The sequence below is a fragment of the Klebsiella sp. CD33 genome (genome assembly GCF_051992865.1).
Taxonomy (GTDB): Bacteria; Pseudomonadota; Gammaproteobacteria; order Enterobacterales; family Enterobacteriaceae; genus Klebsiella; species Klebsiella pneumoniae.
This window is the reverse complement of the sequence record NZ_CP197023.1, coordinates 1188769-1650141: the sequence shown is the minus strand read 5'-3', so window position 1 is coordinate 1650141 and position 461373 is coordinate 1188769. Positions and strand designations below refer to the sequence as shown.

445 protein-coding genes, 9 tRNA genes, 3 rRNA genes, 1 other RNA gene, 3 pseudogenes and 1 other annotated feature (2 of these 462 cut by a window edge) are annotated in these 461373 nt (G+C 56.9%); of the genes and pseudogenes, 157 read left to right on the top strand and 304 right to left on the bottom strand.

Features of this window, described 5'->3' with window-relative positions; translation table 11 throughout:
• The 3 genes in view from fruA to fruB are tightly spaced (at most 16 nt apart) and all read right to left on the bottom strand, a layout consistent with a single transcriptional unit that may run on beyond the window.
• Positions 1–1407, bottom strand: partial view of a PTS fructose transporter subunit IIBC gene (gene fruA, locus ACR809_RS08250; protein ID WP_004180640.1) — the 5' portion only. Its footprint begins 288 nt before the window's first position; only the first 1407 of its 1695 coding nucleotides appear in the window; its start codon is at positions 1405–1407; its stop codon lies off the left edge, out of view.
• Positions 1408–1423: 16 nt separating this feature from the next.
• Positions 1424–2362 carry a 1-phosphofructokinase gene (gene fruK / locus ACR809_RS08245; protein WP_002912941.1) on the bottom strand — a complete coding sequence of 313 codons (939 nt, stop codon included), beginning with the start codon at positions 2360–2362 and terminating at the stop codon, positions 1424–1426.
• Positions 2363–3493 (bottom strand): fused PTS fructose transporter subunit IIA/HPr protein, encoded by a 1131-nt coding sequence (gene fruB / locus ACR809_RS08240; protein ID WP_002912947.1) that lies wholly within the window; start codon positions 3491–3493, stop codon positions 2363–2365. It abuts the gene before it with no gap.
• Between the two features lie 336 nt (positions 3494–3829).
• On the opposite strand from fruB, the gene setB reads away from it, so the two are divergent.
• Entirely contained in the window at positions 3830–5011 is a 1182-nt protein-coding gene (setB, locus tag ACR809_RS08235) for a sugar efflux transporter SetB (RefSeq protein WP_087799218.1), read from the top strand.
• Positions 5012–5050: 39 nt separating this feature from the next.
• Here setB and ACR809_RS08230 read toward each other — a convergent pair whose 3' ends face one another.
• A complete protein-coding gene (locus ACR809_RS08230) occupies positions 5051–5305 on the bottom strand; it encodes a YkgJ family cysteine cluster protein (RefSeq protein WP_004175066.1) in 255 nt (84 codons plus the stop codon).
• A 147-nt stretch (positions 5306–5452) separates the two neighbouring features.
• On the opposite strand from ACR809_RS08230, the gene yeiP reads away from it, so the two are divergent.
• Positions 5453–6025: an elongation factor P-like protein YeiP gene (yeiP, locus tag ACR809_RS08225; protein WP_002912951.1), complete on the top strand. Its 573-nt coding sequence runs from the start codon at positions 5453–5455 to the stop codon at positions 6023–6025.
• A 70-nt stretch (positions 6026–6095) separates the two neighbouring features.
• Here yeiP and uxuA read toward each other — a convergent pair whose 3' ends face one another.
• The gene (gene uxuA, locus ACR809_RS08220) at positions 6096–7286 is read right to left on the bottom strand and encodes a mannonate dehydratase (protein WP_016946899.1); all 1191 of its coding nucleotides are present in this window, start codon (positions 7284–7286) and stop codon (positions 6096–6098) included.
• A gap of 207 nt (positions 7287–7493) precedes the next feature.
• Here uxuA and ACR809_RS08215 point away from each other — a divergent pair, with 207 nt between their 5' ends.
• From ACR809_RS08215 to yejF, 9 genes are all read left to right on the top strand, one after another.
• Complete coding sequence (locus tag ACR809_RS08215) at positions 7494–8960, top strand: mannitol dehydrogenase family protein (RefSeq protein WP_004211510.1); 1467 nt, start codon at positions 7494–7496, stop codon at positions 8958–8960.
• Positions 8961–9080: 120 nt separating this feature from the next.
• Complete coding sequence (locus tag ACR809_RS08210) at positions 9081–10058, top strand: CobW family GTP-binding protein (protein ID WP_032103472.1); 978 nt, start codon at positions 9081–9083, stop codon at positions 10056–10058.
• 37 nt (positions 10059–10095) lie between these two features.
• Entirely contained in the window at positions 10096–10809 is a 714-nt protein-coding gene (locus ACR809_RS08205) for a phosphatase PAP2 family protein (RefSeq protein ID WP_002912965.1), read from the top strand.
• Positions 10810–11235: 426 nt separating this feature from the next.
• Positions 11236–11805: a bifunctional murein DD-endopeptidase/murein LD-carboxypeptidase gene (mepS, locus tag ACR809_RS08200; RefSeq protein WP_002912967.1), complete on the top strand. Its 570-nt coding sequence runs from the start codon at positions 11236–11238 to the stop codon at positions 11803–11805.
• A 188-nt stretch (positions 11806–11993) separates the two neighbouring features.
• Positions 11994–13556, top strand: a complete 1563-nt coding sequence (locus ACR809_RS08195) for a cyclic di-GMP phosphodiesterase (RefSeq protein ID WP_002912968.1) — start codon at positions 11994–11996, stop codon at positions 13554–13556.
• Positions 13557–13624: 68 nt separating this feature from the next.
• A complete protein-coding gene (locus ACR809_RS08190) occupies positions 13625–15430 on the top strand; it encodes an extracellular solute-binding protein (protein WP_020804249.1) in 1806 nt (601 codons plus the stop codon).
• A 9-nt stretch (positions 15431–15439) separates the two neighbouring features.
• Positions 15440–16534, top strand: a complete 1095-nt coding sequence (locus ACR809_RS08185) for a microcin C ABC transporter permease YejB (protein ID WP_004149130.1) — start codon at positions 15440–15442, stop codon at positions 16532–16534.
• Positions 16534–17559 (top strand): microcin C ABC transporter permease, encoded by a 1026-nt coding sequence (locus ACR809_RS08180; RefSeq protein WP_004149131.1) that lies wholly within the window; start codon positions 16534–16536, stop codon positions 17557–17559. The genes ACR809_RS08185 and ACR809_RS08180 overlap by 1 nt, the downstream gene beginning before the upstream one ends.
• A gap of 1 nt (position 17560) precedes the next feature.
• Positions 17561–19150, top strand: coding sequence for a microcin C ABC transporter ATP-binding protein YejF (gene yejF, locus ACR809_RS08175; RefSeq protein WP_009486449.1), 1590 nt, complete (start codon positions 17561–17563; stop codon positions 19148–19150).
• A 3-nt stretch (positions 19151–19153) separates the two neighbouring features.
• On the opposite strand, the gene ACR809_RS08170 is transcribed toward yejF, so the two are convergent.
• The 3 genes from ACR809_RS08170 to rsuA form a co-directional block, all read right to left on the bottom strand.
• The gene (locus tag ACR809_RS08170; protein ID WP_002912974.1) at positions 19154–19498 is read right to left on the bottom strand and encodes a YejG family protein; all 345 of its coding nucleotides are present in this window, start codon (positions 19496–19498) and stop codon (positions 19154–19156) included.
• A 331-nt stretch (positions 19499–19829) separates the two neighbouring features.
• The gene (locus ACR809_RS08165; RefSeq protein ID WP_009486448.1) at positions 19830–21026 is read right to left on the bottom strand and encodes a Bcr/CflA family multidrug efflux MFS transporter; all 1197 of its coding nucleotides are present in this window, start codon (positions 21024–21026) and stop codon (positions 19830–19832) included.
• Positions 21023–21742, bottom strand: a complete 720-nt coding sequence (gene rsuA / locus ACR809_RS08160; RefSeq protein ID WP_002912977.1) for a 16S rRNA pseudouridine(516) synthase RsuA — start codon at positions 21740–21742, stop codon at positions 21023–21025. Before rsuA ends, ACR809_RS08165 begins: the two co-directional genes overlap by 4 nt.
• 147 nt (positions 21743–21889) lie before the next feature.
• Here rsuA and ACR809_RS08155 point away from each other — a divergent pair, with 147 nt between their 5' ends.
• Entirely contained in the window at positions 21890–23647 is a 1758-nt protein-coding gene (locus ACR809_RS08155) for a DEAD/DEAH box helicase (RefSeq protein WP_004144263.1), read from the top strand.
• Between the two features lie 136 nt (positions 23648–23783).
• Entirely contained in the window at positions 23784–24068 is a 285-nt protein-coding gene (rplY, locus tag ACR809_RS08150) for a 50S ribosomal protein L25 (protein WP_002912979.1), read from the top strand.
• A 58-nt stretch (positions 24069–24126) separates the two neighbouring features.
• Here the strand turns inward: rplY and ACR809_RS08145 are convergent, their stop codons facing one another.
• A complete protein-coding gene (locus tag ACR809_RS08145) occupies positions 24127–25014 on the bottom strand; it encodes a LysR family transcriptional regulator (protein ID WP_002912983.1) in 888 nt (295 codons plus the stop codon).
• Positions 25015–25118: 104 nt separating this feature from the next.
• Here ACR809_RS08145 and ACR809_RS08140 point away from each other — a divergent pair, with 104 nt between their 5' ends.
• Positions 25119–26405, top strand: coding sequence for a serine hydrolase domain-containing protein (locus tag ACR809_RS08140; protein ID WP_060175997.1), 1287 nt, complete (start codon positions 25119–25121; stop codon positions 26403–26405).
• 18 nt (positions 26406–26423) lie between these two features.
• Here ACR809_RS08140 and ACR809_RS08135 read toward each other — a convergent pair whose 3' ends face one another.
• A complete protein-coding gene (locus ACR809_RS08135; RefSeq protein WP_122051180.1) occupies positions 26424–27020 on the bottom strand; it encodes an NUDIX domain-containing protein in 597 nt (198 codons plus the stop codon).
• A gap of 82 nt (positions 27021–27102) precedes the next feature.
• Between ACR809_RS08135 and ACR809_RS08130 the strand changes: the two genes are divergently transcribed.
• Positions 27103–27864, top strand: coding sequence for a DeoR/GlpR family DNA-binding transcription regulator (locus ACR809_RS08130; protein WP_014343355.1), 762 nt, complete (start codon positions 27103–27105; stop codon positions 27862–27864).
• A gap of 19 nt (positions 27865–27883) precedes the next feature.
• Here ACR809_RS08130 and yejK read toward each other — a convergent pair whose 3' ends face one another.
• Positions 27884–28891, bottom strand: a complete 1008-nt coding sequence (gene yejK / locus ACR809_RS08125; protein ID WP_004144267.1) for a nucleoid-associated protein YejK — start codon at positions 28889–28891, stop codon at positions 27884–27886.
• A gap of 186 nt (positions 28892–29077) precedes the next feature.
• On the opposite strand from yejK, the gene ACR809_RS08120 reads away from it, so the two are divergent.
• The 5 genes from ACR809_RS08120 to eco all read left to right on the top strand — a co-directional run bounded on the left by ACR809_RS08120 (position 29078) and on the right by eco (position 33197).
• Positions 29078–29305, top strand: a complete 228-nt coding sequence (locus tag ACR809_RS08120) for a YejL family protein (protein ID WP_004195346.1) — start codon at positions 29078–29080, stop codon at positions 29303–29305.
• Positions 29306–29323: 18 nt separating this feature from the next.
• A complete protein-coding gene (yejM, locus tag ACR809_RS08115) occupies positions 29324–31084 on the top strand; it encodes an LPS biosynthesis-modulating metalloenzyme YejM (RefSeq protein WP_002912990.1) in 1761 nt (586 codons plus the stop codon).
• Positions 31085–31160: 76 nt separating this feature from the next.
• Positions 31161–31237, top strand: a tRNA-Pro gene (locus ACR809_RS08110).
• A gap of 184 nt (positions 31238–31421) precedes the next feature.
• Entirely contained in the window at positions 31422–32531 is a 1110-nt protein-coding gene (locus tag ACR809_RS08105; protein ID WP_002912992.1) for an AI-2E family transporter, read from the top strand.
• A 174-nt stretch (positions 32532–32705) separates the two neighbouring features.
• The gene (gene eco, locus ACR809_RS08100; RefSeq protein WP_004175048.1) at positions 32706–33197 is read left to right on the top strand and encodes a serine protease inhibitor ecotin; all 492 of its coding nucleotides are present in this window, start codon (positions 32706–32708) and stop codon (positions 33195–33197) included.
• Between the two features lie 66 nt (positions 33198–33263).
• Here the strand turns inward: eco and mqo are convergent, their stop codons facing one another.
• Positions 33264–34898, bottom strand: a complete 1635-nt coding sequence (mqo, locus tag ACR809_RS08095; protein ID WP_002912994.1) for a malate dehydrogenase (quinone) — start codon at positions 34896–34898, stop codon at positions 33264–33266.
• A 359-nt stretch (positions 34899–35257) separates the two neighbouring features.
• Here mqo and ACR809_RS08090 point away from each other — a divergent pair, with 359 nt between their 5' ends.
• Complete coding sequence (locus ACR809_RS08090) at positions 35258–36418, top strand: SulP family inorganic anion transporter (RefSeq protein WP_004151114.1); 1161 nt, start codon at positions 35258–35260, stop codon at positions 36416–36418.
• On the opposite strand, the gene mgtE is transcribed toward ACR809_RS08090, so the two are convergent.
• The 6 genes from mgtE to ACR809_RS08060 all read right to left on the bottom strand — a co-directional run bounded on the left by mgtE (position 36381) and on the right by ACR809_RS08060 (position 43728).
• On the bottom strand, positions 36381–37817 hold the full coding sequence (gene mgtE, locus ACR809_RS08085) for a magnesium transporter (protein ID WP_002912996.1): 1437 nt from the start codon (positions 37815–37817) through the stop codon (positions 36381–36383). The genes ACR809_RS08090 and mgtE overlap by 38 nt on opposite strands.
• A 148-nt stretch (positions 37818–37965) precedes the next feature.
• A complete protein-coding gene (locus ACR809_RS08080) occupies positions 37966–39609 on the bottom strand; it encodes a multidrug ABC transporter permease/ATP-binding protein (protein WP_004184919.1) in 1644 nt (547 codons plus the stop codon).
• Positions 39610–39683: 74 nt separating this feature from the next.
• The gene (alkB, locus tag ACR809_RS08075; RefSeq protein WP_004140817.1) at positions 39684–40337 is read right to left on the bottom strand and encodes a DNA oxidative demethylase AlkB; all 654 of its coding nucleotides are present in this window, start codon (positions 40335–40337) and stop codon (positions 39684–39686) included.
• Complete coding sequence (gene ada, locus ACR809_RS08070; RefSeq protein ID WP_122051179.1) at positions 40337–41401, bottom strand: bifunctional DNA-binding transcriptional regulator/O6-methylguanine-DNA methyltransferase Ada; 1065 nt, start codon at positions 41399–41401, stop codon at positions 40337–40339. The genes alkB and ada overlap by 1 nt, the downstream gene beginning before the upstream one ends.
• Before the next feature lie 73 nt (positions 41402–41474).
• Positions 41475–42527 (bottom strand): FAD:protein FMN transferase ApbE, encoded by a 1053-nt coding sequence (apbE, locus tag ACR809_RS08065; protein WP_004180700.1) that lies wholly within the window; start codon positions 42525–42527, stop codon positions 41475–41477.
• 103 nt (positions 42528–42630) lie between these two features.
• Positions 42631–43728 (bottom strand): porin OmpC, encoded by a 1098-nt coding sequence (locus ACR809_RS08060; RefSeq protein WP_004180702.1) that lies wholly within the window; start codon positions 43726–43728, stop codon positions 42631–42633.
• Positions 43729–44499: 771 nt separating this feature from the next.
• Between ACR809_RS08060 and rcsD the strand changes: the two genes are divergently transcribed.
• Together rcsD and rcsB are read left to right on the top strand one after the other, a co-directional pair.
• Complete coding sequence (rcsD, locus tag ACR809_RS08055) at positions 44500–47157, top strand: phosphotransferase RcsD (RefSeq protein WP_002913006.1); 2658 nt, start codon at positions 44500–44502, stop codon at positions 47155–47157.
• 15 nt (positions 47158–47172) lie between these two features.
• Positions 47173–47823 (top strand): response regulator transcription factor RcsB, encoded by a 651-nt coding sequence (rcsB, locus tag ACR809_RS08050; RefSeq protein WP_002913007.1) that lies wholly within the window; start codon positions 47173–47175, stop codon positions 47821–47823.
• Between the two features lie 45 nt (positions 47824–47868).
• On the opposite strand, the gene rcsC is transcribed toward rcsB, so the two are convergent.
• On the bottom strand, positions 47869–50709 hold the full coding sequence (gene rcsC, locus ACR809_RS08045; RefSeq protein ID WP_002913009.1) for a two-component system sensor histidine kinase RcsC: 2841 nt from the start codon (positions 50707–50709) through the stop codon (positions 47869–47871).
• A 131-nt stretch (positions 50710–50840) separates the two neighbouring features.
• Positions 50841–53474 carry a DNA topoisomerase (ATP-hydrolyzing) subunit A gene (gene gyrA / locus ACR809_RS08040; RefSeq protein ID WP_004140833.1) on the bottom strand — a complete coding sequence of 878 codons (2634 nt, stop codon included), beginning with the start codon at positions 53472–53474 and terminating at the stop codon, positions 50841–50843.
• A gap of 146 nt (positions 53475–53620) precedes the next feature.
• On the opposite strand from gyrA, the gene ubiG reads away from it, so the two are divergent.
• The 4 genes from ubiG to yfaE all read left to right on the top strand — a co-directional run bounded on the left by ubiG (position 53621) and on the right by yfaE (position 58465).
• Entirely contained in the window at positions 53621–54349 is a 729-nt protein-coding gene (gene ubiG / locus ACR809_RS08035) for a bifunctional 2-polyprenyl-6-hydroxyphenol methylase/3-demethylubiquinol 3-O-methyltransferase UbiG (protein WP_002913014.1), read from the top strand.
• A 344-nt stretch (positions 54350–54693) separates the two neighbouring features.
• Complete coding sequence (nrdA, locus tag ACR809_RS08030; RefSeq protein WP_002913016.1) at positions 54694–56979, top strand: class 1a ribonucleoside-diphosphate reductase subunit alpha; 2286 nt, start codon at positions 54694–54696, stop codon at positions 56977–56979.
• A gap of 101 nt (positions 56980–57080) precedes the next feature.
• Positions 57081–58211 (top strand): class Ia ribonucleoside-diphosphate reductase subunit beta, encoded by a 1131-nt coding sequence (nrdB, locus tag ACR809_RS08025; protein ID WP_004140835.1) that lies wholly within the window; start codon positions 57081–57083, stop codon positions 58209–58211.
• A complete protein-coding gene (gene yfaE / locus ACR809_RS08020) occupies positions 58211–58465 on the top strand; it encodes a class I ribonucleotide reductase maintenance protein YfaE (protein WP_002913017.1) in 255 nt (84 codons plus the stop codon). The genes nrdB and yfaE overlap by 1 nt, the downstream gene beginning before the upstream one ends.
• A 463-nt stretch (positions 58466–58928) precedes the next feature.
• Here yfaE and glpQ read toward each other — a convergent pair whose 3' ends face one another.
• Together glpQ and glpT are read right to left on the bottom strand one after the other, a co-directional pair.
• Positions 58929–59999, bottom strand: coding sequence for a glycerophosphodiester phosphodiesterase (glpQ, locus tag ACR809_RS08015; RefSeq protein ID WP_009484780.1), 1071 nt, complete (start codon positions 59997–59999; stop codon positions 58929–58931).
• A gap of 9 nt (positions 60000–60008) precedes the next feature.
• A complete protein-coding gene (gene glpT, locus ACR809_RS08010) occupies positions 60009–61355 on the bottom strand; it encodes a glycerol-3-phosphate transporter (protein WP_002913019.1) in 1347 nt (448 codons plus the stop codon).
• Between the two features lie 271 nt (positions 61356–61626).
• Between glpT and glpA the strand changes: the two genes are divergently transcribed.
• The 3 genes from glpA to glpC are packed head-to-tail and all read left to right on the top strand — an operon-like array spanning position 61627 to position 65673.
• On the top strand, positions 61627–63249 hold the full coding sequence (gene glpA / locus ACR809_RS08005) for an anaerobic glycerol-3-phosphate dehydrogenase subunit A (protein ID WP_122051178.1): 1623 nt from the start codon (positions 61627–61629) through the stop codon (positions 63247–63249).
• Positions 63239–64498 (top strand): glycerol-3-phosphate dehydrogenase subunit GlpB, encoded by a 1260-nt coding sequence (glpB, locus tag ACR809_RS08000; RefSeq protein WP_122051177.1) that lies wholly within the window; start codon positions 63239–63241, stop codon positions 64496–64498. Before glpA ends, glpB begins: the two co-directional genes overlap by 11 nt.
• On the top strand, positions 64495–65673 hold the full coding sequence (glpC, locus tag ACR809_RS07995; protein ID WP_002913041.1) for an anaerobic glycerol-3-phosphate dehydrogenase subunit GlpC: 1179 nt from the start codon (positions 64495–64497) through the stop codon (positions 65671–65673). Before glpB ends, glpC begins: the two co-directional genes overlap by 4 nt.
• 21 nt (positions 65674–65694) lie before the next feature.
• On the opposite strand, the gene yfaU is transcribed toward glpC, so the two are convergent.
• From yfaU to ACR809_RS07960, 7 genes are all read right to left on the bottom strand, one after another.
• Positions 65695–66498 (bottom strand): 2-keto-3-deoxy-L-rhamnonate aldolase, encoded by an 804-nt coding sequence (gene yfaU, locus ACR809_RS07990; protein ID WP_040244386.1) that lies wholly within the window; start codon positions 66496–66498, stop codon positions 65695–65697.
• A 14-nt stretch (positions 66499–66512) separates the two neighbouring features.
• Positions 66513–67802, bottom strand: coding sequence for an MFS transporter (locus ACR809_RS07985; protein ID WP_002913045.1), 1290 nt, complete (start codon positions 67800–67802; stop codon positions 66513–66515).
• Between the two features lie 42 nt (positions 67803–67844).
• Positions 67845–69050, bottom strand: a complete 1206-nt coding sequence (gene rhmD, locus ACR809_RS07980) for an L-rhamnonate dehydratase (RefSeq protein ID WP_004175029.1) — start codon at positions 69048–69050, stop codon at positions 67845–67847.
• Between the two features lie 10 nt (positions 69051–69060).
• Complete coding sequence (locus ACR809_RS07975; protein ID WP_002913046.1) at positions 69061–69846, bottom strand: IclR family transcriptional regulator; 786 nt, start codon at positions 69844–69846, stop codon at positions 69061–69063.
• A 204-nt stretch (positions 69847–70050) separates the two neighbouring features.
• The gene (locus ACR809_RS07970) at positions 70051–71247 is read right to left on the bottom strand and encodes a nicotinamide mononucleotide deamidase-related protein YfaY (RefSeq protein WP_032417375.1); all 1197 of its coding nucleotides are present in this window, start codon (positions 71245–71247) and stop codon (positions 70051–70053) included.
• A 102-nt stretch (positions 71248–71349) separates the two neighbouring features.
• Positions 71350–71892: a YfaZ family outer membrane protein gene (locus ACR809_RS07965; protein WP_122051176.1), complete on the bottom strand. Its 543-nt coding sequence runs from the start codon at positions 71890–71892 to the stop codon at positions 71350–71352.
• A 274-nt stretch (positions 71893–72166) separates the two neighbouring features.
• Positions 72167–73120 carry an Rpn family recombination-promoting nuclease/putative transposase gene (locus tag ACR809_RS07960; RefSeq protein WP_004175025.1) on the bottom strand — a complete coding sequence of 318 codons (954 nt, stop codon included), beginning with the start codon at positions 73118–73120 and terminating at the stop codon, positions 72167–72169.
• 137 nt (positions 73121–73257) lie between these two features.
• Here ACR809_RS07960 and nudI point away from each other — a divergent pair, with 137 nt between their 5' ends.
• The gene (nudI, locus tag ACR809_RS07955) at positions 73258–73683 is read left to right on the top strand and encodes a nucleoside triphosphatase NudI (RefSeq protein ID WP_004214608.1); all 426 of its coding nucleotides are present in this window, start codon (positions 73258–73260) and stop codon (positions 73681–73683) included.
• A gap of 55 nt (positions 73684–73738) precedes the next feature.
• On the opposite strand, the gene menE is transcribed toward nudI, so the two are convergent.
• The 7 genes from menE to ACR809_RS07920 all read right to left on the bottom strand — a co-directional run bounded on the left by menE (position 73739) and on the right by ACR809_RS07920 (position 81343).
• Positions 73739–75115, bottom strand: a complete 1377-nt coding sequence (menE, locus tag ACR809_RS07950; RefSeq protein ID WP_122051175.1) for an o-succinylbenzoate--CoA ligase — start codon at positions 75113–75115, stop codon at positions 73739–73741.
• The gene (gene menC, locus ACR809_RS07945; protein ID WP_032420315.1) at positions 75112–76077 is read right to left on the bottom strand and encodes an o-succinylbenzoate synthase; all 966 of its coding nucleotides are present in this window, start codon (positions 76075–76077) and stop codon (positions 75112–75114) included. Before menC ends, menE begins: the two co-directional genes overlap by 4 nt.
• Positions 76077–76934 carry a 1,4-dihydroxy-2-naphthoyl-CoA synthase gene (gene menB / locus ACR809_RS07940; protein ID WP_002913098.1) on the bottom strand — a complete coding sequence of 286 codons (858 nt, stop codon included), beginning with the start codon at positions 76932–76934 and terminating at the stop codon, positions 76077–76079. The genes menC and menB overlap by 1 nt, the downstream gene beginning before the upstream one ends.
• Before the next feature lie 14 nt (positions 76935–76948).
• Positions 76949–77707 carry a 2-succinyl-6-hydroxy-2,4-cyclohexadiene-1-carboxylate synthase gene (gene menH, locus ACR809_RS07935; protein ID WP_004180725.1) on the bottom strand — a complete coding sequence of 253 codons (759 nt, stop codon included), beginning with the start codon at positions 77705–77707 and terminating at the stop codon, positions 76949–76951.
• A complete protein-coding gene (menD, locus tag ACR809_RS07930) occupies positions 77704–79374 on the bottom strand; it encodes a 2-succinyl-5-enolpyruvyl-6-hydroxy-3-cyclohexene-1-carboxylic-acid synthase (RefSeq protein WP_048280543.1) in 1671 nt (556 codons plus the stop codon). The genes menH and menD overlap by 4 nt, the downstream gene beginning before the upstream one ends.
• A gap of 82 nt (positions 79375–79456) precedes the next feature.
• Positions 79457–80746, bottom strand: coding sequence for an isochorismate synthase MenF (gene menF, locus ACR809_RS07925; RefSeq protein WP_004899574.1), 1290 nt, complete (start codon positions 80744–80746; stop codon positions 79457–79459).
• Positions 80747–80881: 135 nt separating this feature from the next.
• Positions 80882–81343, bottom strand: coding sequence for a GNAT family N-acetyltransferase (locus tag ACR809_RS07920; RefSeq protein WP_004184987.1), 462 nt, complete (start codon positions 81341–81343; stop codon positions 80882–80884).
• Positions 81344–81400: 57 nt separating this feature from the next.
• Between ACR809_RS07920 and rnz the strand changes: the two genes are divergently transcribed.
• The gene (gene rnz / locus ACR809_RS07915; RefSeq protein WP_004214593.1) at positions 81401–82321 is read left to right on the top strand and encodes a ribonuclease Z; all 921 of its coding nucleotides are present in this window, start codon (positions 81401–81403) and stop codon (positions 82319–82321) included.
• A 55-nt stretch (positions 82322–82376) separates the two neighbouring features.
• Here rnz and nuoN read toward each other — a convergent pair whose 3' ends face one another.
• From nuoN to ACR809_RS07845, 14 genes are all read right to left on the bottom strand, one after another.
• The gene (nuoN, locus tag ACR809_RS07910; RefSeq protein WP_004151107.1) at positions 82377–83834 is read right to left on the bottom strand and encodes an NADH-quinone oxidoreductase subunit NuoN; all 1458 of its coding nucleotides are present in this window, start codon (positions 83832–83834) and stop codon (positions 82377–82379) included.
• Positions 83835–83840: 6 nt separating this feature from the next.
• Entirely contained in the window at positions 83841–85370 is a 1530-nt protein-coding gene (gene nuoM / locus ACR809_RS07905) for an NADH-quinone oxidoreductase subunit M (protein ID WP_101970695.1), read from the bottom strand.
• Between the two features lie 169 nt (positions 85371–85539).
• On the bottom strand, positions 85540–87381 hold the full coding sequence (nuoL, locus tag ACR809_RS07900; protein WP_004140895.1) for an NADH-quinone oxidoreductase subunit L: 1842 nt from the start codon (positions 87379–87381) through the stop codon (positions 85540–85542).
• The gene (gene nuoK / locus ACR809_RS07895) at positions 87378–87680 is read right to left on the bottom strand and encodes an NADH-quinone oxidoreductase subunit NuoK (protein WP_002913148.1); all 303 of its coding nucleotides are present in this window, start codon (positions 87678–87680) and stop codon (positions 87378–87380) included. The genes nuoL and nuoK overlap by 4 nt, the downstream gene beginning before the upstream one ends.
• A complete protein-coding gene (gene nuoJ / locus ACR809_RS07890) occupies positions 87677–88231 on the bottom strand; it encodes an NADH-quinone oxidoreductase subunit J (protein ID WP_002913150.1) in 555 nt (184 codons plus the stop codon). The genes nuoK and nuoJ overlap by 4 nt, the downstream gene beginning before the upstream one ends.
• Positions 88232–88242: 11 nt before the next feature.
• Positions 88243–88785 (bottom strand): NADH-quinone oxidoreductase subunit NuoI, encoded by a 543-nt coding sequence (gene nuoI, locus ACR809_RS07885; RefSeq protein ID WP_002913152.1) that lies wholly within the window; start codon positions 88783–88785, stop codon positions 88243–88245.
• 14 nt (positions 88786–88799) lie between these two features.
• Positions 88800–89777 carry an NADH-quinone oxidoreductase subunit NuoH gene (gene nuoH / locus ACR809_RS07880; RefSeq protein ID WP_002913156.1) on the bottom strand — a complete coding sequence of 326 codons (978 nt, stop codon included), beginning with the start codon at positions 89775–89777 and terminating at the stop codon, positions 88800–88802.
• Positions 89774–92500, bottom strand: coding sequence for an NADH-quinone oxidoreductase subunit NuoG (gene nuoG, locus ACR809_RS07875; RefSeq protein ID WP_004149179.1), 2727 nt, complete (start codon positions 92498–92500; stop codon positions 89774–89776). Before nuoG ends, nuoH begins: the two co-directional genes overlap by 4 nt.
• 32 nt (positions 92501–92532) lie before the next feature.
• Positions 92533–93870, bottom strand: a complete 1338-nt coding sequence (nuoF, locus tag ACR809_RS07870) for an NADH-quinone oxidoreductase subunit NuoF (RefSeq protein ID WP_002913158.1) — start codon at positions 93868–93870, stop codon at positions 92533–92535.
• Complete coding sequence (gene nuoE, locus ACR809_RS07865) at positions 93867–94367, bottom strand: NADH-quinone oxidoreductase subunit NuoE (protein WP_002913160.1); 501 nt, start codon at positions 94365–94367, stop codon at positions 93867–93869. Before nuoE ends, nuoF begins: the two co-directional genes overlap by 4 nt.
• Positions 94368–94369: 2 nt before the next feature.
• The gene (gene nuoC / locus ACR809_RS07860) at positions 94370–96178 is read right to left on the bottom strand and encodes an NADH-quinone oxidoreductase subunit C/D (protein WP_002913162.1); all 1809 of its coding nucleotides are present in this window, start codon (positions 96176–96178) and stop codon (positions 94370–94372) included.
• Positions 96179–96264: 86 nt separating this feature from the next.
• Positions 96265–96939 (bottom strand): NADH-quinone oxidoreductase subunit NuoB, encoded by a 675-nt coding sequence (gene nuoB / locus ACR809_RS07855; RefSeq protein WP_002913178.1) that lies wholly within the window; start codon positions 96937–96939, stop codon positions 96265–96267.
• Positions 96940–96954: 15 nt separating this feature from the next.
• Positions 96955–97401 (bottom strand): NADH-quinone oxidoreductase subunit NuoA, encoded by a 447-nt coding sequence (nuoA, locus tag ACR809_RS07850; protein WP_002913181.1) that lies wholly within the window; start codon positions 97399–97401, stop codon positions 96955–96957.
• Positions 97402–98052: 651 nt separating this feature from the next.
• Positions 98053–98979 (bottom strand): LysR family transcriptional regulator, encoded by a 927-nt coding sequence (locus tag ACR809_RS07845; RefSeq protein WP_002913183.1) that lies wholly within the window; start codon positions 98977–98979, stop codon positions 98053–98055.
• Between the two features lie 872 nt (positions 98980–99851).
• Between ACR809_RS07845 and alaA the strand changes: the two genes are divergently transcribed.
• Together alaA and yfbR are read left to right on the top strand one after the other, a co-directional pair.
• Positions 99852–101069, top strand: coding sequence for an alanine transaminase AlaA (gene alaA / locus ACR809_RS07840; RefSeq protein ID WP_002913185.1), 1218 nt, complete (start codon positions 99852–99854; stop codon positions 101067–101069).
• An 81-nt stretch (positions 101070–101150) separates the two neighbouring features.
• Positions 101151–101750, top strand: a complete 600-nt coding sequence (gene yfbR, locus ACR809_RS07835; protein WP_002913188.1) for a 5'-deoxynucleotidase — start codon at positions 101151–101153, stop codon at positions 101748–101750.
• Between the two features lie 44 nt (positions 101751–101794).
• On the opposite strand, the gene ACR809_RS07830 is transcribed toward yfbR, so the two are convergent.
• The 4 genes from ACR809_RS07830 to yfbV all read right to left on the bottom strand — a co-directional run bounded on the left by ACR809_RS07830 (position 101795) and on the right by yfbV (position 105412).
• Positions 101795–103627 carry an SLC13 family permease gene (locus ACR809_RS07830; RefSeq protein WP_004180741.1) on the bottom strand — a complete coding sequence of 611 codons (1833 nt, stop codon included), beginning with the start codon at positions 103625–103627 and terminating at the stop codon, positions 101795–101797.
• A gap of 76 nt (positions 103628–103703) precedes the next feature.
• Complete coding sequence (locus ACR809_RS07825) at positions 103704–104363, bottom strand: sugar phosphatase (protein ID WP_023325317.1); 660 nt, start codon at positions 104361–104363, stop codon at positions 103704–103706.
• A gap of 11 nt (positions 104364–104374) precedes the next feature.
• Complete coding sequence (locus tag ACR809_RS07820; RefSeq protein ID WP_002913193.1) at positions 104375–104869, bottom strand: YfbU family protein; 495 nt, start codon at positions 104867–104869, stop codon at positions 104375–104377.
• A gap of 87 nt (positions 104870–104956) precedes the next feature.
• Entirely contained in the window at positions 104957–105412 is a 456-nt protein-coding gene (gene yfbV / locus ACR809_RS07815) for a terminus macrodomain insulation protein YfbV (protein WP_002913194.1), read from the bottom strand.
• A gap of 337 nt (positions 105413–105749) precedes the next feature.
• Here yfbV and ackA point away from each other — a divergent pair, with 337 nt between their 5' ends.
• Both ackA and pta (ACR809_RS07805) read left to right on the top strand, forming a co-directional pair.
• Complete coding sequence (ackA, locus tag ACR809_RS07810; RefSeq protein ID WP_002913195.1) at positions 105750–106952, top strand: acetate kinase; 1203 nt, start codon at positions 105750–105752, stop codon at positions 106950–106952.
• 200 nt (positions 106953–107152) lie between these two features.
• The gene (gene pta / locus ACR809_RS07805) at positions 107153–109300 is read left to right on the top strand and encodes a phosphate acetyltransferase (RefSeq protein WP_002913196.1); all 2148 of its coding nucleotides are present in this window, start codon (positions 107153–107155) and stop codon (positions 109298–109300) included.
• Positions 109301–109392: 92 nt separating this feature from the next.
• Here pta (ACR809_RS07805) and yfcD read toward each other — a convergent pair whose 3' ends face one another.
• From yfcD to yfcF, 3 genes are all read right to left on the bottom strand, one after another.
• Positions 109393–109944: an NUDIX hydrolase YfcD gene (gene yfcD / locus ACR809_RS07800; RefSeq protein WP_122051174.1), complete on the bottom strand. Its 552-nt coding sequence runs from the start codon at positions 109942–109944 to the stop codon at positions 109393–109395.
• A 57-nt stretch (positions 109945–110001) separates the two neighbouring features.
• The gene (yfcE, locus tag ACR809_RS07795; RefSeq protein ID WP_004174991.1) at positions 110002–110553 is read right to left on the bottom strand and encodes a phosphodiesterase; all 552 of its coding nucleotides are present in this window, start codon (positions 110551–110553) and stop codon (positions 110002–110004) included.
• A gap of 62 nt (positions 110554–110615) precedes the next feature.
• Complete coding sequence (gene yfcF, locus ACR809_RS07790) at positions 110616–111254, bottom strand: glutathione transferase (protein WP_004180746.1); 639 nt, start codon at positions 111252–111254, stop codon at positions 110616–110618.
• Positions 111255–111434: 180 nt separating this feature from the next.
• Here yfcF and yfcG point away from each other — a divergent pair, with 180 nt between their 5' ends.
• The 3 genes from yfcG (at position 111435) to ACR809_RS07775 (ending at position 113404) form a co-directional block, all read left to right on the top strand.
• Positions 111435–112064: a GSH-dependent disulfide bond oxidoreductase gene (gene yfcG, locus ACR809_RS07785; RefSeq protein WP_004174988.1), complete on the top strand. Its 630-nt coding sequence runs from the start codon at positions 111435–111437 to the stop codon at positions 112062–112064.
• A gap of 65 nt (positions 112065–112129) precedes the next feature.
• Positions 112130–112492 carry a dihydroneopterin triphosphate 2'-epimerase gene (folX, locus tag ACR809_RS07780; RefSeq protein WP_002913200.1) on the top strand — a complete coding sequence of 121 codons (363 nt, stop codon included), beginning with the start codon at positions 112130–112132 and terminating at the stop codon, positions 112490–112492.
• 18 nt (positions 112493–112510) lie between these two features.
• Positions 112511–113404, top strand: a complete 894-nt coding sequence (locus ACR809_RS07775; protein WP_122051173.1) for a TIGR01777 family oxidoreductase — start codon at positions 112511–112513, stop codon at positions 113402–113404.
• Here ACR809_RS07775 and ACR809_RS07770 read toward each other — a convergent pair.
• Complete coding sequence (locus tag ACR809_RS07770; RefSeq protein ID WP_004217247.1) at positions 113384–113500, bottom strand: hypothetical protein; 117 nt, start codon at positions 113498–113500, stop codon at positions 113384–113386. The genes ACR809_RS07775 and ACR809_RS07770 overlap by 21 nt on opposite strands.
• A gap of 119 nt (positions 113501–113619) precedes the next feature.
• Between ACR809_RS07770 and ACR809_RS07765 the strand changes: the two genes are divergently transcribed.
• Entirely contained in the window at positions 113620–114147 is a 528-nt protein-coding gene (locus ACR809_RS07765; RefSeq protein ID WP_048337189.1) for a GNAT family N-acetyltransferase, read from the top strand.
• Positions 114148–114152: 5 nt separating this feature from the next.
• Here ACR809_RS07765 and hisP read toward each other — a convergent pair whose 3' ends face one another.
• The 5 genes from hisP to argT form a co-directional block, all read right to left on the bottom strand.
• Positions 114153–114926: a histidine ABC transporter ATP-binding protein HisP gene (gene hisP / locus ACR809_RS07760; RefSeq protein ID WP_002913206.1), complete on the bottom strand. Its 774-nt coding sequence runs from the start codon at positions 114924–114926 to the stop codon at positions 114153–114155.
• A 7-nt stretch (positions 114927–114933) separates the two neighbouring features.
• Complete coding sequence (hisM, locus tag ACR809_RS07755) at positions 114934–115650, bottom strand: histidine ABC transporter permease HisM (protein WP_002913207.1); 717 nt, start codon at positions 115648–115650, stop codon at positions 114934–114936.
• The gene (locus ACR809_RS07750) at positions 115647–116333 is read right to left on the bottom strand and encodes a histidine ABC transporter permease HisQ (RefSeq protein WP_002913208.1); all 687 of its coding nucleotides are present in this window, start codon (positions 116331–116333) and stop codon (positions 115647–115649) included. Before ACR809_RS07750 ends, hisM begins: the two co-directional genes overlap by 4 nt.
• Before the next feature lie 64 nt (positions 116334–116397).
• The gene (gene hisJ / locus ACR809_RS07745; RefSeq protein WP_002913209.1) at positions 116398–117180 is read right to left on the bottom strand and encodes a histidine ABC transporter substrate-binding protein HisJ; all 783 of its coding nucleotides are present in this window, start codon (positions 117178–117180) and stop codon (positions 116398–116400) included.
• A gap of 267 nt (positions 117181–117447) precedes the next feature.
• Positions 117448–118230, bottom strand: a complete 783-nt coding sequence (gene argT / locus ACR809_RS07740) for a lysine/arginine/ornithine ABC transporter substrate-binding protein ArgT (RefSeq protein WP_002913210.1) — start codon at positions 118228–118230, stop codon at positions 117448–117450.
• 40 nt (positions 118231–118270) lie between these two features.
• Here argT and ACR809_RS07735 point away from each other — a divergent pair, with 40 nt between their 5' ends.
• Complete coding sequence (locus ACR809_RS07735) at positions 118271–118432, top strand: hypothetical protein (RefSeq protein ID WP_004140952.1); 162 nt, start codon at positions 118271–118273, stop codon at positions 118430–118432.
• An 80-nt stretch (positions 118433–118512) separates the two neighbouring features.
• Here the strand turns inward: ACR809_RS07735 and ACR809_RS07730 are convergent, their stop codons facing one another.
• The 10 genes from ACR809_RS07730 to pdxB all read right to left on the bottom strand — a co-directional run bounded on the left by ACR809_RS07730 (position 118513) and on the right by pdxB (position 128315).
• Complete coding sequence (locus ACR809_RS07730) at positions 118513–119082, bottom strand: UbiX family flavin prenyltransferase (protein WP_002913212.1); 570 nt, start codon at positions 119080–119082, stop codon at positions 118513–118515.
• A 135-nt stretch (positions 119083–119217) separates the two neighbouring features.
• Positions 119218–120735, bottom strand: coding sequence for an amidophosphoribosyltransferase (gene purF / locus ACR809_RS07725; protein ID WP_002913213.1), 1518 nt, complete (start codon positions 120733–120735; stop codon positions 119218–119220).
• A 33-nt stretch (positions 120736–120768) separates the two neighbouring features.
• On the bottom strand, positions 120769–121257 hold the full coding sequence (gene cvpA, locus ACR809_RS07720) for a colicin V production protein (protein WP_002913214.1): 489 nt from the start codon (positions 121255–121257) through the stop codon (positions 120769–120771).
• Between the two features lie 216 nt (positions 121258–121473).
• Positions 121474–122163, bottom strand: coding sequence for a cell division protein DedD (gene dedD / locus ACR809_RS07715; protein ID WP_004140953.1), 690 nt, complete (start codon positions 122161–122163; stop codon positions 121474–121476).
• Positions 122153–123421: a bifunctional tetrahydrofolate synthase/dihydrofolate synthase gene (folC, locus tag ACR809_RS07710; RefSeq protein WP_032418611.1), complete on the bottom strand. Its 1269-nt coding sequence runs from the start codon at positions 123419–123421 to the stop codon at positions 122153–122155. Before folC ends, dedD begins: the two co-directional genes overlap by 11 nt.
• A gap of 75 nt (positions 123422–123496) precedes the next feature.
• On the bottom strand, positions 123497–124417 hold the full coding sequence (gene accD / locus ACR809_RS07705; protein WP_002913220.1) for an acetyl-CoA carboxylase, carboxyltransferase subunit beta: 921 nt from the start codon (positions 124415–124417) through the stop codon (positions 123497–123499).
• A gap of 186 nt (positions 124418–124603) precedes the next feature.
• Positions 124604–125263: a DedA family protein gene (locus ACR809_RS07700; RefSeq protein ID WP_008803926.1), complete on the bottom strand. Its 660-nt coding sequence runs from the start codon at positions 125261–125263 to the stop codon at positions 124604–124606.
• Positions 125264–125289: 26 nt separating this feature from the next.
• The gene (gene truA, locus ACR809_RS07695; protein WP_122051172.1) at positions 125290–126102 is read right to left on the bottom strand and encodes a tRNA pseudouridine(38-40) synthase TruA; all 813 of its coding nucleotides are present in this window, start codon (positions 126100–126102) and stop codon (positions 125290–125292) included.
• The gene (locus tag ACR809_RS07690) at positions 126102–127115 is read right to left on the bottom strand and encodes an aspartate-semialdehyde dehydrogenase (protein ID WP_122051171.1); all 1014 of its coding nucleotides are present in this window, start codon (positions 127113–127115) and stop codon (positions 126102–126104) included. The genes truA and ACR809_RS07690 overlap by 1 nt, the downstream gene beginning before the upstream one ends.
• A 63-nt stretch (positions 127116–127178) precedes the next feature.
• Positions 127179–128315 (bottom strand): 4-phosphoerythronate dehydrogenase PdxB, encoded by a 1137-nt coding sequence (gene pdxB, locus ACR809_RS07685; RefSeq protein WP_040173486.1) that lies wholly within the window; start codon positions 128313–128315, stop codon positions 127179–127181.
• Between the two features lie 110 nt (positions 128316–128425).
• Between pdxB and flk the strand changes: the two genes are divergently transcribed.
• Positions 128426–129403: a flagella biosynthesis regulator Flk gene (flk, locus tag ACR809_RS07680; RefSeq protein ID WP_122051170.1), complete on the top strand. Its 978-nt coding sequence runs from the start codon at positions 128426–128428 to the stop codon at positions 129401–129403.
• A gap of 86 nt (positions 129404–129489) precedes the next feature.
• Here flk and ACR809_RS07675 read toward each other — a convergent pair whose 3' ends face one another.
• Together ACR809_RS07675 and fabB are read right to left on the bottom strand one after the other, a co-directional pair.
• The gene (locus tag ACR809_RS07675; protein WP_004149211.1) at positions 129490–130665 is read right to left on the bottom strand and encodes an MFS transporter; all 1176 of its coding nucleotides are present in this window, start codon (positions 130663–130665) and stop codon (positions 129490–129492) included.
• A 209-nt stretch (positions 130666–130874) separates the two neighbouring features.
• Entirely contained in the window at positions 130875–132095 is a 1221-nt protein-coding gene (gene fabB, locus ACR809_RS07670; RefSeq protein ID WP_002913291.1) for a beta-ketoacyl-ACP synthase I, read from the bottom strand.
• Between the two features lie 158 nt (positions 132096–132253).
• Here fabB and mnmC point away from each other — a divergent pair, with 158 nt between their 5' ends.
• The gene (mnmC, locus tag ACR809_RS07665; RefSeq protein WP_122051646.1) at positions 132254–134242 is read left to right on the top strand and encodes a bifunctional tRNA (5-methylaminomethyl-2-thiouridine)(34)-methyltransferase MnmD/FAD-dependent 5-carboxymethylaminomethyl-2-thiouridine(34) oxidoreductase MnmC; all 1989 of its coding nucleotides are present in this window, start codon (positions 132254–132256) and stop codon (positions 134240–134242) included.
• Positions 134243–134303: 61 nt separating this feature from the next.
• Here the strand turns inward: mnmC and ACR809_RS07660 are convergent, their stop codons facing one another.
• The 6 genes from ACR809_RS07660 to prmB are packed head-to-tail and all read right to left on the bottom strand — an operon-like array spanning position 134304 to position 138860.
• The gene (locus ACR809_RS07660; RefSeq protein ID WP_002913338.1) at positions 134304–134585 is read right to left on the bottom strand and encodes a YfcL family protein; all 282 of its coding nucleotides are present in this window, start codon (positions 134583–134585) and stop codon (positions 134304–134306) included.
• A gap of 31 nt (positions 134586–134616) precedes the next feature.
• Positions 134617–135165 carry an elongation factor P hydroxylase gene (locus tag ACR809_RS07655; protein WP_004174962.1) on the bottom strand — a complete coding sequence of 183 codons (549 nt, stop codon included), beginning with the start codon at positions 135163–135165 and terminating at the stop codon, positions 134617–134619.
• A complete protein-coding gene (locus ACR809_RS07650) occupies positions 135165–135974 on the bottom strand; it encodes a sulfite exporter TauE/SafE family protein (RefSeq protein WP_002913340.1) in 810 nt (269 codons plus the stop codon). The genes ACR809_RS07655 and ACR809_RS07650 overlap by 1 nt, the downstream gene beginning before the upstream one ends.
• Positions 135974–136798: a penicillin-insensitive murein endopeptidase gene (gene mepA / locus ACR809_RS07645; RefSeq protein WP_004174960.1), complete on the bottom strand. Its 825-nt coding sequence runs from the start codon at positions 136796–136798 to the stop codon at positions 135974–135976. The genes ACR809_RS07650 and mepA overlap by 1 nt, the downstream gene beginning before the upstream one ends.
• A gap of 2 nt (positions 136799–136800) precedes the next feature.
• Complete coding sequence (aroC, locus tag ACR809_RS07640) at positions 136801–137886, bottom strand: chorismate synthase (RefSeq protein ID WP_044784902.1); 1086 nt, start codon at positions 137884–137886, stop codon at positions 136801–136803.
• A gap of 41 nt (positions 137887–137927) precedes the next feature.
• On the bottom strand, positions 137928–138860 hold the full coding sequence (gene prmB, locus ACR809_RS07635) for a 50S ribosomal protein L3 N(5)-glutamine methyltransferase (RefSeq protein ID WP_002913346.1): 933 nt from the start codon (positions 138858–138860) through the stop codon (positions 137928–137930).
• 167 nt (positions 138861–139027) lie between these two features.
• On the opposite strand from prmB, the gene smrB reads away from it, so the two are divergent.
• Positions 139028–139579, top strand: a complete 552-nt coding sequence (gene smrB, locus ACR809_RS07630) for an endonuclease SmrB (protein WP_009307369.1) — start codon at positions 139028–139030, stop codon at positions 139577–139579.
• A gap of 20 nt (positions 139580–139599) precedes the next feature.
• Here the strand turns inward: smrB and sixA are convergent, their stop codons facing one another.
• The 4 genes from sixA to ACR809_RS07610 all read right to left on the bottom strand — a co-directional run bounded on the left by sixA (position 139600) and on the right by ACR809_RS07610 (position 144193).
• Entirely contained in the window at positions 139600–140085 is a 486-nt protein-coding gene (gene sixA, locus ACR809_RS07625; protein WP_002913355.1) for a phosphohistidine phosphatase SixA, read from the bottom strand.
• Positions 140086–140294: 209 nt separating this feature from the next.
• Positions 140295–142439, bottom strand: a complete 2145-nt coding sequence (fadJ, locus tag ACR809_RS07620) for a fatty acid oxidation complex subunit alpha FadJ (RefSeq protein WP_122051169.1) — start codon at positions 142437–142439, stop codon at positions 140295–140297.
• Positions 142439–143749 (bottom strand): acetyl-CoA C-acyltransferase FadI, encoded by a 1311-nt coding sequence (fadI, locus tag ACR809_RS07615; protein ID WP_122051168.1) that lies wholly within the window; start codon positions 143747–143749, stop codon positions 142439–142441. The genes fadJ and fadI overlap by 1 nt, the downstream gene beginning before the upstream one ends.
• A gap of 159 nt (positions 143750–143908) precedes the next feature.
• The gene (locus ACR809_RS07610) at positions 143909–144193 is read right to left on the bottom strand and encodes a YfcZ/YiiS family protein (protein WP_064278110.1); all 285 of its coding nucleotides are present in this window, start codon (positions 144191–144193) and stop codon (positions 143909–143911) included.
• A gap of 373 nt (positions 144194–144566) precedes the next feature.
• Here ACR809_RS07610 and fadL point away from each other — a divergent pair, with 373 nt between their 5' ends.
• Positions 144567–145889 carry a long-chain fatty acid transporter FadL gene (gene fadL, locus ACR809_RS07605; protein ID WP_002913360.1) on the top strand — a complete coding sequence of 441 codons (1323 nt, stop codon included), beginning with the start codon at positions 144567–144569 and terminating at the stop codon, positions 145887–145889.
• A 61-nt stretch (positions 145890–145950) separates the two neighbouring features.
• On the opposite strand, the gene mlaA is transcribed toward fadL, so the two are convergent.
• Entirely contained in the window at positions 145951–146712 is a 762-nt protein-coding gene (mlaA, locus tag ACR809_RS07600) for a phospholipid-binding lipoprotein MlaA (protein ID WP_002913362.1), read from the bottom strand.
• A 289-nt stretch (positions 146713–147001) separates the two neighbouring features.
• Here mlaA and ACR809_RS07595 point away from each other — a divergent pair, with 289 nt between their 5' ends.
• Entirely contained in the window at positions 147002–147931 is a 930-nt protein-coding gene (locus ACR809_RS07595; protein WP_058228628.1) for a formate/nitrite transporter family protein, read from the top strand.
• A 205-nt stretch (positions 147932–148136) separates the two neighbouring features.
• On the opposite strand, the gene ACR809_RS07590 is transcribed toward ACR809_RS07595, so the two are convergent.
• The 3 genes from ACR809_RS07590 to ACR809_RS07580 form a co-directional block, all read right to left on the bottom strand.
• Positions 148137–148508, bottom strand: coding sequence for a hypothetical protein (locus tag ACR809_RS07590; RefSeq protein ID WP_048270888.1), 372 nt, complete (start codon positions 148506–148508; stop codon positions 148137–148139).
• Positions 148465–148704, bottom strand: a complete 240-nt coding sequence (locus ACR809_RS07585; RefSeq protein WP_023284987.1) for a hypothetical protein — start codon at positions 148702–148704, stop codon at positions 148465–148467. The genes ACR809_RS07590 and ACR809_RS07585 overlap by 44 nt, the downstream gene beginning before the upstream one ends.
• A gap of 105 nt (positions 148705–148809) precedes the next feature.
• Positions 148810–149361 (bottom strand): recombinase family protein, encoded by a 552-nt coding sequence (locus ACR809_RS07580; RefSeq protein WP_115664333.1) that lies wholly within the window; start codon positions 149359–149361, stop codon positions 148810–148812.
• Positions 149362–149452: 91 nt separating this feature from the next.
• On the opposite strand from ACR809_RS07580, the gene ACR809_RS07575 reads away from it, so the two are divergent.
• Entirely contained in the window at positions 149453–152605 is a 3153-nt protein-coding gene (locus ACR809_RS07575) for an SGNH/GDSL hydrolase family protein (protein WP_228200882.1), read from the top strand.
• 271 nt (positions 152606–152876) lie between these two features.
• On the opposite strand, the gene ACR809_RS07570 is transcribed toward ACR809_RS07575, so the two are convergent.
• From ACR809_RS07570 to ACR809_RS07375, 40 genes are all read right to left on the bottom strand, one after another.
• Positions 152877–153608 carry a LamG-like jellyroll fold domain-containing protein gene (locus tag ACR809_RS07570; protein ID WP_100157523.1) on the bottom strand — a complete coding sequence of 244 codons (732 nt, stop codon included), beginning with the start codon at positions 153606–153608 and terminating at the stop codon, positions 152877–152879.
• 3 nt (positions 153609–153611) lie between these two features.
• Positions 153612–156566: a hypothetical protein gene (locus tag ACR809_RS07565; protein ID WP_122051167.1), complete on the bottom strand. Its 2955-nt coding sequence runs from the start codon at positions 156564–156566 to the stop codon at positions 153612–153614.
• Positions 156567–156642: 76 nt separating this feature from the next.
• Positions 156643–159711, bottom strand: coding sequence for a host specificity factor TipJ family phage tail protein (locus ACR809_RS07560; RefSeq protein WP_122051166.1), 3069 nt, complete (start codon positions 159709–159711; stop codon positions 156643–156645).
• On the bottom strand, positions 159708–160088 hold the full coding sequence (locus tag ACR809_RS07555; RefSeq protein ID WP_017880229.1) for a hypothetical protein: 381 nt from the start codon (positions 160086–160088) through the stop codon (positions 159708–159710). Before ACR809_RS07555 ends, ACR809_RS07560 begins: the two co-directional genes overlap by 4 nt.
• A gap of 9 nt (positions 160089–160097) precedes the next feature.
• Complete coding sequence (locus ACR809_RS07550) at positions 160098–160580, bottom strand: DUF1833 family protein (protein ID WP_057951038.1); 483 nt, start codon at positions 160578–160580, stop codon at positions 160098–160100.
• Entirely contained in the window at positions 160567–161046 is a 480-nt protein-coding gene (locus ACR809_RS07545; RefSeq protein WP_004899614.1) for a hypothetical protein, read from the bottom strand. The genes ACR809_RS07550 and ACR809_RS07545 overlap by 14 nt, the downstream gene beginning before the upstream one ends.
• Entirely contained in the window at positions 161046–163580 is a 2535-nt protein-coding gene (locus ACR809_RS07540; protein WP_004104214.1) for a phage tail tape measure protein, read from the bottom strand. Before ACR809_RS07540 ends, ACR809_RS07545 begins: the two co-directional genes overlap by 1 nt.
• A 48-nt stretch (positions 163581–163628) precedes the next feature.
• Entirely contained in the window at positions 163629–164006 is a 378-nt protein-coding gene (locus ACR809_RS07535; protein WP_135697717.1) for a hypothetical protein, read from the bottom strand.
• 58 nt (positions 164007–164064) lie between these two features.
• Positions 164065–164328: a phage tail assembly protein T gene (locus tag ACR809_RS07530; RefSeq protein WP_004104224.1), complete on the bottom strand. Its 264-nt coding sequence runs from the start codon at positions 164326–164328 to the stop codon at positions 164065–164067.
• A 2-nt stretch (positions 164329–164330) separates the two neighbouring features.
• The gene (locus tag ACR809_RS07525; RefSeq protein ID WP_004899623.1) at positions 164331–164714 is read right to left on the bottom strand and encodes a phage tail assembly chaperone family protein, TAC; all 384 of its coding nucleotides are present in this window, start codon (positions 164712–164714) and stop codon (positions 164331–164333) included.
• 43 nt (positions 164715–164757) lie between these two features.
• A complete protein-coding gene (locus tag ACR809_RS07520; RefSeq protein WP_040221233.1) occupies positions 164758–165249 on the bottom strand; it encodes a phage tail tube protein in 492 nt (163 codons plus the stop codon).
• Between the two features lie 56 nt (positions 165250–165305).
• Entirely contained in the window at positions 165306–165671 is a 366-nt protein-coding gene (gene gp17 / locus ACR809_RS07515) for a tail completion protein gp17 (RefSeq protein ID WP_000561415.1), read from the bottom strand.
• A complete protein-coding gene (locus ACR809_RS07510; protein ID WP_000763233.1) occupies positions 165668–166207 on the bottom strand; it encodes an HK97-gp10 family putative phage morphogenesis protein in 540 nt (179 codons plus the stop codon). The genes gp17 and ACR809_RS07510 overlap by 4 nt, the downstream gene beginning before the upstream one ends.
• Positions 166200–166532, bottom strand: a complete 333-nt coding sequence (locus tag ACR809_RS07505) for a phage head closure protein (RefSeq protein WP_023328630.1) — start codon at positions 166530–166532, stop codon at positions 166200–166202. Before ACR809_RS07505 ends, ACR809_RS07510 begins: the two co-directional genes overlap by 8 nt.
• A 1-nt stretch (position 166533) precedes the next feature.
• Positions 166534–166731, bottom strand: a complete 198-nt coding sequence (locus tag ACR809_RS07500) for a hypothetical protein (protein WP_004899632.1) — start codon at positions 166729–166731, stop codon at positions 166534–166536.
• A 69-nt stretch (positions 166732–166800) separates the two neighbouring features.
• On the bottom strand, positions 166801–167118 hold the full coding sequence (locus tag ACR809_RS07495; RefSeq protein WP_004104233.1) for a head-tail connector protein: 318 nt from the start codon (positions 167116–167118) through the stop codon (positions 166801–166803).
• Positions 167119–167195: 77 nt separating this feature from the next.
• A complete protein-coding gene (locus tag ACR809_RS07490) occupies positions 167196–168434 on the bottom strand; it encodes a phage major capsid protein (RefSeq protein WP_440310708.1) in 1239 nt (412 codons plus the stop codon).
• 9 nt (positions 168435–168443) lie between these two features.
• Positions 168444–169043: an HK97 family phage prohead protease gene (locus ACR809_RS07485; protein ID WP_000999827.1), complete on the bottom strand. Its 600-nt coding sequence runs from the start codon at positions 169041–169043 to the stop codon at positions 168444–168446.
• Positions 169036–170262 carry a phage portal protein gene (locus ACR809_RS07480; protein ID WP_040221229.1) on the bottom strand — a complete coding sequence of 409 codons (1227 nt, stop codon included), beginning with the start codon at positions 170260–170262 and terminating at the stop codon, positions 169036–169038. The genes ACR809_RS07485 and ACR809_RS07480 overlap by 8 nt, the downstream gene beginning before the upstream one ends.
• Positions 170263–170409: 147 nt before the next feature.
• The gene (locus ACR809_RS07475) at positions 170410–172161 is read right to left on the bottom strand and encodes a terminase large subunit (RefSeq protein ID WP_202688286.1); all 1752 of its coding nucleotides are present in this window, start codon (positions 172159–172161) and stop codon (positions 170410–170412) included.
• Positions 172162–172164: 3 nt separating this feature from the next.
• Positions 172165–172662, bottom strand: a complete 498-nt coding sequence (locus ACR809_RS07470) for a phage terminase small subunit P27 family (protein ID WP_202688288.1) — start codon at positions 172660–172662, stop codon at positions 172165–172167.
• Between the two features lie 157 nt (positions 172663–172819).
• Positions 172820–173170: an HNH endonuclease gene (locus tag ACR809_RS07465; protein ID WP_004899645.1), complete on the bottom strand. Its 351-nt coding sequence runs from the start codon at positions 173168–173170 to the stop codon at positions 172820–172822.
• Entirely contained in the window at positions 173158–173391 is a 234-nt protein-coding gene (locus ACR809_RS07460; protein WP_122051163.1) for a hypothetical protein, read from the bottom strand. Before ACR809_RS07460 ends, ACR809_RS07465 begins: the two co-directional genes overlap by 13 nt.
• Positions 173392–173473: 82 nt before the next feature.
• On the bottom strand, positions 173474–173677 hold the full coding sequence (locus ACR809_RS07455; RefSeq protein WP_004899651.1) for a DUF551 domain-containing protein: 204 nt from the start codon (positions 173675–173677) through the stop codon (positions 173474–173476).
• A gap of 71 nt (positions 173678–173748) precedes the next feature.
• On the bottom strand, positions 173749–173994 hold the full coding sequence (locus tag ACR809_RS07450) for a DUF2560 family protein (RefSeq protein WP_020804326.1): 246 nt from the start codon (positions 173992–173994) through the stop codon (positions 173749–173751).
• Between the two features lie 87 nt (positions 173995–174081).
• A complete protein-coding gene (locus ACR809_RS07445) occupies positions 174082–174273 on the bottom strand; it encodes a hypothetical protein (protein ID WP_004899656.1) in 192 nt (63 codons plus the stop codon).
• On the bottom strand, positions 174224–174499 hold the full coding sequence (locus ACR809_RS07440; RefSeq protein ID WP_032448071.1) for a hypothetical protein: 276 nt from the start codon (positions 174497–174499) through the stop codon (positions 174224–174226). The genes ACR809_RS07445 and ACR809_RS07440 overlap by 50 nt, the downstream gene beginning before the upstream one ends.
• 2 nt (positions 174500–174501) lie before the next feature.
• The gene (locus ACR809_RS07435; protein WP_122051162.1) at positions 174502–175131 is read right to left on the bottom strand and encodes a glycoside hydrolase family 19 protein; all 630 of its coding nucleotides are present in this window, start codon (positions 175129–175131) and stop codon (positions 174502–174504) included.
• Positions 175131–175412, bottom strand: a complete 282-nt coding sequence (locus ACR809_RS07430) for a phage holin family protein (RefSeq protein WP_008806056.1) — start codon at positions 175410–175412, stop codon at positions 175131–175133. The genes ACR809_RS07435 and ACR809_RS07430 overlap by 1 nt, the downstream gene beginning before the upstream one ends.
• Entirely contained in the window at positions 175399–175794 is a 396-nt protein-coding gene (locus tag ACR809_RS07425) for a phage holin family protein (RefSeq protein ID WP_141437253.1), read from the bottom strand. The genes ACR809_RS07430 and ACR809_RS07425 overlap by 14 nt, the downstream gene beginning before the upstream one ends.
• Positions 175795–176290: 496 nt before the next feature.
• A complete protein-coding gene (locus ACR809_RS07420) occupies positions 176291–176446 on the bottom strand; it encodes a DUF3927 family protein (RefSeq protein ID WP_032434891.1) in 156 nt (51 codons plus the stop codon).
• A complete protein-coding gene (locus tag ACR809_RS07415; protein WP_064171956.1) occupies positions 176443–176868 on the bottom strand; it encodes a tellurite resistance TerB family protein in 426 nt (141 codons plus the stop codon). Before ACR809_RS07415 ends, ACR809_RS07420 begins: the two co-directional genes overlap by 4 nt.
• A 219-nt stretch (positions 176869–177087) precedes the next feature.
• On the bottom strand, positions 177088–177666 hold the full coding sequence (locus tag ACR809_RS07410) for a DUF1133 family protein (protein WP_004899672.1): 579 nt from the start codon (positions 177664–177666) through the stop codon (positions 177088–177090).
• Between the two features lie 13 nt (positions 177667–177679).
• The gene (locus tag ACR809_RS07405) at positions 177680–178660 is read right to left on the bottom strand and encodes a DUF968 domain-containing protein (protein ID WP_064164646.1); all 981 of its coding nucleotides are present in this window, start codon (positions 178658–178660) and stop codon (positions 177680–177682) included.
• Positions 178661–178672: 12 nt separating this feature from the next.
• Positions 178673–179050, bottom strand: coding sequence for a RusA family crossover junction endodeoxyribonuclease (locus ACR809_RS07400; protein WP_122051160.1), 378 nt, complete (start codon positions 179048–179050; stop codon positions 178673–178675).
• A gap of 9 nt (positions 179051–179059) precedes the next feature.
• Positions 179060–179869, bottom strand: a complete 810-nt coding sequence (locus ACR809_RS07395; protein ID WP_116962621.1) for a DNA adenine methylase — start codon at positions 179867–179869, stop codon at positions 179060–179062.
• Complete coding sequence (locus ACR809_RS07390; RefSeq protein ID WP_048269253.1) at positions 179866–180819, bottom strand: helix-turn-helix domain-containing protein; 954 nt, start codon at positions 180817–180819, stop codon at positions 179866–179868. The genes ACR809_RS07395 and ACR809_RS07390 overlap by 4 nt, the downstream gene beginning before the upstream one ends.
• A complete protein-coding gene (locus ACR809_RS07385; RefSeq protein ID WP_001208720.1) occupies positions 180809–180988 on the bottom strand; it encodes a DUF4222 domain-containing protein in 180 nt (59 codons plus the stop codon). Before ACR809_RS07385 ends, ACR809_RS07390 begins: the two co-directional genes overlap by 11 nt.
• Before the next feature lie 237 nt (positions 180989–181225).
• Positions 181226–181687 (bottom strand): YmfL family putative regulatory protein, encoded by a 462-nt coding sequence (locus ACR809_RS07380; protein ID WP_004213338.1) that lies wholly within the window; start codon positions 181685–181687, stop codon positions 181226–181228.
• A gap of 25 nt (positions 181688–181712) precedes the next feature.
• Positions 181713–181922: a Cro/CI family transcriptional regulator gene (locus ACR809_RS07375; protein ID WP_024176406.1), complete on the bottom strand. Its 210-nt coding sequence runs from the start codon at positions 181920–181922 to the stop codon at positions 181713–181715.
• 94 nt (positions 181923–182016) lie between these two features.
• Between ACR809_RS07375 and ACR809_RS07370 the strand changes: the two genes are divergently transcribed.
• The 7 genes and pseudogenes from ACR809_RS07370 to ACR809_RS07340 all read left to right on the top strand — a co-directional run bounded on the left by ACR809_RS07370 (position 182017) and on the right by ACR809_RS07340 (position 185467).
• Positions 182017–182661, top strand: coding sequence for a LexA family protein (locus ACR809_RS07370; RefSeq protein WP_019705289.1), 645 nt, complete (start codon positions 182017–182019; stop codon positions 182659–182661).
• A gap of 388 nt (positions 182662–183049) precedes the next feature.
• A complete protein-coding gene (locus ACR809_RS07365; RefSeq protein WP_122051159.1) occupies positions 183050–183349 on the top strand; it encodes a hypothetical protein in 300 nt (99 codons plus the stop codon).
• Positions 183349–184134 (top strand): ParB/RepB/Spo0J family partition protein, encoded by a 786-nt coding sequence (locus tag ACR809_RS07360; RefSeq protein WP_122051158.1) that lies wholly within the window; start codon positions 183349–183351, stop codon positions 184132–184134. The genes ACR809_RS07365 and ACR809_RS07360 overlap by 1 nt, the downstream gene beginning before the upstream one ends.
• Positions 184131–184334, top strand: coding sequence for a hypothetical protein (locus tag ACR809_RS07355; RefSeq protein WP_000158002.1), 204 nt, complete (start codon positions 184131–184133; stop codon positions 184332–184334). The genes ACR809_RS07360 and ACR809_RS07355 overlap by 4 nt, the downstream gene beginning before the upstream one ends.
• Positions 184327–184566, top strand: coding sequence for a hypothetical protein (locus tag ACR809_RS07350; RefSeq protein ID WP_071033563.1), 240 nt, complete (start codon positions 184327–184329; stop codon positions 184564–184566). The genes ACR809_RS07355 and ACR809_RS07350 overlap by 8 nt, the downstream gene beginning before the upstream one ends.
• Positions 184567–184887: 321 nt before the next feature.
• A pseudogene (locus ACR809_RS07345) lies at positions 184888–185190 on the top strand (DUF550 domain-containing protein); the annotation flags it as partial.
• Between the two features lie 94 nt (positions 185191–185284).
• Positions 185285–185467, top strand: a complete 183-nt coding sequence (locus ACR809_RS07340; RefSeq protein ID WP_135717002.1) for a helix-turn-helix transcriptional regulator — start codon at positions 185285–185287, stop codon at positions 185465–185467.
• 86 nt (positions 185468–185553) lie between these two features.
• On the opposite strand, the gene ACR809_RS07335 is transcribed toward ACR809_RS07340, so the two are convergent.
• The 3 genes from ACR809_RS07335 to ACR809_RS07325 all read right to left on the bottom strand — a co-directional run bounded on the left by ACR809_RS07335 (position 185554) and on the right by ACR809_RS07325 (position 187542).
• Positions 185554–185886 carry a hypothetical protein gene (locus ACR809_RS07335; RefSeq protein WP_100116692.1) on the bottom strand — a complete coding sequence of 111 codons (333 nt, stop codon included), beginning with the start codon at positions 185884–185886 and terminating at the stop codon, positions 185554–185556.
• A gap of 5 nt (positions 185887–185891) precedes the next feature.
• The gene (locus tag ACR809_RS07330; protein ID WP_106938827.1) at positions 185892–186263 is read right to left on the bottom strand and encodes a DUF6864 domain-containing function; all 372 of its coding nucleotides are present in this window, start codon (positions 186261–186263) and stop codon (positions 185892–185894) included.
• Between the two features lie 112 nt (positions 186264–186375).
• Entirely contained in the window at positions 186376–187542 is a 1167-nt protein-coding gene (locus ACR809_RS07325; RefSeq protein ID WP_122051155.1) for a tyrosine-type recombinase/integrase, read from the bottom strand.
• A gap of 195 nt (positions 187543–187737) precedes the next feature.
• On the opposite strand from ACR809_RS07325, the gene ACR809_RS07320 reads away from it, so the two are divergent.
• From ACR809_RS07320 to ACR809_RS07310, 3 genes are all read left to right on the top strand, one after another.
• Positions 187738–187812: transfer RNA gene (locus ACR809_RS07320), tRNA-Arg, on the top strand.
• Between the two features lie 248 nt (positions 187813–188060).
• Positions 188061–188543, top strand: a complete 483-nt coding sequence (locus ACR809_RS07315; RefSeq protein WP_004174945.1) for a WbuC family cupin fold metalloprotein — start codon at positions 188061–188063, stop codon at positions 188541–188543.
• A 367-nt stretch (positions 188544–188910) separates the two neighbouring features.
• Positions 188911–189792, top strand: a complete 882-nt coding sequence (locus ACR809_RS07310; RefSeq protein WP_032417382.1) for a hypothetical protein — start codon at positions 188911–188913, stop codon at positions 189790–189792.
• A gap of 9 nt (positions 189793–189801) precedes the next feature.
• Here the strand turns inward: ACR809_RS07310 and cynR are convergent, their stop codons facing one another.
• The gene (gene cynR, locus ACR809_RS07305; protein ID WP_032432289.1) at positions 189802–190710 is read right to left on the bottom strand and encodes a transcriptional regulator CynR; all 909 of its coding nucleotides are present in this window, start codon (positions 190708–190710) and stop codon (positions 189802–189804) included.
• 132 nt (positions 190711–190842) lie between these two features.
• Between cynR and ACR809_RS07300 the strand changes: the two genes are divergently transcribed.
• The 3 genes from ACR809_RS07300 (at position 190843) to ypdK (ending at position 192904) form a co-directional block, all read left to right on the top strand.
• The gene (locus ACR809_RS07300) at positions 190843–191301 is read left to right on the top strand and encodes a nucleoside deaminase (RefSeq protein ID WP_116955343.1); all 459 of its coding nucleotides are present in this window, start codon (positions 190843–190845) and stop codon (positions 191299–191301) included.
• Entirely contained in the window at positions 191298–192494 is a 1197-nt protein-coding gene (locus ACR809_RS07295; protein ID WP_023286753.1) for a CynX/NimT family MFS transporter, read from the top strand. Before ACR809_RS07300 ends, ACR809_RS07295 begins: the two co-directional genes overlap by 4 nt.
• Before the next feature lie 338 nt (positions 192495–192832).
• The gene (gene ypdK / locus ACR809_RS07290) at positions 192833–192904 is read left to right on the top strand and encodes a membrane protein YpdK (protein WP_099119320.1); all 72 of its coding nucleotides are present in this window, start codon (positions 192833–192835) and stop codon (positions 192902–192904) included.
• A gap of 70 nt (positions 192905–192974) precedes the next feature.
• Here the strand turns inward: ypdK and alaC are convergent, their stop codons facing one another.
• A complete protein-coding gene (gene alaC, locus ACR809_RS07285; RefSeq protein ID WP_002913372.1) occupies positions 192975–194189 on the bottom strand; it encodes an alanine transaminase in 1215 nt (404 codons plus the stop codon).
• An 88-nt stretch (positions 194190–194277) separates the two neighbouring features.
• Between alaC and ACR809_RS07280 the strand changes: the two genes are divergently transcribed.
• Entirely contained in the window at positions 194278–194463 is a 186-nt protein-coding gene (locus tag ACR809_RS07280; protein WP_004188912.1) for a phytanoyl-CoA dioxygenase, read from the top strand.
• Here the strand turns inward: ACR809_RS07280 and ACR809_RS07275 are convergent.
• A complete protein-coding gene (locus ACR809_RS07275) occupies positions 194460–194573 on the bottom strand; it encodes a hypothetical protein (protein ID WP_004153200.1) in 114 nt (37 codons plus the stop codon). The genes ACR809_RS07280 and ACR809_RS07275 overlap by 4 nt on opposite strands.
• On the opposite strand from ACR809_RS07275, the gene ACR809_RS07270 reads away from it, so the two are divergent.
• Positions 194572–196269 carry a sensor histidine kinase gene (locus tag ACR809_RS07270; protein ID WP_004149230.1) on the top strand — a complete coding sequence of 566 codons (1698 nt, stop codon included), beginning with the start codon at positions 194572–194574 and terminating at the stop codon, positions 196267–196269. The two genes, ACR809_RS07275 and ACR809_RS07270, sit on opposite strands and share 2 nt — an antisense overlap.
• A gap of 11 nt (positions 196270–196280) precedes the next feature.
• Entirely contained in the window at positions 196281–197018 is a 738-nt protein-coding gene (locus tag ACR809_RS07265; RefSeq protein WP_002913374.1) for a LytR/AlgR family response regulator transcription factor, read from the top strand.
• A 53-nt stretch (positions 197019–197071) separates the two neighbouring features.
• Here ACR809_RS07265 and glk read toward each other — a convergent pair whose 3' ends face one another.
• A complete protein-coding gene (gene glk, locus ACR809_RS07260) occupies positions 197072–198037 on the bottom strand; it encodes a glucokinase (protein WP_002913377.1) in 966 nt (321 codons plus the stop codon).
• 263 nt (positions 198038–198300) lie between these two features.
• Between glk and ACR809_RS07255 the strand changes: the two genes are divergently transcribed.
• Positions 198301–199536, top strand: a complete 1236-nt coding sequence (locus ACR809_RS07255) for an ion channel protein (protein WP_094488158.1) — start codon at positions 198301–198303, stop codon at positions 199534–199536.
• On the opposite strand, the gene ACR809_RS07250 is transcribed toward ACR809_RS07255, so the two are convergent.
• Positions 199533–201194, bottom strand: a complete 1662-nt coding sequence (locus ACR809_RS07250; protein WP_122051644.1) for an alpha-keto acid decarboxylase family protein — start codon at positions 201192–201194, stop codon at positions 199533–199535. The genes ACR809_RS07255 and ACR809_RS07250 overlap by 4 nt on opposite strands.
• A gap of 180 nt (positions 201195–201374) precedes the next feature.
• On the opposite strand from ACR809_RS07250, the pseudogene ACR809_RS07245 reads away from it, so the two are divergent.
• Both ACR809_RS07245 and ACR809_RS07240 read left to right on the top strand, forming a co-directional pair.
• A pseudogene (locus ACR809_RS07245) lies at positions 201375–202366 on the top strand (aldo/keto reductase).
• Between the two features lie 130 nt (positions 202367–202496).
• Positions 202497–202856, top strand: a complete 360-nt coding sequence (locus tag ACR809_RS07240; protein ID WP_002913419.1) for a DUF2502 domain-containing protein — start codon at positions 202497–202499, stop codon at positions 202854–202856.
• 57 nt (positions 202857–202913) lie between these two features.
• On the opposite strand, the gene ACR809_RS07235 is transcribed toward ACR809_RS07240, so the two are convergent.
• The gene (locus ACR809_RS07235) at positions 202914–204155 is read right to left on the bottom strand and encodes an Nramp family divalent metal transporter (RefSeq protein ID WP_004185028.1); all 1242 of its coding nucleotides are present in this window, start codon (positions 204153–204155) and stop codon (positions 202914–202916) included.
• A 346-nt stretch (positions 204156–204501) separates the two neighbouring features.
• Between ACR809_RS07235 and nupC the strand changes: the two genes are divergently transcribed.
• Positions 204502–205704 (top strand): nucleoside permease NupC, encoded by a 1203-nt coding sequence (gene nupC / locus ACR809_RS07230; protein ID WP_002913423.1) that lies wholly within the window; start codon positions 204502–204504, stop codon positions 205702–205704.
• Positions 205705–205752: 48 nt separating this feature from the next.
• On the opposite strand, the gene ACR809_RS07225 is transcribed toward nupC, so the two are convergent.
• The 3 genes from ACR809_RS07225 to ACR809_RS07215 all read right to left on the bottom strand — a co-directional run bounded on the left by ACR809_RS07225 (position 205753) and on the right by ACR809_RS07215 (position 208326).
• Positions 205753–207924 carry an EAL domain-containing protein gene (locus tag ACR809_RS07225; protein WP_004151096.1) on the bottom strand — a complete coding sequence of 724 codons (2172 nt, stop codon included), beginning with the start codon at positions 207922–207924 and terminating at the stop codon, positions 205753–205755.
• A gap of 209 nt (positions 207925–208133) precedes the next feature.
• A tRNA-Ala gene (locus ACR809_RS07220) sits at positions 208134–208209 on the bottom strand.
• A 41-nt stretch (positions 208210–208250) separates the two neighbouring features.
• Positions 208251–208326 (bottom strand) — tRNA-Ala (locus ACR809_RS07215).
• Between the two features lie 219 nt (positions 208327–208545).
• Here ACR809_RS07215 and ACR809_RS07210 point away from each other — a divergent pair.
• Both ACR809_RS07210 and ACR809_RS07205 read left to right on the top strand, forming a co-directional pair.
• Positions 208546–208899 (top strand): MerR family transcriptional regulator, encoded by a 354-nt coding sequence (locus ACR809_RS07210; protein ID WP_002913434.1) that lies wholly within the window; start codon positions 208546–208548, stop codon positions 208897–208899.
• Between the two features lie 3 nt (positions 208900–208902).
• A complete protein-coding gene (locus tag ACR809_RS07205) occupies positions 208903–209295 on the top strand; it encodes a MerR family transcriptional regulator (protein WP_002913435.1) in 393 nt (130 codons plus the stop codon).
• 51 nt (positions 209296–209346) lie between these two features.
• Here ACR809_RS07205 and gltX read toward each other — a convergent pair whose 3' ends face one another.
• Positions 209347–210765 (bottom strand): glutamate--tRNA ligase, encoded by a 1419-nt coding sequence (gene gltX / locus ACR809_RS07200; RefSeq protein ID WP_004145598.1) that lies wholly within the window; start codon positions 210763–210765, stop codon positions 209347–209349.
• 259 nt (positions 210766–211024) lie between these two features.
• Here gltX and ACR809_RS07195 point away from each other — a divergent pair.
• From ACR809_RS07195 to ACR809_RS07180, 4 genes are all read left to right on the top strand, one after another.
• Positions 211025–211100: transfer RNA gene (locus tag ACR809_RS07195), tRNA-Val, on the top strand.
• 45 nt (positions 211101–211145) lie between these two features.
• Positions 211146–211221, top strand: a tRNA-Val gene (locus ACR809_RS07190).
• A 46-nt stretch (positions 211222–211267) separates the two neighbouring features.
• Positions 211268–211343: transfer RNA gene (locus ACR809_RS07185), tRNA-Val, on the top strand.
• A 4-nt stretch (positions 211344–211347) separates the two neighbouring features.
• Positions 211348–211423 (top strand) — tRNA-Lys (locus ACR809_RS07180).
• 84 nt (positions 211424–211507) lie between these two features.
• On the opposite strand, the gene ACR809_RS07175 is transcribed toward ACR809_RS07180, so the two are convergent.
• Positions 211508–212434: a LysR family transcriptional regulator gene (locus tag ACR809_RS07175; protein ID WP_002913438.1), complete on the bottom strand. Its 927-nt coding sequence runs from the start codon at positions 212432–212434 to the stop codon at positions 211508–211510.
• 88 nt (positions 212435–212522) lie between these two features.
• On the opposite strand from ACR809_RS07175, the gene ACR809_RS07170 reads away from it, so the two are divergent.
• Positions 212523–213521, top strand: coding sequence for a bile acid:sodium symporter family protein (locus ACR809_RS07170; RefSeq protein WP_002913439.1), 999 nt, complete (start codon positions 212523–212525; stop codon positions 213519–213521).
• Here ACR809_RS07170 and ACR809_RS07165 read toward each other — a convergent pair.
• The 3 genes from ACR809_RS07165 to zipA all read right to left on the bottom strand — a co-directional run bounded on the left by ACR809_RS07165 (position 213518) and on the right by zipA (position 216884).
• On the bottom strand, positions 213518–213736 hold the full coding sequence (locus ACR809_RS07165; RefSeq protein WP_002913440.1) for a DUF3820 family protein: 219 nt from the start codon (positions 213734–213736) through the stop codon (positions 213518–213520). The genes ACR809_RS07170 and ACR809_RS07165 overlap by 4 nt on opposite strands.
• A 1-nt stretch (position 213737) precedes the next feature.
• A complete protein-coding gene (gene ligA / locus ACR809_RS07160) occupies positions 213738–215753 on the bottom strand; it encodes an NAD-dependent DNA ligase LigA (protein WP_122051153.1) in 2016 nt (671 codons plus the stop codon).
• Positions 215754–215822: 69 nt separating this feature from the next.
• The gene (zipA, locus tag ACR809_RS07155; RefSeq protein WP_020317234.1) at positions 215823–216884 is read right to left on the bottom strand and encodes a cell division protein ZipA; all 1062 of its coding nucleotides are present in this window, start codon (positions 216882–216884) and stop codon (positions 215823–215825) included.
• 230 nt (positions 216885–217114) lie between these two features.
• Here zipA and cysZ point away from each other — a divergent pair, with 230 nt between their 5' ends.
• The 5 genes from cysZ (at position 217115) to crr (ending at position 221986) form a co-directional block, all read left to right on the top strand.
• The gene (gene cysZ, locus ACR809_RS07150) at positions 217115–217876 is read left to right on the top strand and encodes a sulfate transporter CysZ (protein WP_004174922.1); all 762 of its coding nucleotides are present in this window, start codon (positions 217115–217117) and stop codon (positions 217874–217876) included.
• Between the two features lie 176 nt (positions 217877–218052).
• Entirely contained in the window at positions 218053–219024 is a 972-nt protein-coding gene (gene cysK / locus ACR809_RS07145; RefSeq protein ID WP_002913498.1) for a cysteine synthase A, read from the top strand.
• Between the two features lie 380 nt (positions 219025–219404).
• Positions 219405–219662 carry a phosphocarrier protein Hpr gene (gene ptsH, locus ACR809_RS07140; RefSeq protein WP_002913505.1) on the top strand — a complete coding sequence of 86 codons (258 nt, stop codon included), beginning with the start codon at positions 219405–219407 and terminating at the stop codon, positions 219660–219662.
• Positions 219663–219706: 44 nt separating this feature from the next.
• Positions 219707–221434 carry a phosphoenolpyruvate-protein phosphotransferase PtsI gene (ptsI, locus tag ACR809_RS07135; RefSeq protein ID WP_002913506.1) on the top strand — a complete coding sequence of 576 codons (1728 nt, stop codon included), beginning with the start codon at positions 219707–219709 and terminating at the stop codon, positions 221432–221434.
• 42 nt (positions 221435–221476) lie between these two features.
• Positions 221477–221986 carry a PTS glucose transporter subunit IIA gene (gene crr / locus ACR809_RS07130; protein ID WP_000522253.1) on the top strand — a complete coding sequence of 170 codons (510 nt, stop codon included), beginning with the start codon at positions 221477–221479 and terminating at the stop codon, positions 221984–221986.
• Positions 221987–222026: 40 nt separating this feature from the next.
• Here crr and ACR809_RS07125 read toward each other — a convergent pair whose 3' ends face one another.
• Together ACR809_RS07125 and pdxK are read right to left on the bottom strand one after the other, a co-directional pair.
• Positions 222027–222266 (bottom strand): hypothetical protein, encoded by a 240-nt coding sequence (locus ACR809_RS07125; RefSeq protein WP_002913605.1) that lies wholly within the window; start codon positions 222264–222266, stop codon positions 222027–222029.
• The gene (pdxK, locus tag ACR809_RS07120; protein WP_004174917.1) at positions 222263–223129 is read right to left on the bottom strand and encodes a pyridoxine/pyridoxal/pyridoxamine kinase; all 867 of its coding nucleotides are present in this window, start codon (positions 223127–223129) and stop codon (positions 222263–222265) included. Before pdxK ends, ACR809_RS07125 begins: the two co-directional genes overlap by 4 nt.
• 82 nt (positions 223130–223211) lie before the next feature.
• Between pdxK and ptsJ the strand changes: the two genes are divergently transcribed.
• The gene (gene ptsJ / locus ACR809_RS07115) at positions 223212–224510 is read left to right on the top strand and encodes a MocR-like B6 salvage transcription factor PtsJ (RefSeq protein ID WP_002913617.1); all 1299 of its coding nucleotides are present in this window, start codon (positions 223212–223214) and stop codon (positions 224508–224510) included.
• A 140-nt stretch (positions 224511–224650) separates the two neighbouring features.
• A complete protein-coding gene (locus tag ACR809_RS07110; RefSeq protein ID WP_122051152.1) occupies positions 224651–225046 on the top strand; it encodes a YybH family protein in 396 nt (131 codons plus the stop codon).
• On the opposite strand, the gene cysM is transcribed toward ACR809_RS07110, so the two are convergent.
• The 5 genes from cysM to cysP all read right to left on the bottom strand — a co-directional run bounded on the left by cysM (position 225043) and on the right by cysP (position 229881).
• Positions 225043–225954, bottom strand: a complete 912-nt coding sequence (gene cysM / locus ACR809_RS07105; protein WP_004145610.1) for a cysteine synthase CysM — start codon at positions 225952–225954, stop codon at positions 225043–225045. The genes ACR809_RS07110 and cysM overlap by 4 nt on opposite strands.
• Positions 225955–226072: 118 nt before the next feature.
• On the bottom strand, positions 226073–227167 hold the full coding sequence (gene cysA / locus ACR809_RS07100; RefSeq protein ID WP_002913623.1) for a sulfate/thiosulfate ABC transporter ATP-binding protein CysA: 1095 nt from the start codon (positions 227165–227167) through the stop codon (positions 226073–226075).
• Complete coding sequence (cysW, locus tag ACR809_RS07095) at positions 227157–228032, bottom strand: sulfate/thiosulfate ABC transporter permease CysW (RefSeq protein WP_002913625.1); 876 nt, start codon at positions 228030–228032, stop codon at positions 227157–227159. The genes cysA and cysW overlap by 11 nt, the downstream gene beginning before the upstream one ends.
• Positions 228032–228865 (bottom strand): sulfate/thiosulfate ABC transporter permease CysT, encoded by an 834-nt coding sequence (gene cysT, locus ACR809_RS07090; protein ID WP_002913626.1) that lies wholly within the window; start codon positions 228863–228865, stop codon positions 228032–228034. Before cysT ends, cysW begins: the two co-directional genes overlap by 1 nt.
• Entirely contained in the window at positions 228865–229881 is a 1017-nt protein-coding gene (gene cysP, locus ACR809_RS07085; RefSeq protein WP_122051151.1) for a thiosulfate/sulfate ABC transporter substrate-binding protein CysP, read from the bottom strand. Before cysP ends, cysT begins: the two co-directional genes overlap by 1 nt.
• Before the next feature lie 275 nt (positions 229882–230156).
• Between cysP and ACR809_RS07080 the strand changes: the two genes are divergently transcribed.
• A complete protein-coding gene (locus ACR809_RS07080; RefSeq protein WP_349815817.1) occupies positions 230157–230366 on the top strand; it encodes a DUF559 domain-containing protein in 210 nt (69 codons plus the stop codon).
• Positions 230367–230520: 154 nt separating this feature from the next.
• On the opposite strand, the gene ACR809_RS07075 is transcribed toward ACR809_RS07080, so the two are convergent.
• The 4 genes from ACR809_RS07075 to ACR809_RS07060 form a co-directional block, all read right to left on the bottom strand.
• Entirely contained in the window at positions 230521–231420 is a 900-nt protein-coding gene (locus ACR809_RS07075; protein ID WP_004145614.1) for a Dyp-type peroxidase, read from the bottom strand.
• A 94-nt stretch (positions 231421–231514) separates the two neighbouring features.
• The gene (locus ACR809_RS07070) at positions 231515–232090 is read right to left on the bottom strand and encodes an RpoE-regulated lipoprotein (RefSeq protein WP_002913630.1); all 576 of its coding nucleotides are present in this window, start codon (positions 232088–232090) and stop codon (positions 231515–231517) included.
• A gap of 61 nt (positions 232091–232151) precedes the next feature.
• Complete coding sequence (locus ACR809_RS07065; RefSeq protein WP_002913635.1) at positions 232152–232601, bottom strand: DUF2919 domain-containing protein; 450 nt, start codon at positions 232599–232601, stop codon at positions 232152–232154.
• A complete protein-coding gene (locus ACR809_RS07060; RefSeq protein ID WP_002913637.1) occupies positions 232588–233013 on the bottom strand; it encodes a GNAT family acetyltransferase in 426 nt (141 codons plus the stop codon). The genes ACR809_RS07065 and ACR809_RS07060 overlap by 14 nt, the downstream gene beginning before the upstream one ends.
• Before the next feature lie 211 nt (positions 233014–233224).
• On the opposite strand from ACR809_RS07060, the gene amiA reads away from it, so the two are divergent.
• Together amiA and hemF are read left to right on the top strand one after the other, a co-directional pair.
• Positions 233225–234097: an N-acetylmuramoyl-L-alanine amidase AmiA gene (gene amiA / locus ACR809_RS07055; protein ID WP_002913639.1), complete on the top strand. Its 873-nt coding sequence runs from the start codon at positions 233225–233227 to the stop codon at positions 234095–234097.
• Complete coding sequence (hemF, locus tag ACR809_RS07050; RefSeq protein ID WP_004145617.1) at positions 234097–234996, top strand: oxygen-dependent coproporphyrinogen oxidase; 900 nt, start codon at positions 234097–234099, stop codon at positions 234994–234996. The genes amiA and hemF overlap by 1 nt, the downstream gene beginning before the upstream one ends.
• 43 nt (positions 234997–235039) lie before the next feature.
• On the opposite strand, the gene eutR is transcribed toward hemF, so the two are convergent.
• The 18 genes from eutR to maeB all read right to left on the bottom strand — a co-directional run bounded on the left by eutR (position 235040) and on the right by maeB (position 252416).
• Positions 235040–236092: an HTH-type transcriptional regulator EutR gene (gene eutR, locus ACR809_RS07045; protein ID WP_002913642.1), complete on the bottom strand. Its 1053-nt coding sequence runs from the start codon at positions 236090–236092 to the stop codon at positions 235040–235042.
• 45 nt (positions 236093–236137) lie between these two features.
• A complete protein-coding gene (gene eutK, locus ACR809_RS07040; protein WP_040212110.1) occupies positions 236138–236623 on the bottom strand; it encodes an ethanolamine utilization microcompartment protein EutK in 486 nt (161 codons plus the stop codon).
• 11 nt (positions 236624–236634) lie between these two features.
• The gene (gene eutL, locus ACR809_RS07035) at positions 236635–237294 is read right to left on the bottom strand and encodes an ethanolamine utilization microcompartment protein EutL (RefSeq protein WP_004174905.1); all 660 of its coding nucleotides are present in this window, start codon (positions 237292–237294) and stop codon (positions 236635–236637) included.
• Between the two features lie 9 nt (positions 237295–237303).
• Positions 237304–238203 carry an ethanolamine ammonia-lyase subunit EutC gene (gene eutC / locus ACR809_RS07030; protein WP_004174901.1) on the bottom strand — a complete coding sequence of 300 codons (900 nt, stop codon included), beginning with the start codon at positions 238201–238203 and terminating at the stop codon, positions 237304–237306.
• A gap of 20 nt (positions 238204–238223) precedes the next feature.
• Positions 238224–239585 (bottom strand): ethanolamine ammonia-lyase subunit alpha, encoded by a 1362-nt coding sequence (gene eutB, locus ACR809_RS07025; RefSeq protein WP_122051150.1) that lies wholly within the window; start codon positions 239583–239585, stop codon positions 238224–238226.
• An 11-nt stretch (positions 239586–239596) separates the two neighbouring features.
• The gene (gene eutA, locus ACR809_RS07020) at positions 239597–241000 is read right to left on the bottom strand and encodes an ethanolamine ammonia-lyase reactivating factor EutA (RefSeq protein WP_122051149.1); all 1404 of its coding nucleotides are present in this window, start codon (positions 240998–241000) and stop codon (positions 239597–239599) included.
• Positions 240997–242229 (bottom strand): ethanolamine utilization protein EutH, encoded by a 1233-nt coding sequence (gene eutH, locus ACR809_RS07015; protein ID WP_122051148.1) that lies wholly within the window; start codon positions 242227–242229, stop codon positions 240997–240999. Before eutH ends, eutA begins: the two co-directional genes overlap by 4 nt.
• A gap of 199 nt (positions 242230–242428) precedes the next feature.
• A complete protein-coding gene (eutG, locus tag ACR809_RS07010; RefSeq protein ID WP_122051147.1) occupies positions 242429–243616 on the bottom strand; it encodes an ethanolamine utilization ethanol dehydrogenase EutG in 1188 nt (395 codons plus the stop codon).
• The gene (gene eutJ / locus ACR809_RS07005; RefSeq protein ID WP_122051146.1) at positions 243606–244445 is read right to left on the bottom strand and encodes an ethanolamine utilization protein EutJ; all 840 of its coding nucleotides are present in this window, start codon (positions 244443–244445) and stop codon (positions 243606–243608) included. The genes eutG and eutJ overlap by 11 nt, the downstream gene beginning before the upstream one ends.
• A gap of 9 nt (positions 244446–244454) precedes the next feature.
• Positions 244455–245858, bottom strand: a complete 1404-nt coding sequence (locus ACR809_RS07000) for an aldehyde dehydrogenase family protein (protein WP_004152003.1) — start codon at positions 245856–245858, stop codon at positions 244455–244457.
• 11 nt (positions 245859–245869) lie between these two features.
• Positions 245870–246157 (bottom strand): ethanolamine utilization microcompartment protein EutN, encoded by a 288-nt coding sequence (gene eutN / locus ACR809_RS06995; RefSeq protein WP_002913719.1) that lies wholly within the window; start codon positions 246155–246157, stop codon positions 245870–245872.
• A 128-nt stretch (positions 246158–246285) separates the two neighbouring features.
• A complete protein-coding gene (gene eutM, locus ACR809_RS06990; RefSeq protein ID WP_000387720.1) occupies positions 246286–246576 on the bottom strand; it encodes an ethanolamine utilization microcompartment protein EutM in 291 nt (96 codons plus the stop codon).
• 38 nt (positions 246577–246614) lie between these two features.
• Positions 246615–247631 carry a phosphate acetyltransferase gene (gene pta, locus ACR809_RS06985; RefSeq protein ID WP_122051145.1) on the bottom strand — a complete coding sequence of 339 codons (1017 nt, stop codon included), beginning with the start codon at positions 247629–247631 and terminating at the stop codon, positions 246615–246617.
• Positions 247621–248427 carry an ethanolamine utilization cob(I)yrinic acid a,c-diamide adenosyltransferase EutT gene (eutT, locus tag ACR809_RS06980; RefSeq protein WP_002913723.1) on the bottom strand — a complete coding sequence of 269 codons (807 nt, stop codon included), beginning with the start codon at positions 248425–248427 and terminating at the stop codon, positions 247621–247623. The genes pta (ACR809_RS06985) and eutT overlap by 11 nt, the downstream gene beginning before the upstream one ends.
• On the bottom strand, positions 248424–249113 hold the full coding sequence (eutQ, locus tag ACR809_RS06975) for an ethanolamine utilization acetate kinase EutQ (RefSeq protein ID WP_002913725.1): 690 nt from the start codon (positions 249111–249113) through the stop codon (positions 248424–248426). The genes eutT and eutQ overlap by 4 nt, the downstream gene beginning before the upstream one ends.
• Complete coding sequence (eutP, locus tag ACR809_RS06970) at positions 249091–249570, bottom strand: ethanolamine utilization acetate kinase EutP (RefSeq protein WP_002913727.1); 480 nt, start codon at positions 249568–249570, stop codon at positions 249091–249093. The genes eutQ and eutP overlap by 23 nt, the downstream gene beginning before the upstream one ends.
• 12 nt (positions 249571–249582) lie before the next feature.
• Positions 249583–249918 (bottom strand): ethanolamine utilization microcompartment protein EutS, encoded by a 336-nt coding sequence (gene eutS, locus ACR809_RS06965; protein ID WP_002913729.1) that lies wholly within the window; start codon positions 249916–249918, stop codon positions 249583–249585.
• A 218-nt stretch (positions 249919–250136) separates the two neighbouring features.
• Positions 250137–252416, bottom strand: a complete 2280-nt coding sequence (gene maeB, locus ACR809_RS06960; RefSeq protein WP_023284101.1) for an NADP-dependent oxaloacetate-decarboxylating malate dehydrogenase — start codon at positions 252414–252416, stop codon at positions 250137–250139.
• Positions 252417–252710: 294 nt separating this feature from the next.
• Between maeB and tal the strand changes: the two genes are divergently transcribed.
• Together tal and tkt are read left to right on the top strand one after the other, a co-directional pair.
• Positions 252711–253667, top strand: coding sequence for a transaldolase (gene tal / locus ACR809_RS06955; protein ID WP_004174884.1), 957 nt, complete (start codon positions 252711–252713; stop codon positions 253665–253667).
• Positions 253668–253683: 16 nt separating this feature from the next.
• Positions 253684–255678 (top strand): transketolase, encoded by a 1995-nt coding sequence (tkt, locus tag ACR809_RS06950; RefSeq protein ID WP_002913734.1) that lies wholly within the window; start codon positions 253684–253686, stop codon positions 255676–255678.
• Here the strand turns inward: tkt and ACR809_RS06945 are convergent.
• The 3 genes from ACR809_RS06945 to aegA all read right to left on the bottom strand — a co-directional run bounded on the left by ACR809_RS06945 (position 255668) and on the right by aegA (position 259415).
• Positions 255668–256714 (bottom strand): DUF1176 domain-containing protein, encoded by a 1047-nt coding sequence (locus ACR809_RS06945; RefSeq protein ID WP_048337207.1) that lies wholly within the window; start codon positions 256712–256714, stop codon positions 255668–255670. The two genes, tkt and ACR809_RS06945, sit on opposite strands and share 11 nt — an antisense overlap.
• Before the next feature lie 63 nt (positions 256715–256777).
• Complete coding sequence (gene nudK / locus ACR809_RS06940) at positions 256778–257374, bottom strand: GDP-mannose pyrophosphatase NudK (protein WP_002913754.1); 597 nt, start codon at positions 257372–257374, stop codon at positions 256778–256780.
• Positions 257375–257432: 58 nt separating this feature from the next.
• A complete protein-coding gene (gene aegA, locus ACR809_RS06935; RefSeq protein ID WP_122051144.1) occupies positions 257433–259415 on the bottom strand; it encodes a formate-dependent uric acid utilization protein AegA in 1983 nt (660 codons plus the stop codon).
• Between the two features lie 372 nt (positions 259416–259787).
• Between aegA and acrD the strand changes: the two genes are divergently transcribed.
• Positions 259788–262910 carry a multidrug efflux RND transporter permease AcrD gene (acrD, locus tag ACR809_RS06930; RefSeq protein ID WP_122051143.1) on the top strand — a complete coding sequence of 1041 codons (3123 nt, stop codon included), beginning with the start codon at positions 259788–259790 and terminating at the stop codon, positions 262908–262910.
• A 127-nt stretch (positions 262911–263037) separates the two neighbouring features.
• Here acrD and ypfM read toward each other — a convergent pair whose 3' ends face one another.
• Positions 263038–263097 (bottom strand): protein YpfM, encoded by a 60-nt coding sequence (gene ypfM / locus ACR809_RS06925; protein WP_100181659.1) that lies wholly within the window; start codon positions 263095–263097, stop codon positions 263038–263040.
• Between the two features lie 365 nt (positions 263098–263462).
• Here ypfM and ACR809_RS06920 point away from each other — a divergent pair, with 365 nt between their 5' ends.
• The 3 genes from ACR809_RS06920 to ACR809_RS06910 are packed head-to-tail and all read left to right on the top strand — an operon-like array spanning position 263463 to position 265177.
• On the top strand, positions 263463–263816 hold the full coding sequence (locus tag ACR809_RS06920) for an ArsC family reductase (RefSeq protein ID WP_002913764.1): 354 nt from the start codon (positions 263463–263465) through the stop codon (positions 263814–263816).
• Positions 263817–263819: 3 nt separating this feature from the next.
• Complete coding sequence (gene dapE / locus ACR809_RS06915) at positions 263820–264947, top strand: succinyl-diaminopimelate desuccinylase (RefSeq protein ID WP_002913766.1); 1128 nt, start codon at positions 263820–263822, stop codon at positions 264945–264947.
• Between the two features lie 26 nt (positions 264948–264973).
• A complete protein-coding gene (locus tag ACR809_RS06910) occupies positions 264974–265177 on the top strand; it encodes a YpfN family protein (RefSeq protein ID WP_002913768.1) in 204 nt (67 codons plus the stop codon).
• 48 nt (positions 265178–265225) lie between these two features.
• On the opposite strand, the gene ypfH is transcribed toward ACR809_RS06910, so the two are convergent.
• The 6 genes from ypfH to dapA all read right to left on the bottom strand — a co-directional run bounded on the left by ypfH (position 265226) and on the right by dapA (position 271865).
• Positions 265226–265921, bottom strand: coding sequence for an esterase (gene ypfH / locus ACR809_RS06905; RefSeq protein ID WP_015958790.1), 696 nt, complete (start codon positions 265919–265921; stop codon positions 265226–265228).
• A 76-nt stretch (positions 265922–265997) separates the two neighbouring features.
• Complete coding sequence (locus ACR809_RS06900; protein ID WP_122051142.1) at positions 265998–268001, bottom strand: tRNA(Met) cytidine acetyltransferase TmcA; 2004 nt, start codon at positions 267999–268001, stop codon at positions 265998–266000.
• Positions 268002–268010: 9 nt separating this feature from the next.
• Positions 268011–268886 (bottom strand): KPN_02809 family neutral zinc metallopeptidase, encoded by an 876-nt coding sequence (gene ypfJ / locus ACR809_RS06895; protein ID WP_002913800.1) that lies wholly within the window; start codon positions 268884–268886, stop codon positions 268011–268013.
• A 119-nt stretch (positions 268887–269005) separates the two neighbouring features.
• A complete protein-coding gene (gene purC / locus ACR809_RS06890; protein ID WP_002913801.1) occupies positions 269006–269719 on the bottom strand; it encodes a phosphoribosylaminoimidazolesuccinocarboxamide synthase in 714 nt (237 codons plus the stop codon).
• 216 nt (positions 269720–269935) lie between these two features.
• On the bottom strand, positions 269936–270970 hold the full coding sequence (gene bamC / locus ACR809_RS06885) for an outer membrane protein assembly factor BamC (RefSeq protein ID WP_004149279.1): 1035 nt from the start codon (positions 270968–270970) through the stop codon (positions 269936–269938).
• A gap of 16 nt (positions 270971–270986) precedes the next feature.
• Positions 270987–271865 (bottom strand): 4-hydroxy-tetrahydrodipicolinate synthase, encoded by an 879-nt coding sequence (dapA, locus tag ACR809_RS06880; RefSeq protein ID WP_002913803.1) that lies wholly within the window; start codon positions 271863–271865, stop codon positions 270987–270989.
• Positions 271866–272018: 153 nt separating this feature from the next.
• On the opposite strand from dapA, the gene ACR809_RS06875 reads away from it, so the two are divergent.
• Complete coding sequence (locus ACR809_RS06875) at positions 272019–272585, top strand: glycine cleavage system transcriptional repressor (RefSeq protein WP_002913804.1); 567 nt, start codon at positions 272019–272021, stop codon at positions 272583–272585.
• A 3-nt stretch (positions 272586–272588) separates the two neighbouring features.
• Positions 272589–273059, top strand: a complete 471-nt coding sequence (gene bcp, locus ACR809_RS06870) for a thioredoxin-dependent thiol peroxidase (protein WP_122051141.1) — start codon at positions 272589–272591, stop codon at positions 273057–273059.
• A gap of 61 nt (positions 273060–273120) precedes the next feature.
• On the opposite strand, the gene ACR809_RS06865 is transcribed toward bcp, so the two are convergent.
• Together ACR809_RS06865 and ACR809_RS06860 are read right to left on the bottom strand one after the other, a co-directional pair.
• Positions 273121–274182, bottom strand: coding sequence for an AI-2E family transporter (locus tag ACR809_RS06865; RefSeq protein ID WP_002913806.1), 1062 nt, complete (start codon positions 274180–274182; stop codon positions 273121–273123).
• 54 nt (positions 274183–274236) lie between these two features.
• Entirely contained in the window at positions 274237–274353 is a 117-nt protein-coding gene (locus ACR809_RS06860; protein WP_004221267.1) for a hypothetical protein, read from the bottom strand.
• Between the two features lie 51 nt (positions 274354–274404).
• On the opposite strand from ACR809_RS06860, the gene bepA reads away from it, so the two are divergent.
• From bepA to ACR809_RS06845, 3 genes are all read left to right on the top strand, one after another.
• On the top strand, positions 274405–275868 hold the full coding sequence (gene bepA, locus ACR809_RS06855; RefSeq protein ID WP_002913807.1) for a beta-barrel assembly-enhancing protease: 1464 nt from the start codon (positions 274405–274407) through the stop codon (positions 275866–275868).
• A 9-nt stretch (positions 275869–275877) separates the two neighbouring features.
• On the top strand, positions 275878–276237 hold the full coding sequence (arsC, locus tag ACR809_RS06850) for an arsenate reductase (glutaredoxin) (protein ID WP_122051140.1): 360 nt from the start codon (positions 275878–275880) through the stop codon (positions 276235–276237).
• 128 nt (positions 276238–276365) lie between these two features.
• Positions 276366–277289, top strand: a complete 924-nt coding sequence (locus ACR809_RS06845) for an Rpn family recombination-promoting nuclease/putative transposase (protein WP_014907125.1) — start codon at positions 276366–276368, stop codon at positions 277287–277289.
• Here ACR809_RS06845 and ACR809_RS06840 read toward each other — a convergent pair.
• The 5 genes from ACR809_RS06840 to bglK all read right to left on the bottom strand — a co-directional run bounded on the left by ACR809_RS06840 (position 277286) and on the right by bglK (position 282648).
• A complete protein-coding gene (locus ACR809_RS06840) occupies positions 277286–277987 on the bottom strand; it encodes a DnaA inactivator Hda (RefSeq protein ID WP_020947395.1) in 702 nt (233 codons plus the stop codon). The two genes, ACR809_RS06845 and ACR809_RS06840, sit on opposite strands and share 4 nt — an antisense overlap.
• Before the next feature lie 98 nt (positions 277988–278085).
• Positions 278086–279372, bottom strand: a complete 1287-nt coding sequence (gene uraA, locus ACR809_RS06835; RefSeq protein WP_002913824.1) for a uracil permease — start codon at positions 279370–279372, stop codon at positions 278086–278088.
• A 95-nt stretch (positions 279373–279467) separates the two neighbouring features.
• Complete coding sequence (gene upp, locus ACR809_RS06830) at positions 279468–280094, bottom strand: uracil phosphoribosyltransferase (protein ID WP_002913827.1); 627 nt, start codon at positions 280092–280094, stop codon at positions 279468–279470.
• Between the two features lie 217 nt (positions 280095–280311).
• Positions 280312–281745 (bottom strand): 6-phospho-beta-glucosidase, encoded by a 1434-nt coding sequence (locus ACR809_RS06825; RefSeq protein WP_004174870.1) that lies wholly within the window; start codon positions 281743–281745, stop codon positions 280312–280314.
• A gap of 9 nt (positions 281746–281754) precedes the next feature.
• The gene (bglK, locus tag ACR809_RS06820) at positions 281755–282648 is read right to left on the bottom strand and encodes a beta-glucoside kinase BglK (protein WP_002913833.1); all 894 of its coding nucleotides are present in this window, start codon (positions 282646–282648) and stop codon (positions 281755–281757) included.
• 263 nt (positions 282649–282911) lie between these two features.
• Between bglK and purM the strand changes: the two genes are divergently transcribed.
• The 4 genes from purM (at position 282912) to ppx (ending at position 288364) form a co-directional block, all read left to right on the top strand.
• Positions 282912–283949 carry a phosphoribosylformylglycinamidine cyclo-ligase gene (gene purM / locus ACR809_RS06815; RefSeq protein ID WP_002913836.1) on the top strand — a complete coding sequence of 346 codons (1038 nt, stop codon included), beginning with the start codon at positions 282912–282914 and terminating at the stop codon, positions 283947–283949.
• Entirely contained in the window at positions 283946–284587 is a 642-nt protein-coding gene (gene purN / locus ACR809_RS06810; protein ID WP_004145656.1) for a phosphoribosylglycinamide formyltransferase, read from the top strand. The genes purM and purN overlap by 4 nt, the downstream gene beginning before the upstream one ends.
• 180 nt (positions 284588–284767) lie before the next feature.
• Entirely contained in the window at positions 284768–286828 is a 2061-nt protein-coding gene (gene ppk1 / locus ACR809_RS06805; RefSeq protein WP_002913838.1) for a polyphosphate kinase 1, read from the top strand.
• A gap of 3 nt (positions 286829–286831) precedes the next feature.
• On the top strand, positions 286832–288364 hold the full coding sequence (ppx, locus tag ACR809_RS06800) for an exopolyphosphatase (RefSeq protein ID WP_002913839.1): 1533 nt from the start codon (positions 286832–286834) through the stop codon (positions 288362–288364).
• Between the two features lie 53 nt (positions 288365–288417).
• On the opposite strand, the gene ACR809_RS06795 is transcribed toward ppx, so the two are convergent.
• Positions 288418–290646: a sensor domain-containing phosphodiesterase gene (locus ACR809_RS06795; protein ID WP_002913841.1), complete on the bottom strand. Its 2229-nt coding sequence runs from the start codon at positions 290644–290646 to the stop codon at positions 288418–288420.
• A gap of 371 nt (positions 290647–291017) precedes the next feature.
• On the opposite strand from ACR809_RS06795, the gene ACR809_RS06790 reads away from it, so the two are divergent.
• Complete coding sequence (locus ACR809_RS06790) at positions 291018–291191, top strand: YfgG family protein (RefSeq protein WP_004174861.1); 174 nt, start codon at positions 291018–291020, stop codon at positions 291189–291191.
• Positions 291192–291287: 96 nt separating this feature from the next.
• On the opposite strand, the gene ACR809_RS06785 is transcribed toward ACR809_RS06790, so the two are convergent.
• Positions 291288–292199, bottom strand: a complete 912-nt coding sequence (locus ACR809_RS06785; RefSeq protein WP_162992526.1) for a LysR family transcriptional regulator — start codon at positions 292197–292199, stop codon at positions 291288–291290.
• 73 nt (positions 292200–292272) lie between these two features.
• Between ACR809_RS06785 and ACR809_RS06780 the strand changes: the two genes are divergently transcribed.
• The 3 genes from ACR809_RS06780 (at position 292273) to ACR809_RS06770 (ending at position 296829) form a co-directional block, all read left to right on the top strand.
• The gene (locus ACR809_RS06780) at positions 292273–293505 is read left to right on the top strand and encodes an MFS transporter (RefSeq protein WP_122051138.1); all 1233 of its coding nucleotides are present in this window, start codon (positions 292273–292275) and stop codon (positions 293503–293505) included.
• A gap of 293 nt (positions 293506–293798) precedes the next feature.
• Complete coding sequence (locus ACR809_RS06775; RefSeq protein ID WP_122051137.1) at positions 293799–294977, top strand: anaerobic sulfatase maturase; 1179 nt, start codon at positions 293799–293801, stop codon at positions 294975–294977.
• Positions 294961–296829: a sulfatase-like hydrolase/transferase gene (locus ACR809_RS06770; protein ID WP_009309501.1), complete on the top strand. Its 1869-nt coding sequence runs from the start codon at positions 294961–294963 to the stop codon at positions 296827–296829. The genes ACR809_RS06775 and ACR809_RS06770 overlap by 17 nt, the downstream gene beginning before the upstream one ends.
• 219 nt (positions 296830–297048) lie before the next feature.
• Here ACR809_RS06770 and ACR809_RS06765 read toward each other — a convergent pair whose 3' ends face one another.
• From ACR809_RS06765 to ACR809_RS06745, 5 genes are read right to left on the bottom strand one after another with little or no spacing between them, the layout of a single operon-like run.
• Positions 297049–297531, bottom strand: a complete 483-nt coding sequence (locus ACR809_RS06765) for a DUF2514 domain-containing protein (protein ID WP_086642510.1) — start codon at positions 297529–297531, stop codon at positions 297049–297051.
• Positions 297528–298157, bottom strand: coding sequence for a glycoside hydrolase family 19 protein (locus tag ACR809_RS06760; protein ID WP_086642511.1), 630 nt, complete (start codon positions 298155–298157; stop codon positions 297528–297530). Before ACR809_RS06760 ends, ACR809_RS06765 begins: the two co-directional genes overlap by 4 nt.
• Positions 298147–298452, bottom strand: a complete 306-nt coding sequence (locus ACR809_RS06755; protein ID WP_086642512.1) for a phage holin family protein — start codon at positions 298450–298452, stop codon at positions 298147–298149. Before ACR809_RS06755 ends, ACR809_RS06760 begins: the two co-directional genes overlap by 11 nt.
• Positions 298439–298846 carry a putative holin gene (locus ACR809_RS06750; RefSeq protein WP_048336784.1) on the bottom strand — a complete coding sequence of 136 codons (408 nt, stop codon included), beginning with the start codon at positions 298844–298846 and terminating at the stop codon, positions 298439–298441. Before ACR809_RS06750 ends, ACR809_RS06755 begins: the two co-directional genes overlap by 14 nt.
• A 7-nt stretch (positions 298847–298853) precedes the next feature.
• Positions 298854–301184, bottom strand: a complete 2331-nt coding sequence (locus ACR809_RS06745; RefSeq protein WP_122051136.1) for an SGNH/GDSL hydrolase family protein — start codon at positions 301182–301184, stop codon at positions 298854–298856.
• A gap of 156 nt (positions 301185–301340) precedes the next feature.
• On the opposite strand from ACR809_RS06745, the gene ACR809_RS06740 reads away from it, so the two are divergent.
• From ACR809_RS06740 to ACR809_RS06720, 5 genes are all read left to right on the top strand, one after another.
• A complete protein-coding gene (locus ACR809_RS06740; RefSeq protein WP_122051643.1) occupies positions 301341–301637 on the top strand; it encodes a hypothetical protein in 297 nt (98 codons plus the stop codon).
• Positions 301638–301702: 65 nt separating this feature from the next.
• Positions 301703–301873, top strand: coding sequence for an ash family protein (locus ACR809_RS06735; RefSeq protein ID WP_371329752.1), 171 nt, complete (start codon positions 301703–301705; stop codon positions 301871–301873).
• Positions 301874–301953: 80 nt separating this feature from the next.
• A complete protein-coding gene (locus tag ACR809_RS06730) occupies positions 301954–302652 on the top strand; it encodes a BRO-N domain-containing protein (RefSeq protein WP_122051135.1) in 699 nt (232 codons plus the stop codon).
• A 242-nt stretch (positions 302653–302894) separates the two neighbouring features.
• Positions 302895–303107, top strand: coding sequence for a hypothetical protein (locus ACR809_RS06725; RefSeq protein ID WP_025860592.1), 213 nt, complete (start codon positions 302895–302897; stop codon positions 303105–303107).
• Positions 303104–303481: a hypothetical protein gene (locus ACR809_RS06720; protein ID WP_048293155.1), complete on the top strand. Its 378-nt coding sequence runs from the start codon at positions 303104–303106 to the stop codon at positions 303479–303481. Before ACR809_RS06725 ends, ACR809_RS06720 begins: the two co-directional genes overlap by 4 nt.
• 46 nt (positions 303482–303527) lie before the next feature.
• Here the strand turns inward: ACR809_RS06720 and ACR809_RS06715 are convergent, their stop codons facing one another.
• The 16 genes from ACR809_RS06715 to ACR809_RS06640 are packed head-to-tail and all read right to left on the bottom strand — an operon-like array spanning position 303528 to position 319972.
• On the bottom strand, positions 303528–303899 hold the full coding sequence (locus ACR809_RS06715; RefSeq protein ID WP_122051134.1) for a hypothetical protein: 372 nt from the start codon (positions 303897–303899) through the stop codon (positions 303528–303530).
• 1 nt (position 303900) lies between these two features.
• Positions 303901–306447, bottom strand: coding sequence for a hypothetical protein (locus ACR809_RS06710; RefSeq protein ID WP_122051133.1), 2547 nt, complete (start codon positions 306445–306447; stop codon positions 303901–303903).
• Positions 306447–308153: a hypothetical protein gene (locus ACR809_RS06705; RefSeq protein ID WP_122051132.1), complete on the bottom strand. Its 1707-nt coding sequence runs from the start codon at positions 308151–308153 to the stop codon at positions 306447–306449. The genes ACR809_RS06710 and ACR809_RS06705 overlap by 1 nt, the downstream gene beginning before the upstream one ends.
• A 1-nt stretch (position 308154) precedes the next feature.
• Entirely contained in the window at positions 308155–310776 is a 2622-nt protein-coding gene (locus tag ACR809_RS06700; RefSeq protein ID WP_122051131.1) for a transglycosylase SLT domain-containing protein, read from the bottom strand.
• A 10-nt stretch (positions 310777–310786) separates the two neighbouring features.
• Positions 310787–311326: a virion core protein, T7 gp14 family gene (locus ACR809_RS06695; RefSeq protein ID WP_110236389.1), complete on the bottom strand. Its 540-nt coding sequence runs from the start codon at positions 311324–311326 to the stop codon at positions 310787–310789.
• Positions 311326–311790, bottom strand: a complete 465-nt coding sequence (locus ACR809_RS06690) for a hypothetical protein (RefSeq protein ID WP_122051130.1) — start codon at positions 311788–311790, stop codon at positions 311326–311328. The genes ACR809_RS06695 and ACR809_RS06690 overlap by 1 nt, the downstream gene beginning before the upstream one ends.
• A complete protein-coding gene (locus ACR809_RS06685) occupies positions 311790–314267 on the bottom strand; it encodes a hypothetical protein (RefSeq protein ID WP_122051129.1) in 2478 nt (825 codons plus the stop codon). Before ACR809_RS06685 ends, ACR809_RS06690 begins: the two co-directional genes overlap by 1 nt.
• Complete coding sequence (locus tag ACR809_RS06680) at positions 314267–314872, bottom strand: hypothetical protein (RefSeq protein ID WP_023339246.1); 606 nt, start codon at positions 314870–314872, stop codon at positions 314267–314269. The genes ACR809_RS06685 and ACR809_RS06680 overlap by 1 nt, the downstream gene beginning before the upstream one ends.
• The gene (gene gp10 / locus ACR809_RS06675) at positions 314872–315195 is read right to left on the bottom strand and encodes a capsid staple protein (protein WP_108993143.1); all 324 of its coding nucleotides are present in this window, start codon (positions 315193–315195) and stop codon (positions 314872–314874) included. Before gp10 ends, ACR809_RS06680 begins: the two co-directional genes overlap by 1 nt.
• 50 nt (positions 315196–315245) lie before the next feature.
• Positions 315246–315587, bottom strand: a complete 342-nt coding sequence (locus ACR809_RS06670; RefSeq protein WP_004152442.1) for a hypothetical protein — start codon at positions 315585–315587, stop codon at positions 315246–315248.
• A 10-nt stretch (positions 315588–315597) separates the two neighbouring features.
• A complete protein-coding gene (locus tag ACR809_RS06665) occupies positions 315598–316035 on the bottom strand; it encodes a Bbp16 family capsid cement protein (RefSeq protein WP_020953461.1) in 438 nt (145 codons plus the stop codon).
• A gap of 53 nt (positions 316036–316088) precedes the next feature.
• A complete protein-coding gene (locus ACR809_RS06660; RefSeq protein WP_048982556.1) occupies positions 316089–317075 on the bottom strand; it encodes a major capsid protein in 987 nt (328 codons plus the stop codon).
• 14 nt (positions 317076–317089) lie between these two features.
• Positions 317090–317773: a peptidase gene (locus ACR809_RS06655; protein ID WP_122051128.1), complete on the bottom strand. Its 684-nt coding sequence runs from the start codon at positions 317771–317773 to the stop codon at positions 317090–317092.
• A gap of 2 nt (positions 317774–317775) precedes the next feature.
• The gene (locus ACR809_RS06650) at positions 317776–318072 is read right to left on the bottom strand and encodes a Bbp19 family protein (protein WP_042632452.1); all 297 of its coding nucleotides are present in this window, start codon (positions 318070–318072) and stop codon (positions 317776–317778) included.
• The gene (locus ACR809_RS06645) at positions 318069–319751 is read right to left on the bottom strand and encodes a portal protein (RefSeq protein WP_122051127.1); all 1683 of its coding nucleotides are present in this window, start codon (positions 319749–319751) and stop codon (positions 318069–318071) included. The genes ACR809_RS06650 and ACR809_RS06645 overlap by 4 nt, the downstream gene beginning before the upstream one ends.
• A gap of 14 nt (positions 319752–319765) precedes the next feature.
• Positions 319766–319972: a hypothetical protein gene (locus ACR809_RS06640; protein WP_004141368.1), complete on the bottom strand. Its 207-nt coding sequence runs from the start codon at positions 319970–319972 to the stop codon at positions 319766–319768.
• Between the two features lie 625 nt (positions 319973–320597).
• Here ACR809_RS06640 and ACR809_RS06635 point away from each other — a divergent pair.
• Positions 320598–320843, top strand: a complete 246-nt coding sequence (locus tag ACR809_RS06635; RefSeq protein WP_162992525.1) for a hypothetical protein — start codon at positions 320598–320600, stop codon at positions 320841–320843.
• 176 nt (positions 320844–321019) lie between these two features.
• Entirely contained in the window at positions 321020–321781 is a 762-nt protein-coding gene (locus ACR809_RS06630; RefSeq protein WP_122051124.1) for a hypothetical protein, read from the top strand.
• A gap of 21 nt (positions 321782–321802) precedes the next feature.
• On the opposite strand, the gene ACR809_RS06625 is transcribed toward ACR809_RS06630, so the two are convergent.
• The 12 genes and pseudogenes from ACR809_RS06625 to ACR809_RS06570 all read right to left on the bottom strand — a co-directional run bounded on the left by ACR809_RS06625 (position 321803) and on the right by ACR809_RS06570 (position 329341).
• Complete coding sequence (locus tag ACR809_RS06625) at positions 321803–323278, bottom strand: terminase (RefSeq protein ID WP_440310707.1); 1476 nt, start codon at positions 323276–323278, stop codon at positions 321803–321805.
• Positions 323275–323895 carry a terminase small subunit gene (locus tag ACR809_RS06620; protein ID WP_101984309.1) on the bottom strand — a complete coding sequence of 207 codons (621 nt, stop codon included), beginning with the start codon at positions 323893–323895 and terminating at the stop codon, positions 323275–323277. Before ACR809_RS06620 ends, ACR809_RS06625 begins: the two co-directional genes overlap by 4 nt.
• A 57-nt stretch (positions 323896–323952) precedes the next feature.
• The gene (locus ACR809_RS06615; protein ID WP_122051123.1) at positions 323953–324282 is read right to left on the bottom strand and encodes a hypothetical protein; all 330 of its coding nucleotides are present in this window, start codon (positions 324280–324282) and stop codon (positions 323953–323955) included.
• 76 nt (positions 324283–324358) lie between these two features.
• Entirely contained in the window at positions 324359–324697 is a 339-nt protein-coding gene (locus ACR809_RS06610; protein WP_122051122.1) for a hypothetical protein, read from the bottom strand.
• 165 nt (positions 324698–324862) lie between these two features.
• Entirely contained in the window at positions 324863–325327 is a 465-nt protein-coding gene (locus ACR809_RS06605; RefSeq protein ID WP_122051121.1) for a hypothetical protein, read from the bottom strand.
• Positions 325328–325499: 172 nt separating this feature from the next.
• Positions 325500–325766, bottom strand: a pseudogene (locus ACR809_RS06600) (ead/Ea22-like family protein); the annotation flags it as partial.
• A 366-nt stretch (positions 325767–326132) separates the two neighbouring features.
• Positions 326133–326546, bottom strand: coding sequence for a hypothetical protein (locus ACR809_RS06595; protein WP_122051119.1), 414 nt, complete (start codon positions 326544–326546; stop codon positions 326133–326135).
• A gap of 192 nt (positions 326547–326738) precedes the next feature.
• Positions 326739–327083: a DUF1064 domain-containing protein gene (locus ACR809_RS06590; protein WP_048336798.1), complete on the bottom strand. Its 345-nt coding sequence runs from the start codon at positions 327081–327083 to the stop codon at positions 326739–326741.
• A gap of 119 nt (positions 327084–327202) precedes the next feature.
• Positions 327203–327988 (bottom strand): replication protein P, encoded by a 786-nt coding sequence (locus ACR809_RS06585; RefSeq protein ID WP_122051118.1) that lies wholly within the window; start codon positions 327986–327988, stop codon positions 327203–327205.
• Positions 327985–328752, bottom strand: a complete 768-nt coding sequence (locus tag ACR809_RS06580; RefSeq protein ID WP_087826943.1) for a DnaT-like ssDNA-binding domain-containing protein — start codon at positions 328750–328752, stop codon at positions 327985–327987. Before ACR809_RS06580 ends, ACR809_RS06585 begins: the two co-directional genes overlap by 4 nt.
• A complete protein-coding gene (locus tag ACR809_RS06575; RefSeq protein ID WP_023301592.1) occupies positions 328752–328961 on the bottom strand; it encodes a hypothetical protein in 210 nt (69 codons plus the stop codon). Before ACR809_RS06575 ends, ACR809_RS06580 begins: the two co-directional genes overlap by 1 nt.
• Before the next feature lie 146 nt (positions 328962–329107).
• Positions 329108–329341 (bottom strand): hypothetical protein, encoded by a 234-nt coding sequence (locus ACR809_RS06570; RefSeq protein ID WP_004152538.1) that lies wholly within the window; start codon positions 329339–329341, stop codon positions 329108–329110.
• 154 nt (positions 329342–329495) lie between these two features.
• On the opposite strand from ACR809_RS06570, the gene ACR809_RS06565 reads away from it, so the two are divergent.
• The 11 genes from ACR809_RS06565 to ACR809_RS06515 all read left to right on the top strand — a co-directional run bounded on the left by ACR809_RS06565 (position 329496) and on the right by ACR809_RS06515 (position 334775).
• Complete coding sequence (locus ACR809_RS06565) at positions 329496–330077, top strand: helix-turn-helix domain-containing protein (protein ID WP_004144290.1); 582 nt, start codon at positions 329496–329498, stop codon at positions 330075–330077.
• A 220-nt stretch (positions 330078–330297) separates the two neighbouring features.
• Positions 330298–330447 carry a hypothetical protein gene (locus ACR809_RS06560; protein WP_004164037.1) on the top strand — a complete coding sequence of 50 codons (150 nt, stop codon included), beginning with the start codon at positions 330298–330300 and terminating at the stop codon, positions 330445–330447.
• Positions 330444–330743: a hypothetical protein gene (locus ACR809_RS06555; protein WP_040025497.1), complete on the top strand. Its 300-nt coding sequence runs from the start codon at positions 330444–330446 to the stop codon at positions 330741–330743. The genes ACR809_RS06560 and ACR809_RS06555 overlap by 4 nt, the downstream gene beginning before the upstream one ends.
• Positions 330740–331561, top strand: a complete 822-nt coding sequence (locus ACR809_RS06550) for a PD-(D/E)XK nuclease-like domain-containing protein (RefSeq protein ID WP_122051117.1) — start codon at positions 330740–330742, stop codon at positions 331559–331561. The genes ACR809_RS06555 and ACR809_RS06550 overlap by 4 nt, the downstream gene beginning before the upstream one ends.
• Positions 331558–332493, top strand: coding sequence for a RecT family recombinase (locus ACR809_RS06545; protein WP_040025492.1), 936 nt, complete (start codon positions 331558–331560; stop codon positions 332491–332493). The genes ACR809_RS06550 and ACR809_RS06545 overlap by 4 nt, the downstream gene beginning before the upstream one ends.
• Positions 332494–332541: 48 nt before the next feature.
• Positions 332542–332790, top strand: coding sequence for a helix-turn-helix transcriptional regulator (locus ACR809_RS06540; protein ID WP_110236368.1), 249 nt, complete (start codon positions 332542–332544; stop codon positions 332788–332790).
• A 109-nt stretch (positions 332791–332899) separates the two neighbouring features.
• Positions 332900–333193, top strand: a complete 294-nt coding sequence (locus ACR809_RS06535) for a PerC family transcriptional regulator (protein ID WP_009485475.1) — start codon at positions 332900–332902, stop codon at positions 333191–333193.
• Positions 333186–333344: a DUF1317 family protein gene (locus ACR809_RS06530; protein WP_009485474.1), complete on the top strand. Its 159-nt coding sequence runs from the start codon at positions 333186–333188 to the stop codon at positions 333342–333344. The genes ACR809_RS06535 and ACR809_RS06530 overlap by 8 nt, the downstream gene beginning before the upstream one ends.
• Entirely contained in the window at positions 333341–333997 is a 657-nt protein-coding gene (locus ACR809_RS06525; RefSeq protein ID WP_122051116.1) for a morphogenetic protein, read from the top strand. Before ACR809_RS06530 ends, ACR809_RS06525 begins: the two co-directional genes overlap by 4 nt.
• Positions 333994–334587 (top strand): MT-A70 family methyltransferase, encoded by a 594-nt coding sequence (locus ACR809_RS06520; protein WP_094819096.1) that lies wholly within the window; start codon positions 333994–333996, stop codon positions 334585–334587. The genes ACR809_RS06525 and ACR809_RS06520 overlap by 4 nt, the downstream gene beginning before the upstream one ends.
• Positions 334584–334775, top strand: a complete 192-nt coding sequence (locus ACR809_RS06515) for a hypothetical protein (protein WP_032441415.1) — start codon at positions 334584–334586, stop codon at positions 334773–334775. Before ACR809_RS06520 ends, ACR809_RS06515 begins: the two co-directional genes overlap by 4 nt.
• A 16-nt stretch (positions 334776–334791) precedes the next feature.
• Here the strand turns inward: ACR809_RS06515 and ACR809_RS06510 are convergent, their stop codons facing one another.
• The 3 genes from ACR809_RS06510 to guaB all read right to left on the bottom strand — a co-directional run bounded on the left by ACR809_RS06510 (position 334792) and on the right by guaB (position 339345).
• Entirely contained in the window at positions 334792–336042 is a 1251-nt protein-coding gene (locus tag ACR809_RS06510) for a tyrosine-type recombinase/integrase (protein ID WP_122051115.1), read from the bottom strand.
• Positions 336043–336233: 191 nt separating this feature from the next.
• Complete coding sequence (guaA, locus tag ACR809_RS06505; RefSeq protein WP_004151979.1) at positions 336234–337811, bottom strand: glutamine-hydrolyzing GMP synthase; 1578 nt, start codon at positions 337809–337811, stop codon at positions 336234–336236.
• 67 nt (positions 337812–337878) lie between these two features.
• On the bottom strand, positions 337879–339345 hold the full coding sequence (gene guaB / locus ACR809_RS06500; RefSeq protein ID WP_004151980.1) for an IMP dehydrogenase: 1467 nt from the start codon (positions 339343–339345) through the stop codon (positions 337879–337881).
• Between the two features lie 158 nt (positions 339346–339503).
• On the opposite strand from guaB, the gene xseA reads away from it, so the two are divergent.
• Entirely contained in the window at positions 339504–340895 is a 1392-nt protein-coding gene (xseA, locus tag ACR809_RS06495; protein ID WP_049118298.1) for an exodeoxyribonuclease VII large subunit, read from the top strand.
• Here xseA and ACR809_RS06490 read toward each other — a convergent pair.
• The 12 genes from ACR809_RS06490 to ACR809_RS06435 all read right to left on the bottom strand — a co-directional run bounded on the left by ACR809_RS06490 (position 340879) and on the right by ACR809_RS06435 (position 359082).
• Positions 340879–341097, bottom strand: a complete 219-nt coding sequence (locus ACR809_RS06490) for a zinc ribbon domain-containing protein (RefSeq protein WP_004201901.1) — start codon at positions 341095–341097, stop codon at positions 340879–340881. The genes xseA and ACR809_RS06490 overlap by 17 nt on opposite strands.
• A gap of 49 nt (positions 341098–341146) precedes the next feature.
• Positions 341147–342226, bottom strand: coding sequence for a Gfo/Idh/MocA family oxidoreductase (locus tag ACR809_RS06485; RefSeq protein WP_122051114.1), 1080 nt, complete (start codon positions 342224–342226; stop codon positions 341147–341149).
• 117 nt (positions 342227–342343) lie between these two features.
• On the bottom strand, positions 342344–343822 hold the full coding sequence (gene der, locus ACR809_RS06480) for a ribosome biogenesis GTPase Der (protein WP_004144309.1): 1479 nt from the start codon (positions 343820–343822) through the stop codon (positions 342344–342346).
• Positions 343823–343935: 113 nt separating this feature from the next.
• Entirely contained in the window at positions 343936–345114 is a 1179-nt protein-coding gene (gene bamB, locus ACR809_RS06475) for an outer membrane protein assembly factor BamB (RefSeq protein WP_004180889.1), read from the bottom strand.
• Between the two features lie 10 nt (positions 345115–345124).
• Entirely contained in the window at positions 345125–345745 is a 621-nt protein-coding gene (locus tag ACR809_RS06470; protein WP_002913890.1) for a YfgM family protein, read from the bottom strand.
• A gap of 34 nt (positions 345746–345779) precedes the next feature.
• Entirely contained in the window at positions 345780–347054 is a 1275-nt protein-coding gene (gene hisS / locus ACR809_RS06465; protein WP_004149335.1) for a histidine--tRNA ligase, read from the bottom strand.
• Between the two features lie 91 nt (positions 347055–347145).
• The gene (gene ispG / locus ACR809_RS06460; RefSeq protein WP_002913892.1) at positions 347146–348267 is read right to left on the bottom strand and encodes a flavodoxin-dependent (E)-4-hydroxy-3-methylbut-2-enyl-diphosphate synthase; all 1122 of its coding nucleotides are present in this window, start codon (positions 348265–348267) and stop codon (positions 347146–347148) included.
• Positions 348268–348293: 26 nt separating this feature from the next.
• Complete coding sequence (gene rodZ / locus ACR809_RS06455; protein ID WP_004149336.1) at positions 348294–349289, bottom strand: cytoskeleton protein RodZ; 996 nt, start codon at positions 349287–349289, stop codon at positions 348294–348296.
• Between the two features lie 276 nt (positions 349290–349565).
• Positions 349566–350732: a bifunctional tRNA (adenosine(37)-C2)-methyltransferase TrmG/ribosomal RNA large subunit methyltransferase RlmN gene (locus tag ACR809_RS06450; RefSeq protein WP_002913894.1), complete on the bottom strand. Its 1167-nt coding sequence runs from the start codon at positions 350730–350732 to the stop codon at positions 349566–349568.
• A 483-nt stretch (positions 350733–351215) separates the two neighbouring features.
• A complete protein-coding gene (gene ndk / locus ACR809_RS06445; protein WP_004144312.1) occupies positions 351216–351647 on the bottom strand; it encodes a nucleoside-diphosphate kinase in 432 nt (143 codons plus the stop codon).
• Positions 351648–351807: 160 nt separating this feature from the next.
• Positions 351808–354132 carry a peptidoglycan glycosyltransferase PbpC gene (gene pbpC / locus ACR809_RS06440; protein WP_122051113.1) on the bottom strand — a complete coding sequence of 775 codons (2325 nt, stop codon included), beginning with the start codon at positions 354130–354132 and terminating at the stop codon, positions 351808–351810.
• Positions 354133–359082 (bottom strand): alpha-2-macroglobulin family protein, encoded by a 4950-nt coding sequence (locus tag ACR809_RS06435; RefSeq protein ID WP_122051112.1) that lies wholly within the window; start codon positions 359080–359082, stop codon positions 354133–354135.
• 205 nt (positions 359083–359287) lie between these two features.
• On the opposite strand from ACR809_RS06435, the gene sseA reads away from it, so the two are divergent.
• Entirely contained in the window at positions 359288–360145 is an 858-nt protein-coding gene (sseA, locus tag ACR809_RS06430; protein ID WP_002913950.1) for a 3-mercaptopyruvate sulfurtransferase, read from the top strand.
• A gap of 226 nt (positions 360146–360371) precedes the next feature.
• On the top strand, positions 360372–361214 hold the full coding sequence (locus tag ACR809_RS06425) for a hypothetical protein (protein ID WP_004180898.1): 843 nt from the start codon (positions 360372–360374) through the stop codon (positions 361212–361214).
• A 70-nt stretch (positions 361215–361284) separates the two neighbouring features.
• On the opposite strand, the gene sseB is transcribed toward ACR809_RS06425, so the two are convergent.
• The 11 genes from sseB to trmJ all read right to left on the bottom strand — a co-directional run bounded on the left by sseB (position 361285) and on the right by trmJ (position 370119).
• A complete protein-coding gene (gene sseB / locus ACR809_RS06420) occupies positions 361285–362061 on the bottom strand; it encodes an enhanced serine sensitivity protein SseB (protein WP_002913952.1) in 777 nt (258 codons plus the stop codon).
• Between the two features lie 98 nt (positions 362062–362159).
• Positions 362160–363446: an aminopeptidase PepB gene (pepB, locus tag ACR809_RS06415; protein WP_122051111.1), complete on the bottom strand. Its 1287-nt coding sequence runs from the start codon at positions 363444–363446 to the stop codon at positions 362160–362162.
• A 70-nt stretch (positions 363447–363516) separates the two neighbouring features.
• The gene (gene iscX, locus ACR809_RS06410) at positions 363517–363717 is read right to left on the bottom strand and encodes a Fe-S cluster assembly protein IscX (protein ID WP_002913954.1); all 201 of its coding nucleotides are present in this window, start codon (positions 363715–363717) and stop codon (positions 363517–363519) included.
• A 1-nt stretch (position 363718) separates the two neighbouring features.
• Positions 363719–364054 (bottom strand): ISC system 2Fe-2S type ferredoxin, encoded by a 336-nt coding sequence (fdx, locus tag ACR809_RS06405; protein WP_015875087.1) that lies wholly within the window; start codon positions 364052–364054, stop codon positions 363719–363721.
• Position 364055: 1 nt separating this feature from the next.
• Complete coding sequence (gene hscA, locus ACR809_RS06400; RefSeq protein WP_004149343.1) at positions 364056–365906, bottom strand: Fe-S protein assembly chaperone HscA; 1851 nt, start codon at positions 365904–365906, stop codon at positions 364056–364058.
• A gap of 15 nt (positions 365907–365921) precedes the next feature.
• Positions 365922–366437 carry a co-chaperone HscB gene (hscB, locus tag ACR809_RS06395; protein WP_004174835.1) on the bottom strand — a complete coding sequence of 172 codons (516 nt, stop codon included), beginning with the start codon at positions 366435–366437 and terminating at the stop codon, positions 365922–365924.
• A gap of 74 nt (positions 366438–366511) precedes the next feature.
• Positions 366512–366835, bottom strand: a complete 324-nt coding sequence (iscA, locus tag ACR809_RS06390; protein ID WP_002913979.1) for an iron-sulfur cluster assembly protein IscA — start codon at positions 366833–366835, stop codon at positions 366512–366514.
• A 17-nt stretch (positions 366836–366852) separates the two neighbouring features.
• Complete coding sequence (gene iscU / locus ACR809_RS06385; protein ID WP_002913991.1) at positions 366853–367239, bottom strand: Fe-S cluster assembly scaffold IscU; 387 nt, start codon at positions 367237–367239, stop codon at positions 366853–366855.
• 26 nt (positions 367240–367265) lie between these two features.
• The gene (gene iscS, locus ACR809_RS06380) at positions 367266–368480 is read right to left on the bottom strand and encodes a cysteine desulfurase (RefSeq protein ID WP_002913992.1); all 1215 of its coding nucleotides are present in this window, start codon (positions 368478–368480) and stop codon (positions 367266–367268) included.
• 178 nt (positions 368481–368658) lie between these two features.
• Positions 368659–369150 (bottom strand): Fe-S cluster assembly transcriptional regulator IscR, encoded by a 492-nt coding sequence (gene iscR, locus ACR809_RS06375; protein WP_002913993.1) that lies wholly within the window; start codon positions 369148–369150, stop codon positions 368659–368661.
• Positions 369151–369384: 234 nt separating this feature from the next.
• Entirely contained in the window at positions 369385–370119 is a 735-nt protein-coding gene (gene trmJ, locus ACR809_RS06370) for a tRNA (cytosine(32)/uridine(32)-2'-O)-methyltransferase TrmJ (protein ID WP_002913994.1), read from the bottom strand.
• A gap of 120 nt (positions 370120–370239) precedes the next feature.
• On the opposite strand from trmJ, the gene suhB reads away from it, so the two are divergent.
• Positions 370240–371043 (top strand): inositol-1-monophosphatase, encoded by an 804-nt coding sequence (gene suhB / locus ACR809_RS06365; protein ID WP_002913995.1) that lies wholly within the window; start codon positions 370240–370242, stop codon positions 371041–371043.
• A gap of 46 nt (positions 371044–371089) precedes the next feature.
• Here the strand turns inward: suhB and ACR809_RS06360 are convergent, their stop codons facing one another.
• From ACR809_RS06360 to ACR809_RS06350, 3 genes are all read right to left on the bottom strand, one after another.
• Positions 371090–371926, bottom strand: coding sequence for a hypothetical protein (locus ACR809_RS06360; protein ID WP_032412157.1), 837 nt, complete (start codon positions 371924–371926; stop codon positions 371090–371092).
• 99 nt (positions 371927–372025) lie between these two features.
• The gene (locus ACR809_RS06355) at positions 372026–373006 is read right to left on the bottom strand and encodes a nickel/cobalt transporter (RefSeq protein ID WP_004185122.1); all 981 of its coding nucleotides are present in this window, start codon (positions 373004–373006) and stop codon (positions 372026–372028) included.
• The gene (locus ACR809_RS06350) at positions 372997–373635 is read right to left on the bottom strand and encodes a DUF1007 family protein (protein ID WP_004151988.1); all 639 of its coding nucleotides are present in this window, start codon (positions 373633–373635) and stop codon (positions 372997–372999) included. Before ACR809_RS06350 ends, ACR809_RS06355 begins: the two co-directional genes overlap by 10 nt.
• A 124-nt stretch (positions 373636–373759) precedes the next feature.
• Here ACR809_RS06350 and csiE point away from each other — a divergent pair, with 124 nt between their 5' ends.
• Positions 373760–375037: a stationary phase inducible protein CsiE gene (gene csiE, locus ACR809_RS06345; RefSeq protein WP_002914002.1), complete on the top strand. Its 1278-nt coding sequence runs from the start codon at positions 373760–373762 to the stop codon at positions 375035–375037.
• Here the strand turns inward: csiE and ACR809_RS06340 are convergent.
• The 4 genes from ACR809_RS06340 to ACR809_RS06325 all read right to left on the bottom strand — a co-directional run bounded on the left by ACR809_RS06340 (position 375034) and on the right by ACR809_RS06325 (position 381867).
• Positions 375034–376170: a 3-phenylpropionate MFS transporter gene (locus tag ACR809_RS06340; RefSeq protein WP_004149349.1), complete on the bottom strand. Its 1137-nt coding sequence runs from the start codon at positions 376168–376170 to the stop codon at positions 375034–375036. The genes csiE and ACR809_RS06340 overlap by 4 nt on opposite strands.
• A gap of 82 nt (positions 376171–376252) precedes the next feature.
• A complete protein-coding gene (locus tag ACR809_RS06335) occupies positions 376253–377086 on the bottom strand; it encodes an aldose 1-epimerase (RefSeq protein WP_004174827.1) in 834 nt (277 codons plus the stop codon).
• Positions 377086–378522: a sugar porter family MFS transporter gene (locus ACR809_RS06330; protein ID WP_002914018.1), complete on the bottom strand. Its 1437-nt coding sequence runs from the start codon at positions 378520–378522 to the stop codon at positions 377086–377088. The genes ACR809_RS06335 and ACR809_RS06330 overlap by 1 nt, the downstream gene beginning before the upstream one ends.
• Before the next feature lie 69 nt (positions 378523–378591).
• Positions 378592–381867, bottom strand: a complete 3276-nt coding sequence (locus ACR809_RS06325; RefSeq protein ID WP_032433434.1) for a DUF5107 domain-containing protein — start codon at positions 381865–381867, stop codon at positions 378592–378594.
• A 112-nt stretch (positions 381868–381979) separates the two neighbouring features.
• On the opposite strand from ACR809_RS06325, the gene ACR809_RS06320 reads away from it, so the two are divergent.
• Positions 381980–383176 (top strand): ROK family transcriptional regulator, encoded by a 1197-nt coding sequence (locus tag ACR809_RS06320; protein ID WP_070984955.1) that lies wholly within the window; start codon positions 381980–381982, stop codon positions 383174–383176.
• A gap of 73 nt (positions 383177–383249) precedes the next feature.
• Positions 383250–383672: a DoxX family protein gene (locus ACR809_RS06315; protein WP_122051642.1), complete on the top strand. Its 423-nt coding sequence runs from the start codon at positions 383250–383252 to the stop codon at positions 383670–383672.
• 55 nt (positions 383673–383727) lie between these two features.
• Here ACR809_RS06315 and glyA read toward each other — a convergent pair whose 3' ends face one another.
• Positions 383728–384981 carry a serine hydroxymethyltransferase gene (gene glyA, locus ACR809_RS06310; protein WP_002914027.1) on the bottom strand — a complete coding sequence of 418 codons (1254 nt, stop codon included), beginning with the start codon at positions 384979–384981 and terminating at the stop codon, positions 383728–383730.
• A 325-nt stretch (positions 384982–385306) separates the two neighbouring features.
• On the opposite strand from glyA, the gene hmpA reads away from it, so the two are divergent.
• Positions 385307–386497 (top strand): NO-inducible flavohemoprotein, encoded by a 1191-nt coding sequence (gene hmpA / locus ACR809_RS06305; protein ID WP_032420358.1) that lies wholly within the window; start codon positions 385307–385309, stop codon positions 386495–386497.
• A 74-nt stretch (positions 386498–386571) separates the two neighbouring features.
• Here hmpA and glnB read toward each other — a convergent pair whose 3' ends face one another.
• From glnB to purL, 5 genes are all read right to left on the bottom strand, one after another.
• Positions 386572–386910 carry a nitrogen regulatory protein P-II gene (glnB, locus tag ACR809_RS06300; protein ID WP_002914032.1) on the bottom strand — a complete coding sequence of 113 codons (339 nt, stop codon included), beginning with the start codon at positions 386908–386910 and terminating at the stop codon, positions 386572–386574.
• A gap of 65 nt (positions 386911–386975) precedes the next feature.
• Positions 386976–388313, bottom strand: a complete 1338-nt coding sequence (glrR, locus tag ACR809_RS06295; protein ID WP_004149357.1) for a two-component system response regulator GlrR — start codon at positions 388311–388313, stop codon at positions 386976–386978.
• Positions 388300–388986, bottom strand: coding sequence for a two-component system QseEF-associated lipoprotein QseG (gene qseG / locus ACR809_RS06290; RefSeq protein ID WP_162992524.1), 687 nt, complete (start codon positions 388984–388986; stop codon positions 388300–388302). Before qseG ends, glrR begins: the two co-directional genes overlap by 14 nt.
• 29 nt (positions 388987–389015) lie before the next feature.
• Positions 389016–390437, bottom strand: coding sequence for a sensor histidine kinase (locus ACR809_RS06285; RefSeq protein ID WP_002914044.1), 1422 nt, complete (start codon positions 390435–390437; stop codon positions 389016–389018).
• Between the two features lie 590 nt (positions 390438–391027).
• Entirely contained in the window at positions 391028–394915 is a 3888-nt protein-coding gene (purL, locus tag ACR809_RS06280) for a phosphoribosylformylglycinamidine synthase (RefSeq protein WP_004185139.1), read from the bottom strand.
• 175 nt (positions 394916–395090) lie between these two features.
• On the opposite strand from purL, the gene mltF reads away from it, so the two are divergent.
• Positions 395091–396707 (top strand): membrane-bound lytic murein transglycosylase MltF, encoded by a 1617-nt coding sequence (gene mltF / locus ACR809_RS06275; RefSeq protein WP_004144346.1) that lies wholly within the window; start codon positions 395091–395093, stop codon positions 396705–396707.
• Here mltF and tadA read toward each other — a convergent pair.
• Entirely contained in the window at positions 396704–397213 is a 510-nt protein-coding gene (tadA, locus tag ACR809_RS06270) for a tRNA adenosine(34) deaminase TadA (protein ID WP_004185144.1), read from the bottom strand. The two genes, mltF and tadA, sit on opposite strands and share 4 nt — an antisense overlap.
• Before the next feature lie 62 nt (positions 397214–397275).
• Complete coding sequence (gene yfhb / locus ACR809_RS06265) at positions 397276–397911, bottom strand: phosphatidylglycerophosphatase C (protein WP_004180922.1); 636 nt, start codon at positions 397909–397911, stop codon at positions 397276–397278.
• 213 nt (positions 397912–398124) lie between these two features.
• On the opposite strand from yfhb, the gene ACR809_RS06260 reads away from it, so the two are divergent.
• Together ACR809_RS06260 and ACR809_RS06255 are read left to right on the top strand one after the other, a co-directional pair.
• The gene (locus ACR809_RS06260) at positions 398125–398973 is read left to right on the top strand and encodes a MurR/RpiR family transcriptional regulator (RefSeq protein WP_004144349.1); all 849 of its coding nucleotides are present in this window, start codon (positions 398125–398127) and stop codon (positions 398971–398973) included.
• Positions 398974–399029: 56 nt separating this feature from the next.
• Positions 399030–399290, top strand: coding sequence for a YfhL family 4Fe-4S dicluster ferredoxin (locus ACR809_RS06255; RefSeq protein WP_004888420.1), 261 nt, complete (start codon positions 399030–399032; stop codon positions 399288–399290).
• Between the two features lie 12 nt (positions 399291–399302).
• Here the strand turns inward: ACR809_RS06255 and acpS are convergent, their stop codons facing one another.
• From acpS to rseD, 12 genes are all read right to left on the bottom strand, one after another.
• Positions 399303–399683 (bottom strand): holo-ACP synthase, encoded by a 381-nt coding sequence (gene acpS, locus ACR809_RS06250; protein ID WP_004144351.1) that lies wholly within the window; start codon positions 399681–399683, stop codon positions 399303–399305.
• The gene (gene pdxJ / locus ACR809_RS06245) at positions 399683–400414 is read right to left on the bottom strand and encodes a pyridoxine 5'-phosphate synthase (RefSeq protein ID WP_004180923.1); all 732 of its coding nucleotides are present in this window, start codon (positions 400412–400414) and stop codon (positions 399683–399685) included. Before pdxJ ends, acpS begins: the two co-directional genes overlap by 1 nt.
• 11 nt (positions 400415–400425) lie before the next feature.
• Positions 400426–401163 carry a DNA repair protein RecO gene (gene recO, locus ACR809_RS06240; protein WP_023280414.1) on the bottom strand — a complete coding sequence of 246 codons (738 nt, stop codon included), beginning with the start codon at positions 401161–401163 and terminating at the stop codon, positions 400426–400428.
• A gap of 11 nt (positions 401164–401174) precedes the next feature.
• The gene (gene era / locus ACR809_RS06235; protein WP_002914063.1) at positions 401175–402080 is read right to left on the bottom strand and encodes a GTPase Era; all 906 of its coding nucleotides are present in this window, start codon (positions 402078–402080) and stop codon (positions 401175–401177) included.
• Positions 402077–402757, bottom strand: coding sequence for a ribonuclease III (gene rnc / locus ACR809_RS06230; protein ID WP_002914065.1), 681 nt, complete (start codon positions 402755–402757; stop codon positions 402077–402079). Before rnc ends, era begins: the two co-directional genes overlap by 4 nt.
• 249 nt (positions 402758–403006) lie before the next feature.
• A complete protein-coding gene (gene lepB / locus ACR809_RS06225; protein ID WP_002914067.1) occupies positions 403007–403981 on the bottom strand; it encodes a signal peptidase I in 975 nt (324 codons plus the stop codon).
• Between the two features lie 15 nt (positions 403982–403996).
• The gene (gene lepA, locus ACR809_RS06220) at positions 403997–405796 is read right to left on the bottom strand and encodes a translation elongation factor 4 (protein WP_002914069.1); all 1800 of its coding nucleotides are present in this window, start codon (positions 405794–405796) and stop codon (positions 403997–403999) included.
• 185 nt (positions 405797–405981) lie between these two features.
• Entirely contained in the window at positions 405982–406461 is a 480-nt protein-coding gene (rseC, locus tag ACR809_RS06215; protein WP_004144354.1) for a SoxR-reducing system protein RseC, read from the bottom strand.
• The gene (gene rseB, locus ACR809_RS06210; RefSeq protein WP_002914070.1) at positions 406458–407414 is read right to left on the bottom strand and encodes a sigma-E factor regulatory protein RseB; all 957 of its coding nucleotides are present in this window, start codon (positions 407412–407414) and stop codon (positions 406458–406460) included. The genes rseC and rseB overlap by 4 nt, the downstream gene beginning before the upstream one ends.
• Positions 407414–408064 (bottom strand): anti-sigma-E factor RseA, encoded by a 651-nt coding sequence (rseA, locus tag ACR809_RS06205; RefSeq protein ID WP_002914072.1) that lies wholly within the window; start codon positions 408062–408064, stop codon positions 407414–407416. The genes rseB and rseA overlap by 1 nt, the downstream gene beginning before the upstream one ends.
• 32 nt (positions 408065–408096) lie before the next feature.
• On the bottom strand, positions 408097–408672 hold the full coding sequence (gene rpoE, locus ACR809_RS06200; protein WP_002914074.1) for an RNA polymerase sigma factor RpoE: 576 nt from the start codon (positions 408670–408672) through the stop codon (positions 408097–408099).
• On the bottom strand, positions 408669–408764 hold the full coding sequence (gene rseD, locus ACR809_RS06195) for a rpoE leader peptide RseD (RefSeq protein ID WP_121980491.1): 96 nt from the start codon (positions 408762–408764) through the stop codon (positions 408669–408671). The genes rpoE and rseD overlap by 4 nt, the downstream gene beginning before the upstream one ends.
• Before the next feature lie 328 nt (positions 408765–409092).
• Between rseD and nadB the strand changes: the two genes are divergently transcribed.
• On the top strand, positions 409093–410712 hold the full coding sequence (gene nadB / locus ACR809_RS06190; RefSeq protein WP_004144357.1) for an L-aspartate oxidase: 1620 nt from the start codon (positions 409093–409095) through the stop codon (positions 410710–410712).
• Here nadB and trmN read toward each other — a convergent pair.
• Positions 410697–411434, bottom strand: a complete 738-nt coding sequence (trmN, locus tag ACR809_RS06185; RefSeq protein ID WP_023280415.1) for a tRNA(1)(Val) (adenine(37)-N(6))-methyltransferase TrmN — start codon at positions 411432–411434, stop codon at positions 410697–410699. The genes nadB and trmN overlap by 16 nt on opposite strands.
• Before the next feature lie 131 nt (positions 411435–411565).
• On the opposite strand from trmN, the gene srmB reads away from it, so the two are divergent.
• Positions 411566–412897, top strand: coding sequence for an ATP-dependent RNA helicase SrmB (srmB, locus tag ACR809_RS06180; protein WP_002914082.1), 1332 nt, complete (start codon positions 411566–411568; stop codon positions 412895–412897).
• Positions 412898–412942: 45 nt separating this feature from the next.
• Here the strand turns inward: srmB and grcA are convergent, their stop codons facing one another.
• Positions 412943–413326: an autonomous glycyl radical cofactor GrcA gene (gene grcA / locus ACR809_RS06175; RefSeq protein ID WP_122051109.1), complete on the bottom strand. Its 384-nt coding sequence runs from the start codon at positions 413324–413326 to the stop codon at positions 412943–412945.
• Positions 413327–413638: 312 nt separating this feature from the next.
• On the opposite strand from grcA, the gene ung reads away from it, so the two are divergent.
• The gene (gene ung, locus ACR809_RS06170; protein ID WP_002914088.1) at positions 413639–414328 is read left to right on the top strand and encodes a uracil-DNA glycosylase; all 690 of its coding nucleotides are present in this window, start codon (positions 413639–413641) and stop codon (positions 414326–414328) included.
• Between the two features lie 57 nt (positions 414329–414385).
• On the opposite strand, the gene ACR809_RS06165 is transcribed toward ung, so the two are convergent.
• Entirely contained in the window at positions 414386–415471 is a 1086-nt protein-coding gene (locus ACR809_RS06165) for a tRNA/rRNA methyltransferase (RefSeq protein ID WP_002914089.1), read from the bottom strand.
• A 203-nt stretch (positions 415472–415674) separates the two neighbouring features.
• On the opposite strand from ACR809_RS06165, the gene trxC reads away from it, so the two are divergent.
• From trxC to ACR809_RS06140, 5 genes are all read left to right on the top strand, one after another.
• Positions 415675–416100 (top strand): thioredoxin TrxC, encoded by a 426-nt coding sequence (gene trxC / locus ACR809_RS06160; RefSeq protein ID WP_094327020.1) that lies wholly within the window; start codon positions 415675–415677, stop codon positions 416098–416100.
• A 69-nt stretch (positions 416101–416169) separates the two neighbouring features.
• On the top strand, positions 416170–416868 hold the full coding sequence (gene tapT / locus ACR809_RS06155; protein WP_002914092.1) for a tRNA-uridine aminocarboxypropyltransferase: 699 nt from the start codon (positions 416170–416172) through the stop codon (positions 416866–416868).
• 34 nt (positions 416869–416902) lie between these two features.
• Entirely contained in the window at positions 416903–419554 is a 2652-nt protein-coding gene (locus tag ACR809_RS06150; RefSeq protein WP_122051108.1) for a bifunctional acetate--CoA ligase family protein/GNAT family N-acetyltransferase, read from the top strand.
• 120 nt (positions 419555–419674) lie between these two features.
• Positions 419675–421030: a CDP-diacylglycerol--serine O-phosphatidyltransferase gene (gene pssA / locus ACR809_RS06145; protein WP_004180947.1), complete on the top strand. Its 1356-nt coding sequence runs from the start codon at positions 419675–419677 to the stop codon at positions 421028–421030.
• Positions 421031–421071: 41 nt separating this feature from the next.
• Positions 421072–421395 (top strand): YfiM family lipoprotein, encoded by a 324-nt coding sequence (locus ACR809_RS06140; protein WP_122051107.1) that lies wholly within the window; start codon positions 421072–421074, stop codon positions 421393–421395.
• A 3-nt stretch (positions 421396–421398) separates the two neighbouring features.
• On the opposite strand, the gene ACR809_RS06135 is transcribed toward ACR809_RS06140, so the two are convergent.
• The 8 genes from ACR809_RS06135 to rluD form a co-directional block, all read right to left on the bottom strand.
• The gene (locus tag ACR809_RS06135; protein ID WP_004144368.1) at positions 421399–422697 is read right to left on the bottom strand and encodes an MFS transporter; all 1299 of its coding nucleotides are present in this window, start codon (positions 422695–422697) and stop codon (positions 421399–421401) included.
• 578 nt (positions 422698–423275) lie between these two features.
• Positions 423276–423391, bottom strand: a 5S ribosomal RNA gene (rrf, locus tag ACR809_RS06130).
• Between the two features lie 101 nt (positions 423392–423492).
• Positions 423493–426394, bottom strand: a 23S ribosomal RNA gene (locus ACR809_RS06125).
• 190 nt (positions 426395–426584) lie between these two features.
• A tRNA-Glu gene (locus tag ACR809_RS06120) sits at positions 426585–426660 on the bottom strand.
• Between the two features lie 85 nt (positions 426661–426745).
• Positions 426746–428285, bottom strand: a 16S ribosomal RNA gene (locus tag ACR809_RS06115).
• The 16S, 23S and 5S rRNA genes sit together here with 1 tRNA gene alongside, the layout of an rRNA operon.
• 465 nt (positions 428286–428750) lie before the next feature.
• On the bottom strand, positions 428751–431324 hold the full coding sequence (clpB, locus tag ACR809_RS06110; protein ID WP_004150973.1) for an ATP-dependent chaperone ClpB: 2574 nt from the start codon (positions 431322–431324) through the stop codon (positions 428751–428753).
• 129 nt (positions 431325–431453) lie between these two features.
• Positions 431454–432185: a purine nucleoside phosphorylase YfiH gene (gene yfiH / locus ACR809_RS06105; RefSeq protein WP_021440571.1), complete on the bottom strand. Its 732-nt coding sequence runs from the start codon at positions 432183–432185 to the stop codon at positions 431454–431456.
• A complete protein-coding gene (gene rluD, locus ACR809_RS06100) occupies positions 432182–433162 on the bottom strand; it encodes a 23S rRNA pseudouridine(1911/1915/1917) synthase RluD (RefSeq protein ID WP_002914110.1) in 981 nt (326 codons plus the stop codon). The genes yfiH and rluD overlap by 4 nt, the downstream gene beginning before the upstream one ends.
• A gap of 131 nt (positions 433163–433293) precedes the next feature.
• Here rluD and bamD point away from each other — a divergent pair, with 131 nt between their 5' ends.
• The 4 genes from bamD to pheA all read left to right on the top strand — a co-directional run bounded on the left by bamD (position 433294) and on the right by pheA (position 436052).
• Positions 433294–434031, top strand: coding sequence for an outer membrane protein assembly factor BamD (bamD, locus tag ACR809_RS06095; RefSeq protein WP_004145664.1), 738 nt, complete (start codon positions 433294–433296; stop codon positions 434029–434031).
• A gap of 270 nt (positions 434032–434301) precedes the next feature.
• Entirely contained in the window at positions 434302–434637 is a 336-nt protein-coding gene (raiA, locus tag ACR809_RS06090) for a ribosome-associated translation inhibitor RaiA (RefSeq protein ID WP_002914111.1), read from the top strand.
• A 105-nt stretch (positions 434638–434742) separates the two neighbouring features.
• Positions 434743–434867: a sequence feature (Phe leader region), on the top strand.
• Complete coding sequence (gene pheL / locus ACR809_RS06085) at positions 434744–434791, top strand: pheA operon leader peptide PheL (protein ID WP_100250063.1); 48 nt, start codon at positions 434744–434746, stop codon at positions 434789–434791. Its footprint overlaps the feature before it by 48 nt.
• A 24-nt stretch (positions 434868–434891) precedes the next feature.
• Entirely contained in the window at positions 434892–436052 is a 1161-nt protein-coding gene (pheA, locus tag ACR809_RS06080; RefSeq protein WP_122051106.1) for a bifunctional chorismate mutase/prephenate dehydratase, read from the top strand.
• On the opposite strand, the gene ACR809_RS06075 is transcribed toward pheA, so the two are convergent.
• The 3 genes from ACR809_RS06075 to aroF all read right to left on the bottom strand — a co-directional run bounded on the left by ACR809_RS06075 (position 436049) and on the right by aroF (position 439185).
• A complete protein-coding gene (locus ACR809_RS06075; RefSeq protein WP_004174805.1) occupies positions 436049–436921 on the bottom strand; it encodes an SMP-30/gluconolactonase/LRE family protein in 873 nt (290 codons plus the stop codon). The genes pheA and ACR809_RS06075 overlap by 4 nt on opposite strands.
• 62 nt (positions 436922–436983) lie before the next feature.
• The gene (gene tyrA / locus ACR809_RS06070; RefSeq protein WP_094326622.1) at positions 436984–438105 is read right to left on the bottom strand and encodes a bifunctional chorismate mutase/prephenate dehydrogenase; all 1122 of its coding nucleotides are present in this window, start codon (positions 438103–438105) and stop codon (positions 436984–436986) included.
• Between the two features lie 9 nt (positions 438106–438114).
• On the bottom strand, positions 438115–439185 hold the full coding sequence (gene aroF, locus ACR809_RS06065) for a 3-deoxy-7-phosphoheptulonate synthase AroF (RefSeq protein ID WP_002914114.1): 1071 nt from the start codon (positions 439183–439185) through the stop codon (positions 438115–438117).
• 342 nt (positions 439186–439527) lie between these two features.
• Here aroF and ACR809_RS06060 point away from each other — a divergent pair, with 342 nt between their 5' ends.
• Genes ACR809_RS06060 through ACR809_RS06050 form a run of 3 tightly spaced genes read left to right on the top strand, consistent with a single transcriptional unit; the run spans position 439528 to position 441749 of the window.
• A complete protein-coding gene (locus ACR809_RS06060; protein ID WP_004174804.1) occupies positions 439528–440037 on the top strand; it encodes a YfiR family protein in 510 nt (169 codons plus the stop codon).
• Entirely contained in the window at positions 440030–441253 is a 1224-nt protein-coding gene (gene dgcN, locus ACR809_RS06055; protein WP_002914116.1) for a diguanylate cyclase DgcN, read from the top strand. The genes ACR809_RS06060 and dgcN overlap by 8 nt, the downstream gene beginning before the upstream one ends.
• Positions 441254–441266: 13 nt before the next feature.
• Positions 441267–441749 (top strand): OmpA family protein, encoded by a 483-nt coding sequence (locus tag ACR809_RS06050; protein ID WP_004145671.1) that lies wholly within the window; start codon positions 441267–441269, stop codon positions 441747–441749.
• Between the two features lie 8 nt (positions 441750–441757).
• On the opposite strand, the gene ACR809_RS06045 is transcribed toward ACR809_RS06050, so the two are convergent.
• The 7 genes from ACR809_RS06045 to ffh form a co-directional block, all read right to left on the bottom strand.
• Positions 441758–443128, bottom strand: a complete 1371-nt coding sequence (locus ACR809_RS06045) for a PepSY-associated TM helix domain-containing protein (protein WP_094326623.1) — start codon at positions 443126–443128, stop codon at positions 441758–441760.
• Between the two features lie 56 nt (positions 443129–443184).
• Entirely contained in the window at positions 443185–443643 is a 459-nt protein-coding gene (locus tag ACR809_RS06040; protein WP_002914119.1) for a DUF2946 domain-containing protein, read from the bottom strand.
• Between the two features lie 119 nt (positions 443644–443762).
• Positions 443763–444110 (bottom strand): 50S ribosomal protein L19, encoded by a 348-nt coding sequence (gene rplS / locus ACR809_RS06035; RefSeq protein WP_002914145.1) that lies wholly within the window; start codon positions 444108–444110, stop codon positions 443763–443765.
• Positions 444111–444149: 39 nt separating this feature from the next.
• The gene (gene trmD, locus ACR809_RS06030; protein WP_102098353.1) at positions 444150–444917 is read right to left on the bottom strand and encodes a tRNA (guanosine(37)-N1)-methyltransferase TrmD; all 768 of its coding nucleotides are present in this window, start codon (positions 444915–444917) and stop codon (positions 444150–444152) included.
• Between the two features lie 31 nt (positions 444918–444948).
• Positions 444949–445497, bottom strand: coding sequence for a ribosome maturation factor RimM (gene rimM, locus ACR809_RS06025; RefSeq protein ID WP_004150977.1), 549 nt, complete (start codon positions 445495–445497; stop codon positions 444949–444951).
• A gap of 18 nt (positions 445498–445515) precedes the next feature.
• The gene (rpsP, locus tag ACR809_RS06020) at positions 445516–445764 is read right to left on the bottom strand and encodes a 30S ribosomal protein S16 (protein WP_002914149.1); all 249 of its coding nucleotides are present in this window, start codon (positions 445762–445764) and stop codon (positions 445516–445518) included.
• Between the two features lie 259 nt (positions 445765–446023).
• Positions 446024–447388: a signal recognition particle protein gene (ffh, locus tag ACR809_RS06015; protein ID WP_002914152.1), complete on the bottom strand. Its 1365-nt coding sequence runs from the start codon at positions 447386–447388 to the stop codon at positions 446024–446026.
• A gap of 163 nt (positions 447389–447551) precedes the next feature.
• Here ffh and ACR809_RS06010 point away from each other — a divergent pair, with 163 nt between their 5' ends.
• Both ACR809_RS06010 and ACR809_RS06005 read left to right on the top strand, forming a co-directional pair.
• Complete coding sequence (locus ACR809_RS06010) at positions 447552–448343, top strand: cytochrome C assembly family protein (protein WP_122051105.1); 792 nt, start codon at positions 447552–447554, stop codon at positions 448341–448343.
• A gap of 19 nt (positions 448344–448362) precedes the next feature.
• Positions 448363–449649 (top strand): HlyC/CorC family transporter, encoded by a 1287-nt coding sequence (locus ACR809_RS06005; protein WP_004149392.1) that lies wholly within the window; start codon positions 448363–448365, stop codon positions 449647–449649.
• A gap of 119 nt (positions 449650–449768) precedes the next feature.
• Here the strand turns inward: ACR809_RS06005 and grpE are convergent, their stop codons facing one another.
• Positions 449769–450359 carry a nucleotide exchange factor GrpE gene (gene grpE / locus ACR809_RS06000; protein ID WP_004174800.1) on the bottom strand — a complete coding sequence of 197 codons (591 nt, stop codon included), beginning with the start codon at positions 450357–450359 and terminating at the stop codon, positions 449769–449771.
• Positions 450360–450483: 124 nt separating this feature from the next.
• Here grpE and nadK point away from each other — a divergent pair, with 124 nt between their 5' ends.
• The 3 genes from nadK to bamE all read left to right on the top strand — a co-directional run bounded on the left by nadK (position 450484) and on the right by bamE (position 453599).
• On the top strand, positions 450484–451362 hold the full coding sequence (gene nadK / locus ACR809_RS05995) for an NAD(+) kinase (RefSeq protein WP_002914158.1): 879 nt from the start codon (positions 450484–450486) through the stop codon (positions 451360–451362).
• Positions 451363–451448: 86 nt separating this feature from the next.
• A complete protein-coding gene (recN, locus tag ACR809_RS05990; RefSeq protein WP_004174799.1) occupies positions 451449–453110 on the top strand; it encodes a DNA repair protein RecN in 1662 nt (553 codons plus the stop codon).
• A 147-nt stretch (positions 453111–453257) separates the two neighbouring features.
• Positions 453258–453599: an outer membrane protein assembly factor BamE gene (bamE, locus tag ACR809_RS05985; protein WP_002914160.1), complete on the top strand. Its 342-nt coding sequence runs from the start codon at positions 453258–453260 to the stop codon at positions 453597–453599.
• 66 nt (positions 453600–453665) lie between these two features.
• On the opposite strand, the gene ACR809_RS05980 is transcribed toward bamE, so the two are convergent.
• Together ACR809_RS05980 and ACR809_RS05975 are read right to left on the bottom strand one after the other, a co-directional pair.
• Positions 453666–453956 carry an RnfH family protein gene (locus ACR809_RS05980; RefSeq protein WP_004145682.1) on the bottom strand — a complete coding sequence of 97 codons (291 nt, stop codon included), beginning with the start codon at positions 453954–453956 and terminating at the stop codon, positions 453666–453668.
• On the bottom strand, positions 453946–454383 hold the full coding sequence (locus ACR809_RS05975) for a type II toxin-antitoxin system RatA family toxin (protein ID WP_004174798.1): 438 nt from the start codon (positions 454381–454383) through the stop codon (positions 453946–453948). The genes ACR809_RS05980 and ACR809_RS05975 overlap by 11 nt, the downstream gene beginning before the upstream one ends.
• Before the next feature lie 149 nt (positions 454384–454532).
• Here ACR809_RS05975 and smpB point away from each other — a divergent pair, with 149 nt between their 5' ends.
• From smpB to ACR809_RS05950, 5 genes are all read left to right on the top strand, one after another.
• A complete protein-coding gene (gene smpB / locus ACR809_RS05970; protein WP_002914164.1) occupies positions 454533–455015 on the top strand; it encodes an SsrA-binding protein SmpB in 483 nt (160 codons plus the stop codon).
• 143 nt (positions 455016–455158) lie between these two features.
• Positions 455159–455521, top strand: a transfer-messenger RNA (tmRNA) gene (ssrA, locus tag ACR809_RS05965).
• Between the two features lie 204 nt (positions 455522–455725).
• Positions 455726–456967, top strand: coding sequence for an integrase (locus ACR809_RS05960; protein ID WP_060436582.1), 1242 nt, complete (start codon positions 455726–455728; stop codon positions 456965–456967).
• A gap of 143 nt (positions 456968–457110) precedes the next feature.
• Positions 457111–459885: a class I SAM-dependent DNA methyltransferase gene (locus tag ACR809_RS05955; protein ID WP_060436581.1), complete on the top strand. Its 2775-nt coding sequence runs from the start codon at positions 457111–457113 to the stop codon at positions 459883–459885.
• Positions 459882–461373, top strand: the 5' portion of a protein-coding gene (locus tag ACR809_RS05950) for a DEAD/DEAH box helicase (protein WP_060436579.1). It continues 554 nt past the right edge of the window; the window shows 1492 of its 2046 coding nt (coding positions 1–1492); the start codon lies at positions 459882–459884; its stop codon lies beyond the right edge, outside the window. The genes ACR809_RS05955 and ACR809_RS05950 overlap by 4 nt, the downstream gene beginning before the upstream one ends.

Genomic DNA, 461373 nt, shown 5'->3' with positions numbered 1-461373 from the left:
GCCAAGAACCAGCGCGGCTTTGCCCCCTTCCCGCTGCCCTTTATCGAACTTATTGCGCGCTACCAGCGTCGCGATACCCATCGCCAGCGGTGGCACCATACCGGCCGCCATGATCGCCGCCATCGGCGCATAGGTCTGGGTACTCAGCAGGCCAACGCCAAAGGCATAGGCCGCTTTGTTTACCGGCCCGCCCATATCGGTACACATCATCGCGCCGAGGATCGCGCCCAGCAGAACCGCGTTGGCGGTGCCCATGGTTTGCAGCCAGTGGGTCAGCCAGGCGAGGATACCGGCTACCGGTTTACCGATCAGATAGATCATTGCCAAACCCACGATCAGACTGGAGACCAGCGGAATGATCAGGATTGGCTTCAGGGCTTCCATACTCTGCGGCAGTTTCAGCTTCGTGCTGATGGCTTTCGCCACATAACCGGCAAGGAAACCAGCGATGATCCCGCCGATAAAGCCGGAGCCGCCGCTAACCGCCAGCATACCGCCGATAAGGCCCGGGGTCAGACCCGGACGGTCGGCAATGGAGAAGGCGATAAAGCCTGCCAGTACCGGCACCATCAGCGCGAAGGCCGAGCCGCCGCCGATCTGCATCAGCGCCGCCGCCAGGGTGTCTTTCACTTCAAACGCTTTGATCCCGAAGGCAAAGGAGAGCGCGATACACAGGCCCCCGGCCACTACCATCGGCAGCATATAGGAGACGCCGGTCAGCAGGTGGCGATAGGCACCCGCCGACTCTTTTTTCCCTTCAGCAGCCGCCTGAGGTTTGCCGGATGGCTGGTACGGTTTGGCTTCAGTCACCGCTTTATCCAGCTCCTGGGCGGTTTTCTTCAGCGCCAGACCGGTGGTGGTGCGGTACATCGGCTTGCCGGCGAATTTCGCCAGGTCCACCTCGATATCGGCAGCGACGATCACCAGATCCGCCTCGGCCACCTCTTCCGGGGTGATGGCATTGCCCGCCCCAACGGAGCCGCGGGTCTCCACCTTCACCCACCAGCCGCGTTTTTTGGCTTCGGTTTCGATGGCTTCTGCCGCCATAAAGGTGTGGGCGACGCCGGTCGGACAGGCGGTGACCGCGACAATGCGTTTCTGCCCCTGAGCGGCGGCCGGAACGGCTACCGCCGCTGGCGCAACGTAGGGCTTAGCGTGGTCTTTCGCTTCTCCCAGGAACAGCTCCGGATGGGCGACAGCACGGTTAATATCGCCCAGGTAAACGTTTTTACCATTCAGCGCGCTATCGGCCGGCAGCGCGGTTCCCAGCACGATGGCCAGTTCGGCGTCATTCGGGTTATCAATCAGCTCAAGGTGCGCTTTCGGCGCCGCGGCACCCAGCAGGGTTTTCGCCATGTAGGCGCGCGCCTGTCCGAGTCCGGCATCAATAATCAGCAGCGTTTTCATTATGCCTCTCCTGCTGTCAATTAAAGGGTTGTAAGTCGACGCGCGCCATCATCGCGGCCAACTGGGTACGGTCGGTAATTCCTACATTGCTCTGGCTGACGGCCAGGGCAGCGACGGCGGTCGCCAGGCGCAGGGTATGCTCGCTGGATTCACGCATCAGCAGGCCGTAAATCAGGCCGCCGACCATCGAATCGCCGGCGCCAACGGTACTGACTACTTCCACTGAAGGTGGTTTAGCAATCCACTCCCCAGAGGCGTTGACCCACAGCGCGCCCTCTTCGCCCAGGGAGATCACCACGTGGGCGATACCCTGCTCGCGCAGCGCATGGGCGGCGTCGATAACATCTTTCATCTCCGGCAGCTTGCGGCCAGCCCAGATTTCCAGTTCGCGACGGTTCGGTTTCACCAGCCACGGCGCCGCTTTTAGTCCGGCAACTAACGCTTCGCGGCTGCTGTCGAAAATGATGCATGGGCACTGACTGCGCAGACGGGTCATCCAGTCGGTGAAGGCTTCCGGGCTAACGCCGGACGGCAGGCTGCCGCTGACGCAGACCATATCGAACTGCCCGAGCCAGCTCAGGGAGTCGTTGACGAAGCGTTCCCAGTCGCCCGGGGTGACTTCAAAGCCGGAGAAGTTGAAATCGGTCACTTCTCCATCTTTTTCCGTCAGCTTAACGTTGATACGGGTCCGGCCCTGCACCACCTGGAAACGGTTGGCGATCCCCAGCTCGCTGAACAGCTGCTGAAAGCCGTCCTGGTTGTCTTTACCCAGGAAACCGCCGACGGTGACGTCAATGCCGAGATCTTTCAGCACTTTCGCCACATTAATGCCTTTCCCGGCGGCGTGCAGGCCGGTGGTGCGCACCAGGTTCACTTCACCGCGTTCAATCTCCGGGGTGAATCCCACCAGGTCGTATGCCGGGTTTAACGTAATCGTTGCTACACGTCTGCTCATTTATGCGCCCTCCCCAAGGCCTGCGGCGATCGCTTCGCCAATCGCATCCAGCGCTTGTTGCGCATCCTCACCCTGCGCGGTAAAACGCAGACGGTGACCTTTTTTCACACCCAGCGCCACAACCTTCATCAGGCTGCGACCGTTAGCCGGCTTGCCGGAACCGTCGAGATTGGTGACGGTGATGTCGCTGGAAAATTGTTTAATGGTGTTGACCAGCATGGTGCCCGGACGGGCATGCAGGCCGTGTTCATTGCGCACCACGAATTCGGCGCTCAGCACATCTTCGGCAATGGCGTCGTCGCTGGTCAGCAGCGCCAGCACGGTGGCGGCGTCGGCTTTCAGCAAATGTTCAGCTTTCTTGTCCAGCAGCAGCTTGCTCAGACGGTTCAGCACTGCGGTCGGCTGCTCGTCGGCCATCGCCACCGTGACCAGCAGGGAAACCGGCTGCTCGTCGCGGGTAAAGGCGTTAGCCGCGCGGCTGACCGCCACGGCGCTGCGCAAATTGCCTTCCGCACTGTCGTTCAGCCAGACGCCCTGACCGAGGTTCAGCGGCGTATCGTTAATGACGTGGCTAACGAAGGCGGCATCGACAGCGCCAACTTCTTTCAGACGCGCCGCGTTCAGCGCCTGCAGGGTCAGCAGATCGCTGGCCGCGACGTCGAGACTGAGGGTCTCGTTATCCAGCTTCAGCGCTTCGCTCTGCTTCTCTCCCATCAGCAGCGCGCGCAACTCTTCCGCGGTAGTGGCGGACTGCAGCTGCGCGGCGACCGCGTCATCGCTCAGCACATGGGTCAGCTGACGCAGCAGGCCGAGGTGTTCATCTGAGCTGGCGGCAATCCCGATCGCCACATAGGCGGTCTGCCCTTCGCCCCAGGTGACGCCCTGCGGGAACTGAAACACCTGAACGCCGGTCTTCAGCACCTGGTCACGCGTATCCGTCGTGCCGTGCGGGATCGCGATCCCGTTGCCGAGGAAGGTCGAGGTCTGCTGCTCGCGCGCCAGCATGCCGTTCACGTAGCCATCGGCCACGTTGCCGGCGCTGACCAGCGCGGCGGCGACCTGCCGGATGGCCTCTTCTTTATTACCGGCCTGCTGGCCGGGATGAATATCCTGCACAGATAACTGGAACATGGTTCTCCTCTCCTGCTGAATTGAATCGTTTCAGCTAACTTGAGAAAAAAGGCGCCATCTGACGAGGAACGGATTGCCGAATGACGCTGAAACGTTTCAAGAATTTTGTACCTTTCTTGCTCAACGCGCAAGGTACGTCAGCGACTTGATCGCAGAACTTAGAGGTACTGCACACTTTTGCTGAAGCCTTAGCTATCGACCGCCTCGAACGTCAGCTTTTTGCTGAACCCTATATTTTGAAACGCCTTTTTAATTATTCGTGCCATACTACTGTTTATTTTTAGCCAGCAGGCGTAAACTCCGCGCCGTCTCCTGAAACTACAGAAAACCAAACCCATGGAAAACCGTAGCGCCGCTCTCCCCCGACGCGGGTTCGATGTCACCTCTTCCGCCTTCTTAATCGTCGCCTTTCTGACGGGCATTGCCGGGGCGCTGCAAACCCCGACCCTGAGCCTGTTTCTGACCAACGAAGTGCACGTCCGCCCGGCGATGGTCGGTTTCTTTTTTACCGGCAGCGCGGTTATTGGCATTCTGGTCAGTCAGTTCCTCGCCGGCCGCTCCGACCGTCAGGGCGATCGCAAGCAGCTGATTGTCGTCTGCTGTCTGCTGGGGGTGCTGGCCTGCGTCCTCTTTGCCTGGAACCGCAACTATTTCATTTTGCTGTTCATCGGCGTTTTTCTCAGCAGCTTTGGATCGACCGCCAACCCGCAGATGTTTGCCCTCGCGCGGGAGCATGCCGACAGGACCGGCCGCGAAGCGGTGATGTTCAGCTCCATTTTACGTGCCCAGGTCTCCCTGGCATGGGTGATTGGTCCCCCGCTGGCCTACGCCCTGGCGATGGGGTTTGGTTTTACCGCGATGTATCTCAGCGCCGCGGCGGCGTTTATCGTCTGCGGGATCATGGTCTGGCTATTCTTGCCCAGCATGCGCAAAGCAAAGCCGGTAGCGACCGGCCGGCTGGAAGCTCCGCGCACGCATCGCCGCGATGCGCTGCTGCTGTTCAGCATCTGCACCCTGATGTGGGGTACTAACAGCCTGTACATCATTAACATGCCGCTGTTTATCATTAACGAGCTGCATCTGCCGGAGAAGCTTGCGGGGCTGATGATGGGCACCGCCGCCGGACTGGAAATTCCGACCATGCTGATTGCCGGTTACTACGCCCGGCGTTTCGGCAAACGCTTTCTGATGCGTCTTTCTGCAGTGGCCGGGGTGCTGTTTTACGTCGGCATGCTGACGGTGCATACATCAGCGCTGCTGCTGGCGATGCAGGTGCTGAACGCCATCTATATCGGGATCCTCGCCGGGATCGGCATGCTCTATTTCCAGGACCTGATGCCGGGGCAGGCGGGCGCGGCCACCACCCTCTATACCAATACTACCCGCGTCGGCTGGATCATTGCCGGTTCACTGGCGGGGGTAGTGGCGGAGATCTGGAGCTATCACGCGGTGTTCTGGATTGCGCTGGCGATGGGCGTTGTCACTCAGGCCTGCCTGTGGCGGATAAGAGACGTGTAAGCACATTGGTTTCCATCCCTCTCATCTGCTGTGTTGAGCTCAGGGCGCGGTGGCCAGCTCAAGCTCCAGCAGCCAGGTGATCGCTTCATCGCGGTGGGTGAGGCACATCTCCGGCGAGGGCTGCAGGCTGGCGCACACCTTCGGGCGCAGAGGGGAGCCGAAAATAAGGCATAAATTGCGCTCGGAAAGCTGGATACAACGGGTGTTAGCCGGCTTGCCCTGCGGCATGCCGGGGATCGGCGATGATATAGAGGGGGCGATGCAACATGCGCCACAATCAGTACGACATTCCACAACCCGACTCCCAAACGCTCATTTTGCGCCACAGCCTAAACGTTTTGCCAGAAGATAGCAAAACTCGCGAAATCCGCTTGCCTGAACGCCCGGGCGCGAGTAGTTTTACGCGATATTTTTGACTCGTTAAGTGACAGGATTACTGCAATGCCAAGAGCGAATGAAATTAAAAAAGGTATGGTGCTGAATTACAACGGCAAGCTGCTGATTGTGAAAAATATTGATATTCAGTCACCCAGCGCCCGCGGTGCTGCGACACTGTATAAAATGCGCTTCTCCGATGTGCGCACCGGCCTGAAAGTAGAAGAGCGCTTCAAAGGCGACGATATCGTCGATACCGTCACCCTGACCCGCCGTTTCGTCGACTTCTCCTACGTCGATGGCAACGAATACGTGTTCATGGATAAAGAAGACTATACCCCTTACACCTTTACCAAAGAGCAGATTGAAGAAGAGCTGCAGTTTATTCCGGAAGGTGGGATGCCGGACATGCAGGTGCTGACCTGGGACGGCCAGCTGCTGGCGCTGGAGCTGCCGCAGACCGTTGACCTGGAAATTATCGAAACCGCGCCGGGTATTAAAGGCGCGTCCGCCAGCTCCCGCACCAAGCCAGCCACCATGAGCACCGGCCTGGTGATTCAGGTGCCGGAATACCTGACCACCGGTGAGAAAATCCGCATTCATATCGAAGAGTGCCGCTATATGGGCCGCGCGGATTAATCATCGGTAACGCCCCGACAGTAAAAAAGGACAGCGCTGGCTGTCCTTTTTATTATCCCCATTGCCGCGATTACAGCAGTTCAGGGTATTTGGTCATTTTCAGCGCCAGCTCGACGCCGCGCACTTCCGCCATCCCCTTGAGACGGCCAATCGCCGAATAGCCTGGGTTGGTTTTCTTGCGCAGATCGTCGAGCATCTGATGACCATGATCCGGACGAAATGGGATCGGGCGCAGATCGCCGGCCTGTTTACGCCGCTGCTCTTCACGCAGGATAGCATCCACCACCGCCACCATATTGACGTCGCCGCTAAGGTGCGCCGCCTCGTGGAAGGTTTTCGGGTTTGCTTCACGGCAGGTAGAGCGCAGATGGGTAAAATGGATGCGATCGCCAAAGGTCTCCACCATCTTCACCAGATCGTTATCGGCGCGAACGCCATACGATCCGGTACACATGGTGAAGCCATTATTAATGCTGTCCACCGTCTCCTTCAGCCACTGCATATCTTCGATGGTCGACACGATACGCGGCAGGCCAAGGATCGGCCGCGGCGGATCGTCCGGATGCACAGCCAGGCGGATCCCTACCTCTTCGCATACCGGCACGATGGCGCGCAGGAAATAGGCCATATTTTCACGCAGCTGCGCTTTATCAATGTGGTCATACTCCGCCAGACGCGCGCGGAACTGGTCAAGGGTGTAGCCCTCTTCCGCTCCCGGCAGGCCGGCGATGATATTGCGAGTCAGTTTATCGATCTCTGCTTCGCTCATCGCCTTGAAATAGACCTCAGCCTGACGCTGCTCTTCTTCACTGTAATCCGCTTCCGCTCCCGGGCGTTTAAGGATATGCAGCTCAAAGGCGGCGAAAGCGATCTGATCGAAACGCAGCGCCCGGGAGCCGTCCGGCAGCTCATATTCCAGATCGGTGCGCGTCCAGTCGAGGATCGGCATAAAGTTGTAGCACACGGTATCGATGCCGCAGGCCGCGAGGTTGCGGATGCTCTGCTGATAGTTGGCAATCCAGGTCGCATACTGCCCGCTGTGGGTTTTAATATCCTCGTGGACGGGAATGCTTTCGACGACCGACCAGGTCAACCCTTTTGCCGCTAACAGCGCCTGACGCGCTTTAATCTCGTCGATCGGCCATACCTGACCGTTTGCAATATGGTGCAGCGCAGTGACGACGCCGGTCGCCCCCGCCTGCCGTACATCATCAAGCGATACCGGATCGTTCGGCCCATACCACCGCCAGGTTTGCTCCATCGCTATGTCCTCACAAAAGTTGTTATACCAATAATGGCGACACTCATGACGACTACCATACATGTTTCTCACCTGGCTGCAAACAGTGCTGGCCTATTGATTGATCCAGCTCACAGTCAGCGGATAATTTCGGCTTACCAATTTAACTTCCTGTCATATAACTTTAGACTGGCATTGTTAATAAGCAGTTAAACAGGTGTGGGAAGAATGACAACAATTGCAACCGCTACGCTACCGAAGAACGTGCAATACCCTCAATACGATCGCAGCCAGCTCCGCTCGCGTATTGTCCATTTCGGCTTTGGCGCGTTTCACCGCGCGCACCAGGCGCTGCTCACCGATCGCGTGCTGAATAACGTCGGCGGCGACTGGGGGATCTGTGAAATCAGTCTGTTCAGCGGCGACACGCTGATGAGCCAACTTCGCGAACAGGACCATCTGTTTACCGTGCTGGAAAAAGGCGCCGACGGCAACCAGCCCATTGTGATCGGCGCGGTGCACGAATGTCTGAACGCCAGGCTCGATTCGCTGGCGGCGATTATCGAAAAATTTTGCGAGCCGCAGGTAGCGATTGTCTCGCTGACCATTACGGAAAAAGGCTACTGCATCGATCCGGCGACCGGGAAACTGGATCCGACGCATCCGCGCATTATTCACGATCTGGAGAATCCGACGCTGCCGCAGTCAGCTCCCGGTATTTTAGTTGAAGCGCTGGCCCGCCGCCGGGAACGAGGCCTTCCGCCCTTTACCGTGCTCTCCTGCGATAATATCCCCGACAACGGTCACGTGGTAAAAAATGCCGTCCTCGGCATGGCGGAAAAACGCAGCCCGGCGCTGGCGGACTGGATCGCCGACAACGTCAGCTTCCCGGGCACCATGGTGGATCGCATTGTTCCCGCGGCCACACCGGAGTCGCTGGCGGAAATCGCCGCCGTGCTGGGGGTCGACGATCCCTGCGCCATCAGTTGCGAACCCTTCATTCAGTGGGTGGTCGAAGATCACTTTGTCGCCGGGCGCCCCGCCTGGGAGACGGCGGGCGTGCAGATGACCGATGACGTGTTGCCCTGGGAGCAAATGAAGCTGCGGATGCTCAACGGCAGCCACTCTTTCCTCGCCTGGCTTGGCTATCTGGCAGGGCATGCGCACATTAGCGACTGCATGCGGGATGACGTCTTCCGCCGCGCCGCCCGCCAGCTGATGCTTGACGAACAGGCTCCGACGCTGACCATTACCGGCGTTGATCTGCTGGCCTATGCCGACAGTCTCATCGCCCGCTTCAGCAATCCGGCGCTCAAACACCGCACCTGGCAAATCGCCATGGACGGTAGCCAGAAGCTGCCCCAGCGCATGCTCGATGGCATCCGCGTACATCTGGCGCGCGACAGCCGTTGGCCACTGCTGGCTCTCGGCGTGGCCGGCTGGATGCGCTACGTCAGCGGCACGGACGACGCCGGTCAGACGATCGACGTGCGCGATCCGCTGGTCGACAAGATCCGGCTGCGGGTGGCCCAGAGCGATGAGCAGCAGCGCGTCGACGCCCTGCTGGGGCTGGAGGAAATATTTGGCCGCGACCTGCCGCACAACGCCCAGTTTGTCGCCGGGATCCGCGCCGCCTGGCAACAGCTGGCGACGCACGGCGCCCGCGAGGCCGTCGCCCGCGCGCTGAATTCTTAACAATATTTGCGCTTATGCGGACAGAATTCTCTTCTGTCCGCCTCAGGACTTCTCTTTTCCTCCTTTTTTCGTCAGGATAGGCGTAACTGTTACAACATTACATTTATCCTGGAGAAAAGAGTGACCAGAACCAATTTGATCACCGGCTTTCTCGGCAGCGGTAAGACGACCTCGATTCTTCATCTGCTGGCGCAGAAGCCTGCGGATGAAAAATGGGCCGTACTGGTTAACGAGTTTGGCGAAGTCGGGATAGACGGCGCGCTGCTGGCCGACAGCGGCGCCCTGCTCAAAGAGATCCCCGGCGGCTGCATGTGCTGCGTCAATGGCCTGCCGATGCAGGTTGGGCTGAACACCCTGCTGCGCCAGGGCAAACCCGATCGCCTGCTGATCGAACCCACCGGTTTGGGCCACCCAAAGCAGATCCTCGATATCCTCACCGCGGCGGTGTATGAGCCCTGGATCGATCTGCGCGCCACGCTGTGCATCCTCGATCCCCGCCAGCTGCTGGATGAAAGAGCCGTCAGCAACGACAACTTCCGCGATCAGCTGGCCGCGGCGGACATCATTGTGGCTAATAAAAGTGATCGGGAAACCGCCGAAAGCGCCCGGGCGCTGGCCGACTGGTGGCAGCGCTGTGGCGGCGAGCGTCGCAAGGTGTCGGCAATCCAGGGCAATATCGATCTGACCCTGCTCGATGAGCCACGACGGAACACCGCCCCGCTGCCGGCGAGCGCGGAGCACGCCCACCGCCATCCCCCCACTTCCGGCCTCGCCGCGCTCAGCCTGGCGGAACACCAGCGCTGGCGCCGACATCTCAACAATGGCCAGGGCTATCAGGGCTGCGGCTGGATCTTCGACGCGGAGACGGTTTTTGACACCATCGGCCTGCTCGAATGGGCCAGGCTGGCGCCAGTGGGGCGCGTTAAAGGCGTGATGCGCATTGCCGAGGGGGCGGTGCGAATCAACCGTCAGGGGGAGGATCTCCATATCGAGACCCTCAGCGTCGCTCCGCCCGATAGCCGGATCGAGCTTATTTCCGCGAATGAAGCCGACTGGAACGCACTCCAGACCACGTTGTTGAGGCTTCGTTTAAGTTAAGGCGGCTAAGGTTGCCGCCGACTGTCACAAAATCGCAATGGCTATGATGAAAAACCGAATTCCTTTAATCCTGCTGCTTAACATCGCGGGTGTAGCGCTATTTTGCTCCTGGTATCTGCCAGCCAACCATGGCGCGTGGTTGCCGGTCGACTCCGCGATCTTCCATTTCTTTAACCATGGCGTCAGCGTCAGCCATGCTTATGCCTGGCTGCTGGCGATCATCAACAATCGCGCCTTCGACGCCTGTTCGCTGCTGGCGATGGGCTGCCTGATGCTGAGCTATTGGCTAAAGGCGCCGACTGCAGGCCGTCGTCAGATCGCCATCATGGGCCTGGTGATGCTGCTGGCGGCGGTGATCATCAACCAGCTCGCACAACACCTGATGCCGGTACAGCGCGCCAGCCCGTCTCTGTTTTTTAGCGATATTACCCGCGTCAGCGACGTCGTTAACTTCCCCACTAAGGATGCGTCCAAGGACAGCTTCCCTGGCGATCATGGGATGATGCTGCTGATCTTCGCCAGCTTTATGTGGCGCTATTTTGGCCGTCGCGCGCTGGGCGTCGCGCTGATTATCTTTGTGGTCTTTGCTTTCCCGCGGGTAATGATTGGCGCCCACTGGTTTAGCGATATTGCCGTCGGCTCCCTGACCGCCGTGCTGATCGGCGCGCCCTGGGTATTGATGACCCCGCTGAGCGATAAATTGATCGCCTTTTTCGATCGCTACTTACCCAGCAGAATATCGGCCAAATAATGTCTCCGGCAGCCGCCAGAGTCATTAACTATAAGGGGACCTTTTGGGTCCCTTTTTACATTTTCCCTTTTTTTCAACATGACGTTCATCTTCTTGTCACATTAATCCCGTGACAAATGAAGGAATTGTCTGTTTTTTGCCCGATATTGCCGTAATTTTGGCCTTTCCCGATGATTCACTTTTTGTCACCAAAATACTTATAAGAAATCGCGCAAAACCGCTCGCCATGCGGCGTTTGATAGGGTAATCTCGTTCTCGTTTTGCCTTTTCCGCAGCATTAATTCAGGGCTTGAATAAAATTGTGCGTGACTGCACAAATTTAAGCTTAAGGAATTGTCTCATTGCGGATGGGTATTTAGGCTCTAACACGTTTGGCATTTTTTATAACGACATTGTCGTTAAGGACAACAAGGGAAAATAAACAGCATGGTCAAATCTCAGCCGATTTTGAGATATATCTTGCGGGTAGCCCCCGCGATTGCAGTAGCGGTTCTGCTTTCCGCGTGTAGTTCAACAAGTACCGCCAGGAATATGCATTCTGAGACGCATGCTGTGGGTAGTGGCGATTTATCATCACTGCAAGCCTCTCAGGATGAATTTGAAACGATGGTCCGTAACCTGGACGTAAAGTCCCGTTTAATGGATCAGTATGCCAGCTGGAAAGGCGTGCGTTACCGCCTCGGCGGCAGCACCCGCAAGGGTATCGACTGCTCAGCGTTTGTGCAGCGCACCTTCCGCGAACAATTTGGTCTGGAACTGCCGCGTTCAACTTCTGAACAGCAGGAAACCGGAAAATCGATTTCCCGTGCCCAACTGCGTACAGGCGATCTGGTTCTGTTTCGCGCCGGCTCTACCGGCCGCCATGTCGGGATCTACCTCGGCAACAACCAGTTTGTTCACGCCTCCACCAGCAGCGGGGTGACTATCTCCAGCATGGATGAGCCATACTGGAAAAAGCGCTACAATGAAGCGCGTCGAGTCCTGAGCCGCTCGTAAACTGTCCTCTACCGCCGCCGGTTATCCCTTGGCTGGCTGCGGGATAAAAAACACTGCCCCAGGCAGTGTTTTTTTTTGCCACCTGGTTCTCAACGTCGCAAAATAAGCTATGTCTTTTAAGTGGGAATGAGAAAAACGACGACCGACACTCCGTTGATGCGCTTCAATAACACGGAAAGAATCTGGCTATGCTTACTCGCTACTTTTCGCCCCAGCGTAAAACCTGGTTAACCAGCCTGAGCGTGGGGATCATCGTCGCGCTGTTGGCCGGGAGCATTCAGTTTATGGTGATCTACCATAACCGGGCCGAGCGTTTCGACGCCATTATCAACAATGTTAATACCTATCTGAAAAGCTATTTTCACGACTTGCGCCAGACCATTGACGGCCTGCAGCCGCTGGTGGACCAGCCCTGCGAGAATATTGACTCCGGGCTTACCTCCCACGCCGCGTTCAGCCCCAACGTCCGCGCTTTCCTGCTGGTCAAAAACGGCATCGCCTTTTGCTCATCGGCTACGGGAGCCATGAATACGCCCCTCAGCCAGCTGATCCCGGCCATCGATATCAGCAAACCCGTTGCTATGGCGATTTTACCAGGCACGCCGATGATGCCGAAGAGCGCGGCGCTGGCGCTGTGGGTAGGTAAACCCGGCGATCAAAACAGCGGCATTTTCGTGTCGATTAACGCTAATCTCACACCGTATATCCTCTATTCCGCGCGGCAAAACGATTTCAGCGGCATTGCGCTGGCCATCGATCACACCGCTATCTCCACCTTCAGTAATCGGCTGGTGGATCCGCAAACGCTGCATAACGCGCCGATCCGCCAGGCACAGATCGAGGGCTTACCGCTGAAGGTCTACCTGTATGCCAACAGCTGGCTGGCGGAAAATACGCAGTTTGCTCTGCTGCTCGGGGTCGTCTGCGGCCTGCTGGCGGGGCTGCTCTGCTATTACGTGCTGACGATCAAATCGGATCCGCGAAAATCCATTCTGCTGGGGATCAAAAATAACCAGTTCTACATCGTTTATCAGCCGGTGGTTAATGCTCAGACTCTACGTATCAGCGGCGTGGAGGTCTTAATGCGCTGGCGCCATCCGGTGGTTGGTGAAATTCCGCCCGACGTTTTTATTAACCTGGCCGAAACCCAGCAGATGATCGTGCCGCTAACCCATCACCTGCTCGCGCTGATCGCCAGCGACGCTGCGGTGTTGAAGCGTATTCTGCCGCGCGGCGTGAAGCTGGGGCTGAATATTTCCCCTGCCCATCTGCAGGCCGACAGCTTCCGCGACGATATGCTGCGCTTCGCCGCCGCGCTGCCAGCCGACCACTTTCACGTGGTGCTGGAGGTAACCGAGCGGGCGATGATTGATAAAGAAAAATCGATGGCTAACTTCGCCTGGCTCCACCGCCAGGGATTCGAAATCGCGATTGATGATTTCGGCACCGGGCATAGCGCGCTGATCTATCTCGAACGCTATAACTTCGATTATCTGAAGATCGATCGCGGTTTTGTGCAGGCGATTGGTACTGAAACAGTAACCTCGCCGGTGCTGGATGCGGTACTGACCCTCAGCCGCCGGCTGAAATTAATGACCGTCGCCGAAGGGGTGGAGACCCAGGAACAGGCGGAGTGGCTTCGCGGCCAGGGCGTTCATTTCCTGCAGGGGTACTGGATCAGCCGACCGCTGTCGCTGGCCGGGCTGGTGGCTGCGCACGATGAACCCGCGAACTATTTCACAACGCGCTAAGTCTCACTTATGATGCGGGAACGGATGTCGGCCATGGGGGCCGGCCATGACAGGGTATTCTGCCGCCTATGTATGCGCGCCTCTTTCTGATTCTGCTGGCTCTGTTTAGCCTGGACGCTAAGGCGCAAACCATTCAGGAAAGCGTAGCCTTCGCGATTATCGGCGAACCGAAATACGCCGCCGGTTTCAGTCATTTTGATTACGTCAATCCCAGGGCGCCGAAAGGCGGCACCCTCACCCTGGCGGCGATCGGCACCTTTGATAACTTCAACCGTTATGCGCTGCGCGGCAACCCCGCGGTACGCACGGAGGCGCTCTACGATACCCTGTTCACCACCTCGGATGATGAGCCCGGCAGCTACTACCCGCTGATTGCCGAGCGGGCGCGCTATGCCGAGGACTATTCCTGGATGGAGATCGCGCTCAACCCGCGCGCCCGCTTCCATGACGGTACGCCGATCACCGCCCGCGATGTGGCGTTTACCTTCAACAAGTTTATGACCGAAGGGGTGCCGCAGTTTCGCCTGTTTTATAAAGGCACCACCGTGAAGGCCATCGCGCCGTTGACCGTGCGTATTGACCTCGGCCAGCCCGGCAAAGAGAACATGCTGAGTCTGCTGAGCCTGCCGGTGATGCCCGAGGCGTTCTGGCGCCAGCACAAACTCAGCGACCCGCTGTCGAAGCCGCCGCTGGCCAGCGGGCCATACCGCATCAGCGCCTGGCGAATGGGGCAATATATTACCTATTCCCGCGTCGCCGACTACTGGGCGGCCGACCTGCCGGTCAACCGCGGTCGCTGGAATTTCGATACGCTGCGCTATGACTATTATCTCGACGACAATGTCGCTTTCGAAGCCTTTAAAGCGGGAGCCGTCGATCGCCGGGAAGAGACCGTCGCCAAAAACTGGGCTACCCGCTACGTCGGTCGCAACTTCAGCCGCGGCTACATCATTAAAGATGAGCATACCAATACCTCGGCGCAGGATACCCAGTGGCTGGCGTTCAATATTCAGCGCCCGATTTTTGCCGATCGCCGGGTGCGGCAGGCCATTACCCTGGCGTTCGATTTCGAATGGATGAACAAGGCGCTGTTTTACAGCGCCTATCAGCGCGCCAACAGCTATTTCCAGAACACCGAATATGCCGCCCGCAGCCTGCCTGACGCAGCCGAGCTGGCCCTGCTGACGCCGATGAAAAACGAACTGCCCCCGGAGCTCTTCAGCCAGGTTTACCAGCCGCCGGTCTCCCGCGGCGATGGCTTCGACCGCGCCAACTTACTCAAAGCCGACGCCCTGCTCAATGCGGCGGGCTGGACGGTGAAGAACCAGCGCCGGGTCAACGCCGCCACCGGCAAGCCGCTGCGCTTTGAGCTACTGCTGCCGGCCGGAGGCAATGACCGCTGGGTGCTGCCGTTTCAGCACAACCTGCAGCGTCTGGGGATCGTCATGGATATTCGTCAGGTTGATAATTCGCAGTACAGCAACCGCCGCCGCAGCCGGGATTACGACATGATGCCAAGCCTGTGGCGCGCCATGCCCTGGCCGGGGACCGACCTGCAAATATCCTGGGCGTCCGACTATATTCACTCCAGCTACAACGCGCCGGGGGTGCAAAGCCCGGTAGTGGATAAGCTGATTGCGCAGATCCTGCAGTGGCAGGGCAATAAGCAGAAACTGATCCCTCTCGGTCGGGCGCTGGATCGTGTGCTGACCTGGAATAACTACATGTTGCCGATGTGGTATATGGCGCAGGACCGCACCGCGTGGTGGAATAAGTTCTCTTTCCCCGCGACCCGCCCCATCTATTCGTCCGGCCTCGATACCTGGTGGTACGACGTGAACAAAGCGGCCACCCTCCCTGCGGACAGACGCTAAGGACATCCCATGGGCAGCTACCTGATCCGCCGTTTGCTGTTAGTCATCCCCACCCTGTGGGCCATCATCACCATTAACTTTTTTATTGTCCAGATCGCGCCTGGCGGCCCGGTCGATCAGGCCATCGCCGCCATCGAGTTTAATCAGCGCGGCGGGATGCCGGGGGCTGGCGACGGCGGCATGGGCGCCAGCCATGCCCGCACCGGCGCAGGCAATATCAGCGAGGGTCACTATCGCGGCGGGCGCGGCCTCGACCCGGAAGTCATCGCCGAGATCACCCACCGCTACGGCTTCGATAAACCGCTGCACGAACGCTATCTGAAGATGCTGAGCGATTATCTGCGCTTTGATTTCGGCGACAGCCTGTTTCGCAGCGCCTCCGTGCTGCAGCTGATTAAAGACAGCCTGCCGGTCTCGGTGAGCCTCGGGCTGTGGAGCACGCTGATTATCTATTTGGTCTCCATTCCGCTGGGCATCCGCAAAGCGGTCAGCAACGGCAGCCGCTTTGATATCTGGAGCAGTACGCTGATTATCATTGGCTATGCGATCCCTGCCTTTCTGTTCGCCATCCTGCTGATCGTGATTTTTGCCGGCGGCAGCTATTTCGACCTCTTCCCGCTGCGCGGTCTGGTCTCGCCAAATTTCGACACCCTCCCCTGGTATCAAAAGATCCTCGACTACCTGTGGCACATCACCCTGCCGGTGCTGGCGACGGTAATTGGCGGCTTTGCCGCGCTGACTATGCTGACCAAAAACAGCTTCCTCGACGAGATCCGCAAACAGTATGTGGTCACCGCCCGCGCCAAAGGCGTTGGTGAGAAACAGATCCTCTGGGGACACGTGTTCCGTAACGCCATGCTGCTGGTGATCGCCGGGTTCCCGGCCACCTTTATCAGTATGTTCTTTACCGGCTCGTTGCTGATCGAAGTGATGTTCTCGCTAAACGGCCTGGGTCTGCTGGGCTATGAAGCGACGGTCTCCCGCGACTATCCGGTGATGTTCGGCACGCTCTATATTTTCACTCTGATTGGCCTGCTGCTGAATATCGTCAGCGATATCAGCTATACGCTGGTCGACCCGCGCATTGATTTTGAGGGCCGCTAATGTCTTTCTTCAGTCCCGTTAATCAGGCCCGCTGGGCGCGCTTTCGCCACAACCGTCGCGGCTACTGGTCACTGTGGCTGTTTTTAATTCTCTTTCTTTGCAGCCTGGGCGCCGAGCTGCTGGCCAACGATCGCCCGCTGCTGGTGCAGTACCGGGGCCAGCTGTACGTCCCGGTGTTAAAAAACTACACTGAGCAAACCTTCGGCGGCGCGTTCGCCACCGCCGCCGACTATCAGGATCCCTGGCTGCAGCACCAGCTGGCGACTCACGGCTGGGCGCTATGGCCGCCAGTGCGCTTCGGCGCGACGACAATTAATTTTGCCAGCACGGTTCCCTTTCCATCGCCGCCCTCGGCCAGCAACTGGCTCGGCACCGACGCCAACGGCGGCGATGTGCTGGCGCGGATCCTCTATGGGACACGCATCTCGGTGCTCTTCGGTCTGCTGCTGACGCTGTTCTCCAGCGTGCTGGGGGTGCTGGCCGGGGCGATACAGGGTTACTACGGCGGTAAAATCGACCTGTGGGGACAGCGCTTTATCGAAGTCTGGTCCGGCATGCCAACGCTGTTCCTGATCATCCTGCTCTCCAGCGTCGTGCAGCCGGGCTTCTGGTGGCTGCTGGCAATCACCGTTCTCTTTGGCTGGATGACGCTGGTGGGCGTGGTGCGCGCGGAATTTCTCCGCACCCGCAACTACGACTATGTTCGGGCGGCGCAGGCGTTAGGGGTTAGCGACCGGCAGATCATCCTGCGGCATATGTTGCCCAACGCGATGGTGGCGACCCTCACCTTTCTGCCCTTTATCCTGTGCAGCTCCATTACCACCCTGACGTCGCTGGATTTTCTCGGCTTCGGCCTGCCGCTCGGCTCCCCCTCCCTCGGCGAGCTGCTGCTGCAGGGCAAAAACAACCTGCAGGCGCCCTGGCTGGGCATTGCCGCGTTTCTCTCCGTCGCCGTGCTGCTGACGCTACTGATTTTTATTGGTGAAGCGGTTCGCGACGCCTTTGATCCCAGTAAGGCGGTGTAATATGACCCACCCGCTGTTAGCTATCGACAATCTCTCTATTGCCTTTCGCCAGCAGGGTGAGACGCAGACCGTGGTGCACAATCTGTCGCTCGAGGTGGCGGTCGGCGAAACGCTGGCCCTGGTGGGCGAATCCGGCTCCGGTAAGAGCATCTCCGCCCTGTCGGTGCTGCGGCTGCTCCCTACCCCGCCGGCCAGCTACCCCAGCGGTGACATCCGTTTTCATGGCCAGTCGCTGCTGCATGCGGATGAGGCGACCCTGCGCGGCGTGCGCGGCAACCGGATCGCGATGATCTTTCAGGAGCCGATGGTATCGCTCAATCCCCTGCACACCCTGGAAAAACAGCTCTACGAGGTGCTGTCGTTACACCGGGGAATGCGCAAACAGGCGGCGCGCGGGGAGATCCTCGACTGCCTGGAGCGCGTCGGGATCCGTCAGGCGCCGCGGCGGCTGGCGGACTATCCGCATCAGCTCTCCGGCGGCGAGCGCCAGCGGGTGATGATCGCCATGGCGCTGCTAACTCGCCCGGAGCTGCTGATCGCCGACGAGCCGACTACCGCCCTGGACGTATCGGTGCAGGCGCAAATTCTGCAACTGCTGCGCGAGCTGAAGCAGGAGCTGAACATGGGGCTGCTGTTTATCACTCATAACCTGAGCATCGTCCGCCAGCTGGCTGACCGGGTGGCGGTAATGCAGAACGGCCGCTGCGTGGAACACAATGACTGTCGGGCGCTGTTCAGCGCGCCAGCGCATCCCTACACCCAACGCCTGCTGGATAGCGAGCCGGACGGGGAGCCTGTGCCGCTGGCCGCCGATGCCCCGGTGCTGCTGCAGGCGGACGATTTAAAGGTGGCGTTTCCCGTTCGCAAAGGGATCCTGCGTCGGGTGGTCGATCATCATCGGGTGGTCAACAGCCTTAGCTTTCAGCTGCGCGCCGGCGAGACGCTGGGCCTGGTGGGGGAATCGGGTTCCGGTAAAAGTACCACCGGCCTGGCCCTGCTGCGCCTGATCCCGTCCGGGGGCAAGATAACCTTCGCCGGCCAGCCGATTCAGGGCCGTAACCGCCGACAGCTGCTACCGCTGCGCCGACAGATGCAGGTGGTTTTTCAGGATCCGAACTCGTCGCTCAATCCGCGCCTCACGGCGCAGCAGATCATTGAGGAAGGCTTGCGCGTCCACCAGCCGACGCTGACGGCGGCCGAACGCGAACAGGCGGTGATCCTTGCCATGCAGGAGGTCGGCCTCGACCCGGCCAGCCGCCAGCGCTATCCGGCGGCGTTCTCCGGTGGCCAGCGACAGCGTATCGCCATCGCCAGAGCGTTGATCGTCAAACCGCAGCTGATCGTCCTCGATGAACCGACCTCATCGCTGGACAAAACCGTTCAGGCGCAGATTCTGAACCTGCTGAAAGCCTTACAGCGAAAGCATCAGCTGGCCTATATTTTTATCAGCCATGATTTAGGCGTGGTGCGGGCGCTGTGTCACCAGGTGATGGTGCTGCGTCAGGGAGAGGTGGTCGAACAGGGCGAGTGCAAGTCCGTCTTCAGCGCACCCCGGCATGAGTATACCCGCCAGCTGCTGACGCTAAGCTGACGGTCAGAAAGGGTTATTGCCGGAGAAGGGCTCGGCGATGGCCACGCCAAAGTTTTTCAGACGACAGGTGGCGGCAAACTCATCCTGCAGGTTAACGAACAGGCAGGGTTCGCCTTCGCACTCCAGCACGGAACAGTCGACTTCGATGTCGCTTAACGCCTGGCTGAGCTTATGCATCACCGGCCAGGCTTTCTCACCGTCCGGGCTCAGCAATTTCAGGGCAACGAGACTGTTCTCGTTCTGCGCGCCGTTTTGCGGAATCGGTTCAACTCTGGAACCCGCAAAACCGGCCAGCCAGCGATAGCTCTGCGGCAGACGGTGTACGATAGAGAGTTGTTGTGTATTCACTTGGTTTCCCCGGAAGCAAAAGGCTTCACAATAAATTTACATCAATATTAACACACTGTTGACAAATAGTCCTGCCTTGAGGCAGAAAACGTTTACAGCGGCGGCGGACCAGGGTTAAGCGCTTATAATCCAGCGCTTTATTTTTTATACCCGGCGAGCCGATTGGCGCTATATGTACCCGTTTCTGTGATCCAAAACAACTTTTTTATCGCAACAATGCGACTTTTTACACTAATTGATTTTACATAAAGGAAACAAATGGCAGAACCCTGAAGCCCATTGCGGTTGACATGCATCAAGAAAGGGGCGATTTCGCCCCTGAAAATGTGACCTAGCGTGCGATTTTTCGCCGCCGGGATGCGTAAAGCGAAAAGAAAATAGAGCAGGTTGCGCAGAAGGCAATAGAGATCAGCATCGGCCAGGCGGTGGTAAACGTCGCCATCGACAGCAGCGCGCCGATAATCGCCCCGATACCGAAACGGAAAGTCCCCGCCAGCGACGAAGCAGTGCCCGCCATATGCGGAAACTCATCGAGGATCACCGCCATGGCGTTAGACGACACCATGGATACGCAGCCGACAAAGGCCGCTACGCCGATCACCAGTGACCAAAAGCCGACATCCAGCAGCGCGCAGACCACCATCCACACCGCCATGGCAAACTGGATCCACAGCCCGGCGCGGAACATACGCAACGCCCCTACCCGCCGCACAAACCGGCTGTTGAACATGGTCATCAGAAACAGAAAAACGATGTTCAGCGCAAAATAGTAGCCAAAGTGCTGAGGCGCGACGTGGTTTATATTGATGTAGACAAAGGGACCGGCGCTAAGGAAAGAGAACATGCCCGCGAAGCTAAAGCCGCTCGCCAGCATATAGCTCAGTACCCGCTTGTGGCGGAACAGCGTGGCAAAGTTACCCAGCGTGGTGCGCAGATGGAACGGCTGACGCCTTTCAGCCGGCAGCGTTTCGCGGACAAACAGGCCGATCATCAGCGAGGCCAGCAGGGCCACCAGGGCGAGGATCCAAAAGATGGCATGCCAGCTGAACCAGACCAACACCGCCCCGCCGACCATCGGCGCCACCAGCGGCGCAATGGTCGTGACCAGCATGACAAACGACATCATGCGCGAAAACTCATCTTTCGGATAGATGTCGCGCATCAGGGCGTTAATCACCACGCTGGCCGCCGCGGCTGCCAGACCGTGGAAGAAACGCATGACAATCAGCATATCGACGGTTTGCGACAGGGCGCAGGCTACCGCCGCCGCCGCGAAGACCAGCGTCCCGCCGAGGATCACCGGCTTGCGGCCAAGGCTGTCCGCCATCGGGCCGTACAGCAGCTGACCCAGCGCAAAGCCGAGGATATAGGTGCTGAGCGTCATCTGCGCGCTGCCGTCCGGGACGTTATACTGGGCGGCGATCACCGGCAGGGCCGGAAGATACATATCAATAGACAGCGGCATCAGCATGGCCAGCAGGCCAAGGATAAACACAATCCCCAGTGAAGAATTCTGCTTCAGCGTCACGTTTTACTCCGTGGCTGCGGGGCGCCCACGCTGGCGATTTCCGCTTCCGTCAGCGGACGATATTCACCCGGCGCCAGCGATTCATCCAGCAGGATGTCGCCGATGCGTTCCCGATGCAGGCCAACCACGTGGTTGCCCACGGCGGCGAACATGCGTTTCACCTGATGGTAGCGGCCTTCGCTGATGGTGAGGCGCACTTCGGTCGGAGTGATAACTTCCAGCAACGCCGGTTTGGTGAGATCTTTTTCGTTATGCAGCTGGACGCCTTTGGCGAACAGCTCCGCGGTCCCTTCCGCCAGCGGGCTTTCCAGCGCCACCAGATAGGTTTTTTCACAGTGGTGGCGCGGCGAGGTAATGCGATGCGACCACTGGCCGTCATCGGTCATCAGCACCAGCCCGGTGGTGTCGATATCCAGCCGTCCGGCGGCGTGCAGCTTATGCGCCACCGGCTCGTCGAGGAAATAAAGGATAGTCGGATGATCGGGATCGTCGGTGGAACAGACGTACCCTTGCGGCTTGTTGAGCATAAAGTAACGCGGGCCATTCTGCTGGGTCAGCGTATTTCCGTCATACTCCACCTCGTGCTCCGGCTGGAGCTTAAAAGAGGCATCTTTCACAATGTCGCCGTCCACGGTAACGCGGCTGCCGCGAATTTCACGCCCGGCAATAGCCCGGCTGACGCCCAGCTGCTGAGCGATAAACTTATCAAGTCGCATGAGATTTTTTTAGCCTGTCATAGTGCTGGAGCGGGCAAATCGCCCGAAAAAGAAGAATTTCACCGGCTAGTATAACGGGCTCTTAACACCACTCAAGGGAAAAGATTCATGGCATACTATTCGCCAGTTAATTAGCCCCGTGAATTCATGACTTTTACATTACGTCCTTACCAACAAGAAGCCGTCGATGCCACCCTCGCCTGGTTCCGTCGCCATACCGAGCCGGCGGCGATTGTCCTGCCCACCGGCGCGGGCAAAAGTCTGGTGATCGCCGAGCTTGCCAGGCTGGCGCGCGGCCGCGTGCTGGTGCTGGCCCATGTCAAAGAGCTGGTGGCGCAGAACCATGCCAAATACTGCGCCCTTGGCCTCGAGGCGGATATCTTCGCCGCCGGTCTGCAGCGAAAAGAGAGCCACGGCAAAGTGGTGTTCGGCAGCGTGCAGTCGGTGGCGCGCAATCTCGACCAGTTTCGCAGCGAATTTTCGCTACTCATCGTCGATGAATGCCACCGCATCAGCGATGATGACGACAGCCAGTATCAGCAGATCATCGGTCACCTGCGGCAGGTCAATCCGCAGATCCGGCTGCTCGGCCTGACGGCCACGCCGTTCCGCCTTGGCAAGGGCTGGATCTATCAGTTCCATTATCATGGGATGGTGCGCGGCGATGAAAAGGCCCTGTTCCGCGACTGCATCTATGAGCTACCGCTGCGCTATATGATTAAACACGGCTATCTGACGCCGCCGGAGCGCCTCGATATGCCGGTGGTGCAGTACGATTTCAGTCGCCTGCAGGCGCAAAGCAATGGCCTGTTCAGCGAAGCCGATCTTAACCATGAGCTGAAAAAACAACAGCGTATCACGCCGCATATCGTCAGCCAGATCGTGGAGTTCGCCGAAAACCGCAAAGGGGTGATGATCTTTGCCGCCACCGTGGAACACGCCCGGGAAGTGACCGGCCTGCTGCCGGTAGGCCAGGCGGCGCTGATCACCGGCGAAACGCCTGGGCCGGAGCGGGATCGCATCATCGAGGCCTTTAAAGCGCAGGCGTATCGCTATCTGGTGAACGTCGCGGTGCTGACCACCGGCTTCGACGCCCCGCACGTCGACCTGATCGCCATCCTCCGCCCCACCGAGTCGGTGAGTCTTTACCAACAGATCGTTGGCCGCGGTCTGCGCCTGGCGCCGGGGAAAACCGACTGTCTGATCCTCGACTACGCCGGCAATCCGCATGACCTGTATGCCCCGGAAGTGGGGACGCCGAAGGGCAAAAGCGACAACGTGCCGGTGCAGGTCTTCTGCCCGGCCTGCGGCTTCGCCAATACCTTCTGGGGCAAAACCACCGCCGACGGCACCTTGATTGAACACTTTGGCCGCCGCTGCCAGGGGTGGTTCGAAGATGACGACGGCCACCGCGAACAGTGCGACTTCCGCTTTCGCTTTAAAAACTGCCCGCAGTGTAATGCGGAAAACGACATCGCCGCCCGCCGCTGCCGGGAGTGCGACACTATACTGGTTGACCCGGACGATATGCTGAAGGCGGCGCTGAAACTGAAGGACGCGCTGGTGCTGCGCTGCAGCGGCATGGCCCTGCAGCACGGCGGCGACGAGAAGGGCCCGTGGCTGAAAATCACCTACTACGATGAAGACGGGGCGGATGTCAGTGAGCGCTTCCGTCTGCAGACCCCCGCTCAGCGCACCGCCTTCGAACAACTGTTTATTCGCCCGCATACCCGCACCCCCGGGGTGCCGCTGCGCTGGATAACGCCGGCGGATATCGTGACCCAGCAGGCGCTGCTGCGCCATCCGGACTTTGTCGTCGCCCGCATGAAGGGGCAGTACTGGCAGGTGCGGGAAAAAGTGTTCGATTATCAGGGGCGTTTTCGTCGCGCCAACGAGCTGCGTTAATTAGCGGAAAGCTGAGGTTTTGATTGCCCGGGTGTCGTTTGGCGGCTATAATGCCGCCCGCTTTTGCATTCGCAAAGCAGATAATCCGCCTGTTGCTGGGTCGCCTGTAGCAGGCTTTATATATAGAGAGACATCAATGTTTACTATCAACGCAGAAGTACGTAAAGAGCAGGGTAAGGGTGCGAGCCGCCGCCTGCGCGCAGCTAACAAGTTCCCGGCAATCATCTACGGTGGCGAAGCTGCTCCGGTTGCTATCGAACTGGACCACGACAAAGTATGGAACATGCAGGACAAAGCTGAGTTTTACAGCGAAGTTCTGACCGTCGTTGTTGATGGCAAAGAAGAAAAAGTCAAAGTTCAGGCTGTTCAGCGCCACGCGTTCAAGCCGAAACTGACTCACATCGACTTCGTTCGCGCGTAATCGCCGATAGCAAGTTGTATGGCAAGCGCCCCGGGGTCTCAGGCTCCGGGGCGTTTTGTTATCTGCGCTGCCAAAGCTCCGGCGCCTCGTGCACGATGTCGCTAAGCATCCGATGCTTATTCATTCCGGGCAGCCAGAGCATCACCATAGTGACGTTCAGCCCCTGACTGCCGACCTCCGTCGCGATTTCACTGACTCCCTGCCACTCGCCTGGCCGCAAATGGTCCGGTAAAAACCCCCAGCCCCTCCCCTGCTCCAGCGCATGGCGCAACAGGGTAATCTCATTCATATACAGCGTATGGCCGGAAATCTGCAGCCGGCGGGCGATTTGATCGTCACTGCGCCGGTGCATCACTAACTGCGGCGTCAACGAAAGATTCAATAGCGTCAGCGGCCGCGGAGCGTCGTGGAACAGGCTGTCCGCCGCGTAGAAACGCAGATCCACGGTGCCGAGCGCCCGCCACTCCATTTCGCTCCCCAGCGTGCGGTTGTTAGCCTGACAAATCGCCATCTCCGCCACGCCATCGCTCAGCGCCTGCTCGGCTTCGCGACGCGAGGCGCTCCAGCAGCTCAGGCGGATCTGCCGTCGGGCCAGGTTATCGGCCAGCGCACAGAGAAATTCACGCGGCACGAAGGGATCGTACACCAGACGCAGCGCCTGCCCGGCGGTTTGCGGCAGCGTTTGCGCAAAAGACTCGAAAGCCTGCGCCTGACGCAACAGCAGATGCGCCTGGCGAAACAGCTGCTCGCCCTCGGCGGTTAGCGTCAGGCTACGTCCTTCACGGCTGAACAGCCGGTAGCCCAGCGCATCTTCCAGATAGTCCAGCAGATCGCGCAGCGTGGTCCGGTCTTTAGCTAAACGAATGGCCGCCTGCGACAGGCTGCCGGTCTCAGCAATCGTCGCGAAGGCTTCAATCTGTGCGAATGAATACTGTAGGGTTTTCATCCTTTTTCTCCCTTAAGGGGGAAAATCCCCCATGTGCTGATTTTAGCCGGCGCGCGCCGATTTATATACTGCGCAGCGAATCTATGGCAAACGAGGAAATGACAATGATAAGAAAACCACTGGCCCTGGCGTTAATATTGGCGGCGCTGCCGGCGGCGGCAATGGCGCAACACTGCGGCAGCCTGACGCTGGATGTCTGCCCAACGCCTTACGATCAAACGCTACCCGCGGCCAAAGACATGCTCAGCTGGGATCAGACTTCACGCGTGATTGGCTTTCGCAATGACTATCGCAACTATACCGGCGATGTCTTCCGCCACGGCGCCTCGACGCCGCTGGAGCGCGCTGAAAAACAACTGACCGATGCCCGCTATACGCTCAACGGCCACACCTGGAATTTGCAGGATTACCTGAAGCGCGAGAACGTCAGCGGTATGCTGGTGCTGAAAGATGGTAAAGTCGCCTGGAAATATCTCGCCGAAGGTAATACCGACACCACCCTGTGGACCTCGCGCTCGGTAGGCAAATCGGTGGTCTCGACGCTGGTCGGTATCGCCATTCAACAGGGTAAAATCCACTCCCTTGATGACCTGATTACCGTTTATGAACCCGAACTGAAAGGCACCGCCTGGGACGGCGTAACGCTGAAGCAGTTGATTCAACACACCAGCGGGGTGGAATGGAATGAAGACTACACCGACCCGCAGTCGCATTTCGCCCGCCTGACCCAGTGTGAAGCGCAGCCCGGCGCCTATGCCTGCGTGCGTAAGATCGTCACCGGCCTGGCGCGTCAACACCCGGCGGGCGAGCAGTGGTCCTACTCTTCCGGCGGCGCCTGGCTGCTTGGGGATATCCTGGAGCGCGCCACCGGCATGTCGCTGGCCGCCTGGCTTGAACAGGCTCTATGGCAGCCGGCCGGGATGGCCCACGACGGCGTGTGGCATGCTTATCAGCAAGGGAAGCACGACGTCGGCGCCCACGGCTTTAACGCCACCCTTGAAGACTGGGGCCGCTTTGGTGAATTCGTCGCCCGTGACGGTCGGTTAAGCAATGGCAAACAGCTGGTGCCGGCTGGCTGGTTCGATCAAGCCGCCAGCTGGACCAAGGCGCTAAACTCGGTCTCGGCAGCGCATCCGGAGGGTATTTACGGCTATCAGTGGTGGAATAACGCGATTCCGGCGAATGCGCAAAACGTCCAGCCGACGCCGCAGGAAGGGCTTAAAGGGTCGCTGTGGGCGCTGGGGATCTACGGCCAGGTGATCATGGTGAACCGCGCGGAACACCTGGTGATCGTCCAGTGGTCGACCTGGCCGCAGGCGGAACCTTCCTTCAACGCTCAGCCGTTGGAAGCGGCGCTGATGTACAGCGCCATTGCCCGCGAGCTGCGTTAACTCCCCGCTCCTTGCCGCTCAGCCGGCGAGGAGCGTGTCGGCATTCAGCGCCAGGTGTTGCAGCAGGATAATGGTTTTAGCATCCATGATCTCGCCATCGCTAATGGCCTGCAGCGCCCGCGTCAGCGGCCACTCCAGTACTTCAATGTCCTCACCTTCCGCCGCCAGTCCGCCGCCGTCGCCCCGACGGTCATCGGCCTGATATTCGGCGATAAAAAAGTAGAGTTTTTCGGTGACGGAGCCGGGGCTCATAAAGACGGTGAAGACGGGTTCGACACGGGTCACGCGAAAGCCGGTCTCCTCTTCCGCTTCGGCAACGATCCGCGCCTCCGGCGAGGCGTTATCCAACAGCCCGGCAGCCGCCTCAATGAGATATCCGTCGTGGCCATGAGTAAATACCGGAAAACGGAACTGACGGGTCAGGACCACCGTCCGCTTTTCCCGGTTGTAGAGTAAAATGACTGCGCCGTTGCCCCGGTCATAAGCCTCGCGGCTCTGCTCCTGCCAGCGACCGTCCCAACGCAGCAGTTCGAAGGTATATTTTTTCAACGTGTACCAGTTATCCGAGAGCAGCGTCTCGCGAACGTGGCGGACGTGCGGTGCATGTGTTTGCATGTTATTTCCCCTTTGAGGTGACAGCAGGCACCATAACATGCATAATCGTGCACAAACAAGATCATTCGATGAAGGAAAACCGATGCTCGCCAGTCAGAGAAAACAGCAGATCCTCCAGATCCTCACCGAGGAAAAACAGGTGATGTCCGGGGAGCTAAGCCAGCGGTTTAACGTCTCCGAGGACTCCATTCGCCGCGATCTGCGCGAGCTGGCGGCGGAGGGAAAACTGCAGCGGGTCCATGGCGGGGCATTGCCGGTATCCGCCGCCATTGCGCCAATTGAAACGCGCAAAAGCGTGCAGATCGACTCCAAGCAGGCGGTCGCCCGCGCCGCCGCCGCCATGATCCAGCCGGGACAGGTGGTGATTGTCGATGGCGGCACCACCACCGCGGCGATGATCGGCTTTTTACCCGCCGACCTCAGCTGCACGGTGGTCACCCACAGCCCTGGCATCGCCGTGGCGCTGGTGGACCACCCGCGAATCGAGGTGATCCTGCTCGGCGGCAGAGTATTTAAACATTCGGTTGTCGCCGTCGGCGCCGAGACGCTGGCGGGAATGGCGCGGATCAACGCCGATCTGTTCTTTATGGGGGTGACCGGCGTCCACCCGCGGGCGGGTTTCACCACCGGTGATTACGAAGAGGCAGGCATCAAGCGCGCGCTGACGGCCAGGGCGGCAGAAACCGTGGTAATGGCCTCCCGGGAAAAGCTCAACGCCGCGTCGGCCTTTGCCATCGGCGAGCTGAGCCTCGCCAGTACGCTGATTGTCGATGGAGAACCCGACGCCGCGCTGCGCCAACAGTTGGTGCAGAGCGGCGTGGAGATCGTCCCCGTTCAGCGGTAGCGCCGACGGGGCGCAGGGCTTAATTGCCGCCTGACGTCCGGCGCTGCAGCTGGTCGCGCAGGTTCGGCGGGGTACCCTTAATGGTCAGGGTATCAGTGGCGGGATCCCAGAATACGCGTTCGCCCAGCAGCATGGCGTCGAAGTTAATGGTCAATCCGCCGCCGCTGCCGGCAAACTTGGTCAGCTGACGTAAGGTGCTGCGATCCGCCGGGAAGCTCTCTTCCAGCTCATAGCCCTGCTCAGCGGTGAATTCCTGGAAGCTCTTTTCGCTGACGCCGGCGAGCTCTTTGGACAGCGACTCCAGCTCAATCTCTTCCCCAGCCTGCAGCTGTTCGTTGCAGTAGGCGTAGACCTGCTGGCGCACGTTCTGTCGCTCGGATTTATCAAGCTGGGCATCGGCGGCGAAGTCATCCACCGCCTGCAGCAGGCCGCGGTTCTGCGCTTTGGCGTTAAGCCCTTCGCTGGCGCCGAGGAAATCCATAAAGAAATCGGCCACTTTGCGCCCTACCCGCCCTTTCAGGAAGGTCAGATAGCGGGTCGACTCCGGGTTGGTTTCCCATTCGGTGAGATCGATGCGCGCGACGATATCGGCATGGTTAATATCCAGATAATGGGTCGAGCGGATATCCAGCTCTTCGTTGACGCGCATACTGCTCAGGTTATTGAGTACCGCCACCAGCAGATACTCGACCGCAAGGTAACGATACTGGCAGAAGAGGACAATGCCTCCTTCGGCGAACGGGTATTTCGCCAGCTCATCGCGCAGGCGACCGGTCGCCGCGCGGCTAAACGCCAGAAACTCTTCTTCCCCCTGACGCTGCAGGCGCAGCGCCTGGGCCAGTTCGCTCTCTTCATTGAACAAGCCATAGGCTTTGCTTTTGGCGCTATAGACCCGGTGCAGTTCAGCCATCATCTCGACGACCGTCGCGTTCGGCTCCAACAGTGACTCGCGCAGCACCAGCTCCAGATTTTGTTCATCACGTTTGATTAACTGATGCAGGGCAATCTGGTCGATATCCAGACTCATGTTAAACTCTCCTTTTAGACCGGGCGGTATTCAACCACCGCCGGGTGGCCGACGCAACTGGCGCCACACATTTCGACGTCGTTAACGTCGATTGATGCGCTTTTGCGCCGCGGCGAAAAAATGCGGAAAAAAAGCTGCTGCTACGGTAATATGTTGCCCTTTCACGAACAAACAGATTTTGAGTTTATGCCGCAAATTTCCCGCTATAGCGATCAACAGGTCGAACAGTTGCTCAGCGAGCTGACGAACGTCCTGGAATCACACAAAGCCCCGGTGGACCTTTCACTGATGGTGTTAGGCAATATGGTGACCAACCTGATCAACAGTAGCGTCGCGCCGGCGCAGCGTCAGGCCATCGCCCGTTCTTTCGCGCAGGCTTTGCAATCTTCGATTAACGACGATCCAGCGCATTAAGGATAACAGCAACAGTATATGGTGACTCTACGTCAGCCCTACCGAGAAAAAGTCTCCCAGATGGTTAGCTGGGGGCACTGGTTCGCCCTGTTCAACATGTTGTTGGCCATGGTGCTCGGCAGCCGCTACCTTTTTGTCGCCGACTGGCCGACGACGCTTGCCGGACGACTGTTTTCGTACGTCAGTCTCGTCGGGCATTTCAGCTTTCTGGTGTTTACCAGCTATGTGCTGATCCTCTTTCCGTTGACCTTTATCGTGGTCTCGCAGCGCCTGATGCGCTTCCTGTCGGTGATCCTTGCCACCGCCGGGATGACGCTGCTGCTGATAGACAGCGAGGTTTTTACCCGCTTCCATCTGCACTTAAACCCGGTCGTCTGGGAGCTGGTCATCAACCCTGACCAGAATGAGATGGCGCGCGACTGGCAGCTGATGTTTATCAGCGTCCCGGTCATCTTCTTGATTGAAATGCTCTTCGCCACCTGGAGCTGGCAAAAGCTGCGCAGCCTGACGCGCCGCCGCCATTACGCCCGCCCGGTCGCCTGGTTCTTCTTTTTGTCGTTCGTCAGCAGCCACCTGGTCTATATCTGGGCGGACGCCAATTTCTATCGCCCGATCACTATGCAGCGGGCGAATCTGCCGCTCTCCTATCCGATGACCGCCCGTCGTTTCCTTGAGAAACATGGCCTGCTCGACGCCCAGGATTATCAGCGTCGTCTGGTGGAGCAAGGGGCGCCGGAGGCGGTATCGGTCCAGTATCCGCTTAGCAACCTGCGCTACCGTGACCTCGGCGCGGGCTACAACGTGCTGCTGATCACCGTCGACAACCTGAACTACTCGCGGTTTGAAAAGACCATGCCGGCGCTGGCGGCATTTGCCAAAGAAAACGTTAACTTTACCCAGCATATGAGCTCGGGCAATACCGCCGACAGCGGCCTGTTTGGCTTGTTCTACGGTATTTCGCCTGGCTATATGGACGGTGTCCTCTCGGCGCGTATTCCCGCCGCGCTGATCACCGCCCTCAACCAGCAGGGCTACCAGCTGGGCCTCTTCTCCTCCGATGGGTTTAGCAGCCCGCTGTATCGCCAGGCTCTGCTCTCCGATTTCTCGCTGCCGAGCGCGAAGACCCAGAGCGACGAGCAAACGGCCAATCAGTGGATCGGCTGGCTGGACCGTTACGCGCAGGATGAGAATCGCTGGTTCTCGTGGATCTCGCTCAATGGCACCACCCTCGACGACACGCAGCAGCAGGGCTTTGTCCGCCGCTACAGCAAGGCGGCTGGCGACGTTGATGCCCAGATCGATCGGGTGCTGACTGCGCTGCGCGAAGCCGGCAAACTCGATAATACGGTGGTAATTATTACCGGCGGCCACGGCAAGCCGCTGAATGCGAAACACGACGCGTTCGACTGGTCGCGCGAGCAGCTGCAGGTGCCGCTGGTTATTCACTGGCCGGGCACGCCGGCGCAGGAGATTGCCACCCTGACCGATAACAAAGATGTGATGACTACGCTGATGCAGCGCCTGCTTCACGTTTCGACGCCGGCCAATGAGTACTCGCAGGGAGAAGATCTGTTCAGCGCCGCGCGGCGTCGTAACTGGGTCACCGCGGCCAACGGCGATACGCTGGCCATCACCACCCCGACCATCACCGTGGTCCTCAACCATAACGGCACCTATACCACCTGGAGCCGCGACGGCGAGAAAATTAAAGATCAGAAACCGCAGCTCAGTCTGTTGCTGCAGGTCCTGACTGACGAAAAACGCTTTATCGCTAACTGATTGATTAATTATGAATCAATCGCGCGTGACCCGCTTGCATTCGCCTGGGGAACGGGTAATATTGTTCCCCACGCGTCGGCACGTAGCGCAGCCTGGTAGCGCACCGTCATGGGGTGTCGGGGGTCGGAGGTTCAAATCCTCTCGTGCCGACCAAAAACTCCACAGAAACCAGCCTTTTAAGGCTGGTTTTTTTATGCCTGTTTCCCCTGTTGCCGCCCGCTCGCTTAATTTGTGCCCTTTCTTCAATGTATCGTGAAGATGTACGACTATCCTGATGGTAAATTACGTCGTAGCATCTATTATTCGACCGTATGACTCATAAGCAGGAGCGGATAACATGAGAGTTAATGGACTTACCAAGGGATTTTTCATCCTTATCGTCTTCATTGTAACCCTGGCCTTTTTTGATGTTCTCTCACCCTATTATTCCGCCATCCTTTGGGCTGCGATCCTCGCGGTGATTTTTAATCCGGTCAAAAACAAGATCCGTACCCGCCTCGGCGAGCGCAATGGCCTCGCGGCGCTGATGACCATCGTCATTATCTGTCTTATCGTTTTTACGCCGCTGGCTATCATTCTCTCCTCGCTGGCCTACGAGCTCAACCTGGTGTACAGCAAACTGCAGCATAACGACACCCAGTTTCCGACGGTGGTCGCCAGCCTGTTCGCCCATCTTCCCGGCTGGGCCAGAAGCTTCCTCGCCGATCATAACCTTGATAGCGCGCAGCAGATCCAGCAGCAGCTCTCTGATGCCGCTCTGAAAGGCGGTCAGTATCTGGCCGGCAGCGCGTTTCTGATTGGCAAAGGGACTTTTGGCTTCACCGTCAGCTTCGGCATCATGCTGTATCTGCTGTTTTTCCTGCTGAAGGATGGACCTTATCTGGTGCTGTTGATCCTCGAGTCTCTACCGTTATCAAGCTATGTGAAGCAGCATTTGTTCGCTAAATTCGCCGCTGTGGCCCGCGCCACGGTAAAAGGTACCGTCGCCGTGGCGCTGGCGCAGGGGGCGCTGGGTGGCTTTGCCTTCTGGATCGCCGGTCTGGACGGCAGCATTCTCTGGGGAGCGCTGATGGCGTTTCTGTCGCTTATCCCGGCGGTGGGCTCGGCCATTATCTGGGTGCCAGCGGCCATCTACCTCTTCGCCACCGGCCAACTGTGGCAGGGCGCCTTTATCGTCGGCTTCTTTGTGATTGTGATTGGCCTGGTGGATAACATTCTGCGTCCACTGCTGGTGGGCAAGGATACCAGGATGCCGGACTATCTGATCCTTATCGCCACTCTGGGCGGCATGGAGATCTACGGTATCAACGGCTTCGTGATCGGGCCGCTGATCGCCGCCCTGTTTATCGCCTGCTGGAACCTGCTGTCGGGACGAGAACATGCCGGCAATACCGATGAAATCGATGAAGAGTTTATTGAGGAAGCGAAAAATAGCCGTAATGAATAGCTTTCCCGGCAGGGGGCTGGCGGCCCGCCAGCGCCTCTGTTGCGCTCTGCGCGGCCGATGTCTTACCAGTAGATAACACTATTCATTTTGCAAAAATTGGTAAATAAATCTTAACATTCAGCTGAGTGATGATAGGCTATCTCTGTCAGGAACGAAAATAAAGGATGATCAACCGTGAAAAAAATCACTACGCTAGCCGTTTCTCTGCTGACCGCCGCCTGCATGTCCGCTGGGGCATTGGCCGCAGACCAGCCGCTGGAAAAAGTCGCGCCGTTCCCGAAAGCGGAAAAAGGCATGAAGCGTCAGGTTATTCAGCTGCCGCAGCAGCAGGATGAGTCGGCGCTCAAGGTTGAGCTGATGATCGGCCAGACGCTGGAAGTCGACTGCAACCATCATCGTCTCGGCGGGGAACTGGAAAGTAAAACCCTGGAAGGCTGGGGCTATGATTACTATGTCTTTGAGAAGCTGAGCGGCCCGGTATCCACTATGATGGCCTGCCCGGACGGCAAAAAAGAGAAGAAATTTGTCACTGCCGGCCTCGGGGATGACGCCATGCTGCGCTACAACAGCAAACTGCCGATCGTGGTATACACGCCGAGCAATGTCGATGTGAAATATCGCATCTGGCGCGCCGACGAGACTATCGGCAACGCCGTCGTCCGCTAAGGCGAACAGCGCAAACGGCAATAAAAAACGGCAGCCCGCAGGCTGCCGTTTTTGTCAGAGCGTTTATCAGAGCGCGATATCCGCCATCGGCTTGCCGCCGCTCAGCGGCTTCAGCTCCGCCTGCGGTACCTCATCCACCGCCCCGGCTGGCTCATATTTCAGTTCCAGCACTTCACTGGTCCACGCCAGCGCTTTCTCGATCTCCGCCGGGTTGCCGTCAAGACGAATACCGTAGGTTGGGATGATCGCCTTCAGCTTGGCCTGCCATTCCGGCGAATTGACTTTATCTTTAAACACTTTCTCCATTAGCTGCAGCATGATAGGCGCCGCGGTGGAGGCCCCTGGCGACGCGCCGAGAAGCGCCGCGACGGTGCCTTCATCATCGCTGACCACTTCGGTGCCCAGGCGCAGTACCCCGCCCTTCTTCGCGTCGCGCTTAATGATCTGCACGCGCTGACCGGCCTGCCACAACCGCCAGTCCTCTTTCCGCGCTTCCGGATAATATTCGCACAGCGCGGCCAGACGATCTTTATCTTTCTGCATCACCTGGCTAATCAGATATTTTACCAGATCGAAGTTGTCCAGGCCGACGTTGAGCATTGGCAAAATATTTGAGGTATTCGTCGAGGCCAGCAGATCCCACAGCGAACCGTTCTTCAGGAAACGGGTCGAGAAGGTGGCGAATGGTCCGAACAGCACCACGCGTTTACCGTCGATAATACGGGTATCGATGTGCGGCACCGACATCGGCGGCGCGCCCACTTCGGCCTGACCGTAGACCTTCGCCAGATGGTGGTTCACCACCTCCGGATTTTCGCAGACCAGGAACTGGCCGCCGACCGGGAAGCCCGCATACTCTTTGGCCTGCGGAATGCCGGTCTCCTGCAGCAGGGTCAGCGCTGCGCCGCCGGCGCCGATAAAGATAAATTTGGCTTTAATGACCCGCTTCTGACGACGATTGTCGGCATCCGCCAGGGTGACCGTCCAGCTCTTGTCGGCGTTGCGCTTGAAGCGACGCACCACGGTGCCCAGCTGTAGGGAGAAATTATCATGCTTTTGCAGACCGGCGATCAGCTGGCGGGTAATTTCACCATAGTTGACGTCGGTTCCCACTTCTGAGCGAGTGGCGGCGACCTTTTGCAGCGGGTCGCGGCCTTCCATCACCAGCGGCGCCCAGGCTTTGATCTGCTGATGGTCTTCAGAATAGCGAATACCGCGGAACAGTTCACTTTGCTGCAGCGCCGCGTAGCGCGCACGGAGGAAGTTGACGTTATCTTCGCCCCACACAAAGCTCATGTGCGGCACGCTGTTAATGAAAGATTTTGGTTTGTTCAGGACGCCGCGCGTCACCTGATGCGCCCAGAACTGACGCGAGATATGGAAGGCTTCGTTGATGTCGACCGCTTTGTCGATATTGATGCCGTTGGCGGTCTGCGGCGTGTAGTTCAGCTCCATCAGCGCCGCGTGGCCGGTACCCGCATTATTCCACCCGTTTGAGCTCTCTTCCGCCACGCTGGACATCTGCTCAACCATGGTAATAGACCAGTCTGGCTCAAGCTCCTGCAGCCAGGTTCCCAGTGTGGCGCTCATAATGCCGCCGCCAATCAACAATACATCCGTCTCTTGCTCATGGCGGGTGTTGGTCCGAGTGCTGTTGGGACCAACCGCCTGTGAGCGTGGTACGGCCATCTTTTTATTCATCGGATTTGAGCCTTACTTTACTCGCTGTTTTTATTTAGCGCAGGTGATACGATTCTCACCCCTCACGTTACCACCGAAGCTCAAAAATTTAAATATTGTTTAAATTTTAAGTTCTGTTTTGAGATCCGTTATAAAAATGTTTAATAAATGTATACACCAAATCACTTTTTGTACTGGTGCGCTGACAGATTCCGCGCTATCATCCCTGGTTTTGTGACAGACCGCACGGAAGCAGGGCCTGACACCGCTCCCTCTTTTTTTATAAGCTGCGAACTTTTTTTATGCCCCCAGTTTCTGACCCCGCCGCTTCCGGCAACCTGCGTCCCATCCTCCGCTCCCCGTCTTTACTGACGCGCGAAGTGCTGGCCGGCGTGCTCACCGCCCTGGCGCTTATCCCTGAAGTGATTTCGTTTTCAGTCATTGCCGGCGTTGACCCGCAGGTAAGCCTGATTGCTTCGGTGGTGCTCTGCCTGGCGATGTCAGTCTTCGGCGGACGCCCGGCGATGGTCACCGCCGCCGCGGGCTCGGTGGCGCTGGTGATTGGCCCGATGGTGCATCAGCACGGCGTGGGGTACATTTTACCGGCTGTCATTCTGGCGGGTATTATTCAAATTTTGTTTGGTCTGTGCGGCATGGCGCGCCTGATGCGCTTTATTCCCCCGGCGGTGATGACCGGCTTCGTCAACGCCCTCGGGATCCTGATTTTCTTTGCTCAGGTGCCGCATTTCTGGAGTCGACAACCGCTAATCGTTGGCCTGTTCGTCCTGACGCTGCTTATCGTCCTGTGGGCGCCGCGCGTTATTAAGGCTATCCCGGCGCCGCTGATCGCCATCGTCGCGCTCACCCTCTATACCGCGACCACCGGCCAGCAGCTGCCGACCGTCGGCGATGAAGGGTCAATGAGCGGCGGCCTGCCGGGGTTCACCGCCCTGACCGTTCCCCTGAACCTGACCACCCTGCAGATAATCTGGCCGTGCGCCCTCAGCATCGCCTTTGTCGGCCTGATGGAGTCCTTGCTGACGGCTAAGCTGGTAGATGATCTCACTCATACCCCGTCGAACAAATCGCGGGAAAGCGCCGGGCTGGGTATCGCCAATATCCTTGCCGGCTGCTATGGCGGCATCGCCGGCTGCGCGATGATCGGCCAGACTATCGTGAACGTGGAAATGGGCCGGGCCCGCAGCCGCCTCTCAACGGTTATCGCCGGCCTGGTGCTGCTCCTGCTGGTGACAGCGCTCAGCCAGGTGATGGCGAAGATCCCGATGGCGGTTCTGGCTGGGGTGATGGTGATCGTGGCGGTGAAGACATTTAGCTGGCACAGCATTCGTCCGGTCGAGCTGGCGCGTAATCCGTGGCCGGAAACGCTGGTGATGCTGGTGACTGTCGCCGCGACGGTGGGAACCAGCAATCTGGCGATCGGTGTGCTGGCGGGGATTGTCGCGATGGCGATCATCCCCCGCCGCCTGCGGGCAAAAGCGCAGGCTACATCAGAAACAGCGTCGCCAGACCCAGAAAAATAAAGAAGCCGCCGGTGTCGGTGATGGCGGTGATCATCACGCTGGAGCCGACCGCCGGGTCACGCCCCAGCTTCACCATGACCATCGGGATTATCACGCCCATCATTGCCGCCATCAGCAGGTTGAGCATCATGGCCAGCGTCATCACCCCGCCGAGCTGCGGATCGTCATACAGCCACCAGGTGATGGCCCCCATAATCCCGCCCCACACCAGGCCATTAATCAGCGCAACACCCATTTCACGCAGGATCAGAAAAGTAAAGCTGCCGGGCTGGATCTGCTGCAGCGCCATCGCCCGGACGATCATGGTGATCGTCTGGTTGCCGGTGTTGCCGCCGATGCCGGCGACGATCGGCATCAGCGAGGCCAGCGCCACCAGCTGTGAAATGGTGTGTTCGAAGCCGTCGATGACCCGGGAAGCAATAAACGCCGTACACAGATTGACCGCCAGCCATGCCCAGCGGGTTTTCACCGCTTTGCTGACCGGGGCGAAGACATCCTCTTCATCGCTCAGGCCGCCCATCCGCCGCAGATCGTTATCGGTTTCTTCATAAACCACATCGACGATCTCATCGATGGTCAGGCGCCCGATCAGCTTGCCGTCGGCATCAATGACGGCGGCGCTGAGCAAGTCATCACGTTCGAAGGTGCGCGCCACCTTCTCCGCCTCTTCGTGCGGCTGAAAGGTGACCGGGTCGCCCTCCATCACCTCCCCCACCCGCTTCTGCGCATCATTGAGCAGAATGGTCTGCAGCTCCAGCTCGCCGAGCAGCAGCTTGTTACGGGTGGTAACGAACAGCTTATCGGTGTTTTCCGGCATTTTACCGAGACGCCGCAGATAGCGCTGCACCGCTGCCAGGGTGGCCTCCGGTCGCACCGTAATGACCTCAAACTCCATGATCGACCCGACGCTGTTGTCGGCGTAGCGCATAATCTGGCGAATACGGGCGCGCTTCTCGGCCGGCAGGGTCGCCAGCAGCCGTCCGGTCAGGTTGCGCGGCAGATGCTGCAGCAGGTAAACCTGTTCATCGATATCCAGCGGCTGCATGGCCTGCAGCAGCTCGGGATCGCTCATCTTGTCGATCAGGTCGCCCCAGACGTTCTCTGAGGCCTCCAGCAGCACTTCGCCGCGTTTATCGTCGGGCACCAGGCACCATAGCGCGGTGCGGGCGTCATAGGGAAGCGCTTCCAGCGCATCGGCGAGATCCGGCGGCGGCAGATGCGAGACCAGCATTTCCACTTCGGCCAGGTCATCGGCCAGCGTCCCTTCATCATATCGTTCAGCCAGCGTCAGTTTGCCCAGCAGCGCGGAAGTCACCGCTTTATCGGTGCTCAAGAGCCAAATCAGACGGGCGCGCTCTTCGTCACGCAAGCGGGCGCTTTTTTTATGCAAAACGGACATCGATCGGGCAATCCTTTTGAGAATGGTGAGCCGGCCTGCGGGCCGGAAGCCTTAAGCATAGCGCGAGGAGGGGGAAATAATAACCGTCAGCGATGTAGACGCTGAAAATTTCAGCGGCGCCCGGGCTTTTCCGGGCGCGCGTTGTGAATCAGGCCGTACGGGCCACCGCATCGCGGGAAGCCTGTTCCCGCTCTTCGCCGGTAAGTTCGGCGAGCTGGCCGGCGCGCATCTCCAGCAGACGATCGGCGTGCTGGAAGTAGTGATCGTCATGGCTGATGGCGAACACGGTTTTGCCCATCTGTTGCATCAGCGGCAGCAGGACCTGGTAGAACTCGCGGCGGAAATGCGGATCCTGATCCGCCGCCCATTCATCCAGCAGAATGATGTCCCGGGACTCGGCCAGCGCCAGCAGGAGCGCCACGCGCTTCTTCTGCCCTTTCGACAGCCTCAGGTCGGCGATTTTTCCGTTCTCCAGCTGCAGCTTGTGGGCCATTTGCAGACGCTCCAGCCATGTCGCCACCAGCGCCGGATCGGCCTCCTCGCCCTGCGGCCCGAGCAGGCGGTCAAACAGCCAGACGTCGGTAAACACTGCGGAAAACAGTTTGCGGTACTCCTCTGGCCTCTCCGCCGCCAGCGGCTGGCCGTCGACGAGGATCTGACCGGATATTGGCTGGTACAGGCCGGTCAGGAGCATCGCCAGCGTTGACTTGCCGCTGCCGTTGCCGCCTATCAGAAACACCAGCTCGCCGCGCTTCAGCGTCAGATTAAGCGGCCCTACCGCAAAGCGCTGGTCCGGATAATGAAAGGTGACATCGCGCAGCTCCAGCGTCTGCCAGTCAGGATGCGCCTGCGGCCGGGGAAAGTCGGCCCGGTACGGGGCGAGGGAGAACTGACGCAGCTTGTTAAACGCCACCTGGGCGCTGAGCAGCGTGGGCAGCGCGCCGACGGCGGAGAGCAGCGGCGTGCGCAGAAACAGCAGCGTCAGGGAATAGGTCGCCGCCACGGCGGTATCGGCCCAGCCGAGGCTGTTGGCCATCCAGAATACCAGCCCGATGGCGCCAAGCATCATAATATTCGACCAGTTGACCGCGCTGAGGTGGAAGGTATCGGCGCGAACGATATGGTGCCGGTACTCCCTGGCGTCCGGGAGGTAGAGCTGGTTAAACACATACTCCGCGCGCTCGCGGTTGAGGGTCAGCTCTTTACGCCCCTCCAGCACCGTCTGATAGTCGTGATACAGTTTATCTTCCGTTTCGCGCAGGCTGGCCATATGTTTGTACACCCGCGAGACCAGCACAAAGCCGCCCCAGATGGTGAGCGCCATCCACAGCGCCGTCACCAGCATCATTTTTCCTGACAGCCAGGCGAGGTAGGCCGCGGAGCCGAACGTGAGAATGATCCCCTGCACCAGCTCCGGCAGGCGCACAAAGGCGATGGTGATATTGCGGATATCGCTGGTCAGCCCGGCAAGCAGCGACGCGCTGCCGATCTTCTCTACTTGTTCAATCTGGGTATCGAGGATGCGTTTAACAAACTCACCGCGCAGACGATAGACAAAATGGTGGCCGAGGGTGGTTAGCGCCAGCTGCGAACCCAGGGTCACCGCCATCAGCAGCCCCAGCAGACCAAGAAACTCCGGCAGGACCCGCAGCGAGGTATCGACAGCGGTAATCAGACGCAGGTTAATGAAAGCGATTAAGCCGATACCCAGCGCAGCGCTGAGCAGGCTGAGAGCAATAACGCCCAGAAACGGCCAGCGGTACTGGCGCCAGACGAGAGAGAGAAGTTCCATAACAGGCTATCCGCAAAAGCAAAACAGCCAGCAGTTTAAACGGCTCGCCGATGACATCAAGAATAATTCTTATTTTAATACTGGCGACCGCCCGCCTGTCGGAAGGTGAGATTGTAACGACAGTCGCCCGTTTCCGGATGATGCCCCGCTTTCAGCGGCTGAATGCCATGATAAAACAGGCGCGACTCGCCGCCCCAGACCACCACATCGCCATGCTCCAGCAGCAGCCGCTGCAGCGGGTCGCTGCGTTGCAAGCCGCCAAACTGAAAGATGGCCGGCAAGCCCAGCGAGACCGAGACAATCGGCGCCCGCAGATCCTGTTCATCTTTATCCTGATGCAACGACAGTTTTGCGCCAGGACAATAGCGGTTAATCAAACAGGCGTCGGGGGAAAACTCCGGGTAGCCGCCGGCGGCGGCCGCCGCCAGCGCCAGTTCATGAAATACGGCAGGCATCGGCGGCCAGGTTTGATCGGTTACCGGGTCGACCGGGGCGTACAAATAGCCGTGGCGATCGGTAGTCCAGCCCAGCGCGCCGCAGTTGGTCATGGCGACCGACATGGTGTACCCGCCCGGCGTGACCATCTGGCGAAACGGCGACTGACTGGCGACGTCGGCTATCGCCTGCAGCAGCGCCGGGGCGCGTTCGCGGGCAAATCGCCGCAGCACCACCGCGCCGGGGGCCAGCGGCTCCTGCCACGGTGGGGTATCGCTAAACAGATCGAGCATTACTCCTCCTCATGTTGGGCCTCGCGCGCCAGCAGCTGCGCTTTTCGCGCCGTTCCCCAGCGATAACCGGACAGGGCGCCATCTTCACGCACCACCCGGTGGCAGGGAACAATCACCGCCAGCGAATTCGCCGTGCAGGCGCCGGCCACGGCTCTTACCGCCCGCGGCTGGCCAATATGCTCTGCCACCTGGCGGTAGCTGCGGGTCTCACCCGCCGGGATCTGCCACAGCGCCTGCCAGACCTGCAGCTGAAACGCGGTGCCCTGCAGATCCAGCGGCAGCGATACCGGCCGCCGGCTGTCGTCGAGGTGGGCGAAAATCTCGGCCATCTGCTGACAAAAATCGAGGTCGCCTTCACGCAGCTCGGCATTGGGAAAGCGCCGGCGCAGGTCGTCGATCAATGCCGCATCGTTATCACCCGGCAGCACCGCGCAGACGCCGCGCTCGCTCTGCGCCACCAGGCAACGACCCAGCGCGCAGTCGCCCGTGGTCCAGGTTACCACGGTGGCGGCGCCGCCGCGGCGAAACTGGCTGGCGGTCATCCCTAACGCTGCGTCGGCCTGGCGATAATAGCTGCTGCTGTCGGGAAAACCAGCCGCCAGCGCGGCGCGGGTCACCGGTATCCCCTGCTCCAGCGCTTCCCGCAGGCGCTGCGACCGCCACGCTTGTTGCCAGGCTTTAGGGGTCATGCCGGTGACGGATTTAAATAAACGGTGGAAATGAAACGGGCTCATCGCCAGCTGGCCTGCCAGCGCATCGAGGGTCAGGGGCGCGTCCTGCTCCAGCAGCCGACAGGCCTGCGCCACTTTGTCGACCCTTTGCTGCTGCGGGTAGTCTTTATCCGGTTGGCAGCGTTTGCAGGGGCGGAATCCCGCCGCCACGGCGGCGGCGACGTCGGCAAAAAAGCGTACGTTTTCCCGCCGCGCGCGCCGCGAGCGGCAGGAGGGACGACAGCAGATGCCGGTGGTCAGTACCGCAAAGACGAACTGACCATCGGCCCGGGTATCACGTTCGCAGACCGCCTGCCAGCGGCGATCATCGATATCGGCAACTATCGGTTTCATGACGGGTCTCCAGCTGTAAGTGTACCCTCAGTCTGTGGTAAAGCCCGCAGTAAAAAACCCGCAATCTTGCTTTTTAATTTTTCTCGCCGACAAGGAAAGTGCGAAACTGCGGCGACATCCAGGTTTTAAAACCCTCTCCTTCTTTAACGATCATGTAGACCGCCAGCCCCTCCTCGCGCACCACCTGCTGCGCTTTTTCCGGCCCCAGCACCATCAGTCCGGTATCCCAGCCGTCCGCCTCCAGCGCCGTTGGCGCAATGACGGTCACGGAGACCAGCTTATGGGTTATCGGCTGCCCGGTCTGCGGATCGATAACGTGCGAGATGCGTTTGCCATCGAGTTCATAGTAGTTGCGATAGCTGCCGGAGGTGCTGATGCCGTGACCATTGATGTCGACAATCGCCTGAACGGCGTTTTCGCGGTCGGTCGGTTTCTGGATCGCTACCCGCCAGGGCTTGCCTTCGCCATTCATCCCGCGGCTGACCAGCGCCCCGCCCACCGACACCAGATAGCGGGAGATCCCCTCCTGCTCCATCAACCGCGCGAGGTGGTCGGCGGCATAGCCTTCCCCCACGGTGGAGAGGTCGACAAACAGATCGGGAATATCTTTTTGCAGGAACTGCCTGCCGCTCTGATTAATAACCTGCAGATGCTGCAGGCCGGTGCGCGCCTTCGCCGCGGCTATCGCCTCGGCATCCGGGGTGGTGACCGGCTGTTTATCCGGGCCAAAGCCCCACAGGTTGACCAGCGGCCCCACGGTAATATCCATCGCGCCGTGCGTTTTGGCGCCAATCCGCAGCGACAGGGTGACGATATCCGCCATCGCTTCGCTCACCGGCCAGGGTTCGGTAGTGGCGGCATGATTGAAGCGCATCAGCGCGGAGTCGTTTTTCCAGGTCGACAGCAGGCGATCGTCGGCGTCCAGCTGGGCCTGAACCTTGGCGCGCAACGCCTGGGCCTTTGCCTCATCCACGCCAATGACGCTGACCCGCCAGAAGGTGCCCATCGTTTTGCCATCCAGCACGGTGGCCGTCGCGGTGGGGGTCGCAGGGGTGGTAGCTGAATCGCAGCCAGAGAGCAGAACGCAGGCGCCCAGCAGCGCGGCGCGAAAGAAAGTCATATCCATTAATCGAGGCTCCTCTTACCAGGGCGACAAGAGTATACCAGCGAGGTTAAACCGGACATAAAAAAAGGCGCCAGAGGCGCCTTTTTGTTATGCAGCTTGCAACTTAGAACTGGTAAACCAGGCCCAGTGCAACCACGTCGTCGGTAGAGATACCGGCGTTGCGGGTGAAGCTGTTGTCGTCCAGCAGGTTGATTTTGTAGTCAACATAGGTGGACATGTTTTTGTTGAAGTAGTAGGTCGCGCCAACGTCAACATATTTCAGGATGTCCTGGTCGCCGTAGCCGCGCTCCAGATCCTTACCTTTAGACTGCAGGTAAGCCACAGACGGACGCAGACCGAAGTCGAACTGGTACTGAGCAACCACTTCGAAGTTCTGCGCTTTGTTTGCAAAGCCCAGGGAACCGGCGCGAGTTGCGTTGTAGGTCTGGGTGTACTGAGAGGCCAGGTAGATGTTGTTGGCGTCGTATTTCAGACCGCCGGTGTAGGTTTCAGCGTTGTCGCCACGACCCAGTGCCGGAACACTATTCTGCTCGTCGGTACGTTTGGAGTGCGAGTACGCGAAACCAGCGCTGATGCCATCCCAAATATCGTAGGTCAGAGAGGTGCCGAAGCCGTCGCCGTTCTGTTTGCTCCAACCACGACCGTTGTTGGTCGCGCCTTCGCCGCTGACGCTGCCGTTTTTACCCTGATACTGCAGAGCAAAGTTCAGGCCGTCAACCAGACCGAAGAAATCAGAGTTACGGTAGGTTGCAACGCCGTTAGCACGGGACTGCAGGAAGTTGTCAGAACCGTAGGTGTCGCCGCCGAATTCCGGCAGAACGTCGGTCCAGGACGTTACGTCGTATACTACGCCGTAGTTACGACCGTAGTCGAAAGAGCCCGCGTCGCCAAATTTCAGGCCTGCGAATGCCAGACGAGTCCATGCCTGATCGCTGGAGCTTTCAGTGTTGTTCGCCTGAACGTTGTATTCCCACTGGCCGTAACCGGTCAGCTGGTCGTTGATCTGGGTTTCGCCTTTCACGCCTACACGCATGTAGGTCTGGTCGCCGTCGACGCTCTTGTCGTCAGAGAAGTAGTGCAGACCGTCAATTTTACCGTACAGGTCTAATTTGTTGCCGTCTTTGTTATAAATTTCAGCCGCATTTGCTGCGCCTGCTACCAGCAGAGCCGGTACCAGGAGGGACAGTACTTTAACTTTCATGTTATTAACCCTCTGTTTGTTATATGCCTTTTATTATGCCACTGCTTACTGATTACCCTTCTAATCAGTCGGCTATTTCATTGTGCTGCAAAATGCAGAATAATCCAACAAGAATATGATACTAAAACTTCTAAGATGTTTCAAAGTTCCCACAAGATGTTTCAATTTGTAAATTCAGCGGAACTTTTTTCACCGCAAAATGGTCAGGGAAATACGCACTAATCATCAAAAAAAATATTTAACCTTTTATAATCAAAGTGATAAACAACAACATATCTATAGCACTGAATGGTAAAACAAAATGATCATTGGTGGCTAAAATAAGAGTCGCTATCATCATTAACTTTATTTATTACCGTCATTCAGTTCTGAATGTCTGTTTACCCCTATTTCAACCGGATGCCTCGCATCCGGTTTTTTTTACCCTTCTTTACACAACTTTAATTTATCTGTGCTACGGCTAATGATTCCCTAACGACTATTAATCAATCAATTAGGCCATCAGTGGTGCATATTCTGCCAATGTCTTGTTATTTCGTGCGATTCTTCCCTTTTGTTTCCGTCAATATCGTCGCCGGTTAACCTTCCCGGCGCGGTTTCATTTACGCTTCGTTTCTAAGATAATTCCTGGGCGGCATCGCACCGCTGGCGCCAATCTGTAGTATGGATTTACGCCATTAGCCTTTATACTGCCAGCAGCATCTGCTTTGTTGCCAGTTACTCTGGCGCTACATCCTGTTTACAAACAATGATGAGTCGTTCAGCCACAAGATGACCCCGAAAAAATTCTCCCTGATCCCCGGCAACATCAGCCGCTTCTTCATTTTGATGGTTATTGTCCTGCTGGCGACAATGGGGGTGATGATCCAAAGCGCCGTCAATGCCTGGCTGAAGGAGAAAAGCTATCAGGTGGTTGATGTCTCCCACGCTCTGCACCAGCGCATTGACGCCTGGCGCTATGCCACCTGGCAGATCTACGACAATATCGCCGCCACCTCAGTCAACACCGCAAGCGGCGGTCTGCAGGAGACGCGTTTAAAACAGGACGTTTACTACCTGGAGAAACCCCGGCGTAAAACCGAAGCCCTGATCTTTGGCTCCCATGACAGCTCCACCCTCGAAATGACGCAGAAAATGTCCGATTATCTCGATATTTTGTGGGGCGCGGAGACCATTCCGTGGTCGATGTACTATCTCAACGGCCTGGACAATAGTCTGATCCTGGTCTCCACCCTGCCGTTGAAGGACCTCTCTTCGAGCTTCAAAGAGTCAACGATCAGCAGCGTCGTGGAGTCGCGGCGCGCGGAAATGCTGCTGCAGGCTAATACCCTTGATGAGCGCGAGACGTTCTCGCCGCTGCGCCATCTCGCCTGGCAGAACGCGCACTATTTTACGTTACGCACCACCTTCAACCAGCCCGGACACCTTGCCACGGTGGTCGCCTTCGACCTGCCGATTAACGATCTGATCCCGCCCGGCATGACCATCGACAGCTTCCGTATCGAGCCTGACCCGTCGCAAAATCTCGCCACCACGCCGGATAAAGAGAGCGCCGATCATATCGGGATCACCTTTAACGGCATGCAGATTGACATCGCCACCGACATCAGCACCACCGGTATGCAGTTGCTGTGGACGGTACCAATGAGCACCATGCTGCTGGAGTCCATGCAGAACATTCTTCTGCCGCTGCTGCTCAACATTGGTCTGCTGGCGCTAGCGCTGTTTGGTTTTACCACCTTTCGCCACTATAAAGGACGCAGCCATTCGTCTGGCGCCGGGCTCCCCTCCGCCGCCAACAGCGAACTGCGTCTGCTGCGCGCCATTAACGAAGAGATTGTTTCTCTGCTGCCGCTGGGGCTGCTCGTTCACGATCAGGAAGCCAACCGAACGGTTATCAGCAATCCAATTGCCGACCATCTGCTTCCGCACCTGAATCTGCAGAACATCACCAATATGGCGGACCAGCACCAGGGGGTGATCCAGGCCACCGTCAATAATGAGCAGTATGAAATCCGCCAGTATCGCAGCCAGGTAGCGCCGCGCACCCAGATCCTGATCATCCGTGATCAGGACCGCGAAGTGCTGGTTAATAAAAAGCTCAAGCAGGCCCAGCGCTTGTATGAGAAAAACCAGCAGGGACGGGCCGCCTTTATGCAGCACATCGGCAGCGCCCTGAAGCAGCCCGCGCTGACGCTGGCGGCAGAGGCGGCGGCGCTCAGTAGTACAGAGAATCGGACGCTGGCCCAGCATGCCGATGAGCTGGTCAAACTCATCGATGACATTCAGCTCGCCAATCTGCTGGAAAGCGATGCCTGGAAAACCAACCAGACGTTGTTCTCGGTGCAGGAGCTTATTGACGACGTCGTGCCGGAAGTGCTGCCGGCGATGAAACGCAAGGGTCTGCAGCTGCTCATCAACAATGCGCTCCCGGCCGGCGAGCAGCGCTATGGCGACCGTGAAGCTCTGCGGCGCACGCTGGTGCTGTTAATCCAGTATTCAGTGACCACCACGCCTATCGGCAAGATCACCCTCGACGTCTGTCAGGATGAGTCGGCCAGCGATCGCCTGACCTTCCGCATTCTGGATACCGGCAACGGCGTCTCGGCAAACGAGATCGACAATATGCACTTCCCGTATCTCAACGAGACCCAGAGCGACCTGTACGGCAAAGCAAACGCCCTTACCTTCTGGCTATGCGACCGCATGACGCGCAAGCTGGGCGGGCAATTGACCATTAAAGCCCGGGAGTCGCTGGGGACGCGCTATACCCTGCATCTGAAAATGCCGGCTAGCGAAGAGGCGCCAGAGGCGGGAGAGCATTTGCTGGATGACGTTATCGTCCTGCTGGATGTGACTTCCAGCGAAGTGCGGCGGATTGTCACTCGCCAGCTGGAGAGCTGGGGAGCGTCCTGCATCACACCGGACGATCGGGCGACCAGTCAAGCCTTTGATCTTTATTTAACGGATAATCCGTCTAATCTTACTGCTTCAGGCTTGCTTTTAAGCGATGATGAGGTCGGGATACGCAAGATCGGCCCGGGCCAACTGCGGGTCAACTTTAATATTAGCACGGCGATGCAGGAGGCTATCCTGCAGCTTATTGAGCAGCAGCTGGCGGAGGAGGCGGTTCAGCCCGTCACCTCAGGAAACGAGAGTAACGCCGAACTCCATGCCAGCGGCTATTACGCACTGTTTGCCGATACGGTACCGGATGATGTTCAGAGATTGTATACTGAAATCGAAGCGGGCGATTTTGCTGCTCTGGCGCAAACCGCCCACCGCCTCAAAGGGGCATTTGCTATGCTTAATCTGATACCCGGCAAGCAGTTATGTGAAACGCTTGAGCATCTGATTCGCGAAAAGGATGCGCAAGGCATAGAAAAATATATCAGCGACATTGACGCTTACGTCAAGAGCTTGCTGTAGAAGGTAGCCTTATACATGAACACTATGAACGTAATTATTGCCGATGACCATCCGATCGTACTGTTCGGTATTCGTAAGTCACTTGAGCAAATTGAGTGGGTGAACGTCGTTGGCGAGTTTGAAGACTCCACGGCCCTTATCAACAATCTTCCGAAGCTGGACGCCCATGTGCTGATCACCGATCTGTCCATGCCCGGTGACAAATACGGCGACGGGATCACGCTGATTAAATACATCAAGCGCCACTTCCCGGATCTGTCGATCATTGTTCTGACCATGAACAACAATCCGGCGATCCTCAGCGCGGTGCTGGATCTGGATATCGAAGGGATCGTCCTCAAGCAGGGGGCGCCGACCGACCTGCCAAAAGCGCTGGCCGCGCTGCAGAAAGGGAAGAAATTCACCCCGGAAAGCGTCTCTCGCCTACTGGAAAAAATCAGCGCCAGCGGCTATGGCGATAAACGCCTGTCGCCGAAAGAGAGCGAAGTGCTGCGCCTGTTCGCCGAAGGTTTCCTGGTAACCGAGATCGCCAAAAAGCTTAATCGCAGCATTAAAACCATCAGCAGCCAGAAGAAATCGGCGATGATGAAGCTGGGCGTCGAAAACGACATCGCCTTGCTGAACTACCTCTCTTCCGTCTCGCTGAGCGCGACGGACAAAGAGTAATCTCTTCGCCCTCTCCGTCTCGCCCCGGCGAGACGGAGCCCCCCATTATTCCCGCCCTTTACGCACCCGCGCCGCATATACCGTCAGCGTTTGCTTCAGTACGTCGAGGGTGACCGGCTTGGACAGACAACTGTCCATCCCCGATTCCAGACAGCGCTGCTTCTCTTCCGCCAGGGCATTGGCCGTTACGCCAATCACCGGCAGCGTCAGGCCAAGCTGACGAATGCGCTGCGTCAGGCGATAACCATCCATATTAGGCATGTTGACGTCGCTGAGCACGATATCGATGTGCTGCTTGCTGAGGACGTTGAGCGCGTCGATCCCGTCGTTCGCGGTCACGCACTGGTAGCCGAGCGACCCCAGCTGATCCGCCAGCAGGCGGCGGTTGATCGGGTGATCGTCGACCACGAGGATCATCATGTCGTCGTTATTGCCGGCCTGCGCCTCCGGGGCCATCAGCGCCGGGCTATTTTCCGCACTGGCGAGCGCAACATGGAAAATACGCCCCAGCAGCGGCAGCAGTTCGTGGGGAGTCGTCACGCTGTGCAGCCATTCGCCGGCGGACCGCTCCTGCGGAATACCGATATGACGGCGACAGAAGATGACCATGGCCCTTCCCTGCCATCCGCTCAGCGCCTCATCGTCAGTGAGTAAGACATCCTCGGCGTCCGGCGTTTCGCCGGCATGGCGGCGGACCGTCAGGCCGTGGTAGCTGAGCAGCGAGGTGACGAACATCGCCAGCGAAGTGTTATGAATCGCCAGCCAGCAGGTCTTGCCAGCGAAACCGTCTCTGCTCACCGGTGAGGTATTCTGCACGCCATACAGAGGAATACGGATGGTAAAGCGGCTACCCATCCCCGGCTCGGTTTCGACAGCAATATCGCCATCCATCATGCTGATCAGTTTTTCACAGATCGCCAGGCCAAGGCCGGTACCCTGAAAATTGCGCTGCACGCCGGTCCCCACCTGGAAGAAAGGATCGAAGAGGCGCAATACCTCTTTCGCCGGGATCCCCTCTCCGGTGTCGCGAACGCTAATCTGCAGATAATCCCCCGCGCACTGGACGTGCAGGACAATACAGCCGGTATCGGTGAACTTTATCGCATTGCTGAGCAGATTTGAGATCACCTGCTGCAGGCGCATCGGGTCGCCGGACATTTGTTCCGGAACGTCCGGCTCGATAAAGCAGTACAGGCCCAGCTGCTTGCGCACCACCAACGGCAGATAGTTAGCGGAGATATGGTTCATGACTTCGCGCGGAGAGAACTCCCGCGGCTCGATCTTCAACTGCTCGGACTCGATTTTCGAGAAATCAAGAATATCGCTGATAATTTTCAGCAGCAGGCTGGAGGAGTTGTTCATCGCCGTCACAAGGCGATCGACGCCTTTCGGCAACGCTTTGGTCTGCAGCAGATCGAGGTTACCGATGATGCCATACAGCGGGGTACGCAGCTCATGGCTAACGGTCGCCAGGAACATCGATTTCGACTGGCTGGCCTGCTCCGCCGCCTGGGCCATCTCCTGCAGCGACTCCTCCATTTTCACGCGGGCGGAAACGTCCACCAGCACGCAAATGGCGACGTTTTCATTGCGATAGCGTGAATGAACAAAGCTAATCTGCAGGTTGGTATGGTTGCTGGTCAGCACGTCGACAAAATTGACCTGCTGGCCGCAGATGATCTGCGTCAGCCGCTGGCGGTCCTCGTGGGTCAGCATGTTCAGGTAGTTGTGCGCCAGTTCATTACTGAGAATATTGGTCCCGTCGGCAGTGCGCAGAATACAGATCCCTACCGGGGCAGAAGCCACAATTTTGCGGTTGAACTGCTCGTGCTCTTCCAGGCGCTGGGCGTCATTCTCCGCGGGGATAAAAATGCGCCGCTCATACATCCGCGCCAGCGCGAACAGCATCGCGCCGCTGAGGATATTAAGAACGATAGCATTGATGATCAGCATACGGATCCGCTCCAGCACCTGATCTACCGAGACGGAATAGACGATGCTCAGGGAGGACGGCGAGAGGCTTTTTTTCAGCACCAGCTCGCGGAAACCCGAACTGTAGCCAAACCACATCCGCTCCTGCATCCACTTCGCTTCGCTCTGGATTTTACCTTCCGCACCGGCCAGCGAAATCAGCGGCTGGCCGTTATCGTCAAAGATCGTCACGCTCATCGGCAAACTGCCCGGCGTAAAGAAGCTTTCCATGCGGATGGTCTGCTCCACGCCCAGCATCGCCTGCAGGCGATTGGCCATATAGACCGGCGTCAGGGCGTAAAAATAGCCCACCCCGGGGCGAACGCCCTGGCTTATCCAGAACAGGTTGTTGCCGCGCTCGTTTTGCGGCGCGTTGCGATATTGCTCTATGCGCTGATGCAGGACTTTCAGCGCCTGATCGCGCTCAATCGGCACGTCCCGCAGGCCGAAGTTGGCCATGCAGAGGTTATCGCTGCCGATGAGAAAGATGCGGTTAAGGTCGTAGGCGGCAGTAAAATTATCCCGCCAGTAGCGCATAAACCATGCCAGCGACTGCAGCGAATTACGCCAGGTGGCGCTCATCGCGCTGCAGTCGGAATCGGGGTACAGGGGTTCAAAGTTGGGCACCGCCATATCGCCGTTTTGCCCTTGCGCTACCGCGTCCCCTGCCGACAAGCGGTTACCGGCGACATACTTCAGCTCTTTCATTACATCCGCGGTACGCTGGATATAGCGCTGGGCCTGATCGGCGTTGAGATTAAGCTCCTGATGGATTTCGGCTTCCCGCTCGTGCAGCGCGTTGACGATATAAAACACAGAGACAAACGCAATAAGCAGCCACAGCAATACCGCCAGCGCTCTGAACAGATAACGTGAAACCTTCAGGGTTGTATGAAAAGAGGCAAGATATTTCAATGTGGCGATGCTCGGCCGTCAGGGACTCAACAGAATGCGGTTAAGGTAGCGGTAAACCGGCTTTGCCGCAATGTTAATGCAAAAAGGGCCGGGAAAATACCCGGCCCTTCCAGAACATTTACCTCGGACGATTATTCTTCGTCTTCGGCGATGTCGTCATCGGTATCCGCTTCCGGGGCGATATCGTCATCGCCTTCCGCCGCGCTACCGTCGATGGCATCCAGCTCTTCATCATCCACCGGCTCAGCCACGCGCTGCAGACCCACCACGTTTTCATCTTCCGCGGTGCGGATGAGGATCACGCCCTGGGTGTTACGGCCCACGATGCTCACTTCGGAAACGCGGGTACGCACCAGCGTCCCGGCGTCGGTGATCATCATGATCTGATCGCAGTCATCCACCTGCACGGCGCCGACCACGGAACCGTTACGCTCGGTGACTTTGATCGAAATAACGCCCTGGGTGGCACGCGACTTGGTCGGATACTCCGCCGCCGCGGTACGTTTACCGTAACCGTTTTGCGTCACCGTCAGGATCGCGCCTTCGCCGCGTGGAATAATCAGCGAGACGACGCTGTCGTTTTCCGCAAGCTTAATACCGCGTACGCCGGTGGCGGTACGGCCCATGGCGCGAACGGCGTCTTCCTTGAAGCGTACAACCTTACCGGCCGCGGAGAACAGCATCACTTCATCCTGACCAGAGGTCAGATCGACGCCGATCAGCTCATCGCCTTCGTTCAGGTTGACCGCGATGATACCGGCGGAACGCGGACGGCTGAACTCGGTCAGCGCGGTTTTCTTCACGGTACCGCTGGCGGTCGCCATAAAGACGTTGACGCCCTCTTCGTACTCGCGGACCGGCAGGATGGCGGTAATGCGCTCATCGGCTTCCAGCGGCAGCAGGTTGACGATCGGCCGACCGCGCGCGCCGCGGCTGGCTTCCGGCAGCTGATAGACCTTCATCCAGTACAGACGGCCGCGGCTTGAGAAGCAGAGGATGGTGTCATGGGTGTTAGCCACCAGCAGGCGGTCGATAAAGTCTTCTTCTTTAATGCGCGCTGCTGATTTGCCTTTACCGCCACGACGCTGTGCTTCGTAGTCGGTCAGCGGCTGATACTTCACATACCCCTGATGCGACAGGGTGACCACCACATCTTCCTGGTTGATCAGATCTTCGATGTTAATATCAGCGCTGTTGGCGGTGATTTCGGTACGACGTTCGTCGCCGAACTGGTCGCGGATCAGCTCCAGCTCTTCGCGAATCACTTCCATCAGACGGTCGGCGCTGCCGAGAATGTGCAGCAGCTCTGCGATCTGCTCCAGCAGCTCTTTATATTCGTCGAGCAGTTTTTCATGCTCAAGGCCGGTCAGTTTCTGCAGACGCAGATCCAGAATCGCCTGAGCCTGCTGCTCGGTCAGGTAGTATTTACCGTCGCGCACGCCGAACTCTGGCTCCAGCCATTCCGGACGCGCGGCGTCATCCCCGGCGCGCTCCAGCATCGCCGCGACGTTACCGAGATCCCACGCCTGGGCAACCAGCGCCGTTTTCGCTTCTGCCGGGGTCGGCGCGCGACGGATCAGTTCGATAATCGGGTCGATATTGGCCAGCGCAACGGCCAGCGCTTCGAGGATATGCGCCCGGTCGCGCGCTTTGCGCAGTTCGAAAATCGTACGACGGGTCACCACTTCACGGCGGTGGCGTACAAACGCGGCGATAATGTCCTTCAGGTTCATGATTTTCGGCTGACCATGGTGCAGCGCAACCATGTTGATGCCGAAGGAGACCTGCAGCTGGGTCTGGGAATAGAGGTTGTTAAGCACCACTTCCCCTACCGCATCGCGCTTCACTTCAATCACGATGCGCATCCCGTCTTTATCAGACTCGTCACGCAGCGCGCTGATGCCTTCCACGCGTTTTTCTTTGACCAGCTCGGCGATTTTCTCGATCAGGCGCGCTTTGTTCACCTGATACGGAATTTCGTGCACGATGATGGTTTCGCGGCCGGATTTCGCGTCCACTTCCACTTCCGCGCGCGCGCGAATGTACACTTTACCGCGACCGGTGCGGTAGGCCTCTTCGATGCCGCGACGGCCATTGATAATGGCGGCGGTCGGGAAATCAGGGCCAGGAATATGCGCCATCAGCCCTTCAATGCTGATGTCTTCATCGTCAACATACGCCAGACAGCCGTTAATCACTTCCGTCAGGTTATGCGGCGGTATGTTGGTGGCCATCCCTACGGCGATCCCGGAGGCGCCGTTCACCAGCAGGTTAGGAATTTTGGTCGGCATGACGTCCGGAATACGCTCCGTACCGTCATAGTTGTCGACGAAATCGACCGTCTCTTTTTCAAGATCGGCCATCAGCTCATGAGCGATTTTCGCCAGACGAATTTCGGTATAACGCATCGCCGCGGCGGAGTCGCCGTCGATGGAACCAAAGTTACCCTGGCCGTCCACCAGCATGTAACGCAGCGAGAACGGCTGCGCCATACGCACGATGGTGTCGTATACCGCGGAGTCGCCGTGCGGGTGGTATTTACCGATTACGTCACCAACGACACGGGCTGATTTTTTATAGGCTTTGTTCCAGTCATTGCCCAATACGTTCATGGCGTAAAGTACGCGACGGTGTACCGGCTTCAGGCCATCTCGGACATCCGGCAGCGCACGGCCAACAATGACCGACATCGCATAATCCAGATAAGAGTTCTTAAGCTCTTCCTCAATGTTGACCGGTGTAATTTCTCTCGCAAGGTCGCTCATCTAACCGCTATCCCTCTACTGTATCCCGGATTCAAAGGTCGCAAATTATAACACAGCCGCGCTAATAGAGGTAAAGCAATACGGTTTATTCATGGCGCGCTGCTGATATACTCGCAGGTCTGAACAGAAAAGGAGTAAAAGCGCCCATGAATGCCGAAAAAACGTCGGTAGCCCCTAATGTCGATCATGCTGAAATCGCCAAATTCGAAGCCGTCGCCTCGCGCTGGTGGGATCTGGAGGGCGAGTTCAAACCGCTCCACCGCATCAACCCGCTGCGGCTGGGCTATATTGCCGAACGCTCCGGCGGCCTGTTCGGTAAAAAAGTCCTCGATGTCGGCTGCGGCGGCGGCATCCTCGCCGAGAGCATGGCGCGCGAAGGCGCGACGGTCACCGGGCTGGACATGGGGGCCGAACCGCTGCAGGTCGCCAGGCTGCACGCCCTGGAGAGCGGTATTCAGGTAGACTATGTTCAGGAAACAGTTGAGGAACATGCCGCGAAGCATCCCCAGCAGTATGACGTCGTGACCTGCATGGAGATGCTGGAGCACGTCCCCGACCCGCAGTCGGTGGTGCACGCCTGCGCGCGGTTAGTGAAACCCGGCGGCCAGGTCTTCTTCTCCACCATCAACCGCAACGGCAAGGCCTGGCTGATGGCGGTAGTCGGGGCGGAATATGTCATGAAGATGGTGCCCAAAGGCACTCATGATGTGAAGAAGTTTATCAAACCGGCCGAGCTGCTGGGCTGGGTAGATCAGACTACTCTGAAAGAGCAGCATATCATCGGTCTGCATTACAATCCGCTGACCAATACCTTCAAGTTAGCGCCAGGGGTTGATGTTAACTATATGTTGCATACCACCGCCAAACAGGACTGAGGTCAACACCTCCGCTTATGATGATTGCGCGGCATCAAGCCGCGTGATTATTTCTTCCGATGAAGAAATCAGCACTCGATCAAATTTTCATTTTTTTTTCTGTTTTATTGACTTCTTCTCCAGGCCTTATGCGACGTGGACTTGCGGATTATTACCCTTCCGCAACCTCAATTTAACGTCAAAATCAACCCTTGTACTCAAAAGATTCCTTACTAAAATACTCACCATATAGCGTTTCTTTTATCGACAACCCCCTACATATAGTATTTATCCACAGAGTTAGTCACAACGGCCTTCTGTGGATAAACGGGGGATATTTTCTTTCACGGACAGGTAAAATCCACATGAATCAGAGTCTGCTGGTGACAAAGCGCGACGGGACCACCGAGCGCATCAATCTCGACAAAATCCATCGCGTACTGGATTGGGCGGCAGAAGGACTGAATAACGTTTCGATTTCCCAGGTAGAGCTGCGCTCCCATATCCAGTTCTATGACGGCATCAAAACCGCGGACATCCACGAAACCATTATTAAAGCCGCTGCGGATCTGATCTCCCGCGACGCACCGGATTACCAGTACCTCGCCGCGCGTCTGGCGATTTTCCATTTGCGTAAAAAAGCCTTCGGTCAGTTTGAGCCGCCGGCGCTCTACGATCACGTGGTGAAGATGGTCGAGAAAGGTAAATACGATCATCATCTGCTGGAAGACTACACGGAAGAAGAGTTCCAGCAGATGGACGGTTTCCTCGACCACTGGCGCGACATGAACTTCTCCTACGCAGCCGTTAAGCAGCTGGAAGGCAAGTATCTGGTACAAAACCGCGTCACCGGCGAAATTTATGAGAGCGCGCAGTTCCTCTATATTCTGGTCGCCGCTTGCCTGTTCTCGAACTATCCGCGCGAAACGCGTCTGGACTATATCAAGCGTTTCTACGACGCGGTGTCCACCTTTAAAATCTCGCTGCCGACGCCGATCATGTCCGGCGTGCGTACCCCAACCCGTCAGTTCAGCTCCTGCGTGCTGATCGAGTGCGGCGACAGCCTGGATTCCATCAACGCCACCTCCAGCGCGATTGTGAAATACGTTTCCCAGCGCGCCGGCATCGGCATCAACGCCGGGCGCATTCGCGCGCTGGGCAGCCCGATCCGCGGCGGCGAAGCCTTCCACACCGGCTGCATTCCGTTCTACAAGCATTTCCAGACCGCGGTGAAATCCTGCTCGCAGGGCGGCGTGCGCGGCGGCGCGGCAACCCTCTTCTACCCAATGTGGCATCTGGAAGTGGAAAGCCTGCTGGTGCTGAAAAACAACCGTGGTACCGACGCCAACCGCGTTCGTCACATGGACTACGGGGTACAGATCAACAAGCTGATGTACACCCGTCTGCTGAAGGGCGGCGATATTACCCTGTTCAGCCCTTCCGACGTCCCGGGCCTGTATGACGCCTTCTTCGCCGATCAGGACGAGTTTGAGCGCCTGTACACCCAGTACGAGCAGGACGACAGCATTCGTAAGCAGCGTATTAAAGCCGTTGAGCTGTTCTCGCTGATGATGCAGGAGCGCGCCTCTACCGGCCGCATCTATATCCAGAACGTCGACCACTGTAACACCCACAGCCCGTTCGATCCGGTAGTCGCCCCGGTGCGTCAGTCTAACCTGTGCCTGGAGATCGCCCTGCCGACCAAACCGCTGGAAGATGTCAACGACGAAAACGGCGAAATCGCGCTGTGCACCCTGTCGGCCTTCAACCTCGGGGCTATCGACAGCCTCGACGAGCTGGAAGAGCTGGCGGTGCTGGCGGTGCGTGCTCTGGATGCGCTGCTCGACTATCAGGATTACCCCATCCCGGCGGCTAAACGCGGTGCGATGGGGCGTCGTACGCTGGGTATCGGCGTGATCAACTTCGCTTACTATCTGGCGAAGCATGGCAAACGCTACTCCGACGGCAGCGCCAACAACCTGACGCACAAAACGTTCGAAGCGATTCAGTACTATCTGCTGAAGGCCTCTAACGAGCTGGCTATCGAGCAAGGCGCCTGCCCGTGGTTCAACGAAACCACCTATGCGCAGGGCATCCTGCCGATCGATACCTATAAGAAAGATCTGGACGGCATCGTCAGCGAACCCCTGCACTACGACTGGGAAGCATTGCGCGAATCCATTAAAACCCACGGCCTGCGCAACTCCACGCTCTCCGCGCTGATGCCGTCCGAGACCTCGTCGCAGATCTCCAACGCCACCAACGGCATTGAGCCGCCGCGCGGCCACGTGAGTATCAAAGCGTCCAAGGACGGTATCCTGCGCCAGGTGGTGCCGGATTACGAAAACCTGCAGAACGCCTACGAGCTGCTGTGGGAGATGCCGAACAACGACGGTTATCTGCAGCTGGTGGGTATCATGCAGAAGTTTATCGACCAGTCGATCTCTGCCAACACTAACTACGATCCGACGCGCTTCCCGTCCGGAAAAGTGCCGATGCAGCAGTTGCTCAAAGACCTGCTCAACGCCTATAAATTCGGCGTCAAAACGCTGTACTATCACAACACCCGTGATGGCGCTGAAGACGCCCAGGATGACCTGGCCCCGTCCATCCAGGACGACGGCTGCGAAAGCGGCGCTTGTAAGATCTAAGGTATTTTTGCCGGGTAACGCTACGCTTACCCGGCCTACGTTTGTGTAGGCCCGGCCAACCCATTCCCGCCGGGCAATACAGTTCAACAGGACTCACTTCAATGGCATACACCACTTTTTCACAGACGAAAAACGATCAGCTGCTGGAACCTATGTTTTTTGGCCAGCCGGTTAACGTGGCCCGCTACGATCAGCAAAAATACGACATCTTTGAAAAGCTGATTGAAAAGCAGCTCTCCTTCTTCTGGCGCCCGGAAGAGGTTGACGTTTCCCGCGATCGCATCGACTACCAGGCGCTGCCGGAACATGAAAAACATATTTTCATCAGCAACCTGAAGTACCAGACGCTGCTCGACTCCATCCAGGGCCGTAGCCCGAATGTGGCGTTGCTGCCGCTGATCTCCATCCCGGAGCTGGAGACCTGGGTAGAAACCTGGGCCTTCTCCGAGACCATTCACTCGCGTTCGTACACTCACATCATCCGCAACATCGTCAACGACCCGGCGACCGTGTTCGACGACATCGTCACCAACGAGCAGATCCAGAAACGTGCGGAAGGCATCTCTCACTATTACGATTCGCTGATCGAGATGACCAGCTACTGGCATCTGCTGGGCGAAGGCACCCACACCGTCAACGGCAAAACCGTGACCGTGAATCTGCGCGAGCTGAAAAAGAAACTCTATCTGTGCCTGATGAGCGTTAATGCCCTGGAAGCGATCCGCTTCTACGTCAGCTTCGCCTGCTCCTTCGCCTTTGCCGAACGCAAACTGATGGAAGGCAACGCCAAAATTATCCGCCTGATCGCCCGCGATGAAGCGCTGCACCTGACCGGCACCCAGCATATGCTGAACCTGCTGCGCTCCGGCAGCGACGATCCGGAAATGGCGGAAATCGCCGAAGAGTGCAAGCAGGAGTGCTATGACCTGTTCGTGCTGGCGGCGCAGCAGGAGAAAGAGTGGGCGGACTACCTGTTCCGCGACGGCTCGATGATCGGCCTGAATAAAGATATTCTCTGCCAGTACGTCGAGTACATCACCAATATCCGCATGCAGGCGGTGGGGCTCGATCTGCCGTTCCAGACCCGCTCCAACCCGATCCCATGGATCAACACCTGGCTGGTCTCCGACAACGTTCAGGTGGCGCCGCAGGAAGTGGAAGTCAGTTCTTATCTCGTCGGCCAGATCGATTCTGAAGTCGATGCCGACGATCTGAGTAACTTCCAGCTGTAATGAAGCGGATCTTCCTGAAAATCTCTGACACTCGCCTTGAGTGTCAGGATGAACACCCTTCCCTGCTGGCGGCGCTGGAGTCGCATAATATCGACGTCGAATATCAGTGCCGCGAAGGCTACTGCGGCTCCTGCCGCACGCGCCTGGTCTCCGGCCAGGTTGACTGGCTGACCGAGCCGCTGGCCTTTATCCAGCCGGGAGAAATTTTGCCCTGCTGCTGCCGGGCGAAAGGCGATATTGAGATCGAGATGTAGTCTTGTCAGGTGGCGCTACGCTTACCCGATCTACTGTTCCAGGACCGGCCGTTTACGCACTGCCGCCCTGGGCTGCTGAAACTGCCGGTGTTGACGGCCTCAAAATCGCTGAGACGTTCCCGGAAGGCCGGGGCAGCCCGCATGGATGCGGGCTGAGGGCCGTGTTTTGCATGGACGCTACCTCGGCCCGACCCGAAGCCTGCAGGGATAAGTCGAAGGGACCGCGCAGCGGCGATTTTGCTGGCCGGAGCCCGGGGGTACAGGGGGAGGCGGCGACTGGCCTCCCCCTGTGCGCTCCCTGCGCTATGAAAGGCATAACGCAGAAGAAATATCGGGAGCGCAATCTTCCAGGAAATAACATAGAACAAACGTTATTCCCGGGTCGAAATCGTTGCACGCCGAGAACAGTGTCAACAAAACCGCAGTTCGTACGCCGGGTAAGGCGTAGCCGCCACCCGGCTTTTTACTGTTTCGCGTCCAGGAACTGCACCGCTTTATCCGGGAAATCGGTAAATAAGCCGTCGACGCCCGCCTGGTTATACAGCACGTCATAGAGCTGATTAACGTTAGTCGCGTACTCCGGCAACTGATCCGCGCGCACGGTGTACGGATGCACCTGCAGATGGCTGGCGTGCGCCTCTTTCACCATCGCCGTCAGCTTCACCGCCCCCGGCTTCGAGCCTTCCGCTACCAGCATATGGTAATCCGGGCCGATACCGTCCGCGTACTGCGCAATCTGCGCCATCGCCCCTGGCTTGAACATCCAGTCATAGCTGTAGTTCACCCACTTACCATCGGCCTGTTTCTGCTGGGTTTCATTCCAGTCGGTATAGGCGATGAGCTGCACCAGATTGAGATCCATCCCCATCTTCGGCTCCAGCTCATTTTTAATGCGTTTGAGCTCGTTGGCGTCAAAGCACTGCAGATAAACCTTATCCTGCTTGCTGGTATAGCCATATTCCTTCAGCACCTTCAATGTGCTGGCGGCAATATCTTTGCCTTCCTGGTGGTGGAACCACGGTGCTTTGATTTCCGGGTAGATACCGATGTTTTTGCCGGTTGAATGGTTCAGCCCCTGGACAAACTCAATCTCCTCTTCAAAGGTATGAATACGGAAATCGGATTTGCCCATCGGGAATCGCCCGGGATAGGTTTGCACGTTCTTACCATTTTTCGGCTCAAAACCTTCGGTGAACTTCAGCGACTTAATCTCGTCCAGGGTAAAGTCGATGGCGTAGAAACGGCCATCTTTACGCGCCCGCTGCGGGAAACGCTGCGCAACGTCAGTCACCCGATCGAGATAGTGGTCGTGTAACACCACCAGCCGGTCGTCTTTGGTCATCACCAGGTCTTGCTCAAGGTAATCCGCCCCCTGAGCGTAAGCCATCGCTTTCGCCGGCAGGGTATGTTCCGGCAGATACCCGCTGGCGCCGCGGTGGGCGATGACCATTTTATCAGCCGCTGTCGCACTGAAGCACAGCGCCGAACTGGACAGAATCATTCCGCTCATCAGCGCGGTAAGTTTCATTTTCATCGCCGCTCCTTAGGCTTGTTTCAGCTGTTGGTGATGGCGACGTTCACCGAGCATCACGATAACCAGCAGGATAACCGCCAGCACGCTGCCGCCGATCATCACCATAAAGCCGCCGTCCCAGCCGAAGAAATCGACGGTGTAGCCGACGATAGCGCTCGCGGCCACGGAACCGCCAAGATAGCCGAACAGGCCGGTGAAGCCCGCGGCGGTCCCGGCGGCTTTTTTCGGCGCCAGCTCGAGGGCATGCAGACCAATCAGCATCACCGGGCCGTAGATCAGGAAGCCAATGATGATCATACAGGCCATATCGACGCCCGGATTACCCGGCGGGTTCAGCCAGTAAACGACAGTGGCGATGGTCACCAGGGTCATAAAGAACACGCCGGTGGCGCCGCGGTTGCCTTTAAACACTTTGTCCGACATCCAACCGCACAGCAGCGTGCCCGGGATCCCCGCGTACTCGTACAGGAAATAGGCCCAGGAGGATTTATCCAGCGCGAAGTGTTTAACTTCTTTCAGGTAGGTCGGCGACCAGTCGAGAATGCCGTAGCGCAGCAGATAAACGAAGACGTTAGCGATAGCGATGTACCACAGCAGCTTGTTCGGCAGAATGTATTGCATAAAGATCTGCTTCGCCGTCAGCTCTTCTTCGTGCTTTTCGCTGTAATCGTCCGGGTAGTCGTTTTTATATTCTTCAATCGGCGGCAGACCGCAGGACTGCGGGGTGTCGCGCATCATCGCAAAAGCGAAAATCGCCAGCAGAATGGCGCCGAAGGCCGGCATATACAGCGCCGCGTGCCAGTCGTTAAACCACGCCATCCCTAACAGGAACAGCAGCGGCGGAATGCCGCCGCCGACGTTATGCGCGCAGTTCCACACCGAGACAATCCCGCCGCGCTCTTTCTGCGACCACCAGTGCACCATGGTCCGGCCGCACGGCGGCCAGCCCATTCCCTGGAACCAGCCGCAGAGGAACAGCAGCACGAACATTATCATGATGCTGGACGTCGCCCACGGCACGAAGCCCATCACCAGCATCACCAGCGCGGCGAGGATCAAGCCAGCCGGCAGGAAAATGCGCGGATTCGAGCGGTCAGAGACCGATCCCATGATGAATTTCGAAAATCCATAGGCGATGGAGATACCGGAAAGGGCGAAGCCGAGGTCGCCACGAGAGAACCCCTGCTCGATAAGATAAGGCATCGCCAGGGCAAAGTTCTTACGAACCAAATAGTAGGCGGCATAACCAAAAAAGATGCCAATAAAAATCTGCCAGCGTAATCGGCGATATAGCGGGTCAATCTCCGCTGCTGGCAAACGCGCTTTATGCGCGGCGGGTTTAAAAATACTTAACATATCAGCCTCCGTGGCCCTTGCTGTTTTCTACTGACGTCACGACAAAATCCCAGATTAATCACCAACTTCAAATATGGTCGCGATGGTAGGCAATACGTAGAGTTGATACTGTGAAACATCGCACAATTTGTTACAGAAATATGACAAAACGTTCCAATGTGAGCACGAAATCACATAACACGCTCAAATAACGCGCGAATATGCTCGAAATCAAACAATAACCTTACTAATTGTGGCTAAATGGTGTTAAACGAAAGCAGAGGAGCTGAAGATGACGGGACATCTTGATAGCGAGGTCATTATCATCGGCGGCGGAGCAACCGGCGCCGGTATCGCCCGCGACTGCGCCCGGCGCGGATTACGAACGCTGCTCATTGAGCGCCATGATATCGCCACCGGGGCGACCGGCCGGAATCATGGACTGCTGCACAGCGGCGCCCGCTACGCGGTGACCGACAACGAATCCGCCCGCGAATGCATCAGTGAGAACCGCATTCTGCGCCGCATCGCCCGCCACTGTATTGAACCGACCAACGGGCTGTTTATCACCCTGCCTGAAGATGACCTGGCATGGCAGCAAACCTTTATCGACGCCTGTCAGCAGGCTGGCATAGAGGCCACGCCGCTCTCGCCGCAGGAAGCGCTGCGCCGGGAGCCCGCCGTCAACCCGACGCTGCTGGGCGCGGTGCAGGTCCCGGACGGTACCATCGACCCGTTTCGCCTCACCGCGGCCAATATGCTCGACGCCCGCGAACGCGGCGCGCAGATCCTTACCGGCTGCGAAGTAACAGGCCTGCTGCGCCGGGGAGATCGCGTCTGCGGCGTCCAGGTATACGACCGCCAACTTCACCAGGCCCGCACTCTGTACGCCGGGATGGTGGTTAACGCCGCTGGGATCTGGGGGCAGCGTATTGCGGAATATGCCGACCTGCGCATCACCATGTTCCCGGCGAAGGGATCGCTGCTGATCCTCGATCATCGGATTAACAACCTGGTGATCAACCGCTGCCGTAAGCCGGCCGACGCCGATATTCTGGTGCCCGGCGATACCATCTCGCTGATCGGCACTACCTCAATGCATATTCCTTATGACGAAATTGACGATAACCGGGTAACAGCGGCGGAGGTCGATACCCTGCTCCGCGAAGGGGAAAAGCTGGCGCCGGTCATGGGCCGCACCCGGATCCTCCGCGCCTACTCCGGCGTCCGCCCGCTGGTGGCCAGCGATAACGATCCCAGCGGGCGCAGCGTCAGCCGCGGCATCGTCCTGCTCGACCATGCCCAGCGTGACGGTATGGAAGGCTTCATTACCATCACCGGCGGCAAGCTGATGACCTATCGCCTGATGGCCGAGTGGGCCACCGACGCCGTCTGTCGTAAGCTGGGAAACACCACCCCCTGTACCACGGCCGAAGCCCCGCTGCCCGGTTCACAGGAGCCAACGGAAAGTACCCTGCAAAAGATAATCTCCCTCCCCACCCCGCTGCGCGGCTCGGCCGTCTACCGTCACGGCGATCGCACCCCGTCCTGGCTTGGCGACAGCCGCCAGCACCGTAGCCTGGTCTGCGAATGTGAAGCCGTCACTGCCGGTGAAGTGAAATACGCGGTGGAAAACCTGGCGGTCAACACCCTGCTCGACCTGCGCCGCCGCACCCGGATTGGCATGGGTACCTGTCAGGGGGAACTCTGCGCCTGCCGCGCTGCCGGCCTGCTGCAGCGCTTTAACGTCACCACGCCCGCGCAGTCGTTAACCCAGCTCTCGGAATTTCTCAATGAACGCTGGAAGGGCGTGCAGCCCATCGCCTGGGGCGATGCGCTGCGCGAAAGCGAATTCACCCGCTGGGTCTACCTCGGCCTGTGCGGATTGCCACAGGAGCACCGGGATGAAGTTTGATTGCGCGATTATCGGCGGCGGGCTCGCCGGCCTTCTGTGCGGGCTGGCCCTGAATCAGCACGGCCTGCGCAGCGTCATCATCAGCCGCGGGCAGAGCGCGCTGCATTTTTCCTCCGCGTCGTTAGACCTGCTCTCGGCGCTGCCCAACGGCGATAACGTCACTGACGTCGCACAAGGTCTGCAGCAGCTCGCTGAACAGCTTCCTGAACACCCTTATTCCCGGCTCGGCGCAGAGGCGGTGCTCGAATACGCGACGCAGACCGAAGCCCTGCTGGCCGCCTGCGGCGCGGTGATGCAGGGCGATGCGCGCCGGCCGCACCGGCGGGTAACGCCGCTGGGGACGGTGCGCCCGGCATGGCTGTCGCCCCTTGAGGTGCCTGTCGCGCCCCTGCCGTCGCAGGGCGCCTGTCTGGTGGGGATCAGCGGCTTTGCTGATTTTCAGCCGCATCTCGCCGCCGCCGCGCTCGGTCAACACGGAGTTACCGCCGCGGCGGTGGAAATCGAGTTACCGCTGCTGGATGTGCTGCGTGACAACCCGACCGAGTTTCGCGCCGCCAATATCGCCCGCGTCCTGGATGATGAGAATATGTGGCCGGCCCTGCATGCAGCGCTGCTACCGCTGGCGCAGCAGTATGACCTGCTGATCATGCCCGCCTGTTTTGGCCTCGCCGACGATCGCCTGTACCCCTGGCTGCAGGCGCGTCTACCCTGCCCGCTGCGTCTGCTGCCGACGCTGCCGCCTTCGGTTCCCGGGATGCGTTTGCATTCTAAGCTGCAACGCCAGTTCATTCGCGAGGGCGGCGCCTGGCTCGCAGGCGATGAGGTGGTGAAAATCAGCCATCGACAGAACGCCGTCGAGGCGGTCTGGACGCGCAATCACGGCGATATTGCGCTGCGTCCGCGCTTTACCGTGCTGGCCAGCGGCAGCTTTTTCAGCAACGGTCTTGTCGCCACTCGCGATAGCGTGCGCGAGCCGATCCTCGGCCTCGACCTTCACCAGACCCTGCCACGGGAAAGCTGGTACCAGCGCGATTTCTTCGCCTCACAACCGTGGCAGCGCTTCGGCGTGAAAACCGATGCCCTGCTGCGCCCCCTGCTGGGCGGGCAGCCGTTCCATAATCTGTTCGCCATCGGCTCATTGCTCGGCGGGTTCGATGCCATTCAGCTCGGCTGTGGCGGCGGCGTCTGCGCCGTTACCGCGCTGCACGCCGCCAGACAGATCCACGCCCTTGCCGGAGGCCGGCCATGAACGATACCCGTTTTGAAAGCTGCATTAAGTGCACGGTCTGTACCACCACCTGCCCGGTAAGTCGGGTCAATCCGCGCTATCCCGGCCCGAAACAAGCGGGGCCGGACGGCGAACGCCTGCGTCTGAAGGATGGCGCGCTGTACGACGAGGCGCTGAAGTACTGCATTAACTGCAAGCGCTGCGAGGTCGCCTGCCCGTCGGATGTGAAAATTGGCGATATCATTCAACGCGCCCGGGCACAGTACGGCCAGCAAAAGCCGACCCTGCGCGACGCCATCCTCAGCCATACCGACCTGATGGGTACCCTTTCCACCCCCTTTGCCCCCCTGGTCAACGCCGCCACCGGCTTAAAACCGGTGCGCCGTCTGCTCGACGCGACGCTCAACATCGATCACCGGCGTACGCTGCCGAAATATGGTTTCGGCACCTTCCGCCGCGCTTACCGCCAGCTCGCCGCCCGTCAGAAGCAGTACAGCGAACAGGTGGCTTTCTTTCATGGCTGCTACGTCAACTATAACCATCCACAGTTGGGTAAAGATCTGATTCGCGTCGTCAACGCGCTGGGTACCGGGGTGCAGTTGTTATCAAAAGAAAAATGCTGCGGCGTACCGCTCATCGCCAACGGTTTTTTCGACAAGGCGCGTAAGCAGGCGCAGAGCAACGTCGCCGCGATGCGGGAAAACACGCTACCGATCATTGCCACCTCCTCGACCTGCGCCTTTACGCTACGTGATGAATACCCCCATCTCCTCGATGTCGATAACAGCGATCTTCGCGATCGGGTCGAGCTTGCCACCCGCTGGATCTGGAAACAGCTGGCTGCCGGCAGGACGCTACCGCTGCGCCCGCTGCCGCTGAAGGTGGTCTATCACACCCCGTGTCATATGGAAAAGATGGGCTGGTCGCTGTATACCCTCGAGCTGCTGCGGCTGATCCCCGGCCTGCAGCTGGAGGTGCTGGATTCACAGTGCTGCGGCATCGCAGGCACCTACGGGTTTAAAACTGAGAATTACGCGGTATCCCAGGCTATCGGCGCCCCGCTGTTCCGTCAGATTGAGGAGAGCGGGGCCGACCTCGTCGTCACCGACTGCGAGACCTGCAAATGGCAGATTGAGATGTCCACCAGCAAACGCTGCGAGCATCCGCTGACGGTGCTGGCGCAGGCGCTCGTCTGAGCCCAGCGCCAGCCTCCGCCGTCAATAGCTCGTTTTCTCTTGCGGCTGGGCGTTGGCAGATTTAAACATCGCCAGCCGGCGGTCCAGCGCCTGGGTATACAGCATGGTATCCACCCCGACGGCGACAAAGTTGGCCCCCCAGGCAAGACATTTTTCCGCCATCGCCGGGTCGACCGCCAGAAATCCGGCCGCTTTCCCCGCCGCGCGAATGCGCCGGATGCTCTGCTCGATCACCCGCTGCACGTCAGGGTGACCGGCATCGTCCGGGTAGCCCAGCGAGGCGGAGAGATCCGCCGGACCGATAAACACCCCGTCAATGCCGTCCACCTCGAGAATAGCGTCCAGGTTCTCCAGCGCGGTTCGGCTCTCGACCTGAATCAGCAGACAGAGTTCGTCATTCGCCTCCGCCATATAATTCTCCACCCTTCCCCAGCGCGCCGCTCTCGCCACGCCGGCGCCAACGCCGCGGCTCCCGATGGGGGGATAACGGGTCGCTGAGACCACCTCCCGCGCCTGCTCGGCGGTATCGACCATCGGCACCAGCAAGGTTCTGGCGCCAATATCCAGCACCTGTTTTATCAGGCTGCGGTTGCCCTCGACCGGGCGAATGACCGGCTGGCTGGCATAGGGGGCAATCGCCTGCAGCTGATGATAAAGGTCCTGAATGGTGTTCGGGGCATGCTCGCCGTCGATCAGCAGCCAGTCGTATCCCGACGTCGCAGCGATCTCCGCCATGTAGGATGAGGTGGAGCTCAGCCACAGGCCGATTTGCGTCTCACCGCGTAATAATCCCCGTTTGAAGGGGTTAGATAACAGTGCGTTCATAGCGATTCCTTTATTCAATGCTGTACGCTGCCGCGCTGGGGTACCGCGCGGGTAAGGCTCAATGAAAAGATAATGACCACCCCGACAATGGCGACGCCGGCCAGGGTTAACAGTCCGGCGGCGCTGCTGGCGAACAACGTTTCGGCCTGCACGCGCACGATCGGCGCCAGAAAACCACCGATGGCGCCAAACAGGTTAACAAAGCCAATCCCTGCGGCCAGCGCCGTGCCGGACAGCAGCTGCGTCGGCATCGTCCAGAAGACCGGCTGCACGGCGATCACCCCGACCGCCGCCACGCACAGCGCGATGATAGCCAGCACCGGCGCCACCAGTCCGGACACCGCAATCCCGACCGCCGCCGCCAGCAGCGTCAGGGCGGCAATATTGCGTCGCTCGCCGGTGCGATCGGAGTAGCGAGGGATAAGCCAGGTGCCAAACAGCGCCGCCACCCACGGGATGGCCGTCACCACCGAGGCAACAAAGCCGACTTTGGTGCCCAGCAGCGCAGCAACCTGGGTGGGCAGGAAGAAAATCAGACCATAGACCGCCACCTGAATGGTCAGATAAATCAGCGCCAGCTGCCAGACCCGCCCGTTACGCAGCGCATCGGACAGGCGCGAGGCAATCTTTTTCTCCTCCTCGCGCGCCAGCTCGCTTATCAGCGCCTGTTTCTCCGCTGCGCTCAGGAAGCGGGCATGCTGCGGCGAATCGTCCAGCCAGAAGAAGGTGAACGCTCCCGCGGCGACGGCGAGCAGGCCTTCAATGACAAACATCCAGAACCAGCCGGGATGGCCCATAAATCCATGCATCTCCAGCAGCGCACCGGATAAAGGCGATCCCAGCGTCAGGGCCAGCGGCGCGCCCATATAAAACAGCCCCATAATGCTGGCGCGGTTTTGCTGGGGAAACCACTGTGAAGTGAGGTAGATCATTCCGGGAAAGAAGCCCGCCTCCGCCGCGCCCAGCAGGGTACGTACCAGCAGGAATTTCGCTTCCGTATCCGCCCACGCCATCGCCGCCGACAGCACGCCCCACAGCAGCGTGGTGCAGCCGATCCATCGCCTGGCGCCAAATTTGCGCATCAGCAGATTGGCTGGCACCCCGAGGAAGGCATAGACCACAAAGAAGATACCGGCCCCCAGCGCGTAGGCCTCATTGCTGAGTCCGGTATCCAGCTGGTAGGTCTCTTTGGCGAAACCGATATTAGAACGGTCAAGAAACGCCAGCACGTACAGCGCCAGCATAAAGGGGATTAAGCGGGCGCGGTTTTTCTTCACCACGCTCTCCAGCAGAGTGTTGCTCATCATAATATCCTCAGGCGCGGGCCGCCGGGCGGCCCGACGCAATCAGTGTTGATAAGGACGCTTCAGGTTGCAGTCGCGATTGAGCTCGACGCCAAAGCCGGGTTTATCCAGGACCGATTTATGAATGCGCCCCCTCTCCGGCACCGGCTCGCCGAGCAGGATCGGGTCGAACTGCGGGCGCAGCGTGGCGCAGTCCGGACTGGTCATCAGAAACTCGCTGAACGGCGTGTTGGTGAAGGTGATCACCGCATGATGTGAGTAAACCGACGAGCCGTGGGGCACTACCAGCTGCCCGCGCGCTTTGGCGATGGCCGCGATCTCCACCAGAGTGGTTAAGCCGCCGCACCAGCCGACGTCGGGCTGCATAATATCGATGCCGGTTTCCGACAGGGTGCGGAAGGACTGCAGCGTGCCGTGGTGCTCGCCGCTGGTCACCATCATCCCGGCCGGCGCCTGGCGCTTCAGCTCGCGATAGCCTTCATACTGCTGCGGCGGCAGGCACTCTTCGATCCACTTGAGGTTATAAGGGGCGCAGGCATGGGCAAGTTTGGTGGCATAGTTAACGTCCTGGCTCATCCAGCAGTCCAGCATTAACCAGAAATCCGGGCCGCATTTTTCGCGCATATCCGCCACCATGGCGACGTCTTTGCGGATCCCGGCGTCGCCATCGTGCGGCCCCCAGTGGGTAGGCATTTTGCCGCCGATAAAGCCCATCTCCTGCGCCAGGTCCGGACGTGCGCCGGTGGCATAGAACTGGATTTCGTCGCGCACCGCCCCACCCAACAGTTTGTAGACCGGCAGGCCAACCACTTTCCCGAACAGGTCCCACAGCGCCAGGTCGACACAGGAGATGGTATTCATCACCAGGCCGCCGGATCCCGCGTAGTAAAGGGTGGCGTTAAGCATCTGGTCATGGATCAGTTTGATATCGCTGACGCATTTGCCTTCGATAAAGCGGTTGAGATGTTTTTCGACGATAAAGCAGCCCATCTCCCCGGCCGTCGACACCGCAAAGCCGGTCTGTCCGTTGTCGGCTTCCACTTCCACAATCAGCGTCCCCAGCACATTGATACCAAACGACTGCCGGGACTGCTCATACTGTTTATATTTGCTCATCGGGGTAGCGATATGATCGTCAATCCAGTGGTTAGCCCCCTGGTCATGGTAATCGCCGCCGCCGGCGCCCTGCTCTGCTGTGGCGCCGCCGATGAACCAGGCGCGGACGTGTTTAATTTTCGGTAGGGTCATGATGTTCTCCTTATGATGAGGCGAGTTGTTCGAAGGGGCTTTTCCACCCCAGCAGACGTGAAATATCTTTCGCGCAGGCAATCGCCTTACCAGCCAGGTAATCGCGATTGTCTTCATTGATTTGCAGACGGGTACCCACCACCGAGATGGCGGCGGTCAGGTCGTTATTGGCGTTAAATACTGGGGCAGCCACGCAGCGCACATCCGGATAGTCCTCGCCATTATCAAAGCTCCAGCCCCGGGCGCGGATCCGCCCCAGCTCCTCCCGCAGCTGCTGAGCATCGGTGATGGTCGTTGGCGTGGCCCGCTCCCACTGCAGGTCTTCGATAATCGACGCCTGAACGCTGGCGGGCTGCCAGGCCAGCAAACATTTGCCGATCCCGGAGCGGTAAAGCGACAGGCTCTTACCCTCATGCGAGCGCACGCTGATGGTGGCGGGAGACTCAATTTTCAGAATGTAGTAGGCGTTACCCTGATCGATAATGCCCAGATGACAAAGCAGGCCACACTCATCCATCAGCCGGGTGAGGCGCGGCCGCGCCAGCTCGCGCAGGTCCATTTTGCTCAGCGCCTGCCCGGCCAGCTCCACCAGCTTGGTCCACAGGCAGTAGTTATCCTGATTATCCATACTGATGAAGCGCTGCTTTTTCAGCTCGCCCAGCAGCAGATACACCGTGCTTTTCGGGATCCCCAGCTCCGCTATTATCGTCGCCGCGCTGCAGGGGCCGATGCGGCCAATTAAATTGAGGATCTCAATCGCGCGGGTCAGCGCCGGGACTTTCGTTGATTCCAACATACTGGACTCCAATCCTGAATACTGGAATCAGTGTTGCGATTGTCCGGGCGGTAAAGTGTGAGCGACATCGCGGGGCAATCGTTTTCCCGTATACTGGACCGTTCGCAGCAGAAAATTGCGACTTAACGCACAGAATTTTTTCAGAAGAGTACAACAGGTTGGACGACCGGCGCCCCGAGGATACGGTGCGCCGGGGGGAATGACTTACAGCGAGAGGGAATCCACCACGTTAATCCAGCCATGTTCGCTGGCCAGCGGTTGGCCATTCAGCCAGCGACGCAGCATGTTTAACGCCATCATAGCGCAGACTTCCTGGCGTACCGCCAGGCTGTGGCGGGTGGCGCTAAACTTCACCCGCAGTGCGAAGGTGCCGTCCGGGGTGGCCAGGGCCACGTTAAGATGATCGTTTTCCTGACCGCTAACCGCCAGAGCCAGGCCGGCAAAATGGTTTATGCGCCGCTCGGCCGCCCAGCGGGCCGCCTGCGCCAGCGTCTCCTCCTGCGCCGGAACGACTTCGCTGGCCAGCAGCGGCGCGCCGGCGCGGGACAGCTGGAGCGCCAGCAGGCCGCCGGTAAACTGCTCGCTGAGCGTCAGGCTCAGCTGCCGCTCCTGCAGACAGCGGGCGATCTGCGCCGGTAACCCTTCCGTGCCTTCGAAAATCAGGCTGTCGCCAGCCACCTTACGCACCTCCGGCCACAGGGCCAGCATGGCGTCGCGCTGGTTGGCCGGTCCGGTTAGCTTGAGTTCAATGATCGGCATCGACGAGCGGTAACCCATCACCACGCCCGGAGGCAGCGTCAGCGGATTAAGACTTTGCGCCAGCTCGCTCTCCGAGCGGCCAAAGGTGGTCATACGCAGGCATACCGGCGGGTCCGGCAGCGTAAAGCGCTGGCGCAGGCGCGGTAAAATTTCCTGCTCGACCATCACCTTAAATTCAGAGGGGACCCCGGGAGTGAAAAACATCAGGCAGCGGTTGAGCTGGATGGCAAAGCCACAGGCCGTACCGACCGGGTTGTTGATCATCTCGGCGCTGGCCGGGATTTCCGCCTGCTTACGGTTGCTTTCCGCCATCGGCCTGCCGCGCTCGGCAAAAAAGCGGGTCATGGTTTCCAGCCACTCCGGATGCAAAATAAGCCCCTCGCCTTTCGCAGTGGCGGCGGCCAGCGCGCTCAGGTCGTCGCTGGTTGGGCCGAGGCCGCCGTTGACGATCAGCACATCCGCCTGTTCGCTGCGTTCGCGCAGAATCGCCACCAGCGCATCGAGATCGTCGCCAACGGTATTGCGGCGCGTTAACGGTAAACCCTGATTAAAAAAGAAATCCGCCAGCCATGCCGCATTGGTATCAACGATTTGACCATGCAACACTTCATCGCCGGTGGACAGCATTTCCACATTCAACATTGCTCACTCCTTGCCTGCCAGGTGAGAAATACTATAACGCAAAGCGGGATGCTGACGAGGAGGAAAATCTGGCGCAGCAAGAAGATGCCGCGCCGGAAGAGATTAGAAGCTGGCGCTGGCGCCGATGTATGGGCCGTCGGCGATGGTGTTATCGCGGTTGCCATCTTTGCCCGCCAGGTTCAGGTAACGGTAGCCGGCCTGGATGCTAAGCGGACGCATAATGGTCCAGCTGGTGCCGACGTTGGCTTCCTGGTAGCTATCAATGCCGCTGGAGAGCGAATCCGGAGAGTAGTAATAATCGCCGTACAGGCGGAAGCTGTCGCCGATTTTCCACTGCAGGCCGCCGCCGACCGCGGCCGCATAACCTTCATCGCCCTGTTTCGGATTGGTGTAAATACCTTTACCACCCACGGTCGCGAGGAACGGCCCCAGCGGAATATTGAGTCCCAGGCCTAAACCCGCGGCGTCGCCGTCGTTATCGCTGTGCAGCCAGTTACCCGAAACGGCCAGGCCGGTGGACTCGGTGCCGAAGCCGACGCCAAGGTTGGTGTAATGCTCGCCGGCTTCACCGGTAACGCTAATCGCATGGGCCGCCGAAGAAACCATCATCACGCCCGCCAGCGCCATAAAAATGCTTTTTTTCATTATTTACTCTATCCAGAAAATTAAAATCAAAGAAGTCCCGAAAAAACCTAAAAATTCTACTGCGCACCCATCAGGAATCAATGACCTGGCGAAATGAATTTTCACAAGAGTGTAACCAGTTGCGTATTTTTACGGCATCGAGCGTTGCCAGAACCACGAACAGCCTATTCAACGCCAGTAATATTCATGTTTATTATGATTAACGCTGACACATTGACGAAAACAGAGAGCTGGCGCCGCAGGATCGGCGCGGCGCGGGTGGATAAGGGAATAATTAATGCTGCAGCCGGGCCAGACATTCCGGGGCGAGGCCGGTCAGTTTCGCCACCAGCGACAGGTCGAGTCCGTTAGCAAGCATCGCCCGGGCGATACGCTCCGCGGTCTGCTGCTCACCTTGCTCGATACCTTGTTCGATACCTTGCTGTAGACCTTGTTCAAGACCTTGCTTTAATCCTTGCTGATGGCCGCGTTGTTCCAGAAACTGGGCAATATTCATTAGCGTCTCCTTATGCGGCCGCCGGGGAACGTTTTGCGCAAGATGGCGCAAAAAAGCAACCGGATCGGCGGCGTTTCCTGCCTGTAATAAATAGTGCAACAGCGTCTTAAGCTGCCTGCGGCTAGTGTATCCCAGCGCCAGGAGCCTGACCAGCTGCTCATGCAGGTCCATCAAATCCCGCTGGCGAATATGCTTCTGCAGCAGCTCCAGCATCGCCACGCGCCGGTGGCGCATGATTTCATCGTCCGGGGTGCTAGTGATATCAATTAAGGGAAAATCTTCACCATAGATCCGCCGCGCGATGTCCGGATCGGCAAAGCCTGCCAGCCAGCACATCGGGTAAGGCCAGGGAGAAACGCGACCATGATAAAACAGCAGCGGGATCACCAGCGGCAGCTGCGTATGCCCTTTATCCAGATGACGCTGCATCGCGGCTATCGCATAGCGCATCAGGCGAAATGCCATATGGCGGTCCGCCGAGCTTTGGTGCTCTATCAACAGATAGATATAGCCCTCCCCCGCCTGCGTTTGCAGCGAGTAAAGGATATCGGAATGACTCGCCCGCAGTTCGTCGTCGATAAAGCTCCCGGACTCCAGCCGCAGCGTGTTCAGATTACATAACGCGCGCAGCGGTGCGGGAAGGTGAATGTCCAGAAAATCCCTGGCCGTCGCCCGATGCGACAGCAGGTGTTTAAATACAGCATCGTGGGGGGAATTCGTCGCCCTTTCCATGGCGGTGCTCCATACAATCATTTTCGCTTAACGTAGCACTCAACAAGACCTGAACTGTATTTCGCTTGCAGTTTACCGAGGCGGCTCGCAAACTATTTCACCAGCATACCGCCCCATCCCTCTGCAGGAGAAAACCCATGCGCCAAAGGACGATTGTTTGCCCGCTGATCGAGAATGAAGGCCATTATCTGCTTTGCAAAATGGCCGCCGACCGCGGGGTTTTTCCCGGGCAATGGGCCTTATCCGGCGGCGGCGTGGAGCCAGGGGAACGTATTGAAGAGGCGCTGCGGCGGGAAATACGCGAAGAGCTCGGCGAAAAACTCATCCTTACCCATATCGCGCCATGGTGCTTTCGCGACGATACCCGCGTCAAAACCTACCCCGACGGGCATCAGGAAACGATCTACATGATCTATCTCATCTTCGACTGCGTGAGCGCCAATCGCGATGTGACGATCAACGAGGAGTTTGACGATTACGCCTGGGTCAAAGCCGAAGATCTCAAAAACTACGATCTTAATGCCGCCACCCGCGTTACTCTCAGCCTGAAAGGGCTACTTTAGTCCAGCATACCGCGTTCAACCCACCCGGCGTTATGCCGCGGGATAATGCGGGTGGCTACGATACGGTCGCATGCGTCTGCTGCCTGACCCACTCGCACAGCGCCCGGCGCGAAATCTTAATCCCGCCGTTTTTTAACGTTTCCGGCAACCGCAGCCAACGCACCGGCTGCTGAAAACGCGCTAACCGCTCAGCGCTCCATGCCGCCAGCGCGCTCAACTCGCAGCCGTCATCGCATTCCACCACCGCTACCGGGCGCTGGCCGTATTCCGCATCATCCAGCGGCACGATAAACACCTGCTGTACCTGTGGATGGGCGAGTATCACACGCTCGACCTCTTCCGGTTGAATACCTTCTCCACCGCTAAAAAAGAGGTTATCCAGTCGCCCAACAACCGTCAGCCGACCGTTATGCAATGCTCCGCGATCGCGCGTCGCAAACCAGCCTTCATTGTTGGTTAATGACAACAATTGACCATCCCGCCAGTAGCCTGCGGCCATACTCGACGCCCGCAGCCAGATCTCGCCGGCGACTATTTTCACCTCTCGCCCCGGCAGCGCTTCGCCAACATCCGCAGCGCCGTCGGCCTCTTTGGCACACACGGTGGAGGCGAATTCGGTGAGGCCATAGCCGCAGAAGCTGCGTATGCCCTGCTTTCGCGCCCGTTCAGTCAATTCGACCGGGATCGACGCGCCGCCGAGCAGCACCGCCTTGAGGGAAACCGCAGCATCATCATTCAGCAGGCGCCATAGCTGGGTCGGCACCAGCGAAGCATGGGTACAGCCGTGCAGCATCTGCGCCAGCGGCTGTTTGTCACATACCGTGAGTCGCGCGCCGGCCAGCAGCCAGCGCCAGACGATCCCCTGACCGGAGACATGGAACAACGGCAGCGACAGCAGCCAGTCATCTCCTGCGGCAAACGGCATCAGCGCCAGCACGCCAGCCGCGCTGGCCAGATGGGCGTTGGCGCTATGTACCGCCGCTTTCGGCAGGCCGGTTGAACCGGAGGTCAACGTCATCGACACCAACCGATCGCCATGCCAACAAACGGCACAAGCGCCTTCTGCCGCCTGCAGAGTTAACGCCGGTAAATTCCCCGGCAGCGTATCACCGTTAAGCACCAGCTGATGCTGCATGGTTAACGCGGGTAACAACGCCTGCAGCAACACCGCTGGCAGCTGCGGATTCAGCGGCAGCACCCGCGCCCCGCACTGCAGCAGCGCCAGCCAGGCGAGTAGCGTCTCCGGCTGGTTGTAGGCCCGGAGCGCCACTCCCTGCCCTTCCATTACGCCCTGCGCGGCAAAACCAGACGCCAGCGCGTCAACCCGCGCGCATAGCTCCCGCCAGGTCAGCGGCTGGTTATTCAGACGTAAGGCGAGGGCCTCTCCGCGCCGCTGACGCCAATGCCGCCAGGGCCAGTCGTTAAAGGTCACAGCAGCGGCTCCAGCGCATCAATGTTGAGCACCGGCAGCGCACTTTCGGGCCACGGCCGTACCAGCTGGGCGCCCATCAGCGCCAGCGTATCGAGTCCGGGGATGGTCTGCGGCGTCAGCCAGGCGGCAATCCGCGCCAGCTGGGTTAACCCGAGACTGGACTCGATCGACGAGCTGATCACTACGCTCAACCCCAGCGCATGCGCCGCGGCGACCTGTTGCTGCACCTTCTGCAAACTGCCGGTTAGCGTCGGTTTGATCACCACCGCGCGCACCCCCGGCTCGGCGACAAAGCGGAAATCCGCCTCGCGCAGGCTTTCATCCCAGGCGATAGCGATCCCTGTCTCGCGGCTAAAGGCCCGAGAATCCTCCCGCGTTTTGCAAGGTTCTTCAAGAAAAGCAATGCGCTGGCGGTACGCCGGATTAACGTATTTGGCGAACTGTTGCGCTTTGAGCGGCGTCCAGGCGCGGTTGGCATCGAGCCGCAGCTGCAGGTCGGGGATCGCCTCCAGCAGCAGATTGACCACCATACCGTCGCGGACCGCCTCCCAGAGGCCAACTTTGACCTTAGCGACCTTCTCGCCGGGCATCGCCGCCAGTCTGGCGAATAGCTCATCCGGATCGCCGGAGCAGAGCGGCGCCGCGCGATAATCCGCGGCCTGCGGTAGTCCGCCGCTAAGCTCCGCCTGCGCGCAGCTGATGCCAAACGCGACGGAGGGCTGCGTGGGAAGCGGCGGCTCGGCGCCGTCGCGCCAGGCCTGTGCCCACGCTAACAGCGCCATTTGCGCCTCTTCCAGCGTCTCGACACTGAATCCCGGCAGGGGAGAAATTTCGCCCCAGCCTTCGCGTTCCCCCTCCTGCAGGCGGATGAACAGCCCGTCGCGGGTTTTTAACCGCCGCTCGCGCAGCACCACGCCCGCGTCCATCGGTATCTGCCAGCGGTAAACCTGCGAAACGCGCATTATGGATTCCGTTTAAATTTGCTGAAGTCCGGCTGACGTTTCTGGTTGAAGGCGTTGCGTCCTTCCTGCCCCTCTTCCGTCATATAGAACAGCATGGTGGCGTTGCCCGCCAGCTCCTGCAGACCAGCCTGGCCGTCGCAGTCGGCGTTCAGCGCCGCTTTCAGGCAGCGCAAGGCCATCGGGCTGTTCTGCAGCATTTCACGACACCAGCGCACGGTCTCTTTTTCCAGATCCGCCAGCGGTACCACGGTATTCACCAGCCCCATGTCCAGCGCCTGCTGAGCGTCATACTGGCGGCACAGGAACCAGATTTCGCGCGCTTTTTTCTGCCCGACGATCCGCGCCATATAGGAGGCGCCCCAGCCGCCGTCGAATGAGCCGACTTTTGGCCCGGTCTGGCCGAAGATGGCGTTTTCCGCCGCGATAGTCAGATCGCACATCATATGCAGCACGTGACCGCCGCCGATAGAGTAGCCGGCCACCATCGCGACCACCGGTTTCGGGCAGGTGCGGATCTGACGCTGGAAGTCGAGCACGTTAAGATGATGAACGCCGGAGTCGTCCTGATAGCCGCCGTAGTCGCCGCGGACTTTCTGGTCGCCGCCGGCGCAGAAGGCTTTCTCACCTTCACCGGTCAGCACGATGACGCCGATATTGTCGTCATACCGGGCATCCGCCAGCGCCTGGATCATCTCTTTGACGGTCAGCGGGCGGAAGGCGTTGCGCACCTGCGGACGATTAATGGTGATTTTGGCAATCCCGTCAGTCGATTTGTGATAGCGAATATCGGTATAGCCTTCGGAGCAATCGTGCCATTCAACGGGGGCGTAGAGCATTGCTTCATCAAGAGAGATCATAGAATGTCCTTCAGTTAACTTGCCAGAATCTGCGCCAGACAGGCAATCACCGCCGCCGGGTTGTCCCGGTGCGCGTTGTGTCCGGCATGGTGAATAAGATGGAGATCCGCCGCGAGCGTCTGCGCGATGGCGCGAAACTTCGCGTCGCGCTCGCCGCACAGGTAGTGAAAAGGAAAATCGCGCGCCTGCAGAGACGCGCGCAGATCGGCCTGCGCGGCAAGGGAGGTTGCCTGCAGCATCGCAGCCAGCGTCGCGCCGTTGTTCCGGCTGCGTAAGGCGACCAATGACTCACGCTGCGCGGCATTCAGCGAAGCGAAGACCGGCTGCTGATACCAGTCGGCAAAGACCTGCTCAAGCGGCTCGCGGCGAAAACGTTCCGCCCAGGCGCTATCATTGCTGCGCCGCGCCTGCCGCGCCTCTACATCCTGCAGGCCCGGATGGCCGCCTTCAACGATCAGCCCGCGCATGCCTGCGCGCGGCTGGCTGGCGAAGTTCATTGCCACCCGGCCGCCCAGCGAGTAGCCGATCAGCCAATACTTATGTATGTTGTAACTATTAAGCGTAGACTGCAGCAGAGTATTGACCCCGGCAAAGTCCTGCACCGCGATATCCGCGGAGCCGCCGTGCCCCGGCAGATCGAGGTACAGCCGCGGCCAGGCGGGAAAGGCGTCGCCCACTTTCCGCCACTCGTTGCGGTCGCCGGAAAAACCGTGCAGAAACACCAGCCAGGGATAGCCCGGCTGGCCGTTGTCGACAGCAGCGCTGAGGATCACAGGCGACTTACCTGCGCCAGCAGCTGCTGGAGGGTCTGCGCGCCGTCGGTCTCATTGACCGCCAGCTCAATCACCGTCGCCCCTGCCCTGCGCCAGGCGCCGGCCAGCGCCTCATCCAGCGACGGCCAGTCATCAGGGCGATGATAGGCCAGGCCGAACATCGCCGCCGCGTGGCTGAAATCCACGTCCTGCGGCATTAAATAGAACTGACGGCGTTCGTCCTGCGGCGTCGGCAGCATAGAAAAAATCTGCCCGCCGTTGTTATTCACCACGATCAGCACCAGCGGCGCCGACGCCTGGCGCAGCAGGGCCAGCGAGTTGAGATCATAGAGCGCGGAGAGATCGCCAACGATGGCCAGCGTCGGTCGGGCGCTGGCGCGCTGCACGCCGGCCGCAGTGGCGATCAGGCCATCGATGCCGCTGGCGCCGCGGTTGCTGTAGACCGGATACCCGGCCGGTAGCTGCGCCAGGGCGTCGATCAGGCGCACCACCAGGCTGTTGCCAACAAACAATTGGCCCTGCTCCGGCAGATAGCGCCGAATGCGCTGCGCCAGCTGCGCTTCGCCAAAAGGCTCGTTGCTGGCGACCGCAGCCTGCCACGCCTGCCCGGCAAGCTGTGGGATCGCCGTCGCCCAAGGCTGGCGTTTATCCGCCGGATGTAATTCGAGCCAGCGCTCAACGCTTGAGAGCAGACGGCGACCGCGGTGCTGCGCCGGGTCGAGGCGACCGGGCAGATTATCCACCAGCCAGTATTCATCCGGCTCGCAGGTCGCCTGCCACTGGAGCACGCGTTTGCCGGTCAGGCTGCTGCCGAGTTGCACGACGATCTGCGCCTGCGCCAGCTCGCTGACCGCTTTGCCGTTGCCCAGCCACAGGTCGGCGCACGGCAGCGGCTGCCCGGTCTGCGACAGGACATCGCCGATCAGCGGCCAGCCGAGGGTCTGCGCCCACTCAGCGACCTTTTTCCCTTCCGCGGCGCTCATTCTGCCCGCCACGACGACGCCGCGTTTTTGTCGCCAGAAGAACCAGTCGCGCTGCTTCTCGCTCTCTAACTGCAGCGCCTGGCGCAGCCAGGGTTTGTCGCTCTGCCACCAGTTGCCGAGCTGCTGCTGCCACTCCACGCCGGTCTCATCCATATCACCATACAGCGGTTCAGCGAACGGACAGTTAATATGCACCCCGCCGGCGTGCAGCGCGCCCAGCGCCTGGTCGATGGTTGAGACCAGCCAGCGGGCAGGAATATCCTGCGAGGGACGCGGCAAAGAAATCGTCTGCGCAGGATGGGAGGCAAACATCCCCGGCTGGCGGATAGCCTGGTTCGCGCCGCAGTCGATCAGCTCCGGCGGACGGTCGGCGGTTAACAGGATCAGCTTTTCACCGGTGAGCCCTGCCTCAATCAGCGCCGGATAGAGGTTTGCGGTGGCGGTCCCGGAGGTGACTATCACCGCCACCGGCTGCCGGCTGGCCTTTGCCAGGCCGAGCGCCAGGTGGCCGAGGCCGCGTTCGTCGAAATGGGTATGATGGATAAAGGCGCGGTTTTCCGCCGCCGCCAGGGTTAAGGGTGTCGAGCGCGAGCCCGGCGCGATGCAGATATGCTGCACGCCATGGCGCGTTAAAGCTTCCAGGATCACCGCCGCCCAGCGTCGGTTAAATGCGCTTACTGACATGAAATTGTCCGGTATCAAATATTGATGCTAAGTATAGATAAGGCAAAGTGACGTCGTTTTGATATGCATCGTCATTCAAGCTTTATGGACACAGCAGCGAGCGCAGCCCGGCCGCTTTGTTGTCAATCTCCTGCCACTCCTGCTGTGCATCAGAGCCGCTGACGATCCCCGCCCCGGCATACAGCCGCAGGGTGTCGTGGTTCACTTTCGCCGAACGCAGCGCCACGCAAAACTCGCTTTGCGCCAGTGACAGATACCCGGCGGACCCGGCGTACCATTCGCGGGAAAACGGTTCATGACGCTGAATGAACGCCAGCGCCGCCCGGCGCGGCAGGCCGGCCACCGCGGCGGTGGGCTGCAGCTGCAGCAGACAGCGGCTGTCGTCAGGCGCCGCCAGCTCGGTCCAGATGCAGCGTCGGAGATGCTGCACCTTACGCAGCCTCACCACCTGCGGCGGCAGGACGTCCAGCGTCGAGGCCTCACTCTGCAGGCGCTGGCAGATATCCTCTACTACCAGCATGTTTTCCCGCTGGTTTTTGTCGTCTTTCATCAGCCAGTCGGCCAGTTGCTGCGCCTTCGCGTCTTCCTGATGGTTCGCGACGGTCCCCGCCAGCGCTTCGGTGCGCAGCAGCGCGCCGCGCCGGCGCCACAGCCGTTCCGGCGTGGAGCCGAAAAATGCCTGCCGGGCATTGAACGCCATCAGGAAATGAAAACAGTTAAGATTGCTGCGCCGGCTAGCCGCCATGATGCTCACGGCGTCCAGCGGGGCGGCAAACTGCAGGTCGGTTGCCCGCGCCAGCACTACTTTATCCATTTCACCGGCGCTGATCGCCTTAGTCGCCCGCGCAATCATTGCCTGCCATTGAGGATAGTCGGATGAGTGGCGCTCGCTCAGCAACGGCGGTATGGCGCCGGGAGTCGCCTGAGTGGTTGTCAGGCTGGCGAGAAACGCGCGGGCCGTCGCGGCATCCTCACGCAGGGAGATATCACTATGCAGCACCAGCCGCAGCACGGCCCTGCCGCCGCACCGGCGCCACTCCAGACGCGGCAGCGCCAGGCTGCCCTGCTGCGGTTCAAACGCATTCAGGCCGCAGATACGCAGATCCTGCCGGCCGGCCTGGCGTAAAAAGCGGTTCGCCGCGTCGAGCGAGGTAAAGGTTTTTACCGCCCCCAGCGTCGCCAGTTCCTCATCGCCATTGCGCTGCTGCCAGTAAAACTGCGGCCATTGCGCCTGCTGGCCGCACCATAGTAGCGGATCGAAGGCATCATTCAGCGGAAAGGCAACATCGATAATTCGCGTGCCGGGCGAGTCTGGAAATGACTCGCCCAGGCCGTCTTGCAAACGGGCCAGCGCAGTGGAAACAGACAGCACGCAAACCTCCACGGTAGTAAAACCCCACATTATAAGGGGTTCGACGACGGAATAGCAGTACCCATGATGAGGGAGCGGGTTTTATCTTACCCGCTCGCCGGGCCAGAGCTGCGCGTGGACGAGGGTGCAGAGGAGTCAGACAGCGCGCTTTTCTCGCGCCATGCCAATGTGGGGGATGCCATCCTCATCATAGACCTCGGTCACCGGCGTAAAACCGAAGTGGGCGTAAAAGGATTGCAGGTGCGCCTGCGCCCCGAGGTAAATCGCCTTTTGCGGCCAGTGCTGCTGACAGCTGGCCAGCGCCTGCTCCATCAGCTGATAGCCGAGCTTCGCACCACGGGCGGCGGGGCTGACGATGACCCGGCCAATCACCACCGGCGCAAACTCCTCTTCGCTTTTGAGGATCCGCGCGTAGGCCACCAGTTCGCCATCGCGCCAGCCGAGCAGATGGCGATTTTCACCAACCAAATCATCGCCGTCGACATCCTGATAGACGCACTGCTGCTCTACGACAAAGACTTCACTGCGCAATTTCAGCAGCGCATACAGCTGGGGAACGGTGAGTTCACTATGGTGGAGATCCTGCCAGGTCATCATCTGCTGCTCCTTATTGATATACTGATACTTTGCGACTCGCCCTGAGGACACTGGACGATGGAATTAACTTTTTTGGGGACATCCGCCGGGGTGCCGACCCGCACGCGTAATATGACGTCGATAATACTGAATTTGCAACAGCCGACCCGCGCCGAAATGTGGTTGTTTGACTGCGGCGAAGGGACCCAGCATCAGTTTCTTCACACGCCCTACCATCCCGGCAAACTGAATAAGATTTTTATTACCCATCTGCACGGCGACCACCTGTTCGGCCTGCCCGGTCTGCTGTGCAGCCGCTCGATGCAGGGAAACTCCCTGCCCCTCACCCTCTACGGGCCAAAAGGACTCAAAGAGTTTGTTGAGACCGCGCTGCGCCTGAGCGGTTCGTGGACCGACTATCCGCTCACCATCATCGAAGTCGGCCCTGGTCTGGTGTTCGACGAAGAGGGCTATCGGGTCACCGCGTATCCGCTCAGCCATCCGGTGGAGTGCTATGGGTATCGCATTGCGCAGCATGACAAGCCCGGCACCCTCGACGCCGCCCAGCTGATTGCCGATGGCGTACCTCCCGGGCCGCTGTTCCATCAACTCAAGCGCGGACAGCGCGTCGAGCTGGCAGATGGCCGGGTCATCGACGGCAGCCGCTATCTGGGGCCAGCGACCCCGGGTAAAACGCTGGCCATCTTCGGCGATACCGCCCCCTGCCCGCAGGCGCTGGAGATGGCTCGCGGGGCGGATGTAATGGTCCACGAAACCACCCTTGAGCAGGCGATGGCGGAGAAAGCCAATAGCCGCGGCCACTCTTCCAGTCAGCAGACCGCGGCGCTTGCCAAAGAAGCGGGGGTCGGTACGCTGATCGCCACCCACTTTAGCTCGCGCTACGATGCCGAAGGCTGTCTGCGTATGCTGGCGGAATGCCGGGAGATTTTCCCTAACACGCTGCTGGCGGAAGACTTTATGGTCTACAAGATGGCGTAAAATCCGGGCATAAAAAAACCGCCATCCCGGCGGTTTTTTTATTGAGTCAATCAACTTACATCAGCGGCGTCGCCAGCTGCACGATGCTAATCAGCGGCTGCGGCCAGATACCGAGCACCAGCACCAGCAGCGCGGAGATCAGCACCACGATACCGCCGGCGCTGTACTGCCAGTTTGACGGCGCATCGCGATTCAGTTGCTCCGGCGCGCTCAGGTACAGGCTGACGGCCACGCGCAGGTAGTAGTAGAGACCGATCGCCGAGCCGACAACCACCGCGGCAACCAGCCACCACAGATGCGCATGCACACCGACGGCCAGCACGTAGAACTTACCGATAAAGCCGAGGGTCATCGGGATGCCGGCCAGGGAGAGCATCATCACCGTCATCACAGCCGACAGGATCGGACGGTGCCAGAACAGGCCGCGGTAGGAGAACAGCGAGTCAGCATCCGGACCGCGGTACGGGCTGGACATCAGGCTGACCACGCCGAACGCGCCGAGGCTGCTGAACAGGTAACCGGCCAGGTAAACGCCCACGGCTTCCATCGACATTTCACCGCTCTGCAGGGCAATCAGCGCCACCAGCAGATAGCCGAGATGGGAGATGGAAGAGTAACCGAGCAGGCGCTTAATGTTGGTCTGGCTCAGCGCCATCAGGTTACCGAAGATGATAGAGGCGAAGGCGATCAGGCCCAGCACCACGCGTACCGCTTCGCTGTTGCCCACCGGCATGTACAGGAACAGACGCATCACTACGCCGAAGATAGCGATCTTGCTGGCGGTCGCCAGGAAGGTGGAGACCGGCGCAGGCGCCCCCTGGTAAACGTCCGGCGTCCACAGGTGGAACGGCACCAGCGACAGTTTAAAGCCAAGACCGACGATCATCAGACCGAGGCCCGCCAGCAGCAGCGGCTCGTGCAGCATGTTGTCCGCCAGGCTTTTGCCCAGCGCGAGGAAGGACAGGTTGCCGGAGTTCGCATACACCAGCGCCATACCGAACAGCAGGAAGGACGAAGCTGCCGCGGAGAGGATGGTGTATTTGATGCTCGCTTCCAGCGAACGCTTCTGGCGGAAGGCGTAACCAACCAGGCCGAACAGCGGCAGCGAAATCAGCTCAATACCGAGGAACAGCGCCGCCAGATGATTCGCACCGGCCAGCAGAATGCCGCCCAGGGCGGCGATCAGCACCAGCAGGTAGAACTCTTCTTTGTTGTCCTTGTAACCCTCAAGCCACGGGTAGGCGAAAGTACAGGTCGCGAGGCTCGCCAGCAGCACCAGACCGGTGTAAAGCATGGCGTAGCCGTCAACGCGGATCAGCGGCGTGACGTCCATCGCCCCGTTCTGGCCGACGAACCAGAGCGAGACCAGCGCGGCGTTAAGTCCAAGAACCGACAGCGTGGCATTGAGAAAATGATTGCGTCGCCACGCAATGGAGAGCATCACAACCACCACCGTCAAGCCGACGATCAGCAGCGGTAGCAGTGCGATCAGTTGTTGTGGAGTTATTGTCATGGCGAATTACGGCCTTGTAGTAGAAACAGAATTAACAAACCACTGCTGAATGTTGCTCATCGCAGCATGCGAGGTGTCGAGGATCGGCTGCGGGAAGAAGCCCAACAGCACCAGCAGCACCACCAGCAGCAGGATGATAGACAGTTCACGCAGGGACATCCCCGGCAACTCTTTCGCCGCCACTTCGCTCTTCGCTTTACCGAAGTAAGCGCGATGTAACATCGACAGCGAGTAAACGGACGCGAATACCAGACCAAAGGTGGAGATGACGGTGATCGTCGGCACCACTTTATAGCTGCCGAACAGGATCATAAATTCGCCGACGAAGTTACCGGTGCCCGGCATCCCCAGAGTGGCGACCGCGAAGAACATCGACATCGCCGGCAGCCATTTAATTTTGCTCCACAGACCGCCCATTTGGCGCATATCGCGGGTATGCAGACGTTCGTACAGCTGGCCGCAGAGAATAAACAGACCCGCCGCGGACAGACCGTGAGCAATCATCTGGATCACCGCTCCCTGATAGGCCAGCTGGCTGCCGGTGTAGATAGCAATCAGCACGAAGCCCATGTGGGACACGGAGGTGTAGGCGATCAGGCGTTTAATATCGGTCTGGGCGAAGGCCATCCACGCGCCGTAGAAGATACCGATCACGCCCAGCCACATGGCGATGGGCGCAAACTCGGCGGAGGCATTCGGGAACAGCGGCAGCGCAAAGCGCAGCAGACCGTAGGCGGCGGTTTTCAGCAGGATCCCCGCGAGGTCGACAGAGCCGGCGGTCGGCGCCTGGGAGTGAGCGTCCGGCAGCCAGCCGTGCAGCGGCACCACCGGCATTTTCACCGCGAAGGCGATGAAGAAGCCGAGCATCAGCAGGTATTCCACGCCGTGAGACATTGGGGTTTTCAGCAGATCTTCATAGTTGAAGCTCCACACGCCGGTGGCGTTGAAGTGGACGAAGGCCAGCGCCAGAATGGCAATCAGCATCACCAGACCGCTCGCCTGGGTATAGATGAAGAACTTGGTGGCCGCTGTGATACGCGTTTTACCGTCCGAGGCTTTGTGGCCCCACAGCGCGATCAGGAAGTACATCGGCACCAACATCATTTCCCAGAAGAAGAAGAACAGGAACATGTCGATGGCGAGGAACACGCCGATAACGCCGCCCAGGATCCACATCAGGTTGAGGTGGAAGAAGCCCTGGTATTTTTCGATTTCACGCCACGAACAGAGCACCGCCAGCACGCCGAGGAGACCGGTCAGCACCACCATCAGCAGCGACAGGCCGTCGATCGCCAGATGGATGCTAATGCCGAAGCGTGGGATCCACGGCAGCACGAATTCCGACTGCCATTGCGGAATACCCGCGGATTGCGTCAGAGAATAGCCGCCCTGCATCCACAGCTGCAGGCCAAGCACCAGCGTCAGTCCCATGGTAATCAGCGCGATCCAGCGCGGCACTTTCACGCCAAAGCGTTCGGTCTGCCAGCACAGGAAGCCGCCGATAAAGGGAATTAATATTAGCCAGGGTAGTAACATGGCGATTTTTATTCCTTGTTAAAGTCCCGTTCAGGACCGATTTTCAACGAATTCGACTACATTCACGTTTGAGTGCGGTTTGTTGTGTCGGGTGGCGCTTCGCTTACCCGACCTACGGTCTCGTAGGCCCGGTAAGCGAAGCGCCACCGGGCAAAACCGCGCGATCAAATCAACGCAATACCATCAGCAGCGCCAGCACCACCACCGCGCCGATGCTCATTGAAGCTACATACCAGCGCAGATAACCGTTCTCGCTCACCAGCAGGCCTTTGCCTGCGAAGCGGGAAAGGATCGCCGGGATATTCATCAACGAGTTCAGCGGATCGCGTTTCAGCAGCCAGGCAATACCGAGGAATGGTTTTACGAACACCTTGTCGTATAACCAGTCGAAGCCCCAGGCATGGAACCACCAGGTACCGAAGAAGCGGCCAGGCGCACTGTTGGCGATGGAGGTCACCAGCGTGCGTTTGCCCAGCCACAGCCATGCAGCGATCAGAATCCCGGCAATGGCGATGATCCCGGAGGCAATCTCCAGCGTCATCACGCTACCGTGGGCGAGCTCAGTGGTCTGCGGCAGTACGCCTTCCAGCGGCGGCACAATCAGCGCGCCAACGAAGGTGGATAGTACCAGCAGCACAATCAGCGGCAGATGATGGGTAATCCCCTTCCCTGCGTGCGCGTGAATTTGCTCTTTACCGTGGAATACGATGAAAATCATCCGGAAGGTGTACAGCGAGGTCATAAAGGCGCCGACCAGGCCTGCCACCATCAGATTGATATGGCCATTGGCCATCGCGCCTGCCAGAATCTCATCCTTACTGAAGAAGCCTGCGGTGATAAGCGGCAGTGCGGACAGCGCCGCGCCCCCCACCAGGAAGCAGACGTATACCAGCGGAATCGATTTGCGCAGGCCGCCCATCTTGAAGATGTTCTGTTCGTGATGGCAGGCCAGAATGACCGAACCAGACGACAGGAACAGCAGCGCTTTAAAGAACGCGTGAGTCATCAGGTGGAAAATCGCCGCGTCCCATGCCTGCACGCCCAGCGCGAGGAACATGTAGCCAATCTGGCTCATGGTAGAGTAGGCGAGAACGCGTTTGATATCGGTCTGCACCAGCGCGGCGAAGCCCGCCAACACCAGGGTGACCGCCCCGACGATACCGACCAGATGCAGCACTTCCGGCGTCATCAGGAACAGGCCGTGGGTACGGGCGATCAGATAGACGCCCGCGGTGACCATGGTCGCGGCGTGGATCAGCGCAGAGACCGGCGTCGGACCCGCCATCGCATCGGCAAGCCACGTTTGCAGCGGCAGCTGGGCGGATTTACCGACCGCGCCGCCAAGCAGCATCAGCGTCGCCCACTGCAGCGTGGTGCTGCCGTTAGCGAAGTGCTGCGGCGCCAGCTCCACCATTTCGCGGAAGTTCAGGGTGCCCAGTTCGTTATAAAGAATGAACAGCGCGAAGGCGAGGAACACGTCGCCGACGCGGGTCACCACAAACGCTTTCATCGCTGCGGCGCCGTTCTTCGGATCGGTGTAGTAGAAACCGATCAGCAGGTAAGAACAGAGGCCCACGCCTTCCCAACCGAGGTACATCAGCAGCAGGTTATCGGCCAGTACCAGAACCACCATGCTGGCGATAAACAGGTTGGTATAGGCGAAGAAGCGGGAATATCCCTCTTCACCGCGCATGTACCAGGAGGCGAACATGTGGATCAGGAAGCCGACGCCGGTAACTACGGAGAGCATGGTCAGCGACAGGCCGTCCAACACCAGGTTGAAGCCGATGTTGAAATCACCGACCGACATCCAGGTCCACAGCGGCACGCTGACCGCCTGTTTGCCGTTAGCGAAAAAGTCGACACCAACGTACGCGGTGACCAGCGCCGCCAGGCCTACCGAGCCCATGCCAACGGTGGCGGAAAGATTTTCCGACCAGCGCCCGCGGGAGAAGGCCAGCAGCACAAAGCCAATCAATGGCAAAAGAATGGTTAAGGCAAGCATGTTCATCCACGCAACTCACTTACTGAATCGATGTTCAGGTTCTGGCGGCGACGATGGAGCTGCAGCAGCAGCGCCAGGCCGATACTCGCTTCCGCAGCCGCGAGGCTGATGGCGAGGATATACATTATCTGACCATCTGCCTGACCCCAGTAGCTACCCGCCACCACAAAGGCCAGCGCGGCGGCGTTAATCATGATTTCCAGGCTAATCAACATAAACAGCAGATTGCGGCGGATCACCAGCCCCGTCAGACCAAGCACAAACAGGATGGCCGCGAGGATCAGTCCATGTGTTAAGGGGATCATGCGTGTTCCTCCGTTTTTCGTTTGTCGCTGTCGTTCAGACGGTTGCTCAGCACCTCGCCGGCGCGCTCTTCGCGGCCAATGTGGAAGGCAACCACCAGGCCCGCCAGCAGCAGCATGGAGGCCAGCTCCACCGCCAGGACGTACGGCCCAAACAGCGCAATGCCCACTTCTTTGGCGTTAATCGCCGCACCGTCGATACCCTGGTCGTTAATGCCCAGGATGGCGTAAACGATAACCACCAGTAGCACCGCGGAGAGGATGGCCGGGCCAATCCAGATCCCCGGCTGCAGCCACTTGCGCTCCTGTTCGATCTCGGTGCCGCCCAGGTTGAGCATCATCACCACGAAGACGAACAGCACCATAATGGCCCCGGCGTAGACGATGATTTCCAGCGCTCCGGCGAAGTACGCGCCCAGCGAGAAGAACACCCCGGCAATCGCCAGCAGCGAAATAATCAGGTACAGCAGCGCATGCACCGGATTGGTGTGGGTGACGACCCGCAAGGTTGCGAGGATGGCTATCAGGCCACAGATATAAAAAGCGAATTCCATTGCCCCTCTCCTTACGGTAACAGGCTCTTGACGTCGATTGGCTTAGCTTCATTTTCCGCTTCGCCCTTATCTTTGCCGTCGATTGCCATACCCGCCATCCGGTAGAAGTTATATTCCGGGTATTTGCCCGGACCGGAAATCAGCAGATCCTCTTTTTCGTACACCAGATCCTGACGCTTGTATTCACCCAGCTCGAAGTCCGGGGTCAACTGGATCGCCGTGGTCGGGCACGCTTCTTCGCACAGGCCGCAGAAGATGCAGCGTGAGAAGTTGATGCGGAAGAACTCCGGATACCAGCGGCCGTCTACCGTCTCTGCTTTCTGCAGCGAGATACAGCCCACCGGGCAGGCTACCGCACACAGGTTACAGGCGACGCAGCGCTCTGCACCGTCCGGATCGCGGGTCAGCACGATGCGGCCGCGATAGCGCGGCGGCAGGTAGACCGGCTCTTCCGGATACATCCGGGTTTCACGTTTGGCGAAGGCATGCAGGCCAATCATCCAGATACTACGGACCTGGGTGCCGAACCCCACCAATAATTCTTTTAAGGTCATGTTCAATTCACCCCTTATTGCGCCTGCCAGAGAATGACAGCCGCCGTTACCAACAAGTTGACCAGCGTTAACGGCAGGCATACCTTCCAGCCAAAGGACATTACCTGGTCATAGCGCGGACGCGGTAATGATGCGCGGATCAAAATGAACATCATCATGAAGAACGCGGTTTTCAGCGCGAACCAGATGAAAGGAGGTAACCACGGGCCATTCCAGCCGCCGAAGAACAGCGTGACGATCAGCGCTGAAACGGTGACGATACCGATGTATTCCCCGACGAAGAACAGACCGAATTTCATGCCGGAATATTCAATGTGGTAACCATCGGCCAGTTCCTGCTCCGCTTCCGGCTGGTCGAACGGGTGACGGTGACACACCGCCACGCCGGCGATGGCGAAAGTCACGAAGCCGAAGAACTGCGGGATAACGTTCCACAGATGCGCCTGGTTGTTGACGATATCGGTCATATTGAATGACCCCGCCTGCGCCACCACGCCCATCAGGGAGAGACCGAGAAATACCTCGTAGCTCAGGGTCTGCGCGGAAGCACGCATCGCCCCCAGCAGCGAGTATTTGTTATTGCTCGACCAACCGGCGAACAGCACCGCGTAGACCGCCAGGCCTGCCATCATCAGGAAGAAGAGGATGCCGATGTTCAGGTCGGCCACCACCCACGTCGGGCTAACCGGCACGATAGCGAAGGCCAGCAACAGCGAGGTAAAGGCGATAACCGGCGCCAGAGTAAAGATCACGCGATCGGAGAAGCGCGGGATCCAGTCCTCTTTAAAGAACATCTTGATCATGTCGGCGACCAGCTGCAGCGAACCGCCCCAGCCGACGCGGTTAGGTCCGTAGCGGTTCTGGAACAAGCCGAGCAGACGACGCTCGCCGAAGCTCATGAACGCGCCGCAGGTGACAACCACCAGCAGAATGACCACGGCCTTCAGGATGCTTAACAGAATGTCGATAAGATCCGGCGTTAACCAGCTCATGCTTTCGCCTCCTGCAGTGAATCAATACGCGATCCGGTCAGCACCGGCGCAATGCCCGGCATGCCCATCGGTAAGCCAACCTGTCCCGCGGTCAGGCCTTCAGAGATAACCAGCGGCAGACGCAGGGTCTGGCCTTCCACGCTAAAGGAGAGCATTGCGCCTGGGTTGACGCCAAGCTTCGCGGCATCCGCCGGGTTCAGCTTGATGTACGGCTCAGGCATCCGGCTCTGGAACACCGGCGCGCGCTGAGACAGCTCATCGCTGCCGAACAGATGGTAGTACGGCGCAATTCGCCATTTGCCCTCTTCCGCCTGGAAGCTGGCCGGCACCGCCGTGAAGTACTCCAGTCCGCTGGCGGACGCTTCAAACAGACGAACGCCCGGATCGCCGTGGCGCAGTTTCCCGCCCACTTCATCCTGGAACTTGTTCCATGCCTGCGGGGAGTTCCAGCCCGGCGCCCAGGCGAACGGGATCTGCGAACGCGGGGCGGACGGCTGGTTGTTCCCTTCCATGGAGAAGGCGAACATCGTGTCTTTATCCTGCGGCTGACGCGGCTCGTGCACGCTGATGTTAGCGCGCATCGCCGTGCGGCCGCTGTAGCGGTGCGGTTCACGCGCCAGCTTCTGGCCGCGGATGCGGAAGGTCGCATCCGGCGCGGCGTCTTTAATGCCCGCCAGCTGCGGCAGCGCGGCAATCGCCGCATCAATGACGTGGTCCAGCTGAGTCCAGTCAACCTGACGGTTGTTGACGGTGCTGTGCAGCGAATGCAGCCAGCGCCAGCTTTCCAGCATTACGGTTTTCGCGTCGTAGTAAGCCGGATCGTAAACCTGGAAGAAACGTTGGGCGCGGCCTTCGTTGTTCACCACGGTACCGTCGCTTTCCGCAAAGCTTGCCGCGGAGAGCACCAGGTGCGCTTTGTCCATAATCGCGGTGCGCTGATGATCCACCACCATCACCAGCGGCGCTTTCGCCAGCGCAGCGTCAACGCGCGCGGCGGAAGCATGACGGTGAAGGTCGTTTTCCAGCACGATAACCGCGTCTGCGGCGCCGCTTTCCAGTTCGTCCAGCGCCTCTTCAAGCGAGCCGCCGCCGATCATGCCCAGTCCGACGCTGTTAACCGCCCGGGCGACCATGGTCACCCCGACATCGGCGCCGCGGCCTTTCAGAGCTTTCGCCACGTTAGCGGCGGCCTGGATGATCTCCATGCTGCCGGCGTTGGTCCCGGAGATGATCAGCGGTTTTTTCGCCCCGGCCAGCGCCTGAACGATAACGTCGACTTTACCCTGCAGGTCCTGGCTCAGGCCGTCAACCGCCGGCGCGCTGTCGTCCAGCGCATGGGCAATAGCAAAGCCGAGACGCGCCTGATCTTCTACCGGCGCGCGGTAGGTCCACGCCGCGATGTCATCCAGGCGGGTGTCATCGACGTTGGTGACGAATAGCGGGTGCTTGGCGCGCTGGCCGATGTTGAGGATCGCGGCGATCTGCCAGTCGGCCACTTTCTGCGCCGCCGCCATTTCGCGTGCTTTCCCTTTTACTGCCTGGCGTACCGCCAGGGCCACGCGCGCGCCGGTCTGGGTAATGTCTTCGCCCAGCACCAGTACCGCATCGTAGGATTCGATATCGCGCAGGCTTGGCGTGTGGATCCCGCCCTCGCGCAGCACTTTCAGCATCATCTGCAGGCGCGCTTGTTCGCCTTTGGCGATGCCGGTATAGAAGTTGTCGGCGCCCACCAGCTCGCGCAGCGCGAAGTTGCTTTCAATGCTGGCGCGCGGGGAGCCGATGCCGATCACTTTCTTCGACTGGCGCAGGATATCCGCCGCCCCCTGCATCGCCTGCTCGGCGTTAAGGGTGATCAGATCGTCGCCGCGGCGCTGCACCGGCTGACGCGGACGGTCTTTCAGGTTCACGTAGCCATAGCCGAAACGACCGCGGTCGCAGAGGAAGTAGCGGTTCACGGTACCGTTATAGCGGTTTTCGATACGACGCAACTCGCCATAGCGTTCGCCCGGGCTGATGTTACAGCCGATGGAACACTGCTGGCAGATGCTCGGCGCAAACTGCATGTCCCACTTACGGTTATAGCGCTCGGAGTGGGTTTTGTCGGTGAAAACGCCGGTCGGGCAGACTTCCACCAGGTTGCCGGAGAACTCGCTCTCCAGGGTGCCATCTTCCGGGCGGCCGAAGTAGACGTTGTCGTGCGCGCCATAGACGCCCAGATCGGTGCCGTCGGCATAATCTTTGTAGTAGCGCACGCAGCGGTAGCAGGCGATGCAGCGGTTCATTTCGTGCGAAATAAACGGCCCCAGATCCTGATTGCGGTGGGTACGCTTGGTGAAACGATAGCGGCGGAAGCTATGACCGGTCATCACCGTCATATCCTGCAGGTGGCAGTTGCCGCCCTCTTCGCAGACCGGGCAGTCGTGCGGGTGGTTAGTCATCAACCACTCCACCACGCTTTCGCGGAACTGCTTCGCTTCGCTGTCATCGATAGAAATAAAGGTGCCGTCGGATGCCGGAGTCATACAGGACATCACCAGGCGACCACGCGTGTCTTCCGCGTTCTGATATTGCTTCACCGCACACTGGCGGCAAGCACCGACGCTCCCTAGCGCCGGGTGCCAGCAAAAGTAGGGAATATCAAGACCAAGAGAGAGACAAGCCTCTAGCAGGTTGTCCGCCCCGTTGACCTCGTATTCTTTGCCGTCTACATGAATCGTAGCCATTTGCGTGCTTCCAAAAATAAAAAACCTTTAGATTACCAGCGCGTCTTAAGCAGGTTCGGCTGAATCCCGTTGATTGCATGGGTATTGCTGAACTGCTGCTTAATGCCAGCCTCGAATTCTTCGCGGAAATATTTAATCGCGCTCTGTAGCGGCTCGACCGCGCCCGGCGCGTGCGCGCAGAAGGTTTTACCCGGGCCCAGGAATCGACACAGTTGCTCAAGGGTTTCGATATCGCCAGGCTGGCCTTCGCCGCGCTCCAGGGCGCGCAGGATCTTCACGCTCCACGGCAGACCATCGCGGCACGGCGTACACCAGCCGCAGGACTCGCGGGCAAAGAACTCTTCAAGGTTGCGCACCAGCGAGACCATGTTGATCTCGTGGTCAACGGCCATCGCCAGCGAGGTGCCCAGACGGCTGCCCGCTTTACCAATGCTTTCGAATTCCATCGGCAGATCGAGGTGCGCTTCGGTGAGGAAGTCGGTCCCTGCTCCACCCGGTTGCCAGGCTTTAAACTTCAGGCCATCGCGCATACCGCCGGCGTAATCTTCGAGGATCTCGCGGGCAGTGGTGCCGAACGGCAGCTCCCAGACGCCCGGATTCTTCACCCGGCCGGAGAAGCCCATCAGCTTGGTGCCAGCATCTTTGCTGGTGGAAATGTTCTGGTACCACTCGACGCCGTTGGCGAGGATCGCTGGCACGTTGCACAGGGTTTCTACGTTGTTGACGCAGGTCGGCTTGCCCCAGACGCCGGAGCTCGCCGGGAACGGCGGCTTGGATCGCGGGTTGGCGCGGCGGCCTTCCAGGGAGTTGATCAGCGCCGTCTCTTCGCCGCAGATATAGCGCCCTGCCCCGGTGTGCACGAACAGCTCGAAGTCAAACCCGGTGCCGAGGATGTTTTTCCCCAACAGACCCGCTTCGGTGGCTTCGGCAATCGCGCGACGCAGATGCTGGGCCGCTTCAATATATTCTCCGCGCAGGAAGATGTAGCCGCGGTACGCTTTCAGCGCAAACGCGGAGATCAGCATGCCTTCCACCAGCAGGTGCGGCAGCTGCTCCATCAGCAGGCGGTCTTTATAGGTGCCCGGCTCCATTTCATCGGCGTTACACAGCAGGTAACGGATGTTCATGGATTCGTCTTTCGGCATCAGGCTCCACTTCAGACCAGTGGAGAAGCCCGCGCCGCCGCGCCCTTTCAGGCCAGCGTCTTTTACCGCCGTGACAATCTCATCCGGGGCCATCCCGGTCAGGGCTTTACGCGCCCCTTCATAGCCATTTTTACTGCGATACTCGTCCAGCCACACCGGCTGCTTGTCGTCGCGCAGGCGCCAGGTGAGCGGATGCGTTTCCGCAGTACGAATTACGGTTTTCATTTGTACTGCTCCAGCAGGTCAGGAATTGCCTCCGGCGTCAGATGGCTGTGAGTATCCTCATCAATCATCATGGTCGGTCCCTTGTCGCAGTTACCCAGGCAGCAGGTCGGCAGCAGGGTAAAGCGGCCATCAAAGGTGGTCTGCCCCGGCTTGATATTCAGTTTCTTCTCAATGGCGGCCTGAATACCCTGATAGCCGGTGATGTGGCATACCACGCTGTCGCAGTAGCGGATCACGTGACGGCCAACCGGCTGGCGGAAAATCTGGCTGTAGAACGTCGCCACGCCTTCCACGTCGCTGGCCGGGATCCCCAGCACATCGGCGATGGCGTAGATCGCGCCATCCGGCACCCAGCCGCGCTGTTTCTGAACGATTTTCAGCGCTTCGATGGACGCCGCACGCGGGTCTTCGTAGTGGTGCTTCTCGTGCTCAATAGCCTCACGCTCTGCCGCACTCAGCTCAAAAGCCTCGGTTTGTGGTTGTTGATTCTCGTGCATAATTAGCGGTCCACGTCTGACATAACAAAATCGATACTACCCAGATAGACGATCAGGTCGGATACCAGGCTGCCGCGGATCGCCGACGGGATCTGCTGCAGGTGCGCAAAGCTCGGCGTACGGACGCGGGTGCGGTAGCTCATGGTGCTGCCGTCGCTGGTCAGGTAGTAACTGTTGATCCCTTTGGTCGCCTCAATCATCTGGAAAGATTCGTTGGCCGGCATCACCGGGCCCCACGATACCTGCAGGAAGTGGGTGATCAGGGTTTCGATATGCTGCAGCGTGCGCTCTTTCGGCGGCGGCGTGGTCAGCGGGTGATCCGCTTTGAACGGGCCTTCCGGCATGTTATCGAGGCACTGCTGAAGAATGCGCAGGCTCTGGCGCAGCTCTTCTACTTTCAGCATCACGCGGGTGTAGCAGTCAGAGACGCCACCCCCGGTCGGGACTTCGAAGTCGAAGTTTTCATAGCCAGAGTAAGGACGCCATTTACGCACGTCGAAGTCGATACCGGTGGCGCGCAGGCCTGCGCCGGTGGTGCCCCACTCCAGCGCCTCTTTGGCGGTATAGGCTGCCACGCCGACGGAACGGCCTTTCAGAATGGTGTTGCGCAGGGCGGCCTTCTCATAGGAGTCCAGACGCTTCGGCATCCACTCGAGGAACTCACGCAGCAGGCGATCCCAGCCACGCGGCAGATCGTGCGCAACGCCGCCGATGCGGAACCACGCCGGGTGCATACGGAACCCGGTAATCGCTTCCACCAGATCGTAAATTTTCTGCCGATCGGTAAAGGCGAAGAAGACCGGGGTCATCGCGCCGACGTCCTGAATAAAGGTCGAGATATACAGCAGGTGGCTGTTGATGCGGAACAGCTCGGAGAGCATCACGCGGATCACGTTCACGCGATCCGGTACGGTGATCCCAGCCAGTTTTTCCACCGCCAGCACGTACGGCATCTCGTTGACGCAGCCGCCGAGATATTCAATACGGTCGGTATACGGGATGTAGCTGTGCCAGGACTGACGCTCGCCCATCTTCTCGGCGCCGCGGTGGTGATAACCGATATCCGGTACGCAGTCGACGATCTCTTCGCCGTCCAGTTGCAGAATAATGCGGAACGCACCATGCGCCGATGGGTGGTTCGGACCGAGGTTGAGGAACATGAAGTCCTCGTTGTCGGTGCCGCGCTTCATGCCCCACTCTTCCGGTTTAAAGGTCAGCGCCTCCATCTCCAGATCCTGTTTGGCTTTGGTCAGCTCAAACGGGTCGAACTCGGTGGCGCGCGCCGGATAATCTTTACGCAGCGGGTGACCTTCCCAGGTCGGCGGCATCATGATGCGACGCAGGTTCGGGTGACCATCGAAGGTAATGCCAAACATTTCCCAGGTTTCACGCTCATACCAGTTGGCGTTGGGGAACAGTTTGGTGAAGGTCGGCAGATGCAGATCGTTTTCCGACAGCGCCACCTTGAGCATGATGTCGCGGTTGCGATCGATGGAGATCAGGTGATAGAAAACGGAAAAATCCGCGGCGGGCAGGCCATCGCGGTGCGTGCGCAGACGTTCGTCCATGCCGTGCAGGTCAAACAGCATCACGTAAGGCTTCGGCAATTTCTTCAGGAAATCACCCACCTCCAGCAGCTGTTCACGCTTCACCCATACCACCGGTACGCCGGTACGGGTTGGCTGAACGGTAAAGGCATCCGGCCCAAAGCGGTTGCGCAGTTCGCCAATCACCGGGTCATCAAGGTGATCGCGGGTTTGCCAGGCTGGTGCGGCGTCATGCGCGGTTAAATCGGTCATATTGTTCACCATTGCAAAAGGTCCGTGGTGACTGCCGGCGAGACTTCGCGCTGTTGTAGATTGATTTGCGAAGTGGTTCTCCCGCCCGCAGGCGCAAATTAAATCTCGTCCGGCGTCCGCAGATTGGTCACTGCAATACGTTCGCCGCGTTTACGCTCGCGTTCCGACTGCATATTGGCGCGATAAACGCCCTGATCGCCAACCACCCATGAGAGCGGACGACGTTCTTTACCAATGGACTCCTGCAGCAGCATCAGCGCCTGCATATAGGCCTCCGGACGCGGCGGGCAGCCCGGGATGTACACATCGACCGGAATGAATTTATCCACGCCCTGGACGACGGAATAGATGTCGTACATCCCGCCTGAGTTGGCGCAGGCGCCCATGGAGATCACCCACTTCGGCTCCAGCATCTGATCGTAGAGACGCTGAATAACCGGCGCCATTTTGGTAAAGCAGGTTCCCGCGACCACCATCAGGTCCGCCTGACGCGGAGAGGCGCGCAGAACTTCTGCCCCAAAACGCGCAACGTCATGCACCGCAGTGAATGACGTCACCATTTCCACATAACAGCAAGAAAGGCCGAAGTTGTACGGCCAAATTGAGTTCTTACGGCCCCAGTTCACCATGTCATGCAGCGCGTGTTCGAGTTTCCCCATATACACGCTTTTATTGACTTCCTGCTCCAGAGGATCGGTAACGATCTCCTGTTTCTGCAGGGGGTAACGGTCGTTCTCACCGTTAGGATCTATGCGGGTGAGCGTATAATCCATCTTATTGCCTCGCTTTTACTGCATATGACGGTTAGTGGGACTGTCTGTTTCCGGGTTAACCAGCGTGCGACGGGAACGCGCAGGCGTCCAGTCCAGTGCGCCGATGCGAACGAGATAAACCAGACCAGCCAGTAGCACTAAAATGAAAATTGCGGCTTCCACAAAGCCGACCCAACCGCTCTCGCGGATAGAGGTCGACCATGCGTAGAGATACAGGGCTTCCACGTCGAAGATAACGAAGAACATGGCAACCAGATAAAACTTCGCAGAAAGACGTAAGCGGGCCGAACCGACGGAGTCGATCCCCGATTCAAACGGCGTGTTTTTACTACGCGCGCGCGCGCGACCGCCAAGGTACCAGCCGCCGACGAGCATGAGGCAGCACAGGCCGATAGCGATGATGAGAAATATAGCGAATGCCCAATGATGAGCGATGACTTCAGTGGATGTTGACATACGCATTGCTTAACCAAAAAAGTGTAGCGCCAAAACCCTCTGCTCTTACTGGCAGATGAACGCCACAGCGTTTCACGGGAGGAATAAAAAATAACCGTGCAAAAAAGCGTCCCTGGTCGATGTGAGAAGCCCAGATGCCGTGGCTTTTTACCCCTTTCTTTAACCTTTTGTCAACTTTAACAAAAGTTTTCATAACATTAATTTACATTGGAATCTTTTCATTAACATTAAATGCCCTTTTCTGCGAAATAACCTTGCATACTGTTCGGTTTTAGTGTTGTTGAATCGTGTCCGTTTCCGTCGTAAATCAAAAATCCCTTCTATTTTGACAGGATTTAGCCTCGATTCCTCCCCCCAAAGAGGGGTATTTTCTTGATCTGCGACACGGTTTTGTTAATTACCCCAGGAAATCGGCAACAATCCATCCGGTTTTTTAACATTAGCAGGAAGTGTTGAAAGTGCAGGGAAAAGTCGACAAGCTGAGCGCCTTGTCACGCCAATACGCTGATTTTTCTGCAAAGAAATACAAAAAAGATTCAAAACATCAATAAGAGTGCAAAAAAAAGAGCCGCCAGGCGGGAAACCAACTCCTGAGGCTCTTTTTGGGCACTTACATTCTGTTACCAGTTTTTGTGATCTTTGTTAGCAAGAATACCCTTACAAAACCAAGGTATTCCCTCCCTCTTCCGGAGTAAGTGCTGTGCCCGTTTCCCAGGGATGGATCTCCTGGCTCAGAGACTGAAAAATCGCCTGCGGCAGTTCGCTCACCGTCCGCGGATTGCAGCTGACGACGTACCGGGTGTCCGGCAACGCCGGTAACCCCTCACTGATGCCAGCCACGCGTAGATCCGGGCTCATCATTTCGACCGGGCGCGCCGTCACGCCCAGCCCGGCCTTCACCGCCGCTTTCACGCCCGATAGCGAGGAAGCTCCGTGGGCCAGATGCCAACTGACGCGAGCAGTTTCCAGCGCGGCGATAATATCCTGGCGGAATGGGCTTGGCTCTTCGAGCAGGATCAGGGGGATAGATTCCCCCTTCGCCAGCACATATTCCGCTGCGCAATACCAGAGAGTAGGTGATGTTCTCAGGGTAAAAGAGGTAAAGCCGGGAGGCTGATGGGTGGTCAACGCCAGATCGACCAGCCCCTCGGCCAACATCTCCATGATGGCGGCATGGGGGTGAACTTTGATCTCCAACGTCATTCTGGGATAGAAACAGCCGATGCGGTTTAACAAAAACGGCAGGATGGTGTCAGCCGTTTCTTCTGACGCACCGATGCTCAGAGCCCCCTGCAGGCTGCCATACATCAGCGACATACAGGCTTCATCGTTAAAACGGAGAATTTTGCGGGCATAGCCCAGCAGCTGGATCCCCTGCTCGGTCAGCAGCTTATTGCGGCCGTGGCGGGCGAAAAGCTCTTTGCCCACCAGCTGTTCCAGGCGTTGCATTTGCTGACTGACCGCGGACTGAGTACGACACACTGCGGCGGCGGCGGCGGCAAAAGTGTTCAAATCAGCGACCGCGACAAAGGTACGCAGCAGATCGAGATCGAGGTTGAGTATGGGACGTGTTGTATTAATCATCTTTCTTCACTTACAGGTGGCTAACGCTGACCTGCCTTGTTGATGCTTTACGCCAGGTATCCGGCTATTCCCTGAGCCTCGTGCTCACCGTCTGACGGCGGATAAACAACTGGACGAACGTTATTACATGCCAAAGTACTCGTCTGGGCAAATGCGCAGAACTGCGGAGTAATATATTGTTCGTATTTCTCATTATTATTTATTACCACGACCAGCCAGGCGCCATACGTCGCCGCGGGAACCCGGTCAGTGATGCTGAGAAAATCGCTCTTCTGGCGTAACTTCCCGGCAGAAAAGGAACAATAAAATCCTGTAATAACAATATATTAAATCTCAATGCAACCGCAGTTCTTGGCGGTTAACACGGATATTAACGGTGATATTCTAACCTATCCCCCTCCTTTTTATAAGCCTTAATAAGGATTAACTGAGACAATTTTAAATTTTTTTCAACATTTTATATTAATTAACAAACCTCAGATTATTACCCGCTAAAAATAATAATAATGTGGTCGCACGCTGTTTTTTATTAAAATTATTTAACATCAAAATTACAAGCCAATCGCGCTTGTATGCAGGATAGCGTTTTTTAGCGACTTCCCCTTCTCCCTCCCCATATTACCGGGCAAACAAACGAGATAAATGATGGCAAAACCGCTACTAAATCTATATTTACGACCAAAAAATCGACATAAAAAGGCATAAGCCACAGACCAAATCCGCAATCGGTAGATAAATCAATTGCGCTTAAAATCCGGCGTTAGCAAAATCTTCTCCTGCAAAGCCTTCAAAACAGCGGGGAGGGGGAGTACATTGTTCCGTGCTGACTTCCACGGCAGGGAGTGGCGATAACAGCTAAAAGGTCAAGATTCATGTCCCCCATCGAAAAATCCAGCAAGTTAGAGAACGTCTGTTATGACATCCGCGGCCCGGTTCTGAAAGAAGCCAAACGTCTTGAAGAAGAAGGCAATAAGGTTCTGAAACTGAACATCGGCAACCCGGCGCCATTCGGCTTCGAGGCCCCTGACGAGATCCTCGTCGACGTCATCCGCAATTTGCCTACCGCCCAGGGTTACTGCGATTCGAAAGGATTGTACTCGGCGCGTAAAGCTATCATGCAGCATTACCAGGCCCGGGGTATGCGCGATGTCACGGTGGAAGACATCTATATCGGCAACGGCGTGTCCGAACTGATTGTGCAGGCGATGCAGGCGCTGTTAAACAGCGGCGATGAGATGCTGGTTCCCGCCCCGGACTACCCGCTGTGGACGGCGGCGGTGTCGCTTTCCAGCGGCAAAGCGGTGCACTATCTGTGTGACGAATCCTCTGACTGGTTCCCGGATCTGGACGACATCCGCGCAAAAATCACACCGCGCACCCGCGGGATCGTGATCATTAACCCTAACAACCCCACCGGCGCGGTCTATTCCAAAGAATTGCTGCAGGAGATCGTGGAGATCGCTCGTCAGCATAATCTGATCATTTTCGCCGATGAAATTTACGACAAGATCCTCTACGACGAAGCCCAGCATCACTCTATTGCCGCCCTGGCGCCGGACCTGCTGACGGTGACCTTTAACGGATTGTCGAAAACCTATCGCGTTGCCGGCTTCCGTCAGGGCTGGATGGTGCTGAATGGCCCGAAAAAACACGCGAAGGGCTATATCGAAGGGCTGGAGATGCTGGCTTCAATGCGTCTGTGCGCCAACGTGCCGGCCCAGCATGCTATCCAGACGGCGCTGGGCGGCTATCAGAGCATCAGCGAATTCATCATCCCCGGCGGACGCCTGTATGAACAACGCAACCGCGCCTGGGAGCTTATCAACGATATTCCGGGCGTCTCCTGCGTGAAGCCAAAAGGCGCGCTGTATATGTTCCCGAAAATCGACGCCAAACGCTTCAATATTCATGACGACCAGAAAATGGTGCTCGACTTCCTGCTGCAGGAGAAAGTCCTGCTGGTGCAGGGCACCGCCTTTAACTGGCCGTGGCCGGATCACGTACGCATCGTGACCCTGCCGCGCGAAGACGACCTGGAGATGGCTATCTCCCGCTTTGGCCGCTTCCTCTCCGGCTACCATCAGCTTTAATCGCGCCGCCGCCGGCATTTGCATCCGGCGGCGATCCCTGCGCACAATGGAACCCGATGTTGTCACTGATTAAGGGTCCCTATGAGTCAGAGTCATTTCTTTGCCCACCTCTCCCGCCTGAAACTGATTAACCGCTGGCCGCTGATGCGCAACGTGCGCACCGAAAATGTCTCCGAACACAGCCTGCAGGTGGCGATGGTCGCCCACGCGCTGGCGGCGATTAAAAACCGCAAATTTGGCGGCCAGGTCAACGCCGAGCGTATCGCCCTGCTGGCGATGTACCATGACGCCTCGGAAGTACTAACTGGCGACCTCCCTACTCCGGTGAAATATTTCAATTCGCAGATTGCCCAGGAATATAAGGCGATTGAGAAAATTGCTCAGCAAAAGCTGGTGGATATGGTCCCTGACGAGCTGCGCGATATTTTCGAGCCGCTGATTGATGAGCATCACTACAGTGAGGAAGAGCAGTCGATCGTTAAACAGGCTGACGCCCTCTGCGCTTACCTGAAGTGCCTCGAAGAGCTGTCTGCAGGCAATAACGAATTTCTGCTGGCCAAAGGTCGGCTGGAAAAGACCCTGGCATCGCGGCGCAGCGCGGAGATGGATTACTTTATGCAGGTGTTCGTCCCAAGCTTCCAGCTGTCGCTGGACGAAATTAGCCAGGATTCGCCGCTGTAAGGTTCTGGCCGGGCGGCGGTTGTGCTCTACCCGGCCAGAATATCTTAAAACGGAAACAGTACCGGGATTAGCAGGACGCAGACCACCATCACCAGTATGGTAAAGGGCACGCCTATTTTGACAAAATCGCTAAATGAGTACTTGCCCGGGCCAAGCACCAGGGTGTTAACCGGCGAGGAGACCGGGGTCATAAACGCCGCCGAAGCCGCCATCGCCACCACCATGGCAAAAGGATAGGGTGAGACGCCCATTGACTTCGCCGCCGCTAAGGCAATAGGCGCCATCAGCACCGCCGTGGCGGTGTTTGAGATAAACAGCCCAATCGCCGCGCACATCACGAACAGGCAGCCGAGCATCAGATAAGGCCCCTCGCCTCCGGCGACATCCATCAGTCCCTTCACCACCAGATCCACCCCGCCGGTTTTTTGCAGCGCCAGGGCAAACGGCATCATCCCAACAATCAAAATAATGCTCGGCCAGTGGATCGCCTTGTAGGCGCTTTCGGCATTGATGCAGCGGAATTTGCCCATCAGCAGACAGGCGATAATCGCGGCAATCGGGTTGGGAATTTCATCGGTGAGCATCAGGGCTACCATCAGCACCAGGCAGAAAATCGCATGCGGAGCCTGGCTGTGGGCCGGCGAAGCGTCATCGACCTCAACCGGCATATTGAGCACCACGAAATCCCGGCCGCGCTTCGCCAGCAAGGCAATTTGCCGCCAGTTGCCGACCACCAGCAGGATATCGCCGAGCTGCAGCGGCTCGTCGACCACCGAACCATCCATCGCTTTGCCATCGCGCTTCATGCCGACGATATTGAGACCAAACCGGGTGCGGAAGGCTATCTCACGCACCGTTTTGCCAATCATCTCTGAATCCGGGATCAGCGCCACCTCCGCCATCCCCACATCCAGCGCCTGATCGGCAAAATACTCGCCGCGCAATACCATCGGCTCAAGCATTTGCTCGCCGCAGAACTGGCGTAAATCGACATCGGAGGCGGACATATCGATTAGCAGGACGTCGCGGGCGCGAAATTCCGATACCCCGTTGACGTTGACAATTACCCGGCGGAACCGCCGCCAGCGTTCAACGCCGATCACGTTGGCGCAGTAGCGCTCACGCAGCTTTAAATCATCCAGCCGCTGACCGATCATCGGCGAACCCGGGCGGATGGCCAGCCGGCGAGCGCGGCCGGTGAGGTGATATTCGCGGATCAAATCGCGGAAGGTGCTTCTTTTTCGCCCATCGCGTGCGGAGTCGCCATTATCCGTCTTCAGCATAAAGCGCACCGCCAGCATATAGACGATGCCCAGGATCAGCACCACCAGGCCAATCGGCGTGACGCTGAAAAAGCTGAAGCCGTGCAGTCCCTCGCGCAGCAATTCACTGTTGACCACCAGGTTGGGCGGCGTCGCCACCAGGGTCATCATCCCGCTGATAAGCCCGGCGAAGCTCAGCGGCATCATCAGCCGCGATGGCGAGGTATTCATCCGCGCCGAGACGCTAAGTACCACCGGGATGAAAATGGCGACCACCCCGGTGGAGCTCATAAACGCGCCCAGACCGGCAACGGTGAGCATCAGGTAGATCAGCATCTTGGTTTCGCTGTTCCCCGCCACGCTCACCAGCCATGCCCCCATTTTGGTGGCGACTCCGGTGCGCACCAGGCCATCGCCGATAATAAACAGGGCGGCAATCAGGATCACGTTAGGATCGCTGAATCCGGAAAAAGCTTCATTTAACGTCAGCGTTCCGCTGAGGACAAAGGCGACAATGACCATCAGGGCGATAGCATCCATGCGCACCTTGCCGGTAGCAAACAGCACAACCGCGATGGCCAGGAGGGATAAAACCCAAATCAATTCACCGTTCACAACGTTTCCTTGTCACAAGTGGGAGTCGACATAGTGGCATAAAAAAGCCCCGACGACGCGGGGCGAAATCATGGGTTTACGCTTTAAGACGCACATTTACCACGCCGTCAGTCTGGCGTTCAACCACCAGATCTTCCAGGCTGCTCAGCACGAGGTCGGCTTCATCCAGGCGAGGGGCATCGGCGGGCACGTTGACCGCGATAGTGCGACAGCCGGCCGCCAGTCCGGAGAGGAGCCCCGCCGGCGCATCTTCCACCACCGCGCACTCCCCGGTAGGCAGACCCAGCCGCTCGGCGCCCAGCAGATAGGCGTCCGGCGCCGGTTTGCCGTGTTTCACCTGCTCGGCGGTGACGAACACCTCAGGCATCGGCAGGCCCGCCGCGCGGTGACGCGCGTGGGCAACCGGAATCGAACCGGAGGTGACAATCGCCCACGGGATCCCGGCCTCATTGAGCGTATTCAGCAGGGCTAATGCCCCCGGCAGCGCGACGATACCCTCAATATCAGTGGCTTCTATCTGCTCGAGGTAGCGAAATTCGGCCTGGATATCCTCCTCGCTGCGCCCCGGCATAAAATGGCGAATGGAGGTAATGGCCTGCTTGCCGTGAATAAAACTGAGAATTTCATCATGGTCAATGGCGAAACGATCCCCCCACTTGCACCATGAACGCTCCACCACCGGCAAGGAATCCACCAGCGTCCCGTCTAAATCGAACAGGAAACCTTTACACTGCACGGGCACCTCCCTCAGGCGTTGATAATTTGATTAATTTCATTACTGCTCAGATGATACTGGCGCGGGCAAGCGTGCCAGACGCTCAGCATCCGCTGATATTTCTCCCACATCGGGGTCTGCGAGTTAAAGCCATGGGTACCGGCGTCAAAATGGCTGTAGCGGCCTTCAACGTTGACCATAAAACGCACATAGCCGAGATAACGCGCTTCGGTGGCGGCATCAAATCCGAGGAAGGTGACCCGGCGTTCATCGATACCCGCCGCGTCTTTCAGGTTGGTCCAGGAGACGTGCAGCGCGTGGTACATCTCCATGATATCAATAACGGTACGGCAGGTTTCTTCCGTCAGCTGGCCAAACTCGCGGTCCAGTTCACGCATCTGTAGCCCATACCCTCGCTCTATGATGGTTTGCAGACGACGGTAGCGTTCCGCATTATCCGGGTCGAGCATCGTCATCATTTTGTACTGATTGGATAAAATCAGACGCTGCGCATTGGTCATTTCCATGTTGTGACTCCTGTAGCACGGTAGGGCGTGAAATAAAGAAGGCGCATAAATCATGCGCCTTCTTTTATATGCGTTTTCCGTAGTGAATTACAAATCATCAAGGAAAGTTTTATCCAGTTGTTTGAAGGCGCGCTTAAGCGTGTCAGCCAGCGCCTGATAATCGGGCTTGCCTTCGACCGGTGCCAGCGCCTGCCCCGCCTCCTGCAGTTTACCGCGCACTTCATAGAACCAGTTAAGAATGGAGGGCGGCAGCGGCGTCACCGAACGCTTACCCAACCACCAGAGTCCCTGCATCGGCAGGCTCAGCGCAAACAGCGCGGTAGCGACGGCGGGGCCCAGCTGGCCGCCAAGAGCTATCTGCCAGCAGAGGGTAAAAATGGCGATTGGCGGCATGATGCGGATGGCATAGCGGGTGGCACGAATAATGCGGTTTTCAATAAACACCGGCGCGAGGCGCTTGTCGAGAGGCCAGGTCTTTGCGTAATGCTGCCCGCGGTTGAACAAGCTAAAGAAGCTAACGGGGCGTTTCTCAGGGGTCGACATGGCTTTACCTCAACTTTACATATAAAACTTAAAAAATTCGTGCAAAACACCAACTATGCATGACATCGTTCAAAAGATTTTGGCAAAGGATGCCGCAATCAGGTATCCTGTGCCCGCCTGAAAGGGCGGTTAGACTCTTTGCCAGGCTAGTCAAATTATCGCATATTCTGCCATTGGCTGAAAATTATGCAAAATGGCATAAAATCAAATGTACTTCTCTCATCGTGCCCGAAAACAGAACAAGGCATGATGTTAATCATAAATGTCGAGGTCATCCTGCGCTACGCTAATGACACACTGACGTTTTTTTAGCCACGTATCATAAAAAGGTACTTCCATGTCGAGTAAGTTAGTACTGGTTCTGAACTGCGGTAGCTCCTCTCTGAAATTTGCTATCCTTGACGCCGTGAACGGCGACGAATATCTGTCCGGTTTAGCGGAATGCTTCCACCTGCCGGAAGCCCGTATCAAATGGAAAATGGACGGCAGCAAACAAGAAGCCGAGTTAGGCGCGGGCGCCGCGCACAGTGAAGCGCTGAACTTTATCGTTAACACTATTCTGGCACAAAAACCAGAACTGTCTGCTCAGCTGACCGCAATCGGCCACCGTATCGTACACGGCGGTGAAAAATACACCAGCTCTGTGGTGATCGACGAGTCCGTAATTCAGGGTATTAAAGACGCCGCGTCTTTCGCACCGCTGCACAACCCGGCACACCTGATCGGCATCGCTGAAGCGCTGAAATCCTTCCCGCACCTGAAAGACAAAAACGTGGCTGTATTCGATACGGCGTTCCATCAGACCATGCCGGAAGAATCCTATCTCTACGCCCTGCCGTACAGCCTGTACAAAGAGCACGGCGTTCGTCGTTACGGCGCGCACGGCACCAGCCACTTCTACGTGACTCAGGAAGCCGCTAAGATCCTCAACAAGCCGGTGGAAGAGCTGAACATCATCACCTGCCACCTCGGCAACGGTGGTTCTGTTTCCGCTATCCGTAACGGTAAATGCGTTGACACCTCCATGGGTCTGACCCCGCTGGAAGGCCTGGTGATGGGTACCCGCTCCGGTGACATCGATCCGGCCATCATCTTCCATCTGCACGACACCCTGGGCATGAGCGTTGACGCGATCAACAAAATGCTGACCAAAGAGTCCGGCCTGCTGGGTCTGACCGAAGTCACCAGCGACTGCCGCTACGTGGAAGACAACTATCAGGAAAAAGCCGACGCTAAACGCGCAATGGACGTTTACTGCCACCGCCTGGCGAAATACATCGGTTCCTACACCGCGCTGATGGACGGCCGTCTTGACGCCGTTATTTTCACCGGTGGTATCGGTGAAAACGCCGCGATGGTGCGTGAGCTGTCGCTGGGCAAACTGGGCGTACTGGGCTTTGAAGTTGACCATGAGCGTAACCTTGCTGCCCGCTTCGGCAAGTCTGGCTTCATCAACAAAGAAGGCACCCGTCCTGCCGTGGTTATCCCGACCAACGAAGAGCTGGTCATCGCGCAAGACGCCAGCCGTCTGACCGCATAATTCCACATCGCCAGCCCTGACCCGCAATAATTCGAGCTGCAGGAAGGCGGCGACACAGCAAAACCCCGGCCGCGTACAGCGCGTACGCCACCGGGGTGAGCAAGTAGAGCCAACGCACCTGCAACTTGAAATATGACGGATAGCTGGCGGTGCTGTTTTGTATCCCGCCTGATACTGGCGGTAACGAAAGAGGATATACCGTGTCCCGTACTATCATGTTAATTCCTACCGGTACCAGCGTAGGTCTGACCAGCGTCAGCCTCGGTGTGATCCGCGCTATGGAACGCAAAGGCGTTCGTCTGAGCGTCTTTAAACCTATCGCCCAGCCGCGTTCCGGTGGCGATGCCCCAGACCAGACCACCACCATCGTTCGCGCCAGCTCCTCCACCACCACCGCCGCTGAACCGCTGAAGATGAGCCATGTTGAGTCTCTGCTCTCCAGCAATCAGAAAGATGTGCTGATGGAAGAGATCATTGCCAACTACCACGCGAATACTCAGGACGCGGAAGTGGTGCTGGTGGAAGGCCTGGTACCGACCCGTAAGCATCAGTTCGCCCAGGCGCTGAACTTTGAAATCGCCAAAACGCTGAACGCTGAAATCGTCTTCGTGATGTCTCAGGGCACCGACACGCCAGAACAGCTGAACGAGCGTATCGAACTGACCCGTAACAGCTTTGGCGGCGCCAAAAATACCAGCATCACCGGCGTTATCGTCAACAAACTGAATGCCCCTGTCGACGATCAGGGCCGTACCCGTCCTGACCTGTCGGAAATTTTCGACGACTCGTCGAAAGCAAAAATCGTGAAGATTGACCCGGCTCAGCTGCAGAAAGGCAGCACGCTGCCGGTGCTGGGCGCAGTGCCATGGAGCTTCGATCTGATCGCGACCCGCGCGATCGACATGGCGCACCATCTGAATGCGACCATCATCAACGAAGGCGATATCAATACCCGCCGCGTGAAATCCGTGACTTTCTGCGCGCGCAGCATCCCGCACATGCTGGAACACTTCCGCCCTGGTTCTCTGCTGGTTACCTCCGCAGACCGTCCTGACGTGCTGGTTGCGGCCTGCCTGGCGGCAATGAACGGCGTGGAAATCGGCGCCATTCTGCTGACCGGCGGCTATGAAATGGACGCGCGCATCAGCAAGCTGTGTGAACGCGCTTTCGCGACCGGCCTGCCGGTATTTATGGTCAACACCAACACCTGGCAGACCTCCCTGAGCCTGCAGAGCTTTAACCTCGAAGTACCGGTTGACGATCACGAGCGTATCGAGAAAGTTCAGGAATACGTGGCCAACTACATCAACGCCGACTGGATCGAATCGCTGACCGCGACCTCCGAGCGCAGCCGCCGTCTCTCTCCGCCAGCCTTCCGCTACCAGCTGACCGAGCTGGCGCGCAAAGCCGGCAAACGTGTCGTTCTGCCGGAAGGCGACGAACCGCGTACCGTGAAAGCGGCGGCGATTTGCGCCGAACGCGGGATCGCCACCTGCGTCCTGCTGGGTAACCCGGATGAGATCAACCGCGTAGCCGCGGCCCAGGGCGTTGAGCTTGGCGCCGGCATTGAAATCGTCGATCCGGAAGTGGTTCGCGAAAGCTATGTGGGTCGCCTGGTCGAACTGCGTAAGAACAAAGGCATGACCGAAGCGGTCGCGCGTGAGCAGCTGGAAGACAACGTGGTTCTCGGCACCCTGATGCTGGAACAGGACGAAGTCGACGGTCTGGTATCCGGCGCGGTTCACACCACTGCCAACACCATTCGTCCGCCGCTGCAGCTGATCAAAACCGCGCCGGGCAGCTCGCTGGTCTCCTCCGTGTTCTTCATGCTGCTGCCGGAACAGGTTTACGTTTACGGCGACTGCGCGATCAACCCGGACCCGACCGCCGAGCAGCTGGCGGAAATCGCTATTCAGTCCGCTGAATCCGCGATTGCCTTCGGCATCGAACCGCGCGTAGCGATGCTCTCCTACTCCACCGGTACCTCCGGCGCGGGTAGCGATGTCGAGAAAGTCCGCGAAGCGACCCGTCTGGCGCAGGAAAAACGTCCTGACCTGATGATCGACGGCCCGCTGCAGTATGACGCCGCGGTGATGGCTGACGTAGCGAAGTCCAAAGCGCCGAACTCACCGGTAGCTGGCCGCGCGACCGTGTTCATCTTCCCGGATCTGAACACCGGTAACACCACGTACAAAGCGGTACAGCGCTCTGCCGACCTGATCTCCATCGGGCCGATGCTGCAGGGTATGCGCAAGCCGGTCAACGACCTGTCCCGTGGCGCGCTGGTAGACGATATCGTCTATACCATCGCACTGACCGCGATCCAATCGGCTCAGCAGCAGAAGTAATCTGCCGCTGTGGTCAAAGCAAAAGGCAGCCGAATGGCTGCCTTTTTGTCGTCAGGAGGCGAGCGACGATTGCTGTCGCGCGTTTGCGATCTTTATTCGCGCTCGCTCTCTTCCGCATCATCATACTCATTACCGGCGTTGCGGGTCATCCACAGCGCCAGCGCTTTCAGGGAGTCCGGCGTGAACTCATCGCAGCGGGCGGTGATCTCTTCCGGCGTTAACCAGCACACCTCGCTGACCTCTTCTTCCTGCAGGGCGAACGGCCCGTGGGAGACGCAGCTAAACAGACTTCCCCAGACGCGGCAGTATTTGTCTTCGTAATAAAACTGGCCGTGATCGGCAAACGGCACCCCGGCGATGCCTAACTCCTCTTCCGCCTCGCGACGGGCCGATTCCAGCAGCTGCTCATCAGCCTGCACGACGCCGCCAGCGGTGGCATCCAGCATGCCCGGATGAAAGTCTTTTGTCTCGGTGCGTCGCTGCACCAGAATTTTCCCCATTCCGTCATGAACGACGATATAGGTCGCCCGGTGGCGCAGGCACTGCGCGCGCATTTGCTCGCGGCTGGACTGTGCTATCACCTCATTGTTTTCATTAACAATATCGACCCATTCTGTGCTTGCCAAATGATTCTGTTCCGCCATCAGGAAACCTTACTTTAAATGCGCTCTCGCGGCGCGTCTTTATGATTGAGGGCTAAATTACGGGTAAATTGCAACCTCTGCAATAACCTGATTATCATTGAGTGCTAAAACCTGCAGCCGCCCCTGATCCAGCAGCCCATAGCTGGCGGAATATCCCCCTTTCGGGATACTCACTGAGCCGGGATTAAAGAGGTAAATTGCGCCGCGTTTTTCCGCGACCGGTATATGAGTATGGCCATATGCCAGGACATCGCCAGCGGCCAGCGGCGGCAGATTATCCGGACTATAGAGATGCCCGTGGGTCAGAAACAGGCGATAGCGTTCGCTAAGCACCTGCTGCCAGGGCGCGGTCATTGGAAAACGAAGCAGCATCTGATCCACTTCGCTGTCGCAGTTGCCGCGAACAGCAACAATGCGTTCCGCCACGCTGTTCAACCGCTCCGCCACCTCACCCGGCGCATACCCCTCAGGCAGCGCGTTGCGCGGACCGTGATTGAGCACATCGCCGAGTATGATCAGCCACCTGGCGCCGCTTTGCGCGAACCGTTCAAGCACGCGTTCCGTGGCGGGCAGCGAACCATGAATATCGGAGGCAAACATCAGCTTCATAGGTTCCATCTCCACTGGTTACGATGCCTCTATGATAGCGGAAGCGCGGCGGGTTATCAGCCTCAGCGTTTGGCGGAAAGCGCCACGTAACGCTGGATTGAGGCCCGCTGCCACTGGAAAGACGCATAATCAGCCAGCGCCTCCGGTACCTTATCGCCATTGAGAACCAGGCGATTGAGCATCAGCGCCAGGTCTGCGTCGGCAATAGACCATTCGCCAAATAAATTTTGCCCGCCGTGGGCCAGTAGCGTGGTGGCGGTGGCAAACAGCTTTTCCGCAGATTGCCTGCCGGCCTCGCTGAGGTCCGGCATTTTCGCCCCGTCAAACACCACGGCGGTGGATCGCTCTTCACGAATTGGCATCAGATCGCTGCGCAGCCAGGCCTGGATCTGCCGGGCGCGGGCTCGTTTTTGCAGATCATGCGGGTAGATGCGCTCCCACTCCGGCGGCGCAAAACGCTCATCCAGATACTCGGTAATCGCCGAAGACTCACTTAGCGCGAAATCATCAACCTCCAGCAGCGGTACGCGACGGGTGGCGGCATAGCCTGTCCAGCCCGCCTGCAGATGTTCGCCGCGGTTCAGGTCGACGGTTTTAAGGGTAAAAGGCAGGCTTTTTTCCTGCAGAGCGACATAGACAGACATCACGTACGGTGAGAAAAAATCGGCATCGGACCACAGGGTAATGACAGGCTGGCTCATAGCTTCCTCAAGGGTGGTAGACAGGACAATAAGCCAACATAGCCTGTCTTACAGGCGATGTCACTGCTCGAACGCGGACGACTCGTCGCCTGGCTGCCGGGTCGCTTGCGGAATTTCTCCCGGGTGGCGCAGCTTCACCTATACTCGAACAGTTTGCGACCCACGACGGCGGGAAATATTATGATCGATCTTTACTATGCACCCACCCCAAACGGCCACAAAATCACCCTGTTCCTCGAAGAGGCGGAGCTAGCCTATCGGCTAATTCGGGTCGATATCGGCAAAGGGGAACAATTTCATCCGCAGTTTCTGGCGATTTCGCCGAATAATAAAGTTCCGGCTATCGTCGACCACATGCCTGCTGACGGCGGGGCGCCATTGAGCGTTTTCGAGTCCGGCGCCATCCTGCTCTATCTGGCGGAAAAAAGCGGTAAGCTGCTGAGCGGCGAGCTGCGGGAACGCTACGTCACGCTGCAGTGGCTGTTCTGGCAGGTCGGCGGGCTGGGGCCGATGCTGGGGCAAAATCAACATTTTTCCCACTCCGCGCCGCAAACCGTGCCCTACGCTATTGAACGTTTTCAGGTGGAAACCCAACGACTGTATGGGGTGCTAAATCAGCGTCTGGGATGCAGCCCGTGGCTTGGCGGCGACCACTACAGTATCGCCGACATCGCCGCCTGGCCCTGGGTGAACTGCCATGTCCGACAGCGTATCGATCTGGCGAACTATCCGGCGGTGCACAACTGGTATGAGCGCATTAAGCAGCGGCCGGCAACGGCGGAAGCGATGTTAAAAATTCAGCTTTATTAACCCCCTGCTCGCCCGTCGCGCTTTGTTGTATGATTGCAGGACTTACACCACGGAGGAAGCCTGCAATGTCTCAACCAGACGCCATTATTCGTATTAAGAACCTGCGCCTGCGGACTTTTATTGGTATTAAAGAGGAAGAGATCGCCAACCGCCAGGACGTAGTAGTGAATGTAGCCATTCACTACCCTGCCGATAAAGCGCGCGACAGCGAGGACATCAATGATGCGCTGAACTATCGCACCATTACCAAGCGCATAATCAGCCATCTTGAGAATGGCCGTTTTTCGCTGCTGGAAAAATTAACTCAGGATGTGCTGAATATCGCATGCGAACATCACTGGGTCACATATGCTGAAGTGGAGATTGATAAACTTCATGCGCTGCGCTATGCCGACTCGGTGTCCATGACCATGAGCTGGCGTCGCTAACCATGTCAGGGAGGTGGTATGAAGATCCTGGTTACTGGTGGTACCGGCCTGATTGGCCGACATCTGATACCCAGATTGCTGGAGCTCGGGCATAGCGTCACGGTCTCCACGCGACATCCGGATACCGCCCGCGCCCGTCTCGATCCGCGCGTCACCCTGTGGCGCGATTTCGAGGGCCATCACCACCTCAATGATATTGATGCCGTCATCAACCTGGCGGGTGAACCCATCGCTGATAAACGCTGGACGGCCGAGCAGAAACAACGCTTGTGCCATAGCCGCTGGGATCTCACGCAGCGGCTGGTGGGCCTGATCCACGCCAGCGACACCCCTCCCTCCGTGCTGATCAGCGGGTCTGCCATCGGCTACTATGGCGACCTCGGCGAGGTGGTGGTGACCGAAGAAGAGCCACCGCACAATGAGTTTACCCATAAGCTGTGCGCCCGCTGGGAGCAAATTGCCTGCGAAGCGCAAAGCGAGCGCACCCGCGTCTGCCTGCTGCGCACCGGCGTGGTACTGGCTCCGCGGGGCGGTATTCTCGGCAAAATGACACCCGCCTTTAAGCTCGGCCTCGGCGGGCCTATCGGCAACGGCAGACAGTACCTGGCCTGGATCCATATCGACGATATGGTTAACGGCATTCTGTGGCTGCTGGATAACGATCTGCGCGGTCCGTTCAATATGGTTTCTCCCTACCCGGTGCATAACGAGCAGTTCGCCCATGCGCTGGGTCATGCGCTCCATCGACCGGCGATTTTCCGCGTTCCCGCCGCCGCTATCCGCCTGTTGATGGGGGAATCCGCCGTCCTGGTGCTTGGCGGCCAGCGCGCGCTGCCAAAGCGTCTGGAGGCCGCCGGCTTTGCCTTCCGCTGGTACGATCTGGACGAAGCGCTAAAGGATGTGCTGAGTTAATGGCTGACACAGGGGAGCATTGGCTCCTCTGATTCCATTCTGCTGGCTCATGCTCCACGCCTGGATGGCCTCACCCTGGCGCTGCAGCATCGCCATATTCAGGACAACCAGCGCCCTTAATCGCCTGAATTCACCGCCAGCCGGCCGGTTCGCCGGTGTTACCTGGCAAAGCAAAGTGCTAAGGTAGGCTTTTCTTTCTGCGTATTGACTGCTTTATGACGACCATCACCACACCACGCCTTTCGCTTACCCGCTTTGTTACCGATGACTGGCCCTTTTTTCTGCGCCTGCGCCAGGATCCGCAGGTGATGCGTTTTATGGGGGAGGTGTTAAGCGAGGATGCGCTGCGCAGCGTCTTCGTCAGTCGCTGTGCCGATCCCGGGGTGTTTGTATTGCGCGATAAATTCGGCGAGGCGCTGGGCGATATTGGGCTCCGCATCAGCCCGAAAAATCCGCACGAAGCTGACGTCGGCTACGCGCTGCTGCCTCAGGCTCAGGGAAAAGGCTATGCCAGCGAAGCGCTGCGGGCGGTCTGCGAGTATGGTTTCACCACCCTGGGGGTGCAGGCCATCAATGCCTGGGTGCTGGGTGAAAACCGTGGCTCATCGCGCCTGCTGGAGAAGCAAGGCTTTGTGCGCACCCAGGTGCTGGAGAAAGCCTATCATCTGAACGGCGTCGATTACGATGACTGGATCTATCGGCTGGAGCGGGAAGCTCATCCGGCGTCCGCAGACGCCGGATGAGCCGATTATTTCAGCGAACCTTTCAGAAACTGCTGCAGGCGCGGGCTTTTCGGCGCGCCAAACAGCGCATCCGGATGCCCTTCTTCTTCAATTTTACCCTGATGCAGAAAAATGACATGTGAAGAGACGTGGCGGGCAAAGCCCATTTCATGGGTCACCACCACCATGGTTTTTCCCTCTTCCGCCAGCTGCTGCATAATGCGTAACACTTCGCCCACCAGTTCCGGATCCAGCGCGGAGGTCGGCTCATCAAACAGCAGCACTTCCGGTTCCATCGCCAGCGCGCGGGCAATAGAGACACGCTGCTGCTGGCCACCGGAAAGATGCACCGGATACTTCGCTTGCTGACGTTCGTCTATCCCGACCTTGGCCAGATATTTTACCGCCCGTTCGCGCGCTTCCTGTTTGCTTAAGCCCAGCACCTGAATCGGTGCTTCCATGACGTTCTCCAGCACCGTCATATGGCTCCACAGATTGAAATGCTGAAACACCATGGTCAACCGGGTGCGCAGCAGGCGCAACTGGTTCTTGTCGGCCACCTTCAGCTGGCCGTCTTTATCCCGTACCAGACCAATATTTTGGCCGCTGACGACGATCGTGCCTTCGCTCGGTTTTTCAAGGAAGTTAATACAGCGCAAAAAGGTACTTTTTCCGGAACCCGATGAACCGATGATGCTGATAACGTCCCCGGCTTTCGCCTGCAGCGAGACGCCCTTCAGCACCTCGTGTTCCCCATAGCGTTTATGCAGATCGATAACGTTTAATTTATTGTCGGACATGGCGTTCTCAATGCGTCGAAGAAGGTTTGATATGCTGCAACCAGCGCTTTTCCGCTTTACGGAACAAGCTAATCAGCACATACGAGATAATTAAATAAAGCACCGCGGCGATGCCAAACGCGGTGAACGGCTGATAGGTGGCCGAGTTGATATCGCGGGCGATTTTCAGCAGATCCGGTACCGTAGCGGTAAACGCCAGCGCGGTAGAGTGCAGCATGAGGATCACTTCGTTACTGTAGGCCGGCAGTGCAATCCGCAGCGCGGAAGGCAGAATAATGCAGCGATACAGTTTGACCGAAGAGAAGCCGTAGGCCCGCGCTGCTTCAATTTCTCCGGCGGGTACTGAGCGGATCGCGCCGGCGAAAATTTCAGTGGTATAGGCGCAAGTATTCAGGGTTAACGCCAGAACCGTGCAGTTTAGCCCGCTGCGGAAAAAAGCGTTCAACAGCTCCGTGCCTTTGACGATTTCCAGGGTATACATGCCGGAGTAAAAAACCAGCAACTGCACATACAAAGGCGTGCCGCGAAATATGTAAGTGAACAGCCAGATGGGGAACTGGATAAACTTATTGCTCGAGACGCGGCCGATGGCCAGAAACACCGCCAGGATGCCCCCCATTACCACTGAAGAGATCAGCAACCATAAGGTAATCGCCACGCCGGTAAAGCGATAGCCGTCGGTCCACAGTAGTGATTTCCAGTACTCCTGAATAATTTCAATCACAGGTCAGCCCTCTTCACGCCAACGGTATAGCGGCGTTCGAGCAGCAGCAGTACGCCATTAGAAACGGTGGTAAACACCAGATAAATCAGGCCGCAGACGATGGCGAAGTAGAACGGCTGCCAGGTGCTTTTCCCGGCCAGCTGCGTGGCTTTGACCACATCCTCCAGCCCCAGCAACGAGACCAGCGCCGTCGCCTTGAGGATAACCTGCCAGTTGTTGCCTATCCCCGGCAGCGCGTAGCGCATCATCGCCGGGAAGAGAATACGCCGGAACGTCTGCCCGCCGCTAAAGCCAAAGGCGGTAGCCGCTTCGATATGCCCCTTCGGCACCGCCAGGTAGGCGCCGCGGAAGGTTTCCGTAAAATAGGCGCCATAGATAAAGCCAAGGGTAATAATCCCGGCGATCATCGGATCGATATCAAACTGGGCCATACCCAGCGCGTCGGTAACGCTGTTTAGCGCAATCTGCAGGCCGTAGAAAATCAGCAGCATCAGCACCAGATCGGGCACGCCGCGGATAAGAGTGGTATAGCCTTCAAACACCAGCGCCAGTGGACGGTTGCTCGATAACTTTGCGCCAGCGCCCGCCAGCCCAATCAGGACGGCGAGAACGACCGAGCTGAGCGCAAGCTCCAGGGTGACGAGCGCACCCTGCAAAATAACCTGTGAAAACCCATACAGCATGCTGCCTACCCTGTCTGTCATTCACCATTGCGCGCGAAACGCACGCAATGGCGAGGCGTGAGAATTATTCGCCGTATACGTTAAAATCGAAATATTTTTTCGCCAGCTTGTCGTAGGTGCCGTCCTTACGCATCTCTGCAAACGCCTTATTCAGCGCTTCACGCAGTTCGTTGTCTTCCTTACGCAGCCCCATACCGGTGCCAACACCAAACAGTTTCTCGTCTTTGATTGACGGGCCACCAAACTGGTAATCTTTACCAATAGGCTGTTTCAGGAACCCTTCGCTGGCCGCGACCTCATCCTGGAACGCGGCGTCGATCCGGCCGGCGGTCAGGTCGGAATAGATATTGTCCTGCCCCTGATAGGAGACAATTTCGATACCTTTCGGCGCCCAGTGCTCATTGCCATAGGTTTCCTGAGTCGTCCCCTGCAGCACGCCCACGCGCTTACCCTTGAGGGTGGCGAGATCCGGCGTTACCGGGCTGCCCTTTTTCACCACCAGACGCGAATCTGCCGCATACAGCTTGTCAGTGAAGGCAATTTCCTGCTGGCGCTTTTCTGTAATCGACAGCGAAGACATAATCGCGTCGATTTTCTTCGCTTTTAAGGAGGGGATCAGCGCATCCAGCGGGTTTTCAACAAAGGTACATTGCGTATTAATACGCTTACACAGCTCTTTTGCCAGATCGATATCAAAACCGACCAATTCTCCCTGCGCATTCTTCGATTCGAAGGGAGCATAAGTCGGATCGGTACCGATACGAATTTTTTGCGGGATGGCGGCAAAGACCGTGGAAACGCTGGAAAGGGCCAGCGCTAAAGAGAGAGACAACGCCAGTTTTTTCATAACTATCCTCGACAGACTGTCATTCTAACGGGTTTATTAGAACTATTTACGCCAGTTATCGTGCCATTATTCGCCCCTTAAGGGCAAAGATTTATGCACCAGAAAGGCCGATTTTTTGCATCAGAAACGCTTAACTATGCATTTTTTAGCCAAAAAACTGGCTGCTTTTGCACTGAAATGATCCACAGCGCGTTTAGATGCACCCTTTTGGGGCATGGATACGAACCTGGCGGCAGGCCCACCCCATTGTGCGGGCCTGCAGCAGTCTTAGTCGCCGTACACGTTAAAATCGAAGTATTTCTTCGCCATTTTGTCGTAGGTGCCGTCTTTACGCATTTCGCCCAGCGCTTTATCAAACGCGGCTTTCAGCTCGGCGTCGTCCTTACGCAGGCCGATACCGGTGCCGTCGCCAAAGTACTTTTTGTCTTTAACGGACGGGCCGGCGAAGGCGAAATCTTTCCCGGCAGGCTGTTTCAGGAAGCCTTCGCTGGCGGCGACTTCATCCTGCAGCGCCGCATCCAGACGGCCAGCTGCGAGGTCTGAATAGATCAGATCCTGGTTCTGGTAAGCCACCACGTCAACGCCCTGGCTGCGCCAGCGGTCGTTAGCATAGGCTTCCTGAGTAGAACCCTGCAGCACGCCGACGTGCTTGCCTTTCAGCGCCTCCAGCGTCGGCTGGATCGGCGACCCTTTGGCGGCGATCAGACGCGAGTCAGCGGCATATAGCTTGTCAGAGAAGGCGATCTCTTGCTGGCGCTTCTCGGTAATAGAGAGGGAAGAGATGATGGCATCAATCTTCTTCGCCTTCAGGGAGGGGATCAGGGAGTCAAAATCGCTGCCGACCCAGGTACATTTCACCTTAATTCGGGAGCACAACTCATTGCCTAAATCGATATCAAAGCCAACAAAGTCCCCTTTCGCGTCTTTCGACGAAAATGGCGCATAGGTCGCGTCAGTGCCAATGCGAATGCTCTGCGGCAGAGCAGCAAACACGCTGGCCGTGCTGCTCATTCCCACGAGTAAAGAGAGAGCCAGAATCGTCTTCTTCATACAGTACCCTTAAGTGTCGTGATGTGGTGAGTTGCTTGTTATGGTGATTGCCGATCAATCCTGCAGTTTTTGTGCCATCTTCCCGGTGCGTGCCGGGAACAGGGTTAAATTTGTTAAAATAAAGTTGCAGGATTGTCTTAAAAGGGAAGATACCAGCATTACTGGCGAAACCGCAGCGCCTGAGCGCAAAAAGACGAAATAAATGTCGAGGATTTGATCGCGGCAACAAATTTGCACCACCGCAGCGCAAGCGTACATTTCATGCACCACTATAGTGCGACACTAGGCCCCCTGCCAGCGGGTAAACAAGTCGTGCTCCAGACTAATATCAAATTGATCGAGTACCCGATTGACGGTCTGGTTGATGACATCGTCCAGGCTTTGTGGCCGGTGGTAAAAAGCCGGTACCGGCGGCATTATCACCGCCCCCAGCTCTGCAGCCTGAACCAGCAGACGCAGATGGCCCAAATGGAACGGCGTTTCCCGCACGCAGAGCACCAGCGGACGACGCTCTTTCAGCACGACATCCGCCGCCCGGGTCAGCAGGCCATCCGTATAGCTATGGACAATGCCCGAGAGCGTCTTCATTGAGCAGGGTAAAATCACCATCCCGGCGGTTTTAAAAGAACCGGAAGAGATACTGGCGGCGATATCGCGGGCGTCATGCACCACATCGGCTAGCGCCTGCACCTCACGTACGGAGTAGTCGGTCTCCATGGCCAACGTCTGGCGCGCCGCCTGGCTGAGGATGAGATGAGTTTCAATATCCGGCACATCTCTTAGCACCTGCAGCATCCGCACGCCGTAAATGGCGCCGCTGGCGCCGGAAATGCCAATAATCAGTCGTTTCACGTTCTGTTACCCCTTGCGCGTGTGCCGCAGACTTTGCCGGATTATAGCCTCTGGCGCAACTATTGACGCACAGTTGAGGGGCGAAAAAAAGCCCGCCGTCCTTTCGGTACGGCAGGCCCGCGACGCGTGAACGGCTTAACCCTCGTTGTGCATCTCGAGGTTTTCGACTTCGTTCTGCAGCTGGACCGCTTTGGCATCATCGTTACGCAGGGAGTCAAGATAGTCGAGGTACTGCTGGTCGACATCCCGGGTCACATATACGCCGTTGAACACCGAGCATTCAAACTGCTGAATATCCGGGTTCTCCGCGCGCACCGCGTCGATCAGATCGTTGAGATCCTGGAAAATCAGGCCGTCGGCGCCAATGATCTGGCGGATCTCATCCACTTCGCGGCCATGGGCGATCAGTTCGTTGGCGGTCGGCATATCGATACCGTACACGTTCGGGAAACGAATTTCCGGCGCAGCGGAGGCGAGATACACTTTTTTCGCCCCTGCTTCACGCGCCATCTCAATGATCTGCTCCGAGGTGGTGCCGCGTACAATGGAATCATCGACCAGCAGCACGTTCTTATCGCGGAATTCCGCACGGTTGGCGTTGAGCTTACGGCGAACAGATTTACGACGCAGCTGCTGACCGGGCATGATAAACGTCCGGCCGACGTAGCGGTTCTTCACGAAGCCCTGACGATAAGGTTTGTCGAGAATGCGGGCGATTTCCAGCGCGATGTCGCAGGAGGTCTCCGGGATCGGAATAACGACGTCAATATCCAGATCTTCCCACTCGCGGGCAATCTTTTCGCCCAGCTTAGTCCCCATGTTGACGCGGGCGCTGTAGACGGAAATTTTGTCAATAAACGAGTCCGGACGGGCAAAATAGACGTACTCGAACAGGCACGGGTTGCTGACCGGATTATCGGCACACTGACGGGTATAGAGCTGGCCCTTCTCGGTAATATAGACCGCTTCGCCCGGCGCCACATCGCGCAGGAATTCAAAACCAAGCGTATCAAGGGCCACGCTCTCCGAGGCCACCATATACTCGGTGCGACCGTCGCCAACGTCACGTTTACCCAGCACCAGCGGACGAATGCCGTTAGGGTCGCGGAAGGCCACCATGCCATGCCCGATGATCATCGCCACGCACGCGTACGCGCCGCGGATCAGGCGGTTGGTCGCCGCAATCGCCGCGAAGATGTTGTCCGCTTCCAGCGGGTAGTGACGGAAGTTATCCAGCTCACTGGCGAAAATATTGAGGAGGATTTCGGAATCAGAGGTGGTATTGATATGGCGGCGTTTTTCTTCAAACAGCTTTTTACGCAGCTCGTGCGCATTGGTCAGGTTGCCGTTATGCGCCAATGTGATGCCATACGGCGAGTTAACGTAAAACGGCTGCGCCTCGGAGGCGCTGGAGCTGCCCGCCGTAGGATAACGCACGTGGCCAATACCCATATTGCCCTGCATACGCTGCATGTGGCGGGCCTCGAATACGTCGCTTACCAGCCCGTTAGCCTTACGCAACCGGAAGCAGTTGTTGGCATCAATGGTGATGATGCCAGCGGCATCCTGTCCACGGTGCTGGAGCACCGTTAGCGCATCATAAATCGACTGGTTAACCGGCATAACACCGGCGATACCGACAATACCGCACATACGTCTTTTCCTCGTTCAGCAACGACCCAAAGTCTATACTTTAGGCAAGAAACTTGACGAGCTTTGCAGGTATTCAAAAAACCATCTGATGACGGGGGTAAAATAGGGAATAAACTGCGACTGATGCCAGTCATCGCTCTTCGCCATCCCGGTAAAGGTGTCCAGGAAGAACAGGATAGCGGCGATGATCAGCACCCCACGTAGCGCGCCGAAGCAGATCCCCAATACCCTGTCGGTTCCTGACAAACCGGTCTTCTCCACCAGCTGGCCTATCACATAGTTCACGATAGCGCCAACGATGAGCGTCACGATAAACAGCGCCGCAATAGCAATCCCATTTCGAACCCGTTCATCCTCAAAGCCCGTAAACCAGACAGACAGGTCAGCGTAGTAATGGCTGGCGACATAAAACGCGCAACCCCACGTGACTAACGATAAAGCTTCGCGAACAAAGCCGCGGATCAGGCTGACCAGGCAAGAAAGACCCAGCACCGCCATAATGGCGTAATCAATCCAGACCATATACGTCCCACGATTTACGCCCTGTCGTCCAGTTCGGGGCGCATTCTAACAGAAAAAGAAAACGTTTGCGTAGGGATTTCCATGCCCTACAGAAATAAAAATGGCGCTGAAAAAACATTCAACGCCAGACTGCCTTTCGCCTCTTCAGGGCGGCTGAGACAGGGTTTGCGGGGCGTTTCTCCCCGCCACGTTCTCTCCGCATGGCGGAAAAAACAATCAGTTCGGGGTGAAGCCCATCACCACCCCGCTAAGCCCGGAGATCTGCTGCAGATCGCCCAGCTGGCCTTTCAGCTTGTCTTTTGACGCATCCGGGCCGACGAGGATGCGGGTAATTTTACCCTGTACCGGCGTCGAAGGCGACGTATAGACTTTGAAACCCGAGGCCCGCAGTTTACCGACAATCTCATTCACCTTATCGGCGTTCTTCAACGCGCCCAGCTGAACCACATAGGCTTTGCCGGTCGGCGCCGGCAGGGCCGCCTGCTGCTGCGGTGGCTGTTGCTGCTGTGGCTTAGCCGGCGGCGGCGTTGGCGTCGAGGCCTGCTGTTGCGGCTGCGGTTTCGGCTGCGGCTTGGGCTGCGGTTTCGCGGCCACCACCGGCTCCTGAACGTCATCGAAGCTGTTGCTGTTCACCGGAATACGCGATGGATCTAACGATGGCGCGGCGGCATCGCCCGCCCGCACCTCTTCCGCCGCCCCTTCCGGCGGTTGCGAAGGCAACGCCTGGGTTGCCGCCGGCAACATATCCGGTTCATCGCGATCGCCTGGTTTCGGTACCAGCGGGATCGCGGCAAACTCATCCTGGTAATGCTTTTTCTGCCCGTCCAGCAGCCCTGGCAGGATAATCACCCCCAGCGCCACCAGCACGATTGTCCCGACTAAACGGTTCTGAAACTTACTCGCCACCGATTCTCCCCGCGTCTATCTCTTCCATAACCTGCGCTACGGTGTGAAACGAACCACACACCAGCACGGTATCTTCCACTTTAGCGTCAGCCATGGCCGCACGCCACGCCTGCGCCACGCTGCTATAGACTGTACCGCAGCGCAAATGTTCCACCAGCTGCTCTGCCGTCGCGCCGCGCGGGCCATCCAGCGGCGCGCAGTACCAGGCATCGACTTCCGGGGCCAAATTGGCCAACGTGCCGGCGATATCCTTATCATGCAGCATACCAATAACCGCCAGCACGCGTCCCGTTTTCGCTAACGTTTTGAGACGCCCGGCGAGATAGGCCGCCGCGTGCGGGTTGTGCGCCACATCGAGGATCACTCGCGGGGCGTCGCTGATTATCTGAAAGCGTCCCGGGAGCATCGCATCGCGGATCCCTGCGCGCAGGATAGCGTCATCCACGGCAAGCCCGCTGGCGCGCAGCGCCGCCACGGCCGTCGCCGCATTCGGCAACGGCACCTGAGGCAGAGGCAGGTGGCTTATCGCCCCTGCCGTATCGCGGAAGGACCATGTTTCGCCTTCCACCTCATAGCGCCAGTCGACGCCGCGGCGCTGGAGCAGCGCGCCCTTCTCGCTAGCCACTTCCGCGATGGTGAGCGGCATATCCGGCTCCCCCACCACCGCCGGTTTACCGGCGCGAAAGATGCCCGCTTTTTCCCGGCCGATACTTTCGCGATCCGGGCCCAGCCAGTCGGTATGATCGAGGGCGATGCTGGTGACCACCGCGACGTCGGCATCAACGATGTTGGTGGCGTCGAGACGCCCGCCGAGCCCGACCTCAAGGATCACCACATCCAGCTGCGCCTGCTTAAACAGCCATAGCGCCGAGAGCGTGCCGTATTCAAAATAGGTCAGCGAGATGTCACCCCGCGCCGCTTCGATTTCAGCAAACGAAGCCGTATGCGCCGCCTCCGGCAGTTCAGCCCCCTGAATGCGCACGCGTTCGGTGTAGCGCACCAGATGCGGAGAGCTGTAGACCCCCACTTTATAACCGGCCGCCATCAGGATGGTTTCCAGCGTGCGGCAGGTGGTGCCTTTACCATTGGTGCCCGCGACGGTAAAAACGAACGGCGCCGGTTTAACGATATCCATCTGCCCGGCGACCTCGCTGACGCGCGCCAGCCCAAGGTCGATGGTTTTACTGTGCAGATGTTCCAGATAAGAAAGCCACGTAGCCAGGGGCGACGTGGCCTGAGGAATAGGATCTTTTTCCATGATGCCCGTAAGAATTGACGGTTAACGCGTATGAATAAAAAAGGGCAGCGCCGCCAGGCCCTGCCCTCTGCTTTATCAGGCCTCAGGTTCCTGATCCGGTGCCGGCGGCACCACCACGCCTTCATGAGGCGCTTCCGAAACGGCAACCGGCGCCGGCAGGTTCATCAGCTTCGCCAGAATGCTGGCCAGCTTGAGACGCATTTCCGGACGGCGAACGATCATATCGATCGCCCCTTTTTCAATCAGAAACTCACTGCGCTGGAATCCCGGCGGCAGCTTCTCGCGTACGGTCTGCTCGATAACGCGAGGACCGGCAAAGCCGATCAGCGCTTTCGGCTCGGCAATGTTCAGATCGCCCAGCATCGCAAAGCTCGCCGATACGCCGCCCATGGTCGGGTCGGTCAGCACGGAGATGTACGGCAGTCCGCGCTCCTGCATTTTCGCCAGCGCCGCGGAGGTTTTCGCCATCTGCATCAGCGACATCAGCGCTTCCTGCATACGGGCGCCACCGGAGGCGGAGAAGCAGATCAGCGGGCAGTTATCTTCCAGCGCCTGCTCCACCGCGCGTACAAAGCGTGCGCCGACGACGGAACCCATCGATCCCCCCATAAAGGAGAATTCAAAGGCGGCGGCAACCACCGGCATCGCGTAGAGCGTACCTTTCATCACCACCAGCGCGTCTTTCTCGCCCGTCTCTTTCTGAGCGGACGCCAGGCGGTCTTTGTATTTTTTTGAATCGCGGAACTTCAGCACATCTTTTGGCTCAAGTTCGCTACCCAGTTCTACCAGAGAACCTTCATCCAACAGGCTATGCAGGCGATTACGCGCCGACATGCGCATATGGTGATCGCACTTAGGACAAACCTCCAGGTTGCGCTCCAGCTCGGCGCGGTAGAGTACCTGACCGCAGCTGTCGCACTTGGTCCATACACCCTCAGGAATGCTCGCCTTGCGGGTGGGAGTGATGTTGCTTTTAATTCGTTCAATCCAGCTCATTGATAACCTTTCTGCCTGAACCTGGTCGATGCCAGTTTTGTCGTAAGGGGCGCATAATGCCATTTTTGCCTCTTACAGACCATGAATGTTGCACATTAAATCATATCATCCCGGAACATGGGATAAAAAAGTGGTCAAACCGCTGCGCGCGACGATCATGCTCGGTCACGCGCAGCGCAGGGCGAACTACTTCGCCTGCTTTGACGCCGCCCGCTTGTGGCGGATGATCTCAATCACACCCGGCAGGACGGAGAGGACAATGATCGCCACGATCAGCAGCTTCAGGTTCTCCTGCACCACCGGCAAATCGCCAAACAGATAGCCGGCATAGGTGAACAGCAGCACCCACAGCAGCGCCCCAACCACGTTATAGGCTGCAAAATGACGATAGGACATATGCCCCATTCCCGCCACAAACGGAGCGAAGGTTCGGACTATCGGCACAAAGCGCGCCAGGATAATGGTTTTCCCGCCGTGACGTTCGTAAAAGCTGTGGGTTTTATCCAGATAGCTGCGACGGAATATCTTTGAGTTCGGATTGCTGAACAGCTTTTCGCCGAACAGCCGGCCAATGGTGTAGTTGACCGCATCGCCGACGATGGCCGCGATGACCATCAGCAGTACCATCAGGTGGACATTGAGATCGTTGGTTGGCAAGGCCGAGAGCGCGCCCGCGACGAACAGCAGGGAATCGCCCGGCAGGAATGGCGTCACCACCAGCCCGGTTTCGCAGAACAGAATCAAAAACAGAATGGCATAAACCCAGACGCCATACTGGGCAACCAGTTCGGCAAGGTGCACATCAATATGCAGGATGAAATCAATTAAAAAGTGAATCAAGTCCATGTTTGTCTTTACCCTTAATGACCCTATTAGTCCGCCAGAAACAGCGGGCCCATTGGCAGCACCGGTAAATCATAGTGGGCCGGGTAATCCACCGACACCAGATACAACCCTTCCGCTTTTGCCGTTGCCGCAGCGAGCGTCCTGTCTTTTGCTGCCAGCAGTTCTGCCATCCAGCTCTCCGGCTGGTTTCCGGCCCCGACCTCCATCAGGCTGCCTACAATATTCCTGACCATATGATGTACAAAGGCATTCGCTTTGATATCCACCACCACATACGCGCCGTAGCGGGTAACGTTAATATGCATCACGTTGCGCCACGGGGTACGCGACTGGCACTGTACCGCGCGAAACGAGGTAAAGTCATTCTCTCCCAACAGACACTGCGCGGCGCGCTGCATACGCTCGGCGTCGAGCGGCTGGTGAAAATGCGTCACGCCATGACTTAACACCGCCGGACGCAGGCGATGATTATAGATGACGTAGCGATAGCGGCGCGCCGTGGCGCTGAACCGGGCGTGAAAATCCGCCGGTACATGTTTGACCCAACGCACCGCGATGTCACCAGGTAAATTCGCATTTACCCCCAGCGTCCAGGCGGCATCTTTCCGCTGCGCCCGGGTTTCGAAATGCACCACCTGGCCGGTGCCATGGACGCCGGCGTCGGTGCGGCCGGCGCAAAAGACGGTAATCGGTTCGTTCGCCACCTGCGAGATCGCCTTTTCCAGCTTCTCCTGCACGCTGCGCACTTCGTTTTGCCGCTGCCAGCCGTAATATTTGCTGCCGTCGTACTCGATGCCCAGCGCGATTTTACAGATCGGCTGTTGCTCCATCTCAGACATCAGTACAGGTACTCCTCAATCAGCTTCTCGGCGATCTTCACCGCCATCAGCGCGCCGCCGAAGCGCACGTTATCCGCTACCGACCAGAACTGGATCTGCTCCGGCATACCGTAATCGTTATGCACGCAGCCGATGGAGAGGCGAGCATTGCCTGAGGCATCACCAACCTGGGTCGGGAATTCGCTCTCTTCAGAAAGTTCGATATCCTCGCCGCGGGTAAAAGCGTCGCGCGCCTCCTCCGCCGCCAGCGGGCGCATCGCTTCGAAGCTCACCATCTGCGCATGGCCGTAGAAGACCGGCGACTGAACGACGCTGGCGGAGATCATCAGCCCGTCATCCTGAAGAATTTTGCGCGCTTCATCGACGATCCGGCGCTCTTCGCGCACGCTACCTTCACGATCCGGCAGCAGCGGCAGCATGTTGAACGCCAGCTGGCGACCAAAGAAATCGTCTTCATCGATAGGGATGCCGTTCAGCAGCTTAGCGCTCTGCCCCGCCAGCGCATCCACCGCTTTTTTCCCCTGCCCCGAGGCGGAGAGAAGGTTAGTGACGCTAATGCGCGACAACCCGCCCTGATCGATCAGCGGTTTGAGCGCCGTCAACAGCTGACTGGTCAGGCTATTAGGCACCGCAATCAGGTTGCGGTTGCGATAATCGCCTAATACGAACGGGTTCACGTCCGGCACCACCAGCGGTACGTCCGGCTCCAGCGCAAACAGGCCGCTGAGATCGATAACCAGACACCCGGCGTTGGTCGCTTCTTCGACATACGCTGCACTGGCTTCGACGCCGGCGGCGAAGAAAGCCAGCTGGGCCTGGGTCCAGTCAAATTCGGCGGCGTCTTTGACGATCACCGACTTGCCACCAAAACGCAGATGTTCGCCCGCGCTGTCGTTGCGCGCCAGAGCAAAAATCTCTCCTACCGGGAACTGGCGTTCAGCAAGAGTTTCGAGCAGGGCTTCGCCTACGGCGCCCGTTGCGCCCAGTACGGCAATATTCCAGCCTTCAGACATGGTGGTTAACTCCAGAAATAAAGCGGCCCCGCCGGAGTATCCGGCAGGGGCATTAAGAAGACATTAACGAACAGGATGATGCACGGCGTTAAAACCGAGCTGGCGCAACAGCGTCGCCGCCTGCTCATCGCTGCACTGCACATACAGCGAAGACCATTCGCGACGTTCCTGATAATTTTTACGCAGCTTGTCGAATTCACCGGCGATGCCGGCCACCTTCCGCAGCGGCGCATCATCGCGGCGCACATCATACACCAAGTGGACCAGTCTTTTCAGCGTCGGCTGATCGAGCGGTCCATGCAGGGTAATGCGGCCAAATTCCGGCGCCGGCAGCAGAGTGTCCAGCGCTACCTGCTGCGGATGGCCGATAAAGGCGCTGTAGGCTTCAAAAACCTGCGTCGTCCCGCGCGCTTTCCCTTCGAGGGTGTAGCCGGCGATATGCGCGGTACCGATATCCACTCGCTTGAGAAGCTCAACGTTTAGATCCGGCTCCGGCTCCCAGACGTCCAATACCACACTCAGCGGCTGACCAGCTTCCAGCCGCTTTAGCAGTGCGGCGTTATCGACCACCGGCCCGCGGCAGGCGTTGATCAAAATCGTTCCAGGCTTCAGGCGGCTTATCAGCGCCTCATCCGCCAGATGCAGGGTTTTATATTGCCCTTCTTTATACAGCGGCGTATGGAAGGTGATGACATCGGCTTCCTGGACCAGCGCCTCGAGGGAGCGGAAGTCACCTTCGTCGCCGCGATCGGCGCGCGGTGGGTCGCAGAGCAGAGTTTTGATCCCCAACGCTTCCAAGCGCTTTTGCAGTCGCCCGCCAACGTTACCGACGCCGACGATCCCGACGGTGCGATCGCGCAGTGCAAAGCCGTCGCGTTCAGCCAGCATCAGCAGCGATGAAAAGACGTACTCTACCACCGCAATGGCGTTACAGCCGGGCGCCGCAGAGAAACCAATCCCCGCCTGCTGCAGCCACGCCTGATCGACGTGATCGGTGCCGGCGGTAGCGGTGCCGACGAACTTAATGGCCTTGCCGGCGAGCAATGCTTCATTGACCCGGGTGACCGAGCGCACCATTAGGGCATCCGCATCGGTCAGGGCATCGGCCGGGACCGGACGGCCTGGGATCGCCTGCACGTCGCCTAAACGGCTAAAAAGCTCACGGGCATAGGGCATATTTTCATCAACGAGGATTTTCACAGTTCAGTACCTGTCTGAGAACGAGAGTTAACTGGGGAAGTGTGCCATAATCTGGCCGCCAGGCATACTCATCACCTGGTTCCAGCACCGCGATATCGAAAGGATGAATCATGACGCACCCCCTTGCTGATATGCCAGACCGTCCTCCAGGGCGAGGCCCATCAGGCACTGCCGCCACCAGCGAACCTTCGCTTTCCATGCAGCAACGCACCGTTCTGGAGCGACTGATCACGCGCCTGGTGGCGCTGACCTCGCAGCAGAACGCGGAAGTGTGGGCCTGCGTCAAACATGACCTCGGACTGAAAGGCGACTCGCCCCTGCTGGCCTGCCATTTCAGCGCCGCGGAGGCCAGTCTCAACCAGCGCTTAGCCGCCGCTCAGGATAATCATCATCATCGCCAGACCTTAGCGCAGCTCAGCGATCTGCTCGGTCAGGGCAATAACCGCCAGGCGGTGAGCGATTATATTCGTCAGCATTATGGGCAAACGGCGCTGCATGCCCTTAGCCAGACGCAGCTGGAGACCATTCTGCATCTGCTGCAGCATGGCCAGCTGTCGATCCCGCAGCCGCAGCAGCGCCCGCCGACCCTGCGCCCGCTGTTGCCAGCCGAGCATAATACGCTCAATCAGCTGGTGACTAAGCTGGCGGCCGCCACCGGCGAACCAAGCAAGCTGATTTGGCAATCCATGCTGGAGCTTTGCGGCGTCAAGTCCGGGGAGCTGATCCCGGCGACGCACTTCCTGCCGCTTTCGTACTGGCTGCAGGCGCGGCAAACGTTGAGTGCGCAAAGCGCGCCGACGCTCACCTCGCTGCAGGGAGCGCTCAAGCAGCCGCTGGAGGCCGCGGAGTGGCAGACAATTGTCGACTTCGCCAGTCGCAGCTGGCAGGCCACGCCGCGGACCACGCTGAGCCCGGCGCAGATCCTGGCGCTGCTGAACAAGGTGTTTGTGCTGCGGGTGGCCCGCGCCCAGGAGACGCTGGCCATCCCGCAGGAGGAGCCTGTCGCCAGGCGGACGTGGAGCGCTAAGCCGTGGCAGCTGGCGCTGGGCGCGGTTGTCCTGCTCCTTGTGCTGTGGCTCCTGCTGTAGCCCAGCAGCCACCGGCGGCGTTTGCGGCTCCCTTTCATGCCAAACGCCGCGGTGTTTCCTACAGCGATTTCAGACCGGACAATAACCTAGCGGCGAAATGAGATAAGGGTGACGAGGATCCCCAGCGCCGCACAGAGGGCGCCGGCAAGGAACACCGACGAGTAGCCCAGCGAGGTCGCCAGCAGGCCGGTCAGCGGCCCGGTCAGGCCATAGGAGATGTCCTGAAAAGCCGCATAGCCGCCGAGCGCGGTGCCGCGCACCTGCGCCGGGACGCGCTTCACTACTTCCACGCCAAGTGAGGGGAAAATAAGGGAACAGCCGCACCCGGTCAGCGCCGCACCGGCCAGCGCCAGCCAGGCATTCGGCGCCAGTCCCAGCAGCGTCAGACCAACCGCCTCTATCAGCAGCGAGACCATCGCCACCTTAACGCCGCCAAACCGATCCGGCATCCAGCCGAACAGCACTCGCATCAGCACAAAGGCGCCACCAAACGCCGTCAGGGTAAAGCCGGCCATTGGCCAGCTATGGCTGGCGAAATAGAGGGAGACGAAGGTGCCGATCACCGCAAAGCCGACACCCTGCAGGCCCAGGCCAATGCCCGGCCGCCAGATCATGCCGATGACGCTCCAGAGTGAAGGCCGCTCGCCTCCGTGGGCCGCCACTTTGCGCACGGTACCGTTAATAAGCCAGGCGACGAGCGGTAGTCCCATGGTGACACAGGCCAGCACCGCCACGCCAAAATGGCTATAGATCAATAATCCCAGCGGGGCGCCCACCGCCAGCGAGCCGTACATCGCCATGCCGTTCCATGACATCACTTTGCCGGAACGGGCCGGTCCCACCAGGCCCATCCCCCAGCTCAGGTTTCCGGTCAGCAGCTGGCTTTCGCCAAACCCGAGGATCAAGCGGCCCAGCAGCAGCAGGCCGAGCCTGGCGAGCACCGGCAGCGGCAGCAGCGCAGCGGCCAGCCATGCCGCGCCCGCCAGGGCGCAGGCCAGCATCCCCTGCAGGACGGAACGTTTGGCGCCGTACTGGTCTGCCAGGCGCCCGGCGTACCCCCGGGTCAGAACGGTGGCGAGGAACTGGATCCCTACCGCCACGCCAACCACGGTGTTGCCAAACCCCAGCTCCTGATGGACAAAGAGCGGGATCACCGGCAGCGGCAAACCAACGGTCATATAGGTCAAAAAGACGGCAAACGTAATACGGAAAAGCGAAAAATTCGCCGAAGAATTGGATGTTGTTTCAGTAACTGCGGACATGCATTACTCCAGATTCGCAGAGTAAGGCGAGCAAAACGACACGCCCCCTCCACCTGATTATCAGGGTTAAGGCGCGTTGGTTGACGTTAAACGCTTACGCATTAGTGGAGAGACTAATGGATCCGCGAGCAGTGTGCCTGCGGGCTCTTACCCTGTCAAGATGACAAAAAAGGGGAGCCGGTGGCTCCCCTTTGCGCATCACATGCTGATTAGGCGTTGTATTTACGCATCACCAGCGTGGCGTTGGTGCCGCCGAAGCCGAAGCTGTTGGACATTACGGTGGTCAGCTTAGCGTCCGTCGGTTTGGTGACGATGTTCAGGCCGGCAGCCTGCTCGTCGAGCTCTTCAACGTTGATGCTCGGCGCGATAAAGCCGTGCTCCAGCATCAGCAGGGAGTAAATGGCTTCCTGTACGCCCGCCGCGCCCAGCGAGTGGCCGGTCATCGCTTTAGTTGCCGAAATAGCCGGGCTGTTGTCGCCGAATACTTCGCGGATGGCGCCCAGCTCTTTCACGTCGCCGACCGGAGTGGAGGTACCGTGGGAGTTCAGATAGTCGATCGGCGTATCAACGCCATGCATCGCCATCTGCATGCAGCGCACTGCGCCTTCACCAGACGGGGCGACCATGTCCGCGCCATCGGAGGTCGCGCCATAGCCGACGATTTCGGCATAGATGTGCGCGCCACGCGCCAGGGCGTGTTCCAGCTCTTCCACCACGACCATACCGCCGCCGCCGGCGATAACGAAGCCGTCACGGTTAGCATCATAGGTACGGGACGCTTTTTCCGGGGTGTCGTTGTATTTAGTGGACAGCGCGCCCATGGCGTCGAATTCGCAGGCCATTTCCCAGCACAGCTCTTCGCCGCCGCCGGCAAAGACGATGTCCTGTTTGCCTAGCTGGATCTGCTCTACCGCGTTACCAATACAGTGGGCGGAAGTGGCGCAGGCCGAGCTGATGGAGTAGTTAACGCCGTGAATTTTGAACGGCGTAGCGAGGCAGGCGGAAACGCCGGAAGCCATCGCTTTGGTGACCACATACGGGCCCACGGCTTTCAGACCACGCGGGCTACGCATGGCATCGGCGCCGAAGACCTGGAATTTCGGGGAACCGCCGCCGGAGCCTGCGATCAGGCCGACACGCGGGTTATTCTGATATGCTTCAGGCGCCAGACCTGCGTCGGCAACAGCCTGTTCCATGGACAGGTAAGCATAGATGGAGGCGTCGCTCATAAAGCGCACTACTTTGCGGTCAATGAGGCCAGTGGTATCCAGTTTGACGTTGCCCCATACGTGGCTGCGCATCCCTGAATCTTTAAGCTCCTGAGAGAAAGTGATCCCTGAACGTCCTTCACGCAGAGATGCCAGGACTTCCTGCTGGTTATTACCGATGCTGGAAACGATGCCCAAGCCAGTAATCACTGCACGTTTCATTAAATACCTCTGTAAGTCGCACTATTTTAAGTTTCGTGTCGCACAATAGCGTACACTTGTACGCCGAACAAGTCCGATCAGACATTTTGTGTATAAATTTGCGCCCTCAGGCACACATCGTTAAGATCGTGCTACGCCTTGTGATTCGAGTAACTTACGTGAAACAGAACGCCATACAACCTGCCAACCTGGAATTCAACGCTGAGGGTACACCTGTTTCCCGAGATTTCGACGATGTTTACTTTTCCAATGACAACGGTCTGGAAGAGACTCGCTACGTTTTTCTCGGCGGAAATCGCCTGCCGGAGCGCTTCCCCAGCCACCCTCGCCCGCTGATGATCGTCGCGGAGAGCGGCTTCGGCACCGGGCTCAATTTCCTCACCCTCTGGCAGGCGTTTGACGTTTTTGTTCGTGATAACCCGGACGTTACCTTGCAAAGGTTACATTTCATCAGTTTTGAAAAATATCCGCTGAAGGCTGAGGATCTCCGCCTGGCGCACCAGCGCTGGCCAGAGCTGGCTCCGTGGGCGCAGCAGCTGCAGGCGCAATGGCCGTCGGCCTTCGGCGGGTGCCATCGTCTGCTGCTCGACGGCGGGCGGGTGACGCTCGATCTGTGGTTTGGCGATATCAATGAGCTGACCAGGGAGCTGGATGATTCGCTGAACCAGCAGGTGGACGCCTGGTTTCTTGACGGCTTTGCCCCAGCGAAAAATCCCGACATGTGGACTCAGGATCTGTTCAGCGCCATGGCGCGCCTGGCGCGACCCGGCGGGACGCTGGCCACCTTTACCTCCGCCGGTTTTGTCCGCCGTGGCCTGCAGGAGGCCGGCTTTACCATGCGTAAAAGCAAAGGCTTCGGCCGCAAGCGGGAGATGCTGACCGGCGAGATGGCGCAAACGCTGAGCTTTCCTGCGCGCGCCCCCTGGTTCGCTCGCAGTAGCAGCGATGCCCGCGAGGCGGCCATCATCGGCGGCGGGATCGCCAGCGCCCTGCTCTCCCTGGCGCTGCTGCGCCGCGGCTGGCAGGTGACCCTTTACTGCGCCGATGAGGCTCCAGCGCAGGGCGCCTCCGGCAATCGCCAGGGCGCGCTGTATCCGCTGTTAAGTCAGCACGATCCGGCGCTGGCACGCTTTTTTCCGGCCGCCTTTACCTTCGCCCGCCGAATGTATGACGCGCTGCCGGTGATGTTCGATCACCAATGGTGCGGTGTTACCCAGCTCGGCTGGGATGAGAAAAGCGCGCATAAAATCGCCCAGATGCTGGCGCTGAATTTACCCCCGGACATCGCCTGCGCGGTGACGGCGGAACAGGTTGCCGGGCTGACCGGCGTCGATACCGGCTGCAGCGGCATCACCTATCCGGCCGGCGGCTGGCTGTGCCCGCAGCAGCTCACCGCCGAGCTGCTGGCGCTGGCGGCCACGCGCGGACTGCACGTGCACTATGGTTATCCCGTCGAAACGCTCAGCGCGGAGGGCGATGGCTGGCTGCTCAATCAGCAGCGCTATCATCAGGCGGTGGTTCTGGCGAACGGCCACCACATCACTGGTTTTGCGCAAACCGCCCAACTGCCGGTCTACCCGGTTGGCGGCCAGGTCAGCCATATTCCCACCACCCCGCGGCTTGCCGCCCTGCGCCAGGTGCTGTGCTACGACGGCTACCTGACGCCACAGAATCCGCAAAATCAGCAGCACTGCATTGGCGCCAGCTACCACCGCGGGAAAACCGACACCACCTTCAGCGAAGAAGATCAGCAGCACAACCGGCAACGGCTGATCGACTGCTTCCCGGGCGCGGAGTGGCCGCAGGACGTGGATATCAGCGCCAACGACGCTCGCTGCGGCGTGCGCTGCGCCACCCGCGATCATCTACCGATGGTCGGCAACGTGCCGGACTACGCGGCAACATTGACGCAATACGCCAGCCTCCACGAACAGCCGGATGTCGCCGATAGCGCGCCGGTCTGTCGCAACCTGTTTATGCTTGGCGCGCTCGGGTCGCGCGGGCTTTGCACCGCGCCGTTAAGCGCTGAGCTGCTGGCGGCGCAAATGAGCGCGGAACCGCTGCCGCTGGATAGCGACACCCTGGCGGCGCTGAATCCAAATCGGCTGTGGGTGAGAAAACTGCTGAAGGGAAAAGCGGTGAAATAAAACCATGAGGGCAGGCAATTTCCCGGGTACGGCTGACGCCTGACCCGGGCTACAACATGGCTCAGGCCTGATTTTTCGCCTGTTGATACAGGTTATGCCACATCCCCTGCACCAGAATTTGGTCCGGCGGCGACAGTTCGCCAGCGCTGATGGCTTTCTCCAGGCTCTGGCTAACTCTGCTGTGTACCGCGTCAGCAGAATGCTCGCCCTCACCTTCCAGCTCAGCCACCGCCAGCGTCAGGTGGCCGCGCAGATAACCGCCGGCAAACAGTTCATCATCACTGGCGTGGTCTACCATGTTGTCAATCAGCGCCAGAATGCGTGATTCAAACTCCGCGATCATCATCTTACCTCTTGTCATGTAATGTGTGGCCTTAGTGCAGGTCTTCCGGCCACGGAAAGTGTTCCGCCGTCAATGGCGGTGTTTGATAATAGTGTTGTAATGCGCGAATAAAGCGCGCCGGACGTTCGGGGATCCCTTGTTCAAGTAAAGCCATCACCCGAGCATGCACCCGGCGCTGGAAGGCGATGCGATCGGGCTCAACGTCCCCTTCCAGATTGTCACAGCTGACGTTAAACGGAAATCCCGCCGCCACGCAGAACAGCCACTCAAAGGCCTGCGGTTTCACCTCGACATCCTCAAACTGGCTTTGGGTCATCGCATCGCGGCCGTCCGGGCAGTACCAGTAGCCAAAATCTACTTGTTCGCGACGCGCCTTGCCGGCGACACACCAGTGAGAGATCTCGTGCAGGGCGCTGGCAAAAAATCCGTGCGCAAACACGATACGGTGATAGGGCGTTTCATCGTCAGCCGGAAGGTAGATCGGCTCATCGTCGCCTTTAATCAGGCGGGTATTAAATTCTTCGGCAAAGCAGCTGTCGAAAAGGTCTATCAGCTGCTGATAATGGTGTTGCTGTTGCATTAATGAATTCCCAACCACTGCAAAATCTCAGCCCCGTGGCTGTCATAAAGAAGTTTCGCGCTCATCACCGCCGAGACGATAACGATCATCGGCCGGATCAGCGACTGCCCTTTACTCAGCACCAGCCGGGACCCGGCGCGGGCGCCAATAAACTGGCCGGCCATCATCACAAAGCCGGTGGCCCAGATAACCTTTCCACCGATGATAAACAGCAGCAGGCCGCCGACGTTTGAGGTGGCGTTCAGCAGCTTGGCATGGGCCGTCGACTTGGCAAGGTTAAATCCGGCCAGGGTGACAAAAGCCAGGGCGTAAAACGAACCGGCGCCGGGGCCGAAAAAGCCATCGTAAAACCCTACGCTACCGCCGGCGACCAGCGCAAACGGCAGACCGTAAAGCCGACGCTGCCGGTCGGCTTCGCCCAGTTTCGGCATCAGCAGGAAATAAAGGCCGATGCCAATCACCAGCAACGGCAGGATCTGCTTCAGAATATCGGATTGCACGTGCTGCACCAGCAGCGCTCCGGCGGTTGAGCCGATAAAGGTCATCAGAATATTCAGCTTCTGATCGGCCAGATTAACCACCTTGCGGCGGACAAAATAGAGGGTCGCCGATAGCGACCCGCCGCAGGCCTGCAGCTTATTGGTCGCCAGCGCCTGGGCTGGCGGCATGCCGGCCGCCATCAGCGCAGGGACAGTCAATAAGCCCCCGCCTCCCGCCAGTGAGTCAATAAAACCGGCCAGGATGGCGACAAAGAAGAGTACCACCAGCACCAGCGGCGATACGGCAAACAACTCGATAAAACTATCCATTACAGCACATGCTCATCCAGTAGCGCCTGGCAGGAAGGCGGCAGCGGCGGCGGCGTCTTCTTCACAGGGGGGGTAGACCCGGGTTTAGGTGGTTCGAACCAGCTCTGCAGCTCCGCTCCGCAGCCATCGCCGGGCGGCGGCGGCGCCTGATCCTCGCACTCCAGACTTCCCGCCGGGCAACGCAGTCGGACGTGCATATGAGCGCGATGCTGGAACCAGGGACGGACTTTACGCAGCCACTGGCGGTCGCTGCCCGCGTCCAGGCACAGCTGCTGTTTAATCGCCGGGTTGACGAAGATGCGGGTAACTTCGCTATCTTCCGCCGCCAGCTTGATAAGCTGGCTGATTTGCGGGCTCCATAGCGACGGCACCACATGCTTGCCATCGCTGGCGACCAGGTCCAGCGCCTGCGGCTTCAACAGCTGGGACGATGTCCAGCGCGTTTGCGGCAGCTGGAGGAAGATATCGACATCGAGGCCCGTCTGGTGGCTGGCGTGCCCGCCGTTAAAGCGCCCGCCCGCCGGCATCCCCATGTCGCCAATCAGCACGGTTCCCATACCTTTATTGTGCACCTGATTACTCAGGCGCTGAATAAACTGAACCAGATCCGGATGACCGAAGTAGCGACGCTGATCGGTACGCATTACCTGATAGCCGGGGGCACTCAGGGGGAGCGCCTCGGCGCCAACGATACAGCCATTGGAAAACGCGCCGATTGACTGGGCGCTGCCGCCGATCGGTTGGGTTATTTTCTGCCATGGCGTGGCGGCCAGGCTACCGGCGCTGGCCAACAGCGCAAGCAGTGCGATAACGGTGTTTTTCATGGTTACCAGCGTGGAATTGTCGTCGTCACGTCGCTATTCTGCGCGCGCTGACGCATAAAGTGATCCATCAGAACGATCGCCAGCATCGCCTCAGCGATCGGTACGGCGCGGATGCCGACGCACGGATCGTGACGCCCTTTGGTGATCATCTCCACTTCTTCGCCAAAGCGGTTAATCGTATGACCGGGAACGGTAATACTGGAGGTAGGCTTCAGCGCGATGTTGGCAACGATCTGCTGGCCGCTGCTGATGCCGCCAAGAATGCCGCCGGCGTGGTTGCTCTGGAACCCGGCTTTGGTGATTTCATCGCGGTTTTCGCTGCCGCGCAGCTTCACCACCTCGAAGCCGTCGCCAATTTCCACCCCTTTCACGGCGTTGATGCTCATCAGCGCGTGGGCGATATCGGCATCCAGGCGGTCGAAGACCGGCTCGCCGAGGCCTGGCGGTACGCCGTCAGCCACTACCGTCACTTTCGCGCCAATGGAGTCGCCCTCTTTTTTCAGGCCGCGCATCAGTTCATCCAGGGCGTCGATTTTATCCGGGTCCGGACAGAAGAAGGGGTTCTGCTCAACCTGATCCCAGTCTTTGATGGCCAGCGGAATATCGCCCATCTGCGTCAGACAGCCGCGAATGACGATGCCGAACTTCGCGGCAAGGTATTTTTTGGCAATCGCCCCGGCCGCTACGCGCATCGCGGTTTCGCGCGCAGAAGAACGACCGCCGCCACGATAGTCGCGCAGACCATACTTTTGCTCGTAGGTGTAATCGGCGTGGCCCGGACGGAACAGATCTTTGATCGCGCCGTAATCCTGCGAACGCTGATCGGTGTTCTCAATCAGCAGACCGATACTGGTCCCGGTGGTAACGCCTTCGAAGACGCCGGAGAGGATTTTGACCTGATCCGGCTCGCGACGCTGCGTGGTGTAACGCGAGGTACCCGGGCGACGACGATCGAGGTCGTGCTGCAGGTCGGCTTCGGTCAGCGGGATGCCCGGCGGCACGCCGTCAACGATGCAGCCCAGCGCCAGACCGTGCGATTCGCCGAAGGTAGTGACGCGAAAGAGTTGTCCAATTGTATTTCCTGCCATCACGGCTCCAATCTTTTTCGTTATGTTGGCGTGTTGTTTTTTTAGTCTTTATAAATACCGAAGTGCGCACGGGCGTCAATCAGCTGCTGTTTGGTCAGCATAAAGACCCCGTCGCCACCGTTATCAAACTCAAGCCAGGTAAACGGCACGTCCGGATACTGCTCCATCAGATGTACCATGCTGTTACCGACTTCACAAATCAGAATCCCGTCGTCGCTGAGATAATCCGGCGCGTTGCCGAGGATACGGCGCGTTAGCTTCAGGCCGTCGCTTCCGGAGGCCAGCCCCAGCACCGGCTCATGCTCATACTCTTCCGGCAGATCGGCCATGTCCTCTTCATCGACATACGGCGGATTGGTGACGATCAGATCGTACTGCAGCTTCGGCAGATCGCGGAACAGGTCGGAACGGATCGGCGTAACGTGATGGATCAGGCCATGGGACTCAACGTTGTGCTCGGCGACGGCCAGCGCGTCCGGGGAGATATCTACCGCATCGACTTCCGCCTCCGGGAAGGCATAGGCGCAGGCGATGGCGATGCAGCCGCTACCGGTGCACATATCAAGGATGTGCTGCGGCTTATGGTTAATCAGTCCGGCAAACTGGTTATTGATCAGTTCGCCAATCGGGGAGCGCGGCACCAGCACCCGCTCATCAACGTAAAACTCATGGCCGCAGAACCACGCTTTGTTGGTCAGATAGGCGACGGGAATACGCTCGTTCACGCGGCGAATCACCCGCTCTACAATGCGGTGTTTCTCGCTGGAGGTCAGGCGCGCAGTGCGCATGTCTTCCGGGATATCCAGCGGCAGATACAGTGAAGGCAGCACCAGCTGTACCGCCTCGTCCCACGGGTTATCAGTCCCGTGACCGTACCAGATATTAGCAGCGCTGAAACGGCTTACCGCCCAGCGCAGCATGTCCTGAATGGTATGCAGCTCATTGACTGCCTCATCAACAAAAATTTTATCCACGACATCCTCCAGGGCACACTCTGCTATAAATTCGGCGGCTAGTGTGCCATGAAGACGGCGATAAATCAGCATTCTTGCGATAAGGGGCGGGGGAAAAAACAGGTTTTCCTTGCCCGAAGGGATATTGAGTCGGGTAAACTAGCGCAAAGTATGAATGAGAGCGGACAATGAAAAAGAAGACATCGCTTAGCGAGGAGGATCAGGCGCTGTTCCGTCAGCTGATGATCGGCACGCGGAAGATCAAACAGGACACTATTGTTCACCGCCCGCAGCGCAAGAAAATTACCGAGGTTGCTCCTAAGCGTTTGCTGCAGGAACAGGTCGATAACAGCCACTATTTTTCCGATGAGTTTCAACCGCTACTGAATACCGAAGGCTCGACGAAATATGTCCGCCCCGACGTCAGCCATTTCGAGCTGAAAAAGCTGCGCCGTGGAGATTATTCGCCGGAGCTGTTCCTCGATCTGCATGGGCTTACCCAGCAGCAGGCCAAACAGGAGCTGGGCGCGCTAATTGCCGCCTGCCGCCGCGAGCATGTGTTTTGCGCCTGCGTGATGCACGGGCACGGGAAACACATCCTCAAACAGCAAACCCCGCTGTGGCTGGCGCAACATCCGCATATTATGGCGTTTCACCAGGCACCAAAAGAGTACGGCGGTGACGCCGCACTGCTGATATTGATTGAGGTCGAGGAGTGGCAACCGCCGGAGCTGCCGTAACGGCGGGCTCCGGGGGGCCGTCAGATGGCGTTGGCCATCTTGAGGTTGCAGGGGCTTTTTTGCCAGAGGAACTCACCTTTGCCGTCGGCATCCAGCGTCACGCAGGCGATAGCCGAGGTGGTGAACATCGGGGGCGTTTCCCCCGGACACAGCTCTGAGACCAGATACCCCACCAGCGGCAGGTGGGAGACAACCAGCGCCGTCGCCACGCCTTCATTCGCCAGCGCCTGCAGATAGGCGCTCACCATTCCCACATCACCGCACGGCGTGAGCTCCGGCATCACGTCGACATGTTTCGGCAGGTTCATGCACTCCCCAACAATATCCAGCGTCTGTTCCGCACGCAGATAGGGACTGACAAGAACGCGCTCAATATCCACTTTTTGACCTTTCAGCCAGGTTGCCATCTGACGAGACTCATCACAACCGCATACGGTTAATGGACGAACCGAGTCACTGGCTGCATCGAGGGCAGCGTCGCCGTGACGCATAATAAAAACTTGCATATTGCACCGCTTTTGTTAACCAGAAGCACCGTAGTTTGGCCTGCGAAGACAATACGCAGGTGACCCGGTGGCCGGGCATTGTGCCTGATCCATTCCACGAATGAAACGCTGTTTTTTACCTCAATGGCGTAAGTATAGTCAATCATTGTTTACAAAACAGCCAATCAACAGCGTCGTCCGCAGCCGGATTTACCTTCTTTGACCACAACTTAGGTCAGCCGTTCATCCGCTGGCCAAAAGGTGATCCCCTGTTCGGCCATGCGTAATAAAGTGTCACAGGGTGTAAAACGTGGGCCGAACTGGGCGGCCAGGCGCTGCAGGATCGCGGCAACTTCACCCGCGCCGATAGTATCCATATACCGGAACGGGCCGCCAAGAAATGGCGGAAACCCTATACCAAAGACGGCGCCGATATCGCCATCGCGCGCGCTCCGGATAATCTGCTCATCAAAGCAGCGCGCCGCTTCGTTAAGCATCATCATCACACAGCGCTCCGCCACCTGCTGCGCGGAGAGCCGCGACTGCGGGCGGCCGATGCCGAGCAGCGGATAGACTGCCGGGTCGGGCCGTTTTTTGCTTTTACGCCCTTTTGTCTCGTAAAGATAGAAACCACGATTATTTTTTCTGCCTTTGCGATCGTCCTTCAAAATCGCGTCAATGATGTTTGCAGGCGGGCTAAAACGTTCTCCAAACGCGCTCTCCAGCACAGGGATAATTTTGGTGCCGGTATCGATACCCACCTCATCCAGCAGTTGAATCGGCCCCACCGGGAAACCGAATTTAACCAACGCGTTATCAATGACTTCAATCGGTTCGCCTTCCACCAGCAGGCGCATCGCTTCATTGATATACGGCGCGAGGATACGGTTCACATAGAACCCCGCTTTATCTGCGACAACAATCGGCGTTTTCCCCTGCCGTTTAGCCAGCTGCACCACGGTGGCGATAGTCTGCGGGTCGGTTCCCTTGTGCGGGATCACCTCAACCAGCGGCATTTTTTCCACCGGACTGAAAAAATGCAGGCCGATTACCTGCCCCGGGCGGCTGGCGTGAGCGGCAATATCGCCGATTGGCAACGATGAGGTATTCGACGCAAAGATGGTCTGCGGCCCGCCGTATTGTTCCACTTCGCTGACCATCCGCTGTTTGAGAGCCAGGTCTTCAAATACCGCCTCGATCACCACATCGCGATGAGCAAAGCCCTGATAGTCGGTAGTGCCGGAGATCAGCGCCATCTGACGATCGCGCTCCACTGGGCGCAGTCGACGCTGACGAACCTGTTTATTCAGCAGATCCCAGCTGTACTTTAAGGCGTGGTTGATGCCACGCGGCTGGATATCTTTAATCCGCACCGGCAGCCCACCCTTACAGGCGGTCACATAGGCGATCCCCCCGCCCATCAGGCCGCCGCCCAGTACTGCAACGCTTCTCAGCGGAGCGGGTTCCGCCTCGGCGCCAGGGTCTTTTTTCAGATCGGTACTGGCAAAGAAGATCGATCGCAGCGCCTGCGACTGCGGGGTCATCGCCAGTTCGCCAAACGCGCGGGCCTCTTCGGCGTAACCGCTGCTGCAGCCGTGGGCCAGACCATTCTCGACGACCTGCAAAATTCGCTTCACCGCCGGGTAGTTGCCCTGGGTCTTGCGCTGCGTTTGCTTGCCGACGTACTGAAATAACAGATGGCGACCGAGGGGGCCCGCCAGCACGCGTTCGCGAACCGGCACCTCGCGGCTGGTCGGACGTCCCTTCAGCGCCAGCTCCACCGCCGCCTGCAGTAAAATTGTCTGCGGCACCACCTCGTCCACCAGACCGGCCTTCAGCGCCTGGCGCGGCCGTAATTGCCTGCCGGTGAGCATCATATCCAGCGCCGTGCTGACGCCGATTAGCCGCGGTAAACGCTGCGTCCCACCGGAACCCGGCAGCAGGCCAAGCTGTACCTCCGGCAAGCCGAGTCGGGTTTTTTCGTCATCGCTACAGATACGGCCATGACAGGCCAGCGCCAGCTCCAGACCGCCGCCAAGGCAGGCGCCGTGGATAGCGGCAATCACCGGGATCGGCAGGCCATGGATCTCAGCCATAATCTGCTGTCCCTGGCGCGCCAGCGCTTCCGCCTCCTGCGCGCTGCGGCAGCGGGCAATCATGTTGATATCAGCGCCGGCGATAAAGTTATCCGCTTTGGCGGAGATAAATACTACGCCGCGCACTGACTTATCGTCACGTAACTGGCGTATCAATCCCCGTACCTGACTGCCAAATTCGGCTTTCAGGGTATTCATTTTTTCACCCGGGGCATCAATGGTGATCACCGCGATTTTGTCCGCACGGACCTCAAGCTTAAAAGCGGAAACAGTATCCATTATTCAGCCTCCACGATCATCGCCGCACCCAGACCACCAGCCGCGCAGGCCGTCACCAAACCAAATCCCCCGCCCCGTCGCCGCAGCTCATGCAGCGTCTGGGTGATCATCCGCGCGCCGGTGGCGGCGAAGGGGTGACCGTAGGCGATAGAGCCGCCGAGGACGTTAAACTTGCTTTCATCTACCTCACCGGTGGCCTGCGAGCGGCCCAGCACCTCGCGGGCAAAGCGGTCGCTTGCCAGACACTGGAGATTGGCCAGCGTCTGCGCGGCGAAAGCTTCGTGCATATCGATAAGCGTGAGATCCGCCAGCGTCAGGCCAGCGCGCTCCAGCGCCAGCGGCGTGGACCACGCGGGCCCCAGCAGCATATCCTGCCAGACGTCGATGGCGGTAAAGGCGTAGCTGCGCAGATAGCCCAGCGGCCTCAGCCCCAGCTCTTTAGCCCGCGACTCGGTCATCAGGATCACCGCTGCCGCGCCGTCCGTCAGCGGCGTACTGTTGGCGGCGGTGACGGTGCCATGTTTGCGGTCAAAGGCCGGGCGTAACTTCTGATAATCTGCGAGCGTTGAATTTTTACGAATATTGTTGTCCTGCTCGAGCGGTTCGCGGAAAGGGGGAGCATAGGCGGTCATCACCTCTGCGGACAGTTTACCCTCTTCCCAGGCTTTCGCTGCCAGCTGGTGCGAACGATGCGCCAGGGCATCCTGTTGCTCGCGGGAGATCCTCCAGCTTTTCGCCATCTGCTCGGCGGTATCGCCCATCCGCAATCCGGTTGAATATTCAGCCACCGCCGGGGGGACCGGCAGCAGGTCGCGTGGCCGCAGACGGGAAAACAGCTTCAGCTTTTGGCTCAGCGTGCGTGCCTTATTGGCATCCACTAGCGTGCGGGCCAGCGTTTTACTGACCCCAATGGGCAGGACAGAGGAGGAGTCGGCGCCGCCGGCAATACCGGCGCGGATGGTGCCAGCCATCAGGCTTTCAGCGACGTTCGCCACGGCCTGGAAACTGGTGGCGCAGGCGCGGCTGACGCTATAGGCGTCGGTATGTACGCACATGCCGGTACCCAGCACAATTTCCCGGGCGATGTTCGGCGCTTCCGGCATCTGCACCACCTGGCCAAAGACCAGTTGCTCGATGACTTCGGCAGGAATGTCGCTGCGCGCCAGCATCTCGCCAACCACCATTTTTCCTAAATCAATGGCCGGAACGCCATGAAAAGCCGTAGCCTGACGAGCAAATGGCGTGCGTAGCCCCGTGACAATGGCAATGCGATCGCCCTGACGGGTGATAAGCGGTAATGCCTGACTCATAACACTCCCCTGTTAACCAAGACAACCAAGTGGTCTGACCTGATAACATTCTTAACTAATTTTTTACATTAAGCCAATCGGAGAAGCGCAAAATTGCGAGCCAAAACACAGTGAAAAGAAAAGGAAACGCCCCTTATCAGGGGCGTCGAGGGGGAAGGATTAACGTAAGCCCAGCTGGAAGATCAGGGATTCTGCTTCGCAGCTGAAAACAAAATCGATATCCAGCTGCACACCGCCGTCAACGTCAGTGAAGGTTGGGTTAATTTGGCACGGCTCAGATTCGACATTGTGGGCTTTTTCGCTTAACGCGGCGAGCGTTTGTTCGGCTTCAGCGCGGTTGGCGAATACGCGGCTGTAGGAGGCGGTGCAGTCGGTGTTGTCAACAATCGTGCCAACATCCATACAGCAGCAAACCGGGGTTTCATCAGCGCTACATTTACTCATCGTAGATTTCCTCTGGAGATGCACCTTCGGTGCCAGAAAAATGATGTGCCTATTTTACGCCCTGTCCCCGGTGAGCCTCCAGCCGAGAATCGCTCTGCCGGCGTTAAGTGACAGAAATCACACTTAAAAATGATCTAAAACAAAAATCCCCTTCTGTCCCCCTTGCTCTCTCCGAGATTTTTGCCAGCTGGATCGCGTTTCTGTTATCACAATTGAAAAACTTCATAAACATACTTGCAACAAATCATCTGGTCAGACCTATACTCAGCGCACTGGTCTGATTTCTTGGTTGTACCGCAGACCCTACACTCCCGCGCTTCTGTTACGGCATGTAACATAGTTTAAAAAAAAATAACTCAATGAGGTTATGGGCATGAGCCAGAAAACCCGCTTTACCCAATCTGCCCTTGCAGTGGCTGTCGCACTTGTTTCCACCCAGGCCTGGTCAGCAGGCTTCCAGCTCAACGAATTCTCTGCATCGGGGCTAGGTCGTGCCTATTCCGGTGAAGGGGCGATCGCTGACGATGCTGGTAATGCCAGTCGTAACCCGGCATTAATTATGATGTTTGACCGCCCGACCATGTCGGCGGGCGCCGTGTTTGTCGACCCGGGCGTTAATGTTTCGGGCACCTCTCCCACCGGCAAGAGCCTGAAAGCAGACAATATCGCCCCGACGGCGTGGGTGCCCAACTTCCACTTTGTCGCGCCGATTAACGACCAATTTGGTTGGGGGGCGTCTATCACCTCTAACTATGGTCTGGCAACAGAGTATAACGATGATTATGCGGCCGGCAGCATGGGCGGTAAAACCGACCTGACCACCGCGAACTTCAACCTGAGCGGCGCCTACCGCCTCGACAGCAACTGGAGCTTCGGCTTAGGCTTTGACGCGGTCTACGCCAAGGCGAAGATCGAGCGCTATGCAGGCGATCTGGGGCAGATTGTCGCAGGCTCTGGCGCGCTGCCGCCGGCGCTGGCGGGCCAGGTAGCGAAGATCCCGGCCGACACGCAGATCGCCCATCTTAATGGCAACGCGTGGGGCTTCGGCTGGAACGCCGGGATCCTCTATGAGCTGGATAAGAATAACCGCTACGGTTTAACCTACCGTTCTGAGGTCAAGATCGACTTCGACGGTAACTACCGCAGCAGCCTGCCGGCGGCCTATAACCAGATCCTCGGCAACTTCGGCCTGCCGGCGGGCACCAGCGGCCAGACGACCAATGGTTCGCTAACCCTTAACCTGCCGGAAATGTGGGAGCTGTCCGGCTATAACCGCGTGGCGCCGCAGTGGGCGGTCCACTATAGCCTGACCTACACCAGCTGGAGTCAGTTCCAGGAGCTGAAAGCCACCGGCAGCAACGGCCAGACGCTGTTCTATAAAGAGGAAGGCTTCAAGGACGCCTATCGTCTTGCGCTGGGGACCACCTATTATTATGACGATAACTGGACCTTCCGTACCGGTATCGCCTTCGATGACAGCCCGGTGCCGGCTAATAACCGCTCTATCTCTATTCCGGACCAGGATCGCCTGTGGCTGAGCGCGGGTACCACCTACGCGTTCAATAAAGATGCCTCGGTTGACGTCGGCGTTTCATACATGCACGGGCAGCATGTTGAAATTAAGGAAGGCCCGTATACCTTCCGTTCCGAAGGAACCGCCTGGCTGTACGGCGCTAACTTCAACTACCGCTTCTGATAAGCAGCGCGCCACAAAAAAGGGTGAACATTATGTTCACCCTTTTTTTATCATTCGCCGATCACTGTGAATCGATATCCTTCAGCTCATCCTGAATAGCCTGAGCATTCGGGTTGTCCGCCGGGGTCAGCTTACCGCCGTTGGCGATAAAGTCATGACGCTGGAAGTAGGCTTCACGCATCAGAATGTAAGGGTCGGAAGACTGGCGCAGCAGGCCGTCGGAATCCAGCAGCTGAGCACGTGTCTCAATCCCTTCCACCGCCCATTTACCGATCGACATCGGCCAGGTCAGCCAGGAGAGCACCGGATACAAGCCATCGGCCATATCGCCGCCTTCGTCGCGCAAGGTAAAGCTTCCATAGAACGGCAACTGAACATACGGGCCATAGCCAACGCCATAATGCCCAAGCGTACTGCCGAAACGATGTGGCTCAACCCGCTGTAGCTGCGGATTCGCCATCCCGGCCACATCGATAAGCCCACCCATACCGAGAATGGTGTTCAGGAAGAAGCGGGTAAAATGCACCATACCTTTATAGGGGTCGCCCTGCAGGAAGTAGTTCACCATCACTGCCGGCTCTTCCAGGTTACTGGTAAAATTGCTTAACCCGTTGCGCGCCGGCTGTGGGACGTAGTCGCGCCATGCCACCGCGACGGGGCGAAGTACGTAAGGATCAACCACGTTAAAGTTGAAGTTAAACATCGTGCGGTTAAACCCTTCTAACGGGTCTGAACGCCCCTGCGGCCGATCGCCAGAGCTGGAACTGGCACATCCCACCAGCAATGTGGCGCCAAGCGCAAGCGCCGACAGGCGATAATTCATAGATGTCTCCCTGGTTTTTATGGCTATCGCGAGTTGCCATCCATGACGGAAAGACAACGCTTCCGCCCGTAAAGATGTGAGCGATTGTAACAGCACGTTGAACGATGTCTATATCACCCAAGTTGTTGATTTGATCTTAGCCTGGGAATAACGAAATCGCGGGGCTCCTATTCTACCGGAGCGACAAAAATCTGACGTTACCATTTTTGCGATTTCAGAGTATGCCCAGCCAGACGGCAGGGAAAGCCGCTACGCTATAACTATACAGATTGATAGCGAGGGCCACGAAATGGATGAACTAGACAATAACAAATTAAAGGCAGAGGATGACGAAAGAGAAGTGGAAAGTGAGGAAAATCAGCGTGGTGAAGAGATCGAAGTAAATGAAGATCGCCTTCCCTCGCGGGCGATGGCGATCCATGAACATATTCGCCAGGAAGGGGAAAAAGAGATGGAGCGCGATGCGCTGGCCCTGCTATGGTCAGCGATTGCGGCCGGCCTGTCGATGGGGGCCTCCCTGCTGGCGAAGGGAATTTTTCACGTCAAACTGGAGGGGATCCCGGGCGGTTTTTTGCTGGAAAACCTCGGCTACACCTTCGGCTTTATTATCGTAATTATGGCCCGCCAGCAGCTGTTCACTGAAAATACGGTCACCGCCGTTCTGCCGGTGATGCATAATCCCACCCTCGGTAACGTCGGTTTGCTGATGCGGCTATGGTCGGTGGTGCTGGCGGGCAATCTCATCGGTACCGCGGTGGCCGCATGGGCCTTCAATTATATGCCTATTTTTGATGGGCCAACCCGTCAGGCCTTTGTCAGCATCGCCGAAGACGTAATGAAAAACAGTCCGACAGAGATGTTCGCCAATGCGATTATTTCCGGCTGGCTGGTCGCCACCATGGTCTGGATGTTTCCTGTCGCCGGCGCCGCCAAAATCGTGGTGATTATTCTCATGACCTGGCTTATCGCCCTGGCGGATACCACCCATATTGTAGTGGGCTCGGTCGAGATCCTTTATCTGGTGTTTAATGGAAATCTGCCCTGGAGCGACTTTATCTGGCCGTTCGCCCTGCCGACCCTGGCGGGAAATATCTGTGGCGGGACCTTCATCTTCGCACTGCTGAGCCATGCGCAGATCCGTAACGATATGAGCAGCAAGCGAAAAGCGGAAGCCCGCGCCCAGGCGGCGGAGAAAGGGAAAAAGGCCGACCGGGCATAAAAAAGCGCCCTGAGTGGCGAGGGTTTAAGCAGTCAGACGGTATGGCTCTTACTCAGGCGGGCAAAAAACGCTATACTCGTGCCGCCTTGTCCCCTTAGTTAAATGGATATAGTTATAAAACAATTTAATGCATTGTTTTAAAAAGAGAAATATCAAAATAATCCACTTCCATTGTACTCGTTTATGTACACACAATCCGTTGACTTTATATGACAGGACATTCGTCATCAGTAGGCCAAGCTCGATTGATGACGAATGTCACCACCCCGACAACTGTAACATCATCCAGGGCCTCACCTTCCAGCGCTTCACCGTCTCGTGTAATAAATGCCCGGCCCATAATTTTTGCAAAATCTGTGCCTCCGCCGTATTGAATTAAAACGGTATCTCCTTGCTTTGGTTTACCGGAGACATCGACTACGGTGTAACCAGTTTCTGTCTGAACGAGCCTAGTATTTGGGCCGGTACCGCAGAGTTTATCGACGGTCAGTCGTACTTCTACATAGTCTGCTGCTGGCGACGGAAATCCCACGTTATAGCCCTCCGTTCGGGTTGTATAACTGGAACGTGCGCTCATCGCCTTCCTGCGTTGAGACATCCCGGAATGTCGTCACATAGTGCTCTATCCACTGGTTAGCCTGGCGCGGTGACCATATCCAGTTAACTTTTGCGAGTTCCCGGATAAAACCGGACGTTGTCACGGTGCGACGGCCATTAGGCTCAATGACAATTGCCTGACGCCAGGCTATTTCGATATCTGAGTTTCGCGGCATAATTTCACCTCCTGAAATACTGTTTTTATATACAGTAGATTCATTGAGAGATCTGATCAATACAGGTTACAGCTATCGATCAGGCGCACCGACGCAACATAATGATTATTCAGAAGCAGGCAGGTACTTGTAGATAGTTTTCACGTCTACACCTATCACATCGGCTACCTGCTTCCGGGTTGCCCCCATATCCATCATTCTGCGGCACCGCTCCACAACCTCTGTGGTCATTACCCGGCGGCGGCCGCCTACTCTCCCCTGCTCCCTCGCTGCGGCTAACCCGGCTCGGGTACGCTCCACTATCAACTCGCGCTCCATCTCCGCCAGGGCGCTCATGACGTGGAAGAAGAAACGTCCCGCAGGCGTCGAGGTGTCGATGCTGTCAGTCAGGCTGCGGAAATTCACCCCGCGCGCCTGCAGCTCCGACACGAGTGTAATCAGGTCACGCACGCTTCGGCCCAGTCGGTCAAGTTTCCAGACCACCAGCACGTCGCCGGGCTTAAGCCTGCGTAAGGCGCGCCTCAATCCCGGCCGTCTGGCATTTTTCCCGCTCGCGGTGTCTTCAAATATCTGTTCACATTCTGCGCGAAACAGTGCTGTTTTCTGCAAATCGAGGTTTTGATCCCCTGTAGAGACCCGTGCATAGCCAATCAGCATGTTGTAACCCGTTGAAATAGCTGATTGTAAAAAGCTCCGCGCTTTCGCTCAAACCCTCGTTTGGGCGAAGCCTCTTTTTGGAGCAAAAAACATGGCCTTTAACCCGGAGCTGGGGAGCACGTCTCCCGCTGTGTTGCTCGATAACGCCGAGCGCCTGGATAAGCTGGTCAATGGGCCCGCCGCAGATGTTCCCGACCGTGGCGGTGATCCTCTTTATTCATGGCGCCAGATGATGGCGAAAAACGATGAGGTCAGGCAGAACCTGATTCCTCTCAGTAAGCAATATATGACGCTGGCAGCGGCGCAGGCGGATATCGCGAATATCCCCGAGGGGAGCACTACGTATTACCGCAGCCCGGATAACAGTGCGCTCGCAATCGAGGTGATGAACGTTGGCGGGACGCTGCAGCCTACCGGGCGCCGCATGGTTTCACAGAAAACCGTAGAAGGGATTATCCCCAGTCTTGTTGGTCCCGGCATGAACCTGTTCAACAAGGGAGCGGTGATCTCCGGGTTCTATCTGTTTGAGGGAACGGGGATCCCCAGGGAAAATCCTGAGTACTGCTATTCAGAAAAGATCTCTGCCGTGGCCGAGGGGGCTTATACCTCCAGGCTTCTCACTCGTGTAGTGACATTTTTTGATGGTAACGACAATTATCTGTCTGACCTCTCATCTGTTACTGCATTTACAGCGCCTGCCGGTACTGCCTATTTTATTGTTTCGGTACCGCTGATAAACATCGACACCTATCAGGTAACGTTTGGTGCTGGCGAAATGCCCTATCGGGCATATCAGGCAGTACTGCGGGATAATATCAAAGGGGCGCCGACAAACTCCTATCGAACGCTGGGCTTTACTGCAGGTAAAAACTTGTTCAATCCTGCCGACGCTATGCCCGGCGTGCATCTTTCCAGTATCGGCACAATTCTTACAGACTCTGATACCAGCATGACCGTATCGGGATACATTCCTGTTGACCCGACACAGCCTTATTGTGTCGATCATCCGTGGAAAGCAGCTACATACTATGATGCGAAAGGCGTGTTTATCAGCCGCCAGTATGATTCGTCCTATTCAACAAAACCTGTCAATCCGCTGATATTACCGTCAAATGCCGCGTATATGCGGATAGAAATTCCTGCTGTCGTGGCGTCTGTTACCATGGTGGAAAAGAATAATAAGGCCACCGAATTTGAGCCGTTTAAATCAAAGGCCCCATCGGAATATTCAGGTGTGCCAGTAGTCTTTTCTGAACCGGTAAAAGCCCTGACGGAAACAGACCTCTACGGCCCCGGTACGAACCTGTTCAATAAGAACAAGGTGGTTGATGGTTATATCAATGAGTTCGGTGCATGGTTCCCGGTTCCGGCAGCCAGTGGGTCCGTATACATCACCTCGGAATACATTAAAGTGTCGGCGGGTGATGTTCTGAATTCAAGCCGGTCGATGCGCTTCATTAACTTCTACGACTCGGACAAAAAACATCTTTCGTCGGTTTCAGCAGTTAATGTTGTCACTGCGCCTGCATCGGCAGCGTATGTGAGAATAACCACTCTTCTTTCAAACAAAGATGCGATGTTTGTCGCCAGAGCGTCAGTACTGCCGCCCGCTGAAGACTATGTGCATGTCATGCGCAAAGCACTGCCTGACGGTTTTCAGATCCGAATCCCTGGAGATATTGTTGACGCAGACCAGCTCGATATTGATTTTGTAAAGCATGGACTGATAGTACTGGGGAAAAACCTGTTTAACAGGGCGACCGTGCAATCAGGGTATATTAATGAATCGGGCACTGTTATATCCCCTGACTCACGTTATGTGTACTCAGATTATATTCCCGTTGAATTCAGCTCGTCTTACGCACTTCGTGTTGGCGCCAGATTCATTACGTTTTATAACGCCAGTAAAACGTTTATCCGTACGGATGCATCCTCCACTCAGGCACTGACTTCGTTCGTTACTGATTCGGAAATTGCCTATGTGAGAATTACATTTGGCTCGGATCGGTATGTAGAAGCCCAGGTTGAGAAAGGAGACAGCGCCACTGCATTCGAGGAATACGCGTTCTATTACCTTTCAGAAATGCCTGACGGCACGCCTGTCAAAGTGAAAGACGCTGAAGTTGTATCAGAAGCGGTCCCGGATGTTTTTGGTATTGAGCGTCTTCGGGAAACGCATATGCGGATGACTAAAATGTCTTTTGGGGATGCTGTTCGTCTTATCGTTGCGATGATGGGAGACAGCTACACCAGAATGTCACCACGTTATGTGCTGAAAGTGGCACAAATCCTTTGGCGCTATTTCAATAGTGCAGGCACGGCCGCAACTGTCCCCCCCATTGGGTACGGCTGGCGTTCGTTTGGTTTTGATCCTAACGGCGATAATACTGATGTTATGGGTACATCAGTTGTACAGTCCGGATTTTCCTGCGCTTACAACACAGGGCATGGCCCGGATATTTCGTCTGTGACAGCAAGTGCAAGCGGAGCAACGATTTCATACAGCCAGAATTTTGCGCTGGGTTTTGATTCGTTCCTGTTTGCCGAGGGGGGATCTGGTGTTATTCAGTGCCAGGCAACCGGGATGGCTGACCCCGTCACGATTGACCTGTCGGCTCATCCCGCCGGGATGCAGATTATCCCGCTGGCGTTACCAACAACCGGTAGCGGCACAGTAACGTTTACGGTTATCACTCCTCCGGTGACGTTGTACGGAGCGAATATCCTCAATCAAACCATGTCGGGTGTCCTGGTTCATAAAATGGGGGGTAGTGGTTCTCATACCAATCACTGGGTAAACGCAATGGATCAGCGCTGGCTTGATGCTTTTGATAACCTCGGGGCCGACCTCGTGACAATCATGCTGGGAACGAACGACCAGGGCGCGCAGCTCTCTGCCGCAACATTCCGGGCTAATATTCTCACGATGATAGATCGGGTTCGTTCTGTGCGGCCAACGGCTGATATTTTGCTGATTTGTCCGGCGGAAAATAACCGCGACGGCGGAAACAGTATTCCCATGTCCATTTACGCGGAGGTGATGTATAAGATTGCGCGGGATGATCGTGATGTGGCCTTTCTGAACCTACAGGCGTCCTTCGGTCAGAAACACGAAGACTACGCAGCTGGATCAGACAGACCATGGATGATAGGGGATGGGTTACACCCAGACCCATCAACGGGAGGGTATGCCATTGCTGGAGCAATCGCGCGGGCGCTGGCCCTGCCGATATTCTTCAAGTGAAATTAGACCGGTATAACCCTAGCCGCGTAGATCAATAAACGTAAAATCAACCCCCGGAAAGATTCCGGGGGAGATTTTAATTATTCACTTTTCCAGCTGAGAAGGTAGCCAGTGCTGCCATTGAGAGCTCTTTGTGCCTCAGTGTTTTCATTTACCCACCGGGAGATCATATCGTCACGCTCATACTGGTTTAAATTCTCCCAGCTATCGGATTGTCTGTAAAACACTACAGTTACGGAAGAAACAGTGTCGATTTTAACAGTAATCCGCGTCATACCGTCTGTCCCCTGCCTGTCATGATATTGATGCCGAGTGCAATGGCGGTCGCGATATCCCCCGCAGTAAATTCATTACCCCAGGCGCCGAAGAATCCAATATCTCCCTTCAGCATTGACGAACCAGCGGCACTGGCTCCCAGCATGAGGGGGCTACCCGCCACGTTTGCAAGGTAACCTGCCGGGCTGGCGGCGATTGCAGTCCCATCTGACAACGTTAATTTGTGATTGCGGTTAGGAGAAATGACACCGCATGCCACATACCACTTATTGACGATAATACTCATCCCTGACTGATAATAAATGCCCTGACTTCCGTCAGGCCATCCTACCCGCAGCTCAAGCCGCTGCCCGGTCGGGTTGAATGTAATGGCAAAACCATGACCTGATCCGGGCGTCAAATCCCGGCAATCGAGCACATACTGAAATACATCAACTGCGCTCAAACGAAAGGCCGTCAGGAAGGAAAGCCCTGTCAGTCCTGGCTCTTTAAACGTGGTCTGACTGCCAGCGGTTCCGGGGAATTCGAGCCCGAATTGTTTCAGTTTCTGCACACCCTGCTGCACAGAAAAACCATGACGCGAATTATCCACCGGGGTCAGTAAATCAAATGCAACTTTCGGATTTGCTATTGCTGACAGAGGCGAAGATACAGGCTCAAAATGCTGTTTCGCCCAGTCAGTAATAATTCCGTCTGCATTTAATAAAATTCGTGTTCCGTTACCCATTTATTATTCCTCAATAAAAGCTTTTGCAGGAAGGTTTGGTGCTTTAGCACTTTCTCCGATCATTTCGTTTCCTGAACCACGCAATGTGCCTGGATAGGTTGCGCCACTGGCCGGGTTCAGCCATGAACAGCCCGTCACCAGCGTTTTATCTGCAGCGAAATAGGTCACACCCGACGCATCAGGGATCAGCTCAATATCAGCACTGGTGACCCGGCAGCGGTTGCCATTGCCGTTGGTGTAGACCCGCGCCAGCTTGCCGCCATGAATATCGACAACAGCTTTTGCGCCAGGAGTATGGATAATTGCCGGGATGCAATTATCCAGGGTAATCCGCGGTATCCAGCTGTAATCACTGTTCAGGTAATCAGTGGTCCAGTTTGCCGCGTCTCCCGGAATATCGACGGTCTGGGCTGCGGCCAGCTCGATGGACGGATTGTTGATAACGCTGTGCAGGTTGCGCAGTGTGATCCGGGCGTTCGTCCCGTCGCTGCCCTTTTTGTTGCGTGAGCCCACAGTGTTCTGATACAGGTCGGCAGGCAATTTGATGCCGCACATGACAGCGTTCTGTGTTGGCTGGACGTTAATAGCCGTCATTCCATCAACGGTGATATTGTCGGGTAGCAGCGTTTTACGTCCGGTTACCGCGTAGTCGGTAAACTGAGAACGTAAGGCCGTAACAGCGCAGAACTCAAAATTGTCATTCGGTCTTCCGGTCTGGATGCCGGCGAGATCAAACACTATATTGCGGATGGTGATGGTAGGCGGTAGTTTGCTGTCGATGCCCTGATCAAGAGAGTTGGCCGTATCGATAATTCTGACAAGGTCAAATGACCGGGTCGTGTTGTACCATGCTGGTAGCCCTCTGTCCCACATCACCGTGACACCATCAATATTGAGAATGCCATCGCAGTCACTGGCATAGTCCTGCCTCATGCCGATGGCGTAGTTAAGGAAATACTCCACTGCATCGCCACTGGTGCGGGTGATATACAGACGAAGTTTCTCTATCGACCACTCATTACCTCCCTGCAGGTTAATTTGCCTGCCTTTCACAGTCAGATCTTTGAAGAAAACATCGTACCCGAAGCTGTGGAAATCAACGCGGTTAAACGTATTTCTGTTGCCGTATAAACCCTTTATTCCGTGATGCCCCTGAAATCCCCAGCCATGCAGTCCGTAATAGTTATCGATATGCACGTTGCAGGTATCTCGAATGCAGATGACATATGAGCCGTTCTCCGCCGGGTGACAGGTGGTTTCTCCGTATTCGCAAAAGACGTCAAAGACTTCGCGAGCAGAAATAACCACGCGGCTTTCGAGACTTGTTGAAGCTGTTTGCCACGACGTATGCACCAGATTTTTAATGCGCACCATCGGCCTGGAAACTTCGATATTCAGGAATCGACGACTGTCGCCCAGCTCAATAAAATGCGGGCATTCAAATTCCAGAAAATCATCTTCTTTCGGGATAATCGCAGCGTAGCCAATTGAGCCGGTCGGAATATCTTTCACAATCCGTTCCGTCAGCGCGCCATTTCTACCAATACGGGAGAAATCGCGGTATAAAACCCGGTCACGAGGGTTATCCCTGTTTCCGTTTCGGTAAATCTCCACTTCATTAGAAAGCGCATAGAACATCCCGCCGTAATAAGGATACAGTTTCGGATACGGCAAATAGTTAGAGCCTTTTTTCAGGTACTGAGAGTAACTGGTGTTGAAAGTAGCCAGCTCAGCAGGAGTGAGTTCAATACGTTCTTTCCCCTTGATATTGAACATACGTTTTGGCTCAGGCGCTGTAGGATCAAGCAGTCGCAGTGGTCCCCAGCGGATTTCGTTAACACCTGAGTCAGCGGAGGTAAAAATTATCGACCCTCCGAGGGACGTTTTTGTCCGAACCTCTGCTTCATGGTCAACTAATACTAGGAAGGCACCATCATTCTGACGAACCGGGATATTGAGCAGGTTCGCATAACGATGAGCATTCTGGATAGCGGCATCGGCAGCTTCAACACCAGACAGGTATGCTATCGCGGATGAACGGTTGCCCATCGCCAGGGCGACCTGCACAGCAAGGAGCGTAGCACCTGGAACACGAGGGGCCATAAACATGTCATAGCTGACAAATTCCGCCTGGCGATACCAGCGGCGTCCCAGCACATCGACCAGTATCCCGCCCGGTATTTCCTCGGAGGTCGTATCATCCGGGTTGACCACGAAGCGGCCGCCGGTACGCTGACCTACGACATCCCGCACCGTTGCTGTGCCTGTGTAGTTGCGGATGGAATCATAGTCCGCTGCCGTATCGCCTGGCTCAATCGAGCCGCCACCGCTGCCGCCCTCACCGAAACCGATCATCGTGCCGTCATTCCGTTGACCACACATCACCAGACCATTTCGATAGTAGATGACAAAACGCCATCCATCCGGCGGATTGTTATCAATGATGCTGCCGCCAAACTCTAACCCGGCATCTGAAGAATAGAGCTTCTGAAATTCATCAGCATACAGTCGCCCGTCTTTGTAGCCGAACGGTGAAAGACCATTTTTAAACACCACTGAAAATTGGTGTTCGCCCTGGCTGTCTATTAATCCCCTCACTGAATCTATAGCCTGACTGGACGGCATTTTTCGTCCGGTTGCAGTCAGCGTCCCTCCAACGTTCATGACCTCGATCGCGAGGGCGCTGTCGTCCGGGCTGCGGTAATACGTGGTGCTCCCCTCGGGGATATTAGCGATATCCGCCTGCGCCGCTGCCAGCGTCATATATTGCTTACTGAGAGGAATCAGGTTCTGCCTGACCTCATCGTTTTTCGCCATCATCTGGCGCCATGAATAAAGAGGATCACCGCCACGGTCGGGAACATCTGCGGCGGGCCCATTGACCAGCTTATCCAGGCGCTCGGCGTTATCGAGCAACACAGCGGGAGACGTGCTCCCCAGCTCCGGGTTAAAGGCCATGTTTTTTGCTCCAAAAAGAGGCTTCGCCCAAACGAGGGTTTGAGCGAAAGAAAAGTTGAAAGGGATTTTTTTGGTATTAAGCAGCGTCGCCGGGGTATGTGGCGTCGTCGTACTGGTAGAACGATTCGAGGTATTCTTTTGCGGTGACCTGACAGGTTCCGTCTGACTGCGGGGCGATCTCCTCTACAATGGCGTCGTAGACGTGGCGCGTTGATCCGCAGAACACCAGGCGGATCGGCTCGATGGTTGCCGACGACAGGTCAACCTTCATCGGGTCATCAAACGCGCTCAGGTGCGGGACTGACAGCTGAAAATCGCCTACCCTGCTCGCCACCATCAGCCCGGATGCAGAACCATCCTGATAGCGGATCAGCGCGCGGGGATTTTCGAAAGACCAGTCCAGCGGCTCCGTAACGGTGAACGTTGTCACGCCGCCAGCCGTTGTCATCGCCTCCACCAGACAGGAAATCGTGTTGTTACCCGGAATATCATCCGTGAGCACTATGCGATCGCCCGTGTTATAGCACAGCGCGTCCAGCTCGGTAGTGGTCTGGAACGTCACCCGCTGCTGCAGGTATTTCATCAGGCGGCGCATCCCGATTTGGTAGGCGTGATCCTGATTCAGTACCCCATCGAGTTTGTAGTTCTCGATTTTCACCGGCGTGGGATTATCAGGCGTCCGGCATTTAACGGTCTCCTCTGCCCAGGTAGTCCCGTTGATGTACGTCACGTCGACACCATCAAAATCATCATCTGAGGGCACGGTAAATCCGCTCTGCAGCTCCTCCACCATCTCATGCGGAGTGATCACACCGGTCCATGGCTTAATCCCCTCGCGGTTGACCGTCGCCAGGCCATCACTCAGCAGAAAACGTGACTTCCCGGCATTGGCAATCTTCTGCAGCATTTCCAGCGCCGAGATACTGTCGCCCGTGGCGAAATCGAAATTTTCGCCCCGTGGCGTCCAGTACGCGGATTCCAGCGCGTTGATGGTGTCGACATCCATTTCCAGCCCAAGAGAGTTCGCGACATGCAGCAGCGCTCCCGAAATGGTTCTGGCCGTTCCTGAGTTGTAGGCCCGCGTGGCCACAACGTTTACGCGGCGGTCCGACTGCGCCGCCAGCTTCCCGCCCGTCTCAACGGTCACCGCCATCAGCGACACGCCGGGATAGGATGAAGGGCGCGTCAGCAGTCGCCCGCGCAGCGCCTGCCAGTACATACTGTCTCGCGCGTTGTTTGAGCCCTGCTCATTGCGCCGACGGCAGCGAACCTCTACCAGCCCCGGAGAGCTGAGGGTGATCCGCTCAGTGAAACCTAACCCGTTGACGTTTTTCAGCGCATACTCGCCCTGGTGACTCACCCACCCCGATCCGGAACCGTAGACGCGATACTGTATCTCCCACTCCACGTGGCGGATCCGTTTTTTGCCCTTACTGTCAAAGCCACAGATGCCGTTCGGGAAGGAGAAATTCACCTCGAATGCATCCACCACTTCATTCTCAGGGCAAACCAGGAACGGCCCCAGCCAGCTCAGCGTGTCGTTAAGACCAGTGGCCTCATAGTCGATCATCGTCCGGGCGGAGAATCCCGGCCATGACTCATCAACGGCACCGGAAACCAGGCGCGCCACCGTCGCCGTCGTGCCGTCGGCAGAGACAATGCGGTACTCATTCCCGCGGTGAGCAAGTGAAAGCCGTTGCACCCCCTCCGGCATGCCGGAAAAGGCCGTTCCCGTGGCAGAGTTATAGGCGAGTGTCACATTCGCCGTTACCGCCGGGCTGCCGCCGGTTGATGCCGTGCCGGAGGTGTAAACCGGGGCATCACCGAAAACAGCTGCTGGCAGTGAAGAGGACGTGATCGCCCCACCCGCGAACGGACTGGCCGACTCGGTTATCAGTACAGTTCCGCCGTTGTCCTGCGCAACCAGGCCGGAGCCGGTGAGTCCCTCGGTGATGGCCGCCAGCAGTCCCGACATCGAGACGTAGTTAGCCACCAGCGACACCGGGTAGGTAACCCCCTGCCAGGTGATCGTGAACGTGCTGGAGCTGGTCGAAAAATCGTAGGTGGTCGGGGCCGCACTGGCCTGGACTTTTGCCGCGCTCCCCCCGGTGCCGGGCACTGCAGCCTGACCGGGGGTATATGACGCGATAAACAGATCGTAATCGACAGAGTTAAACCCCAGCGTCACCGGCATACCTACTACCGGCGCGATCTCCGTCAGCAGCGGGCTTGCGATAACGCTGTATCCGGCCGCCGTGGTGATCTGGTAGTTCGCCGGGGCTTTAAGTTCGACCACGGCGCCAGCGACCCAGCTGGGCGGCAGTGCGTTATCGTTCTCGTCATTATCGTCATCATCATCCGTATCCAGCCCCGTAAACGTCACGCTCGATCCGGAGACGGTCATGCTGTCTGCGATAATGTCGTCTGCGTCCGGCGACGTCTGGGCCATATCCAGCCCGGTGCCGGATGACGTCCCGCCCACTTCGGTGGAGTTGACCCAGTTTTCGCTGCGCTCATCACCGGAAACGTCCGCGCCTGGCGGGTAATGGGTGCTGCTGAATCCCGGTAGCGTTGAAGCTGGCGTACTGCCAACCCTGATATCGCCATTGGTATAAATCAGATCACCGACACCGAGACACAGCAGCATCTGGACGCGCATTTTCGTAGGATCGGCGGCATCAAACCGGGTAACCGGCTGCACCACATAATCAGGGTAGATACGCACCCGGCCAAATACCTCACGAATGGCATCACCGAGTTTTGCCGTATTTGCCTTTGCCGGGTTCAGGTCGAGACTCCGCCCTGTGGATGAGGTATAGCCGCCCGTATCGATGTTGCTCATCATAAAAAGCGAATAGGCTGCAGCGGCAACGGAGATACCGACGCCGATCCACGCGATTGTGGCGGCCTCCAGCCCGAAGGGAACCGGATAAAGCCTGGCATCACTATCAGGGCGAATCACACACTTAGCCCACTCGCCTGGCGGAATTAACAGCCCCTCAACCTCAACGGTCAGCGGTGGGACATCCCGATCCTCGTAGCCTTCAACATTTGCTACCAGCCAGCTGCGAATACTGGTTACACCATGCTCATGCGTTTCGAGTGGTTCACCGGGAAGCCGGGACGGGTAAAAACGAATGGTCATTGCCAGAACTCCACTTTGACAAATCGCCGCTTAAACCGCGGCAACGGCAGAAAGGTGACGTTCGTTCCCGGATTGCATTCCGCCACATGCAACAGACCACCGATACTGACCACGATCCCTACGTGGGTGACAGTCGACCCGGAATAACAGGCCACCCCGGCCCCTTCGCAGGGTTCGCAGCGCTCAAGGGTAAGCATCATCCTGCGCGCTTCCCGGTCGAGGCCGCCGTCGTCTTTGGTGACCCCTGCAAAATCGGGCCAGACGGGTAAATTCAGGTCGCGGCGTATCTCGTTCACAATGCCGAAACAGTCAAGTTGCGGGTATACGCGCCCGCCCTTCAGCCAGGTGACTGAACGGTATTTATCAGGGTTAAACATTGGGATTCCTTAGCTGATATAACGCAGTCCGGGGAATACAGGGAGCGTGTAGCGGTATCGCGGCCAGGCGGTATCGAGGATATTCATGTAGCCCGCAGTGATCTGCACCTCTGTCGCCGTCCAGGAGCCCGACTTGATTTTCAGCGTATACGGCACTTCCGCAGGGGCCGCTAAATCCGTGGAGATATAACGCCGGTACGTCAGAAATGCAGACAGACGGTTAGCCAGCGCATTGCGGATCGCCGTGGACACAACACCATCGATATTGCACAAGGCAAATTTGAGGTCCTGCGTGCCGTCCGCATTGCGCGCCGGCAGCGCAATGTCTATCGAACAGGCTGAAAACGTTACGGTATCGCCGTTCTCCGTCGTTGCCGTGATGTTGTCGTAACCCTGGCACAGGTAGTGAACATCAGAGCCAATGGTGATCTGCAGCGTTTCAATGATCACCTCCGGTCCGCTGCTGGCGTAGAGGCGTTTAATCTGCGTCATGCTTCGGCCACTCCTTATTCAGCGCAATATCCAGCAACGAACTTCCGACGATCCATTCCGGGTAATGCCCCCATCCAGACGGCGGCAATGGGCGCTCCCAGAGTTCTACTGGCGCGGTATATCTCCAGTAAAATCCGCCTTCTGGCGTGGGGCCTTTATAAATATCCGTGAAACGACACACGTAATTTTTCAGCCCTACAGGCGTTAATAACGGTATGTTGAACCACGCCGCCCCATCTGATAACTCATCCCGAAACCACGCCTCAAAAGCCTGCGCCTGGGCGTCAGAAAAAATCCAGGCCAGATCTGTTTGGGTTGGTGTCGAGGTGTAGGCACGCCGCTGTCGTGCCCGGCCAGTTACCATCTGAGTCCGTTTCAGAGGAGATACAGGAGTTAAACCAAAGCTCTCTTTAAGCGGTCCAGGCAGGTAAGCGGAGGGGTAATAAAGCGTTGTGGTGATAGCCATTAGCTAATTTTCCTCCCCGAGGTAGTTTTCCCCATCAAGGCCTTATGCAAATCACCCTGACCGCTTGCGACTGAATTAACCGCCTTCCGGTATCCCCTTTCTGCCCCCTCATCTGCAGCTTTACGGACCAGCGCCAAAGTTGCATCGGAAGGGTTACCATTTATGGGGATAGTGATCGTGGGAGAATAAATAGTTCCACCACCGGTTGACTGGTTTGCTACTCGATCCAGAGTCGCATCCAGTTTGGCACTGGTCGCTGCGGTGGTCACCCGCTCTCCTTTTTGAAGCAACCAAGTACCAGTTTCAGGAACTGCATCAATCCCATCGTGGGCCATGCCAGAAAGGGAAGCTGCAGAAATAGCAGCAACCATAGGTTCTGTTATAGCCGCTGCAGCAGCCATCGCGGCTGGAGCTAATCCCGGTCCGACAATTGGGATTGCGGCAGTTGATGCGAAAGCAGCAAGTTGAGCCTGTAAGGCTGTAGCCTGAGCATTAGCGATCATTGAAGGAATAGCAGAGGCTTGGGCACTTTTATTAACCAGCATCTGAACACCTTGATACACGATCCATTGTGCAGCCATATCAACCAGAGCTTTTATCACTGACTTCCCGAGGTCTGAAAAGATTCCTTTTATTGCTTCACCCATTGATTCAGTACCGCTGATAACATCGTATAAATGTTCAGAAATTGAATCAGTTGCAGAACCTAATATTGATGTCATTGCATCAGCCGCTTGCTGATAATAATCAGTTGAACTATCCGCGAAATCAGATAATGCGCTTGATATGCCCGATTCCCAGTCATTACGTAAACCATCAGACTCATGATAATAATTTTCTTGAATCTGCAGGCGCTCTTCAAGTGCCGATTTTAACGCATCGGTTTCAGACTCATAAAGTGACTTAGTAATATCACCAGATTGATACTGTTTTAATAAATCCGCTTGTTTATATTCAAAGTCCTGTTGAATGTTGTTTAATTCACGCATTCGGCTACGGTCTTTTAATCCCAATGACCGACCAGCCAGATCATTGTCATACCCTTGCCTTATTATTTTATTCTGCCTATCAAGACCAGAAACAAATTCAGCTAACTTTGCGTTTTCCTGATTTAGCCGTAACTCTTCTTTTTTTGAGTCAATGATTTTAGCCGCATACCGGAGCTGCTCTTTTTGCGCTTCTGATAATGCTTTTAAGTTACCACTGGTAATATCAAAGTTTACTTTTTCAAGCTCTGTTACTTCTGCAGTTTTTTTGCCTGTTGTCTCAATAAGTGCTGCTTGCTTTTGCAGATCAAGAAGCCTGCTTTTAAAAGCATTGTCGGTTGGATTGCTTTTTGTGGTTATTTTCTGATTTGATTCACCTTTTCCTAATTTATAATTATTATCAGTTGGCGACAATCCCATATCAGAAAGAAGTGATGATAACCCTTTAGCTCCTCTTTCGACTTCCTCGGGGGTCATACTTGACTTAATCGCCCGAAGAAATTGAAGACGTTTAGATAAAAACTCTAATTCATCCTTTTGCTCCTTACTTTGGTCACCTCGCTTGTTAAGAAACTCAATGCGCTGTGCAATGTCACTTTCATCAGCAGCATTATAATTGCCAGATACAGCACCTATCCGCGACCGTGTATAGGTAGCAATAGCCCCCAAACCACCAGCAATACGACCTACGACACCGGCAAGGCTAATAGCCTCGCCTACGAGGTCTGATAACCCCTGAAGAATAGCAGGGTCGGTGAAAACATCACGAATGTCATTTAACCCATCCTGCAATGGCGAAAGGTCCACCGTAGCCAGCCCAGAGGCAATTTCCATTTTAAGGCCACGGGCACTAGTCTCTATATCCTGAAAAAACTGATTAACCTTAACGAGGTTATCAATATCTTCTTGCGGCGGTGCGATACCAAAATCCTTTGATAGCTGGATGAACTGTTTCAGCTTCTCATTGTTATTATCAAACAACGGCAGCATTTTTGACAGGTCATTCCCCAAGCTTTCAAGAATATTTGTTTTACCTGCCTGGGAAGGTATCTTTTGTAAAGCTGAACTAATAGCCAGTAACTGCTTATCAGGGGATTGCTGGGACAGTTTCTCAGCCGAGAGTCCGAGTGTATCTAATGCCTGAGCGGCCTCACCTGATTTATTCAGTACCGCATCGCCAACTTTATCATTAATGTCTTTAAATATATCTGCAATATTATCGCCGGTAAGCCCAGCTTGTTCAGCTGCATATTGCCATGCAAGTAAGTCCTGAGTGGACATTTTAAGAGATTTTGCCCAGCGGTCAGCCTCTGTTACCTGCTGTGCTGTATTTTTCACAACTGCTAAACCTGCGGCACCAATCCCTACAGCTGCAGTGGCAGCTGCTGCACCAATTGCAACAATAGAAGCACCAACTTCTTTGGCGTCTTTTTTTACTTGGGCGCTCCATTTTTGCGAGGCTCTTTCAGCCTTATCCATTCCCTGAACAAATCCACCAACCTTTGCGATAAGGTCAATTGTTAATGTACCAAGGGACTTGCCAGCCATCATATTTCTCCGAGGAATAAAAAACCCGCCTAAGCGGGTTTATATTTATCAGAACTTATTCTGTTTCGGTGGCTTGCTTATTTTGCAGTCGGAGACTTCAGAGTGAGTATTATTACTCATCTCGCTGTAAGTAGTTCTCTTCAAAACAAGTGTTGCTCTGTCAACTGAATAAGTTTGCTTATATTTTGTCGAATCCTTACGCCACGTTACCTCAGATGGCCCAAATGCAGCAGGAGATGTAAAATTTAATCCGCTTCCCATAGATGGCGACTGAAGAGATGCTGAACCATTGTTTTGGTCAAGCACAACGATAAGATCAGGCGCTCTTTCATCTAAATAAGGACAAGATAAATAAGTAATTTTTGCAGTTGCAAGGCTTGAAAAGCCTATTAAAGAAATGCACAACCCTAGTAAAAGATTCTTCATTGAGAGACCTCACAGACTCATTTCCGTTTGAGTGCCCAACAATACAATAAACCTAAGACTAGACCCAACTTTTCATAGCTTCTTCCAGAGAAAGCGGCGCTTCGTTGATGTGCGGTGCAAAGTCACTAACCTTGAACGGAGGCGTGTTCTTTGCCTTATTGATGTTAGCCAGAACAGAAGCCACCAGCGAAGCCCCCCACTCGGTTCGCATCATAACGTTAAGCTGACCATACTTATTACGGTACTTTACCCACACCTGAAACTCACGAAGGCTCATTCGCTCCTGAGCCTCCGCAATGGTCCGCCCGCCGATGCCGTTCATGACTAACTCACACCAGAACTCGTCTTCTCCTGTGAGTTCGTAGTCTTTCCCAGATCGTTGACTTCCTGGATGACGGCCAGCAAAGCAATAACGATTGGCCCATCGAGCGCGCCACGGTCTTCAGATGCAGTTCCGAGAATGTCTGCCTCAGTAAAGATTTGCTTCCCTTCCTCATCGCAAATATGGGCAGCAATACGCCCAGCCACCGGATCAGATTTTCCGTTGTACGCCAGCAGTTCAGCTTTAGTGGTGTGGTAGCCCATCGGGCGCACATAGACGGTTGCGATATGCTCTTTCCCGTCACGGCCTTTCCACTTAATTTCTTTTTCCACGGGACGCCCGGTAAAAGCACCGGTTTCTTTTAACGTATCGAGAGTAAGTTGCATTTCAGCTCCTGAATAGAAAAGCCCGGATAACCGGGCATATTAATTACGCTGCGACCTTCGGCACCCATACGGAAGAGCCAGACCGCTGGATCGTGGCGGAGGTCGTCACAACAGCGTTACCCTGGAAATCAAACGGGAAATCGGAAACGTAACCCTGGAAAATGAACCAGGTGCGATCCGATGGCAGCACCAGGCCATCAACAGCATCCTCAGCGCCAGGAGCGGCGGCTGTCGGGACACTGGTTCCATCTGACCAGCCAACCGCAAAAGTTAACGGCGTCTGGTCATTCGCTTCAGCGAGGCCATGCAACATAATGTGGCTGGCGTTCGTCGGATCAGCGTTAAGCCCGACGGTTGCGGCCGCAGGCGTTTTAAGCCCCTTTTTGTAGGTTCTGGAATCCCGTTCACTCAGACAGGTATCTTCAATCTGATCGGCAGGGTTCCCGCCGGGGTTGAAACTGGTGATGCATTCAACCTCGCTGACCACGCCAGACTTGAGCACAAAAAACTGCGTGCCTTGCGTTAATACAGACATGTTTTGTCTCCATAAAAGAAAAACCCGCACAAGGCGGGTCAGTTTGGGGTTGTTGGTTATCTGGTCGTTATCCAGTCAACATCGAAGGAATAGCGGTATCGCATTGTTTCAGGATCGCGGCTTTGTTCACCCCATCGGGTGATATAGGCCTTGCCCTCAATTGCGTCACGCAAAGCGCGGGCAACGGCGATCACATCGGTGTCAGTATCACCATAGACATCAACCTGCAGAGAATAGTGATCTGCATCTGGCCGCTGGTTTAGATAATTTTCAGGGAAGCCACCTACGTTTTGCCAGACTGCGTAGGGATAAACGATATTGTCGTCCTGCATACCGAACGGATAAAGCCGCACGGGAGTAGAACCTAACAAATCCCTGACTGCCTGGCTGGCTGCGCAAACTGCAAATATTGGAGCAATCATACCGGAGTTCCTTTTTTAGCCGCCCGTCGTACAGCGCGATCGATGGACTTTTCCAGCTCCAAAGCAAAAACGTTAATCACATCGGCATCGACCCCATTCAGTGCAGGCCTAATTATTGGCCTCGCTGCAGCATGTTCTGTGCCGAACTCCAGGAATCGCCAGTACCAGGTATCCCCGCCGGGATTACCTTTATCTCCGGCAGTGTTAAAACTTTTACCCGCCCTGCCTTTTCGGACGTTGGCCTTTGTATTGGCGTATTGCCTGGCGCCGCCCATCACCCCGACACGAAACGTTGGATCGCCGGTTCTGCGAAATGCCTTGCTGCTGAAACTGACCACAATGTTTTTGTAGATAGCCTCTTTGGTGAGAGGATCATCAACCCGCGCGGCATTATTGCGCGCTCTGTCCCTGATGACGTTTGCCGCTTTACGCAGCGCTGCACGACCGGATTTATCGCGAGTGACCTGTGAGACGGCATCCAGTTTCCCCAGGACGGAATCGAGGCCGGTCAGGTTTACTTCCACGCCATCAGCCATCGTTAGCCCCCTCTGAACAAGGCAGTGTCAGGTATTCCCTGCCGCTCCGTGGATCAGGTAAAACGCCCTCAATGTTGTAGATGCGGCCACGAAACAGGATCCGATGTTTGCGGGTAACACCCTCACGGTAACGAATCGTTATCCGGGTGGTAACTTCGCCCTGAGAGGCCTGGGCGGCGATAAACTCACGTGCGGATAAAGGAGCGACTTCGGCCCAAAGGGTTGCGACATCGCGCCAGGTATTAATTACGGCTCCCGTTATCGGGTTCTGTTCTTTGACCGGTTCCTGCAGGGTGATCCTGTGACGCAATTTTCCGGCCTGCATATCACCCCCTGGGTTTCCCACTCAGATAGGTTTGCTGCTCTGGCGCCTCTTCGAGATCGCCGGCAAGCGACTGGATAATCACATCGGACAGGGCGACGTTAGACTCAGCCAGGCGGTTTATCGCTTCCGTCTGCTCTCGCTGTGCTGCTGTTTGTTCTCTCAGCGCTGCAATCAGCGCGTTTACCAGTTGCTCGTTCATAGGCTATTTTCGTCCACTTTTTTAACCATTCACGCCGACGGAGACACCCTTCACAGGCCATAAATCACCTCAAAGTGGGATATATCGGTAGGGTTCAAGCAACGAAGTGAAGCCGAAGGGGATGCTCATTTTATTTACATCGGAAGCTTCTTCCCTGCTGTTGAACCAATGCCCAACAAGAAGCATCAGCGCCAGGAGGATATCGTCAGCAATTTTTAACCCGTCTGGATCGGTATCAGGCACAGAGTCTTCATGCAGTTTCCGATTAATGAAGTTCTCTGCGCGACGCCGAGCAGCTGTGAAATACAGCGTCAGCAGTTCATCTTCGGTTGCATCGTCAATATCGATCCGACACTGCGCCCGCAACATCTCAATTGTTGTGCTCATGTATTTTCCCTGGCCCGCAGCGAACTGCGGGCATAAAAAAACCGCCGGAGCGGTGGAGGTTGAAGCTGATTATTGCCTTAGCCGCCAGATGCCGGTTTACCCACCAGCGCCTTAATCGCGCCGGTATCTTCCAGTACGCAGTCGAAGCGGTGGAAGGCCAGGAAGCCAGTCTGATCGTACTCTGCGTAACGCTCAACCAGCCGTTTCAGCGTCATGTAAGTGACGCGACGAACGATAAAGCGGTTAAAATCGCCGAAGTAGGCAAATTTGGCACCAGCCGCGATATCAGGAATAGCCTGGTCAACGACATACGGCACCTGCAGAACAGTAGCAGGTGCGCCACCGATAATGTTCGGTAACCAGAGCGGGCGGCCCTGTCCATCCTCCATTTCCTCCACCAGCTGCAACGTTGCATCGTTAAAGGCCCAGCGCACCTTTGGACCGTTACGGTATGCCGGGTCGACAGAGTGCTTCAGGGCGTTCAGCTCTTTCCAGGTCAAGGTGGTCGCTGCTGCGGTATTTTTGGTGCCAGTTACCGACGCAGCCAGCCCTTTAGGCTGCAGCGGGGTGCCGGTGCCGGTCCCTAATACCAGATACTTCGCTTCACCACGTCCGATGCGAGTGGCGATACGCGCGGCCAGGAACGCCTCGATATCTACGCCGCTGTCCTGGAGCAGTTCATTGGATACGCGAATGATTTTAGAGGACAGTTTTTTAGCCCCCAGCGTTGCACCGCCGAAAGACACGTCTTCTTCACTGGTTTCAGTGTTTTCGCCCAGCAGTTCACCTTCTTCAGTGGTACCGTCAGAGGTTGCCCAGTCAATGTCCTGGCCGTTGGCGGTATTCAGAATTTGCGCCACACTGGCAATTCCACCGTAATCTTTCAGTGCTTCGACGATCTTATTGCGGAACTGGGTTGGTACGGTGTACCCCCCTTTTTCATCCGGCGTCGTGCCCTGAGCACGCAGCTCCTTTAAAGCCTGGCGTTCTTCAGCGCTCATCTCGCCAAGACCACGGCGCAAAAACGCATTAAACGCCGCAGCACGACGTTCGTTAGCCTGTGCTTCCGGGTTTGCTGGATCACGATTCTGCTGCTGGCGCTGTTCCGGCTCGTTTTCGTGGATATAGTCCTGATCCTGGCGGCGCAGTTCCTCTTCGCGTGCAATACGCTCATCAAGGGCGTCAAGCTCCGATTTTGCAGCGTTCCACTGAGTACGCTGTTCATCGGTCCAGGGGGTATCACCAATTTTGTCATGCAGGGCACGCATATCTTTGGCGATAGTGTTACGTTTTTGCTTCATTTCATGCAGTTTCATGATTTTTCCTTACGCGTTAAGAAGGGTCAGCAGGCGCTCACGCGCCATTCGTTGATTAATGGCGTTCTTTAGCGCACCGCTGTCGCGCGCCTCCTGCCAGGCTTTCATCGATCGGACGCCGGAGTCGGCCTCCTGATATGCGGGATAAGTCACCGGACTGACATCAAACAGCCGGGAAAACTTCGATATTTCACGAATAACGATCCCTTCATCGTCCTGGTACCAATTTTCACCGTCATGGGATACCCGGAAGGCAAAAGATGACTGGTTAATGTCACCGCGCATCATCGGCGCCAGCACCAGATCGCGGATAGTTTGTGTATCCGGCGCTGTAATGTCGTAACGCAGGCCGCGCTCATCGACAGACAGGGATAGCGTCCCGGCAGCGCTCCGTCCGAGAATAAAGTTGGGGTCATGGTTAAACAGCCCGCGGACATCATCATTCAGCACATCGTCAAATGCTCCGGGCTTGATGATTTCACGGAATCCCCATAGGGGTTCAGAACGGCTGTTGAACACCGAGCCATAGCCCAGAATGCGGGTAGGTTCATCGGTGCGTTGCTCGGCTCTGACCTCCCCGCTGTAACAGCGCGTTTCACGGTCATTCATTGGGCTTTTCCTCGTCGGTTTTAGGTGCCTTAAAATCGTCTGCGGGGTTCGCGGCGTTAACGCTCACCAGCATTTCATCCAGGCCATCTACCGGATTCATGTCTTCGAAGGCTCGCGCTTCATTGCGGCTCATCCAGCCATCAGTGATCGCAAAGTGGTAGAACTGAGCACGTTCCTGCGGGGTCCCGCGTAGCAGGCCTGTCAGGTTAAACCTGACGTAATATCCGGCGGCCAGTTCAGCACGGGTGAACAGACGGCGATTGAGTTCCTGTTCCCAGTTCGTTACCCACGGCATGATCGTGTAGCGGACAAACTGAATGGCCTGCTGCGTAATATTTGAGAAAGTGGCTTTTTCGAGATCGTTAATCATGTGCGCCGGTACATTAAATATCCCGGCAATCATCGACCGATTCAGCTTCGACATATCAATGATCTGGGCATCAACCGGGGAAACGGTGAGCGCTTTGTAATCCAGCTCTGCCGGGAGAAGCATTGTTTTATTCTCCTGGCTGCGCAAAGCAGCTGTAGCTTTTTGCCACATGCTTTTTAAACGCCCCCAGCTTTCTTCATTCAGCTGGCTTTTCACCGAAATAATGCCAGCGGGTCGCGCATTACCGTTGAAGAATGAGCTGGTATAAGCCTGCCCGCTCATCCCCATGCCTATCGTCTCGGCATGCTGCATTATTGGGCTAAGCCCCATCTTCTGGTTGTTACCCAGCGCCCGGATATGCACCATATCGTCGGGATTGACGGCAAACGCCCCCTCTTCGTTGTAAACGCCATAGGTATACCGACCACCCGTGTTAAGCAGTGTCGTTTCCCAGGGCATGCAGCATTCCAGCCCGGAAACTTCACCACGGCGGGAACGCTTCACCCAGGTGTAACCATTCCCCCAGCCCAAAATATGACGCTGTTTCAACTCACGCCACTTATAGCTGGTCTGCCACATATTCGGCTCATCGTGAACCAGGTAAAACACAGGGTGATCGCGGGCAGCTTCAACCTTGTTATTGGTTTTCCGCATAACATGCAGCGGCATCTGAGCGATATTCGAAGAGATAACGTAAATACAGGCATACACCGCAGCCAGCTTCATCGCCGTTTCCGGGCTGACAAATACGTCTCGGGCAAACACGTTATCGGTTTCGGCCGATTCACTCGTGATCGGCGTGGCCGGATTTTCCAGTGGTTCACTGCGAAAAAGAGCATCAAGCAGCATTATTCCCCCTCATTGCCGCTAACAGCGCATAAATGAGTAGCAGGGTTCCCGACATCATCAGAGACATCGCCAGACCGAACTGGAGATACACGCCTGCAGCAAGCGAACCGAACCCGGTAAGCCCGATAACATCAGTGATTAGAGTTTTCATAGAAGTAAAAGGTCTTCGTCAGGATCGATAGTGGACAGGAAGTCAACTTCACCACCACCGTTAACAAGCAAGCGACTCATCGCAATAAACATCGCGACAGGACCGTCAATTTTGTTTTCAGGCGTGGCCTTGTTGGGGAAAATATTCTCGTTTTTGTCTGGTTTGACGGTGACGTTTGACATCATCCATGTCATCACCGGATTGCCATCGTGATGAAAACGCCCGGCGTAAATTTTCGCCTCGACTTCCTTCATTGCTTCAGACAGGTTTTTAACGGTCTGAGGGACTTCAACAATCGGTACGCCTTCAGCTGCTACCGATAAAGCAAACTGAGTGGCACTCCACGGGTCGTATGCAAACTCGTTCAGCGAGTCACCTCGCGCCCATTCGATCGTTTCCTCTTTAATTACTGCATGGTCAACGACATCGCCATCGGTAAACTCAAGGAATCCAGCGAGATTCCATTTTCTGTAAAGGTCCGCCTGCTGCTTGGAACAGGCTTCCAGCCGACCTTCAGGTATCCAGAATCTGGAGCGGACATAAACATCGCCATTTGGAGCAAGCCAGACTTTAACTGCAGCTGAAATATCAATTTTGTTGGAAAGGTCAACGCCGAGCCACATTGACCAGTTGGCCGATGTGGAGTCGTCCCAGTCGTCACGGCATTTTCCCCAGCGCGCCATATCCATCCATGCTTTTTCACCCTGCACCCAGATATTGAGATGCTTGGTAAAAAAACCGACACGCGCCGCTACCTGCTCTTTCGCCTTTTTTGCCAGGCGGCGCATATCGTCCCAACGCTTACATATTCCCAAGCCGGGATTTGCTTTCGGCCAGTTTGCCTCGTCGAAAGGATCATCCCCCTCATCCAGGGTATAAATCAGAGCAAAATAGCTGTCATCCTTAATTGAAAGAGGGTCGGGGTTATCGAAATTCTTCAGAATTTTAATCGCATATTCACGTTGTTCATAACAGATACCTTCTTTATTAAACCCAGCAGTTGTGATTGCGAAAATAAGGGACTGCAGACGTGCGCCGGTAGCTGTTTCGAGAACTTCCCAGACATCTCGGGTTTTATGTGCATGGAGCTCATCAACAATTCCGCAGTGAATATTCAGGCCGTCGAGGTTGTTCGCATCACTGGCTACAGGTTCAAACTTAGAGCCCGTCCGCTCCTGGTGAATATTCAGCTTATTACTGCCAAATAACCGCCCCAGAGTTTTCGGTGCCAGCTTAATCATGCGTTTGGCATCATCAAATACAATGCGGGCCTGATCCCGGGTTGTTGCAGCGGAATAAACCTCAGCGCCTCCCTCCCCATCAGCGCCAGCCATATAAAGGCCGATTCCAGATGAAAGGGTTGATTTTGCATTCTTACGGGCTACTTCGTCATAAGCAGTACGAAATCGCCGTACAAACATGGGTTCGCCATCGTCGTCAAGAATGCTTTCGAACGTTATTTCATCTATCAGCGGGACGACAAAGCCAAAAAGGTTAATCAGAATGAACGTGTGCCAGTCCATCAACTCGATCGGCTTGCCGGTCAAGTGCCCCTTCACATGGGGGACGAAGTTATAAAAATCGAGAACGTGCTGGGCGCGGCCTTCATCAAAATAAACACCGCGCTCCGGGCCGTGCTCTAAATCATGAAAGAACCGCTGGCACGCAAGACGCACCAGTTCGCCAGCAACGATATCGCCAGATACCACGCGCTCGGCGTAGCGGAATCCATCTGCAACGGTTGCCATTCATCATTTGCGCTTTTTAAGAAATTCTTCCAGTGGGTCGGCTTCTGCCGGGCCATTTGCACCAACCTTTGATCGGCTGGCAGGTGTCATGCCGAATTCGCTCAGCATCGCTCTGATCCGTTTCCACGCGTCAGCCTTCATGACTGCTGCAGGGTGCGGTTTGATCATTCTGATTTCCCGCTCCCCTCCTTTGTCTGAATCATCTTCGCTGTAGACGGCATAGGTGTAACCTTCACGATCAAGCGTGTCGCAGTGATGCCGGTATTCAACATAGGCTTCTATCAACAACTCCAGCGCTTTAGCATCCAGCGTGGTCAACACGCCGACGGCATCAAGTTCCTCACCAATACGCTTGAACCAGTACTTACCCTGTTTATCGAAATGTTTCGGTATTGGGGGGACCCCTGACGGGGGTTTTGGCTCGTTCTTATTGATCGGGCGCTTGGATGGGTTCCCCTTCACTAAAGCCAGATGTGTCGGGGTTTTCGGTGGTCCAGGCATAATCGAAAACTCCTATTAATCATTGGATGGGGGACCCCAAAAAAAAGTTTTCTAACCTGCGGCGGTGTGAAAAAAGGTTAGGCGGCGGTCCTTTGGGCCTTTGCCGTCAGGGATTTGACCCGCCCCCTCCCTGTCGCCATCCAAATGGGAATTGATATCATTTGAAGCGCTCACGGCCGGTTTTCGTTCTGTGACAGGGCCAGCACAGGCTTTCAAGATTCGAATCATCATCGGTACCCCCATGAGCCTTAGCCTTGATATGGTCCACGGTCTTAGCTGCTACCGCACGACCGTTGCGCAAACAGTTCTGACACAGATGATTGTCACGCTTTAGGATGCGCGCACGTCTGATATCCCATTGGCTACCATAGCCGCGCTCATGCCTGCTCTTGCCCTGCTGGTGCTGCTGCCATCCCTCATTGCGATGCTTCTCGCAATATCCCGAACGGTCAGTGGTGGTGCCAGGGCATCCACGCTTGCGGCAAGCGCGGGGTATCAGCGCGGGCATCGCTCTATCCTCACGTGACCGAACAGAGTCTCGCGCTTAACCTCGCCGTTCTCAGCAGTGAGGTAACCCCGGCTATCAAGCATGGCGGCAATCACTTCGCCTTTATCGCTATCAGCCGAGAAGACGTGCTTCACCTCAACACTATCGAGGTACACCGTGATACGCTCGCGACCGGGTTCGATGCGTTCACCCGGATCGTCGTCGAGAACTGTCAGGCGCATACAGCCTCCAATGAAAAAGCCACCGGCAAATGCCAGTGGCTTGAGTGAGGTGGGAAAACTAATCCATTTTGAGTTCGAATTATTAACTCTCAGGCGGATGAGGCAGCGGCATCCAATGAGTAACCTCTAAATCGTGATGTGTTTCGTTATCTATGAAGACTGTTTTTGAGAAACCGTTCAGTGGTGAGTAAGTTGTGACACCAACCCCCTTCGCTGTATTAACGATAAACCACGACGTCATTTTCGTAGTTTCAGGCATTTTAAATTTCACTGAAGTCCAAAGCATTAGCTCAATCCTCGCGTTAAAATTAACAAGGACATTATCACAGGCACTCAGTGAATGCCTGCTGTAATGCCTTAGCTCGCCTGTTCTGCGATGGTATCAAACAGCGCCAGCGCCTCGGTCGCTTCCTGGATGGCCTTACGGGTCTTCGAGACAATCTCACTTTCAGTGAAGACGCGATCGAAAGAGTCAGCGAATAGCTCAGCTTTCAGATTGCTATCACCAACCCAGTCAATGGCCAGCTTGGCCGCTGCGGTGTCGTAGTTAACTTTCTTAATGATGGTCAGGCGGATTTGTTCTGCAGGTGTAATTTCTGACATGTTTTACCTCTATGCGATGGGGGAGCATTATCGAAGCCACTAACAGAGTGGCTTCTGTAATATCCTCATGCGGGGATGAAGACTGATTTATCCCTTAGTGGGGTTAAGGTTCGGGCAGTTAGCCTGCACCGATATGTTGTGCGCCAGAATGTCGCGCTTGGTCTGCTTATCCAGCACGTCGATATCGTGGTCGGTCAGGTAGATGACCCTCACCCAGCTGCAGGCCGTATCAACGACTACCGGGGCGGGTAAACTTTTCGCGCAGCTCGCGATCAACATCGTCATCAGGCATATGACTAACGGTTTGCTGTACATCGCTTGCCTCCTTCACAACTTCCGCCTTACGTTCTGCCGCGGCGACGGTGGCGGCGGCGTTCTCTTCGGTACGCTGCTGATCGGCTTTGGCTTCTGCCTTACTGGTCCCGCGAGCATGGCCGATGCCGAACGCGCCAGCGATAGCACCCAGGATGACAACCACCAGCCCCGCGATAGCTTCGATTCCCATGATCACACCACCAGTACCGATTTTGCTTTCAGGAAGCGAGCGCGCCGGTTATTAATCCCGTTTTGTCCGCCGTTGATAATCTGAGTAACCCGGACAAGCTCACCCGGATATTTCAAGCAACCTTTTGAGACATAGAACCACGCTGCACTACGGGCCGCGTACGAGGACTGCTCCAGTAATTCTGGCTGTGCCACTAGATCAACCTTCAGCCCGTTACCGCAGTCCCTGTAATTAGACAATCCGGTTATTTGAATAAGTCCGCGCCCACGATAAGCCCATCCATCAGTTGCCCTGTTGTTACCCAACCGCTTGCTATAAACAATGTTGGCGATAGCCCGCTGGCGCTCCAGAGGTAACACTGTTTCCGACTGGCTACGCCCGAGGGAATTGGCCTGATCCTGCGTTAACCTGCCGTAACGAACAAAATCAGCAAGCCCGGCGATGCTGTAGTTGAAATTCTCCACCACCCTGTTAAAACCGAGGCTTTCATGGCCGCATTGAGCAATGAACATTGCCTGATCGAGTGGAGCAGTGATGCCGAAGTCTTTCATCGCAGCTGTAATATGCGGATACCAGCGCGCAGCTAACCCGGCGCTGATACCAGCCGCCTTCTGGAATTGTGATTGATTCATTAGTGCCTCAGTGTATCGACCAGACGCGCCACGTTACCCCGTGCCCACAGCACGGCGGCGCATATCATTACGTTTGCCATTACCACCAGCCAGTGGGACTGTACGTAAAGACCGAAGATAAATTGGAAAGGAATGCTCGCGTAAATCAATACCAGCAAGTAAGCAAGAATGGAGATACCAGGGCGATGCCTGGCACCGCGACGTTGATAAAACATCAAAGCGCAGACAATAACGGCACATATCACCGCATTGACCAGCGCTGCCGGGTCATTTATTACCACTCGAACCTCCTCCCCTTAATCGGGAAAGTAATCCGAACAGGCTGCTCAAGTCCTGGCTGTTAATGAAAGTCAGGACCTTGATGGTGACAGCAGATGCCACCACCGCACCGAGTGCATCAAGCGGACGATCCGTATAGCCTGTCCAGGTAGTAAATTTTGAGCCTAATAATCCTGCAGCCAGAACACCGACAATAAACGACGTCATGAAGTAAGCTATTTGCCTTCCACGTGTCAGGTTTGCGGTCGTTGCCACATAAAAAACCGCGCCGCCAAAAGCCCCAAATACCACACCAAAATCGGTATGAGTGATAACTCCATATATGACGGAACCAATTAAACCACCGCCAAAAATCAGGCCGGTACCAGTTAAAGGATCGGACATTAAGCCCCCTCTTATTGCTGTGAGTCCTCTCAGAATTGAGGGGAAAAAGAAAAGACCACGCATAAGCGCAGCCTCAAATGATTTGCACCTCAGCTTTCAGAGGCGCCTTATTCATGGCGAAAAAAAACCCGCTCAGAGGAACGGGCAGAAAGTAGGCATTCTAGGTAGTAACAAACGAAAACGCACCTAATAGTCCGAGCTACCGATTTACCAGGAGAGCGCTCGCTTTTTCCGTTACTGCCTTTTAAACATAGCTGGAGAAGCCGAAACGGCAACCCACAACCTAATGTCTTAGTAGTATTGCATGGTGCCGGGTGCCTCCCGGTGAGCATGTCCCAGCCGACATGGCCCGCGCTGCATTTACAGATCACTGTAAGTGACTGGTCGCCCCACCGCATAGGGGGATTCACCATGTCGATAATCTAATTTGTAAACATTGTGTTAGTCAATATGTAACACTCTGTCAAAGGCACCCGAAAATGCCTTTTGCACAGTGTTAATTGCTGGATTTGATAAGCGGCCAGACTAACGCAACAACCCCTGCCACAAGTACGCCATCTGCCAGGATTGACAACATTTTACTGGTGAAGTCGATAGCAACCACCAGAAACAACAAAACCCCGGCGGCTGCCCAGCGAAGTTTCCCGATCACAGGTACTGATCCAGCGGAAGCTGCAGAGCCTGAGCAATTTTCTTCAGCTGTTTCTCTTCTTCTTCGCCGATACCGTCATTGTCAGCAACATCGAGGCACAGACAAAGAACATCAACAGCATCATTTGAACCCGCAATATCAGCCAATTCACGCAGCGCCTGAGCGTTAGCAGAACGTGGTGAAGCTTCATATCGAGCTCGAATATTGCTGCTCATCTGTGCGATCTCACCGGCGAACGGCGCGAAGGCAGGCAGCGCCGAAATGGTTTTTTCCAGCGTGGCGATTTCTTTCGCGTCGCAGGTACCATCGGCATACGCAATGGAGTAAGCACCCCATACAGTCGCCTCAACCGCATCGCGGTTTTCCATTTTCTTTACTTCAACGACGGCTTTTCGTGCTTTCTTTTTGAAGATACCGAACATAGTGACTTTCCTTTTAGCGGGTGAGCCAGCGCTCAGGAATGATCAGCCCACAGAGATAGTCACACTGACTATTCCCTATGGCTCACCCCTGAAAGGCTCTGTGGTTGAATTGCGCCGAGCGTGGCGCGGAGAATTACAGACATAAAAAAACCCGCATGAGAGCGGGTTATTTTTGGTTTTTCTGCTCAGTTCGCTTTAACGTCCCGAGCCTATCACAATTCAAGCAGTTTCTGGCTCACTTTGCAAGTAAAATCTGTCGCCATTTGTGCCGAATGCGTCACACATTGGTGCGTACAGCATCGATTCCGCCAAACTTAGCCATGTATCAACTCTTCGTCTGCATGTCATAAAGCACCAGTCTGGATGCTTTTCATAGAGCTCTTCCGCTATGCGGCGTTTGCTCTTCCGTAACCGGTAATGCTCCACCAGCAGGTGGTATAGCTCTTTGTGACCACCCGTAATGAGGACTGCCCCCAGTACCTTATCAATCAGCAGTCCTTCATCGTCTGTACAGAAGGCCAAGCCGCTTTTGTTTTTCCCCGCGAGTATTTCACGAAAAAACGCCTCAAGCTCTGGCTTCGAGATGCCAGACTTCTTCATCCGGCGTAATGCTTCGTTGATGGCTGTTTTAGTGACTTTCCCGGAAGCCAGCAACTGGTTAAACATATTGCCGCCACTACCGCCGCCGATGTAAGACCAGCGGCCCCACATGCGCAGCTTCCCTTGAATCCAGATGGCCTCCAGCGTTTTCAGCCTGACCATTTCACCAGCTTTTCCAACCTCGGACGGGTTAATCATTATGCGTTCTCCACTATGCCAGCACGCCAATTGCCAGCGAACGATCCAGAAATCGAAACAGCAGCTCAAGCTGTGAGCCGTGCTTCTCCTCAAATGCCACGGTGTCAGCGTGCAACTCGTCGTGATGCGCTCTGCAAAGCGGCAACACAAACAGGTCATGCGCTTTTGTTCCCATTCCACCTTGTCCGTGGCCTATCAGGTGATGGGGATCATCTGCTTGTTTGTTACAGCAGACACACTGCTGGGACTTAACCCAGCGCGTCCAGCTCTCGTTTACCCAGCGGCGGCGCTTTGGTCGCAGCATGAATGATTCCGGCGTTTCAGGATCTACACGAAGACCGAGAATCTTTTTCTGCACCACTTCGCTCGCCGCTGGCTCCGGCACAATATCGCTCTCCTTCATCACCGGTTGATGCTTTATTTCCGGCAATCGCAGGGCTTTCCGGGCCAGCGATTCAGGGATGACGTGCGCCAGATTGTTTATTACCAGCCACCAGCACAACTCGGGGATCGTCAGTTGATGGTCTTCGTTGAACCCCAGCTGCGAGCGGATGACCGTTATCAGCCAGGATACCAGGTTCTCACGCGCAATGCCTGCCAGCGTCTCTGTATACTGATCACGCAGCAGGTTATCGCAGGCCCAGCAAAGGCGGATGCTGCCAGGCTCATGACGGAACAGCGTAAAATTTTCGCTGTGCCATGAGCCGTGGGGATACTGGCATTCAAAACGACGCTCCAGCTCGGCCTCCAGCGAGCTGATACCACCCGCGCGCAGAATGACGTCTTTGTTTTCGAATACTGGCTTCAAAACCGGATCTCCTGCCAGTGGCTGCGTGGCGGGAGGGATAGCGCCAGTTGCGTAGTCGCTGTATTTTTCCGGTGCAGGCTCAATCAGTACCCGCCCTCTCCTGAACATCGGCATGAGATCAGCACCTGGGCGAAGCAGAACAACGCCCATGCGTGGGGCAATCTCAGGGGTTAGTAGTGCTCTCATATCATCTCCACGTCAGGCAGCTGCACGAAAACGACGGATGGTGATTTCTACTTTCCCTTTCTTCACGATGTTCCCCCACTCCACCAGCATACGCTTAACCTGACTGTCGTCTTCCCAGACGCCTGTTAGGGTCAGGGCATCGAACAGCGCTTTGTTGTAGTTATCGATATCCCGACGGCGCTCATCCGGCGGATACAACACAATGTGAACCTCGGCCAGATCAGAGGATGGCCGGGGAACGGCCCGCAGTTGCTCAATAATCGCTGCTCTCGCTGCCAGCTGAAACTTTCGCCCTGTCTCGCTTACAAGATGCCTGCCTTTCAGCAGTCCCTTGCTCGGAGCGCGCCAGTAACTATTTACGCTCGGTGGAAATGGTAAAGTCAGTTTCATTTAGCCCCCTTAAAGGATCGCTACAACGTCTTTTGCGACTTCCCGCGTACTGCTTTTGCAGGAGATCGAACGGCGCGCGTTGATGAATTGCAGGTTAAAACCTTGCTCCCGGTACAGGTCGAGAACCTTCGGTGCAGATGAGTTAGAAATCACTACCCGAGCCCCACGGTGAAAGGCAGATACGCATTGCTTCGCCAGGTCCACCTGGTTCTCCCAGCTAAAACCACCAGCGGCGTAGGCAGTGAATCCGGTTGTTCCCGGCATCGGTTCGTAAGGCGGATCGCAGTAAACCACATCCCCTTTCCCGGCCAGGCTGATTGTCCGACGGTAATCAGCAGTCATGAACACGCAGTTATGCGCCATAGCGGCGAAGGATTTCATTTCGCCCAGCGGGTAATACGGGGCCTTGTAGCCTCCCCAGCCCACATTGAACTTGTTCGCCAGGTTGTAGCGCATCAGGCCATTGAAGCAATGCCGGTTGAGATACAGGAATGCAGCTGCGCGTTCAGTAGCATCCAGCGTCTGAGCGTTGAACTCGGAACGGATCAGCTCATAGCCATCTGGTGACCGCATGTGCTCGAACATCCAGCGGGCCTTTAATTCCACTTCATCCGGCACCACCGCTAACATCTGATACAGATTAATCAGGTCCGGGTTAACGTCCGCCAGCAGGTAATCTGCGTGCTTTTCGCTGTTCAGGAATACCGACCCACCACCAACGAATGGCTCTATCAGGCGTTTCCCTGCTGGGATATGCACGAACAGGTCAGCCAGCTGGGTATACTTTCCACCAGCCCATTTGAGAAATGGCTTACTCATGTGCGGAACCCCGAGTTTTCTGGCAATGAGTAATCAACCCCATCGAAGCTGGCTCGCGAAATGGACGACTCCTGGCGGGAGCTATTGAGTGGAGCAGATAGTTTTAACGACAGCTCATCCCATTTTTCCCGAAGCTTCGACGGGCTGAGTACGTTTTTACACCAGAACGAATCTTTGTTGGCGCGCTTGAACAGTGAGCAAATTTGCTTATGGGTTCTCCCGTCCTGCATCACCATCAGGCGAACCTCATTCGCCCATGCGGTCCAGTTTGGTTCTTTAGGGCGAACTACCTCACCATCACTTTCAGCAGCCAGTTCGTACATGCTGATAATTTTTCCCCAAATGAACTGGGCGCAGGTTAAATCGTCCTGGCTGCCCCACTGCCGCTTTGCAGCGCTGTACACCACCGCGTCAGGATGTCGTGACAGAAATTCATCAGCAGAGCCCTGTTCGTCCGGTTGCGAAGCGTCCGGACAAGAAGGATTTATATCTGATGGATCAGTAGTTGATTTTACTGACGGATCCCCACCAGATTCTGACGGGTCAAAACTGGTTTTTTTGATGGATTCCGACGCCTCAAATTTTGAGGGGTCAATTTTTGACGCATCAGATTTTGACGTGTCAGATTTTGATGTGTCAGAAACTGACAGGTGAGAAAATGCCGCTTTCTGTAGTTTGGAAACGTTGAGCTGGTAGACGTTCGATGCATTACGGTTGCCGTTGCGGCGCTGTGTGCGAGTGAGCCACCCCTCTTTCTCAAGTGCAGCTATCGCCGTTCTGACAGTACTTTCACCAGCGCCAATCTGACGGGATATGGTCGCAATAGAAGGCCAGCAAACCCCCTCATCGTTGCTGAAGTCAGCCAGGCGCGCCATGATTGCCACGCTGGATAGCTTCATCCCCGAAGATGCACAAGCGTCCCAGACGTATCCTGTTAATTTAGTGCTCATGATCGTCCTTTATTTCTCTGAATTTACGTCTGAATTGCTCGAGGGGGCTAAAGCATTCATGCTCGTACCCTTCACGCAGGTATATAACGCGCTGTGTTTGGGGCTCCCAGCGTATGACCCTGACCGGGACACCGTAGTGATCTCTGAACCATCGGTTGAGCTCTCGCATACTTTCTCCGCCTGGCCGTTAAAGTCCCCTACCACCCACTGAGCAAACTGGTAGCAGACAGGTTCGAAACCGCCTGGTACTCTTACCCCATACACGAACTGCACCGGTCCTGCTCCACCAGGAACTGGCCGCGCTACAAGTTGCGACCTGCGGTATTGTGTTGATAAACTGTTCATGCGTTAGTAATCTCCACTGATAACGACACGCCACGACGCCAGGAGCTGCAACTCGCTGGCGTCACTTCTTTTTGCGTGAAAATAACGTGATAATTGCGGCAATCTCTTCTTCCCGAGCTGCCAGGTGGCGGCGGTGATGCACCATGATTTCTTCGGCCTCATGCCTTTCAATAACGCCATCCTCAAGTGCCTGTTCGATAATCTGATCAACCTGCCCTCTGGCGGCAGAGGTACGCATTGCCCGGCTAAACAAGTCCACGCGATCAAGCTCTTCCAGGTGTGGAACATCCACCAGCAGAGCACCACGACGGCGGGCGAAGTAGTCTGCCAGTAGTGACGTGTTGGAAATGTCTTCCATCGCTTCCAGCTCCGATACTTCAAAAAATCGACAGCCGTTTTTCTCGTAGAGGTTGTTGTTGAACTGCGTCACGGTCATTCCCAGTGCGCCAGCCATTGCTTCGCGCCCACCTGGATATGCTTTGCACATCGCTTTGACGGCTTCTTTGAGGTTTGGCTCTACCATATTGATTTTCCTTTTGTAGTTACTTTCAAGCAGCTGAATCTGTAGCCTTTTGGTAAAGTTCAGGTCGAAAAACAAGCTGCCCATTAGTACGATATGCAGCTTCTGCAGCACGACCTTTTGGGATCAGACTGCCCGGTCGTTTTCGCCATTGATAAAAAGCCTCAGGAGAAACACCGAAGAAGTCTGCTGCCTTGTTGGGGGTTCCGAAGAACGTTTCTAACTCTGTTGTTGTCATACACCCTCCTAAATTTATTTAGATATTAAGACCAAAGCAAATTTAGGTCAATTAAAGCTAAGATAATTTAGTTTTCATAACATGGCGAACCACAGTGAGCACATTTGGAAGTCGTTTAAAATCATTAAGAAAGGATCGTAAGCTTACCCAGAAGCAACTGGGTAAAGTTGTTGGAGTGACAGATGTCACCATTGGATACTGGGAGAAAGACCAAAACATACCCGGAGGAGTCTCGCTGACAAAATTAGCTCGGTATTTTGGTGTTTCTGAGGACTTTCTCCTCACCGGTAAAGAGGAACTCTCCAATGTAGCGCCTGGCAACTTAGGCGCTATGCAGATCCCTATCATAAGTTGGGTTCAAGCAGGAACTTGGACATCTGAAAGTGATGCTCGTAATTTAGAGGGTGCCGTGGATTACATTTTAACAAACGGCGCTCATTCGTTTGGTACCTTCGCTCTTAAGGTACGTGGAAAATCTATGGAGCCAGAGTTCAAAGAGGGAGACACTATCATTGTGGATCCTGACTTGTGTCCAGGTCCTGGGGACTATGTTGTAGCCAAAAACGGTAGTGAATACGCCACTTTTAAAAAATACCGTGCAAGGGGTGTCAACGAAAATGGTGAAGAGGTTTTCGAATTGGTCCCGTTAAACCCTGATTTTGCTGCTTTAAACTCTGCTGTTGAAAAAATTTCCATCATCGGTGTCGTTGTTGAACACCGCCGCCAGATGCGCCGCTAATCCTTTCCACTACTCTATCAATGGTGAAAACTAAGAATATTTAGTTTATTCACCTTGACCAAAAAACTAAATTATTTTAGATTTCTTTCAGCGGTCGCGAAAACGTGTGATGCACGGAGACGACGCAGCCCAGACGATATCTGAGTGGCTTTAAAAACAGATTGGAGCAGGTGGAAGCCCGGCACACAACAGGAAAAAGCACTGTGTTAGTCAAGTGAGTTTCCAGTGCTTCAGTGCTCTTTCCGTTGTGTGGAGAACTAACGTACCGCCATTGCAGTGGCGGTCCCCCATCAGCAAGAAATTTTAACCAGCTATTCACCCACTCTCATGGGTTGGGTTGCTGCACCCTAAATTTACGCGTTGCAGCGCGTCAGATGGAGAACAAAAGATGGCTAAGACAGCAAAACAACTGATTAAACAGGCGTACGAAATAGCCAAAACTATGCCACCAGAACAGGCAGCAATCATCAGGGAACTGGCTACCGTCCTCGATGTTTCGAATGTAACTCTGCGCCAGACGCGCACCGAACGTGACGCCCTTCTCGCAGAGGTCAAATCCTGGGCGAAGGAGTGTGATCGTATTACTGAGCGATATACCAAGAAGCGCATAAATCTGCATGTCCTCGAAGCAATGCGCGATTTGAAAGCAATTTCCCCTACCAGCTTCCGTAACGTGGAGGCTCTCTGATGGCTAAAGACTCAAAGGTTGTATACGGCGCCAGCGGCAAAACGAACGTTTTAACGTTCGAACCTGAAAGCCTGCATCTGGTTACCGACAAAACTCACCCGCTTTACGATGAACGGGTCCACCTTCCTATCGACGAAGGAATGGTTCTGAACATCAAAGAGCTGGGTGTACTGGAACCTATCATCGTCTGGAAAGACCCTGAAACGGGGCTCACCTGCGTCGTTGTAGGCCGTCAGCGCGTAAAACATACCCTGGAGGCAAATAAGCTTCTTTTGAAAGAGGGCAAAGCCCCACTGCTTGTTCCTGGGGTCGTTAAGCGCGGATCAGCAAATCAGATGGCTAAATACATGGTCAGCGAAAACGAAATTCGCCGACCTGATACACCGCTTGGCAGGGCTAAAAAAATGTCAGACGCGCTCGACCGCGGGCTCGATGAGGACGACATTGCGGTGTTGTTTGGCTGCAGCGTTCAGACCGTTCGAGCAACGCTCTCCCTCCTCGAGGCTACTCAGGCCGTCAGGGAAGCGGTGGAGGCTGGCACAGTTACCGTTACCCAGGCGCGTCAGCTGGCATCGCTTAAACCCGAAGAGCAGCGGGAGAAGGTCTCTGAAATCGAAGCGGCAACTGCTGGCACAACCGGCCATGAAAAAGCCCGGCGACAGCGCCAGGTTCTTGGTGAAGCAAAGCCGCGTCTGAAAACCCGTAAAGAAATCACAAAGGCCCTTGAAGGTGCCAGCGGTGACTACGCTGATGCTCTGCGCTGGGTGCTTGGGGAGGCTGTATGACAATCGTAAAAACCCATACCGGCACCGTTATCACCAAAGACGGTCCGAAGGTAAAAAAACTGCACCAGACAGAGCGGATGTGGGTCGTCGGCAAAAACGAGTTTTACCACAAAGAAACAGGGCGCCGTCACTTTGCAGAAAATACGCGCCGCCGGCTTCTGCTCGACACCATCAAGCCTATCGAGGTGAAGCATGTTTAAACAGAACGAAAAGGCTATTTCACAGATTGCGGAATATATCCCGCGCGCCTGCCGGGGTATGCAGCTGCAGGAAGCGAAAGCGCGTCTGGAGAAAAAAATCGCGCTTTATACCGATGACGGCTGTGATGCTGCCGTTCTTAATGCGGCGTTTGCCCCAGCTCTTAACAGTCATACGCGGGAGTCTTTTTTTTCGTGCATCGCAGAGCAGTTGCATGAGGGGGCCGACAAATGATAGCCGGGACTACTAACTATGACGATGTGGCAGAAGTCCGCTGCAATTTGTGCGGCGGTTATTACAAAGCCGACGATCCGGAAAGTCACGAATGCGATGAAGAAGCCCATGACGAAATTGAGTGTGATATCTGCGGTTTCAAAAGTACTGACCCGGACGGCGCTCACTACTGCTGCGAGGATAACTCCGATGACTGATATCAACAAACTGGCGAGAGAGCGCCTGGAAAAAATTAAATCATGGCGTGGAACCTATGGAGCTGGAAGCAACGTAATGCTGCCAGCAGAAGAAGCTGAAGCGCTGGCCCGCATAGCACTGGACGCAATGGACAGAGACCAGGTACGCAACGAGCACGCCGAGTGGTCACAGGCAACTTTCGGCAATATCGGCCCGGTTGGCCCGCTGAAGCATCTTTCGAAAGAGGCTCTTGAAGCAGCTGCCGAACCCGGCGACCTCAGCGAGTGGGCTGACATGCAATTCCTGATGTGGGATGCGCAACGCCGTGCCGGTATCACTGATGCGCAGATTACCCAGGCGATGATCGATAAACTGGCGGTGAACAAGCAGCGCTCATGGCCGGAGCCAAAAGACGGGGAACCAAGGCTGCACATCAAAGAACGACCTCGTAAAAAAGTAGACCGCTGTGATGTTTGTACTGAAGGGGCTCGCGGTGGGTGTGGAACGTGTATTTTTAACGGTAATTTTGAATGAGGTGCTTATGACTTCTACAGACTTTATGGAAGAAAAAGAAGTATTCGAATTGCTGGGGAAGAAAAAAACAGCTGTATGGCGTTTACGTAAAGACCATGGGTTTCCTAGCCCTGTTCTCACTTATCCAACACGATACAGCAGAAAAGCCGTAATGAGATGGATTGATGATGGTGGCATAAACAAAAGGTAGTGGAAAAAAACACCAATCCAGATTAAACATGGCATTCAAGTTCACTTAAGCCTATGAAACTGAATGCCATATCAGGTGAAAAATATTTAATCTTTCTTATCTCTTTTACCAAACATATACCCCAGCGACAATGTAAGAATTGGTGAATACGTCGCCCATGTATCCTTTATAATATTAATGCAATTTAGACCGCCGTACCTATAAATATCATTAATCATCATCACTGAAATAACAGCGGTATACATATACAAAGTATAAGTAATTATTTTCCAAACAACACTATTTTTTGCATTCTCCCCTTCACCTATTACTTTAGCGATTGAGTTGGCATTTGAAAGAGCTGTTCCATCATTTGCCTCTCCAAATGAATCTCTTCCAGTACTGATGGCAGTATTTATATCCCCATTAAACCCAGACATAAGAATTAACCTTTAGTAAGTGTTAGAGTTAATACTCTGCTTTTATCAGCATTCGTATTCACCCATAGAGATATATAATATTGAGTATCATTTCTTTTAAAAAACGGAATTTGCTCCATGACGCCTTCACCGAGTACATTACTAAAATTAATAAGCTTTATAGTGTATACCATACCTGATTCATCAGCTCCCCCAGTATAACGCACGGTTTTATCTTTCGTTTCTTCTGAAAATAAGATTACCACCCTTTTGTTTTCACTGAGCACCACCTCTAATTTAGAGGTTAGCGCAGGAATTAGATATGTGGTTGAATCAACCACTTCCTTCTCGCCAATCTTAACTTCTTTTATTAATCCACCTTCGTCAGCAACCATCATTTAAACTCCTGTGTTAATATTCAGCTAAGAATAAATATACAATAACACCTTGCATTTACCAAGTTTTTCCTGCTGTCGTTTAAAAACTTATTGTAAATAGCAAGTATTTAATTCATAACTTTTTTGCGTGCCAGAAAATCCTATCGGCATATAACTCATAAGCATCTTTCTGTTCAACCAGCCAATCATGTTTGTTATACACCGCCATCACGCCTCCCAGTTCATGCCCCAACATTTTTTCGGTGACATGGGGCATAACCCCTTCCCCTGATAAATTCGTCACAAGCGAGCGCCTGAAGTCGTGGGTTCGCCATTCCGGTATATCAATTTTATCCCTTAATTTTTTCATATAGAGATTTGCTGACGAGCGATCTATAGGCTTGTCCAGTTCCTGGCCAGGAAACAGAACATCGTTTCCTGCATTGAGGAGTCTTTCAACAAAAGGTTTCACCTGATCGAACACCGGTCGACGGATAACGTTACCCATCTTGGAATGCTCTCCTGGCGTCGTCCAGATAAGATCATCCATGTTGAATTCGCTGGCGGTAGCTAGACGCAGCTCTGATAGCCTGGCTCCCCAAAGCAAAAGCAGCTGATGAAGCACCTTGTTGGAGGTAACGATCTTGTTGTTCTCCAGCGCCAGCCAGATTTTTGCCAATTCGGTATACGTGAGAACACGGCTACCCACATCAGGTTTTTTGCCAATGGTCTTAACGCTAAGCTTCAGGACCTCGCACGATGGGATCAACTGGCGGCTGATACACCAGTTCATGACTGAACGTAGCTGTAGAAGAAGTACCCTGGCCTTTTTGCTGTTCTTCTTTTCCTGCTTATCAAAGAAACGCACCCATGCCGAAACAGGAATGTTTACTACCGGAGCGTCCGGGAATTCTGTGTACATCGTGTTGTACACAACTGACTTGTACAGCGTCTGAGTGTTCGGCTTCAGCGTTTCAACATACTTGCTCCACCACTGATCCAGGCACTCTTTTAGTGTCAGCTCGCCATCTTCTTTGGCAAAATAATTTTTCGGGTTTAGTCCCTTGAGGTACAATTCGCGCATCTCACCGACGACTACGCGCGCCTCCTTGAGAGACATAGCGGGATAGCGGCCAATGGAGAGGCGAACGGGCTTACCGTTCCAGCGATAACGAAACTGGAATGTGATCGTGCCTGTGGGAGTTATGCGTACACTCAGCCCGTCACCATCTGTGACCTCAGCTGCGCCGCTATATGGCTTAGCATTGATGCTACGGAGTTTGGTATCACTAAGGGCCACGGCTCTGTATCCTGTACACACTGAAATTCTGCATTCTGTACTCAATGTGTACGCAATGGCAAGTGAACGAAGTGATTTTCTAAGCGAATCGATGCGAACGGAAAGGAAATAAAAGGAATGAAATGCTTGATGGTACGGGGAATGATAGGATAACATGCAACACAAGCTGAACGCTTAAAAATCAGTAAGTTCTATGTCCCCTTAGTTAAATGGATATAACGAGCCCCTCCTAAGGGCTAGTTGCAGGTTCGATTCCTGCAGGGGACACCATATAAACGTTGCCCGCCATTGACCACGATGACCTAAACGCCAGCCAGAACGTATTCTTCTCGTAATCATAATTAGCCAACGATTTCAGTATGGTTAGTCCTGCCAGAAAGGAACGTGTCTTTGTCAATCACGCACACAATAAACCGACAGCAACGCGCATTTCTGCGTACAATACCTTCTGACTTTTTCAGTCACTAGCCGCGACCTTTTATAACCTTCTCTGGACGATACAGGAGCCAGGCGTTGATATGAAACAGATCACCCTCAGCGATATGCAGCAGCAGAGCGAAGCGGCAGCCAGTGCTCCGCGCCTGCGTGCCCATCGCAATTTTCATCCCGAACTAAGCGACCCGATACAGCGTCTGGCCATCGCCATGGAACCCGGCACCTATATCCGCCCCCACCGGCACAGACATACCTTCGAACTTTTACTGCCGCTGAAAGGCCGATTTGTGGTACTGAATTTTGATGACCACGGCGTGGTCACCAACCGGGTGGTGCTGGGTGAAACCTGTACGGCGCTGGAAATGGAGGCTGGCACCTGGCATACGGTGCTCTCGCTCGACGCAGGAGGCATGGTATTTGAAGTCAAACAAGGCGCTTATCAACCGCTTGCCGAAATGGACACTATGGCCTGGGCGCCTGCTGAAGGCCAGCCAGGCACTGCCGAAATGATGGCCTGGTATGCCATCGCGCAACCGGGTGACCGCTTCCTGTCTATGCCGCAATAACTACAGGTAGGTTCGACAGGCGCCGCAGGCGTCTGTTTGATACTTCCTGCCGACCACAATGTTTGCCAAATTGACCGTCCCTTTTTTCGTGCTCCGCTCATACTCACCTTAAATATTGTTGCTAAACAGGAAGAAACGCTTATATTCAGCAAACTATTTTTCTCTACGAATAAGAGATGATAAGATAACGGGAAAGAGTAAATACGCGGCAGCAAAACAATAAAAACAGCCAATTTATCGATATATTATTCTCAATGTGAATGGATTTTGTTAATCAGGTAAAGGAAGTCAGCAGAAAAAATAAATCATTGTCATTGATGCTTTTGCTCACCATGGCGATTTATTTTTTCATCGACATACAATTCTTATGAATATTACAGAACGGAATATCTGGAAGCTAAATAATTTACCGCCAATGGAGTATTGCTCTCTGGCGCGGGCGCAAAAATTATTAAACTGCGAACTGGAAGACATTCTTCACTGGCATGATATTGGCGCAATCAATCTATGTCTTAAGCTTAACCCAACGCCGGGAATATTAAAAATCGCCGTTCTCTCCCATCAGGAAAAAGAGGTAACCAGCGCGTTTAATCCATTTACCTCAGTCGAGGCAGGAGAAACAGTCTGGTCGCAACACTCCCATATCCGCAGCATTCTGCGGCTTGAAGGCGATATTCCGACGATGGAAACCCTGCGCGGAAATACGGTAACCCAGTTCAACGTAAAGGTATTTGCTTCAGGGCTCTGGCATCCACACTGTCGGAACCTAATGGCGCTGCTGGAGGCGCCAGATGATATTCTTTTCGAAAACCGCCTCAGCATGATGCTGCCGGATAAACCATTTGTTTATTGTCATTTCATTCCAGAGGAAGACGAACGCCCCTCGATATCATTGAACCGCATCTATATCACCAGCCAGGCCATTGAGAAAATATATGCCCACAGTATTAGCGCCCGGCCTATGGACGTGACGAAAAATCCGCTACTGGATCAAACCCGTTACATCCAGCAGGAATTAACCGTCCTGCCGCAAAGTGAGGTATTGCTGGAATTTATCCATTATCTTGTTCAGTCCCATACTGTATTTAATGAGAAGTTGCAGAATATGGCTGAGCCAGACAAGACTCAGCTCTTTCATCACGTGCTGGAAAGGCTTAAGGAAGAAGGCATGCTTATAGAGAATGCCCAGCCCGATGAAGGCGATATCGGCAGCGAAGCCAGCCGTGAGTCGCAGTTCGCCGGCGAGTAACGTAGTCCTTCAGGCAAGGGACTGGCGGTTTTCCTGCTCAATCGTTATCGCGTTCTCTCGGGCCAGGGTGATGAATTCGCGCGCTGCGGCGCTCTGCCAGGCGCCCTGCCGCTGCAATAAACAGGCCGTGCGCTGCAGCAGCGCAGGTCTTAGCTCAATCGCCACCACATCATCAAACTGCCCGGCGATCGCCGCCGGCAGCAGCGTTGCTAACGTTGTGCTTCGAATAACCGACAGAACGGCCCCGATGGAGTTGGCCTCCATCCGCACGTCTGGTTCGAGCCGATGAAGGCGGCAATAACGATCAATCTGCTCGCGGGTAGCAAACTCGCTGCTCAGTAAAATTAGCGGCTGGGCGTCGAGAGCCTGCAGTTGCAAGTCGCGCTCTCCTGCCAGCGGATGCGCACGGCTCACCACCAGCGCAAGCGTTTCCGTCAGCAGCGGCTGAACCACAATTTCCTGTGACCGGCTGTCGTCAAAGGCAATCCCCACATCCAGTTCATCCTCCAGCAGCATCGCCTCCATCCGCTCCTGGTTCATCTCCTGGATAAGCACTTTTACTCCAGGATAGCGTCGGTAGTACGCCTCCATCAGCGGGCCCAGCATATAGGTAGTGAAAGTTGGCGTCATAGCAATGCGGAGTTTACCGTGCTGGAGATCTTCTGCGTCATGCAAGGCGCGCCGACCTTCCTCAAGGTCGCGTAACGCGCGACGGGCATACTCCAGCCAGATCTCACCGGCATCGGTCAGGCGAATACGTCGGCCAGAGCGGTCGAAAAGCTGAACCTCCAGCATCGCTTCCAGCTGGCGTATCTGCTGTGACAGCGCAGGCTGGGAGACATGCAGCGCCGCGGCGGCGCGGGAAAAGCCACAATGTTCAGCCACAGCGATAAAGTAGGAAAGTTGGCGCAGAAGCATCGGCCCACCTATAAGAAATTCCAATAGGCATTATCATAAATAAGTCTTTTAACTTATGAAACAAGAGACGTACCCTCTTCGCACGACCCTCAACATATTTCACCTTTAACATCGTTTTATGCAGGAGTGACTATGTCCGCTCACGATCGTTATCTTCAGCGCGCATTAGTGCTGGCAAAACAAAACATTACTGACGGTGGGCGCCCCTTCGGCGCCGTGCTGGTGCGGAATGATGAGATTGTCGCTGAAAGCGTCAATACCTTTCATCTGAGCGGTGACCCAACGGCGCATGCCGAACTGAACGCCGTTCGCGATCTTGCCGCCAGACTGGGAAGCGCGGTGTTGCGTGAATGCGTCATCTATGCCAGCGGACAACCTTGCCCTATGTGCCTGAGCGCGCTCTATTTAACCGGCGTGCGGGAAGTGTTTTTCGCCAATAGCAATCAGGACGGGGAGCCTTTTCAGCTCTCGACCGCCGCGATTTATCAGCAGCTGCAGCAGCCGCTGGCCCAGCAAACGCTGCCGATCCATCATCGCCCGCAGCCGGAGGGAGCTGAACTCTATCAGCGCTGGGCGGAACGGCAGTCATGACACCAGCGCTGCGACAGAACCTGACGTTGGCAGTCCTGGTACTGACTGGGATCAATATGCGGCCGCTGCTTACCTCCATTGGTCCTTTGCTGCCGGACATCCGCGCAGCCAGCGGCATGAGCTATACCCTGGCCGCACTCCTGACCGCGCTGCCGGTGATCGCGATGGGGGTGCTGGCGCTGGCCGCTGGCTGGGTCGATCGCTATATCGGTCAAAAGCGCAGTATTGCGCTGAGTCTGCTGATTATCGCGGCAGGCGCCCTGCTGCGGGAAATCGCCCCGAATAGTGGCTTACTGCTCACCAGCGCTCTGGCCGGAGGAATTGGCATCGGCATTATTCAGGCCGCCATCCCGGCGGTAATTAAGCACCTCTTTCCCCGACGGACGCCGCTGGTGATGGGACTATGGTCAGCGGCGCTGATGGGCGGCGGCGGGTTAGGCGCCGCGTTCACCCCATGGCTGGCGTCACATAGCGCGGCCTGGCATGATGCGCTAGCCTGGTGGGCGCTCCCTGCGCTCCTGGCTCTGTTCAGCTGGCTGGCGATTTGTCGGCAATTGCCTCGCGCACCGCATCAGACCAGCGCTTCCCCCCGGGTCGCGATTATTGGCCAGCGCCGCGCCTGGACGCTGGGACTCTATTTCGGACTGATCAATGCCGGTTACGCCAGCCTGATCGCCTGGCTGCCTCCTTACTACATCCAGCTAGGCGATAGCGCCCAGTACAGCGGTTCGCTGCTGGCGCTGCTGACCGTCGGGCAAACCGCCGGCGCGCTGCTGCTCCCGGCGCTGGCTCGCCAGGAGGATCGGCGCCAGCTTCTTCTGCTAGCGCTGGCGCTACAGCTGATTGGCTTCTGCGGCTTTATCTGGCTGCCAGAGCATTTCTCTGCGCTGTGGGCCATTGCCTGCGGCGTGGGGTTGGGCGGGGCGTTTCCTCTGTGCCTGGTGCTGGCGCTGGATCACGCCGGACAACCGGCGGTGGCCGGCAGGCTGGTAGCCTTTATGCAGGGGATCGGATTTATCATCGCCGGTCTGTCGCCCTGGCTTTCCGGCCTGCTGCGTAGCCTGAGCGGGAACTACACGCTTGACTGGTCCTGGCATGCGATCTGCGTCCTGCTACTCATGGCGCTGACGCTGCGCTTTATCCCGGCACACTACCCGGCCGAGTGGCGACAGCGCGCCTCAGACCTGCCCTGAACCGACGGCGGCGCGTGGCAAAGATAATGCCGCGCGCTCTCGTTGGCCTTCTCGGCCCGCCCCATCGCTAAAACCCGTTTCCTTCGCGTCGCTGGCGCTAAATTTATTACCCTGTGAAATTAATGTGTCGCCGAATCACGACACTCGTAAGTAACTAAAAATTAATAAAAAAATGCCTCTTGTTTCCCTGATTTTTTAGGCGTACATTAGCGCCATCTGGAGCACTAAACGCACAGAATTACGGGCTGCTGCAGGGTGAAGTTACACTGGCGACAGCCCTTGAAAAACAGAACAATTAATTCATTTGAACGTCGCACAAGCGCGTGGAGTGATGAGTCGTGAAATACTTCTTTATGGGCCTCTCTTTTATGGTCATCGTTTGGGCCGGTACTTTTGCCCTGATGATCTAGACTGCAGCGGTGTCAAAAAAAACGGGAGCCCACTGGCTCCCGTTTTTATTTTGCCGTGCTGCCCGCAGCGCTAGCTCGCGGAGGCCAGCAGACCATCCGCGCGGAACATCGCCTTGATACCGCGGATCGCCTGGCGCGTACGGTCCCGGTTCTCGATCAGGGCGAAGCGGACGTGGGTATCACCATAGTCGCCAAAGCCAATCCCCGGCGAGACGCAAACCTTCGCTTCATTAAGCAGCTTTTTCGCAAACTCCAGCGACCCCATGGCGGCGTAAGGTTCCGGTATTTTCGCCCACACGTACATAGACGCTTTCGGACACTCCACCATCCAGCCGGCCTCATGAAGCCCTTTGACCAGCACATCGCGACGGCGCTTATACTGTTCGGCAATATCGCGCACGCACTGCTGATCGCCCTCCAGCGCAGCTATCGCCGCCACCTGCAGCGGAGTAAAAGTCCCGTAGTCATGATAGCTTTTGATACGAGCGAGGGCATTCACCAAAGTCTTATTACCCACCATAAAGCCAATGCGCCAGCCGGCCATGTTATAGCTTTTCGACAGGGTAAAGAACTCGACGGCGACATCTCGCGCGCCGGGCACCTGCATGATGGAGGGCGCTTTCCAGCCGTCATACACGATATCGGCATAGGCCAGATCGTGGACGACCAGAATGTCATACTGCTTCGCCAGAGCGACAACCTTTTCAAAGAAATCCAGTTCGACGCACTGCGCGGTCGGATTTGAGGGAAAGCCAAGGATCATCATCTTCGGCTTCGGATAGCTCTCGCGGATGGCGCGTTCCAGCTCGTTAAAGAAATCCACCCCTTCCACCAGCGGCACTGAGCGCACCTGCGCCCCGGCAATCACCGCGCCATAGATATGAATCGGATAGCTGGGGTTCGGCACCAGTACGGTGTCGCCATGATCCAGCGTCGCCAGCATCAGGTGCGCCAGCCCCTCTTTCGAACCAATGGTGACGATCGCTTCCGATTCCGGATCGATATCGACGTTATAGCGTTCTTCATACCAGCGTGAAATGGCGCGACGCAGGCGCGGGATCCCCCGCGAGGTAGAGTAACCATGGGTGTCAGGCCGTTGAGCAACGGTGCAGAGTTTTTCCACGATATGCGGCGGCGTCGCGCCATCGGGATTACCCATACTGAAATCGATAATATCTTCGCCGCGCCGACGCGCAGCCATTTTCAGTTCAGCAGTAATGTTAAAAACGTACGGAGGGAGACGATCGATACGCGTAAAACGGCGTTCAGGACTGGATTCAGCCATAGGTTCCTCTAATTAACGTTAGCGCCCGGACCGTCCGAGCGACGCTGCCGCTGTTGCGGCTCGTTTAGAAAATAACCTGAAAAAATTCATGTTGTCGAGAGGCCCGTTAAAAAATATTCCCTGGCATATAAAACGGGTATCGACTGCGCTAAATGCGGCAGTTCATTGGCGGAATAATCCCGGGTTGTATAAAAGTGGTAACACACTGATATCTTTCTTAACACAGAATATTATCGTTAATGGCGAAGACCGCCGCTATCGCGATGCTTTTTAATTAATCCCCTTTAAAAAGTGCGACTTTTCCGCTTTATGGTTCCACGGCTGGTCTTCTGCCGTCAGGTTTTTTATCATGTCCCTTTCTGGCCACTGACGCGGCGCACCCATGCACGAAATCTTTACTATGATGCTGGCGGTCTATGATCGTGCGGCCCTGATGCTTATTTGCCTCTTTTTCCTTATTCGCCTGCGCCTGTTCCGCGAACTGTTGCATAAGTCGGCCCATACTCCGAAAGAGCTGCTGGCGGTGACAGCCATTTTCTCGCTGTTCGCGCTATTTAGTACCTGGTCCGGCGTCCCGGTTGAGGGGTCCCTGGTGAACGTCCGCATTATCGCCGTGATGTCCGGTGGGATCCTGTTTGGTCCCTGGGTGGGCGCGATTGTCGGGGCGATTGCCGGCGTGCACCGCTATTTGATTGATATCGACGGCGTGACCGCGGTGCCCTGCTTTATCACCAGCATTGTCGCCGGCCTGCTGTCGGGGTTGATTAATCGTAAAGTGGCCCGCGAACAACGGTGGAAAATCGGCATTCTGGCGGGGATGATGTGTGAAACTCTGACCATGATCCTGGTGGTGGTCTGGGCGCCTTCCCTGAGTCTCGGCGTAGATATTGTTTCGAAAATTGGTATCCCGATGATCCTCGGCAGCGTCTGCATCGGCTTTATCGTGCTGCTGGTGCAGAGCGTTGAAGGGGAAAAGGAGGCCAGCGCGGCGCGGCAGGCGAAACTGGCGCTCGATATCGCCAACAAAACCCTGCCGCTGTTTCGACACGTTAACAGCGATTCTCTGCGCCAGGTTTGCGAGATTATCCGCCGCGACATTACCGCCGACGCGGTGGCGATCACCAATACCGAGCACGTACTGGCCTACGTGGGCGTCGGTGAAGCCAACTATCAACGCCACGACGATATGATTAGCCCCACCACCCGGCAGGCGATTCGTTATGGGAAAATCATCATAAAAAACAATGACGAAGCCCACCGCACCCCGGAGATCCACTCCTTGATGGTGATCCCGCTGTGGGAAAAAGGGGTGGTGACCGGCACGCTAAAAATCTATTACTGCCACGCCCATCGCATCACTTCGACGCTGCAGGAGATGGCGATTGGCCTGTCGCAAATAATCTCCACCCAGCTGGAAGTCTCCCGCGCCGAACAGCTGCGGGAGATGGCCAACAAAGCGGAGCTGCGCGCCCTGCAAAGCAAAATTAACCCGCATTTTTTATTTAATGCGCTGAACGCGATCTCCTCCTCGATTCGCCTTAATCCGGACACCGCGCGCCAGCTCATTTTTAATCTGTCGCGCTACCTGCGCTATAACATCGAATTAAAAGACGATGAGCAGATTGATATCAAACGAGAGCTGTATCAGATCAAAGATTATATCGCTATTGAACAGGCGCGATTCGGCGACAAGCTGACGGTCATCTACGATATTGACGACGACGTCAGCTGCGTGATCCCGAGCCTGCTTATCCAGCCGCTGGTGGAAAATGCCATTGTTCACGGTATTCAACCCTGTAAAGGCAAAGGCGTGGTGACGATCGGCATTAACGAGTGCGGAAATCGGGTACGCATCAGCGTTCGCGATACGGGCAACGGTATCGATCCCGCCGTGGTCGCCCGCGTGGAAGCCGATGAGATGCCGGGTAACAAAATCGGCCTGCTCAATGTGCATCATCGGGTGAAACTTCTCTACGGCGAGGGTTTGCATATCCGCAATCTGACGCCGGGAACCGAAATCGCCTTTTATGTCCCCAATAACTCTACGCCGCAGGCGCTGACGGAGTCGCTGTTGTCATGAGCGGAGAAAAGATGAAAGTTATCATTGTGGAGGATGAGTTTCTGGCCCAGCAGGAGCTCTCCTGGCTTATTAACACCCATAGCCAGATGGAGATCGTCGGCAGCTTTGACGACGGCCTGGACGTGCTGAAATTTCTCCAGCACAACAAGGTCGACGCCATCTTTCTCGATATCAATATTCCGTCGCTCGACGGGGTTCTGCTGGCGCAAAACATCAGCCAGTTTGCCCATAAACCTTTTATCGTCTTTATCACCGCGTGGAAAGAACATGCGGTGGAAGCCTTTGAGCTGGAAGCATTTGACTACATCCTGAAACCTTACCAGGAGTCGCGCATCATCAATATGCTGCAAAAGCTGACCACCGCCTGGCAGCAGCAAAATAACGCTGCTTCAGGATTAGCCAGCGCGGCGCCACGGGAAAACGACACCATCAATCTGATCAAAGATGAGCGGATCATCGTCACCAGTATTCATGATATTTATTATGCCGAGGCGCATGAAAAGATGACATTCGTCTATACCCGCCGGGAGTCATTCGTCATGCCGATGAACATTACTGAATTCTGCAGCAAACTGCCCACCGCGCATTTCTTCCGCTGCCACCGCTCGTATTGCGTAAATCTCAGCAAAATTCGGGAAATTGAGCCGTGGTTCAACAACACCTATGTGCTGCGCCTGCGTGACCTGGAGTTTCAGGTTCCGGTCAGTCGCAGTAAAGTGAAAGAGTTTCGCCAGCTGATGAATCTGTAGAGAGCGGAAAGCACCGCCATCCGGGCTACGACGGTAGCCCGGGAGAAGAATGCTTAAAGCACCTGGCCCAGCGTCTGACGCAGATGCGCGCCGGAGCCCAGCAGGCCTGGGTTATCATGCACAATCAGGTAAACCGGGATATCCTGAACATAAGCTTTAAAACGGCCTTTGTCTTCAAAACCGCCGCGGAAACCAGAGGCTTTAAAGAACTCCAGGAAGCGCGGCACGATGCCGCCGGCGATATACACCCCGCCAAACGTCCCGAGGGTCAGCGCCAGGTTACCGCCGAAGCGTCCCATAATGACGCAGAACAGCGACAGCGCCCGACGACAGTCAGTGCAGCTATCCGCCAGCGCTCGCTCGGTCACCTCACGCGGCTGCAGGTTCTCCGGCAGTCGGCCGTCCGATTTGACAATCGCGCGATACAGGTTGACCAGCCCGGGACCTGAGAGCACGCGTTCTGCGGAAACATGCCCCAGCTCGGCGCGTAGCTCTTCCAGAATGATCCCTTCTTCTTCGCTGTTCGGGGCAAAATCAACATGACCGCCTTCGCCCGGCAGGCTGACCCAACGCTTATCAACGTGGACCAGATGCGCCACGCCGAGCCCGGTCCCGGCGCCATAAACGGCGATCGGTTTGCCCGCTACCGGCGCACTGCCGCCAAACTGAATAAGGTGCTCAGCTTTCAGCATCGGAATGGCCATTGAAACAGCGGTAAAATCGTTAATTATCTCCAGATGGGCAAAGCCGAGGTTACGCTTCATTTCGGCGATAGAGAAAGCCCAGGTATGGTTGGTCATCGCCACCCAGTCGCCGGTAATCGGGCATGCGATGGCGATACAACCTTCGTTGACCGTTACCTGGTGCTCCTCGAGGTAGACGCGCACCACTGCCTCCAGACTGGGGTAATCGAGCCCGGAATAGGTCTTTGCGCGAGAGATCTCTCCACTCGCCAGATCACATAGCGCCAGGCGGGCGTTGGTCCCCCCGACATCTCCTACTAAAGCAAATTTTGTCATTCCGTTACGGCTCCGCTAAAGTCAAAATAAATCTTTTGGCACACTGTAAATTCATGGCGGCTTAACAACAACGTCCAACGCGCAGACGCCCCTTGTTTAGCGACACAGGTCACATTTAGTTTGTAATCTATGCAAGGTAGCCTGTAAAGGACGCGCCGGATATCAGATGTCACCTTAACTTTATCGTTTCAGCACCATTTGCATCGACGGTCTCCGCTGACGAAGGCAAAGTAGTGCTCCAGCACTTTTACAAGGACATTTCCATGCTCCATCCTCGCGCCAGAACAATGCTGATCCTGTCGGTGCCGGCCATCCTGATAGGTATCGCCTGCAGCCTGATCCTGATCGTGGCGATGAAGGTTGCCGCGCTGCTGCAGCGCGTGCTGTGGAGCAATCTGCCCGCGCAGTTGGGGGTGAGCGCCGACAGCCCGCTGTGGATCATCGCCATGCTGACGGCGACAGGCATCGCGGTGGGTCTGGTCATTCGTTACAGCCCCGGGCACGCCGGGCCGGATCCAGCGACCGAGTCGTTAATCGGCGCTCCCATTGCCACCGGCGCGCTGCCCGGACTCCTGGCCGCACTGATCCTCGGCCTCGCCGGCGGCGTCAGCCTCGGCCCGGAGCATCCGATTATGGTGGTGAATATCGCGCTGGCTGTCGCCGTCGGCTCCCGACTGTTTCCGCGCGTCAGCTCGCTGGACTGGACCATCCTCGCGGCCTCAGGCACCATCGGCGCCCTCTTCGGTACCCCGGTTGCCGCCGCGCTGATTTTTTCGCAAACCCTCAATAGCAGCAACGATACGCCACTGTGGGATCGCCTCTTTGCTCCCCTCCTCGCCGCCGCCGCCGGCGCGTTGACGACGGGTCTGTTTTTCCATCCCCATTTTTCACTGCCGGTCCCGCACTATGGTCAGATGCGCTTCGTTGATATTCTCAGCGGCATTATCGTCGCCCTGATCGCTATCGCCGTCGGCATGGTGGCCGTCTGGTGTCTGCCGCGACTGCATGCCATGATGCATCGGTTGAAAAATCCAATCCTGACCCTCGGCATCGGCGGGCTGCTGCTGGGGATCGTGGGGACGATAGGCGGGCCCTTAACGCTATTTAAAGGGCTGGATGAGATGCAGCAGCTGGCCTTCAGCCAGACGCTAACCGCCGCGGATTTTCTGCTTATCGCGCTGGTCAAACTGGCGGCCCTGGTTCTTGCCTCAGCCAGCGGCTTTCGCGGCGGGCGAATTTTCCCGGCGGTGTTCGTCGGGGTAGCGCTGGGGCTGATGCTGCATGCTCATGTTGACGCAGTGCCGGCGGCAATCACCGTTTCCTGCGCGATCCTCGGCATGGTGCTGGTCGTCACTCGCGACGGCTGGTTGAGCCTGTTTATGGCCGCCGTGGTGGTCCCGGATACGACTCTGCTGCCGCTGTTGTGTATGGTGATGCTCCCGGCCTGGCTGTTGCTGGCCGGGAGACCGTTGATGATTGCCAAACGGCATACCGATTAAACGCGGCTGTTTCGCTCCTCAAGGGCCTGCGTCACCGCGCGCAGGAAATCGGGGATATCCATTTTCGGCAGCATCACTTCTACCAGGGTGAGGGTATCTGAGGTGATGCTCTCCGTCATAGCCTCCCGCAGTTCAGACGTCTGAGTGACCCGCCGGCAGCGCGAAGCAACGTCAGGGGCGAAGGCTTCCGGCAGCCGCTGCCAGTCCCACAGAGCGATGTCATTGTAGCGCTGCTCTGGACCATGAATCGCCCGTTCCACGGTATACCCTTCGTTATTCAGCAGCAGAATAAGCGGCTTTTGCTTATCACGCAGCATGGAGCCCATCTCCTGAATGGTCAGTTGGGCCGCGCCATCGCCGACAATTAGCACCACCCGCCGCTCCGCCGCCGCGGTTTGTGCGCCATAGGCGGCCGGGAGAGTAAAACCAATCGAGCCCCACAGCGGCTGGACGATCAGCGATGCTTCAGAGGGCAGCTTCAGCGCCGCAATACCAAAGGCGGCCGTCCCCTGATCGGCGAGAATAATATCCCCCGGACGCAGGGCGCCCTGCACCGTCGCCCAGAAATTTTTCTGGGTCAACTCGCCTTCAGCGCCCTCCTCAGCCTCCGGCGCCACGACCTGAGGCATAGCCCACTCCGCCGCCAGCGGGGCGGAAAGCGTCATCAGCGCGGCCAAAGCCTTATCCATCGGCACCCCGCTGAACCAGTGATCGCCCACCCTGACGGCGAAGGGCTGGATCTCAATAGTCTTTTCCCGCGCCAGATGTTGGGTAAATCCTGCGGTGATGGTGTCGGTGAAGCGCGTGCCAATGCAGATGATGGTGTCGGCGTTTTCAATCGCCTCCCGGGTCTGCGGCGCGCTGGCAATCCCGCTGTAGGTGCCGACAAACCCGCTCTGCTGCTCATCAAACAATCCCTTGCCCATGAGCATCGTCGCATGGGCGACAGGCGTTTTCGCCACCCACTCCCGGAGCGTCTTCTGCAGGCCATAACGTTGCGCCAGGAAGTCCGCCAGCAGGGAAATGCGTCGGCTGCCCCGCAGCAGGCGGCTGGCATGTTCGCAGAACCCGGCAAGCTGGTTTTCATCCGCCGGAGCGGGCTCCACCAGCAAGCGCTGGGCTGGGGCAATCGCTGCCGCTCTGGCGACATCGGCTGGCAGCATCAAATAGCCGGGGCGATGATGCGTCAACATATCGCGCAGCACACGGTCGATTTCATGGCAGGCGTTGCCGGCGGTCAGCAGCGCTTGGCTACAGGTGATATGCTCGCTCATACGGGCGAAATGGCGAAAATCGCCATCGCCGAGGGTATGGTGCAGCAGTTCGCCGCGCTGCTGGGCGCCGGTAGAGGGCGCACCGACGATATGCAATACCGGAATATGTTCCGCATAGCTACCCGCAATGCCGTTCAGCGCGCTCAATTCGCCGACGCCGTAAGTGGTCAGCAGCGCACCGGCCCCTTTGATGCGCGCATAGCCGTCAGCGGCATATGCCGCATTCAGCTCGTTGGCGCAGCCGACCCACCCCAAGGCGCTGTGCGCGATGACGCGATCGAGAAACTGTAAGTTGTAATCTCCCGGCACGCCGAACAAGCGATCAATACCGCAGTCGACAAGGCGATCCAGCAGATAATCCCCAATAGTGTAGGTCGGTTGCATATCCATTATCCTCATTTTGGTGCAGGTGTAATTTGAGTATTGAATAAGCGATCCGCCTGTCCAGATGGGAGCTGATAATGGCAGTGTAAAGCAATAATTACGCAGAAAAAGCAGTGTACTCCACGCAGAACATTGTTTAGTGTAAACGTATACACATCCTGTTTTGTCGGCGGAGGAAGAATGGTTTACCAGGCAAGCACCACGCGATATCAAACGATGGAGTACCGCGCTGCGGCCGCAGCGGTCTGCAGCTACCGGCTATTTCCCTTGGCCTGTGGCATAACTTTGGCGATGAAACGCGAGTGGAAACCAGCCGGCAGATGCTCCTGCACGCTTTTGACCTCGGTATAACCCATTTCGATTTGGCCAACAACTATGGCCCGCCGCCGGGCTCGGCGGAAAGCAACTTTGGCCGCATCCTGAAAGAGTCGCTCCTGCCTTATCGCGATGAGTTAATCATCTCCACTAAAGCAGGTTACACGATGTGGGACGGCCCTTACGGCGACTGGGGATCGCGAAAATATCTGGTAGCCAGTCTTAACCAGAGCCTTAAACGCATGGGGCTGGAATACGTCGATATTTTTTACCATCACCGGCCTGATCCACAGACGCCGCTGATGGAAACGATGCGTGCGCTCGATCATCTGGTTCGTCAGGGTAAAGCGCTATATGTCGGGATCTCCAACTATCCTCTGGCCCAGGCGCGGGAGGCGGTGAAGATCCTTAACGACCTCGGCACCCCCTGCATCATTCACCAGCCTCGCTACTCGATGTTCGAACGCGGCGTGGAAGAAGGATTGCTGGATTTTCTGCAGACGGAAGGGATTGGAAGCATAGCGTTTTCACCGCTGGCCGGTGGGCAACTTACCGACCGCTATCTCAACGGCATTCCGGCCGACTCGCGCGCCGCCAGCAGCAGTCGTTTTCTGCAGCCGGAGCAACTGACTCCTGCCCGATTAGAAAAAATTCGTCAGCTTAACAGGCAGGCGGAAGCGCGTGGGCAGAAGCTGTCGCAGATGGCGCTGGCCTGGGTGTTGCGCGAAGAGAAAGTCACCTCGGTGCTGATCGGCGCCAGCAAAACCGCGCAACTGGATGATGCCGTCGGCATGCTGCAGAATCGCCATTTCACCACCGAGGAGTGCGCGGCCATCGACGCCATCCTTGCGCTGTAAAGCAAATGTTACTTTAGCAAAAAGTGCTCTTTCCTGCGCTTTCGGAGTTCGTCCGATGCGGCGGGTCTTTACCGGCCCGTAATATCAGGTTAACAGGCCGCTTACGGCCCCGATCGTGAAGGAGAAGAGTATGTTCAGGTCACTGATTCTGGCAGCAGTACTGCTGGCCGCAGGGCCACTGGTCGCTAACGCTGGTGAAATCACCCTGCTGCCGTCGGTAAAATTACAAATAGGCGATCGTGACAATTACGGTAACTACTGGGACGGTGGCAGCTGGCGCGACCGTGATTACTGGCGTCGTCACTATGAATGGCGTGATAACCGTTGGCATCGTCATGACAACGGCTGGCACAAAGGCTGGTACAAAGGCAGAGATAAAGCCTGGGAGCGCGGCTATCGTGCTGGCTGGAACGACCGCGATGACCACCGCGGCGGCTGGGGACGCGGCCCGGGTGGACGCGGTCACGGTCATGGACATGGCCATCACTAACAAACGAAAAGGGGAGCCCATCGGCTCCCCTTTACTTTATTCAGCATCAGGAATCAATTAATCCACCCCGAGCAGCGACCCCACTATTAACCAGCCGTTCAGGCTCACCACAATAGCGACTATCGCCCAGCCGATGCCTCTCACCCAACGGGTATTCACCAGGTCCCCCATCAGCTTCGCATTGCTGGTAAATATCAGCAGCGGCACCAGGGCAAGCGCAATGCCAAAGCTGAGCAACACCTGACTCATTACCAGGATGCGCGTAGGATCCAGCCCCAGCAGAATGACGACAAACGACGGCAGCATGGTGATCGTCCGGCGAAACCACAGCGGAATATGAAAGCGGATAAACCCCTGCATAACGACCTGACCTGCCAGAGTGCCCACCACGGTCGACGATAAACCGGCGGCAATCAGGCTGAGGCCAAAGATGGTCGCCGCCGCGTGGCTCAGCAGCGGCTCCAGCGTCATGTAGGCCTGATCGAGATCGGCGACGCCGGTATGGCCATTAAAGTGGAATGCCGCCGCAGCGGTCGCCATCATCGCCAGATTGACGAACCCGGCAATGGTCATAGCGATCGCCACATCCCAGCGGGTCGCGTTATAGCGTTCTTTTCGCGTTCCGCCATGCAGATGCTGGGTAAGCGAGGAATGTAAGTAGATAACGTGCGGCATGATTGTCGCACCCAGTACCCCGGCGGCTAAGAATACCGCCTCCCCGTTGGGCAGCGTGGGGATCACCAGCCCTTTCGTCAGAGGAGCCAGCGCGGGCTGGGAAAAGATCAACTCCACGACATAGGCCACGGCGACAAACAGCAACAATCCACCGATCACCTTCTCCAGTGGTTTTTGCCCGCGCCGCTGCAGCATCAGGATCAGAAAAGTCGCCACCCCGGTCAGCACCGCCCCCTGCAGAAGCGATACGCCGAGTACCAGCTTAAAACCAATTGCGGCGCCGATAAATTCAGCCAGATCGGTGGCCATAGCGATAATTTCCGCCTGTACCCAGTAAAACCAGACAACAGGACGCGGGTAATGGTCGCGGATCTGCTCGGCCAGGTTTTTGCCGGTGGCAATGCCCAGTTTGGCAGAAAGCACCTGGATCAGCATCGCCATCAGGTTAGCCCACACCACGACCCACAGCAGCTGGTAGCCAAAGCTGGCGCCGGCCTGAATGTTAGTGGCGAAATTACCCGGATCGATATAGCCAATGGCAGCGACGAAAGCCGGGCCCATTAAGGCGAGCTTCACCTTGCGCGCGGCGCGACTACTGCTATTCTCAACGCGACTGCTAGTCATCATCTGCCTCTGGAAATATAGCCTTTGCTATGTTTCATGCTATCAAAATGCGAATGATTATCAAGTTCATTTAGAATGGAGATAATGATTGCTGTGATAGAAGGGAACAATAGCTGGCCGGAAATGGAATACGGGCGTCAGAAAACGAGATCCAGCCCGCTATTAAGAGTAGTACAAGAATGCAACTTTTAAAACCTTTACGTAACATAACAAAAGTGGATGTTGGATCACTATTTTTGCCATTGGTCACAGTTCCTTGCAATAGTGTGCAATTGATCTCGTTTTCTTTAAAGCCGTTGCATAGAATGTGCACGGAAATTTAACCTGCCTCATATTTGGAGCAACTATGGACCGCGTCTTGCATTTTGTCCTCGCGATCGTTGTGGTGGCTATACTGGCCCTGTTGGTCAGCCATGACCGCCAAAAGATCCGTATTCGTTATGTTGTTCAACTGCTTGTCATTGAAGTCCTGCTGGCCTGGTTCTTCCTCAACTCCGATATTGGTCTGGGTTTTGTGAAAGGATTTTCCGAGATGTTTGAAAAACTCCTCGGGTTTGCCAACGAAGGGACAAACTTCGTGTTCGGCGGCATGAACGATAAAGGCCTGGCCTTCTTCTTCCTCAAAGTTTTGTGCCCTATCGTCTTCATTTCGGCTTTGATCGGCATTTTGCAGCATATTCGTATCCTGCCGATTGTCATTCGCGCGATCGGTACCGTCCTGTCGAAAGTTAACGGCATGGGCAAGCTGGAGTCCTTCAACGCCGTGAGCTCGTTGATCCTCGGCCAGTCGGAAAACTTTATCGCGTATAAAGATATTCTCGGCAAAATGTCGCGCAACCGCATGTACACCATGGCGGCGACGGCGATGTCCACCGTGTCCATGTCCATCGTAGGCGCTTACATGACCATGCTGCAGCCAAAGTATGTCGTTGCGGCGCTGGTGCTCAACATGTTCAGCACCTTTATCGTTCTGTCATTAATTAACCCTTACCGCGTGGAAGAGAGCGAAGAAAATCTGCAGATGTCGAATCTGCACGAAGGTCAGAGCTTCTTCGAGATGCTGGGCGAGTATATTCTGGCAGGTTTTAAAGTCGCGATTATCGTGGCGGCGATGTTGATCGGCTTCATCGCGCTGATCTCGGCGCTGAATGCCCTGTTCGCCACCGTGACCGGTTGGTTCGGCTATAGCATTTCCTTCCAGGGTATCCTCGGCTATATCTTCTACCCGGTTGCCTGGGTGATGGGTGTGCCGGCAAGCGAAGCGCTGCAGGTGGGCAGTATTATGGCTACCAAACTGGTCTCCAATGAATTCGTCGCCATGATGGATCTGCAGAAAATTGCCTCGACGCTCTCCCCGCGCGCGGAAGGCATTATCTCTATCTTCCTGGTCTCCTTCGCCAACTTCTCATCTATCGGCATTATTGCCGGGGCGATCAAAGGTCTGAACGAAGAACAGGGCAACGTAGTTTCTCGCTTCGGTCTGAAGCTGGTGTACGGCTCCACGCTGGTTAGCGTGTTGTCCGCCTCGATTGCGGCGCTGGTTCTGTAACAGACGTCAGTCATCTGAGCCGGGCAATGCCCGGCTTTTTTTTGCCCGTCATTCACCCAGCGGCTGTGGTTTACCGATCAGATAACCCTGCAGATAATTCACGCCCAGCTCCAGCAAGCGCGCTTTTTGCGGTTCGCTTTCGACATATTCCGCCACCACGCTCATCTGTTTCGCCCGCGCCATCTCGACAATCGATTTCACCATGATGGCGTCCAGCGGGTCCGTGAGGATGTCGCGGACGAAGCAGCCGTCAATCTTAATGATATCGGCCTGTAAATGTTTCAGACGTTCATAGTTCGCATAGCCGGTGCCAAAGTCATCAATAGCGATGGCGCAGCCAAACGCGCGCAACGCTTCAAGATTTTGCCGACTGGTGTCCGCATTAGAGAAGGCCTGCTCTTCGGTCACCTCAATAGTTATAAGTTCTGGCGAGACGCTATAGCGTTGAAACAGCGCGATAATCTGCCCTGCGCTGTTCTTTTGCATCAGAGTTGCAGGCAGCAGGTTGACCGAGAAGCGCTGGCCGGGATGCTTATGGAGCATACTGAACAAGGTCTCCAGCACCAGCATGTCAAAACGTTGGCTGAGGTTAAACTGCACAATCAGCGGAATGAATCGGTCGGGCATAATGACGCTATCGCCACAGCGCATGCGCGTGAGGATCTCATGATAACCCTCCCCCTCCGGATTCTGAATCGGTTGCGCATAGAGCATCAGCGCGCGATCTTTGAGCACTTGCTTGACGCGCATAAGGAGGCGCACCTGCTCGGTAGTTTGATCCACCACCAGATCCTGCTCCTCGTCCAGCGCCAGCACCCGACGTTCACTGCCCGCCTGTTCGGAAAGCCAGCTTAGCTGGCCCAGCATCTGGTAAAGTCCCTCACCCTGGCCGTCATCGCGGCCCCAGGCCGCGCCAAACTCCAAATCCAGCGGCTGATTGTGCCAGCTGAACTTTTTGTGGTTGAGGACCGCGACCATATGGTTCAAGCGGGACGACGGCTCCGGTCCATCAAGCACGAGGATCAGTTCGCTGCCCGGTACCTGGAAGACTTTATCCGCCGCTCCCAACAGCGGTTGCAGCGCCCGAATAATCTGCCGTTTACAGTCCACCCCCATCATCAGACCATAATGCCGACTGAGAAAGTCGAGATTATCAATACGCAGGCTGCAGATAGCCTGCTGAGGACAGCTCTGTAAATGGCTCTCCAGCGCGCGCAGGTTAGGCAAGCCGGTCAGCGGATCCTCTTCCGCCTGGCTACGCCAGCGGCGTTTGTTGCGGTCGCTGCGGGCATAGATGTCGGCCATATAAAACAAACAGATAGTAAAGGAGATCAGAACCGACAGCACAAAGGAGAGTGAATACTCGCTTTGCACCCCCTGGAGAAAGTTTTTGTTATATACCACCAGCAAAAAGGCCGAGACAGACCATGAAATACGCAATAGCGCATGGCCTATTCGACTGATACCGATAAAGTAGACAATAAAAATAACCGGAACTAAATAACCGGCAATAAATTCAGACTGATACGGCGCACACAATAGCGTTAATATCACCGCCAACGCGATAAACCAATATAGGGTAAAGGAGCGATATTGCGGTGCCAGCCACGGTAAACATTCCTGCTGCCAGAAACGTCGGGCGTAGCGCGGACTGATAATCATCCGCATTGGATAATAAAGAAACGTCGTAAAAATTAATGCCGCACTGATTAAACTTTGGATATCTATTACAGTATAAATCAACGGCATACTACCAAAGTAACTGGTAATAGCTAATGGAAACGCAAAATATTGTCCGGCGAGATACATGGTGATTTTCAGGAGCACCGGCGCGAAGAAGCCGCCCCAGAAGATCCGCGCCCCCATATGTTTTGCCGTTGGACCGCAGCGCCAGCGCTTCCCCACCAACAGTCGCAGAATAGCGCAGGAGACAAACACGGCGAACAGTTGACAAAAAAGTAAGATAAACGCCTGCGGCAGCGTTAATTTAATGAGAAAACTATTGGTGATGGCAAACGCGAGAATTAATGGCGCAATTGCATAGCGGCCAAAGATAAAAATAACAGAAAACATCACGCTGATTGGCAGCCAGGCAATATAAATAAGGTTGCCGTCAATTATCGTTTGCGGTGAAATAAAACGAGCCAGCGGAATAGCGACTAAACAAATGATAAAGGCCAATAGAGTTTTTTTGATATTAATGTTAATTTTATCAAGCATTATTGTTAATTAAAACTCCAGAAACCTCATCACGTTTAATGGGGGAAATGTTATGTTGCTTATTTAGGGCAGGCAAGGCGAATTATCAGGAAAAAGTCTGAAATTACTTTCGATTTTAATTGCTGGAGATTAACTGACGTAACCAGAAAGTGCTTTACATGAAACCCGCTAAAAACAAAAACCCCCGCCGAAGCGAGGGTTCTGAATTTTGGTGGAGCTAAGCGGGATCGAACCGCTGACCTCTTGCATGCCATGCAAGCGCTCTCCCAGCTGAGCTATAGCCCCACAGGACTTCTTTACGAACCAAATCCGCTGGGTGCAGAATTTGGTGGAGCTAAGCGGGATCGAACCGCTGACCTCTTGCATGCCATGCAAGCGCTCTCCCAGCTGAGCTATAGCCCCGTAACGTAAAGCGTGTCGTGTTGACGGGCGGCATAATATGAATTCCTCGCTCAGGTGTCAACAGCAAAATTATCCTTCCCGATTCAATCGCTGAAAAAGCAGGCAACTTGCTGACATTGCGAGCCTTATCGCAGTCAGAAGTTAAACAGGTCACCTTTTCACGTAAAAGGATGCTATAACATGGGCAGCTAATTCCCATACATTTACTCAGGAAATAGTATGCTCAAGGAACGAATGACACCTGAAGAAATTGCCCATCTAACCGGCTACAGTCGGCAAACTATCAATAAGTGGGTGCGGAAAGAAGGCTGGCAAACCTCTCCGCGACCTGGCGTCCAGGGCGGCAAAGCGCGCCTGGTCCATGTCAATGAGCAAGTCAGGGAGTTTATCCGCAGCGCCCAGCGGGTGGCGGAGACGCCCGGCATCTATTCTCCCCATGATAGCGATCTGGAATCGCTGCTGCTGACCCTCAGTAAAGAACTCACCCCCAGCGAGCAGAAGCAGCTTATGTCTTTGTTGCTGCGCGAGGGGATCACCGGGTTACTGCTTCGGTTAGGGATCCGCGATCGGTAAACCATGATGAAACTGAAAGATAAAATGACGCCCGCAGAGCTTGCCGACTGCCTGGGGCTGGCCAGACAAACGATCAATCGCTGGGTTCGCGAGAAACAATGGCGCACCGAAGCAATACCCGGCGTTAAAGGGGGGCGAGCGAGACTGGTGGTTATCGACCAACCGGTACGCGAGTTTCTGACCAACATCCCTGCCAGACGCCATCTGCTTACCGACAATCATCTCGCGGAATCGCCAGGTGCATACCTGGTCAATGAGGCAGACGCGATCTGGCGGCAAATCACGGAAACCCTACAGCTGATGACTCCGGCAGAACAGCTGCAGCTCCGCGATCTGCTGGCCCGGGAAGGGATTAGCGGTTTTCTTGCCCGCCTCGGCATCGCCAGTCCGGAATAACAGACAAAAAAAACGGCAGGGTAACCTGCCGTTGTTTCAGCTGCGTCGCCGTCAGGACGCCTGGCCTTCGCGTTCAGCGATAAAAGCCAGCGCTTTATTGATACGATCTACGCTACGGGATTTACCGATGGCATGGACAGTAACGTCTAGCGCAGGAGATTGCCCTGCCCCGGTAACCGCCACGCGCAGCGGCATACCGACTTTACCCATCCCCACCTCCAGCTCATCAGCAGTTGCCTGAATCGCGTGATGGACGTTTTCCGCCGTCCAGTCGCTAATCGCCGCCAGCTTATCGCGAACCACTTCCAGCGGCTGACGCGCCACTGGACGCAGATGTTTTTTCGCGGCGTCGGCATCGAATTCAGCGAACTCTTCATAGAAGTAGCGGCAGCTCTGGGCCATCTCTTTCAGCGTCTTGCAACGCTCGCCCAGCAGTTTCACCAGCTCAGCCAGCTGCGGGCCGTTGCGAGTGTCGATATTTTCCTGCTCGATATGCCACTGCAGATGCGTTGCCACATACTCCGCCGGCAGGGTATTGATATAGTGATGGTTTAACCACAGCAGTTTATCGGTGTTAAAGGCACTGGCGGATTTGCTCACCGCACCCAGCGAGAAGAACTCAATCATCTCTTCGCGAGTGAAAATCTCCTGATCGCCATGAGACCAGCCCAGGCGCACCAGATAGTTGAGTAGCGCTTCCGGCAGGTAGCCGTCGTCGCGATACTGCATCACGCTCACTGCGCCGTGGCGCTTGGAAAGTTTTTTACCGTCATCGCCGTTGATCATCGACACGTGCGCATAAACCGGCACCGGCGCATTCAGCGCTTTGAGGATGTTGATCTGGCGCGGCGTGTTGTTGATATGATCTTCGCCGCGGATCACGTGAGTGATCGCCATATCCCAGTCATCTACCACCACGCAGAAGTTATAGGTCGGGGAACCATCGGTACGGCGAATGATCAGATCGTCCAGTTCCTGGTTGCTGAACTCGATAGGTCCGCGGATCTGATCGTCAAAAATAACCGAACCTTCCTGCGGGTTGGCGAAACGCACGACGCACGGCTCATCATCAGCATGGTGCTCGTGGCTATGGCGGCAGCGGCCATCGTAACGCGGCTTCTCACCCTTCGCCATCTGCTCTTCGCGCAGCGCTTCCAGACGTTCTTTCGAGCAATAGCATTTGTAAGCGGTACCGGCTTCCAGCATCTCATCGATTACGTTGTTATAACGATCGAAACGTTTGGTCTGGAAATAGGGGCCTTCGTCCCATTGCAGATTCAGCCAGTTCATGCCATCCATGATGGCTTCAATTGCTTCCGGGGTGGAGCGTTCGAGATCGGTGTCTTCAATACGCAGCACAAACTCACCGCCGTGGTTACGGGCAAAAAGCCAGGAATAGAGAGCAGTACGCGCACCGCCAACGTGCAGATAGCCGGTTGGGCTTGGCGCGAAGCGAGTTTTGATTTTCATGAATTGGCCTTACGTTTAATAAAGATGCCGATAGCCGGCAATGTCCGGTGGAAATTATGGGTCAATATTCTAACACCGTGGGCTGATTCCTCAATGTTGTTCCCATCGGAACGTCACGGTTTGCCATTTTTGTTTATAAATCATGCTATGGCGCCGGTTTCGCGATCGCTTTGTTTAATTTTACGACGAACGAACGAATTCTTTAGAAAAGGCGTTGACTCATTTTCAACTCTCCCTATAATGCGACTCCACACAGCGGGGGTGATTAGCTCAGCTGGGAGAGCACCTCCCTTACAAGGAGGGGGTCGGCGGTTCGATCCCGTCATCACCCACCACTACTTAACGTAGTCTCCGCCGTGTAGAACAGAAAATTGAGAAGTGGGTGATTAGCTCAGCTGGGAGAGCACCTCCCTTACAAGGAGGGGGTCGGCGGTTCGATCCCGTCATCACCCACCACTTTCTCGCCAGCTGGATTTTCTGTCAAAATGTGAAGTACCGAAGTGGGTGATTAGCTCAGCTGGGAGAGCACCTCCCTTACAAGGAGGGGGTCGGCGGTTCGATCCCGTCATCACCCACCACTTCGGGTCGTTAGCTCAGTTGGTAGAGCAGTTGACTTTTAATCAATTGGTCGCAGGTTCGAATCCTGCACGACCCACCAATGTAAAAAGGCGCCCTAAAGGCGCCTTTTTGCTATGCGCGGAACATGGCCCTGCCACGAGTCCCTCCGCAGCAATCTCCCCTGTCAGCGCTGATATAGCGGATCTTCAACCCTGGCGGCGGTTAAATTCTCCCCTTCTTCACGCACAATTTCCCATAACGCCTGAGCGGCGGTCGACAGCGAGCGATTTTTCCTGCATGCCAGCATCAGCTGCCGCTCCATCACCGGAGTCAGCCGTTTCACCGTCAGATGGCTCCCCTGCGGTAACGGTAGCGCCAGCGCCGGCAGAACGCTGATGCCAATTCCCGATTCTACCATCGGAAACAGCGTTGCCGGGTGGCCAATCTCCTGGACGATGTTCGCCCGGATAGCCAGCCTGCTGAGGGCCGCATCGATCAGCGGGCGGCTGCCGGACGCATAATCCTGCAGGATTAGCCTTTCATCCTGCAGCGCCTGCCACGGCACTTCAGTCAGGCTGGCAAAAGGATGATCCTCCCGGCAGAGCAGCAAAAATGGTTCCGCCAGAACCACTTCACACTGAAGGTCTGCCGCCGGGCCCGGATCAATCACGATGCCAAAATCCACTTCCCCCTGGCGGATACTCTCCAGCACCCACTGCTGGGGCCGATCGTGCAGCACAAAATCGATATCGGGATAACGACGATTGCTGTGAGCAATACACTGCGGAATAAGGTGGGCGGAAATCGTCTGACTGGCGGCGACCTTGACGGTGCCGCTCAGCTGCTGGCCTACCCGCCCGGCGTCGCGCAGGGTAATCGTCAACTCATCAAGCAAACGTTCCAGCCTGCCCGCCAGCTGCTGACCCGCCTCGGTGAGCACCACTTCGCGAGTAGTACGGTCGAGCAGACGGACGCCGGTCTGATGCTCCAGCTCCTTGACGCTATGGCTGACGGCCGACTGACTTAAGCCAATCATCTCCCCTGCCCGGCTGAAGCTTCTAGCCCGGGCGACGGTGACAAATACTTTTAACTGACGCAGAGAGTAATTCATCTTTTTTATTCATGAATAGATGCAATAAATCAATTTTATTTCTCAAATGAAAAAAAGCACAATAGCGCATCTCTTTTCAGGAGCGTTTATGAAACTTTTCCGTATTCTCGATCCGTTTACGGCAACGCTAATCACCGTTGTCCTGCTGGCCTCATTCTTCCCGGCCCGTGGCGCTTTCGTCCCCTTCTTTGAACATCTGACCACCGCCGCCATCGCGCTGCTGTTCTTTATGCATGGCGCTAAACTCTCCCGGGAGGCGATTATCGCCGGCGGCAGCCACTGGCGTTTGCATCTATGGGTGATGTGCAGCACCTTTATTCTCTTCCCGCTACTCGGGGTTCTGTTTGCCTGGTGGGCGCCGGTGAATGTCGATCCGATGCTCTACAGCGGCTTTATCTATCTGTGCATTCTGCCGGCCACCGTGCAATCCGCTATCGCCTTTACTTCGCTGGCCGGGGGCAACGTCGCGGCTGCGGTTTGCTCAGCCTCGGCCTCCAGCCTGCTGGGGATCTTTGTTTCCCCGCTACTGGTGGGGGTCCTGATGAACCTTCACGGCGCAGGCGGCAGTCTGGAGCAGGTCGGTAAAATTATGCTGCAGCTGCTGCTGCCTTTCGTGCTCGGTCACTTATCGCGGCCGTGGATTGGCGACTGGGTGGCGAAGCATAAGAAGTGGATTGGTAAGACCGACCAGACCTCGATTCTGCTGGTGGTTTACTCCGCCTTTAGCGAGGCGGTGGTGAATGGCATCTGGCATAAAGTCGGTCTGGGATCGCTGCTGTTTATCGTGGTGGTCAGCCTGGTGCTGCTGGCCATCGTCATCGCGGTCAACGTCTTTGTCGCCCGCCGCTGCGGCTTTAACAAAGCCGATGAGATTACCATCGTTTTCTGCGGTTCGAAAAAGAGCCTGGCCAACGGCATTCCGATGGCCAATATTCTCTTCCCGACCTCCATCCTCGGCATCATGGTGCTGCCGTTGATGATCTTCCACCAAATCCAGCTGATGGTCTGCGCGGTGCTGGCGCGGCGCTACAAGCAGCAAACCGATGCGCGTCTCGCTGAGGAAAAGGCCAACGCGGCCAAAGCCTAACGCGCTTTCTTCAGGGGCTGGACCAGATCGCTCAGCCCCTCAGTTTTAATCAGCAGGGTCAACGCCATCAGCTCGCCAAGATGCCCGGCAGGGAATTGATCCTTACGCGCGAACCACAATAAATACTCTTCCGGGACATCGATTAAGCGACGTCCCTTGTATTTACCGAACGGCATTTCGGTATTGGCTATCTCGACCAGCTGCGCTTTATCCACGTTATTCTCCCAGCAGACGCATCATTTCGGCTTCGTCAATCACCTCGATGCCCAGCTCCTGCGCTTTCGCCAGCTTAGACCCCGCCGCTTCGCCGGCAATCACCAGGTCGGTTTTCTTCGACACGCTGCCTGCCACCTTCGCCCCCAGCGCCACCAGACGCGCTTTGGCGTCATCGCGCGACAGCTGGCTGAGGCTGCCGGTCAGGACCACGGTTTTGCCTGCAAACGGGCTATCAATCTCTTCCGCCTTCACCACCACCGGCGCAGGCCAGCGAACCCCCTCCGCCAGCAGTTGCGCAATGACATCGCGGTTGCTCTCTTCGGCAAAGAAGTTGAAGGTATGTGTAGCGACGACGATGCCGACATCAGGGACTTTCTGTAGCTCCTCAATGGAAGCCTGCTCCAGGGCTTCGAGAGTGCCGAAATGCGCCGCCAGGCCCGCCGCCGTCGCTTCTCCTACCTCGCGAATACCTAAGGCGTAGAGGAAGCGTGCGAAGGTCGTCTCTTTGGCTTTCTCGAGGGCGTTGACTACGTTTTGCGCGGACTTCGGCCCCATCCGATCCAGCCCGGTCAGTTTCCCCGCCGTCAGCCGGAACAGATCCGCCGGGGTATGGACGTACTCTTTCTCCACCAGCTGGTCGATGATCTTGTCGCCCATGCCGTCAACGTCGAGCGCGCGACGGGAGACGAAGTGCTTGAGCGACTCTTTGCGCTGCGCGCCGCAGATCAGGCCGCCCGTACAGCGGGCTACCGCCTCGCCTTCCACCCGTTCAACGTCTGACTGACATACAGGACAGTGGGTCGGGAAGACGACATCCCGGGCATCCGCCGGACGCTCGGAAAGCACCACGTTAACCACCTGCGGGATCACATCGCCTGCCCGGCGAATCACCACCTTGTCGCCGATTTTCAAGCCTAAGCGTTCAATTTCATCGGCATTATGCAGGGTGGCATTGCTCACCAACACGCCGGCAACATGGACCGGCTCCAGACGCGCCACCGGCGTAATCGCCCCGGTGCGGCCCACCTGGAACTCCACGTCCCGGACGAAGGTCATCTGCTCCTGTGCCGGGAACTTAAAGGCCACGGCCCAGCGCGGCGCGCGGGCGACGAAACCCAGCTGTTCCTGCAGCGCCAGCGAATCGACTTTGATCACCACGCCATCAATGTCAAAGCCCAGGTGGGGACGCTCTTCCTCGACTTTACGATAGTAAGTAAGCACTTCCTCGGGGGTGTGGCACAGGGTGACGCGATCGCTCACCGGCAGCCCCCATGCTTTGAACTGCAGCAACCGAGCCGAGTGGCTGGCCGGCAGCTCGCCGCCCTCCAGCACGCCCACGCCGTAGCAGAAGAAAGTAAGCGGTCGCTTCGCAGTGATGCGCGGATCGAGCTGGCGCAGCGAACCCGCTGCCGCATTACGCGGGTTAGCAAACACTTTCCCGCCGGTGCGGCGAGCTTCCTCATTGATTTTTTCAAACCCGGCCTGCGGGAGGAACACTTCCCCACGTACCTCAAGGCGTGCAGGAATATTCTCGCCATGCAGCTTGAGGGGGATGGCGCGAATAGTTCGCACGTTAGAGGTAATATCTTCGCCGGTGGCGCCGTCGCCGCGGGTTGCCGCCTGCACCAACACGCCGTTTTCATAGAGAATGCTCACCGCGAGGCCGTCGAGCTTAAGCTCGCAGCAGTAGGTAAGATGATCTGTGCTTTTCAGGCGATCCTGTACCCGCTTGTTGAAGGCGAGAAAGCTCTCTTCGTCAAACACGTTATCCAGCGACAGCATCGGCACTTCATGGCGGATCTGGCTAAAGGCGGTGAGTGGCGCCGCCCCCACCCTCTGTGTTGGCGAATCCGGGGTAATCAGCTCCGGGTGCTGGCTCTCCAGCTCGCGCAGCTTGCGCATCAGGCGGTCATATTCCGCATCCGGCACTTCCGGCGCGTCCATAACGTGGTACAGATATTCATGATGGCGAAGCGTGGTTCGCAGTTCAGTCAGTTGTTGTTCGATTGGTTCCATATCACACCATCAATGATAAAAAACCCCCGACAGGCGGGGGTTGAGAAAGGATTGAGTTAACGCGGAACGTCAGGCGTTCGCGTCTTTCACTTCGCGAATACGATCCTGGTATTCACGCAGTTTTTGCGGCGTCATCATGCGACGCTGATCGTCAAGCACCACGCCGCCCACTTCGTCAGCGATATACTGCGCAGACTGCAGCATCAGCTTGAAGTTCTGCAGTTCATCGCCGTAGGAAGGGACCTGCATAAAGATAGTCACCCCAGGGGTCATCATATCCGCCATGCTGTCCGGATTGAAGGTTCCCGGTTTCACCATGTTGGCCAGACTGAACAACACCGGACCGCTGCCGTCCGGACTTAGGTGGCGGTGGAAAATATTCATTTCACCAAACTTAAAGCCGGCCTGCTGGATACTGTTGATCAGCACTTCACCGTTAAGCTGGGCGCCATGATGCGCGGCGACGTTCATCACAATGACCGTCTCTTTGCGCTCTTTCGGCTGCGGCGCGGCGGGCTGCTGCGGCTCTACCGGCTGCGGTTCCGCGACGGCGGGCTGCGACGCGGCAACAGGCTGTGGCGCAGGCTGCTGCGGGGCGGCTGGCTGCGGCTGAGCGACGGTCGGCGTCACCGGCTGCGGCGCGACAGGCTGCTGCACAACAGGCTGCGGCTGGTGTTGCGGTTGTACGGGCGGCTGCGCAGGTTGCGGCTGTTGCCAGCCAGGCTGCGGAGCCGCATGCGGCGCAGGCTGTTGCTGCGGTGGAACCGGGGCCTGGCGCGGCGGCTGCGGCGGCTGGCGAACCGGTTCTTCAGGACGCGCAGGCTGCTGCATCTGGCGCTCGTAAGGCGGCTGGTACTGGTGCTGCGGCGCCTGACGAGGGGCTTCATGCTCCCCATGCGCGCCGTGCGGGGCGTGAGTCACCGGATGAACGCGGACTTCTCCTACGCCTTCAACATTATCATCAAAGTCGTCGTTTTCCGACTCATCGTCGCGCGACTTCATACGTTTCAGTGGGCGATCGCGAAACATCGAAGAACGTTCTTTACGGCTGGTCCAGAAACCATGTACCAGTAAAGCGATTATGGCGATCGCGCCAACAATGATTAATATCAGACGCAAATCCTGCATCATTATATTCTCTGTTGTTCTAACACCTTGCCACCACGGCAAACATTTACTCACTAAGAGTATTTGCCGATTACCTCAAGTGCAAGTGCGTCGGTCGCTTTCACCACATAAAGATGAACTAAATCGTGCTTTTTGCTGTTTTTTCGAACATTTCCTAACTGGTTATTGTCTGACGACCCGATAAAATAAGCGAGCATTCACACCGGATGTTAAAAAAGGAGCAATGCCTGGCTATGGTTTCATCATCCGCACCGACCCCGCGCAGCGGCGTTTATTATTTTTCGCAGGGCTGGAAACTCATCGGGCTGCCGGGCATACGGCGTTATGTCTTCCTGCCTTTACTGGTTAACGTGCTGCTGATGGGCGCTGCCTTCTGGTGGCTGTTTACCCGTCTCGGCAGCTGGATCCCCTCGCTGATGAGCCATGTGCCGGACTGGCTGCAGTGGCTAAACTACCTGCTGTGGCCGGTGGTAGTGCTCTCAATCCTGCTGGTGTTTGGCTACTTCTTTTCGACGATCGCCAACTGGATAGCCGCGCCGTTCAGCGGCCTGCTGGCGGAACAGCTGGAAGCGCGCCTGACCGGCGCTACCCCGCCGGACGTCGGCGTCTTTGGCATCATGAAAGATATTCCGCGGATTATGAAGCGTGAGTGGCAGAAGCTGGCCTGGTATCTGCCGCGCGCCATCGTGCTGTTGCTGCTCTACTTTATTCCCGGCGTTGGCCAGACGGTAGCCCCGGTACTCTGGTTCCTGTTCAGCGCATGGATGCTGGCGATTCAATACTGTGATTATCCCTTTGATAATCACAAGGTTCCCTTCAAAACCATGCGCGAAGCGCTGCGCAGTCGCAAAGTGATGAATATGCAGTTTGGGGCGCTCACCAGCCTGTTCACAATGATCCCGGTGTTAAACCTGGTGATCCTTCCGGTGGCTATCTGCGGCGCCACCGCCATGTGGGTCGATTGCTATCGCGATAGACACGCCAGCTGGAAATAGCGGTAACACCTTCACTTGGGGGCGGCAAAGGCCGCTCCCTTATATCGCGCTTATTCCTTCTTGCTTATCATTATTTCCCTTCCGCATATAGATATGCTAAATCCTTACTTCCGCATATTCTTTAAGCGGGTATGCTGATGCCGTACCCCCAAATTTCATACAGTTAAGGACGGGCCATGAGTAAGATTTTTGAAGACAACTCCCTGACTATCGGTCATACGCCGCTGGTACGACTGAACCGCATCGGTAATGGCCGTATCCTGGCAAAGGTAGAATCTCGTAACCCGAGCTTTAGCGTAAAATGCCGTATCGGCGCCAATATGATCTGGGATGCTGAAAAGCGCGGCGTTCTGAAACCTGGCGTGGAACTGGTCGAGCCGACCAGCGGCAACACCGGTATCGCCCTCGCCTACGTGGCGGCGGCCCGCGGCTACAAACTGACGCTAACCATGCCGGAAACCATGAGCATCGAGCGTCGTAAGCTGCTGAAAGCCCTGGGCGCCAACCTGGTGCTGACCGAAGGCGCCAAAGGCATGAAAGGCGCTATCCAGAAAGCGGAAGAGATTGTCGCCAGCAACCCGGAACAATTCCTGCTGCTGCAGCAGTTCAGCAACCCGGCTAACCCGGAAATCCACGAGAAGACTACCGGCCCGGAAATCTGGGAAGATACCGATGGTCAGGTAGATGTGTTTATCTCCGGCGTAGGTACCGGCGGAACGCTGACCGGCGTCAGCCGCTATATCAAAAACACCAAAGGTAAAAAAGATCTGATCACCGTCGCCGTTGAACCGACCGATTCCCCGGTTATCGCCCAGGCGCTGGCGGGGGAAGAGCTCAAGCCGGGTCCGCACAAAATTCAGGGTATCGGCGCCGGCTTCATTCCTGGCAACCTGGATCTGAAGCTGGTCGACAAAGTGATCGGCATTACCAACGAGGAAGCTATCTCCACGGCGCGCCGCCTGATGGAAGAAGAAGGCATCCTGGCGGGTATCTCTTCCGGGGCCGCCGTTGCCGCCGCGCTGAAGCTGCAGGAAGATGAGGCCTTTACCAATAAGAATATTGTGGTTATCCTGCCTTCCTCTGGTGAGCGTTATTTAAGCACCGCGCTGTTCGCCGATCTCTTCACTGAGAAAGAGCTGCAACAGTAGTGCCAGCTTGTAAATAATGTGTAAAAAAGCACCTTTTCGGGTGCTTTTTTGTGGCACACGTCAAAGTTTTACCCCTCCTGGCATTGATTCACCTCGTAGGGTCTGGTATTTAACCAGCACATTTATTTTGATGCGCGAAATTATTCAGAAGAGGATTTCCGCCAGCTGAATCGATTTTATGATTTGGTTCAAGTCTTCCTTTCGCGGCATAATGTTTAATGACGTGCTAGACGTCAATGGCCCGCAGGTCTTCGCAGCGCCAGGCGCTGCCGACGCCAAGGCCGGAAACGTAACGCCGGCGCTAACAATACAGGCTAAAGTCGAGTCGTTAGACTAGACTTTAGGTCCACAACACTAAACCTATAAGTTGGGGAAATATAATGTTCCAGCAAGAAGTTACCATTACCGCTCCGAACGGTCTGCACACCCGCCCTGCTGCTCAGTTTGTTAAAGAAGCTAAAGGCTTCACTTCTGAGATCACTGTAACCTCCAACGGCAAAAGCGCCAGCGCCAAAAGCCTGTTCAAACTGCAGACTCTGGGCCTGACCCAGGGCACCGTAGTGACCCTCTCCGCTGAAGGCGAAGATGAGCAGAAAGCTGTTGAGCATCTGGTTAAACTGATGGCTGAACTCGAGTAAGTTCACGGGTTCTTTTTCATATCAGTCACAAGTAAGGTAGGGTTATGATTTCAGGCATTTTAGCATCCCCGGGTATCGCCTTCGGCAAAGCATTGCTGCTGAAGGAAGATGAAATTGTCATCGACCGGAAGAAAATTTCTGCCGATAAGGTTGATCAGGAAGTCGAACGTTTCCTGAGCGGCCGCGCCAAGGCCTCCGCCCAGCTGGAGGTCATCAAAACCAAAGCTGGTGAAACTTTCGGTGAAGAAAAAGAAGCCATCTTCGAAGGGCATATTATGCTGCTGGAAGATGAGGAGCTTGAGCAGGAAATCATAGCCCTGATTAAAGATAAGCACATGACTGCCGACGCGGCAGCCAATGAAGTTATCGACGGTCAGGCCACTGCCCTGGAAGAGCTGGATGATGAATACCTGAAAGAACGTGCGGCTGACGTACGTGATATCGGTAAGCGCCTGCTGCGCAACATCCTTGGTCTGGCAATCATCGATCTGAGTGCGATTCAGGATGAAGTCATCCTCGTCGCCGCCGATCTGACCCCGTCTGAAACCGCACAGCTGAACCTGAAAAAAGTGCTGGGTTTCATCACCGATGCGGGCGGTCGTACCTCCCACACCTCTATCATGGCGCGTTCCCTGGAATTGCCGGCCATCGTGGGCACCGGCAGCATCACGGCGCAGGTGAAGAACGGCGACTATCTGATTCTCGACGCGGTGAACAACCAGGTTCTGATCAACCCGTCTAACGAGCAAATTGAAGCGCTGCGTAGTCTGCAGGCTCAGGTTGCGGAAGAAAAAGCCGAACTGGCGAAACTGAAAGATCTGCCGGCGATTACCCTCGACGGCCATCAGGTTGAAGTCTGCGCCAACATTGGTACCGTTCGCGATGTCGAAGGTGCTGAGCGCAACGGCGCCGAAGGCGTAGGTCTGTATCGTACCGAATTCCTGTTCATGGACCGTGACGCGCTGCCAACTGAAGAAGAACAGTTTGCGGCTTATAAAGCGGTGGCTGAGGCCTGTGGCTCTCAGGCCGTTATCGTCCGTACCATGGATATCGGCGGCGACAAAGAGCTGCCGTACATGAACTTCCCGAAAGAAGAGAACCCGTTCCTCGGCTGGCGTGCCGTGCGTATTGCGATGGATCGTAAAGAGATCCTGCGCGACCAGGTTCGCGCCATCCTGCGTGCCTCCGCTTTCGGTAAGCTGCGCATTATGTTCCCGATGATCATCTCTGTTGAAGAAGTGCGTGCGCTGAAGAAAGAGATCGAAATCTACAAACAGGAACTGCGTGACGAAGGTAAAGCATTTGACGAATCCATTGAGATCGGCGTGATGGTGGAAACACCGGCTGCGGCGACCATTGCTCGTCATCTGGCCAAAGAAGTTGATTTCTTTAGTATCGGCACCAATGATTTAACGCAATATACTCTGGCAGTTGACCGTGGTAATGATATGATTTCACATCTTTACCAGCCGATGTCACCGTCTGTACTGAATCTGATTAAGCAAGTTATTGATGCTTCTCACGCTGAAGGTAAATGGACTGGCATGTGCGGTGAGCTTGCGGGCGATGAACGTGCTACACTTCTGTTGCTGGGTATGGGGCTGGACGAATTCTCTATGAGCGCCATTTCCATCCCGCGCATCAAGAAGATTATTCGTAATACGAACTTCGAAGATGCGAAAGTATTAGCAGAGCAGGCTCTTGCTCAACCGACAACGGACGAGTTAATGACGCTGGTTAACAAGTTCATTGAAGAAAAAACAATCTGCTAATCCACGAGATGCGCGGCCCAAATTACTGCTTAGGAGAAGATCATGGGTTTGTTTGATAAATTGAAATCTCTGGTTTCTGATGACAAGAAAGACACCGGAACTATTGAGATTGTTGCTCCCCTCTCCGGTGAGATCGTCAACATTGAAGACGTGCCGGATGTGGTTTTTGCGGAAAAAATTGTGGGCGATGGGATTGCCATCAAACCGACTGGCAACAAAATGGTCGCGCCGGTAGACGGTACCATTGGTAAAATTTTCGAAACCAACCACGCGTTCTCTATTGAATCTGATAGCGGCATCGAGCTGTTCGTTCACTTCGGTATTGATACCGTTGAACTGAAAGGCGAAGGCTTCAAGCGCATCGCTGAAGAAGGTCAGCGCGTGAAAGTCGGCGATCCGGTTATCGAATTTGATCTGCCGCTGCTGGAAGAGAAAGCCAAGTCGACTCTGACGCCGGTGGTTATCTCCAACATGGACGAGATCAAAGAGCTGATCAAACTGTCCGGTAGCGTGACCGTGGGTGAAACCCCGGTAATCCGCATCAAGAAGTAATGCTTGCTGCATAAAAATGGCGCCGAAAGGCGCCATTTTTTTATACCGCGCAGGTTACCGGTCGATAGCACTTCTCGCGAGACAAGACGCGCAATCCCTCCGGGGTGCTCTCCAGAATTCGCCGCTCGCTGTCAGCGACCAGCAGTTCGCACTGATATCCACCGGCCAGGCCGAACAGCGACCGCGCCACGCAGGCATCCTCCAGCGCCGCCTCACCTGTCGTATCAAAATGACCAACAATGCGTCCCTGCTGGCGGATCACTAACCGATAGCTTTTCATCTGCTTTGCTCCAGCGGCGGTAGGATCAATTCGTCACAACCCTGGGCGGCAGTCCAGTTCATCACCTCCAGCACGCGCTGGGCAGCAGCCTGCGTCGCTGCCCCCAGCGCCAGGCCGGAAAGCAACCCGCTCACCAGCTCCGCGCAGAACAGATCGCCGGTTCCTTTTAAGTCTGTCTCCACCCGCGGGTGAACCACCACTTCCACTGCATCGGCCGTCACCACCAGCACATTGATCGTCGAATCGGCCTCTCCCGGCGCGCTGGTGATCACCACCCATTTGAGGGTGTCCGACAGCAGGCTTCGCGCCGCGGCGACCGCCTCCTGCCGATCGCGACAGCGCTGGCCGCTCAGCGTCTCCAGTTCGAACAGATTGGGGGTGATCCCTTGCGCCAGCGGCAGCAGGTGCTGACGATAGGCGTCCGGGATCTCAGCCTTGACATAGATGCCGCTGTCGACATCGCCGATGACCGGATCCACCAGAATGCACAACCCGGGATGGCGGGCCCGTACGCGCGTCAGCCACTGCGCCAGGCGTTCGATTTGCACAGCGCTGCCCATATAGCCGGTGGTGACCGCACGCAGTTCGCGCAGCGCGTCGCGCTCCTCCAGCGCCTGCAGATACCCGACAAACCACTCTTCCGGAATAATGCCGCCATAGAACGTCTCATAATGGGGCGTATTACTGAACAGCACCGTCGGCACCGCCAGCACGCGCAGACCATGCTGTTTAATCGCCGGAACCGCGATGCTGTTGCCGACGCTGCCATAGACTACCTGCGACTGCACGGCGACGATATCCACTTCCGACGCCCGGCTTTTGTCGTGAAAGAGCACTGATTGTATATCATCCTGCTGGCCCATCTTTTCTCCCCCCGCTGGACAGCGGGTCACGCACTGATTATGATTCGTCCTATGCTAAATTCCATTTTGTCATAGGTCAATAATGTTAGCCGGAAAAACCGCCAGCGAAATCTTCGATAACATCCGCCATCTGGTGCAGAGCGGCGGGTTGCAGCCCGGAGAGGTTCTGCCGCCGGTACGTGAACTCGCCAGCCAGCTTGCAGTGAATCGCAACACTGTCGCCGCCGCCTATAAACGGCTGGTGACCTCCGGGCTGGCCGTCAGTCAGGGACGCAACGGTACAGCCATTAAAGCGCGGGACACACTGCCGGCGCTGGAGGGAGGTGACCCAACGACCCCGCTGAACGATATCTCCAGCGGCAATCCGGATCCGGCCAGACTGCCTGATTTACCCCGCTATCTGGGCCAGATTGCCCGCACGCCCCGCCTGTATGGCGATGCGCCCATTGAGCCGCGGCTTGGCCAATGGGCCGAGGCGTGGTTTGCCAGAGAGATAGCCGTTCCCTTTGCGGTGAATCTCGCCAGCGGGGCGATAGACGCCCTGGAGCGCCTGCTGTGCGCCCTGCTGCTCCCCGGCGACGGCGTTGTGGTGGAAGATCCCTGTTTTCTCAGCAGCATCAATATGGTGCGTTACGCCGGTTTTACCCCCTGCCCGGTGGCGGTGGATGCCGAAGGGATGGATCCTGACGGCCTGGAGGAGGCGTTACGCAACGGCGCACGGGCGGTGATCTTAACCCCGCGCGCGCATAATCCTACCGGCTGTAGCCTGACGGAAACCCGGGCGCATGCCCTGCGGGAGGTGCTAGCCCGCTATCCGCAGGTACTGGCGATTGTTGATGACCATTTTGCCCTGCTGTCGGCCACGCCATGGCACTCCCCTCTTCCTGCAAGCACCCAACGCTGGGCGCTGGTGCGCTCAATGTCAAAAACCCTCGGACCAGACCTGCGGCTGGCCTTTATCGCCAGCGATGCCGCTACTTCAGCGGCGCTGCGCCTGCGGCTTAACGCCGGCAGCCAGTGGGTCAGCCATCTGCTGCAGGACCTGACGCTGGCCTGCCTGACCGACGAGGCGTTTATCGCCTCGATGACGGAGACTCGTCGTCACTATCGCCAGCAGAATGAGAAACTGGCGGCGGCGCTGGCCCGGCACGGCTTCAGCCATGCTACGCCAGGGGATGGCCTCAATTTCTGGCTGCCGCTGCCAGCGGCGAGCCAGCCCTACGCCTTACGCCTGGCCCGCGCCGGCTGGCTGGTCCGGGAGGGAGAGGTGTTTGGCATCCGTACGCCCTCCCACGGGCTACGCCTGTCGCTGGGTCGTCTGAGTGACGCAGAGATTTCCCGCCTGGCGGCCGATATTGCGCAGGCCTTAGACGCCCCCTGACGCAGGCAGTCCACCGAACGTATCGGGGAGTGATGGCAGCAGCCGACAAATTAATGAAAAATAAACGACAGCAGGCTAGTCTTACCTGCATGCCCTGATCGCCGAGGCGGACAAATCGCTCACAACAAGGAGCACCAGAGATGCATCACCCTGACCTGGCACTGAAAGCGGTCATTGAAGCCTGCGATCGCGCTATCTCGCAGGAAGATTACGATACCCTGATGAGTTATTACGCAGAAGACGCCGCGCTGGTCGTCAAACCGGGCATGGTGGTCAGAGGGAAAGAGAATATCCGCAAAGCCTTTATCGCCATTGCCGACTATTTCCAGCACCGACTGGTGGTGACTCAAGGGAAAATGGAGGTTATTGAAGGCGGCGGCAATGCGCTGGTGATTATGGAGACCCGGCTGGATATCCCGACGGCGGACGGGATATCCCTGGTCACGCGACGCGCCACCTATGTCTTTCAGAAGCAGGGCGAACGCTGGCTGTGCACCGTCGATAACTCCTACGGCACCGACCTGCTTGATGATTAAATGCCCGCCCCCTGGCTAAAGTGTTCTTCGCCGAACACGCCGGTGGAAAGGTAACGATCGCCGCGATCGCAGACGATCGCCACCACCACCGCGCCAGGATTTTCGCGGGCTATGCGTAACGCGCCCGCTACCGCGCCGCCCGAACTGACGCCGCAGAAAATGCCTTCCCGCACCGCCAGCTGACGCATGGTGTTCTCGGCATCCTGCTGATGAATATCCAGCACCGTATCCACCAGCGAAGCGTTAAAGATCCCCGGCATATACTCTGCCGGCCAGCGGCGGATCCCGGGAATACTGCTCCCCTCCTCCGGCTGCAGGCCAACAATGGTCACCGGTTTACTCTGTTCACGCAGAAAACGTGACACGCCGGTAATGGTGCCGGTGGTCCCCATACTGGAGACAAAGTGGGTGATACGCCCCGCGGTCTGCTGCCAGATTTCCGGCCCGGTGGTGGTGTAGTGGGCGTAGGGGTTATCCGGGTTGTTAAACTGATCGAGCAGTTTGCCTTCTCCGCGCTGGGCCATCTCCAGAGCCAGGTCGCGGGCACCCTCCATCCCTTGCTCTTTGCTGACCAGGATAAGCTCGGCGCCGTAAGCGCGCATCGCGGCCCGACGCTCCTGGCTCATGTTGTCGGGCATCAGCAGCTTCATCCGGTAGCCTTTCAGCGCGGCGATCATCGCCAGCGCAATACCGGTGTTGCCGCTGGTCGCTTCGATCAGCACGTCGCCGGGCTGAATTTCGCCGCGCTTTTCCGCTTCGACGATCATCGACAGCGCGGCGCGATCTTTCACCGAGCCGGCCGGATTATTGCCTTCGAGTTTGACCCACACTTCGCTGCCGTTGTCCGGTCCCAGACGCTGAAGTTTGACCAGTGGGGTATTGCCGATGGTTTGTTCGAGTGTATTCACGATTTTTACTCAATAAAAAAGCCGGGCGGCGCTTCGCTTACCCGGCCTGGCAGACGCGTGATAATTCCAGACCGGGTAAGCAGAGCCTCACCCGGCAAAAGCACATTGATTTAAGCTATCAGGCCGACTCCGCCAGAGCAAGCTCGCCGCGCGGCTCGATACGCTCGGTACCGTTGTACAACCGCGCGTTTTGCAGCCCGACGAACAGCCGTTCGCCGCGGGACGGCGCCTCATCGCCCGTTAACACCACGCTCAGCGGTTCGTCATACCACCCCAGAGGCTGGACGACTAATTGGGTGTAGTGCCCTTTCGGACTGGCCTCCAGGACCTGCACCGGCAGCGGCGAATCCAGGCTGGTCCGCCGGCTGATGTCCACTTCCCATGGGCGCAGGAACAGGTCCACTGGCCCCTGGTATGCCGGGGTATAGCCTAACGGCCAGCGGTGGGCGCCGACGTGGAACTGTCCACCGCGGATGACCCCCTGCAGGCGGTTCACTTCCCCCATAAACTCCAGCACGAAACGGGTAGACGGCTCACGCCATACGCGCTCCGGGGCATCGGCCTGTTCGATGTTGCCCTGGCTCATGACCACCACCCGGTCGGCAACTTCCATCGCCTCTTCCTGATCGTGGGTGACGAACACGCTGGTGAATTTCAGCTCTTCATGCAGCTGACGCAGCCAGCGGCGCAGCTCTTTACGCACCTGCGCATCCAGCGCACCGAAAGGTTCATCCAGCAGCAAAATTTGCGGCTCCACCGCCAGGGCGCGCGCCAGCGCCACGCGCTGCTTCTGGCCTCCGGACAGCTGCGCCGGATAGCGATCCGCCAGATGGGCCAGCTGCACCATCTCCAGCAGTTTGGTCACCTTGGCTTTAATCGCCGCCGCATTGGGGCGTTCGCGGCGCGGCAGCACGGTCAGGCCAAAGGCGATGTTATCGAACACCGTCATATGGCGGAACAGCGCATAGTGCTGGAAAACGAAGCCCACTTTACGGTCGCGAGCGTGCATCCGACTGACGTCGGTACCGTGGAAGCGGATATGACCGCTGGTCTGATGCTCCAGACCGGCGATAATTCGCAGCAGGGTGGTTTTTCCGGAGCCCGAGGGCCCCAGCAGCGCAACCATTTGTCCGGAAGGGATATCCAACGAGATATCATTCAGCACCTGGGTGCGACCAAACGATTTCTTAATATTGGCAATCTCAATGCTCATGATTTCCCTCCTGTTGCGCGCGTTCTTTCTGATTGGCCAGACGCCATTGCAACATACTCTTTAAAAACAGGGTCAGAATAGCCATTAACGTCAGCAGGGCGGCGGCGGTAAACGAGCCGACGGTGTTGTAATCCTGCTCCAGTAGTTCAATTTGCAGCGGCAGCGACAGCGTTTCGCCGCGGATCGAGCCGGAAACCACCGACACCGCGCCAAATTCGCCGATGGCGCGGGCGTTGGTCAGCACCACGCCGTACAGCAGCGCCCAGCGAATATTGGGCAACGTCACCCGGCGGAACATCTGCCAGCCGGACGCGCCCAGCAGCACCGCGGCCTCATCTTCATGACTGCCCTGACTCATCATCACCGGCACCAGCTCACGCACCACAAACGGACAGGTAACAAAGATGGTCGCCAGCACCATGCCTGGCCAGGCGAACATGATTTGCAGATTATGCGCGTCAAGCCAGCCGCCCAGCGGACCGTTAGAGCCGTAAAACAGCAGATACACCAGACCGGCCACCACCGGCGAGACGGCGAACGGGATATCCAGCAACGTCAGCAGCAGCTGGCGCCCCGGAAAGGTAAAACGTGTCACCAGCCAGGCCAGCAAGGTACCGAACACCAGGTTCACCGGTACGGTAATCAACGCAATCATCACCGTCAGCCAGATGGCATGCAGCATGTCCGGGTTCGCCAGGTTTTCCAGCACCGGCATCAATCCTTTGCTGAAGGCCTGGATAAAGATGTAGAGCATCGGCACCACAAGGATGAAGGCGGAGACCAGCATCCCGACGCCAATCAGAAACCATTTTCCCCAGTTGATACGGGGCGCGTCGTAGCGTTTCAATTGAGTAACTTCCGCCATTAGTGACCTACCACGCGTCGACCAAAGCGACTCTGCAGGGTATTGATGGAAAACAGCAGCAGCAGTGAGGCGGCCAGGATCACCGAGGCGATGGCGCTCGCCGCCGGATAGTCAAACTCCTGCAGACGAATAAAGATCATCAGCGACGTTACTTCCGTCTTCCACGCGATGTTGCCGGCGATAAAAATCACCGCGCCGAATTCGCCGAGGCTGCGGGTAAACGACAGAGCAATGCCCGCCAGCAGCGCCGGCGACAGCTCCGGCAGCACCACCTTGCGGAAACTCTGCCAGCGCGTGGCGCCCAGCGTTTCCGCCGCTTCCTCATACTCGGGCCCCAACTCTTCCAGCACCGGCTGCACGGTGCGTACCACAAACGGGATGCTGGTGAAGGCCATCGCCACGGCGATGCCGAGCCAGGTATAGGTGACTTTAATATCGAACTTCGCCAGCCATTCCCCGTAAATACCGTTCACCGAAAACAGCGAGGCCAGGGTCAGACCGGCTACCGCCGTCGGCAGCGCAAATGGCAGGTCCATTAAGGCATCCAGCAGCGTGCGGCCCGGAAAACGATAGCGGGTCAGGATCCAGGCCATCAGCAGACCAAAGACGCCGTTAAAAATCGAGGCCACAAACGCCGACAGCAGCGTCACCTTATAGGCGGCCACCACCTGCGGGTTGGTGATCACATCCCAGTACTGCGCCCAACTCATCTGCGCCAGCTGCATCACCAACGCGCTGAGCGGTAATAACAAAATCAGACAGACAAACAGCAGGCTGGTGCCAAGGCTCAGGGTAAAGCCCGGCAGCACGCGCTTGGACGACACAGCAAACATTACTTACGCCCCGCCGCCAGCAGTTTGTCCAGTTCGCCGCCGCTGGCGAAATGGGTTTTCATCACCTCAGGCCAGGAGCCAAACTTATCTTCCACGCGGAACAGCTCGGTCTGCGGGAATTTATCCTTCAGAGCATCCATCACTTTCGGGTTGTTTACCCGATAGTAGTAGTCGGTAATGATAGTTTGCGCCTGTGGCGTATAGAGCCAGTTCAGGTAGGCTTTCGCCGCCTTTTCCGTGCCATTGGCTTTGACGTTTTTATCGACCCAGGCTACCGGGAACTCCGCCAGAATGTTGGTTTTCGGGATAACCACTTCAAATCCCTGCGCCTCATACTGCTTGCGAATATTGTTCACTTCCGATTCGAAGCTAATCAGCACATCGCCGAGGCCGCGCTCGGCGAAGGTGGTGGTCGCTCCGCGCCCGCCGGTGTCAAAGACTTCGACGTTCTTGAGAAACTGAGTCATAAACTGTTCGGTTTTAGCTTTATCGCCGCCATCGGCTTTATCCGCCGCGCCCCATGCCGCCAGGTAGGTGTATCGGGCGTTACCCGAGGTTTTCGGGTTCGGGAAGATCAGCTTGACGTCAGAGCGAACCAGATCGTTCCAGTCATGAATGTTTTTCGGATTGCCTTTACGCACCAGGAAACCCATCGTCGAATAGAACGGTGAGCTGTTATTCGGCAGACGGCTTTGCCAGTCGGCCGGGATCAGGTTGCCTTTGTCATGCAGGATCTGCACGTCCGTCACCTGGTTGTAGGTGACCACGTCCGCCTTCAGGCCCTGCAAAATAGCCAGTGCCTGCTTGGATGAACCGGCATGCGACTGCTTGATGGTCAGCTTGTCCCCGCCATTGTCTTTCGCCCACTGCTGCTCAAAAGGCGGGTTAAGGGCGGCAAACAGCTCGCGGGAGACATCATAGGAGCTGTTCAGCAGCTCCGTCGCCTGCGCCTGCGCCATCAGCAGCATGGAAGCCGCCAGCGCCAGATATCCTTTTTTCAGTGATTTAACGGCCATTGCGCACCCTTATCAACGTTGAACATTTTCTGATGATCATCATATTTATAACGGGTACGAAAGGAGTAACGGTTTTATATACCGTTTGGCGATTTGGAAGTCGAAAAGGGAATAAGCAACTGGCAAAGCTTAGCTGAAAGCGGCTCGCAGATTAGACGGGTCATTGTGACAAACGGCAGCCAGGCGTGCACTGTGTTTATATGAAAAACACACAGATATTTGCTCGTCAGCTCAGACGTAGCTTAACGCCCGCAGAACGTCGACCAGGGTACTGACTGCGCAACCGCCGTTTTGCTAGCGACACGTTTCGCCGTCAGCACCCCGTTGGCCCCTATATTCTCGATTTCGCCTGCTGCGCAATACGGCTGGCGATTGAACTGGACGGCGGCCAACACGATGACGCCGCACCCGCTGGCAACAGAGCGAGGGATGGCGAGTTTTACGCTTCTGGAATATTGAGTTTGAAGAGCATGGTGATGCGGTGATGGAGGGGATACTTGAAGCGCCTGAGTCGCCGATGCCCTCACCCCTCCCCTCTGACTGAGGGAGAGGGAGTAAAAGAATCCGCACGCAGATCCCATAGCCGCACCTTACCGTCCCCTCTCCCATTTGGGGAGAGGGTTAGGGTGAGGGGAAAAATTACAGCGCCTGGATACGCTCCAGCGACGGCGCGAAGTAATACCCGCCGGTCACCGGTTTGGTGAAGCGCAGCATCGCGTCGCGTTTACCGTCGGTATCGCCAAACATGCTCAGCAGCTGCTGCTCGATGTTATACAGGCGCGCGCAGTAGGCGCAGAAATAGAGGCCATGGGTGCCGCTGGCGGTGCCGTACGGCAGGCTCTGACGGACGATTTTCAGCCCTTTGCCATCTTCTTTTAAGTCCACGCGGCTCAGGTGCGACGTGACCGGACGTTCATCGCCATCGATCTCTTCGTTAGCGTCTTTAGTACGGCCGATCATCATCTCCTGATCCGGCACGCTCATGCGGTTCAGCTGTTTGAGATTATGCTCCCAGCGCTGGACGAACACGTAGCTGCCGCCCGCATCCACGCCGTCTTTAATGACCGCCACTTCGCGGCGGGTTTCTTCCCCCGCCGGGTTTTCGGTGCCATCGACGAAGCCGCTGAGGTCACGCTCTTCCACCCAGCGGAAGCCGTGGATCTCTTCTTTCACGTCGATAGCGTCACCAAAGGCGGCCAGCGCGGCCTGCGCCACCGAGAAGTTAACTTCATGACGGGCGGATAAAATATGAATCAGCAGGTCATACTGGGTGGACGGCGCCAGCCCTTTGCCATAGACCGGGAAATCTTTTAACTCATCCGCCCCTTCGCCGCCGCTCAGCTGACGCCAGACGTTATTGCCGAACGCCACCACCGCACCGAGTTTGGCGTCGGGGAATTTAGCCTGGAAGGTGGCCACGTTATCGACAAAAATTTTGCTCGCTTCGCGCAGGGCGTTAACGTCCCCTTTGAGATTGGCTTCAATCCAAATCGCCGCGCGGCAATGTTCCGGCAAAATGCCGCTCTGAACCTGAGACATCGCTCCTCCTGAAATGATGCAACCACAACGCTGTCGCGTTGCTAACGCGCCATTGTAACCGTTTTTCAGAGCTGTCGTGTCTCTTCAGATCAATTTAGCGACGCCAGATAATCTTGCTGACCTTCCAGTTTTTCAGCGTATCGTCGGAGGGCATCAGCTCGTCCGGACCGCTCCAGTGGCCAGTGAAGGCATAGCTGATATGCTGGCTCCCCTCGGCCTGACACTCGACGACCGCCCCGTTGTCATGGCTGCCTTTCTGGCAGTTGCCGAAGGCTTTGCTGTACAGGTCGCTAAACGGTGTGCCGATTTTCACGCCGCTGGCGGTTTTGATATCCGCATCACGCACGTCAATCCGGCTGATAGCACCGTTGTCGCCATTGATGGTCAGCGCCACGCTGTTGTTTTTCAGCGCTTCAAAGTAGTGGACGATATTGCCCTTATCGGTCTTCATTCCGCTGCGTAAACGGTAGTCGCTGCCCAGCGCATCGCTAATCGCCTGTTCATTGAGCGGCGTGGAGGCCGTCAGTTTACCCACTCCCTGCTCGGTCACCTCGGTGGAAGCGCCAAACCAGTTCCACGGATAGGCCGCCGACCAGTTGACTGCGCTCATCGTGGAGCAGCCGGTCAGCGCCAGCGGAAGCGCACAGAGCATTACACGTAGCGATTTCATATCTCAATCCTTTCTGAGTCATTCAACGCATGTTGGAGTTCACGATCGGCAAAAAGTGCCATTAAAAGGTGGTCTGGTGAAAACAGGCGCCCAGGCGACGGCTGGTTAACAGCCACCACAGGGCATAGCCATCCGCGACCAGCAGCGCAATGGTCAACGAGGAGGGAGATTCGCCGCTCAGCCATAGCATCGGCTGCCACAGCAACAGCAGCACTTGCGATAGCACCAGCAGCCAGCGCATCGCCCGCCACAGGCGCGGCAGGCGCTGACGATAGCCGCTAAGCAGAAAGGCCAGCACCGCCGGCACGCCTGGCAGTAAACCAAGCCAGAAGCGCTCGTGATCGGGATAGAACAGATTAAGAATCGCGTCGCCCTGCTGGCGCGATGCGCCGGCCATCAAAAACAGCACCCACGTGCGGGCCTGCAACAACAGCACGCACCAGAAAAGCAAAGGCAGGCGCAGACGGCCATGGGCATCAAAATCGGCGGGGATAAACTCAGTATTCTTCATCTTCGATCAGGCGCTTGCCCAGGGTCAGGACATCGGCGTACTCATAGCCCAACCGCTCGTACATTCCCTGCACCACGTCGTTGTCTTCACGGACCATAATGTTGATTTTCGGGCAGCCGCGGGCAATCAGCTTTTTCTCCAGACGGTTGAGCAGCGCGTTCGCGATACCCCGGCCGCGATATTCCGGATGGACGCCGAGATAATAGGCCGATCCGCGATGACCGTCATATCCGCCCATCACTGTGCCGACCACTTCGCCATTCACTTCCGCCACCAGAAACAGGCTGACGTCGTGATTCAGCTTGCGCTCAATATCCATCTCCGGATCGTTCCACGGGCGCAGCAGATCGCAGCGCTCCCACAGCGTCACAACCTCTTCGAAATCCTGCTGGCGAAAAACGCGAATCTCCATGGTATTCCCCACCATTGACGGTTAAAAACAGTGATTATGGCGCGAATATAACTGATAGCCAATATCAGGCGAAATCAGCGACAAAAAATGGCATAATATGACTTTGTCATGTATTGAAATGAAAAGTAAAACAATTCTTATTTTGAATGGTCGTAACGGCAAACGCGATACGATATAACATTGGACATCACTTGTTTACAATTCAGGCCGAATGAGCACTTTTAAACCCTTAAAAATACTTGCTTCGCGCCGTCAGGTGCTGAAAGCCGGGCTGGCTGCGATGACGCTGAGCGGCGTCGCCTCACAGGTCAGCGCAAAAGAACAGCCACTGAAAACGTCAAATGGACATAGCAAACCCGCCGCCAAAAAGGCCGGGGGTCGCCGGATTGTAATGTTAGATCCGGGCCACGGCGGCATCGATACCGGCGCTATCGGCCATAACGGCTCGAAAGAGAAGCATGTGGTGTTGGCGATCGCTAAGAACGTGCGCAGCATTTTGCGCAGCAACGGCATCGACGCCCGCCTGACCCGCACCGGCGATACCTTTATCCCGCTGTACGACCGCGTGGAGATCGCCCATCAGCACGGCGCCGATCTGTTTATGTCAATCCACGCCGATGGTTTTACCAACCCGAGCGCCGCCGGCGCCTCGGTGTTCGCCCTGTCAAACCGCGGCGCCAGTAGCGCCATGGCGAAATACCTCTCCGATCGCGAAAACCGCGCCGATGAGGTCGCCGGTAAGAAAGCGACGGATAAAGACCATCTGCTGCAGCAGGTACTGTTCGATCTGGTGCAGACCGACACCATCAAAAACAGCCTGACGCTGGGCTCGCATATCCTGAAAAAGATCAAGCCGGTACATAAGCTGCACAGCCGCAATACCGAGCAGGCGGCGTTCGTGGTGCTGAAGTCACCATCCATACCGTCCGTGCTGGTGGAAACCTCGTTTATCACCAACCCGAACGAGGAGAAACTGCTCGGCACCACCGCCTTCCGGCAGAAAATCGCCACCGCGATTGCCAACGGCATTATCAGCTATTTCCACTGGTTCGATAACCAGAAAGCCCATTCGAAGAGACGTTAATGAAACCCGATGCCGCGCAGGTAAAAACTTTTCTGCTTCAGCTCCAGGACAGCCTCTGTCAGCAGCTGAGCGCCGTGGATGGCGCGCCGTTTATTGAAGATGCCTGGCAGCGGGAAGGCGGTGGCGGCGGACGCAGCCGGGTGCTGCGCGAAGGCCGGGTGTTCGAGCAGGCGGGGGTCAACTTTTCCCACGTCCATGGCGACGCCATGCCTGCCTCCGCCACCGCGCACCGCCCGGAGCTGGCCGGACGCAGTTTTGAAGCCATGGGCGTCTCGCTGGTGGTTCATCCGCTGAACCCCTACGTGCCCACCAGCCATGCCAACGTGCGGTTCTTTATTGCCGAAAAGCCTGGCGCCGACCCGGTGTGGTGGTTCGGCGGCGGCTTTGATTTAACCCCTTACTACGGCTTTGAAGAGGATGCCGTCCACTGGCATCGTACCGCCCGCGATCTGTGTCTGCCGTTCGGCGAGGAAGTCTATCCGCGCTATAAAAAATGGTGTGATGATTACTTCTATCTCAAGCACCGCCAGGAGCAGCGCGGCATCGGCGGCCTGTTCTTTGACGACCTGAACACCCCGGATTTTGACCACTGCTTCGCCTTTATGCAGGCGGTCGGGAACGGCTATGCTGACGCCTATTTACCTATCGTCGAACGCCGGAAAGCCACGCCGTACGGCGAACGCGAGCGCCACTTTCAACTCTACCGTCGCGGCCGCTATGTCGAGTTCAATCTGGTCTGGGACCGCGGCACCCTGTTCGGCCTGCAGACCGGCGGGCGTACGGAGTCGATTCTGATGTCGATGCCACCGCTGGTGCGCTGGGAATATGATTATCAGCCCGAGCCCGGCAGCCCCGAGGCGGCGCTGAGCGAGTTTATTCAGGTGCGCGACTGGCTGTAACGGCCGGATGGCGGCTGGCCACCCGGTAGCGGAGTCTCTTCCCTCACACCCACTGGCGCAGGCGATGGTGCAGCGTCATCGACGGTTTCTCAGCAAACAGCTGCTGATAGTCGGTGGCGAACTGCCCCAAATGCCAGAATCCCCACTGCATGGCCGCCTCCTTGACCGTCTCGCGCTCTGACCAGGGGCTTATCAGCTCCCGACGCACGGCGTTCAGGCGGATCCGTTTGAGCCAGGCGTTAGGACCAATCCCCAGTATCGCATGGAAGGCGTTTTGCAAGGTGCGACGGCTGACGTACAGCTGCTGGCACAGATCGAGAACGGTTAACGGCTCCGCGCTGTTTTCCAGCACATATTCGCGCGCCTGCGCCAGCAGGCGGCGGTAGCTCTGGTGGCTGACGCTCTCTGCACTTACCATCGGCTGCGCTTCTTCCAGCATCGTGCCCATCGCCAGCAACAGATTATCCCGCAGGACTTTACGCACGGCCGGCTGATGAAGGGTATCCGGATGCTCGCTAAAGGTGGCCAGCGCCTGCTGGACAAACCCCCACAGCGCGGCCTTATGCGGCTCGCGGACCGCCAGCGCTGACTGGTTGCGTAGCATATGTAGCACCCGTTCCGGGTGGTGCAGGAAACTGGCGTGACGCGCAATCACCTCCTGCGAAATCACTACCCCGAGAATGGTGTAATCATCCGGCGTGCTGAGCTCGAACTCCGTACCGCCGGGACGGGTGGCGATTTCTGCCCGGCCCAGACACTGCGAGCCGATAAAACCTTGTTCTCCCCGGGTCGCCGGAATGCCAAACCAGAAGGAGTTCGGCCAGACCAGGCAGGACTGGCGCAGCGCCAGCCCGGTATATTCGCGGAAGACCTGGATCTCATCGAGCAGGATTTCGGTAAACTCGCCGCGAAACTGCCCCGGATGCAGCTGATCGTAGATCTGTTGCCAGGCGGTAATGGTCAGGGCGTGCTCATACACATCGGTTGTGTGTCGTTGATGAATATTGTCAATTTCAACCTGAGGCGTCAGCCTGGTGTCTTCCGGCAACGCCTCGCAACAGAGATGGTGCAAATTTGCAGAACGACGCTTTTTCATAATCGTTAAAGCCGGGGGCAAGCCGCTCCCGGCACCTCCGACAGGTTATGGATTTTTGAGACGATAGCGGCTACTGCGTTTTCGTAGCGTCCCTGCGGAAAAGAGCTGCTCCAGCGCCTGGCGGGCCTTATCCAGCGGCCAGGCAAAATGCGCGGCGACCTCGCCGGCCGTCATGCCCTGACGAACTGAAGCCAGCAGCGTCAGTAAGGCTTCCGATGAAGCCGGGTCAGCAGGCGGCATGGGCGCTGGCGGCGGTGGCTGAAAACCGCCGATCAGCCGCTGGGTATCCTCTTCCGGGCGGCCAATTTCCCGACGGCTGATCACGCAGCCGGTCCGCCCGGCAGCGGCGGCCCCGGCATCCAGCGCGGCGCGGCAGGCCGCCAGGTCGCCCTCCACCACCAGCGTTAACCTGCCCGGGTCGAGCACTTCATGACTGAGCAGGCGCACATTGGCCGCCTTAAGCATGGCATCCGCAGCGTCTACAGCCGCGACCATGCCCTCCACTTCGAGCAATCCCAGCGCATTGATCATCGCTCCCTCCATTACGCACGCTGTACAGGATGACGGGCAATATCGAGAACGGCATCGGTAAAGGCATTGCAGGCGGCTTTACAGGCGGCCTGGCTTCCCGTCAAAAAGGCGGCCGAATAGTTGGTTTCCGATGGCGGCGGGACGTAGGTCACCAGCTGAACGTCGGCCGACTTCATCGCCGCATCGATACCAAACGTCGCCTCCAGCGGCGGCGCCACCAGATAAGCGATCGGATCGCCCAACGCTATGCCAGCGGCCGATGAAAGATAAGAGCCGGTACGCGACACCACGTGCGCCAGAAACGCGGTATCTTGCGCGTCGTTAGCCCACTGGAATGCCGCCCCACCTTCAATATGCGCCATCATGGCATCCAGCCCGGCGCGAACTTCCGCCGGATTCGGGCCGCCAAGCATGATCAGTACTTCGCCGGCGGTAGGCGACGGACCATGGGCCGCGCCGGCGTAGAGGGAGCGGCCATAGACCACCTCCACCATCGCCTGCTTTGTCGCTTCGTCGGCGGCAATATACGTCACATCGTCAGAATCTGCCGTGATGAGTCCGAGGCTACGTATATGCGACGGTAATTTAAGCTCGCGCGCGAAACCGTCATTCACCGAGGCAATCACGCGCATCGCGGTGACCGAGGGTCGAATCAAATCTAATGCTGGCATGATGCCTCCTTAACGGCTCATGTTGATGCCGGAGGCTTTCTGCTCCAGCATGCGTTTGGCTAAATCCACGATCACCGCGGCGGCTTCTACCGGCGGGGTGCCGCCCTGGTGGATATTGGAGATACAGGTCCGGTCGGCCTCGACGGTGGTCGCCACCCGCGGGGAGTACACCGCGTAGCAGGAGAGGCTCTCCGACTGGCCGAGCCCCGGGCGCTCGCCAACCAGCAGGATCACCACCTTCGCGCCGAGGATCTCGCCGATCTGATCTTCAATCTTGACGCGGCCATAGCGCACGAAGAACGGCGTCCCGACCTTCAGACCCGCCTGTTTCAGGCCGGCAAGCAGCGGCGGCAGGATCTCTTCGTAGTTGGCGGTGATGGCATCCGTCGACAGACCATCGGAGACCACCACCTGCACATCCGGATCCATCACGCACTGCGCCTTCAGCGCATCAATCGCTTCCGGACTGAGGCGACGGCCCATATCCGGACGCGTCAGGTAGAGGTTCTTATCGCTAATCTCGGAACGCACTTCCAGCAGCCCCTGCGCTTTCACCCACGCTTCCGGCACCTCTTTGAGCACCGTGTCTTTCGAGCGCGAGTGATCGGCCAGGAAGCGCAGCAGCGCCTGAGTGCGCGGACGCGGGCCGGCGCGGCCGGTGCAAACGCGCGCCGCGGTACTGCGTTTCAGTTCAGTCAGTACTTCGGCGCGGTGCGGATGTTGTACGCCAATCCAGGCTTTCGCTTCCGCTGAGCCCAGGTCCAGCGCGCAGCTTTCCACCACCGCTTCGCTGGCGCAGGCGGCATGGCAGGCCGGCGTCGACGCTGCGGGGGCCTGCGGCTGCGACTGTGGTTGTCCCATTGACGCCATTACGCTGCGTACAATGTCTTCAATCTGTTTTTGATCCATGATGTGTCATCCCCGCGTCATCAGAAGAACAGTGACGGATCGCCCGCCCGTTTGGTCAGGCGACCATTTGCCATAATGCCCATCGTTTCCAGCCAGCGTTCAAACTCCGGCGACGGCCGCAGGCCCAGCAGCTGGCGCACGGTCGCGGTATCGTGGAAGGCGGTGGTCTGGTAGTTGAGCATGATGTCGTCGCCGAGCGGCATGCCCATGATGTAGTTGCAGCCTGCGGTCGCCAGCAGGATCATCAGGTTTTCGTTGAGGTTCTGGTCGGCATCGGCATGGTTGGTATAGCAGCAGTCGCAGCCCATTGAGATGCCGCTCAGCTTGCCCATAAAGTGGTCTTCCAGTCCGGCGCGAATGATTTGCCGGTCGTTATAGAGATACTCCGGCCCGATGAAGCCCACCACGGTGTTGACGAGGAACGGATCGTAGTGCCGCGCCAGGCCATAGTTACGCGCTTCCATGGTCACCTGGTCGGCGCCGAAGTTAGCGCCCGCGGAAAGCGCCGAGCCCTGCCCGGTTTCAAAGTAAAGACAGTTCTCCCCGGCGATGCGGTTAAACTCCGCCCCCACCGCCCGCGCTTCATCGAGCATCGCCAGCTCGACGCCGAACTCTTTAAGCCCTTTTTCACTGCCGCAGATGCTCTGGAAGATAAGCCCCCCCGGCGCGCCGCGGCGGATGGCTTCAATCTGGGTGGTGACGTGCGCCAGCACGCAGCCCTGGTTCGGGATGTTAAACTTGTCGATCACCCCGTACACCGTATCCAGCACCCGGCTCAGGTTCTCCACGTCGTCAGTGACCGGGTTGACGCCAATCACCGCGTCGCCCGCGCCGAAGGAGAGCCCTTCATAGATTTGCGCGGCAATACTCTGCACATCGTCGCGGGTATCGTTCGGCTGCAGGCGGCAGCTAAAGGTCCCCGGCAGACCGATGGTGGTATTGGCTTTTTTGATCACCGGCATTTTTTTACCGCCGTAGATCAGATCGGCGTTGGAGCAGATTTTGGCCACCGCAGCCACCACCTCGGAGGTCAGCCCTTTGCGGACAAAAGCGATATCGTCGCTGGTGACCTCGTCGTTGAGCACGTATTCCCGCAGGTCGCTGATGGTCCAGTGTTTAATCCGTTGATAGGCGGTTTCGTTCACGTCATCCTGGATCAGGCGCGTAACGCAGTCCTCCTCATACGGGATCACCGGGTTATTACGGATATCGGCCACCGTCATATCGGAGAGCACCTGCTTGGCGGCCACGCGCTGCTGCGAACTCTCCGCCGCTACCCCCGCCAGCACATCCCCCGAACGCAGTTCGTTGGCTTTCGCCAGCACCTCTTTTACATCCTTAAACTGATAAACATTGCCGAACAATGTGGTCTTTAGTTTCATAAGTCGTTCTCTCAGGAAGGAAATGCGAGTGATTTCACCGTCACCGGCACAACCGATCCGCCAAAAAGAGGCGTACCAATGTCGATATAGTCTCCCGCCCGGACGCTCACCTCATCGATGACCGCCAGCGGAAGGTGTGGAAGCTGTGGCCGCAGCAGCATGCCCAGCGCTTTGCCAAAATCCTGCTCGGCCACCAGCAGCAGCGGACGGGGATTGGGAAAGCGGGCGACAAACGCCAGCAGGGCGTCAATTACGGTCAGTAAGGTGGCGTAGCGCACCGGAAGTGAAGCGGGAAGCGCCAGCACGTAAGCGTCCGCCTCGGGGGCCAGATCGAGCTGCGTCAGCGCCTGGAGCCAGGCGTTCGGCAGATCGGCGGCATCCTGCGGGATAGCCACCGGCAGATTGCGCAGCGGCAATGGAACCCCCTCCAGCCAGATGGTGCTCCCGGACAGGGACAGCGTATGCGCCCCGGCGCCAATCACCGTGGCGCGCACGGTTTGCGTCGGAAACTGCACGTTCATCTCACGCAGGCGCGGATGCTCATGCAGGGCCGTGGCCAGCAGCGGCCCGATATCGGAAAAACAGAAAGGATCGGCGGGCTGATGGCGGTAGCACTCCCCCACTCCGCCGGAAAGGGTAATCACCTCCGGCTGAATACCCGCAGGCAGTACTTCGGTTTGCATCAGCCCCTGCGCCAGCGGTGAGAGGGTGCCGTCGATCACCTCGACGATCAGCGCCGCCATCCGGCTCGCCACCTGCGCCAGCTGCCCGGCGGTCAGCGCCAGGGCGTTAGTGCCGGAGCCAAACAGCGCATCGACAATCCGCTGCCCCGGCGGGTGCGCGTGGACCACGCGCCCCTGAGCGTCGGTTTCCAGCAGGCGGCCGCCGACGTTGAGGCAGGCGGTGGCGCTGACGTTTCCGGCGTCAAACAGGGCATAGTTCGAGGTACCGCCGCCAATATCGATATTGAGCACCCGGCACATCCGCTGCCGGGACAGGGTCTGCGCCCCGGCGCCGTGTCCGGCAATGACCGACTCCAGATGCGGCCCGGCGCTGGCGACGACAAAATCGCCCAGCGACTGCGAGAGCGCCATCACCGCCGGGCGGGCATTGCGGGTTTTCGCGCTTTCGCCAGTGATGATGATCGCCCCGGAATCCACCGCTTGTGGAGCGATCCCTGCTGCCCGGTACTGAGCCAGAATCAGCGCCTCAAGCTCGGCCTCTTTCAGTTCTCCCTGTTTATCAACCGGCGTAAAGAAGACCGGGCTTTGCCAGCTAATGTCGCGTTTGATGAATTCATAACGCGGCACCTGGGAAACCGCCGCGCGGTTCACCAGCTCGAGGCGCGAGAAGATCACCTGCGTGGTGGTGGTGCCGATATCAATACCGACGCTCAACAGCTGGCGCGTGTTCACGAGTGCGCCTCCGCTTCGTTGTTGGCAGGCGCCGGTACGTTTTCATCTTTTGGCACCAGCAGCATCGCCACGCCAATCGCGGTAACGCCGCCGACCAGCTTGCCGACAATCATCGGAAAGATCATGGCGTTCATGTTGGCCGCCGCAAAACCGAGATGGTCGCCGAGGGCGAACGCCGCTGACACCGAGAAGGCGCAGTTGATCACTTTCCCGCGGGTATCCATCTGCTTCATCATGCCGAACATCGGGATATTGTTCGCCAGGGTAGCGACCATGCCGCCGGCAGCCATATTGTTGATTTTTAGCAGATTACCAACGCGCATCAGCGGTTTTTCAAACCAGCGGGTCAGCAGGAGCACCATCGGGTAAGCGCCGAGCAGCACGCAGGAGATAGAGCCAATGACTTCGATGGCGCGCATCACCTCGCCGGGCTGGTCGCCAGGCGCCATAAAGATCGGATCGAGCCCCGGGATCAGCTCCCAGCCGAGCAGGAACTTGATCACCGCCGCCGCCAGGCCGATGGTGATCAGCGCCACGAGGAATTTGGCGAAGATCTGGAAGCCGTTGATCATTTTTTCCGGAATAAACTTCAGCCCCAGCGCCACCAGCACGGCGACGGTGATCACCGGGATCATATTCATCAGGATCAGCGCGAAGGTAAACTCTACCGGCTGGCCGTTGATCTCCACCCCGGAATACATCGCCACCAGACCGCCGGCGATACAGCCGATGGGAATGGTGACAATGCCCGCCAGCACGCCGAGCGCCAGCCAGCGGCGATCGGTTGGTTCGATAATGCCGAGCGCCACCGGAATGGAGAACACAATGGTCGGACCCATCATAGAGCCGAGGATCAGGCCTGAGTACATCCAGGCCGCCACGTCGCCGCCCGCGAGTTCTTTAGCGAGGAAGAAACCGCCCATGTCGCACGCCAGCAGCGTGCCGGCGAACATCGACGGGTTGGCGCCGAGCATCTCATACAGCGGAATAATCACCGGACCAAGCAGATGAGCCAGCACTGGCGCCAGGGCGGTCATCCCGACCATCGCCAGGCCCAGCGCGCCCATCGCCATAAACCCTTCTTCAAACTGACCGCCGGATCCCTCAATGCTTTTCCCCAGTTTGCCGAGAAAGCGCGCCGAGCCGCCGAACTGCGACAGGATCCTGTCCACGGCGGCAATCAGCATAAAGAACATCATGATGTACATGATGATTTCGTTAATTCCCATAGCCCTTACTCCCTGTCATTTATGATTTGTAGATACTGTGAATACCGGGACATTAGCCGCACTCAGGCGACTTTCCTGGGCCGCGGCGTGAACGCCTTACCCGGGCTACGGCATAGCAGACGGCTGTGATCCTGTAGCCCGGCTAAGCGCAGCGCGAGCCGGGAAAGCCACAGCCACACGCCTCCGGGAAAATCGGCATTTATTGCGCCGCCGCGTACAGCTCGATAATCTGCACCCGGCTGGCGGTGCGTGGATTGGTGCGCAAACAGATGTCCTCCTGCGCCGCTTGCGCCCAGGCGTCGTAGTGCGCGGACGTCGCGCCAGCCTCCGTCAGCCGCATCGTCAGACCGACCTCGGCGATCAGCTCGCGCACGGCGGCGATAGCCTCGCGGTCATCGGTTTTCTTGCCGGTTAACGCCCGGCCGATCTGGCTGAAGCGCGCCCGGCGCACCATGCGGTTAAACTCCATCACCGTTGGCAGCAGCATGGCGTTGGCCAGACCGTGCGGAATATGCAGCGCCGCCCCCGGCTGATGCGCCATGGCATGGCATAGCCCCAGCCCGGCGCTGGAAAACGCCATCCCCGCCATGCAGGAAGCCAGCAGCATGTTCTCCCGCGCCGCCAGATCCTGACCGCAGCCCACCGCTTTCGGCAGCGCCTCGCCGATCATGGCTATCGCCCCCATCGCCAGACTGTCGGTAAACGGCGTGGCGTGGCGGGCGCTGTAGGCCTCGACGGCGTGGGTCAGCGCATCAATCCCGGTCATTGCCGTGATATGCGGCGGGACGCCCTCGGTCAGCGCGGCGTCGAGGATCGCCACATCCGGCATCAGCGAGGCATGCGCCAGCACCTGTTTGCGTCCACTCACCGCATCGATAATCACCGTCACATTGGTGGTTTCAGACCCGGTGCCAGCGGTGGTCGGCACCGCGATCAGCGGCAGACGTGGGCGCAACTCGCTGTGCTCCGTCATCTCCCCCAGCGTCTGCTCAGGATTGGCGACCAGCAGCGCCACCGCCTTCGCCGCATCCAGTACCGATCCACCGCCAAAGGCCACCACGCCGTCGCAGCGCGCGTCCCGCAGCTGGGCGACGGCGGCGCAGACATCGGTGACGCAGGGTTCGCCGGCGGGACAGGGCCAGAGAGTCATAGCAATCCCTTTCATCGCCAGGCTACGCTCCAGCCCGGCGGTCATTCCCGCCTGATGGAGAAAATTGTCAACCATGACAAACAGATGCCTAAGGCCCCTGGACTGCGCTTGCGGACCGCAGGCCGCCAGCGCGCCGACGCCGTGCAGCGTCACCGGCGGAACGTTGAAGCTTTTCATTTGCTGAAGATTCAGCGTATCAAAGGCATGGAACAGCGCCGTCTGCAGTTCAGCTTGCATACATCCCCTCCGCTTTTTCCCTCCCGCTGTTGGCGATTGCCAGCGGGGTCATAAACAGGCTGTGCTGCGGCAAATGCACCGGTAATGCCGGGAAGCGCTGACGAAACAGCTCATGCACGCCCGGCTGCATACAGGCGCCGCCTGCCAGCCACAAATCGACAATCCCTTGTCCGGCAATATGTCGGGCGACAATTTCGGCCATCTTCTCGTACACCGGCTTAACCACCGGCCAGATCTCCCCGGCGTGGCTGCGCTTGTACTGCTCCGCCTCCTCAAGCCCGATGCCGCGATTCCCGGCCAGAGTCAGGGAGATATGGTGGCCGCCGGTGGCTTCATCCGCCGAATACGTCACCCTGCCCTGTTTAACGATGGCGATCCCGGTGGTGCCGCCGCCGATATCCACCACCCCGGCGTTATCGAGCTGCAGCAGATCCGCCACCGCGGTAGGCTCATCCAGCACATGACTGATCTCCAGCCCGGCGGACTCCAGGACATTGATCGAAATGCGCGGATCGGTACCGGGCGGAAACGAGGTCGCCGCATGGGTGAAGCGGCAGCCCAGCTGCTGCTCGAGAGTCGCAAGATGTCGGCGCACGAGGGTGGTGGCGCCAAAGAAATCCCAGACGATGCCGTCGCGCACCACGTCGGCCCAGTCAAGGCATACCGCAACCGGCTGGCCGTCACGGTCAACCACCATCGACACCACGTCGCAGGTGCCCAAATCGATGCCCAGCCACAGCGGCGACTCGCTGGCGGCGGGCGCCTGGTTACACAGGGCAGCGGCTTTTTGTAGTCTCGGCGAAAGCCAGCGTTGTTCGTCGTGCGCCATGTTCATCCCTTATACGATTCGAAACGCATCCACCAGTACGCAGCGGCGCAGACGAACGAAGGTCCGCGCGCTGGTTACCCCTTCCCCGGTTGGGGTGGTGATGGTCATGGTGGTCCAGCCCTCACCGCCCAGCCCAAGCCCGGCGATGCACGGCCCGTTTTTGACGAAGATGCTGGTGTCGATGGCATTCGCCATCTGGTTCATGTTGTCGATATTGCGCGAGTGCATCGCCGCCGTATGGTGGCAGCCGCCTTCCAGTTGCACCGCCAGGGCGATGGCCTCCTCGACGTTCGCCACCCGCACCACCGGCAGCACCGGCATCATCAGTTCAGTCACCGCAAACGGATGGCTGGCGGGGGTTTCCACGAACAGCAGACGGGTTTGCGCCGGCACCTGCAGGCCAATCGCCGCGGCGATTTTGCCCGCATCGCGGCCGACCCAGTCGCGGCTGACCGTGCCTTTGCCGCGCTCGTCGATATTTTTCAGCAGCAGCGGCTGGAGCTGTTCGGCCTGCGCCGCCGTGAGTTTCACCGCCTGCTGGCCTTCCATCAGGCGCATCAGTTCGTCGGCGACGCTATCGACCACGATCAGCACCTTCTCGTCGGCGCAGATGATGTTGTTATCAAACGAGGCGCCTTTGACGATCGCCTGCGCGGCGCGCGGTAGATCGGCAGTCTCATCCACCACCACCGGCGGGTTGCCAGCCCCGGCGGCGATCAGGCGTTTGTTGGTATGTTTGCGCGCCGCCTCGACCACCGCTTCGCCGCCGGTCACCACCAGCAGGCCGATGCCAGGGTACTTAAACAGCCGCTGGGCGGTGTCGATATCCGGGTTCGCCACGGTCACCAGCAGGTTGGCCGGGCCGCCGGCGGCCACTACCGCCTGGTTAAGCAGGGTAATTGCCCTTTGCGAGACCTTTTTCGCCGCCGGATGGGGGGCGAAGACCACGCTGTTGCCGGCGGCTATCAGGCTAATGGCGTTGTTGATCACCGTCGCCGCCGGATTGGTGGACGGCGTCACCGAGGCCACCACGCCCCAGGGCGCATTTTCAATCAGCGTCAGGCCGTTATCGCCGGTGAGCACCTGCGGAGTCAGACACTCCACGCCCGGCGTGCCGCGCGCCTGCGCCACGTTTTTGGCAAACTTATCTTCAACGCGTCCCATGCCGGTCTCCGTCACCGCAAGCTCCGCCAGTTCACGGGCATACTTTTCACCCGCCTCACGAATGGCCTGAATCACCTGCTGACGCATCGCCACCCGCTTTAATCCCTGCTGGGCCACCGTTGCCGCCGCGACAGCGTCATCCAGTGAGGCAAAAACGCCCATATCATGAACGGTGCCGGCAGGCTGGCTGCTGTCTTTCATTTTCAGCAGTACCGCTTTCACTACCTGTTCAATGTCCTGTTGATTCATGATTTTTCACCCTACTTATGGAAGAGCACCTGACCATCGGCCGCAGCCTCATCCACGATACCAATCACGCACAGATCGACCGGAGAGGCGCCGTGTGCGTGCGCCTGTCGCGCCGAGCTGCCGCTGACCAGCAGTACCCACTCTCCGCATCCCGCGCCGATGCTGTCGATGGCGACCGCACATTGCCCGTCGGGCTCGCCGCGGGCATTGAGCATCTCCACCATCAGCAGTTTGTCGTGGGCCAGACCTTCATGGCGTACGGTGCAGACCACATATCCGGTTACCACAGCCAGCTTCATGTCCGTCTCCGCGTGTGATGTGCAGGCCGGAAAAGCGCAACGCCATCCGGCATTCATGCCTTTTCATGGCCGGATAGCGACGCGCTGGCGTCTTATCCGGCCAGAACTTTCCGGCACCCCCTCCCCCGTTAGATGTTGCTGTCGCCCTTGAAGCTAATCGGGAAGACCTCTTCCAGATCGCCATGCGGGCGCGGGATGACATGTACAGAGACCAGCTCACCGATACGCTGAGCCGCCGCCGCCCCGGCATCCGTCGCGGCTTTGCACGCCGCGACATCGCCGCGCACCATGGCGGTCACCAGGCCCCCGCCGATCTGTTTCACTCCCACCAGCTTGACGCGAGCCGCTTTGACCATGGCGTCGGAGGCCTCAATCAGTGCAACCAGGCCCCGGGTTTCAATCATTCCTAATGCTTCCATTGTGTTTTCCTCTCATAAGGGGTCCTGAAGGGGACCATTCATTCAACCAGCATGGACGAGTCGGGGATCCGGCTTGCGTCCGTCTGGCGCGGTACCGACGCCACCAGCGCCAGTTCGATAATTTCCTCTACGCTACAGCCTCGCGAGAGGTCGTGAAGCGGGGCGGCCAGGCCCTGGATCAGCGGCCCGATGGCGCGATATCCGCCCAGCCGCTGGGCGATTTTGTAGCCGATGTTGCCCGCCTCCAGCGACGGAAAGACCAGCACATTGGCCCGGCCCTGCAGCGGGCTGCCGGGCGCTTTGTGCGCAGCGACGTCCGGTACAAAGGCGGCGTCAAACTGCAGCTCGCCATCGACCATCAGCTGCGGCGCCCGCTGACGCACGATCTCCGTGGCCTGCTGGACGTTAGCCACACAGGGATGCCGGGCGCTGCCGTGTGTCGAGAAGGACAGCATTGCCACCCGCGGCGCTTCGCCAGCGATCGCTTGCCAGGTCTCGGCGCTGGCAATCGCGATATCCGCCAGCTGCGCCGCGGTCGGCTGCGGCACCACGCTGCAGTCGGCAAACCCCAGCGGCTGTCCGGTATACTGCGGCAGCATCAGAAACAGCGAAGAGAGCGTTTTACACCCCGGCTGCAGGCCGATAAGGCGCAGACCAGCGCGCAGCACGCTGGCGGTTGACGAGAGATTTCCGGCGATACACACCTCGGCCTGCCCGGCGCTGACCATCGCCGCGGCGAACATCAGCGGGTCGGCCAGCTTGTCGACCGCGTCAGCGGGCGCTTTATCGCCGGCGCGCGCCTGCCAGGCGGCGGCAAACGCCTCGCGCATCGCCAGGTTGCTGTGCGGATCGATGACCTGCACCCCGGTCAGCGGCAGACGTTCGCCAAGGGCGAACTGCCGCAGCGCGAAGGGGCTGGCGACGAGGATCGGATGCGCCAGGCCCTGCTGCTGCAGATAATGCGCCGCCTTCAACACGCGGACGTCCAGCGCATCCGGGAACACCACCCTGGCGGGGGCGCGCAGCGCCAGTTTGCGACACTGGTCAATGATCATCTTCACCTCCCAGCTGCTGCAGTTGGCTGAGCGCCGGCGGCGCGTCCGTCACGCCCAGGATCATCATCACGTAGACCGCGCTGGAGAGGCGGTTGAGCGCCTGCAGAATATCGGCACGCTGGACCGCAAATTGCGGCGTAATAAACACCTGCGCCGCGGTCACCTCCGCCTCGCGCACTTTGCCGCGCAGCAAATTAAGCAGCGCGACATCGCGCCCATGGCGGGCCTCCGGCACCAGGTGATCGTGACCCAGGTAACGCAGCGGCTGATGGGACAGACGATGCAGCTGCGCCTCGCTGAATCCGGCTATCGACTGCGCCGCCAGCGGTTCCTCCAGCGCATCGGCGCGCATGATGTTGCCCAGCCGCGAACGGATATCCGTCAGCCACGGCTGCCAGGGCTCCGCCAGTTCAATTTGCAGCCACACCGTCAGGGCGATGGTGCTGTCCAGCACCGCGCGGAAGGCCAGCCGCGGATCGTTTTTCGCCACCAGGGTATCGGCCGTCAGATGAGTTAAGGTGTCCGGCTTTTTGCCCACCGGCTGGTGACAAAGCTCGCAGCAGGCCTGGGGCGGATGGTCGCTGCTGGTCAGGACATGCACCGGCTGCGGCGTCTGTTCGTCATCCTCGACAAACAGGCGCCCCTGGCGGTCGAGAAATTTGACCCGCAGATGCCGACTTTCCAGCAGTTCCCTCGCCGAGGGCGTCAGGCGGGCATCGGCAGGAAGATGGATTTCACCGCCTTCGCTGAGCGTATGATTCGCTCTGAGCCACGCTTCGGTAATGAAATCGTTCATAGCGATTGCCAGTTTGCCGGCCAGGCGACGTAAAGGAAGCGCACCGTCGACGGGGTACCGAATTCGATGCTGGAGCCTTTCGGGATAAACATGACGTCCCCCGCTTTGGCGACCAGCGTTTCCCCCTGATGGCGCACATGCAGCTCGCCCTCCAGCACCATATCGATTTCGTCGTAGTTCAGCGTCCACGGGAAGAAGGCGTTCTCCCACTGCATAAATCCGGCCGCCATGCTGCTGCCATCCTGGTCAGTCACCAGGTCCGTTAAGCCAACGCAGTGCGGCTGGGCGCCGTCGAAGCGGCCAAACTTCACGCTGCTGCCGTCGATCACTTTGATGCCGCCTTTGCCGGTCACGGAGTCAAATCCCGGCTGCATCGCCTCCTGCTCCAGGGACTGCTTCTCCTTCATCACCTTTTCCATCAGCTGCGCCACCAGGCTTTCGGTAAACTGGCCTTCCGGCAACTGCGCCAGGATGGTTTCCCGGATCCGCTGGCTTTCCGTTTTGTCGCTGTCCGCCGCTGTCGCCGCCGGCGCGGCGCCATCGTCTTCGGTGATAGTGAATCCCAGCAGCTCGGCGACTTCGCGCGCTTCCGGGGTGATAATGCTGGCGCGCAGAACTACTGACATCGCCTGTTCGCCGCGCGCGTGGGCGGCACGAATATCGTTAGCGGTAATGAGTTTCTTCACCTGGCCCTTCCTCCTTTTGGCTGAGCTCACTCAAGTAATTTTCCAGCGGCGCAACGCTTTGCGGATCGCAACCGTTGAGGGCGAAAACCGGCGCCTGAAACCCCATCCCGTCCAGCAGCTGCCGCACCGCGGCGACGTTGGCATCCGGCAGATCCGTTTTGCTGATCGCCACGATAAGGTGCTTTCGGCTGCCAATATCCAGCAACCCGGGTGGCAGGCGACTTTCGGTATCATTGGCCGCATGGACATAAATCAGGGTGTCCACATCCTGCAAGGTGGTAATTAAGGCGTGATACCAGCGCGGATGGCTGAAATATTCCCCGGGTGTATCGATGTCGCCACGATCGTTAAATTCCAGCGCCTGCGTTTTTCTGGCGAGGGAATAATTCCCCTGCAGGGCATTAAATAACGTGGTTTTTCCTGCACCGACGGCGCCGACAATCGCAATACGCTTCATGGTCGCTCTCAATTAACTTTTCGTTAATTCGCACAAGGTATAATTTAATAAGCGGCCTAATCCGCCGATGGTCTGCAGGAGCGCCTCCTCCACCGCGCCGACCGAGCCGTAGATCACCAGCGCGCCGCTAAACCGGTCGAGAAAACCGATGTGCACGTCGGCGGCCTTCATCGCCAGATCGCCGGCGATCATCGCCGTTTCTCCCGGCGTCAGCGTCATAATGCCGATCGCGCCGGATTCGGGTACGCCGATCTTTTTCGCCAGCTCTGCTCCCGGGTGGGCAATCAGATGCGCCAGCGTGACCTGTTTGCCTGGTACGAATTCCTGAATAATGCGTTCTTTATCCATGACTGATTGCCCCCTGAAATCTGTCCTCATGGTGACGACATTTCAGCGCGGCAAATAACAAATTTCGGCAAGTGGGGTTAAAAGGTGAAGTGGATCACTCAGGAGAGAAAATAATATTGCGGTGGAATTAAAAAGGCAGGCTCAGCGTTTTTTACTCACCGGCCTGCCTGATATTGCGCGCGGAAACGGATCCGCGCGTTAGCGGGGGAAATAGAAAATTACAGCGGTTCGGTTTGCGCTTCAACAACCGCCAGCGCCACCATATTAACGATCCGACGTACGGAGGCGATCGGCGTCAGGATATGCACCGGCTTCGCCACCCCCATCAGCACCGGCCCGACGGTCACCCCTTCCGAACTGGAGACGCGCAGCAGGTTATAGCTGATCCGGGCGGCTTCCATATTCGGCATCACCAGAATATTGGCCGCCCCCTTCAGCGGGCTGTCCGGCATGCGATCGTTGCGGATGCTTTCCACCAGCGCGGCGTCGCCATGCATTTCGCCATCGATCATCAGCTCCGGGGCGCGGGCCTTCACCAGCTCCAGGGTTGTACGCATTTTGCTGGCTGACGGACAGTCGGCAGAGCCAAAGTTGGAGTGCGACAGCAACGCCACGCGCGGTTCAATACCAAAGCGTCGCACGCTTTCCGCCGCCATCAGGGTGATCTCCGCCAGCTCTTCCGGCGACGGATCGTGATTGACATAGGTATCGGCGATAAAGGTGTTGCCGCTCGGCAGCAGCAGCGCATTCATCGCCCCGGCGGTGCTGACGCCGTCGCGATAGCCAAACAGCGGCTGCACCACACGGTAGTGATCGTGGTACTCGCCAATAGTCCCGCAGATCATCGCATCCGCTTCACCGCGATGAACCATGATGGCGCCAATCACCGTGGTGTTGCTAATCACCGCCCGCTGCGCCTGCTCCTGGGTAATGCCGCGGCGCTTCATCAGCTGGTAGTACTCGCTCCAGTACTCTTTAAACCGCGGGTCGGATTCATTATTGACGATCTCAAAGTCAACGCCGGCCTTGATCTGCAGGCCCAGCTTCTGGATGCGCATTTCAATCACGCTCGGGCGCCCCACCAGAATCGGTTTGGCCAGTCCCAGAGACACCAGCTCCTGGGTGGCGTGCAGCACCCGGGTCTCCTCCCCTTCCGCCAGCACCACGCGCTTCGGCTCTTTGCGCGCCTGAGAGAAGATAGGCTTCATAAACAGGTTGGTTTTATAGACGAACTCGCTCAGCTTCTCGATATAGGCGTCAAAATCAGCGATCGGGCGCGTTGCCACGCCGGAATCCATCGCCGCCTTCGCCACCGCAGGGGCTATCTTGACGATCAGCCGCGGGTCGAACGGTTTCGGAATGATGTAGTCCGGACCAAAGCTTAAATCCTGATCGCCGTAGGCGGAGGCCACCACTTCGCTCTGCTCGGCATGGGCCAGCTCGGCAATCGCATGCACCGCCGCCAGCTTCATCTCTTCGTTGATCGCCGTCGCGCCGACGTCCAGCGCGCCGCGGAAGATGAACGGGAAGCAGAGCACGTTGTTGACCTGGTTAGGATAGTCGGAGCGGCCGGTACAGATGATGGCGTCATCGCGGACCTGCTTCGCCAGCGGCGGCAGGATTTCCGGCTCCGGGTTGGCCAGGGCGAGGATCAGCGGCGCCCGCGCCATCTTCTTCACCATCTCCTGAGTCAGCACTTTCGGGCCAGAGCAGCCGAGGAAAATGTCGGCGCCGTCGATCACGTCATCGAGGGTGCGTTTGCCATCGTCTTCCACCGCATAGGCCGCTTTGGTTTCCGCCATGTTCGGCTCACGGTCTTTATAGATAACGCCTTTCGAATCGCAGACCACGATGTTGTGCTTTTGCATCCCCAGCGCCACCAGCAGATTCATACAGGCGATCGCCGCCGCGCCCGCGCCGGAGACCACCATCCGCACGTCGGACAGATTCTTCTCGACGACGCGCAGACCGTTGAGGATCGCCGCGGTGCTGATGATCGCCGTGCCGTGCTGATCGTCATGGAAGACCGGGATATTCATCCGCTCGCGCAGCTGCTGCTCGATGTAGAAACACTCCGGCGCTTTAATATCTTCCAGGTTGATACCGCCGAAGGTTGGTTCGAGGGCGGCGACGACGTTAATGAATTTGTCCGGATCCAGCTCATCGACTTCGATATCAAACACATCGATACCGGCAAATTTCTTAAACAGGACGCCTTTGCCCTCCATTACCGGCTTACCGGCCAGCGCGCCGATGTTGCCGAGCCCCAGCACCGCGGTGCCGTTGGAGACGACCGCCACCAGGTTGCCACGGGCAGTGTATTTGTAGGCGGCCAGCGGATCTTTTTCGATTTCCAGGCAGGGGGCTGCGACGCCCGGCGAGTAGGCCAGCGCCAGATCGCGCTGGGTGGCGAGAGGTTTGGTCGGCGAGACCTGGATTTTTCCGGGAACCGGAAATTCGTGGAAGTCGAGGGCGCTCTGTTTTAACTGCTCATCCATTTTCTATTCCTTTCTTTCACGTATCGTTCGTAGGGGAAAAGCGTGATGACCATCCTGTCGTTCACCTTTCAGTGGCAGACAGTATCCCTCCTGGCGGGGCGATAAACTTTGAACACCGCCAAACTCTGGCCATCGTTATGATTTTGTTGTTATCAATTTATAGCGGTTATGTTACCCGGATTCGCCGCCAATAATAGCCCTGTCTGCTATGCTTTTTGGTTATGTACCTCATCAATGTTTATACCGTATACCGGCAAGCACTCATGTAACACCTTGTTCCAGGAGGACTTATCCATGAATCAGTTAGACAGCATCAAGCAGTTCACCACGGTGGTCGCCGACAGCGGAGACATCGAATCCATCCGCCACTACCATCCGGAAGACGCCACCACCAACCCCTCTCTGCTGCTGAAGGCCGCCGGCCTGGCGTCCTATAGCGGCCTCATCGACGACGCTATCGCCTGGGCCAAAAAACAGGGTGGCGGCCGCGAAGCGCAGGTGGCTCACGCCTGCGATAAGCTGGCGGTCAATTTTGGCGCGGAGATCCTCAAAAGCATTCCCGGGCGGGTCTCCACCGAGGTGGACGCCCGGCTCTCCTTCAACCGCGAGAAAAGTATCGAGAAGGCTCGCCACCTGGTGGCGCTGTATCAGGAGATGGGCATTGATAAGTCGCGGATCCTGATCAAGCTGGCATCCACCTGGGAGGGGATCCGCGCCGCGGAGGTGCTGGAGAAAGAGGGGATCCACTGCAACCTGACGCTGCTGTTTTCCTTCGCCCAGGCCCGGGCCTGCGCCGAGGCCGGGGTTTATCTCATCTCCCCGTTCGTTGGGCGTATTTATGACTGGTATCAGGCGCGCAAACCGCTGGAGCCTTACGTGGTGGAGGAAGATCCGGGGGTGAAATCGGTGCGCAATATCTATGACTATTTCAAACAGCATAAATACAACACCATCGTGATGGGCGCCAGCTTCCGCCGCACCGAGCAGATCCTGGCGCTGGTCGGTTGCGACCGGTTGACCATCGCCCCGCCTTTATTAAAAGAGCTGCAGGCCAGCGATACCCCGGTGGTGCGCAAACTGATCCCTGCCAGCCAGATCCTGCCGCGTCCGGTGCCGCTCAGTGAAGCGGAGTTCCGCTGGGAACATAATCAGGATCCGATGGCGGTCGAAAAGCTAGCGGAGGGGATCCGCCTGTTCGCCGTCGATCAGCGCAAACTGGAAGATCTGCTTGCCGCCAAACTGTCACTTTAGTCTCACGGAGAAAAATATGTCCCGAAGAGAGCTTGCCAACGCCATCCGCGCCCTGAGTATGGACGCCGTGCAGAAAGCCAACTCCGGCCATCCCGGTGCGCCGATGGGGATGGCTGATATTGCCGAAGTGCTGTGGAACGATTTTCTCAAGCACAATCCGCAGAACCCTGACTGGGTAGACCGCGACCGTTTCATCTTGTCCAACGGCCACGCGTCGATGCTGCTCTACAGTCTGCTGCACCTGACCGGCTACGATCTGCCGCTGTCTGAACTGAAGCAGTTCCGTCAGCTGCACTCTAAAACGCCCGGCCACCCGGAGCATGGCTATACCCCTGGGGTGGAAACCACCACCGGCCCGCTGGGCCAGGGGCTGGCGAACGCCGTTGGGATGGCCATCGCCGAACGGACGCTGGCGGCGCAATTTAATCGCCCCGGCCATGAGATCATTGACCATCACACCTGGGTGTTCATGGGCGATGGCTGTTTGATGGAGGGGATCTCCCATGAGGCCTGTTCGCTGGCCGGCACGCTCGGACTGGGCAAGCTGATCGGTTTTTACGATCACAACGGCATCTCCATCGACGGCAAAACCGAAGGCTGGTTTTCCGATGATACGGCGGAACGCTTCCGCGCCTATCACTGGCACGTCATAGGCGATATCGACGGCCACGATCCGCAGGCTATCAAACAGGCGATAACGGAAGCGCAGGCGGTGAAAGATAAACCGTCACTGATTATCTGCCGGACCATCATCGGCTTCGGTTCGCCCAACAAAGCCGGCTCAGAGGAGTCTCACGGGGCGGCGCTTGGCGAAAAAGAGGTAGCGCTGGCCCGCCAGCAGCTTGGCTGGAAATATCCTCCGTTCGAGATCCCGAAAGAGATCTACGCGGGCTGGGATGCGCGTCCGCGCGGGGAAAAAGCGGAGCACGCCTGGAACGAGAAATTCGCCGCCTACCAGCAGCAGTTCCCGGAGCTGGCCGCTGAGCTGACCCGACGTATGAATGGCGCCCTGCCGGAAGACTTTGCCGCGATCGCCCGCGACTACGTGGCGAAACTGCAGGCCGAGCCGGCGAAAATCGCCAGCCGCAAGGCTTCGCAAAACGCGCTGAACGCCTACGGCCCGCACCTCCCGGAACTGCTGGGCGGTTCTGCGGATCTTGCGCCGAGTAACCTGACCATCTGGTCTGGATCGACATCGATTAAAGAAGATCCTGCGGGCAATTATATCCACTACGGGGTGCGCGAGTTTGGCATGACCGCGGTGGCCAACGGCATTGCCCTGCACGGGGGCTTTATTCCTTATACCTCGACCTTCCTGATGTTTGTGGAGTACGCCCGCAACGCCGCGCGCATGGCAGCCCTGATGAAGGCCCGGCAGATCATGGTCTATACCCATGACTCGATCGGTCTTGGGGAAGACGGGCCGACGCACCAGGCGGTGGAACAGCTGGCCAGTCTGCGGCTAACGCCCAACTTCAGCACCTGGCGCCCCTGCGACCAGGTGGAGACCGCCGTCGCCTGGCAGGCGGCTATCGCGCGACAGGGCGGGCCGACGGCGCTGATCCTGTCGCGACAAAACCTGGCGCAGATGCCGCGTACCCCGGAACAGGTGCAGGATATCGCCCGGGGTGGCTACGTGCTGAAGGATGCCGGCGGAAAACCCGACCTGATCCTCATCGCCACCGGCTCGGAAGTGGAGATCACCGTCCTGGCCGCGGAAAAACTGTTGGCCAAAGGGGTAAATGTGCGGGTCGTCTCGCTCCCTTCCACTGATGTGTTTGACGCCCAGGATGAGGCCTGGCGCGAATCGGTGCTGCCGTCGGACGTCAGCGCCCGGGTGGCGGTCGAAGCCGGGATAGCGGACTACTGGTATAAATATGTCGGCTTAAAAGGCAAGATCGTCGGCATGACCGGCTATGGCGAATCCGCCCCGGCAGAGCAGTTGTTCCCGTTCTTTGGCTTTACGGTCGACCATATCGTCGCCACCGCCGAACAGGTGCTTAACGGGTGATCCACAGCGTGGGCCAGGCATCTGGCCCCTGCCAGTTGTCGCACGTCGGCTGCTGCGCGTAGCGGGAGAGGCTGAACCGCTGGCCGTCAAAACGCCAGCGGGTTTGGATCCCGCAATCGCCGGCCCCGCGGCCTTTATCCAGGGTCACCAGCTCATGGCGGCGGTCATCATAGCTGGCGTTGATCAGCTCAATCTCACGCGGCGCCTCGCCCGGCGGCTGGAATGGCAACGTTAGCCGCACCTGACGGGCGACATAGGGGCGCTGGCGGGAGACCAGCCAGGCCAGCCAGACGGTGTTGTAGGCGCCGGATTCGCAGCTGGTCATCAGCAGCACTTTGTCATCCGTCAGCGCAGTAACGCGAATTTCACGGCGGAAGGGATCGAGGGAGCAGTGGCTGTTGGTCATCCGCTCATTACCGTAGTCCATCAGATCGTTGAGCTCCTCACGCCCCAGCGGCGACTGCGCCGTTTCCGCGCTCGCCACCGCGCGCAGCGCCGGCGCCGGCGGTACGCTGAGCGGCGGCTCTTCCCCTTTGCCGACCCAGGCCGTTTCGCTACCTACCCGCTTTTGCCGATCGTCGATAAAAAACAGAGCCGCTTTCAACCCCTGCAGGGAGATGGTCTGCAGGCCATTGGCCAGCGAGAGCGCTTTACCCTCCTGAACCTGCTGGAGAAACGCATCGATCGTCACGCTGTCGGCGGTTTTAATGAGCTTATCTTCAATGTGCCAGCGCTTGTCGGTCAGGGACAGCGGTTTACCATCCAGCAGCAGGCGCGGCGCTATCGGCGCGAGCGTCGCCACTGGATTGCCGGTGCCGCCCAGCTCGATACGCAGACTGGCGTCAGTGACTGCCCCAGCGCTGCGGCTGAGGGTCATCACCAGGCCATGATGCAGCCCCACGTTACGGGTGACGCAGAAATTTTGGTTGTTACAGGTGACCAGCCAGTCCTTGAAGCGCTGCTGCGTCGGTGCCGACCATGCCTGCGAGCAAGGCAGCACCGCCAGAAAAAGGAAAAAGATGACGCGAAAAAGCATGAACCGCCCGACCCCAGATAAACCCGACCACGGCGCCTATCCTGGACAACGGCAGCGGGTTACTCAATCGGATTTGTCAGAGTTCCCCGACATCAGGCCGGAGGTTTGCAGATATTGCAGCAGAATGACCGCCTTACCGTCGCGGATCTCCCCGTCAGCGACCATCTGCAGCGCCTGGCTAAAAGGCAGCTCCAGCACCTCGATGGCTTCATCATCCACCCCGCCGCCGCTGGTGGTTCGCTGCGCGTCGCTGTACTCGGCGATAAAGAAATGCACTACCTCGGTGACGCCCCCTGGCGACATAAACAGCTCAAACAGCTTTCTCACCTCGCCCACTTCGTAGCCGGTCTCTTCCACCGCCTCTTTACGAATGCAGGCTTCCGGCTCGTCGTTGTCCAGCAGCCCGGCGCAGGTTTCAATCAGCATGCCGTCATGATTGCCATTGACCCAGGTGGCGACACGGAACTGACGCACCAGGACCACCGTCTGCTTATGGCGGTTATACAGCAGCACGGTGGCGCCATTGCCGCGATCGTAGACCTCGCGCTTGTGGCGCACGACGCTGCCGTCCGCCCGCGTCAGCTCATAGGTCATGTTGCGTAGTACGAACCAGTTCTCAGAGAGGATTTTATCTTTAATGACGTGAATATTGAGTGACATACCGACCCCACAGCGTAAAAGGACGCCCTCATACTACGCTGCGGAGCCGGGTTTGTCGTCAGTGAAGCGGCGCCGTTTTCCGCGCCAGATAGTCCAGGATCCCCTGCGCCGCGTGACGGCCTTCCGCCATCGCCGTCACTACAAGGTCTGCGCCGCGCACGGCATCGCCGCCGGCAAAGATCTTCTCCTGACTGGTCTGATAACGGTAACGGCTCTCCACTCCGGCTTTAATACGCCCCTGACTGTCCAGCGCCACCCCCGCCGCTTCCAGCCAGGGCATGCGGTGCGGGTGGAAGCCAAAGGCCATGATCACCGCATCTGCCGGCATAACAAACTCGCTGCCGGGGATCGGCGTCGGACGGCGTCTTCCCCCGGCGTCCGGAGCGCCCAGCTCGGTGCGCAAAAAGCGTACCCCGTTAACCCGCCCGTTCTCGTCCAGCTCAAGCGTCACCGGCTGGACGTTAAACTCAAAGAGCGCCCCCTCTTCGCGGGCGTTTTTGACCTCTTTTTTCGAGCCCGGCATGTTGGCTTCATCTCGCCGATAGGCGCAGGTCACCTGGCGGGCGCCGTGGCGCAGCGCGGTGCGCACGCAGTCCATCGCCGTATCGCCGCCGCCCAGCACCACCACGTTCAGCCCGGCGGTGTTGACATAAGGCTCTTGCGCCGATGCCGCCAGCCCCATCACCTGTTTTGTGTTGGCGATGAGGAACGGCAGCGCATCGTAGACCCCTGGGGCCTCTTCGTTCGGCAGCCCCGCCTTCATGGAGCGATAGGTTCCGGCGCCGACGAACACTGCGTCATAATCGGCCAGCAGTGTCGCCATGGAGATATCTTTCCCCACCTCGCAATTGAGCTCAAAGCGGATACCCATCTCGCTGAAGATCGCCCGCCGCCGGGCCAATAGCGATTTATCCAGCTTGAACGCCGGAATGCCGAAGGTCAGCAGACCGCCAATCTCCGGATGACGGTCGAAGACCACCGGCTGGACGCCGTGGCGCACCAGCATATCGGCGCAGGCCAGCCCGGCAGGCCCGGCGCCGATAATCGCCACCCGCTTGCCGCTCGGCTTAACCTGCGAAAGGTCCGGACGCCAGCCGCTGGCCAGCGCCTGGTCGGAAATATAGCGCTCAATATTGCCGATGGTGACTGCCCCGCTTTCATCGCGCAGGGTGCAGGCGCCTTCACACAGCCGGTCCTGGGGACAGACGCGGCCGGTGATCTCCGGCAGGCAGTTGGTCTGATGGGAAAGCGCGACCGCGGCGGCGATATTCCCCGCTTTAACCAGCTCGATCCACTGCGGGATATGGTTATGCAGCGGGCAGGTCCATTCGCAAATACTGTGCTCCCCACACGTGAGACAGCGGGCGGCCTGCTGCTGCGCCTGCTGCGGGGTGAACGGCTGATAGATCTCCTCAAAGTGGCTCTTACGCACCTCCGCCGCCAGCTTATCCGGCTCCCCGCGCGGGGGCGTCATCGCCATTTGCCTGACCTTCGCGCCAGCATTGGGCTGGCTGCAGAGCGGCGTAGCGCGCTGCCACGGCTGCACCTCCTGGCATGCCGAGCGCAGTCGCCGCTGCTTCGCCAGCGTGATCAACGTCTCATCGTCGGCGAGGGTCAGCGCCTGCGCGGGACAGTTTTCCACACAGGCCGGCCCCGCCTCGCGGCCCTGGCATAGATCGCACTTGTGCGCGCTGGCTTTCACCGGGCCTGCGGCCTGCGGCGTCACCACCACCTGCATCACCCCGAACGGGCAGGCCACCATGCAGGATTTACAGCCAATGCATTTCTCCTGACGGACCTGAACGCTGTCGCCGGACTGGGCGATGGCGTCGTTGGGACAACTGCGGACGCAGGGGGCGTCCTCGCAGTGGCGGCAGGTGATGGCGTTACGCTGGCCCTCCGCTTTGATCACGGTGATACGTGGCAAAAAGCGCTGCGGGGTCAGCACGTGTTGCTCCTCGTTATGCGCCATCACGCAGGCCACTTCGCAGGCCTGGCAGCCGATGCACTTTCGGCTATCGCTCAAAATAAAGTGGTTCATGGCTTCCTTTTGTCTTCTTGGTGAATAACCCCTCAATGCGCATGCCTATTTATTACCCGACAAGATGACGCCGGAACAATGTCCAATTGCCCAGGATAAACTTTTTCTGGAGAGAATCCGTTTTGGATCAATTTTTTTGACTTAAATGAAATGAGGTTTCACACCGGCAAGGGATAATGCGCCGGTCTGCGGTGACGAAGCAGACTCGCTACCTGCTGGCAGGAAAGCTCGAGGTTTCTTTACGATACGGCAAAAGCAACATGATAAATTACACTATCTCCTTAATTTCTCCACGATTGCCGGAGAGGCTGGCGCTAAAGTGGCACAGGCTGTGCAATAACAAGAAAATGTGCATATGAGGTTTTTATTCTGATGGCGAATTTCTTTATCGATCGCCCCATTTTTGCATGGGTGCTGGCAATCCTGTTATGCCTGACGGGCACCCTTGCCATTTTGTCGCTGCCGGTTGAACAGTATCCCGACCTCGCCCCGCCGAATGTGCGGATCACCGCCAACTATCCCGGCGCCTCCGCGCAAACCCTGGAGAATACCGTCACTCAGGTTATCGAACAGAATATGACCGGCCTCGATAACCTGATGTATATGTCCTCCCAGAGCAGCGCCACCGGCCAGGCGACGATCACCCTCAGCTTTACCGCCGGTACCGACCCGGATGAAGCCGTGCAGCAGGTTCAGAACCAGCTACAGTCGGCGATGCGTAAGCTGCCGCAGGCGGTGCAAAACCAGGGGGTGACGGTACGCAAGACCGGTGATACCAATATCCTGACGCTCGCCTTCGTCTCCACTGACGGCAGTATGGATAAACAAGATATCGCCGACTACGTCGCCAGTAACATCCAGGACCCGCTCAGCCGCGTCAACGGCGTGGGGGATATCGACGCCTACGGTTCGCAATACTCAATGCGCATCTGGCTCGACCCGGCGAAGCTCAACAGCTACCAGATGACCACCAAGGATGTTACCGACGCCATCAGTTCGCAGAACGCCCAGATTGCCGTCGGCCAGCTTGGCGGGACGCCTTCGGTCGATAAGCAAGCGCTGAACGCCACCATCAACTCGCAATCTCTGCTGCAAACCCCGGAGCAGTTCCGCAATATCACTCTGCGCGTCAATCAGGATGGTTCAGAGGTGACGCTGGGCGATGTCGCCACCGTCGAGATGGGGGCGGAGAAGTACGACTATCTTAGCCGCTACAACCGCCAGCCGGCCTCAGGCCTCGGGATCAAGCTGGCTTCCGGCGCCAACGAAATGGCCACCGCGGAGCGCGTGATCAATCGCCTCAATGAGCTGGCGCAGTTTTTCCCCCACGGTCTGGAATATAAGGTCGCCTACGAGACCACCTCCTTCGTGAAGGCTTCCATCACCGACGTGGTGAAAACCCTGCTGGAGGCGATCCTGCTGGTCTTCCTCGTGATGTATCTGTTCCTGCAGAACTTCCGCGCCACCCTGATCCCAACCATCGCCGTGCCGGTGGTGCTGATGGGCACTTTCGCGGTGCTGTATGCCTGTGGTTACAGCATTAACACCCTGACGATGTTCGCGATGGTGTTGGCGATCGGCCTGCTGGTGGATGACGCCATCGTGGTGGTGGAGAACGTCGAGCGCATCATGAGCGAGGAGGGCCTGTCGCCACGCGAGGCGACCCGCAAATCGATGGGACAAATTCAGGGCGCGCTGGTAGGGATCGCGATGGTGCTGTCGGCGGTATTTGTGCCGATGGCCTTCTTCGGCGGCACCACCGGCGCCATCTATCGCCAGTTCTCAATCACTATCGTCGCGGCGATGGTCCTCTCGGTGCTGGTGGCCATGATCCTCACCCCTGCCCTTTGCGCCACGCTGCTTAAGCCGGTTAAGCCGGTTAAGCCAGGTGAATCCCATGAAAAAAAAGGCTTCTTCGGCTGGTTCAACCGCACCTTCAACCGCAGCGCCAGCCGCTACGAAACCTTCGTCGGCAAAATCCTGCACCGCTCGCTGCGCTGGATGCTGATCTACGTCGTCCTGCTCGGCGGGATGGTGTTCCTGTTTCTGCATTTGCCGACCTCGTTCCTGCCGCTGGAGGACCGCGGGATGTTCACCACCTCGGTCCAGTTGCCGAGCGGCAGCACCCAGCAGCAGACGCTGAAGGTGGTGCAGAAGGCGGAAGATTACTTCCTCAATAACGAGAAGCAGAACGTCGAGTCGGTGTTCGCTACCGTTGGCTCCGGCCCCGGCGGCAATGGGCAGAACGTGGCCCGCATGTTCGTTCGTCTCAAAGACTGGGACCAGCGCGACCCGCAAACCGGCACCTCCTTTGCCATTATTGAACGCGCCACCAAAGCGTTTAATCAGATTAACGAAGCGCGGGTTATCGCCAGCAGCCCGCCGGCGATCAGCGGCCTCGGCAGTTCGGCAGGCTTCGATATGGAGCTGGAGGATCATGCCGGGAAGGGGCACGATGCGCTGATGGCGGCGCGCGATACGCTGCTTGAGCTGGCCGGGAAAAATCCGCTGTTGACCCGCGTCCGGCATAACGGGCTCGATGACAGTCCGCAGCTGCAGGTCGATATCGATCAGCGTAAAGCGCAGGCGCTGGGCGTCTCCATTGACGACATCAACGATACGCTGCAAACCGCGTGGGGGTCGAGCTACGTCAACGACTTTATGGATCGCGGCCGGGTAAAGAAAGTCTACGTCCAGGCGGCGGCGAAATACCGGATGCTGCCTGACGATATCAATCTTTGGTACGTGCGCAACAGCAGCGGCACGATGGTGCCATTCTCGGCCTTCGCCACCTCGCGCTGGGAGACCGGCTCGCCGCGGCTGGAGCGCTACAATGGCTACTCAGCGGTGGAGATCGTCGGTGAGGCGGCGCCGGGTATCAGTACCGGTACCGCGATGGACATGATGGAGAAGCTGGCCGCGCAATTACCCACCGGCTTTGGCCTCGAATGGACCGCCATGTCCTACCAGGAACGCCTCTCTGGCGCTCAGGCGCCGGCCCTGTACGCGATTTCTCTGCTGGTGGTGTTCCTGTGCCTGGCGGCGCTGTACGAGAGCTGGTCGGTGCCGTTCTCGGTGATGCTGGTGGTGCCGCTGGGGGTGATTGGCGCCCTGCTGGCGACCTGGATGCGCGGGCTGGAGAATGACGTGTACTTCCAGGTGGGTCTGTTGACGGTGATCGGCCTGTCGGCGAAAAACGCCATTCTGATCGTCGAGTTCGCCAATGAGCTCAACGAGAAGGGCCAGGATCTGCTCAGCGCCACGCTGTCGGCCTGCCGTCAGCGCCTGCGCCCCATCCTGATGACCTCGCTGGCGTTTATCTTCGGCGTGCTGCCGATGGCGACCAGCACCGGGGCCGGTTCCGGCAGCCAGCATGCGGTCGGTACCGGAGTGATGGGCGGGATGATCTCCGCCACCGTGCTGGCGATCTTTTTCGTGCCGCTGTTCTTTGTGCTGGTGCGTCGCCGTTTTCCGCTAAAGGAGCGTCCGCAATAAACCGACGAGCTTCGGCGGCGAGGCGTAATAACAGAAAAGGCGACCACGGTGGTCGCCTTCTTTATGTGTTCAGAACCCTAGCGCGCTTATTTACTTCGCGTTATTCCCCTGCTCACATTGCGGAAATTTATTTACGAAGCATGCCTTCAATAAAGTCTTTCCAGTTCCCCAGTTCATGTTCAATCATAATAGCCTCTCTTATTATTATGGTCGATTCTATATAACTTCATTACCGATGGGAAGTTGTGCTCCCCTATTGCTCTGATTGTCTTATGGACCGCTGACAGAGATAAAATCTCTGGTTGTCGCTACTATGCCGCTTCGTATGTAAACATAATGTGACGTAGAGCAACCTCAGACAACATTTTTGCAATAATGTTAAAGCCCTCACATCATGCCCACAGGTGGCCAACATTTAACCACCCGATATATCGAATGAGATCCCCGGTAAAAAGTTATATTTATTCATCTGAATCACGTATTATTTCAGTAAGACTTATATATTCGGAAATATCTGAGTTAACCGCTTAATTGAATGTAAAAGGTTTATCTATGCTCACCATGTACGGAATTAAAAACTGCGATACCATTAAAAAAGCCCGCCGCTGGCTGGAAGCGCATCAGATTGAGTATCGCTTCCATGATTACCGCGCCGATGGCCTTGAGCGCGCGCAACTGGATACCTTTATTGCCGAGCTGGGCTGGCAGGCGCTGCTGAACACCCGTGGCACCACCTGGCGCAAACTCGACGAGTCGCTGCGCAATAGCATCGATAATGCCGACGCCGCTGCCGCATTGATGCTGGAAATGCCGGCAATTATCAAACGCCCATTGCTCTGCGCGCCCGGTCGTCCTATGCTGCTGGGTTTTAGTGAAGCAAGTTATCAGCAGTTTAACGAGGTATAGTCTATGTCTTGCCCGGTCATTGAGCTGGCTCAGCAGCTTATTCGCCGCCCTTCCCTTAGCCCCGATGATGCGGGATGCCAGGCGTTAATGATTGAACGCCTGCGTGCGATCGGCTTTACCGTTGAACCGATGGATTTCGGCGATACGCAGAATTTCTGGGCCTGGCGCGGCCACGGCGAGACGCTGGCCTTCGCCGGCCACACCGACGTAGTCCCGGCAGGCGACGCCGACCGCTGGATCAATCCCCCGTTCGAACCGACCATCCGCGACGGGATGCTGTTTGGCCGCGGAGCGGCGGATATGAAAGGCTCGCTGGCGGCGATGGTGGTTGCCGCAGAGCGTTTTGTCGCGCAGTACCCGAACCACAGGGGCCGACTGGCGTTTTTGATCACCTCTGATGAAGAGGCCAGCGCCAAAAACGGCACCGTCAAAGTGGTGGAGACGCTGATGGCGCGTAACGAGCGTCTGGACTATTGTCTGGTCGGCGAACCTTCCAGTACCGAAGTGGTCGGCGATGTGGTGAAAAACGGCCGCCGCGGCTCGCTGACCTGCAACCTGACTATTCACGGCGTGCAGGGGCATGTCGCCTATCCGCACCTTGCCGATAACCCTGTCCACCGCGCGGCGCCGATGCTGGCGGAACTGGTCAATATCGAGTGGGATAAAGGCAATGAGTTCTTCCCGCCGACCAGCATGCAGATCGCCAACGTGCAGTCCGGCACCGGCAGCAATAACGTGATCCCCGGCGATATGTTCGTCCAGTTCAACTTCCGCTTCAGTACGGAGCTGACGGACGAGATGATCAAATCCCGGGTGATCGCCCTGCTGGAAAAATACCAGCTGCGTTACAGCGTGGAGTGGTGGCTCTCCGGCCAGCCGTTCCTCACCGGACGGGGCAAGCTGGTGGATGCGGTCGTCAACGCGATTGAGCACTATAATGAGATCAAACCGCAGCTGTTAACCAACGGCGGCACCTCAGACGGACGGTTTATCGCGCGCATGGGGGCGCAGGTGGTTGAGCTGGGCCCCGTAAACGCAACGATTCACAAAATTAATGAATGTGTGAACGCCGCCGACCTGCAGCTGCTGGCGCGGATGTATCAACGCGTCATGGAACAGCTGGTCGCCTGACGAATTGACGTAAAGAGGAAGCGCGCATGGAATGGCTTATTAAACACTGGTGGATTCTGGTGCTGGTCTTTTTGGTGGGGGTAATTATCAACGTGATTAAAGATCTGAATCGCGTTGACCACAAAAAATTCCTCAACAACAAACCCGATCTGCCGCCGCACCGTGATTTTAACGATAAATGGGACGATGACGACGACTGGCCGAAGCACGACCAGTCGAAGAAACCGTAAATTTGCCTTTATCGCGGTACCGCCCGCCTGTAACCCCGCTCTCCGGGGTTACAGCATTTCGATGATATCATCCCCTTTTGGCGTACTGCCGCTCAGCGCCTCATCAAAATAGTGCTTCGGCACGGTATAACGCAGACGCTCGATCGCCAACTGCATACTGCGATCGTCAATGGCATGCCCGAGATCGTCGACAATATCTAAGGTCACGTCGCCGCCCGCCTGCTGTAACGCCTCCTCGGCCGACACCGCCCACGCCAGGTCGATAACCCGATCTTCACCCCCGTGGATCAGGTGAATGGTAGTGGCCGTCGTTGCCGTCTCCGGCAGCGTCGCATAGCGGCCATTAAAGGCGATGACCCGCGAAGCCAGATCCGGCGCCGCTTTGATACTCTCCAGCGACATAATCGCCCCCTGAGAGAAACCGATCAGCGCGGTGGCTAGTGGACTGACGCCGCTTTTCTCCTGCCAGTAGCGTACAATTTCAATAAAGGTCGGCATAATGGCGTCGATGCGCTGCTGACGATTCTCTTCCGTCACCCCCTGCAGCGAAAACCACTGCCGACCGTTGGGGCCGCAAGGTTCCACCCCGCCAATGCTGACGATCAGTGCATCGGGAAACTGCGGCGCGAACCAGCTGCCGATTTGCCCCATGGAGACCGGGTTATCCCCTACGCCATGAAACAGCAGCAACAGCTGTTGCGCAGGCGCCGCAGGGCTTTGAACAATAAAATGATCGTGTTTCATGGCTGTCTCCTTAGTGTTTGCGGGCAGTGTACGCCGCTCGCCAGATATGACCATGCCATTTAACTGAATGAGTTAGTTAAAAAAATTGCAGATGCGCCACCTGCTGACGCAGCGCCTCAGCGCGCGCTGCATCAAGGGAGCGCAAGGCGTCAGCGGCCTCCCGACGCCATCTCGCCTGCAAGGCTTTTCGCCCCGTCAGCTGCAGCACGGCGCAGAGTGCGGCCTCCTCTTTGCCCTGCAGTCGTCCCCGCAGGGCCGGCAACGGCATGTCGGCCTGCATCAGTAGGCGGTTGAGGCAGCCCAGCGCCGCGGCCAGCGGGCGGTGGGCGAAGGCAAAGCTCGCCGCTTCCAGCCAGTCCTCATCACTAAGCATAGCGTCTGCGACGGCCGGCAGCGGCGCGGATTCCTCTCGCCACGGGCGAAGCCAGTATTCATCGCGCTGCAGCCGCTGCGCCTCCCGCTGCGCCAGCTGGCGCCCTGCCGCGGTCAACGGATAGAGGGCCATCGCCGTATAGCAGCCGCTGCTGGCCTCGCGATGGGTACCCAGCCGTACGAGGGTAAACCCGCAGCGTTGCCAGAAGCGCCACAGCTCAGCGGTATAGCCGAAGCTGACGGAGAGATAGTCATAGCCAGCGGCATCGGCGGCGATATCGGCGATCATCTTCCGCCCAAGGCCTTCCCGCTGGCGGGTGGGATGGACAGCGATCCGACTGACCCGCAGCCCGCGCAGCGTCGCCGCCAGGGGACTGCCGCCGTGCGCCGCCAGCGACTGGGCGACCAGATTCCCGCGCGGCCGGCGAAAACCCGCCCATACCGCCCAGCTCAGTTCGCGAGAAAGTCCCCCCTCGGCCACCAGCCACAGGGCGCCCGCTACCGCGCCGCCGGCGCGAGCGCAGCGGAAAGCCTGGCCCGGAGCATCCATCATGCGCCGCAGATCGAGCGGGGAAGTTCGGTAATGCGCCCCGGACAATAGCTGGTACATCGCCTCCGGTAGCGCTGGCTGCGTTTGCCAGCAGGACTGATTGACCGCCTCCAGGGCTAGCTCCCCCATCGGCGCGTCGCGAAATGCTTCATCGTTAAAGATAAGCAACTGACTGATGGCTGCCTCCAGCGGACAGCCCGCCGCCCAGCGGATCGGGGCGCTCAGGGTGAACGATTGCAGATGGGGCAGACTGGCGCAAAATTTCAGCAGGAACCCGCGACCGGTGCCCTCGTACCCTTGCACCGTCGTGGTGAGTAGCGTGCGGGGAAAACGGCTCACCAGCTGCCGGAGAAGCGGAGCCGGGATAGCCGCGGCCTCATCGACTATCAGCCACGCCGCCTTTTCTTTCGACGCCAGCAGCGCATCGGGCGCCATAAAGCGCAACGTCTCCCCGGCAAAGCTGGCCAGCACCTCGACAGCGCTACGCGTTGGGGCGGTGACGATGGCCTCGCCCCCAAGCTGGCGCAGGAGCATGCCCGCCAGCGCGGACTTCCCCCGTCCACGCTCCGCCGTCACCGCCGCGATACCGGGCGGCAGGCGTATCAGTTGCTCAAGGATTGCCGCCTGCTCGGCCTGCGGGCGGCCATCGGCGGGATGCCAGTCTGGACGCGGGGCGGTCAGCGGGAAACGTGGCCGGTCCGACTGCCGCCAGAGCAACACCTCCGGATCGGCGATAAACTGCCGACAACAGCGGTGAACAAAGTTAGGGGTAACGATAGGGTCAGGCGTATCGCTCCAGCGCAGAGAGTCCTCATCCGCCCGGGTCGGCCAGTCGGCGAAGGGGGGCGTCAGCAGCACCAGCCAGCTTCCCGCCCGCAGCGTGCCGCTCAGGGCCGCCATGGCGGCCACATCAAACCCGCGCCGGGCATCGAAAAAGGCGTGCATCACTTCCCGCCCCAGCAGCGTTTTCAGCGCGCCGGGCGCCACGCAGGGCGCAGAAACCGGCTCGGGGCCAACCCACAGGCCATCGCCGCCGAGCCTCTCCCGTAGCGCCTGCGCCTGCTGCAGCGTCCAGCTCTCATCGCCGCTGAGCACCAGCAGGCGACGGATCCCCTCCCGCGCCATTTGCGCGGTGAGGTTAAGCAGCGCGTCCATCATGGGGGACGATTACAGCGCGCTGCCGAAGGTATTGCACTGCGCCGGATCGCCGCTATCGAAACCGCGTTTGAACCAGGTGTAGCGCTGTTTCGAGGTGCCGTGGGTAAAACTGTCCGGCACCACGCGTCCCTGGCTCTGCTGCTGTAGACGATCGTCGCCGATGGCCTCGGCGGCGTTCAGCGCCTCCTGCAGATCGCCAGTTTCCAGAATATCCTGCTGCTGCATATTATGACCCCAGACGCCAGCGAAGCAGTCTGCCTGCAGCTCCATCTTAACCGACAGGCGGTTGGCTTCGGCCTGCGTGGCATGCTGCTGTTGCTGGCGGACCTTCGGCTCAATGCCCAGCAGTTTTTGTACGTGATGACCCACTTCATGAGCAATGACGTACCCCTGGGCAAAGTCGCCGTCGGCGCCCAGTTTATTTTTCATCTCATCGTAGAATGACAGGTCGATATAGACCGTACTGTCGGCAGGACAATAGAAGGGGCCCATTACCGACTGACCGGTGCCGCAGCCGGTACGGGTCGCGCCGCGATAGAGCACCAGCTTTGGCTGCGGGTACTGGCGGCCCATCTTTTCAAAGATCGGCCCCCAGGTATCTTCGGTGGTAGCCAGAATGACGGAAGTAAACTTCGCCGCTTCATCGTCTTTCGGACTGATGGAGCGCTGCGTGGAGGTCTGCTGCTGCGGCATCGGTTCGCCGGTCAACATGCCGGTCAAATCCACGCCGTAGTAGCCCGCCACCAGCACAATAATCAGCAGTACAATGCCGCCCTTCCCGCTCGGCAGACGGAAGCCGCCGCCCCCGCCGCCGCCAAACGGCGAGCCTGATTGTCCACGTCGATCTTCAACATTGTCGCTTTCGCGACGCCCTTGCCAGCGCATAAGCACCTCATTCCCTGTTATGTATCAATAGCAGAGATCGTAGGCGGTTCAGCGCAGGATTACCACAGGAAACAGCAAGAGACGCCAGAAGATGAGGCCATCTTCTGGCGGCGGGCGGGTTAGTCGAGCTTAACGCCCAGGCGGTGAGCCACTTCTTCGTAGGCTTCGATCAGGCCGCCAAGGCTCTGGCGGAAGCGGTCTTTGTCCATTTTATCGAGGGTGTTTTTATCCCACAGGCGGCTGCCGTCCGGCGAAAACTCGTCGCCCAGCACCACTTCGCCTTTGAACAGACCAAACTCCAGCTTAAAGTCCACCAGAATCAGACCGGCGTCATCGAACAGTTTTTTCAGCACGTCGTTGGCTTTGTAGGTCAGCTCGCGCATCCGCGCCAGATTCTCTTTACTCACCCAGCCGAAGGTTTCGCAGTAGGAGTCGTTGACCATCGGATCGTGCATAGCATCGTTTTTCAGGAACAGGTCGAACAGCGGCGGATTCAGCTCGATACCTTCTTCAATGCCTAAACGTTTTACCAGCGAGCCTGCCGCACGGTTACGCACCACGCACTCTACCGGCACCATATCCAGTTTTTTCACCAGACATTCGGTATCGGAGAGCAGCGCTTCCATCTGGGTAGGGATGCCCGCTTCTGCCAGTTTACTCATAATGAAATGGTTGAATTTGTTGTTCACCATGCCTTTACGATCGAACTGCTCAATGCGCGCGCCATCACCTGCTGACGTATCGTTACGGAATTCCAGTACCAGCAGGTCCGGATTATCGGTGCTGTATACTGTCTTCGCCTTACCACGATACAACTCAGCTTGCTTTTTCATCTTTCACTACTCCAGTGATATTGAGCCAAAAAATGACGTGTCGGTCTTACATAACATCCTGCAACGGGCGTTGGAGCGGATGCTGTACGCTTGCGGGGCGAACTGCAGTCAGGCGACTGGAGCAGCCTTAACGCGGCGATTTACAGGATTATAGGGCCACGCACACGTTTGCGTCACTATACATGAAAAAGGGCCGGATTGCTCCAGCCCTTTTGATTACTTGTTAAATGCGGCCTGGAATACGGCTACCAGGGCGTCATTTTGCGACTGCGTCAGGGTGTGGCCTTTCGGGTCGATAAACTGCAGGCTACTGCGGTTATCGAGGTCGCCGACCTGCAGTTTGTAGTCGCCGGAGACCAGCTGCGGGTCACGTGCGCCCAGCTCCTGCCAGCTGCTGTCAGACAGCGGCTTATAGGTCAGCGCCATGCTGCCCTGAGAGCGCGTGCTGTCGGTCACTTTCATCCCCACTTTCTCGAGGGCGCCCGGCAGACGCTGCCACACCAGGTTAAACGGCGCGCGAACAACGAGCATCGGCAGGCCGGTATCGTCGGCGGCGCTCTGCACGTCGAAGGTGGCCCCCGCGCTGCGCTGTGCGGCGTTCTGGGCGCTGGTGGCATTCATGTCAAGGCCTTCCGAAATGACGTTCAGCATAGCGGTGCTGTAGCGCTGCAGAGACGCCGGATCGGCAACCGGTTTACCCGCCTGCTCCAGATTCACCAGCTTAACGACCACCGCTTGCTGATAACCCTGCGGTTTGACGGAGATTTGATAACGACCGCGATACTGCTGATCTTCATCAAGACGGTTCCACTCAACCCAGTCGGTGTTCAGCGTCTGGCTCGCATCATCGCGCTTGGCGATAACGTAGTTCTTCGCCTGAAGAATACTGGTGACCTGTGCCCACAGCGAACCGCTGCGGCCGTTCTCGACCATCAGCGTCGCGGTATCGCCGTTAAACTGGGTCCGCGCACCGCTCACCAGCGCCAGCGGCTGCGCCGGCGGACGAATGTCCAGCGCTTTACCGACCGCGCCGGTGCTGTTAGCCACCGGAATATTGTAATCACCCACCTGAATCGGCAGGATCATCCCCGCCGGCGCATGAAGTTCGCTCAACGGTGATGCCTGTAAATAGGCCTCATCACCGCTCACCTGACGCTTATAGCGCGAGTCAGAACTACAGGCCGCGAGGAGTAGAACCAGCGAAACACCCGCAACCTTCGCCAGGCGCGACTTCTGTACTGAGTAAGCCATCAAATCTCCCTAAACTTTACAGCAAACCGGCATGCTTCAGCGCGGCAGTGACGGCTTCACGACCATGATCGGTGATAGGCGTCATCGGCAAGCGCAGCGTATCGGTCGCCACAAGACCCAACGCCTTGCATCCCCATTTCACCGGGATAGGATTGGGTTCGACAAATAATTTTGTATGCAGTGGCATCAGACGCTGGTTAATCGCACGAGCTTCGGCAAATTGACCCGCCAGCGCCAGACGGCACATGTCGGCCATTTCGCGCGCCGCCACGTTGGCCGTAACAGAAATCACGCCTACGCCGCCGAGCTGCATGAAGTCCATACCGGTCGCATCGTCACCGCTCAGCAGAATAAAGTCGTCTGAAACCAGCTCTTTGATCTGGTGAACGCGACTTAAGTTCCCTGTTGCTTCCTTAATACCGACAATATTTTTAATTTCCGCCAGACGGCCAACGGTTTCCGGCAGCATATCGCAACCGGTACGGGACGGCACATTATACAGAATTTGCGGCAGGTCAGTATGTTCGGCGATAGCTTTAAAGTGCTGGAACAGGCCTTCCTGGGTCGGACGGTTATAATAAGGAGTGACCGTCAGGCAGCCAACAACACCACTATCGTTAAAACGTTTGGTCAGGCTAATCGCCTCTGCGGTTGCATTGGCTCCCGTTCCAGCGATAACCGGAATACGCCCGTCGGCCAGCTCCAGCGTCATCATCACCACGTCGCCATGCTCTTCATGGCTCAGCGTTGCGGATTCACCGGTAGTCCCTACCGAAACGATCGCCGAGGTTCCGTTGGCGACATGGTAATCAATCAGTTTTTTCAGGCTTGTCCGGCAGACATTACCGTTTTCATCCATCGGCGTGACAAGCGCTACAATACTTCCCGTGAACATGGGCCATCCTCAGAGCAGAAGTGCGACAAGATTCTCAATGTTACGTTTGGAGCTGTAATAAAAGCAAGAGACCCGACGCCATCAGGGATGTTGTATGGCGGTTTTTTTTATGCTTTCCTAATGTTACCTCACCTTTTTAAAGGAAGAACAGGTTTGACAGCCTCATTACAACACTATCTGGTTATTACCGCCCTGGGGGCTGACCGTCCCGGCATCGTGAATACGATCACTCGCCACGTCAGCAGCTGCGGTTGTAATATCGAAGACAGCCGGCTGGCCATGCTCGGTGATGAGTTTACGTTTATCATGCTGCTTTCCGGGTCGTGGAATGCGATTAACCTGATCGAATCAACGCTGCCGCTGAAAGGCGCGGAGCTGGAGCTGTTGATCGTGATGAAACGCACCACTGCGCGCCCGCCGCAGGCCATGCCAAACACCGTTTGGGTCCAGGTTGAGGTGCCGGACTCACCGCATATCATCGAGCGCTTTACTGCCCTGTGCGATACATGGAATATGAATATTGCGGAGCTGGTGTCCCGCACGCAGCCGGGAGACGGCGATTCCGCGCAGCTTTTTATCCAGATAACTGCCCACAGTCCTGCGACGCAAAATGCAGCAAATATCGAACAAGCGTTCAAAGCCCTATGTACAGAACTGAACGCACAAGGCAGTATTAACATCGTTAATTATTCACAGCATGATGAACAGGATGGAGTTTAACCCATGACCCCACTGAAAGCCGGTGATATCGCACCGAAATTTAGCTTACCGGACCAGGACGGCGAGGAAGTAAATTTAACCGACTTCCAGGGACAACGTGTCCTGGTTTATTTTTACCCGAAAGCCATGACCCCGGGCTGCACCGTCCAGGCGTGCGGCTTGCGCGATAATATGGACGACCTGAAAAAAGCCGGCGTTGAAGTGCTGGGCATCAGCACCGATAAACCGGAAAAACTCTCCCGTTTCGCCGAAAAAGAGCTGCTGAACTTTACGCTGCTGTCTGATGAAAACCATCAGGTTTGCGAGCAGTTTGGCGTCTGGGGCGAAAAATCCTTTATGGGGAAAACCTACGACGGGATCCACCGGATTAGTTTCCTCATCGATACCGATGGCAAAATCGAACACGTCTTTGATGATTTCAAAACCAGCAATCACCACGACGTGGTGCTGAACTGGCTGAAAGAAAACGCCTGATGCAAAGCAAGACGCCGGGAGAGGAAGCCCTCGCCCGGCGTCTTTTTTTATTCTCATTGCCTTAGTCGTCGACCGCCAAACCATCCGGCCAGGCATGCACCACTGCTTTAATCAGCGTGGCCAGCGGAATGGCGAAGAAGACGCCCCAGAATCCCCACAGTCCGCCAAAGATCACCACCGACAGGATAATCACCAGCGGGTGTAAATTGACCGCTTCCGAGAACAGCACCGGAACCAGCAGGTTACCGTCCAGCCCCTGAATAATCAGATAGACCGCAAACAGGCTCCAGAACTCGGTGCCAGCGCCAAACTGAAACAGCGCCACCCCCACCACCGGAATGGTCACCACAAACGCGCCGATATAGGGGATCAGCACCGAGAAGCCGACCAGCACCGCCAGCAGCAGCGAGTAGTTGAGGCCAAAGAGGATAAAGCCTATCCAGGTGGCGACGCTGACGACAATCATCTCCAGCACCTTGCCGCGAATGTAGTTGGTGATCTGCTGGTTCATCTCTTTCCACACCTGCCCGGCAAGCCCGCGATTGCGCGGCAGAACGCGGCGCACCGCGTTGAGCATCTGCTCTTTATCCTTCAGCAGGAAGAAGACCATCAGCGGCACCAGCACCAGATAGACCGCCAGGGTGAGTAGCCCCACCAGCGAGGCCAGAGAGTACTTAACCACCGAGTCGCCCACCGTCAGCATCCGGGTGCGCATATTTTCCGCCATCGCATCGATAATGCCGGCATCCATTAACGCCGGATAGCGCCGCGGCAGCGTGGCGGCGAAATCAGAGAGCTTATTTAGCATGCCCGGCATATCGCGGATGAGGTAGATTCCCTGCTGCCAGGCTACCGGCAGCACCACAAAGGCCAGCAACAGCAGGATGCCCACAAAGAGGATCAGCACCAGCGAGGTGGCCCAGGTGCGCGACAGACCGATGCGCTCCAGACGAACGGTCGGCCACTCCAGCAGATAGGCCAGTACGATAGCCACCAGCAACGGGGCCAGCAGGCCGCTGAAAAAGAACATAATGCCGAAACCGGCAAGCAAAATAACCAGCAGCGCTATCGCCTCAGGGTCGCTGAATCGACGGCGGTACCACTGCATTAACATCTCAAGCATAAAACCTTCCCTGAAGGGCCAAGCGGCGACAATCCGGGGAATTGTATCGAAATGTCACAAAAAAGACTTCGCTTTTTGATGCGCCGCAGTCAAACCGTTCTCCGCCATGAAGAACATATTTTCAAGGCGGCCAACGCCAGCTAAACTCGCTGGGATGCGGCCAGGGAACATTACGCCGCACAATCGGTCAAACTGGCACACCCACATTACAGGACAGAGGTTATGTTCAGGCAGTTGAAGAAAACGCTGGTGGCGACCGCGATCGCGTCGCTGACGCTGGGTTCGATAGGTCCTGCTTTTGCTGACTCCGCAGATACCCTGCCGGACATGGGAACCTCCGCAGGAAGCACGCTGTCAATCGGTCAGGAAATGCAGATGGGGGATTACTATGTCCGCCAACTGCGCGGTAGCGCGCCGCTGATCAACGACCCTCTGCTGGTGCAATATATCAACGGGCTGGGTATGCGTCTGGTGGCTCACGCCAACTCGGTGCGTACCCCGTTCCACTTCTATTTGATTAATAACGACCAGATCAACGCCTTCGCCTTCTTCGGCGGCAATGTGGTCCTCCACTCCGCCCTGTTCCGCTACTCTGATAACGAGAGCGAACTGGCCTCTGTCATGGCGCACGAAATCTCCCACGTGACGCAGCGGCATCTCGCCCGCGCGATGGAAGATCAGAAGCGCAATGCGCCGCTGACCTGGGTCGGTGCCCTGGGTTCGATTCTGCTGGCGATGGCCAGCCCGCAGGCCGGAATGGCGGCCCTGACCGGGACGCTGGCCGGCACCCAGCAGGGTATGATCAGCTTCACCCGCCAGAACGAAGAAGAGGCCGACCGGATTGGCATTCAGGTTTTGCAGCGCTCGGGTTTCGACCCACAGGCCATGCCAATGTTTATGGGTAAACTGCTTGACGAGTCGCGCTACTCGACGCGACCGCCGGAAATGTTGCTCACCCACCCCCTGCCGGAAAGCCGACTGGCCGATGCCCGTAACCGCGCCAACCAGATGCGCCCGGTGGTGGTACAGTCCTCGGCGGACTTCTATCTGGCGAAGGCGCGTACCCTCGGGATGTACACCAACGGCGACAACAAGCTGGGCACCGATCTGCTGAACGCCTGGGATAAAGGCAATATCCGCCAACAGCATGCCGCCCAGTATGGTCGCGCTCTGCTGGCGATGGAAAGCAACAACTTTGACCAGGCACGCAAAACGCTGCAGCCGCTGCTCAACGCCGACCCGCAAAATGCCTGGTATCTCGATCTGGCCACTGATATCGACCTCGGACAGAAGAAAACCAGCGACGCCATCAATCGCCTTAAAAACGCCCGCGAGCTGCGTACTAATCCGGTGCTGCAGCTGAACCTGGCCAACGCCCTGCTGCAGGGCGGGCAGCCCGGGGAAGCGGCGACCATTCTGAACCGGTATACCTTTACCTATAAAGAGGATGGCAACGGCTGGGACCTGCTGGCCCAGGCGGAAGGCGCGCTGGGCAATCGCGATCAGGAGCTGGCGGCGCGGGCTGAAAGCATGGCGCTGGTCGGCCAGCTGGAGCAGGCGATTTCCCTGCTCAGCAGCGCCAGCTCGCAGGTGAAACTCGGTAGCCTGCAGCAGGCACGTTACGATGCCCGTATCGATCAGCTACGCGATCTGCAGGCTCGCTTCCGTCCCTATCAAAAAATGTAAGGAGACCCCATGACCGACGCGGTAAAAATTTACCATAACCCACGCTGCTCCAAGAGCCGCGAAACGCTGAGCCTGCTGCAGAGTCGCGGCATCGATCCTGAGGTGGTGCTTTATCTTGAGACGCCACCGGATGCCGGGACGCTGCGCCAGCTGCTGCAGCTGCTGGGTATGGAGAGCCCCCGCGAGCTCATGCGCCAGAAAGAGGATCTGTATAAATCGCTCAATCTGGCCGACCCGGCTCTCAGCAACGCGGCGCTGATACAGACGATGGTCGACAATCCGAAACTCATCGAGCGCCCTATCGTCGTCAGCCGCGGCCAGGCGCGTATTGGCCGCCCGCCGGAACAGGTTCTTGAGATCGTAAGCTAACTCACCCGCGCCGCGCTTGCGCGGCGCTTTTTTTTACGTGGGCGATTCCAGATCTTTCACGCCAATATCTCCCGCCCGCCGGACGGTGCTACTGTTCATCCATCGCTCAATCCACTGGACGGATGAACATGAAAAAGCCGACCTCCACGCCCCATGACGCCGTGTTTAAGACCTACCTCTCCCATCCCGATACCGCCCGTGATTTCCTGCAACTGTATCTGCCCGAGACGCTGCTTAAAGTGTGCGATCTGCGTACGCTGCATCTCGAGTCCGGGCATTTTGTCGAAGACGATCTGCGTCCCTTTTACGCCGACATTTTGTATTCCCTGAAAACCACGGCGGGCGACGGTTATATTTATGCGCTTATCGAACACCAGAGCACGCCCGACCGGCATATGGCCTTTCGTCTGATGCGCTACGCCATCGCCGCCATGCAGCGCCATCTAGATGCCGGCCACGATCGCCTGCCGCTGGTGATCCCTGTTCTCTTCTACCACGGTCTGGTGAGCCCCTATCCGTTCTCTCTGCGCTGGCTCGATGAATTCGTCGCTCCGGAGCTGGCCGGCCACCTTTATCACGGGGCGTTTCCGCTGGCGGACATAACCGTCATTCCGGATGACGAGATTGCCACCCACCAGCGCATGGCAACGCTGGAGTTACTGCAAAAACATATTCGACAACGCGATCTGGCGCAGCTCCTCGACAAGCTGAGCGAATTATTATTGACTGGACTGGCGACGGAATCGCAGGTACAAGCCCTGATGCACTATCTGGTACAGGCAGGCAACACGCGCGAGCCGATTAAATTCATTCGCGAGCTGGCGTTACGAACGCCGCAGCATAAGGAGACGTTGATGACGATTGCGGAATATCTGGAACAACAGGGGCTGGAGCGGGGCCTGGCGCAGGGGCGACAGGAAGGCCGTCAGGAAGGACGGAAAGAAGAGGCGCAGCGCATCGCTGTCGCTATGCTGCACAGCGGCCTTCCGCGCGACCTGGTCGCCCGGTTGACCGGGCTGACGGAGCAGGAGCTGACTCCCCTGGCGGACTAAAGCTTAAGGATCTCTTTCACGAAGGGGATCGTCAGCTTGCGCTGAGCGGTAATCGAGGCATGATCCAGCTGATCGAGGGTCATAAACAGCGAACGCATCTCGCGATCCAGCCGCTTCAGCAGGAAGCGGCACACATCTTCCGGCATCTCGAAGCCGCGCAGTCTGGCGCGCAGCTGCAGCGCCTGCAGTTTGTCTTCATCCGACAGCGGCTGCAGCTTATAGATCTGCCCCCAGTCCAGCCGTGAGGCCAGATCCGGCAGGCCAAGATTCAGCTGCCGCGGCGGCCGATCGCCGGTGATCAGCAGCCGGGTTTTGCCTGATTCCAGGATCCGGTTATAGAGATTAAAGATGGCCATCTCCCAGGGCTCATCGCCGGCGACGCACTCGATGTTATCGATGCACACCAGCGCCAGCTGTTCCATCCCCTCCAGCACCTCGGGCACAAACCACGTCCGTTTATCCAGCGGCACGTAGCCTACCGCATCCCCGCGCTGGGAAAGCTCCGCGCAGGCGGCGTGTAACAGGTGGCTACGACCTGCCCCTTCACGTGACCAGATATAAATGTACCCGCTGTGTTCCTGGCGCAGTACGTTCTGGAGGGCGGCAAGTAGGGAAGGATTATCACCCGGCCAGAAACTCGCGAAGGTTTCGTCGTCAGGAAGATACAGTGGCAAAGAGAGCTGTGCCGGTGCGTTCAGATGGACCTCAACATAGGCTTACAGAAAAACGCGAAGAGTTTACCACAGATTTAGGTCAGGAGAGAACCGGGCGGGATCGCCGCCCGGTCAGGCGATCGTTATTTAAACTCTTCGCTATCCGCCGCGTCGAGGACCACCTCTTCCGGACGCAGGACGCTGATAAGCTTGAAAATCAGGCTGAGGGCGATGCCCACGATAGTCGCCAGCGCCATCCCTTTCAGCTCGGCGGCGCCAATGTGCACTTTAGCGCCGCTAACGCCGATGATCAGGATCACGGAGGTGAGGATCAGATTCTGCGCTTTACTGTAATCCACCTTCGATTCAATCAGTACGCGGATCCCCGAAGCGCCGATCACCCCGTACAGCAGCAGGGAAACGCCGCCCATCACCGGCACCGGGATGATCTGGATAGCCGCCGCCAGTTTGCCGACGCAGGAGAGCAGAATCGCAATGATCGCCGCGCCGCCGATTACCCAGGTGCTGTAGACCCGGGTAATCGCCATCACGCCGATATTTTCACCGTAGGTAGTGTTGGGCGTCGAACCGAAGAAGCCGGAAACGATCGTCGACAGGCCGTTGGCAAACATCGAACGATGCAGGCCCGGGTCGCGGATCAGATCGCGCTTAACGATATTGGCGGTCACCACCAGATGCCCCACGTGCTCGGCAATCACCACCAGCGCGGCGGGCAGTATGGTGAAGATAGCAAACCACTCAAAGCGCGGAGTGTAGAAAGTCGGCAGCGCGAACCAGTGCGCCTCGGCGATCGGGGTGGTATCGACCACGCCCATCACAAACGACAGCGCATAGCCCACCAGCACGCCGATCAGGATCGGGATAATCGCCAGGAAGCCGCGGAACAGCACGGATCCGAACACCGTCACCGCCAGGGTCACCATCGAGATAATAATGGTTTTACTGTCCGGTGACTGGCCGTCGGCCGGCAGCAGCCCGGCCATATTAGCCGCCACGCCCGCCAGTTCGAGGCCGATAACCGCCACGATGGCGCCCATCGCCGCCGGCGGGAACATCACATCCAGCCAGCCGGTACCGGCTTTTTTGACAATAAAGGAGACGAGGCAGAACAGCACGCCGCACATAATAAAGCCGCCCAGCGCCACTTCGTAGCCCAGCGGCAACAGCAGCAGCACCGGGGAGATAAAAGCGAAGCTTGATCCCAGATAAGCGGGAATTTTGCCTTTACAGATAAAGAGGTACAACAGCGTACCGATGCCGTTGAACAGCAGGACGGTGGCCGGGTTAATGTGGAACAGAATAGGCACCAGTACCGTTGCGCCAAACATGGCGAACAGATGTTGCAAACTAAGCGGGATTGTCTGTAAAAGCGGCGGTCTTTCACTCACCCCGATGGCACGGCGCGTCATAGTGTATTCCTCTGAGAGTCGTCTGTTATTTGCTGTGGATTACTTTTATTCAAAAAAAAGCCGACTCTCAAAGTCGGCTTTTTTCGCGGTATATTTTATTTCGTTCCAAAAATCTTGTCGCCGGCATCGCCGAGACCGGGAATGATATACCCGTGCTCGTTCAGTCCCTTATCGACAGAGGCGGTGTACAGCTCAACGTCCGGGTGGGCTTTCTCCAGCGCGGCAATCCCTTCCGGCGCCGCCACCAGCACCAGCACCTTGATGCTGGTGCAGCCGGCGTTTTTCAGCAGATCGATAGTGGCGATCATCGACCCACCGGTGGCCAGCATCGGGTCAACGACCAGCGCCATACGTTCATCGATGTTAGACACCAGTTTCTGGAAGTAAGGCACCGGCTCGAGGGTTTCTTCATTGCGATAGATACCGACCACGCTGATACGCGCGCTTGGCACGTGCTCCAGCACCCCTTCCATCATGCCGAGGCCAGCGCGCAGGATAGGCACAACGGTAATTTTCTTGCCCTTGATCTGCTCGACTTCCACCGGACCGTTCCAGCCTTCAATAGTGACTTTCTCAGTCTCCAGATCGGCGGTGGCTTCATAAGTCAGTAAGCTGCCCACTTCTGAGGCGAGTTCACGGAAGCGTTTGGTGCTGATGTCGTGCTCGCGCATCAGGCCCAGCTTGTGTTTGACGAGTGGGTGTTTGACTTCCACAATCTTCATTCTCTTTCTCCTCTGAGGGGCAGCCACAAAAAAAATCGCGGGATTATACCGCTTTTTGCGGATTGTGCCATACCCATCTTGCTTGACGTATATCAAGCAAAGTGATTTAGAGACAAAAAAACCGGAGGCGAGGCTCCGGCTTGGGTGCGGGGTGCAGTCCATACGCTTACGCGGGCCTACGTGTATTGTAGGTCGGTTAAGCGTTAGCGCCACCCGACTACGACAGGTTCTCCCCGTTGCTGGCAATTACCTGCTGATACCAGGCAAAGGACTTTTTCCGGCTGCGTGCCAACGTGCCATTGCCTTCATTATCTTTATCGACATAAATAAAGCCGTAGCGTTTTTTCATTTCCCCCGTGCCGGCGGAAACCAGATCGATACAGCCCCAGGGGGTGTAGCCCATCAGATCGACGCCATCCTCGACCACCGCCTTTTTCATCTCCGCGATATGGGCGGAGAGATAATCGATGCGATACTGGTCATTGACGCTGCCGTCCGCTTCGCGGACATCAATCGCGCCAAAGCCGTTTTCGACAATAAACAGCGGCAGCTGGTAGTGATCCCAGAACCAGTTCAGCGAATAGCGCAGGCCGACCGGGTCAATCTGCCAGCCCCAGTCCGACTTTTTGACGTACGGGTTGGAGACCAGGCTGGTGGTTTCATCATAATCAAGCAAGGGGTTGTCTTCGGTGGCTTTGGTAGCGAACGACATATAGTAGCTAAAGCCAATGTAGTCGACACAGCCCTCGGTTAACGCCTGACGATCGGCTTCGGTGATATCCAGAGTAAAGCCGCGGCGGGCAAAATAGTTGAGCAGATGCTGCGGATAGCGACCGCGCACGTGGACGTCGGTAAACCAGTAACGGCGGTGCATGGCGTTCATCGCCATCATCATATCGTCCGGGGCGCAGGTCAGCGGATAGATGGGGCACATAGCGATCATGCAGCCAATCTGCAGCGCCGGGTTGATCTCGCGCGCCGCTTTCACCGCCAGGGCGCTGGCCACCAGCTCATAGTGCGCGGCCTGGTACATCACCGGTTCCCGGTCTTCATCCGGCAAATATTTCAAACCGGAGTTGGTGAAGGGGGCAAAGTCCTCATGGAAGTTGGCCTGGTTGTTGATCTCGTTAAAGGTCATCCAGTACTTCACTTTATGTTGATAGCGGGTGAAGACGACCCTGGCAAAGCGCACGAAAAAGTCGATTAGCTTGCGGTTGCGCCAGCCGCCGTACTCGGTGACCAGGTGATAAGGCATTTCAAAATGCGACAGCGTAATGACTGGCTCAATGCCGTGTTTCAGGCATTCGTCGAACAGATCATCATAAAACTGCAGGCCAGCCTCGTTGGGCTCCAGCTCATCGCCCTGCGGGAAAATACGCGTCCAGGCAATCGAGGTGCGAAAACATTTGAAGCCCATCTCGGCAAACAGCGCCAGGTCTTGTGGATAACGATGATAAAAATCGATCGCCTCATGGTTCGGGTAGTTTTTCCCGGCCACCACGCCGTCGGTAATTTCCCGCGGCACGCCGTGGGCGCCGGCGGTCATCACATCCGCCACGCTGATCCCCTTGCCGCCCTCCTGCCAACCGCCCTCTAACTGATGCGCTGCGACCGCGCCGCCCCACAGAAAACCTGCTTTAAATCCGGACATAGTCTCTCCCTAATGTCGATCGTCGTCTGGCGAACGATACAGCTGATTAAAATGGTAAACCGCGCCAATCAGGCCGGCATCGTTACCGTGACTGACGGTATCGAGATAGTCGGCAATGCCGAACCAGGCCAGATGCTGGCGCAGTAGCGTCAGAAATCCTGGGCGTTCCACAACGCCGCCACCGATAAAAATGGTCTGCGGATCGAAGATATGGACGAGGTTATAAAGGCCATGGCCCAGGCCATTGAAGAACTCGGCGACCAGACGCTGACAAACCGGGTCGCCGGCGTCATAGCGGTCGAAAATCAGTTCGCCTGTCACGCTATCCAGCGGCGCGCCAATATGTTGCGCATAGCGATGGCGCAGCACCCGCAGAGTGCAGTTCTCATTCATCGAATAGCGACGAGGATCGCGTCCGCCGGGACGGTCGGTAAGCATGTAGCCGAATTCGCCGGCACGAAAACGCGCCCCGTTGATCAGCTGGTGTTGGCAGAAAATCGCCCCACCGATGCCAGTACCGATAGTGAGCACCAGAAAATTGGCCATCTCCGCCGCTTTGCCCTGCCAGCGCTCGGCCAGCAGCACACAGTTGGCGTCGTTTTCCACCGAGACCGGCAGCCCGGTTCGCGTCTCGAGCCACGATTTCATGGCGAAGTTATCAAATCGACGGATAGCGCCGCCCATGGTGATAAGACCGCTGTGCGGATCGATATAGCCCGGCGCGCTGATGGCTATTCCTTCACACGACGGATGGGCCGCCAGCCACGACAGCATTGCCTGTAAGATCCGATCGCCATCGCTATCATTGATTGACTGCCTGGCGGTTTCCAGCAGCCTGCCGTCGCGGGCCATCACGCCCATCTTTAACGCGGTGCCACCGATATCAAATGCCGCAATCTTCATTCATCCCTCTCCTGACCCGCGTCAATCACCGACAAAATGCGTGGCAAACCAACACGGAAACCGGTTTCAGTCGTATAATGAGGATTCCTTTACGTAGAGGCAAGCACCAGACTGTACCCGGTTTCATTTTCGTGAGCAGTATCAAATTTAACCATTCATCAGCGGTTTTACGCCAACTGTAAAGCAGGCTCGCAAACGTTTGCTTTCCCTGTTAGAATTGCGCCGATTTTTCTTGCTTACCGCAAACGCGTGGAGACTTCGCAGTGACCGATAAAACCTCTCTCAGCTATAAAGATGCCGGCGTGGATATTGATGCAGGCAACGCTCTCGTCGACCGTATTAAGGGCGTGGTGAAGAAAACCCGTCGCCCGGAAGTGATGGGGGGACTGGGCGGATTCGGCGCGCTGTGCGCACTGCCGCAGAAATACCGCGAGCCGGTACTGGTCTCCGGCACCGACGGCGTCGGTACCAAGCTGCGTCTGGCAATGGATCTGAAGCGTCACGACACCATCGGTATCGACCTGGTCGCCATGTGCGTGAACGACCTGGTGGTTCAGGGCGCTGAGCCGCTGTTTTTCCTGGATTATTACGCCACCGGTAAACTGGACGTCGATACCGCAGCCAGCGTCATCAACGGCATCGCCGAAGGCTGCCTGCAGTCCGGTTGCGCGCTGGTCGGTGGTGAAACCGCAGAGATGCCCGGGATGTACCACGGCGAAGATTACGACGTGGCGGGTTTCTGCGTCGGGGTAGTGGAAAAATCAGAAATCATCGACGGCAGCAAAGTGACCGATGGCGACGTGCTGGTGGCGCTGGCGTCCAGCGGCCCGCACTCTAACGGCTATTCGCTGGTGCGTAAGATCATTGAGGTTAGCGGCGTTGACCCACAAACTACCGACCTTGACGGTAAACCGCTGGCCGACCATCTGCTGGCGCCAACCCGCATCTATGTGAAATCGGTGCTTGATCTGATCGCCAGCGTTGACGTCCACGCTATTGCCCACCTGACCGGCGGCGGCTTCTGGGAAAACATTCCGCGCGTGCTGCCGGATAACACCCAGGCGATCATCGATGAGTCCTCCTGGCAGTGGCCATCCGTCTTCAACTGGCTGCAAACCGCCGGTAACGTCAGCCAGCATGAAATGTACCGTACCTTTAACTGCGGCGTAGGGATGATTATCGCCCTGCCGGCAGCGGAAGCGGACAAAGCGATTGCCCTGCTGAATGACAAAGGTGAAAACGCGTGGAAAATCGGGTATATCAAAGCCTCCGATTCCGAACAGCGTGTGGTCATTGCATGAAAAACATCGTGGTGCTGATTTCCGGTAGCGGCAGCAATTTGCAGGCGATCATCGACGCCTGCGGCCGGAAACAGATAAACGGCACCCTGCGTGCGGTATTCAGTAACAAGGCTGATGCGTTCGGCCTTGAGCGCGCGCGCCTGGCCGGCATCCCGGCCCATGCGCTGGCGCAAAGTCAGTTTGCCGACCGGGAAGCGTTCGATCGTCAGCTGATGCATGAAATCGACGCCTACGCCCCGGATCTGGTGGTGCTGGCAGGCTATATGCGTATCCTTAGCCCGGCGTTCGTCAGCCACTATCAGGGACGTCTGCTGAACATCCATCCCTCGCTACTGCCGAAGTATCCTGGCCTGCATACTCATCGTCAGGTGCTGGAGAACGGTGACGAGGAGCACGGTACCTCGGTGCACTTCGTCACCGATGAGCTGGACGGTGGGCCGGTTATCCTGCAGGCCAAGGTGCCGGTCTTCGCTGGCGACAGCGAGGAGGAAATCACGGCGCGGGTTCAGGCCCAGGAACATGCCATTTATCCGCTGGTCATCAGCTGGTTCGTCGATGGACGTCTGCGCATGGCAGGCAACCACGCCTGGCTGGATGAGCGACAGCTTCCCCCGCAGGGCTATGCCGCCGACGAATGAACAACCAGCCCCGCATGAGCACATCGCGGGGCTTTTTTTTAATTAAAAGTGTTTACTAATCAAACATCTCACAGAAATAATTCTTCTTACTGTCATATTGTTGTGACACAGTAAATCGCTACGCAGAAAAATTCGTCATAATAGTCTACGTCCTGTGAGTAAAACGGAGTGTGAGCGGTAATGGGCCAGGAAAAGCTATACATCGAAAAAGAACTCAGCTGGTTGTCTTTTAACGAACGCGTGCTGCAGGAAGCGGCGGACAAGAGTAACCCGCTGATTGAGCGCATGCGCTTCTTAGGGATTTACTCCAACAACCTGGATGAGTTTTACAAAGTGCGCTTCGCTGAGCTGAAGCGCCGGATTATTATCAGTGAAGAACAAGGCAGTACCGCCCATTCTCGCCACCTGTTAGGCAAAATTCAGGCCCGCGTTCTGAAGGCCGATCAGGAATTCGATAGTCTGTATAATGAACTGTTGCTGGAGATGGCGCGTAACCAGATCTTCCTGATCAACGAGCGCCAGCTGTCCGTCAATCAGCAGGCCTGGCTGCGCAACTACTTCAAGCAGTATTTACGCCAGCATATCTCGCCGATCCTGATCAACCGCGAAACGGACCTCGTGCAGTTCCTGAAAGATGATTACACCTATCTGGCGGTGGAGATTATCCGCGGGGAAAACATCAACTATGCTCTGCTGGAAATACCGTCGGATAAAGTGCCGCGCTTCGTGAACCTGCCGCCGGAAGCGCCGCGTCGCCGCAAGCCAATGATCCTCCTGGATAACATCCTGCGCTATTGCCTGGACGATATTTTTAAAGGCTTCTTTGATTACGATGCGCTGAACGCCTACTCGATGAAGATGACCCGTGACGCCGAGTACGATCTGGTGCATGAGATGGAGTCGAGCCTGATGGAGCTGATGTCCTCCAGCCTCAAGCAGCGCCTGACCGCCGAGCCGGTTCGCTTCGTCTACCAGCGCGATATGCCGGATGCGATGGTCGAAATGCTGCGCGATAAGCTCTCCATTTCCAACTACGACTCAATGCTGCCGGGCGGCCGCTATCACAACTTTAAAGACTTTATCGGCTTCCCGAACGTCGGTAAGGCCAATCTGGTCAATAAACCCATGCCGCGCCTGCGTCATCTGTGGTTTGATAAATTCCGCAACGGCTTCGACGCCATTCGCGAACGCGACGTGCTGCTCTACTATCCCTATCACACCTTTGAGCACGTGCTGGAGCTGCTGCGTCAGGCCTCCTTCGACCCCAGCGTATTGGCGATCAAAATCAACATTTACCGCGTGGCCAAGGATTCGCGCATTATTGACGCGATGATCCACGCCGCCCACAACGGTAAGAAAGTCACCGTAGTGGTGGAGCTGCAGGCGCGCTTCGATGAAGAGGCTAACATTCACTGGGCGAAACGCCTGACGGAAGCGGGAGTCCACGTTATCTTCTCTGCGCCAGGTCTGAAGATCCACGCCAAGCTGTTCCTTATCTCGCGTAAAGAAGGCGATGAGGTGGTGCGCTACGCCCACATCGGCACCGGTAACTTTAACGAGAAGACGGCGCGGATCTACACCGACTATTCGCTGTTAACCGCCGATGCGCGCATTACCAATGAAGTCCGCCGGGTGTTTAACTTTATCGAGAACCCCTATCGTCCGGTTAGCTTCGACTACCTGTTGGTGTCGCCGCAGAACTCGCGTCGTCTGCTGTATGAGATGATCGATCGCGAGATCGCCAATGCGCAAAACGGGCAACCGTCCGGGATTACGCTGAAGCTGAACAACCTGGTGGATAAAGGTCTGGTGGACCGACTGTATGCCGCCTCCAGCTCCGGCGTGCCGGTTAATCTGCTGATCCGCGGCATGTGCTCGCTGATCCCGGGTCTGGAAGGTATCAGCGAAAATATCCGCGTCATCAGTATTGTGGACCGTTTCCTCGAGCACGACCGGGTCTACTGTTTTGAAAACGGTGGCGATAAACAGGTCTGGCTCTCCTCTGCCGACTGGATGACGCGTAACATCGATTATCGCATCGAAGTTGCCGCTCCGCTGCTCGATCCGCGTCTGAAGCAGCGGGTGCTGGATATTTTTGATATCCTGTTCAACGATACGGTAAAAGCGCGCTATCTTGATAAAGAACTGAGTAACCGCTATGTGCCGCGCGGCAATCGCCGTAAAGTGCGCGCGCAAATGGCGATTTACGATTATCTCAAATCACTCGAACAACCCGACTAACCTATGCCAATAAACGATAACACCCCTCGGCCGCAGGAGTTCGCTGCGGTTGACCTTGGTTCGAACAGTTTTCATATGGTGATCGCCCGTGTCGTCGACGGCGCCATGCAGATCATCGGACGCCTGAAACAGCGCGTACATCTGGCCGATGGCCTCGATGAAAACTCGGTGTTGAGCGAAGAAGCCATGACCCGTGGGCTGAACTGCCTGTCGCTGTTTGCCGAACGCCTGCAGGGGTTCTCCCCCTCCAGCGTCTGTATCGTCGGGACGCATACGCTGCGTCAGGCGACCAACGCGGCGGAGTTTCTTAAACGCGCGGAAAAAGTGATCCCCTACCCGATCGAGATCATCTCCGGTAATGAAGAAGCGCGCCTGATTTTTATGGGCGTTGAGCACACGCAGCCGGAGCGCGGCCGCAAGCTGGTGATTGATATCGGCGGTGGTTCAACCGAGCTGGTCATTGGCGAAGATTTTGAGCCCCGCCTGGTGGAAAGCCGCCGCATGGGCTGCGTGAGCTTCTCGCAGGCCTATTTCCCTGGCGGCGTTATCAATAAAGAGAACTTCCAGCGCGCGCGCCTGGCGGCGGTGCAGAAACTGGAGACGCTGGCCTGGCAGTTCCGTATTCAGGGATGGACCGTGGCGCTGGGCGCCTCCGGCACCATAAAAGCCGCCCAGGAAGTGCTGGTGGCCATGGGCGAGAAGGACGGATTTATTACGCCGGAGCGCCTCGAGATGCTGGTAAATGAGCTGTTGAAGCATAAAAACTTCGACGCGCTCAGTCTGCCCGGTCTCTCAGAAGACCGTAAAGCGGTCTTTGCGCCTGGGCTGGCGATCCTCTGCGGTGTGTTTGACGCGCTGGCCATCAAAGAACTTCGTCTGTCCGATGGCGCGCTGCGCGAAGGTGTCCTGTACGAGATGGAAGGCCGCTTCCGCCACCAGGATATTCGTAGCCGCACGGCACAGAGTCTGGCAAATCAGTACAACATCGATCGCGAACAGGCGCGCCGGGTACTGGAAACTACCACCCAGATGCTGGAGCAGTGGCAGGAGCAGAATCCCAAACTGGCCAATCCGCACCTCGCGGCGCTGTTGAAATGGGCGGTGATGCTCCATGAGGTAGGGCTGAATATCAACCACAGCGGCATGCATCGTCACTCGGCCTACATTCTCCAAAATAGCGACCTGCCGGGCTTCAATCAGGAGCAGCAGATGCTGATGGCCACCCTCGTACGCTATCATCGCAAAGCGATAAAGCTCGACGATCTGCCGCGCTTTACGCTATTCAGGAAAAAGCAGTTTCTGCCGCTAATTCAGCTACTGCGCCTGGGCGTACTGCTGAATAACCAGCGTCAGGCTACCACTACGCCGCCGACGCTGCGCCTGCAGACGGAAGCTCACCACTGGACGCTGACGTTTCCGCACAACTGGTTTAGCCAGAATGCGCTGGTGCTGCTGGATCTGGAAAAAGAGCAACAGTACTGGGAAGGCGTGCCGGAATGGATGCTGAAGATTGCTGAAGAAGAGCCAGACGCCTGATCGTATCTCTGGCTATCAACCGAGCCGGGCGCTTACGCCCGGCTTTTTGCTGTTCAGCCGGTCATCTCCTCCGCCAACTGCGTCAGAGGTACCGGTACCCCGATATCATAGCCCTGCATATAATCGATCCCCAGCGTGATGACCGCCTGACGTATTTCCGGCGACTCCACATATTCGGCCACCACCTGCATGTTCTTCATACGCGCCAGACGACAAATAGAGTCTACGACCTGATAATCAAGACTGCTGGCAAGCAGATTGCGAATAAAACTGCCGTCGATTTTAAGAATGTCGACGTTCATTGTTTTTAACCGGGCGTAGCTGGCGTAGCCGGTACCAAAATCATCGATCGCCACCCGGCAGCCCAGCGCCCGCAGATGCTCTAAAGTCTGGCAGACCAGCTCGGGATTGCTGAGCGCGTAGTTCTCGGTCAGCTCGAAAATAATCTGCCATGGCTCAATGTTGTAGGCCTGCAGCAGCGCTTCGACCTCCTGAGGAAACTGGCTGCGGCTCAGCGACACCGGAGAAAGATTGATCGCCAGCCGCAGACCAGGCAGCGCCCGCCGGTTGGCGTCCATAAAGGCCAGCGTATGCTCAATAACCCACTGGTCCACCCGCGTGGACAGCCCAAACTCGTGCGCCACCGGCAAGAACTCGTTTGGCCCCGTTAGCTCACCCGACTCCCCTTCCATCCTCACCAGCACTTCATGATAGCGATCGCCGCGAATGCCCTGGATAGGCTGCGCCATCAGGACAAAATGGTCATGTTCCAGCGCTTTGAGAATGCGGTTCATCATCACGACTTTATCTTTCAGATCCTGCTGAACATGGCCCGCGCCGCGGCGCTGTAAATTTTCCGGATGGCCGCTGGCTAACGACATGTCGGCAATGGTGTTCAACTCGCCAAGCAGTAAATACAGATGCTTGACCGGCGAGCGAACGTTGCAATAGCTCATGCCGATCCGCGGCTGCAGGGGGACCCCGTCCCAGTGGAAACGGAACTGTCGCAGGGAGCGGTCAATTAAGTGAATGCGCGCCTGGTGCCCTTCGCTATTGAGACGGAACACTAAATCGTGACCGGCAAGATGATATACCGCTTCGTTGGGCTGCAGCAGCGTTCTCAGGTGGTTCGCCAGCATTTGCTTATACTGGATTCGCAAAAGTACCCCATAGTGGCGCCCCAGCAGTTCAAGCTCAGGAATGCGCAGAAAACAGAGCGTCGACCAGCTCGTACCGTTGAGCGCCCGGCTCAGCGCCCGCAAGTTCGGCATATGAACCACCGGGTCGAGGAAGGCCATCTGCCGGACGCGAGCGTAGATCAGCCGCTGCTGTGTCGCCAACATCGCCGTATAGGCGACAATAAACGAGAATACCAGATAGCTTGATGACGTGATCGCCAACTGGGTGTTATAGCTTGGGTAAATTGGTAAGTAACGGTAATGAAAATGGATCACGGCAATCAGCACCGGCGTCCAGATCAGTGAGATAAAGCGATAGCCAAAACGCATGGCACCCCAGAGCATCACCGGCATCAGCAATGACAACGTATAATTCGTACTAAATATGGTGCTGCTATCATTAAGCGGCATCAATAATAGCCACAGTAGCAGAATTAATACCGTCGCCCAGCAAATGATTTCAATTTTTTTTATTTTTGGATCAATTTGTAAGCGAACCTGAGAAATAAAGCCGCGTAAATGAAAAGGATTACGAATGACCCGTAACACAAAATAACACAGCGGCATGCCGGTCAGGCACCCTACCATTAGCGCCTGAAAGGTGATTAATGAACGTAAACTAAATGGCGTAACGCCGGTCATTTCCGTTGTGCGCGGATGGAGTCCAAGATATTCGGCAATCTGTGACAAAATCAGAAAAATGACCGAGGGGAGCAGCATTTGCCAGAACAGACGATGCGGCATCAGTCGGACGTTGCCGTGTGAGACCTGCTGACGCTGGGGGACAAAAATGCGGTAGCCGCCCCAGCAGAGCACGCAGGGGATAAGGAAATGGAACAGTACACCGATGGACTGCTCAAACATCATGCCGTGGGCCAGAGTTAACAGCAGGCCAATAATAATGCCAGGGATCGCCGCCCAACCAAAAAACATCATCAGGCTGAGCACCAGCGCCAGGGGAAGATAATACAAAAATACCATATGACCATTGAGCATGGTGTAGGTATTCGCCCATCTGGCGACCGGTAATAACAGCGCAGGCAGAACGAGCGGTAAAGCCCACCACTTGTCGCGATATTGTTGATAGTATTTTAATAAATTCATAGGTGCTCTACAGAGTGCCTCTGCTCCCGCGAGGCATATTCAGGCAGGCATCCAACCACCCATGCTGACCGCGTAAATAATAACGATACGGTAACGTCCGCTGATTTTAGTGGCCAAGAGAAGGAGACTATTGATATAAATCAACAAATGCTGACACCAACATTAATAAATCTTATTTTTCCCGACATTTCACGGCTAATAAAGTGAGCATGTAAATACGACGATTATCTTATATAACATTAATTAATGTTTTCACTGCCGCACTTTTACATCTGCATCAATTGACCCCATCTCGTTCCTGTGCCTTAATACCCCCCATCGCCCATCTTCGGGTATACTTCAAGGATCCTTTTGTGAGTCAGGCACCCAGTATGCGTAAACGACATCGATTTAACCGTCGCATGACCCGTATCGTACTGCTTATCAGCTTTCTCTTCTTCTTTGGACGCTTTGTCTACTCCTCCATCGGCGCCTGGTACCATCATCAGGATAAAAAAGCGTCGCAGGAGTCATCGCTCACCGTCGAACCCTCCCCCCGCGAGTAATCCTTTGATTCTAATACTGCAAGCGCCACACTCCGCAGGCAGAGCCGCTCGCTGCTGAAGTACTGTCTTTGATGCGGTAATTTTGCCGTCGGCGATTTATAAGCGCACGGTATGCAGCAGGCGCAGCATTTCAGCGATACCTTTTGTCACAATTTTGTCCTGACGCATGACTACCGCCAGCTGTCGGTATAGCCGCGGCGCCAGCGAGTGTACGCGTAATCCGTCGCGATCCTCCACCCGCTCCACCGCCATGCGGGGCACGATGCTGTAGCCCAGCCCTGCCCGCACCATGCGCTTAATCGCCTCGATGCTCCCCAACTGCATTACCGGCGTCACCGCCAGTCCCGCCGAGCGGAACCAGCGGTCAATCAGATCCCGCGTGCCGCTACCCGCCTCGAAGGCAATGAGCGGCTGCGCCTGCAGCTCGGCGGGAGTATAAACCGCCGGCATCTCCGTCTCGCGGCTGGCATAGATGGTCACGAACTCCTCATCTAACATCGCAGTCACCGCCAGACTGCGCCCCTGCACGGGCAGCGTGACCAGCCCGAGATCGAGCCGGTTTTCTTCCACCGCGCGGACGATATCCAGCGTGTTGCCGGTGGTCACCCCCACCGTCAGCAGCGGGTGCTGCTGACGAAGATGCTGCAGCAGCGGTGGAAGAAGATGAATGCAGGCCGTCGCGCCTGTCCCCAGCGTCAACGATCCATTAACCTCCTGACTGAATGCGCTGACCGACTGCACCGCGCTATTCACCGCCCGATCGATATGCTCGCTGTGGGCCAGCAATGCCATTCCTGCCGCCGTCGCCTTGATCCCACGTCCGGTTCGCTCCAGCAGCCTGGTCTGTAAAAACTGCTCCAGCTGACGTACCTGCAGGCTGACGGCAGGTTGGGAGATCCCCAGCGCGTCGGCGGCGGCAGAAAAGCTGCCGCGCTGTACGACCAGCCGGAAGGTCGCCAGATTTCCCAGGTTCAGTGTTGTCATAAAAGTTTCTCTTATACCGCGCATAAGGTGGCCGCTCTGCCAGAACAATAGCCTGCCGGGTATGCTCAGGACAACTGTCTTAACGGAATGAAAAACTATGGAAATAAACGCTATTCCCCGACGCCTTGCCTTCACCGCGGGCGGTCAGCAACTCATCAACTGGGGGATCTCTTTTTATATGCCCGGCACCTTTGCCGGGGCTATCGCCGCCGACAAAGGATGGTCCTTGCCGCAGATCTATCTCGGCCTGACGCTTGCGATGCTGATGATGGCCGCTGCCTCCCCGTTCGTTGCCAGGCTGCTGGCTCGCTTTGGCGGAAGACTGGTGGTCACCAGCGGTACCTTACTGATAGCCGCCAGCTGCGCCATGATGGCCTGGCGCCCTTCGCTGGCCGGCTGGTACGGCGCCTGGCTGCTGACCGGCATCGGCATGCGGCTCTCACTGTATGATGCGCTGTTCGCCGCAGTGGTGAATCTGTACGGTCAGCAGGCGCGGAAAACTATCTCTCATATCACTCTCGCTGGCGGTCTGGCCTCTGCCCTCTTCTGGCCGCTGGGCGAGGCGTTATTAACTATCATGCCCTGGCAGAATGCCCTGCGGATCTATGCGCTGTTTGGCCTGCTGAGCGCATGGCTGAGTTATCAACTGCCTCGCCAGCGGCTCAATTCAGCGGCGAAATCACCAGCCTCGCCAGCGACAGCAGAGGGCGACCGGCGTAACGGGGCGCGTTACGCGATCTTTATTGCGCTGATCACCTTCATCTCTAACGGTACCTCTACCCATCTGCCGGAGTTTATCAGCCACTTTGGTCTGCCTATTGCCGTCGGTATGCTGTGGGGATTCGGCCAGACCGGCGCCCGGCTGGGGGAAGTGCTGGCCGGTCCCCGGGTCACCTCACTCACGCTAACGCGTTTTACTGCGCTCGCCATGCCGCTCTGTTTTCTCCTTGGATTGAGCAGCACGACCTTTGCCGGATGCGCAGCCGGGTTTGTGCTGGGCTATGGCGCGATTAACGGGCTGGTGACGATTGTCAAAGCGACGCTGCCGCTGGCGCTGTTTAGCGCAGAAAGCTACGCCAGCCGCACGGGTCTCCTGCTGATCCCCGGGCAACTGATGGCAGCTGTTTCACCCTTTGCCTACGCATGGCTGAACCACCGGCTGGGCATTATCGGCGGAATGTGGGTGTCCACCGGGTTAACGTTGATCGTTGCCGGACTGGCGCTGGCGATGGTGCGCGAGGCGGGTAAGGCGCAGGATGAACGTAATGTAGAATATCCGGCAGCGGCCGTTGACCAACCGATAGCCAAAAACAACCTTGCTGAAGAGTAAACGTGGATCACTACGCCCTTGATAATTTACGCCTGCCCTTATAGCCATATGGCAGGCATTATTCATATTATAAATTTTTAATGAAAATACATTCACCAAATCAATGATGAAATTTTTAAGAGAATAGCAGGGCATGCTGTCACCTGCGAAAAATAACGATACCGCCTGTATTTTTCGCTTGCATAATGATCCAAAAAATAAAGCCAGTCGCCATCGGTAACATTAGCCACACCTCCGGTAACACAATTAGCCTTACTCTCTTCCTCATCGAAACCGTTCGAGCATAGCAAAGAATGAGCGCTAATTTTAATACCGTAGCAAAACCCGGCGGCAATCGATGCAATCTGGCCTGTCGGTATTGTTTCTATCTGGAAAACGAGGTTCCGCGTCCAGGGTATGCCACCATGGACGACCTCACGCTGGAAGCATACATTCACAACACCATTTCATCGACCCCCTCGCAAAACGTCGAGTTTTGCTGGCAGGGCGGTGAGCCTACCTTATGCGGGCTGGATTTTTTTGCAAAGGTGGTCGAGCTCCAGCAGCGTTACCGTGGTAACAAAATCATCGCCAACAGCCTGCAAACCAACGGCATCTTGCTGAACGATAAATGGGCTCGTTTTTTGCGTCGTCATGGATTTCTGGTCGGATTATCCATTGATGGCCCTGCGTCACTCCACGACACCTGGCGTACGACGGGCTGCGGAAAACCCACCTGGGAAAAAGTTGTGCAGGCCATACGCTGCCTGCAGCAGCATGACGTTCCGGTGAATGCCATGGTGGTGGTCAGCCGCCAGTCTGCAAGCCAGGGGAAAAGTCTCTATCGCTGCCTGAGCCGCGAGCTAAACCTTCACCATCTCCAGTTTATTCCTCTCGTTGACTCCCCTGCTCCCTGGTTAGTTACCCCTGAGGGCTGGGGCAAATTTTTGTGCAGTGTTTTCGACGACTGGCTGGAAAACGATGTTGGCAGGGTGTTTATCCAGTACTTTGATAATCTGCTCGGCGTATGGGCCGGCCAGCCCGCCACGCTCTGCACCATGCAGCCTGTCTGTGGGCAGAGTTTACTGGTGGAGCAAAATGGCGATGTCTACAGCTGCGATCACTTTGTCTCAGCGGAATATAAGCTGGGTAATCTGAAGCAAGATGCTATGGCAGCGATGGCGAGCTCGCCATTTCAGCAACAGTTCGGGAAGCAAAAGGGCCAACTCTCTGCCCGCTGTCAGGGCTGCCACTGGCGCTTTGCCTGCCATGGAGGATGCCCTAAACACCGTTTTACCATCCATGACGACGAAGCACAGAATTACCTGTGCAGCGGCTATTTAACCTTTTTCGGCCATATCACGCCCTATATGAACGTCATGCGAAGGCTTTTATTTAATTGCCAGCCGCCCGCGCTCATTATGAGTCTTATCCCGGAGATTCGGCAAAATATATTACAATTAACGGAGTCAGAAGATGAAAGAACCAAATAAAATAGATGGAAATCGCCGCGATCTCCTCAAAGGTCTGGGGATTGCCGCTGTCGTGAGCCTGTTACCAGAGACGGGAAACGCCGCGCAAAATAATGCCGCCCCGAAAGCGGCATGGGATATTCCTTTCACCGGCGAAATCCCTGACACACTGCCCGAAGGCTACAATATTTTACTAATAACCTGCGATCAGGAACGTTATTTCGAGCGGTATCCCTTTCCGGTGCCGGGCCGGGAACGCCTGATGAAAACGGGTATCACTTTTACCAATCATCAGAACACGGCCAACGTTTGTACGCCATCGCGCTCTGTCATGTACACCGGGCTCCATATGCCGCACACCCGGATGTTTGATAATCTTGGCTTCCCCTGGATGAATTACGATCTGGACCCGGAATTACGTACCGTGGGCCATATGATGCGTGAACTGGGTTATTACACGGCGTATAAAGGTAAATGGCATCTTACCCGGGAGATCGATCAGCCGGTCGCTGGTAAATCGGTAGAAGAAATGGACCTGGGCGAGATCCCGACGCCGCGACTGCATGAAATTATGGAAAAGTATGGTTTCTCTGATTATCACGGCATTGGCGATGTCATCGGGAAAAGTAAGGGCGGCTATTTCTTTGATTCAGTCACCACGGGGCAGACCATTAGTTGGCTACGTAACACCGGCCGCCCGCTGAATGATGAAAATAAACCCTGGTTCGCGGCAGTAAACCTGGTTAACCCCCACGATGTCATGTTTATCGACACCGATGAGCATGGTGAGCAGGTGCAGTGGAAAGGGCCAATGGATAAAGAAAACCACACCCTGCTGCCAACCCAACCCCCGCACAACCAAATCTATCAGCAAAGCTGGCCAGACTATCCGCTGCCTGCAAACCGCCACCAGCCGCTCGATGAGCCTGGCAGACCTGCCGCCCATAAAGAGTACCAGAATGCCAGGGCGGTGATGGAGGGACAGTTCCCCGATGAAGACCGGCGCTGGCGCAAATTACTGGATTATTATTTCAACTGTATTCGCGATAATGACCAGCATCTTGAGGCGATTCTCAATGAACTTGATAATCTTCAACTGACGCAAAATACGATTATCGTCTTTACCGCCGACCATGGGGAACTCGGTGGCTCCCACCAGATGCATGGTAAAGGTTCCTCGGTGTATAAAGAGCAGATCCATGTGCCGATGATCATTCGCCATCCGGCGTATCCGGGAAATATCCGCTGCAACAGTTTGACCAATCATCTGGATTTAGTACCGACCCTGATTGGTCTGACTGGACGCGATCGGTCGCTGCGAGAGAAAGTCCTGGAGGGCAGAAAAGGCCGGGATATGAGCCCATTACTGGCGCATCCTGAGCAAGCGGGCTTAAATGCGCTGCGTCCGGGTTCGCTTTATTGTTACGGCATGATCCTGTATATGGATGCACAATACACGGCAAAATTCAGAAAGCTGGCTGGAGAAAAACTCCCGCACGATCAATTTAAAAAAGCGATCGCGTCACTCCATCCTGATTTTTCCCATCGCTCAGGGATCCGTATGATCAACGATGGACACTATAAATTTGCCCGCTACTTTTCGCTCAAGCAGCATCATATTCCTGCTACCCTGGCCGAACTGCTGGAGAATAATGATGTTGAACTTTTCGATCTGGTTAACGACCCCGAAGAAAATCATAACCTCGCCCGGGAGCCAGAGAAATACCGGGATCTGTTAATGACAATGAACGATAAACTCAATCAGCTCACTGCCGCTGAGATTGGCGAAGATGATGGCAGCTATATGCCCCCGTTTGAAGGAAGCCAGTGGGATCTGACGGCGGCCCAGATGCATCAATATATGCGCGATTAGCGCTTGCCGTCAGGTGGGAGACCTTAATGTAGCAGCTATAAAAAAACCCTCTGTAAACACAGAGGGTTTCGTTTTACTCAGCTAACGCCGGGGATTATTCCCACTCAATTATTTACAGCACTCGTAACCAATTGACTGAAAACAAGTTTATGAAACGATAAATTCTGCGTACCGTTTTATATACCGTCACCGGGAAACAGTACCATGAAAAATACCATGCTACCTGGTTAGTTCATCGTACTGTCTTTCGCAGACCCTTCCGGCTTCAGCTGCCCGGTCAGCGTATTCTGCCAGTTGCCGGTTTCGTTCGAGAGATTTTTCGAGCACGTCGGCAAGCAAAACTCCGGTGTCTGCGGCTGACGACCCAGCGCCGACAGTGGCGTTATACTGCCTGAGCTGCTCACGGATGGCAACGAGCTGCTGCTGCAGCCGGCCAGCGCGAGCGGCAGCATCAAGAGCATCATTGCGCGCCTGGTCGATCCTCTGCTGCGCTTCTCGTTCATTGGTTGCTTTCTCCTGTTCGTCATGTTGACGGGCTTTCTCATCTTCTGCTTTGCGGTCAGCCTTCGCCTGCGCATACCCGGCGTCGTACTGTCTGTCACCGTGAATATTCCAGACTACAACGCCGCCGGCCACCAGAGCAGCAAGCATCGACACGATAAGCAACTGTTTCCAGTATGCTTTCACGAATGCCGTGATCATGATGCCAGCACCTTCTTGGCCGACAGGTAACGTACACGGCGATCGTCGATGCCATTCTGGCCGCCGTTGATGATCTGCGTGACGCGCATCAGGTCGTCGGTGTACTTCAGGCATCCATATTTAACGAAGTACCAGGCCGCGCTCCGCGCTGCATACTCGTCCTGCGCCAGCAGCTCCGGCTGCTTAACCAGATCCACCTTCAGGGCAGCCCCGCAATCGCGGTAGTTGTTCAGTCCAGTGGTCTGGATGAGGCCGCGCCCGCGGTAAAACCAGCCGTCGGTCGGCCCGTTATTCCCCATACGTTTGCTGTACACCAGATTGGCAATGGCCCGCTGCCTCTCCAGTGGAAGCGAAGGTTCGCCCTGTCGGCGCCCGAGGGAATTAGCCTGGCCCTGCGTCAGCCTCCCGGCGCGGACGAAACCAGCCAGCCCCGCCACGCTGTAATTGAAGCTCTCAACGAGCTGGGTAAAGCCAGTGCTTTCATGCCCGGCCTGGGCAATAAACATCGCCTGATCCAACGGCTTGATGATGCCAAACTCTTTCATGGCCGCCACAACGTGCGGATGCCAGCGTGTGGCCAGCGCCAGGCTAACGCCGGCAGCTTTCTGAAACTCGTTAATGTCCATGTTGCGACCTCGATATCTTGAAGATTTGCACGACGTTGCCGCGCGTCTTCAGCACCGCGGCGAACATCACAGCATTGATAACGACCTCAGAAAGATCTGCGGTCATAGGGAAGTGGTACAGGTATGAGTACGCGGTGCGCAGCGGGATACTGGCCGCCGCCACGATGAGGAAATAGGCTATCCACCCGCCCCAGCGGCGGTGGCGCGATCCGTTGCGCTGGAAGAACATCACCCGTAGCGCTATCCCGGCGCCGCTGATGGAATCAGCGATAAGCAGCAGATCATGACCTGTCATCGTCTTTTCCTCCCGGGATTAAATCGCGCGGATTATCAGAGCGGTGATACAGCCATATCCCGACCCGCACCGCGACAATTGCCGCAACGAACGCGCCGGCAGAGTACACAATGCCCCGCTCGAACGAGTCCTGTGTGATGGTGGGGATCATGCTCGCAACGCCGATCAGAATTGATGCTGTGGGTTTGTAGAAGAGAAGTCCGCAGAGAAAACTCAGAATCGATAGCAGAACTCGGCGCCTGACAGGGTACTCAACTGCGGAGGTAACGAAAATTACCGCCCCAGCGAGCGAGCCAAGAGCCACTTCTGGCGGAACTCCGGCGACAACAGCTGCCATAGAACTGAAACTCAGCATCTGTGTCAGAGAGTCGCCAGTTAAAGAAGATGCTGACATATATGCCTCACACTTTAACTATGCTTGAAATATTTACATCGATAGGTGTTAACCCATCGGTTTCAATAAGTACTGAGTTTGTTTTATTGGTAGCAGTAAAAGTGAGGCTGGTAGCAGTCTCAAGTTCTCCCTGCGTAATAATGTCGCCTAAGCCAGATGCAGCACCTCTGATATAAACATCGCCTGTTGATGAGTTATTTCTAACCCATGTAACCTTGTAATTATTACCAACAGTCAAATATTCTATGTTTATATACACACGCGCTTTTGTAGTTGCTGGAGTAACAGTGATATGTCTTCCGTCAACAGTTAATGTTCCATCGTAGCCAGATGGAATACCGACGTTTAGCGGGCTGTAATAATCATCAAGTTGCACCTGTGACTGATTTATAAAATCGATATCAGAAGGCATAAGACCAACCCCAAACCAGCACCTGTCGATGTGAACATACTCGCCTACAGTGCTGCCTGGGATAAGACGAATCTGCAGGGTGGTAATGGTTTTAGGTAATAATGCGTGGCAGACAACCCACATCCAGCCGTTTTCTGCCTCATTGGCTTTAGTCCTCGATGTAACAGCAGTCATCCCTGTTCCAGATATCTGAAGACGACCTGCGTTTGTAGAAAGACCAGAATTTTTCCAGATACGAGCAGCAAAGGTCACCCATTGCCCTTTAAAGGCAAAAAGATAATCACTGAGATCACAATAAAAAAGAGGAGAAGATGTGTTCAAAACTTCAGCTTTTACACTGAACGCAAAAGAATCTCGTCGGGAGAGATCTCGAGAAACAGCTACTGAGTTCACTGCCCATGAGACTGGTAAAGACGAAAGCCAGGAGTTAAATGCCGGGTTTGGCGCAAGGTTCGGGCGCAACGGTCCTGTATACGTCTCAATAACTTTATCAAACTGGAATGCAGGATTGTCGTTCAGCGCCTCTATTGCCACCCCTGCCCACACGTCCATGCCAGCTGCATTAGGATGGATAAAGTCGGTATACAGGCTTTCTGGGACACCCAACTCAATGAACTTTGAATAGACATCAATGATACCAAGTCCCTGCACCGCGGCGACCTTAGCCCAGGCGCTAACAGCTCGCGCTGAATGGTCTGGAAAATCACGCCGCGGGTTCTGTGCCGTAACAATAACAGGAGCACCTGGATTATCTTGCTTCACAGCAAGAACACCCTCTGTAAATCCTGCCTGAATTGTCAACTCAGGAACGGTTGTCCCTTCATTGTGACCATAGTTTAAAATGACCAGGTCATAAGTTCGACCGGAGTTATAGATTTGCGAGCGCATCGCTCCCTGGTAATAACGCTCTGTAGAACCAGGAACAGACACGTTATCAATATAAATTGATCTGCCTGTTGTACCTGTACTCATTACGATTTCGGGATCCCATCCAGAGCCATCAACAAATAAGCGATAGCGTACACTATGAGTGGGATATTTAGATGCAACCCATGTTGACCATTTATAAACCCACTCGAAATCTGAGTTCCCCGTCGAATCACCAAGAATAATAATATAAGCATCTGCCTGCGCGCTTCGCACCTTCTGCCACAATGGAGCTACATGAGGCAATGCTTTCGTTAAGTCTAAATATTCTGACACTGTATTACCCTCATGATGACCGATATAAATAGAACCAGTTGGTTTAGCCAATTCAATAAGCACATCCGCAGCACTGCCACTTTCAGGCAAAACCATAAGTGGATCGCCATTATTATCCATGGCAACTATTTTGTTTTTTCGAAAATCCTTAGCAGGAAGTATTGATATTGCGCTTTCAGGCACTCTCATTGTTCTTTTAAACAAATCATCTGAATGGCCTATCGCAGCTGCGTTTAGAGTATCTGTATATTTTTTTGTTGCAGCATCCTGATCCTGAGATGGGTCACGCAGGTTACGAATACGATTGTTGAGTGCATCGTAATAGTTAGCGATAAACGACGGCTTACGCAGCGCCAGGCGTAGAAAGCTGAAGCACTGCTGGATAAGCATGGTCAGCTTGTCGAACGCATCCTCATGCACCTCTGCGAAGAACTTCCCCTGGTTACGGAGGTCAGTCTCCTGAGTAACGGGAAGATCACGCGAGATAGAGATTTGCCATCCGTTGGCCAGCGGTGACATCAGCACGACATTCCCGCCAGAATAGGTACCCGCCCCGGTAACGGAGTAATCGGTATCCAGAGCCAGCACCGTAATATTTTCGTTGAGGTCGGCAACCTGGACAGTGAGATCTGACTTCTTGAAGATGCGGAACGTGTACGGGAAAGATGTGGTAACGCCGTTCCCTGTGTAGTCGTTATGGTCGACTTCGGTTGAGACCGTCATATGAAATCTCCGGATGTCGCAGCGCCCGGCGCGCCACACTGGAGATCATTCTATTACCAATTAAACCGTATATGAATGATACATACGCTCATGAATGGCATTATTACCTAAAGGGTAAACAACATGCCCCTAGAATTTACATTTTTGTTTTGCTATATGTATATATATACAGTGTTTATGGGAGTATTCCTAATGCCAGAGCGGTACCAGTATCCTGTCGAAGAAGGTTTTGCGGATCGTATTCACACCCCGGAAGGGGTCAGATCCCTGGTTGTAAAATCACAGCTGATGGAGTTGCTCAGGGAAATGGAGCGAGACGGCCACGATGTCAGCGGTGCGGCGGCGGAACTGGTGGCACTGGTTAATTATGTGACAAGCTCGCAGTTGTCTATGCGGGAGCTGCAAACACACCTGGATTTCTGCGCAATGCAGATCAGGCAGCAACTCAGATAGTGATTGAAATCAAAATAACGATGGGTTTATTATTACCAAAATGGTAAATTTACAACCCATTTTCCTTGTGCCATAGTGATCGGGCATCGGCAAAATCCGGTGCCGGGATTGGCGTCCCGGATTACTACAAAGGCGCATACACCGCGCAAGCGGTTTTTTTATGCGTAAAGCACAGTTATACCCAGATTATGGTGGGCTGTGTGGGGGCGGAGAAATCCGCGCCGGGTCCTTTGTAGCCGGTTACGCCAACCCTGCACAGTTCACCACCAGCGATTGGCGTCGCAGTGGTGATTACCAAACTACAAAGGTGATCGCTATGACATGCACAAAAAGTACCTCCGTTTTCTCTTTTGAATCGCAAGCTGATATCCGCGCCATTATTATTGATGGCGCGCCATGGTTTATTGCGCTCGATGTATGCCACGCACTTGGCATAGCCAATAACCGAGACGCCCTTCTTAAACTCGACGATGATGAAAAGAATACCGTCGCTTTAACCGACGGAAAACGCGGTAACCCTAATACACTGATCATCTCCGAGTCTGGCCTCTACACTCTTATCCTCCGCTGCCGCGATGCGGTGACGCCGGGCACCATCCCCTACCGCTTCCGCAAATGGGTAACCAGCGAGGTGCTGCCGCAGATCCGCAAGACTGGCCGCTACGTTCGGGAAGAACTCTCCCAGGCTGATAAAGCCCGCATGCTGGCGAAGGAGATGACAAGCAGCATGTTGCCGGCGATCATGGATGCATTGCAGGTCGAGCAGAAGCATTACACCTTCCCTCTTAACCGACGCTATCAGGATCACATCCATTCACCTGATGGCCTGCGTGAACTGGCGAAAAGCTCAATGGTGATGAAACTGCTCCGCGAACTCGATGCTGACGGGCATGATGTATCCGGCGCCGCCGCAGAGGTCACGGCCATGCTCAGCTACATTGTTGGTATCGGCACCGTACTGCGCGACATAGAGACGCATGCTCAGTACGTGATGGCTAAGGCCAAGGGTTACTGAGGCTGCAGGCGCAGGGAAGCGCCTTAAAAAGCATGATGCGTAACCTATTCATATCTATTGATATCGCGTTTTTATTGCTCTGCTCATCTTGCAACCAACAATACCTGTGGGTATATTTACCTCAACGGTACTCAACCAAATGTTGAATACTTGGTGTGCAGGTCGCGACCTGGCATAGACAGGAAACGAAACCCCACATTATGAAGAGACAGCGCACGTCTCATCCCGCACGGGAGGATCTTATGTTTAACTTTGACATGCAACTCGACCAGAACTACGCATCGTTCTACAACCCAGACAGTGGAAAGGCTGTTTTCGTTGATAGCTTTGACAATGTTGAGTTCGATGTGCGTGTAGGGACCTTGCGTGAAAGTCATCATGTAGCTACTGTGCATGCAGAAACAGATGAAGAGCTCAACTCAAAACTCAAAGATCTTGCTGAGCAGTACTTATGACTATAACAAAGCGGGCGATTCTTGATCTGGAAGCTGAGATAAATGACATCCTTGAGGAAGATTGTGCAGAGGTTAAATTTACCTTTCATGCAGCATACGAAAGGCTTAATGATCCTCGAAACAATCCCGCAATATCTCTTAATGAGCTTGAGGATGTCTTCAAGGAATTCATAAAAATTCATCTCACTACGTTACTTGGCTACCCGGAAGGAACAACTTTCACAATTAAATGCAATAAGACAAAACTGCATTTTCCTTGCTCGGTTGTTCATGACCTTAGATATGGGAAAAAATGGATAGTGCAATCAGTTGTAACCGTAATGAGGAAAGCTGATTTCAAATCCAAGGATCCTATTATCCTAGAAATTAATTAAGCCCGCCTTGCGGGCTTCTTAATGGGTGGCGTTGTGACATGTCACATTAATTCTTTTTTAGCTTCTCATCCATTGCAAATTTTGTTGCTAATCTCTCGCCATCTGATTTTAGTCTTTCCGTAAATTGTCGCTTACCCTCTTGAGATGAATTTAAATAATATATATTCGACTCAGCGATAATTGGTATGTAAGACTCGCATGATACAACCGAAGCTTTTGATATGGAATCAACACTTTCGCCTGTCTTTGCATACTTTACGGCCTGTCCTTTTATGCAGCCAAAGTATTCCATCGTATGTTTTTTAGAATCCTCCAATGTTTCTCCATTTTTAGGCTGAATCATTAAAGGTGATGTAGTATCAGCAGAAACTTTTCCAACTAAAAACATAAGAACAATCATTAATAAAATTCTGTTCATATTACTTCCCTAGCATGAACTGCGATGGTGGGATCAGAAAGTCGTTACCCTGCTCTCGTTCAACACGGCGCTGATAGCGCTCCAGTGATCCTGGGTCAAGGGCGTCTTGTATACGGTTCAGTATTAAACCATTCATTGCCGTTCTCAGCCAGAAGACATTAAGAAATGGGGTATTATCCAGCGCTGTGCGATACCAGTCCCCTAAATCAGCGTCTCCGCGCGTTGTCTGCTGGAGCAGCGTGATTATGCTGTCAGCGTTAGATGCCGCTGGCCCCATCAATGATGTCACAGGACCAGCTCCCATGCGGTTGACTTCGCCAAACATGAAGTCGCCCAAGATTCCCAAGCCGCCTCCCTGAGATGCTGCTGCGAGGAATGTCTTGGCATCTGCAGGTCTCGGTGTCTGCCCCTTAAGTAATAGCTTAGACTGCATAGAGATATATCCAAACATGGTTGCCCATACGAACAGATTTGCAGCCCCCAGGAAGGCACCTTTCCCGTTACGTAGCAGCGCATTTGTCAGCGATCCGGTTTTCGATTCACCAAGGCCAGCTGGAGTATAACCTCTACCGAACACCTCACGCCCCAGCACGTTCTGCATAAAGCTGGCAGTGAAAGATTTGTACTGCCCAGCGAAACGTACTGCCTCCCCTGCTACCGTACCAGGCACCGTACCCATCTTCATAAACGCCTGCGTGCGGTCGCCAGGCTCTGACATGGCGATGTTCAGTCGGTCAAGAATGTACCCGCGCAGCTGGCTCTCCAGAGTCTCTCTGGCGTCCGCAATAGAGCGCTCGGTGACCTTCAGGCCTTTAGACTCTACATAGTCACCGATCACCTCATCTGGAACTGCACGGATGCCACTGGTCGTCATAAATTTGCGACCCTCGCTGTCTGCCATGTCCATGCTGCGGTAGATGTTCCACTCAGCATCACCGATACCGTGCAGGTCCAGCACGCGGCGAAGATCCTCAGGCAGTGCAGAGAACTGCTGATCAGCGTTTTTCGCCAGCCAGTTGGTTATCATCATGGCGTTGCTGTTACGTCCGGATTCTGTCCAGAAGTTCATGAGGTTGTATTTGAAGAACAACTGCTGCGCGCGGCCCATCTTTCCGCTCATGCTATCATCGCCGGACATGCGGCGGATGATTTCCTGCGTCATCGTATCGGAGTAAACGCCGATGGATGACAGGATCTCCTTCTGCTCATCACTGGTATAACGGGAAAAGCGGCCCTTCATTGCGCCGGTCAGCGCCTGCATAAAGTTCTGGCCCTGATAACGCATTTCTGTCGCCGAGATCGGTACGTCGTTAAAAGACGAAATAACTGCGCCGCCGAGCTGGCTCATGCGCAGCCAGCCGCGCACATTAGCGGAGGCATTGGCCCAGCCGACACTGCCGGGGATATTCAGCGACCCATCTACCTGGGGCATCACCGTCCGATTCAGCCGACGCACTTTGGTCATGAAGTCTGCCAGCGCCGCCGGGTTGCTCTGCTTGCTCACGTCTTTTGCGATGGTGTCAGTCAGGTACTTGAACATGTTCTGCGGGTTGGTGCCCAGCACGCGCATCATGCCCGTCGTGCGAGCTGCACTGTTCAGTCCACCGAATATAGCTTCTCTCAGGCTGCCGGTCCCGAATTGCTCATTGTATTCGTGCCAGTTCACACCGTCTTTGAAGTGTAGCACGCGCTCCTGGCTGGCTCGTTTCGCCGCATTCGCAGATCCCTTGAAGCCATTCATCCAGTCAGGCTTTTCAGATGTCAGGTGAACACCGGAGGCAAGGCCGTCGTAGACACCACGCAGGAACTCTTCTCGGTCTGTGATCCCGTCAAAGGTAGCATCATCCAACCGCGGTAGAATGGCATTGCGCCAGGACTCATACCCGGCGGCACGGATTTTCAGGATGTCATGAGACTGCCGGACGATATAGCCGGGCATCTTGCCAATCCACGCACCAGCACGGTTTTCATCCACGCGCGCAGTTTCCTGCCACTTCATGATGATCTTAGCGGCGCTTACTGATTGCGGCGTCATTCCGTCCGTTTTCTGTCCGCGACCGATGCGCCACATAGCGTCAGCGATCTCCCGGTCGTTACTGCCGCTGGCAATAAATTTAACCAGTCCGGCCTGGTCGAAATCGTAGTTGATACCGGCGTGATATTTACCGCGCAGTTGGGCCACCTCAGACGATACTGATCGGCGTGAGCCGGTACGCGCGTCATTACGTCCCACCAGCATTGCTTCAAGCCCGATGTCAGGTCTGTCTTTCCAAGTCCTGCGAAGCTCGCCAAGGCGCTGCGCTGCAATGCGCGTGTTTATAGCTTTGTTGCGTGCCTCGATTACTTTTGCCAGTTGATCACGGTTGCCAAGCTCTTGCGCGGCGCGCATCGCAGCCTCTTCCAGCGTCAGGGCTTCATTTCCAGCCAAGATCCGGTTGGTTGTGTCGTTCATGTCACGTACCAGCGATTCCATTTCGTCCTCAGAAAGCTTGCGCCCTGCCGCCGTATTGACGGTCATTTCACATTGCGTCAGAAATTCGTTAGCCATTACAGTCCCCGGTTAATCATACAGGCGGCGAAAGCGCGATATGCTTTGCCGATAGAGTCGTCACTGGCCTCCGCACGGATCGCAGCAATGTTCTCACGCATTGACGCAGCCAGATCAGGATTGTCAGTGGCAATGTCGTTGAGTAGCGCGTCACTGATATTGAACTCATTTTCCAGATCGGCTGTGGCCGCTGTGATTTCATGGTCAGCCTTCTGCGTATCCTGCCACACACGATCGGCGGTTTCACTGACGGCGCGTGAACCTTCATCAGCTTGCCGCACCGGGTTCTGGATGCGCTGGATAGCACGCTCGCGTAGCGCTGGTTTGTGAAGGTCATAGAATGGCTCAATGTCAGGCGAGCGGCCTTCCATCATGTGCGCCAGCGCGCCGCGGTAAGCCTGCTGGTTTACGCTCCAGTCGGCCTCCCGCACTGCTGCCGACGCTGTACGAACGGCACCGGCGACCGGCGACATCTGCATGCTTTCGCGGATCTGCTGTGCGCGCTGGTCGATTAATGGGGCCAGGTCGTCGGGGATCTCTTTTCGTGACAGTTGCGCCTCTCTGCCGCGCGCCTGTTCTGCGGCGGCGTTGCGCTCAAGCGTCTGGTTAATTTCCTGATTACGCGCGGCGATAGTGTCTTTCTCACCCTGAATATCACGCTGTGCCCTAGCACGCGCCGCTTTGAAGTTCATACGTTGCGCCTGGTACTCTGTTGTACGCTGGGCCAGCGTAGCGTCAAGCGCTTCACTTTGCCGGTTGTTGGCCGCCAGCTCAGTGCGCAGATCGGCCACGTTGTCGACGCGCCCGGTCTGTACCTCCTGCTGACGGGCCAGATATTCCGGCACGACATCATCATAGGCGCGGCTGTAGGCATAGGCCTCTGCATCACGCGCGATTGCCGCTGACAGATCAGCGTTAGTGCCGGACTCAGGAATATTGACACCTTCCGGGATGTTGTCAGGCGTGACCACCGGCGTTGGCTGAGCATCAATGACGGGCTGAGCGTCTGCCGAGGTGGCAGGGTTTTCACCAGCGGTCGCCCTGCGGGAACGCACCACATCAGCGATCAGCCCGCCGCCTGCGTGCATCAGCCCGCCAGCCAGGGTATTAAAGAAGGTGCTCTCCAGCGCATTGCCATAGGTGAAGTCATCGCCTTCTGCTGCTGCTGCCTGTGCCGTGAGTGGCACGGTGGCAATGGCCTGTCCAGCGCCAAGCCGTGCGCCGGTAGCCAGACGCTCGCCGAAACGCCCAAGCATGGTTGCCGCCTTCGCTTCTCCACCGAACGGGACCAGCGCCAGCGCCACGTTTCCGGGATCAGCCATGGAACCGGCAAGATTTGCGGCAAAGTTAAGCGGAGTGGCTACCCATCCGGACGGGGCCGACATGGCGATCTGCTGTTTCGCCAGCGATTCCCGGCGCTCGCTGATCACATGGTCAAGATACGACTGTGTGACACCACTTTCCGGTACGTTAATGCTTTTCACGCCGTACTCTTTCAGGCGAGCATCGGCATCCGATTTGGCGACAATGGTCGAATTGGGATCATTCGCCAGCCTCTCGGCCTGGGAAAACCGATATCCTGATACGATAGGCCCTTCGTTGAACCCCTCTTTTAGTGAGGAAAGAAGAGATTCACCCAGCCCTGCCGGGGCATTCGACAACGGCTGGTTTATACCCTGCCCAGGATCATCTGTATAAATTGGCATCTTATCGTCCCGTCTGCTGGCCGTTCTGGATAATGTTGATCAGGTTGTCGCGCTGACTTTCCGCCGTGTAATTCTTCGACTGGCCAGGCCTGTACTTAACCGGCGTCTGCACGAATTTGGTCAGGCTGTTCCAGGTGGTGCGGTTGCCAGCGCCAAGTTTCGCCAGATCAGCAAACGGAACTGTTATCGGCTGCCCCTGTGCATTGTTGATCAGCAGGCCGTTCATCATCAGAGTCAGCCCTGTCTCGTCACTGTTGGTAACCCACTGCGCATTATCACGGATGCGGGAAATGCTCTGCTCGCGGTTAACCTCATCCGGCAGGCGGGAATCACCGATAAGCGGCATGATTTGATCCGCCGTCAGGTTTTTCAGGTACACATTGGCGCCGTCTCTCACGTCGCGTATATCTTGCCCAGCAGTGTTCGGAATACGCCATGTTCCGCTGGTCTGATACTGTTCGCCGAGAACATCCTGATAGGCCTTTTTCGCAGCATCGCCAGACGACATGCCACGTTGCATATAGATATAGGTCAGGCGCTTACCCTGCTCGTTGAAATTGTTCCACACGGCTGCCCCGCCAGGCTGTACAACCATCGTCCCGGCAAAGTCTTTGGCCTGGTCATTCCAAGATGAATCTGCACTGTCGGCATCGGTCTTCTCAAAACTTCCGCGGAGGTCAGAGGTTTTAACACTGCGGTTTTGCCAGAGAGCGTTTGCGGCTCGCGGGTTATTGGTCGCCATTATGACCTGCAACGCCGGGTACGCGCTTTTCTGCACCTGCTGCATAACCTGATCAGAGTATTTCCCGAATGACTGCGCCACCGACTGAATGGCGGTAACGCTTGATTCCTTATTGTTGTCGATCTTAGAAATCAGGCTATTGACCATGGAGTCAGGCAGGACCTTCTTACTGTTGATACCCAGGCGGTCTTTTTCAGCTTGTAGGCGGGAAACCAGATATTCTCCTGAAGCCTGATTGTTCTGGTACTGCTCAAAGGCGTTCTTAACCACCTGAGAGTTTGCTTGCAGCCACGTACCAGGATCAGACTCCCGCGCCTTCATCACCTGATTCAGCTTGGCCTGCGCAGTCGCATAAAGGCTCTGCTTAAATTTGAAATCCGGATCATCTTCCTTTGGCACCATCGACTGGACCGCTGCAATACCCTGCTGCGCTGAACCCTGCACGATGGTTTGATAAATCGGTTGTAGCGTCATCGCCTGCTGATACTGCTGGAATGACTCGCGCATCTGAATGCGTTCCGCCGGGCTGGCCTGCAAAGGCATCACCGCCAGCCATTCCCGCTCGGAGATCGGATTTACCGACTGCCCGGCCTCCAGCTTAGCCATGTCATCCTGCATGCGACTCTGCAATGATACGCGACCTGCCGCTGCCTGCATGTCGTACAGTCCAGCAACCTTACTCATCATCGCTGATTTGTTCTGTGGACTCATTGCATCCCAAAACGGCTGATTGATGAGATTTTCCATTGTAGCCGCTCCGGGGATGGCCGGGGCGCTGCCGGTTACTTTAGCCACATAATTGCGGGTTTCATCGTAAGGGATCGCCGCAGCGAACTGTTCATTACTGACAGCGCCAGTGCGTGGGTCGCCAAACTGCTTGATCCAGCTATCTACTGAACCTGGCCCGGCGTTGTAAGCCGCCACCGCCAGAACTGGGTTGTTGTCGTACCTCTTCATCTGAGCTCTGAAGTACGCCTGCCCAAGCTTCGCGTTATAGCGCGGATCATTCAGCCACTTATCACGGTCCCACGGCACTCCAGCAAGTCGAGCAGCTTCCGGGCCGGTATCTTCCATGACCTGAGCCACGCCAACCGCGCCTTTCGGCGATACTAGTGGAGCGCCGTCTTTCCCGTACTGGTTGCCGCCAGACTCCTGCCAGATCATAGCGGAAAAAAGCTGCGATTCACTCGACGTGTCAGTAACTTCGATCTTGCCTTCTGGTCCCATCATCTGCTGATAGGTAGGTGTATACCACGCCTCGCTGGCGCGGTTGGCAGCCTGCTCACGCCACTGAACGAAATTCGACTCGATTTCTTCATCGCTCTGCCCATGGGCTTTACCGTAGGCAATAATGGAATTACGAGCGTTCATCAGTGCTGGTGCGAACATACCAGGAGAAAGAGCCTGCTGAGAAAGTGCGCGAAGCGTGCCTTCCTGCATACCTGCCTCAAACTGACGAACCTGACCAATCTCATGGCGCCCGGCGGTCGTTGCAAACTGAATCCTCTGCTGTTGTGCCTGCTGTAGAAATGCATTTCTCGCCTGTTCATCAGGGAGGTTTGCAGCAATACTCTGTACCTGTGAATCGAACTGCTGTACGTATTCTTGGCCTTTTCCGATTGCATTTTTACCCTGGAGATTCATGAAGCCTGAGTCAGGGTTATTCAGCAAATTATTGCCAACGGCATTCAGTTGCAGTGAAGCCTCCTGAGTAAGAGCTACGTTTGCGCGCTGTTTAGCCTGGCCGAATACGTCAAGCGCCTGGCTTCCTGCGCTCAGCAGCGCATCGCCTGCGTTTGGTTGATCGAATGCCTGAAATCCCTGAGTGGAAACGCCGCGGCTTTCAACCTGACGCCCGGCGACTGTTGGTACAACTGGCATATTTTTCTCCTTATCGACCGGTTTTGGTGCCGACAGCGGCTGAGATTGGAGCGGGTTCACTCTGAGTGAAAGGATTCCATGTCCCGCCAAACATATGGTATGCACCATAGGCATTCAGCGGCGCAGTAAGCAGCGTTGTCGCCGCGCCGATAGTTCCTGAGCTTTTAGCCGCGCTGGCCTGCGCTTCATAATTAGCCGCCTGCGTCTGATATCCATATGCTTCGCGCTGAGCATTATTGACGGTCGTCAGAGCATCCAGTGCGCCAAACTGCGCCGTATCCCCGAATATATCCAGCGCAGATCCTGAGCTCATATCAGCACCAGTTGCGCCCATTATTGCCGCCTGCGTGCCCTGCCGCTGCCGGGTCTCACGACGACGCTGATCAGCCTCCGCGTTACCACGATTTATGGCGTCATTAGCCTGGGCAGTTGCGACATCAGCATTCTGCTGAGCAACCGCGGCAGTATATTTACCCTGCTGATACTGGTTATATGCAGACAGGCCGCTGAGCGCTAAAGTCGCGCCGGCGGCGATAGTCGGATCACACATCAGTTTTTCTCCATGTAAAAGCGGTGGAACGGCAGTCCGAGCACACCATACGGCGCCGGGTCTTCCAGGGTAAAACCGAGCCAGTGCAGCCACGCTTTTGCGACGTGGTTACGGGCATCGACATAATTTTCGAGATACGGATAGACGGACAGCATTGCAGCAACCACCTTCCGGCAGCGGCGCAGAAATGTGCGCTGATAGAGTTCCAGATCATCCGTGCCGACAAGCCAGGGGATCCCGCTGCCGCCAATCATTGAAGCGGGCGCCACACCAAAGACGGTGACTACGCGGCCGTTTATCAAGCCGGCACAACAGAAGGTTGATGTGCGAAGGCCGCACTCCAGAACACGGGCAGCACTCCAGCCATTCGTGGCGGCAAACTCTTCGATGTCTGCCAGGCGCACGCGGGGGATAATTTCAGCGATGTGCGCTGCGGTGGCCGGGACTATCTGAGCGTTAATCATTAAAAACCTCCCACGGTGATGCGGGGGATCACCGCCAGCACAGAAAGCGGCAGCGGGTCAGTCTGACGAATTTTTACCCGCCCATTTTTATCCCAGTTGCTGTCGAGTTTGACCTCTACTTTGCCTGTGGCGTCATCAACCGGATCGTCGTAAAACTCAAACTCGCGCTGAGGGTATTCGTACCACTGGCCGCCTGGAGTTGATGCCCAGATGCCTCGGCTGGCGTTGACCACCAGCGTCACGGAATTGATCAGCTGTTTCTTATCGAGCAGCGTCTCCTGCCCGTTAATATTGATGTCCAGGGTTTCAAACTGGGCGTTAATCGGCAGGCCGATGTGGACCACTGCGCCGGGTTTCTCCAGCGTAACGGCGCCGCCGGTGACGACTTTCTGCGGCTCTACACTGGCGTCGGACAGTACATTGACGGTCTGTCCTTCAAGGTGATCGAGTCCGGCGAATGTCTGGCGGGCCATATACCAGTTAGTGGTGGCGGTATTGCGCAGGACAGGAGGAATATTCCTGTTGGCTGTGACGGTTACCGAGTTGCCGCTTTCAACCGAAATAATGTCGCAGCGCAGCTGCATGGAAACGGCGCTACCATCTTCAGGATCGGTTCCTGTGTAGGGGAACTGGATCTGTGCGCCGACGTCTCCCGCGGTAAAATAGCTGGCCCCGCTCATCGTCAGGGTATACGGCACCTGATAACTCCAGTCCCCGCTTCCACCGGTGATAGTCGCCGCCCGGCTGCCGGTGTTGCGTCCGTCATAGGTCAGTCCGCTGTCGACAAAGAAAGCGTCAAGGTCATCGGTGAACTGGCGGCTTGCCAGCCTCTCGATATAGCGTTTCGTCTGGCCGTTGATAGTGCGGTTAACCACGAAATAGATCGCATCCTCGCTGCCTTCACTGATACCGCAAGTGCTCTCATATTTCCCGGCGCTGGATTGCGGAGACCAGGCGAAAACCTGCTGATCACGCAGATAGGTCAGCACCAGCAATTTTCCATCGTCACGCACGCAGAACGCGCTGGAAAACGGAACAATACAAAACGCCCAGTCGACAATGCTGCGCTTCTGGAAAAGGTGATTAGCGAGGATTGTCAGGTCGTTGCCCTGGAATCCATCAACATCAAACGAGTAGGCCAGATCCCGCACGACGCTGCCCTTCTCCTGGATAAAGAGCGCAATATTCGAAACCGCGATAGGAGGCACATCGCTGCAGCCGTTTGAGCCCTGAGAACTCAGGGAGAATGCAGAAGGCGTAAGCACTTTATTCTGGTCACCGGTCACAACAAACTCACCGCCGGAGGTCAGAACAACCAGCGATCCGACATCGATAAGGTGACGAATTTCGTTAACCTGCCGGCCAGCGTAGGTATAAACGATCCTGTCATCATCCTGCGTCGGGTTGCTCTTGCCGAAGTCTTTATAGTCACCGGTACGGCTGGCCCAGATGGTTTGCGGATACGCAGGGGATGCAGCGAAGTACAGCCTCTGCTGGTAGTAGACGACCGTCGCCGGATAGCCATTGACGCTGTTCCACGCATAGCGCGCCCACTTGTAGCTGGCCTTGTCAGCACCGACAACGTTCTCAGGGATACGAGAAACCACATCAGCGGTTGCAGTCAGCCCGTCACCGGCGACGGCAGTGATCCGCACAATGCCAAAACCACTATGCAGGTATTCCCACTGCACGCCTGTATCATCATCGCCGGTTCCGCCCCAGCCATCCCACGCCATACCTTCGGTGTGTGATGGGCGTAGCGTCCCGGTTTTTCCTTCGGTATTGGCGCGATAGTAGTTGCTGTCGGCGCGCCGGATATCCTCGATCGATGTGCTCTTGCTGGTTTCCCATACCGGTACAGAGTCAACGGCTGGCTGCTCGAGGTAGAACAGCTTTCCGACCTGTTCGGCGCCGAATATTGCAGAGCTCGCGGTAAGCGTGATTGTCCCGGTTGTGGCGCTGGCCCAGACAGTTTTTGACTCGTCGACGTTGATATCTTCAAACGGGCCGTTGGTAGTCTGTACGTCGACGATCTGCCAGTTGTCATGCGCATACCGGCGCAATTCTTTAGGCGGATATGACGGGTGCACGATTGTCATCACGTCGGCGCTTTGGGTGAATTTCAGGCCGAAAACATCATTTTCTGTATAAGGTGTCGCCAGCTCGTAAATCACATCGCCGGTGGTCAGCACCAGGCCGCCGTCTTTGATGACGCGCATGTAATTGTGGCCAAACTCCAGCGCATAGGTCTGCACCGTCGAAAACTGGAAAGGTATCAGGCGACATTTGCGATCCGGGTATTTCGCCGCGGCGATGAACTGCGTGCCCGGGCGGTTCTCTACCCCGCCATACTGCCGCACAATGAAGTTATCGCACTTGCGCAGCGCCACCTGATACTTGGCCATATCGATGCGGCCATAGAGCGATGGAGCAATTTCGCCACCTGAGAAGCTCGGTTGTATCCAGCTAACAGCCATCAGCACATCCTCGCTACGGTAAACGGATCGTCAGGCATTTGCGGTTCCTGCGACTCGTTCATGCTGTGAGAGCCAGCACTGAGGATGATCCGGCTATACATGCTCAGGGCGTTATTGCCGAGGTCGGCATTACCCGTGAGAACCATGTTAATAGCCGCGGCCAGGCGCCAGGATAGAGCCTCCTGGAAGATGGAATCGAACATGTTCACGTCGGTGATGCGGGCAACATACCGAAGCCAGGCCTGCGGCAGATCGGTGTAAATCAGTCGCCCCGTGCCGGCGCTGTCCGCGCCGACCACGTACTGCACGCGCATAGCAGCCGTCGGATACCGTACGCCAGGCAGCGGGATCTCAATAATACGGAGGCAGTCAGTGGGATAGGTATACGCATAATCCCAGTCCTGCGGCGGGTTGTTGGTGTCAGCCAGCGCGATATTCTTGGTCGCAAAATTCCAGTCAAAGTCGGCCAGCACAGCATCTCGAATCGACTCGTAATACAGCGAGCATTGCCCGGCTTCTTTGCTGGCTTCTTCCAGACTGTTGATGCTCCGGTTATTACCGATATTGCTCAGCGCCCGGTTGCAGATCTCAATGACAGAGGCCATTACTCTCCCCCTTCACCGTAAAGCGTCTGCGCCGCCGTCTTCTGCGCCTCACCCGAAACAGGTGCCAGCGCCATATCGGTGATTTGCAGATCCGCGCTGCGGAAAGTGCCATCGTCGCCTTCACGCGCCGAGATACCCTTAATCACTGCTTTTGCGGTGATCATCACCTCAGTGCCTACATTCTGCGGCTGCGCTTTCAGCTTGTTCAGGGTGTCATTGTTCAGCGTGATGCACAGTCCCCACGGATATTCGTCACGGGTTTTGGTCTCGCCGCTTTCATCCTGGTAGCTGTCGGTGCCGGTTTTGAGATTGACCATTTCCATAGAACGCTCCTACAAGAAAGGGGCCGAAGCCCCCTGGTTTATTCTGAGGCTCAGACGCCTAAATCTTTTCGCTTTTCGGCGATCTTCTCGCGCAGCGTTTCTGCTTTGGTGTTGTGATGAGGCTTCTCGTTAAAGAGCAACTCGTACTCTTCGCGGAGCTTATCCAGCTCGTCATCGCCACCACCGCCTTCGTTCAGCGGCTCAGGTTTAACAACAGCAGGAGCCACAACCTTTTGCGTTGCCTTAGCCTTTGCTTCCTTCGCCGCTTCGTTCAGCGGCTCCAGCGCGGATCCTGGCACCCCGTCATACTCAATCTCTGAACCCTCCGGCCAGAGGTTGTTATGGATATGGGACAGACGCAGCACGCGGTATTTTGCTTTTTCAGCTGACATCGATACCTCCTTAGCCGGTCACTTTAGAGCGGGTCGGGTACGGGGTATTCGCATCAACGTCCAGGTTGATACCGGAGGTGAACGCGCCAGCAGTCAGCGGTCCGGTGGCTACGGAGTAGTTCACACGCAGATAGCGCTGAACGCCCGCCGGTACCTTCGCCGACACAACGCGCTTACCAGCTTTAAGCGCTGCCAGAGCCAGGGCTCCGCTGTCATAAATGGTCGTCCAGGTGCTGTTGTCCGGGCTGGTCTGCAACTGCACGTTGACGGTAGCGGCACCAGCAGCGGTAGCCGTGGTGTTAACGAGAGCCCAGAACTCCAGCGGATAACCAACGCCGATATCACGGCGGGTGCCGTCGACAGGCGCCAGGTCAATCACATCAGTAGAAGCAGCAGTAGCCGTAACCGCCTGCGCTTCGGAGAACATCAACAGTTTGTCGAGGATCATCTTCATTTCTCCATTTAGCAGCCCGTTACCGGGCCGCTGGTTATAGTCAGGGGTTAAACCACGCGAGCTTCAGTTTCCAGAAGCGCATCGGTTTCACGAATCGGAACGCCGCGGAAACTGGTCCACCAATCGCCTTCAGTCTCTTTGACGCTAATCGCCAGAGAGGATTTCTCCAGAGATTGCAGGTCAAGAGCCTGGGCAACGGTGCGGTTCATGTAGAACACCGGGCGCCCCATGCCACGGTTAGGGATGCGATGCAGCGCTTTCACCATGAGCTTGGCGATGTTGGCTGCCGCAGCAGGATCGGACAGGTCGCTGATATCGATGTTCGCGATGCGCACAACGTAGCGCCAGTCACGCAGGCACAGACCGTTATCCCACTTATAGTGGGTACGGTAGCCTTCATACTGGCCGCCGCTGGCATCTTTCAGAGTCTGCTGGCCTTTATCTTCCATCTGCAGACCTGCTTTCTGGCCTTTCGGGAAGATACCGTGAACGGTGTTTTCGCCCCATACAATGAGCCAGATTGAAGTGTTATCGGTGCCAGTACCGCCGGCGTCGATAATGTTTTGCGCGTTGGTAGCCGTCAGGTCGGAGTAGCGAGAAGACAGGCCCATGAACTGCTGCGGGTTAACGCTGGAGTCGCCATAAAAAAGCGTTTGAGCCATCTGCTGATTCATCGCCTCGAGGAAAGCGCGATCTTCTGACAGCCGAAATTCAGCGGTATTTCCGTTGAGATCTGCCAGAGATTTATCAATCTCCGCATAGGTTTCCAGCATGCCAATGCCATCGGTAACCTGCACAGTGGTCGATTTGCTCGGCTGGACGCCGTAGTTGAGCAGACGCCAGGTCGCCGACGGCAGGCCAGAGCGAATGGTCGTACGATGACCGGTCGGCAGGTTGCCTTCAACGATCAGCATGTCCTGCAGGATCGGGTTGGTTTGGGAAAGGAGTTCGATAATTTTATCGACTTTCCCGTTCGGGTCGATGCGCTTACCCCAGTCTGCCAGCGTCAGCGCAGTAATGCCTTTAACAGCCATGGTTATATCCTCTCTTATTTGCCATAAAGCACTTCGGCCGCACTACGCTGACCGCTTTCTTTTCCTGTCACCACGCCATCTTCTGACATGGCTTTTCCTACTTTGACGAACGCCTTCACCAGCTCCGGGTGATTACCCAGCCCTGTGCCGTTCAGATACTCTTTCAGCGCCGGCGTGCCGAAGGTGTCCAGGGCTCGCTGAGCAACACCGAGGTTGGCCGTCAACTTATCGCCGCCGATCTCTTTATCGGCCTTCACAGTTGCTGCCCACTCTTCAGTTTGCGCCTGCCATGCTTCTGCCTGCTGCTTCTGCACCATTGGCATGATCTTCGTGCCGTACAGGTCGACCATCTTCTGAGCCTGTTCATTAGTCAGGTTCAACTCACGCGCGATAGGCTCGAATTGCTCCAGCGCTGCAGTATCAAGCTCCTGGCCTTCAGCTGGCTTGAATTCGTATTTCTCCGGCGCGCCTTCTGGCTTCTGCTCTTTGTCATCAGGCTTGTCTGCTGGCTTATCACCATCAGCGGGCTTATCGTCCTGAGGCTTGTCACCTTCAGCGCCATGCTGTGGCTTATCGCCTTCTGGTTTTTCCGGGTCAGCAGCAGGTGCGGGTGGCTCAGACGGTGCCGGTGCAGTGCCACCATCAGCAGGTTGCTCATTGCAAAGACGGCGATGCAGCAAACGTTCAAATAAATTCATGGTTACTCCTGTTCACTGGCCTCTGCGGCCATCTTCAGATACTGTTCAGGGCAGTGCGCCATGACGCGCTGGAACAATGCCAGCGCCAGGTTGCGCTGCCCCTCGTTGAAAGCAGTCACTTGCGGATCACCGGCAAAGCAGGCAGAAAACACCTTGCCCTGCTCCAGTACCCCCCAGATCACCCGGCGGCCCTGCTCGCTACCCATGACGAAACGGATATCTTCAATGTCACGCTGTTGAAGGATTTCCTTCTCGCGTGCCGATTCAGCAGCCAACTGGTCATCATCAAAATCTGTCATTGCTGGCCACCTGCAGGAGCACCTGCTGCGTTAGAAAGCGCTGTCAGTACGCTGGGATCCGCCGTCTGCGCTTCACTGAGAGTCTTGGCACCCTGAGCGGCAGCCATGCCCATAGCCACCATTTGCTGCTGTTGCTGCTGCTGAGCGCGCTGCTCGCGAACCTGCTCAACCTGTTCCTGTGGAACGATGACTGTCGGCGAGACACCGGACATCTCCGCGAATGCATCAATGGCTTGATCCACGTTGAGTTTGTCCAGCGCTTCCGGTTTGGCCTGTGCCAGCTGGCCAATGAAGCCGACGGTGGATGACAGGCTTGATAGCCCAATAGATTTCTGCGCCTGCGCCATCACCGAGATGTACTCAATGCGCAGCGGCATCCCCTGCAGGACGTCCGGCGGCGGCGGTAGAAGGTTTTTTCTCGCCATGATGGAGAAGGTGCGATCGATAAGCGGGTTCAGGCATTCGTCGTTCAGGCGCTCAAGAACAGGCCCAAGCATCAGCAACTTCTCTTCTTTCATCTCGATCACTGCTTCAACCGGCATCGAGCGGGTATTGATGTTCTGCAACATCATGAAGAGGTCGACAAAGTAGGCGCTGTTGATGATCTGCCGGGTATCCTGGATATCGGCGAGCAGGTCGGCGGTATTCGGGTTAACCAGATAGGCGGGCTTAAATCCGTCCTGGCCGGTGACCTGATCGATATAGGTGATATCGCCAGGCAAAAGGGAAACACGCTGGTTGCGGAGTGATGACGGGCCAACCATCGGCGGGTTGGTGGCCTTGTCGATCAGTTGGCTTTTGCGCTTTTGCTCAAGCTGCAGAGCCTTAACCTGACCAAGAGCGATCATTCCCGGGCAGGATGAGCCGTATACGTCCTCGCCGTTCACTTCCCAGCGCGGCGCCATAATCGGGAATTCATCGAAACCTGACTCACGCAGCAACTTATCGCTGTCGCCTCCGACCTCGTAATAAACCGATTTTATCGGCTTATTTTTGCTGTTGAGCTTGGCAGTATCGCGGTCGATGTTTGGATAAACGGCATGAATAACTTCGATCCAGCTTTCGTAGTTCCCAGAATCCCACATGCCCTTCACTGAATCGCTGACGTTATTGAGGCCAAACTCCATTACCAGCTGGCGCACCGTCATGGAGAATTTGCGGAAACAGGTGTCAACGCTGCCGCGCGCAGAGTTCGCCATGTAGTAACTGCCGATCGGAAACATCATCGTGCGGATAACGTCGCTGTCATCTTCCAGAACAGCCATAGCGCCGGTGCTGTAATTCCCCAGGCTGGCGTAAAGCAGCGGCAGCGACTGGTAGATATTGGATTTGTTGAATACTTCGTTCATGCGGCGCTGAACGACTTCAAGCCACAGTTTCACTGGGCCGTAGTCCATCATGTCAGGGTCAGGCGTTGCCAGCTTGAACCACGGGCGAGCAGGAGAAGTGATCCCCGACATCATGCCGCTCGATAGCGTGCGTGCTGCCAGGGTGGCGGTGGGATCAACAATTTTCGTATTGCGGCGGTCATCCCGGTTTACATCGGTGACCAGGAAGCGGGAGCCACGCGGATTGATGAAGTCGCTCAGTTCTCGCCAGTGCGGATCGAACGATGAGCGATCATTAGTGAGCTGTGCCTGCTGCTTTTGCAGTTGCTCTTTCAGGGTTTCCGCTGCCATCTTCCGCGCTCCAGTTACTGACCGAGCAGCGTTTTGCCGCTGGTATTTGCGGCGGAGGTATCACCCTGCGCCCCGGTCAGCAGCGTAGAACTACGCCCGGCGGCCGCACGGCGACGCCTGGTTTCTTCATCGCGGGAATCGACTACAGCCTGATCCTGTTCCTGCGGAGCCGCCTGAACTTCTGGTGCTGCAGGCACTGAAGGCTTGCTGCCAATGCACATATCGATACTCCATACGCGTTTAAATTATTACCAATTTAACCACATATGATTTATTTGTCGTAGTGTATTGACCTTTTGACGATAAATTATTACCTTTTTGGTAAACACAACATGAAAGCGCACCCCATTCCCTTCCATTGGTGGCTTTGTCGTTACTCAGATGGCGGAGTGCGCTTTCAGGTGTGAAAGCATCCGGCATATGGCACATGCGTCGATAGCGGTCCGGGGGCTCCTTGGTACATGGCCCAGCGGGTAGCCGGAATGTGCAAGCCATGCCCTGCATGCACGACAGCGACTCACCATCGTGGCGGTACGGTGTGACACCTCGGAAGAGACGAGGATGCAACGATGAGAGCATTGGCGGAAGCAACGCCTCCCTCGCCGGGTGGTCCACTGTGGTAATCAGTGCTCTCTTCGTTGTGGTGAATGCGCAGGCTGATGCGCCACTTACACAGCGTAAGTTATAAACAGCTCAATCACACGGCGTGATTGAATGCCGGAAATTACAGCACCGGCCACCACAACCCAATCACGCATCAGGACCGTGATACCCGTAGTTCCAGTGCAAGTTTGGCGGTGGCAGTTATTCCCTTTCTGACCACCGCCCTTTTTACCGGAGAAAAGTATGAATATTGACCTCGGATATTTCCAAAACGTGTTCTTCAACGTTGCCTCTGACTTTCAGATTACTTCTGAATGCATGCGTGAACCGAGTGTTTTGTACAGACCGACGCTTAGTCAGGATGGAGATAAATGGCTTGCGATATATGGCGACCTGCCAACCGGAGTTGTCGGCGTAGGTAGCACCCCAGAAGAAGCCATGCGGGAATTCAACAAAGCATGGTTAGCGCCGGTCACAAAAGCCGCCTAATGCGGCTTTACACCATGACGCCATTGCGATGACTTCATGCTGTAAACCCTGTGACACCCAGCCAAGGACGGCACTTTCCATCATCCCTGTTTTGCCCGGTTCGCCGGGCATTTTTTTGCCTGGTGACTGAGCGCAACCATAACGGTATACTCCCATAAAAAACATATGGGCTTATCATGTTAGAATCACTTAAAGAATTCACGGCATCGACATTCAACACAGCAATGAATCGCGTTAAAAACCCTGCATTCGGTGCTTTCGCAATTTCATGGTGCGCATTTAACTGGAAGCAAATACTTTATTTATTTTTTGCTGACAACGGAATTTACTACAAAATAGAATACATTTCACAAAATAGCAGTTGGTGGAACGTAATTATTTTACCTGCATTCTCGTCACTTGTTTTATGTGTTGGTTTGCCGTGGGTTAATAATGCTATAACGAAATTGCAAAGCAAGCCGCTTGACAATGCAGATTCAATTGAGAACTTCAAACAGGCGCGCATGATTCAACGCTCAACGCGATTGCAGCGCCTGAAGGCCAAGCATGATGTTACTTACGACAAGGTAAAAACTGGCGCTGAAAAGGACATTCAGTCAATGAAAGAGCAAATAACAGAGTCACAGGTAAGAATGGGTGAACTTACTAAAGAGCGTGACGATTTATCAAAGCAATTATCAGAACTGCAAATAAAATATCAAGATTATGCAAAGAAAATCATAACTACCGAGGCAAAGCTCGAAAAGGCATTAAATGAAAATAAATCTATTACTGCTGATAATAATGATTTAAAACTAATGAATGAATATTATAAAAGCATACTTGATGGCAATGTTCACCTTTCTGATGAGGAAGTAAGCGAAATAATTTCAAATGAAAAGGAAGCAATTAAAGAACGAGTCTCAAGGTGGTCAAAAAATATAAAACAAACTGATTAATTACATTATATATTTTTCCGTTTATGCCCACGGGTCGTACTCGCTGATCACGTTGGGCTGCTTGCCGCCGGCAGCAGGGAAATCTGAACGCTTCGTCACCGGGTATGCGAACGTCAGAAGCAGCGCATCGCCCTTGCCCGGTGACCGGCCCAAACGCTCTTTGATATCCTCTTTCGGCTCCATGACGATCTTGCCGTCCACCCTCACCTTGTACTCTGCCGCTGACAGGTCGTCCGCCGTCTCCTGGTCGTCAATCGCGCCGCCGAGCTTGAGCCATGTCTTACAGGCGTTGAACATCTCACCGCGCTTATTCAGCATCTGAGGATCAGCCGATGCGCCGCCGAACGGCACAAGCTGCCAGGTGCGGCCCCAGCCGTCACCTATGGACTTCAGCCCGGTACCGTAGCCGAAGTCGATAAACACCGCGTCAGCCTGGTACTGGTCCTCAAAGTCGGCGATACGCTTCGCCATAATCAGATCGTCGGTGGTCTTGTTGCCGGTCCACAGCACTTTGCTGTGCAGCCCCTGGCGGAGATAAATCACTGCATCATCCACGCCGGAATATGCCGGGTCGACGCCGATTATCCGCGGGGCGTGAGCCACCTGTGCCGCGGTAACCATGCGCTTCATCGCCTCGTCTGTCAGCCCAGTAGGGATGAACTGCAGCTCTGATGCATCAGGGAAGATCCCGCGCACGCGGACCTTCACAAAGTCGCTGTCCTCGCCGTAGTCGTCCACCCATTTCTGCAACTGCTGCTTGTTGGTGCCTTCGACGGTGCGGCTGTCGATCTGCGCGCACTTCCAGCGGTGCTTGTATTTGCGGAAGCACTCCCGGAATCGCCCGGTGTTGCGCGTTGGGTTACCGAACGCTACCCAGATAATTTCTGTGTCCTCGTCCGTCAGCGCGCCCTCGGCAACCTCCCACACCAGATCGGCAATATTGGAGGCCTCATCGAATACGACGATGATGCGCTTACGCTCGTTGTGGAGGCCGGCGAACGCTTCGGTATTGTGCTCAGACCATGGGATTGCGTCAGCGCGCCAGCGTTTGTCGTGGCCTGGATCGTTGCTGTACATCGCCGTAGCGGTGCAGGTAAACCAGTCTTTGTTGATGGCAAGGTTCGACCATTTGATGATTTCCGGCCAGGTCTTCGTGCGCAGCTGGTTGTCGGTGTTGGCGGTCACCACCACCTTGCAATCCTCGCAGGTTGACATGCCCCAGTTAATCAGCATCGAGATGAACGCAGATTTGCCGATACCGTGACCGGATGCACGGGCCAGCATCAGCGGCTGATGGCGTGTTGCCGGGTTCTGGAGGTGCTCGCCTATCTCGCGGAATGCGTCAGCCTGCCACTGTCGCGGCCCGGAGGCGTGCGCCAGTTCGGTGCCATCCTCCCCCCACGGGAACGCATACAGCGCATATCCCAGCGGGTCATGGGTGAAGCTGGCGATATCGTCGATCAGCTGCTCTTCCGGGGATAAAGCGGCGTCTGTCACTGGTCACCACCCTGGCGCTCTTTCAGGCGGCGCCGGGCGGCGGCCATGCGGTCGGCAATGGTAACGTTCACGTTAACTTCCATGCGCTCTTTGAACGCGTTAACGTCGACGTGCTTACCGATGAGCTCGAGGTTTTTCACCTTGTCGGGCCATTTCACCTTCTTCAGGATATGCTCGACATCCTCAACAGAGAGATCCGCCTCGCCATTCTCTTTTTGCAGAGAAGCCTGGGTCGTCTTGATGGTAGCGATATCCATAGCACTGAGAGAGGTACGCCAGACCTTCGGCCATTCAGCGATCGGCTTCATCCCGCCGTCATCATTCAGGATATCAAGAACGTCCATCTGGTCTATTTCCACCAGGCGCAGCAGGACATAATCAGCGCTGACGCGCAGGCGCTTGTTGCGCTCCTCCATGAGCTCAGCAATTCGTTTCTGGATACGCGCATCGCGCATGTTCTGGCTAGCGAACTTTCCCGCTGTGTTTGGTGAGTACCCGGCGTTAATTGCCGCCTGAGTCTGATTCTCAGGGCATTTCACATACTCCTGGCAATAAGCCTCCTGCTGGACTGTCAGCGGCTTGAACTGCGTTGATTTGCGCTTCGGATCCTTTGGCATGGTAAACACCCCGAAAATAATTACCTTTTAGGTAATAATACCATGCCACCAGCGATGTTACATGATCGGAATATCATCATCACTCACCCACCCGGCCCGGTTTATCAGGTAGGTAACGACTCCCCGCACTTCAACATCGTCCAGGGCGTCCCCCTCCAGCGCCTCACCATCATCAGTGATAAGCGCCTGCCCGCGGACAACAGCGAATTCAGTTTTTCCTGCATACGCAATAAGGACATGATCACCCTGCTTTGGCCGGCGGCAGACATTGACGATGGCATAACCGGCGGCAGTCTCTAGGGCGCGACAGTTGGCGTCATACTGACAAAGGCGGGAAACGGTTAGCGTTTGCTCAACGTAGTCTGCGGCAGGTGATGGAAACCCCATGATGACCTCACATAAAAAATACTGTATATTTAAACAGTATAATCATGCGAGGATTTAGTCAACCTGCCGTGACATGTCACAGCGGTAGTTTTGTTTCGTGCCAGCCAAGAGTGGCCCAGCATTGAGAGTCACCAGAGCACGGGCATGATGCCACCGGCAGTTGATCGCCGCACTTGCCACAGCGCCGTTTGCTGATGGCGTTAATCCGGCCGCGCACGCGGGCATCATCCTGGCGGATCAGCAGCGCGATGTACTCGGCCATTTCGTAGGGATCGCGACCAGGGCGCCGGGCGGCGCAGTTACGCGCCAGCATCTCCATTTCCTGCTCGTCAAGCACCACCTCAAACTTGCGCTCACCGGCGGCGGACTGCCGCGCGCGCTGCGCGGCTTTGCGTTCTGCGGGGGATTTACTCACTTCTCTCCTCCCTTGGCGGAGCATCCATTATGACGCGCTGCATGCGTCGGACGCATGCCATGCGTACCTTGCGTGCTATCTGTTCGATCGCTTTTGCTGGCTTTCCGACTATTTTACAGAAAATTAAATTAGGCAGCATGACCGTAAAAACGTACCGGTTGAAGGTCATGGCTTAACCTCCTGCGGCGCTGCTGGCAGCGCATCGTGTCCAAGTCCTTTATCAGTGAATGAAATAACCACTTTTGTCGGATCTGCACATTGAGGAGCCTCTCCGTGCCTGAACAAAACGAAACTCATGCCGTGCATTTCTGCCAGTTTTTCAGCCTCGACTTGCCAGTTATCCGAAGTTGCCGGAGAATTGCCGTCTTGCGCCGGAGAAACGTGGTTTTGCGCCGGACAGCAATATGATTGCGCCGGAGAGTTGCCCGCATGCACCGGACATGGCCAGCGCAGCGAACCGTCACCGCTGGGGCACGTGCAAACAGGAGCTACCGGCGAGAGGTCCATTGCGGCCAGCGATTGACGAATGAGAGCCTCTAACTGCCTGTCAGTGGCATCACAGCCGCCATCTTCATCAAATTGTGCAACCCATTCTTCCAGTTGCTCTCTGGTTATGGTTGATTTGGTCATTTCTTTGCTCTCCTGCGGCGTTTGGCGTTTCGGCGTTCTGCAGCCTTCCCTGTATGGCGATTTGAAACCGGATATGATTGCGGGCGAAGCTCGCAAATGGTTCTTTCCCATGCCACAGAAGCTGTACCTATCGAGGCAAGTGCCATCGCTATTGCTATTGATGATTTACGCATCACTCAGTCTCCACCTTGATGCCAGCGACGGAAAGCATCTCTTCCACATCTGCGCGATCGTAATAATCTCCATCAGAGTCGTAATGAGCGTGAGCGCTGCAATATGCGCCGCCCTCAATGCTCATTGCTTTTGGTAGTTTCACGCTGCGGGACTCTAACCGAGAAATCCGCTTCTGCGCCTTCTCCAGCTTTTCGCTGTTAGCCTCAGCTGTTTTTCTCCACGTTGCGCAAATACGTTTCTCTGATTCAAGTGCCTCTACCAGTTCAGCGCCAGCCGCTTTCCATAAATTCCACATGAGGTTGTAATCCCTGCCAGATAACGTGCTGTTACGGTATCCATCAGGAGTGCGCAGACCTTCCAGCGTTATCTTGGAAATGCAGATTTGAGTAATAACCCACGCTTCGAATTTCTCTCTCTGCGCCAGTTCGGTGATATCAGTCATCGGAGTTATCCTCGCAGCAGTAGTGAGCGCCGTCCGGGTCAGTACTTTTGAAACCGCAGATATCACACTCAATTTCGTCATGGGCTTCTTCATCGCATTCGTGACTTTCCGGATCGTCGGCTTTGTAATAACCGCCGCACAAGGTGCAACGAACATCAGGAACTTCATCGTAATTCGTGGTCCCGGTGATCATTTGGCCCCCTCGCGCAGCGAATCCGCCAACCATTGCAGATTCATAATCTGAACGGCGATATTGCTGAATTTTTTCTCCAGGTGAACGATAGCCTTCTCAACCCCGCGCGCCTCGGCTTCGGCTACGATGCGATCGGTTGCGGGGGTTTCGATATCGTCGAATGCATCGAAAATTACATCCAGTAAAGCGCCCTGAGCCTGCATATCAGCTTTTGCCATATGGCCATGTCCGCCACCAACAAGACTGCTTTTAATTTCGTCGAGTGTGTCTCTATACGACTTCAGCGTCACATTCTCCGCAGCCAGCTGCACATGTGCTTTAGCCAGCTTCAGGAACTTCTGCTCTCTGATCGACAGCTCGCCTGCGCTCTCCAGGGAAGCGATGATCTCGTTTACTGTTTCGATGTTCATGCCGTCACCCACTCGATCATCATGCATACGCCCCAGGTCACAGCGACTACTGCAACCCAACCGGCAACATCGACTGCAGCCGCAAACCAGCGCAGTGTGTATTTGCTGTAGCAATCTGGATCTAATTCCATACTTACCCCCGCTTACCCGTTTAACTTATTGATTCAATTGATATCAATGAAGATCGTTGTTTTAGAACTCTTCGACCTTCCACCCGCCGCCGGCTTTTGCCGGGAGCTTCGTTACTCCGATGATCCGGAATGGGTACTGGTCGGCTGCGACTTTGGTTTTCACCCTGGCATCGTCAGTCCAGAACCCTTTCACCTCATGCAATTCCATCTGGCCGTTTGCCAGCATCACGGCGAAGTCAGGCGTGTAGAACGTGTTGTCAGCCAGACGCAGCTTGATGCCTTCGAACCGGTACCAGGCGATTTCCCCGTAGCGCCTACGCAGTTCAAGCTCTTGCGCATACGCCGTTTCGGTTTTGTTCATCTGGCCCGCTTTAAGCCGGCCAAGTGCCTGTAGTGTCTTTCGCATGATTTTTACCTTATTGGTAACTTATAACCATAAACGGATCAATATCAATAGTCTTGCGCATATTTTATTACCCTTTTGGTAAACATTAAGGCGTAAAAAAATGCGCTCCCGCGCTGGTATTACTTGATGAGTCCTGCTGCCTTCCCTCGCCGGTATTCCTCCATCAGCCACTGTGCCGGGGTTATACCTCCGAGTGTCGCCGCGTTAGGCATGCATCCGAAACTTCGACCTGGTGGATGGTAGGTATTGCCACCGGGGTCTGGAGGGGTGCTTATAGGCTCTGGCTTCGCCTGGATGCTCAGAATCGGATCGGGTATCTGATGCCCTGCCGCGACCTTCGATGCCCATTCGTCCAGAAGCTTACGCGCATGTTTCTCAACCTCAATCTCACTCAACTGACGCTGGTACATCGCGCGCCTGGTATCGCACACAATCCAGTACATGACAGGGTGGCGCCACGGGAATTGTTCTGGTCCGCCAGGCTGTAGGCTTTTCTCTTTGGCGTAGCGGTGAAACTCCCCCATCACATCTTCGATACTCACGCCAAGTACCATCTTGCTGTCTTTGCACCACTTGATGAATTGACCAGGGGACGGCCAGAACGGTGATTCACTGGTACGGGCATGGCGCATTCCTGCTGATACCTGCTCGCGGGTACGGATACCACCTTCGGCGAAAGCGGCGATCCACTGGCGCTTAGCGTCGGTCTCCTGCTGTGCGGTCTTAAGGTTGGTCTGCTCTGCTGCCGGAAACAGTTGCTTGAGCTGTTTAAACAGGGCATCGACAAGTCTCTCTGCGCTGATGTTCACAACATTGTCTTGCTGAGCCTGGTGATTGTCCGGACCCATCATGCGAGCCAGGGCGCCGGCATCACGATTCTGAATTGCTGCGAATACGTTACTCATAAGAAATCCTTCCAGCCTTCAGGGCTGTTCCAGTGTGGTACTTCATCGTCAGAGCTTTCACCGCGCTTTCCTGCCGCTCTTTTTTTCCTGTTCATCAGCAGCCGAGCAAACTTCTGCTCCCACTGCACGTGTTGCATCACATTGCCTTCTGCCATCCAGTAGGTGATGAATTCGATCAGGTCTGATTTCCTGTAACCGTCAGCTGGTAGCGCATGGCCCCATGTTCTGGCGCGCATGACAAAGTCCTCTGACGGCTTCCAGTTTTCATGCATGGTGAATTTGCCAATTGGCTCTCCGATACCATCAACGACAACCGGAGGGACTTGAATTACTTCGCGCGCAGAGAGAGGGGTTTTTATTTCCCTGATCCCTGATCCCTGATCCATTCCTAATGGTACTTGTACCGTATCAGTACCGTACTCATACGGTACTAGTGGTAAACCTTTGATTTTGCTTTCTTTTGGCTTATTCACTACCTGATGTTTAAGGAAATTCGTTATGACCCCAAAATGCTTGCCATCAGGGGTGGAAAACATGGATAAATAACCACAGTTGGAAAGCTCACGTATTAGTACCGGAATAGGAACGGATGGTTCTCTGATAGGGAAAACTGCAGCTTTGATAAGCTTCGGGTTTGCATTGAAATAGCCTTCATCATCTGCGTAATTAAGCAGACCAATAGCCAGCAAGCAGGCTGGTTCTGATACCTCTGCCATGTCTTCATCGGTCCAGAACTCGGGCTTAATGGTGCGAATGCGGGCCATCAGATCACCTCCACGGCATTACCTCTTGAGGCCTCATGCATTAGCCGTTTTATCTCAGCATGGCGGCGGCGGTTAGTCTCGAGGGTGCATTCGACACAATGCCCGTTGTATACCCATCGCTCACTGTCATGGCCGTGCTTACATTGCTTACCGGTGTAGTAGCGCTTTAGTCCTGCCTTTGCCGCTTCGACGCGAGTAATGATCTCCATAGTTCCTGTCTCACTCTGGTTGTGGTTACGGTAATTTTGCAGCAAGCCAAAAAAAGATCAACCGTATTTGGATAATTATTACCAGATTGGTATTCAGGGAGAGGCAGAAGCCGCCTGGGGGTGGCGGCGCGGGTGAGTTTTGAGGATTAACGTTCGTGGAACCAGAGGACCAGGTCGGATTTTGCGGAGATCCACTTACGGGATTTGCAGGCTTTAAACAGTCTTTCTAACAGAGGTTTACGTGGGATTCTTCTACGGCCAGTCAGGTGAACCTGAATGTAGTGGCTGGTCGTGCCGGCGTCACTTGCGAACTCTTCACGCTCTGCCGGAGAGAGGTCGAGCCAGCAGCGTTTGAAGTCAAATTTTTGCACATCGCTCATATTTTTTTAGTCCCGGACTAACTTTAGACAGCCTGATTATTACCAATCTGGTGTAAAAATCAATGACTGTTACCTTTTTGGTAAGTTTACCTTTATGGTAATATTCTATTAAATTTAATCAGTTAGGTAACAATTTCAGGCTAAAAAAATAGAAATGAAAAGCATCTACGACATAAGACGCGACAACCTCAATGAGATAATCCGGAAGGATTTCGATAACACGCAACTCCGGTTTGCCGAGAGAATCAAAAAATCAGCTAACCTCGTTAACAGGTGGAGCAAGGGGACAAAAAATATCGGCGCCAACGCGGCACGCGAGATCGAGTCGTTCGCCGGGAAAGGTCGGTTCTGGCTGGATATCGACCATCTGTCAGATACCCCGACGCTGCCGGAGATTATCGACCCGCAGGAATGGAGTGTGGAAAAGCAGGCAGCGTTTACCCTGGGTGTATGGATGGGACAGCATCCAGATCTGAACTCAGAGAAAAAGGTTTCGGAAGCGGCCGGCATCGGCCAGGCGACCGTAAATCGCATCCTGAACTGCGAAGGCTCCACCAGCATTGGCGTACTGTCGGCTATCGCCAGGGCGTTCGGCCGCGATGCATATGAGCTGATCCTGCCGCCTGGTAATGCTGGTCTGATCGACTATGACCACCATGAATACGCCGGGCTGCCGCAGGAAGAGAAAAACAAGATCGCCGCCTTCATCAAGTTCATCGTCAGCCAGAACCAGTAACCTCTAACCTACCTGTTACTCCTGCCAGTGGGATAACTCCCCGCGCCTCATGCACTTACCAAAATGGTAAACTTTTCCTCATCAAATCTATTGACACAACCATAAATTGATCAGATTATTACCTTAACGGTAACAACAGGGCGTTGAATTACCAGAAATCCACCAACGGGTGGTTTTCTCATACCCCTGATATTTACCAAATGGTAATAGTGAGGTGTGTATGCAATGGCAAATCATTAACGGCTGGTACTGCGTTACGGCATGCGGGCTGATGAGCTGGAAGTTTCGCACGCTGCCGGAAGCAATCAGCTGGGCATTCGTCAGCAAACTGGCAGCAAAAACGGAAATGGGTATGGGGGTGAGCAAGTGAACATTCAGCAGATTAACAACCTGAAAAAAATCATGAACAACATCGATGGCGACTACCAGCTTAACCAGATGCTGTACGAGCGCCACGTCGAGCTTATCGACGCAATCAAGTTCCATCAGCTGCAAAAGCCATTCTACGAACTGGAGCGCAAAGGCGTGCGCAGCGAGATCCTGGAAGAGCTGATGATGAGCTCTGAGTTTGAAGAATGCCTGGCCGCGTATCAGCGGGAACTCACCGGCATCATTGCCAGGTGGGATCTGGCTGACCAACTGGATACGGCGAGGAACGCGGCATGAAGCCAGGCATTTACTTCGACATCAGCAACGAGGACTACCACGCCGGCGACGGCGTGAGTAAGTCGCAGCTGGATATGGTGGCGTTGAGCCCGGCCCTTCTGCAGTGGCAGAAATCAGCACCGGTCGATACCGAAAAGCTGAAAGCTCTGGATATGGGGACGGCTCTGCACTGCCTGCTTCTGGAGCCGGAAGAGTTTGAAAAGCGCTTCATCGTGGCGCCTCCCTTTAACCGCCGAACAAACCAGGGGAAAGCGGATGAAGCGGCTTTCATGAAGGATTGCGAGGGGAGCGGGAAAACAGTTATGGAGGCGGAGCAGGATCGTCAGTTGAAGCTGATGCGTGATAGCGCAATGGCGCACCCTGCAGCGCGCTGGCTGCTTGAGGCGGAAGGATTCTGCGAAGCATCCCACTACTGGACGGATCCGGAGACTGGCGAGCTGTGCCGCATACGCCCGGACAAGCGCCTGAAGAATCACCCTGTCCTGCTGGACGTGAAGAAGGTTGCCGATATGGAGCGTTTCTCGCGCCACATTGAGGAATTCCGGTACCACGTACAGGATGCGATGTACCGCGAAGGTGCGCAGCAGACCACTGGCGATCCGCATGGATTCTTCTTCCTGGCAGTGAGCGAAACCATTGACTGCGGCCGCTACCCGGTGCGGGTGTTCGAACTGGATGCGCAGGACGTGGACACAGGGCATGCGCTCTACCGCCGGGATCTGAATACCTATCACCAGTGCCGCGAAACAGGCGACTGGGGTGGATTTGAAGTTATTAAACGCCCTGAGTGGGCACGCAAACAGGATATGTACGTATGAGCAACGATATCGCAATCACTTCTCAGCCTGGTGCTACCGTCGGCACCGCCGCGGCTATCTTCAGCCCGGAAGGCATCAACCAGTTAGTGCGCTTTGCTGAGCTGATGGCTCAGAGCAGGGTTACTGTTCCGGCGCATCTTGCAGGGAAGCCGGCAGACTGTATGGCTGTAGCAATGCAGGCTGCACAGTGGGGAATGAACCCTTTCGCTGTAGCGCAAAAAACCCACGTCATTAACGGCGCGCTGGGTTATGAAGCGCAGTTGGTAAATGCAGCCATCACCGCAATGGCGCCAACAAAGGATCGCGTTCACTTTGAATGGTTCGGCCCATGGGAAAACGTGATCGGAAAGTTCATCGAAAAAACAAACGACAAAGGGAAAAAGTATCTGGCGGCTGGATGGTCAGCAACGGATGAAAAAGGGTGCGGGGTAAAGGTCTGGGCAACGCTGAAAGGTGAAAGTGAGCCTCGAGTACTGGACCTATTACTTACCCAGGCCCAGGTTCGTAACTCAACTTTATGGGGCAGCGATCCAAAGCAACAACTCGCATATCTGGGAGTTAAGCGATGGGCCCGCCTGTATTGCCCTGACGTGATTCTCGGCGTCTACACCCCTGACGAATTGCAGGAAGCAGCACCGCGTGTTGAGCGCGATATTACGCCAACACCAGCGACTGCATCCGGCATGAATAAGCTGATCAACACGAAGCCTGAACAACCGGCGGAAGAGAAACCAAAGAGCAGCGACGACCGCGATCCTGAAGAAATTCTGTGCGCTTTCACTGACGCAGCGATGAACTACAACACGCTGAAGGACCTGGACAACGCTTACAAATACGTTGCCAAAAAGCTCGCTAACGATGATGAGCGTCTGGCTAAAGCTACCGACGTCTACAGCATCCGCCGCGAAGAGCTGAATCAAATCCCTATGTAATCACCACCGCGGCGCGCCCGGCGCCGCACTGAAAAAAGAGAGGTAACGATGAAAGGTGCATTAGGCAAAAAGGAACTGCTGGCGGTGGTGCCTGTATCGATGAGCACTATCGACCGCATGGAGAAAAACGGGGAGTTCCCTAAGCGTTTCTGGATCACAGACAAGCGCTGTGCCTGGAACAGCGAAGAGATCGAGCGCTGGCTGGATGAACGTCAGCAGAACGGTACAACGGAGTTTGCTGGAAAAAAGCCTCCGCTTGAGCAACGAGTATTTCGCCCGGTTGGTAATGCGGCGTGACGTCGCTGGCGAGGTACTGGGAAAGGTGGTCAGGATGGTTTCTGTACCTGGCCGCCGTATCCGCCTGGCTGTTCCTGCTGGCGGTCATTTTTCGAGAGGGTTGGATACGATGAATCGGATGGAAAAATACCACGCGGATTATGTCTCGCAACGCAAAGCGCCCCCTCTTGTCGCCGTAACGCCGGCGGCAATGGAGATCGAGCAGCGCGCTATTGCTCGCGAGAACAAAGGCCAGTACCGCCTGGCCGCTCGCCTCTGGCTTGAGTGCATGGATGCGGCCACTGGCGAGGTTGAGCGGGCCCGTATCGCTATACGCCGCGATCAGTGCATTGGCCGCGGGAACCGGCTTCGCCAGGGATGCTATGCCGGGATCTGCGCCACCGCCGGGGTGATTTATGACTAACCCACACGACAGCATTCGCGTAGGCAGTATCACGCTGGTTTATTCGTCCGTGCGGCGTGGCTGGCTGGCGCCGGGCGGCCAGGTTATCCAGAACCCGCTGAAGGCTCAGCGCCTGGCGGAGCAACTGAATAGCAAGAAGGTGGCAGCATGAAAGAACGCGGAATGATTTTCAACGCTGAGATGGTGCAGGCGCTGCTCGACGGCCGGAAGACGCAGACGCGGCGCCCAGTAAAATTCCCTGTACATGATAAAAACCTTGGGTGCGAGCTGGCTGGCAATGAACTGGCCGGTGAGCTTTCGGCAGGAAACTATCTCAACAGCGCATTTGGCAAGCCAGGCGATCGCATCTGGGTGCGGGAAACATTTCAGGTGCCGTTATTCAATTACGAACAGATGGATGAATACCTCGAAGATAGCTCGAAATTCGAAAAGCCAGAATTCTGCCAGTATGCCGCTGACGGCGGACATAGACCTGAATATCAAGACGCCGACGACAATTTGCGTCATGGATGGCGACCATCTATCCACATGCCGCGCTGGGCCAGCCGCATTCTGCTGGAAATCACCGGCGTGCGCGTGGAGCGCCTTAATTCAATACACGATGTCGATGCTATGCGAGAAGGAATCCAGAACCTGACGACATGTTCACACTCCGATTTCGGCATTCCTGGCGTCGTAAATGCGCAACATCCTGTACGAGCGTTTCAACTGCTATGGGAATCAATCTACGGCGCTGACAGCTGGCGCGCTAACCCATGGGTCTGGGTGATCGAGTTCAAGCGCGTTGAAGGCGGTGTAGCATGAGCGGAAAATACACCCTGATTTATGCGGATCCGCCATGGGCATACCGCGACAAGGCAGCCGACGGTGACCGCGGCGCCGGTTTCAAATACCCGGTGATGAATGTGCTGGATATCTGCAGGCTGCCAGTATGGGAGCTCGCCGCCGACGATTGCCTTCTGGCTATGTGGTGGGTACCGACTCAGCCGGTAGAGGCGCTGAAAGTCATGGAAGCCTGGGGATTCCGCCTGATGACAATGAAGGGATTCACCTGGCACAAGACGAACAAGCATAAAGGGAACAGTGCGATCGGCATGGGACATATGACCCGGGCGAACAGCGAAGACTGCCTGTTTGCGGTGCGCGGGAAACTACCTGCCCGCATGGATGCCTCAATCTGCCAGCATGTCACGGCGCCGCGCCTGGAGAACTCGCGCAAACCAGACGTTATCCGCGAGAAACTGGTGCAGCTGCTTGGCGATGTCCCGCGCATTGAGCTCTTTGCCCGCCAGTCGTCTCACGGTTTCGACGTGTGGGGCAACCAGTGCACGGCGCCGGCGGTTGAGTTGCTGCCAGGCTGCGCAGTGCCGGTAGTGAAGACGGAGGCCGCATGAACATTGCCGAAGAGGCCTCGCTGATACGACAACTCGAAGAGGCGCGCGCCATTATCAACCAGAGGAATGGTGAGATCATTCACCTGCAGAGAGAAGCGGCGCGCTACCGTGAACAGCGGGATTCTGCAAACGCGATGGTTAAGTTCCTGCGCGGACTCTTTGAGAATTCTTCGAAGGCGACACAATGAGCCGCCTCCGGGCGGACTATTGTTCATTCATCCACTTTTCAAATGCAGACGGGGAGAACGGCACCAGGTCGTAATGCTCCCCGTTTATCCATGCATCAACCATATTTGCCCACTGCTGCAGCATGTAGGCCCGCTGCCGGGAATACTCGGCCTTGTTGTAAACCGCCCTCACGCCCTTCTGTTCATGCGCCAGCGCCTTCTCTATCCAGTCTGACGGGAATCCCGCTTCATGCAAAAGCGTGCTCGCTGTGCGCCGCAGGTCGTGCACTGTTAGAGGTTGCAGGTTCTCCCCGGCATCCGCTGCAGCAGCAACCGCGCGATCGATGACTGAGTTAAGAGCGGCATTGGATAACGGCTTACTGGTGCTGTAGCGACCTGGCAACAGATAATCACTCCCGCCGGCACACATCTGCAGGCCTACCATCAGATCCTGTACCTGATGCGGAAGGTAGATGACATGCGACCGGCTCCCCTTCATCCTGTCAGATGGGATCGTCCAGGTTCCTTTGCTGAAATCCACCTCTTTCCACGTCGCCATGATGAACTCGGTTTTGCGCACCATCGTGATCAGGATGAGCTTCACAGCCAGTTTTAAGGTTGGCAAAGTGCTGACGGTATCGAGCGACCTGAACAGCACGCCGATTTCTTCAGGCTGCAGGCAACGGTCACGCGGTTTAAACATGGCGATCGCTGAAGGTTTGATATCTGCGGCCGGGTTGAATAACCCATGCCCGCGGTCATTGGCGTACCGGTAAACGCTGCTGATGATTTCACGCGCCTGAACTGCCGTCGCGCGGCCGCCGCGCTCGACTATGCGATCGCAAAGATCACGCACCATAGGGGTCGTTATCTCGGACATCATTTTGTTTCCGAGAACAGGCAGAATATCCCTGTCGATTACTGATTGCTTCATAGCCCGCGTACTGTCAGCCAGGACCACATGTTTCATGTAGGCGTCGGTATGTACCGTAAATGTTTCGGCGCCGCGGATCCGTTTGATACCGTCACGCTTCGCCGCAGCCGGCGACTGGCCTGCGTTCAGCAGCTTTTTAGCCGCTATCAGTTCATCCCTGGCTTCAGCCAGCGTGATACCGTCACGACCATACTGACCGATAACCAGCGTCTCCCGACGGCCGTTGATGCGGTAATCGTAACGAAACGAGATGGTGCCTGAGATCAGCACGGCTACATACAGACCGTCGCGATCGGAGACCTTGTACATTTTTCCCTGCGGTTTCAGGTTTTTTAGTTTGGTATCGGTAAGCACATTTCACCCGTGATGCATCATTTTTCTGACGGTACGAGAGTATACCGTAATGGTAATACCGTCAGGTATACCGTCAAAAAATGTGAGATAGAGTGAATAGTGTTGATGTTATATAAAGAAAAACCCTCTGTAAAAACAGAGGGTTGCATTTAAATTTGAGTAGATATGATTAGCTATAAGGTAGCCGTTAATCATTCCCACTCAATCGTTGCTGGCGGCTTGCCGCTGATGTCATACACCACGCGGGAGATACCGTTCACTTCATTGATGATACGGTTGGAGACGCGGCCGAGGAAATCGTACGGCAGGTGTGCCCAGTGCGCGGTCATGAAGTCGATGGTTTCCACCGCACGCAGGGAAACCACCCAGTCGTATTTACGGCCATCGCCCATCACGCCGACGGAACGAACCGGCAGGAACACAGTGAACGCCTGGCTGACTTTGTTATACAGGTCAGCTTTGTGCAGCTCTTCGATGAAGATAGCGTCCGCACGACGCAGCAGGTCGCAGTACTCTTTCTTCACTTCGCCCAGCACGCGCACGCCAAGGCCGGGGCCCGGGAACGGGTGACGGTAGAGCATGTCGTACGGCAGGCCCAGTTCCAGGCCGATCTTACGCACTTCGTCTTTGAACAGCTCACGCAGCGGCTCAACCAGGCCCATCTTCATCTCTTTCGGCAGGCCGCCCACGTTGTGGTGAGATTTGATGACGTGCGCTTTACCGGTGGCGGAAGCGGCAGACTCGATAACGTCAGGGTAGATGGTACCCTGCGCTAGCCATTTGACGTCGTCCAGCTTCAGCGCTTCTTCGTCGAACACTTCCACGAAAACGCGACCGATAATTTTACGCTTCGCTTCCGGATCGCTTTCACCCGCCAGCGCGTCGAGGAAACGCTGCTCGCCTTCAACGTGAACAATGTTCAGGCCAAAGTGGTCGCCGAACATCTCCATCACCTGCTGTGCTTCGTTCAGGCGCAGCAGACCGTTGTCCACGAATACGCAGGTCAGGTTTTTGCCGATAGCGCGGTGCAGCAGCATCGCGGTCACCGAAGAGTCCACACCGCCGGAGAGGCCGAGGATCACTTTGTCGTCGCCAACCTGCTGACGGATACGCTCAACGGCGTCGTCAATGATTTTCGCCGGGGTCCACAGCGCTTCGCACTGGCAGATGTCGCGCACGAAGCGCTCCAGCATACGCATACCCTGACGGGTGTGGGTCACTTCCGGGTGGAACTGCACGCCGTAGAAGCGTTTTTCTTCGTTGGCCATAATGGCGAACGGGCAGTTGTCGGTGCTGGCGACGGTTACGAAGTCCGCTGGGATGGCGGTCACTTTGTCGCCGTGGCTCATCCACACGTCCAGCAGCGGTTTGCCGTCTGCGGTCAGGGAATCTTCGATACCGCGCACCAGCGCGCTGTCGTTAACCACTTCAACCTGTGCGTAACCAAACTCACGCTCGTTAGAACCTTCTACATGGCCGCCCAGCTGCATCGCCATGGTCTGCATGCCGTAGCAGACGCCAAATACCGGCACGCCGGCTTCGAACACATACTGCGGCGCGCGCGGGCTGTTCTCTTCGGTGGTGCTTTCCGGGCCGCCGGAAAGAATGATGCCGCTTGGATTAAATTCGCGGATCTGTGCTTCCGTGACATCCCATGCCCACAGCTCACAGTAGACGCCCAGCTCACGCACGCGACGCGCCACCAGCTGAGTATACTGAGACCCGAAGTCGAGGATGAGGATGCGATGTTTATGAATGTTTTCCGTCATTGACGCTAATTCCGAGGCAAGTGAAACAGAGTAAATAAATCGCCCGACGCAAGGTCGGGCGAAGAAATCAGGAGCCCAGACGGTAGTTCGGGGACTCTTTGGTGATGGTCACGTCGTGAACGTGGCTTTCCTGAATGCCCGCACCGCTGATGCGTACGAATTCAGCTTTGGTACGCAGCAGGTCAATGGTACCACAGCCGGTCAGACCCATACAGGAACGCAGACCGCCCATCTGCTGGTGAATGATCTCTTTCAGGCGGCCTTTATAGGCCACGCGACCTTCGATACCTTCCGGCACCAGTTTGTCAGCGGCGTTATCGCTCTGGAAATAGCGATCAGAGGAGCCTTTGGACATCGCGCCAAGGGAGCCCATCCCGCGGTAGGATTTGTAAGAGCGACCCTGATAGAGTTCGATTTCACCCGGGGACTCTTCGGTACCCGCCAGCATGGAGCCAACCATCACCGCCGCCGCACCGGCGGCGATCGCTTTGGCGATATCGCCGGAGAAACGGATACCGCCGTCAGCGATAACCGGAATACCGGTCCCTTCCAGCGCTTCCACCGCGTCGGAAACAGCGGTGATCTGCGGCACACCCACGCCGGTGACGATACGGGTAGTACAGATGGAGCCCGGGCCGATGCCCACTTTCACCGCGCTGCAGCCGGCTTCCGCCAGCGCGCGTGCGCCTGCGCCAGTGGCGACGTTGCCGCCGATGATCTGCAGGTCAGGATATTTCGCGCGCGTTTCACGGATACGCTGCAGAACGCCTTCTGAGTGACCGTGCGAGGAGTCGATCAGCAGAACGTCAACGCCTGCCGCTACCAACGCGTCTACGCGCTCTTCGTTGCCGGCACCGGCGCCGACCGCCGCGCCTACGCGCAGACGGCCCTGCTCATCTTTACAGGCGTTCGGTTTACGTTCTGCTTTCTGGAAGTCTTTGACGGTGATCATGCCGCGCAGGTGGAAGCTCTCATCCACGACCAGCGCTTTCTCAACGCGTTTTTCGTGCATCTTAGCGAAGACCACTTCACGGCTTTCGCCTTCACGAACGGTGACCAGACGCTCTTTCGGCGTCATGTAGACGCTGACCGGCTGGTTCAGATCGGTGACGAAACGCACGTCGCGGCCGGTGATGATGCCGACCAGCTCGTTTTCTTCGGTAACCACCGGGTAGCCGGCGAAACCGTTGCGCTCGGTCAGCTCTTTCACTTCACGCAGAGTGGTCGTCGGCAGAACAGTCTGCGGGTCGGTGACCACGCCGGACTCATGTTTCTTCACGCGACGAACTTCTTCCGCCTGGCGCTCGATGGACATGTTTTTGTGAATAAAGCCGATGCCGCCTTCCTGTGCCAGGGCAATAGCCAGACGCGCTTCCGTTACGGTATCCATGGCTGCGGAGAGCATAGGAATATTCAGACGAATGGTTTTCGTCAGCTGAGTGCTGAGATCGGCAGTATTCGGCAGAACGGTAGAATGAGCGGGAACGAGGAGGACGTCGTCAAACGTCAGGGCTTCTTTAGCGATACGTAGCATGGGCAATATCTCGACCAGGGTGGATAAATATTGCCGTGGCATTATACAGAGCGTAACCGATTGCATCTACCCTTTTTTGCAAATAATACTTGCCATCCCCTCTGAGCGCGTTACTATCGACTGAATAACCTGCTGATTTAAAGTTTGATCTTGCTCACATGTTACCCTCTCAATCCCCCGCAATTTTTACCGTAAGCCGCCTCAATCAGACGGTGCGTCTGCTGCTTGAGCGCGAAATGGGCCAGGTTTGGATCAGCGGCGAGATCTCTAACTTCAGCCAGCCCTCCTCCGGCCACTGGTACTTCACCTTAAAAGACGATAACGCCCAGGTGCGCTGCGCGATGTTCCGCAACAGCAACCGCCGGGTGACGTTTCGCCCACAGCACGGGCAGCAGGTGCTGGTTCGCGCCAACATCACCCTGTATGAGCCGCGCGGCGACTACCAGATTATCGTCGAAAGCATGCAGCCCGCCGGCGAAGGGTTATTACAGCAGAAGTATGAGCAGCTGAAAGCGCAGTTAACGGCGGAAGGACTGTTCGAGCAAAAACATAAGCAGGCGCTCCCCTCCCCCGCCCACTGCGTCGGCGTCATCACCTCGAAAACCGGTGCGGCGCTGCACGATATTCTCCATGTTCTCAGGCGCCGCGATCCCGGGCTGCCGGTGATCATCTACCCAACCTCGGTCCAGGGTGACGACGCCCCCGGGCAGATTGTGCGCGCCATCGCGCTGGCCAACGCGCGCCAGGAGTGTGACGTACTGATTGTCGGACGCGGCGGCGGTTCGCTGGAGGATCTGTGGAGTTTTAACGATGAGCGGGTGGCGCGGGCTATTTTCGCCAGCCAGATCCCTATCGTCAGCGCCGTCGGCCATGAAACCGACGTCACGATCGCTGATTTTGTTGCCGACCTGCGGGCACCGACTCCCTCAGCCGCCGCGGAAATCGTCAGCCGCAACCAGCAGGAGCTGCTGCGCCAGCTGCAGTCCGGACAGCAGCGGCTGGAAATGGCGATGGACTATTTCCTCGCCAGTCGCCAGCGCCGTTTTACCCAGCTGTTCCATCGCCTGCAGCAACAGCATCCACAGCTGCGCTTGGCCCGCCAGCAGACCGCCCTGGAACGCCTGCGCCAGCGGATGCGTATCGCCGTGGAGTCACAGCTTAAGCGCGCAGAACAGCGGCAAAAGCGCACCGTTCAGCGTCTGAATCACTACAACCCGCAGCCACGGATCCACCGCGCGCAGTCGCGGATCCAGCAACTGGAATACCGGCTGGCGGAAATTATGCGTGGCCGCCTCAGCGAGCGGCGTGAACGGTTTGGCAACGCGGTGACCCATCTGGAGGCGGTGAGCCCCTTAGCCACCCTGGCGCGGGGCTACAGCGTCACCTCGGTGAGCGACGGTACGGTGCTGAAGCAGACAAAACAGGTCAAAACCGGCGATCTGCTCACCACCCGCCTGAAAGACGGCTGGGTCGAAAGCGAAGTGAAGCAGATCGCGACGGTGAAAAAAACGCGGGCCAGAAAGCCTTCGCCCACTAAACCAGCGGAATAAATTCCACCCGTTTTTTCGAGATCAGGCCATGCCCATGCTGGCAAAAGTAATCCACCGCGCCGCACGCCTTCAGCACCTCCAGCGGCTGGTGGCATTCCGGGCAGCGGGCCTCAAGGGCAAACACCCTTTCGCACTGGGCGCAATGCGCGCTACTGCCTTTGACATCTAACGGCGCGTGGCACAGAGGGCAATCAAGTTCCATAACCATTCCTTTCAACGTTTATCTGCACCTATTTTATCATGTTCCGGGTTTAATGCGGGCCGCGTAATTGCTGCTGCAACCTGAGCAGCCATTCCACTTCCTCAAGCCTACGCTGCGTTAGCCCGGCCACGCTGTCCGGCGCCCGGATAAACAAATTATCCGCGCCGAGGATCTGCTCATCAAGACAGTGCGTATAGATCGCCCCGGGCCGGGTCCAGCGCTGCACCCGCTCGCCGTCCTGTAGCGTCACCACTTCGCCCTCAGGGGCGCGATCGAGGGTGATTATTCGCCCGTCCCGCAGTCCTATTCGCATTCCCTTTTGCCCGCCCGCGGGACCCGCGTATTTGTTGAGCCAGATATTGAGCGGGATAGTGCCCAGGGTTCCCTGCAGATGCGCCTCCCCCTCGGCAGTGCTCTTATCCCCAGGAGCAATGTCATGGCCGAGGCGGTCTTTCGCCACCCGAAGGGAAAGCCTCAGCGCCGTATCGCTTCCGCTGGCGTGCAGGGTTTCGCGGAGCATCGCCAGGACATGGGTGCCGATATCGAGGATCACCCCATCAGGGTGACGCAGCTGCCGGGTATCCAGCTCCCCGGTGGCAAAATTGAGTGCGACCGGCTCACCAGCGCTGTTAAAGCCGCTTGGCTCCTGCAAATAACCTTCGATCCAGACGATATCCTGCGCTGACAGGTGCGGCGGAGGCAGGCCGCTGGCCTCCCCTTCCGCCCGCCACAGCGGGCCAGGAGCGTTCAGCGCAACGCCTCGCGCCATCCAGTGGTCAAGAGCCAGCACCCGCGCGGCCTGCTCAGTCGGCGCCAGCAGCGCCCGCAGCCGGGCGGCCTGCTCAAGGTTGGCCACGATCGGCTTTTCCACCACGATGCGGGAAATGCCGCTGGCTAACGCCCTCTCCAGTACGGGCAGATGCTGAAGTGATGAGGTGGTAATGAAGAGCGTATCCAGGGGTTCGGCCAGCAGCGCCGACAGCGAACTACAGCGCTGGATCCCCGGCAGCGCTCTGCTGCAGTCCAGGTCATAGCCCTGGCAGCGGTCGATGACGTCCCCCAGGCGACGCAGCGCCGGTAAATAGGCGGTTTCCACCACCGCGCCGAGGCCGATAAAACCAATCTGCATAGTAAGTCCACCTTTGAGCCGCTCTGTTCCCGGCGAAGTATCGCGGGATTATGGCGGAAGGTTTTGACATTTACCGGCATGGCGGCCACAAAAAACCCGCCGAAGCGGGTTTAATGATTATTTGCTTTTCTTGATGTGCTTGATCAAGCGCTTACGTTTACGCATCTGGTTCGGCGTCAGGGTGTTACGCTTGTTAGCGAACGGGTTTTCCCCTTCCTTGAACTGGATCCGGATCGGCGTGCCCATCACGTCCAGGGATTTACGGAAGTAGTTCATCAGATAGCGCTTGTAGGAATCCGGCAGATCCTTGACCTGGTTACCGTGGATCACCACGATAGGCGGGTTGTAGCCCCCGGCGTGGGCGTATTTCAGCTTCACGCGACGGCCACGCACCAGCGGTGGCTGATGATCTTCCGCCGCCATGTTCATGATCCGGGTCAGCATCGCGGTGCTTACGCGGCGCGTAGCGCTGTCGTAGGCTTCGCGTACCGATTCAAACAGGTTGCCGACGCCGCTGCCGTGCAGGGCGGAGATGAAGTGCACCCGGGCAAAGTCGATAAAGCCCAGACGATAGTCGAGGGTCTCCTTCACCTGCTCCTTCACTTCCTGACTCAGGCCATCCCACTTGTTAACGACGATCACCAGCGAACGGCCGCTGTTAAGAATAAAGCCCAGCAGCGAGAGGTCCTGGTCGGAGATCCCTTCGCGAGCATCGATCACCAGCAGCACGACGTTGGCGTCTTCAATCGCCTGCAGCGTTTTGATCACCGAGAACTTTTCCACTACGTCGGTGATTTTCCCGCGCTTGCGCACCCCGGCGGTATCGATGAGCACGTATTCGCGCTCGTCACGCTGCATCGGGATATAAATGCTGTCACGGGTGGTGCCCGGCATATCGTAGACCACCACGCGATCTTCACCGAGGATGCGATTGGTGAGGGTTGATTTACCGACATTAGGACGCCCGACAATCGCCAGCTTGATCGGCAGATCCTGCGGATTGAAGTCGTCTTCCGGCTCTTCTTCCGCTTCGCCATTCTGCTCGGCTTCGAATTTCGCCCAATATTCGGCGTCTTCATCCACTTCTTCCTGCGGATTAACCTCATCGACCCATGGCAGCAGGGCCTGCTCCAGCAGGCTGGTCACGCCGCGGCCGTGCGAAGCGGCAATCGGATAGATATCGCCCAGACCGAGCGACCAGAAGTCCGCCATTGCCTGGTCGACGTCGATGCCGTCGGTTTTGTTAGCCACCAGGAAGGTGGGCTTTTCACGAGAGCGCAGGTGTTTAGCGATCGCGATGTCCGCCGGCATCAGGCCCGCGCGCGCATCGACCATAAACAGCACCACATCGGCCTCTTCGATTGCCAGCAGCGACTGCTCCGCCATCCGGGTTTCCACGCCCTCTTCCGTACCATCAATACCACCGGTATCGATACAGATGAATTCGCGGCCTTCGACTTCGGCCCGACCGTACTTACGGTCACGAGTCAGCCCCGGGAAATCCGCAACCAGCGCATCACGAGTGCGCGTCAGGCGGTTAAAGAGCGTGGATTTTCCAACGTTAGGGCGCCCGACAAGCGCGACCACAGGTATCATGTTAAATGCCTCATACAATCACTAAGCAACATCGTCTTAACGACGTTTTTAAAAAAGTCAAAACGGCCCCTGTCTGCCAGGGGCCGTTTCTTAATCACTCACGACAGCGGTAATTAACGCGTAATCGCGTACAGCGTACCGTCTTTCGCCTGGATCAGCAGTCGACCATCGGCAACCACCGGGTCGGTCAGGAAGCCGGAACTATCGACTTTCTGCTGCGCCACAAAATGGCCATCTTCCGGATTAATCCAGTGCATGTAGCCTTCGCTATCGCCGACGACCAGATTGCCATTATACAACACCGGCGCGGTCAGCAAACGGTGCAGCAGATCGCTTTGCGTCCACAGGGTTACACCGCCGTCGGTGGTCAGTGCCAGCAGGCGATCGTTCTGGTCAACCAGGTAGATACGGTTACCATCGACGATGAAATCATTCACCGAACCCAGCTCGCGTTTCCACATAATCTGGCCGCTACGCAGGTCCAGCGCGGTCAGGTTGCCGTTATAAGCCAGCGCATAAACCACACCGTTAACGATGATCGGCGTCGTGTCGACGTCGTTCAGGCGGTCAATTTCCGTCGGGCCGGTGGCCGTAGAAATACGCTGCTGCCAAATCATCTGCCCCTGCTGCATCAATACTGCACTGACGCGGCCGTTGTCGCCGCCGACGATCGCCGCGCCGTAGGCGGTCGCAGGCGCAGACTCGCCGCGCAGGGAGAGCGCCGGCATATCGAGGTTAACGGTCCACTTCACGGCCCCATCGGTCTCGTTTAGCGCCTGCAGCTGGCCGTTGCTGGTATGCACCAGCACCATGCCATCGCTCACCACCGGACGCGACAGCGCCTCGCCGGCGACACGGGTTTGCCAGGCCACGGTACCATCGCTGGTATTCAGCGCATACAGCTGCGCTTTCTCGCTGCCGATATAAACATGGCCGCCAGAGACGGTCACCCCGCCGGAAAGCAGCGCTGGCGTGCGCGAGAACCAACCATCTTTCTCCGCCAGATTCACCGACCACACCTCTTTGCCGTCGTCGGCGTTCAGCGCTTTGACGGTGCCTTTACGGTCAGCAGCATACACTACGCCGTCGGCAAAGGCCGGATGAAGGTTAGAGTAAAATTCGCCGATACCATCGCCAACCGAGGTGCTCCAGGACGTGGACGGCGTAAACTGATTTTCTACCGTCGGCAGCGGTGACATTTTCACCACATCTTCTTCGCTATTAAACAGCGAACACCCGCTCAGCAAGGTAACGGAAAGCAGCCCTGGCAACAGTAATTTACGCAATTGCATCGAGTCCCTCTCAGATGGACAAATTATTCATTTTCATACGCATCATTTCGCTGAGCGCAGGAGAAGCATCGCTTTTCACGCCAGCTTCCCACGCCGCACGGGCCCCTTGCTTATCGCCTTTGCTCAACAGAATTTCGCCGCGCAAATCGGCCACAATGGCGGTCCAGCCCTCACCTTTGATGCTGTCGAGGGTTTTCAGCGCCGCATCAGCCTGTTTCATTTGCAGCTGAACGCGGGCCAGACGCATACTGATAACCGATTTCAGATTATCATCAGATGCGGCCGCCAGCCCCTGCTGCAGCTGCTTTTCAGCGTTCGGCAGATCGTTCTGTTCAACAAAATGCTGTGCCAGCTCGAGAGAGGCGAAGGCGCCGTAGGTATTTTTATTGTCAGCCGCGAATTTCTCTGCCCCTGACAGCACTTCTGGCGTATTCGATTTCAGCGCGGAAGTCGCCTTCTCGTAAGCCAGCGACGCGTCTCTGGCGGTATCCTGCTGATGGGAGGTCCAGTAGCGCCAGCCAACCAGCGCGCCAATCCCTAAAATCACCCCGACCGCCAGCGCTTTGCCGTTTTCGGCAAAGAAACGCTTCAGCGCATCGACCTGATCGTTCTCGTTGTTAAAAGTTTCCACGCAGTCCTTCTCCTGACTAATAATTCCCGGGAGATTAACCCAGAAGTGTGCGCAAATGCGCGGCAACGCTCTCCTGCGTTACGGTAGTTTGCTCACCTGAGCGTAAATCCTTCACTACCACGTTTCCGTCAGCAATCTCTGACTCACCGACCACCAGCGCGACGCGCGCCCCCCACTTGTCAGCGCGGGCGAACTGCTTCTTAAAGTTGCCGCCGCCGTGGTTGGTCATCAGCTTCACGCCGGGCAGCGCATCGCGAACCTGCTCAGCCAGACGCATTGCAGCAGACTGAGTATCGGTCCCGGAGGCTACCAGGTATATATCGACAACAGGATCGGCTTTAAATTCCGGATTCACTGCCTGGACCAGTAAAACAAGACGTTCCAGCCCCATGGCAAAACCCACGCCCGGGGTAGCGCGACCGCCCAGCTGCTCAACCAGGCCGTCGTAACGACCGCCGGCGCAGACGGTGCCCTGGGAACCAAGGCTGGTGGTCACCCACTCGAACACGGTGCGGTTATAGTAATCAAGGCCGCGCACCAGGCGCTGGTTGACGGTGTAGCGGATCCCGGCATCGTCAAGCAACGCGCACAGGCCGGCAAAGTGGGCTTTCGACTCTTCGTCAAGATAATCGCCGAGCGCCGGCGCGTCGTTGAGCAGCGCCTGAACGTCCGGGTTTTTGGAGTCCAGCACCCGCAGCGGGTTGGTATACATCCGGCGTTTACTGTCTTCATCCAGTTTATCGGTAAACTGCTCCAGGTATGCCACCAGCGCGTCGCGGTAGTTGGCGCGCGCTTCCAGCGAACCGATGGAGTTCAGCTCCAGGCTGACGTGCTCGGAGATGCCCAGCTCACGCCACCAGCGCGCGGTCAGCATAATCAGCTCCGCGTCGATGTCCGGGCCCTGCAGGCCAAACACTTCGGCGCCGATCTGGTGGAACTGGCGGTAGCGACCTTTCTGCGGGCGCTCGTGACGGAACATTGGCCCGACGTACCACAGACGCTGTTCTTGATTGTACAGCAGACCATGTTCGATGCCGGCACGTACGCAGCCCGCCGTCCCTTCCGGACGCAGCGTCAGGCTGTCGCCATTGCGGTCTTCGAAGGTATACATCTCTTTTTCAACCACGTCGGTCACTTCGCCGATCGCGCGTTTGAATAACGGGGTCTGCTCTACAATCGGCAAACGGATTTCGCTGTAACCGTAGCTACCGAGCACCTGCTTCAGTGAGCCTTCAATGCGCTGCCAGAGAGCGGTTTCGCCCGGCAGATAATCGTTCATGCCACGGATGGCTTGAATGTTCTTTGCCACGTTTATTCTCTTTATATATACAAAAATGAACCCCGGCGCCTCGCGCCCGCAGGTTCAATCATACACGGGAAGCGTATCGCTTCCCAACACGTTATTTTGCTTCAACCTGTTGAACGTCAATCCGACGGGCTTCATCGAGCATCGAGGCTTTGGCGCGGATCCGCGCTTCCAGCTGGTCGATCATGTCGTTGTTATCCAGGCGATCTTTACGCACGCCGTCTTCATACAGGCCGCTTTTCTTGTTGCCGCCGGTGACGCCAAGGGTGGAGACCAGCGCTTCGCCCGGGCCGTTCACCACGCATCCGATGATCGAAACATCCATCGGGGTGATGATATCTTCCAGACGCTGCTCCAGGGCATTCACCGTACCGATAACGTCAAACTCCTGGCGTGAACAGGTCGGGCAGGCGATAAAGTTAATGCCGCGGGAACGAATACGCAGAGATTTGAGGATATCGAAGCCGACCTTGATCTCTTCCACCGGATCCGCCGCCAGCGAGACGCGCAGCGTATCGCCGATCCCCTCGGACAGCAGTAGTCCCAGACCGATCGCCGATTTTACCGCGCCGCTGCGCGCGCCGCCCGCTTCGGTGATCCCAAGATGCAGCGGCTGATCGATCTGTTTCGCCAGCAGACGATAGGATTCCACCGCCAGGAAGACATCGGAGGCTTTAACGCTGACTTTAAACTGATCGAAGTTCAGACGATCGAGATGATCGACATGACGCATGGCGGATTCGAGCAGCGCCTGCGGCGTCGGCTCGCCATATTTTTCCTGCAGATCTTTTTCCAGCGAGCCGGCGTTGACGCCGATGCGGATCGGGATGTTTTTATCGCGAGCGCAATCTACAACCATGCGGATGCGCTCTTCGTTGCCGATGTTGCCCGGGTTGATACGCAGGCAGTCGACGCCATATTCCGCCACTTTCAGCGCAATACGGTAGTCAAAGTGGATATCGGCTACCAGCGGGACGTTAACCTGCTGTTTGATAAGTTTGAACGCCTCAGCAGCGTCCATCGTCGGAACAGAGACACGGACAATGTCCGCGCCTACGCGCTCTAACGCTTTGATTTGATTTACGGTCGCCGCCACATCGGTGGTGCGCGTATTGGTCATTGACTGAACGGCGATGGGAGCCCCATCGCCAATTGGCACATTACCAACGTAAATACGTTTAGATTTTCTACGTTGAATCGGAGCCTGGTTATGCATGAAAAATCTCCCGCGTTACCCGTCTGTTACTGCGCCGGTGATGATTCGGCATTGAGGGTCAGACGCGCAACCTGGTTAGTTCTGATAAAACGACTTAAATCGACAGGCTTGCCCAGATACTGGATCTGTACCGCGGCCGGGGCGCCAATTTTCAGCTTATACGGCGCCTGACCGCTCAGGTTCAGGTTACCGCCTTTACGCTGCAGGCCGCTGAACAGTTTTTTACCGGTGGCATCGCTCACTTCCAGCCAGCAGTCGGCGGAAAAGTTCATCACCAGATCCTGCGCCGACGCCGCCGGAGTCGTGACGTTCGCCTGATCGGTCGGCAACGGCGAGGCTGGGGTGGTAGCCGGAGCTGCCGGCGTCGTCCCCGCGGTATCGACATTGGCCTGGGAAGGGGCCACGACAGCGTTATTATCCGCTGGCGTCTGGGCCGGCGCGCTGGTGGTCGGTGCGCTGGCGGTATCGGTTGGCGCGCTGTTCGCGGCGCTATCGGCGGTCGGGGCTGCAGGGGCGCTGGTATCCAGCGGCACGTTCTGGCTGTTGGCGTCGCCGCCGTTCAGCTCAGCGGAAGACTGATCGGCCATGGTCGAAATCTCTTCCTGCTGCGCCTTATGGTCTTGCCACCACCAGGCGCCGCTCAGACCGATAACCACAAACAGCACCAGCCAGGTGAAGCTCATCAGCCAGCCGTCGCGCTTTTTGCGGCGCTTGCCTAAAGAGAAACTCTGCATTGGCGCGACTTTCGCCGCGCGGATGGGCGCCTGCTTGGCCATCATCGGCAGCAGCTCGTCTTCTGGAATATGTACGAGGCGAGCGTAGGAGCGGATGTACCCGCGCAGGAAGGTGGAGGCGAGGTCGGCGGGGGCCTTATCGTCTTCAATATCACGAACCGTGGACACCTTCAGGCATAAGCGTTCGGCCACCGCTTGCTGGCTAAGTCCGAGTTGTTCGCGGGCGTGACGCAGACGCGCGCCCGTGGTGTTTGCTTCTTGATGATCTTGAGTGGCTTCAGTATTCATTCGCTACAACTACTGGTACGTGAAATTTAAAGTTCAGCGCGGGAAAAAGCCGGCGCCGCGAGACATCTGTGCTACGTCAGCCTCACAGTATAGGACTGTCAGCCGCGCGATCACAGAGACGAATCAAAATTGAATGCTAAGCGGTTGTTGTGCCGCTACATACTGCCTCAAAGTCGACAAAAACGCACCGTAATTATTAACCGAATCAGCGTATTTCGCCTGGCTATCGGCCATAAATATGACCCGTGCCGCCTGCGCTGCACGGGTCATCATTTGTCAGACCGCTTTTACGTCAATCGCTTCGCCCTGCATCCGCTTACGCAGCGTACGCTTGGTACGGTCAATGACGTCGCCCGCCAGCTGGCCGCAGGCGGCATCGATATCGTCGCCGCGCGTTTTACGCACGATGGTCGTAAAGCCGTACTCCATCAGGACTTTGGAGAAACGGTCAATGCGGCTGTTGGAGCTGCGGCCATACGGCGCGCCCGGGAACGGGTTCCATGGGATCAGGTTGATCTTGCACGGCGTATCTTTCAGCAGCGCCGCCAGCTCATGGGCGTGCTCGGTGCCGTCGTTGACGTGATCCAGCATCACGTACTCGATGGTCACCCGGCCCTGGTTGGCGTTGGACTTCGAAATATAGCCGCGCACCGAGTTGAGGAACGTCTCGATGTTGTACTTTTTGTTGATCGGGACGATTTCGTCGCGAATGGTGTCGTTCGGCGCGTGCAAGGAGATCGCCAGCGCAACGTCGATCATATCGCCGAGTTTATCCAGCGCCGGCACCACGCCGGAGGTAGACAAGGTCACACGACGCTTGGAAAGGCCAAAGCCGAAATCGTCGAGCATGATTTCCATCGCCGGAACGACGTTGTTGAGGTTCAGCAGCGGCTCGCCCATGCCCATCATTACTACGTTGGTAATGGGACGCACGCCGGTGGTCTTCACCGCGCCGACGATCTTCGCCGCGCGCCAGACCTGGCCGATAATTTCGGATACCCGCAGGTTGCGGTTAAAGCCCTGCTGGGCGGTGGAGCAGAATTTGCACTCCAGCGCGCAGCCTACCTGGGAGGAGACGCACAGGGTGGCGCGGTCTTCTTCCGGGATATAGACGGTCTCGACGCGCTGATCGCCAACGGCAATCGCCCATTTAATGGTCCCGTCGGTTGAGCGTTGCTCTTCAACCACTTCCGGGGCGCGGATCTCCGCCACTTCTTTCAGTTTACTGCGCAGGACTTTGTTGATGTCGGTCATCTCATCAAAGTCGTCGCAGCAGTAGTGATACATCCATTTCATCACCTGATCGGCGCGGAAAGGCTTCTCGCCCATGTTTTTGAAAAACTCGCGCATCTGCTGACGGTTTAAATCCAGCAGGTTGATTTTGGCATCTTTGTTCGGCACCGTCAGAGCGGCGGTATCAGGCGTGACAATTTGTTCAGACATAATATTTTCCGGCCTCGTTATTACACGTTATGGCCCCAGGTGGGTTGAAAAAGAAACGCCCCGGAGAGCGACTGCTCGTCCAGGGGCGCTATATTCTACAAATTCTGGCGCATCATTGCCACGTTTGCACAAAGCAATGAAAAAAAATCTGTAACTGACTGCTCAATCCTCTAAGGCTTTTCGATTGTCGCAAGGCGGCAAGCAAGTGACAAATTCGTCGGGAACGAATTTGACCAGCCGTAGGCTGGCCTCCGGTGAGAGGCAGGAGCCTCTCATTAATCCCCGGGAGCATAGATAACTATGTGACCGGGGTGAACGCGCGCAGCCAACGCCGCGACGGTCGAAAAGACGAGGTTTGTATCTCCAAAGTATTTCAGGTCACAGCGAGACGGCGAGTTCGCAAATCCCCGGGAGCATAGATAACTATGTGACCGGGGTGCGCGAAGGAAGCCAACAATGCTGTGGCGTGAAAGACGCAGGAGATTAGCGAGTGCGCGGGCAAACCTCGCCTTCAGCAAAGAAGAACGCGATTTCGCGGGCAGCGGATTCTACAGAGTCGGAACCGTGGGTGCCGTTCTCGGTGAAGCTGTCAGCGTAGTCAGCGCGCAGGGTACCCGCCAGGGCGTTTGCCGGATTGGTGGCGCCCAGCAGGTCACGGTGACGCTGTACCGCATTTTCGCCTTCCAGAACGGAAACCACGATCGGGCCGGAGGTCATGAACTCAACCAGACCGTCGAAGAACGGGCGACCTTCGTGCTCAGCATAGAAACCACGAGCCTGTTCAACGGTCAGGTGCAGCATTTTGGTGCCGACGATTTTGAACCCTGCAGCTTCAAAGCGGGAAAAGATGCTGCCAATAACGTTTTTTGCCACCGCGTTTGGTTTGATGATGGAAAAAGTACGTTCAATAGCCATGATTACCTCTAATTAAATGTTCTGTTGTTGCACATACGATTGTATGGCCTGGCGCGCATTATAATGAGCATCCCCGCCCCTGCCTACGGATGAAGGTAACATTTTGTTAAAATAAGATGAGTATTGAAAACACAAACCGCCAACAACAAATTTACCCTGGTTATTGCAGGGTAAAGCTGGCGGCTGCCGTCTGACCCGCTTCATCCATCACCACCAACTGCCACTCGCCGGGTTTATCCAGCGTTAGCGTGGTTCTTGCGCCGGCGGCCTCTAACGGTTCGCCATTAATAAACCACCAGCGCCGCCCCTCCCCACCGCTGGTTTGTAGCGGCAACATCACCCGCGCCTCACCCGGGAGACGTTTTATCACTGCCCCATCACGGATGCCGGACAGCACCAGCGGCGCGGTATCCTGAGTCTGTAACGGCGGGCATGACTCCGATGCCGGTCCCAGGCGCGCGCGCCGCCTTTCGCTGGCCGGCAGCCAGGGATCCAGCGGCAGCGGCCAGACTTCGACCTGGCTTTCCCGAGCGCCGGGACAATCCGCCGCCACCCGTTCGCCGTGTTCATTGCGCCACACCGGGAAGCGGATCCCGCGTACGCTCTCCTGCCCCGGCAGCAGCAGGGTCGGCGGCTGGCTGGCATCCAAAAGCCAGCTGGCCAGGCGACGACGACAGTTGCTGTCGCCCGCCGGCAGATCCTGCCCGCCAGGCCAGCAGATTGTCCCCTGGCTGACCGTTGCCGGGCGCGGATCGCTCGGCAGCCCGCCGCGGCTCATCGCCGGGCGGGCCAGCAGCAGATTATTGACCTGGTTGAGCAGCGGCACGGCGCTGGCGAAGCCAAACTGGCCCACCACCGGCGTACCGTCCGGGCGCCCGGTCCAGATGCCTATCAGATATCGCGCATTGAGGCCGACCGCCCACGCGTCGCGATAGCCGTAGCTGGTGCCGGTTTTCCACGCCAGCGGCACCGCCTGCGGCAGCGAGGCATCGGGAACCGGTTGCGCTTCGCCGGCCAAAATACGCCGGACGATCCATGCCGCCCCGGGCGACATCAGCGCGCGCTCGGTCAATGGATCGCTCGGCTTCAGGCGCAGCCGCGCCGCCTTGCCATGGCGGGCGAAGGCGCTGTACGCCGCGACAATATCTTCCAGCCGCGCCCCGGCGCCGCCGAGGATTAGCGACAGATTCGGCTCTGCGCCAGCGGGCAGCGTCAGGGGCAGCCCGGCGTTGCGTAAATTAGCCGCAAAGCGTTTTGGTCCATAGGCTTCGAGCACCTGCACCGCCGGCAGATTCAGCGAACGCACCAGAGCCTCGCTGGCGCTCACCGGGCCATGAAACCCGCTGTCGAAATTACCGGGGCGATAATCGCTAAAACGCCGTGGCACATCCTGTAATAGCGATGCCGGGTGAATCAGCCCCTCATCCATCGCCATCGCGTAGATAAAGGGTTTCAGCACCGACCCCGGCGAGCGTACCGCCGCGACCATATCAATATGGCCGAAGCGGCTGTCGTCGGTGATATCCGCCGAGCCCACCCAGCCGCGAACTTTCATATCCGTGTGGTCGACGACAATCATCGCCAGCGAACTGCGCGGCGGCAGGCGCGATTTCCAGTTCAGCGCCAGATCTTCCAGTTGCCGCTGCAGTCCGGCATCCAGAGTCGTCACCACCTTTTCATCACGACTGGTCGCCAGCGCCCGGCGTGAAAAAAGCGGCGCCAGCTGTGGCATCTGGCGCGGAAACAGCCATACTGGCTCCTCCATCGCTTCCTTTACCGCCTGCTCCGGCCAGACGCCCTGGCTGACCATTCGCGTAAGCACTTTATCACGCGCCGCCTGGGCCCGCTGCGGCCAGCGGTCCGGACGTAAACGACTGGGCGCCTGGGGAAGTACCGCCAGCAGCGCCGCCTCGCCGTAGCTAAGACTGGCAGGCGGCTTACCGAGATAGGCCCAGCTGGCCGCGCCGATCCCCTGCAGGGTGCCGCCAAACGGCGCGCGGTTCAAATAGAGGGTTAGAATGTCGCTTTTTGACAGATGCCACTCCAGCTGCAGCGCTCGCCACAGCTGGCGCAGCTTGCCGCCGAAGGTGCGTGGATGGGGATCAAGCAGGCGTGCCACCTGCATGGTAAGCGTGCTGCCGCCCGAGATAACTCGCCCGGAAGTAAGATCCTGCCAGGCGGCGCGCAGCACCGCGAAGGGATTGACCCCCGGATGGCGCCAGAACCAGCGGTCTTCATACTGGATGAGCGCCTGCAGATAGCGCGGCGACACGTCGGCGAGCGTGACCGGATAACGCCAGACGCCCTGCGCGTCGGCAAACCGCCACAGCGGCGTCCCGTCTTCCGCCACCACCACACGGGCAGACGTGACGTCATGCAGCGGCAGCGGCCACAGGCGATCGGCCGCCAGCACCGCCAGCCACAGCAGAAAAATAAACGCCGCCAGCCAGCGCCAGCGGCGTTTTACCCGAGGCAATACGCGCATTTACGGCATCACGGTGAGCGGACCGCTGGCCGCTCCTGTCGCCCGCCACTGCGGCGCATACATCGATTCCACCTGCGGCTGCGGGACCTGATAAGTGCCCGGCGTCACCGCCCGCGCCAGATAGACCAGCGTCACCGGCTGGCCTTCATTGACAGCGACGGCGGCGACGAAACGGTCATCGCGGAACTCGATATGCTGAATATCCGCCTGCTGCATCTGGTTAAGCAGGTTTTGCACCGCGTCGCCATTCTCCTGCAGGCTGGCGCTGCTGTTGGCCAGATTCTGGTTTTCCAGCTCCAGACCGGCTGGCAACAGATCAACCACCAGCGCGTCAGGCACGTTGCGTTTGGCGGTCACCTCCAGCTTGACGAGCACCAGTTCGCCGCTGCGCAGTGAAGACAGCGATTTCTGCTGCCCCTGGGTATCGAAAATAGTGCGTTCAATCCCCAGGACGTTACCGCCCGGCTGCGGCGCGCTTTGTGGATAGCCGCTGCTGTCGAGACGCAGCCACAGCGGCTGACTGCCGGTATTACTCACCTGCAGCGCCGCCAGCCGATCGCCGTCGAGATTGCGGGTTTGCGCTTTGTCGCCGGCCAGCGGCCCCGCCTGCAGCGAGGTTTGCGCCTGCCAGCTGCCCGGCAGGTCCGCCAGCGTACGTCCGGCAAGGAACAAGGCGTTGGTTTCCTGGGTCGACAGCCAGCGCTGGCCATAGGCCTCTTCCGACAGCGTGCTTAACAGCTGAGTTTGCACCTCCGGCAGCAGCTTATTCTCTTCCAGCAGCGCCAGCTTCAGGGCGTTATCGCGCAGCGGGCTACCGTAATCGCCCAGCCAACGATTCTCATCCTGGCGCGGGGTGGCAATCGCCAGCTTCAGGGCGGCGTCGCCGCGCGGCGCATCGCCCATGGTTTTCAGCGCAATGCCGAGCTGCAGCAGCGGCAAGCCGGATCGCGCCTGGTCGTGACGGCTCCAGATTTCACGCAAGGCGCCGAGCGGCGCTTTTTGCTGACGCGCCAGCACCAGCGCGGCATAGGCCTGAGCGGCAAAGCGGCTAGCCTGGGCGTCGTCGCTGTAGCGCACGGTCATCAGGCCCGGCTCCTGCAGATAGCGCAGCAGGCGTTCGTTACCTTTATTAATGGCGTTGACCGGTACGCTATAGCCCTGCTCGCTGGCGCGCACGAGGAAGTCCATGGCGTAGGCGGTCAGCCAGTACTCTTCCGGCCCCTCTCTATCCCATAGCGCAAAGCCGCCGTTTTCCAGCTGCATCTGCAGCAGGCGTGAAATACCGACATCGATGGCCGCGCGGCGTTTTTCGTCGCTGTCCCCGCTAATGCCCAGCGCCTTTAGCTGCGCCGCGCTGGTATACAGGGACGGGAACAGGCCGCTGGCGGTCTGCTCAAGGCAGCCGTAAGGATAGGCTTTCAGTTCGCGGATATAGCGGGCGAGATTCAACGGTGGTTTACCGCTGAGCAGCAGTTGGCCCTGCAGCGTTTGCGGGGCAAAGCCCTGGCTCTGCGCCGCCGGCGGCTGCCAGCTTTCACCTGGCTGCAGCACTGCACCGCTGTTGACGGTCTGTGCCGGGTACGCCGGACGCACGCCGATTTTCCACTGTTTTTGCAGCGGGGCGAAGGTTTCGCCCGGCAGGCTCAGGCCGCTGATGGTGGCATTAACCTGACCATCGCCGAAGCCCGCCAGCGCGCTCACTGGTATAAACAGCGTGCTGCGCGCCCCCGGCGCCAGTTGCACCGGCGGCAGTTGGCCCTCGGTCAAGGTCACCAGCCCGCTGGCGGTAAGATGTACCTGCAGGGTTTGCGGTTTATCGGTCAGATTGCTGAGATCCAGCGCCAGCCGTGTAGTATCGCCGCTGGCGAGGAAGCGCGGAGTGTTCAGCTCGGCGATGACCGGGGCGGCCACCACCACTTTATCTTCGCTGCTGCCGAAGTCATCCGCCGTCCACGCCTGGGCCATCACCCGCAGCTCGCCGTTAAAATCGCCAATGGGTAACGTCACCTTGCCTTCGCCCTGATCGTTCAATACCACCGGCTGCGCCTGCTGGGCGACGATAGTCACGTGGTTGACCGGCGGTTTGCCGCCGCGTTTTAACTCGTCGCCATCGCCGCCGAAGCGCAGGCTGGCCACACGTCCCTGCCCTTCGATCACCTGGCCGTAGATGTCATAGATATCTGCGCCGTAACGCTTCTGGCCAAAGAAGGCGTTCCACGGATCCGGGGTAGCGTAATCGGTGATATTCAGTACCCCGCTATCCACCGCCGAGAGCAGGACATTGACCTGTTTCGGCGCCTCGCCCTCTTTGACGCTGGCTTTCACTTTCACCGTCAGCGGCTGGTTGGGGCGCATTTTGTCCGGGGCCTCCAGCGCCAGCGTCAGGCGACGGTTTTCATCGCCCAGCGGCAGATGCAGCAGGCCCACCGCGCGTTTCGGCGTTGCCGAGCGCGATTTATCGCCGGGACGAACCACCAGCGTGCTGAGGTAGAGGTCGTGGCGATTCCAGGTTTTATCCACCGGGATCGACAGGTCCATCCCCTCCGCCGGGACGTCAATTTCCTGCCACCACAGCGGCCCTTCGCTGGATTCCACCATTGCGTAGCCTTTACCCGCCGCCGGGGCGGCGATGTGCAGCCTGATGGTGTCGCCCGGTTTATAGCTCGGTTTATCCAGCTTCATGGTGACCCGGTCAGGACGCGCCGCGCCGGCGCCTTCGCTGTTATCCTGCCAGCTGTAGCCCGCCCAGAAGCGCACGCTGCTGACCACGTCGTCCGGTCCTTTCACCTCCAGGCGATAGGATCCCCACTCCACCGGGAAGCTCACTTTGCCGATCTGGCCGGCCTGCAGGTCCAGCGACTCCTCGCCCTCCTGCAGATCTTTTTGATCGAACTGCGACTGCCAGCCTTCGCTGTCGGACCAGTTCCAGTAGTAGTCGCGCCGCTCGCGGATCAGCCGCACCTGGAGACTGGAGATCGCTTTTTTCTCGCCTTTGACGTCGGCATAGACGATATCAAACGCGGCGTTACTGTTTTCATCCACCACCGGCTGTTTGACGGTGGTATCGGTGCGGTAATCGTAAACGTCCTTCAGCGTAAATTGCGGGCGGATCCCCGGCAGCGCTTCGGCGGGCCAGATCGGCTGCTTAACCATACGGGTCACCGGGCGACCGCCGGATTCCAGCAGGCTGGCCTGCAGCACCACCTGCAGCGGCGAGTGGCTATCCTGCCACTGGCTTGAGGTGGTCACTTCGCCATGGCCTTTTTCGTCCAGCGTCAGCTGGACTTCATCCAGACTACGGGAGAGGTTTTCTTCCGCAATATCGCCGAACTGGAAGCCCGGCAGCGCAGCGACGGCGTCGCGCAGCGGGCGCAGGAACAGCTTGCCCTGCAGCTGGTTGCCGCTGGCCGGCGCGCCGTAGAGATAAGCGCCGCTAACGCCAAAGGTGACGTCGGCATCCGGCGCGACTGGCGCGGCCTGCGGCGTCAGGTTCAGGGCCATGCGTTCCGGCATAAAGTCTTCAACGTGGAAATCCCATTCGCGCGGCTGATTGTCGCCGGCGCTGGCGCGAATGTGCCACATGCCGGTAGCCGCGCCGCTGTCGAGCGGATAAGTAAACTGGTACAGGCCATTCACTGGTTTACTCATCACCGAGCGGATCACCTGGCCGTCCGGCTGAACCACCTCCAGTTTCACCGGCTGCTCCGCCAGCGGCTTGCCGTCGCTATCGCGCAACAGCGCATTAAGGATCACCGTTTCGCCGGGACGATAGAGATCGCGCGGGCCAAACATAAAGAACTGTTTGCTAAAGCCGGGCGCGCCTGCGATAGAGAATTCCGCCAGATCCAGCGCCGGCAGCTTGAGGTCGAGGAGCGTGGTCTGCCCCTCTTTGCGCGCCAGCAGCAGCGCGGCTTCTTTATCGGTTTGCAGGGTGACGTGGCCCTGGCTGTCGCTTTTCGCTTCCGCCAGGGTCTGCCCTTTGGCATTGAGCAACTGCACCTCAATACCCGACTGGGCGGCGCCGTTTTCCAGACTCTGGGTAAAAACGTCCAGCCGGTTATGGTAGCGATGCGCCGAGACGCCGATATCGCTGAGGGTAAACAGCGTCGCCGCGTTGCTGTAGCTATAACGGCCCGCCGGGTTCATGACCGCCACGTAGACGCCAGGCTGCTGGAGCGGCTTGATGTCGCTCAGCGGCAGCAGCAGCTTTTCGCGAGTATTACGCGCCGGGTTGAGATCGAAGCGGCCGCTGTAGACCAGATCCGCCATCTTCAGCAGTTCATCAGATTCCCAGTTGCTTAACGAGTTACGGTATTCCCACTGACTGACAAAGGCGGAGAGCGATTCCGGCTTAATGCGGAAGAAATTAACGTCGACATTATCGACGTTAAGCGCCATCACCGGCAGCCCGGCGATCACGTTGCCCGGCAGCAGCGAGCCGCGGCTGGCAAACCCAACGCTCGGTGCGATATCGCGGGTGGTCAGGGTCTTCTCAAACGGTTTGTCGAGCGTCGCCTTGTTCAGGGCGGTCAGCGTCGGGTCGACCGAGACAATCAGCTCGCGCTTTGGCTCAAGGTGACGCAGACGCAGCTCTTTCAGATTCGGCGCCAGCTCCCAGGCACCGTCCACCTTACCGCTTTTCTTGTCGACCAGATGCACGCTGCGCGAGAAATCCTGGTCCGGCTGCAGCGGGACGGAAAACGTCAGCACCAGGGTCGCGGCGCCATCCAGTTGCACCTCCGAGGCGTCGAGGAGCGTCAGCGCTTTACCCTGGCTTTTTTCCGCCAGCGCCGCCAGCTGGGCGCGGTCCGGTTTTGCCGTCGCGCCTGGGTTGCTATCCGCGGCTGGCGCCGGGGCCGAGGCCTGCGGTGTACCGCTGTCATCACACCCGGTTAATGAAAATGCGGTAAGGAGCGCCAGTGATAGCGCCGCTAAACGAAATGGTTTCATCCTTCTAACCCCTCGGCCGATGAGCCTGATGCAATTTGTCACATTTATTATGCGTTATGGCGGCGCTTCTCAACAGTGACGAAGCGGGTTTCTGCCGATTAATCAGAAAAGTGCCGTGACGCCGTCCCCACTCTGGCGTCCTTAACTTGTCAGCGCCAGCTAAAACGCCGACAATTCAGTCATGAATAATAAAACGGAGGCACCTATGTCCACCTCGTTTTTTGTCGCTGCCGACTGGCTGGCAGAACATATTGATGACCCGGAAATTCAGATTATCGACGCCCGCATGGCGCCCGCCGGGCAGGAGGCCCTGCGGGATATGGCCGCGGAATACCGCGCCGGCCATGTGCCGAACGCGCTGTTTTTCGATATCGAGGCGCTATCCGACCACACCAGTCCGCTGCCGCATATGATGCCGCGGGCCGAAGCGTTTGCCGTCGCCATGCGCGAACTGGGCGTCTGCAGCGATAAGCATCTGGTGGTCTATGACGAAGGCAATCTGTTTTCCGCCCCGCGCGCGTGGTGGATGCTGCGCACCTTTGGCGTAGAGAAGGTGTCAATTCTGGCCGGCGGACTGGAGGGCTGGCGGCGCGACGAACTGCCTCTGGAACAAGGGATGCCGGAGGTGGCCGAAGGGGAATTCGACGTGCGGTTCGATCCTCAGCAAATTAAGCGTCTGACCGACGTCCTGTTGGTCAGCCATGAAGGATCGGCGCAGATTGTCGATGCCCGTCCGGCGGCCCGGTTTAACGGCCAGGCCGACGAACCGCGCCCGGGCCTGCGCCGCGGGCATATCCCCGGCGCGCTGAACGTACCGTGGACGGATCTGGTGATTAACGGCGAACTGAAAACCGTTGACGAGCTGAACGACATCTTTTTACGTCAGGGTGTCGATTTTGAACGGCCGATCATCGCCAGCTGCGGCTCGGGGGTGACGGCGGCGGTGGTCGTGCTGGCGCTCACCACGCTTGGCGTGAACGGCGTCTGCCTGTATGACGGCTCCTGGAGCGAATGGGGCGCGCGGAGCGATCTGCCGATTGAACCGGCCCCTGCCGCTCCGTAAACACGGCGTGACCGCGGGCCTCCCGTTCCGCGGTCACTAAATAATTTCTGATTTTCTCTCCCACTTTCTTCTGCTTCTCGCTAAACCGGTTACTCTGTACTGCCGCAGGGCTTGTTCCTGCCGAGTTCGCTTTGCCTGATGGGGAGGCAGAGCACTGGTACAGAATTCCTCAGGGCTGATAGCGCATCCAGTCCATCCCAATCTGATGTCACCACAAGGAGTGAAAATGGCATTAGTCTCTAACCCACATTCGGCTTATTCACCGCGCCTTCCCTGGCTGGGAGGTATAGCTGGCCTGCTGGCAGGCGGCGCGATCCTTTATTTTTGGCCGCAATGGAACCGGACATGGCTAAGCCTGGTGCCTGCGCCAGTCTCCGTGTATACCCGCTTTCTCGGGGTCACTCTCGAAGACGTTCCGTTAGTCACCTATTGCCATCAGGCGCTGCTGGGTTTTCTGATGGTGCTGCTCGCGCCCGGTTACGGTAAGTCGACCCTTGCCGCGTGGATGATGCATAACCCAGCGTCAAGCCGTCGCTGGCCCGGCGAGGTATTCCGTGCCTGGGTCACAAAATTTGGCCTGCTGGTCATTGTCTTTTGCAATCTGTTCTTTTTGTCCCGGGTCCCATCCGGAACCCTGGCGTTATATATTTTTATTCTCCAGCACATCAGCGTTGCCGCGGCGGTGGCGTCAGGGGTGCTGCTCCTGCGTGACGCCCGGCGCCTGGCCCGCACGTTCGACGCTCAGCTGGCGGACCTGCGTCTTCTCATGATACTTACCCTCGGGTTCCAGACGATTTTGCCGGCGCAGATCGCGCTGATGAGCGCCCGGGGCGTGAATACGCCGCTGGGCTGGTACATTGTTATCGCGCAAATGGCAGGGGTGTTACTGGCGTTTATGCTGGTCGGCGGGCTGGTGGCAGCGCTACGTTCTCTGCTGGGCGAAGAGAGGTGCCGGGCCTGGCGCGGGGATATGGCGCTCTTCAACGGCATTGTCACGCTGTGCGTGACGGGATTTCTCCTCTATCACATGGTGTCTGCCTATCCGCGAATCTTTGCCGCCCTGCATTAGCTTTTGCCACCCCGCTTTTGTGCCTCGAACTGGAAGCATAAAGAAACAGCGGGGGCTGCCGCCCCCGCTGTCAGATAATGCGGTTCTGCTTAAAATCGCGCAGGAAGCTGCCCCAGCGCTTTTCATAGAACGGCGTGATATGGGCAATCATAAAATGGCTGATGCCCTTCTCGCCTTCCACCACCTGGCAAATATCGATCGGTTCGTCGCCTGGCAAGGTATCGGTGGCCACGCTGCCGGTGGTCTGGATAATGGCTTCAATATCCCCTTCCGCTTCAATCCCGATCAATAAGTTGGCCGGCGCATCGGCGCGCTCTTTAATCGAGCACAGAAACGCCCGCTTGACGGTCTTCAGCGTTTTGAACAACGTGGTCAGCGAATCGACCATCTGCGCCGGCGGTTCGGCGACTTCAGACAGCAGCAGCGCTTCGCCGCCTTCCAGTACCGTCTGGGTGCTCAGTGGGCTGCCCTCTTCGCCTAACAGATGGCTGATTTCCCGTGGGGTGAACTCTTTGCCGCTCGGCAGCTTCGGGTTGAGGAATAACGATTCGCCCAGCGTCATCGCCATCAGCGTGCGGGCCGGCATCATCACGAAAGCCTGTTCATCCGCCACCGCCTGCTGCAGCGCCTCCAGCGAGGTAAAGAATGGGATCACCGAGGTACCGTCGTCTTTTTCCCAATGCTGCAGATCCAGCGCGCTATCTTCGACAATCTGCTCGCCATCGGCTGCCCTGCCCGGCACCCAGACGGTGGCCTCCAGCAGCGCGCTGAAAAATGCCGGACGATGGGCGGGCTCAGTCGCCGCTTTTTCCAGCAGGGTTTCTAATTCATTTTTTGTATCTGACATAGTTTGGCTACTTCACAATGAATTGCCCGGCGGCCATTCGTCCACGCGGACATATGGTTTTCCTGGCCGGGTAAGCGCAGCGCCACCCGGCAAGGCCATTACTCAGCTGTCAGCAGGTTAGCAATGGTACGCACGCCAAGCCCGGTGGCGCCCGCCGACCACTGCTCAACGGCAGATTTGCGGTAGGTTGCCGAACAGTCGATATGCAGCCAACCCTGATGGTAGTTTTCCACGAAGTGGGACAGGAAGCCCGCCGCGGTGCTGGCGCCAGCCGGATAGGCCGCGCTACCGGTGTTGTTCAGGTCAGCAAAGTTGGACGGCAGCTGGTTGCGGTGGAACTCGGCCAGCGGCAGACGCCAGAAGGCTTCGTTTTCCGCCTGAGCGCTCGCCAGCAGGCGATTCGCCAGCGCATCGTCAAAGCTGAACAGCGCGTGGTAATCATTGCCCAACGCGGTTTTCGCCGCGCCGGTCAGGGTGGCGGCGTCGATGATCAGCTCTGGCTTCTGCGCCGAGGCGTCAATCAGGCCATCCGCCAGCACCAGGCGGCCTTCCGCGTCAGTGTTCATGACTTCAACGGTTTTGCCGTTGCGATAATGAATAATATCGCCCAGTTTGAAGGCGTTACCGCTGATCAGGTTGTCGGCGCAGCACAGGAACAGCTTCACACGTTTGTTCAGACCGCGGGTAATGGCGAAAGCCAGCGCGCCGGTGATAGTCGCCGCACCGCCCATATCGGATTTCATCGAATCCATAAAGGCGCTTTGCTTGATGCTGTAGCCGCCGGAATCAAAGGTGATGCCTTTGCCCACCAGGCAGGCGTATACCGGCGCCTCTTTATCGCCGGTCGGGTTGTAGTCCAGCGCCAGCAGGACCGGCGGGCGCTCGGAGCCGCGGCCCACGGTATGCAGACCAAGATAGCCCTGCTCGCGCAGATCTTCACCTTTGGTGATGCGATAGCTAATCTTCTCACCCGCCACGCCGCACAGCAGGTCGACAGCGCGCTGCGCCAGCTGCTCCGGACCCAGCTCTTCCGCCGGCGCATTGATGGTGTCGCGCACCCAGTCGATGATCGTCAGGCGGTTATCCAGCTCGCTGCGCTGCGCGTCGTCAAGGGATGGCCATTCGACCTGACGCTGACCTTTCGGCCCTTTATAGCCGGCCCAAAAGGCCCAGGCGCGATCGGTGTTCCAGCCTTCGCCGCTCAGGGCGACGTGCTTGATGCCCATGCCGTCAATTTTGCGCGCCGCGCGCTGGATAAGCCCGAGGTCGTCTTTACCGTTGAGATGTAGAGCGATGCCGTCGTTATTGATGCTCCAGGTCGCTTTTTCTCCCCAGCGTCCATCGGCTGGCTGAGTAGAAAGCGTAATCTTCATAGATTCGGTCATTATCATTATCCTTCTTAGCAAACGGGCCACCCTATGGCAGCCCGTTAAAATGTTTTCGCTTAACGCGAAATTATTCGGCCTCGTCTAGCCAGACTAGCAGAATCGCCTCGAGAATTTTTTCATTGGATGCGTTTGGATCATCATCAAACTCTTCCAAATCGCAAATCCACTGATGCATGTCGGTAAAGCGAACGGTTTTCGGGTCGAGATCCGGGTAAGCGTCATACAAGGCTTCGCCGATTTCGCGACTGTCGGTCCATTTCAGTGCCATATTAGTGCTCGCGTGCGTGGTTGATGGTGTAACGCGGGATCTCAACGACCAGATCTTCGTCGGTGACGCGCGCCTGGCAGCTCAGACGGCTGTCAGGTTCCAGCCCCCAGGCTTTATCCAGCATGTCGTCTTCATCTTCGCTACTTTCCGCCAGCGAGTCAAAACCTTCACGCACGATGCAGTGGCAGGTGGTGCAGGCACAGGATTTTTCGCAGGCGTGTTCAATTTCGATACCGCTACGCAGCGCGGCATCGAGAATGGTTTCACCGGTCACAGCTTCCACAACGATGCCATCCGGACACAGGTCCTGGTGGGGCAGAAATACAATTTTTGGCATTTTAAACCTCGTCCACGGATTGGCCTTTCAGCGCGATACGGACCGACTGATCCATACGGCGAGCGGCGAATTCCTGGGTTTGTGTGTCGATATTTTTAATCGCTTCTTTAATCGCGTCAGCGTCGTCGCCTGCCGCGGCGGCGCGTACCTGCTCCGCAGCGGCATCGATGGCCTGACGCTCCGCGGCGCTTAACAGCGCGGCGTCGGCGGCCAGCGCGCTTGTCAGGCTCTCCAGTACGCGCGCGGCTTCCACTTTCTGTTCAGCCAGCATGCGCGCCTGAATATCCTGTTCGGCGTAGCTCATCGAATCTTTAATCATGGTGGCGATTTCGCCATCGGTCAGACCGTAAGACGGTTTCACCTGGATGGAGGCTTCCACGCCGGTCGATTTTTCCATCGCCGTAACGCTCAGCAGGCCATCGGCATCCACCTGGAAGGTAACGCGAATATGCGCCCCGCCCGCCGGCAGCGCCGGGATACCGCGCAGCGCAAAGCGCGCCAGCGAACGGCAATCCTGGACCAGCTCACGCTCGCCCTGCATCACGTGAATGGACATCGCCGTCTGGCCATCTTTGAAGGTGGTAAACTCCTGCGCGCGGGCCACCGGAATGGTGGTATTACGCGGGATCACTTTCTCCACCAGGCCGCCCATGGTTTCCAGGCCTAACGACAGCGGGATAACGTCGAGCAGCAGCAGTTCGCTGTCCGGCTTGTTGCCCACCAGGATATCGGCCTGGATCGCCGCGCCGATGGCGACAACTTTGTCCGGGTCAATGGAGGTCAGCGGAGTGCGACCGAAGAACTCGCCAACGCGCTCACGCACCAGCGGCACGCGGGTCGAACCGCCGACCATCACCACTTCCAGCACTTCTTGCGCTTCAACGCCAGCGTCTTTTAGCGCCCGACGGCAGGCCATCAGGGTACGTTTTACCAGCGGGGCAATCAGATCGTTAAACTGGCTGCGGGTGATATCGCCCTGCCAGCCGCCGACCTCGACGTGCGCTGCCTCGGCATCGCTCAAGGCGATTTTCGCCGCGATGGCGGCATCCAGCAGCTCACGCTGCAGACGGTTATCGCTGCGGTCGCTGAAGCCCGCCTGCTCGCGCAGGTAGTCAGCCAGCAGGTGATCGAAATCATCGCCGCCGAGAGCCGAGTCGCCGCCGGTGGCCAGCACTTCAAACACCCCGCGGCTTAAACGCAGAATGGAGATATCAAAGGTGCCGCCGCCGAGATCGTAGACCGCAATCACCCCTTCCTGGCCGGAGTCGAGGCCGTAGGCAATAGCCGCCGCGGTCGGCTCATTGAGCAGGCGCAGCACGTGCAGGCCCGCCAGACGCGCCGCGTCTTTGGTTCCCTGGCGCTGAGCGTCATCGAAGTAAGCGGGAACGGTAATGACCACGCCGTCGAGTTCGCCGGCCAGCGCTTCGGTCGCCCGGGCGGCCAGCGCTTTGAGGATATCGGCGGAGACGCGAATCGGGTTCAGCAGGCCGCCGGCGGTCTGGATCATCGGCAGGCCGTTTTCACTGGCCTGCAGCTGATACGGCAGATGCGGGTAACGGTTTTGAATATCGGCGAGGGAGCGCCCCATCATCCGCTTCACGGAGCTGATGGTATTGGCAGGATCCTGAGCGGCGTTAAGCCGGGCGTCATAGCCGACGGTCAGCCCCGAAGCGTGGTAGTTCACCACCGACGGCAGCAGATAGCGGCCTTGATGATCGGGCAGAGTCTCGGCCTGGCCGCTACGCACGGTAGCCACCAGAGAATTGGTGGTGCCCAGGTCGATACCGGCCGCCAGACGACGCTGGTGCGGCGCGGCGCTCAGGCCGGGCTCACTAATTTGTAATAAGGCCATAATTGCTTCCGAAAATTAAAAATCGAGCAGTTTTTCTTCGAGTTCTTCAGCACTGCTGCGCAGTTTATCGAGGAAACGGAGCTTACGAACCGTGTCCGCCGCCGCCTCCCAGCTCTCATTATGCAATTGGTCAACCATCAGCTGCTGACGGGTATCAAACAGCGCTTTCACCCGTTTGATAAAACCTTCCAGCCGCGCGTCGTCTTTCGCCTGGCCGATCTCATCCAGCTCTTCGCGCAATTCCAGCTGTTCCATCAGGAACGCGGTATCGCGAACGGTATGCTGCTCGCTGGCCAGATCGAAGCCATGCAGCGAAAGGAGATATTCTGCGCGAGTCAGCGGATGGCGCAGCGTCTGCCAGGCCTGGTTTATAGTGGCGGAATGCTGAACCGCCGCAAGCTGTTCCGCCGCAGGCGCGCTGGCAAATTTATCCGGATGGTACTGGCGCTGCAGATCCTGATACCGGACAGCCAGTTGTTCAAGCGAGAGGGTATAGCTGGCTGGTAACCCGAAGAGGGTGAAATAGTCCATAGTAACCTCAGGGTCATGCATCTAAATTAAAACCCCACGCGCGGCGTGACCGCGGTGGGGTTGAGGAGTACCGATTATACGTTAAAGCTTTCGCCGCAGCCGCACTCATCTTTGACGTTAGGGTTAGTGAATTTGAACCCTTCGTTGAGGCCTTCTTTGACGAAGTCCAGCTGAGTGCCGTCGAGGAATTGCAGACTTTTGCCGTCGATCACGACCTTCACGCCTTTGTCTTCAAACACGGTGTCTTCAGCCGCCGGCTCGTCAACAAACTCCAGTACATAGGCCATACCCGAGCAGCCGGAGGTTCTTACGCCCAGGCGCAGGCCAAACCCTTTACCGCGGTTCGCCAGGAAGGCATTGACTCGCGCTGCTGCACTGTCGCTAAGAGTAATCGACATAACAAAACCTCAACTAATTATTTTGCTTCACGTTTGCTTTTGTAATCCGCAATCGCGGCTTTAATCGCGTCTTCCGCCAGGATCGAGCAGTGGATTTTCACCGGCGGCAGTTCCAGTTCATCGGCGATATCGGTGTTCTTGATCGCCTGCGCTTCGTCCAGCGATTTGCCCTTCACCCACTCGGTAACCAGGGAGCTGGAAGCGATAGCGGAACCGCAGCCGTAGGTCTTGAAGCGCGCGTCTTCAATGATGCCTTCATTGTTGACTTTAATCTGCAGCTTCATCACGTCGCCGCAGGCCGGCGCGCCGACCATGCCGCTGCCGACGTTCTCGTCGCTGTTGTCAAAAGAGCCGACGTTGCGCGGATTCTCGTAATGATCGATAACTTTTTCGCTGTAAGCCATGATGAATTCTCCTTATTGGTGCCGAATTAGTGATGTGACCATTCAATGCTGTTCAGATCCACGCCCTGTTTGAACATTTCCCACAGCGGAGAAAGCTCGCGCAGACGGCCAATGGATTTGCGAATCAGATCGATGGCATAGTCAATCTCTTCTTCGGTAGTGAAACGACCTAAAGAGAAACGAATAGAACTGTGCGCCAGTTCATCAGTCATGCCTAACGCGCGCAGCACGTAGGATGGCTCAAGGCTCGCGGAAGTACAGGCTGAACCGGAGGAAACCGCCAGGTCTTTCAGCGCCATAATCAGCGACTCGCCTTCAACATAGTTGAAGCTGACGTTAAGAATGTTCGGCGCGCCCTGCTCGAGGTCGCCGTTGAGGTACACTTCTTCCATATCCTTCACGCCGTTCCACAGACGGTTGCGCAGCGTGCGCAGACGCGCCATCTCGCTTTCCATCTCTTCTTTGGCGATACGGTAAGCTTCACCCATGCCGACGATCTGGTGAACAGGCAGAGTACCGGAACGCATACCGCGCTCGTGGCCGCCGCCGTGGATTTGCGCTTCGATACGAATACGCGGCTTACGACGCACGTACAGCGCGCCGATGCCTTTCGGACCGTAGATTTTGTGACCGGAGAAGGACATCAGGTCAACTTTCAGCTGGCTCAGATCGATAGGCAGCTTGCCCACGCTCTGGGTGGCGTCTACGTGGTAAATGATACCGCGGGCGCGACACATCTCGCCGATGGTAGCGATATCCTGCACCACGCCGATTTCGTTATTCACATGCATGATGGAAACCAGGATGGTGTCGTCACGCATCGCTGCTTCCAGCTCTTTCAGATCGATAATCCCGTTGCTCTGCGGCGCCAGGTAGGTCACTTCGAAGCCTTCGCGCTCCAGCTGACGGCAGGTATCCAGAACCGCTTTATGCTCGGTTTTGCTGGTGATGATGTGCTTGCCTTTTTTCTGATAAAAGTTGGCTGCACCCTTGATCGCCAGGTTGTCGGATTCAGTCGCACCAGAGGTAAAGACGATTTCGCGCGGGTCGGCGCCGACCAGCTCGGCAATCTGATTGCGGGCGATATCAACCGCCTCTTCAGCCTGCCAGCCAAAACGGTGGGAACGGGAGGCCGGGTTACCAAAGGTCCCGTCCATGGTCAGGAACTGCATCATTTTCTCGGCAACACGCGGGTCCACCGGCGTGGTTGCGGAGTAATCGAGGTAAATCGGTAATTTCATTGCTCTTAAACTCCGTACATCACTCAATGCAAGGAATCAGGCAACCGGCTTGATGTACGACCGAGTACACGGAATGTCGGAGCATCCCGGCCTGATTCTGAAAGCTCTTTATAATCGTTGTCCCGCCGTTTCGCGCCGCCTTGCCCTGTCAGCCGCAGCCCGAAACGGGACGGGTCACTCAGGCGCGCAGTTTAACGTCAATCGCGTCCTGGGTGCGCGCATTGCGCTGGGTTTCGTGCTGATGCTGACGACCGGAAACATCGAGGATCTCCTGGTTATTCACCAGTTCCCCGAGGGTGATATTGTTCAGGAAGCCGGTCAGGCGCTCGCTCAGGTCGCGCCACAGCGCGTGAGTCAGGCATTTATCGCCGCCCTGACAGCCGCCCTTGCCCTGGCAACGGGTGGCGTCAACGGATTCGTCCACGGCGCTAATGACTTCGCCGACGGCGATACTGCCGGCATCTTTACCTAACAGATAACCACCACCTGGGCCACGAACGCTGGAAACCAGGCCATTTTTACGCAGGCGAGAGAACAGCTGTTCCAGATAGGAAAGCGAAATTCCCTGACGCTCTGAAATATCTGCCAACGGCACCGGGCCCGTTTCAGAGTTGAGCGCAACGTCAAGCATCGCGGTCACGGCATAACGCCCTTTAGATGTCAGTCTCATGTCTTACTTAACCTCAAACTCGCCCCTGGCCGGGCTTTTTATTAATATGGGTATTGCATAGCAGGGCCAAGTCTGACATTCCCGAGTAATTTGGTCAACTATTTACTTGACTGTTTTAGTCAGGTATTTGGCTTTCCGTGCCGTTTTACTTCCGCATAGCCTGATACCTTCATCCCGCCAGGCGAGCCCGATTCGTAGCCCGGATAAGCGAAGCGCCATCCGGCGTTAACGCGGTTACTTACCTTTATTCTGCTGCTCAATAGACGCCAGCATGCCGCGCAGGATGTTCAACTCCTGGCTTTCCGGACGCGCGCGGGTGAACAGACGACGCAGCTTGTTCATCACCTGCCCCGGATGATTCGGGCGGATAAAGCCGGTCGCCAGCAGCGTCTGCTCAAGATGGTCGTAGAATCGCTCCAGATCGTCCACCAGCGGGTACGGCGCCTCTTCATGCTCAACCGCCGGCTGCGCTTGCTCCTGCGCCGCCAGCCAGGCCATCCGCACTTCATAGGCGATAACCTGCACCGCCATCGCCAGGTTCAGCGAGCTGTACTCCGGGTTGGCGGCGATCGCCACGTGATAGTGGCACTTCTGCAGTTCATCGTTGGTCAGACCAACGCGCTCGCGGCCAAAGACCAGCGCCACCGGCGCATGCTGACCTTCGGCGACGCTTTTCAGACCGCATTCGCGCGGGTCGAGCATCGGCCACGGCAGCGTGCGGGAGCGCGCGCTGGTGCCAACCACCAGGCTACAGCCTGCCAGCGCTTCATCAAGGGTATCGACAATCTGCGCGTTGCCGATCACGTCGCTGGCGCCCGCGGCCAGGGCTATCGCCTGCGAATCGGGTTTGACCAGCGGATTGACCAGCCACAGGTTAGTTAAGCCCATGGTTTTCATCGCGCGGGCTACGGAGCCCATGTTGCCGGTATGGGAAGTTTCTACCAGTACGATTCGAATATTTTGCAGCATTATGGTTCTTCGGCTAAAGATTATTCGTGCATGCTACCATAAAACGGAGACATAAGCAGATTTGGCTGCTATTATATGCGCCGTTTTTTCCCGTTCTTTAACATCCAGTGAGAGAGACCGATGCATCCGATGCTGAACATCGCCGTGCGCGCCGCGCGCAAGGCGGGTAATTTAATTGCCAAACACTACGAAACGCCAGACACCGTAGAAACCAGCCAGAAAGGCAGCAATGATTTTGTGACCAACGTCGATAAAGCCGCCGAAGCGATTATTATCGAAACCATTCGCAAATCTTACCCGCAGCACACCATTATCACCGAAGAAAGCGGTGAACACGCTGGCGAAGAGCAGGATGTTCAATGGGTTATCGATCCACTGGATGGCACCACCAACTTCGTTAAACGTCTGCCGCACTTCTCTGTTTCCATCGCCGTACGCATCAAAGGGCGTACTGAAGTCGCGGTGGTCTACGATCCGATGCGTAACGAACTGTTTACCGCGACCCGCGGCCAGGGCGCGCAGCTGAACGGCTACCGTCTGCGCGGCAGCAACGCTCGCGACCTCGACGGCACCATTATCGCGACCGGCTTCCCGTTCAAAGCGAAGCAGCACGCCACCACCTACATGAATATTCTCGGCAACATGTTTACCGAATGTGCCGACTTCCGTCGCACCGGCTCTGCCGCGCTGGATCTGGCCTATGTGGCCGCCGGCCGCGTTGACGGTTACTTTGAGATCGCCCTGAAACCATGGGATTTCGCCGCAGGCGAGCTGATCGCCCGTGAAGCTGGCGCGATTGTCTGCGACTTCACCGGCGGTCATAACTATATGCTGACGGGCAACATCGTTGCCGGTAACCCGCGCGTGGTGAAAGCGATGCTGGCGAACATGCGCGAGCAGCTGAGCGACGCGCTGAAGCGTTAATCTCTTACTGATGTCAAAAAGGAAGCCGCGGCTTCCTTTTTTTATGTCATTTTATCATGTTGAGGATCTGGCGAATCACCGCATTGCCGCCAATACAGAGCACCGTCAGGCCGCTAAATAAGGCCAGCGGTCCGCGCCAGTGCAGACAGCCCTGCGTCCCCAGCCAGCGCCGGAAACACAGCGCTATCCCTACCGTCGCCAGGCGGGCTAACAGCACGCCGACCATCGCCGGAACCAGCAGCAGCCATCCCCACAGCGGCAGCTCATACTGCTGCGCACTGAGTAAAATCCATACCAGCTGAAACGGCAGATAAAAGCTCAGGGCAAAGATCAGCGGAATGCGAATATTGCCTGCCGGTGCGGCAACGCCCTGAAAGTCGCGCCAGCCGTCGCGCAGCAGTATTCCAGCCAGCACCAGCGTGGCCAGATAGCATACGTCGTTAAAGATGCCCACGATCTGCATTAGCCTGTCGCTGCTTAGCTTACCCATAAACGCGAAACGCCAGAAAATGATCACCAGAAAACCGAACTGCAACACCCAGCTGCGCAGGATCCAGTCGACCATCTCCCGCGGCGAGGGCTGGTTATGCACAGCCCAGGCAACAATGGGCAGTTTACTGTGACCGGGATGACAAAAGGCCAGCACGAAGCCCGACAGCGTTAGGGTGGCGTAGGCCACCAGCGGAATATCCGCGACACTCGCCACCCCTAATCGCATAACATACGGCATGGCGTGGTAGACACGCACCAGATCTGACGGCCACCAGCTGGCCAGGGCTGGAAACCAGAATACGATCGCCAGGCCCGCCAGCAGCCCGGCGGCGCCGGCGCAGCCATAATAGAACCGCCCGCTCTGCGCGGGAGAAACGATATTTGCGGCCATAGCGACTCCTTGTCATCCGCCGAAAAGCGGAAAACTAGAGCATCGCTTCGCCAGCGGCAAGCGCTGGCGCCCACTTTAGGATTTGCGCCCGGCGTCTGTCTAAAACGGACGGATCCCACCGCCGGCAGGGACGGCGCTGAGCCACATCACCCCTGCCGCCGCCAGCAATATGACGCCGCCGGCCAGCGCCAGCGTCGCCCAACTAACCTGCTTCCATAACGCTGGCGCCTGATGGCGACTGAGGCGGATCGCCAGTTGGCGGAACCCATGCACCAACAGCGCCAGCGCCGTGATAGTCAACGAGGTTCCCGCCGCCATCGCCAGCGCCGCCGCCATCCCCCAGCCAAAAACGCCGATTACCTTGCTGAACAGCAGAACCATGATCGCCCCCGAGCAGGGACGCATGCCCATCGACAGGACAATCGCGGCGCGAGCCCGCCAGTCGTCGCCGGCCTGCAGCTGCTCCGGGGCCGGGAGATGCTGATGCCCGCAGCCGCAGTGTTCGTTATGAACATGATGCGGGGTAAAAGCGGTAAACGTTGGCCGGCGCAGCAGCAGACGCAGCTTTTTTAACGCCCGCCAGCACAGCAGCAGCCCTAACGCACCCACCAGCAAATAGCTCCCCTTCTCCAGCCAGAAACTGCTGAGGTGCAGCTGGCGCGCCGGCAGCTGCAGCAGCGCCAGCACCACGACCACCAGCGCGATGGCCACCAGCCCCTGTAATAAAGAGGCGGCCAGCGTCAGGCCAATGCTTGATTTCAGCTTCGCGGGATGGGTGGCAAGCCAGGTCGTAATGACAATTTTACCGTGTCCGGGCCCTAAGGCATGGAGCACCCCGTAAACGAAGCTAAACCCCAGCAGCGACAGCCCTGCCGCCGCCGGGTTCTCCGCCACCGCCTGCAGCAGCCGGCTGAGTTCCAGATTGAGCGAACGCTGCCAGACTGCGCTCTGCATCAGCACCTGCGGCCACGCCCGCCACAGCCAAATGCCGCCGATGATGCTCACAGCCAGCAACAGCGCCAGCGGCCACAGCGCTTTCCAGCGCGAAGATCGCGCGCGCGGAGTAAAAATTACTGACATGTCAGGGTCACCTTCTGGGCAAAATAGCTGCCCAGCGCCATATCCTCCGGCGGCGCATCCGCTTTATCCAGCGACTGGGCGTATGAGAGCATTTTGTCGTTCGGTTTTGGCGTCATCACCGTTGCCTTACAGGCGGCCCGCAGCCCTGCGGGCAGGGAAAAATCGCTATCCTTGTCATAAAACATATCGACGTAGTAGGTCGGGTCGAAGGTGGAAAAGGTAAACGTCTGCCCGGCAATGGGTTGCGGCGTCGCCAGCGGCAGAGTAAAGGTGAGTACCGCCTGCAGTCCGTCACGTTCGAGGCCGTAACCGTCGGGACGATTGTCAAATTTAACCCGCTGACCGTTATGCCACAGCTCGCTGAAATAGTGCTGACCGAGCACGTTGGCCATCACCTCCGCCGCCAGCTTTTTCCAGACTTCGCTGCCCGGTTTGGCGTTTCCGGCATCATAGAGCAGATCCGATGAGGTAATTTCATCCATCGTCCAGCGCATTTTAAAGGCGCTCAGCAGACCGTCCTTGACCACCGGCTCGCTTTGCAGGCTGATGAAGCTATGCGGATGCGCAGCGGCCGACCATGATAAAACCATGAAAAACGCCGCGCTTGTGCATTGTTTCACTCTGTTCATCTGTTCCTCACGTGAAAAATTCTGTGAACTTCGCCAGCAATCCTGAGTAAAAGCGGACGCTCTTCCCTGCCCACGCCGCGGTCATTGTCTATCCTTAGCGGAAACCCTAACTGGAACTTACCAGATGATGACCGTCATTGAACCACCATCTGCGCTTTCCAGTCCACAGCGCCGTAGCCAGGTGCTCCTGATGTTTTATCTGCCCGGACAGTCGGTGACGACTGAACGGCTTGGCAGGATCAACCTCGTTGATGAGACCACGGCCCGGCAGGATATTGAGGAGACCGGACGCGAAATTCAGCGTTACCACCGTTTGACCCTCCAGTCACAGGTGGACGGCAGCTATCGGATTGAAGGCGCCGCGCTCGACCAACGTTTATGTCTGCTGCATGCGCTGCGGCGGGGGCTGCGCCTCTGCCCACAGTTCGTTAATCATCATTTTACCCCGGCGCTGAAAACGCAGCTTAAACAGGAAGGCATTGCCCGCACCTTATACGATGATACCAATCTGCAGGCGCTGGTGAACCGCTGCGCGCGGGCGCTCAATCGCCAGTTTGACTGCCGCGACGTGCAGTTTCTGCGCTTGTACCTGCAGTACTGTCTGCTCGAACATCACCGGGGATACTCTCCGGACTTCAATGAGGAACAGCAACGCTGGGCTCAAACCGCCGCCGAGTTCACCCTGGCGCAGGAGATTGTCCGCCACTGGCAGCGTCGGGTCGGCGCTCCGCCCCATGTCGGAGAACCTTTTTTCCTCTCGCTGCTGTTTATGTTGCTCAAAACCCCCGACCCGGTCCGCGACGGTCACCCGCACGATCGCCGCCTGCGGCTGGCTATCTCCGGCCTGATCCACCGCTTCCAGATCCTCGCTGGCAGAGCGTTCAGTGATGAGCAGGGGCTCAGCGATCAACTCTATATTCATTTGTCGCAGGCGTTGATCCGCAGCGTGTTTGCTATCGGCATCGACAGCACGCTCACAGAGGAAGTGACCCGGCTCTACCCTCGCTTACTGCGTACCACCCAGGCGGCATTGAGCGAATTCGAGGAGGCCTGGCACATCCGTTTTAATGAGGAAGAGACCGGTTTAATCGCGGTGATCTTTGGCGCCTGGCTGATGCAGAAAAGCGACCTGCACGAGAAACAGGTGCTGTTGCTAACCGATGACAACCCAGCAATTGAAGAGGCCCTGGAACAACAGCTGCGCGAACTAACGCTGCTGCCGCTGAATATCAAATACCAGAGCGTAGAGCGCTTTCAGAAGGAAGGTGCGCCCAAAGGGGTGACGCTTATCGTCACCCCCTATGCGACGGCGCTGCCGCTGTTTTCGCCGCCGCTGATCCACGCGGAGAACTACTTCACTGAACGCCAGCAGCAGCATATCTGCGCCATGCTCGAGGACTAGGCCGCCACCGCTTTTGGCCGTATAGCCATCGCCGGGAGCGTCAGCAGGGCCATCACCCAGAATACGCCCTGGTGCAGGTGCTGATAGAGGAAACCGGCGAAGACGGTCATGATGGCAATACTGCCGCCCATCGCCACCGCGGAGTAGACGGCCTGCAGACGGATCACTTCGCTACCCTGACGGGCGGCGATATACCGCATCGCCGCCAGATGACACACCGTGAAGGTGCCACAGTGAAGGATCTGCGCAAGGATGAGTCCCGGCAGCGCCGTGGTCCAGCCCATCAGTCCCCAGCGAATCAGCCCGCAGACGGCGGAGAGCAACAGCAGGTCGCGGGCGCTGAAGCGGCGGAACACCTTTTTACTCAACGCGAAGATCACCACTTCCGCCACCACGCCTAACGACCACAGATAACCGACCGCCGAGGCGGAATAGCCGGCCTGCTGCCAGTAGATGGCGCTAAAGCCATAGTAGGCGGCATGCGCTCCCTGCAGCAGACAAACGCAGGCGAGAAAGCGCCAGCTTTGGCGCACCAGCGTCAGCCAGGCCGCCATTCCGGCCCCCTGCTGCTGGCGCGACTCCCCCTGGGGCATCACCGACGGCTTAAGCAGCATGCCGAGCAGCATCGAGGCGACCCCCAGGCTTAGCATCAGCAGGATCGCCCGGTAATCGAACAGGCTCACCAGCTTGCCGGTCAGCGCCGAACCAATCACAAAGGCAATAGAGCCCCACAGCCGCACCCGGCCATAGTCCATGGTGATCTGCTTTTGCCAGGTATTGGCCAGAGCATCCGTCAGCGGCACCAGCGGCGAAAAGAACAGGTTGAAGCCGATGATGATCGCCAGCAGCCATGCTACGTGGCTGCCGGCCCAGAAGGCCAGCGCGAAGAGCAAGGTTAACAGCGCCAGCACGCGCAGCGCGGCGATCAGCCGGGAGGGATCGCTCACCCGCGGGGCAATCAGCAGACTGCCGAGAAAACGGGCCACCAGACCGGCGCCAAGTAAAATGCCGATGGTTTCCGGAGTCAGCCCGTTTCCAGCCAGCCAGACGCTCCAGAAGGGCAGAAAAATACCGTAGCTAAAAAAGTAGGTGAAATAACTGAGCGCCAGCCAGCGCGTGGAGTGCAAGACCATGATTTCCTCCCGAATGGTGGCGATAGTCTGGCGATAAACCCCGGCGGGCGCAAGATGCTCTTGTCTGCCGATAGCTCGTTATTTATGCCCCCTCGATGATGATTTTCAGCGAAAAATTCAGCTTCTCTCCCGCGCCTAAAACTCGCAGCCCCGGCTGCCCGTCCATGTTGTGGGCGTTTACCGGATGGCTTTGCGGCTCGAGGCAAAGGAATGATTCACCTTGCATTCTGAACAGCATCAACCACGGAGTTTGCGATAGAATTGTGATACTCATCACGTCATTGCTTACCCTCGCCCGCCCGCCCCAGCCGGAATAACCCACGTTCAGCCAACGATCTTCACCGAACTGAGCCACGCTGAAATTGGCATAGTCGGGCAAGTTTCCTTGCCAGTTGAGAGGTAAGTGATTCTCCCCTTCCGGCCAGTAACCGCTGACCTGGAACTGAACCTTGCTGCGTTCATCGAAAGGGAAAAAGGGATGAAAGCCGCAGCCGTAAAGCGCAGGGACCTCCCCATAGTGGGTAAGCGTTAGCTCCGCTATCAGCTGGTTACGCAGCAACTGGTAGCGGAGCTGCGCCAGATAATCGAAACCGCAGGCATGCTGCCGACGCAGCTGTAATACACAATACTCGGCGCCGTACTCAATGATATCCCAGCGCTGTAACCAGCCGTCACCGTGAAGAAAGAAATACTCGTCGGCATGGTGGCGAGGCAGGATAATCTCCTGCCCATGAAAAATAAAACGGTTGCCGGCGACGCGATTGGCCAATGGCAGCATCGGAAACATGCCGCCGGCGGGATTTTCATATAGCACCGGCGCTTGATATTGCCGCGAGAATAAACTTTGCACTTTGCCGCCCAGAGAAGAGACGCACATCCGCAGATGCGCGTTCTCCAGAATCCACTCTTCCGCCATTAGCGCATCTGCTCCTGCTTCGCCGCATTCACGCCCGTATGACGCTGCGCCAGCTGCTCTTCCAGCGCTTCGAGGGTGATACCTTTCGTTTCCGGGACGTTGCGCAGGATATAGAGGTAGCCGGCAGCGCAAATAACACCATACAGCAGGAAGCTTCCTGCCGCGCCCAGACCGGCATTAAGCAGCGGGAAAGTATAGGTTAACAGGAAACAGGCGATCCACAGCGCCAGGGTACCTAAAGACATCGCGAGTCCACGTACGCGGTTGGGAAAAATCTCCGCCAGCAGCACCCAGGTCACCGGCGCCAGGGTCAACGCATAAATAGCAATCGCCGCCAGCACCAGCAACAGTACCGGCCACCCCATAATGCCCATGGCGTAAGCGCCGGCGATCAGCACATAGATCAGCGTCAATCCCGAAGCGCCAAGCAGCATTAATTTACGGCGACCGATTTTATCCACCAGCGGCAGCGCCGCAATGGTAAAGACCAGATTAACGACGCCCGTCGCGACGATCGATTTCAGCGTGCTGTTAATATCGAACCCCGCCGAGGCAAAAATCTCCTGCGCGTAGTTAAAGATGACGTTAATCCCACACCACTGCTGGAATATGGCGAGCACCATGCCAATGATCACAATCGGTTTCACCTGGGGAGCCAACAGCGCGCCGTAGGAGACTTTATTGTTATCCTTTTCCAGGGTATGCGCGATTTCACGCAGGATCCTGTCGGCATAGTCGGCAGAACCAATGCGTTCCAGCGCAGCCCGGGCGCGCTCCGGTTTACCGGCCTTCATGAGCCAGCGCGGCGACTCGGGGACAAAAAACATCAGGACCAGAAACGCCAGTGCCGGCACCAGTTCCGCACCGAACATCCAGCGCCAGCCCATCTGCCCATTCCAGCTGTCCACAATCATCTGCTGCGTCGCCCCCGGCTCCACCGGTTCAGCAATCATCAGATTGATTAACTGAGCGGCCAGCACGCCAATCACGATGGTGAGCTGATTGACCGCGACAAAACGTCCTCTTTTCTCTGCCGGGCTGACTTCGGCAATGTAAAGCGGGCTGAGAGCGGAAGCCAGACCAATCCCTACGCCGCCCACAATGCGGTAAACCACAAACATATCGAAATGACTGGCGACCGCCGTCCCCCAGGCCGACGCGCTGAACAGCACGGCGGAAAGAATTAATGGCAGCTTGCGCCCCAGTTTGTCTGCGCACCATCCCGAAATTAATGCGCCGAAAATACAGCCCAATAGCGCTGAGCTCATCGCCCAGCCGGACTGCGCCGGGTCCGTAATTGAAAACCAGGCTTCATAAAATGGCTTAGCGCCGCCAATCACCACCCAGTCATAGCCAAACAGTAAACCACCGCAGGCGGCGACCAGACAAATCGTCCAGACGTAGCCCATTTTCAGATGTGTCTGCGCGTTGTTCATAATGATTCCTCTATAAGGGAAACGCAGGGAACAGTAGGGTTCAGGCGGGCCGAGCCCGCCCATTGAGGTTCAGGAAAAAATGCCGCTTTGCAGGGCATGGCGAATCAGATGCGCCTTATCATGAGCCGGATTTATTTGCAGAAGCTGCTGCATCCTCTGCTGGCAGGCGGATACGTTGCCCAGCCCCAGATGGCCCAGCGCTTCAATAAACAAGCAGTGCTGCTGATGTCTCTGCTGCGCTGATACATCGAGAACCACCAGGTCCGGAAGAGAGACGGCAAAAAAATCGACTTGCGGAACGTCATCCCGATGCTGCGCGGCCCAGTCGATAAAATGGCGGAAGTGCTGCTCGGCCTGCGCTGGGTTACCGCTCTTACGCAGCGCAATGCCCTGCCAGAAAAGGTAATCGGCGGGTTGATCGTTGTAGTACCGCCCGGCGTCCAGCGTTGAGCCCCCTTGCCGGGCAAGCTGGTAATATTCCGCCGCCTGCTGCGCATCCCCAGCCTGTTCTGCGCAGTAGCCCAGCAAATACCAGATATCGTTATCCGTTTGCCCAGGCAGTCGCCCCTCCCCCAGATTGTCGGGATAGCGTAATGCGGCTTTCAGACAGTCCGTGGCCTGTTTAAACGCCCCACGCTCGATGAACTGTAATGCCCGATGGAGCTGATTGAGCAAATACTGGCCGGTGATTTTCCCTTCTCCTCCTTCCCAGGGATGGAATACGCGCGTATCCAGAATCGCGGCGGCATCGGCATAATGACCGGACGCGTTCCACAGGCTTAGCAGCTCAGCGGTCAGGTCGTCCCGCTTCAGCACCACGGCTTTACGTTCCACCAGCGTCGTCAGTCGCTCATGTACCGGCCTGGCCAGTAATTTTTGCAAAAAATCGAGTTCAAACAGGAAGCGCGCATTGTCCGGCTCCAGCGCTACGGCGCGCTGCAGATAAGCCAGCGCCTGCGTTGCATCCTGCTGTTTATTCCAGGAGTAAACGCCCAGCAGACGATGAGCGGGCGCATAATCGGGAGATTTTTCGAGCGTCTCGCGCCAGCAGCTCACCGCCTCGTCATAGCGACGTTTGCTGTACCAGAAGCAACCGAGTAGATAGCGGGCAAAAGCGCTGTCGCCCAGCGACTGGAGCATCTGAACTTCATCGAGCGAGTTAGGGAAACGAACATTGTGCGCATGGCAGTGCTCGGCGGCGGCAATAAACTGTTGGCGTTCATTGGCATCATCACTTAGCGACGCACGCCAGAGCATCGGCAGCGCTTCCTGACTGTCCAGAACCGCAAGAACCTCTTTCACCGCCGACGTCTGTCCGATAGAGAGCAGCCAGCCCGCCAGCAGGCTGGCGTTGACCCCTCTGCGCCCCGTGATGCGCAGCAGGGTTTCTCGCGCGTCGTCGCTCCGCTCAATCATCCAGCGCGCGCAGTGCAGCGGATAGCTCAATGGGTATTGCTCAAGAGAGGCGAAAATAAACTCCAGCGCTGCTTTCTTCTGCCCACTGTTGGCTAATGCCAGCGCTTTCAACCCCATCGCCAGAGGATTGCTGGCGTTGAACCGCAGACTGGTGTTTACTTTTTCCAGCGCATCGGCAACATCACCGCGCTTCATCGCCAGCCGCGCCAGCGACCACCAGGCGGCGTCACGGCAGTTACCGCTCCAGGAGGCTTTGTAATAGTGATCCCAGGCGCCTGCATCATCCCCCATCCTTTCCAGCACGCTGGCAAGCAGCATACTGGCTTCGCCATCTCGCGGGTTCTTATTCAAACGATGCGCGCGCTGTAGCGCAGCACGGGCACACTGTTCCGCCAGCGCCCAGTCGGCACTGTTGAACGCCAGGGTACCGAGGGCAACATTATTGCGATAATCCTGCGGATCGAGCTCAACCGCCCGACGATAGTAATCCCCGGCGTAGCGGCTTGCGTGGTTGTATTGTTCAAGGTGCTGGCCGATAAAATAGAGCTCGTCGCCATTGTGGATCGCTTCCGGTAACGCGGGCGCTATAGCTGGTTCGGGCAGCGGCGTCTGTTGGGTTATATGTTCCTGATAATCCAGCAGCGGCTGGTTCTCGGCGGTTTTCACTTTGAGGGTTAAGCGCCCGACGCCATTTTCCGGCAGCGTCTGCTGCCAGCTCTCACCGGGCTTCAGCGTCAGCTGAGTTTCGTACAATGGCTGATGGTCAGCGCTGAGTTCAACCACGATATGATTTAGCGGAGCAATGGCATATACGCCAAGCTGCAGTTGCCCAGACTCGCGAACCAGCTTCAGTGCCAGCTGTGTATTAGCATTTTGCACCATCCCTAACTCGCTATAGGGAAGGAAATTTTGCACAAACACCTTCTCTTCATAAGGCGCAAGCCACGTAAAGTCAGGCTGGTTATCGGTGAAGACGCCGGTCATCAGCTCAATATAAGGGCCATTTTCATCGGTCAGATTTCGATCCCAGGCCTGGCCAAAATCCCCGTACCCCCAGCTCCACTGTTTCTTACCAGGAGAGACATGGTGATCGGCAACATGCAGTAACCCGCCTCGCTCGTCATGATGATAAGCGCCGACAAAATCGTAATCCGACTTCTCCGCCATATACGAAGTGGGTACCGGGACGTTTTTATAACGGGAGATATCAACCCCCGCAGAATAGTCCACTTTGTAGTAGGTACCGGTGGCAATCGGGAAAGCGGAAACATCACGCTTACCATGGTCGAATACAGCGGTGACATCGGGTGGGAATACACTCTGGTGGGCATCGCCGCCTTTTACTGCAGGGTTGGCCCACCACAGGAAATGGCGCGGCGTGGCGTTACCATTGAAGATCTTGCCAGTGATTTCAATCAGCGCGCGGTCAGGATAGAGCGTAAACCCGGCCATAACCTGCAAACCGCGCATGGGCTCCGCTTCCCCCATCCATACGGTCTGCGCGCCGTTTTCTCCCTGCTGAATAGAAAAATCGACCGGCTTAAAGGTCGTCGGCCGGTGATGTTGCGGCCAGTTAAATTCGATTCCGCCGGAGATCCAGGGCCCGAGCAGCCCTACCAGGGCTGGCTTAACCACCTCATTGTAATAGACGAAATCACGTTGTTTGACTTTATCATATGCCCGGTGAATACGGCCGCCAAGCTCCGGTAGCAGCATGACCCGAAGGAAATCATTCTCCATCCACACTGCCTGATAATCGCGCATTTCACGTTCGCCGGTCAGGGTATCAATCACGCCGTAGGGATAGACGCTGCCGGAAGATCCTTGATAAACACGTTTTTCCAGAAACATAGGGTTCGGATCTTCCGCGCCCGTCGTCCACGTTGGTAATGAAATGATTTCCTGCCAGACCTTAACCGAACCGTACATGATGCCTCCACTAAACAAAACGAAGTAAAAATTGCAATAACAGGAGTCTATATCGCCAATTCGCTGTTAAAATGCGCAATGCTCACGCAATATAGTTAAGGGAGTTAAGTGTATGCAGCGTACTGGCTTTAATAACGCCCGGGTCCGGCAGGCCAATAAGTCGATTTTTCTTTCCCATCTGTGGCGGGAAAAGCAGCTCAGTAAATCACAGCTCTCTCAACTCACCGGTCTCTCCATTCCGGCGGTGAGCAATATTCTGGCCGAGCTGCTTAGCGAGGGATTGATCGGTCACTCAACGGAACACTTGAGCAAACGGGGCGTGAACAGCGGCAGCTACCAGATCCCCGAGCACGGCGCCTGGACACTGTGCATGAATATCACCCCGACCAGCATTGAATATCAGCTTGCCGACGCCCGCCTGCTGGCAGTGGATGGCCATCAGCATTTGCCGGTCAACGCGCCCACTCCTCAGGCCCTGCTTGAGGCCATTGTTGAATGCTGGCGGCATATCCACCGCCGCTACCCGCAGCACAGCATCAATCTCGCCCTTGGCGTGCATGGACAGGTTGATCCGATTACCGGCGTTTCACAAACCATGCCCCAGGCACGCTGGAAAACACCGATCGAAATAAAGTATCTGCTTGAGGAGCGGCTTGGCGTGCAGGTTCGGGTAGATAACGACTGCGTGATGCTAGCGCTGGCGGAGAAGTGGCAGCATCAGGGTACACAGCAGGATTTTTGCGTGATCAACGTCGACTACGGTATCGGCTCGTCATTTGTGATTAACGATCATATTTATCGCGGCAGTCTGTACGGCAGCGGGCAGATAGGGCATACGATTGTCAATCCTGACGGCAACGCCTGCGACTGCGGAAGATACGGTTGCCTCGAAACCGTCGCCTCTCTCAGCGCGCTGAAAAAACAGGCCCGAATGTGGCTCAAAACGCAGCCTAAAGCAACGCTCGCCCCCGAGCAGTTAACCACGGCGTCGCTCATTGAGGCCTGGAAAGAGGGAGATGTGCAAATTCGCGCATGGGTTGATAACGCTGCCAACGCGATTGGCTTAAGCCTCTATAATTTCCTGAATATATTAAATATTAATCAAATCTGGCTTTACGGGCGCAGCTGCGCCTTCGGTGAGCAGTGGCTGGAAAGTATCGTTAAACAAACGGGTTTCAACCCCTTTGACCACCGGGATACGCCGCGAGCGCACGCCACCCAAATAGGCTTTGGCCAGCTGACACGCGCCCAGCAGCTGATGGGGATAGGTTATCTGTACGTTGAGGAGCAATTGCAGACGCTGGTTTAGTCATAAACGAACGTGGCGGAGCGCAAATTTGTGTATTACGTTTAAATCACACGTCTCTCATAACGAGCTGATTATGAACACACTCCGCTATTTTGATTTTGGCGCTTCCCGCTCTCTGTTGCTGCTTATCGCCCGCATCGCCGTGGTGATTCTGTTTATTCTTTTTGGCTACCCCAAACTGCTGGGCTTTGACGGTACGGTGCAGTACATGGCCGCCTGCGGCGCGCCGATGCCGACCCTGGCGGCGATTATCGCCGTCATTATGGAAGTGCCTGCCGCGATTCTGATTGTGCTCGGCTTTTTCACCCGCCCGCTGGCGGTCATCTTTATTTTCTACACCCTGGGCACGGCGGTGATTGGCCATCACTACTGGGATATGACTGGCGATGCGGTATTGCCGAACATGATTAACTTCTGGAAAAACGTCAGCATCGCCGGCGCTTTCCTGCTGCTGGCAATAACCGGCCCCGGGGCGATCTCCCTCGACCGCCGCTAATCTCCAGACGCAAAAAAGGCCGCATACGCGGCCTTTTTGATGTCAACGCTAACGCTTACGCATATACCGGGAAGCGGGCGCAGATATCCAGCACTTTACCTTTCACGCGCTCAATGACCGCGTCGTCATTGATATTGTCCAGCACGTCACACATCCAGCCAGCCAGCTCTTTGACTTCCGCTTCTTTAAAGCCGCGGCGAGTCACAGCCGGAGAACCGATACGGATACCGGAGGTCACGAACGGGCTCTTCGGATCGTTCGGCACGCTGTTTTTGTTGACGGTGATGTTGGCGCGGCCCAGAGCGGCGTCAGCTTCTTTACCGGTCAGGTTTTTATCCACCAGATCCAGCAGGAACAGGTGGTTCTCAGTACCGCCAGACACCACTTTGTAGCCGCGGTTCAGGAACACTTCCACCATCGCTTTAGCGTTTTTCGCAACCTGCTGCTGGTAAACTTTAAACTCTGGCTCCATCGCTTCTTTCAGCGCCACCGCTTTCGCCGCGATAACGTGCATCAGCGGGCCGCCCTGCGCGCTTGGGAACACGGCAGAGTTCAGTTTTTTGTACAGCTCTTCGCTACCGCCTTTCGCCAGAATCAGGCCGCCGCGCGGACCCGCCAGGGTTTTGTGGGTGGTGGTGGTCACAACGTGAGCATGCGGAACCGGGTTCGGGTACACGCCAGCGGCAATCAGGCCTGCCACGTGCGCCATATCGACGAACAGGTAAGCGCCGATGCTGTCAGCGATTTCACGCATTTTCGCCCAGTCAACGATACCGGAGTAAGCGGAGAAACCACCGATGATCATCTTCGGTTTGTGTTCCTGAGCCTGCTTCGCCATGTCGTCGTAGTCAATTTTACCGGACTCATCGATACCGTAAGGGATGATGTTGTACAGTTTGCCGGAGAAGTTAACCGGGGAGCCGTGAGTCAGGTGGCCGCCCTGCGCCAGGTTCATCCCCAGCACGGTGTCGCCCGGCTGCAGCAGCGCGGTGTAGACGGCAAAGTTAGCCTGGGAGCCGGAGTGCGGCTGGACGTTAGCATAGTCAGCGCCGAACAGTTCTTTCGCGCGGTCGATTGCCAGCTGTTCAACCACGTCGACGTATTCACAGCCGCCGTAGTAACGCTTGCCCGGATACCCTTCAGCATATTTGTTGGTCAGCTGAGAGCCCTGCGCCTGCATAACGCGCGGACTGGTGTAGTTTTCGGAGGCGATCAGTTCGATGTGCTCTTCCTGACGTACTTTTTCCTGCTCCATAGCCTGCCACAGTTCGGCATCATAATCGGCAATGTTCATTTCACGCTTTAACATCCGCATCTCCTGACTCAGCTAACAATAAAATTTCGGCCTAAAAAGGCGGTCCGATTGGACAACGGCCCACAGTATAACCGAATCATTCTGTGATAACAGGTCTTGACAAAGGATTTTACGCAAACGATTGGCTCCGCATGACACAAGGCTTTGAGCAATAACGCCTCTCTCAGTATCAACGGATTTCTTTTCAGGTTTGTGATGCAAATTCTTCATGTTGTAACTGGATCGGGGGAATGTGTTAAAGAACCATTTACAACTCAGGGTTATTTCTTTAAGATGCATTTAAAATACATCATTAAGATAATACATAAGGAAGCACGCTATGCTTGACGCTCAAACCATCGCCACGGTAAAAGCCACCATTCCCCTGCTGGTAGAGACCGGCCCGAAATTAACCGCCCATTTCTACGATCGTATGTTCGCGCATAATCCGGAGCTCAAAGAGATCTTCAACATGAGCAACCAGCGCAACGGCGATCAGCGTGAAGCGTTATTCAACGCTATTGCCGCCTACGCCAGCAATATCGATAACCTGCCTGCCCTGCTGCCGGCGGTGGAAAAGATCGCCCAGAAACACACCAGCTTCCAGATCAAACCGGAGCAGTACAATATTGTTGGCAGCCATCTGCTGGCGACCCTCGATGAAATGTTCAGCCCGGGCCAGGAAGTGCTCGATGCCTGGGGTAAAGCCTACGGCGTGCTGGCGAACGTCTTTATCGGCCGTGAAGCCGAGATCTATCAGCAAAACGCCAGTAAAACCGGCGGCTGGGAAGGGACCCGCGCGTTCCGCATCGTGAAGAAAACCCCGCGCAGCCAGCTTATCACCAGCTTTGAGCTCGAACCGGTTGATGGCCAGCCGGTCGCCGATTACCAGCCTGGCCAGTACCTGGCCATCTGGCTGAAACCGGAAGGCTTCGAATATCAGGAAATCCGCCAGTACTCCCTGACCCGCAAAGCGGACGGCAAAGGCTACCGCATTGCGGTTAAACGCGAGGAAGGCGGTCAGGTTTCCAGCTGGCTGCATAACCATGCCAGCGAAGGCGATGTGGTCTATCTGGCCGCCCCGGCGGGAGATTTCTTCCTTAACGTTAAGTCACAGACGCCGGTCACTCTGCTCTCTGGCGGCGTCGGGCAAACGCCGATGCTGGCGATGCTGGATGCGCTGGCGAAGAGCGGTCATCAGGGTCAGGTGAACTGGTTCCATGCGGCGGAAAATGGCGACGTTCACGCCTTTGCCGATGAAGTGAAGGCGCTCGGCGCGGCGCTGCCGGCGTTTACCTCTCACGTCTGGTATCGCACCCCGACTGAGGCCGACCGTCAGGCTGGACGTTTTGATAGCGAAGGTTTGATGGATTTAGCAGCAGTGGCGGACAATATTCGCGACCCGCAGATGCAGTATTATCTCTGCGGCCCGGTAGCGTTTATGCAGTTTGCAGCGAAGCAGCTGGTCGAATTAGGGATCAACAAAGACAACATTCATTACGAATGCTTCGGCCCGCATAAGGTGCTGTAAGCCCCGACGATGCGGGGATCTGTAGGCCGGGTAAGCACAGCGCCACCCGGCAATACTGCAGCGAGCGGCGAGCGTTAAATCGCCGCGTCGTCTTCTTCGCCGGTACGAATACGAATGACCCGCGCCACGTCGAAGACAAAGATTTTACCGTCGCCGATTTTACCGGTCTGTGCGGTACGGATGATGGTATCCACACAGGTATCGACGATATCGTCGGTCACCACAATTTCAATTTTTACTTTCGGCAGAAAATCGACCATATACTCGGCACCACGGTACAGTTCGGTGTGCCCTTTCTGGCGGCCAAAGCCTTTCACTTCCGTTACCGTCATCCCGGTGATGCCGACTTCGGCCAGCGCTTCACGCACGTCATCCAGTTTGAAAGGTTTAATAATCGCATCAATCTTTTTCATGGGGTTCCTGTCTTAATCGCGTAACCGGTTGCTTACCGTATCATAACTTGCGCTATAGTGCGGAGCTACTCTTTAAAGTCGTTGGCGTCGAGCTCATGGCGCGACAGCAGCTTATAGAATTCGGTGCGGTTGCGCCCTGCCATCCGCGCGGCGTGAGTGACGTTGCCCTTGGTAATTTGCAGCAGCTTGCGCAGGTAGTTCAGCTCAAACTGATTGCGCGCCTCCACGAAGGTCGGCAGCGCCGTGTTCTCGCCCTCCAGCGCTTGCTCAACCAGCGCGTCGCCGATCACTGGCGACGAAGTCAGGGCCACGCACTGCTCGATCACATTCACCAGCTGGCGCACGTTGCCCGGCCATTTGGCAGCCATCAGCCGCTTCATTGCATCGCTGGAAAATGCCCGCACGAACGGCTTATGGCGATCGGCGGACTGACGCAGCAGATGGTTGGCCAACAGCGGAATATCTTCCGTGCGTTCGGAGAGCGGCGGTATTTTCAGGTTCACTACGTTGAGGCGGTAGAACAGGTCTTCACGAAACTCGCCGCGGGCCATCGCCTTCGGCAGGTCGCGGTGGGTGGCGGAGATAATCCGCACGTTGATTTCGATATCGCGGTTGCTGCCCAGCGGGCGCACCTTGCGCTCCTGCAGGACGCGCAGCAGCTTCACCTGCAACGCAACCGGCATATCACCGATCTCGTCGAGAAACAGCGTACCACCCTCAGCGGCCTGGAATAATCCTTCACGGTTACTGACCGCGCCGGTAAAAGCGCCCCGCGCATGGCCAAACAGTTCGGATTCGAGCAGCTGTTCCGGCAGCGCGCCGCAGTTGATCGCCACGAACGGCTTATCATGACGCGGGCTGGCGTTGTGGATCGCCTGGGCGACGATCTCCTTCCCGGTCCCGCTCTGGCCATTAATCAGTACGCTGACATCCGATTGCGCCACCATCCCGGCCTGCTCAAGCAGGCGCAGCATCAGCGGGCTGCGGGTTACAATCGCCTGGCGCCAGGCTTCGTCGGTGGCCGGCGAGCGCTGCTCCAGCGCCTCATCAATGGCTTTATATAAGGCATCTTTATCGACCGGCTTGGTCAGGAAGCTGAACACCCCCTGCTGGGTAGCCGCCACGGCGTCGGGAATCGAACCGTGAGCGGTGAGAATGATCACCGGCATGCCGGGGTGGCCCTTCTGGATCTCGCTAAACAGCTGCAGGCCGTCCATTTCATCCATCCGCAGATCGCTAATCACCAGATCCACTTTCTCACGCCCCAGCACGCGCAGCGCTTCCGGCCCGCTCTCGGCGGTGACCACGCTGTAGCCTTCGCTGACCAGGCGCATGCCCAGTAGCTTCAACAGTCCCGGATCGTCATCCACCAGCAGTAAACGCGCCGGTTTACGGATCGTCATGGATCACCTCCGGCACTTTTTCGCTGCCGAAATTGCCGCCCGGCTTGCGGCTGGAGAGCTGGCGTTCGATATCCGTCAGGTTCTCCAGCTTGCGGGTGGTCAGCTCCAGCTGCTCGCGCAGCGCCAGCTCCTGCTGACGCAGTGTCTCCAGTTCGCTATCGCTGGACTGCTGAAGCTTCGCGTAACGGGCACGCTCTTCCACCAGCTGCAGCTGACGGATCTGGCCGTCGCGCCAGAGCTGATACAGCGGGCGGACCTGAACGGCGATTTGCGGGCTGAAGGTATCGAGACGCGCCACCAGGTCGCGGCGCTCCTCAGGGGTAATTTTAGCATCAGCAAGCAGGATGCCGCGACGGAACGCGTCCTGCCAGCTGTCGTCGGTATGGCGTTTCGCCTCCGCCCGCGCCTGCGCCGGCGCGAGGCGATCGGCACAGTCAATGCCCCGCAGCCAGTAGAGGGGATTTTTGTCGCTGGCATCGCTGCTGTGCGCCCAGATATCCGCGCAGTCTACCACGACAAAATCGGCCACCTGATGCTGCGCCTGCCCGGGGGCGGCGGTACCTTCCGCGGTATGCGGTGAAAAGCCGGCGGAACACCCCGCCAGCGTCAGACAAGCAATGCCTGAAAGCAGCCATCCACTGAGGGAACGGCGCCAGGCCAGGAATTGGGACATAGTTCCCCGATATCGATTCATAAGTTGGATTATTCCGGCGCTGAGGGAAGCGTAATGCGAAAACAGACCTGCCCGGCGGGCGCATCAACTAAGCTGAGCTCCCCTTGCATCTGCCGGACGCAGTCGCGGGCGATACTCAACCCCAGTCCACTGCCCTTAACGGCCCCTTTACGCTGGTGACTCCCCTGGTAAAAAGGCTCGAATATCATGTTTTTTTCCGCGGCCGGGATCGGTTCGCCGCTGTTGGCGACATCAATACGCACCTGCTCTCCGTGCCGGTAGCTATGGATACGGATGTTACCGGATTCAGCGCCATAGTGCACCGCATTGGAGTAGAGATTATCCATTACGCTTATCAATAGCGCAGGCTCTGCCAGGCAACGCCGCGCCTGCAGCGTCAGTTCGGTATGCATCAGTTTAGCCCGCGCGGGCAGGCTGTGCGCCGCCACGACGTTTTCCACCAGGTCCACCAGGTCCACCGCTTCGCGAGCCACCGGGCCGTCGGCCTGTTTTCGGTTATAGTCCAGCAGCTGTTCAATCAGCTTTTGCAGGTTACGGCTACTGCTGTCGAGGATCTCGACAATCTCCTGCTGCTCAGGGGTCAGGGGCCCCGCGACCCGGTCGGCCAACAGCTCGGTACCTTCACGCATACTGGCCAACGGGGTTTTCAGCTCATGCGACAGATGGCGAAGAAATTGATGCCGCTGCGACTCCAGCCACGCCAGGCGCTCGCTGAGCCAGATGATGCGCTTGCCCACCGATCGCAGCTCGCGCGGGCCGGTAAACAATGCGGCGTCGTCCAGCGACTTCCCTGCCCCCAGCTGATTGATCATTCTTTCGATGCCTTTCACCGGGCCGATAATCATGCGGGTGAAGAGTAGCACCAGCGCCAGGCTCAGCAGAAACAGCACCAGCGCCTGCCAGCCGAAAAACTGGCCGCGTTCGGCTATCTCCTGCTGCAGCTGTTGGCCACGAGAATAGACGACCGCCCGGGTCGCCTGCACCATATCGCTGTTATTACTGGCGAAAACTTCCAGTCTGGCGGCTGCCTGGGCATCGGGTCCGCTATTTTTACACTGCAGCTGCGCCAGATCGCTGACATCCTGACGCAGCGCCTGCCAGAGCTTCTCGTCCGGCAGCACGCCGGCGTGGGCGTCCAGCATCTGGCTGTAGCGCTGCCGCTGGTTTTGATAGACGCGCGCCAGCGTCGGATCGTCCAGCACGCAGTACTGGCGATAGCTGCGCTCCATCTCCAGTGCGGCATTGATCATCGCCTCGCTGCGTCGGGCGTCGACCAGGGTGGTACGGTTAATATGCGCCGCCTGGGCGCTAAGGGCGTTCAGGCTCTGCCAGGCCTGCCAGGCCAGCACCAGCAATGGCAGCAGGATCAGCACAAAAGAGAGCGTCACCAGCTGACGCAGCGAACGGGGGAAAAGAGAGAGTCGCTTCAAGGATGTTGTCTCAATCATTAGCTCTGGTCGATGCTAACTGAGGAGCGCGCCGGAGAAAAGCGCTACCGCTGAGTGCTGCGCCGCAGAAACAACAAAGCCAGGCGCAAGGCCTGGCTTTGTTCAGGAATGAGGCGGTGCCTTACTCGACGTTTCGCCCGATGTCTGATAAAGCCAGGCTGTTATCAGGAGTTGGACGGCAGGCACCTGTTTGTGCGTCATTCGAAGTTTATGTAGCGCGTCCCGAAGGGGCTGACATAAGAAGGTGAATGAGCCACTGGTTAATATTATGCATGAACTATGCCAGCTCTCAAAACATTTTATTAACATACTGATATATATGACTTTAACCGCAGAAACAGTCGAACCACCACTGTTTATTTTTCACCCGCATTGTCGCTATTTAGCGACACCAAATAGGCTACCGATTACTCATCATTTAAATCAATGACTTAAGTGTCGCCTATTGACGACACTGCAATATCGCAGTTGTCGGCAATTCCCGACACCCTGGCGTGCCGACCATCACAGATAAAAAAAAGCCCCCTGTCAGGCAGGGGGCTGATACGTTCGCGTGAAGCGCGGCGGGAAGATTAACCCAGCTGTTTACGCGCGTTACGGAAGATACGCATCCACGGGCTATCCTCGCCCCAGTTCTCCGGGTGCCAGGAGTTGCTTACGGTGCGGAAGACGCGTTCCGGGTGAGGCATCATGATGGTCGCGCGCCCGCTTTCGCTGGTCACCGCGGTGATACCGTTCGGGGAACCGTTCGGGTTCGCCGGATAGGTTTCGGTCACTTTGCCGAAGTTATCCACGAAGCGCAGCGCCACCAGACCTTTGCTCTCCAGCTGGGCCAGATGCGCGCTGTCGCGCACTTCCACCTGACCTTCGCCGTGGGAGACCGCAATCGGCATCCGTGAGCCAACCATGCCTTCCAGCAGCAGGGATGGGCTTTGCGTCACTTCCACCAGGCTAAAGCGCGCTTCAAAGCGGTCAGACTGGTTGCGCACAAAGCGCGGCCACAGGTCGCTGCCCGGGATCAGCTCGCGCAGGTTGGACATCATCTGACAGCCGTTGCACACGCCGAGCGCCAGCGTCTGCGGACGATGGAAGAAGGTCGCGAACTCGTCGCGCACGCGCTCGTTGAACAGAATCGACTTCGCCCAGCCCTCGCCCGCGCCCAGCACATCGCCGTAGGAGAAGCCGCCGCAGGCTACCAGAGCATGGAAATCGCCCAGACCGGTCCGGCCGGCCAGCAGGTCGCTCATATGCACGTCGATGGCGTCAAAGCCGGCGCGATGGAAGGCGGCCGCCATTTCAACGTGGGAGTTCACCCCCTGCTCGCGCAGGACGGCCACTTTCGGCCGCGCGCCGGTGGCAATGTACGGGGCGGCGACGTCGTCGTTAATATCAAACGAGAGCTTCACATTGAGGCCCGGGTCGGCATCATTGGCTTTCGCCTCATGCTCCTGATCGGCGCAGGCCGGGTTGTCGCGCAGACGCTGCATCTGCCAGGTGGTTTCCGCCCACCACATGCGCAGCGTGGTGCGGCTTTCGCTGAACACCGTCTGACCGCCGGCGGTCAGCACGAAGCGATCGCCCTCAACCGCTTTACCGAGGTAATGCACGCAGTCCGCCAGGCCGTTAACCGCCAGAATGGCTTCCACCGCCTCACGGTCTGCGGCGCGGACCTGAATCACCGCCCCCAGCTCTTCGTTGAACAGCGCGGCCAGATGGTCGTCGCCCAGCGCGGCGATATCCGCTTCCACGCCGCAGTGGCCGGTAAAGGCCATTTCCGCCAGCGTGACCAGCAGACCGCCGTCGGAGCGGTCGTGGTAGGCCAGCAGTTTACGCTGCGCCACCAGGGCCTGCATCGCATTCCAGAAGCCTTTCAGTTGCGCGACATCGCGCACGTCAGCCGGCTTGTCGCCGAGCTGGCGATAGACCTGCGCCAGCGCCGTCGCGCCCAGCGCGTTGTGCCCTTTACCGAGGTCGATCAGCAGCAGGGCGTTATCTTCCGTCGAAAGCTGCGGCGTGACGGTATGACGGACATCTTCGACACGGGCGAAGGCAGAGATGACCAGCGACAGCGGAGAGGTCATCTCGCGCTGCTCGCTGCCTTCCTGCCAGCGGGTTTTCATCGACATCGAGTCTTTACCGACCGGAATGGTCAGGCCCAGCGCCGGGCACAGCTCTTCGCCTACCGCTTTCACCGCCTCATACAGGCCAGCGTCTTCACCCGGGTGGCCGGCGGCGGCCATCCAGTTAGCCGACAGCTTCACGCGGTTCAGCTCGCCAATCTGCGTGGCGGCGATGTTGGTCAGCGCTTCGCCGACCGCCAGACGGCCAGAGGCCGCGAAGTCCAGCAGGGCGACCGGGGCGCGCTCGCCCATCGCCATCGCTTCGCCATAGTAGCTGTCGAGGCTGGCGGTGGTCACCGCGCAGTTGGCCACCGGGATCTGCCACGGGCCAACCATCTGGTCGCGGGCGACCATACCGGTCACGGTGCGGTCGCCGATGGTGACGAGGAAGGTTTTCTCGGCCACCGTCGGCAGATGCAGAACGCGGTTAACCGCATCGGCAAGGGTAATCGGTTGGCGATCCAGCGCGCTACCCTGAGCTTTCAGAGTCTGCACGTCGCGGGTCATTTTCGGCGTTTTGCCGAGCAGGACGTCCAGCGGCAGGTCGATCGGCTGATCGTTAAAGTGGCTGTCGCTCAGGCTCAGATGCTGCTCAGCGGTAGCTTCGCCGATAACGGCATAAGGCGCGCGCTCGCGGCGGCACAGTTCGTCGAACAGCGGCAGCTGCTCCGGGGCGACCGCCAGAACATAACGCTCCTGCGATTCGTTACACCAGATCTCCAGCGGACTCATCCCTGGCTCATCGCTGAGAATATCGCGCAGCTGGAATTTACCGCCGCGGCCGCCGTCGCTCACCAGCTCCGGCATGGCGTTGGAGAGACCGCCGGCGCCAACGTCGTGGATAAAGAGGATCGGGTTGGCGTCGCCCAACTGCCAGCAGCGGTCGATCACTTCCTGACAGCGGCGCTCCATTTCCGGGTTGTCACGCTGTACGGAGGCGAAATCGAGATCGGCATCGGACTGGCCGGAGGCCATAGAAGACGCCGCGCCGCCGCCGAGGCCGATGTTCATCGCCGGGCCGCCCAGCACGATCAGCTTCGCGCCGACGGTAATCTCGCCCTTCTGCACGTGCTCACCGCGGATGTTGCCGATACCGCCGGCCAGCATGATCGGTTTGTGGTAGCCACGCAGCTCTTCGCCATTGTGGCTGGTGACTTTCTCTTCATAGGTGCGGAAGTAGCCGTTCAGCGCCGGACGACCAAATTCGTTGTTAAACGCCGCGCCGCCCAGCGGGCCTTCGGTCATGATGTCCAGGGCGGTGACAATACGATCCGGTTTACCGAAATCTTCTTCCCACGGCTGTTCGAAGCCCGGGATACGCAGGTTGGAAACCGAGAAGCCCACCAGGCCCGCTTTCGGCTTCGCGCCGCGGCCGGTGGCGCCTTCATCACGGATTTCGCCGCCGGAGCCGGTTGCCGCGCCCGGCCATGGAGAGATGGCCGTCGGGTGGTTATGGGTTTCCACCTTCATCAGAATGTGCGCCGGCTCCTGATGGAAGTCGTAGCGTCCGGTCTGATGGTCGGCGAAATAGCGCCCGACTTCAGACCCTTCCATCACCGCGGCATTATCTTTATAAGCCGACAGCACGTAGTCCGGCGTTTTTTCAAAGGTGTTTTTGATCATTTTGAACAGCGACTTCGGCTGCTGTTCGCCGTCGATGATCCAGTCGGCGTTGAAAATCTTGTGGCGACAGTGCTCTGAGTTCGCCTGGGCGAACATATACAGCTCGATATCGTTCGGGTTGCGTCCCAGGCGGGTAAACGCGTCCTGCAGGTAGTCAATTTCGTCGTCGGCCAGCGCCAGACCCAGACGGAGGTTGGCGTCAATCAGCGCCTGACGCCCTTCGCCCAGCAGGTCGACGCTGGTGACCGGCGTCGGCTGATGGTGAGCGAACAGCTTCTCGCCCGCTTCCAGCTCGTCGAAGACGCTCTCCATCATGCGGTCGTGCAGCTCCGCCGCCACCGCGGCCCACTGCGCTTCGGTCAGGGTTGAGGCTTCAACGTAATACGCCACGCCGCGCTCAAGACGCACAACCTGCGCCAGACCGCAGTTGTGAGCGATATCGGTAGCTTTAGAAGACCAGGGAGAGATGGTGCCAGGGCGAGGGGTCACGAGCAGTAATTTACCGGTCGGGGTATGGCTGCTCAAGCTCGGGCCATACTGAAGCAATCGCGCCAGGCGCTCGCGATCGTCAGCGCTCAGCGGGGCATTCAGATCGGCAAAATGAATATATTCGGCATATATGGCGCTTACCGGAAGGTTGGCCGCCTGAAATCGTGCCAGCAGTTTATTAATACGGAATGCCGACAGTGCAGGTGAACCACGCAAAATTTCCATCATAAGTCTCTCGTCTTCGAAGCTTTCAGGGTGAGCCAGGGGGGGAAACGGGCGTCATTATAGTGAATCCTGCGCCCCGACGAAACCGTTTGCGTAGAAATAAAATCATTGATGCTGTTTATCAATAAATGTGACGACCATCGCGAATAAGTTGCCAACTGGCGCATTATTAAGCAGAATGCCGCACATTCGACGACAACCTTGCGTTTTTTCCGGACATCGCCTGCTGAGGAACCTGAAGCTGCAGAAGATTAACTCTCTGAAAAAATTAAAGATTAATTATCTGCTGATCGGCATTGTCACCCTTTTGCTGGCGGCGGCCCTGTGGCCGTCGATCCCCTGGTCTGGTAAACCCGAGAACCGGGTGGCGGGCATTATCGCTCGCGGCGAGCTGCGCATCAGCACCATCAACTCGCCAATGACCTTCGCCACCATGAACAATAAAGCGTTCGGTCTGGATTATGAACTGGCGAAGCAGTTTGCCGACTACCTTGGCGTCACGCTTAAGATAACCGTCCGGCAAAACATCAGCCAGCTGTTTGACGACCTCGACGACGGTCAGGCCGATATGCTGGCCGCCGGACTGGTCTATAACCAGGAGCGAGTGAAAAACTATCAGGCCGGCCCCACCTACTATTCTGTTTCGCAACAGCTGGTCTACCGCGTCGGCAATACCCGGCCGCGCACCCTCGCGGCGCTGACCGCCGAGCAGCTCACTATCGCTCCGGGCCACGTGGCGATCAACGACCTGCAGACCTTAAAAGCCGAGAAATACCCGGATCTTGCCTGGCGCGTGGACGAAAAACGCGGTACCACGGCGCTGATGCAGGCGGTGATTGACGGTAAACTTGATTACACCATCGCTGACTCGGTGGCCGTCAGCCTGTTTCAGCGCGTCCATCCGGAGCTGGCGGTGGCCCTCGATATCACCGACGAACAGCCGGTCACCTGGTTTAGCGCCCGGGACGACGATAATTCGCTGTCGGCGGCAATGCTTGATTTCTTCAACAACATCAATGAAGACGGCACCCTGGCGCGCCTCGAGGAGAAGTACCTCGGCCACGGCAACGATTTCGATTATGTCGATACCCGCACCTTCCTCCGCGCGGTGGAAAATATTCTTCCGGAGGTGCAGCCGCTGTTTGAAAAATACGCCCGCGAGATTGACTGGCGCCTGCTGGCCGCCATCGCCTGGCAGGAATCCCACTGGGATCCGCAGGCCACCTCCCCCACCGGCGTGCGCGGTATGATGATGCTCACACGCAATACAGCGCAAAGCCTGGGTCTAACCGACCGCACCGATGCGGCGCAGAGTATCGACGGCGGCATGCGCTACCTGCAGGATATGATGGATAAAGTGCCGGATTCGATCCCGAAAGATGAACGCATCTGGTTTGCGCTGGCCGCTTATAATATGGGCTATGCCCATATGCTGGACGCCATGGCGCTCACCCGCAAACAGAAAGGCAATCCTAACAGCTGGGCGGACGTTAAGCTGCGTTTACCGTTGCTGAGCCAGAAACCCTATTACAGCAAACTAAAATACGGCTATGCCCGCGGCCATGAGGCCTACGCCTATGTGGAAAACATCCGCAAATATCAGATAAGCCTTGTCGGCTATTTGTCAGAGAAGGAGCGCCAGCAGCAGCAAACGCTGGCCCTGGCGGAGGATTACCCGGCCGTGCTCCCCAATGAGCTCGAACAGCCGCAGGAGACCACCCTGCCCTTTTTCAAGTTTCGTGCCGATAAGCAGATGGATAATGCCCGGATGAAACTCCCCGGCCACCTGTATTAACTTTCCCCAGTCTGCTCCCGGGCTTTCTTCAGCGCTTTTTTCTCTTCCCGCCGCCAGCGAAAGAAGTCGCTCAGCATGGCAGAGCAGGACTCTGCCAGCACGCCTTCGCTTATCGCAACCCGATGGTTCATTCCCGGGTGGTGCAGAACATCCATCAGCGAGCCGGCGGCGCCGGTCTTGGCATCCCTGGCGCCAAACACCAGGCGGGCGATACGGCTGTGCACCATCGCGCCCGCGCACATGACGCAGGGCTCGAGGGTCACGTACAGCGTGGCGTCGATCAGGCGGTAGTTTTGCAGCACCAGTCCGCCCTGGCGTAAGGCCATGATCTCCGCATGGGCGGTGGGGTCGTGACGGCCAATCGGCCTGTTCCAGCCCTCGCCAATGACCTGATTGTTATGCACCAGCACCGCGCCCACCGGCACCTCGCCCTCTTCCCAGGCGCGTTTCGCCAGCGTCAGGGCATGACGCATCCAGTATTCATCATTGAGTTCGAGGTCAGACACAGCGGCCACTCCAGCAGAAAAAGCGGGGCGCATTATACATGGGCGCTATCAATTACACACTATTACTCCAGCTGCTGAAGCTCTCCCTGAGGGGTTACCCGCCAGCGATGCTGGCAAAAGCCGAGCAATGGATTATCCTGCTCACTATCGCTATAGCCGCTATACAGCCGCAGCGGGGCGCCAATCTTTTTCTCCAGCTGTACCACCTTTTCATGCCCCAGGCAGCGCAGGGTCAATACCCAGCCGCCCCAGCGGCGCGCGGTGCGGCTGGCTATCAGATTCACCCGCGGCAACCAGAGGGTATCGCGATAGACCTGCTCCACCAGCGACTGCGGCGAGCCGGTGATCAACCAGACGTCGGCATCGGTGCTGGTCAGGTAGGCGGTAAGCCGCGCATGAACTACCGGAAACGCCGTCACATGATGGCGAAACCAGCCGACAAACTCCGCTTCCAGCCGCTTCAGCACCGCCTCGCGGCGGCCAAAGGTTGTCGCCCACAGCAGGAGGCTCATCGGCCAGCGCGCCGCCCGTCCGCTCACTGCCAGTCCGGCAAGGATCACCGGCCCCATCGCCACCACCAGCAACAGGTTCAGCGGCAAATGGCGCAGCAGATAGCGCAGAAAACTGCCGAACATATCCTGTTGGTGTAAGGTTCCGTCCAGATCGAAAAACACCACTCTCCGTTCAGTGTGCTGCAAACTGCCTCCTTTATCTCAGAACTCGCTTCTCGTTAGGGTAAGCTTAACAGCCTGACGCCATGTCGAGGGAAAACATCCCCTGCCGTTAAGAAAGAATTAAAGTAGCAGGCGAAGGAAAAATTGTGGCTTAAGAATTTTTAATTCATGGTATACCCCTTATAATCGAATAAAAATTCTGTCAGTCACGAGCCGGACGGCTCCAGCGGAGCTCCAATGAACTGTTTAACGCGTATTCGTCAGCGCTATCCCACCCTGGCGGCGAGCGACAAAAAGTTGGCCGATTATATTCTAAGCCAGCCCGATGAGACCCGGCACCTCAGCTCGCAGCAGCTGGCAGCGGAAGCCGGTGTGAGTCAGTCCAGCGTGGTTAAATTTGCCCAGAAGCTGGGATTCAAAGGCTTTCCGGCGCTGAAGCTGGCCCTTAGTGAAGCGCTGGCGAGTAGCCCGGATCCGCACTCCGTCCCGGTGCATAACCACATTCGCGGTGACGATCCGCTGCGTCTGGTCGGCGAGAAACTGATTAAAGACAATGTCGCCGCCATGCATGCCTCGCTGGACGTCAACACTGAAGAGACGCTACGGGAAGCCGTCACGCTGCTGCGCAACGCCCGGCGAGTGATCGTCACCGGGATTGGCGCCTCCGGCCTGGTGGCGCGTAACTTTAGCTGGAAGCTGATGAAGATCGGCATCAACGCTGTTTCTGAGCAGGATATGCATGCCCTGCTGGCGACGGTGCAGGCCATGTCCAGCGACGATCTTCTGCTGGCGATCTCTTACTCCGGCGAGCGCCGGGAAATCAATATGGCGGCCGGTGAAGCGCTGCGCGTCGGCTGTAAGATCCTGGCGATCACCGGGTTTAGCCCGAACGCCCTGCAACAGCAGGCGACCCACTGCCTGTATACTATCGCCGAAGAGCAGGCGACGCGCAGCGCCGCCATCTCCTCCACCAGCGCGCAAATGATGCTCACCGATCTGCTGTTTATGGGGCTGGTGCAGCAGGATCTGGAGCGGGCGCCGGAGCGCATTCGCCATAGCGAAGCGCTGGTGAAAAAGCTGGTCTGAGCAGAAAATGGGCGTATAATGCCCGCCCTGTTTGTGTTGTTTCTGAGACTTTCCTGATGGCGCTGTTAATTACCAAAAAATGCATCAACTGCGATATGTGCGAGCCGGAGTGCCCGAATGAGGCCATTTCGATGGGTGAGAGCATTTATGAGATTAACAGCGACCGCTGCACCGAGTGCGTGGGTCATTACGACACGCCAACCTGCCAGAAAGTGTGCCCGATCCCGAATACGATCCTGAAAGATCCGGCACACGTCGAGAGTGAAGAACAGCTGTGGGATAAATTCGTGCTGATGCACCACGCGGATAAAATTTAACCGCCCTCCTGGCTAGCTTTCGACAATCACCGTGGCGCAGGCGTAGTGGCGTTCATCAGCGAGAGTAACGTGAATAGCGCTTACTCCCATGCGTTCAGCTAAAAGGTTTGCTTCACCCCATAGCCGCAGCTTCGGCTTGCCCAGCTCGTCGTTGTAAACCTCGAACTGGTTAAACGCCAGCCCGTTACGGATCCCGGTTCCCAGCGCTTTCGCCGCCGCTTCCTTGACCGCAAAGCGTTTCGCCAGGAAACGCACCGGCTGCTGGTGCTGCTCCCAGATGCTCCATTCATGGTCGCTCAGCACCCGGCGGGCAAGGCGATCGCCGCTGCGGGCGATCACCGCTTCGATGCGGGCGATCTCGACGATGTCGGTACCCAACCCGAGAATGGCCATTAGCCGCGCGCTTCCAGCATCAGACGCTTCATTTCCGCCACCGCCTCTTTCAGGCCGCTCATCACCGCACGGCCAATAATCGCGTGACCGATATTCAGCTCATGCATTTCCGGCAGCGCAGCAATCGCTTTCACGTTGTGGTAGGTCAGACCGTGGCCGGCATTCACCTTCAGGCCGAGGCTGGCGGCGTAGGTGGCCGCTTTGGCAATACGTTCCAGCTCCCTGGCCTGCTCGGCGTCGGTTTTGGCATCGGCATAGCAGCCGGTGTGGATTTCGATATAGGGCGCGCCAACGTCCGCCGCCGCTTTGATCTGCGCTTCATCCGCATCGATAAACAGGGAGACCAGGATGCCGGCATCCGCCAGGCGTTGACAGGCATCGCGCATCTTGTCGCGCTGGCCGGCGACGTCCAGCCCGCCTTCGGTGGTCACTTCCTGACGCTTCTCCGGCACCAGGCAGCAGAAGTGCGGTTTGGTTTCGCAGGCGATCGTCAGCATCTCTTCAGTGACCGCCATTTCAAGATTCATGCGGGTGTGCAGCGTCTGGCGCAGGATACGCACATCGCGATCGGTAATATGGCGACGGTCTTCGCGCAGATGCACGGTAATGCCGTCGGCGCCGGCCTGTTCGGCAATGAAAGCCGCCTGAACCGGATCCGGGTAAGCGGTGCCGCGAGCGTTACGCAAGGTCGCGATATGGTCAATATTGACCCCTAACAATAATTCAGCCATGACAATCCTCGTTAATCATTATTCGTATTATCGGCTCGCGCCTTTCGCGCGGGCATAAACTGGCGAAACAACTCCCGGCTCTTGAGCGGTTTGCCGCCGAGATAGGGCTTCAGGGCGATACGGGTAAAGCGCTTCGCGGCGCGCAGCGTATCAACATCAGGAAACTCGCGACTCGCCAATGCTTTCAAATGGTGCCCGGTAAACGTGTTGTTATCAATCACCAGGCTGGCAATAAAGCCTTTTTCTTCACGATAGCGGTAGGTCATGGTGTCGTCTACCGGCTCGCCGCTCCCGGCGCAGTGGAGAAAATCCACGCCATACCCCAGGTGCCCGAGCAGCGCCAGCTCAAAACGCCGCAGCGCGGGCTCCGGCGAGCCGCTGGCCCCGGCGAGCGCCTGAATGCAGTGCAGGTAGTCGAAAAAGAGTTCGGAGAAGCGTGTTTCGTGCTCCAGCACGCGGGAGATAAGCTCGTTAACGTAGAGACCGCTGTAGAGGGTGATGCCGTTGAGCGGCAGCGCCAGCGAAACGGCTTCCGCGCTGCGCAGGGTTTTGACTTCGCCGCGACCGCCGAAGCGAACCAGCAAGGGGGTAAAGGGCTGTAAAGCGCCTTTGAGATTAGAGCGTTTGGAGCGTGCACCCTTGGCAACCAGGCGCACACGACCGGATTCTTCCGTGAAGACGTCCAGCATCAGGCTGGTTTCGCTCCACGGACGGCTATGCAGGACAAAGGCGCGCTGCCATCCATCCACGTTGCGTTAACTCAGAGGTCGTCAACGTAACCGAGACTGCGCAGGGCGCGCTCGTCATCGGCCCAGCCGGATTTCACTTTCACCCACAGCTCGAGGTGCACCGGCGCTTCAAACATCTCCTGCATGTCCTTACGCGCTTCGATACCGATGGTTTTAATTTTGGCGCCTTTATTGCCAATCACCATCTTTTTCTGCCCTTCGCGCTCGACGAGGATCAGGCCGTTGATATCGTAACCGCCGCGCTCGTTGCTGACGAAACGTTCGATTTCCACGGTGACGGAGTACGGCAGCTCAGCGCCGAGGAAACGCATCAGTTTTTCACGGATGATTTCGGAGGCCATAAAGCGTTGTGAGCGATCGGTAATATAATCTTCCGGGAAGTGATGGATCGCTTCCGGCAGATGCTTACGCACGATCGCCGCGATGGTATCAACGTTGGTGCCGGTTTCCGCTGAGATCGGTACGATATCAAGGAAATTCATCTGGCTGGCGAGGAACTGCAGGTGCGGTAACAGATCCGCTTTTTCCTGCACGTTATCCACCTTGTTGACCGCGAGGATCACCGGCGCTTTCGCGTCGCGCAGCTTGTTGAGCACCATCTCGTCGTCCTGCGTCCAGCGGGTGCCTTCCACCACGAAGATGACCAGTTCCACGTCGCCAATCGAACTGCTGGCTGCTTTGTTCATTAAGCGGTTAATGGCACGCTTCTCTTCCATATGCAGGCCCGGAGTATCAACGTAAATCGCCTGATACGGCCCTTCGGTATGGATACCGACGATGCGGTGACGGGTGGTCTGCGCTTTACGGGAGGTGATCGAGATCTTCTGCCCAAGCAGCTTATTCAACAGCGTGGATTTGCCAACGTTTGGACGACCCACGATGGCGACAAACCCACAATAACTTTTTTCTTCGCTCATTCCAGCTCCAGCTTTTTCAGCGCCTGTTCGGCGGCAGCCTGCTCCGCCTTACGACGGCTGGAACCTGTGCCAACCACCGGTTCACTCAGGCCACTGACCTGGCAGTGGATAGTAAATTCCTGATCGTGCGCTTCGCCGCGAACCTGGACCACCAGGTAAGACGGCAGCGGCAGATGACGTCCCTGCAGATACTCCTGCAGACGCGTCTTCGGATCCTTTTGCTTATCGCCCGGACTGATTTCGTCCAGACGGGTCTGGTACCAGGAGAGGATTAAGCGTTCAACGTTCTGAATATCACTGTCGAGGAAAACCCCGCCAATTAACGCTTCAACGGTATCCGCGAGAATCGATTCGCGACGGAAACCGCCGCTTTTCAGCTCTCCCGGCCCGAGGCGCAGACACTCGCCCAGCTCAAACTCGCGGGCGATCTCCGCCAGCGTGTTGCCGCGCACCAGCGTCGCGCGCATACGGCTCATATCGCCTTCATCTACACGAGGAAAGCGATGATACAGCGCATTCGCGATCACGAAACTTAAAATGGAGTCACCTAAAAATTCCAGGCGCTCATTATGTTTGCTGCTGGCACTGCGGTGAGTTAATGCCTGTTGCAACAGCTCCTGATGATGAAAAGTGTAGCCCAGCTTTCGTTGAAGCCGATTAATTACGATGGGGTTCATGCGTTACCAATAAATGAATGCGTCAAAGATGCAGCACACGAAACCGACCTGAGCATTCGCTTCAAACAGTAATTTGAAACAGACCAATACGCTTTCGTGTGCAGTGTCACCCGGCAGAGCGACAACCAAAAACTTCGGGGGGATATTCTATACGCAACGACACGGGATGTCGTTAGTTTGAATGGATTTAAATACTAAATAATTCACGCCGCTGCGATAACAGCAGCGACGTGAATTCAGCAGAGGAAATTAATGAATTCCACCAATGCGCGATAACCGCACGCCGGTCGGCCATTCACCTTCCTGCTTTTCAAAACTCATCCAGATAGCGGTTGCTTTTCCGACCAGGTTGGCTTCCGGCACAAAGCCCCAGTACCGGCTGTCGGCGCTGTTATCCCGGTTGTCGCCCATCATGAAGTACTGACCGGGCGGCACAATCCAGGTGGCCAGCGGCAGACCGGACTGATGGTAGTACATCCCAACCTGATCCTGGGCAATCGGCACCATCAGAATTCGGTGCGTCACGTCGCCCAACGTCTCCTGACGCTCGGTAAGACGAATGCCGTCGGCTTTGGTTTCGCCCTTCGGCAACTGCCAGAAACCGCTGCTCGCTTCGCCGCCGTTGCTGCGGGAGAAGGTCTGAACAAAATCGCTCGGCTCCACGTTGGAATAGGTCACCGGCAGCGCGTTGCCGCAGGCCTGTCCGGAACTGCAGCCCGGCTGAATAGTGACCTGTTTGGCAACCGGATCGTAGGTGACCTTATCACCCGGTAACCCCACCGCGCGCTTAATGTAGTCCAGACGCGGGTCTTCCGGATATTTAAACACCACGATGTCGCCGCGCTTCGGATGGCCGGTCTCGATCAGCGTTTTCTGATAGATAGGATCTTTAATGCCGTAGGCAAATTTCTCCACCAGAATAAAATCGCCGATGAGCAGCGTTGGCATCATCGAACCTGAAGGGATCTGGAAAGGCTCATAAATAAATGAACGTACCACCAGAACGATCGCCAGCACCGGGAAAACCGATGCGCCGGTTTCCAGCCAGCCCGGTTTCGGGCCGACTTTCTTCAGCGTCTTCTTGTCCAGTTGCTCGCCGGTCGCTGCCTGAGCAGCGGCCTGACGTTCACGACGTTTCGGTGCAAAAATGAACTTGTCCAGGCACCATAAAACGCCCGTCACCAGGGTTGCAATCACCAGGATCAGGGCAAACATGTTCGCCATGCCAACTCCTTAGGGTTATTTGCCGTCTTTACCAACGTGCAGAATGGCGAGGAACGCTTCCTGCGGCAGCTCAACGTTACCGACCTGCTTCATACGCTTCTTACCTTCTTTCTGCTTCTGCAGCAGCTTTTTCTTACGGCTGACGTCGCCGCCGTAGCATTTCGCCAGGACGTTTTTACGCAGCTGTTTCACCGTAGAGCGCGCGATAATGTGGTTACCGATGGCCGCCTGAATCGCGATATCGAACTGCTGACGCGGAATCAGATCTTTCATTTTTTCCACCAGCTCGCGGCCGCGATACGGCGCGTTATCGTTGTGGGTGATCAGCGCCAGCGCATCGACGCGCTCACCGTTGATCAGCACATCGACGCGTACCATGTTCGACGCCTGGAAGCGTTTGAAGTTGTAGTCCAGCGACGCATAGCCGCGGGAGGTGGACTTCAGGCGGTCGAAGAAGTCGAGAACCACTTCCGCCATCGGAATTTCATAGGTCAGCGCCACCTGTTTACCGTGGTAAACCATGTTGGTCTGCACCCCACGCTTCTCGACACACAAGGTAATCACGTTGCCGAGGAACTCCTGCGGCAGCAGCATGTGACACTCGGCGATCGGCTCGCGCAGCTCCTGAATATTATTCAGCGGCGGCAGCTTGGACGGGCTGTCGACGTAGATAACTTCTTTGGAGGTGGTCTCTACTTCGTAGACTACCGTCGGCGCGGTGGTGATCAGGTCGAGATCGTATTCACGCTCCAGACGCTCCTGAATGATCTCCATGTGCAGCAGGCCGAGGAAGCCGCAGCGGAAGCCGAAGCCCAGCGCGGTAGAGCTTTCCGGCTCGTAGAACAGAGAGGCATCGTTAAGGCTCAGTTTGCCCAGCGCGTCGCGGAAAGCTTCATAATCATCGGAGCTCACCGGGAACAGGCCGGCATACACCTGCGGTTTCACCTTCTTAAAGCCAGGCAGCGCTTTGTCTGCCGGGTTGCGGGCGGCGGTCAGGGTATCGCCCACCGGCGCGCCGAGGATGTCTTTGATCGCGCAGACCAGCCAGCCTACCTCGCCGCATTTCAGCTCGGTACGGTCAACCTGTTTCGGGGTGAAGATGCCCAGACGATCAGCGTTATACACCTGGCCGGTGCTCATGACCTTGATCTTGTCGCCCTTGCGCATGGTGCCGTTTTTAATCCGCACCAGCGACACCACGCCGAGGTAGTTATCGAACCAGGAGTCGATAATCAGCGCCTGCAGCGGCGCGTCCGGATCGCCTTCCGGCGGCGGGATATCGCGCACCAGACGCTCCAGCACGTCGGTCACGCCGACGCCGGTTTTCGCTGAGCAGCGCACCGCGTCGTGGGCGTCGATCCCGACGATATCTTCAATCTCGTCCGCTACGCGCTCAGGGTCGGCCGCAGGCAGGTCGATCTTGTTGAGTACCGGAACCACTTCGAGATCCATCTCCATGGCGGTGTAGCAGTTGGCCAGGGTCTGGGCTTCTACCCCCTGCCCGGCGTCTACCACCAGCAGCGCGCCTTCGCACGCGGCAAGAGAACGAGAAACTTCATAAGAGAAGTCCACGTGGCCCGGGGTGTCGATAAAGTTCAGCTGGTAGGTCTCACCGTCGCTGGCCTTATAGTCCAGGGTGACGCTCTGCGCCTTGATGGTGATCCCGCGTTCGCGCTCAAGATCCATGGAGTCCAGAACCTGGGCTTCCATTTCACGATCAGAAAGGCCACCGCAAATCTGGATGATACGGTCAGACAGCGTCGACTTACCGTGGTCGATGTGAGCGATGATCGAAAAGTTACGTATATTCTTCATATTTAGAGTTAATTATGCCTTACGAGTATCATGAGGCCGCTGTACTGTGCCTGACGTTTTTTAATCCGAAAACGCCGCATTCTACACTACATCCGCGAAACCAGGAAATGCTGTTAGATCCAGCATACCCGCAGAAATTGTGGCGTTGTAACAGGAAAGGTAAATAAAGATAAGGGCCAGTGAAATCACTGGCCCATGTCGGAGGAAGGCGTATCAACACGCAGCAGATCCGGCGGCAGTGCGACGTTCAAAATCACCGGCTGCCAGGACTGACGTGCCGCCAGTCGCGGCGACAGACCGCGCGCCACCAGGAAGCCGCCGACGCCGCCCAGCAGCGCGCCGCAAAGTGACGCAATATCGCTGGCAAACAGCACCTGAAAAATAGACGCCATTACAAACAGCCCCGCCAGCGGCGCCATATACACCAGCATCGCTGAGCCCAGCAGGCTGCTTTCAGCGATCCCCAGCTCCACTTTTTGCCCCGCGGCCAACGGCTGCTCGCAGGGCACGCTAATGGTATGGCTGGTCTGCGGCCCCAGCTTGTTTAGCACCCGGCTACCACAGCCGGCACGGGAGGCGCAGCTGCTGCAGGAGGCTTTAACGTCGCAGTGCACCTGCGCCACGCCGTTATGCCAGGAAACCACGGTGGCCCACTCTTTAATCATTGTACTGCCTTGAATTTAATACTGTCAGAGATACGCTTCGCCGTCTGCGGCGGCAGCTCGCCCACTACGGTTATCTCCGCGTTATCGCGCACCGTCGTGCTGACGGTGCGTCGGCCGGTGCGCAACAGCTGGTCGCTGCTGGCCGCCGTGGCGCGGTTGATATTGATCGAGAAGCTGAACAAGCCGTCGGAATAGAGACGTGATTCTACCGGACCGTCAAAGGTGGGAAGACGGCGCTGACTGCTGGAAACCTCAGTCACGCCTTGCGGGAGCCACGTCGGCGCCCAGTTGAAGTTGGCTTTGTCGCCTCCTTCAGGCACCGACAGCTGCGGCGGCAAATTCGCTTTTGCCAGCGTCTCCATGCTGGCGCTGACGTTATCGCCAACGTTGAAGGAGACGACCCGGAACTGCTCCAGCGTTTCCCCGTCGCGGTCGAGCAAATCGACGCGCAGCGGCAGCTTGGTTTCAGCATCCAGCCAGGCGATAAAGCTGTAGCGCGTGCCGTCGCGAGCCACGACGCGGATCACGTCGCAGAGGCGGTCAGCGATACGGGTACGGCCCACGGAGATAAAATCATACGCCGCGGAGAGGCGTTTGAAATCGCTATATACCAGCGATGGCAGCGAATCGACGATATAGTCGCCGTTCAGGGTGAACGGATCGAGACCGGGTTCAAAATAGCTGATTTCCGTGCCGCGCAGGACCACTTCCCGGCGCGGACCGTCCAGCTGCAGCAACTGCGCCAGCGGTTGGTTGTTCAGTCGCGCGTGACGATAGCGCAGCGACTCAACGCCTTGTTTGCTGATGCTAACAAAAGACAGCTCATAATTGAGAGACTGGCTGGCCAGGTTCATCTGCTGCAACAACGCCCCGGACGATGTATCAGCCGAGGCGTTGACAGAGAACAACAGGCTGCCTGCCATGAGCGACATGGCACACCAAAGTTGCTTCATTACTGCGATTGTGTTCCTAAAGTTTGATAGCCCGGTACCTGGACTGCGGCCTGCTGAGTCTGGGCCTGGCCAAACTGAAGCTGCTCAGCGTGCAGGCGGCGCTGCAGTTCGTAGTCCTGCAGCATGGCGTTAATTCGGCGGCGCTGTTCCTGGACCTGCGCCTGCTGACCGCTTCCCGCTGACGCGTCAGCCGGCACGCCAAGACTTACCGGGCTTGCTTTACCCATCATGGGCAGCGTATTGAACACCGGCGCTTCTGGCTGCTGAGCGGAATCAGACTGACCATTATAGTGCTGGACGCCGACGATAACCGCAAGCGATACGCAGGCGGCAACGCCCATTTGAGTCAGGGAGCTGGCCCACGGACGCACCTTGTTCCAGAACGGCATCTGCCGCCACTGATGCGGTGCGGGCTGAGATTCAGGAATAAGCGGAGCCGTCTGACGAACGGGCTCATTTTCAATGGCGGCCATCACCCGGGCGGAGATATCAAATTGCAGCACCTCAGCGGTATCGCCACGCAGCGTATCGCGGATAAGGTGATAACTCTCCCAGGTTTTTTGCATCTCAGAAGAACGACTCAGCTCGTTGAGCAGTTCGTTATCCAGCGTTTCACCATCCATTAAAGCCGAAAGTTTTTCTTTCTGCATGCCTGATACCCTTTTCCAGTATTCCGCTATCGTCAACGCCTGATAAGCGGTTGAACTTTATTATCAATAGCTTCTCGCGCCCGGAAGATACGCGAACGCACCGTCCCAACCGGACAATCCATGATAGCGGCTATCTCTTCATAGCTCAGGCCATCCAGCTCCCGTAACGTAATTGCCATGCGTAAATCTTCCGGGAGCGATTCAATGGTACGAAAAACTATTTGTCTCAGTTCTTCTGACAACATTAAGTTCTCAGGGTTCGAAATTTCTTTCAACGCCCCGCCGCTTTCGAAGTTTTCCGCCTCGTTGGCGTCAACATCGCTGGACGGCGGACGGCGCCCCTGAGCAACCAGATAATTCTTCGCCGTGTTGACGGCGATACGGTATAACCAGGTGTAAAAAGCGCTATCTCCCCGGAAAGAGTCCAGCGCACGCCATGCCTTAACGAACGATTCCTGAACAACGTCAGCGATATCGCCCGGCGGTACATAGCGGGAAACCAGGCTCGCGACCTTATGCTGATAGCGCACTACCAGCAAATTAAACGCTTTCTGATCTCCTTTCTGGACCCGTTCAACAAGGACCTGATCCGTTAACTGCTCGCTCATCCGAGGTAATGTCTCCCCAAACCCAATTCCCATGCGTCTTCAAAACACCACCCAAAATCTGCATTATGAGCAAGCTGACTGTTGGAGTGCATGAAAACAATAAAGTTCCGTTACGCTTTTTGTTTTTTGTCTGGCAACGGCGGCAGATCGTTATCAATCATTATATGCCCAGGTTGCTAAACGATAGGTAAGTCAATAAGAAAAAGCGCAGGCCCGTCTGAAGGGTATCGTAACACGCCGTTTATTTCACTATAAAATCCAATGCCATCAACCTTCCCCGCGTCTCATTTTCAGCGCGCAAGACGCCGTTTCCGTTCGCCTTTTGTTTAGCCGTCACAACAGCAGACAAAAAAATTGTACGATTCCTCACGGACCGGTGCTATTGTGAGCTAAATGTGTTTAGTAAATTAAACAAAGACAATGAATACCACTCCTGACTTCTCTTGTGATGTGTTGATTATCGGCAGCGGCGCTGCCGGTCTTTCCCTTGCCCTGCGCCTGGCTGAGCACAGTTCGGTGACAGTGCTGAGTAAAGGGCCGATCAGCGAAGGTTCGACGTTCTACGCCCAGGGTGGGATTGCCGCCGTCTTCGATGAGACGGACAGTATTGAATCCCATGTCGAAGATACCCTCATCGCCGGCGCGGGGCTCTGCGATCGTCATGCGGTCACCTTCGTCGCCAGCAACGCCCGATCATGCGTCCAGTGGCTTATCGATCAGGGAGTGCTGTTTGACACCCAGGTCCAGGCCAATGGCGAAGAGAGCTATCATCTCACGCGCGAAGGGGGGCACAGCCATCGGCGCATTCTTCACGCCGCCGACGCCACCGGCAAAGCGGTAGAGACGACGCTGGTCGATAAAGCGCTTGCCCATCCTAATATCCGCATCCTTGAGCGCAGCAATGCCGTCGATTTAATCGTATCGGATAAGATTGGCCTGCCGGGCACCCGCCGGGTGGTCGGGGCATGGATCTGGAATCGTAATAAAGAGCGGGTGGAAACCTGCAGCGCGAAAGCCGTAGTACTCGCTACCGGCGGGGCCGCGAAGGTTTATCAATATACCACTAACCCCGACGTCTCTTCCGGAGACGGGATTGCAATGGCCTGGCGGGCGGGATGTCGGGTGGCGAATCTGGAGTTTAACCAGTTCCACCCCACCGCGCTATATCACCCCCAGGCGCGTAATTTCCTGCTTACTGAAGCGCTGCGCGGCGAAGGCGCCCACCTTAAACGCCCGGATGGCACCCGCTTTATGCCGGACTTTGACGAGCGCGGCGAGCTGGCCCCGCGCGATATCGTCGCCCGCGCCATCGACCATGAAATGAAGCGCCTGGGCGTAGACTGTATGTTCCTTGATATCAGCCATAAACCCGAGGCGTTTGTTCGCCAGCATTTCCCGATGATTTATGAAAAGCTGCTCGGCCTGGGAATTGATTTAACCAAAGATCCGGTGCCGGTCGTCCCCGCCGCGCATTACACCTGCGGCGGCGTGATGGTGGATGATAATGGCCGCACCGACGTCGATGGTTTATACGCCATCGGCGAAGTCAGCTACACCGGGCTGCACGGCGCGAATCGTATGGCGTCGAACTCGTTGCTGGAGTGCCTGGTCTATGGCTGGTCCGCCGCGGAGGATATTACCCGGCGCCTGCCGCTCGCCCAGAAGGTCGCCACGCTGCCAGCATGGGATGAAAGTCAGGTGGAGATCCCGGATGAACTGGTGGTTATCCAGCACAACTGGCACGAACTGCGCCTGCTGATGTGGGATTACGTGGGGATTGTGCGCACCACCCGCAGGCTGGAGCGCGCCCTGCGGCGCATTACCATGCTCCAGCAGGAGCTGGATGAGTATTACGCCCGCTTCCGCGTCTCGAATAATTTGCTGGAACTGCGCAATCTGGTGCAGGTGGCGGAGCTTATCGTACGCTGCGCGATGTTGCGTAAGGAGAGCCGCGGTCTGCATTATACCCTCGACTATCCGCAGCCGCTGCCTGACAGCGGCCCGTCGATACTCTCGCCCCTGGCTCACATAAAGAGATAAAAGTCCTCGGTCAGAGCGGTAAAGCCTTCCGAATATTGCTGCTCTGGCCCGCGGATCGCCAGCCTGTCGCTGAAACACTCCCCTGCCGTCGGGGAGAAAGCCAGCAGCACCCGATGCGGCGGTCGCAGCTCGGTCTCCGCCACGTCAGTACGCAGTCGCAGATGCCAGCCCATCGCCCTTGCCCGTTCGATGAACGCATTACCAATATCCACCGGCAACACCACGCAAAAAAAACCTTCTTCGTTAATATGCTCTGCGGCACAGGTCAGCAGGGAGGCGTGATCGAGCGTAGTGGTGTACCGCGCCTGCTCTCGCTGCGAGGTCGCGCATGGCACGCCTTCGGCAAAAAAGGGCGGATTACTGATTATCAGTTCATAGCGTCGAGTTTGCGACGGCTGCCACTGATGAATATCGGCCTGCCAGACCTCAATCCGCGAAGCCCACGGCGACGCGAGGGCGTTTTCCCGCGCCTGAGCGGCGGCCTCTTCGTCCAGTTCTACCGCCTCGACATGCACATCATCTCCGGTACGCTGCGCGAGCATCAGCGCCAGCAAGCCGCTGCCCGCGCCAATATCCAGCACATGCTTCACTCCGGCAATCGGCGCCCAGGCGCCCAGCAAAATGCCGTCGGTACCCACCTTCATGGCGCAGCGATCGTGAGCGACAAAGAACCGTTTGAAGGTAAAACCATTGCGCGGCAGCGCAAACTTCGACTGAGACATCCTCAATAACCTTGCCGACAAAAACTCCTGAACCTAAGGCTATGCACAATACCGGAGAACAGATAGCCTTACAAACAGATGAACATTACGTCAGTAACGTCTATAATCGGCGGCCCACTCAGAGGTAGAACATGACTGTAACGACTTTTTCCGAACTTGAACTCGACGAAAACCTGCTGGAAGCCCTCCAGGATAAAGGTTTCACTCGCCCGACAGCCATTCAGGCCGCCGCTATTCCGCCTGCGCTCGATGGCCGTGACATTCTCGGTTCAGCGCCGACCGGCACCGGTAAAACGGCGGCGTATCTGCTGCCAGCGTTGCAGCACCTGCTCGATTTCCCGCGTAAGAAATCCGGCCCGCCGCGCATTCTTATCCTGACGCCGACCCGTGAGCTGGCGATGCAGGTGGCCGACCACGCCCGCGAGCTGGCGAAGCATACCCATCTGGACATCGCCACCATTACCGGCGGCGTGGCGTACATGAACCACGCGGAAGTGTTCAGCGAAAACCAGGACATCGTAGTCGCCACCACCGGTCGCCTGCTGCAATATATTAAAGAAGAGAATTTCGACTGCCGCGCCGTCGAGACCCTAATCCTCGATGAAGCCGACCGCATGCTGGATATGGGTTTTGCCCAGGATATCGAAACCATCGCCGGTGAAACTCGCTGGCGCAAGCAGACTATGCTGTTCTCCGCGACGCTGGAAGGCGATGCGATCAAAGACTTCGCTGAGCGTCTGCTGGAGGAGCCGGTTGAAGTTTCCGCCAATCCGTCAACCCGCGAGCGTAAGAAAATCCATCAGTGGTACTACCGCGCCGACGATATCGAACATAAAACCAAACTGCTGGTGAATCTGTTGCAACAGCCGGAAGCCACCCGCGCTATCGTGTTTGTGCGTAAGCGTGAGCGCGTGCATGAGCTGGCTAACTGGCTGCGTGAGGCCGGGATTAACACCTGCTGGCTGGAAGGCGAGATGGTGCAGGCCAAGCGAAACGAAGCTATCAAGCGCCTGACCGACGGCCGCGTCAACGTGCTGATCGCCACCGACGTCGCTGCCCGCGGTATCGATATTCCGGACGTCAGCCACGTCTTTAACTTCGATATGCCGCGTACCGCGGATACCTACCTGCACCGTATCGGTCGTACCGGCCGCGCCGGTAAAAAAGGGACCGCCATTTCTCTGGTCGAGGCTCATGACCACCTGCTGCTGGGTAAGATTGGTCGCTATATTGAAGAGCCGTTGAAAGCCAGAGTTATCGATGAACTGCGCCCGACGACCCGTGCGCCGAGCGAGAAGCTGACGGGTAAGCCATCGAAGAAAGTGCTGGCGAAGCGTGCGCAGAAGAAAAAAGATGAAAAAGAGAAACCGCGGGTGAAGAAGCGCCACCGCGATACGAAAAATATCGGTAAGCGCCGGAAGCCAAGCGCGGCCGGGACGCCATCAGCGTCCAGCGATGAGTAAAAAAAACGCCGGGATATCCCGGCGTTTTCACATCTGGCGTTAGCCTTACAGGCTTTCGGTGAAGGTACGGGCGATAACGTCGCGCTGCTGTTCCAGCGTCAGAGAGTTGAAGCGTACCGCGTAGCCGGAAACACGAATGGTCAGCTGCGGATATTTTTCCGGATGCTCAACCGCGTCCAGCAGGGTTTCGCGACGCAGCACGTTAACGTTCAGGTGCTGACCGCCTTCGACGCGCACTTCCGGTTTCACGTCCACCGGGATTTCACGGTATTCGATTTCACCCAGTTTGCTTACCGCAACCACATCATCTTCCGCAAAACCACCTTTGGCGCACAGGCAGCGCGCTTCGCCTTTTTCGCTATCCAGCAGCCAGAAAGAGTTGAGCAGGTCGTCGTTTGCCGCTTTAGTAATTTGGATACCAGTAATCATTTGATGCCTCCCAGGCAGTGTTTATTCGATTTTGGCCTCTTCGCGGCCAATTGGTAAAACCATTGTTGTATGAGTGTATATATATCAGCCGCACCCTCGGCATTCCTTGATATAAATCAATAAAAACCACTCACCCAACGTGGGTATAGGAGGTTTTTATTGTTTTACATCAAGTTACGCCATTGTGAGCTATAAATAATTTTGTAAATTTTCAATTTTTTTTGCATAAAAGCCGGCATCAAGCCGTGCCGATTTTGTTCTATAGAAAGAAGCCGTTAAGCTATAGCGATGACCCTTTTGCAGGAGAGCAAGATGACCACCCCTTTAACCTGGCATGACGTGCTGGCGGATGAAAAGCAACAACCCTATTTTCTCAATACTCTGAAGACCGTCGCCGAAGAGCGCCAGTCCGGGATCACCATCTATCCACCGCAAAAAGACGTCTTCAATGCGTTTCGCTTTACTGAACTGGGCGATGTCAAAGTCGTCATTCTCGGCCAGGACCCCTATCACGGCCCGGGTCAGGCCCACGGTCTGGCGTTCTCAGTTCGTCCGGGCGTCGCGATCCCGCCTTCGTTGCTGAATATGTATAAAGAGCTGGAGGCCACGATCCCCGGCTTTACCCGCCCCACCCACGGTTATCTCGAAAGCTGGGCACGACAGGGCGTGCTGCTGCTGAATACGGTCCTGACCGTCCGCGCCGGACAGGCGCACTCGCACGCCAGTCTGGGCTGGGAGACCTTTACCGATAAGGTTATCGCTTTAATCAATGAGCATTGCGAGGGAGTAGTTTTTCTGCTGTGGGGCTCCCATGCGCAGAAGAAAGGCGCGATTATCGATCGTCAGCGCCACTGCGTGCTGAAGGCGCCGCATCCATCACCGCTCTCTGCGCATCGCGGCTTCTTTGGCTGCAACCATTTCGTACAGACCAACCAGTGGCTGGTTGACCGCGGCGAAACGCCGATCGACTGGATGCCGGTCCTTCCCGCTGAAAGCGAGTGATTGACAGCCATAAAAAAAGCCAGCATCAGCTGGCTTTTTTGCATTCAGGTAGGCGAATCACGCCTTGTTCTGACGCCACCATTCCGCCAGCAGGACGCCGGTCGCCACAGAGACGTTCAGGCTTTCGACATTACCGGTACCGTCGATGGCAACGCTGAGATCGGCGCTGGAAATCGCCGCATCGGACAGACCATCACGTTCCTGGCCTAACGCCAGCACCATTTTCTTCGGCAGCTCGGCTTTAAACAGCGGGGTACCATTATGGCTGGACGTTGAGACAATCGCGTAGCCCGCTTTGCGGAACTGATCGAGGGTATCGATAAAGCTGTCGCCGGTGATCGGTTCAACATGCTCCGCACCGCCCTCCGCCGTACGGATCGCCGCCCCGGACTCCAGCACGCCGGCATCCTGAACTACCACGCCCTTCACGCCAAAGTGCGCGCAGCTGCGCATGATCGCCCCGAGATTATGTGGGTTACCCACATCTTCCAGCGCCAGAACGCAATCTTCTTCCCCGGCCTTCGCGACCCATTGAGCAACAGAAGTGCCGTGGCGTTTTTTGATCAGGAAGCAGACGCCGCCGTGGTGCTCGGTGCCGGAGGCTTTCGCCAGCTCGGCTTCGTCCACCACGTGATAGGCCTTACGGTTGGCCGCCATCCAGCGCAGCGCCTCTTTAAAGCGCGGCGTCACGCTCTGAATAAACCAGGCGCGAACGATAGCTTCCGGACGGCTCTGGAACAGCGCCTGGCAGGCGTTTTCGCCATATACGCGGGTCTCTTCCGCACGCTGACGACGCAGCACTTCCGGATCGATAAAGCTCTTCCCGCTGATCCCGCCGTGATCTTCTTTTACCGGCGTCTCATCGCCAGGAGCGCGGGAAACGGTACGCCACGGAGACGCATCGTCGCGATGAAAATCATCGCGTTTGCGATCGTCACGCTTACGGTCGTCACGTTTGCGATCGTCGCCGCGGCTGTTTCGTTCGTCACGCGCAGGGCGGCTGCGGCCGTCAACACGAGATTTTCCTGGACGACCTCCCCCTTTCCCGGTACGTGGGTTATGGGTGCGTTTGTCAGAATCATCATCACTGCGGACATACATCACTTTGACCTTGCCGCTTTTATTTTTCAGTTCGTCGCTCATCAATTTTCTCCACCTGCGCTGCGCGAAGCGCGCAGATTACCCGATGTGCCATCGCTTCGCCATGATTTCGTTTAAAAGCCGGCCTCTATTGCACTCATCGAACAAAACGCATTGTCCTCAAATAACACTTCATCGATAATATGTAACATCACAGAAACATATCGGCCACGTGCCACGTTGCAACCCATAACCAGAGGTTAGTTATGAATACCGTTTGTGCCAGTTGTCAGGCTCTGAACCGCCTCCCGGACGATCGTAGCGCGGATGGCGCAAAGTGCGGACGCTGCGGTCACGATCTTTTTGACGGCGACGTCATCAACGCGACCGGGGCAACGCTGGATAAACTCTTGAAGGACGATCTGCCGGTCGTTGTCGATTTCTGGGCGCCATGGTGCGTACCCTGCCGTAGCTTCGCGCCGATCTTTGAAGACGTCGCGGAAGAGCGTAGCGGGAAGATGCGTTTTGTGAAAGTCAACACCGAAGCGGAACGTGAGCTTAGCGCCCGGTTTCGTATCCGCAGCATCCCGACCATTATGATGTTCAAAAATGGCGAAGTGATCGACATGCTCAATGGCGCAGTGCCAAAAGCGCCATTCGATAGCTGGCTTAACGAAGCCGGCCAACAATAACCCTTCCGGGGCACCGCTTGTGCCCCGTTTTCACCTCTGCGACAATAGCGTTTTTCACTAGCGACTTCCATGACTGATAACGCTGTCCTTCGCCTGCGCGCCGAACGTCTCGCGCGAGCTACCCGCCCTTTCCTTGCGCGCGGCAATCGCATCCGCCGCTGCCAGCGCTGTCTGCTGCCGCTCAAGCAGTGCCTGTGCGCCACGTTAACCTCAGCGCAGGCCGCCAGCCGCTTCTGCCTGGTGATGTTTGATACGGAACCGATGAAGCCCAGCAACACTGGCCGGCTCATCGCCGATATTCTGCCAGATACCGAAGCGTTTCAGTGGTCGCGTACCGAACCGCCGCAGGCGCTGCTCGATCTGGTCGCCCATCCTGATTATCAGCCCATGGTCGTATTTCCGGCCTCCTATGCCGGGCCGGATCGCCAGGTCCTGAGCGCGCCGCCGTCCGGTAAACCGCCGCTGTTTATCATGCTCGACGGCACCTGGACCGAAGCGCGCAAAATGTTCCGTAAGAGTCCTTATCTCGACGCGCTGCCGATTATCTCCGTCGATCTGTCGCGCATCTCTGCCTACCATCTGCGCGAGGCGCACGCCGACGGACAATATTGTACCGCGGAAGTGGCCATCGCCCTGCTGGATCTGGCGGGCGATGCCCCGGCCGCCGCTGCGCTTGGCGAGCACTTCACCCGCTTCCGGACCCGCTATCTGGCGGGAAAAACCCAGCATAAGGGCAGTATCACAGCGGGCCAGGTGGAAAACGTTTAAAATCATTCGGTCACTGGGATGAAAGGAGACCGGTATGAGCCAACGAGGCCTGGAAGCGCTGCTGCGACCAAAGTCCATCGCCGTTATTGGCGCATCAATGAAGCCGCAGCGCGCTGGCTATCTCATGATGCGCAACCTGTTAGCCGGCGGCTTCAATGGCCCGGTGATGCCGGTCACCCCCGCCTGGAAGGCGGTTCTTGGGGTACTGGCATGGCCTACCATCGAGAGCCTGCCGTTTACCCCGGATCTGGCGGTGCTCTGTACTAACGCCAGGCGTAATCTCGAATTGCTCGAAGCCTTAGGGCAAAAAGGCTGCAAGACCTGCATCATCCTCTCTTCGCAGCCGGAACAGTACCCGGCGCTGCTCAAATGCGCCGCGCGCTATCAGATGCGTCTGCTCGGCCCCAACAGTCTCGGACTGCTGGCCCCATGGCAAGGGCTGAACGCCAGCTTTTCACCGGTGCCGATCCATCGCGGTAAACTGGCCTTTATCTCGCAGTCGGCCGCCGTCTCCAATACTATCCTTGACTGGGCGCAACAGCGCGAGATGGGTTTTTCCTACTTCATCGCCCTGGGCGATAGCCTGGATATTGATGTCGATGACCTGCTGGACTTTCTGGCCCGCGACAGCAAGACCAGCGCCATTTTGCTGTACCTCGAGCATCTCAGCGACGCGCGCCGCTTTGTCTCCGCCGCGCGCAGCGCTTCGCGAAACAAACCTATCCTGGTGATTAAAAGCGGCCGTAGTCCGGCGGCGCAGAAGCTATTGCACGCCAATTCCGGGATGGACCCGGCATGGGATGCGGCCATTCAGCGCGCTGGTCTGCTGCGGGTGCAGGATACCCATGAGCTGTTCTCTGCGGTGGAAACCCTCAGCCACATGCGCCCGCTGCGCGGTGAAAAACTGATGATCGTCAGCAACGGTGCGGCGCCGGCGGCGCTGGCGCTGGATGAGCTTTGGTTGCGAAACGGTAAGCTGGCGGCTCTCAGCGAGGAGACGCGCGACGCCCTGCGTCAGGCGTTGCCGGTTGGCGTGGAGATCGCCAACCCGCTGGATCTACGCGATGACGCCAGTAGCGAACACTATCAGCGGGCGGTGAATGTTTTGCTCAACAGTCAGGATTATGACGCGCTGCTGGTGATCCACTCTCCCAGCGCCGCCGCGCCGGGCACCGAGAGTGCCCTGGCCCTGATTGACGCTCTGAAGCATCACCCGCGCGGTAAATATGTCACCGTGCTGACCAACTGGTGCGGCGAATTTTCCTCGCAGGAAGCGCGACGTTTATTCAGCGATGCCGGCCTCCCTACCTACCGTACGCCGGAGGGCACGATCACCGCTTTTATGCATATGGTGGAATACCGTCGCAACCAGAAACAACTGCGCGAGACGCCGGTGCTACCAGACTCCTTAACCGCCAATACCAGCGAGGCGCATGCTCTGCTGCAGCAAGCGATAGATGACGGCGCCACCACGCTGGATACTCACGAGGTCAGCCCGGTGCTTCGGGCCTATGGCATCCACACGCTGCCAACCTGGATTGCCGCTGACAGCGCGGAAGCGGTGCATATCGCTGAGCAGATAGGCTATCCGGTTGCGCTGAAGCTGCGTTCTCCGGATATCCCGCACAAATCAGAAGTACAGGGGGTCATGCTCTATTTGCGTACCGCCGCCGAGGTGCAGCAGGCTGCAGATGCGATGATCGATCGCGTCAAACTGGCCTGGCCCCAGGCGCGCATTCATGGATTGCTGGTGCAAAGCATGGCCAATCGCGCTGGCGCCCAGGAGCTAAGAGTAGTGGTTGAGCACGATCCCGTCTTCGGCCCGTTGATTATGCTGGGCGAGGGCGGCGTGGAGTGGCGGGCCGAGGACCAGGCCGCCGTGGCGCTGCCGCCGCTGAATATGAACCTGGCGCGTTATCTGGTGATCCAGGCGATCAAAAATAAGAAGATCCGCGGCCGCAGCGCCTTGCGCCCGCTGGATATCGCTGGCTTAAGCCAGCTGCTGGTTCAGGTCTCGAACCTGATCGTCGACTGCCCGGAGATCCAGCGCCTGGATATTCATCCCCTGCTCGCCTCCGGCAACGAGTTTACGGCGCTGGACGTTACCCTGGGGCTTGCTCCCTTCAGCGGCGACAGTGAAAGCCGTCTCGCTATTCGTCCCTATCCGCACCAACTGGAGGAGTGGGTGGTGATGAAAAATGGCGATCGCTGTCTGTTCCGGCCGATCCTCCCGGAAGATGAGCCACAGTTGCTCGCATTTATCGCCCAGGTCACCAAAGAAGATCTCTATTATCGCTATTTTAGTGAGATCAACGAATTTACCCATGACGACTTAGCCAATATGACCCAGATCGACTACGATCGAGAAATGGCGTTCGTTGCCGTCAGGACCAGCGCAGAGAAGAGCGAGATCCTCGGCGTGACGCGGGCGATCTCCGATCCCGATAATATTGACGCCGAGTTTGCCGTTCTGGTCCGTTCAGATTTAAAAGGGTTAGGCCTGGGGCGAAGGTTGCTGGAAAAGCTGATCGCCTATACGCAAAGCCATGGCTTGCAGCGCCTTAATGGTATTACGATGCCAAATAACCGAGGCATGATAGGCCTCGCCAGAAAGCTGGGATTCACCGTCGATATTCAGCTGGAAGATGGGATTGTCAGCCTGTCGCTGCCCCTGAATCAGGGATAATCGCGCGACGCTGACCGCAATTGTTGACCACATTAGCGGGTAGTAATGGTATTATTGCCCGCTTACGTCGTCTGCATGGTACAGAAGACCCTTCAATAAACAGAGAAGAAACGCACTGTGATGTTGTCAAAATTTAAGCGTAATAAACATCAACAACACCTTGCCCAACTCCCTAAGCTTTCTCAGTCAGTTGATGATGTAGAGTTCTTTTACGCCCCTGCGGAATTCAGGGAAGCGTTACTGACCCGGATTGCCCACGCCACTCAGCGTATATGCATTATTGCGCTCTATCTGGAGCAAGATGATGGCGGAAAAGGAATTTTGCAGGCCCTTTATGACGCCAAACGCCAGCGTCCGGAACTGGATGTCCGCGTTCTGGTGGACTGGCACCGCGCTCAGCGTGGCCGTATCGGCGCCGCCGCCTCTAATACCAATGCCGACTGGTATTGTCGGATGGCCAATGAAAATCCAGGGGTAGATATCCCCGTTTACGGCGTGCCGATTAACACTCGGGAGGCGCTCGGCGTTCTCCATTTCAAAGGCTTTATTATTGATGACTGCGTCCTCTACAGCGGCGCCAGCCTGAATGATGTTTATCTGCATCAGCATGATAAGTATCGCTATGATCGCTATCAGTGCATCCGTAACGGCAAAATGGCGGACATCATGTTCGACTGGGTCGACAACAATCTGGTTCAGGGGCGCGGCGTTAACCGTCTCGACAGACCGGATCGGCCAAAAAGCCCGGAAATCAAAAACGACATTCGCCAGTACCGTCAGGAGCTCCGCGACCGCAGCTACCATTTTGTCGGCACCGCTGGTGACGAAGAACTCTCCGTCACCCCGCTGGTAGGCCTGGGTAAATCGAGCCTGCTGAATAAAACCATCTTTCACCTGATGCCCTGTGCCGAACACAAGCTGACGATCTGCACCCCCTACTTCAACCTCCCTGCCGTACTGGTAAGAAATATCATCCAGCTGCTGCGCGACGGTAAACAGGTGGAGATTATTGTCGGCGATAAAACGGCTAACGATTTCTACATTCCTGAAGATCAGCCGTTTAAAATCATCGGCGCCCTTCCCTATCTGTATGAGATCAACCTGCGGCGTTTCCTCAGCCGGCTGCAGTATTATGTCAATACCGATCAGCTGATCGTCCGCCTGTGGAAGGATGACGATAACAGCTACCACCTGAAAGGCATGTGGGTTGACGATGAGTGGATGCTGCTCACTGGCAACAACCTGAACCCGCGCGCCTGGCGGCTCGATCTGGAAAACGCCATTCTGATCCACGATCCAAAGCGGCAGCTGGGGGCCATGCGGGAGAAAGAGCTGAAGCTCATCCGCACCCACACCACGGTAGTGAAACATTATCGGGATCTGCAAAGTATCGCCGACTATCCGGTGAAAGTGCGAAAACTGATCCGCCGCCTGCGGCGGATCCGCATTGACCGGCTGATCAGCCGTATTCTCTGACTATCAGCCCCGCCTCGACGGGGCTTTTTTCTGGAAGCGCTATGCGTACGATATTAGTGATTGCTTCGCTGCTGTTAACCGGCTGCAGCCACATGGCAAATGATGCATGGTCCGGTCAGGACAAAGCCCAGCATTTTCTGGCCTCAGCGATGCTCTCTGCCGCTGGCAATGAATATGCGCAACATCAGGGTTACAGCCGGGACCGCAGCGCCGCTATCGGCCTGATGTTTTCCGTCAGCCTTGGCGCCTCAAAAGTGCTTTGGGACAGCCGCCCGGCTGGGAGCGGCTGGAGCTGGAAGGATTTTGCCTGGGATGTCGCCGGCGCGACCACCGGCTACGCTGTATGGCAGTTGGCTCATCAGTAAGCGTTACAGACGCAACCCCTTCCCTTTGCGATGCAACATCAGGGAGACAAGGAAGGCAATGGCGGCCATCACCGTCACATACCAGTAGAACGCGTGCTCTATCCCTGCCGACTTAAGCGACAGCGCGACGTACTCCGCAGAGCCGCCGAACAATGCGTTCGCGACGGCATAGGACAACCCGACCCCAAGCGCGCGAACCTGAGCCGGGAACATCTCTGCTTTCAGGATGCCGCTGATCGAGGTATAGAAACTGACAATCAGTAAGGCGCAGATCACCAGGCCGAAGGCGGCATAGGGTGAGCTCACTTTTTGCAAGGCGCTGAGAATAGGCACGGTAAATAACGTCGCCAGCACGCCAAAGCACAGCATGGAGGTCCGGCGGCCAACTTTATCCGAGAAGGCGCCGAATAGCGGCTGAACCAGCATATAAACGAACAGCGCCGCGGTCATGATCACGCTGGCGGTGCTGGCCGTCATGCCCGCCGTGTTGACCAGATACTTTTGCATATAGGTGGTGAAGGTGTAGAAGGTCAGCGATCCGGCGGCGGTAAAGCCTAACACCATCGCAAAGGCCCGGCGATTGCGCCACAACCCTTTAAATGAGCCAGCCTCTTTCAGCGCCCGGGTCTCCTGCTTCGAGGTTTCGTCCAGCTGGCGACGCAGCCACAGCGCGACGATAGCCAGTACCGCCCCGAGGGCAAAAGGAATACGCCATCCCCAGGCATGGAGATCTTCATCGCTAAGTACCTGCTGGAGCGCCACAACCACTAATACAGCCAGCAGTTGACCACCAATCAGCGTAACGTACTGGAAGGAGGCATAGAAGCCTTTCTTACCCTCCACCGCGACTTCACTCATATAGGTCGCACTGGTGCCGTATTCTCCGCCAACAGACAGCCCCTGGAACAGACGCGCCAGCAGCAGCAGCGCCGGGGCCCAGGTGCCGATCACCGCATAACCCGGCAGACAGGCAATCACCAGTGAGCCAAAGCACATCATGCAGACCGAGATAAGCATGGACGTTTTACGTCCCCGGCGGTCAGCGATCCGACCAAACAGCCATCCACCGATAGGACGCATCAGAAATCCGGCGGCAAATACGCCTGCCGTTTGCAGCAGTTGGGTGGTGGTATTTCCGGATGGAAAGAAGATGTGCGCGAAATAGAGCGAGCAGAATGAGTAAACGTAAAAATCAAACCATTCAACCAGATTCCCCGAGGAAGCGCCAACAATTGCCCAAATACGACGACGGGTATCGGCCAGTTCCGGCGCGCCCCGTTCGGTAATGCTACTTTCTGTCATTGTTATATTGCTCCAGCAAAGACTGCAATCTGTCTTGTCGGGCGTACCACGTCACGCAGACAAATTAATTAGTAAACTAAATGTTATATAATTGTTATATTTTTATATGTGATTGGATTCACATTTTTTTTCGCAAGCACGGTTTTCGCGATCATCGCCAGCGCAGGGGCAGGGAAAAAGTGGATTATGGCGAAGGGATTGCCATGACGGGGTTTTATTTTGCGTTGAAAGGAGATAATGGAGCGAACATGGCGTAGTTTTCGCCGGAGGCGGTGCTGCGCACTTTGTCCGGGGTACGGTTTTGTAGCCCCGGTAAGCGCAGCGCCACCGGGGAGACATACCGGCACGCTGGCCGGACGACAGAAACGCAAAAAGCCCATCCGACAGGATGGGCTCTTCACTTGTTTGATGCCTGGCAGTTTATGGCGGGCGTCCTGCCCGCCACCCTCCGGGCCGTTGCTGCGCAACGTTCAAATCCGCTCCCGGCGGATTTGTCCTACTCTGGAGAGCGCTCACCGACAAACAACAGATAAAGCAGAAAGCCCGGTCTTTCGACCGGGCTTTCTGCTTTATTTGATGCCTGGCAGTTCCCTACTCTCACATGGGGAGACCCCACACTACCATCGGCGCTACGGCGTTTCACTTCTGAGTTCGGCATGGGGTCAGGTGGGACCACCGCGCTAGTGCCGCCAGGCAAATTCTTTGTGCTCAGTACGCAATTCTTTATATTGCGTACTCAACTCTGAATCTAAGCTGAAAATTCTCTCAAACCCGCCAAAACATCTTCGGCGTTGTAAGGTTAAGCCTCACGGTTCATTAGTACCGGTTAGCTCAACGCATCGCTGCGCTTACACACCCGGCCTATCAACGTCATCGTCTTTAACGTTCCTTCAGGAGACTTAAAGTCTCAGGGAGAACTCATCTCGGGGCAAGTTTCGTGCTTAGATGCTTTCAGCACTTATCTCTTCCGCATTTAGCTACCGGGCAGTGCCATTGGCATGACAACCCGAACACCAGTGATGCGTCCACTCCGGTCCTCTCGTACTAGGAGCAGCCCCCCTCAATTCTCCAGCGCCCACGGCAGATAGGGACCGAACTGTCTCACGACGTTCTAAACCCAGCTCGCGTACCACTTTAAATGGCGAACAGCCATACCCTTGGGACCTACTTCAGCCCCAGGATGTGATGAGCCGACATCGAGGTGCCAAACACCGCCGTCGATATGAACTCTTGGGCGGTATCAGCCTGTTATCCCCGGAGTACCTTTTATCCGTTGAGCGATGGCCCTTCCATTCAGAACCACCGGATCACTATGACCTGCTTTCGCACCTGCTCGCGCCGTCACGCTCGCAGTCAAGCTAGCTTATGCCATTGCACTAACCTCCTGATGTCCGACCAGGATTAGCTAACCTTCGTGCTCCTCCGTTACGCTTTGGGAGGAGACCGCCCCAGTCAAACTACCCACCAGACACTGTCCGCAACCCCGGTAAGGGGCCAACGTTAGAACATCAAACATTAAAGGGTGGTATTTCAAGGTTGGCTCCACGCAGACTGGCGTCCACGCTTCAAAGCCTCCCACCTATCCTACACATCAAGGCTCAATGTTCAGTGTCAAGCTATAGTAAAGGTTCACGGGGTCTTTCCGTCTTGCCGCGGGTACACTGCATCTTCACAGCGAGTTCAATTTCACTGAGTCTCGGGTGGAGACAGCCTGGCCATCATTACGCCATTCGTGCAGGTCGGAACTTACCCGACAAGGAATTTCGCTACCTTAGGACCGTTATAGTTACGGCCGCCGTTTACCGGGGCTTCGATCAAGAGCTTCTCCTTACGGATAACCCCATCAATTAACCTTCCGGCACCGGGCAGGCGTCACACCGTATACGTCCACTTTCGTGTTTGCACAGTGCTGTGTTTTTAATAAACAGTTGCAGCCAGCTGGTATCTTCGACTGGTCTCAGCTCCATCCGCAGGGACTTCACCTACACACCAGCGTGCCTTCTCCCGAAGTTACGGCACCATTTTGCCTAGTTCCTTCACCCGAGTTCTCTCAAGCGCCTTGGTATTCTCTACCTGACCACCTGTGTCGGTTTGGGGTACGATTTGATGTTACCTGATGCTTAGAGGCTTTTCCTGGAAGCAGGGCATTTGTTACTTCAGCACCGTGGTGCCTCGTCATCACACCTCAGCCTTGATTATCCGGATTTGCCTGGATAATCAGCCTACATGCTTAAACCGGGACAACCGTCGCCCGGCTAACATAGCCTTCTCCGTCCCCCCTTCGCAGTAACACCAAGTACAGGAATATTAACCTGTTTCCCATCGACTACGCCTTTCGGCCTCGCCTTAGGGGTCGACTCACCCTGCCCCGATTAACGTTGGACAGGAACCCTTGGTCTTCCGGCGAGCGGGCTTTTCACCCGCTTTATCGTTACTTATGTCAGCATTCGCACTTCTGATACCTCCAGCATGCCTCACAGCACACCTTCGCAGGCTTACAGAACGCTCCCCTACCCAACAACACATAGTGTCGCTGCCGCAGCTTCGGTGCATGGTTTAGCCCCGTTACATCTTCCGCGCAGGCCGACTCGACCAGTGAGCTATTACGCTTTCTTTAAATGATGGCTGCTTCTAAGCCAACATCCTGGCTGTCTGTGCCTTCCCACATCGTTACCCACTTAACCATGACTTTGGGACCTTAGCTGGCGGTCTGGGTTGTTTCCCTCTTCACGACGGACGTTAGCACCCGCCGTGTGTCTCCCGTGATAACATTCTTCGGTATTCGTAGTTTGCATCGGGTTGGTAAGTCGGGATGACCCCCTAGCCGAAACAGTGCTCTACCCCCGAAGATGAATTCACGAGGCGCTACCTAAATAGCTTTCGGGGAGAACCAGCTATCTCCCGGTTTGATTGGCCTTTCACCCCCAGCCACAAGTCATCCGCTAATTTTTCAACATTAGTCGGTTCGGTCCTCCAGTTAGTGTTACCCAACCTTCAACCTGCCCATGGCTAGATCACCGGGTTTCGGGTCTATACCCTGCAACTTAACGCCCAGTTAAGACTCGGTTTCCCTGCGGCTCCCCTATACGGTTAACCTTGCTACAGAATATAAGTCGCTGACCCATTATACAAAAGGTACGCAGTCACACCCGAAGGTGCTCCCACTGCTTGTACGTACACGGTTTCAGGTTCTTTTTCACTCCCCTCGCCGGGGTTCTTTTCGCCTTTCCCTCACGGTACTGGTTCACTATCGGTCAGTCAGGAGTATTTAGCCTTGGAGGATGGTCCCCCCATATTCAGACAGGATACCACGTGTCCCGCCCTACTCTTCGAGTTCACAGCCTGTGCATTTTGGTGTACGGGACTATCACCCTGTACCGTCGGACTTTCCAGACCGTTCCACTAACACACAAGCTGATTCAGACTCTGGGCTGCTCCCCGTTCGCTCGCCGCTACTGGGGGAATCTCGGTTGATTTCTTTTCCTCGGGGTACTTAGATGTTTCAGTTCCCCCGGTTCGCCTCGTTAACCTATGTATTCAGTTAACGATAGTGTGACGAATCACACTGGGTTTCCCCATTCGGACATCGCCGGTTATAACGGTTCATATCACCTTACCGACGCTTTTCGCAGATTAGCACGTCCTTCATCGCCTCTGACTGCCAGGGCATCCACCGTGTACGCTTAGTCGCTTAACCTCACAACCCGAAGATGTTTCGTAAAACATCATCGTGTCGCGAAAATTTGAGAGACTCGAACACACATTAGCTGTGTGTCGTTTCAATTTTCAGCTTGATCCAGATTTTTAAAGAGCAAATATCTCAAACGTCACCCGAAGATGAGTTTTGAGATAGTTCGGCACGCGTCTTTCACTCACGAACCAGCAAGTGGCGTCCCCTAGGGGATTCGAACCCCTGTTACCGCCGTGAAAGGGCGGTGTCCTGGGCCTCTAGACGAAGGGGACACTGAAGTCTCAATCGCAAGACGCCTTGCTTCTTTACGTTCATCAGACAATCTGTGTGAGCACTACAAAGGCAGGTTCTTTAAGGTAAGGAGGTGATCCAACCGCAGGTTCCCCTACGGTTACCTTGTTACGACTTCACCCCAGTCATGAATCACAAAGTGGTAAGCGCCCTCCCGAAGGTTAAGCTACCTACTTCTTTTGCAACCCACTCCCATGGTGTGACGGGCGGTGTGTACAAGGCCCGGGAACGTATTCACCGTAGCATTCTGATCTACGATTACTAGCGATTCCGACTTCATGGAGTCGAGTTGCAGACTCCAATCCGGACTACGACATACTTTATGAGGTCCGCTTGCTCTCGCGAGGTCGCTTCTCTTTGTATATGCCATTGTAGCACGTGTGTAGCCCTGGTCGTAAGGGCCATGATGACTTGACGTCATCCCCACCTTCCTCCAGTTTATCACTGGCAGTCTCCTTTGAGTTCCCGGCCTAACCGCTGGCAACAAAGGATAAGGGTTGCGCTCGTTGCGGGACTTAACCCAACATTTCACAACACGAGCTGACGACAGCCATGCAGCACCTGTCTCACAGTTCCCGAAGGCACCAAAGCATCTCTGCTAAGTTCTGTGGATGTCAAGACCAGGTAAGGTTCTTCGCGTTGCATCGAATTAAACCACATGCTCCACCGCTTGTGCGGGCCCCCGTCAATTCATTTGAGTTTTAACCTTGCGGCCGTACTCCCCAGGCGGTCGATTTAACGCGTTAGCTCCGGAAGCCACGCCTCAAGGGCACAACCTCCAAATCGACATCGTTTACGGCGTGGACTACCAGGGTATCTAATCCTGTTTGCTCCCCACGCTTTCGCACCTGAGCGTCAGTCTTTGTCCAGGGGGCCGCCTTCGCCACCGGTATTCCTCCAGATCTCTACGCATTTCACCGCTACACCTGGAATTCTACCCCCCTCTACAAGACTCTAGCCTGCCAGTTTCGAATGCAGTTCCCAGGTTGAGCCCGGGGATTTCACATCCGACTTGACAGACCGCCTGCGTGCGCTTTACGCCCAGTAATTCCGATTAACGCTTGCACCCTCCGTATTACCGCGGCTGCTGGCACGGAGTTAGCCGGTGCTTCTTCTGCGGGTAACGTCAATCGATGAGGTTATTAACCTCACCGCCTTCCTCCCCGCTGAAAGTGCTTTACAACCCGAAGGCCTTCTTCACACACGCGGCATGGCTGCATCAGGCTTGCGCCCATTGTGCAATATTCCCCACTGCTGCCTCCCGTAGGAGTCTGGACCGTGTCTCAGTTCCAGTGTGGCTGGTCATCCTCTCAGACCAGCTAGGGATCGTCGCCTAGGTGAGCCGTTACCCCACCTACTAGCTAATCCCATCTGGGCACATCTGATGGCATGAGGCCCGAAGGTCCCCCACTTTGGTCTTGCGACGTTATGCGGTATTAGCTACCGTTTCCAGTAGTTATCCCCCTCCATCAGGCAGTTTCCCAGACATTACTCACCCGTCCGCCGCTCGTCACCCGAGAGCAAGCTCTCTGTGCTACCGCTCGACTTGCATGTGTTAGGCCTGCCGCCAGCGTTCAATCTGAGCCATGATCAAACTCTTCAATTTAAGTTTGATGCTCAAAGAATTAAACTTCGTAATGAATTACGTGTTCACTCTTGAGACTTGGTATTCATTTTTCGTCCGAGGACGTTAAGAATCCATGTCACTTTGAGTGCCCACACAGATTGTCTGATAAATTGTTAAAGAGCAGTTGCGACGCGCTTTAGCGCTCTGTCGCGAGGTGGCGTATATTACGCTTTCCTCATTCAGAGTCAAGCGCTTATTTTGCTTTCCTCTGTCGGCTTTCAACGTCGATTTCCGTCGTTGAATCCTCCTGGCCCGGCGGCTTGTTTGCCGTTATTCCGTGTCAGTGGAGGCGCATTATAGGGGGTAATTCTGAAGTGACAAGGATAAATTCAAAAAAAGAATTCAACCGCTCACTTTTCAACCAAATCAGGTGTTGAGCTTTAATTCTTGCCTGGTTTTTAAACAAAAACGAGCCCGCTGGGCCCGTTTTTGTCGTTTTGTGATTTACTGCACTGCCACAATGCGGTCGTCTTTTACTACCAGCTCGATGGTTTTACCCGGAACCAGCTCACCGGAAAGGATCTGCTGGGCTAACGGGTTCTCAATCTGCTGCTGAATAGCACGTTTCAATGGCCGCGCGCCGTATACCGGATCGTAACCATTGGCGCTCAGCAGCTTCAGCGCCTCATCGGACATCTGCACTTCATATCCGCGCTCTTCCAGACGTTTATACAGACGCTGCAGCTGGATCTGGGCAATAGAGGCAATATGTTTCTCGCCCAGCGGATGGAAGACCACCACTTCGTCGATACGGTTGATGAACTCCGGACGGAAGTTCTGGCTGACTACCCCCAGCACCAGGTCCTTCATATGTCCGTAGTCCAGCTCGCCGAACCGTTCCTGAATCAGATCGGAACCGAGGTTCGAGGTCATGATGACTACCGTATTACGGAAGTCGACCGTTCTCCCCTGCCCGTCGGTGAGACGCCCGTCGTCGAGTACCTGCAGCAGAATGTTGAACACATCCGGGTGCGCTTTTTCCACTTCATCCAGCAGGATGACGGAATAAGGACGACGGCGCACCGCCTCGGTCAGGTAACCGCCCTCTTCATAGCCGACGTATCCCGGAGGCGCACCGACCAGACGCGAGACGGAATGTTTCTCCATAAACTCGGACATATCGATACGCACCATCGCGTCGTCGCTATCGAACATAAAGTTAGCCAGCGTTTTACACAGCTCGGTTTTACCGACCCCGGTTGGACCGAGGAACAGGAACGAACCAATCGGCCGGTTCGGATCGGACAGCCCGGCGCGGCTGCGGCGAATGGCGTTGGATACCGCTTCAACCGCCTCATCCTGGCCAATCACCCGATGATGCAGCTCCTGCTCCATACGCAGCAGTTTGTCGCGCTCGCTTTCCATCATGCGGGAGACCGGGATACCGGTCCAGCGGGCCAGCACTTCGGCGATTTCAGCATCCGTCACTTTATTACGCAGCAGACGCATGGTTTTCCCTTCGGACTGAGTGGCAGCCGCCAGCTGTTTCTCCAGTTCCGGAATTTTGCCATACTGCAGCTCGGACATCCGCGCCAGATCGCCGACGCGACGCGCCTGTTCGATGGCGATTTTCGCCTGCTCCAGCTCAGCTTTGATGGTCTGGGTGCCGGAGAGCGACGCTTTTTCCGCTTTCCACTCTTCTTCCAGCACCGAGTACTGCCGTTCTTTATCCGCCAGCTCCTCGTTGAGCATATCGAGACGCTTCAGGCTCGCCTCATCAGACTCTTTCTTCAGCGCCTGCTGTTCCAGTTTCAGCTGGATAATACGCCGATCGAGGCGGTCCAGCTCTTCCGGTTTGGAGTCAATCTGCATACGGATGCTGGATGCCGCCTCATCGATGAGGTCGATGGCTTTATCCGGCAGCTGACGGTCGGCAATATAGCGATGCGATAAGGTCGCCGCCGCCACGATAGCCGGGTCAGTGATCTGCACGTGGTGGTGCAGCTCATAACGTTCTTTCAGACCGCGCAGAATCGCGATGGTATCTTCTACCGAAGGCTCGGCAACGAACACTTTCTGGAAGCGACGTTCCAGCGCGGCGTCTTTTTCGATGTACTGACGGTATTCATCAAGCGTCGTCGCCCCGACGCAGTGCAGTTCACCACGCGCCAGCGCCGGCTTCAGCATGTTACCCGCATCCATCGCGCCGTCGGCTTTACCAGCGCCAACCATGGTATGCAGTTCGTCGATAAATAGAATGACGTTGCCTTCCTGTTTGGACAGGTCGGTCAGCACGCCTTTCAGACGCTCTTCAAACTCACCGCGGTATTTCGCCCCGGCCACCAGCGCCCCCATATCCAGCGCCAATACCCGACGGCCTTTCAGCCCTTCTGGTACTTCGCCGTTGACGATACGCTGCGCCAGGCCTTCGACGATTGCCGTTTTACCCACCCCGGGTTCACCGATCAGCACCGGGTTGTTTTTGGTACGACGCTGCAGTACCTGAATGGTACGGCGAATCTCTTCATCACGGCCGATCACCGGATCCAGCTTGCCCTGCTCGGCACGCTCGGTGAGATCGACGGTAAATTTCTTCAATGCCTGACGTTGGTCTTCGGCACCCTGATCGTTCACGCTTTCCCCTCCGCGCATTTGTTCAATCGCCTGAGTCACGTTGGCGGTTGTTGCTCCGGCGGATTTTAAAAGGTCGGTCAGCGTACCGCGCGATTCAAGCGCCGCCAGAACGAACAGTTCCGACGAAATAAAGTTGTCCTTTTTCTTTTGCGCCAGCTTGTCGCAAAGGTTGAGGATCCGCACTAAATCCTGAGAAGGTTGCACATCGCCGCCGGTGCCTTCCACCTGCGGTAAACGGCTCAAGGCCTGTTCGATGTCAGTGCGCAGTTTCCCGGCATTCACGCCCGCCGAGGTTAATAAAGGACGTACCGATCCCCCTTCCTGATTCAGCAAGGCGCTCATTAAATGAAGAGGTTCGATGAATTGGTTGTCGTGCCCGAGTGCGAGCGACTGGGCATCGGCAAGAGCAAGCTGGAATTTATTGGTAAGACGATCCAGACGCATAACTCCTCCCATAAACAGGTCAAATTTGCTACTGGAGATTAAATGAGGTCATCCCTCAATTATTCAAGGTTAAAGACCCGAACTATGTGAAAAATAAGTTTGCCTTCTGGATCGTCTTGATTCTCTAGGTTATATCAGCCAAATGAAACTTGCCATACGACCGGTGGTCTTGTCGCGCCGGTAAGAGAAAAAATCATCCTTTTCGCTTAGCGTGCAGCGATCGCCGCCGAAAATCTGCTCAACGCCGACGTTTGCCAGACGCTGCCGCGCCAGTTGGTAGATATCAGCAAAATATTTTTCGCCTGCCGGACGAAAAGCCCGGTGCGCATTCTCGTCCTTCACCATAAAGGCATCCCGGACTTCCGGTCCCACCTCAAACGCCTGCGGACCGATGGCGGGCCCCAGCCACGCCATAATATTTTCGGCTTTATCGGCGAAACGAGCAACCGTCGCTTCCAGAACCCCTTCGCATAAGCCGCGCCATCCCGCGTGCGCCGCGGCGACTTCGGTGCCGTCGCGGTTACAGAACAGCACCGGCAGGCAGTCAGCGGTCATCACTGCGCAGACGGTCCCTGGCGTACGACTATAAGAGGCATCCGCGCGTTTCGACGGATAGGGTCCGCCGTCCAGCGTCAGAACCTCGGTGCCATGGACTTGCTCCAGCCAAACCGGGTAAGACGGCAAGCCGCCGGTGGCAAACATCCGCCGCCGGTTTTCTTCGACATCCTGCAGATTGTCGCCGCAATGGGCGCCCAGGTTGAGCGAGTCATAGGGCGGCAGACTCACGCCGCCGATGCGGGTAGAACTACAGGCCGCCACGCTGCCGGGCATTGGCCACTGCGGTACAATCAGTTTCGTCATAACCAGTCAATATCGTCCTTATGGGCTTCAAAATCGGCGCGCATCGCCTCGATGAGCTCGACCATATCCTGCGGGATGGGCGCGTGCCACTCCATTTCAATGCCGGAGATCGGGTGATACAGGCGCAGCATGGTGGCATGCAGCGCCTGGCGGTCGAATTTACGCAGCGCGGTGATGAACTCCTCCGACGCGCCCTTCGGCGGACGCGGCCGGCCGCCATAGACCTGGTCGCCTACCAGCGGATGGGTGATATGCGACATATGCACGCGGATCTGATGCGTACGACCGGTTTCCAGACGCAGACGCAGGCGGGTATGGATGCGGAAATGTTCCATAATGCGGTAGTGGGTCACCGCCGGTTTGCCCATCGGATGCACCGCCATATGGGTACGCTTGGTCGGGTGACGGCTTATAGGCTCTTCCACTGTGCCACCGGCGGTCATATGACCGATCGCCACCGCTTCGTATTCACGGGTGATCTCGCGCAGCTGCAGCGACTCCACCAGCCGGGTTTGCGCCGGAATGGTTTTCGCCACCACCATCAGACCGGTGGTGTCTTTATCCAGACGATGAACAATACCCGCGCGCGGCACATCGGCAATAGGCGGATAGTAGTGCAGCAGCGCATTCAGCACAGTACCGTCAGGGTTGCCCGCGCCAGGATGTACAACCAGATCGCGCGGTTTATTGATCACGATGATGTCATCATCTTCGTAAACGATATTGAGCGGAATATCCTGCGGCTGGAAGCGCGCCTCTTCTTCGATTTCCACATCGATAGCGATGCGTTCTCCCCCCAGCACTTTTTCTTTCGGTTTATCGCCAATGGTGCCATTGACTAATACGCGTTGGTCGAGGATCCATTCTTTTATCCGCGATCGCGAATAATCAGGGAACAATTCGGCCAAAGCCTGATCTAAGCGTTGACCGAGTTGATTTTCGGTCACCGTTGCGGTGAGTTGTACTCGTTGTGCCATATACAGCTTCTTCGTTTAACGTTGGGTTTTACGGCTTTGCCGTTTAATATAGTGTGCTATTGTAGCTGGTCTTAATCGGGAGCAGGAACAGAGATTCTCCCGCATAAACATTTTGAGGAAGTCAAAACGTCATGACGCGCATGAAATACCTGGTGGCAGCCGCCACACTGAGCCTGGCTTTGGTGGGTTGCTCCGGCTCTAAGGAAGAGGTGCCTGATAATCCGCCGAATGAAATCTACGCGACCGCCCAGCAAAAACTGCAGGACGGTAACTGGAAACAGGCGATAACGCAACTGGAAGCGTTGGATAATCGTTATCCATTCGGCCCTTATTCCCAACAGGTACAGCTGGATCTGATTTATGCGTATTATAAAAACGCCGATCTTCCTCTGGCTCAGGCGGCTATCGATCGCTTCATGCGTTTGAACCCCACCCATCCGAACATCGACTATGTCATCTATATGCGCGGCCTGACCAACATGGCCCTGGATGACAGCGCCCTGCAGGGCTTCTTCGGCGTTGATCGCTCCGACCGCGATCCGCAGCACGCGCGCGATGCCTTCAATGACTTCTCCAAACTGGTGCGAGGTTATCCGAACAGCCAGTACGCCACTGACGCCTATAAACGCATGGTGTTCCTGAAAGATCGTCTGGCCAAATATGAGCTGTCGGTCGTGGATTACTACACCGATCGTGGCGCATGGGTTGCCGTGGTTAACCGTGTGGAAGGGATGATGCGTAATTATCCGGATACCCAGGCCACCCGCGATGCCCTGCCGAAGATGGAAAACGCCTATCGTCAGATGCAAATGAACGCTCAGGCGGACAAAGTCGCGAAGATTATCGCCGCGAACAGCAAGAACACCTGAGCCTGACTCATCGATCGCAAACGGCAGCCACTGGCTGCCGTTTTTTTATACGTTTCCCGACGAGCTGAAGCGGTTTAGCGCCGGGTTAACTCATCAAATATGGCCTGCTTTATCGGGTTCGACAAGTAAAATCTCACTTCTTCCTGCCCTGTCTCACAAAATGAATTTGTTGACAAAAAGTGACAATAAAATGTGATTTAGATCACACATTTTGACATTGGGAAAGGTATGCTGGATTCACCAAGACGGGAAAGACAAGAGGTAAAATTTATGACAATGAACATTACCAGTAAACAAATGGAAATTACTCCGGCAATCCGCCAGCATGTCGCAGACCGTCTCGCCAAACTGGATAAGTGGCAAACTCATTTAATCAACCCGCACATCATTCTGTCTAAGGAGCCGCAGGGTTTTATCGCTGATGCAACCATCAACACGCCAAACGGCCATCTGGTTGCCAGTGCGCGTCATGAAGATATGTACGCCGCCATTAACGAATTGATCAACAAGCTGGAACGGCAGCTCAATAAAGTGCAACACAAAGGGGAAGCCCGCCGCGCCGCGACGTCGGTGAAAGAGGCAGGCTTTGTGGAAGAAGAAGAGTAATCCTTAACTTAAGTTGTGTCATGCCACGCGCCTTCGGGCGCGTTTTTTATTGACAGAGTGAAAACAGTACAGGTACTGTAATCCCCACTACCTAAAGGAATTTACCATGAAACTTGTCCCGTTCTTCTTCGCATTCTTTTTTACCTTCCCCTGACCGGGAGGCAATTCGTCGTATAAGAAAGAATGCGAAGACGAACAATAAGGCCTCCCACCCGGGAGGCCTTTTTTATTTGATAACAACAAAGGCAACATCTATGACCGAGGAAAACCCATTACTGGCGCTGCGCGATAAGATAAGCGCCCTGGACGAGAAGCTGCTTGCTCTGCTGGCGGAGCGCCGCGGACTGGCTGTTGAGGTTGGAAAAGCCAAACTGGCCTCCCATCGTCCGGTGCGTGATATTGACCGCGAACGCGATCTGCTGGAGCGCCTGATGACTATCGGCAAGCGCCATAATCTGGATGCGCACTATATCACCCGCCTGTTCCAGCTGATTATCGAAGACTCTGTTCTTACCCAGCAAACCCTGCTGCAGCAGCATCTGAATAAAATTAACCCGCATTCGGCCCGCGTGGCGTTCCTCGGTCCCAAGGGCTCTTACTCGCATCTGGCGGCGCGTCAGTACGCCGCTCGCCACTTTGAGCAGTTTATTGAGAGCGGCTGCGCGAAGTTCGCCGATATTTTTAATCAGGTAGAAACCGGCCAGGCCGATTACGCGGTGTTGCCGATTGAAAACACCAGCTCCGGCGGGATCAACGACGTCTACGATCTGCTGCAGCACACCAGCCTGTCGATCGTTGGCGAGCTGACGATCCCTATCGATCATTGCGTACTGGTGAGCACCTCGACGGATGCCGATAAAATTCAGACCGTTTACAGCCATCCGCAGCCGTTCCAGCAGTGCAGCCAGTACCTGAGCCGCTACCCGCACTGGAAGATTGAGTATACCGAGAGCACCTCGGCGGCAATGGAAAAAGTGGCGCAGGCGAACTCCCCGGCCGTCGCGGCCCTGGGTAGCGAAGCGGGCGGCGCTCTGTATGGTCTGCAGGTGCTGGAGCACTGCCAGGCCAACCAGACGCAGAACATCACGCGCTTCCTCGTCCTGGCGCGCAAAGCGGTGAACGTCTCCGATCAGGTGCCGGCCAAGACCACGCTGTTAATGGCGACCGGTCAGCAGGCGGGCGCCCTGGTGGAAGCCCTGCTGGTGTTGCGCAACCACAATCTGATCATGACCAAACTGGAATCCCGCCCGATCCACGGCAATCCCTGGGAAGAGATGTTTTATCTCGATATTCAGGCCAACCTGGATTCGCTGCCCATGCGCAAGGCGCTGAAGGAGCTGGCGGATATCACCCGCTCCATGAAGGTCCTCGGCTGCTACCCTAGCGAAAACGTGGTCCCGGTGGATCCGGTTTAACATTCGCGGAACGGTAATTTCTTCATCCCTGCCACCGCTACCGGCAGGGTGAAGATGGCGCCTGACAGCGGATACTGCGCCAGCTCATCGTCCTCCATGTTTTCCCGGGTGGTGGTGATATAGAGCGTTTTCATATCCGCCCCGCCGAAGCAGACCATCGTCGGGCAACGAACCGGCATCGGGTAGGATTCCAGCTCCTCGCCCTGCGGCGAGAAACGGGCGATCCGCCAGCCGTCAAACATTGCGCTCCAGTAACATCCCTCCACGTCGATCGCCGCCCCGTCAGGGATCCCTTCGCCAGGCTGAAAACGGCGAAAGACTTCGCGTCGGCCAGGCTCACCCTGCTCATCCAGCGGCGTACGGTAGATCACGGCGTTCGGCGTATCAGAGGTATACATCCAGCGCCGATCGGCGCTAAAGGCCAGGCCATTGGCGCCATGGATGTCACACTGGATCACTTTCGGCTGCAGGTCGTTATCCACTCGCATCAGCAGCGCGCCGTTGTAATCCCCAGGCCCCCAGAAGGTACCGGCATAAAAGCGCCCATCGCGATCGGTCCCGCCGTCGTTAAACCGCGCCAGCTCCGGGTTGCTCGGGTTATCGCAGACTTTCCGCCGCAGCAGGCCGTGGGCGTCGGTCAGCCAGATGCCGCTGCGCAATGCCACGATAAACCCGCCCTTCTCGCGCAGGGCAAAACAGCCGACCTCCTCTGGAAACTGCAGCACCTGGTGTTCTCCGCTGCGGATATCGTAGCGGTGAATTTCACATTCCATGATATCAGCCCAGTAGAGGGCCTGCTCTGCCTCGCTCCAGGTCGGGCATTCCGGCAGGTATCCGGTGTAGTCAAACAGCGGTTGTGGTTCAGCCATCGTTGTCATCCCTATAAAAAAAGCCAGCGGTCGCTGGCTTTATTGTATACATCTTTTTCGCTTTACTGCCGATTATCGTTCGCCTGACGCAGCAGCGTGCGGCTCTCGCTCTGGAAACGCTGAGCGTAATCGCCAAACCAGTGTTCGACTTTACGGAAGCTGTCGATAAACGCCTGCTTATCGCCCTGCTCCAGCAGGCCGATCGCTTCGCCGAAACGCTGGTAGTAGCGCTTAATCAGCGCCAGGTTGTTTTCCGATGACATAATAATATCGGCGTACAGCTGCGGATCCTGGGCAAACAGACGGCCTACCATCGCCAGCTCCAGTCGGTAAATGGGTGACGAGAGCGCCAGCAGTTGCTCAAGACGTACATTCTCTTCCGCCAGGTGCAGGCCATAGGCGAAGGTGGCAAAGTGGCGCAGCGCCTGAATAAAGGCCATGTTCTGATCGTGCTCAACGGCGCTGATGCGGTGCAGCCGCGCGCCCCAAACCTGAATTTGTTCGAGGAACCACTGATAGGCCTCCGGCTGGCGGCCATCACAATAGACCAACACCTGCTTCGCCAGGCTGCCGCTGTCCGGACCGAACATCGGGTGCAGGCCAAGAACCGGGCCCTGATGCGCCGCCAGCATCGCCTGCAGCGGCTCCGCTTTCACCGAGGCAAGGTCAACCAGAATGCAATCCGCCGGAAGGGGCGGCAGCCTGCCGATCGTCTCCACGGTGGTGTGAATCGGTACGCTGACGATAACCATGCCGGCATCGGCGACGATATCCGCCGCCCGGGCCCAATCGTTTTTTTCCAGAATACGCACCTGGTAGCCGGACAGCGTTAACATCTTCTCAAACAGACGGCCCATCTGCCCACCGCCGCCGACGATGACCACCGGCCGCAGATTCGGCTGCAGGGTTTTGAAGCCTTTGTCGTTTTCGCTGGAATAGGATTCCCGCATCACGCGACGCAGAACGTCCTCGATCAGATCCGGTGGTACGCCGAGCGCAGCCGCCTCTTCACGTCGGGAGGCGAGCATCGCCGACTCGCGCTCCGGGACGTAAATCGGCAGGCCATACTGGCTCTTCACCTCGCCGACTTCGGCCACCAGCTCCAGACGCTTAGCCAGCAGGCTAAGCAACGCTTTATCCACTTCATCAATTTGATCGCGTAACGCGGTCAGTTCAGCAACCATACTTTCCTCTTAAACCAAACGGGCCGCCAGGTGGCCGCGGAGATCCTTATCCAGTTCACGCAGCAGCGCCTCGGTAGTCTCCCAGCTGATGCAGGCATCCGTCACCGAGACGCCGTATTTCATCGCCTCACGCGGCTGTTCAGAGGACTGATTGCCTTCGTGGATATTACTTTCGATCATCAGGCCGATAATGGAGCGGTTGCCATCTTTGATCTGCGCGACCACGGATTCAGCCACGGCCGGCTGGCGGCGGAAATCTTTATTGGAGTTCCCATGACTGCAATCTACCATCAGCGACGGCTTCAGTCCCGCCTGCGCCATCTCTTTTTCGCATTTCGCCACATCTTCCGGACCGTAGTTCGGCGCCTTGCCGCCACGGAGGATCACATGGCCGTTCGGATTACCCTGCGTTTGCAGCAGGCAGACCTGCCCGGCCTGGTTGATGCCTACGAAACGGTGCGGCATCGCCGCGGCGCGCATGGCATTGATGGCCGTGGCCAGGCTACCGTCGGTACCGTTTTTAAAGCCGACCGGCATCGACAGGCCAGAGGCCATTTCGCGGTGCGTTTGTGATTCCGTGGTACGCGCGCCGATAGCGGACCAGCTGAACAGATCCCCGAGGTACTGCGGGCTGTTGGGATCCAGCGCTTCCGTCGCCAGCGGCAGTCCCATATTGACGAGCTCGACCAGCAGACGACGCGCAATCTTCAGGCCGCCTTCAACATCAAACGAACCATCCATGTGCGGATCGTTAATCAGCCCCTTCCAGCCGACGGTGGTACGGGGTTTTTCAAAATAGACGCGCATCACCAGGTAGAGGCTATCGCTGACCTCTGCGGCAAGGGCTTTAAACCGACGAGCATATTCAATCGCAGCTTCCGGATCGTGAATGGAGCAAGGACCACATACCACCAGCAGGCGCGGATCGCGACCGGCGATGATATCCGAAATGGTCTGACGGGCGTGCGCGATCTGCGCTTCCTGCTCGACGCTCAGCGGGAATTCCGCCTTCAGTTGCTCCGGGGTCATTAATACATGTTCGTCGGTAATATGTACGTTGTTCAGCGCGTCTTTTTGCATGATTGCGATCCTGTGTAGCTCGTTTGCGATAAGGGTTGCCTCCGAGGGCATGACGTAACGATACCACACAAAGTAAAGAATTCAATCCATATTCCGTAAATTTTAATTTACACCAACGAATTAATTGCCACTCACAATGGCGCGATGCGTATAACAATATTTACACATAGGAAAAACAAGCCAAACTTGCGCACCCACGGTATCGGTACTACGAAAAATCCTGGTGAGAATTGTCCCAAAGCAAAGGGCGCATCTAATGACGGGTTTTATTAACAGTGGTATTCTTCGCCGGGCATCGGCAGCGGCTTTTCCCGCGCTATGGCGACTTTGACGGAAGCGTTAATGACAGTATTACACCGTCTTTTATTGACTGTATTTTTTCTCATCGCGGTATCTCCTGTTTTTGCTGCCGGACCTTCAGAACATGTTCGCGCTATTGTTTCCGGGATCGTGACCTACACCCGTTGGCCGTCATTAACAGGAGCGCCAAAGCTGTGCATTTTTGCCTCATCACGCTTCACCCATAGCCTGGCTCATGAAGATCCGGATGCATTACCCTATCAACCGGTGATAGTACGTAATCGTGAAGAAGCGTTAAAAACGACCTGCGATGGTTTTTATTTTGGCAGCGAATCGCCGACTGAACAGTCAGAACTCACTCGCCGCTATGGCCCGAGGCCGCTGTTACTCATCGCAGAACAAAATACGGATTGTTCAATTGGTAGCGCGTTTTGCCTGATCATCAATGACGACCGGGTCCGCTTCTCCGTTAATCTGGACGTTCTGACGCACAGCGGGGTTCGGGTTAACCCGGACGTCCTGATGCTTGCCCGGAAGAAACCACATGAATAAGGACTTTTCACAGACTCCGCGCCCGACTTTCAAACGCGCGCTCCGTCGCATTAGCGTGATAAGCGTGGTGATCTCCATGACGCTGGTCTGGCTGCTGCTGAGTACAGCCTCAATCTTCACGCTCAAGCAGTACGCGCAGAAAAATCTTGAGCTCACTGCCGCGACCATGGGGCGCAGCCTCGAAGCCGCCCTGGTATTTGGCGACAGCGCGGCGGCAGAGGAGACCCTCGCGTCGTTGGGCAAGCAAGGGCAGATCTCCCAGGCAATCGTGCTAAACGGCCAGATGCAGCACTTCGCCGCGTGGCGCCATGAACCGCTGGCCAATAAAGAGCAAGTGAGCGGGCTTATCAGTAAATGGCTGTTTCCGGAGCCCACGGTGCAGCCCATCTGGCACCAGGGCAAACAAATCGGCGAGCTGAGATTGACCGCGCTTGATGAACTGATTAGCCACTTTCTCGGTATCTCGATTCTGGTGCTGACCGGCAGCATTCTGCTCGCCTCGTTCATCGCCCTGCTGCTGACCCACTCCCTACACCGGGGGATCGTCGCCGCCCTGCAGAGCATCACTGAGGTCGTGCATGATATACGTGAAAACCGCCACTTCTCCCGGCGGGTGCCGGAGGAGCGTATCGAGGAGTTCCATCTTTTCGCCCAGGACTTTAACAGCCTGCTGGGGGAAATGGAGGACTGGCAGCGCCAGCTGCAGGCCAAAAACGCGCAGCTGTTACGCAGTTCGTTACACGATCCGTTGACCGGCCTGGCTAACCGCGCCGCCTTTCGTAACGCGCTCGCCGAGCTGATGCAGAATGAAGTCGATCATCAAACCTCGGCATTGCTGTTTCTTGATGGCGATAATTTCAAACTGATTAACGACAACTGGGGGCATGCGGCGGGCGATAAAGTGCTGATGGAGGTCGCCAGCCGCCTGATGACTTTTGCCGGTAAACGCCATCTGGCGTGGCGTCTTGGCGGCGATGAGTTTGCCGTTCTGCTGCGCGAGGTGCGCTCGGAAGCAGAAGTGCAGGCCCTGTGCCAGGCGCTAACGGAACAATTTCTTCCGCCATTCAACCTGCACAACGGTCATAGCGCCACGCTCTCGCTGAGCGTCGGTTATGCCCTGGCGTGGGAGCACGCCACCGCGGAATCACTGCAAGAACTTGCCGATCAGAATATGTATCGGATGAAAAACCAACGTATCCAGCAGACGCTGAAATAATAAAGGACTCATTATGATCAGAAAATATTTCGTCCCCGCCCTGATGGCGGCGGCGCTTTTGACAGGTTGCCAGGCTCCTCAGGGAAAATTTACCCCGGAGCAGGTGGCGGCGATGAAATCTTACGGCTTTACTGAAAGCAATGGCGATTGGTCCCTGGGCTTATCCGATAGCATCCTGTTTGACAAGAATGACTACCGACTACGTCCCGACAGCCGCCAGCAGATCACCACGATGGCCTCGCGGCTGGCGGCTACCGGGATCACCCATAGCCGCCTTGAAGGCCATACCGATAATTATGGTGAAGATAGCTACAATGAAGCCCTGTCGCTTAAGCGGGCCAACAGCGTGGCCGATGCCTGGGCGGAAGGCGCTCATGTCCCACGCAGTAATTTAGTCACCCGCGGCCTTGGCAAAAAATACCCGATCGCCAGCAACGACACGGCGGCCGGGCGCGCCGAAAACCGCCGGGTAACGGTGGTCATCAGCACGCCGTAAGTCTTCACTTAGTCGCTGGACTTCATCATCCTCATTGCCGTTGCCGCGCGCCAGCGCAGGTAGTCAACGGCAATGAACAGCAGCAGGCTGGCTCCCATTAACGGCATGGCCAATCCAAGGGCAAACGCCAGCCCAAGCACCAGGCTTCGGGCAGGCCGGGCGAGCGACAGCCACGCCTGCAGCAGCGAATGCGCCGGATCCCAGGCCGCCTGAGGCGGACGGCGGATCCACCATAACCGGTACCCCACCCCGATGGTAACGCACAGCGCGCAGCCAAATCCCACCAGCAGCAGCTGATTCGCCAGACCAAAGAGGATCCCCATATGGAAATCGACGCCCCAGCGGGTGAGCTTCGCCATCAGCGGAAAGTCGGCAAAACGCGTGCGATCCACCACCTGCATCGTGGCGCCATCGATCGCCACCGCGTCCACCTGCGTCGGCCAGCGACGGTCGATCTCATTCACCGTCCAGGCGCGGTCGTCTGACACTGGCGGACGGATCTCCAGCCGGCTGGCGTTCAGCCCCGCCTGACGGGCCGCCGCCAGCGCCTGGTCAAACTGGGCCAGCTGCAGCGCCGGCTGATGCTGGGCCATGGCCATCGCATCCATATGATGTCCGGCATGGGGATCGTGCGTCATCGGCATCTCGCCATGCAGCTGGGTATTGACCTGCGGCGTCAGCCAGCCGAACGCTGCCCGCATTTTGTCCACATTGCCGCCGGCCCATTGCGACCAGGTCAGGCCGGTGGCGGAGAAGAGCAGCATACCCACCAGTAAGCCCCAGCCCAGCGTCACGTGCAGCCGACGATGGTTCTGCAGGGCGTTATTCAGCCGCCGTTTTGGACGCGTCATCGCCCACAGGGCAATGCCTCCGAGCGCGGCCACCCACATCCAGGAGGCGGCCAGTTCGCTGTATAACCTCCCGCTGTCGCCCAGCAGCAGAGAGCGATGCGCATAATCAATCCACTGGCGCAGCGGCAGGATGCCGCTGGTGCCGTAGACCGTCATATCGCCCTTCACCCGCAGCGCGATCGGATCGACAAAAATAGCCCGGGATTCCGACTCTCCGAGACCCGGATCGGCAAACATAATGCGCGTGGTCTCGCCCAACGCAGACGCCGGACGCACCGCCAGCAGCCGCAGATTGCCCTGGGTCGCTTCTTCGGCCACCGCAATCTGGGCGCTGAGCGGCTGCGGAGTCCCGTCGGCAAGGCCATGCAGCGCGTCGTGATAGAGCCAGTTTTCCAGCTGCGGCGTCGCCACGTACAGCGTGCCGGTCAGGGCTGCGACAAAGATAAACGGTCCGATAAACAGACCAATATAGAAATGGAGGCGACGCAGCAGGTTCAGCCATGCCGCGCGCGAGGTGCAGGTTGTCATACTTTTCCTTTTTTAAAGCAAAAGAGGTCGTTGCGCGGTGCGCAGATTGATTTTTATTAAAGGGAAAAAGCAGACAGCCGCGGCGGGGCGCGGGTTTCGGGGTAGAGCCAGGGAAAGTAGTGCCAGTGCTTTAATACCGGGCGAGAAACCGGCAGGCGAATGCGCCGAAGGAGCATGGCGACGAACAGCGCCAGCGCGAAAAGGAGCCCCGGGACATGGGCTAACAGCACGCAATAGCCACACGCTTCGGCATGGTCCAGCGGCATTTCGTGTCCGGTATGCGTGGCGCCGTCTGTGCTGTGCATCATCGCCATCTTGTGCCCGGGCATCTGCGCCATGCTCGCGGACGAGCTATCCATCATCATGGCGTGGTGCATACCGGGCATGGCGCTCATGGGGTCTTTTTGCAGGGAGACGGAGATCAGGGGGGCCACCACGATCAGCAGGATCGCCAACAGCGCCAGCCAGGCGGCTCGCCGTTTAGGTGTCGTTTGCTGAAAACTGTTGCTGACCACCGCCCCTCCGTATAGAGGGCGTATTGTAAATGATTTACATCACGATGGTTACAACAAAGATAAAAAAAGGGCCAGCCATCTGGCCAGCCCTTTCTATCAGGATGTCGCGAAAGCGAATCTTAGTTAAGACGCTCTTTGATACGAGCAGACTTACCAGTGCGCTCACGCAGGTAGTACAGTTTAGCTTTACGTACAGCACCACGACGTTTAACAGCAATGCTGTCAACTACCGGAGAGTGAGTCTGGAAGACACGCTCAACGCCTTCGCCGTTGGAAATTTTGCGAACAGTGAATGCAGAGTGCAGACCGCGGTTACGAATAGCGATAACCACGCCCTCGAATGCCTGCAGACGTTTTTTGGAACCTTCAACAACCCATACTTTCACTTCCACGGTATCACCCGGACGGAAGGAAGGTACGTCCTGCTTCATCTGTTCTTGTTCAAGTTGCTTAATAATGTTGCTCATAATTTAATCTCTTATCCTGGGTAAACTGATATTGGGGGCTCACGCCTGCCCATCATGTTTATGCTGCTGTTGCGCGTGTTCAGTTTTGAACTCCGCCAGCAGCTTTGCTTGCTCTTCAGTCAGAGCCAGGTTTTCCAGAAGTTCAGGTCTTCTAAGCCAGGTGCGGCCCAGCGACTGCTTCAGACGCCAGCGACGTATCTCAGCATGGTTTCCCGACAGCAATACTGGCGGTACTTCCATCTCCTCTAACACTTCAGGACGGGTATAGTGGGGGCAATCCAGCAACCCATCAGCAAAGGAATCTTCCGTTGCCGATGCTTCATGGCCCAGTACTCCCGGAATGAACCGGGAAACGGAGTCAATCAGCGTCATTGCCGGTAACTCACCACCGCTGAGAACGTAATCGCCGATTGACCATTCTTCGTCAATTTCGGTTTGGATTACGCGCTCGTCTATCCCTTCGTAGCGACCGCACACCAGAATCAGTTTCTGATTCGTTGCCAGTTCGCTGACGCCCGCTTGATCAAGCTTGCGTCCCTGAGGTGACAGATAAATCACCTTCGCGCCTTCACCTGCCGCGACTTTTGCTGCATGAATGGCATCCCGTAAGGGTTGCACCATCATTAGCATCCCCGGTCCGCCGCCGTAAGGACGATCGTCCACGGTACGGTGCCGGTCATGCGTGAAGTCGCGAGGACTCCAGCTTTCGATGCTCAGCAGGCCATTTTTTACTGCCCGGCCAGTTACCCCGTAATCGGTAATTGCGCGGAACATTTCAGGAAACAGGCTAATTATGCCAATCCACATAGCGCCGTCTTTTACCGTTTATCCGGAGAATTTAAAAACCAGGATCCCAATCTACTTCGATAGTACGCGTAGTGAGATCGACTTTCTTGATAACCTGCCCATCGAGGAACGGAACCAACCGCTCCTTGATACCAAATGCATCTTTCAGGTTTGCCTTGATGACGAGCACGTCATTCGACCCGGTTTCCATCATATCGATGACTTTACCGAGGCTATAGCCTTCCGTCGTAACTACCTGGCAGCCCATCAGGTCTTTCCAGTAGTAGTCACCCTCTTCCAGCTCCGGCAACTGCGATGAATCCACGATAATTTCGCAATTAGTCAGTAGATTCGCGGCATCACGATCGTCAACGCCTTTCAGCTTGATGATGATGTCCTGATTGTGGTGGCGCCAGCTTTCCAGCTCAACGACCTGCCACTGACCCGCCTTCTGGATTAACCAGGGCTGATAGTCAAAAATGCTTTCGGCGTCTTCGGTGGAGGAAAACACTCTGAGCCAACCACGGATACCGTAGGAAGAACCCATTTTCCCCAATACGATCGGATCAACAGGTGCTTGCGCGGTGTGTTGCTTGCTCATCATGACCACCGTGACAGATTAAGCTGCTTTGTTAGCGGCTTTGATCAGCGCGGCAACGCGATCGGAAACAGTAGCGCCCTGGCCAACCCAGTGAGCGATACGATCCAGATCCAGGCGAGTTTCTTCTTCCGCACCGTTAGCGATCGGGTTGAAGAAACCAACGCGCTCGATGAAGCGACCGTTGCGTGCATTACGGCTGTCGGTGACAACAACCTGGTAGAACGGACGCTTTTTAGCGCCGTGACGTGCTAAACGAATAGTTACCATAACATCCTCTTGTGTGAATAAAACAACCGGGCCCCATCGAGGAACGGAGCCCGGTGTCATATTAAAAGCCCGAAAATTTTACTGATTTCTGGGGAAAATGCAATCAGCAGTTGATAAGTCTGCTGTAAAAGGCCGTCGGCGGTGCAGCCAGTTTAGTACCAGCGTGTGCGCAACCACTGTAACGTACAGGTAGTACGTGAGGATGGCGAGCACACCCCGGCGCTAAAATGGCAAACAAGATAGCCTTATGCCCTTGTTTTTAACGACCCGGGAAGCCTGGCGGCATCATCCCTTTCATCCCGCGCATCATCTTCATCATGCCGCCTTTCGACTTCATCTTCTTCATCATGCGCTGCATGTCGTCGAACTGCTTGAGCAGACGGTTCACATCCTGCACCTGCATGCCGCAGCCGGCGGCGATACGGCGCTTACGCGAACCTTTGATGATTTCCGGCTTAGCGCGCTCTTTCAGGGTCATCGAGTTGATGATCGCTTCCATACGCACCAGCACTTTGTCGTCCATCTGCGCTTTCACGTTGTCCGGGATCTGCCCCATGCCCGGCAGCTTGCCCATCAGGCTGGCCATGCCGCCCATGTTTTTCATCTGGCGCAGCTGCTCAAGGAAGTCGGTGAGGTCGAAACCGTCGCCTTTCTTCAGCTTGGAGGCCAGCTTCTCGGCCTGCGCGCGGTCAACCTTGCTCTCGATATCTTCGATCAGCGACAGCACGTCGCCCATGCCGAGGATACGGGAAGCGACGCGGTCCGGATGGAACGGCTCCAGCGCTTCGGTTTTCTCGCCGACGCCGAGGAATTTAATCGGCTTGCCGGTAATATGGCGAATCGACAGCGCCGCGCCGCCGCGGGCGTCGCCGTCCACTTTGGTCAGCACCACGCCGGTCAGCGGCAGCGCTTCGTTAAAGGCCTTCGCGGTATTCGCCGCATCCTGACCGGTCATCGCATCGACGACGAACAGGGTTTCAACCGGGTTAATGGCGGCGTGGACGTGCTTGATTTCGTCCATCATCGCTTCGTCAACGTGCAGACGACCGGCGGTATCCACCAGCAGCACGTCGTAGAATTTGAGTTTCGCTTCTTTCAGCGCCGCGTTGACGATATCAACTGGCTTCTGCCCGACATCAGACGGGAAGAAATCGACGCCGACCTGCTCGGCCAGGGTTTCCAGCTGTTTGATCGCCGCCGGGCGGTAAACGTCCGCGGAAACGACCAGCACTTTCTTCTTGTGCTTCTCGCGCAGGAATTTCCCCAGCTTACCGACGCTGGTGGTTTTACCAGCACCTTGCAGGCCAGCCATCAGCACCACGGCTGGCGGCTGCGCGGCCAGGTCGAGCGTCTGGTTCTCTTCGCCCATCGCCGCCACCAGCTCGTTGCGGACGATTTTGACGAACTCCTGACCCGGGGTCAGGCTTTTATTGACTTCATGGCCGACCGCGCTCTCTTTGACGCGGCTGATGAAATCACGGACCACCGGAAGCGCAACGTCCGCTTCCAGCAGCGCCATGCGCACTTCGCGCAGGGTGTCTTTAATATTGTCTTCTGTAAGGCGTCCGCGGCCGCTAATGTTGCGCAGCGTACGCGACAAACGATCGGTTAAATTATCAAACATTGTCTCTCGCCTGAGGTGGAAACGGTCGGTCGCCGCAGCGACACACAAAACGAATGTGGCGGAGTATAACACGACATCAATCTGAATGTGCTGCAACGGTTGGAGCAGAGGCCTGCTAACGTTATACTGCTTCTCTTTCTTATTTAGCCAACAGCCGACACCTATGCCTGTTTTTGCTCTACTCGCCCTTGTCGCCTACTCCGTCAGCCTCGCGCTGATTATCCCCGGCTTGCTGCAAAAAAACAGCAGCTGGCGGCGAATGGCGATTTTATCTGCGACTATCGCCTTGATCTGCCATGCTTTTGCGCTGGAAGCACGGATATTCCCCGGCGGCAAGAGCGGGCAAAATCTCAGCTTACTGAACGTCGGGTCGCTGGTCAGCCTGATGATCTGTACGGTGATGACTATCGTGGCCTCGCGCAATCGCGGCTGGCTGCTGCTGCCTATCGTCTATGCCTTCGCGCTGATCAACCTGGCCTTCGCCACATTTGTGCCTAACGAATATATCACCCACCTGGAAACCACCCCGGGGATGCTGGTGCATATCGGCCTGTCGCTCTTCTCGTACGCCACGCTGATCATTGCCGCGCTGTATGCGTTGCAGCTGGCGTGGATCGACTACCAGCTCAAGAATAAAAAGCTGGCCTTCAGCAGCGAAATGCCGCCGCTGATGAGCATTGAGCGCAAAATGTTCCACATCACCCAGGTCGGCGTGGTGCTGCTGACCCTGACGCTGTGCAGCGGCCTGTTCTACATGCACAATCTGTTCAGCAGCGAAAATATCGATAAAGCGGTGCTGTCGATTATTGCGTGGTTCGTCTATATCGTCCTGCTGTGGGGGCACTATCATGAAGGGTGGCGCGGACGTCGTGTGGTCTGGTTCAGCGTCGCTGGCGCCGGTCTGCTGACGCTGGCCTATTTTGGTAGCCGCGTGCTGCAGCAGTTCGTGAGCTAAGTCTTTTAAGGAATCCTACGTGGAACATATCTCCACCACCACGCTGATCATAACGCTGATCGTCATGGTGATTATCTCTGCCTATTTCTCCGGTTCCGAAACCGGCATGATGACGCTGAACCGCTACCGGTTGCGCCACATGGCGAAACAAGGCAACCGCCCCGCCAAGCGCGTGGAGAAGCTGCTGCGCAAGCCGGACCGCCTGATTAGCCTTGTGCTGATCGGCAATAACCTTGTCAACATTCTCGCTTCGGCGCTGGGCACCATCGTCGGCATGCGCCTGTACGGCGACGCCGGCGTCGCGATCGCCACCGGCGTACTTACCTTTGTGGTGCTGGTATTTGCCGAAGTGCTGCCGAAGACCATCGCCGCCCTCTATCCGGAAAAGGTCGCCTACCCCAGCAGCTTCCTGTTGGCGCCCCTGCAGGTGCTGATGATGCCGCTGGTGTGGCTGCTGAATACCATCACCCGCATACTGATGCGCATGATGGGCATCCGCACCGATACCGTCATCAGCAGCGCCCTGAGCAAAGATGAACTGCGCACGATTGTGAATGAATCCCGTTCACAAATCTCACGACGCAATCAGGATATGCTGCTGTCGGTGCTGGACCTGGAGAAGGTCAGCGTTAACGACATCATGGTGCCGCGCAATGAGATTGTCGGCATCGACATCAATGATGACTGGAAATCTATCGTCCGCCAGCTGACCCACTCCCCGCATGGCCGCATCGTGCTCTACCGCGATTCGCTGGACGATGCCATCAGCATGCTGCGCGTTCGCGAAGCCTACCGTCTGATGACGGAGAAGAAAGAGTTCACAAAAGAGATCATGCTGCGGGCGGCAGATGAGATCTACTTTGTGCCGGAAGGCACGCCGCTCAGCACCCAGCTGGTGAAATTTCAGCGCAATAAAAAGAAAGTCGGTCTGGTGGTCGATGAATACGGCGATATTCAGGGGCTGGTCACCGTCGAAGATATTCTTGAAGAGATTGTCGGCGACTTCACCACCTCCATGTCACCCACCCTGGCGGAGGAAGTGACCCCGCTTAACGACGGCACGGTGATTATCGACGGCAGCGCCAACGTTCGCGAAATCAACAAAGCGTTTAACTGGCACCTGCCGGAAGATGAAGCGCGCACCGTCAACGGTATTATCCTCGAAGCGCTGGAAGAGATCCCGGTCCCAGGCACCCGCGTGCGCATTGAGCAGTACGATATAGATATCCTCGACGTGCAGGACAACATGATCAAACAGGTGAAAGTGATGCCGGTGAAATCATTACGCGAGAGCGTCGCGGAGTAGCGCTAGCGAAGGAATTAACATCACGGTGGGCTGCGGCCCGCCGTTTTTTTATCTCGCGCCGGGAGCGATGACACAAAAAACGGCCGCCCGCAGGCAGCCGTTGAGCAAGGCAGCAAGCGTTATTTCGCTTTCGCTACCGTCACCATCGCGGCGCGAATAGTACGGCCGTTCAGGGTATAACCTTTCTGCATCACGGCCAGCACGTTGCCCGCCGCCACATCTTCAGACTCGACCATCGCAATGGCCTGGTGGACGTTCGGATCCAGCGGAACGTTGGTGTCGGCGATCACTTCCACGCCGAACTTACGCACTACGTCCAGCATAGATTTCAGGGTCAGTTCGATCCCCTCCACCATCGGCGCCAGCTCCGGGTTAGCCTTGTCAGCCACTTCCAGCGCGCGGTCCAGGCTGTCGATTACCGGCAGCAGTTCATTGACGAATTTTTCCAGCGCGAATTTGTGCGCTTTCTCGATATCCTGCTCGGTACGACGACGCAGGTTATCTTCGTCGGCTTTGGCACGCAGCATCACTTCACGTTCACGTTTCTGCGCTTCAGCCAGCTGGGCTTCCAGATTCGCAATTTTTTCATCGCGCGGATCCACCTGCTCAGCCGAAACTTCAGGCTCTACCGCCTCAACGTCGTCGTGCTGCTCCGTGATAATTTCTTCCGGGGCTTGCCCCTCAGGCGTTTTCTGTTCTTTACTACTCATGAATTTCTCCGCGTTTTTTTCGCATTCATCTCGCTAACTTCGCTTATTATGGGGATCAGTTTCCGGGTTTCAAGGGAAGCGGACAGATTGTCACTATTTCATTTAACGCAAGGACATCCAGATCATGAAGAACCATTTCAAGTGTATCGGCATTGTGGGACATCCTCGTCACCCCACCGCCCTGACCACACATGAAATGCTCTGGCGCTGGCTGTGCAGCAAAGGGTATGAAGTGCTGGTTGAACAGCAGATCGCCCATGAACTTCAGCTCAGCAACGTGAAAACCGGCACGCTGGCGGAGATTGGCCAACAGGCCGACCTCGCGGTGGTGGTGGGCGGCGACGGCAATATGCTCGGCGCGGCGCGGACCCTGGCCCGTTACGACATTAACGTCATCGGCATTAACCGCGGCAACCTCGGCTTTCTCACCGACCTTGACCCGGACAACGCCCTGCAGCAGCTCGCCGACGTGCTGGAAGGCCACTACATCGCCGAGAAACGCTTTCTGCTGGAGGCCCAGGTGTGTCAGCAGGATTGCCAGAAACGTATCAGCACCGCCATCAACGAAGTGGTGCTGCACCCCGGCAAAGTGGCGCATATGATTGAGTTCGAAGTCTATATCGACGAAGTCTTTGCGTTCTCTCAGCGATCCGATGGCCTGATTATCTCCACTCCGACCGGCTCCACCGCCTACTCGCTGTCGGCCGGCGGCCCAATCCTTACGCCGTCGCTGGACGCTATCACCCTGGTGCCGATGTTCCCGCACACCCTTTCAGCGCGACCACTGGTGATCAACGGCGACAGCACCATCCGCCTACGCTTCTCTCACCGCTGCAGCGATCTGGAGATCAGCTGCGACAGCCAGATTGCCCTGCCGATCCAGGATGGCGAAGATGTCCTCATTCGCCGCTGTGATTATCACCTCAATCTGATTCACCCTAAAGATTACAGCTATTTCAATACATTAAGCACCAAGCTCGGCTGGTCGAAAAAATTGTTCTGATTTTCACGGCTGCCTCTTTACTGGATAAAAAACCAGTCTATACTGTACGAAAACACAGTATTGGTTTTTCATACAGGAAGGCAGCTATGTTGGCGCAACTCACCATCAGTAATTTTGCTATCGTTCGTGAACTGGAAATTGATTTCCACAGCGGCATGACCGCCATCACCGGGGAAACCGGCGCCGGGAAATCCATTGCCATCGACGCGCTGGGGCTGTGCCTCGGCGGCAGAGCGGAAGCCGACATGGTGCGTCGCGGCGCCACCCGTGCCGACCTGTGCGCGCGCTTCGCGCTGAAAGATACCCCGGCTGCCCAGCGCTGGCTGGAAGAGAATCAGCTGGAGAGCGGGCGTGAGTGTTTACTTCGCCGGGTGATCAGCGCCGACGGCCGCTCGCGCGGCTTCATCAACGGCACCGCCGTCCCGCTCTCGCAGCTGCGCGAGCTGGGCCAGCTGCTGATCCAGATCCACGGCCAGCATGCCCACCAGCTGCTGACCAAACCCGAACACCAAAAAACGCTGCTCGACGGCTATACCGGTGAGTATGCGCTTACTCAGCGTATGGCCGAGCACTATCGCCAGTGGCACCAGAGCTGTCGCGAGTTGGCCCAGCATCAGCAGCAGAGCCAGGAGCGCGCCGCCCGCGCCGATCTGCTGCAGTATCAGCTTAAAGAGCTGAACGAATTTAACCCGCTGCCGGGAGAATTCGAGCAGATTGACGAAGAGTACAAGCGCCTGGCCAACAGCGGCCAGCTGCTCAGCACCTGCCAGCACGCCCTTACGGTACTGGCGGACGGCGAAGAGGCCAATCTGCAGAGCCAGCTTTATACCGCGAAGCAGCTGGTCAGCGAGCTGGTGGGCATGGACAGCAAGCTTTCCGGCGTCCTGGATATGCTGGAAGAGGCGGCCATTCAGCTTAGCGAGGCCAGCGACGAGTTGCGCCACTACCATGACCGTCTGGATCTCGATCCGAACCGTCTGTTTGAACTTGAGCAACGGATTTCCCGACAAATCGCGCTGGCGCGTAAACATCAGGTGATGCCGGAAGAGCTGCCGGCGGTTTATCAGGCGATGCTGGAAGAGCAGCGCCTGCTGGACGACAGCGCCGGCTCGCTGGAATCCCTCAGCCAGCAGGTGGTCGAACATCATCAGCTGGCGCTGGAGACCGCACGCCAGCTGCATGCCCTGCGCCAGGCCAGCGCCGACGAGCTGACCCAGCTTATCACCGAAAGTATGCACTCACTTTCGATGCCGCACGGGGTCTTCGCGATTGAGGTCGCGTTCGATGAACGCCATCTCACCGCCGACGGCGCCGACCATATTGAGTTCCGCGTCACCACTAACCCCGGTCAGCCGCTGCAGCCAATCGCCAAAGTGGCCTCCGGCGGCGAACTGTCGCGCATTGCGCTGGCGATTCAGGTGATCACCGCGCGTAAAATGGAAACCCCGGCGCTCATCTTCGACGAAGTGGACGTCGGCATCAGCGGCCCGACCGCCGCCGTGGTCGGCAAGCTGCTGCGCCAGCTGGGCGAGTCCACGCAGGTGATGTGCGTGACCCACCTGCCGCAGGTCGCAGGCTGCGGCCACCATCATTTCTTTGTCTGCAAAGAGACCGATGGCGAGATGACCGAAACCCATATGCAGCCGCTGGATAAACGTGCTCGCTTGCAGGAGCTGGCCCGTCTGCTGGGCGGCAGCGAAGTCACGCGCAACACCCTGGCGAACGCGAAAGAGTTGCTTGCGGCGTAAACTTTTTGATTTTCACAGGGTCATAGTGAACAGCAAATTGCCTGCTGACCTGCAGCCGGAGGTTTCCAACGGCGCGAAGGTCTATTATTATCGGCATATTACAGATGAGCCACGTACTGCTCGGGCCCAAAAAGGAATCAAATCACTATGCGCTGTAAAACGCTGACTGCTGCCGCAGCGGTTCTTCTTATGTTGACCGCAGGCTGTTCCACTCTGGAACGAGTGGTTTACCGTCCTGACATCAACCAGGGTAACTATCTGGCACCAAACGATGTAGCAAAAATTCGTGTCGGTATGACGCAACAGCAGGTAGCTTATGCTCTGGGGACGCCAATGATGACGGATCCGTTCGGCACCAATACCTGGTTCTATGTCTTCCGTCAGGAGCCGGGCCACCAGAAAGTGACTCAGCAGACCCTGACCCTGACCTTCAACAGCGGCGGTGTGTTGACTAACATTGATAACAAGCCTGCGCTGACCAGTCAGTAAGGCCCGGAAAAGCAAAAAGCGCTCGGTGAGCGCTTTTTTTATGGCTGATAGCCGGTCTGCTGCAGGTTACTTTGCGGCGCTTTTCTCTGCCCGCTGGCGACGCAGCTCTTTCGGGTCTGCGATCAGCGGACGATAGATTTCCACCCGGTCGCCGTCGTGAACTTCGTCATGCAGCTTTACCGGACGACTGTAGATACCCAGCTTGTTTTTCGCCAGATCGATGTCATCACGCAGCGCCAGCAGACCGCTGGCGATAATCGCCTGCTCGACCGTCGCCCCCTCGTCCAGGGTGACCCGCTGCAGATACTGCTTTTCAGGCAGCGCGTAGGCGACTTCAACACGAATATTAGCCGGCACTGTAAACCTCTTTGGCGCGCGAAGTGAACGCCTGCACCATGTTAGCGGCCAGCTCTTTGAAGATCCGGCCAAAAGCCATCTCAATCAGTTTATTAGTAAACTCGAAATCGAGATGGAATTCGATTTTGCAGGCCTCGGGGCTCAGCGGAATAAACTTCCAGCCGCCAATCAGCTTCTTGAACGGGCCATCCACCAGGCTCATCAAAATGCTCTGGTTGCTGGTCAGTGTATTGCGTGTGGTGAAGGTCTTACTGATGCCGGCTTTGGACACATCAACCGCCGCCGTCATTTGCGTCGGCCCCAATTCCAGCACGCGGCTACCGGTGCAGCCTGGCAGAAAATCAGGATAGGACTTCACATCGTTTACCAGTTGATACATCTGTTCCGCGCTGAAAGGCACCAGCGCAGTACGGCTAATCTGAGGCATAGCAGGTTCCACATTTAAACACAGTGCAAATAATATCATTTATCTGCTGCTAAAAAAAACGCTGTGCCGCAACTCGTGCTAAGATGCGCAGTACACCTCGCAGGATGCGATCGAGGTAACTGTGTATAAGACGATGACTTCAGGACATTATGACTAAGAAAAAAGCCCACAAACCTGGATCAGCCACCATTGCGCTGAATAAACGCGCCCGTCACGAATACTTTATCGAAGATGAATACGAGGCTGGTCTCGCCCTGCAGGGCTGGGAGGTCAAATCCCTGCGTGCAGGCAAAGCCAACATCGGCGATAGCTATGTCATCCTGAAGGATGGCGAGGCCTTCCTGTTCGGCGCCAACTTTACGCCTATGGCCGTGGCTTCCACCCACTATGTCTGCGACCCGACGCGCACCCGTAAGCTGCTGCTCAACCAGCGCGAACTCGACACGCTGTACGGCCGCATTAACCGCGAAGGTTACACCGTCGTCGCCCTGTCGCTGTACTGGAAGAACGCCTGGTGCAAAGTGAAAATCGGCGTCGCCAAAGGTAAGAAACAGCACGACAAGCGTACCGACCTGAAAGATCGTGAATGGGCGCTGGATAAGGCGCGTATTATGAAGCACGCCGGACGCTAACCCCCTCCCCTGAGGGCCAGCTCTCGCTGGCCCTTACGCTATATCTTTGTTGATGCTGCTTTTTCGTCCACCCCGTTGAAACAATCCTGCGTAATGGGGCTGGTAACGACATTCACAAATCTGTTATACTTGACCTACACATTGGGGCTGATTCTGGATTCGACGGGATTTGCGAAACCCAAGGTGCATGCCGAGGGGCGGTTGGCCTCGTAAAAAGCCGCAAAAAATAGTCGCAAACGACGAAAACTACGCTTTAGCAGCTTAATAACCTGCTCTGAGCCCTCTCTCCCTAGCTTCCGCTCTTAAGACGGGGATCAAAGAGAGGTCAAACCCAAAAGAGATCGCGTGGATGCCCTGCCTGGGGTTGAAGCGTTAAATCTAATCAGGCTAGTTTGTTAGTGGCGTGTCTGTCCGCAGCTGGCAAGCGAATGTAAAGACTGACTAAGCATGTAGTGCCGAGGATGTAGGAATTTCGGACGCGGGTTCAACTCCCGCCAGCTCCACCAAAATTCTCCATCGGTGATTACCAGAGTCATCCGATGAAGTCCTAAGAGCCCGCACGGCGCAAGCCCTGCGGGCTTTTTTGTGCCTTGAATTTGTCCCGCGAAGTCTGATGCCAACTAATTAAATCCGAACCTTTTAGGCACCTTGTTAGGCACCTCATAAAGCTTTATTGTTTTTGAGGTGCCTAAAACTATGGAAACCCGGCAATGGCAAGACAAACCAAACCTCTATCTGTTAAAGAGATCGAATCAGCCAAACCCAAAGAAGCGGACTACGTTCTCTATGATGGTGATGGCCTTGAGCTACTCATCAAACCCAGCGGGAGTAAAATCTGGCAGTTTCGCTACATTCGCCCTGTTACCAAGAAACGAGCGAAGAAGAGCATCGGCCCCTACCCATCAGTTACCCTTGCCGATGCCAGAAACTACCGGGCAGAGTCTCGCTCTCTCTTGGTAAAACAAATCGACCCGCAGGAACATCAGCAAGAACAATTGCGCAGTTCGCTGGAAGCCAAAACCAATACTTTCCAACTCGTGGCTGAACGTTGGTGGAATGTGAAGAAAGCCAGCGTAACCGAGGACTATGCCGACGATATCTGGCGCTCTCTTGAAAGAGATGTCTTTCCTGCAATTGGCGACGTTAGCGTTACAGATATTAAAGCTCACACACTGGTTCAGGCCGTCCAACCGGTTCAGGCCAGAGGAGCACTGGAAACCGTTCGTCGCCTGTGCCAACGCATTAATGAGGTCATGATATATGCCCAGAACACAGGCCTGATAGATGCTGTGCCCAGTGTCAATATTGGCAAGGCATTTGAGAAACCACAGAAGAAAAATATGCCCAGTATTCGGCCGGATCAGCTACCTCAACTGATGCAGACGATGCGTACGGCCAGCATTAGTCTTTCAACCCGATGCCTGTTCATGTGGCAGCTTCTTACCATAACCCGCCCTGCCGAAGCGGCCGAAGCCCGTTGGGAAGAGGTAGACATGGAAGAGCGAGAATGGAAGATCCCTGCATCACGTATGAAGATGAACCGTGACCATACTGTTCCATTGTCAGATGAAGCAATTGCGATACTGGAGATGATGAAGCCGTTGAGTGGAAATCGAGAATTTATATTCCCTAGCCGTATCAAGCCCAACCAGCCCATGAATAGCCAAACCGTTAACGCATCACTAAAACGTGCAGGTTTTGGTGGAGTGCTCGTTTCACACGGTCTGCGATCAATTGCCAGTACTGCACTGAATGAACAAGGCTTTCCGCCTGATGTTATTGAGGCAGCACTTGCTCATGTGGATAAGAATGAGGTTCGACGTGCTTATAACCGCAGCGATTACCTGGAACAGCGTCGCCCAATGATGCAATGGTGGGCTGATTTTGTAATGGCTGCAGATTGTGGAAGTATCATTGAGGGCGGGATGAAAGGAATACGGTTAGTGGGATGACTGGGCAGAATCCGCTACAGCGCCAAGTTCTATTCTGATAAACTTATTGTCAAAAATTTCCAAGAAAACTTAGGGCATGACATAAGTTCACTGCACATCGATAGCAGCAGGACGGTCACATGCCAATGGAGAGTTGTTAGCAAATGAACCCCGTAGAAATAGAACAAGCCATCACGGATCTTGCAGCGCAACCCTATGATCCTGTAGAGTTTCCTTATGCTTTTCTTGAAGCCTTTGGCAACAAGGAAACGACTATCAAACGTCTGCGCGCCGGAGCAACGAACAAGTCCGACTTAGGCGGTGTTCTCCAGACCAGCAACATTCATATTTTGACGTGCGAAGCTGGGCAAGTGACGCGTATGTTGGCCGCGCTCAAGACCAGTTCGGCGACAGATAAGGCTAAAGCGAAGTTCATTCTCGCCACGGACGGCTCAGTCTTGGAAGCAGAAAACTTGGTAAGCGGCGAAACGGTTGCTTGTGCCTATAAAGACTTCCCTGACCACTTCGGTTTCTTTCTGGCGTTGGCAGGTATCAGCACCGTTCATCAGATCAATGAGAACGCCTTTGACATCCGGGCTACTAGCCGCCTGAATCGCCTGTACGTCGAACTGCTAAAAGATAATCCGCAATGGAGTACTGCGGGGCGCCGTCATGATATGAACAAATTCATGGCGCGTCTAATTTTTTGCTTTTTTGCCGAAGACACCGATATTTTTATTGGCAAGGGCCGTTTTACCGACACCATTGCGCAGATGAGTGAGCGTGACGCTTCCAATATGCATGACGTCATCGCCACACTTTTTCGCGCGATGAACACCCCCCGCGATCAACGTACTGCCATCGGTATTCCACGCTGGGCTGCAGAGTTTCCCTATGTTAACGGCGCTTTGTTCTCAGGTAATGATGAAGTGCCGCGCTTTAGTCGCATCGCTCGTTCCTACCTACTACATGTTGGCAATCTGGACTGGACCAAAATAAACCCGGACATCTTCGGATCGATGATTCAGGCCATTGCCGAAGACGAAGAGCGCGGTGATTTGGGAATGCATTACACCAGTGTACCCAATATTCTCAAGGTACTTAACCCTTTGTTCCTCGACGAACTGAGGGCCAAACTAGAGGAAGCGGGCGATAACCCTCGCATGCTGCTTAATCTGCGTAAGCGCATGGCCCGTATCCGAGTATTCGACCCCGCATGTGGCTCGGGCAATTTTTTGGTGATTGCGTATAAGGAAATGCGCGCCATCGAGGCCGAGATCAATCGGCGTCGCGGTGAACTAGATCGAGCCTCTGACATTCCTCTTACCAACTTTCGCGGGATTGAAATACGTGACTTCCCGGCGGAAATTGCTCGCCTTGCGCTGGTTATCACCGAATACCAGTGCGATGTGCTGTACCGGGGACTTAAGCTAGCCTTAGCCGAATTTCTGCCTCTGCGCAATGATAACTGGATTACCTGTGGCAACGCGCTGCGAATTGACTGGTTGAGTGTTTGCCCTGCTACTGGAACTGACGTGAAGTGGCAGGCAGACGATCTATTTGAGACACCACTCGACCAGGCTGAGATCGACTTTCAGAACGAAGGTGGAGAAACATATATCTGCGGGAACCCCCCATATCGCGGCAGTAAGTGGCAAAGTGATGAGCAGAAAGCAGACATGGCTAACGCTTGGGCTAAACATCCTAAACTAGCAAAAACTACTGATTTCGTGACCGGATGGTTCGCCAGATTCTTCGATTACGCCGATAAAGTGCCGGAAGCGGTTGCTGCATTTGTTACAACCAACAGCGTATGCCAAGGACAACAGGCGATCGATGTCTGGCCAGTGGCGTATGAGCGTGGGTATGAAATTCGCTTCGCCCATACTTCCTTTAAATGGGCCAATCTTGCCAGCAATAACGCAGGTGTAACCGTAGTAGTGGTGGGTTTAGGCAAGAACTCGTCCTTGCAGAAAAGACTGTATCAGGGAGACTTACTTAAGCAATGTTCGGCCATTGGTCCATATCTCGTGCCCGACAGCCGAGCCTATGTACAGAAGGCAAATGCACCTATTGGCGAGCAGTCAATCATGTTATTCGGCAACATGCCTCGTGATGGTGGGAATCTGTTTTTAGATTCTAGTCTTGCGGCAAAAATAATGGCTGAAGATGTGGTAGCTCAGCCGTTTATAAAACGATTTGTTGGCTCGGAAGAACTCATCAATGGAAAACTACGCTATTGCCTGTGGATCGAAGATGAGGAAGTAGAGACTGCGAAAAAAAGTAAGTTCATTGCACAACGTCTGGCGCATGTTTCTAATAAACGCCTTGAATCTGACGCTGAATCTACTCGTGCTTTTGCTAAGCAACCACATCGATTCGTACAGATTGCTGGCTCTGCAAAAGAAGCATCAATAGTTGTACCACGAGTTTCATCCGAAAATCGCCCATACCTTCCGGTGGACTACTTAACATCTAATTTTGTAGTCGGTGATCGCAACTTTGCTCTCTATGATGCCCCTTTGTGGAACTTAGCGTTGATCGCCTCACGCCTACACTGGGTTTGGATTGGTACAGTCTGTGTTCGAATGCGAACCGACTTTTCTTATTCCAATACTCTCGGCTGGAACACTTTCCCGTTACCAACGCTGACGGAAAAGAACAAAACCGACCTGACGCGTTGTGCCGAAGACATCCTGTTAGTGCGTGAACACCATTTTCCGTCTACCATCGCCGAGCTATACGCCCCAGACAATATGCCAGACGACCTACGCGCAGCACATGACCGCAATGACGAAGTGCTGGAGCGCATTTACATCGGCCGACGCTTCAAAAACGATACTGAGCGGTTAGAAAAGCTGTTTGACCTTTATACACAGATGTCTGCTTCGGCTGCACCGGTCAAGGGCAAGAAGCGTAATGCAGGAGCCAACGCATGAGCGTCAAGATCAAGTCAGTACCGTCCGTTTCCGTAACCTATGCACGCAATGGAACATCGACCAATTCTAATGCCCTTGGGATGCGGCCTATGCAAGAACGGGCCTATGAAAAGCGTGGAGAACAATATCTTCTCATCAAGTCGCCGCCTGCTTCCGGCAAGAGTCGTGCACTGATGTTCATCGCACTCGATAAACTCGAAAACCAAGGGATTAAGCAGGCCATCATCGTCGTGCCAGAAAAATCAATCGGCGCGAGTTTCAACGATGAACCGCTATCGCAGTATGGATTTTGGGCTGATTGGTATGTTGAACCTAAGTGGAACCTGTGTAACGCGCCCGGTAATGATAATGGCGGCAAGGTGAAATCTTTAGGTGCCTTTCTTGACGGTAGCGACAAGGTGCTGGTTTGCACACACGCAACTTTTCGCTTCGCGGTCGATACCTATGGCGTAGAGGTGTTTGACGATTGCTTGATCGCTGTCGATGAGTTTCATCATGTGTCAGCCAACCCGGACAATAAGCTCGGACAGCATTTGGGGCAGTTCATCGCGCGAGACAAAACGCACATCGTTGCCATGACTGGCTCCTACTTCCGGGGTGATGCAGAGGCTGTATTGGCTCCAGAGGATGAGTCCAAGTTCGATACAGTCACCTACACCTACTACGAACAACTCAACGGTTACGAATACCTCAAGCAACTCGATATCGGTTACTTCTTCTACAGTGGCTCCTACGTTGATGACATCCTCAATGTCCTCGATCCTGACAAGAAGACCATTATCCATATTCCCAACGTCAATTCCCGCGAGAGTACAAAGGATAAAATCAAGGAAGTGGAGCATATTCTCGGCAAGCTAGGCGATTGGCAAGGTGCGGATCCTGCGACAGGTTTCCAGCTAGTCAAATGTCTCGATGGCCGAGTATTGCGTATTGCTGACCTGGTGGATCCAACTAGCCAAGGCAAGATTCAGGAAAGCCTTCGAGCTGCAGAAATGAAGACTGACCGTGACTATGTGGACATCATTATTGCACTTGGTATGGCGAAAGAAGGTTTCGACTGGATCTGGTGCGAACATGCGCTGACCGTTGGCTACCGTGCCAGCCTGACTGAGATCGTGCAGATCATCGGTCGCGCTACTCGCGACGCACCGGGTAAAACCCGCGCGAGATTTACTAACCTGATCGCCGAGCCAGACGCTGTAGAGGGAGCAGTAACCGAGGCAGTCAACGATACCTTGAAAGCCATCGCGGCAAGCCTGTTGATGGAGCAGGTGCTGGCTCCGCGCTTCGAGTTTAAGCCAAAGAACCCAGAAAGCGGCCCGACTCCAGGCTTTAACTATGGTGATGGAGGGTATGATCCGGATAGCTGCAATTTGGGTGTTAATGAGCAGACAGGAACGTATCAAATCGAGATCAAGGGGCTTGCCACGCCCAAGAGCCAAGAAGCGGCACGCATCTGTCAGGAAGATTTAAACGAAGTGATCGCAG

Excerpts from the sequence above, each read along its gene's own strand:
- ACR809_RS07985 (WP_002913045.1), bottom strand. The coding sequence starts at position 67,802 with ATGAGCAACACTCTGCTGGAGAGCGTGGTGAAGAAAAACCGCGCCCGC.
- cysA (WP_002913623.1), bottom strand. The coding sequence starts at position 227,167 with ATGAGCATTGAGATTGCCAATATTAAGAAATCGTTTGGTCGCACCCAG.
- srmB (WP_002914082.1), top strand. The coding sequence starts at position 411,566 with ATGACTGTAACGACTTTTTCCGAACTTGAACTCGACGAAAACCTGCTG.
- ACR809_RS08140 (WP_060175997.1), top strand. The coding sequence starts at position 25,119 with ATGATAAGAAAACCACTGGCCCTGGCGTTAATATTGGCGGCGCTGCCG.
- ACR809_RS07210 (WP_002913434.1), top strand. The coding sequence starts at position 208,546 with ATGCTCAAGGAACGAATGACACCTGAAGAAATTGCCCATCTAACCGGC.
- ACR809_RS06615 (WP_122051123.1), bottom strand. The coding sequence starts at position 324,282 with ATGGGGTTTCCATCACCTGCCGCAGACTACGTTGAGCAAACGCTAACC.
- ACR809_RS06945 (WP_048337207.1), bottom strand. The coding sequence starts at position 256,714 with ATGCTTTTTCGCGTCATCTTTTTCCTTTTTCTGGCGGTGCTGCCTTGC.
- ACR809_RS07250 (WP_122051644.1), bottom strand. The coding sequence starts at position 201,194 with ATGCAACCGACCTACACTATTGGGGATTATCTGCTGGATCGCCTTGTC.
- ACR809_RS07570 (WP_100157523.1), bottom strand. The coding sequence starts at position 153,608 with ATGGGTAACGGAACACGAATTTTATTAAATGCAGACGGAATTATTACT.
- arsC (WP_122051140.1), top strand. The coding sequence starts at position 275,878 with ATGACCGACGCGGTAAAAATTTACCATAACCCACGCTGCTCCAAGAGC.
- ACR809_RS06320 (WP_070984955.1), top strand. The coding sequence starts at position 381,980 with ATGCAGCGTACTGGCTTTAATAACGCCCGGGTCCGGCAGGCCAATAAG.
- ACR809_RS06705 (WP_122051132.1), bottom strand. The coding sequence starts at position 308,153 with ATGCCAATTTATACAGATGATCCTGGGCAGGGTATAAACCAGCCGTTG.
- ACR809_RS07750 (WP_002913208.1), bottom strand. The coding sequence starts at position 116,333 with ATGCTGTATGGGTTTTCACAGGTTATTTTGCAGGGTGCGCTCGTCACC.
- ACR809_RS06360 (WP_032412157.1), bottom strand. The coding sequence starts at position 371,926 with ATGGCCGCAAATATCGTTTCTCCCGCGCAGAGCGGGCGGTTCTATTAT.
- ACR809_RS07530 (WP_004104224.1), bottom strand. The coding sequence starts at position 164,328 with ATGAACGGCATCGGCGGGCGGACCATTGCGGAGGCTCAGGAGCGAATG.
- purL (WP_004185139.1), bottom strand. The coding sequence starts at position 394,915 with ATGATGGAAATTTTGCGTGGTTCACCTGCACTGTCGGCATTCCGTATT.
- rplY (WP_002912979.1), top strand. The coding sequence starts at position 23,784 with ATGTTTACTATCAACGCAGAAGTACGTAAAGAGCAGGGTAAGGGTGCG.
- nuoK (WP_002913148.1), bottom strand. The coding sequence starts at position 87,680 with ATGATCCCCTTAACACATGGACTGATCCTCGCGGCCATCCTGTTTGTG.
- ackA (WP_002913195.1), top strand. The coding sequence starts at position 105,750 with ATGTCGAGTAAGTTAGTACTGGTTCTGAACTGCGGTAGCTCCTCTCTG.
- ACR809_RS07360 (WP_122051158.1), top strand. The coding sequence starts at position 183,349 with ATGGCTAAAGACTCAAAGGTTGTATACGGCGCCAGCGGCAAAACGAAC.
- ACR809_RS06690 (WP_122051130.1), bottom strand. The coding sequence starts at position 311,790 with ATGATTAACGCTCAGATAGTCCCGGCCACCGCAGCGCACATCGCTGAA.
- grcA (WP_122051109.1), bottom strand. The coding sequence starts at position 413,326 with ATGATTACTGGTATCCAAATTACTAAAGCGGCAAACGACGACCTGCTC.
- recN (WP_004174799.1), top strand. The coding sequence starts at position 451,449 with ATGTTGGCGCAACTCACCATCAGTAATTTTGCTATCGTTCGTGAACTG.
- ACR809_RS07110 (WP_122051152.1), top strand. The coding sequence starts at position 224,651 with ATGCATCACCCTGACCTGGCACTGAAAGCGGTCATTGAAGCCTGCGAT.
- rpoE (WP_002914074.1), bottom strand. The coding sequence starts at position 408,672 with ATGAGCGAGCAGTTAACGGATCAGGTCCTTGTTGAACGGGTCCAGAAA.
- ACR809_RS07405 (WP_064164646.1), bottom strand. The coding sequence starts at position 178,660 with ATGAGAGCACTACTAACCCCTGAGATTGCCCCACGCATGGGCGTTGTT.
- ACR809_RS06665 (WP_020953461.1), bottom strand. The coding sequence starts at position 316,035 with ATGATCCTCGACAAACTGTTGATGTTCTCCGAAGCGCAGGCGGTTACG.
- ACR809_RS06695 (WP_110236389.1), bottom strand. The coding sequence starts at position 311,326 with ATGTGTGATCCGACTATCGCCGCCGGCGCGACTTTAGCGCTCAGCGGC.
- mlaA (WP_002913362.1), bottom strand. The coding sequence starts at position 146,712 with ATGAATTATCGCCTGTCGGCGCTTGCGCTTGGCGCCACATTGCTGGTG.
- ACR809_RS07735 (WP_004140952.1), top strand. The coding sequence starts at position 118,271 with ATGGTGATTGCCGATCAATCCTGCAGTTTTTGTGCCATCTTCCCGGTG.
- ACR809_RS06060 (WP_004174804.1), top strand. The coding sequence starts at position 439,528 with ATGACAGTATTACACCGTCTTTTATTGACTGTATTTTTTCTCATCGCG.
- ACR809_RS06570 (WP_004152538.1), bottom strand. The coding sequence starts at position 329,341 with ATGAGCGATGTGCAAAAATTTGACTTCAAACGCTGCTGGCTCGACCTC.
- yfcG (WP_004174988.1), top strand. The coding sequence starts at position 111,435 with ATGATCGATCTTTACTATGCACCCACCCCAAACGGCCACAAAATCACC.
- ACR809_RS07590 (WP_048270888.1), bottom strand. The coding sequence starts at position 148,508 with ATGAGCGCACGTTCCAGTTATACAACCCGAACGGAGGGCTATAACGTG.
- ACR809_RS07610 (WP_064278110.1), bottom strand. The coding sequence starts at position 144,193 with ATGAGTAAATGTAGCGCTGATGAAACCCCGGTTTGCTGCTGTATGGAT.
- xseA (WP_049118298.1), top strand. The coding sequence starts at position 339,504 with ATGTTACCCTCTCAATCCCCCGCAATTTTTACCGTAAGCCGCCTCAAT.
- der (WP_004144309.1), bottom strand. The coding sequence starts at position 343,822 with ATGATACCTGTGGTCGCGCTTGTCGGGCGCCCTAACGTTGGAAAATCC.
- ACR809_RS05975 (WP_004174798.1), bottom strand. The coding sequence starts at position 454,383 with ATGCCTCAGATTAGCCGTACTGCGCTGGTGCCTTTCAGCGCGGAACAG.
- eutG (WP_122051147.1), bottom strand. The coding sequence starts at position 243,616 with ATGCAAGCTGAACTGCAGACGGCGCTGTTCCATGCCTTTGATACGCTG.
- folX (WP_002913200.1), top strand. The coding sequence starts at position 112,130 with ATGTCTCAACCAGACGCCATTATTCGTATTAAGAACCTGCGCCTGCGG.
- glpB (WP_122051177.1), top strand. The coding sequence starts at position 63,239 with ATGAAGTTTGATTGCGCGATTATCGGCGGCGGGCTCGCCGGCCTTCTG.
- trxC (WP_094327020.1), top strand. The coding sequence starts at position 415,675 with ATGAATACCGTTTGTGCCAGTTGTCAGGCTCTGAACCGCCTCCCGGAC.
- uxuA (WP_016946899.1), bottom strand. The coding sequence starts at position 7,286 with ATGGAGCAAACCTGGCGGTGGTATGGGCCGAACGATCCGGTATCGCTT.
- dapA (WP_002913803.1), bottom strand. The coding sequence starts at position 271,865 with ATGTTCACGGGAAGTATTGTAGCGCTTGTCACGCCGATGGATGAAAAC.
- rluD (WP_002914110.1), bottom strand. The coding sequence starts at position 433,162 with ATGGCACAACGAGTACAACTCACCGCAACGGTGACCGAAAATCAACTC.
- raiA (WP_002914111.1), top strand. The coding sequence starts at position 434,302 with ATGACAATGAACATTACCAGTAAACAAATGGAAATTACTCCGGCAATC.
- ACR809_RS06325 (WP_032433434.1), bottom strand. The coding sequence starts at position 381,867 with ATGTACGGTTCGGTTAAGGTCTGGCAGGAAATCATTTCATTACCAACG.
- pepB (WP_122051111.1), bottom strand. The coding sequence starts at position 363,446 with ATGACCGAATCTATGAAGATTACGCTTTCTACTCAGCCAGCCGATGGA.
- ACR809_RS07500 (WP_004899632.1), bottom strand. The coding sequence starts at position 166,731 with ATGAACGAGCAACTGGTAAACGCGCTGATTGCAGCGCTGAGAGAACAA.
- pssA (WP_004180947.1), top strand. The coding sequence starts at position 419,675 with ATGTTGTCAAAATTTAAGCGTAATAAACATCAACAACACCTTGCCCAA.
- ACR809_RS06545 (WP_040025492.1), top strand. The coding sequence starts at position 331,558 with ATGAGCAACGATATCGCAATCACTTCTCAGCCTGGTGCTACCGTCGGC.
- ACR809_RS06315 (WP_122051642.1), top strand. The coding sequence starts at position 383,250 with ATGAACACACTCCGCTATTTTGATTTTGGCGCTTCCCGCTCTCTGTTG.
- ACR809_RS08130 (WP_014343355.1), top strand. The coding sequence starts at position 27,103 with ATGCTCGCCAGTCAGAGAAAACAGCAGATCCTCCAGATCCTCACCGAG.
- ACR809_RS06910 (WP_002913768.1), top strand. The coding sequence starts at position 264,974 with ATGGAATGGCTTATTAAACACTGGTGGATTCTGGTGCTGGTCTTTTTG.
- ACR809_RS07535 (WP_135697717.1), bottom strand. The coding sequence starts at position 164,006 with ATGAAGAATCTTTTACTAGGGTTGTGCATTTCTTTAATAGGCTTTTCA.
- ACR809_RS06685 (WP_122051129.1), bottom strand. The coding sequence starts at position 314,267 with ATGGCTGTTAGCTGGATACAACCGAGCTTCTCAGGTGGCGAAATTGCT.
- cysZ (WP_004174922.1), top strand. The coding sequence starts at position 217,115 with ATGGTTTCATCATCCGCACCGACCCCGCGCAGCGGCGTTTATTATTTT.
- iscA (WP_002913979.1), bottom strand. The coding sequence starts at position 366,835 with ATGTCGATTACTCTTAGCGACAGTGCAGCAGCGCGAGTCAATGCCTTC.
- yejF (WP_009486449.1), top strand. The coding sequence starts at position 17,561 with ATGACCCACCCGCTGTTAGCTATCGACAATCTCTCTATTGCCTTTCGC.
- tyrA (WP_094326622.1), bottom strand. The coding sequence starts at position 438,105 with ATGGTTGCTGAACTGACCGCGTTACGCGATCAAATTGATGAAGTGGAT.
- ACR809_RS07125 (WP_002913605.1), bottom strand. The coding sequence starts at position 222,266 with ATGAAAAGCTATCGGTTAGTGATCCGCCAGCAGGGACGCATTGTTGGT.
- ACR809_RS06620 (WP_101984309.1), bottom strand. The coding sequence starts at position 323,895 with ATGCCAAAGGATCCGAAGCGCAAATCAACGCAGTTCAAGCCGCTGACA.
- smrB (WP_009307369.1), top strand. The coding sequence starts at position 139,028 with ATGAAAAAGAAGACATCGCTTAGCGAGGAGGATCAGGCGCTGTTCCGT.
- bepA (WP_002913807.1), top strand. The coding sequence starts at position 274,405 with ATGTTCAGGCAGTTGAAGAAAACGCTGGTGGCGACCGCGATCGCGTCG.
- ACR809_RS06595 (WP_122051119.1), bottom strand. The coding sequence starts at position 326,546 with ATGAACATCGAAACAGTAAACGAGATCATCGCTTCCCTGGAGAGCGCA.
- ACR809_RS07845 (WP_002913183.1), bottom strand. The coding sequence starts at position 98,979 with ATGATTAATACAACACGTCCCATACTCAACCTCGATCTCGATCTGCTG.
- ACR809_RS07460 (WP_122051163.1), bottom strand. The coding sequence starts at position 173,391 with ATGCGCCTGACAGTTCTCGACGACGATCCGGGTGAACGCATCGAACCC.
- ada (WP_122051179.1), bottom strand. The coding sequence starts at position 41,401 with ATGAAACCGATAGTTGCCGATATCGATGATCGCCGCTGGCAGGCGGTC.
- ACR809_RS07480 (WP_040221229.1), bottom strand. The coding sequence starts at position 170,262 with ATGCTGCTTGATGCTCTTTTTCGCAGTGAACCACTGGAAAATCCGGCC.
- ACR809_RS07550 (WP_057951038.1), bottom strand. The coding sequence starts at position 160,580 with ATGACGCAGATTAAACGCCTCTACGCCAGCAGCGGACCGGAGGTGATC.
- ung (WP_002914088.1), top strand. The coding sequence starts at position 413,639 with ATGACCACCCCTTTAACCTGGCATGACGTGCTGGCGGATGAAAAGCAA.
- yfaU (WP_040244386.1), bottom strand. The coding sequence starts at position 66,498 with ATGAACGCACTGTTATCTAACCCCTTCAAACGGGGATTATTACGCGGT.
- purC (WP_002913801.1), bottom strand. The coding sequence starts at position 269,719 with ATGAAAAAGCAAGCTGAGTTGTATCGTGGTAAGGCGAAGACAGTATAC.
- ACR809_RS07495 (WP_004104233.1), bottom strand. The coding sequence starts at position 167,118 with ATGAGCACAACAATTGAGATGTTGCGGGCGCAGTGTCGGATCGATATT.
- cysT (WP_002913626.1), bottom strand. The coding sequence starts at position 228,865 with ATGTTTGCTGTGTCGTCCAAGCGCGTGCTGCCGGGCTTTACCCTGAGC.
- nuoE (WP_002913160.1), bottom strand. The coding sequence starts at position 94,367 with ATGCACGAGAATCAACAACCACAAACCGAGGCTTTTGAGCTGAGTGCG.
- ACR809_RS07000 (WP_004152003.1), bottom strand. The coding sequence starts at position 245,858 with ATGAATCAACAGGACATTGAACAGGTAGTGAAAGCGGTACTGCTGAAA.
- ffh (WP_002914152.1), bottom strand. The coding sequence starts at position 447,388 with ATGTTTGATAATTTAACCGATCGTTTGTCGCGTACGCTGCGCAACATT.
- sseA (WP_002913950.1), top strand. The coding sequence starts at position 359,288 with ATGTCCACCTCGTTTTTTGTCGCTGCCGACTGGCTGGCAGAACATATT.
- ACR809_RS08060 (WP_004180702.1), bottom strand. The coding sequence starts at position 43,728 with ATGAAAGTTAAAGTACTGTCCCTCCTGGTACCGGCTCTGCTGGTAGCA.
- ACR809_RS06740 (WP_122051643.1), top strand. The coding sequence starts at position 301,341 with ATGTATATATATACAGTGTTTATGGGAGTATTCCTAATGCCAGAGCGG.
- ndk (WP_004144312.1), bottom strand. The coding sequence starts at position 351,647 with ATGGCTATTGAACGTACTTTTTCCATCATCAAACCAAACGCGGTGGCA.
- glpT (WP_002913019.1), bottom strand. The coding sequence starts at position 61,355 with ATGTTAAGTATTTTTAAACCCGCCGCGCATAAAGCGCGTTTGCCAGCA.
- ypfH (WP_015958790.1), bottom strand. The coding sequence starts at position 265,921 with ATGAAACACGATCATTTTATTGTTCAAAGCCCTGCGGCGCCTGCGCAA.
- aegA (WP_122051144.1), bottom strand. The coding sequence starts at position 259,415 with ATGAACCACTTTATTTTGAGCGATAGCCGAAAGTGCATCGGCTGCCAG.
- ACR809_RS06580 (WP_087826943.1), bottom strand. The coding sequence starts at position 328,752 with ATGGCCCGCATTCGCACCATTAAGCCCGAGTTCTGGACCGATGAAGAC.
- acrD (WP_122051143.1), top strand. The coding sequence starts at position 259,788 with ATGGCGAATTTCTTTATCGATCGCCCCATTTTTGCATGGGTGCTGGCA.
- ACR809_RS07375 (WP_024176406.1), bottom strand. The coding sequence starts at position 181,922 with ATGACAACAACAGAGTTAGAAACGTTCTTCGGAACCCCCAACAAGGCA.
- pheA (WP_122051106.1), top strand. The coding sequence starts at position 434,892 with ATGACCGAGGAAAACCCATTACTGGCGCTGCGCGATAAGATAAGCGCC.
- ACR809_RS06565 (WP_004144290.1), top strand. The coding sequence starts at position 329,496 with ATGAAAAGCATCTACGACATAAGACGCGACAACCTCAATGAGATAATC.
- trmD (WP_102098353.1), bottom strand. The coding sequence starts at position 444,917 with ATGTGGATTGGCATAATTAGCCTGTTTCCTGAAATGTTCCGCGCAATT.
- ACR809_RS06355 (WP_004185122.1), bottom strand. The coding sequence starts at position 373,006 with ATGTCAGTAATTTTTACTCCGCGCGCGCGATCTTCGCGCTGGAAAGCG.
- glpA (WP_122051178.1), top strand. The coding sequence starts at position 61,627 with ATGACGGGACATCTTGATAGCGAGGTCATTATCATCGGCGGCGGAGCA.
- yfiH (WP_021440571.1), bottom strand. The coding sequence starts at position 432,185 with ATGACGAAACTGATTGTACCGCAGTGGCCAATGCCCGGCAGCGTGGCG.
- ACR809_RS07075 (WP_004145614.1), bottom strand. The coding sequence starts at position 231,420 with ATGTCTCAGGTTCAGAGCGGCATTTTGCCGGAACATTGCCGCGCGGCG.
- nuoF (WP_002913158.1), bottom strand. The coding sequence starts at position 93,870 with ATGAAAACCGTAATTCGTACTGCGGAAACGCATCCGCTCACCTGGCGC.
- mepA (WP_004174960.1), bottom strand. The coding sequence starts at position 136,798 with ATGAAAAACACCGTTATCGCACTGCTTGCGCTGTTGGCCAGCGCCGGT.
- ACR809_RS06490 (WP_004201901.1), bottom strand. The coding sequence starts at position 341,097 with ATGGAACTTGATTGCCCTCTGTGCCACGCGCCGTTAGATGTCAAAGGC.
- iscR (WP_002913993.1), bottom strand. The coding sequence starts at position 369,150 with ATGAGACTGACATCTAAAGGGCGTTATGCCGTGACCGCGATGCTTGAC.
- ACR809_RS07525 (WP_004899623.1), bottom strand. The coding sequence starts at position 164,714 with ATGCAACTTACTCTCGATACGTTAAAAGAAACCGGTGCTTTTACCGGG.
- ACR809_RS06435 (WP_122051112.1), bottom strand. The coding sequence starts at position 359,082 with ATGAAACCATTTCGTTTAGCGGCGCTATCACTGGCGCTCCTTACCGCA.
- ACR809_RS07970 (WP_032417375.1), bottom strand. The coding sequence starts at position 71,247 with ATGTTGAATGTGGAAATGCTGTCCACCGGCGATGAAGTGTTGCATGGT.
- trmN (WP_023280415.1), bottom strand. The coding sequence starts at position 411,434 with ATGTCTCAGTCGAAGTTTGCGCTGCCGCGCAATGGTTTTACCTTCAAA.
- ACR809_RS06525 (WP_122051116.1), top strand. The coding sequence starts at position 333,341 with ATGAAAGAACGCGGAATGATTTTCAACGCTGAGATGGTGCAGGCGCTG.
- uraA (WP_002913824.1), bottom strand. The coding sequence starts at position 279,372 with ATGACGCGCCGTGCCATCGGGGTGAGTGAAAGACCGCCGCTTTTACAG.
- ACR809_RS06700 (WP_122051131.1), bottom strand. The coding sequence starts at position 310,776 with ATGCCAGTTGTACCAACAGTCGCCGGGCGTCAGGTTGAAAGCCGCGGC.
- ACR809_RS07470 (WP_202688288.1), bottom strand. The coding sequence starts at position 172,662 with ATGCCTGGACCACCGAAAACCCCGACACATCTGGCTTTAGTGAAGGGG.
- ACR809_RS06335 (WP_004174827.1), bottom strand. The coding sequence starts at position 377,086 with ATGGCGGAAGAGTGGATTCTGGAGAACGCGCATCTGCGGATGTGCGTC.
- ACR809_RS06900 (WP_122051142.1), bottom strand. The coding sequence starts at position 268,001 with ATGATGGACGCGCTGCTTAACCTCACCGCGCAAATGGCGCGGGAGGGG.
- ACR809_RS07660 (WP_002913338.1), bottom strand. The coding sequence starts at position 134,585 with ATGATCGCGGAGTTTGAATCACGCATTCTGGCGCTGATTGACAACATG.
- rseC (WP_004144354.1), bottom strand. The coding sequence starts at position 406,461 with ATGATTAAAGAGTGGGCCACCGTGGTTTCCTGGCATAACGGCGTGGCG.
- ACR809_RS06715 (WP_122051134.1), bottom strand. The coding sequence starts at position 303,899 with ATGAACAGAATTTTATTAATGATTGTTCTTATGTTTTTAGTTGGAAAA.
- ACR809_RS06425 (WP_004180898.1), top strand. The coding sequence starts at position 360,372 with ATGGCATTAGTCTCTAACCCACATTCGGCTTATTCACCGCGCCTTCCC.
- ACR809_RS07565 (WP_122051167.1), bottom strand. The coding sequence starts at position 156,566 with ATGGCCTTTAACCCGGAGCTGGGGAGCACGTCTCCCGCTGTGTTGCTC.
- pdxJ (WP_004180923.1), bottom strand. The coding sequence starts at position 400,414 with ATGGCTGAATTATTGTTAGGGGTCAATATTGACCATATCGCGACCTTG.
- crr (WP_000522253.1), top strand. The coding sequence starts at position 221,477 with ATGGGTTTGTTTGATAAATTGAAATCTCTGGTTTCTGATGACAAGAAA.
- ACR809_RS06790 (WP_004174861.1), top strand. The coding sequence starts at position 291,018 with ATGCGTAAACGACATCGATTTAACCGTCGCATGACCCGTATCGTACTG.
- gp10 (WP_108993143.1), bottom strand. The coding sequence starts at position 315,195 with ATGGAAATGGTCAATCTCAAAACCGGCACCGACAGCTACCAGGATGAA.
- ptsH (WP_002913505.1), top strand. The coding sequence starts at position 219,405 with ATGTTCCAGCAAGAAGTTACCATTACCGCTCCGAACGGTCTGCACACC.
- nuoI (WP_002913152.1), bottom strand. The coding sequence starts at position 88,785 with ATGACCTTAAAAGAATTATTGGTGGGGTTCGGCACCCAGGTCCGTAGT.
- ACR809_RS07060 (WP_002913637.1), bottom strand. The coding sequence starts at position 233,013 with ATGGAGATTCGCGTTTTTCGCCAGCAGGATTTCGAAGAGGTTGTGACG.
- ACR809_RS07175 (WP_002913438.1), bottom strand. The coding sequence starts at position 212,434 with ATGAATTACTCTCTGCGTCAGTTAAAAGTATTTGTCACCGTCGCCCGG.
- ACR809_RS06845 (WP_014907125.1), top strand. The coding sequence starts at position 276,366 with ATGAAAAAGCCGACCTCCACGCCCCATGACGCCGTGTTTAAGACCTAC.
- ACR809_RS06605 (WP_122051121.1), bottom strand. The coding sequence starts at position 325,327 with ATGACCAAATCAACCATAACCAGAGAGCAACTGGAAGAATGGGTTGCA.
- fdx (WP_015875087.1), bottom strand. The coding sequence starts at position 364,054 with ATGCCAAAAATTGTATTTCTGCCCCACCAGGACCTGTGTCCGGATGGC.
- fadJ (WP_122051169.1), bottom strand. The coding sequence starts at position 142,439 with ATGGATACTGTTTCCGCTTTTAAGCTTGAGGTCCGTGCGGACAAAATC.
- pdxK (WP_004174917.1), bottom strand. The coding sequence starts at position 223,129 with ATGGGCCAGCAGGATGATATACAATCAGTGCTCTTTCACGACAAAAGC.
- hisJ (WP_002913209.1), bottom strand. The coding sequence starts at position 117,180 with ATGAAAAAACTGGCGTTGTCTCTCTCTTTAGCGCTGGCCCTTTCCAGC.
- ACR809_RS08215 (WP_004211510.1), top strand. The coding sequence starts at position 7,494 with ATGACAACAATTGCAACCGCTACGCTACCGAAGAACGTGCAATACCCT.
- cynR (WP_032432289.1), bottom strand. The coding sequence starts at position 190,710 with ATGCTTCTGCGCCAACTTTCCTACTTTATCGCTGTGGCTGAACATTGT.
- ppx (WP_002913839.1), top strand. The coding sequence starts at position 286,832 with ATGCCAATAAACGATAACACCCCTCGGCCGCAGGAGTTCGCTGCGGTT.
- ACR809_RS07485 (WP_000999827.1), bottom strand. The coding sequence starts at position 169,043 with ATGAATGACCGTGAAACGCGCTGTTACAGCGGGGAGGTCAGAGCCGAG.
- fruK (WP_002912941.1), bottom strand. The coding sequence starts at position 2,362 with ATGAGCAGACGTGTAGCAACGATTACGTTAAACCCGGCATACGACCTG.
- nuoH (WP_002913156.1), bottom strand. The coding sequence starts at position 89,777 with ATGAGCTGGTTAACGCCGGATCTTATCGACATTCTGTTAAGCATCCTG.
- ACR809_RS06350 (WP_004151988.1), bottom strand. The coding sequence starts at position 373,635 with ATGAACAGAGTGAAACAATGCACAAGCGCGGCGTTTTTCATGGTTTTA.
- ACR809_RS08180 (WP_004149131.1), top strand. The coding sequence starts at position 16,534 with ATGTCTTTCTTCAGTCCCGTTAATCAGGCCCGCTGGGCGCGCTTTCGC.
- ACR809_RS07765 (WP_048337189.1), top strand. The coding sequence starts at position 113,620 with ATGACGACCATCACCACACCACGCCTTTCGCTTACCCGCTTTGTTACC.
- guaB (WP_004151980.1), bottom strand. The coding sequence starts at position 339,345 with ATGCTACGTATCGCTAAAGAAGCCCTGACGTTTGACGACGTCCTCCTC.
- pbpC (WP_122051113.1), bottom strand. The coding sequence starts at position 354,132 with ATGCGCGTATTGCCTCGGGTAAAACGCCGCTGGCGCTGGCTGGCGGCG.
- nuoA (WP_002913181.1), bottom strand. The coding sequence starts at position 97,401 with ATGCGTATGTCAACATCCACTGAAGTCATCGCTCATCATTGGGCATTC.
- yfbV (WP_002913194.1), bottom strand. The coding sequence starts at position 105,412 with ATGTCGACCCCTGAGAAACGCCCCGTTAGCTTCTTTAGCTTGTTCAAC.
- ACR809_RS07395 (WP_116962621.1), bottom strand. The coding sequence starts at position 179,869 with ATGAGTAAGCCATTTCTCAAATGGGCTGGTGGAAAGTATACCCAGCTG.
- ACR809_RS07920 (WP_004184987.1), bottom strand. The coding sequence starts at position 81,343 with ATGATGACCTGGCAGGATCTCCACCATAGTGAACTCACCGTTCCCCAG.
- ACR809_RS07400 (WP_122051160.1), bottom strand. The coding sequence starts at position 179,050 with ATGAAACTGACTTTACCATTTCCACCGAGCGTAAATAGTTACTGGCGC.
- ACR809_RS06575 (WP_023301592.1), bottom strand. The coding sequence starts at position 328,961 with ATGGAGATCATTACTCGCGTCGAAGCGGCAAAGGCAGGACTAAAGCGC.
- ACR809_RS06860 (WP_004221267.1), bottom strand. The coding sequence starts at position 274,353 with ATGTTCCCTGGCCGCATCCCAGCGAGTTTAGCTGGCGTTGGCCGCCTT.
- yejK (WP_004144267.1), bottom strand. The coding sequence starts at position 28,891 with ATGAGTCTGGATATCGACCAGATTGCCCTGCATCAGTTAATCAAACGT.
- rsuA (WP_002912977.1), bottom strand. The coding sequence starts at position 21,742 with ATGCGACTTGATAAGTTTATCGCTCAGCAGCTGGGCGTCAGCCGGGCT.
- cysK (WP_002913498.1), top strand. The coding sequence starts at position 218,053 with ATGAGTAAGATTTTTGAAGACAACTCCCTGACTATCGGTCATACGCCG.
- lepB (WP_002914067.1), bottom strand. The coding sequence starts at position 403,981 with ATGGCGAACATGTTTGCCCTGATCCTGGTGATTGCAACCCTGGTGACG.
- yfaE (WP_002913017.1), top strand. The coding sequence starts at position 58,211 with ATGAAGCGGATCTTCCTGAAAATCTCTGACACTCGCCTTGAGTGTCAG.
- ACR809_RS07455 (WP_004899651.1), bottom strand. The coding sequence starts at position 173,677 with ATGCTTTGGACTTCAGTGAAATTTAAAATGCCTGAAACTACGAAAATG.
- ACR809_RS07505 (WP_023328630.1), bottom strand. The coding sequence starts at position 166,532 with ATGCAGGCCGGAAAATTGCGTCACAGGATCACCCTGCAGGAACCGGTC.
- tal (WP_004174884.1), top strand. The coding sequence starts at position 252,711 with ATGAATCAGTTAGACAGCATCAAGCAGTTCACCACGGTGGTCGCCGAC.
- ACR809_RS07280 (WP_004188912.1), top strand. The coding sequence starts at position 194,278 with ATGTTGTCGAGAGGCCCGTTAAAAAATATTCCCTGGCATATAAAACGG.
- ACR809_RS07310 (WP_032417382.1), top strand. The coding sequence starts at position 188,911 with ATGAATATTACAGAACGGAATATCTGGAAGCTAAATAATTTACCGCCA.
- ACR809_RS06760 (WP_086642511.1), bottom strand. The coding sequence starts at position 298,157 with ATGGACATTAACGAGTTTCAGAAAGCTGCCGGCGTTAGCCTGGCGCTG.
- rseD (WP_121980491.1), bottom strand. The coding sequence starts at position 408,764 with ATGCACTCCAACAGTCAGCTTGCTCATAATGCAGATTTTGGGTGGTGT.
- rcsB (WP_002913007.1), top strand. The coding sequence starts at position 47,173 with ATGAACACTATGAACGTAATTATTGCCGATGACCATCCGATCGTACTG.
- nuoG (WP_004149179.1), bottom strand. The coding sequence starts at position 92,500 with ATGGCTACGATTCATGTAGACGGCAAAGAATACGAGGTCAACGGGGCG.
- mqo (WP_002912994.1), bottom strand. The coding sequence starts at position 34,898 with ATGAATAAAAAGATGGCCGTACCACGCTCACAGGCGGTTGGTCCCAAC.
- ACR809_RS07440 (WP_032448071.1), bottom strand. The coding sequence starts at position 174,499 with ATGGGAATCGAAGCTATCGCGGGGCTGGTGGTTGTCATCCTGGGTGCT.
- ACR809_RS06140 (WP_122051107.1), top strand. The coding sequence starts at position 421,072 with ATGCGTACGATATTAGTGATTGCTTCGCTGCTGTTAACCGGCTGCAGC.
- ACR809_RS06165 (WP_002914089.1), bottom strand. The coding sequence starts at position 415,471 with ATGAGCGACGAACTGAAAAATAAAAGCGGCAAGGTCAAAGTGATGTAT.
- nudI (WP_004214608.1), top strand. The coding sequence starts at position 73,258 with ATGCGCCAAAGGACGATTGTTTGCCCGCTGATCGAGAATGAAGGCCAT.
- ACR809_RS07380 (WP_004213338.1), bottom strand. The coding sequence starts at position 181,687 with ATGGTAGAGCCAAACCTCAAAGAAGCCGTCAAAGCGATGTGCAAAGCA.
- era (WP_002914063.1), bottom strand. The coding sequence starts at position 402,080 with ATGAGCGAAGAAAAAAGTTATTGTGGGTTTGTCGCCATCGTGGGTCGT.
- gyrA (WP_004140833.1), bottom strand. The coding sequence starts at position 53,474 with ATGAGCGACCTTGCGAGAGAAATTACACCGGTCAACATTGAGGAAGAG.
- ACR809_RS08195 (WP_002912968.1), top strand. The coding sequence starts at position 11,994 with ATGCTTACTCGCTACTTTTCGCCCCAGCGTAAAACCTGGTTAACCAGC.
- ACR809_RS07770 (WP_004217247.1), bottom strand. The coding sequence starts at position 113,500 with ATGGCGATGCTGCAGCGCCAGGGTGAGGCCATCCAGGCGTGGAGCATG.
- ACR809_RS06075 (WP_004174805.1), bottom strand. The coding sequence starts at position 436,921 with ATGGCTGAACCACAACCGCTGTTTGACTACACCGGATACCTGCCGGAA.
- rseB (WP_002914070.1), bottom strand. The coding sequence starts at position 407,414 with ATGAAGCAACTTTGGTGTGCCATGTCGCTCATGGCAGGCAGCCTGTTG.
- ACR809_RS07435 (WP_122051162.1), bottom strand. The coding sequence starts at position 175,131 with ATGAATCAATCACAATTCCAGAAGGCGGCTGGTATCAGCGCCGGGTTA.
- eutH (WP_122051148.1), bottom strand. The coding sequence starts at position 242,229 with ATGGGAATTAACGAAATCATCATGTACATCATGATGTTCTTTATGCTG.
- yfcD (WP_122051174.1), bottom strand. The coding sequence starts at position 109,944 with ATGGCGGAACAGAATCATTTGGCAAGCACAGAATGGGTCGATATTGTT.
- ACR809_RS07545 (WP_004899614.1), bottom strand. The coding sequence starts at position 161,046 with ATGGCTATCACCACAACGCTTTATTACCCCTCCGCTTACCTGCCTGGA.
- aroF (WP_002914114.1), bottom strand. The coding sequence starts at position 439,185 with ATGCAAAAAGACGCGCTGAACAACGTACATATTACCGACGAACATGTA.
- ACR809_RS05960 (WP_060436582.1), top strand. The coding sequence starts at position 455,726 with ATGGCAAGACAAACCAAACCTCTATCTGTTAAAGAGATCGAATCAGCC.
- ACR809_RS07445 (WP_004899656.1), bottom strand. The coding sequence starts at position 174,273 with ATGTTGATCGCGAGCTGCGCGAAAAGTTTACCCGCCCCGGTAGTCGTT.
- ACR809_RS07965 (WP_122051176.1), bottom strand. The coding sequence starts at position 71,892 with ATGAAAAAAAGCATTTTTATGGCGCTGGCGGGCGTGATGATGGTTTCT.
- hemF (WP_004145617.1), top strand. The coding sequence starts at position 234,097 with ATGAAACCCGATGCCGCGCAGGTAAAAACTTTTCTGCTTCAGCTCCAG.
- ACR809_RS07820 (WP_002913193.1), bottom strand. The coding sequence starts at position 104,869 with ATGGAAATGACCAATGCGCAGCGTCTGATTTTATCCAATCAGTACAAA.
- suhB (WP_002913995.1), top strand. The coding sequence starts at position 370,240 with ATGCATCCGATGCTGAACATCGCCGTGCGCGCCGCGCGCAAGGCGGGT.
- ACR809_RS07385 (WP_001208720.1), bottom strand. The coding sequence starts at position 180,988 with ATGCGAGAGCTCAACCGATGGTTCAGAGATCACTACGGTGTCCCGGTC.
- ACR809_RS07650 (WP_002913340.1), bottom strand. The coding sequence starts at position 135,974 with ATGGATAGTTTTATCGAGTTGTTTGCCGTATCGCCGCTGGTGCTGGTG.
- zipA (WP_020317234.1), bottom strand. The coding sequence starts at position 216,884 with ATGATGCAGGATTTGCGTCTGATATTAATCATTGTTGGCGCGATCGCC.
- ACR809_RS06745 (WP_122051136.1), bottom strand. The coding sequence starts at position 301,184 with ATGACGGTCTCAACCGAAGTCGACCATAACGACTACACAGGGAACGGC.
- ACR809_RS06660 (WP_048982556.1), bottom strand. The coding sequence starts at position 317,075 with ATGGCTGTTAAAGGCATTACTGCGCTGACGCTGGCAGACTGGGGTAAG.
- ACR809_RS06590 (WP_048336798.1), bottom strand. The coding sequence starts at position 327,083 with ATGCGAAAGACACTACAGGCACTTGGCCGGCTTAAAGCGGGCCAGATG.
- eutN (WP_002913719.1), bottom strand. The coding sequence starts at position 246,157 with ATGAAGCTGGCTGTGGTAACCGGATATGTGGTCTGCACCGTACGCCAT.
- ACR809_RS07655 (WP_004174962.1), bottom strand. The coding sequence starts at position 135,165 with ATGCAACAGCAACACCATTATCAGCAGCTGATAGACCTTTTCGACAGC.
- ACR809_RS07225 (WP_004151096.1), bottom strand. The coding sequence starts at position 207,924 with ATGCTTGATAAAATTAACATTAATATCAAAAAAACTCTATTGGCCTTT.
- ACR809_RS06750 (WP_048336784.1), bottom strand. The coding sequence starts at position 298,846 with ATGTCAGCATCTTCTTTAACTGGCGACTCTCTGACACAGATGCTGAGT.
- ACR809_RS06650 (WP_042632452.1), bottom strand. The coding sequence starts at position 318,072 with ATGACAGATTTTGATGATGACCAGTTGGCTGCTGAATCGGCACGCGAG.
- nuoJ (WP_002913150.1), bottom strand. The coding sequence starts at position 88,231 with ATGGAATTCGCTTTTTATATCTGTGGCCTGATAGCCATCCTCGCAACC.
- rhmD (WP_004175029.1), bottom strand. The coding sequence starts at position 69,050 with ATGACCCTACCGAAAATTAAACACGTCCGCGCCTGGTTCATCGGCGGC.
- mgtE (WP_002912996.1), bottom strand. The coding sequence starts at position 37,817 with ATGTCCGTTTTGCATAAAAAAAGCGCCCGCTTGCGTGACGAAGAGCGC.
- iscX (WP_002913954.1), bottom strand. The coding sequence starts at position 363,717 with ATGGCACTGAAATGGACCGACAGTCGCGAAATCGGCGAAGCCTTGTAT.
- ACR809_RS06585 (WP_122051118.1), bottom strand. The coding sequence starts at position 327,988 with ATGAGTAACGTATTCGCAGCAATTCAGAATCGTGATGCCGGCGCCCTG.
- setB (WP_087799218.1), top strand. The coding sequence starts at position 3,830 with ATGGAAAACCGTAGCGCCGCTCTCCCCCGACGCGGGTTCGATGTCACC.
- eutL (WP_004174905.1), bottom strand. The coding sequence starts at position 237,294 with ATGCCAGCATTAGATTTGATTCGACCCTCGGTCACCGCGATGCGCGTG.
- tapT (WP_002914092.1), top strand. The coding sequence starts at position 416,170 with ATGACTGATAACGCTGTCCTTCGCCTGCGCGCCGAACGTCTCGCGCGA.
- ACR809_RS05955 (WP_060436581.1), top strand. The coding sequence starts at position 457,111 with ATGAACCCCGTAGAAATAGAACAAGCCATCACGGATCTTGCAGCGCAA.
- yfcF (WP_004180746.1), bottom strand. The coding sequence starts at position 111,254 with ATGAGCCAGCCTGTCATTACCCTGTGGTCCGATGCCGATTTTTTCTCA.
- lepA (WP_002914069.1), bottom strand. The coding sequence starts at position 405,796 with ATGAAGAATATACGTAACTTTTCGATCATCGCTCACATCGACCACGGT.
- ACR809_RS06540 (WP_110236368.1), top strand. The coding sequence starts at position 332,542 with ATGAAAGGTGCATTAGGCAAAAAGGAACTGCTGGCGGTGGTGCCTGTA.
- ACR809_RS07410 (WP_004899672.1), bottom strand. The coding sequence starts at position 177,666 with ATGATTAACCCGTCCGAGGTTGGAAAAGCTGGTGAAATGGTCAGGCTG.
- upp (WP_002913827.1), bottom strand. The coding sequence starts at position 280,094 with ATGAAGATTGTGGAAGTCAAACACCCACTCGTCAAACACAAGCTGGGC.
- ACR809_RS06255 (WP_004888420.1), top strand. The coding sequence starts at position 399,030 with ATGGCGCTGTTAATTACCAAAAAATGCATCAACTGCGATATGTGCGAG.
- bcp (WP_122051141.1), top strand. The coding sequence starts at position 272,589 with ATGACCCCACTGAAAGCCGGTGATATCGCACCGAAATTTAGCTTACCG.
- ACR809_RS07330 (WP_106938827.1), bottom strand. The coding sequence starts at position 186,263 with ATGATGGTTGCTGACGAAGGTGGATTAATAAAAGAAGTTAAGATTGGC.
- acpS (WP_004144351.1), bottom strand. The coding sequence starts at position 399,683 with ATGGCCATTCTCGGGTTGGGTACCGACATCGTCGAGATCGCCCGCATC.
- maeB (WP_023284101.1), bottom strand. The coding sequence starts at position 252,416 with ATGGATGAGCAGTTAAAACAGAGCGCCCTCGACTTCCACGAATTTCCG.
- fadI (WP_122051168.1), bottom strand. The coding sequence starts at position 143,749 with ATGAGTCAGGCATTACCGCTTATCACCCGTCAGGGCGATCGCATTGCC.
- eutR (WP_002913642.1), bottom strand. The coding sequence starts at position 236,092 with ATGAAAAAGCGTCGTTCTGCAAATTTGCACCATCTCTGTTGCGAGGCG.
- ACR809_RS08120 (WP_004195346.1), top strand. The coding sequence starts at position 29,078 with ATGCCGCAAATTTCCCGCTATAGCGATCAACAGGTCGAACAGTTGCTC.
- truA (WP_122051172.1), bottom strand. The coding sequence starts at position 126,102 with ATGTCTGAGATGGAGCAACAGCCGATCTGTAAAATCGCGCTGGGCATC.
- ACR809_RS06530 (WP_009485474.1), top strand. The coding sequence starts at position 333,186 with ATGACTAACCCACACGACAGCATTCGCGTAGGCAGTATCACGCTGGTT.
- nadB (WP_004144357.1), top strand. The coding sequence starts at position 409,093 with ATGAATACCACTCCTGACTTCTCTTGTGATGTGTTGATTATCGGCAGC.
- glyA (WP_002914027.1), bottom strand. The coding sequence starts at position 384,981 with ATGTTAAAGCGTGAAATGAACATTGCCGATTATGATGCCGAACTGTGG.
- gp17 (WP_000561415.1), bottom strand. The coding sequence starts at position 165,671 with ATGATTGCTCCAATATTTGCAGTTTGCGCAGCCAGCCAGGCAGTCAGG.
- glpQ (WP_009484780.1), bottom strand. The coding sequence starts at position 59,999 with ATGAAAATGAAACTTACCGCGCTGATGAGCGGAATGATTCTGTCCAGT.
- rseA (WP_002914072.1), bottom strand. The coding sequence starts at position 408,064 with ATGCAGAAAGAAAAACTTTCGGCTTTAATGGATGGTGAAACGCTGGAT.
- ACR809_RS08205 (WP_002912965.1), top strand. The coding sequence starts at position 10,096 with ATGGCTATGATGAAAAACCGAATTCCTTTAATCCTGCTGCTTAACATC.
- nrdB (WP_004140835.1), top strand. The coding sequence starts at position 57,081 with ATGGCATACACCACTTTTTCACAGACGAAAAACGATCAGCTGCTGGAA.
- ACR809_RS08145 (WP_002912983.1), bottom strand. The coding sequence starts at position 25,014 with ATGAAAACCCTACAGTATTCATTCGCACAGATTGAAGCCTTCGCGACG.
- ACR809_RS08155 (WP_004144263.1), top strand. The coding sequence starts at position 21,890 with ATGACTTTTACATTACGTCCTTACCAACAAGAAGCCGTCGATGCCACC.
- ACR809_RS07700 (WP_008803926.1), bottom strand. The coding sequence starts at position 125,263 with ATGGACTTGATTCACTTTTTAATTGATTTCATCCTGCATATTGATGTG.
- alaA (WP_002913185.1), top strand. The coding sequence starts at position 99,852 with ATGTCCCCCATCGAAAAATCCAGCAAGTTAGAGAACGTCTGTTATGAC.
- ACR809_RS07300 (WP_116955343.1), top strand. The coding sequence starts at position 190,843 with ATGTCCGCTCACGATCGTTATCTTCAGCGCGCATTAGTGCTGGCAAAA.
- iscU (WP_002913991.1), bottom strand. The coding sequence starts at position 367,239 with ATGGCTTACAGCGAAAAAGTTATCGATCATTACGAGAATCCGCGCAAC.
- ACR809_RS06260 (WP_004144349.1), top strand. The coding sequence starts at position 398,125 with ATGAACTGTTTAACGCGTATTCGTCAGCGCTATCCCACCCTGGCGGCG.
- glrR (WP_004149357.1), bottom strand. The coding sequence starts at position 388,313 with ATGACGATCCGTAAACCGGCGCGTTTACTGCTGGTGGATGACGATCCG.
- menD (WP_048280543.1), bottom strand. The coding sequence starts at position 79,374 with ATGTCAGTAAGCGCATTTAACCGACGCTGGGCGGCGGTGATCCTGGAA.
- ACR809_RS07775 (WP_122051173.1), top strand. The coding sequence starts at position 112,511 with ATGAAGATCCTGGTTACTGGTGGTACCGGCCTGATTGGCCGACATCTG.
- eutC (WP_004174901.1), bottom strand. The coding sequence starts at position 238,203 with ATGGATCAAAAACAGATTGAAGACATTGTACGCAGCGTAATGGCGTCA.
- glpC (WP_002913041.1), top strand. The coding sequence starts at position 64,495 with ATGAACGATACCCGTTTTGAAAGCTGCATTAAGTGCACGGTCTGTACC.
- fruB (WP_002912947.1), bottom strand. The coding sequence starts at position 3,493 with ATGTTCCAGTTATCTGTGCAGGATATTCATCCCGGCCAGCAGGCCGGT.
- ACR809_RS06645 (WP_122051127.1), bottom strand. The coding sequence starts at position 319,751 with ATGGCAGCGGAAACCCTGAAAGAGCAACTGCAAAAGCAGCAGGCACAG.
- ACR809_RS07585 (WP_023284987.1), bottom strand. The coding sequence starts at position 148,704 with ATGCCGCGAAACTCAGATATCGAAATAGCCTGGCGTCAGGCAATTGTC.
- ACR809_RS07270 (WP_004149230.1), top strand. The coding sequence starts at position 194,572 with ATGCACGAAATCTTTACTATGATGCTGGCGGTCTATGATCGTGCGGCC.
- csiE (WP_002914002.1), top strand. The coding sequence starts at position 373,760 with ATGATGACCGTCATTGAACCACCATCTGCGCTTTCCAGTCCACAGCGC.
- ACR809_RS06785 (WP_162992526.1), bottom strand. The coding sequence starts at position 292,199 with ATGCGCGGTATAAGAGAAACTTTTATGACAACACTGAACCTGGGAAAT.
- nuoL (WP_004140895.1), bottom strand. The coding sequence starts at position 87,381 with ATGAACATGCTTGCCTTAACCATTCTTTTGCCATTGATTGGCTTTGTG.
- ACR809_RS07555 (WP_017880229.1), bottom strand. The coding sequence starts at position 160,088 with ATGTTTAACCCTGATAAATACCGTTCAGTCACCTGGCTGAAGGGCGGG.
- ACR809_RS08190 (WP_020804249.1), top strand. The coding sequence starts at position 13,625 with ATGTATGCGCGCCTCTTTCTGATTCTGCTGGCTCTGTTTAGCCTGGAC.
- yejM (WP_002912990.1), top strand. The coding sequence starts at position 29,324 with ATGGTGACTCTACGTCAGCCCTACCGAGAAAAAGTCTCCCAGATGGTT.
- ACR809_RS07350 (WP_071033563.1), top strand. The coding sequence starts at position 184,327 with ATGTTTAAACAGAACGAAAAGGCTATTTCACAGATTGCGGAATATATC.
- pta (WP_122051145.1), bottom strand. The coding sequence starts at position 247,631 with ATGATCATTGACCAGTGTCGCAAACTGGCGCTGCGCGCCCCCGCCAGG.
- ACR809_RS07315 (WP_004174945.1), top strand. The coding sequence starts at position 188,061 with ATGAAACAGATCACCCTCAGCGATATGCAGCAGCAGAGCGAAGCGGCA.
- nupC (WP_002913423.1), top strand. The coding sequence starts at position 204,502 with ATGGACCGCGTCTTGCATTTTGTCCTCGCGATCGTTGTGGTGGCTATA.
- ACR809_RS06635 (WP_162992525.1), top strand. The coding sequence starts at position 320,598 with ATGAATATTGACCTCGGATATTTCCAAAACGTGTTCTTCAACGTTGCC.
- ACR809_RS07275 (WP_004153200.1), bottom strand. The coding sequence starts at position 194,573 with ATGGGTGCGCCGCGTCAGTGGCCAGAAAGGGACATGATAAAAAACCTG.
- ACR809_RS08135 (WP_122051180.1), bottom strand. The coding sequence starts at position 27,020 with ATGCAAACACATGCACCGCACGTCCGCCACGTTCGCGAGACGCTGCTC.
- amiA (WP_002913639.1), top strand. The coding sequence starts at position 233,225 with ATGAGCACTTTTAAACCCTTAAAAATACTTGCTTCGCGCCGTCAGGTG.
- flk (WP_122051170.1), top strand. The coding sequence starts at position 128,426 with ATGACGCACCCCCTTGCTGATATGCCAGACCGTCCTCCAGGGCGAGGC.
- menC (WP_032420315.1), bottom strand. The coding sequence starts at position 76,077 with ATGCGCGTTTCGCAGGTTTACCGCTGGCAGATACCGATGGACGCGGGC.
- ACR809_RS07465 (WP_004899645.1), bottom strand. The coding sequence starts at position 173,170 with ATGCCCGCGCTGATACCCCGCGCTTGCCGCAAGCGTGGATGCCCTGGC.
- bamE (WP_002914160.1), top strand. The coding sequence starts at position 453,258 with ATGCGCTGTAAAACGCTGACTGCTGCCGCAGCGGTTCTTCTTATGTTG.
- sixA (WP_002913355.1), bottom strand. The coding sequence starts at position 140,085 with ATGCAAGTTTTTATTATGCGTCACGGCGACGCTGCCCTCGATGCAGCC.
- ligA (WP_122051153.1), bottom strand. The coding sequence starts at position 215,753 with ATGGAACCAATCGAACAACAACTGACTGAACTGCGAACCACGCTTCGC.
- rodZ (WP_004149336.1), bottom strand. The coding sequence starts at position 349,289 with ATGAATACTGAAGCCACTCAAGATCATCAAGAAGCAAACACCACGGGC.
- bamC (WP_004149279.1), bottom strand. The coding sequence starts at position 270,970 with ATGGCTTACTCAGTACAGAAGTCGCGCCTGGCGAAGGTTGCGGGTGTT.
- ACR809_RS07580 (WP_115664333.1), bottom strand. The coding sequence starts at position 149,361 with ATGCTGATTGGCTATGCACGGGTCTCTACAGGGGATCAAAACCTCGAT.
- ACR809_RS06680 (WP_023339246.1), bottom strand. The coding sequence starts at position 314,872 with ATGGCCTCTGTCATTGAGATCTGCAACCGGGCGCTGAGCAATATCGGT.
- ACR809_RS07490 (WP_440310708.1), bottom strand. The coding sequence starts at position 168,434 with ATGAAACTGCATGAAATGAAGCAAAAACGTAACACTATCGCCAAAGAT.
- ACR809_RS07560 (WP_122051166.1), bottom strand. The coding sequence starts at position 159,711 with ATGACCATTCGTTTTTACCCGTCCCGGCTTCCCGGTGAACCACTCGAA.
- ACR809_RS06485 (WP_122051114.1), bottom strand. The coding sequence starts at position 342,226 with ATGCAGATTGGTTTTATCGGCCTCGGCGCGGTGGTGGAAACCGCCTAT.
- eutT (WP_002913723.1), bottom strand. The coding sequence starts at position 248,427 with ATGAACGATTTCATTACCGAAGCGTGGCTCAGAGCGAATCATACGCTC.
- ACR809_RS06825 (WP_004174870.1), bottom strand. The coding sequence starts at position 281,745 with ATGTCCGGATTTAAAGCAGGTTTTCTGTGGGGCGGCGCGGTCGCAGCG.
- mltF (WP_004144346.1), top strand. The coding sequence starts at position 395,091 with ATGCCGCACATTCGACGACAACCTTGCGTTTTTTCCGGACATCGCCTG.
- ACR809_RS06670 (WP_004152442.1), bottom strand. The coding sequence starts at position 315,587 with ATGTCAGCTGAAAAAGCAAAATACCGCGTGCTGCGTCTGTCCCATATC.
- ACR809_RS06050 (WP_004145671.1), top strand. The coding sequence starts at position 441,267 with ATGATCAGAAAATATTTCGTCCCCGCCCTGATGGCGGCGGCGCTTTTG.
- yeiP (WP_002912951.1), top strand. The coding sequence starts at position 5,453 with ATGCCAAGAGCGAATGAAATTAAAAAAGGTATGGTGCTGAATTACAAC.
- ACR809_RS08105 (WP_002912992.1), top strand. The coding sequence starts at position 31,422 with ATGAGAGTTAATGGACTTACCAAGGGATTTTTCATCCTTATCGTCTTC.
- ACR809_RS07510 (WP_000763233.1), bottom strand. The coding sequence starts at position 166,207 with ATGGCTGATGGCGTGGAAGTAAACCTGACCGGCCTCGATTCCGTCCTG.
- ACR809_RS07390 (WP_048269253.1), bottom strand. The coding sequence starts at position 180,819 with ATGAGCACTAAATTAACAGGATACGTCTGGGACGCTTGTGCATCTTCG.
- ubiG (WP_002913014.1), top strand. The coding sequence starts at position 53,621 with ATGAATGCCGAAAAAACGTCGGTAGCCCCTAATGTCGATCATGCTGAA.
- ACR809_RS07520 (WP_040221233.1), bottom strand. The coding sequence starts at position 165,249 with ATGTCTGTATTAACGCAAGGCACGCAGTTTTTTGTGCTCAAGTCTGGC.
- ACR809_RS07595 (WP_058228628.1), top strand. The coding sequence starts at position 147,002 with ATGGATGAACTAGACAATAACAAATTAAAGGCAGAGGATGACGAAAGA.
- rcsD (WP_002913006.1), top strand. The coding sequence starts at position 44,500 with ATGACCCCGAAAAAATTCTCCCTGATCCCCGGCAACATCAGCCGCTTC.
- iscS (WP_002913992.1), bottom strand. The coding sequence starts at position 368,480 with ATGAAATTACCGATTTACCTCGATTACTCCGCAACCACGCCGGTGGAC.
- hisP (WP_002913206.1), bottom strand. The coding sequence starts at position 114,926 with ATGTCCGACAATAAATTAAACGTTATCGATCTGCATAAACGCTATGGG.
- ACR809_RS07675 (WP_004149211.1), bottom strand. The coding sequence starts at position 130,665 with ATGTCCGCAGTTACTGAAACAACATCCAATTCTTCGGCGAATTTTTCG.
- glk (WP_002913377.1), bottom strand. The coding sequence starts at position 198,037 with ATGACAAAATTTGCTTTAGTAGGAGATGTCGGGGGGACCAACGCCCGC.
- ACR809_RS06920 (WP_002913764.1), top strand. The coding sequence starts at position 263,463 with ATGCTCACCATGTACGGAATTAAAAACTGCGATACCATTAAAAAAGCC.
- ACR809_RS06550 (WP_122051117.1), top strand. The coding sequence starts at position 330,740 with ATGAAGCCAGGCATTTACTTCGACATCAGCAACGAGGACTACCACGCC.
- eutS (WP_002913729.1), bottom strand. The coding sequence starts at position 249,918 with ATGGATAAAGAACGCATTATTCAGGAATTCGTACCAGGCAAACAGGTC.
- ACR809_RS07170 (WP_002913439.1), top strand. The coding sequence starts at position 212,523 with ATGAAACTTTTCCGTATTCTCGATCCGTTTACGGCAACGCTAATCACC.
- ACR809_RS07335 (WP_100116692.1), bottom strand. The coding sequence starts at position 185,886 with ATGTCTGGGTTTAATGGGGATATAAATACTGCCATCAGTACTGGAAGA.
- ACR809_RS06150 (WP_122051108.1), top strand. The coding sequence starts at position 416,903 with ATGAGCCAACGAGGCCTGGAAGCGCTGCTGCGACCAAAGTCCATCGCC.
- cysW (WP_002913625.1), bottom strand. The coding sequence starts at position 228,032 with ATGGCGGAAGTTACTCAATTGAAACGCTACGACGCGCCCCGTATCAAC.
- smpB (WP_002914164.1), top strand. The coding sequence starts at position 454,533 with ATGACTAAGAAAAAAGCCCACAAACCTGGATCAGCCACCATTGCGCTG.
- ACR809_RS06330 (WP_002914018.1), bottom strand. The coding sequence starts at position 378,522 with ATGAACAACGCGCAGACACATCTGAAAATGGGCTACGTCTGGACGATT.
- clpB (WP_004150973.1), bottom strand. The coding sequence starts at position 431,324 with ATGCGTCTGGATCGTCTTACCAATAAATTCCAGCTTGCTCTTGCCGAT.
- yfbR (WP_002913188.1), top strand. The coding sequence starts at position 101,151 with ATGAGTCAGAGTCATTTCTTTGCCCACCTCTCCCGCCTGAAACTGATT.
- mepS (WP_002912967.1), top strand. The coding sequence starts at position 11,236 with ATGGTCAAATCTCAGCCGATTTTGAGATATATCTTGCGGGTAGCCCCC.
- ACR809_RS07365 (WP_122051159.1), top strand. The coding sequence starts at position 183,050 with ATGGCTAAGACAGCAAAACAACTGATTAAACAGGCGTACGAAATAGCC.
- purN (WP_004145656.1), top strand. The coding sequence starts at position 283,946 with ATGAAAAACATCGTGGTGCTGATTTCCGGTAGCGGCAGCAATTTGCAG.
- hscA (WP_004149343.1), bottom strand. The coding sequence starts at position 365,906 with ATGGCCTTATTACAAATTAGTGAGCCCGGCCTGAGCGCCGCGCCGCAC.
- ACR809_RS07540 (WP_004104214.1), bottom strand. The coding sequence starts at position 163,580 with ATGGCTGGCAAGTCCCTTGGTACATTAACAATTGACCTTATCGCAAAG.
- eutP (WP_002913727.1), bottom strand. The coding sequence starts at position 249,570 with ATGAAGCGTATTGCGATTGTCGGCGCCGTCGGTGCAGGAAAAACCACG.
- ACR809_RS06520 (WP_094819096.1), top strand. The coding sequence starts at position 333,994 with ATGAGCGGAAAATACACCCTGATTTATGCGGATCCGCCATGGGCATAC.
- ACR809_RS07070 (WP_002913630.1), bottom strand. The coding sequence starts at position 232,090 with ATGAAATCGCTACGTGTAATGCTCTGTGCGCTTCCGCTGGCGCTGACC.
- ACR809_RS06135 (WP_004144368.1), bottom strand. The coding sequence starts at position 422,697 with ATGACAGAAAGTAGCATTACCGAACGGGGCGCGCCGGAACTGGCCGAT.
- aroC (WP_044784902.1), bottom strand. The coding sequence starts at position 137,886 with ATGGCAGGAAATACAATTGGACAACTCTTTCGCGTCACTACCTTCGGC.
- ACR809_RS07065 (WP_002913635.1), bottom strand. The coding sequence starts at position 232,601 with ATGAAGAATACTGAGTTTATCCCCGCCGATTTTGATGCCCATGGCCGT.
- ACR809_RS06865 (WP_002913806.1), bottom strand. The coding sequence starts at position 274,182 with ATGCTTGAGATGTTAATGCAGTGGTACCGCCGTCGATTCAGCGACCCT.
- rnz (WP_004214593.1), top strand. The coding sequence starts at position 81,401 with ATGGAATTAACTTTTTTGGGGACATCCGCCGGGGTGCCGACCCGCACG.
- ACR809_RS07255 (WP_094488158.1), top strand. The coding sequence starts at position 198,301 with ATGCTCCATCCTCGCGCCAGAACAATGCTGATCCTGTCGGTGCCGGCC.
- ACR809_RS06560 (WP_004164037.1), top strand. The coding sequence starts at position 330,298 with ATGCAATGGCAAATCATTAACGGCTGGTACTGCGTTACGGCATGCGGG.
- ptsJ (WP_002913617.1), top strand. The coding sequence starts at position 223,212 with ATGTTAGCCGGAAAAACCGCCAGCGAAATCTTCGATAACATCCGCCAT.
- argT (WP_002913210.1), bottom strand. The coding sequence starts at position 118,230 with ATGAAGAAGACGATTCTGGCTCTCTCTTTACTCGTGGGAATGAGCAGC.
- fabB (WP_002913291.1), bottom strand. The coding sequence starts at position 132,095 with ATGAAACGTGCAGTGATTACTGGCTTGGGCATCGTTTCCAGCATCGGT.
- nuoB (WP_002913178.1), bottom strand. The coding sequence starts at position 96,939 with ATGGATTATACGCTCACCCGCATAGATCCTAACGGTGAGAACGACCGT.
- cvpA (WP_002913214.1), bottom strand. The coding sequence starts at position 121,257 with ATGGTCTGGATTGATTACGCCATTATGGCGGTGCTGGGTCTTTCTTGC.
- ACR809_RS06720 (WP_048293155.1), top strand. The coding sequence starts at position 303,104 with ATGACTATAACAAAGCGGGCGATTCTTGATCTGGAAGCTGAGATAAAT.
- guaA (WP_004151979.1), bottom strand. The coding sequence starts at position 337,811 with ATGACGGAAAACATTCATAAACATCGCATCCTCATCCTCGACTTCGGG.
- ACR809_RS07235 (WP_004185028.1), bottom strand. The coding sequence starts at position 204,155 with ATGACTAGCAGTCGCGTTGAGAATAGCAGTAGTCGCGCCGCGCGCAAG.
- ACR809_RS06710 (WP_122051133.1), bottom strand. The coding sequence starts at position 306,447 with ATGGCTAACGAATTTCTGACGCAATGTGAAATGACCGTCAATACGGCG.
- ACR809_RS06450 (WP_002913894.1), bottom strand. The coding sequence starts at position 350,732 with ATGTCTGAACAAATTGTCACGCCTGATACCGCCGCTCTGACGGTGCCG.
- fadL (WP_002913360.1), top strand. The coding sequence starts at position 144,567 with ATGAGCCAGAAAACCCGCTTTACCCAATCTGCCCTTGCAGTGGCTGTC.
- ACR809_RS06515 (WP_032441415.1), top strand. The coding sequence starts at position 334,584 with ATGAACATTGCCGAAGAGGCCTCGCTGATACGACAACTCGAAGAGGCG.
- ACR809_RS07425 (WP_141437253.1), bottom strand. The coding sequence starts at position 175,794 with ATGTCCGATCCTTTAACTGGTACCGGCCTGATTTTTGGCGGTGGTTTA.
- ACR809_RS06775 (WP_122051137.1), top strand. The coding sequence starts at position 293,799 with ATGAGCGCTAATTTTAATACCGTAGCAAAACCCGGCGGCAATCGATGC.
- ACR809_RS07205 (WP_002913435.1), top strand. The coding sequence starts at position 208,903 with ATGATGAAACTGAAAGATAAAATGACGCCCGCAGAGCTTGCCGACTGC.
- ACR809_RS08185 (WP_004149130.1), top strand. The coding sequence starts at position 15,440 with ATGGGCAGCTACCTGATCCGCCGTTTGCTGTTAGTCATCCCCACCCTG.
- ispG (WP_002913892.1), bottom strand. The coding sequence starts at position 348,267 with ATGCATAACCAGGCTCCGATTCAACGTAGAAAATCTAAACGTATTTAC.
- ACR809_RS06630 (WP_122051124.1), top strand. The coding sequence starts at position 321,020 with ATGTTAGAATCACTTAAAGAATTCACGGCATCGACATTCAACACAGCA.
- ACR809_RS07295 (WP_023286753.1), top strand. The coding sequence starts at position 191,298 with ATGACACCAGCGCTGCGACAGAACCTGACGTTGGCAGTCCTGGTACTG.
- ACR809_RS07355 (WP_000158002.1), top strand. The coding sequence starts at position 184,131 with ATGACAATCGTAAAAACCCATACCGGCACCGTTATCACCAAAGACGGT.
- trmJ (WP_002913994.1), bottom strand. The coding sequence starts at position 370,119 with ATGCTGCAAAATATTCGAATCGTACTGGTAGAAACTTCCCATACCGGC.
- ACR809_RS07475 (WP_202688286.1), bottom strand. The coding sequence starts at position 172,161 with ATGGCAACCGTTGCAGATGGATTCCGCTACGCCGAGCGCGTGGTATCT.
- alkB (WP_004140817.1), bottom strand. The coding sequence starts at position 40,337 with ATGCTCGATCTGTTTAGCGATACCCCACCGTGGCAGGAGCCGCTGGCC.
- menB (WP_002913098.1), bottom strand. The coding sequence starts at position 76,934 with ATGATCTCTCTTGATGAAGCAATGCTCTACGCCCCCGTTGAATGGCAC.
- ACR809_RS07960 (WP_004175025.1), bottom strand. The coding sequence starts at position 73,120 with ATGGAAAGGGCGACGAATTCCCCCCACGATGCTGTATTTAAACACCTG.
- ACR809_RS06765 (WP_086642510.1), bottom strand. The coding sequence starts at position 297,531 with ATGATCACGGCATTCGTGAAAGCATACTGGAAACAGTTGCTTATCGTG.
- ACR809_RS06340 (WP_004149349.1), bottom strand. The coding sequence starts at position 376,170 with ATGGTCTTGCACTCCACGCGCTGGCTGGCGCTCAGTTATTTCACCTAC.
- ACR809_RS07340 (WP_135717002.1), top strand. The coding sequence starts at position 185,285 with ATGACTTCTACAGACTTTATGGAAGAAAAAGAAGTATTCGAATTGCTG.
- eutK (WP_040212110.1), bottom strand. The coding sequence starts at position 236,623 with ATGATCAATGCGCTGGGATTGCTCGAAGTGGAGGGCATGGTCGCGGCT.
- folC (WP_032418611.1), bottom strand. The coding sequence starts at position 123,421 with ATGGAAAAAGATCCTATTCCTCAGGCCACGTCGCCCCTGGCTACGTGG.
- gltX (WP_004145598.1), bottom strand. The coding sequence starts at position 210,765 with ATGAAAATCAAAACTCGCTTCGCGCCAAGCCCAACCGGCTATCTGCAC.
- ACR809_RS07575 (WP_228200882.1), top strand. The coding sequence starts at position 149,453 with ATGGCCTTTAACCCGGAGCTGGGGAGCACGTCTCCCGCTGTGTTGCTC.
- nuoC (WP_002913162.1), bottom strand. The coding sequence starts at position 96,178 with ATGGTGAACAATATGACCGATTTAACCGCGCATGACGCCGCACCAGCC.
- hscB (WP_004174835.1), bottom strand. The coding sequence starts at position 366,437 with ATGGACTATTTCACCCTCTTCGGGTTACCAGCCAGCTATACCCTCTCG.
- apbE (WP_004180700.1), bottom strand. The coding sequence starts at position 42,527 with ATGGATATGACTTTCTTTCGCGCCGCGCTGCTGGGCGCCTGCGTTCTG.
- glnB (WP_002914032.1), bottom strand. The coding sequence starts at position 386,910 with ATGAAAAAGATTGATGCGATTATTAAACCTTTCAAACTGGATGACGTG.
- nuoM (WP_101970695.1), bottom strand. The coding sequence starts at position 85,370 with ATGTTACTACCCTGGCTAATATTAATTCCCTTTATCGGCGGCTTCCTG.
- ACR809_RS06730 (WP_122051135.1), top strand. The coding sequence starts at position 301,954 with ATGACATGCACAAAAAGTACCTCCGTTTTCTCTTTTGAATCGCAAGCT.
- bamD (WP_004145664.1), top strand. The coding sequence starts at position 433,294 with ATGACGCGCATGAAATACCTGGTGGCAGCCGCCACACTGAGCCTGGCT.
- nadK (WP_002914158.1), top strand. The coding sequence starts at position 450,484 with ATGAAGAACCATTTCAAGTGTATCGGCATTGTGGGACATCCTCGTCAC.
- ppk1 (WP_002913838.1), top strand. The coding sequence starts at position 284,768 with ATGGGCCAGGAAAAGCTATACATCGAAAAAGAACTCAGCTGGTTGTCT.
- ACR809_RS06010 (WP_122051105.1), top strand. The coding sequence starts at position 447,552 with ATGCCTGTTTTTGCTCTACTCGCCCTTGTCGCCTACTCCGTCAGCCTC.
- eutM (WP_000387720.1), bottom strand. The coding sequence starts at position 246,576 with ATGGAAGCATTAGGAATGATTGAAACCCGGGGCCTGGTTGCACTGATT.
- rimM (WP_004150977.1), bottom strand. The coding sequence starts at position 445,497 with ATGAGCAAGCAACACACCGCGCAAGCACCTGTTGATCCGATCGTATTG.
- nuoN (WP_004151107.1), bottom strand. The coding sequence starts at position 83,834 with ATGACAATAACTCCACAACAACTGATCGCACTGCTACCGCTGCTGATC.
- ACR809_RS06535 (WP_009485475.1), top strand. The coding sequence starts at position 332,900 with ATGAATCGGATGGAAAAATACCACGCGGATTATGTCTCGCAACGCAAA.
- nrdA (WP_002913016.1), top strand. The coding sequence starts at position 54,694 with ATGAATCAGAGTCTGCTGGTGACAAAGCGCGACGGGACCACCGAGCGC.
- ACR809_RS07265 (WP_002913374.1), top strand. The coding sequence starts at position 196,281 with ATGAAAGTTATCATTGTGGAGGATGAGTTTCTGGCCCAGCAGGAGCTC.
- tkt (WP_002913734.1), top strand. The coding sequence starts at position 253,684 with ATGTCCCGAAGAGAGCTTGCCAACGCCATCCGCGCCCTGAGTATGGAC.
- yfcE (WP_004174991.1), bottom strand. The coding sequence starts at position 110,553 with ATGAAGCTGATGTTTGCCTCCGATATTCATGGTTCGCTGCCCGCCACG.
- dgcN (WP_002914116.1), top strand. The coding sequence starts at position 440,030 with ATGAATAAGGACTTTTCACAGACTCCGCGCCCGACTTTCAAACGCGCG.
- bamB (WP_004180889.1), bottom strand. The coding sequence starts at position 345,114 with ATGCAATTGCGTAAATTACTGTTGCCAGGGCTGCTTTCCGTTACCTTG.
- rnc (WP_002914065.1), bottom strand. The coding sequence starts at position 402,757 with ATGAACCCCATCGTAATTAATCGGCTTCAACGAAAGCTGGGCTACACT.
- eutJ (WP_122051146.1), bottom strand. The coding sequence starts at position 244,445 with ATGGCGCACGACGAACAACGCTGGCTTTCGCCGAGACTACAAAAAGCC.
- sseB (WP_002913952.1), bottom strand. The coding sequence starts at position 362,061 with ATGTCAGATACAAAAAATGAATTAGAAACCCTGCTGGAAAAAGCGGCG.
- ACR809_RS07975 (WP_002913046.1), bottom strand. The coding sequence starts at position 69,846 with ATGTTGGAATCAACGAAAGTCCCGGCGCTGACCCGCGCGATTGAGATC.
- ACR809_RS07450 (WP_020804326.1), bottom strand. The coding sequence starts at position 173,994 with ATGTCAGAAATTACACCTGCAGAACAAATCCGCCTGACCATCATTAAG.
- ACR809_RS07415 (WP_064171956.1), bottom strand. The coding sequence starts at position 176,868 with ATGTTCGGTATCTTCAAAAAGAAAGCACGAAAAGCCGTCGTTGAAGTA.
- ACR809_RS06725 (WP_025860592.1), top strand. The coding sequence starts at position 302,895 with ATGTTTAACTTTGACATGCAACTCGACCAGAACTACGCATCGTTCTAC.
- grpE (WP_004174800.1), bottom strand. The coding sequence starts at position 450,359 with ATGAGTAGTAAAGAACAGAAAACGCCTGAGGGGCAAGCCCCGGAAGAA.
- ACR809_RS07690 (WP_122051171.1), bottom strand. The coding sequence starts at position 127,115 with ATGTCTGAAGGCTGGAATATTGCCGTACTGGGCGCAACGGGCGCCGTA.
- nudK (WP_002913754.1), bottom strand. The coding sequence starts at position 257,374 with ATGTCACTCAATATTCACGTCATTAAAGATAAAATCCTCTCTGAGAAC.
- dapE (WP_002913766.1), top strand. The coding sequence starts at position 263,820 with ATGTCTTGCCCGGTCATTGAGCTGGCTCAGCAGCTTATTCGCCGCCCT.
- ACR809_RS06655 (WP_122051128.1), bottom strand. The coding sequence starts at position 317,773 with ATGAATTTATTTGAACGTTTGCTGCATCGCCGTCTTTGCAATGAGCAA.
- ACR809_RS06780 (WP_122051138.1), top strand. The coding sequence starts at position 292,273 with ATGGAAATAAACGCTATTCCCCGACGCCTTGCCTTCACCGCGGGCGGT.
- qseG (WP_162992524.1), bottom strand. The coding sequence starts at position 388,986 with ATGTCCCAATTCCTGGCCTGGCGCCGTTCCCTCAGTGGATGGCTGCTT.
- ypfJ (WP_002913800.1), bottom strand. The coding sequence starts at position 268,886 with ATGCGCTGGCAAGGGCGTCGCGAAAGCGACAATGTTGAAGATCGACGT.
- rplS (WP_002914145.1), bottom strand. The coding sequence starts at position 444,110 with ATGAGCAACATTATTAAGCAACTTGAACAAGAACAGATGAAGCAGGAC.
- ACR809_RS08080 (WP_004184919.1), bottom strand. The coding sequence starts at position 39,609 with ATGGAACTTCTCTCTCTCGTCTGGCGCCAGTACCGCTGGCCGTTTCTG.
- ACR809_RS06045 (WP_094326623.1), bottom strand. The coding sequence starts at position 443,128 with ATGACAACCTGCACCTCGCGCGCGGCATGGCTGAACCTGCTGCGTCGC.
- eutB (WP_122051150.1), bottom strand. The coding sequence starts at position 239,585 with ATGAAACTAAAGACCACATTGTTCGGCAATGTTTATCAGTTTAAGGAT.
- rpsP (WP_002914149.1), bottom strand. The coding sequence starts at position 445,764 with ATGGTAACTATTCGTTTAGCACGTCACGGCGCTAAAAAGCGTCCGTTC.
- ptsI (WP_002913506.1), top strand. The coding sequence starts at position 219,707 with ATGATTTCAGGCATTTTAGCATCCCCGGGTATCGCCTTCGGCAAAGCA.
- hmpA (WP_032420358.1), top strand. The coding sequence starts at position 385,307 with ATGCTTGACGCTCAAACCATCGCCACGGTAAAAGCCACCATTCCCCTG.
- ACR809_RS07240 (WP_002913419.1), top strand. The coding sequence starts at position 202,497 with ATGTTCAGGTCACTGATTCTGGCAGCAGTACTGCTGGCCGCAGGGCCA.
- ACR809_RS06640 (WP_004141368.1), bottom strand. The coding sequence starts at position 319,972 with ATGTGCATTGGCAGCAAGCCTTCAGTGCCTGCAGCACCAGAAGTTCAG.
- ACR809_RS06770 (WP_009309501.1), top strand. The coding sequence starts at position 294,961 with ATGAAAGAACCAAATAAAATAGATGGAAATCGCCGCGATCTCCTCAAA.
- cysP (WP_122051151.1), bottom strand. The coding sequence starts at position 229,881 with ATGGCCGTTAAATCACTGAAAAAAGGATATCTGGCGCTGGCGGCTTCC.
- ACR809_RS06795 (WP_002913841.1), bottom strand. The coding sequence starts at position 290,646 with ATGAATTTATTAAAATACTATCAACAATATCGCGACAAGTGGTGGGCT.
- bglK (WP_002913833.1), bottom strand. The coding sequence starts at position 282,648 with ATGAAGATTGCGGCATTTGATATCGGTGGCACCGCGTTAAAGATGGGC.
- alaC (WP_002913372.1), bottom strand. The coding sequence starts at position 194,189 with ATGGCTGAATCCAGTCCTGAACGCCGTTTTACGCGTATCGATCGTCTC.
- accD (WP_002913220.1), bottom strand. The coding sequence starts at position 124,417 with ATGAGCTGGATTGAACGAATTAAAAGCAACATCACTCCCACCCGCAAG.
- purF (WP_002913213.1), bottom strand. The coding sequence starts at position 120,735 with ATGTGCGGTATTGTCGGTATCGCCGGTGTTATGCCGGTTAACCAGTCG.
- ACR809_RS06755 (WP_086642512.1), bottom strand. The coding sequence starts at position 298,452 with ATGACAGGTCATGATCTGCTGCTTATCGCTGATTCCATCAGCGGCGCC.